This window comes from Paenibacillus sp. PSB04 (assembly GCF_025809195.1).
Taxonomy (GTDB): Bacteria; Bacillota; Bacilli; order Paenibacillales; family Paenibacillaceae; genus Paenibacillus_AQ; species Paenibacillus_AQ favisporus.
The window spans coordinates 757501-1218873 of record NZ_CP081301.1 but is presented as its reverse complement, the minus strand read 5'-3'; the positions used below and the strand labels follow the sequence as shown (position 1 = coordinate 1218873).

General features: G+C 53.8%; 392 protein-coding genes and 1 riboswitch (2 of these 393 cut by a window edge). Of the genes, 298 read left to right on the top strand and 94 right to left on the bottom strand.

What is annotated here, in order from left to right; all coding sequences use genetic code 11:
- Together tatC (K2F33_RS05990) and K2F33_RS05985 are read right to left on the bottom strand one after the other, a co-directional pair.
- On the bottom strand, positions 1 to 199 hold the beginning of the coding sequence (gene tatC, locus K2F33_RS05990) for a twin-arginine translocase subunit TatC (RefSeq protein WP_076172290.1). Its footprint begins 572 nt before the window's first position; the window shows 199 of its 771 coding nt (coding positions 1-199); it begins with the start codon at positions 197 to 199; its stop codon lies beyond the left edge, outside the window.
- Between the two features lie 32 nt (positions 200 to 231).
- Positions 232 to 483, bottom strand: a complete 252-nt coding sequence (locus K2F33_RS05985) for a MerR family transcriptional regulator (protein WP_076172288.1) — start codon at positions 481 to 483, stop codon at positions 232 to 234.
- Between the two features lie 279 nt (positions 484 to 762).
- Between K2F33_RS05985 and K2F33_RS05980 the strand changes: the two genes are divergently transcribed.
- From K2F33_RS05980 to K2F33_RS05965, 4 genes are all read left to right on the top strand, one after another.
- The gene (locus K2F33_RS05980; RefSeq protein WP_263881244.1) at positions 763 to 2367 is read left to right on the top strand and encodes a flavin monoamine oxidase family protein; all 1605 of its coding nucleotides are present in this window, start codon (positions 763 to 765) and stop codon (positions 2365 to 2367) included.
- A gap of 28 nt (positions 2368 to 2395) precedes the next feature.
- Complete coding sequence (locus tag K2F33_RS05975) at positions 2396 to 2956, top strand: RidA family protein (RefSeq protein ID WP_163882169.1); 561 nt, start codon at positions 2396 to 2398, stop codon at positions 2954 to 2956.
- Between the two features lie 66 nt (positions 2957 to 3022).
- On the top strand, positions 3023 to 3232 hold the full coding sequence (locus K2F33_RS05970; protein WP_076172284.1) for a twin-arginine translocase TatA/TatE family subunit: 210 nt from the start codon (positions 3023 to 3025) through the stop codon (positions 3230 to 3232).
- 294 nt (positions 3233 to 3526) lie between these two features.
- Entirely contained in the window at positions 3527 to 5005 is a 1479-nt protein-coding gene (locus tag K2F33_RS05965) for a protein adenylyltransferase SelO (protein ID WP_263881243.1), read from the top strand.
- Between the two features lie 56 nt (positions 5006 to 5061).
- Here K2F33_RS05965 and K2F33_RS05960 read toward each other — a convergent pair whose 3' ends face one another.
- A complete protein-coding gene (locus K2F33_RS05960) occupies positions 5062 to 6153 on the bottom strand; it encodes an NADH:flavin oxidoreductase (protein ID WP_263881242.1) in 1092 nt (363 codons plus the stop codon).
- 158 nt (positions 6154 to 6311) lie between these two features.
- Between K2F33_RS05960 and K2F33_RS05955 the strand changes: the two genes are divergently transcribed.
- Positions 6312 to 7211, top strand: a complete 900-nt coding sequence (locus tag K2F33_RS05955; protein ID WP_263881241.1) for a LysR family transcriptional regulator — start codon at positions 6312 to 6314, stop codon at positions 7209 to 7211.
- A 137-nt stretch (positions 7212 to 7348) separates the two neighbouring features.
- Positions 7349 to 7636, top strand: a complete 288-nt coding sequence (locus K2F33_RS05950) for an alpha/beta-type small acid-soluble spore protein (protein WP_076172276.1) — start codon at positions 7349 to 7351, stop codon at positions 7634 to 7636.
- 181 nt (positions 7637 to 7817) lie between these two features.
- Here the strand turns inward: K2F33_RS05950 and K2F33_RS05945 are convergent, their stop codons facing one another.
- On the bottom strand, positions 7818 to 9212 hold the full coding sequence (locus K2F33_RS05945) for a sensor histidine kinase (RefSeq protein WP_263881240.1): 1395 nt from the start codon (positions 9210 to 9212) through the stop codon (positions 7818 to 7820).
- Positions 9212 to 9889, bottom strand: a complete 678-nt coding sequence (locus K2F33_RS05940; RefSeq protein ID WP_076172272.1) for a response regulator transcription factor — start codon at positions 9887 to 9889, stop codon at positions 9212 to 9214. Before K2F33_RS05940 ends, K2F33_RS05945 begins: the two co-directional genes overlap by 1 nt.
- A 296-nt stretch (positions 9890 to 10185) precedes the next feature.
- Between K2F33_RS05940 and K2F33_RS05935 the strand changes: the two genes are divergently transcribed.
- From K2F33_RS05935 to K2F33_RS05900, 8 genes are all read left to right on the top strand, one after another.
- Positions 10186 to 10935: a polyphosphate polymerase domain-containing protein gene (locus K2F33_RS05935; RefSeq protein WP_076172270.1), complete on the top strand. Its 750-nt coding sequence runs from the start codon at positions 10186 to 10188 to the stop codon at positions 10933 to 10935.
- Positions 10932 to 11612, top strand: a complete 681-nt coding sequence (locus tag K2F33_RS05930; RefSeq protein WP_076172268.1) for a DUF4956 domain-containing protein — start codon at positions 10932 to 10934, stop codon at positions 11610 to 11612. The genes K2F33_RS05935 and K2F33_RS05930 overlap by 4 nt, the downstream gene beginning before the upstream one ends.
- Positions 11613 to 11630: 18 nt before the next feature.
- Complete coding sequence (locus K2F33_RS05925; RefSeq protein ID WP_263881239.1) at positions 11631 to 14150, top strand: carbohydrate-binding domain-containing protein; 2520 nt, start codon at positions 11631 to 11633, stop codon at positions 14148 to 14150.
- Positions 14151 to 14352: 202 nt separating this feature from the next.
- Positions 14353 to 15018, top strand: coding sequence for a YdeI/OmpD-associated family protein (locus K2F33_RS05920; protein WP_263881238.1), 666 nt, complete (start codon positions 14353 to 14355; stop codon positions 15016 to 15018).
- Positions 15019 to 15032: 14 nt separating this feature from the next.
- Complete coding sequence (locus tag K2F33_RS05915) at positions 15033 to 15398, top strand: MmcQ/YjbR family DNA-binding protein (RefSeq protein ID WP_263881237.1); 366 nt, start codon at positions 15033 to 15035, stop codon at positions 15396 to 15398.
- A gap of 134 nt (positions 15399 to 15532) precedes the next feature.
- Positions 15533 to 17308 (top strand): DUF5050 domain-containing protein, encoded by a 1776-nt coding sequence (locus K2F33_RS05910; RefSeq protein WP_263881236.1) that lies wholly within the window; start codon positions 15533 to 15535, stop codon positions 17306 to 17308.
- Between the two features lie 70 nt (positions 17309 to 17378).
- Complete coding sequence (locus tag K2F33_RS05905; RefSeq protein WP_200634050.1) at positions 17379 to 17804, top strand: DUF1801 domain-containing protein; 426 nt, start codon at positions 17379 to 17381, stop codon at positions 17802 to 17804.
- 155 nt (positions 17805 to 17959) lie between these two features.
- Positions 17960 to 20005 (top strand): bifunctional diguanylate cyclase/phosphodiesterase, encoded by a 2046-nt coding sequence (locus K2F33_RS05900; protein ID WP_412973966.1) that lies wholly within the window; start codon positions 17960 to 17962, stop codon positions 20003 to 20005.
- 57 nt (positions 20006 to 20062) lie between these two features.
- Here K2F33_RS05900 and K2F33_RS05895 read toward each other — a convergent pair whose 3' ends face one another.
- Together K2F33_RS05895 and K2F33_RS05890 are read right to left on the bottom strand one after the other, a co-directional pair.
- Complete coding sequence (locus K2F33_RS05895) at positions 20063 to 20302, bottom strand: hypothetical protein (protein ID WP_143811912.1); 240 nt, start codon at positions 20300 to 20302, stop codon at positions 20063 to 20065.
- 249 nt (positions 20303 to 20551) lie between these two features.
- Positions 20552 to 21322 carry an ArsR/SmtB family transcription factor gene (locus K2F33_RS05890; RefSeq protein WP_263881234.1) on the bottom strand — a complete coding sequence of 257 codons (771 nt, stop codon included), beginning with the start codon at positions 21320 to 21322 and terminating at the stop codon, positions 20552 to 20554.
- A gap of 193 nt (positions 21323 to 21515) precedes the next feature.
- Here K2F33_RS05890 and K2F33_RS05885 point away from each other — a divergent pair, with 193 nt between their 5' ends.
- From K2F33_RS05885 to K2F33_RS05820, 14 genes are all read left to right on the top strand, one after another.
- Entirely contained in the window at positions 21516 to 22067 is a 552-nt protein-coding gene (locus K2F33_RS05885) for an NADPH-dependent FMN reductase (protein ID WP_076172248.1), read from the top strand.
- A gap of 116 nt (positions 22068 to 22183) precedes the next feature.
- On the top strand, positions 22184 to 22534 hold the full coding sequence (locus K2F33_RS05880) for an ester cyclase (protein ID WP_089549548.1): 351 nt from the start codon (positions 22184 to 22186) through the stop codon (positions 22532 to 22534).
- 47 nt (positions 22535 to 22581) lie between these two features.
- Positions 22582 to 22983, top strand: a complete 402-nt coding sequence (locus K2F33_RS05875) for an ester cyclase (protein ID WP_076172244.1) — start codon at positions 22582 to 22584, stop codon at positions 22981 to 22983.
- Positions 22984 to 23115: 132 nt separating this feature from the next.
- A complete protein-coding gene (locus K2F33_RS05870) occupies positions 23116 to 23856 on the top strand; it encodes an SDR family oxidoreductase (protein WP_076172587.1) in 741 nt (246 codons plus the stop codon).
- 63 nt (positions 23857 to 23919) lie between these two features.
- On the top strand, positions 23920 to 24294 hold the full coding sequence (locus tag K2F33_RS05865) for a MerR family transcriptional regulator (protein ID WP_076172242.1): 375 nt from the start codon (positions 23920 to 23922) through the stop codon (positions 24292 to 24294).
- Positions 24275 to 24766, top strand: coding sequence for a GNAT family N-acetyltransferase (locus K2F33_RS05860; RefSeq protein ID WP_244169311.1), 492 nt, complete (start codon positions 24275 to 24277; stop codon positions 24764 to 24766). The genes K2F33_RS05865 and K2F33_RS05860 overlap by 20 nt, the downstream gene beginning before the upstream one ends.
- 237 nt (positions 24767 to 25003) lie before the next feature.
- Entirely contained in the window at positions 25004 to 26698 is a 1695-nt protein-coding gene (locus K2F33_RS05855) for a sigma-54-dependent transcriptional regulator (protein ID WP_263881233.1), read from the top strand.
- 177 nt (positions 26699 to 26875) lie between these two features.
- The gene (locus K2F33_RS05850; RefSeq protein WP_076172238.1) at positions 26876 to 27838 is read left to right on the top strand and encodes a 2-keto-3-deoxygluconate permease; all 963 of its coding nucleotides are present in this window, start codon (positions 26876 to 26878) and stop codon (positions 27836 to 27838) included.
- Positions 27839 to 27877: 39 nt separating this feature from the next.
- Positions 27878 to 29176: a four-carbon acid sugar kinase family protein gene (locus K2F33_RS05845; protein ID WP_263881232.1), complete on the top strand. Its 1299-nt coding sequence runs from the start codon at positions 27878 to 27880 to the stop codon at positions 29174 to 29176.
- Between the two features lie 2 nt (positions 29177 to 29178).
- Positions 29179 to 30186: a 4-hydroxythreonine-4-phosphate dehydrogenase PdxA gene (pdxA, locus tag K2F33_RS05840; RefSeq protein ID WP_076172582.1), complete on the top strand. Its 1008-nt coding sequence runs from the start codon at positions 29179 to 29181 to the stop codon at positions 30184 to 30186.
- Between the two features lie 300 nt (positions 30187 to 30486).
- Positions 30487 to 31476 (top strand): sugar-binding protein, encoded by a 990-nt coding sequence (locus K2F33_RS05835; protein WP_076172234.1) that lies wholly within the window; start codon positions 30487 to 30489, stop codon positions 31474 to 31476.
- Positions 31473 to 32957 (top strand): sensor histidine kinase, encoded by a 1485-nt coding sequence (locus tag K2F33_RS05830; RefSeq protein ID WP_076172232.1) that lies wholly within the window; start codon positions 31473 to 31475, stop codon positions 32955 to 32957. The genes K2F33_RS05835 and K2F33_RS05830 overlap by 4 nt, the downstream gene beginning before the upstream one ends.
- The gene (locus tag K2F33_RS05825) at positions 32932 to 34281 is read left to right on the top strand and encodes an AraC family transcriptional regulator (RefSeq protein WP_076172230.1); all 1350 of its coding nucleotides are present in this window, start codon (positions 32932 to 32934) and stop codon (positions 34279 to 34281) included. The genes K2F33_RS05830 and K2F33_RS05825 overlap by 26 nt, the downstream gene beginning before the upstream one ends.
- A gap of 329 nt (positions 34282 to 34610) precedes the next feature.
- The gene (locus tag K2F33_RS05820) at positions 34611 to 36005 is read left to right on the top strand and encodes a sugar porter family MFS transporter (protein ID WP_263881231.1); all 1395 of its coding nucleotides are present in this window, start codon (positions 34611 to 34613) and stop codon (positions 36003 to 36005) included.
- Between the two features lie 117 nt (positions 36006 to 36122).
- Here the strand turns inward: K2F33_RS05820 and K2F33_RS05815 are convergent, their stop codons facing one another.
- The gene (locus K2F33_RS05815) at positions 36123 to 37160 is read right to left on the bottom strand and encodes a C40 family peptidase (protein WP_263881230.1); all 1038 of its coding nucleotides are present in this window, start codon (positions 37158 to 37160) and stop codon (positions 36123 to 36125) included.
- Between the two features lie 330 nt (positions 37161 to 37490).
- Between K2F33_RS05815 and K2F33_RS05810 the strand changes: the two genes are divergently transcribed.
- The 4 genes from K2F33_RS05810 (at position 37491) to K2F33_RS05795 (ending at position 40901) form a co-directional block, all read left to right on the top strand.
- A complete protein-coding gene (locus K2F33_RS05810) occupies positions 37491 to 38441 on the top strand; it encodes a bile acid:sodium symporter family protein (protein ID WP_076172226.1) in 951 nt (316 codons plus the stop codon).
- Positions 38442 to 38612: 171 nt separating this feature from the next.
- Positions 38613 to 38936 carry a DUF6944 family repetitive protein gene (locus K2F33_RS05805; protein WP_244169310.1) on the top strand — a complete coding sequence of 108 codons (324 nt, stop codon included), beginning with the start codon at positions 38613 to 38615 and terminating at the stop codon, positions 38934 to 38936.
- A gap of 117 nt (positions 38937 to 39053) precedes the next feature.
- A complete protein-coding gene (locus tag K2F33_RS05800) occupies positions 39054 to 39797 on the top strand; it encodes a hypothetical protein (protein WP_263881229.1) in 744 nt (247 codons plus the stop codon).
- Between the two features lie 87 nt (positions 39798 to 39884).
- Positions 39885 to 40901: an SDR family oxidoreductase gene (locus tag K2F33_RS05795; protein ID WP_263881228.1), complete on the top strand. Its 1017-nt coding sequence runs from the start codon at positions 39885 to 39887 to the stop codon at positions 40899 to 40901.
- A gap of 133 nt (positions 40902 to 41034) precedes the next feature.
- Here K2F33_RS05795 and K2F33_RS05790 read toward each other — a convergent pair whose 3' ends face one another.
- Positions 41035 to 41472, bottom strand: a complete 438-nt coding sequence (locus tag K2F33_RS05790) for a MarR family winged helix-turn-helix transcriptional regulator (protein ID WP_076172220.1) — start codon at positions 41470 to 41472, stop codon at positions 41035 to 41037.
- A 124-nt stretch (positions 41473 to 41596) separates the two neighbouring features.
- Between K2F33_RS05790 and K2F33_RS05785 the strand changes: the two genes are divergently transcribed.
- On the top strand, positions 41597 to 42184 hold the full coding sequence (locus K2F33_RS05785; RefSeq protein WP_089549560.1) for an NAD(P)H-dependent oxidoreductase: 588 nt from the start codon (positions 41597 to 41599) through the stop codon (positions 42182 to 42184).
- A gap of 156 nt (positions 42185 to 42340) precedes the next feature.
- Complete coding sequence (locus K2F33_RS05780; RefSeq protein WP_076172216.1) at positions 42341 to 43402, top strand: LLM class flavin-dependent oxidoreductase; 1062 nt, start codon at positions 42341 to 42343, stop codon at positions 43400 to 43402.
- A gap of 290 nt (positions 43403 to 43692) precedes the next feature.
- Here K2F33_RS05780 and K2F33_RS05775 read toward each other — a convergent pair whose 3' ends face one another.
- The 4 genes from K2F33_RS05775 to K2F33_RS05760 form a co-directional block, all read right to left on the bottom strand.
- Positions 43693 to 44769: a DUF4037 domain-containing protein gene (locus tag K2F33_RS05775; protein WP_263881227.1), complete on the bottom strand. Its 1077-nt coding sequence runs from the start codon at positions 44767 to 44769 to the stop codon at positions 43693 to 43695.
- Positions 44770 to 45053: 284 nt separating this feature from the next.
- Positions 45054 to 48677 (bottom strand): CheR family methyltransferase, encoded by a 3624-nt coding sequence (locus K2F33_RS05770; RefSeq protein ID WP_263881226.1) that lies wholly within the window; start codon positions 48675 to 48677, stop codon positions 45054 to 45056.
- Between the two features lie 38 nt (positions 48678 to 48715).
- Positions 48716 to 49084 carry a hypothetical protein gene (locus tag K2F33_RS05765; protein WP_076172212.1) on the bottom strand — a complete coding sequence of 123 codons (369 nt, stop codon included), beginning with the start codon at positions 49082 to 49084 and terminating at the stop codon, positions 48716 to 48718.
- Positions 49081 to 49386 carry an antibiotic biosynthesis monooxygenase family protein gene (locus K2F33_RS05760; RefSeq protein WP_076172210.1) on the bottom strand — a complete coding sequence of 102 codons (306 nt, stop codon included), beginning with the start codon at positions 49384 to 49386 and terminating at the stop codon, positions 49081 to 49083. Before K2F33_RS05760 ends, K2F33_RS05765 begins: the two co-directional genes overlap by 4 nt.
- A 250-nt stretch (positions 49387 to 49636) precedes the next feature.
- Between K2F33_RS05760 and K2F33_RS05755 the strand changes: the two genes are divergently transcribed.
- The 6 genes from K2F33_RS05755 to K2F33_RS05730 all read left to right on the top strand — a co-directional run bounded on the left by K2F33_RS05755 (position 49637) and on the right by K2F33_RS05730 (position 53684).
- Positions 49637 to 50296, top strand: coding sequence for a cobalamin B12-binding domain-containing protein (locus K2F33_RS05755; RefSeq protein ID WP_089549563.1), 660 nt, complete (start codon positions 49637 to 49639; stop codon positions 50294 to 50296).
- 9 nt (positions 50297 to 50305) lie between these two features.
- Positions 50306 to 50887 (top strand): hypothetical protein, encoded by a 582-nt coding sequence (locus tag K2F33_RS05750; RefSeq protein WP_263881225.1) that lies wholly within the window; start codon positions 50306 to 50308, stop codon positions 50885 to 50887.
- A gap of 219 nt (positions 50888 to 51106) precedes the next feature.
- The gene (locus K2F33_RS05745; RefSeq protein WP_244867613.1) at positions 51107 to 51460 is read left to right on the top strand and encodes a hypothetical protein; all 354 of its coding nucleotides are present in this window, start codon (positions 51107 to 51109) and stop codon (positions 51458 to 51460) included.
- A 163-nt stretch (positions 51461 to 51623) separates the two neighbouring features.
- On the top strand, positions 51624 to 52370 hold the full coding sequence (locus tag K2F33_RS05740) for a class I SAM-dependent methyltransferase (RefSeq protein WP_076172203.1): 747 nt from the start codon (positions 51624 to 51626) through the stop codon (positions 52368 to 52370).
- Positions 52371 to 52387: 17 nt separating this feature from the next.
- Positions 52388 to 52756 carry an LSm family protein gene (locus K2F33_RS05735; RefSeq protein WP_212970401.1) on the top strand — a complete coding sequence of 123 codons (369 nt, stop codon included), beginning with the start codon at positions 52388 to 52390 and terminating at the stop codon, positions 52754 to 52756.
- Positions 52757 to 52901: 145 nt separating this feature from the next.
- Complete coding sequence (locus K2F33_RS05730; RefSeq protein WP_263881224.1) at positions 52902 to 53684, top strand: GNAT family N-acetyltransferase; 783 nt, start codon at positions 52902 to 52904, stop codon at positions 53682 to 53684.
- A gap of 43 nt (positions 53685 to 53727) precedes the next feature.
- Here K2F33_RS05730 and K2F33_RS05725 read toward each other — a convergent pair whose 3' ends face one another.
- Entirely contained in the window at positions 53728 to 55617 is a 1890-nt protein-coding gene (locus K2F33_RS05725; protein ID WP_263881223.1) for an S-layer homology domain-containing protein, read from the bottom strand.
- Between the two features lie 265 nt (positions 55618 to 55882).
- Between K2F33_RS05725 and K2F33_RS05720 the strand changes: the two genes are divergently transcribed.
- The 11 genes from K2F33_RS05720 to K2F33_RS05670 all read left to right on the top strand — a co-directional run bounded on the left by K2F33_RS05720 (position 55883) and on the right by K2F33_RS05670 (position 71217).
- Positions 55883 to 56344, top strand: coding sequence for an acyl-CoA thioesterase (locus tag K2F33_RS05720; RefSeq protein WP_263881222.1), 462 nt, complete (start codon positions 55883 to 55885; stop codon positions 56342 to 56344).
- Positions 56345 to 56400: 56 nt separating this feature from the next.
- A complete protein-coding gene (fabF, locus tag K2F33_RS05715; protein WP_263881221.1) occupies positions 56401 to 57642 on the top strand; it encodes a beta-ketoacyl-ACP synthase II in 1242 nt (413 codons plus the stop codon).
- A gap of 79 nt (positions 57643 to 57721) precedes the next feature.
- Positions 57722 to 59395, top strand: a complete 1674-nt coding sequence (locus tag K2F33_RS05710; RefSeq protein ID WP_244169308.1) for a class I adenylate-forming enzyme family protein — start codon at positions 57722 to 57724, stop codon at positions 59393 to 59395.
- A 339-nt stretch (positions 59396 to 59734) separates the two neighbouring features.
- Positions 59735 to 61330, top strand: coding sequence for a PTS sugar transporter (locus K2F33_RS05705; protein ID WP_076172193.1), 1596 nt, complete (start codon positions 59735 to 59737; stop codon positions 61328 to 61330).
- 490 nt (positions 61331 to 61820) lie between these two features.
- Entirely contained in the window at positions 61821 to 62711 is an 891-nt protein-coding gene (locus K2F33_RS05700) for a LysR family transcriptional regulator (RefSeq protein WP_076172190.1), read from the top strand.
- Positions 62712 to 62932: 221 nt separating this feature from the next.
- Positions 62933 to 64114, top strand: coding sequence for a M20 family metallopeptidase (locus K2F33_RS05695; protein WP_076172188.1), 1182 nt, complete (start codon positions 62933 to 62935; stop codon positions 64112 to 64114).
- 19 nt (positions 64115 to 64133) lie between these two features.
- Entirely contained in the window at positions 64134 to 65540 is a 1407-nt protein-coding gene (locus K2F33_RS05690; RefSeq protein WP_076172185.1) for a YfcC family protein, read from the top strand.
- A gap of 216 nt (positions 65541 to 65756) precedes the next feature.
- Positions 65757 to 66626: a DMT family transporter gene (locus tag K2F33_RS05685; RefSeq protein ID WP_263881220.1), complete on the top strand. Its 870-nt coding sequence runs from the start codon at positions 65757 to 65759 to the stop codon at positions 66624 to 66626.
- Positions 66627 to 66725: 99 nt separating this feature from the next.
- Positions 66726 to 67700 carry an aldo/keto reductase gene (locus K2F33_RS05680; RefSeq protein WP_076172179.1) on the top strand — a complete coding sequence of 325 codons (975 nt, stop codon included), beginning with the start codon at positions 66726 to 66728 and terminating at the stop codon, positions 67698 to 67700.
- 76 nt (positions 67701 to 67776) lie between these two features.
- Positions 67777 to 69195, top strand: coding sequence for a hypothetical protein (locus K2F33_RS05675; RefSeq protein WP_212985668.1), 1419 nt, complete (start codon positions 67777 to 67779; stop codon positions 69193 to 69195).
- 195 nt (positions 69196 to 69390) lie between these two features.
- On the top strand, positions 69391 to 71217 hold the full coding sequence (locus K2F33_RS05670) for an APC family permease (RefSeq protein WP_076172174.1): 1827 nt from the start codon (positions 69391 to 69393) through the stop codon (positions 71215 to 71217).
- Between the two features lie 131 nt (positions 71218 to 71348).
- Here K2F33_RS05670 and K2F33_RS05665 read toward each other — a convergent pair whose 3' ends face one another.
- Positions 71349 to 72884: an ABC-F family ATP-binding cassette domain-containing protein gene (locus K2F33_RS05665; protein ID WP_212985667.1), complete on the bottom strand. Its 1536-nt coding sequence runs from the start codon at positions 72882 to 72884 to the stop codon at positions 71349 to 71351.
- Between the two features lie 701 nt (positions 72885 to 73585).
- On the opposite strand from K2F33_RS05665, the gene K2F33_RS05660 reads away from it, so the two are divergent.
- Positions 73586 to 74233 (top strand): FusB/FusC family EF-G-binding protein, encoded by a 648-nt coding sequence (locus K2F33_RS05660; RefSeq protein ID WP_116233319.1) that lies wholly within the window; start codon positions 73586 to 73588, stop codon positions 74231 to 74233.
- Between the two features lie 116 nt (positions 74234 to 74349).
- On the opposite strand, the gene K2F33_RS05655 is transcribed toward K2F33_RS05660, so the two are convergent.
- Positions 74350 to 74889, bottom strand: coding sequence for an NAD(P)H-dependent oxidoreductase (locus K2F33_RS05655; RefSeq protein ID WP_212970389.1), 540 nt, complete (start codon positions 74887 to 74889; stop codon positions 74350 to 74352).
- A gap of 262 nt (positions 74890 to 75151) precedes the next feature.
- On the opposite strand from K2F33_RS05655, the gene K2F33_RS05650 reads away from it, so the two are divergent.
- Positions 75152 to 75529, top strand: a complete 378-nt coding sequence (locus tag K2F33_RS05650; protein WP_076172167.1) for a winged helix-turn-helix transcriptional regulator — start codon at positions 75152 to 75154, stop codon at positions 75527 to 75529.
- A 39-nt stretch (positions 75530 to 75568) separates the two neighbouring features.
- Here the strand turns inward: K2F33_RS05650 and K2F33_RS05645 are convergent, their stop codons facing one another.
- From K2F33_RS05645 to K2F33_RS05630, 4 genes are all read right to left on the bottom strand, one after another.
- Entirely contained in the window at positions 75569 to 76423 is an 855-nt protein-coding gene (locus K2F33_RS05645) for a helix-turn-helix transcriptional regulator (protein WP_212985781.1), read from the bottom strand.
- Between the two features lie 291 nt (positions 76424 to 76714).
- Positions 76715 to 77878, bottom strand: coding sequence for a winged helix DNA-binding domain-containing protein (locus K2F33_RS05640; RefSeq protein ID WP_263881219.1), 1164 nt, complete (start codon positions 77876 to 77878; stop codon positions 76715 to 76717).
- Between the two features lie 99 nt (positions 77879 to 77977).
- Entirely contained in the window at positions 77978 to 78409 is a 432-nt protein-coding gene (locus K2F33_RS05635; RefSeq protein ID WP_263881218.1) for a hypothetical protein, read from the bottom strand.
- 80 nt (positions 78410 to 78489) lie between these two features.
- On the bottom strand, positions 78490 to 79191 hold the full coding sequence (locus K2F33_RS05630; RefSeq protein WP_263881217.1) for a hypothetical protein: 702 nt from the start codon (positions 79189 to 79191) through the stop codon (positions 78490 to 78492).
- 313 nt (positions 79192 to 79504) lie between these two features.
- On the opposite strand from K2F33_RS05630, the gene K2F33_RS05625 reads away from it, so the two are divergent.
- Positions 79505 to 79936, top strand: a complete 432-nt coding sequence (locus K2F33_RS05625; RefSeq protein WP_263881216.1) for a MerR family transcriptional regulator — start codon at positions 79505 to 79507, stop codon at positions 79934 to 79936.
- Positions 79937 to 80020: 84 nt separating this feature from the next.
- Here the strand turns inward: K2F33_RS05625 and K2F33_RS05620 are convergent, their stop codons facing one another.
- Positions 80021 to 80938, bottom strand: a complete 918-nt coding sequence (locus tag K2F33_RS05620) for an NAD(P)-dependent oxidoreductase (RefSeq protein WP_263881215.1) — start codon at positions 80936 to 80938, stop codon at positions 80021 to 80023.
- Between the two features lie 59 nt (positions 80939 to 80997).
- On the bottom strand, positions 80998 to 81927 hold the full coding sequence (locus K2F33_RS05615; RefSeq protein WP_263881214.1) for an NAD(P)-dependent oxidoreductase: 930 nt from the start codon (positions 81925 to 81927) through the stop codon (positions 80998 to 81000).
- A gap of 265 nt (positions 81928 to 82192) precedes the next feature.
- Here K2F33_RS05615 and K2F33_RS05610 point away from each other — a divergent pair, with 265 nt between their 5' ends.
- From K2F33_RS05610 to K2F33_RS05600, 3 genes are all read left to right on the top strand, one after another.
- The gene (locus K2F33_RS05610) at positions 82193 to 82798 is read left to right on the top strand and encodes a TetR/AcrR family transcriptional regulator (protein WP_263881213.1); all 606 of its coding nucleotides are present in this window, start codon (positions 82193 to 82195) and stop codon (positions 82796 to 82798) included.
- 79 nt (positions 82799 to 82877) lie between these two features.
- Entirely contained in the window at positions 82878 to 83336 is a 459-nt protein-coding gene (locus tag K2F33_RS05605; RefSeq protein WP_089549582.1) for an SRPBCC family protein, read from the top strand.
- A gap of 159 nt (positions 83337 to 83495) precedes the next feature.
- Entirely contained in the window at positions 83496 to 84617 is a 1122-nt protein-coding gene (locus tag K2F33_RS05600; protein ID WP_263881212.1) for a DNA alkylation repair protein, read from the top strand.
- Positions 84618 to 84730: 113 nt separating this feature from the next.
- Here the strand turns inward: K2F33_RS05600 and K2F33_RS05595 are convergent, their stop codons facing one another.
- Positions 84731 to 85795: a bifunctional transcriptional activator/DNA repair enzyme AdaA gene (locus tag K2F33_RS05595; RefSeq protein WP_076172150.1), complete on the bottom strand. Its 1065-nt coding sequence runs from the start codon at positions 85793 to 85795 to the stop codon at positions 84731 to 84733.
- Between the two features lie 273 nt (positions 85796 to 86068).
- Between K2F33_RS05595 and rlmN the strand changes: the two genes are divergently transcribed.
- Positions 86069 to 87166 (top strand): dual-specificity RNA methyltransferase RlmN, encoded by a 1098-nt coding sequence (gene rlmN / locus K2F33_RS05590; RefSeq protein ID WP_263881211.1) that lies wholly within the window; start codon positions 86069 to 86071, stop codon positions 87164 to 87166.
- Between the two features lie 96 nt (positions 87167 to 87262).
- On the opposite strand, the gene K2F33_RS05585 is transcribed toward rlmN, so the two are convergent.
- Both K2F33_RS05585 and K2F33_RS05580 read right to left on the bottom strand, forming a co-directional pair.
- Positions 87263 to 87628, bottom strand: coding sequence for a DUF423 domain-containing protein (locus K2F33_RS05585; protein ID WP_076172146.1), 366 nt, complete (start codon positions 87626 to 87628; stop codon positions 87263 to 87265).
- 72 nt (positions 87629 to 87700) lie between these two features.
- Complete coding sequence (locus K2F33_RS05580) at positions 87701 to 88330, bottom strand: hypothetical protein (RefSeq protein ID WP_263881210.1); 630 nt, start codon at positions 88328 to 88330, stop codon at positions 87701 to 87703.
- Between the two features lie 416 nt (positions 88331 to 88746).
- On the opposite strand from K2F33_RS05580, the gene K2F33_RS05575 reads away from it, so the two are divergent.
- The 12 genes from K2F33_RS05575 to K2F33_RS05520 all read left to right on the top strand — a co-directional run bounded on the left by K2F33_RS05575 (position 88747) and on the right by K2F33_RS05520 (position 98623).
- Positions 88747 to 89721, top strand: coding sequence for an AAA family ATPase (locus K2F33_RS05575; protein ID WP_263881209.1), 975 nt, complete (start codon positions 88747 to 88749; stop codon positions 89719 to 89721).
- A 5-nt stretch (positions 89722 to 89726) separates the two neighbouring features.
- Complete coding sequence (locus K2F33_RS05570; protein ID WP_244169304.1) at positions 89727 to 90818, top strand: DUF58 domain-containing protein; 1092 nt, start codon at positions 89727 to 89729, stop codon at positions 90816 to 90818.
- Entirely contained in the window at positions 90815 to 92089 is a 1275-nt protein-coding gene (locus tag K2F33_RS05565; RefSeq protein WP_263881208.1) for a DUF4129 domain-containing protein, read from the top strand. Before K2F33_RS05570 ends, K2F33_RS05565 begins: the two co-directional genes overlap by 4 nt.
- 206 nt (positions 92090 to 92295) lie before the next feature.
- Entirely contained in the window at positions 92296 to 92928 is a 633-nt protein-coding gene (hxlA, locus tag K2F33_RS05560; RefSeq protein WP_089549588.1) for a 3-hexulose-6-phosphate synthase, read from the top strand.
- Between the two features lies 1 nt (position 92929).
- The gene (gene hxlB / locus K2F33_RS05555; RefSeq protein ID WP_076172134.1) at positions 92930 to 93496 is read left to right on the top strand and encodes a 6-phospho-3-hexuloisomerase; all 567 of its coding nucleotides are present in this window, start codon (positions 92930 to 92932) and stop codon (positions 93494 to 93496) included.
- Between the two features lie 128 nt (positions 93497 to 93624).
- Entirely contained in the window at positions 93625 to 93987 is a 363-nt protein-coding gene (locus K2F33_RS05550) for a winged helix-turn-helix transcriptional regulator (protein ID WP_076172132.1), read from the top strand.
- 205 nt (positions 93988 to 94192) lie between these two features.
- Positions 94193 to 95068: a diguanylate cyclase domain-containing protein gene (locus K2F33_RS05545; protein ID WP_263881207.1), complete on the top strand. Its 876-nt coding sequence runs from the start codon at positions 94193 to 94195 to the stop codon at positions 95066 to 95068.
- 21 nt (positions 95069 to 95089) lie between these two features.
- The gene (locus tag K2F33_RS05540) at positions 95090 to 95233 is read left to right on the top strand and encodes a hypothetical protein (RefSeq protein WP_163882044.1); all 144 of its coding nucleotides are present in this window, start codon (positions 95090 to 95092) and stop codon (positions 95231 to 95233) included.
- Complete coding sequence (locus K2F33_RS05535) at positions 95226 to 96521, top strand: glycosyltransferase family 2 protein (protein ID WP_263881206.1); 1296 nt, start codon at positions 95226 to 95228, stop codon at positions 96519 to 96521. Before K2F33_RS05540 ends, K2F33_RS05535 begins: the two co-directional genes overlap by 8 nt.
- 70 nt (positions 96522 to 96591) lie before the next feature.
- Positions 96592 to 96960, top strand: coding sequence for a YuzC family spore coat inner layer protein (locus K2F33_RS05530; protein WP_084203961.1), 369 nt, complete (start codon positions 96592 to 96594; stop codon positions 96958 to 96960).
- A gap of 282 nt (positions 96961 to 97242) precedes the next feature.
- Positions 97243 to 98103, top strand: coding sequence for an AraC family transcriptional regulator (locus tag K2F33_RS05525; RefSeq protein WP_076172125.1), 861 nt, complete (start codon positions 97243 to 97245; stop codon positions 98101 to 98103).
- A gap of 199 nt (positions 98104 to 98302) precedes the next feature.
- A complete protein-coding gene (locus K2F33_RS05520) occupies positions 98303 to 98623 on the top strand; it encodes an MGMT family protein (protein ID WP_089549593.1) in 321 nt (106 codons plus the stop codon).
- 81 nt (positions 98624 to 98704) lie between these two features.
- Here the strand turns inward: K2F33_RS05520 and K2F33_RS05515 are convergent, their stop codons facing one another.
- Positions 98705 to 99613 (bottom strand): phosphotransferase, encoded by a 909-nt coding sequence (locus K2F33_RS05515; RefSeq protein ID WP_263881205.1) that lies wholly within the window; start codon positions 99611 to 99613, stop codon positions 98705 to 98707.
- A 16-nt stretch (positions 99614 to 99629) separates the two neighbouring features.
- Complete coding sequence (locus K2F33_RS05510; RefSeq protein ID WP_263881204.1) at positions 99630 to 100631, bottom strand: phosphotransferase; 1002 nt, start codon at positions 100629 to 100631, stop codon at positions 99630 to 99632.
- Positions 100632 to 100847: 216 nt separating this feature from the next.
- Between K2F33_RS05510 and K2F33_RS05505 the strand changes: the two genes are divergently transcribed.
- The 8 genes from K2F33_RS05505 to K2F33_RS05470 all read left to right on the top strand — a co-directional run bounded on the left by K2F33_RS05505 (position 100848) and on the right by K2F33_RS05470 (position 108915).
- A complete protein-coding gene (locus tag K2F33_RS05505; RefSeq protein ID WP_263881203.1) occupies positions 100848 to 101699 on the top strand; it encodes a MerR family transcriptional regulator in 852 nt (283 codons plus the stop codon).
- Entirely contained in the window at positions 101696 to 102955 is a 1260-nt protein-coding gene (locus tag K2F33_RS05500; protein WP_263881202.1) for an MFS transporter, read from the top strand. The genes K2F33_RS05505 and K2F33_RS05500 overlap by 4 nt, the downstream gene beginning before the upstream one ends.
- A 157-nt stretch (positions 102956 to 103112) precedes the next feature.
- Entirely contained in the window at positions 103113 to 104294 is a 1182-nt protein-coding gene (locus K2F33_RS05495) for an NAD(P)/FAD-dependent oxidoreductase (RefSeq protein WP_263881201.1), read from the top strand.
- A 34-nt stretch (positions 104295 to 104328) separates the two neighbouring features.
- A complete protein-coding gene (sigJ, locus tag K2F33_RS05490) occupies positions 104329 to 105186 on the top strand; it encodes an RNA polymerase sigma factor SigJ (RefSeq protein ID WP_263881200.1) in 858 nt (285 codons plus the stop codon).
- 149 nt (positions 105187 to 105335) lie between these two features.
- Positions 105336 to 106409: an acyltransferase gene (locus tag K2F33_RS05485; RefSeq protein ID WP_263881199.1), complete on the top strand. Its 1074-nt coding sequence runs from the start codon at positions 105336 to 105338 to the stop codon at positions 106407 to 106409.
- Positions 106410 to 106483: 74 nt separating this feature from the next.
- Positions 106484 to 107410, top strand: coding sequence for a M15 family metallopeptidase (locus K2F33_RS05480; protein WP_212985645.1), 927 nt, complete (start codon positions 106484 to 106486; stop codon positions 107408 to 107410).
- A gap of 57 nt (positions 107411 to 107467) precedes the next feature.
- Entirely contained in the window at positions 107468 to 107761 is a 294-nt protein-coding gene (locus K2F33_RS05475; protein WP_076172099.1) for an ArsR/SmtB family transcription factor, read from the top strand.
- Between the two features lie 134 nt (positions 107762 to 107895).
- Positions 107896 to 108915, top strand: coding sequence for an NADP-dependent oxidoreductase (locus K2F33_RS05470; protein ID WP_263881198.1), 1020 nt, complete (start codon positions 107896 to 107898; stop codon positions 108913 to 108915).
- Positions 108916 to 109124: 209 nt separating this feature from the next.
- Here the strand turns inward: K2F33_RS05470 and yedF are convergent, their stop codons facing one another.
- Together yedF and yedE are read right to left on the bottom strand one after the other, a co-directional pair.
- Positions 109125 to 109352, bottom strand: a complete 228-nt coding sequence (yedF, locus tag K2F33_RS05465) for a sulfurtransferase-like selenium metabolism protein YedF (protein WP_076172096.1) — start codon at positions 109350 to 109352, stop codon at positions 109125 to 109127.
- Positions 109342 to 110550: a selenium metabolism membrane protein YedE/FdhT gene (yedE, locus tag K2F33_RS05460; RefSeq protein ID WP_263881197.1), complete on the bottom strand. Its 1209-nt coding sequence runs from the start codon at positions 110548 to 110550 to the stop codon at positions 109342 to 109344. The genes yedF and yedE overlap by 11 nt, the downstream gene beginning before the upstream one ends.
- Positions 110551 to 110774: 224 nt before the next feature.
- Between yedE and K2F33_RS05455 the strand changes: the two genes are divergently transcribed.
- A complete protein-coding gene (locus K2F33_RS05455; protein ID WP_089549603.1) occupies positions 110775 to 111053 on the top strand; it encodes a hypothetical protein in 279 nt (92 codons plus the stop codon).
- 158 nt (positions 111054 to 111211) lie between these two features.
- Here K2F33_RS05455 and K2F33_RS05450 read toward each other — a convergent pair whose 3' ends face one another.
- Genes K2F33_RS05450 through K2F33_RS05440 form a run of 3 tightly spaced genes read right to left on the bottom strand, consistent with a single transcriptional unit; the run spans position 111212 to position 114920 of the window.
- Positions 111212 to 112333 (bottom strand): Ger(x)C family spore germination protein, encoded by a 1122-nt coding sequence (locus K2F33_RS05450; protein ID WP_089549604.1) that lies wholly within the window; start codon positions 112331 to 112333, stop codon positions 111212 to 111214.
- Positions 112323 to 113420, bottom strand: coding sequence for a spore germination protein (locus K2F33_RS05445; protein WP_263881196.1), 1098 nt, complete (start codon positions 113418 to 113420; stop codon positions 112323 to 112325). The genes K2F33_RS05450 and K2F33_RS05445 overlap by 11 nt, the downstream gene beginning before the upstream one ends.
- A 15-nt stretch (positions 113421 to 113435) precedes the next feature.
- Entirely contained in the window at positions 113436 to 114920 is a 1485-nt protein-coding gene (locus K2F33_RS05440; RefSeq protein WP_084203960.1) for a spore germination protein, read from the bottom strand.
- 142 nt (positions 114921 to 115062) lie between these two features.
- Between K2F33_RS05440 and K2F33_RS05435 the strand changes: the two genes are divergently transcribed.
- The 4 genes from K2F33_RS05435 to K2F33_RS05420 all read left to right on the top strand — a co-directional run bounded on the left by K2F33_RS05435 (position 115063) and on the right by K2F33_RS05420 (position 119032).
- Positions 115063 to 115233 (top strand): hypothetical protein, encoded by a 171-nt coding sequence (locus tag K2F33_RS05435; protein WP_163882017.1) that lies wholly within the window; start codon positions 115063 to 115065, stop codon positions 115231 to 115233.
- A gap of 122 nt (positions 115234 to 115355) precedes the next feature.
- Positions 115356 to 116255 carry an ROK family protein gene (locus tag K2F33_RS05430; protein WP_263881195.1) on the top strand — a complete coding sequence of 300 codons (900 nt, stop codon included), beginning with the start codon at positions 115356 to 115358 and terminating at the stop codon, positions 116253 to 116255.
- Positions 116256 to 116465: 210 nt separating this feature from the next.
- On the top strand, positions 116466 to 116963 hold the full coding sequence (locus K2F33_RS05425) for a MarR family winged helix-turn-helix transcriptional regulator (protein ID WP_263881194.1): 498 nt from the start codon (positions 116466 to 116468) through the stop codon (positions 116961 to 116963).
- 95 nt (positions 116964 to 117058) lie between these two features.
- A complete protein-coding gene (locus tag K2F33_RS05420) occupies positions 117059 to 119032 on the top strand; it encodes an FUSC family protein (RefSeq protein ID WP_263882296.1) in 1974 nt (657 codons plus the stop codon).
- 247 nt (positions 119033 to 119279) lie between these two features.
- Here K2F33_RS05420 and K2F33_RS05415 read toward each other — a convergent pair whose 3' ends face one another.
- Positions 119280 to 120161: a LysR family transcriptional regulator gene (locus tag K2F33_RS05415; protein WP_263881193.1), complete on the bottom strand. Its 882-nt coding sequence runs from the start codon at positions 120159 to 120161 to the stop codon at positions 119280 to 119282.
- 174 nt (positions 120162 to 120335) lie between these two features.
- On the opposite strand from K2F33_RS05415, the gene thrC reads away from it, so the two are divergent.
- The 5 genes from thrC (at position 120336) to K2F33_RS05390 (ending at position 128817) form a co-directional block, all read left to right on the top strand.
- The gene (thrC, locus tag K2F33_RS05410) at positions 120336 to 121568 is read left to right on the top strand and encodes a threonine synthase (protein ID WP_263881192.1); all 1233 of its coding nucleotides are present in this window, start codon (positions 120336 to 120338) and stop codon (positions 121566 to 121568) included.
- 221 nt (positions 121569 to 121789) lie between these two features.
- The gene (locus K2F33_RS05405) at positions 121790 to 123301 is read left to right on the top strand and encodes an FAD-dependent oxidoreductase (RefSeq protein ID WP_263881191.1); all 1512 of its coding nucleotides are present in this window, start codon (positions 121790 to 121792) and stop codon (positions 123299 to 123301) included.
- A 425-nt stretch (positions 123302 to 123726) separates the two neighbouring features.
- Positions 123727 to 124740: a biotin synthase BioB gene (bioB, locus tag K2F33_RS05400; RefSeq protein ID WP_263881190.1), complete on the top strand. Its 1014-nt coding sequence runs from the start codon at positions 123727 to 123729 to the stop codon at positions 124738 to 124740.
- Between the two features lie 259 nt (positions 124741 to 124999).
- Entirely contained in the window at positions 125000 to 125617 is a 618-nt protein-coding gene (locus tag K2F33_RS05395; RefSeq protein WP_089549611.1) for a TetR/AcrR family transcriptional regulator, read from the top strand.
- A gap of 77 nt (positions 125618 to 125694) precedes the next feature.
- Entirely contained in the window at positions 125695 to 128817 is a 3123-nt protein-coding gene (locus tag K2F33_RS05390; RefSeq protein WP_263881189.1) for an MMPL family transporter, read from the top strand.
- Positions 128818 to 128972: 155 nt separating this feature from the next.
- On the opposite strand, the gene K2F33_RS05385 is transcribed toward K2F33_RS05390, so the two are convergent.
- Positions 128973 to 130097, bottom strand: a complete 1125-nt coding sequence (locus tag K2F33_RS05385; RefSeq protein WP_089549613.1) for an NADH:flavin oxidoreductase — start codon at positions 130095 to 130097, stop codon at positions 128973 to 128975.
- A 125-nt stretch (positions 130098 to 130222) separates the two neighbouring features.
- Positions 130223 to 130534: an ArsR/SmtB family transcription factor gene (locus K2F33_RS05380; RefSeq protein ID WP_076172062.1), complete on the bottom strand. Its 312-nt coding sequence runs from the start codon at positions 130532 to 130534 to the stop codon at positions 130223 to 130225.
- Between the two features lie 207 nt (positions 130535 to 130741).
- Between K2F33_RS05380 and K2F33_RS05375 the strand changes: the two genes are divergently transcribed.
- Together K2F33_RS05375 and mprF are read left to right on the top strand one after the other, a co-directional pair.
- Complete coding sequence (locus K2F33_RS05375; RefSeq protein WP_263881188.1) at positions 130742 to 132901, top strand: catalase; 2160 nt, start codon at positions 130742 to 130744, stop codon at positions 132899 to 132901.
- Positions 132902 to 133250: 349 nt separating this feature from the next.
- Positions 133251 to 135881 carry a bifunctional lysylphosphatidylglycerol flippase/synthetase MprF gene (gene mprF / locus K2F33_RS05370; RefSeq protein ID WP_412973965.1) on the top strand — a complete coding sequence of 877 codons (2631 nt, stop codon included), beginning with the start codon at positions 133251 to 133253 and terminating at the stop codon, positions 135879 to 135881.
- 718 nt (positions 135882 to 136599) lie between these two features.
- Here the strand turns inward: mprF and K2F33_RS05365 are convergent.
- The 6 genes from K2F33_RS05365 to K2F33_RS05340 all read right to left on the bottom strand — a co-directional run bounded on the left by K2F33_RS05365 (position 136600) and on the right by K2F33_RS05340 (position 143305).
- Positions 136600 to 138909, bottom strand: a complete 2310-nt coding sequence (locus K2F33_RS05365) for a CotH kinase family protein (protein ID WP_263881186.1) — start codon at positions 138907 to 138909, stop codon at positions 136600 to 136602.
- A gap of 45 nt (positions 138910 to 138954) precedes the next feature.
- Complete coding sequence (locus tag K2F33_RS05360; protein WP_263881185.1) at positions 138955 to 139647, bottom strand: DUF4956 domain-containing protein; 693 nt, start codon at positions 139645 to 139647, stop codon at positions 138955 to 138957.
- Between the two features lie 55 nt (positions 139648 to 139702).
- Positions 139703 to 140416, bottom strand: coding sequence for a polyphosphate polymerase domain-containing protein (locus K2F33_RS05355; protein ID WP_318672181.1), 714 nt, complete (start codon positions 140414 to 140416; stop codon positions 139703 to 139705).
- A 251-nt stretch (positions 140417 to 140667) separates the two neighbouring features.
- Positions 140668 to 141948: a sensor histidine kinase gene (locus tag K2F33_RS05350; protein ID WP_263881184.1), complete on the bottom strand. Its 1281-nt coding sequence runs from the start codon at positions 141946 to 141948 to the stop codon at positions 140668 to 140670.
- Positions 141941 to 142627, bottom strand: a complete 687-nt coding sequence (locus K2F33_RS05345) for a response regulator transcription factor (protein ID WP_089549619.1) — start codon at positions 142625 to 142627, stop codon at positions 141941 to 141943. The genes K2F33_RS05350 and K2F33_RS05345 overlap by 8 nt, the downstream gene beginning before the upstream one ends.
- 150 nt (positions 142628 to 142777) lie before the next feature.
- A complete protein-coding gene (locus tag K2F33_RS05340) occupies positions 142778 to 143305 on the bottom strand; it encodes a cupin domain-containing protein (RefSeq protein ID WP_089549620.1) in 528 nt (175 codons plus the stop codon).
- 372 nt (positions 143306 to 143677) lie between these two features.
- Here K2F33_RS05340 and K2F33_RS05335 point away from each other — a divergent pair, with 372 nt between their 5' ends.
- Positions 143678 to 144385: a Na-translocating system protein MpsC family protein gene (locus K2F33_RS05335; protein WP_263881183.1), complete on the top strand. Its 708-nt coding sequence runs from the start codon at positions 143678 to 143680 to the stop codon at positions 144383 to 144385.
- A gap of 34 nt (positions 144386 to 144419) precedes the next feature.
- On the opposite strand, the gene K2F33_RS05330 is transcribed toward K2F33_RS05335, so the two are convergent.
- The gene (locus K2F33_RS05330) at positions 144420 to 145265 is read right to left on the bottom strand and encodes a lipoate--protein ligase family protein (RefSeq protein WP_263881182.1); all 846 of its coding nucleotides are present in this window, start codon (positions 145263 to 145265) and stop codon (positions 144420 to 144422) included.
- A 262-nt stretch (positions 145266 to 145527) separates the two neighbouring features.
- Here K2F33_RS05330 and K2F33_RS05325 point away from each other — a divergent pair, with 262 nt between their 5' ends.
- The 5 genes from K2F33_RS05325 to K2F33_RS05305 all read left to right on the top strand — a co-directional run bounded on the left by K2F33_RS05325 (position 145528) and on the right by K2F33_RS05305 (position 149432).
- Entirely contained in the window at positions 145528 to 146115 is a 588-nt protein-coding gene (locus K2F33_RS05325; protein WP_263881181.1) for a TetR/AcrR family transcriptional regulator, read from the top strand.
- Between the two features lie 20 nt (positions 146116 to 146135).
- Positions 146136 to 146897 carry a glycosyltransferase gene (locus tag K2F33_RS05320; protein WP_412973996.1) on the top strand — a complete coding sequence of 254 codons (762 nt, stop codon included), beginning with the start codon at positions 146136 to 146138 and terminating at the stop codon, positions 146895 to 146897.
- A 101-nt stretch (positions 146898 to 146998) separates the two neighbouring features.
- Positions 146999 to 147223 (top strand): cold-shock protein, encoded by a 225-nt coding sequence (locus tag K2F33_RS05315; protein WP_076172035.1) that lies wholly within the window; start codon positions 146999 to 147001, stop codon positions 147221 to 147223.
- Between the two features lie 319 nt (positions 147224 to 147542).
- On the top strand, positions 147543 to 148541 hold the full coding sequence (locus K2F33_RS05310) for an efflux RND transporter permease subunit (protein WP_263881179.1): 999 nt from the start codon (positions 147543 to 147545) through the stop codon (positions 148539 to 148541).
- Between the two features lie 132 nt (positions 148542 to 148673).
- Positions 148674 to 149432: a copper amine oxidase N-terminal domain-containing protein gene (locus tag K2F33_RS05305; RefSeq protein ID WP_263881178.1), complete on the top strand. Its 759-nt coding sequence runs from the start codon at positions 148674 to 148676 to the stop codon at positions 149430 to 149432.
- A gap of 91 nt (positions 149433 to 149523) precedes the next feature.
- On the opposite strand, the gene ald is transcribed toward K2F33_RS05305, so the two are convergent.
- On the bottom strand, positions 149524 to 150651 hold the full coding sequence (ald, locus tag K2F33_RS05300) for an alanine dehydrogenase (protein ID WP_263881177.1): 1128 nt from the start codon (positions 150649 to 150651) through the stop codon (positions 149524 to 149526).
- A gap of 148 nt (positions 150652 to 150799) precedes the next feature.
- Between ald and K2F33_RS05295 the strand changes: the two genes are divergently transcribed.
- The 4 genes from K2F33_RS05295 (at position 150800) to K2F33_RS05280 (ending at position 157280) form a co-directional block, all read left to right on the top strand.
- The gene (locus tag K2F33_RS05295; RefSeq protein ID WP_263881176.1) at positions 150800 to 152464 is read left to right on the top strand and encodes a PucR family transcriptional regulator; all 1665 of its coding nucleotides are present in this window, start codon (positions 150800 to 150802) and stop codon (positions 152462 to 152464) included.
- A 60-nt stretch (positions 152465 to 152524) separates the two neighbouring features.
- A complete protein-coding gene (locus tag K2F33_RS05290; protein WP_263881175.1) occupies positions 152525 to 153526 on the top strand; it encodes a glycosyltransferase in 1002 nt (333 codons plus the stop codon).
- A gap of 132 nt (positions 153527 to 153658) precedes the next feature.
- Positions 153659 to 155404 carry an ABC transporter ATP-binding protein gene (locus tag K2F33_RS05285; RefSeq protein ID WP_263881174.1) on the top strand — a complete coding sequence of 582 codons (1746 nt, stop codon included), beginning with the start codon at positions 153659 to 153661 and terminating at the stop codon, positions 155402 to 155404.
- Positions 155391 to 157280 (top strand): ABC transporter ATP-binding protein, encoded by a 1890-nt coding sequence (locus K2F33_RS05280; protein WP_373319040.1) that lies wholly within the window; start codon positions 155391 to 155393, stop codon positions 157278 to 157280. Before K2F33_RS05285 ends, K2F33_RS05280 begins: the two co-directional genes overlap by 14 nt.
- A 1380-nt stretch (positions 157281 to 158660) precedes the next feature.
- Here the strand turns inward: K2F33_RS05280 and K2F33_RS05275 are convergent.
- The 4 genes from K2F33_RS05275 to K2F33_RS05260 all read right to left on the bottom strand — a co-directional run bounded on the left by K2F33_RS05275 (position 158661) and on the right by K2F33_RS05260 (position 162426).
- Positions 158661 to 158861, bottom strand: a complete 201-nt coding sequence (locus K2F33_RS05275) for a twin-arginine translocase TatA/TatE family subunit (protein ID WP_076172013.1) — start codon at positions 158859 to 158861, stop codon at positions 158661 to 158663.
- 260 nt (positions 158862 to 159121) lie between these two features.
- The gene (gene tatC, locus K2F33_RS05270; RefSeq protein ID WP_089549631.1) at positions 159122 to 159850 is read right to left on the bottom strand and encodes a twin-arginine translocase subunit TatC; all 729 of its coding nucleotides are present in this window, start codon (positions 159848 to 159850) and stop codon (positions 159122 to 159124) included.
- A 44-nt stretch (positions 159851 to 159894) separates the two neighbouring features.
- A complete protein-coding gene (locus tag K2F33_RS05265; RefSeq protein ID WP_076172008.1) occupies positions 159895 to 161616 on the bottom strand; it encodes a GMC family oxidoreductase in 1722 nt (573 codons plus the stop codon).
- Positions 161617 to 161649: 33 nt separating this feature from the next.
- Entirely contained in the window at positions 161650 to 162426 is a 777-nt protein-coding gene (locus K2F33_RS05260) for a gluconate 2-dehydrogenase subunit 3 family protein (protein ID WP_076172005.1), read from the bottom strand.
- Between the two features lie 182 nt (positions 162427 to 162608).
- On the opposite strand from K2F33_RS05260, the gene K2F33_RS05255 reads away from it, so the two are divergent.
- From K2F33_RS05255 to K2F33_RS05240, 4 genes are all read left to right on the top strand, one after another.
- On the top strand, positions 162609 to 162986 hold the full coding sequence (locus K2F33_RS05255) for a c-type cytochrome (RefSeq protein WP_076172002.1): 378 nt from the start codon (positions 162609 to 162611) through the stop codon (positions 162984 to 162986).
- 192 nt (positions 162987 to 163178) lie between these two features.
- On the top strand, positions 163179 to 164402 hold the full coding sequence (locus K2F33_RS05250) for an ABC transporter substrate-binding protein (protein ID WP_263881173.1): 1224 nt from the start codon (positions 163179 to 163181) through the stop codon (positions 164400 to 164402).
- A gap of 29 nt (positions 164403 to 164431) precedes the next feature.
- On the top strand, positions 164432 to 165298 hold the full coding sequence (locus K2F33_RS05245; RefSeq protein WP_089549634.1) for a carbohydrate ABC transporter permease: 867 nt from the start codon (positions 164432 to 164434) through the stop codon (positions 165296 to 165298).
- A complete protein-coding gene (locus K2F33_RS05240) occupies positions 165298 to 166116 on the top strand; it encodes a carbohydrate ABC transporter permease (RefSeq protein WP_089549635.1) in 819 nt (272 codons plus the stop codon). The genes K2F33_RS05245 and K2F33_RS05240 overlap by 1 nt, the downstream gene beginning before the upstream one ends.
- Before the next feature lie 146 nt (positions 166117 to 166262).
- Here K2F33_RS05240 and K2F33_RS05235 read toward each other — a convergent pair whose 3' ends face one another.
- Both K2F33_RS05235 and K2F33_RS05230 read right to left on the bottom strand, forming a co-directional pair.
- A complete protein-coding gene (locus K2F33_RS05235) occupies positions 166263 to 166889 on the bottom strand; it encodes a DedA family protein (RefSeq protein WP_076171991.1) in 627 nt (208 codons plus the stop codon).
- Positions 166890 to 167196: 307 nt separating this feature from the next.
- Positions 167197 to 167325 carry a DUF4023 family protein gene (locus tag K2F33_RS05230; RefSeq protein WP_076171988.1) on the bottom strand — a complete coding sequence of 43 codons (129 nt, stop codon included), beginning with the start codon at positions 167323 to 167325 and terminating at the stop codon, positions 167197 to 167199.
- Between the two features lie 268 nt (positions 167326 to 167593).
- Here K2F33_RS05230 and K2F33_RS05225 point away from each other — a divergent pair, with 268 nt between their 5' ends.
- The 4 genes from K2F33_RS05225 to K2F33_RS05210 all read left to right on the top strand — a co-directional run bounded on the left by K2F33_RS05225 (position 167594) and on the right by K2F33_RS05210 (position 171474).
- Positions 167594 to 168553 (top strand): ABC transporter permease, encoded by a 960-nt coding sequence (locus K2F33_RS05225; RefSeq protein WP_089549636.1) that lies wholly within the window; start codon positions 167594 to 167596, stop codon positions 168551 to 168553.
- Positions 168550 to 169506, top strand: coding sequence for an iron chelate uptake ABC transporter family permease subunit (locus tag K2F33_RS05220; RefSeq protein ID WP_076171982.1), 957 nt, complete (start codon positions 168550 to 168552; stop codon positions 169504 to 169506). The genes K2F33_RS05225 and K2F33_RS05220 overlap by 4 nt, the downstream gene beginning before the upstream one ends.
- Positions 169503 to 170261, top strand: coding sequence for an iron ABC transporter ATP-binding protein (locus tag K2F33_RS05215; protein WP_089549638.1), 759 nt, complete (start codon positions 169503 to 169505; stop codon positions 170259 to 170261). The genes K2F33_RS05220 and K2F33_RS05215 overlap by 4 nt, the downstream gene beginning before the upstream one ends.
- 235 nt (positions 170262 to 170496) lie before the next feature.
- Entirely contained in the window at positions 170497 to 171474 is a 978-nt protein-coding gene (locus K2F33_RS05210; RefSeq protein WP_244879487.1) for a siderophore ABC transporter substrate-binding protein, read from the top strand.
- Positions 171475 to 171699: 225 nt separating this feature from the next.
- On the opposite strand, the gene K2F33_RS05205 is transcribed toward K2F33_RS05210, so the two are convergent.
- Positions 171700 to 172038 carry a hypothetical protein gene (locus tag K2F33_RS05205; RefSeq protein WP_263881172.1) on the bottom strand — a complete coding sequence of 113 codons (339 nt, stop codon included), beginning with the start codon at positions 172036 to 172038 and terminating at the stop codon, positions 171700 to 171702.
- Positions 172039 to 172398: 360 nt separating this feature from the next.
- Here K2F33_RS05205 and K2F33_RS05200 point away from each other — a divergent pair, with 360 nt between their 5' ends.
- The 3 genes from K2F33_RS05200 to K2F33_RS05190 all read left to right on the top strand — a co-directional run bounded on the left by K2F33_RS05200 (position 172399) and on the right by K2F33_RS05190 (position 176161).
- Entirely contained in the window at positions 172399 to 173559 is a 1161-nt protein-coding gene (locus tag K2F33_RS05200) for a winged helix-turn-helix domain-containing protein (protein ID WP_263881171.1), read from the top strand.
- Positions 173560 to 173626: 67 nt separating this feature from the next.
- Positions 173627 to 174940, top strand: a complete 1314-nt coding sequence (locus K2F33_RS05195; protein ID WP_263881170.1) for an MFS transporter — start codon at positions 173627 to 173629, stop codon at positions 174938 to 174940.
- A gap of 345 nt (positions 174941 to 175285) precedes the next feature.
- Entirely contained in the window at positions 175286 to 176161 is an 876-nt protein-coding gene (locus K2F33_RS05190; protein WP_263881169.1) for a hypothetical protein, read from the top strand.
- 33 nt (positions 176162 to 176194) lie between these two features.
- Here the strand turns inward: K2F33_RS05190 and K2F33_RS05185 are convergent, their stop codons facing one another.
- Positions 176195 to 177280, bottom strand: a complete 1086-nt coding sequence (locus tag K2F33_RS05185; protein ID WP_089549643.1) for a glycosyltransferase family 4 protein — start codon at positions 177278 to 177280, stop codon at positions 176195 to 176197.
- Between the two features lie 237 nt (positions 177281 to 177517).
- Between K2F33_RS05185 and K2F33_RS05180 the strand changes: the two genes are divergently transcribed.
- The gene (locus K2F33_RS05180; protein WP_263881168.1) at positions 177518 to 178267 is read left to right on the top strand and encodes a YheC/YheD family protein; all 750 of its coding nucleotides are present in this window, start codon (positions 177518 to 177520) and stop codon (positions 178265 to 178267) included.
- 173 nt (positions 178268 to 178440) lie between these two features.
- On the opposite strand, the gene K2F33_RS05175 is transcribed toward K2F33_RS05180, so the two are convergent.
- Positions 178441 to 178872, bottom strand: a complete 432-nt coding sequence (locus tag K2F33_RS05175) for a DUF2500 domain-containing protein (protein WP_263881166.1) — start codon at positions 178870 to 178872, stop codon at positions 178441 to 178443.
- A gap of 188 nt (positions 178873 to 179060) precedes the next feature.
- On the opposite strand from K2F33_RS05175, the gene K2F33_RS05170 reads away from it, so the two are divergent.
- From K2F33_RS05170 to K2F33_RS05110, 13 genes are all read left to right on the top strand, one after another.
- Entirely contained in the window at positions 179061 to 179858 is a 798-nt protein-coding gene (locus K2F33_RS05170) for an ABC transporter ATP-binding protein (protein ID WP_263881165.1), read from the top strand.
- The gene (locus tag K2F33_RS05165) at positions 179855 to 181489 is read left to right on the top strand and encodes a hypothetical protein (RefSeq protein WP_263881164.1); all 1635 of its coding nucleotides are present in this window, start codon (positions 179855 to 179857) and stop codon (positions 181487 to 181489) included. Before K2F33_RS05170 ends, K2F33_RS05165 begins: the two co-directional genes overlap by 4 nt.
- A 202-nt stretch (positions 181490 to 181691) precedes the next feature.
- Positions 181692 to 182723: an ABC transporter substrate-binding protein gene (locus tag K2F33_RS05160; RefSeq protein WP_076171951.1), complete on the top strand. Its 1032-nt coding sequence runs from the start codon at positions 181692 to 181694 to the stop codon at positions 182721 to 182723.
- An 8-nt stretch (positions 182724 to 182731) separates the two neighbouring features.
- The gene (locus tag K2F33_RS05155; RefSeq protein ID WP_263881163.1) at positions 182732 to 184798 is read left to right on the top strand and encodes an iron ABC transporter permease; all 2067 of its coding nucleotides are present in this window, start codon (positions 182732 to 182734) and stop codon (positions 184796 to 184798) included.
- A gap of 61 nt (positions 184799 to 184859) precedes the next feature.
- A complete protein-coding gene (locus tag K2F33_RS05150) occupies positions 184860 to 185162 on the top strand; it encodes a hypothetical protein (RefSeq protein WP_076171949.1) in 303 nt (100 codons plus the stop codon).
- Positions 185163 to 185442: 280 nt separating this feature from the next.
- Complete coding sequence (locus K2F33_RS05145) at positions 185443 to 185925, top strand: hypothetical protein (protein ID WP_076171947.1); 483 nt, start codon at positions 185443 to 185445, stop codon at positions 185923 to 185925.
- Positions 185926 to 186210: 285 nt separating this feature from the next.
- Positions 186211 to 187623, top strand: a complete 1413-nt coding sequence (locus tag K2F33_RS05140) for a cytochrome ubiquinol oxidase subunit I (RefSeq protein ID WP_145027913.1) — start codon at positions 186211 to 186213, stop codon at positions 187621 to 187623.
- On the top strand, positions 187607 to 188626 hold the full coding sequence (cydB, locus tag K2F33_RS05135) for a cytochrome d ubiquinol oxidase subunit II (RefSeq protein ID WP_076171943.1): 1020 nt from the start codon (positions 187607 to 187609) through the stop codon (positions 188624 to 188626). Before K2F33_RS05140 ends, cydB begins: the two co-directional genes overlap by 17 nt.
- A gap of 5 nt (positions 188627 to 188631) precedes the next feature.
- Complete coding sequence (locus tag K2F33_RS05130; RefSeq protein WP_263881162.1) at positions 188632 to 190503, top strand: ABC transporter ATP-binding protein/permease; 1872 nt, start codon at positions 188632 to 188634, stop codon at positions 190501 to 190503.
- Positions 190500 to 192269, top strand: coding sequence for a thiol reductant ABC exporter subunit CydC (gene cydC / locus K2F33_RS05125; protein ID WP_263881161.1), 1770 nt, complete (start codon positions 190500 to 190502; stop codon positions 192267 to 192269). Before K2F33_RS05130 ends, cydC begins: the two co-directional genes overlap by 4 nt.
- Positions 192270 to 192364: 95 nt before the next feature.
- Positions 192365 to 192526 (top strand): hypothetical protein, encoded by a 162-nt coding sequence (locus K2F33_RS05120; protein WP_163881934.1) that lies wholly within the window; start codon positions 192365 to 192367, stop codon positions 192524 to 192526.
- A gap of 180 nt (positions 192527 to 192706) precedes the next feature.
- The gene (locus K2F33_RS05115) at positions 192707 to 193294 is read left to right on the top strand and encodes a TetR/AcrR family transcriptional regulator (RefSeq protein WP_076171937.1); all 588 of its coding nucleotides are present in this window, start codon (positions 192707 to 192709) and stop codon (positions 193292 to 193294) included.
- A 180-nt stretch (positions 193295 to 193474) separates the two neighbouring features.
- A complete protein-coding gene (locus K2F33_RS05110) occupies positions 193475 to 194731 on the top strand; it encodes an MFS transporter (protein ID WP_084203966.1) in 1257 nt (418 codons plus the stop codon).
- Positions 194732 to 194815: 84 nt separating this feature from the next.
- On the opposite strand, the gene fumC is transcribed toward K2F33_RS05110, so the two are convergent.
- Positions 194816 to 196204, bottom strand: coding sequence for a class II fumarate hydratase (gene fumC / locus K2F33_RS05105; RefSeq protein ID WP_263881159.1), 1389 nt, complete (start codon positions 196202 to 196204; stop codon positions 194816 to 194818).
- A 236-nt stretch (positions 196205 to 196440) separates the two neighbouring features.
- Here fumC and K2F33_RS05100 point away from each other — a divergent pair, with 236 nt between their 5' ends.
- Positions 196441 to 197700, top strand: a complete 1260-nt coding sequence (locus K2F33_RS05100; protein WP_263881158.1) for an alkaline phosphatase — start codon at positions 196441 to 196443, stop codon at positions 197698 to 197700.
- Between the two features lie 173 nt (positions 197701 to 197873).
- Positions 197874 to 199313, top strand: coding sequence for an amino acid permease (locus K2F33_RS05095; protein ID WP_263881157.1), 1440 nt, complete (start codon positions 197874 to 197876; stop codon positions 199311 to 199313).
- On the opposite strand, the gene K2F33_RS05090 is transcribed toward K2F33_RS05095, so the two are convergent.
- From K2F33_RS05090 to K2F33_RS05080, 3 genes are all read right to left on the bottom strand, one after another.
- Positions 199255 to 199884: a LysE family translocator gene (locus K2F33_RS05090; RefSeq protein WP_263881156.1), complete on the bottom strand. Its 630-nt coding sequence runs from the start codon at positions 199882 to 199884 to the stop codon at positions 199255 to 199257. The two genes, K2F33_RS05095 and K2F33_RS05090, sit on opposite strands and share 59 nt — an antisense overlap.
- 190 nt (positions 199885 to 200074) lie before the next feature.
- Positions 200075 to 201619: a DHA2 family efflux MFS transporter permease subunit gene (locus K2F33_RS05085; protein WP_263881155.1), complete on the bottom strand. Its 1545-nt coding sequence runs from the start codon at positions 201617 to 201619 to the stop codon at positions 200075 to 200077.
- Positions 201620 to 201631: 12 nt separating this feature from the next.
- Complete coding sequence (locus K2F33_RS05080) at positions 201632 to 202267, bottom strand: HlyD family secretion protein (RefSeq protein WP_116233405.1); 636 nt, start codon at positions 202265 to 202267, stop codon at positions 201632 to 201634.
- A 178-nt stretch (positions 202268 to 202445) separates the two neighbouring features.
- Between K2F33_RS05080 and K2F33_RS05075 the strand changes: the two genes are divergently transcribed.
- The 3 genes from K2F33_RS05075 to K2F33_RS05065 all read left to right on the top strand — a co-directional run bounded on the left by K2F33_RS05075 (position 202446) and on the right by K2F33_RS05065 (position 204594).
- Positions 202446 to 202994 (top strand): NAD(P)H-dependent oxidoreductase, encoded by a 549-nt coding sequence (locus K2F33_RS05075; RefSeq protein ID WP_076171918.1) that lies wholly within the window; start codon positions 202446 to 202448, stop codon positions 202992 to 202994.
- 10 nt (positions 202995 to 203004) lie between these two features.
- On the top strand, positions 203005 to 203421 hold the full coding sequence (locus K2F33_RS05070) for a hypothetical protein (RefSeq protein WP_263881154.1): 417 nt from the start codon (positions 203005 to 203007) through the stop codon (positions 203419 to 203421).
- 168 nt (positions 203422 to 203589) lie between these two features.
- Positions 203590 to 204594: an alpha/beta hydrolase gene (locus K2F33_RS05065; protein WP_263881152.1), complete on the top strand. Its 1005-nt coding sequence runs from the start codon at positions 203590 to 203592 to the stop codon at positions 204592 to 204594.
- A gap of 197 nt (positions 204595 to 204791) precedes the next feature.
- On the opposite strand, the gene K2F33_RS05060 is transcribed toward K2F33_RS05065, so the two are convergent.
- The 3 genes from K2F33_RS05060 to K2F33_RS05050 are packed head-to-tail and all read right to left on the bottom strand — an operon-like array spanning position 204792 to position 208780.
- Positions 204792 to 206639 (bottom strand): ABC transporter ATP-binding protein, encoded by a 1848-nt coding sequence (locus tag K2F33_RS05060; protein WP_412973964.1) that lies wholly within the window; start codon positions 206637 to 206639, stop codon positions 204792 to 204794.
- Entirely contained in the window at positions 206623 to 208368 is a 1746-nt protein-coding gene (locus K2F33_RS05055; RefSeq protein WP_263881151.1) for an ABC transporter ATP-binding protein, read from the bottom strand. The genes K2F33_RS05060 and K2F33_RS05055 overlap by 17 nt, the downstream gene beginning before the upstream one ends.
- Positions 208369 to 208378: 10 nt before the next feature.
- Positions 208379 to 208780 carry a hypothetical protein gene (locus K2F33_RS05050; RefSeq protein ID WP_263881150.1) on the bottom strand — a complete coding sequence of 134 codons (402 nt, stop codon included), beginning with the start codon at positions 208778 to 208780 and terminating at the stop codon, positions 208379 to 208381.
- A gap of 334 nt (positions 208781 to 209114) precedes the next feature.
- Here K2F33_RS05050 and K2F33_RS05045 point away from each other — a divergent pair, with 334 nt between their 5' ends.
- Positions 209115 to 210185 (top strand): LacI family DNA-binding transcriptional regulator, encoded by a 1071-nt coding sequence (locus K2F33_RS05045; RefSeq protein WP_263881148.1) that lies wholly within the window; start codon positions 209115 to 209117, stop codon positions 210183 to 210185.
- Between the two features lie 187 nt (positions 210186 to 210372).
- Here the strand turns inward: K2F33_RS05045 and K2F33_RS05040 are convergent, their stop codons facing one another.
- Positions 210373 to 211353: a glycoside hydrolase family 113 gene (locus K2F33_RS05040; protein WP_263882293.1), complete on the bottom strand. Its 981-nt coding sequence runs from the start codon at positions 211351 to 211353 to the stop codon at positions 210373 to 210375.
- Between the two features lie 268 nt (positions 211354 to 211621).
- Positions 211622 to 213466: an LTA synthase family protein gene (locus K2F33_RS05035; protein ID WP_263881146.1), complete on the bottom strand. Its 1845-nt coding sequence runs from the start codon at positions 213464 to 213466 to the stop codon at positions 211622 to 211624.
- A 501-nt stretch (positions 213467 to 213967) separates the two neighbouring features.
- Here K2F33_RS05035 and K2F33_RS05030 point away from each other — a divergent pair.
- The 3 genes from K2F33_RS05030 to K2F33_RS05020 all read left to right on the top strand — a co-directional run bounded on the left by K2F33_RS05030 (position 213968) and on the right by K2F33_RS05020 (position 219804).
- Positions 213968 to 216175 (top strand): methyl-accepting chemotaxis protein, encoded by a 2208-nt coding sequence (locus tag K2F33_RS05030; protein WP_263881145.1) that lies wholly within the window; start codon positions 213968 to 213970, stop codon positions 216173 to 216175.
- A 164-nt stretch (positions 216176 to 216339) separates the two neighbouring features.
- Entirely contained in the window at positions 216340 to 218655 is a 2316-nt protein-coding gene (locus tag K2F33_RS05025) for an ATP-dependent DNA helicase (RefSeq protein ID WP_263881144.1), read from the top strand.
- Between the two features lie 174 nt (positions 218656 to 218829).
- On the top strand, positions 218830 to 219804 hold the full coding sequence (locus tag K2F33_RS05020) for a Gfo/Idh/MocA family protein (RefSeq protein WP_263881143.1): 975 nt from the start codon (positions 218830 to 218832) through the stop codon (positions 219802 to 219804).
- A gap of 4 nt (positions 219805 to 219808) precedes the next feature.
- Here K2F33_RS05020 and K2F33_RS05015 read toward each other — a convergent pair whose 3' ends face one another.
- The gene (locus tag K2F33_RS05015) at positions 219809 to 220483 is read right to left on the bottom strand and encodes a CidB/LrgB family autolysis modulator (RefSeq protein WP_263882292.1); all 675 of its coding nucleotides are present in this window, start codon (positions 220481 to 220483) and stop codon (positions 219809 to 219811) included.
- Positions 220483 to 220854, bottom strand: coding sequence for a CidA/LrgA family protein (locus K2F33_RS05010; RefSeq protein WP_116233416.1), 372 nt, complete (start codon positions 220852 to 220854; stop codon positions 220483 to 220485). Before K2F33_RS05010 ends, K2F33_RS05015 begins: the two co-directional genes overlap by 1 nt.
- Positions 220855 to 221053: 199 nt before the next feature.
- Between K2F33_RS05010 and cidR the strand changes: the two genes are divergently transcribed.
- The 6 genes from cidR to K2F33_RS04980 all read left to right on the top strand — a co-directional run bounded on the left by cidR (position 221054) and on the right by K2F33_RS04980 (position 229083).
- Positions 221054 to 221947, top strand: coding sequence for a cidABC operon transcriptional activator CidR (gene cidR / locus K2F33_RS05005; RefSeq protein ID WP_105445544.1), 894 nt, complete (start codon positions 221054 to 221056; stop codon positions 221945 to 221947).
- Positions 221948 to 222224: 277 nt separating this feature from the next.
- On the top strand, positions 222225 to 223595 hold the full coding sequence (locus tag K2F33_RS05000; protein WP_263881142.1) for an MATE family efflux transporter: 1371 nt from the start codon (positions 222225 to 222227) through the stop codon (positions 223593 to 223595).
- A 158-nt stretch (positions 223596 to 223753) separates the two neighbouring features.
- Complete coding sequence (locus tag K2F33_RS04995) at positions 223754 to 224296, top strand: MarR family winged helix-turn-helix transcriptional regulator (RefSeq protein WP_263881141.1); 543 nt, start codon at positions 223754 to 223756, stop codon at positions 224294 to 224296.
- Positions 224290 to 226017, top strand: coding sequence for an ABC transporter ATP-binding protein (locus tag K2F33_RS04990; RefSeq protein WP_145139736.1), 1728 nt, complete (start codon positions 224290 to 224292; stop codon positions 226015 to 226017). Before K2F33_RS04995 ends, K2F33_RS04990 begins: the two co-directional genes overlap by 7 nt.
- Entirely contained in the window at positions 226014 to 227894 is a 1881-nt protein-coding gene (locus K2F33_RS04985) for an ABC transporter ATP-binding protein (protein ID WP_318672165.1), read from the top strand. Before K2F33_RS04990 ends, K2F33_RS04985 begins: the two co-directional genes overlap by 4 nt.
- A 214-nt stretch (positions 227895 to 228108) precedes the next feature.
- Positions 228109 to 229083 carry a DNA-3-methyladenine glycosylase family protein gene (locus K2F33_RS04980; protein WP_263881140.1) on the top strand — a complete coding sequence of 325 codons (975 nt, stop codon included), beginning with the start codon at positions 228109 to 228111 and terminating at the stop codon, positions 229081 to 229083.
- Between the two features lie 73 nt (positions 229084 to 229156).
- Here K2F33_RS04980 and K2F33_RS04975 read toward each other — a convergent pair whose 3' ends face one another.
- Positions 229157 to 229717 (bottom strand): TetR/AcrR family transcriptional regulator, encoded by a 561-nt coding sequence (locus K2F33_RS04975; protein ID WP_240913409.1) that lies wholly within the window; start codon positions 229715 to 229717, stop codon positions 229157 to 229159.
- A 374-nt stretch (positions 229718 to 230091) separates the two neighbouring features.
- On the opposite strand from K2F33_RS04975, the gene K2F33_RS04970 reads away from it, so the two are divergent.
- From K2F33_RS04970 to K2F33_RS04960, 3 genes are all read left to right on the top strand, one after another.
- A complete protein-coding gene (locus K2F33_RS04970) occupies positions 230092 to 232311 on the top strand; it encodes an MMPL family transporter (protein ID WP_263881139.1) in 2220 nt (739 codons plus the stop codon).
- A 203-nt stretch (positions 232312 to 232514) separates the two neighbouring features.
- Positions 232515 to 233639 carry a nitric oxide synthase oxygenase gene (locus K2F33_RS04965; protein WP_263881138.1) on the top strand — a complete coding sequence of 375 codons (1125 nt, stop codon included), beginning with the start codon at positions 232515 to 232517 and terminating at the stop codon, positions 233637 to 233639.
- A 122-nt stretch (positions 233640 to 233761) separates the two neighbouring features.
- On the top strand, positions 233762 to 234232 hold the full coding sequence (locus tag K2F33_RS04960; RefSeq protein ID WP_076171877.1) for a hypothetical protein: 471 nt from the start codon (positions 233762 to 233764) through the stop codon (positions 234230 to 234232).
- Between the two features lie 150 nt (positions 234233 to 234382).
- Here the strand turns inward: K2F33_RS04960 and K2F33_RS04955 are convergent, their stop codons facing one another.
- Both K2F33_RS04955 and K2F33_RS04950 read right to left on the bottom strand, forming a co-directional pair.
- Positions 234383 to 234703 carry an antibiotic biosynthesis monooxygenase gene (locus K2F33_RS04955; protein ID WP_076171875.1) on the bottom strand — a complete coding sequence of 107 codons (321 nt, stop codon included), beginning with the start codon at positions 234701 to 234703 and terminating at the stop codon, positions 234383 to 234385.
- Between the two features lie 41 nt (positions 234704 to 234744).
- Entirely contained in the window at positions 234745 to 236292 is a 1548-nt protein-coding gene (locus tag K2F33_RS04950; RefSeq protein ID WP_263881137.1) for an FAD-dependent oxidoreductase, read from the bottom strand.
- 210 nt (positions 236293 to 236502) lie between these two features.
- Here K2F33_RS04950 and K2F33_RS04945 point away from each other — a divergent pair, with 210 nt between their 5' ends.
- The 18 genes from K2F33_RS04945 to K2F33_RS04860 all read left to right on the top strand — a co-directional run bounded on the left by K2F33_RS04945 (position 236503) and on the right by K2F33_RS04860 (position 259658).
- A complete protein-coding gene (locus K2F33_RS04945; protein ID WP_263881135.1) occupies positions 236503 to 237444 on the top strand; it encodes an aldo/keto reductase family protein in 942 nt (313 codons plus the stop codon).
- A gap of 240 nt (positions 237445 to 237684) precedes the next feature.
- Positions 237685 to 240195, top strand: coding sequence for a GH39 family glycosyl hydrolase (locus K2F33_RS04940; protein ID WP_263881134.1), 2511 nt, complete (start codon positions 237685 to 237687; stop codon positions 240193 to 240195).
- 305 nt (positions 240196 to 240500) lie between these two features.
- Positions 240501 to 242786, top strand: coding sequence for a beta-glucosidase family protein (locus K2F33_RS04935; RefSeq protein WP_263881133.1), 2286 nt, complete (start codon positions 240501 to 240503; stop codon positions 242784 to 242786).
- 258 nt (positions 242787 to 243044) lie between these two features.
- Entirely contained in the window at positions 243045 to 244412 is a 1368-nt protein-coding gene (locus tag K2F33_RS04930) for a glycoside-pentoside-hexuronide (GPH):cation symporter (protein ID WP_263881132.1), read from the top strand.
- A gap of 131 nt (positions 244413 to 244543) precedes the next feature.
- Positions 244544 to 244951 carry a ribbon-helix-helix protein, CopG family gene (locus tag K2F33_RS04925; protein WP_076171863.1) on the top strand — a complete coding sequence of 136 codons (408 nt, stop codon included), beginning with the start codon at positions 244544 to 244546 and terminating at the stop codon, positions 244949 to 244951.
- A 150-nt stretch (positions 244952 to 245101) separates the two neighbouring features.
- Positions 245102 to 245518 (top strand): MerR family transcriptional regulator, encoded by a 417-nt coding sequence (locus tag K2F33_RS04920; protein ID WP_076171861.1) that lies wholly within the window; start codon positions 245102 to 245104, stop codon positions 245516 to 245518.
- 359 nt (positions 245519 to 245877) lie between these two features.
- Positions 245878 to 247836 (top strand): methyl-accepting chemotaxis protein, encoded by a 1959-nt coding sequence (locus tag K2F33_RS04915; protein ID WP_263882290.1) that lies wholly within the window; start codon positions 245878 to 245880, stop codon positions 247834 to 247836.
- Positions 247837 to 248029: 193 nt separating this feature from the next.
- Complete coding sequence (locus K2F33_RS04910) at positions 248030 to 249601, top strand: spore germination protein (protein ID WP_076172530.1); 1572 nt, start codon at positions 248030 to 248032, stop codon at positions 249599 to 249601.
- A 7-nt stretch (positions 249602 to 249608) separates the two neighbouring features.
- Complete coding sequence (locus K2F33_RS04905) at positions 249609 to 250796, top strand: Ger(x)C family spore germination protein (RefSeq protein WP_076172527.1); 1188 nt, start codon at positions 249609 to 249611, stop codon at positions 250794 to 250796.
- Positions 250789 to 251004, top strand: a complete 216-nt coding sequence (locus K2F33_RS04900) for a hypothetical protein (RefSeq protein ID WP_263881131.1) — start codon at positions 250789 to 250791, stop codon at positions 251002 to 251004. The genes K2F33_RS04905 and K2F33_RS04900 overlap by 8 nt, the downstream gene beginning before the upstream one ends.
- A gap of 30 nt (positions 251005 to 251034) precedes the next feature.
- On the top strand, positions 251035 to 252126 hold the full coding sequence (locus tag K2F33_RS04895; RefSeq protein WP_076171855.1) for a GerAB/ArcD/ProY family transporter: 1092 nt from the start codon (positions 251035 to 251037) through the stop codon (positions 252124 to 252126).
- 142 nt (positions 252127 to 252268) lie between these two features.
- Positions 252269 to 252811, top strand: coding sequence for a DUF2062 domain-containing protein (locus tag K2F33_RS04890; RefSeq protein ID WP_076171852.1), 543 nt, complete (start codon positions 252269 to 252271; stop codon positions 252809 to 252811).
- A gap of 88 nt (positions 252812 to 252899) precedes the next feature.
- Positions 252900 to 253712 (top strand): uroporphyrinogen-III synthase, encoded by an 813-nt coding sequence (locus tag K2F33_RS04885; protein ID WP_263881130.1) that lies wholly within the window; start codon positions 252900 to 252902, stop codon positions 253710 to 253712.
- Positions 253713 to 253850: 138 nt separating this feature from the next.
- Positions 253851 to 254489 (top strand): ThuA domain-containing protein, encoded by a 639-nt coding sequence (locus K2F33_RS04880; protein WP_263881129.1) that lies wholly within the window; start codon positions 253851 to 253853, stop codon positions 254487 to 254489.
- Positions 254490 to 254562: 73 nt separating this feature from the next.
- Positions 254563 to 254892 carry a phasin family protein gene (locus tag K2F33_RS04875; RefSeq protein WP_076171846.1) on the top strand — a complete coding sequence of 110 codons (330 nt, stop codon included), beginning with the start codon at positions 254563 to 254565 and terminating at the stop codon, positions 254890 to 254892.
- A gap of 1 nt (position 254893) precedes the next feature.
- Positions 254894 to 256564, top strand: a complete 1671-nt coding sequence (locus tag K2F33_RS04870) for an ABC1 kinase family protein (protein ID WP_263881128.1) — start codon at positions 254894 to 254896, stop codon at positions 256562 to 256564.
- Between the two features lie 201 nt (positions 256565 to 256765).
- Positions 256766 to 258304 carry a DEAD/DEAH box helicase gene (locus tag K2F33_RS04865; protein WP_263881126.1) on the top strand — a complete coding sequence of 513 codons (1539 nt, stop codon included), beginning with the start codon at positions 256766 to 256768 and terminating at the stop codon, positions 258302 to 258304.
- 331 nt (positions 258305 to 258635) lie between these two features.
- Positions 258636 to 259658, top strand: a complete 1023-nt coding sequence (locus K2F33_RS04860) for an LLM class flavin-dependent oxidoreductase (RefSeq protein WP_263881125.1) — start codon at positions 258636 to 258638, stop codon at positions 259656 to 259658.
- Positions 259659 to 259807: 149 nt separating this feature from the next.
- Here the strand turns inward: K2F33_RS04860 and K2F33_RS04855 are convergent, their stop codons facing one another.
- Entirely contained in the window at positions 259808 to 261019 is a 1212-nt protein-coding gene (locus tag K2F33_RS04855) for an oxalate decarboxylase family bicupin (RefSeq protein WP_076171838.1), read from the bottom strand.
- Positions 261020 to 261318: 299 nt separating this feature from the next.
- On the opposite strand from K2F33_RS04855, the gene K2F33_RS04850 reads away from it, so the two are divergent.
- Together K2F33_RS04850 and K2F33_RS04845 are read left to right on the top strand one after the other, a co-directional pair.
- The gene (locus K2F33_RS04850; RefSeq protein WP_089549684.1) at positions 261319 to 261729 is read left to right on the top strand and encodes a YjdF family protein; all 411 of its coding nucleotides are present in this window, start codon (positions 261319 to 261321) and stop codon (positions 261727 to 261729) included.
- A 45-nt stretch (positions 261730 to 261774) separates the two neighbouring features.
- Positions 261775 to 262251, top strand: coding sequence for a glutathione peroxidase (locus tag K2F33_RS04845; RefSeq protein ID WP_263881124.1), 477 nt, complete (start codon positions 261775 to 261777; stop codon positions 262249 to 262251).
- 439 nt (positions 262252 to 262690) lie between these two features.
- Here the strand turns inward: K2F33_RS04845 and K2F33_RS04840 are convergent, their stop codons facing one another.
- Positions 262691 to 263338, bottom strand: a complete 648-nt coding sequence (locus K2F33_RS04840; RefSeq protein WP_263881123.1) for an SDR family oxidoreductase — start codon at positions 263336 to 263338, stop codon at positions 262691 to 262693.
- A 330-nt stretch (positions 263339 to 263668) separates the two neighbouring features.
- On the opposite strand from K2F33_RS04840, the gene K2F33_RS04835 reads away from it, so the two are divergent.
- From K2F33_RS04835 to K2F33_RS04815, 5 genes are all read left to right on the top strand, one after another.
- Entirely contained in the window at positions 263669 to 265735 is a 2067-nt protein-coding gene (locus K2F33_RS04835) for a molybdopterin-containing oxidoreductase family protein (protein WP_263881122.1), read from the top strand.
- Between the two features lie 214 nt (positions 265736 to 265949).
- Positions 265950 to 267176: an MFS transporter gene (locus K2F33_RS04830; protein WP_263881121.1), complete on the top strand. Its 1227-nt coding sequence runs from the start codon at positions 265950 to 265952 to the stop codon at positions 267174 to 267176.
- Between the two features lie 59 nt (positions 267177 to 267235).
- Positions 267236 to 267739, top strand: a complete 504-nt coding sequence (locus tag K2F33_RS04825; RefSeq protein ID WP_076174768.1) for a GNAT family N-acetyltransferase — start codon at positions 267236 to 267238, stop codon at positions 267737 to 267739.
- 237 nt (positions 267740 to 267976) lie between these two features.
- Complete coding sequence (locus K2F33_RS04820) at positions 267977 to 268762, top strand: SDR family oxidoreductase (protein WP_076174766.1); 786 nt, start codon at positions 267977 to 267979, stop codon at positions 268760 to 268762.
- A 90-nt stretch (positions 268763 to 268852) separates the two neighbouring features.
- Positions 268853 to 269512, top strand: coding sequence for an MOSC domain-containing protein (locus K2F33_RS04815; RefSeq protein WP_089549688.1), 660 nt, complete (start codon positions 268853 to 268855; stop codon positions 269510 to 269512).
- Positions 269513 to 269670: 158 nt separating this feature from the next.
- Here the strand turns inward: K2F33_RS04815 and K2F33_RS04810 are convergent, their stop codons facing one another.
- Both K2F33_RS04810 and K2F33_RS04805 read right to left on the bottom strand, forming a co-directional pair.
- Entirely contained in the window at positions 269671 to 270219 is a 549-nt protein-coding gene (locus tag K2F33_RS04810) for a GNAT family N-acetyltransferase (protein WP_089550478.1), read from the bottom strand.
- Between the two features lie 93 nt (positions 270220 to 270312).
- Positions 270313 to 270567, bottom strand: coding sequence for a DUF2164 domain-containing protein (locus K2F33_RS04805; RefSeq protein WP_076174757.1), 255 nt, complete (start codon positions 270565 to 270567; stop codon positions 270313 to 270315).
- 268 nt (positions 270568 to 270835) lie between these two features.
- Here K2F33_RS04805 and K2F33_RS04800 point away from each other — a divergent pair, with 268 nt between their 5' ends.
- Positions 270836 to 272524 (top strand): glutamine--tRNA ligase/YqeY domain fusion protein, encoded by a 1689-nt coding sequence (locus tag K2F33_RS04800; protein ID WP_263881119.1) that lies wholly within the window; start codon positions 270836 to 270838, stop codon positions 272522 to 272524.
- A 170-nt stretch (positions 272525 to 272694) separates the two neighbouring features.
- Here the strand turns inward: K2F33_RS04800 and K2F33_RS04795 are convergent, their stop codons facing one another.
- Positions 272695 to 273933, bottom strand: a complete 1239-nt coding sequence (locus tag K2F33_RS04795; RefSeq protein WP_076174755.1) for an MFS transporter — start codon at positions 273931 to 273933, stop codon at positions 272695 to 272697.
- Positions 273934 to 274222: 289 nt separating this feature from the next.
- Between K2F33_RS04795 and K2F33_RS04790 the strand changes: the two genes are divergently transcribed.
- The gene (locus tag K2F33_RS04790) at positions 274223 to 274864 is read left to right on the top strand and encodes a molybdenum cofactor guanylyltransferase (protein ID WP_212985588.1); all 642 of its coding nucleotides are present in this window, start codon (positions 274223 to 274225) and stop codon (positions 274862 to 274864) included.
- Between the two features lie 130 nt (positions 274865 to 274994).
- On the opposite strand, the gene K2F33_RS04785 is transcribed toward K2F33_RS04790, so the two are convergent.
- The 6 genes from K2F33_RS04785 to K2F33_RS04760 all read right to left on the bottom strand — a co-directional run bounded on the left by K2F33_RS04785 (position 274995) and on the right by K2F33_RS04760 (position 281210).
- Positions 274995 to 278207 (bottom strand): efflux RND transporter permease subunit, encoded by a 3213-nt coding sequence (locus K2F33_RS04785; RefSeq protein WP_263881118.1) that lies wholly within the window; start codon positions 278205 to 278207, stop codon positions 274995 to 274997.
- Positions 278208 to 278251: 44 nt separating this feature from the next.
- Positions 278252 to 279175, bottom strand: a complete 924-nt coding sequence (locus K2F33_RS04780; protein WP_076174747.1) for a TetR/AcrR family transcriptional regulator — start codon at positions 279173 to 279175, stop codon at positions 278252 to 278254.
- Between the two features lie 215 nt (positions 279176 to 279390).
- Positions 279391 to 279837: a carboxymuconolactone decarboxylase family protein gene (locus K2F33_RS04775; protein WP_212985585.1), complete on the bottom strand. Its 447-nt coding sequence runs from the start codon at positions 279835 to 279837 to the stop codon at positions 279391 to 279393.
- Between the two features lie 89 nt (positions 279838 to 279926).
- Positions 279927 to 280241 carry a DMT family transporter gene (locus tag K2F33_RS04770; protein ID WP_076174742.1) on the bottom strand — a complete coding sequence of 105 codons (315 nt, stop codon included), beginning with the start codon at positions 280239 to 280241 and terminating at the stop codon, positions 279927 to 279929.
- Positions 280241 to 280588: a DMT family transporter gene (locus tag K2F33_RS04765; protein WP_076174740.1), complete on the bottom strand. Its 348-nt coding sequence runs from the start codon at positions 280586 to 280588 to the stop codon at positions 280241 to 280243. The genes K2F33_RS04770 and K2F33_RS04765 overlap by 1 nt, the downstream gene beginning before the upstream one ends.
- 40 nt (positions 280589 to 280628) lie before the next feature.
- Positions 280629 to 281210, bottom strand: a complete 582-nt coding sequence (locus K2F33_RS04760; protein WP_263881117.1) for a TetR/AcrR family transcriptional regulator — start codon at positions 281208 to 281210, stop codon at positions 280629 to 280631.
- 238 nt (positions 281211 to 281448) lie between these two features.
- On the opposite strand from K2F33_RS04760, the gene cls reads away from it, so the two are divergent.
- On the top strand, positions 281449 to 282954 hold the full coding sequence (cls, locus tag K2F33_RS04755) for a cardiolipin synthase (protein WP_076174735.1): 1506 nt from the start codon (positions 281449 to 281451) through the stop codon (positions 282952 to 282954).
- A gap of 172 nt (positions 282955 to 283126) precedes the next feature.
- Positions 283127 to 283954, top strand: coding sequence for an ABC transporter ATP-binding protein (locus K2F33_RS04750; protein WP_076174732.1), 828 nt, complete (start codon positions 283127 to 283129; stop codon positions 283952 to 283954).
- A 221-nt stretch (positions 283955 to 284175) separates the two neighbouring features.
- Here K2F33_RS04750 and K2F33_RS04745 read toward each other — a convergent pair whose 3' ends face one another.
- Complete coding sequence (locus K2F33_RS04745; RefSeq protein WP_263881116.1) at positions 284176 to 285705, bottom strand: phospholipase D family protein; 1530 nt, start codon at positions 285703 to 285705, stop codon at positions 284176 to 284178.
- Positions 285706 to 285898: 193 nt separating this feature from the next.
- Positions 285899 to 287248: an Nramp family divalent metal transporter gene (locus K2F33_RS04740; protein WP_163882725.1), complete on the bottom strand. Its 1350-nt coding sequence runs from the start codon at positions 287246 to 287248 to the stop codon at positions 285899 to 285901.
- A gap of 446 nt (positions 287249 to 287694) precedes the next feature.
- Here K2F33_RS04740 and fni point away from each other — a divergent pair, with 446 nt between their 5' ends.
- The 5 genes from fni (at position 287695) to ychF (ending at position 293614) form a co-directional block, all read left to right on the top strand.
- Positions 287695 to 288762, top strand: coding sequence for a type 2 isopentenyl-diphosphate Delta-isomerase (fni, locus tag K2F33_RS04735; protein ID WP_263881115.1), 1068 nt, complete (start codon positions 287695 to 287697; stop codon positions 288760 to 288762).
- A gap of 292 nt (positions 288763 to 289054) precedes the next feature.
- Positions 289055 to 289615 (top strand): ECF-type riboflavin transporter substrate-binding protein, encoded by a 561-nt coding sequence (locus tag K2F33_RS04730; RefSeq protein ID WP_084204127.1) that lies wholly within the window; start codon positions 289055 to 289057, stop codon positions 289613 to 289615.
- 41 nt (positions 289616 to 289656) lie between these two features.
- Positions 289657 to 291366 carry an ABC transporter ATP-binding protein gene (locus K2F33_RS04725; RefSeq protein WP_218828237.1) on the top strand — a complete coding sequence of 570 codons (1710 nt, stop codon included), beginning with the start codon at positions 289657 to 289659 and terminating at the stop codon, positions 291364 to 291366.
- A complete protein-coding gene (locus K2F33_RS04720; protein WP_089549701.1) occupies positions 291359 to 292186 on the top strand; it encodes an energy-coupling factor transporter transmembrane component T family protein in 828 nt (275 codons plus the stop codon). The genes K2F33_RS04725 and K2F33_RS04720 overlap by 8 nt, the downstream gene beginning before the upstream one ends.
- Positions 292187 to 292513: 327 nt before the next feature.
- Entirely contained in the window at positions 292514 to 293614 is a 1101-nt protein-coding gene (gene ychF, locus K2F33_RS04715; protein WP_076174721.1) for a redox-regulated ATPase YchF, read from the top strand.
- Positions 293615 to 293792: 178 nt separating this feature from the next.
- Here the strand turns inward: ychF and K2F33_RS04710 are convergent, their stop codons facing one another.
- From K2F33_RS04710 to K2F33_RS04690, 5 genes are all read right to left on the bottom strand, one after another.
- Positions 293793 to 294896 carry a DUF4097 family beta strand repeat-containing protein gene (locus K2F33_RS04710; RefSeq protein WP_263881114.1) on the bottom strand — a complete coding sequence of 368 codons (1104 nt, stop codon included), beginning with the start codon at positions 294894 to 294896 and terminating at the stop codon, positions 293793 to 293795.
- Complete coding sequence (locus K2F33_RS04705) at positions 294893 to 295414, bottom strand: hypothetical protein (RefSeq protein ID WP_076174717.1); 522 nt, start codon at positions 295412 to 295414, stop codon at positions 294893 to 294895. Before K2F33_RS04705 ends, K2F33_RS04710 begins: the two co-directional genes overlap by 4 nt.
- A complete protein-coding gene (locus K2F33_RS04700; RefSeq protein ID WP_263881113.1) occupies positions 295411 to 295833 on the bottom strand; it encodes a zf-HC2 domain-containing protein in 423 nt (140 codons plus the stop codon). The genes K2F33_RS04705 and K2F33_RS04700 overlap by 4 nt, the downstream gene beginning before the upstream one ends.
- A complete protein-coding gene (locus tag K2F33_RS04695; RefSeq protein ID WP_163882721.1) occupies positions 295830 to 296363 on the bottom strand; it encodes an RNA polymerase sigma factor in 534 nt (177 codons plus the stop codon). Before K2F33_RS04695 ends, K2F33_RS04700 begins: the two co-directional genes overlap by 4 nt.
- Positions 296364 to 296454: 91 nt before the next feature.
- Positions 296455 to 297360: a LysR family transcriptional regulator gene (locus tag K2F33_RS04690; protein ID WP_263881112.1), complete on the bottom strand. Its 906-nt coding sequence runs from the start codon at positions 297358 to 297360 to the stop codon at positions 296455 to 296457.
- A 193-nt stretch (positions 297361 to 297553) separates the two neighbouring features.
- On the opposite strand from K2F33_RS04690, the gene K2F33_RS04685 reads away from it, so the two are divergent.
- From K2F33_RS04685 to murA, 26 genes are all read left to right on the top strand, one after another.
- Positions 297554 to 298852 (top strand): amino acid permease, encoded by a 1299-nt coding sequence (locus K2F33_RS04685; RefSeq protein WP_263881111.1) that lies wholly within the window; start codon positions 297554 to 297556, stop codon positions 298850 to 298852.
- A gap of 168 nt (positions 298853 to 299020) precedes the next feature.
- Positions 299021 to 300088: a peptide chain release factor 1 gene (prfA, locus tag K2F33_RS04680; RefSeq protein WP_076174707.1), complete on the top strand. Its 1068-nt coding sequence runs from the start codon at positions 299021 to 299023 to the stop codon at positions 300086 to 300088.
- Positions 300089 to 300113: 25 nt separating this feature from the next.
- Complete coding sequence (locus tag K2F33_RS04675) at positions 300114 to 301160, top strand: HemK/PrmC family methyltransferase (RefSeq protein ID WP_412973995.1); 1047 nt, start codon at positions 300114 to 300116, stop codon at positions 301158 to 301160.
- Positions 301161 to 301231: 71 nt separating this feature from the next.
- Positions 301232 to 302470: an FtsW/RodA/SpoVE family cell cycle protein gene (locus K2F33_RS04670; RefSeq protein ID WP_089549707.1), complete on the top strand. Its 1239-nt coding sequence runs from the start codon at positions 301232 to 301234 to the stop codon at positions 302468 to 302470.
- A gap of 83 nt (positions 302471 to 302553) precedes the next feature.
- Positions 302554 to 303753, top strand: coding sequence for an FtsW/RodA/SpoVE family cell cycle protein (locus K2F33_RS04665; RefSeq protein ID WP_089549708.1), 1200 nt, complete (start codon positions 302554 to 302556; stop codon positions 303751 to 303753).
- A gap of 315 nt (positions 303754 to 304068) precedes the next feature.
- Entirely contained in the window at positions 304069 to 304791 is a 723-nt protein-coding gene (spoIIR, locus tag K2F33_RS04660; protein ID WP_263882289.1) for a stage II sporulation protein R, read from the top strand.
- A gap of 196 nt (positions 304792 to 304987) precedes the next feature.
- A complete protein-coding gene (locus tag K2F33_RS04655; protein WP_263882288.1) occupies positions 304988 to 306070 on the top strand; it encodes an L-threonylcarbamoyladenylate synthase in 1083 nt (360 codons plus the stop codon).
- Between the two features lie 86 nt (positions 306071 to 306156).
- On the top strand, positions 306157 to 306717 hold the full coding sequence (locus K2F33_RS04650; RefSeq protein ID WP_089549710.1) for a manganese efflux pump MntP: 561 nt from the start codon (positions 306157 to 306159) through the stop codon (positions 306715 to 306717).
- A 39-nt stretch (positions 306718 to 306756) separates the two neighbouring features.
- The gene (locus K2F33_RS04645; protein WP_263881109.1) at positions 306757 to 307344 is read left to right on the top strand and encodes a low molecular weight protein arginine phosphatase; all 588 of its coding nucleotides are present in this window, start codon (positions 306757 to 306759) and stop codon (positions 307342 to 307344) included.
- Between the two features lie 109 nt (positions 307345 to 307453).
- Positions 307454 to 307535, top strand: a riboswitch (ZMP/ZTP riboswitch).
- 147 nt (positions 307536 to 307682) lie between these two features.
- A complete protein-coding gene (gene rpiB, locus K2F33_RS04640; RefSeq protein ID WP_089549712.1) occupies positions 307683 to 308138 on the top strand; it encodes a ribose 5-phosphate isomerase B in 456 nt (151 codons plus the stop codon).
- Between the two features lie 21 nt (positions 308139 to 308159).
- Positions 308160 to 308774 (top strand): TIGR01440 family protein, encoded by a 615-nt coding sequence (locus tag K2F33_RS04635; protein ID WP_251678514.1) that lies wholly within the window; start codon positions 308160 to 308162, stop codon positions 308772 to 308774.
- Positions 308775 to 308836: 62 nt separating this feature from the next.
- A complete protein-coding gene (gene glyA / locus K2F33_RS04630) occupies positions 308837 to 310084 on the top strand; it encodes a serine hydroxymethyltransferase (RefSeq protein ID WP_263881108.1) in 1248 nt (415 codons plus the stop codon).
- Positions 310085 to 310667: 583 nt separating this feature from the next.
- Positions 310668 to 311297: a uracil phosphoribosyltransferase gene (gene upp / locus K2F33_RS04625; RefSeq protein ID WP_076174689.1), complete on the top strand. Its 630-nt coding sequence runs from the start codon at positions 310668 to 310670 to the stop codon at positions 311295 to 311297.
- Between the two features lie 15 nt (positions 311298 to 311312).
- The gene (wecB, locus tag K2F33_RS04620; RefSeq protein WP_089549714.1) at positions 311313 to 312473 is read left to right on the top strand and encodes a non-hydrolyzing UDP-N-acetylglucosamine 2-epimerase; all 1161 of its coding nucleotides are present in this window, start codon (positions 311313 to 311315) and stop codon (positions 312471 to 312473) included.
- Positions 312474 to 312650: 177 nt separating this feature from the next.
- The gene (locus K2F33_RS04615; RefSeq protein WP_076174685.1) at positions 312651 to 312905 is read left to right on the top strand and encodes an AtpZ/AtpI family protein; all 255 of its coding nucleotides are present in this window, start codon (positions 312651 to 312653) and stop codon (positions 312903 to 312905) included.
- Positions 312898 to 313275 carry an ATP synthase subunit I gene (locus K2F33_RS04610; protein WP_076174683.1) on the top strand — a complete coding sequence of 126 codons (378 nt, stop codon included), beginning with the start codon at positions 312898 to 312900 and terminating at the stop codon, positions 313273 to 313275. The genes K2F33_RS04615 and K2F33_RS04610 overlap by 8 nt, the downstream gene beginning before the upstream one ends.
- 30 nt (positions 313276 to 313305) lie before the next feature.
- Positions 313306 to 314115, top strand: a complete 810-nt coding sequence (atpB, locus tag K2F33_RS04605; RefSeq protein WP_263881107.1) for a F0F1 ATP synthase subunit A — start codon at positions 313306 to 313308, stop codon at positions 314113 to 314115.
- A gap of 88 nt (positions 314116 to 314203) precedes the next feature.
- Positions 314204 to 314428: a F0F1 ATP synthase subunit C gene (atpE, locus tag K2F33_RS04600; protein WP_036706394.1), complete on the top strand. Its 225-nt coding sequence runs from the start codon at positions 314204 to 314206 to the stop codon at positions 314426 to 314428.
- Between the two features lie 142 nt (positions 314429 to 314570).
- Complete coding sequence (gene atpF / locus K2F33_RS04595) at positions 314571 to 315059, top strand: F0F1 ATP synthase subunit B (RefSeq protein ID WP_145162898.1); 489 nt, start codon at positions 314571 to 314573, stop codon at positions 315057 to 315059.
- Positions 315056 to 315604, top strand: a complete 549-nt coding sequence (locus K2F33_RS04590; protein WP_089549717.1) for a F0F1 ATP synthase subunit delta — start codon at positions 315056 to 315058, stop codon at positions 315602 to 315604. The genes atpF and K2F33_RS04590 overlap by 4 nt, the downstream gene beginning before the upstream one ends.
- A 16-nt stretch (positions 315605 to 315620) precedes the next feature.
- Positions 315621 to 317135 (top strand): F0F1 ATP synthase subunit alpha, encoded by a 1515-nt coding sequence (gene atpA / locus K2F33_RS04585; RefSeq protein ID WP_076174674.1) that lies wholly within the window; start codon positions 315621 to 315623, stop codon positions 317133 to 317135.
- Between the two features lie 138 nt (positions 317136 to 317273).
- Entirely contained in the window at positions 317274 to 318137 is an 864-nt protein-coding gene (atpG, locus tag K2F33_RS04580; protein ID WP_076174672.1) for an ATP synthase F1 subunit gamma, read from the top strand.
- Positions 318138 to 318385: 248 nt separating this feature from the next.
- A complete protein-coding gene (gene atpD, locus K2F33_RS04575; RefSeq protein WP_076174670.1) occupies positions 318386 to 319789 on the top strand; it encodes a F0F1 ATP synthase subunit beta in 1404 nt (467 codons plus the stop codon).
- A gap of 53 nt (positions 319790 to 319842) precedes the next feature.
- Positions 319843 to 320247, top strand: coding sequence for a F0F1 ATP synthase subunit epsilon (locus K2F33_RS04570; RefSeq protein ID WP_076174668.1), 405 nt, complete (start codon positions 319843 to 319845; stop codon positions 320245 to 320247).
- Between the two features lie 343 nt (positions 320248 to 320590).
- Positions 320591 to 320848 (top strand): DUF1146 family protein, encoded by a 258-nt coding sequence (locus tag K2F33_RS04565; protein ID WP_076174666.1) that lies wholly within the window; start codon positions 320591 to 320593, stop codon positions 320846 to 320848.
- A 397-nt stretch (positions 320849 to 321245) separates the two neighbouring features.
- Positions 321246 to 322601: a UDP-N-acetylglucosamine 1-carboxyvinyltransferase gene (gene murA, locus K2F33_RS04560; protein WP_089549719.1), complete on the top strand. Its 1356-nt coding sequence runs from the start codon at positions 321246 to 321248 to the stop codon at positions 322599 to 322601.
- A 47-nt stretch (positions 322602 to 322648) separates the two neighbouring features.
- Here murA and K2F33_RS04555 read toward each other — a convergent pair whose 3' ends face one another.
- Entirely contained in the window at positions 322649 to 322795 is a 147-nt protein-coding gene (locus K2F33_RS04555) for a hypothetical protein (RefSeq protein WP_263881106.1), read from the bottom strand.
- A 277-nt stretch (positions 322796 to 323072) separates the two neighbouring features.
- On the opposite strand from K2F33_RS04555, the gene spoIID reads away from it, so the two are divergent.
- From spoIID to K2F33_RS04360, 39 genes are all read left to right on the top strand, one after another.
- Positions 323073 to 324407: a stage II sporulation protein D gene (spoIID, locus tag K2F33_RS04550; protein ID WP_263881105.1), complete on the top strand. Its 1335-nt coding sequence runs from the start codon at positions 323073 to 323075 to the stop codon at positions 324405 to 324407.
- Positions 324408 to 324476: 69 nt separating this feature from the next.
- Positions 324477 to 325232 (top strand): M23 family metallopeptidase, encoded by a 756-nt coding sequence (locus K2F33_RS04545; protein WP_145139580.1) that lies wholly within the window; start codon positions 324477 to 324479, stop codon positions 325230 to 325232.
- A gap of 236 nt (positions 325233 to 325468) precedes the next feature.
- Entirely contained in the window at positions 325469 to 325756 is a 288-nt protein-coding gene (gene spoIIID, locus K2F33_RS04540; protein ID WP_089549722.1) for a sporulation transcriptional regulator SpoIIID, read from the top strand.
- Between the two features lie 232 nt (positions 325757 to 325988).
- Positions 325989 to 326987: a rod shape-determining protein gene (locus K2F33_RS04535; RefSeq protein ID WP_163882780.1), complete on the top strand. Its 999-nt coding sequence runs from the start codon at positions 325989 to 325991 to the stop codon at positions 326985 to 326987.
- Between the two features lie 384 nt (positions 326988 to 327371).
- Complete coding sequence (locus K2F33_RS04530; protein WP_263881104.1) at positions 327372 to 328253, top strand: flagellar hook-basal body protein; 882 nt, start codon at positions 327372 to 327374, stop codon at positions 328251 to 328253.
- Between the two features lie 30 nt (positions 328254 to 328283).
- A complete protein-coding gene (locus K2F33_RS04525) occupies positions 328284 to 329108 on the top strand; it encodes a flagellar hook-basal body protein (protein ID WP_263881103.1) in 825 nt (274 codons plus the stop codon).
- Positions 329109 to 329118: 10 nt separating this feature from the next.
- On the top strand, positions 329119 to 329337 hold the full coding sequence (locus K2F33_RS04520) for a DNA-directed RNA polymerase subunit beta (RefSeq protein WP_076174647.1): 219 nt from the start codon (positions 329119 to 329121) through the stop codon (positions 329335 to 329337).
- A 286-nt stretch (positions 329338 to 329623) separates the two neighbouring features.
- A complete protein-coding gene (gene fabZ / locus K2F33_RS04515) occupies positions 329624 to 330061 on the top strand; it encodes a 3-hydroxyacyl-ACP dehydratase FabZ (RefSeq protein ID WP_263881102.1) in 438 nt (145 codons plus the stop codon).
- A gap of 37 nt (positions 330062 to 330098) precedes the next feature.
- Positions 330099 to 331820, top strand: coding sequence for a phospho-sugar mutase (locus tag K2F33_RS04510; RefSeq protein WP_263881101.1), 1722 nt, complete (start codon positions 330099 to 330101; stop codon positions 331818 to 331820).
- Positions 331821 to 331906: 86 nt separating this feature from the next.
- Positions 331907 to 333925 (top strand): DUF5693 family protein, encoded by a 2019-nt coding sequence (locus K2F33_RS04505; protein WP_089549727.1) that lies wholly within the window; start codon positions 331907 to 331909, stop codon positions 333923 to 333925.
- Entirely contained in the window at positions 333898 to 335028 is a 1131-nt protein-coding gene (gene csaB, locus K2F33_RS04500) for a polysaccharide pyruvyl transferase CsaB (protein ID WP_263881100.1), read from the top strand. The genes K2F33_RS04505 and csaB overlap by 28 nt, the downstream gene beginning before the upstream one ends.
- Positions 335029 to 335047: 19 nt before the next feature.
- The gene (locus tag K2F33_RS04495; RefSeq protein WP_251678268.1) at positions 335048 to 335812 is read left to right on the top strand and encodes a WecB/TagA/CpsF family glycosyltransferase; all 765 of its coding nucleotides are present in this window, start codon (positions 335048 to 335050) and stop codon (positions 335810 to 335812) included.
- Positions 335813 to 335925: 113 nt separating this feature from the next.
- On the top strand, positions 335926 to 337047 hold the full coding sequence (locus K2F33_RS04490) for a glycosyltransferase family 4 protein (protein WP_116233481.1): 1122 nt from the start codon (positions 335926 to 335928) through the stop codon (positions 337045 to 337047).
- Between the two features lie 232 nt (positions 337048 to 337279).
- Positions 337280 to 341167, top strand: coding sequence for an S-layer homology domain-containing protein (locus K2F33_RS04485; RefSeq protein WP_263881099.1), 3888 nt, complete (start codon positions 337280 to 337282; stop codon positions 341165 to 341167).
- 139 nt (positions 341168 to 341306) lie between these two features.
- Positions 341307 to 341648 (top strand): hypothetical protein, encoded by a 342-nt coding sequence (locus tag K2F33_RS04480; RefSeq protein ID WP_145139561.1) that lies wholly within the window; start codon positions 341307 to 341309, stop codon positions 341646 to 341648.
- 454 nt (positions 341649 to 342102) lie between these two features.
- Positions 342103 to 345066 (top strand): S-layer homology domain-containing protein, encoded by a 2964-nt coding sequence (locus tag K2F33_RS04475; RefSeq protein ID WP_263881098.1) that lies wholly within the window; start codon positions 342103 to 342105, stop codon positions 345064 to 345066.
- 81 nt (positions 345067 to 345147) lie between these two features.
- The gene (locus K2F33_RS04470; protein ID WP_263881097.1) at positions 345148 to 345693 is read left to right on the top strand and encodes a hypothetical protein; all 546 of its coding nucleotides are present in this window, start codon (positions 345148 to 345150) and stop codon (positions 345691 to 345693) included.
- Positions 345694 to 345806: 113 nt separating this feature from the next.
- A complete protein-coding gene (locus tag K2F33_RS04465) occupies positions 345807 to 346079 on the top strand; it encodes an alpha/beta-type small acid-soluble spore protein (RefSeq protein ID WP_089549734.1) in 273 nt (90 codons plus the stop codon).
- 205 nt (positions 346080 to 346284) lie between these two features.
- On the top strand, positions 346285 to 347487 hold the full coding sequence (metK, locus tag K2F33_RS04460; protein ID WP_263881096.1) for a methionine adenosyltransferase: 1203 nt from the start codon (positions 346285 to 346287) through the stop codon (positions 347485 to 347487).
- A gap of 291 nt (positions 347488 to 347778) precedes the next feature.
- Positions 347779 to 351777: an Ig-like domain-containing protein gene (locus tag K2F33_RS04455; RefSeq protein ID WP_263881095.1), complete on the top strand. Its 3999-nt coding sequence runs from the start codon at positions 347779 to 347781 to the stop codon at positions 351775 to 351777.
- A gap of 296 nt (positions 351778 to 352073) precedes the next feature.
- Positions 352074 to 354788 (top strand): stalk domain-containing protein, encoded by a 2715-nt coding sequence (locus tag K2F33_RS04450; protein WP_263881094.1) that lies wholly within the window; start codon positions 352074 to 352076, stop codon positions 354786 to 354788.
- Between the two features lie 93 nt (positions 354789 to 354881).
- Positions 354882 to 356036: a sensor histidine kinase gene (locus K2F33_RS04445; protein ID WP_089549739.1), complete on the top strand. Its 1155-nt coding sequence runs from the start codon at positions 354882 to 354884 to the stop codon at positions 356034 to 356036.
- A 4-nt stretch (positions 356037 to 356040) separates the two neighbouring features.
- Entirely contained in the window at positions 356041 to 356763 is a 723-nt protein-coding gene (locus tag K2F33_RS04440; RefSeq protein ID WP_076174607.1) for a response regulator transcription factor, read from the top strand.
- A gap of 165 nt (positions 356764 to 356928) precedes the next feature.
- Positions 356929 to 357339 (top strand): hypothetical protein, encoded by a 411-nt coding sequence (locus K2F33_RS04435; RefSeq protein ID WP_089549740.1) that lies wholly within the window; start codon positions 356929 to 356931, stop codon positions 357337 to 357339.
- A 358-nt stretch (positions 357340 to 357697) separates the two neighbouring features.
- Positions 357698 to 360058: a helicase-related protein gene (locus K2F33_RS04430; protein WP_263881093.1), complete on the top strand. Its 2361-nt coding sequence runs from the start codon at positions 357698 to 357700 to the stop codon at positions 360056 to 360058.
- 285 nt (positions 360059 to 360343) lie between these two features.
- Positions 360344 to 361240 (top strand): ComF family protein, encoded by an 897-nt coding sequence (locus tag K2F33_RS04425; RefSeq protein ID WP_263881092.1) that lies wholly within the window; start codon positions 360344 to 360346, stop codon positions 361238 to 361240.
- Positions 361241 to 361369: 129 nt separating this feature from the next.
- Positions 361370 to 361780, top strand: coding sequence for a TIGR03826 family flagellar region protein (locus tag K2F33_RS04420; RefSeq protein ID WP_263881091.1), 411 nt, complete (start codon positions 361370 to 361372; stop codon positions 361778 to 361780).
- 178 nt (positions 361781 to 361958) lie between these two features.
- Positions 361959 to 362246: a flagellar biosynthesis anti-sigma factor FlgM gene (gene flgM, locus K2F33_RS04415; RefSeq protein WP_263881090.1), complete on the top strand. Its 288-nt coding sequence runs from the start codon at positions 361959 to 361961 to the stop codon at positions 362244 to 362246.
- Between the two features lie 10 nt (positions 362247 to 362256).
- Entirely contained in the window at positions 362257 to 362754 is a 498-nt protein-coding gene (locus K2F33_RS04410) for a flagellar protein FlgN (protein ID WP_263881089.1), read from the top strand.
- 15 nt (positions 362755 to 362769) lie between these two features.
- Positions 362770 to 364326, top strand: a complete 1557-nt coding sequence (gene flgK / locus K2F33_RS04405) for a flagellar hook-associated protein FlgK (RefSeq protein ID WP_263881088.1) — start codon at positions 362770 to 362772, stop codon at positions 364324 to 364326.
- Positions 364327 to 364345: 19 nt separating this feature from the next.
- Entirely contained in the window at positions 364346 to 365251 is a 906-nt protein-coding gene (gene flgL / locus K2F33_RS04400; protein ID WP_263881087.1) for a flagellar hook-associated protein FlgL, read from the top strand.
- 91 nt (positions 365252 to 365342) lie between these two features.
- Complete coding sequence (gene fliW / locus K2F33_RS04395; RefSeq protein WP_263881086.1) at positions 365343 to 365786, top strand: flagellar assembly protein FliW; 444 nt, start codon at positions 365343 to 365345, stop codon at positions 365784 to 365786.
- Entirely contained in the window at positions 365786 to 366013 is a 228-nt protein-coding gene (gene csrA, locus K2F33_RS04390; protein WP_145028111.1) for a carbon storage regulator CsrA, read from the top strand. The genes fliW and csrA overlap by 1 nt, the downstream gene beginning before the upstream one ends.
- Before the next feature lie 159 nt (positions 366014 to 366172).
- Positions 366173 to 366943 carry a flagellin N-terminal helical domain-containing protein gene (locus K2F33_RS04385; RefSeq protein ID WP_263881085.1) on the top strand — a complete coding sequence of 257 codons (771 nt, stop codon included), beginning with the start codon at positions 366173 to 366175 and terminating at the stop codon, positions 366941 to 366943.
- Between the two features lie 154 nt (positions 366944 to 367097).
- Positions 367098 to 367457 (top strand): flagellar protein FlaG, encoded by a 360-nt coding sequence (locus tag K2F33_RS04380; protein WP_263881084.1) that lies wholly within the window; start codon positions 367098 to 367100, stop codon positions 367455 to 367457.
- A gap of 15 nt (positions 367458 to 367472) precedes the next feature.
- Positions 367473 to 368933 (top strand): flagellar filament capping protein FliD, encoded by a 1461-nt coding sequence (fliD, locus tag K2F33_RS04375; protein ID WP_263881083.1) that lies wholly within the window; start codon positions 367473 to 367475, stop codon positions 368931 to 368933.
- A 19-nt stretch (positions 368934 to 368952) separates the two neighbouring features.
- Positions 368953 to 369342 carry a flagellar export chaperone FliS gene (gene fliS / locus K2F33_RS04370; RefSeq protein WP_263881082.1) on the top strand — a complete coding sequence of 130 codons (390 nt, stop codon included), beginning with the start codon at positions 368953 to 368955 and terminating at the stop codon, positions 369340 to 369342.
- The gene (locus tag K2F33_RS04365) at positions 369342 to 369680 is read left to right on the top strand and encodes a hypothetical protein (protein ID WP_263881081.1); all 339 of its coding nucleotides are present in this window, start codon (positions 369342 to 369344) and stop codon (positions 369678 to 369680) included. The genes fliS and K2F33_RS04365 overlap by 1 nt, the downstream gene beginning before the upstream one ends.
- Positions 369681 to 369702: 22 nt before the next feature.
- The gene (locus tag K2F33_RS04360) at positions 369703 to 371673 is read left to right on the top strand and encodes a tetratricopeptide repeat-containing glycosyltransferase family 2 protein (RefSeq protein WP_263881080.1); all 1971 of its coding nucleotides are present in this window, start codon (positions 369703 to 369705) and stop codon (positions 371671 to 371673) included.
- Between the two features lie 100 nt (positions 371674 to 371773).
- Here the strand turns inward: K2F33_RS04360 and tagD are convergent, their stop codons facing one another.
- Positions 371774 to 372166, bottom strand: a complete 393-nt coding sequence (tagD, locus tag K2F33_RS04355) for a glycerol-3-phosphate cytidylyltransferase (protein WP_263881079.1) — start codon at positions 372164 to 372166, stop codon at positions 371774 to 371776.
- 5 nt (positions 372167 to 372171) lie between these two features.
- Entirely contained in the window at positions 372172 to 373668 is a 1497-nt protein-coding gene (locus K2F33_RS04350) for a CDP-glycerol glycerophosphotransferase family protein (RefSeq protein ID WP_263881078.1), read from the bottom strand.
- Positions 373669 to 373883: 215 nt separating this feature from the next.
- Here K2F33_RS04350 and K2F33_RS04345 point away from each other — a divergent pair, with 215 nt between their 5' ends.
- From K2F33_RS04345 to K2F33_RS04235, 23 genes are all read left to right on the top strand, one after another.
- Positions 373884 to 375971: a glycosyltransferase gene (locus K2F33_RS04345; protein WP_263881077.1), complete on the top strand. Its 2088-nt coding sequence runs from the start codon at positions 373884 to 373886 to the stop codon at positions 375969 to 375971.
- A complete protein-coding gene (locus K2F33_RS04340) occupies positions 375958 to 378387 on the top strand; it encodes a glycosyltransferase (RefSeq protein WP_263881076.1) in 2430 nt (809 codons plus the stop codon). Before K2F33_RS04345 ends, K2F33_RS04340 begins: the two co-directional genes overlap by 14 nt.
- 25 nt (positions 378388 to 378412) lie before the next feature.
- Positions 378413 to 379123 carry a class I SAM-dependent methyltransferase gene (locus K2F33_RS04335; RefSeq protein ID WP_263881075.1) on the top strand — a complete coding sequence of 237 codons (711 nt, stop codon included), beginning with the start codon at positions 378413 to 378415 and terminating at the stop codon, positions 379121 to 379123.
- Positions 379120 to 380907, top strand: coding sequence for a glycosyltransferase (locus K2F33_RS04330; protein ID WP_263881074.1), 1788 nt, complete (start codon positions 379120 to 379122; stop codon positions 380905 to 380907). Before K2F33_RS04335 ends, K2F33_RS04330 begins: the two co-directional genes overlap by 4 nt.
- Positions 380904 to 381974, top strand: a complete 1071-nt coding sequence (locus tag K2F33_RS04325) for a glycosyltransferase (protein ID WP_263881073.1) — start codon at positions 380904 to 380906, stop codon at positions 381972 to 381974. Before K2F33_RS04330 ends, K2F33_RS04325 begins: the two co-directional genes overlap by 4 nt.
- A 59-nt stretch (positions 381975 to 382033) precedes the next feature.
- Positions 382034 to 382777 carry a glycosyltransferase family 2 protein gene (locus K2F33_RS04320; RefSeq protein WP_263881072.1) on the top strand — a complete coding sequence of 248 codons (744 nt, stop codon included), beginning with the start codon at positions 382034 to 382036 and terminating at the stop codon, positions 382775 to 382777.
- A gap of 477 nt (positions 382778 to 383254) precedes the next feature.
- On the top strand, positions 383255 to 387205 hold the full coding sequence (locus tag K2F33_RS04315; protein WP_263881071.1) for an immunoglobulin-like domain-containing protein: 3951 nt from the start codon (positions 383255 to 383257) through the stop codon (positions 387203 to 387205).
- Positions 387206 to 387409: 204 nt separating this feature from the next.
- Positions 387410 to 387607, top strand: coding sequence for a cold shock domain-containing protein (locus tag K2F33_RS04310; RefSeq protein WP_018887618.1), 198 nt, complete (start codon positions 387410 to 387412; stop codon positions 387605 to 387607).
- 284 nt (positions 387608 to 387891) lie between these two features.
- Positions 387892 to 388455, top strand: a complete 564-nt coding sequence (gene hpf, locus K2F33_RS04305) for a ribosome hibernation-promoting factor, HPF/YfiA family (protein ID WP_263881070.1) — start codon at positions 387892 to 387894, stop codon at positions 388453 to 388455.
- A 463-nt stretch (positions 388456 to 388918) separates the two neighbouring features.
- Positions 388919 to 391426 (top strand): preprotein translocase subunit SecA, encoded by a 2508-nt coding sequence (secA, locus tag K2F33_RS04300; RefSeq protein WP_212985553.1) that lies wholly within the window; start codon positions 388919 to 388921, stop codon positions 391424 to 391426.
- A 185-nt stretch (positions 391427 to 391611) separates the two neighbouring features.
- A protein-coding gene (gene prfB, locus K2F33_RS04295) for a peptide chain release factor 2 (protein ID WP_263881069.1) occupies positions 391612 to 392725 on the top strand; the annotation gives its coding sequence in 2 pieces (ribosomal slippage) (positions 391612 to 391683 and positions 391685 to 392725; 1113 coding nt in all).
- 128 nt (positions 392726 to 392853) lie between these two features.
- Positions 392854 to 393741 carry a YitT family protein gene (locus tag K2F33_RS04290; RefSeq protein WP_263881068.1) on the top strand — a complete coding sequence of 296 codons (888 nt, stop codon included), beginning with the start codon at positions 392854 to 392856 and terminating at the stop codon, positions 393739 to 393741.
- Positions 393742 to 394167: 426 nt separating this feature from the next.
- Entirely contained in the window at positions 394168 to 395232 is a 1065-nt protein-coding gene (gene argC, locus K2F33_RS04285; RefSeq protein ID WP_105444827.1) for an N-acetyl-gamma-glutamyl-phosphate reductase, read from the top strand.
- Positions 395233 to 395249: 17 nt separating this feature from the next.
- Positions 395250 to 396479 carry a bifunctional glutamate N-acetyltransferase/amino-acid acetyltransferase ArgJ gene (gene argJ / locus K2F33_RS04280; RefSeq protein ID WP_263881067.1) on the top strand — a complete coding sequence of 410 codons (1230 nt, stop codon included), beginning with the start codon at positions 395250 to 395252 and terminating at the stop codon, positions 396477 to 396479.
- 33 nt (positions 396480 to 396512) lie between these two features.
- The gene (argB, locus tag K2F33_RS04275) at positions 396513 to 397346 is read left to right on the top strand and encodes an acetylglutamate kinase (protein ID WP_263881066.1); all 834 of its coding nucleotides are present in this window, start codon (positions 396513 to 396515) and stop codon (positions 397344 to 397346) included.
- 93 nt (positions 397347 to 397439) lie between these two features.
- Positions 397440 to 398636 (top strand): acetylornithine transaminase, encoded by a 1197-nt coding sequence (locus K2F33_RS04270; protein ID WP_263881065.1) that lies wholly within the window; start codon positions 397440 to 397442, stop codon positions 398634 to 398636.
- A gap of 46 nt (positions 398637 to 398682) precedes the next feature.
- Positions 398683 to 399639 (top strand): ornithine carbamoyltransferase, encoded by a 957-nt coding sequence (argF, locus tag K2F33_RS04265; protein WP_263882287.1) that lies wholly within the window; start codon positions 398683 to 398685, stop codon positions 399637 to 399639.
- 26 nt (positions 399640 to 399665) lie between these two features.
- A complete protein-coding gene (locus K2F33_RS04260; protein WP_212985547.1) occupies positions 399666 to 400898 on the top strand; it encodes an argininosuccinate synthase in 1233 nt (410 codons plus the stop codon).
- Between the two features lie 109 nt (positions 400899 to 401007).
- On the top strand, positions 401008 to 402411 hold the full coding sequence (gene argH, locus K2F33_RS04255; protein ID WP_263881064.1) for an argininosuccinate lyase: 1404 nt from the start codon (positions 401008 to 401010) through the stop codon (positions 402409 to 402411).
- Between the two features lie 225 nt (positions 402412 to 402636).
- Positions 402637 to 403272, top strand: coding sequence for a YhbD family protein (locus K2F33_RS04250; protein WP_263881063.1), 636 nt, complete (start codon positions 402637 to 402639; stop codon positions 403270 to 403272).
- Positions 403273 to 403276: 4 nt separating this feature from the next.
- Positions 403277 to 404002, top strand: a complete 726-nt coding sequence (locus K2F33_RS04245; protein ID WP_263881062.1) for a polymer-forming cytoskeletal protein — start codon at positions 403277 to 403279, stop codon at positions 404000 to 404002.
- Positions 404003 to 404136: 134 nt separating this feature from the next.
- Positions 404137 to 404874: a cytoplasmic protein gene (locus K2F33_RS04240; protein WP_263881061.1), complete on the top strand. Its 738-nt coding sequence runs from the start codon at positions 404137 to 404139 to the stop codon at positions 404872 to 404874.
- Positions 404875 to 404911: 37 nt separating this feature from the next.
- Positions 404912 to 406441, top strand: coding sequence for an MDR family MFS transporter (locus tag K2F33_RS04235; protein WP_263881059.1), 1530 nt, complete (start codon positions 404912 to 404914; stop codon positions 406439 to 406441).
- A gap of 107 nt (positions 406442 to 406548) precedes the next feature.
- On the opposite strand, the gene dnaN is transcribed toward K2F33_RS04235, so the two are convergent.
- The gene (gene dnaN / locus K2F33_RS04230) at positions 406549 to 407667 is read right to left on the bottom strand and encodes a DNA polymerase III subunit beta (protein WP_263881058.1); all 1119 of its coding nucleotides are present in this window, start codon (positions 407665 to 407667) and stop codon (positions 406549 to 406551) included.
- Positions 407668 to 407685: 18 nt separating this feature from the next.
- Positions 407686 to 407931 carry a hypothetical protein gene (locus K2F33_RS04225; RefSeq protein WP_263881057.1) on the bottom strand — a complete coding sequence of 82 codons (246 nt, stop codon included), beginning with the start codon at positions 407929 to 407931 and terminating at the stop codon, positions 407686 to 407688.
- Between the two features lie 166 nt (positions 407932 to 408097).
- On the opposite strand from K2F33_RS04225, the gene K2F33_RS04220 reads away from it, so the two are divergent.
- On the top strand, positions 408098 to 408253 hold the full coding sequence (locus tag K2F33_RS04220; protein ID WP_163882621.1) for a hypothetical protein: 156 nt from the start codon (positions 408098 to 408100) through the stop codon (positions 408251 to 408253).
- Positions 408254 to 408368: 115 nt separating this feature from the next.
- Here K2F33_RS04220 and K2F33_RS04215 read toward each other — a convergent pair whose 3' ends face one another.
- Positions 408369 to 409808 (bottom strand): VanW family protein, encoded by a 1440-nt coding sequence (locus K2F33_RS04215; protein WP_263881056.1) that lies wholly within the window; start codon positions 409806 to 409808, stop codon positions 408369 to 408371.
- 213 nt (positions 409809 to 410021) lie between these two features.
- Here K2F33_RS04215 and ftsE point away from each other — a divergent pair, with 213 nt between their 5' ends.
- From ftsE to K2F33_RS04190, 5 genes are all read left to right on the top strand, one after another.
- Positions 410022 to 410708, top strand: coding sequence for a cell division ATP-binding protein FtsE (gene ftsE / locus K2F33_RS04210; protein WP_089550485.1), 687 nt, complete (start codon positions 410022 to 410024; stop codon positions 410706 to 410708).
- The gene (gene ftsX, locus K2F33_RS04205) at positions 410698 to 411609 is read left to right on the top strand and encodes a permease-like cell division protein FtsX (protein ID WP_076174530.1); all 912 of its coding nucleotides are present in this window, start codon (positions 410698 to 410700) and stop codon (positions 411607 to 411609) included. Before ftsE ends, ftsX begins: the two co-directional genes overlap by 11 nt.
- A gap of 77 nt (positions 411610 to 411686) precedes the next feature.
- Complete coding sequence (locus tag K2F33_RS04200) at positions 411687 to 412979, top strand: murein hydrolase activator EnvC family protein (protein ID WP_263882286.1); 1293 nt, start codon at positions 411687 to 411689, stop codon at positions 412977 to 412979.
- Positions 412980 to 413115: 136 nt separating this feature from the next.
- Positions 413116 to 414540, top strand: coding sequence for a S41 family peptidase (locus K2F33_RS04195; protein WP_089550487.1), 1425 nt, complete (start codon positions 413116 to 413118; stop codon positions 414538 to 414540).
- Between the two features lie 90 nt (positions 414541 to 414630).
- Positions 414631 to 415929 carry a PDZ domain-containing protein gene (locus K2F33_RS04190; RefSeq protein ID WP_263881055.1) on the top strand — a complete coding sequence of 433 codons (1299 nt, stop codon included), beginning with the start codon at positions 414631 to 414633 and terminating at the stop codon, positions 415927 to 415929.
- Between the two features lie 101 nt (positions 415930 to 416030).
- On the opposite strand, the gene K2F33_RS04185 is transcribed toward K2F33_RS04190, so the two are convergent.
- Both K2F33_RS04185 and K2F33_RS04180 read right to left on the bottom strand, forming a co-directional pair.
- Entirely contained in the window at positions 416031 to 416828 is a 798-nt protein-coding gene (locus K2F33_RS04185) for a flagellar motor protein MotB (protein WP_263881054.1), read from the bottom strand.
- On the bottom strand, positions 416812 to 417609 hold the full coding sequence (locus K2F33_RS04180; protein WP_076174523.1) for a flagellar motor protein: 798 nt from the start codon (positions 417607 to 417609) through the stop codon (positions 416812 to 416814). The genes K2F33_RS04185 and K2F33_RS04180 overlap by 17 nt, the downstream gene beginning before the upstream one ends.
- Before the next feature lie 173 nt (positions 417610 to 417782).
- Between K2F33_RS04180 and uvrB the strand changes: the two genes are divergently transcribed.
- The 7 genes from uvrB (at position 417783) to galU (ending at position 431049) form a co-directional block, all read left to right on the top strand.
- A complete protein-coding gene (gene uvrB / locus K2F33_RS04175) occupies positions 417783 to 419774 on the top strand; it encodes an excinuclease ABC subunit UvrB (RefSeq protein ID WP_212985539.1) in 1992 nt (663 codons plus the stop codon).
- A gap of 100 nt (positions 419775 to 419874) precedes the next feature.
- Positions 419875 to 422736 carry an excinuclease ABC subunit UvrA gene (gene uvrA / locus K2F33_RS04170; RefSeq protein ID WP_076174519.1) on the top strand — a complete coding sequence of 954 codons (2862 nt, stop codon included), beginning with the start codon at positions 419875 to 419877 and terminating at the stop codon, positions 422734 to 422736.
- Between the two features lie 762 nt (positions 422737 to 423498).
- Positions 423499 to 423708 (top strand): hypothetical protein, encoded by a 210-nt coding sequence (locus K2F33_RS04165; protein WP_076174517.1) that lies wholly within the window; start codon positions 423499 to 423501, stop codon positions 423706 to 423708.
- A 237-nt stretch (positions 423709 to 423945) separates the two neighbouring features.
- Positions 423946 to 425100 (top strand): S1C family serine protease, encoded by a 1155-nt coding sequence (locus tag K2F33_RS04160; protein WP_076174514.1) that lies wholly within the window; start codon positions 423946 to 423948, stop codon positions 425098 to 425100.
- Positions 425100 to 427058: a copper amine oxidase N-terminal domain-containing protein gene (locus K2F33_RS04155; protein ID WP_263881053.1), complete on the top strand. Its 1959-nt coding sequence runs from the start codon at positions 425100 to 425102 to the stop codon at positions 427056 to 427058. Before K2F33_RS04160 ends, K2F33_RS04155 begins: the two co-directional genes overlap by 1 nt.
- Before the next feature lie 440 nt (positions 427059 to 427498).
- A complete protein-coding gene (locus tag K2F33_RS04150) occupies positions 427499 to 430012 on the top strand; it encodes a U32 family peptidase (RefSeq protein ID WP_263881052.1) in 2514 nt (837 codons plus the stop codon).
- Between the two features lie 152 nt (positions 430013 to 430164).
- Positions 430165 to 431049 carry a UTP--glucose-1-phosphate uridylyltransferase GalU gene (gene galU, locus K2F33_RS04145; RefSeq protein WP_263881051.1) on the top strand — a complete coding sequence of 295 codons (885 nt, stop codon included), beginning with the start codon at positions 430165 to 430167 and terminating at the stop codon, positions 431047 to 431049.
- Between the two features lie 21 nt (positions 431050 to 431070).
- On the opposite strand, the gene K2F33_RS04140 is transcribed toward galU, so the two are convergent.
- Positions 431071 to 433527 (bottom strand): O-antigen ligase family protein, encoded by a 2457-nt coding sequence (locus K2F33_RS04140; protein WP_263881050.1) that lies wholly within the window; start codon positions 433525 to 433527, stop codon positions 431071 to 431073.
- 360 nt (positions 433528 to 433887) lie between these two features.
- Between K2F33_RS04140 and K2F33_RS04135 the strand changes: the two genes are divergently transcribed.
- The 20 genes from K2F33_RS04135 to K2F33_RS04040 all read left to right on the top strand — a co-directional run bounded on the left by K2F33_RS04135 (position 433888) and on the right by K2F33_RS04040 (position 460961).
- Positions 433888 to 436926, top strand: a complete 3039-nt coding sequence (locus K2F33_RS04135) for a glycosyltransferase (RefSeq protein ID WP_263881049.1) — start codon at positions 433888 to 433890, stop codon at positions 436924 to 436926.
- Positions 436923 to 437867, top strand: a complete 945-nt coding sequence (locus tag K2F33_RS04130; RefSeq protein WP_263881048.1) for an NAD-dependent epimerase/dehydratase family protein — start codon at positions 436923 to 436925, stop codon at positions 437865 to 437867. Before K2F33_RS04135 ends, K2F33_RS04130 begins: the two co-directional genes overlap by 4 nt.
- A gap of 9 nt (positions 437868 to 437876) precedes the next feature.
- Complete coding sequence (locus tag K2F33_RS04125) at positions 437877 to 439478, top strand: glycosyltransferase family 61 protein (protein WP_263881047.1); 1602 nt, start codon at positions 437877 to 437879, stop codon at positions 439476 to 439478.
- Between the two features lie 15 nt (positions 439479 to 439493).
- On the top strand, positions 439494 to 441428 hold the full coding sequence (locus K2F33_RS04120; protein WP_263881046.1) for a methyltransferase domain-containing protein: 1935 nt from the start codon (positions 439494 to 439496) through the stop codon (positions 441426 to 441428).
- 30 nt (positions 441429 to 441458) lie between these two features.
- Complete coding sequence (locus tag K2F33_RS04115) at positions 441459 to 442238, top strand: ABC transporter permease (RefSeq protein ID WP_263881045.1); 780 nt, start codon at positions 441459 to 441461, stop codon at positions 442236 to 442238.
- 15 nt (positions 442239 to 442253) lie between these two features.
- A complete protein-coding gene (locus K2F33_RS04110) occupies positions 442254 to 443561 on the top strand; it encodes an ABC transporter ATP-binding protein (RefSeq protein ID WP_263881044.1) in 1308 nt (435 codons plus the stop codon).
- An 11-nt stretch (positions 443562 to 443572) separates the two neighbouring features.
- A complete protein-coding gene (locus tag K2F33_RS04105; protein ID WP_263881043.1) occupies positions 443573 to 444754 on the top strand; it encodes a glycosyltransferase family 61 protein in 1182 nt (393 codons plus the stop codon).
- Positions 444755 to 444933: 179 nt separating this feature from the next.
- The gene (locus K2F33_RS04100) at positions 444934 to 445677 is read left to right on the top strand and encodes a sugar phosphate nucleotidyltransferase (RefSeq protein WP_263881042.1); all 744 of its coding nucleotides are present in this window, start codon (positions 444934 to 444936) and stop codon (positions 445675 to 445677) included.
- Between the two features lie 16 nt (positions 445678 to 445693).
- Entirely contained in the window at positions 445694 to 446242 is a 549-nt protein-coding gene (rfbC, locus tag K2F33_RS04095) for a dTDP-4-dehydrorhamnose 3,5-epimerase (RefSeq protein WP_263882285.1), read from the top strand.
- A 15-nt stretch (positions 446243 to 446257) separates the two neighbouring features.
- A complete protein-coding gene (rfbB, locus tag K2F33_RS04090; protein ID WP_263881041.1) occupies positions 446258 to 447280 on the top strand; it encodes a dTDP-glucose 4,6-dehydratase in 1023 nt (340 codons plus the stop codon).
- The gene (gene rfbD / locus K2F33_RS04085; RefSeq protein ID WP_263881040.1) at positions 447277 to 448137 is read left to right on the top strand and encodes a dTDP-4-dehydrorhamnose reductase; all 861 of its coding nucleotides are present in this window, start codon (positions 447277 to 447279) and stop codon (positions 448135 to 448137) included. Before rfbB ends, rfbD begins: the two co-directional genes overlap by 4 nt.
- Positions 448138 to 448226: 89 nt before the next feature.
- A complete protein-coding gene (locus tag K2F33_RS04080; RefSeq protein ID WP_412973994.1) occupies positions 448227 to 449171 on the top strand; it encodes a glycosyltransferase family 2 protein in 945 nt (314 codons plus the stop codon).
- Between the two features lie 142 nt (positions 449172 to 449313).
- Positions 449314 to 450222 carry a glycosyltransferase family 2 protein gene (locus K2F33_RS04075; protein ID WP_263881038.1) on the top strand — a complete coding sequence of 303 codons (909 nt, stop codon included), beginning with the start codon at positions 449314 to 449316 and terminating at the stop codon, positions 450220 to 450222.
- On the top strand, positions 450219 to 451625 hold the full coding sequence (locus K2F33_RS04070; RefSeq protein WP_263881037.1) for an undecaprenyl-phosphate glucose phosphotransferase: 1407 nt from the start codon (positions 450219 to 450221) through the stop codon (positions 451623 to 451625). Before K2F33_RS04075 ends, K2F33_RS04070 begins: the two co-directional genes overlap by 4 nt.
- Positions 451626 to 451828: 203 nt before the next feature.
- The gene (locus K2F33_RS04065) at positions 451829 to 452701 is read left to right on the top strand and encodes a phosphatidylinositol-specific phospholipase C/glycerophosphodiester phosphodiesterase family protein (protein WP_263881036.1); all 873 of its coding nucleotides are present in this window, start codon (positions 451829 to 451831) and stop codon (positions 452699 to 452701) included.
- A 195-nt stretch (positions 452702 to 452896) separates the two neighbouring features.
- Positions 452897 to 453583 (top strand): heptaprenylglyceryl phosphate synthase, encoded by a 687-nt coding sequence (locus K2F33_RS04060; RefSeq protein ID WP_263882284.1) that lies wholly within the window; start codon positions 452897 to 452899, stop codon positions 453581 to 453583.
- A gap of 162 nt (positions 453584 to 453745) precedes the next feature.
- Positions 453746 to 456073, top strand: a complete 2328-nt coding sequence (gene pcrA, locus K2F33_RS04055; RefSeq protein WP_263881035.1) for a DNA helicase PcrA — start codon at positions 453746 to 453748, stop codon at positions 456071 to 456073.
- A 34-nt stretch (positions 456074 to 456107) separates the two neighbouring features.
- The gene (gene ligA / locus K2F33_RS04050; RefSeq protein ID WP_263881034.1) at positions 456108 to 458129 is read left to right on the top strand and encodes an NAD-dependent DNA ligase LigA; all 2022 of its coding nucleotides are present in this window, start codon (positions 456108 to 456110) and stop codon (positions 458127 to 458129) included.
- Between the two features lie 361 nt (positions 458130 to 458490).
- Positions 458491 to 459102 (top strand): hypothetical protein, encoded by a 612-nt coding sequence (locus tag K2F33_RS04045; RefSeq protein WP_263881033.1) that lies wholly within the window; start codon positions 458491 to 458493, stop codon positions 459100 to 459102.
- The gene (locus K2F33_RS04040) at positions 459099 to 460961 is read left to right on the top strand and encodes a transglycosylase domain-containing protein (RefSeq protein WP_263881032.1); all 1863 of its coding nucleotides are present in this window, start codon (positions 459099 to 459101) and stop codon (positions 460959 to 460961) included. Before K2F33_RS04045 ends, K2F33_RS04040 begins: the two co-directional genes overlap by 4 nt.
- A 22-nt stretch (positions 460962 to 460983) precedes the next feature.
- Here K2F33_RS04040 and K2F33_RS04035 read toward each other — a convergent pair whose 3' ends face one another.
- Positions 460984 to 461373: the 3' end of a molybdopterin-dependent oxidoreductase gene (locus tag K2F33_RS04035; protein ID WP_263881031.1), read on the bottom strand. The gene runs 858 nt beyond the window's last position; 390 of the gene's 1248 nt are visible here — the last part of the coding sequence; the start codon falls outside the window, past its right edge; it ends in the stop codon at positions 460984 to 460986.

The following is a 461373-nucleotide window of genomic DNA, read 5'->3' as shown; positions in this document are numbered from 1 at the left end:
AAATCCGCAGTCCGTCCCATGGTGAGAAGACGTTCCATGCGACGTGGAGCGGGGAATGCGTCCGCAGCAGCGTCAGGATATGAGGGGCTGCAAACAAGCCGGCTGCCATACTGACGATGAATACGGCAGCGATTCGAAGGAGCCGTTTTCTAAGCTCGGCGATATGCCCGAGCAGGGTCATCGTATTTTTCGCTTCCATAGGCGAAGATCACTCCTCCCAAGTCATGTCCGTTACCGGAAGGCCGGCGTGCAGCGCGGCGTTTTCGATTTTTTCATTTCCTTCAGCTCCAGCGTATTAAATCCCTCCTGCATTTTTTGATAGATGTCCTGAATGGCCTTTACGTCTTCAAAAGAATATCGGCGGTTACCTCCTTTCGTCCGCTCCGGGAAGATCAGCTTCCGTTCCTCGTAATACCGGATTTGGCGTTCCGACAAGCCGGTCAGCTCGCAGACGATCCCAATGCTCATCACCTTGCTCTCCATGCTTTTTACCTCCTGTGCAAGTATAGTTAACCCCGGACCATTGCAGAAACAGCCAGGATTGAAACCTAGAAGAAGATAAAACAAAGAGAAGAAACACACAAACAGATGTTTATGGAAGGAATTATGACATGATTTTAAGGAAAACCCATTAAAAATGCAATCGGTTTTTAAAAATAAAAAATACATGTAAGAAATCCTTACACAATATCACCGAAAACTAAATTTCTTTGCTAAGATCGCCTCAAGAGGTTCCATTCCACTAGCGAAGGAGTGATCGAGGTGACAATCAAGGAGCAACCGAAAGAGATGACCCGCAGACAATTTCTGTCGACCGTCGGCAAAGTAGGGGGATCCGTTGCCGTCTTCAGCCTGATGGGAACGATGGGACTGCTGTCGCCGGAGACGATGAAGGCCGCCGAATATGAGCCGCCGGGCCCGAATGATCTGCACTTAAGCGGACGGGGCGGCAAAAAAATCATCATTCTCGGCGCCGGGATCGCCGGTATGACGGCAGCGTACGAACTGGGATTGGCCGGGTACGACTGCACGATTCTCGAGGCAAAAAGCCGGGCGGGCGGCCGATGCTGGACTATTCGCGGCGGCACGTCAGAGGCGGAAATCGGTTCGGGTACCCAAACTTCCCGCTTCGATAAGGGCTTGTATTTCAATGCCGGCCCAATGCGCATTCCGCAGTTCCATGTCACCCTGGAGTACTGCCGGAAATTCGGCGTTGCGATCGAACCGTTCAACAACGTGAACGAAAGCGGCTATTACTACAACGAAAACGTCGGCGCTTTATCCGGTCAGAAGGTGCCGAAGCGGGCTGCCAAAGCAGACGTACGCGGCTACGTCGCGGAAATGCTCGCCAAGGCGGTTGACCAGAACGCGCTCGATCTTCCGCTCACGGCTGAAGAGAAGATGAAGCTCGTCGATTACTTAAAGGTGGAAGGCGACCTGAATCCCGATTTGTTCTACAAAGGCTCGCAGCGCGGCGGATACAAGGATGAGCCGGGGAGCCGGCTTGATGCCGGGGTTCTCCGCGATCCGTTCGATCTAAAGTCGATCATCAACTCCGGCTTCGGCAAGTATTTCAGCAATGAGTACGAATACGACCAGCAGATGATGATGTTCCACCCGATCGGCGGGATGGACGCCATTGCGAAGGCGTTCGAGAAGCGGGTTGGCAATCGGATCAAATTCCGAGCCGAGGTCAGGGAGATCCGCCAGTCCTCGTCGGGCGTGAGAATCGTGTACACCGACATGGCATCCGGCCGGGAGCAGGAGGTCAAAGGGGATTACTGCATCTGCACCATTCCGTTATCCGTGCTGAAGAAGATCCCCGCTGATTTTTCCCCCGAAATGTCCAAGGCGATTCAGAGCATCAACTACGCCTCTGCCGGAAAGATCGGCCTGCAGTTCAAGCGGCGCTTCTGGGAAGAGGATGAGCACCTGTACGGAGGCAGCAGCTTGACGAATATGGACATTACGCAGATTTATTACCCGCCGACCGATTATTTCGGGAAAAAGGGAGTCCTCCTCGGCTACTATGCCTACGGCGGGGTTGCCGACAAGCTCGGAGCGATGTCGTACGCGGAGCGGGAGAAGCTGGCGCTGGCACAGGGAGCCAAGATCCATCCGCAGTATCCAAAAGAGTTCGAATCCTCCTATTCGATCAACTGGAAAACGATCAAGTATCAAGAGGGCGGCTGGGTTTCATACTCAGCAAACGACCGCAATACGTACTATCCGACACTGTGCAAGCCTGACAACCGGATATATCTGGCCGGTGAGCATATCAGCTATATTACGGCTTGGCAGGCCGGAGCGATCGAGTCCGCCCGCGAAGTGGTCACCGATATCCATCAGCGTGTCATGAAATCATAGATCCATATCTAGAAGGGGCTGGTCTTTTATGATGAAAAAAATGAAAACGGCGCTGCTGATGACGGTTCTGCTTGGCACCGTCAGCGTCACGGCATATGCCGACAGCGCCGCCCATACCCCGGCGAAACCGGCCAAGCCGATCAAGACGGCGCCGGCACCGGTATTTTACGGAAGCCCGTCGTCGTCCATATCCAGCGGCGTGGTCGTTCCCGAAGGCGCATCATACTTGTTCACGAGCGGCACCGTCCCGCCAGTGCTGAACAAGGACGGCAAGACGGTCTATGAACGCTATGGGGATACGAAAACGCAGGGCATCGGCATTTTGAAGGAAATCGAAAAGCAGCTGAAGGAGCAGGGCCTTGGCCTGAAGGATGTCGTTTACCTGCGGGTTTACATCGCTCCTGACGCCCAGAAGGGCGGCACGTTTGACTATACGGGTTGGTTCGATGCCTATGCGCAGTTCTTTAATACCGAAGCCAATCCGGTAAAGCCGGCCCGCTCAACGGTAGGCGTGGCGAGCCTGGTGAGTTCCGACTGGCTGATCGAGATCGAAGCGGTGGCGGTGAAGCCGGATTCGAAGAAGAAGTGAGGCTGGAGCAATGATTTCGCTAAGGCGGAGTGTTCTCCATGACAAATGAGAAGGAGCTGATTGGCGATGTTTCAAAACGTAGGATTTGCCGGGTTGATGATGATTCTGGTCGTCGTGCTGATTTTGTTCGGGCCCTCCAAGCTGCCTGAGCTGGGCCGTGCGGTGGGACGCACGCTCTCCGAATTCAAGTCGTCCGCCAGGGACCTCGTCGGTGAGGATAAAGAAGAAGACAAAGAGCGTGAGCGAGAGTCCGGTATCATTAAAATTAAAGGATAAAGGGGAGGACCAACGGATCCGCCGATCAACGGCCACCCTGTATAGCCAGCCCCGTCATTCAACGCGAATGGCGGGGCTGTTTGCGCCCAGCCGGTCGAAGCGCATCGTGGCCTCCGCCGCTGTGTTCTTTTATAATGGAAGAACCAGGCATCGTTTGGCCGCTGAAGTTCTGGGCCGCATAATAAATTTGATACGGCACAGGATATGAAGCAGTGGAACCGGCCTTGGCCATAAGACAATCAGGCTGTCATCATGCGAAGAATGATTTTACTAGGACTGAAAAAGGAGACCTTTATGACGGATACACAAGGAAAACTGGAGGCGGGATGGCACTTAGACAACAGCTACGCCGGGCTGCCGGATCTGTTTTATACCCGGCAGGATCCGGTGCCGGTGCGTTCGCCGCAGATCGTGGCATTCAATGAGCCGCTGGCGGCGTCGCTCGGTTTAAACGCTCAGGCGCTCATGAGCGATGAAGGAGCTGCGGAACTGGCGGGAAACCGCATTCCGGAAGGGGCGCAGCCACTCGCCCAGGCATACGCAGGGCATCAATTCGGCCATCTTACGATGCTGGGTGACGGGCGGGCGGTCCTGCTGGGCGAGCAGGTTACGCCAGAGGGCAAGCGAGTGGATATTCAGCTCAAAGGAGCGGGCCGCACGCCATACTCCCGTGGTGGCGACGGACGGGCGGCCCTGGGGCCGATGCTGCGGGAATACATCATCAGCGAGGCCATGCATGGCCTTGGCATTCCGACGACCCGCAGCCTGGCGGTGACGTCCACCGGCCAGGCGATTACCCGGGAGGAAGAGCTGCCGGGCGCGATTTTAACCCGCGTGGCGGCCAGCCATATCCGCGTCGGCACGTTTCAGTTCGCTCGGGGAGCAGGCACGACGGATGACCTGCGGGCTTTGGCCGATTACACCCTGCAGAGGCATTATCCCGATGCTGACCTTGCTTCCGGTGAAAATCGCTACCTTATATTGCTGCAGGAAGTGATCAAGCGCCAAGCCGCTCTGATCGCGAAATGGCAGCTGGTTGGATTCGTCCACGGCGTTATGAATACGGACAACATGACCCTCAGCGGGGAAACGATCGACTACGGTCCGTGCGCCTTTATGGATACCTACGATCCAGCCACTGTGTTCAGCTCCATCGACTCACAGGGCCGGTATGCTTACGGCAACCAGCCGTACATCGGCTCCTGGAATCTCGCCCGATTGGCGGAAGCCTTGCTGCCGCTGCTGCATGAGGACGAGGAGCAGGCCGTTAAGATGGCGGAGAATGCGGTCGAGACTTTTGCCGGTCTATTTAATGAATACTGGCTTGCAGGGATGCGGGCGAAGCTTGGGATCTTCCATGAAGAACCGGAGGACGAGTCGCTCATCGAAGAACTCCTAGAGCTCATGAAGACGCATCGCGCCGACTATACCAATACGTTTCTTGCCTTAACGTTTGACCGGTTGGAGGGAACGCCGCTGCATGGCATCGAAGAATTCGAGGCCTGGCATGCACGCTGGCAGGAAAGGCTTGGCCGGCAGTCCGAAACCAAGGAGGCTGCGCATCAATTGATGCGGGACAACAATCCGGCGGTCATTCCGCGGAACCACCGGGTGGAGGAAGCACTGGAGGCGGCGGAGCAGGACGGCGATTACGAAGTGATGCACCAGCTGCTGCAGGTTCTGGCCGATCCTTACGCGCATACGCCGGAACAGGCCGAGTATGCCGTCGTACCGGAGTTGACGTTCCGGTATCGGACCTACTGCGGAACCTGATATGAGATCATGATAAAGGACCAGCGGAGCTGGTCCTTTTTTTGTAGGAACAAGTGTTAGCCCAATACTTCCTCTTCCTTTAATGTGGCCATCGGCTGGAGAAAACGGTGATCAAAAGCTCGCAGCGTGCCCCCCTCCCGTATCTTGTTCACCCAATCCGGATTGGCCAGTGCACTGGTTCCGACGGCGATCAGATCGGCTGCTCCTGCAATAAGCATTTGTTCGGCCCTTTCAGGATCACCCAGTTTTCCATTGGCGATCACGGGAAGGCCGCTGTATCGTTTGGCGAGCTCCGCAAGGGTCGGCCCCTCATCCGAGAAGGCGGGCATCCATGCCTTATACTCGGTCGTATGAAGGTAACTGGCGGAAGCTGCGGCCAATTCCCCGAAGATGATTTTTGCATCTTCTTCTCCATGAGCCCATTTGTGGTCAAAATCGTTCACCTTCCCTTGCGAAATGCGAACGCCGACCAAATAATCCGGGCCAACGGCGGAGCGGATGGCTCTAAGGACTTCTACGGCGAAGCGGATACGCCGGTTTGTCGCGCCGCCATAATCATCCGTGCGCCGGTTTGTATAATCCGTAATAAACTGATCGAGCAGATAGCCGTTGGCGGCATGAATCTCCACACCGTCAAATCCGGCGTACTTCGCACGGAGAGCGGCCTGCTTGAAGCCTTCGATCGTTCTTCGAATCTCTGCCAACGTCATAGCCTTTGGAACAGCGAACTCGCCGCTACCCCCATGATCCTCCAGCATCGTTCCAACAGGCTGCACCGCAGACGGTGCGATCGGAGTGAAAGCATGATGCTGGACTAACGCGCCTGCATGCATCAGCTGGGCAATGATTTTCCCTCCTTCCCGGTGCACGGCCTGAACGATCGGTATCCACGAATCGGCTTGTGCTATGCTGGCGATACCGGGCTGGTGATGATAACTCCGGCTGAATTCCTCATCCGGGTACAAGCCTTCCGTGATGATCAAGCCGAATCCCCCTTTTGCAAAACGGGAATAATAACGTGCCATACGATCGTTAGCCACTCCGTTCGGCTCTGCACTGGTGCGTGTCATCGGCGCCAGAACCGCCCGATTCGGAAGCGGTAGGGTACCTAGCATATAACCGTTAAAAAGGTTCGGATATTGCTTCATATTTAAAAACCTCCCTTTATTTTTTTGATAGCGGACCTTCTTTTACACCTGGTTGTTGACCTGAGATGATTGTATCCTGCCTGTTCAATACCGTAAAATGATTGCTATAGATGAGCTCATTAAAAAAATTGATGGGATTGAACCGGAGGTTTTGGGGGATGGAGCTAACCGACTTGAAAGTGTTTATAGCTATTGTGAAGGAAGGCAGCATTACCCGCGCAGCTGAGAAGCTGGGCTATGTACAGTCCAACCTCACTACAAGGGTGCGAAAGCTGGAATCGGAGTTGGGGGCGCAGCTGTTTCTTAGGACACCGAAGGGGGTAGTCCTCGCCGAGAAAGGAATTATTTTGTATAAATATGCCTCGGACATTCTCATGCTGGCCGAGGAGGCAGCCAAGGCTGTCAAGGAACCTGACTATCCTTGCGGTCCACTGTCGATCGGCGTGGTGGAGACGATAGCTTCAACGGCCCCATTTATTCAGGCGCTGTCCGAATTTCAGACCCAATACCCTGAGGTGAGCTTGTCATTGGTGACTGCAACTTCGAAGGAGAATTACGAGAAAGTTCTGGATCGGCGCTTGGACGGCGCCTTCTTGACCGGGGAGTTTGAACTCTCCTCACTGCAGATCGCCTTTGAAATACAGGAAGAAGTGGTGCTCCTGACGCCTGCAGGCCAGGAAACAGAAGCATTTGCTAAGACGGGGAATCCTGCATGGGTCGTGTTTCCGAAGGGCTGCCCACTGCGTGCTGCGAACGAAGATTGGCTTCATAGCAAAGAGGAACAAGGTATGAATATAATCGAGGTCAGCACTTTGGAGACCATGCTAAATTGCGTACGTGCGGGAATCGGCAGTGCGTTTCTGACCCGGATGGCTGTGACTGCGACTGCGGATGAAGATGTTGTTCGCATGTATCCGGTCCCCGAACAATACCAATTTGTGACCACGCGGTTGGTGTCCCGGAAGGAGCAGTTCCAGAGCCAAGCGTTCCTTGCTTTCGCCGCATGTGTAAAAAGGGCAGGACAGCGGTTTAACTTGGCAGGCTATGCAAATGTTTAAGCGAAAAAGATGCCTTCTGGTTTGATCCCATACTAAAGCCATTATACAGGAAGGCAGGATCAGGCAGCGCTTAGGGAGGATGGACCTGGCTGTCTCCGGGCATGTTAAGTGAAAACAAGTGGGGAGATGAAGCTAGGATGTCCAGAAGAAACCGAAAATACGCGGTGCCAGGGGTTGCCAGGGACATGCAGACGTTTAAAGCAGAAGTCATGCGGCGCGAAGGGTATGACGTGGACCCGAACCGGCCGGATGACGTAAAGTACGAAGTGGCCAAAGACCTCGGCGTGCCGCTCAGTCCGGACGGCAATGGCGAGCTCACGACGGAATCGGTCGGCCATGTCGGGGGCAAAATCGGCGGCTCGATGGTCCGCGAGATGATCCGGCTGGCCCAGCAGCAGCTGGCGGAGAAGGACGGGCAGAAGTAGCGGCATTAGGCTGCGGCATGGCGGCTTCTCTCAGTGAGCAAGGATTGCGCTGAAGACTCCGAAGCTTATACTTTTTTTATAGGTAATAAAGGCACCCCAATGTCCTAGCGGGTGCCTTTATTCTATCTCGCTATCGTTATAGTCGGTCGCGTACCGGTCCCTTGTTCAATGGCTGTACTGCTCACCCTAGCTGCACATCAAACGTCGTTTTCTCGTTCGGCACGCTCTTCACGGATATTTTCCCTTTATGCTGCTCGACGATCGATTTGGCGATCGCCAGGCCAAGGCCGTATCCGCCGTGCTTGCGGGAGCGGGAGGCGTCGACGCGGTAGAACCGGTCGAAGATGTTGTCTAAATGCTCTGGGGCGATGCCCTCACCCGTGTTCGTCACCCGCAGCAGCAGATGGTTATGCTGCTTCTTCAGGCTCAGATGGATCGAGCCCCGTGGATTGGTATATTTGACGGCGTTGTCCAGCAGGATCATGACGACCTGCTTGATCTGCTCACTGCTGCCGGTCAGGGTCAGACGCGGCTCGATGTCGTAAGTGAAAGACAGCTCCTTTTCGAAAATGACCGCTTCCAGCGTAAGAATGACGCTTTCGACGGCTTCGCTGAGATCAAACGGCACGAAGATCATAAGGCCCCGCGCATCGTCCATCTGCGTCAGGTATAGGAGGTCGTTGGTTAGGGTCTTCATGCGCTCGGTCTCTGATTTGATATGCTGGAGCCATTTCGACTGCGACCGGATCGTCTCGTCACTGTTGGCCAGAAGGACATCAGCGTTCGTGTTGATGACCGCAAGCGGCGTCTTTAGCTCATGTGAGGCGTCTGCGATAAACTGCTTCTGCTTGTCGAAGGCTTCGCGGACCGGCTCGATGGACCGGTTGGCGAAATATCGGCTCGTCAGATAGATGACCGCCAGCATGACCAGCGCCACGATGGAAAAGGTGTAGATCAGGTTGGTGATGATTTTCAGCTGTGCCGTCACGTCCAGGAATACGATGGAATAGCCGCTGGGAGTCTGCTGCACGCTGTAAGCCCAGCGCGTTCCTTCGAGGGTGAACTGGGCGTTGCGGACGGGCTTGGAAGCCGCCTCTTCCTTGGCCGTCTCATAGAACGTATCCTCCATATCAAACCTCGTATTCTTGGACAGGAGATTCCACTCCCGGTCGGTCTTCAGCTCGAAGGATACCGACAGCTCCGGCGGGGGGATCTGCCCGCCTTCCCGGGGGTGGCGTAGATCGGTATCTCCCGTGGCGGGCAGCTCTCCGCCGATGCCTCCGGATCCCTGAATCTGTGCGGCGCTGCCGCCCGTGCCGGACAGGCTGCCCGTTTTGCCGCCGCTTCCGGTCTGCGCCAGCGAAGCCCCGCCCTGCCCGGAGCCTTTCCCCGGGCTTTGCTTTCCGGGCCCGCCGTCCTTGTGATAAAACTCCGAGACGCGCTCCAGTTCCATGCCGATGTCGCGGCGCACGTTTTGATAGGTAATGACGTAAATCGTGGCAAAGGCGACCAGCATGATGATGGTGATGATGACCATGTTCATCAGCAGGAACCGGTTGCGCAGCTTCTTGAACATTAAGAAGTCGCCTCCAATACATAGCCGACGCCCCGGATCGTGCTGATCCGCACCGAGGCGTTCAGGAACGCCAGCTTTTTCCGCAAAAACGAAATATACACTTCCACGTTATTGTGCTCCGCATCGGAATCAAAACCCCACAGCTTCTCGATCATTTGCTCCTTGGACGTCACCGCCGACTTTCGCAGCATCAGCAATTCGAGCAGCTCGCACTCCTTCAAAATCAGCTTCAGCTCCTTCCCGTTGCAGCTCAGCTTGAGCGTGGACGTGTTCAGCTCGATATCCCCGAATTTCAGGCCGTCCTCGGGGACAACCTCGCCTTTGCGGCGCAGCGCCGCCCGGATCCGGGCAAGCAGCTCGCCCGTCGAGAACGGCTTGGCGACATAATCGTCAGCTCCGCAGTCCAGCCCCGTAATCGTGTCCGAAATTTCGCCCTTGGCGGTAAGCATAATGACCGGCGTTGCAATGCCTTCGGCCCGGATCGTCTTCAGCAGCGTAATTCCGTCCATCCCCGGCAGCATGATGTCGAGCAGCAGCAGATCATAGATCCCGCTGAGGGCGTTATCCAGTCCCGTCTGGCCGTCGTGGACGGCATCGACGGAGTAATGGTTTTTCTTCAAAATCTGGGTCAGTGCCTCGGCCAGGTTAACCTCGTCTTCCACAATTAATATCCGCATGATCGTAATCTCCTTCATACCTCTAGTGCAGCGTTATTGTCCCTTAATTATAAGAAGCGAACCTTTAATCAACCTTTAACGCCTTGAATTGCAGCCTTTCGGGCTGCGGCCGGGCGGACCTGAACCTCAGCTCCTTCGCTTGTCCCTTATTGTACAATGGTGAGCTTGTTTTGTAATCGGCATGTAAACGGAATGTTATCGCAATGTTTAAGATTCGTTAAAGGTTAAGCCATTAAGCTACAAACATGAAGGGCGATGAGCCCGGGTGAACCTGTAACGAAAGGAGCGACATGACGATGGCTATTGAAGTGTTTAACCGGTATGAGAACAAGTATCTGATGGACACCAAGGCTTTTTACAACATTTACAACGACCTGATGGCATATATGGAACCGGATGAAAACAACAAGGATAACAAGTTCTACACCATCAGCAACTTGTACTACGATACGGAGCATCATACGCTCATCCGAACGAGTTTGGCCAAGCCCAAGTACCGGGAAAAGCTGCGGATCCGGTCGTACGGCGTGCCGGAGAGCGATGCCAAAGTATATCTGGAGCTGAAGAAGAAGGTGTTCGGCCTGGTGAACAAAAGAAGAACTTCGCTCAAGCTTCATGAGGCATACGAATTCGTCCGGACAGGGGTGCCGCCGGAGTTCCGGAAGGGCATGAACCGCCAGGTGGTCAGCGAAATCGAGTATTTTCTGAGCCGGTACGAGCTGAAACCGATGGTGTATCTGGCATACGACCGCATTGCCTTGTTCTGTAAGGGGAACCGGGATCTGCGGATTACCTTCGACACCAACATCCGCTCGCGGCGTTACGATCTTGCACTAGAGGCCGGGGATTACGGGGATCAGCTGATGGAGCGGGGACAGTGGCTGATGGAGGTCAAGGCCGAGAAGACCATTCCGGTCTGGCTGTCCAAAATGCTCTCCGAGCATCAGATGTACCGTACAAGCTTCTCCAAATACGGGAACGAGTATAAGAAATCGATACGCCATGCTAATGCACCAGTTGTGGAAAGGGAGAGAGTTGTTTTATGATCGATTCTATTTTGAGTTCGTCCGCTGCGGACACGACCTTATCGTTATCTCATGCGCTTTTGACGCTGGCTATCGCCATCGTGCTGGGTGCCATTATCAGCTTCACTTACATGAAAACACAGCCTGCCTATTCGCCGAGCTTCACCCTAACGATGATGGTGCTGCCGGCGATCGTAGCCATCATTATTATGCTGATTGGCAGCAATATCGCCCGGGCGTTCAGCCTGGCCGGAGCCTTCTCGATCATCCGGTTCCGGAGTGCGCCGGGAGACTCGAAGGACATCTCCTATGTTTTGTTCTCTATGGCGGCGGGGTTATCCGCCGGTGTTGGCGCCTTTGGGTATGCGGTTCTGTTTACAGTGATCCTCTGCGCGCTGATGTACGTTTTGAAGCTGATTAAATTCGGCACCCGCAAAGACGCGATCAAAACGCTGAAGGTGACCATTCCTGAGAACCTCGGTTATGAGGAGGCGTTTGAGGAGATTTTCCGCAAGCACAATGTCGAGTATGAGCTGAAAAAGGTCAAGACCACCGAGCTCGGCAGCCTCTATGAGGTGGTCTACTCGGTGAAAATGGGGCCGCAGACGAACCAGAAGGAATTTCTGGATGCGATCCGGACCCGCAACGGCAATCTGGACATTACGCTGACGATGAACCCTGCGGTGCAGGAATATTAAACGAAAGAGGTTGATCCGATGAAACATTCCTATAAGACGAAATTTGCCGCGATTCTGATCCTGTCGGCCATGCTGGCCTCCGGGTGCACGACCAATGCGGCGAGCAATACGACGACAGCGGCGGACGGCACGGCGACCGAGGCGACGGAAACGACGACAGTGAATGCGAGCGAAGCGAACGCGAAGCTGGCCAGCCTGAAAATCAAGGATCTGGTGGAGTATGACGCCGACGATACCACGGTAGATTGGTCAGCCGGTGACTCCACGGTCATCAAGCTGAACGGGACGGACGCGACCGTGACGGGCGCAGGCGCAAAGTCCAGCGGAGGCGATGTAACCATATCCTCGGCCGGAACGTATGTGATCAGCGGCAAGCTGCAAGGCGGCAGTATTGTGGTCAATGCAGGTAAAGATGACGTCGTGCGTTTGGTGCTGAACGGAGCGCAAATCGCGAGCTCGGACAGCCCAGCGATCCAGGTTAAGCAAGCCGGCAAAACGGTGCTGACGCTGCCGGAAGGGACGCAGAACACACTGTCGGACGGCACGAAGTATGCGGATACGTCCGATGAGGCGCCGACGGCGGCCCTGTTCAGCCAGGACGATCTGACGATTAATGGCACCGGCCAGCTGACCGTGCAGGGGAATTACAAGGACGGCATCACCAGCAAAGACGATCTGAAAATCGTCAGCGGCACGCTGAGCGTCAACGCAGCCGACGACGGCATCGTCGGCCGCGATCTGGCCGCCGTAAAAGCGGGCACGATCAACGTCAACGCCGGCGGGGACGGCTTCAAGACGACTTATGACGGAGACAAGACCGATAAAGGGTATTTGCTTATCGAGGACGGCACGTTCCATGTTGAATCCGGCAGCGACGGCTTCCAGGCGGCGGCTTCTCTGCTGATCGCCGGCGGTACCTATGATGTCGTGACCGGCGGCGGCAGCGCGAACGCCGAGCCGCATGAGGAAGAAATGCCGATGCAGCGCCCTGATTTCGGCGGCCAGTCAGGAGCGGACGGACAGGGAGGTGAGTCCGGGGCCCAAGGCACAGACAGCGGTACGGCTGCGGATTCGGTGAACGGCACCTCGGCATCGGCTTCGGCTAAGGATTCCGCATCCCAGGTGAAGGATGACACCGCTGCGAGTACGAACAGCAGCAGTGGAACAGACGCGGATGCGACGCAGACGGAGGATGAGGAAAGCGAGTCCACGAGTTCGAAAGGGCTCAAGGCAGAGGCAGGCATCGCTGTTTCGGGCGGCACGTTCACGATCGACTCGGCGGACGATACGGTGCACAGCAATGGCAGCATCCTCGTTTCCGGTGGCCAGCTGGATCTTGCGACCGGTGATGACGGCATTCACGGCGACGTATCGATCGTCATTTCCGGCGGCAAAGTGAACATCAAGAACAGCTACGAAGGTATTGAGGCGGCGGATATCAGCATCGCCGGCGGCGAAGTGAACGTCGTCGCGAGCGATGACGGCGTAAATGCTTCCGACGGCAGCGGCAGCTCGGAAGGCCCGGGCGGCATGTTCGGCGGACAACCGCCGGCAGGCATGCCGGGACAGGCGCCGGATCAAGCGGCCGGCAGCCAAGGACAGACGGGCGATCAGGCGCAGTCCGGAACGTCTGCGCAAACGGGCAGCAGCTCGTCGTCCGGTACGGGCTCGGCGCAGTCCGATGCGCAGGCGAATGCGGGCAGCCAGGCGGCGCAAAGCGGCTCGGCTGACCAGAACGTCGCCCAGCAGCGTCCGGATGGCCAAGGGATGCCTGGCGGCCCGGGTGGAAGCGCCGGCACCGCACAGCTGACGATCAGCGGCGGCTACCTGACGGTGAATGCGCAAGGTGACGGTCTGGATGCCAATGGCTCCATCACGATGACCGGAGGCACCGCGATCGTAAACGGTCCGACATCGGGCGGCAACGGCGCCCTTGATTATGACGGTACGTTCGAGCAGTCCGGAGGTCTGCTGGTTGCCGCGGGCAGCGCCGGTATGGCCCAAGCGCCTTCGGAAAGCTCGTCGCAGCGTTCGGTGCTCATGACGTTCCCGAGCACGGTGAAGGCGGGCACGCTGGTGACGCTGGCCGACAGCGCAGGCACACCGGTCCTGAGCTTTGCACCGGCTAAAGACATCCAGACCATCGTCATTTCCACGCCGGATCTGAAGTCCGGAGAGACCTACGCCTTCTACACGGGCGGCACCTCGACAGGCACGTTGAAGGACGGATTGTACACGGGCGGCAAGCTGACCGGCGGCACGAAGGTCGTCAGCTTCAAGCTCGGTGACACGGTCACGTATGTGAACGAGTCCGGCGTGACCACTGGCGGCGGTGGATTTGGCGGCGGCTTCGGCGGAGGCCGGGGTCCGGGAGGCAGAGGAGGAGCGAACGGCAGCGGATCGGGCGCGAGCGGTCAAAGCGGCGCCTCCGGTACCAGCGGCAGCACATCCGGCAGCGGAACAAGCAGTACCGGACAGTCCGGAACGTCGGGCTCCGGCAGCTCGGGTAATGCTGATACAGGCACATCCTCGATCTAATGACCGGCACGAAGTAGCGAGAATATGCGGTGATATGCACGGGTAACGCAGAGCCCCCATTTTTAATGGGGGTTCTTTTTGCCGTGGTGTGGCTGGGCGCTGCCGATAGGAGGTTGCTTTTTCCCCGAATGTTCGCTTTACTATATACGAAAAAAGTACAGAATATTAAATATAATAGATTGATTTACGGAGGCCTTTGAGAATGGCGAAAACAATCGTGGAGAAGTTGAACCTGCAAAAATATAATAAGACGGCGGTACTGCATCAACCGGAAGGGGAGGATCTGCTGGCCGGTCTGGAGTCGTACGATACCGAGCTGAAGGACGGCGGTTACGATCTGATTTTCGCCTTTGTGCTCGATATGGAGTCTCTGCAGGGGCTTGTACGGAAGGTGATTGACGGCAATCATCTGAACGAAGGGGGATATTTGTACGCAGCATATCCGAAAAAGGGAAACAAGGTTTACTCTACCTATATTCACAGGGACGAGCTTCTGGAAGGGTTAGGCGCGGATGAGAATGGATTTATTGGGACAAGCAGCATCAAATTTGCGCGTATGGTCGGATTGAACGACGTGTTTACGGTCGTCGGCCTCAAGGCGGAGAAGCCAAGCAAAAAGCAGCCGTCCTCAAAACCGAGCCAATCCGTTGGCGATTATGAAGCCTTGATTCCGGAGGTGGAGAAGGATCTGCAGGATTCTCCGGAAGTGCTTGCCTTCTACCAGTCCCTCACGCCGGGATACCGCCGGGATTGGGCCCGGTACATTTACAGCGCGGTACAAGAGGAGACCCGGGAGAAGCGGCGCGAGGATATGAAAACGGCTCTGGCGGCGGGCTATAAAACGATGGACCTGTATCGGAGAAGATAAGGAGGCGGCTTGGGATGAATTCAAAGCAGGGCTTGGACATGCTGGAGCGGGTGAGGGGCATCTGCCGTCCGCTTCCGGAGGTGGAGGAGATTATTGACGGCTTTGGCCACAACGTCATGAAAGTCAGAGGCAAAACGTTTGTCATGATGGGGGAGAACGAGGGCGTTCCGAGCCTTTCGTTCAAATCGACCAAGGAAGAGCAGTTCCTGCTGCTGCAGCAGGAAGGCTACGTTAAAACGCCTTATATCGGACACCACGGCTGGGTTTCCGTGGATAAATCGTCCGTCCCGGACTGGGACGAGCTGGCCGTGCTGATCAAGGAGGCGTATCTGCTGGCGGCGCCCAAACGGTTGGTGAAGCAGGTCATCGAAGGCGCATAATTTTGGAGTTTAGCACAGAACTAGAAACATATTCCTTTCTCCGGACGTCTATAATCTAGGCGGTCCCTGGCAGATCGATTGAGCTAGGTTCGTCTGAGATGAGATAAAATTTCTGAGGGTAAGGAGAAGTTTCGATGTCGACAAAATTCAAGTTAACGAGTTTACTGCTGTCTGCGGCTTTGGTATGCGGGGCGGTACCGGCTTTTGCCGCGGAGAAGGCGGCTCCCAAGCCTTTGAGCCAGACCTTCGACCAGATGGTCATCATTCCTTATGATTATCACGGAAAAGCTTTTATTAATGGGGAGAAAACCGACCTTTACGGTGATTATGACATCGTCCAGCGCAGTGGAAGGGTCCTGGTGCCGATCCGCCTGATGGGAACGCTGGCTTCGCAGTTCCGCTCCCAGGGTGAGTGGCAAACGATTTGGGAAGCGAAAAATCCGGATGACGTTACTTTTGTGAACTATGGGTTGAAGAAAACGATCAAGTTCAAAGTGAACAGCACCACAATGCTGGTGAATAACGAGTCCAAAAAGATGGACGTGGCTCCGCAGAAAATCGGTGGCCGGGTCGTTCTGCCCCTAAGAAGCGCAGCGGAGGCGCTGGGCAAAAATATCCAGTGGCTGGACGGCCTGATCGTGATGGGAGACGAAGTCGTTGACGAGAAGAGTGCCGAAACACTGGCTGTCAAAAACCGCATTTTAACCCAACTACAGGACACCCGGAAGCCGGTGACGGATGAAAGGGTACTGACGCCGATCACTAAATACGGAGACGCGCTGTACTATTATAAGCAGATCTATCAAAGCAGCGGCACCTTAGAACGGTTATATCGGAAGGCTGACGGCAAAAAGGAAGTTCAGGTTAACATTCCGGGGGAGCCGGCACTGCACAGTGCTAAGGTCATCGGGCACGATCTGTATTTCGTATCGACGGTGAGTAACCAAGGGGTTCTGTATGCTTTGGACCTGACCAACAATAAAGTTCGGAAAGTGAGCTCGCTCGCAGATTGGAAGCCGTCGGACGGCTGGCTGCAGAATGTCTCGATGATTGACAATGAGCTGTACGTGAACCTTCATAGCGGCGATCTTACGATGGGATCGGAGACATTGTATCGAGTCCTCAATGGTACCCTGAAAGAGGTAACAGGTGCCAAAAGCTTGATCGGGCCTGTCAAGTCGGGTGATTTCCTGTATCATGCCGACTTTAACATTATGGGCAAAACGGTCGATAACTTAAGCCGGGTTAATCTCAAGACTGGGGAGAATAAGGCGATCGGCCAGGACGACTTCGTCTATGCCATCAACCGGAAGCAGCATGACGGGGGCGGGACCAGCTACAGCGTTAATGATGCCATTTACGTCAAAGGGGGCTTTGTGTACGTGCTTGGATACAAAGACAGCGACCCGAAGGATGAGGGCTCGGTGTACAAAGTCAACCCGTCTGACCAGACGCAGGTGAAGCTTACTCCTGCCGCCGGTCCGTTCTGGATGGTTGATAACCAGATTTATTATGTGGACGGTGCGACCGGTTATTTGGCCAAGACCGATGTGAACGGAGCGGAGCCAAAAACCGTGATTTCCAGAAAGGTGCTTAATGCCCAGCTGTTGAATGGCAGCTTGTACTACACCTCGAACGATGCCGGCAGTTCCTACGATCCGGGCATCCTGTACCAATATGACTTCGCGACTGGCAAGGAAATCAAGCGCAGCGACAAGCCGGTAAGCTCGTACTACATTGGAAAGAATGCGATTTACTACCTGTCGGAAGGCTACGATCCTGGAATATACAAGATTGACGCGAAGGGGAGCGCCCGCCTGGTATCCGACCGGATTCAAACGGCAAAGCTTACGGATGAAGGTTTGGTGTACACCTTGACCTACAAGGAAGGGGTTTATTCGGTAAAATAAACCGATTCCGTTGGTCTGCCCGGGTAAACGGGCAGGCCATTTTATTTTCCTGCAAAAAGGAGTGGTGACCATGTATGAGCTGAAAACGAAAGAAACCGATGACAGTGTGCTCGACTTCATCGAACAGGTGGAGCATCCCGGCAAGAAGCAGGATGCGTATTGGCTGCTGGATATTTTTACAGAGACGACGGGGTATCCTGCGAAAATGTGGGGGGCGAGCATCATCGGCTTCGGTTCGTACCATTACAAGTATGCGTCAGGTCACGAAGGGGATGCGCCGCTCGTCGGCTTTTCACCCCGCAAAGCCAAGATCAGCCTCTATTTCGCCCCTGGTGAAGAACAGCGTGAAGCCCTCCTGAAGGACTTGGGCAAGCATACCTCCGGCAAAGGCTGCGTCTATATCAACAAGGTTGCGGATATCGATGCAGACGTGCTGAAGGCGCTGATCCGGCAGTCGGTTAAGCATTTGCAAGAAACCTATCCGGCTGGGGAGTGACGGCAGGCTGCCCGGGTCACAGAGCCGTGTCGATAGGCGGTAAAACTCGTGCAGAAGGTGGCGGAAATTAGCGAATTTTGCTAAATACTTCTTTCGTTTTGGCGGGACGCTCCTTTATACTTGCTCTATGAGTTTTACTGCACTGACAACAAGGAGTGAGCCCCATCGTCCTGTTACATGAATCATATAATTTATGGATCGTTATGCTCTCGTTCATCATCGCCGTATTTGCGTCCTATTCGGCTCTCAACTTAGCGGCCAAAATATCAAGGTCGCGGGGCAGGACGCAGAAATGGTGGCTGGTAGCCGGCTCTTGCGTCATGGGCAGCGGGGTATGGTCCATGCATTTCGTCGGCATGCTTGCCTTCCATTTGAACGTGCCTGTGAATTATGATATTCCGATTACGCTGTTATCGATGCTGTGCAGCATTGTGGCGTCATTTATTGCATTCCAAATGCTGCTGTCCAAAGGCGTGAACTGGGGCAAGTTTGCCTTAAGCGGGTTCTGCATGGGCAGCGGCATCGTGGCGATGCACTATACCGGAATGGCCGCGATGCGTCTTCCGGCCGAGATTATCTATGACCGGTCTTATTGGCTGCTCTCGGCAGCCATTGCGCTTGCGGCTTCTTACGTGGCGCTGCTGCTGTTCCTCCGCTTTCGCGATCATACCGAGGTCAGCTGGTGGAAGTGGGCTTCAGCTCTGGTCATGGGACTGGCCATTTGCGGCATGCATTTTACCGGCATGAAGGCCGCCGATTTCTGGTGCGGGAACCCGAATGTGATTGTTTCTACCGATGCCGGAGAGATGAACCTTTTGCTGCTGGCCGGTGTGACGATCACGACGTTTTTTATCCTGATGGTTTCGTGGGGAGCGATGTTTTTCGACCGTCACGTGTTGGAGAAAATGGCCTACAGCGACCCGTTAACCGGGCTGCCTAACCGGCATGACCTGAATCGGCTGCTTGGCGAGGGAGTCGACACCTCGAAGGAAACCGCCGTTTTGTTTATCGACCTGGATCGATTCAAAACGATCAACGATACGCTGGGTCATGACATCGGCGACATGCTGGTTCAGGAGGTGGGAAGACGTCTAAGCGGGTATCTGCAGGATGACCAGAAGGTGTTTCGCCTAGGCGGTGATGAATTTCTCGTGGTTGCGGAAAACTGCGGTCAGGCCTTGGCGGAGGAGCTTGCGTCCGGCATATTGGAGGTCGTCACCCGACCGTTTGTCCTGCAGGGCAATGAGCTGTACATTACGGCCAGCATTGGCATTAGTCTGGCGCCCAAGCATGGAACGGACCGGGCGTCGCTGCTGAAAACGTCGGATACGGCCATGTACAATGCCAAGAATGCCGGCAAGAACCGGTACTGCGTATTTGATGACGACATGGATAAAAGGCTGCTGCGCCGGCTGGAGCTGGAAAAGGATATGCGCGGAGCGTCGGAACGCCAGGAGTTCTACGTCGTGTACCAGCCGAAGTGGGATGCCCAGACGGATACCCCCGTCGGACTCGAGGCGCTGATGCGCTGGCCGCACCCCAAATTCGGCGTCGTCTCACCAGATGAATTCATCCCCATCGCCGAAGAAACCGGACTGATCATCCCGATGACCCGGTGGATCCTGGAAGAGGCCTGCCGCCAAAACAAGGTGTGGCTCGACAAAGGCATGCCTTCGATGATCGTGTCGGTCAATGTGTCTGTGCGCTTGTTCGAAAGCCAGCATCTTCTGTACATGGTAGAACATGCGCTTCGGACGACCGGGCTTCCGGCCCGGTACCTGGAGCTGGAGATCACCGAATCGACGATGCTGTACGATGTGCCCGATATGATCCGGCAGCTGAATGAGCTGCGCGAGATCGGGGTACGGATATCGATGGACGATTTCGGATCGGGGTATTCCTCGCTCGGATCCCTGGATCAAATTCCGATCGACACGATCAAGATCGATCAGCTGTTTGTCCGGGAAAGCGATTCACCCTCCAAACGGGCGATCGTGGGCGCCATCATCGATATGGCGCTAAAGCTTCATCTGGAGCTGGTGGCTGAGGGCGTGGAAACGAGGGAGCAGATCGATTTTCTCCGCGCATCCGGATGCAACGTGATGCAGGGATATTTCTACGGCAAACCGATGAATATCGAACAGATGGACGAGTGGCTGCTGCAGAATGCGGGCAGGCCGATCGGAGAAACGTTGGTTTGAATAAAATAAAAAGGATGCGGGTTGTAGCTGGCATCCTTTTTTTTACAGGCTATTTTATTAATCATCTTCGGGATGGTTATAGGTGAAATTCTCAGCATGGTTGATAGAATCGTTCCGCTGGTTCTGAACCAAAGATTTCAGCTCTCGAACCTCCCGGCGCAAATGCCGCAGCTCGGTACGCATATTGGATTTATCCACGGCCAGCCGGACCAGCAAAAAGAAAATTGCCAAAATAACTCCCCACATTATCAGGACGGCTACCACGCCGCCCATACCTATCATACTAGCACCACTCATCTTAGCATTTCATCTCCCTTCTCCATCGCTATCGGTTATCTGCTATATAAGCAGGGTGGAGTTCACACAGCCTATAAATGACGCTCGTTGACATCTATTTATAACAACGCCTTGGAAGCACAAAAGTTAGAGAAGTGCGGAGAAGTTTGCCGGCTATGGGCTTGGATTAACATGCTTGTCGATCAGATCGCACGAAAAACCCACTCGCAGACAGTCGCGACTGGGCCTTGAAAATGCTTTTGAAGCTCCTTACATATCCGCCAGCGTAGACCCTGTTTCCAGGAAGGTTTTCATTCCCGAAAGGACGAGCGGCAGGCCGTTCTCCAGCACGCCCGCGGTAGGGAGCGCCTGTTCGAAATCGTCATGGACGGCCGTAACGAGCGTGACGCCGGGAATTTCCGCGTGCTGTGCGATCTCCCACGTGACGCGGGAAGGCGCATCGTTCTCCGTACCGGGCAGATTGACAAACTGCCAGCTCACGGCCAGCTTATGCGGGCGATCCAATTCAAGGATGACCCCCTTGACCTTCTTTTCCCCCTCCGGGCCCAGCAGTTCAAAGGAAGAGCCGATTTCCCAGGAGGATTGAATGGCACAATTGAACCAAAACTTTGACGTTTTGGCCGGGTCGGTAATCGCCTGCCACACCTGCTCAGGACTCGATTTAATGGCGATCCGGCTGACATGCTTCGGTCTGGTTTCCATTTGCGTCTCACGCTCCAATTCGAATTGAAGTGATGTTAATCCTGCCGCCCAAGGTTCGGCGTATTTGCTGACCCATCGTTCGTATATCTGGCGGATGGGCACGGCGTTAAGGTAGTGCAGCTTCTCCCGGCCGACCTTCCTAGTCGTAATGAGTCCGGCTTCCTCCAGCAGGTTCAAATGCTTCATCACGCCGAACCGGGACATGTCGAGCGGGGCGCACAAGTCGTTCAGCGTCCGTCCGTCATGCGCCTGCAGCAGGTCCAGAAGGGTGCGGCGCGTGGGGTCGGCGAGGGCTTTAAATATTAGATTGTCCTCCAATCGTAACACCTCCTTTACCTCATGCATTGAAAAAGTGGAGCAATGCCCTTGACATGTTACCATATAGTAACGTATTATAATTTCATCAAGAGTGACAATATAGTCACATATTATCATACCCCAAATCGTTTGTCAGCCGGCAGGTGTTTAAGTGCTGATGCAGCGCCGGGGAATCCAAAGGAGGATGTAGGAAATGAAAATGACTTTGATTGCCGGAAGCAACGATGCGGGATCCGTAAGCACCAGGCTCCTTCGTTATTTGGAAAGCCAACTGGCCGGCAGCGGAATTACGGTTTCGTTCGTGGACATGAGGGAGCTCCAGCTGCCGCTGTATTCGCCGGAAGCAGGGCAAAATCCGGAGGCTGTACGTCTGCAAAATGAGATCATTCATGCAGATGCGCTGATTTTGGCCACACCGGAATACCACGGATCTATCTCGGGAGCGCTGAAGAATGCCCTGGATTATTTGACGCCGGGACATGTGGAAGGCAAGCCGGTTCTTTCCGTAAGCTCGGCAGGCGGGCCGCTTGGCATCAGCTCGCTGACGCATCTGCAGACGATCGTCCGCAACCTGCATGGCGTCAATTGCCCGGAATGGATTTCCGTAGGGTACGGTTCGAATGAATTTGGCCCGGATGGCGCGCCTTTGGATGCAGGGGTGAGAGAGAGGGTCAGCACAGTTATCGAACAATTTATAAAGATGACCCGGCTGCTTTCAGCTGAGACGGCAGTGGTAACCGGATAGACAGCATATTTTTTTACACAACACGTGACCAAATGGTAACATTATGAATTTGCAACGATTAGACGAGTGCGCCGGAGTATTTTGAATATGACCAACAAAAAAGGAGACGGATCGCTATGAGCACAACGCGGCAGCAGCAGGTGGAAGCGGCAGTAAAATGGATCGAAGAGGCATGGAAGGCAGGGACGCTGAGCCAAACGGGGCAAGCATTCATCGGTCAACTGGAAGAGGCATTTACGGACCGGCAATACGAAGTGGATGACGTGATGGTCCAGGGAGAGAAGGTCATCGCAAGGGTGGTCATCACGGGCAAGCACACCGGAATATTCGCAGGAATTCCCGCTACGGGAAAAACGGTACGGATCACGCAGTTCCACGAATTCACGGTGAACGATGGGCGGATCGTTCATCGCTTCGGATGGTATGACACCGGTACGCTGCTCCCCCAGCTGCAAACTGGTGCCTGACATGACCTGTATGATACGGCCAATATAAATTAGAGGAGATGGATCCTATGACAACGATGGAGCAAAAAAATACCGAGGTGGTTGAAGCTTTTATTCAGGCGTTCTGGAACAGCAACGATCTGAGTGCAGCGGATACGTTTACGACTGAAGATTACCGGGAGCTCAGCTATCAATCGAAAGAAGGGTTGAAGCAGTTTGCAGCCAAAATCCTGGAGGCCTTCCCGGATAAGCAGTATACGGTAGAGGAAATCATCGCCGAGAATGAGAAGGTTCTCGTTCGAATGACGGTCCGTGGCACCCATCAGGGCGTGTTCTTCGGCACCGCACCGACCGGACGGACGATGAATGTGACGCTGTACCGCCAGTACCGCCTTAGGGACGGAAAAATCGCGGAGCATCGCGGCTGGATCGATATGGTGACGATGTGGAGCCAAATTCAAGCGGGATAAACCTAAACCGCTGGATTCGATATGTTAAACACCTGTCTTTTTCCTATGACCAGAAAGCCTTGACCTAGAGCGCGCTCAAGGTCCTATACTGGGAACCATCTTACCCGTAAAGAAAGGATGGTCCCCATGATCATGAACGCGGTGCAAGGAAAAGTGGTTATTTTAACAGGAGCCTCCAGCGGTATCGGAGAAGCTACGGCCAGGGTCCTCGCCCGAAGCGGAGCCCAAATGGTGCTCGCAGCAAGGCGCGGAGAACGGCTCAAGCAGCTACAGTCGGCGATTGAGCAGGAAGGAGGCACGGCGGTGTACCAAGTGACGGATGTGAGCGTGCAGTCGCAGATGGAGGAGCTGGCCCGGCTCGCCCTTGACACATACGGACAAATCGACGTGCTGGTGAATAATGCAGGGATCATGCCGCTGTCTTATCTGCACGAGAAGAAGATCAAAGAGTGGGACCGGATGATCGATGTAAACGTGAAGGGTGTGCTCTATGGGATCGGGGCCGTGCTGCCGCATATGCGGGAGCGCAGACAGGGGCACGTCATCAACGTCGCGTCGGTGACCGGGCACATCGTCCGTAAAACGTGGGCGGTTTACTCAGGCACCAAATTCGCCGTTCGGGCAATCACCGAAGCACTGCGCCAAGAAGAAGCACACAATAACATCCGCACGACGATTATTTGTCCGGGAGGCGTCGACACCGAGCTGGTGCACACGATTACGAACGAAGAAGTGAAGCGGGACATCGAAGCTTCCATGGACATCGCCTTAACCCCGGAGGCCATCGCTCACGCTATTGCCTACGCCATATCCCAGCCGCCGCAAACGGCCGTCAATGAAATCATTGTAAGGCCCACCAGGCAGGAATTATAATACGAATAACCATGGCTCACCTGTCGTCAGGTGGGCTTTTTCGCTTAGGAGGGATTTGAAGGCATGAGTTACTCGATCGGGGAAGTGTCGGCCCAAACGGGTTTGTCGATCCATACGCTGCGGTATTATGAAAAAGAAGGCATCATGCCGGGCGTTCAGCGCAACGAAAGCGGCATCCGCCTGTACGAAGCGAAGGATATCGAAGCGCTGGAGTTTATCTGCTGCCTGCGGGAAACGGGGATGGGCATCGCTGACATTAAACAATTCGTCAACCACGCGACCACCATTCAGGAGCGGCTGGTGCGGCTTCGGGAACAACGGCACAACGTCCAGGAACAAATGGCCCGGTTTAAAAAATATGAGGCTATGCTGAATCGCAAAATCGGCCTTTATGAAGACATGGCCCAAGGAGACTCCGATGAAAAACACCATGAATAACGTCCGGCTCGCCTTATATCACCGGGATCACGAGGCCGGACTTGGAGCTTTTACGCTGCCGGAGGAGCAGCATAAATTCACCGCATTGCCGTTTGAAGTCATACAGAACGCGCTGGAGCGGAAGGAGCGGCATCCGATCGTCATTTTGGGGGATGAGGAGCCAGTCGGCTTTTTCATTCTGGATGCAGGGGAAGACCGGAGCGAATACTCGGACAACCCCAATGCCCTGCTGCTGCGGGCTTTCTCCATCGATCACAGGCATCAGGGACAAGGGTACGCGACGCAGTCTCTGCTCGGCCTGAAGGAGTTTGTCAAACAGCATTTCCCGACGGCCGATGAAGTGGTCCTTGCTGTTAATATGAGAAACGCTGCCGCGCGTCATGTTTATCTCAAAGCGGGTTTCCGTGATGAGGGACGGACCCGGATCGGGCCGGCAGGTCCGCAGCACATTCTGGTACTCGGGATATCATAGCGAGAGTAAAGAGATAAAAGGAAGAAAATACTTTGCGGCGCAGGCTGATCCATTGGCTTGCGCCGTATTTTTCAAGCGCGGCTGCAGCTGCTGGCTCTGAATTCCGTCCTCCATCAAATGGCCTTTTCTTGTCGTCGCCTTCACCAAACTACCCGCAGACAAGACTAAAATTGCATACCACCCGAATATATGCTATGACTGAACTACAATCTTAAAGGAATATAGGTGTGGGATCAGATGAGAATAAAAGCCCTGTTTATAGCTCCATATGCAGCCATGGAAAACTTGATCGAGACGTGCCGTGCGGAAGAGAAGGATCTGGACCTTCAGATCCGGGTCGGAAATCTGCAAGAAGGGGTTGCCATCGCCAAGCAGGCGGAGGCTGAAGGGGTCGACGTCATCATCAGCCGCGGCGGAACGGCCAAGCTGATCGGGGAGGCCGTCGATATTCCCGTCGTCGACGTGCATGTATCCGGCTATGACATGCTGCGGGTATTGACGCTGGCGAACGATTTTCCACGGAAAAAGGCGATTGTCGGCTTTCCCGCCATCACCCTCGGTGCCAAGGCCATCATCGATTTGCTGGAAATTCCGATCGATATCTTCACGATTCATGACGAGGACGAGACGGAGAGCCTGCTCAGAAAGCTCAAGGAGGAAGGCTACCAGCTGATTATGGGGGATGTGGTGACCTTCGAAACGGCGTCCCGGCTGGGGCTTGTGGGTATTCTGATCCAGTCCGGGCGCGAAGCGATCTTTGATGCCTTTCAGGAGGCGAAGACGGTCTCCCGCTGGATGATGAAGAACCGCCTGGAAATCGAAAGGCTCAAAGCTGTGCTGCAGGTCACGGCAGGGGATGTGATGGTTCTGTCGGAGAACGGGCAGGTTGTGTACGAGCAGTGGAAGCATTTCGATTCCCGTCCCGTTCCGCATGTCGGCTTGGATCACCACGCTTTCCGGGAGATGGCGGCGGTCCGGGAGACCAGCCATGCGAGCGATGCGGAAGGCAGGCCGCTGAAGATCGTCAAAACCCGGGTCGCGGTGGAAAATGGGGCTTATTTGGTGTGCGAATTTTCGCGCGTCCATATGAATTCGCCGGCCGAGGCGGTTCTGCAGGTGAAGACGGGCACGCCGCCGCTGATCATTCATCAGAGCGAAGCGATGGACGCTTGTTTGTCGATGATCGACCGGTGCCTTTCTGCATCCCGGTTCGTCCTGATCGGGCCGAGAGGGGCCGGCAAGGAGTTGATCGCGCGTTATATTCATGACCGCAAGTTCAGCGGGGAGGGCCTGCTCGCCTCCGTCCAGGCTGCCGATATGCTGGCCCTGGAGCCCGACGAAGTCGACGCAGAGATCAAGACGCTGCATATCCACGCGCTCGATATGATGGATAGCAGCCTCAGGGCTGAGCTGTGGCGGAGAATGGACGCTTTTCAGGGAAAGGGAATCACCCTCATCTTCTCAATGGTTGTAGAGCAGCATTTATGGGGAGCCTATGAGGACGGAATCGTCCGGATTCATGTTCCTGCGCTGGCGGAGCGAAAAGAGGATATCCGGGAGCTGGTCACCTCGTTTTTGCTGTATTTTAACCAAACGCAGGGCACCTCGGCCATTAAAATGACGGACAAAGGGCTGGCCCTGTTGATGGACTACAGCTGGCCGGGCAACGTATCGGAACTGCGGGCGCTGCTTCAGGAGGCGGTGCTTTTGGAGAAAGGGTACGTCATCGAGCACGCCTTGGTCGAACAGCTGCTGCAGCGGAAAGGCGAGGCTGCCGGAGCGATCGGCGGAGAACTGCTGAACGGCACGCTGGAACAAATTGAGAAGGCGATCATTGAGAAGGTGCTGGAGCAGGAGGGCTTTAACCAGACCAAAGCGGCGAAGCGCCTGAACATCAACCGGTCGACATTGTGGAGAAAGCTTAAGGACTGATATTGGATTCCTCATTGTTGTTTAAATATGCAACACTTTTGGTTAAATGAATTTTATTTAGCTAAAAAGTGTTGCATTATTTTTTGTAAACGTTTATCATAATCGATGTAATCGTTTTATGTAATCGCTTTTACAAAACGAACTGTTTAAATTTACAACACAGGAGATGACACAGCCATGAAAATAAAGGCAGCCATTGACAAAGTCCCCGGCGGGATGATGTTGATCCCATTGCTGATCGGCGCCCTGATTCGGACGTTCTTTCCGCAAGTATTCGATATGCCGGAATTCAAGAGCTCGTTTACAGGCGGTCTATTGACCGGTACATCCGCGCTGCTTGCCGCCTTTTATATTTGCTTAGGATCGACGATTCGGTTTCAGGCAACCGGTTACATTTTGAAGAAGGGCGTCAGCCTTTGGGTAGGTAAAATCGGTACGACCTTCCTGATCGCCCTGCTGATCAAAGCGATTTTCCCGGATCAGAACAATCTGTTCCTGGGGCTGTCGGCTCTGGCCATCGTCGCGGCATTCTCCGACACCAACGGCGGCCTGTACATGGCGCTGATGGGTCAGCTCGGCAAGAAAAAGGAAGACGTCGCCGCATATTCGATCATGTCGCTGGAATCCGGCCCGTTCTTTACGATGCTCATTCTCGGTGTTGCCGGCCTGGCCAGCTTCCCGATTATGGCGTTTGTCTTTGCGATTCTGCCGCTTCTGCTCGGCATGATCCTCGGAAACCTCGATGAGAAGATGCGCGAGTTCCTGAGCAAGGGACAGGATGTCATCATTCCACTCTTTTCGCTGGCGATCGGCGCCGGCATTAACCTGACCAACGTGGTCAAAGCCGGATTCTCCGGTGTCATTCTGGGGATTGGTGTTGTCGTGATCACGGGCATCGTCCTGTTCCTGATCGACCGTCTGACCGGCGGCGACGGCGTGGCCGGGATTGCGGCATCGTCTACAGCGGGTAACGCTTCGGCAGTTCCGATGGCGGTTGCTGCGGTATACTCCGGCTACAGCAGCATTGCTGCGGATGCAACGCTCCAGGTAACGGCATGCGTCATTGTGACGGCGATTCTGACCCCGCTTCTGACGACCTGGTTCGCAAGAAGGGCGCAGCGGCGGAGTTCACAGGCGTAAGTGGCATGGACAAGGAATCAAGTAAGGGAGTCGTTCAACATGCAGCATATGTACATTATCGCAGATGATTTGACGGGAGCTAACGATGCCGGCGTGCAGCTGTCCAAGATCGGGATCACGTCAACCGTGTATCTCGATTCCCAAGCTGCTCCGGCCAAGCCGAACGGGGATGTTGCCATTATCGATACAGACACCCGGGCGGCAGGCGAACAGGAAGCACACGACAACGTTTCTAAAGCAAGCACTTTGTTTTATCAGCAAGGGTATCATCAAGTATATAAAAAAATGGACTCGACCTTACGGGGGAACGTGGCTGCCGAGCTGGCAGCCGTCGTTTCCGTTCATCAGCCGGAAGTGGTCGTGATTGCCCCGGCATATCCGAAGATGAACCGTCAAACCCTTGACGGTTATCAGCATGTCCACGGGCAGCGCGTCTCGGAGACCGAATTCGGTCGCGATCCCAAAACGCCGGTCAAGGACAGCTTCATCTCGAATCTGTTCCGGCCGTATGCGGGTCAGCAGAGCATCGTCTTGATCGACCTTGCGCAGTTGCATGGACCGGCGGAACGGCTGATGCAGACGATCGAGGAACATACCGCACTGGGGCGGACCTGGTTTATATGCGACGCGGCGACGGATGAAGATCTGCAAGAGATTGCCGAGGTTTTTGCCCGGGCTGGTAAAAAGACGGTATGGGCCGGTTCGGCCGGCCTGATCGAGCACCTGCCGGAGGCGCTTCAGCTGGAGCGAACCGCTGACCGTCCGGAGGACCGGCTCCGGGTCACCAAGACGCTGACCGTGTCCGCCAGCTTGTCGCAGGTGACCAAGCAGCAGCTGGAGAACGTGCGGTCGATGCCGGACACGTGTTTTGTAGAGCTGGACCCGGTGGAGCTGATCAAGCGCACATACGCTCTGCCGGACGTCATGGCTTCCTTAGCCAAGGAAGCGGACAAGAAGCATTTTGTATTGTTTGTCGATTCGTCGGTCAACAATAGAGAAGCGACGAAGCGGCTGGAAGCCGAGCTCTCCATCGGAAAAACCGAAATCGGCGAGACGATTTCCAGAGAGCTCGGGGCGATCGCCCGGGAGGTTTTAGGCACATACGAGGACATTAACGGCCTGGTTCTGACCGGAGGCGATACCGCTAAGGCGGTGTGCAATCAGCTGAACATGAACCAGATGCAGCTCTGCACCGAAGTGGAGGCCGGGCTTCCGCTCGGGAAGCTGCGCGGCGGAGCGGATACAAGAGAGTACTGGGCCGTAACGAAGGCCGGAGGATTTGGTAACGAGCGTTCTTTGATGAATGCGTTGATCTATATGAGTGGAGAGGATGAATGAAAATGAGCGAAACCAAAGCTGTCATTGGTATTACGATGGGGGACGGAGCCGGAGTTGGCCCCGAAATTATTCTGAAGAGCCTGCAGAACCAGGAGATTTACGACCTATGCCATCCGCTGGTGATCGGGGATGCGAAAATTCTGAACCGGGCCAAGGCTTATGTGAACAGCAGCCTGAACGTTGAAGCGGTGACTGAGGACCAGCTCAGCAGTCTGAACTATGAGCACGGCACCGTCTACTGCCTTGATCTGAATCTGCTTAGCGAGGACCTTCCGCTTGGACAGGTATCGGCTGAAGCCGGCCACGCGGCGTTCGAATATCTAGCTAAAGCGATCGATTTGGCGAAAAAGCAGCAGATCGACGCGATCTGCACCGCTCCGCTGAACAAGGAAGCCCTGCATAAAGGCGGCCACAAATACCCGGGGCATACGGAAATTTTGGCCGATCTGACGGGAACGAACGAGTTTTCCATGATGCTTTCGGCGCCGAACCTCAAGGTCATTCACGTCACCACTCACGTCGGCTTGATTGATGCGGTGAAAATGATCAATCCGGAGCGCGTATACCGCGTCATCCAATTGGCGCATGAGACGCTGATGAAGTCCGGCATCGCTCAGCCGCGTATCGCCGTCTGCGGCATCAATCCGCATGCGGGCGAGAACGGCCTGTTCGGCTACGGCGAGGAAGAGGAGAAGGTCGTGCCCGCCGTGCAGCGCGCCCAGGACGAGGGCATCAACGTGGTCGGACCGTTGCCTGCGGACACGCTGTTCTTCCGCACCGTCCGCGGCGACTTCGACATTGTCGTTGCCATGTATCATGACCAAGGCCATGGACCGGTCAAGGTGCTCGGCCTCGACGCAGGCGTGAACATCACCGTCGGCCTGCCGATTATCCGCACAAGCGTAGACCACGGCACCGCCTTTGACATTGCGGGCAAAGGGATCGTGGAAGAGAAGAGCATGATGGAAGCGATCCGCCAGGCGGTTGAGCTGGCACCGAAGAAACCATAAATTCGCGATTGAGAGGTAGATGGCTCCTTAGATGGGAGCCATCTTTTTTATTTCCAAGTTTCTTTCCTTTATCGTTCAGAAAATATTCGGAAACCATTCAGCGGCTTTTCATTCAAATGCTATACTGTTGTAATGGGAACACCCGGGACCTATGCCTTAACCATGATAGGGGCGGCTGGTTTTCCGCATACTAAATCAAAATGTTAGAGGGCCATATTGGGCCGTTATAACAGGGAGCATTTACGGTAAAATGCCGATCCCTACAGATATATCTCATTTGGGCTAAGGAGGAAGATGCTCATGCTCAAACGAATCTGGCCCTTCGGGCTGATTGTACTTGTTCTCATTTTTGCGTATATTCTGGTCCGGTTTTTCCTCGCGTCCATGACCATCGGTGATTTGGTCGGACAGATCCGGCTTCAGCGGGCCGACGATCCGTCCGTTAAGCATGTCGTGCTGATCGCCCAGGAGCTCGACAACCCGTTCTGGCGGGAAATGGAGCAGGGGGCGGAGGAAGCGGCGGACAAGCTGGGGATGCGGATTGATTATACCGGCCCGATCCGCATCAATCCCACCGAGCAGATGAGGCTGCTGGAAAGGGCGATTGCATCCAGGCCCGACGGCATCCTCGTGCAGGGAATCGTGGATCCGGACTACGATGCGCTGATCCAAAGAGCCACAGGGCAAGGGATCCCGGTGATCACTGTGGATGCAGACGAACCGGGCAGCTCCCGCCTGGCCTATGTCGGAACCGACAACCTGGGGGCGGGAAAACGAATGGGCGAATTGGTGCTGAAGGAAGCGGCCGGCAAAGGGAAAATCGGCGTCATGATCGGAAGCGAGCGGGCCGAAAATATGCAGCTGCGCCTGGCGGGATTTCGCTCGGTGATTTCTGCAGCTCCCGGCTTCGCCATCGTGGACGTCCGCGCGTCCAACATTTCGCGGATCGGCGCCGCCAAGCAGGCCGAGGCGATGCTGAAGCAGCATCCGGACATCCAGACGATCGTCGGCTTCAGCTCCCTGGACGCGGCCGGAATCGTCGAGGGCATCCAAGCTGCGGGCAGGACGGGAATCCGCGTATACGGCTTTGACGACCTGGCCATGACCCGGCAGGGGATCGAGCAGGGCGAAATCGCGGCGTCCATTGTGCAGTCGCCGAAAGAAATGGGGGCCCGGTCGATCGGCCTCCTGAACGAGCACTTTCACGGCAAGTCCTTTGCGGCCGAGCATTTTATTCCGACGAGTGTCTTGGACAAGGCGGCGCTGAAGCTGGAGGTGGCCGGCCCATGAACATGCGCCGGATGCTGCTCATAGTGATCCCCGCTTTATTTGTCCTGACGAACGCCGTATCGTTTTTTATTTTTCAAAGCGGGCGAACCGTTCAGCAGAGCTATAATATGATGCTGGACCGGGTATTACTATACAAACAAATCGATGCGGAGACCCGCAGCAATTTAAGCGCGGTCAATGTGTATCTGACGGACCGGAGCGAGCGGAGCCGGCAAATCTATCAGGAGCATCAGAGTCAGCTGCGAAAGCTCCAGGCGGAACTGAACGCCCAGGACGCCATTCCGACCACGGAGCTGAGCGTACGGAGCTACCGCAACCTGCTGGAGACGTTTCTTGCGCAGGAATCCGGCATCCTGCAGGCGTTAAGCGGCAAGACCCCGCTGGCATACGCCAACTCCTATGCGGCGGCGGAGAAGACGGCCGGTTTCATCCAGGAAGAGGCGTACCGGCTGATCGACCAGGAGCTGAGCTATTATCAGCCCCTCTACCGGAGCATTCTGGCGCAGACCGACCGGATGAACCAATGGGGCGTCGCCTTGTTTATATTCAGCACGCTGATCAGCGTCCTGCTGGCTTACTGGATCTCCCTCCGCATCACCAGACCGATCCGGCAGCTGGTCCGGACAGCCCGGCAAATTTCGGACGGCAACCTGCAGGTGAAACCGCCGGTGATGAAGAGCCGCGACGAGTTTCGGATTCTGTCTGAGGCTTTCGTGCAGATGCAGGACAATTTGAAATCACTGATCCGCAAGGAAAAAGAAGGGCTGGAAAAGGACCGGCTCGTCAAGGAGCTGGAGCTTGAGGTGCTGCAAAACCAGATCAATCCTCACTTCCTGTTCAATTCCCTGAACGTGCTGTCCAAGCTGGCGCTGATCGAAGGGGCCGAGAAGACGAGCGATCTCACGGTCACGATGTCCAATCTGCTGCGTTACAATCTGCGCCAGCTGGACCGGCCGGTGCCGCTCCGCGATGAGGTGGAGCATGCGAAGGAGTATTTTACGATTCAGCAGGCCCGCTTTCGCGACCGCATCCGGTTCGTCACGGACATCGACGAGAAGGCTCTGGATGTACTCGTGCCGGTGCTCACGCTTCAGCCGCTGCTGGAGAACGTGTTCGTGCACGGCATCGAAGGTATGGAAGAGGGGGCCGAGGTTCGGCTTGCAGTTTCTGCCGTGCCGGGCGGAACACGGATTGCCATTTCCGATAACGGGATCGGGATGAGCGAGGAGGTCCGGCGGTCGCTGCTGGATACTGACGCACCGCGGCTGCGGGATCAGGGAGGCGGAGAAGCCCGGCACCCCGCAGGGCACTCGACGGGCCTCGGAACCCGCAACGTGTTTAAGCGCCTGGAGCTGTTTTATGACAGGAAGGATTTGATTGACATTGTCAGCGAGCCCGGGAAGGGGACGACGGTCTTTTTAAACATCCCTGCCGAAACACGAAAGGAGGACGGCCATGTATCGTCTGCTGATCGCCGATGATGAAGCGCTGGAGCGGGAAGGTATCGAATGGATTGTGAACCGGATGATGCCGGATACGTTTGAAACGATCCATGCGGAGAACGGCCGGATGGCCATACAGAAGGCGGAAGAGCACCGCCCGCACATCGTCATGATGGACGTGAGAATGCCGGGCATTCAGGGGCTGGAGGCATTAAAAGAAATTAAAGCCCAAAATCCGCAGGCCAAAATGGTACTCATCACCGCTTATGAAAATTTTGAATACGCCAAGCAGGCGATCACCCTCGGCGTGCACGAGTATCTGGTCAAGCCGGCCAAAAGGGAGCAGATCGTTGCCGTGCTAAGCCGGCTGGTGCAGGAGCTGGAGGAGGAGCAGCACAAGCGCGATGAGGAGCTCGCGGTGCGCGAGCAGTTCTTTCAGCTGCTGCCGCTGGCCGAGACGGAAATCGCGCTGCATCTGATGTCGGGCCATGTCAATGAGACGGAGACAGGCCATCTGGCGGATATTTTGCAGCTCCCGGTCGACAAAGGGTGTTCTTTGGTGCTGGGACTGTCCGAAGTGGGGGACGCCAAGAAAAAAGTGTACGACGCCGTAAAAACGGCGGCGCACGCAGCCCCGAAAGACGGCTACGGCACGGTCGTCAGCTCGCTCATTCACAGCCATATGGCCCTGTTCCTGCTGGGAACGAGGCAGACTGGCGACTCGGCGTTGGCTGAAGGCGCCCGCGAGCTCGGCACACGGTTGGCTGATGTGCTGAGGGAGCAGTGCGGGATGGCCGTCCCGGTCGGCATCGGAACCGTCCAAAATCGGGCGGAGGGAATCAAGCGGTCTTATTACGAGGCTGTTTTCGCCTCCAGGTATGATCAGGAAGGGGGCGGCATCTGCCGCTTTGAAGACCTGGTGCAGGCTTCGGGCGCCGGCGGAACGCATGCAGAGAAGCTGATCAACGGATCCGGCGATGCCGGAGAGAGCGCCTATGTTGAATTGGCGATCCGCCAAATCCGTGAAGAACGGGAGCAGCGGACCACCAATATGCTGGACCGGGCGGTGCTGTATATCCGGGGCCGATTTCAGGAGGAGCTGTCGCTCGAGGATGTGGCGGAGCATGTCCACTTGAATCCTTACTATTTCAGCAAGGTATTCAAACAGCAGACCGGGGAAACCTTTATCGACTACGTGACCCGGCTGCGGATCGACAAAGCCAAGGAGCTGATGAAAGACGGCCGGTACAGCATGAAGGAGGTCTGTTACCAGGTGGGGTATAAGGATCCGAACTATTTCAGCCGGGTATTCAAAAAAGTGACGGGCCTCACGCCGTCCGACTACAGAGTACAGCACCAATGAGAGACAAAAGTCCATGCCGAATGCGGGCATGGACTTATTTGTGATGCGAGCCGAATTTGTGCTAGTCCAGGCTTATCAGGCGAATGACGGAGCGATTTTATGCTGATCTACCGCAAATAAGTGAAGGGATTCGAAAGCGGATGCAAAGGTCCCCCATGTTACAATGGATGTAGGCTTTTAGTGATGATTTCTTGGATTTCATCCAATAGATTGAACTAAGAAGTTTGCATTGAACAGTAGTTCAATCTATCCAAATAGATTGAATTAAAGGAGTTCTGTATTGACTTTAATTCATTCTATCCAAATAAATGACATGGAAGGGATAATATATGAGCTCTATTACATTGGAACATAGCAGCGAGCAGGATAACCAGAAGATCAGCATGAAGTTCGTGACGCTGGTGTCCATCGTAGCCGCATTGGGCGGGCTGTTGTTTGGTTTTGATACGGCCGTGGTTTCGGGCGCCATCGGTTTCATGGAAAAGCGCTTTAACTTGAACGATTTCCAGACAGGCTGGGCGGTTTCCAGCTTGATCATCGGCTGTATCCCTGGAGCCCTGTTCTCCGGCATGCTGAGCGACAAGTTCGGCCGGAAAAAAGTCATCATTGCGGCAGCGCTTCTTTTTATCATCGGATCCATTGGCTCGGCCATACCGAATACGTTCAGCGGGTTTATCATCGCCCGGATGATCGGCGGCGTTGGCATCGGCATTACATCCACCTTGTGTCCGCTGTATAATGCGGAGATCGCCCCGGCCAAATACCGCGGCCGCCTCGTCGCATTAAACCAACTGGCAACGGTTACAGGCATTTCGCTCGTATACTTCATCAATCTGTGGATCGCCGGCATGGGTGACGACGCATGGGACGTGTCGAGTGCCTGGCGCTGGATGTTTGGCTTCGGCGTCATTCCCGGCGCACTGTTCCTCGTGCTGCTGTTCTTCGTTCCGGAAAGCCCAAGATGGCTGATCAAGCAAGGCCGGGCAGCTGCAGCGCTGCCGATCCTGCTCAAAATTCACGGCGAAGAGCTGGCGAAGCAGGAAGTGCGGGATATCAAGGAGTCGTTTAGCCAGGAAAAAGGATCGTTCCGCCAGCTGTTCAGCCCGGGGCTGCGCATGGCGCTGATCGTCGGTGTCGGACTGGCGGTTCTGCAGCAGGTGACCGGCATCAATGCGGTCATGTATTATGCGCCGGAGATCTTTAAAGAGACTGGTGCCGGCACGAACGCCGCGCTCATTCAGACGATCTTTGTCGGCGTGATCAATCTCCTGTTTACGATCCTGGCCGTTTGGCTGATCGATAAAGTAGGACGGAAAGCGTTGATGCTGGTCGGATCGGCTGCGATGCTGATCTGTCTGGCCGTCATCGGAACGGCGTTCCAGACCGGACATAGCTCCGGCCCGCTGGTCCTGATCTTTATTCTGATTTACGTAGCTGCTTTTGCAATCTCGCTCGGACCGGTGGTGTGGGTCCTCATTTCGGAGATCTTCCCGAACCGGGTCCGCGGCATTGCGACGGCCATTGCTTCGATGGCTTTGTGGATCGCCGATTACGTCGTATCCCAAGCCTTCCCGCCGATGCTGTCTTCGGCAGGTCCGGCAGCCACCTTCTGGATCTTCGGCGTCATGTCGCTGATTTGCCTCGTGTTTACATGGCGCGCGGTACCGGAAACCAAAGGAAAGTCCCTGGAGGAAATGGAATCCATGTGGTCGCAAGGAAAATAATACGCATATAAAAAGGGGAGTTCCCCGGGTCGATGAACCTGGGAAACTCCCCTTTTTTGTGTTGGATACAATCGGTATGGATTACCGATATCCACCGGTTTCAGCCGACGATCCGGGTTACAGAATCCGGCGCGCTGTGACGAACCGTTTTTTCCACTGGCCGTCAAGGGCTTCGACGTGAACGCCGAGCTCTTTGGAGTACGTGTGCAGAATTTGATTATTGCCCATATAGATGCCAACGTGGCCGATATCCAGCCCGCGGGCGCTGAAGAACAGCAGGTCCCCTTTGCGTAGATCGCTTAAGGACACTTCCTTGCCGGCCTTCGCCTGATCGTAGGACACGCGAGGCAGCTCGACCGACAGCACATCCTCGTGAACCCGCTTGACAAAGGAAGAGCAGTCGAATGTCTTCGTCTGATCCGGAGAAGCCCCGAATTCGTAAGGGGTCCCGAGGAACTTCTTACCGTAAGCGATCAGCTCGTCCGCCTGCATGTCGGCAAGCGAGGCGCTGGCATAGTCGGTATATTTCGGCTTGGCCGATATGTATCCCGTTTGGTGGTTTTCCGTCTCCACTTGCAGCCAGAGGGCGTTCACCTCGCGGATGACATGCACCTTCTGTCCGGCGGCAAGCATGCCGAGTGACGTCGCATCGCTCGCTGAATCCGGCTTGCTCCGCAGGTTCACGCCCCAGCGGATAGAAGTCTCAAGCGAAACCTTGGACGTAATCCGCACCGTGTGCGCATCCGGCTGCCAAGCGACCTCGCTGCCCAGCGCTTCGCTCACAAAGCGCAGCGGCACGAGGGAATATCCGCCGGAGATTTGGCCGGGCACCGTCACTTCGAGGGCTTGCCCGTTCAGGTTCGCGGTATGCTCGCCGATCCGGTAGGTCAGCGTGGTGCCTCCCTTGGTGGCCTTCAGCGTCTTCGTGGCGTTATCCCAGGCCAGCTTAGCCCCCTGGCGCTCAAACAGGCCGCGCATCGGCACAAGTACCGTACCGCCGACATTCAGCGGCTGCACTTCGGTCTGCAGCTGCTGGCCGTTCAGATAGACGGCGATCGGCTTGTTGGATGCTGGAGCGGCATCCGCATAGACCGACGTGCCTGCGATCATGGCGGCGGCCAGGCCGGCAAGAACCGCCCCTTTTTTTCTCATCATGTTCTCATCACCTTGCTTCAACTGGATTGACGGTTCGTGGATGATGAACCGCATAGGAACAGGGACTCCCGGCGGGTAACTTTACCAAGAAGTCCCTGTATAGTTGGACGAGAGGGAGGGCGATTGGTTTTGTTCTTCAGCATTGGTAAATTAATGAAACGGACAAGCTCTACACGGAGACCTGTATCTAACCGCCTTGATGAAGGAGGTCTTTTTTTCACCAGTACATTCCTGCAACAGTAACCCTCTCCAATTCTCCGGAATTCGTAGACGATTCACAGCTTTTGTCGTAGAATGATTTTTATTACACAAGAAGTGAGGTTCGGAGAGATGAATGCTGTTGCAAAAGTAAGCAAGGTTGTCGGTGGCACGTTTTCGGTTTGGGTCATTCTGTTTGCTTGTCTGGGCTTTTTTTTACCTGATGTCTTTATCCCGTTAAAGGGCTACATTTCGATCTTTTTGGGAATCGTCATGTTCGGCATGGGGCTGACCTTATCCTCCGCTGACTTTCGCGAAGTTTTCCGCAGGCCACTCGAAGTGCTGATCGGCGTGGTTGGCCATTTCATCATTATGCCGCTGCTGGCCTATGTTTTGGCGCTGGTGCTAAACCTGCCGCCGGATATCGCCGTAGGCGTTATCCTCGTCGGATGCTGTCCGAGCGGTACCTCGTCCAACGTGATGACGCTGCTGGCGAAAGGGGATGTAGCGCTGGGGGTATCCATCGCTTCCGTGTCTACCATTATCGCACCGCTGGCTACGCCCGCGCTGATCAGCCTGCTGGCCGGCCGCTGGATGCCGGTTGATGCCGGTGCACTCATCAAGGACATTCTGATGGTGGTCATTCTGCCGATCGTGCTCGGGGTTATCGTTAAGTCCCTGTTTAAAAAGCAGGCCGAAGCCAGCGCTCAGGCGCTCCCGCTCGTCTCTACCCTGGCCATTGTGCTGATTGTGGCGATCGTCGTGGCCGGCAGCCGCACCAAAATCATCGAGAGCGGTTTGCTGATTTTTGCGGTCGTCATTCTTCACAATCTGCTCGGGTATGCCCTTGGCTATTTGTTTGCCAAGCTCTTCCGCATGAACCTGAGCAAACGCAAAGCGATCTTGTTTGAGACCGGTATGCAGAATTCGGGCCTGGGGGCGACGCTCGCCGCGGCTCATTTCAACCCCGTCGCCGCCGTGCCGAGCGCGATATTCAGCGTGTGGCACAACATTTCCGGCTCGCTCCTGGCCACCTGGTTCGCCCGGCGCTATGAGCAGGCGGAGATGGGTGAGAATCGGTAAGACAATATTAGAACTTGCAGGAGGCTTGTCCATGTGACAAGCCTCTTTTCCTTAGCAATCGGACAGGCGCCGCATCGGGGAGGTCATACGCCATCGGCGGGCCGTGCTAGAGAAGCGTATGTTATAGCAGTAGATACTTCTCATAGATTGTAGATTGAAAGAAGGGATACGATGCGGTCAAAGATGCGGTCACAGCAAAGGAGGATTCAGGAGCAGATTGCGGCGTTTGCTTGGCTTCAGGCATGGGGGACCAATGTCGCAGCCATTGGCCAGACGAAAGTGCTCTCATCCCGTAAAAAGCAGCAGCAGGAAGGAGAGAAGCTGCAGCTTATCGGTAATGCGATGCAGGCGATTGCCAATGCCGCACAGGCAGAACTAACCGCCAGATTGAGAAGCTCTGCATCGAGCAAGAAAGTGAACGACATGATGGTCGCCGGCAACCTGCTGCAGTCCCTGGGGAACTCGCTGGAGGTGATTGCAGGGGATGGGTCCTAACCGGCGGGGCAAGGATAAGGATATTAAGCGGGGGAGCCGCTTCCGAGAACGTTCGGGATCGGGTATGAACAGCAGGCGAACATATCCCCGCGTTCTGGCATAACTGGAGGGATGATATTGCTGTTATCAAGCGCCTTGAGCACGTTCCGACGCGCCATTCGGTCACTGCCGGCAGACGGGCGGCTCACCCGGGAGGAGCTTCTGATTCCGGAACTGCGTCTATCGGCAGACGGCCTTGTAGAGACATTTTACGCTCCCCATAATGATTATGTTCATTCATCCGCGAGCCTATTTATCGTGGGCTTGACCCCCGGCTTTACACAGATGAGAATCGCTTACGAAGCGGCGCGGCATGCCATGGATCAAGGATTGGGCGATGAGGCGGTGTGCCGGAAGGCGAAGGAGGCGGCCAGCTTTGCCGGCAGTCTGCGCGCGAACCTGAACTCCATGCTGGACGAGCTGGGGTTGCCGGAGTATTTGGGGATCCGCACGAGTGAGGCTTTATTTGGCACAGAGCGGGAGCTGCTGCATACCAGTTCGGTGCTCCGCTATCCCGTCTTCGTCAACCGGGCCAATTACAACGGCAGCCGCCCGGGTCTGCTGGGGACTCCAAGTCTAAGGGACACGGCGGTAGCCAGCATCACCGAAGAGCTGAGTGTTTTTCCGGATCTCCCCTTCATCATTCCGCTTGGAATAGCCGTGGAAGGCATCCTCCGGCTTCTAGCCGAGCAGGGAGTGTTGGACGCCAGGAAGTGCCTATGGGGCTTTCCCCACCCTTCGGGGGCCAACGGCCATCGGCACAAACAGTTTGCCGCACGGAAAGCAGAGATGAAAAAGAGCCTGCGTCGTTACTTCTCTTGATTGTCTGGCGGGCCTTCCCGTGTTATCGTTAGGATGGGCTTAAGGAATCCAAAAGTTTCTAGACCATCTTGATGGAGGTGTCTTTTTATGAAAGCGCTATTTATTGGAGGAACGGGAACGATCAGTGCCGCCATTACGAAGCAGCTGCTGGCGCAGGGCTGCGAGCTGTACCTGCTGAACCGCGGACACCGGAATGATGCCCTGCCGGAAGGGGCACATATCATCCAGGCCGATATTCACGACGAGGAGCAGGTGGCCGGTCTGATCGCCGATCTCCAGTTTGACGTGGTGGCCGACTTTATCGCCTTTGTGCCGGAGCATTTGGAGCGGGATTACCGCCTGTTCAAGGACCGTACGAAGCAGTTTATGTTCATCAGCTCGGCTTCGGCATACCAGTCGCCTTTATCCGATTACCTCATCACCGAAGGAACTCCGCTATCCAATCCATATTGGGAGTATTCCCGGAACAAGATCGCCTGCGAGGATTACCTGATGAAGCAGTACCGCGAGCAGGGCTTTCCGGTCACCATCGTAAGGCCAAGCCATACGTACGATGAGCGCTCGATACCGCTTGGCGTGCATGGCAGCAAGGGCAGCTGGCAGGTGGCGAAACGGATGCTGGAGAACAAGCCCGTCATTATTCACGGAGACGGTACGTCGCTGTGGACGATGACACATAACCGGGATTTTGCCAAAGGCTTTATCGGCCTGATGGGCAACATCCATGCGATCGGCGAGTCCGTGCACATTACATCGGATGAATCGGTCACCTGGAACCAGATTTACGAGATCATCGCCGACGCTCTGGGCGTGAAGCTGAATGCGGTTCATGTCGCATCCGAGTTTCTCGATGCCTGCAGCAAGGAGAATTTCAGGGGCAGCCTGCTGGGAGACAAGGCCAACACGGTTGTCTTTAACAATGCCAAATTGAAGCGGCTCGTTCCCGATTTTGTGGCGACCACACGGGTGGATCAGGGGATTAAGGAGACGGTGCAGTATATTCTGGCCCATCCCGAGCACCAGACCGAGGATCCTGAGTTCGACAGCTGGTGCGATAAAGTGGTTCAAGCCCTGCAGGAAGCGGCTGAGCGGATTAAAGGGTAAGGCAGAAGGCAGCAGACTTGCCGAGAATATATACTTCGTTTATGAAAAGGTGCCTGGAGACAGGCGCCTTTTTCGCTTGCATGGAAAGGACCCTGTCTTCATGATCCTGAGATCATACGGCCGTTTCATATCATCATTTATCTGTATAAAATACCCGGGAGTGCAGCACGTCCATCGCATGAACGATCTCTTGCAGATCCTTCTCGGAAGCGTCCTGCAGCCGGGTGAGGAACCGCGCGCCGATGTGGCCGAAGGCCTCTTTCATCACACGCTCCCCTTCGCCGGACAGGCGGACATACTGTTTGCGCCGGTCACTGGGGTCATCGTATTTTTCACATAACTGCTTGTCGCACAGCTTCTTGATTTCCCGGCTCGTATTCGGCATGGACATCTGCTGGCAGTCACTGATTTGGCTCAAGGTCACCGGCTGGCTTACGGCGATGTATTCGAGCATGCTGTACTGGACCGGCGTAATACCTTCGGGTTTGATGCCTTGAGTCATTTCGTGCTTGACCTGATGCACGGCTGCCGTAAAGGCAATAAACTTGTCAAAAAGCTTATTTTCATCCATGATGTCACCACCTCTTCCTCACGAACATATCAAAATTATTATCAATAAACAATTATCATTTGACAACCAAAAGGACTGCGTGGTAGGATTTTGTTATCAAATGATAAGTAAATGGGGTGGCACGATGAAGGTACTGGTCATTTACACGCATCCGAATCATCAAAGCTTAAGTTACTCGTTTCTGCAGAAAGTATTGGAAGGCAGCCGTGAAAATCCGGCGGTTTCGCAAATCCGGACGCTCGACCTCTATGAAGAGGGCTTTAATCCGGTTCTGATCTTTAATGAGACCAAACGGAGACGGGATATGCACAAGGACCCAGCGCTGGAGAAGTATCGGGAGATGCTGCTGTGGGCGGATAAAATCGTCCTGGTCTACCCGATTTGGTGGGGCCGGCCGCCGGCCATGCTGCTCGGATTCATCGACCAGATGTTTGCTTCGGGCTTCGCTTACAGGGACAAGGGCGGGTTGCTGCCGGAAGGGCTGTTGAAGGGCAGATCGGTCGTATGCATCTCCTCCATGAAAGGGCCGGCGTTATATCCTCTGTTTTGGCTGAATAACGCACACAAAGTGCTGATGCGGAAGGCGCTGTTCCGGTTCGTAGGCATCAAGCGGGTCAAATTTTTTGAGTTCGGAAATATGGAAAGTCCCAAGGGCAAGCATGAGGCGAAGCTGGACCGGGTGTATCGGTATTTTAGAACCGTCGCGCGTTGATCGGGGATGGAGCAGGAAGGCGAATGGGGATTTTTGCGGGAAGGCTTGAAATGGACCCGAAAATAGTTCAATATAAAGATATACGCAATTAAGAAAAAAATGGGCCGCTGCGGCGGTCGGTTAGAGTATACCAATCTATTGAACTAGGGGGATCCCATGGAAATAGGCATCAGTACCTTTGTGGAAACGACACCGGACGTAGAGACGGGTGAGGTCATCAGCCACGCGCAGCGTCTGCGCGAAGTAGTGGAGGAAATTGTGCTTGCCGATCAGGTGGGGCTGGACGTATTCGGAGTAGGTGAGCACCACCGGAAGGACTATGCCGCGTCCTCGCCGGCGCTCGTGCTGGCGGCGGCTGCGCCGCAGACCCGGCGAATCCGGCTCAGCAGCGCGGTCACGGTGCTGTCATCGGCCGACCCGGTGAGGGTCTTTCAGGATTTTGCTACGGTCGACGGAATTTCAAACGGACGCGCCGAAATTATGGCGGGCCGGGGGTCCTTTATCGAATCGTTCCCGCTGTTCGGTTACGATCTGAACGATTACGACGAGCTGTTTGACGAGAAGCTGGAGCTGCTGCTCAAAATCCGGTCTTCGGAAAAGGTGACCTGGGAGGGCCGCCACCGCCCGGCGATTCACAACCTGGGCGTGTATCCGCGCCCGGTTCAGGATCCGCTGCCCGTCTGGATCGGCAGCGGGGGCAACCAGGAGTCGGTCATCCGTGCCGGCCTCCTGGGCCTGCCGCTGGTGCTGGCCATTATCGGAGGCAGACCGACGCAGTTTGCGCCGCTGGTGGAGCTGTACAAGCGGGCGGCTGCCCACGCGGGACACGACGTGTCGAAGCTGGCGGTGGGCTCCCATTCGCACGGCTTTATCGCCGAGGATACGGAGAAGGCCGCCGACCTGTTCTTCCCTTCCACCCAGTACAGCATGAATGTGCTGGGACGGGAGCGGGGCTGGGGCCATTATGACCGCAACAGCTTCGACAACGCCCGCAGCTTCGAAGGCGCCCTGTACGTCGGCGATCCGGAGACGGTCGCCCGGAAGATCATCCATCTCCGCAAAAACGTGGGCGTCACGCGTTTTATGCTTCACGTGCCGGTCGGTTCGATGCCGCATCATCTCGTGATGCGCGCCATTGAGCTGCTCGGAACCGAGGTGGCGCCGCTCGTGCGCGAGGAGATTGCGAAATGGGAAGCCGCGGGAGAGCCGAAGGAGTAAGGCATTTGGCCGGGACCTCGCGGGTATACAAACAGCGGAAGAGATAATGCGGTTGGCTAGCCTGGTTAGCGGGCGAGTATGCTCAGGAGGGATAGAAAGCCGCGGGCACACGGGTGCCCTGAGCAAACGGCTTAACGCTGCGCTTCAGTGCCGCCAGCTGCTGCGTGTCCACACATTTTATTTCAATAACTACCAAAAAAAGAGGGGGATAAGTCCCCCTCTTTTTTGTACGTTCAAGCCTTTGCTTGCCAGCGTACAGGTGAAAGAGATGCACTTTTGCCAGGCAGCATTTACTCCGAGCCGGCAGGGCTGTTCAATTCCTGCGCGTAGCCATCATTCAAGCGCTCCGGCCAGGAAGTGAAGTTAATCAGCGCGTCATCCGCGTGCGTCAGCTGATCGATCGCCCCGGTCGGGACAAGGCGGGCCATGGCGGAATCAGCGATCGCCTTCCGGCACGCCTCGACATAGCTTCCCGCGTTCAAGACGGGATACGGCCGGACAGCACCGTTAATCCCGACCTGAAAATCCCCAATCTGCGGGGGGATTTCCGGGGTGATCCCAAGTGCATTATGCCGCTCGGCCAGCTGGATCAGCGCCTGATTGACGGCTTGCCCCCGGCTCTCCGTGTCGGCAGCGGCCAGGATACCGTCAAGAACCGGACCCACCGTGGGGGCAGCCGCAAGCCGCGAGAAGGCTGTTCCGAACCATTTGGGGTAAGGCCAGTACGTCCGCTCCTGCAGAAAGCACATCTCCATCATTCGGCGGACCAGGGTGCAGGCGATCAAAGCGGAGCCACGAAAGTCGCCTGCTTCGGCTGTCCTGCCTATAAGCGGCTGCATATTGCCGATCAAATGCCACTGGGACGCCAGCATCCAGAGCCAAATATCCTGCGGATACCACGCAAGCCGCTCGCGCATTCGGGTCAGCTCACCGGCATCGTCATGGAACACGGCGCCTGCCGTAAACTGCAGCAGATGCTGCTGCGGGAGGGACAGCCACTGCTGCGGAGTGAGCGGGTCCGGTCCATGGATGCGGAGCTGCGATGCCAGCCAGTCCTCCAGAGTCGTCACGTGGACATGGTGCTGAATCGTCCCGTTCTGCCAAGAAAAGAACCGCACGGGATATCCCTTAAAGCTGTCCGGCAGCCCGCTGTCGACGCGCATGCTCACCATTTCGACCTCGGCCCTTGAAACGAAAATGTGCAGCCTCGGTCCCCAGCTGTGATCGGTGGAGCGCGGCTGGTCATACCCCAGCACCTCGGAACCCTCGCCGATTAAAGCCGCTGCGTGCGGGCATTGGATCAGCTTGCTGACAACTTCTTCATAAAACAACTGAGATAATTTTAATCCGGGAATAAATAAATTCAAGGTTTCCCATCCTCCTGATTAGCGGGGAAACACGCAGGTTGTCGGGCTAGTGATGCGCTATCCCCTTTCGTTGTTCTGCCCGGTTATTCAAGGGACTTACCATAGACAACGCCTCCTTTAAAAAATTATTCGGACTCCATTCCGCCTTGTCGATACGGATATCATTAAGAACTCTGCGGTATTCATCTATTGGAAAGCTAATAGAGGCTGATCCTGCCGGACCCCGGCAAGATCAGACCGCACATTCATTCAGGCACCGTCAAGCTGCCAACTCCGCGCTTCTTTTACGCTACGCCCGGAATCGTGATGGTGACCGTCGTTCCTTCGCCTTCAACGCTTTCAAAACGGATCGATCCCTGGTGATTCTCGATGATTTTGTAGCTGACCATCAGGCCGAGGCCCGTTCCCTTATCCTTCGTCGAATAGAACGGCTCGCCCAGCTTCGCCAGCTTGCTCTCCGGAATGCCGGAGCCGTTGTCGGCAAACCGCACGATGATGTTGTGGTTGTCGCTCAAGCTGGCCTGGATGTTCACCTCGCCGCCGCGCGGCATCGCTTCAATCGCATTTTTCAGCACGTTGATGAATACCTGCTTGAGCTGGTTCTCGACGCAGACCACCCTCATGCCCGGCTTCAGGTCGATGTTCATCTCTACGTTGTTCATGTTGGCCTGCGATTCCAGCAGCATGATGACGTCATGCAGGATCGGCTCCAGATCCATTTGGACAAAATCGACCGCCTGCGGCTTCGCCAGCACCAACAGCTCACTGACGATCTGCTCAATGCGGTTCAGCTCGTTCAGCATGATCCCTATATAGGATTCGTTGCCCGTCCCCTTGTTGGACATCAGCTTCGTGAAGCCCTTCAGCGCGGTCAGCGGATTGCGGATTTCGTGGGCGATGCCTGCAGCCAGCTGGCCGACGGCCGACAGCATTTCGGTCTTGCGGAGCATCTCCTCCGCCTGCTTGCGCTCGCTGATATCCTCGGACAGTTTGACGAAGTGGATGATCTCGCCCTTCTTGTTCTTAATCGGAATGAGCTTCACCGATTCCCAGTACAATTCCCCGTTCTTCTTGGTGCTGTTCAGCTCGCCTTTCCAGATACCGCAGTTTTTGGCCGTTTCCATGATCAGATCGACCGTGGGACTTCCCTCAGACGTCTTGCAAAAAGCCTTCAGACTGTTTCCCCGCGACTCGGACAGGCTGAATCCGGTAATCTCGGTGAATTTCGGATTCACGTACTCAATCGATCCGCCGACGTCGGTAATGACAGTGATGCTCGGGCTTTGCTCGACGGCGTAGCTGAGCTTGGTCAGCTCTTCATTTACCGCCTTGAGATCCGTGATGTTCACGAACGTCAGCACGACCCCGCTGATGAAATTCTGCTCCGTACGGTACGGCAGGATGCGCATGCTGTACCAGGTGCCGTCCTGGCTTTGGATTTCTTTCTCAAAAGGAACGAGCGTTTGCAGCACCTGCTTCGCATCGGCCACCAGCGTATCGTATTTAAAATGGTGGGAGATGTGCTCGATCGGCCTGCCGTAATCGACCTCCAGCAGGTTGATCTCCTTCGTGATGGCCGGAGTAAAGCGGCGGATGCACATCCGTTTGTCCAGAAAAATGGTGCCGATGCGCGTGCTGACCAGAAAATTGTTCATGTCGTTGTTCACGTCGGTGAGCTCCTGGATTTTAAACTGGTATTCCGTGTTGACCGTCACCAGCTCCTCATTCACCGACTGCAGCTCTTCGTTGGCGCTCTGCAGCTCCTCGTTCGCGGCCACCAGCTCTTCGTTTGTCGCCTGCAGCTCCTCGTTGGACGTCTCGAGCTCCTCGACGGTGGCTTGAAGGGATTCCTCTGCCATGAGGAGCGCCTGCTCCAGCTCAATGATCCGGGAGCTGACGTTGCGGTCGATTTCAAACGGCTCCAGGACCATTTGCGCCGCGGCCTCCGGCTCCTCGGGGTCCATGAACAGGATAAGCACGTATTTATCAAACGCTTTATTCTTTAGCGAAAACGGCCGAATGTGCAGGTCCACTACCGTTTCGCCTGCGTTGGTAGCGATGCCGAGCGAGTGATAGACGACGCCCCGCCGCTCATGCCGGACCTTCTGGACGGCGGCCGATACCGCGACGGATACGTTCGGGTCGATCATTTTGTACAAATTCCAGCTGGGCTTGCCTTGGGCAAGCATGAGATAATCGTTGATCGCTCCATTCAGGTGAATGACATCGTTGTTCTGGTCCACGATCATGCCGGGCGGAATATGCTCCTCGACCAGCGCCCCCTGCAGATCGTCCAGACGTTTAGGCGTTGCCGGGTCGCGGACAGCAGCCGGAGGGGGCGTGGTTTTGCGGTAGGACTGGGTCTGCGAAATTCGCCCTTCGAGTGAAAACAGCCGCGATTCCGTTTCGGCTTTTCCGTTCTTGTGGGAGAAAATGTTCCAGCGCCGATCCACATAATCGAACTGTCCCGCAAAGCGCCCGATCGTTTCGCTGGGCCCAAGGAACAAGAAGCCTTCCGGATTCAGCGCAAAATGAAACAGGGACAGCACCTTCTGCTGCATTTCCGGCTGCAGGTAAATCAGCATGTTCCGGCAGGTGATCAGGTCGAGATTCCGGAACGGAGGGTCCTTGATGATGTTCTGCGGAGCGAACACAACCATCTTGCGGATGTCTTTGCTCACCTGGAACATATCGTCGTCCTTAATAAAGAAGCGCCCCTGATCTTCTTCCGAAAGATGGCTGATGTTGCTCTGCGTATAAATGCCCTGGCTGGCGTATTCAATCGATTCCTTGTCCAGGTCGGTGGCGAAAATTTTTATAAGATAGGGCTCATCCAGCGTATCCGCATATTTGCGCAGCAGCATCGCGATCGAGTAGGCTTCCTCCCCCGTCGAGCACCCCGCCACCCACACGCGGATTTCCTTGGAGAGGCTTTTGCGCTCGAAAATCTCCGGGAGTACCTTGTCATAAATGGTCTGGAACGCTTCGGGATCTCTGAAAAAATTGGTAACGCCGATCAGGAGATCCTTTCGCAGCGCCTGCAGCTCCTCACGGTGTTCCTCAAGATAGGTCATGTAAGCCGCCATGGATGGGGCGTTATGAATGGCCATCCGCCGCTCGATCCGCCGCAGCACGCTGTTTCGTTTGTAATAGGTAAAATCCACGCCGCAGTCCTGGCGGATTTTCTCAAAAATGAGCTGAATGTATTGCTCGGTCGTAATGGTTTCCCGGACCGTTGTCATGCTCTCGTACTCTGCGCCATGCACGTGCTGCATCAGCCTTTCGGTCATTTCTTTCGGGGCCAGCACGACGTCGGCGTTACCGGACAACCTCGCGCTGCTGGGCATTCCGTCAAATTTAGCCGATTGACTGTCTTGAACAATGACGAGTCCCCCGGCTTCCTTAATGTCATGTATTCCCCGTGAACCGTCGGTACCGGTCCCGGACATAATCACGGCTACGGCTTTGGTGCCGTAGGCCATGGCAAGTGAGCGGAAAAACATATCGATCGGCAGGTGCAGGGCTGCAGGCGGAATGGAATCGGTCAGCTGCAGTCGTCCTTCCATAACGGTGAGGATTTTACGTGGAGGGGTCAAATAAATATGATTCGCGTTGATTTTCATGCCGTGCTTAGCTTCGCGAATGGGCATGGAAGTGTATTTGCGCAAAATCTCGTCCATCAGGCTTTTGTAATCCGGAGAAAGGTGCTGAACGACAATGAAGGCCATCCCCGTGTCTGTCGGCATTTGGTCAAAGAAAGTCTCCAATGCTTCCAGTCCCCCGGCTGATGCACCCAGACCCACTACAAAGCTGGGGTCCAATTCCTGTGTATCCTTATTGACGAGCGTCAGTTCTTGTGTCGATACCGGTGCTGCAGCTTGCAGTTCATTACGTCCATTCCCGTTCATCCGCGTCTACCCCTTCCGTTATCATTCTTGAAAGGCAATCAATCTTGATCTGCTTCAAGCCGATTTATCGCATCGGTTAGGTACTGGCCGAAGGCCCGCTTGGTGGGCTCGTCCAATTCATCCACTGTGGAAAGAGATTGCTGAAGGTATCGAAAGTTATCCGTCAGCGTACGCGTTTGCATGCCGTAAGTGTTCAGAATACCATTCAGCCACACGGCATAATCGCTAAATACCCGTGAATCGCCAAGTTCGAGTGCCGTTTCCAGATGACGCATGTGGTGCGCATTATCATCCTTGCATTTCTGCACTCCTTTCTCTCCGTACCGGTCCATGAGTGAAGGGTCGGCTTCGTAAATCAGCTGGGTCACCCGATCGATTAATCGTTCGTAAGTGCCGGCTTGTTTCATTGGGCGACCACCTTGTACTTGCTGACCTGTGGGATGATCGCTGCCAGCTCCTGATCCGGGTACTGCTTCTCCAGCTCATGGACCCGCTTGAAATCTTCCCCCCTGGCCCAGCGGAGGTAGTCCTCCTTGGTTTCCCAAGTGATTTGTACCGTCAGCTCATGAGGCTTGCGTTCATTCTGCAGCAGCATGAAAGAGTGAAAGCCTGGGGCCCGATCCACCAACTTGGATCTGTGGTTGTAAATATGGATAACTTCGTCGGCCTTATCGGCGGGGACAACGACAGTTGAGTGAACGATATACATGCATGTTCCTCCTTGCCTCTCGAATGAGGGCTAATTATATTATAATAAAGATCATGGGTATAATCTCCCAAAGTTTTCAAGTCTTTCATTTTTTATTTGTGTTCATCGTAGAGGAACAGGCCCAAGGTCGTCAAATTCGACAAAACCTGTGTTGAATCTACATTCCCTTCTGTTCGTATGGATGATAGTATGTAAGATTGATATATACATTGTTATATCTATAACCGACGGAAAAGGAGGCTGCCGCTGCATGAATATGGGCATGGAACAGCTCGCTGAACAAATGATTGGCGGAAGGACAGAAGAATGCTGGGACAGCCTTGTGGAGCAAGTTGAGTCCGGCAGGAACAGCCTGTATATCTACGAGCAGTGGCTGGCGCCGGCCATGCGATACGTCGGTTCGCTGTGGGAGCAAAATTTAATCACGGTGGCTGATGAGCATCTGGCCTCAGGCGTCTGCGATATATTGATGACCCGGTATGCCGCACTAGTGAAGCCGGAACAGCCCAATGGAAAAAGAGGCATGTTTCTGTGTGTAGAAGAAGAAGCGCACTATTTCGGTCTGAAAATGGTATCGGCCCTCTTCGAAGAGCGCGGGTTCGCCGCCCGGTTTTACGGCCCGAATCTGCCCCTGAAGGACGCCCTTCTTGGCGCCATGCACTGGAAGCCCGATGTGATCGGCCTTTCGGTCTCCATCGTGTATCATTTACCCAAGTTAAAGCAGTATGTTAACGCGCTCGGGAGCCTGCCTGGCAGTCCTGCGGTCATTATTGGGGGCCGTGTGATCGAACCGTACGGAATTGATCAGCGTTTGGCCGATCAGGCCGTGTTTGTGCCAACGTTACTCGAATTAAACGATTGGATCGATTCCTATTTATTCGCTGATGCGAAACAGCAGATCGTGAGGTAATGACCGTCCATGGACATGACGCAAATACCGGTCCCTTATTTTTGCATTGACCGGGATTATCATATTTTAACCGCCTCCGGTCAGGCCGAAGCAATATTCGCTGAAGCCGGCTCCTTGCTCGATCTGATCGACGAGGGCTCAGTGGGCAAAGCGACGGCCTACATTGCTCCTTCCCATGCTAACGTGAAGGTGGAGCTGATTATGAAGACCCGTTCCGCCCCGCTTGCTTTGGTTGACGTCTATCAGTCCTGGGACGAAGTAGGGACAGGACATATCGTCTGTATCTGTCAGAGCCGGGAGTTCCAGATGGTGACAGAGCAGCTCCAAAGGCTGCACGAGGGTTTAAAGGAGCCGGAGCGGAAACATTCCGCGGTGAAGGCCCCTTCTGGCGGGGGAGCCGTGACGATGCGGATCCGCGAACTTTCTGCTGCACTGACGACGATCCGCGAGCTGGTGGATCTGCTGTACCCCAGCCTGCTGGAGATGAACCAAACCGTCTATGCGGACATTATCAAGCAGCAGATCGACCGGGCGCTGCAGGATGCGGCGGCAGGTTATCCGCAGGCCGGCAAACGCTCACCCGGCAGATGAACTGGCACAGGAGCTGACGAGAAACCCCGTCTTTAGGAGACGTGGGTTTCTTTTTTATAACCGGAACATGGATGACATGATAAAAATGGAGCCCCTATTTTGAGAATATGGGATTCAAGGCTTTTCTGGTGAGGGCTCCCTATAAATGGTCATATTCCCCTTTCGACTTCGGATGCAGGTGAATAGGATAAAGGAATGAAGTGGGAAGGAGGAATAGGCATGATGCTGATCCAATCACCATCGGCCGAGACGTGCAGATCGTATGTCGGTAAGCACGTTTGTGCGGTTCTTAAGGATGGTACGCAAGTGTATGGCACGATTAAGGGAGTTTCGGATCATGGACTGGAGCTCGGCGACGCTGCTCCCCGTGCGACCATTCTGTCCACGAACCCCGGAAAAGCCAGCAAGCAGCTAAGCGAGCTGCAGCAAAAAGCCAAGACATCCAGCTACCCGGGATACGGTCCTTACGGCGGCTATGGCGGTCGCTACGGTTACGGTTACCCGCCGGGATACGGGGCTTTGGCCTGGACTTCCATTGCTTTATTATTCCTGATACCGTTCCTCTTCATCTAAATAGAATAGACGATATATATACTGGCGCTTCGCTGGATGTGAACTGATCTCTGCAGACGATAGGGAATGCAGGGGTCATTTTTTTAAAAGGAAAACGGGAGACCTGTCCGTCCGCCATGGCGGGCCGAAGACCGGACGGAGTGCCTGATGGAGGCGAAAAACGTTGAAGTACTTTGATATGTTGGCTGCGCTGGGTGAAGGGGCTGCTCATCCAGGCGGCTTTGACAGCACCTTGGCACTCCTTGAGCGTGATGCCATACCGGCCGGGGCGAATATTCTGGAGGTAGGCTGCGGAACCGGGAGAACGGCCTGTCACTTGGCGAAAATGGGCTACCGGGTAACCGCTGTAGATGTACATCATGGCATGATCGGAAAAGCCCGCCGGCGTTCCGAGGCTATGGAGGTGGAGGTCGACTTCCGGATTGCGGATGCCGCCTCACTTCCGTTTGAAGCCGGCGGGTTCGATGTCGTTTTTGTCGAATCGGTTACCTTATTTGTGGACATTCCGGCTGCCTTGAAGGAATATCACCGCGTGCTCAAGGACGGCGGATTGTTATACGACCGGGAAATGGTCCGGAAGCAGGACCATCCGGGGCTGAAGGAAGCGTCGCAGGAGCTATACGGTGCCCTGGACATTCCTTCCTTGGAAGAATGGGAGCAGCTATTGAAGCAGGCGGGTTTCCGCAGTCTGGAGGCGCGGCTTCCTTCGGACCGTTTGGCTTCGCTGCAGGAGCAGGGAGTGAGCATATCCTTTGATCCATACCAAATGTTCGATATGGAGTGGCTGGATGATCCGGCAGCGCTGCAGCTGCTTCAAAGGAATCATCAGTTCTACGAAGAGTTCGGCGATGTATTGTCTTATGCGGTATGGATCGGAGGCAAGGGATTGGCGGGCGGATCAGATAGCTGAGAAGCGAGGTGAGATTCATGAAGCAGGAGTATGTTGTCGATCCTAAACAAGCCGCCCAGTTGTTGGGGCAGCCGGTTTGGGTGGTGCTCAAGGATGGTACGCAGTATGTGGGCTACGTAACGGGTATTGAGAACGGGCAGGTTGTACTGTCCGCAGCCAGAGGACGGTCGAAGATGACAGGCCCGCCGACACAGGATAAAGAAGTGCAGGTATCCGGCATCTTCAGCGCCTTGTTTGGCGGCGGCCGTCAGCCCAATGCGCAGGGCCAGACTGCAGGCCAATCCAGAGGGCTCATGGGCATGTTCGGCCAGATTATCCCGAATATTCGGGTGGGCATGAATATGCTGCAGATGATTATGCCGCTGATGGGGGCCTTTAAAATCTAACGGGGGCGAGCCGCACGAGATACTTTCAGGAGTTCTGTGGAACACAAGGCCATTCCGTGTGGGAATGGTCTTTTTTTGTAGTTTCGGCCAGCGGTAAGCCGATGTAAAATGAAGGAAAAGGATGGTTGGAAGGGATGTTTCGAGCATGGTTACCAGAGCGTGTGGGATCGAAGAAATACGAGAACTTCTGCAGGAGTACATAAAGGGGCTGTCTTCGCCGTTTGATACCTTTCTGGAGCAGTATATTCTGGCCTCGCAATTTTATATCATCCTGTCTGAAAACGCGTCGATAGGATATTACGCCATTCATGATCACAATCTGCTGACGCAGTTTTACCTACGCCGGCCTCACCAGAGGCATGCGCAGATTTTACTGCAACGGGTGCTGGAAGAGCATCAGGTGAGTGAGGTGTTCGTGTCGACGGGAGATGAGCTGCTGCTCAGCTTGGCACTGGACCATGATATGGCTATCGCCAAGCAGGCCTATTTCTTTCAGGACAGCGGGTTAGACCTGACGAGTGATCCAGGTTCGGACCCGGGCATGTTACGTCCCGCAGAGCTTGCCGATCTGGAGGACATCCAGCGGGTATGCGGAGACTTTCTGGGTTCTGTCGCATTACGCATTCAAAAGGGAGAGCTCTTTACCTGTTATCGGGGCAGTGAGCTGCTGGGAGTCGGCATTGTGGAGCGCTCGGCCTTGATCGAAGGCACCGCCAGTATCGGTATGTTTACGAACGAGTCGTACCGCCATCAGGGAGTAGGGCGAAAGATTATTTTGTGGCTGAAAGCTTGGTGCCACGCACAGGGAATCCGGCCGCTAAGCGGCTGCTGGTATTACAACGAGGCGTCCAAGAGGACGCTGGAAAGCGCAGGGATGGTGACCCGGACCCGGCTGCTGAGGATGAAGGTTGTGGGGCAGGAGGGGTAAATGGAAAAACGGCCAAGGATGTTGGCCGTTTTTTTTGTGTGCGTTATTCGCCTTCGGAAGTGGGGTCTGGGTCGAGGTTGGGGTCAGGAATTGTGACTAAAAGCGTCTTTGGTGATGAGATGTTCCCCGCTAGATCCTTCAAACCAGAGATTGTTAACTGAAATATACCGCCCTGATTCTCAGAGAATTCGCTATTGTTTATTGTTATTGTAAATTGTTTTACTCCTTGTTGTGGATCAGAGACGACTATTTCATTTTCTTCAAAATTATAGACATTCTTGCTGTCTCCCTCGAAGACACCGGTAGGTGAGTAGATTATCTCAGCTTGGATTTCATCCTCATCCTGATACAACTCTTGATCTGCCGTCACTGTGAAAACACCGTCTTGGTATGTCACGCCAGTAACCGTCGGGGCTGTGAAGTCAAAATGGATTGGCAAATCAACATGACCTAACTCTTGTTGAGTTTCTTCCTCTCTACTGTAACTCTTTAGGGTAAACCGCAAATCAGCTTTTGTTGTTTCATTGGCCTCTTCGGTTGCCCGGATATGCAACCCATCTTCAGTAGGCTCAATAGAAATTACGGAAGATTCAGAGCTTACTTCCAATGTGCCTACCCGATTGTCACCTTCAAAGACTTTGAAATTGTGTTGCGTTGAATTATAGATCATATCCAAAGACTTACCGTGCCACTTTACCTGAATCCAATCGTTAATATTTCTTTTTGTTCTTGAAGGAGTATCCGTATTGAAAAAATTTTTAAGAACGGCACTTTCCTTACCTAAAAGGAAGGAGGATTCTTCTTCATTCGTTAAGGTGATCCTGGGATTATCCTGAAGCACGATTTTATCAGACGGCGCCGACATACGCCCGTCTTGATCTACGAAATATACTTTGTATTCTCCGGCTGTCAACAAAGATGTTTGCATTTCCGTCACCTGATTCGCGTAAAGAACTGAACTCACTAACAAATCAGGCAGTGATTCTAGGTCCGTTTTGCTCGTTGGAGTTGCTGCATACGGCACCAGATACACTTTGCCTACTTTGCTGCTGATTAGTTTGATCGGATCTCCAATATTTAGTGGAGACGAAGACACCAAGGTAACCGCCGGTGCTGACGTTTCCGGCTGGCTAGGCGTGCTGCCGCCATTATTCCCATTAGAGCCGCCCCCGCTATTGCTGCTCCCGCCCGATGAAGATGGCACAGAGGTAGCCGGAGGTGTCGGAGTGGCTGGCTTGGCCGGTTCCGGCGGCGTGGTTGGAGCTGGATCCGGCTGCGAAGGCGGCGTTTGGCTGTCTATAATCTCCTTGGCGTCAAAAAAACGGCTCGCCACCAGCGCCACTTCTTCTCTTGCCGCACCGCCTTTTGGATCAAATTTGCCGTCGGTGCCTCCATTGAACAATCCGAACCCAACCGCTACGGCGACGGCATCCTTGGCATAGTCAGAAATGGAGCTCGCGTCGGAAAATTTTAAAATGGAGCCTTTCCCCTGTGCATCGACGCCCAGAGCGCGAACGAACAGGACCGCCATATCCTGGCGCGACAAATTGGAGCCGGTGCCAAAAGTTCCGTTTCCCTGCCCCTTGATCAACCCCGCCTTGACGGCGGCCTCGACAGAAGCATAGGCATAGCTGTCTGAAGGTACGTCCGAGAAAGTCGGCGACGTTGGTGTACTGGAAACGTCCAGACCTGATGCCTTGGCAAGGATGATGGCAAAATCCTGTCTTTCAATTTTTCCGGTAGGGTCGAACTTGCCGTCGCCCTTTCCGTTAACGATGCCCTTTTCGACTAACTCGTTAATGGCATCCTTGGCGTAGGATCCGGCGATATCCGAGAACGGGGTGGTGGCGGTTTCCGCACTAACGGCGGGTACGGCGATGGCGCTGAGCAGCGCCGCGGACGAGAGGACTTTCATCAACGTATTTCTCAACATATTTCCCCCAATTGAACATGAAATAATAACCAATAAGCCTAATCTGAATTGTAGTGATTATCAGGCGTATTTCAATCAAAATTTTCGCGGTTTGAAAACTTGCCGGCAGGGCAATCCTTGAATGGACCACGGATTCAATTGTGGATTGGAATCACAGGTAAAGAGTGGGCCACCTTATAAAAGTTAGCAAATTACTTTTTATTTTTGATAATCGGAGTATAATGTTCAGTGTGAAAAATAGCACGAGCGAAAGGAGGGAGCGAAATTGGCAGATTCTTTTCCCAGCAATGACATGGAGATGGTTGTGACCTGGGGGGACTGCGATGCGGCGGGAATCTCCTATTACGCCAAAGCTTTTGATTGGTTCACGAACGGGCGCATGAGATTCATGCACGTATACGGATTTCCTTACATGGAAACCTTTCATGGTAACGGCATTTCGCTGGTTTGCCTGAAGGCGGATTGTGATTATAAAAAAATGCTCCGCCCGGAGGAGCCCGTTACGGTCCGCACGTCGCTGACAGCCCTGTCACGGAGCCGGATGACGTTCACCTATCAGGTGCTGAAGCAGGACGGAAAGCTGGCGTGCGAGGGGACGACGTCCCATACGTATGTGGATGACCAGGGGCTTCCTTTTAATGTGGAAAAGCGTTTCCCGGAGTTGTGGAAGCAGATCAGCAGCACATGGAGCAGCGCGTTGGCAGGCAAGCCATCGGCCCAAGCATAATCTACAAGCAAGGACGATATATTTTGCGGCAAAAATAGAGGGGAGGTGCTTTCGGAGTGAAGGAGCGCGTAGTGATTACAGGTATGGGAGCCGTAACCCCGATCGGGATCGGCGTGCCGGCCTACTGGGACAATCTCTTGAAAGGAAACAGCGGGATCGGAAGTATTACGCGGTTTGATGCCTCAGAGCTGCCGGTCAAGATCGCAGCGGAAGTCAAAGCGTTTAACCCTACGGACTACATACCGAAAAAGTTAGCCGGACAAACCGATATTTTCATGCAGTTTGCCCTGGTGGCAGCCCAGGAAGCGCTGGCGGACAGTAAGCTGGATGCGAAGCCCGAGCGGGTGGCCATCGTGCTGGGAACGGCGCTGGGAGGCATCACGACGGCAGCGGCGGCGCAGGAGCAGATGACCGGAACGGGAAGCGCCCGCGTGAGCCCGTATTTGGTTCCCAAAATCCTCGGCAACATTGCTGCAGCCCAAATTTCGATCGCATATGGCTTCAAAGGCCCGAGCTATACGGTGAACACCGCTTGCTCTTCCGGTGCGGACGCCATCGGCATGGCTTCCATGCTCCTGCAGTCCGGACAAGCGGATGCGGTCGTGGCCGTCGGAGCGGAATCCATCCTGTGCGGACTGATGGACGCCGGCCTGGCGTCGGCCCGGGCGCTGTCGACCCGGAATGACGATCCGGCCAAGGCGAGCCGGCCGTTTGACCTCGATCGAGACGGGTTCGTGATGGGCGAGGGAGCCGGCGCGGTCATTCTGGAAAGGCTCGAATCGGCCGAGAGCCGGGGAGCCGGCATTAAGGCTGAGCTGCTCGCCTACGCCAACTGCTCGGACGCCTACCACGTGACTTCGCCGGAGCCTGAAGGAGCCGGGGAAGTGCGGTGCATGGAACAGGCCCTGGAACAGGCCGGGCTGACTCCGTCCGACGTGGATTATATTAACGCGCACGGAACGTCCACACCGCTAGGCGACCGGATCGAAACCAAATCTCTGAAAGCCGTGTTCGGCGAAGGGGCGGGCCGAATCCCGGTCAGCTCGACCAAGGGGGCAACCGGCCACTTGATGGGGGCGGGCGGCGTCACAGAGCTGATTGCCTGCATTCAGGCGATCCGCGAAGGGATCGTTCCGCCCACGCTCAATCACGAGCAGCCGGATCCGGAATGCGATCTGGATTATGTGCCGAATGAGGCGAGAGCGGCGAAGGTCCGTATCGCGATGTCCAATTCTTTTGGCTTTGGCGGACAAAATACATCTCTGATCGTCGGGAAATACGAAGGAACCAATTCATGAAGCGGACGGGCAAAGGGCCCGGTTCCGCTTTTCGAAGTCTCACAAAGGTTTGATTTTAAATATGAAGGAAGGAAGTTAGATGGGTACCATGGAACAACAATTTACCTATGATGTTCGGATGTTTAAAGATACATTTGAAAATGAGTTTACGTATATCAACGGATTTATGCGGAACGTGCACCGGTTTGCCGGTCGTCCGGCCTTGACCGATCCGGTGCGGGAGCGCACCTGGACTTATGCCCAGCTGAACGGGGAGGTAAACCGCCTTGCGCATGCCCTGCTCGGAGACGGAGTCGGCAAAAATGAGGTCATTGTGTATCAGCTGCTCAACTCGGCCGAATTCGTATTCAGCTACCTGGCTCCTCAGAAAATCGGCGCGATCAACTGCCCGATCAACTTCAAGCTCTCCCCCGGAGAAACCGCGTTCATCCTCGATGACAGCAAGCCTGCCGTCTACATCTACGATGCGGAAATCAAGGAAACAGCCGAGCAGGCGCTTGCGATGGCCAAACACCGCCCCCGCCGGATCGTGATGGTCGATATGAACGGCAATCAAGAGGCACCTGCGGATCACATTACCTACAGTGAATATGTGCAGGACAAGCGGGAGCATAACCCGGACATCGAGCGGCCATCCCATATCTACGATGAAATTACACGCCTGTATACCTCGGGAACCACCGGCCAGCCGAAAGGGGTTCCAATCAACAACATCAACGACATCCTGTCCGCCCACGACGTGGCGATGCATTTTCCTCTCAACCCTACCGACAAGACGATGAATATGAGCCCTTGGTTTCACCGCGGAGGCATTCATTCCGGAGGACCGACTCCATCCCTGTATGTGGGGGCCGAAATCGTTATTCTTCGATACTTCCATCCGAAAACATGCCTGGAACTCGCCGAGAAATACAACTTGACCTTCCTGATCGGGGCGCCGCCTATGCTCAAAATGCTCTATGACGCCCAGAAGAAACACCCTGTGGACCTGTCCAAATTAAAAGGCATCGTGACGATGGGTGCGCCGCTGGAGCGCGAGGACTGCATCAAATTCCAGGAGACGCTGACGCCGAATATTTTCAATGGCTACGGCACGTCAGAAGCGTTCTGGAACACGTTCCTCCGTCCTTACGATCTGCCGGAAATGGCGGGATCGGCCGGACGTTCCTGCACCGACGACGATGTCGCGGTCGTTAAGGTTTACCCGGACAGACGGGCGGAACCGGATGAGGTCGTGGCCCGCGATGGCAGCGAGGTCGGCGAGATCATCGTCAAGTCTCCGGGCAAATCCACGTATGCCTATGTGAACAACCCGAATGAAAGCGAGCGGGTCTTTTATAAAGGCTGGGTGTACATCGGGGACATGGGAACCTGGGACGAGAATGAGTTCGTAACCGTGGTCGGCCGTAAAAATGACATGATCGTCTCCTCGGGTGAAAATATCCACCCTGTGCAGATCGAAGAAATTCTGAACCAGCACCCGAAAGTGAAGGAGTCGGTCGTCGTCGGCGCGCCGGACGAGCTGCGCGGCGAATCGATCGTCGCTTACGTGATCAAGGAGGATCCGGAGCTGACAGCCAAAGAACTGAACAAGTACTGCAGCGATCATCCGATGCTGGCCAATTACAAGAAACCGCGCTTCTACCGGTTCATTGACGAGCTGCCGTATACCGCAACCGGCAAGAAGAAGCATTTTGTCGTGAAGCAGATGGCGGTAGAGGACCAGAAGAACGGATTGTTTGAGAGACAATAAAGATGGGCAGAAAACGTTGTTTACGGTTCGTTATTAAAAAATAAGCTTCGGTGAAAGGGCACCCTTCAGGGTGTCCTTTTTTTGCTGCCTTCGGCCAGCCATAGGGGAAAGGCGAACCTGCTTGGGTGAAGGAGAAGGTGGATGGCGGTTGGAAATGCCGCCGAACGTCGAACCGAAATGAGGAACCACAGATACGGCTTAACTACGGGTGCCAGCAGTAATGCAGAGAGAGGCCTACTTTCTGAAGGTAAAACGGTTGTCGGCCTAACCTTTTACTCTTATAATATGGTAATACGGTAATCAGATAAAGAATGAAAGCCACACAACAAGGAGAACGAGATGAAGCGAATAGCGATTGCAGGCAGCAGCGGAGGCAACCTGTTTAACCTCGGCGGCAAGGATCCCGAGAAACTGATCGGGGAGATCAAGGCGCAGTGTCAGAGCGCAGGCGTGGACATCGGCCTCGTGCAGTTCATTGCCGCATCCGAATCGATGGACGTCGCCAAGGACCACACCGCCGCCGTGCTGTACGGATGGAATGAGGATGAGCAGCGTCTGGCGAAGCGGTACGAAGGGACGCTGAAAGATACGAATGAGACGGCGGCGGAAGCGGATGCGGAGCTGGCAGACCGGATCCGGTCCGGCGGCATCGACGGGCTGATCGTGATGAGCGCCGATCCGCAAGGGTCCAACCGGCAGGCGGTGCAGGCCGCGGCTGAGGCGGGCATTCCCGTCGTGGGAACCGGCGGAACATCCATGGCAATGATCAGCTCCAAGGGAGCGAACGTCATCGCTACGTCGGGCACGACTGGAACAACGAACCGGACGCGGGCCGTTTCATTTATGACGTCCCTGTGCAAATACTGGGGGATCAAATATATCCCGGTGCTCGGAAGCGCCGGGGACAAGTCCGCCGCACCTGCGGGGAACCCGCTGCGGCGGATCAACTTGAAGGGCATCATGCAGTCCTCGCTGCCGGGCTTCATCGCCATGGCAATCGTGCTGGCGATCAGCCAGATCCCGGCGCTGAAGGGGCTCAGCGAGGTGTTCGACCTGATGCTCAAGGCGCTGCCGGTCGTACTGGCGGTCGTGGCGGCCAAGCAGATTTCCGACATGGACGAGGTGTCGATTGTCGCAGGCGTCATCGCCGGGGTGCTGTCAGTGAACGGCGGCATTATCGGGGGTATTATCGGCGGGATTGGCGCCGGCCTGCTGGTGCAGTATTTATTTGTCAAATGCGTGCAGTGGAAGTTTCCGATGACGACGGTCAACATCGTGGCCGGGGGATTGGCAGGCCTCATATCCGGATTGATCATGTACTATTTGATCGCCCCATTTGCCCTGCAGCTCGGCGAGTTCATTAAATACATTATCAATCAGGCGATTTCGTTTAATCCGATCATCGCAGGCGTGGTCGCAGGCCTTCTGATCTGGCCGGCGATTATCGGCGGCGTGTATCACGCGGCGATTCTGCCGATCGTCCTGCTGGAAATGGAGAAGACCGGCAACAGCTTCCTGGGGGCCATCGACATGGTCGGACTCGTGATGGTCTCCGCGGGAATCACCCTGGCCAACATCATCGCTCCGCGGGACCGGGGAGAGGCGGCAGTGGCCGCGCCAGGCTTTCTGATCAACATGGGCTTCGGCACCTTTGTTGAGGCGGCGTACCCGTTTATGTTCTCGAACAAGGTCGTCTTCGCGGGCGCCATCGGGGCGGCCGGCGTCGGCGGGGGACTGGTGGGACTGTTTAATGTGCGCGGAACGGCGTATGTTCCGTCCTTTATGGGGCCGTTTCTGTCCAACAACGTGGTCGGCTTTGCCGCTGCTATGCTCGTCGCGCTGATTCTGGCCATGCTGGTGACGCTGGTGGCGAACAAGGCGTGGAGAACGGGCCGAAAGTCCGAACAGAAGCCGGAAATCGAGGCGTCAGCCTAACATTGGCCGAGGATGGAACAGCGTTATCATTTCAATTGTGGTTCATCGAGGAAGGTTTAACACGGAGAAGGCAATTTTCCAAGGAAGGTAAAGCAGGTAATCAGTACACTGAGCAGAAAGAAGCCCTAATCCCCTCTACAAGGAGATTAGGGCTTTCCTGTTATCCTTTTGTTATCACCTTCGCAACAACTGGGACAAGACAGGTTAACGGTCGACAAGGTATCCAATGATTAAAACAACTACGATGAGCAGAATGATAAGTGCCAGTCTCTTTCGCAAGTCATACCATCTCCCTTGTTAATGTAATAAACAACTTCACTCTTCACCCGGTCGAACACCAATAGACTCAACCATCACCCTATACTCTGTAGATTACACATAGATCGGTCCGACATCCATTTTTTCCAAGGTAACATGGGGCCGGTCCGCCGCAGCCGGTATGGTATGATAAACAAAATAACAACCGACCCGTGGAAAGGAGGACACTCACATGAACGAAAAGGACGCTGCCATCTTGCAGCATCTCGTCGAAGAGCAAAGCTTGACCAAAGCGGCGGAACGCCTGTACATGACGCAGCCGGCACTGACCTACCGGATTCAGCTGCTAGAGCGGGAGTTTGGCGTGCCTCTGATCGTCAAACACGCCAAAGGGACGTACCTGACGCCGGAAGGCGAAGCGCTGGCGGCTTACGCGAAGAAGACGCAGGACGAGCTGAACCATATGAAGGATTATCTCCTGAATATGCGCAGCCGGGTGAAGGGGACGCTCCGGCTCGGGGTCGCCAGTTATTACGGCCTCTACAAGCTCCCGCCGCTGCTCAAGAAGTTCAGGGACCTGTATCCCGAGGTGCATTTCAGCGTCACCTGTGCGCTCAGCCCCGAAATTGTCGACTCGCTGATGGAGCAGGAGATTCATGTGGGCATCGTCCGCGGCGATTATCCATGGGTGGAATCCCGTTTCCTGCTGCATGATGAGCCGATTTGCCTGATCTCCAAGGAGCCGATCGATCTGGCCATCCTGCCGGAGCTGCCGCATATCCACTACAGCGAGCCGAAGGCCAAGGCCGCCCGCCAGGTATCCTCCCATTTTGGGCAGACGATTCGGGCCTGGTGGCACGAGCATTACGACACGCCGCCCACCATCGCCATGCAGGTGGATGCGTATGAGACATGCAAGGAAATGGTCAAGCACGGGCTGGGCTATTCCATCGTGCCGGGCGTGTTCGTCTCGCCGGAGGACGGCTTGTACACGCTGGAGCTTAAGCTGAAGAACGGGGAGCGGATCCGGCGCAACACCTGGATGCTGTACCGGGAGCCTTCGCTCGAGCTGGCCATCGTGGACCGGTTCGTCGATTTTATGAAAACGGAACATCCGTCTTAACGAAGTCCTGCCTGGGTATCGGGCGGGGCTTCTTTTTATCCAATCTGAATGAAACGAAACGCTACATAAAAATTCTTTAGGTCCAGCGCGAAAAAATCTTGATTGTACATCTTCCTGCGGCTGCCCTTATTATTTAATACATATTAATGCATAAATATACGAAACAATGCCGGAACCAATGACGGCTTCATGAACATTTATATCGACAGGGTGGGATAGCCATGAGTGCACAGCAAGAAAAAGAACCAAAACAGCAGCTGATTCAGGCAGTTGACGCGCGTGACGCCATGCTGCGGGAGATTTCGCTGAAAATCCATGCCAATCCGGAGCTGAGCTTCCATGAGCATCAGGCGCAGCAGTGGTTGACCGAGCCGCTGGCCGAAGCGGGATTTACCGTAGAAAAAGGCATCTCCGGACTGGAGACCTCCTTTCGCGCAACCTGGGAAGGAACACCGGGCGGACCGACGATCGCTCTGCTCGCCGAATATGACGCGCTGCCGGGCATCGGCCACGCCTGCGGGCATAATCTGATCGGAACGGCTGCCGTTGGAGCGGCTCTGGCGCTGAAGGATACATGCCCGGAGCTCCCGGGCAAAATCGTGGTGCTGGGCACCCCGGCCGAAGAGGAGGGCGGCGGCAAGATCATCATGTGCCAGGACGGTGTCTTTGATGACGTTGACGCGGCCATGATGGTTCATCCGCAGAACAAAACGATGGTGCTGCGCGGAGCGCTCGCCTGCGTGGATGCGACCTTTACCTTCCACGGGAAGCAGGCGCATGCCTCCTCCTCGCCGGAAAAGGGCATCAGCGCGCTGGATGCGCTGGTTAACGCGTATGTGGCGATCAACTCGCTGCGGCAGTTTATGAAAGAGGACGTGCGGATACACGGCATCATTACGAAAGGCGGGGACGCGCCCAACGTCGTGCCGGAACTGACCGAGGCGGTGTTCATCCTCAGGGCTTCCACCGTTCAGGAGCTGGAGACGGTCAGGGAAAAAGTGTACCGCGCCGTCCGATGCGCAGCCGAAGGCGTCGGTGCTACCGTGGACATCGCCGAGGGGCTGATTTATGCAGAGCGCAACAACAACAAGGCGCTGGCCGGGTTGTTCGCCCGCAATCTGGAGGACCTCGGCATTGAAGTGAACGACCCGCCGGAGAAAGGCGGAGTCGGATCGTCGGACATCGGCAACGTCAGCCAGATGACTGCCGCAATCCACCCGTATATCCGGCTTGGTGACGCTACGACGCATACGCCGGAATTCGCTGCGCTGGCCGGTTCGGAGGAAGGCATGATCGAATTGAACCGTGCGGCCAAGGCGCTGGCGCTGACGGCTTACGATTTGTGTACCGACAAGGAAGCGCTGCGCGAGGTCCGCAGCGAATTTGAGCAATGGAAAGCGTAGAGAAACGAGGGATAGACCGATGAACACCACTAATACTGCATCCCGCAAATGGTTGAAAATGCCTCATACGTATGTCATTTTGATTTTCCTTGTGCTGGTGGCCACGGCGCTCACCTACGTCATTCCGGCCGGGGAGTTCGACCGGGCCGAGGACAAGGCGACAGGCAAATCCCTGGTCGTTCCCGGTTCCTACCACCAGGTGGAGGCCAGTCCGGTTAGCATCGTCAGCATACCGAAGGCGATTGTGCACGGGCTGATCGACTCGGCGGATGTCGTTTTCTTTATCCTGATTATCGGTGGCACCTTCGAAATTATTTCCTCCACGGGGACGATCGAAGCCATTACCGGCCGGGTCGCCAAAAGGTTTTCGAACAAGGGCCGCTGGGTCATCCCGATCTTTATTACGCTCTTCTCGGTCGCCGGCTTCACGATGGGGATGTCGACCGAGGTCATGGTTTTCGTGCCGATCGGCATCGCCATTGCCCGGGCGCTCGGGTTTGACGCCCTGACGGGCACCGCGATGATCTCCCTCGGCGCCTCATGCGGGTTCACCGCAGGGATTCTGAACCCGTTCAATGTGGGTTTGGCGCAGGCCATCGCCCAGGTGCCGATGTTTTCGGGTGCTTGGCTGCGGATCATCCTGCTCGTGTGCCTGATTACGGTTACCAGTCTGTATATTGTCCGGTACGCCGGTAAAGTGAGGAAAAATCCGGAGCGCAGCCTTGTCCAGGATTTGGAGAAGGATGCGGACAAGCAGGAGCTCGACTTCTCCAAGCTGCCTCCCATGCAGCTTAAGCATTATTTGACCATCGCCACCGTTGTGATCGGGTTTGCCTCCCTGATTTGGGGCGTATCGAAAAAGGACTGGTGGATGGAGGAGCTCGCCGCGCTGTTTCTCACCATGGGCATCGTGTCCGGCTTCTGCGCCGGTTACGGTCCGAGCCGGATCGCCTCGGAATTCGTTAAAGGCGCCAAGTCGATTACGTATGGCGCACTGATCATCGGTTTTGCCCGGGGAATTATGGTCGTGCTGGACCAAGGCGACGTCATCGATTCGATCGTAAACGGGTTGGCCGTTGTGGTCGGCGAGCTGCCGGGATCCGTTCAAGTGCTCGGCATGTACGTGTTCCAGAACGTAATGAACGTCTTTATTACGTCCGGAACCGGGATGGCAGTGACGACGATGCCGATCATGGTGCCGCTGTCGGATATTCTGGGCGTTACCCGCCAAACGACGGTGCTCGCCTTCCAGCTTGGGGACGGAATCACGAACATGATTCTGCCAACGTCCTCGGCGCTGATGGGAAGCCTGGCCGTATCCGGCATCGCATATCAAAAGTGGGTGAAATTTTTCTGGCCCCTGATGTGCATGTGGATCGCTATTGGGGCGATTCTGATCGTGATCGCTAACATCATCAAATACTAGCCTTACAGAAGCGGATCGCCGTGTCTGTGCCAGGGCAAAATCCGCAAGGAATCCAATCGTACCGCCGTGCCAACCGCATGGAGGTGCGATTTTTCTTTCTTCCCATGGGTCCGGAATTGGACTAACATGAAAGATAGCTGAAACTGCCGCAGGCAGGGTTCACCGGACGGCACCCTGCGGCCGGGGGTTTCAATCTCAGACATCCGGGGTGTGAACATGAATGGTTTGATCGGTCTTCTCTGTTTAATATGGGGCTTCAATTGGGTTTTTATGAAGCTGGCCAACGGCGTGTTTCCGCCCGTGCTTTTTGCCGGCTACCGCTTTGCGCTTGGGGCGCTCGTACTTCTGGCGGTTTGTTATTTCCGCAAGGTGCCGCTGCCCCGCTGGAAGGATTTGAAGTGGTATATCGTATGCGGCATTTTGCAGACGATGTATTTTAACCTGGCGATCCAGATATCGCTGGAGGATCTAAGCGCCGGTCTGACGTCGGTCCTCACGTACAGCATGCCACTCTGGCTGACGCTGATGGCCCATTTTTGGCTTCCGGGAGAAAAGCTGCGTTTGCGCAAACTCGCCGGCATTATTATCGGCATCATCGGACTCTTCATCGCCATGGATGCCCACTGGGGAGGCAGCACAGGAGCGCTGCTGCTCGCAGTGTCCTCAGGTCTGTCCTGGGCGTTGTCCAACCTTCTCATCAAGCGAAAGCTTGCAGGCAGCGACATGCTCCAGTTTACGACGTGGCAGATGGTGGCCGGCGCAGCGGGACTGCTGCTGTACTCGGTAATCTTCGAGCACGGGAAGAGCCACTGGGGCGTCATGCCGGCCGTGTACGTCGTGTTTTCGGGCGTCGTCGGATCGGCGCTGGCTTTTGTGATGTGGTCGTACATTTTGTCCAAGGTGGAGGCCAGCAAAGCCTCGATCTCGCTGCTGCTGGTGCCGGTCGTCGGGGTCGTCTGCGGATGCCTGTTCCTGAAGGAAAGCCTGAACTCCGTCGTGGCGGTTGGCATTGTGCTTGTGCTGCTGGGGATCTGGCTCGTGAACGGGGGCGGGAAGCCGAAGGCGGAAGCATCGGCGGAAAGATAAGGGCCGAGGAGCAAGGAATATGAACCTGGGCTGCACAATATCTCAAGACTCAAGACGTGCCGCTGAACACTCACTTTATCGTAAAGGGGAAATGAACTGATGAAATACCGTTACCTCGGCCATACCGGACTGGAAGTATCCGTCCTGGGACTAGGCACGAACGCCTTCGGAAAGCGGGCGGATCAGGATACCTCCATCCGGATCATCCACCACGCGCTGGATCGCGGGGTGAACTTTATCGACACCGCCAATATTTATGCCGGAACCGAGTCGGAGCGCATCATCGGCCTGGCGCTGGAAGGCAGACGGCAGGAGGCGGTGCTTGCCACCAAGGCCGGGCTGGTCATGGGGCAGGGCCCTAACGGCCGCGGTTCTTCCCGGTACCATCTGATGCAGGAGCTGGAGAACAGCCTGAGACGGCTGCGCACGGATTACGTCGACCTGTACCAGATTCATACGTTTGACCCGCATACCCCGCTGGAAGAAACGCTTCGGACGCTGGACGATATGGTCCGATCCGGCAAAGTCCGCTACATCGGCGCGTCCAATTATGCCGCCTGGGAGCTGATGAAGGCGATCGGCATTAGCGAAGCCAAAGGGCTGAACCGGTTCGTGTCCACACAAGTCAGCTACTCGCTTGCAGACCGGACGCCGGAGCGGGATCTGGTCCCGATGTGCCTGGATCAAGGCGTCGGCATCATCCCTTATTTTCCGCTGGCCGGAGGCATCCTCACCGGAAAATATTCGCTGGAGAACCGGGCACCGGAGCAATCCCGGGCCGATACCGATCCGAACTTCAGCCGGTTTGTCATTGACCGCAACATCCAGCTTGGCCAGGAGGTTGGACGGCTGGCTGCCGGTCTGGAATTAGCTCCAAGCAGCTTGTCACTGGCCTGGCTGATGGGACGTCCGGCGGTTTCGACCGTCATTGTTGGGGCGACACGCACAAGTCAGCTGGAAGACAACCTGCGCAGCGTAGATATGACCCTGAGCGCGGAGACGATCCAAGAACTGGACCGCATCAGCGAGCCGTTCCGAAACGGTGAGCCGTTCGCCACCTACCGTTTGTCCTGAGCCATAGACATGAACACATGCCCAGGCCCCCGCATAGCATATAGCACAATTGCAGCAGGGGAAGGGTGTGACCGGTATGGTCATTCATTTAACGGCCTTACACTATGTGTACTTGGCGTTTATCGTGTTCATTATGGCGCTGCTGATCAAGCGGCGGGACACGACGATGATCTGCGTGGCAGGCATCTTCGTGCTCGGATGGCTGGCGACCGAGACGCTGAGCGGCTCAGTGTCGGGCATCTTTAATTCTTTTATTTATGCGACCAAAGAGCTGATGGGCACCATCATGATCATTTCGATCATCGTGGCGATGAGCCGGGTGTTGATCCGCACCGGCATTAACGAGACGATGGTTGCACCGCTGACGCGGTTCATCCGGACGCCGGCGGTCGCCTTCTGGGGAATCGGACTCATCATGCTGGTCACGTCCTTGTTTTTCTGGCCGTCGCCGGCGGTCGCGCTGATCGGGGCGGTGCTGCTTCCGGTCGCGGCCCGCGTTGGTCTGCCCGCCCTGGGCGCGGCCATCGCGATGAACCTGTTCGGGCACGGCATCGCGCTCTCCGGGGACTATATTATTCAGGGCGCGCCCAAACTGACCGCCGACGCGGCGGGACTTCACGTATCGCAGGTCATGGAAGCGAGCGTTCCGCTCGTCATCGTGATGGGCCTGGTGACAACCGTGACGGCCTACTGGATGATGCGAAGGGACATGAAGAACGGCACATGGCGGGATGGTCTCGTCACCGGGTCCGGAGGGGCGGGTACCCTTACGGGCGAAGGCGGGGGAGCGGAAGAATCGGCAGCGCCGCTTACTGCACGCGTGAGGGTGTGGCTGGCCGTCATCATCCCGGTGTTGTTCCTGATCGACGTAGCCGCCATGTTTGTGCTGAAGCTGCAGGGCGGAGACGCCACAGCGCTCGTAGGCGGCACGGCCGTACTGATTCTGATCGCGGTAACGCTGCTTTCGCACCGGAACCAAGGTCTCGAGAAGGTCACCTCTTACCTGATCGACGGCTTCACCTTCGGGTTTAAAGTATTCGGTCCGGTCATTCCGATCGCCGCCTTTTTCTACCTCGGCGATGCGGCGTTTACCGACCTCTTCGGCAAGGTGCTGCCGGAATCCTCGAACGGCATCGTCAACGATCTGGGCGCCGCACTGGCGCATGTGGTGCCGCTGAACGGAGCGGTGGGTGCCGTCACGCTGACGATCACCGGGGCCATCACCGGACTCGACGGATCCGGTTTCTCCGGCATTTCGCTCGCCGGCTCGATCGCCCAGCTGTTCGCGGCCGCCACGCATGCCGATGCAGCCACGCTGACGGCCCTCGGCCAGGTGGCGGCGATCTGGGTCGGCGGCGGTACGCTGATCCCCTGGGCGCTGATTCCCGCCGCGGCCATTTGCGGCGTCAGCCCGTTCGAGCTGGCGAGACGGAACTTGAAGCCCGTGCTGATCGGGCTGGCGGTGACTACGGCCGTGGCGATCTTTTTGGTGTAGCCGGGCTTCGATAATTCCTGCCTCTCGATCCATTCACACAAGGCCTTCCTAAAACGGAAGGCTTTTTTGTTGTTTCATGCCCTGCGGCGGTTTAAATGTTTGGGGAGGGGATTCCTAGATATACCCGGAGTCGTTTGGCTGGGAAAGGGATACCCTAAGGAAACCATACTATCGACAGAGATCGAGGTGTTATTCATGTTGTCAGCCGTCAAAAGATTTCTGATCGGCCGCCCGCTGAAGTCCGGCCAATTGGGTGAGCAAAAACTGAATAAAACCAAGGCGCTGGCCATCCTGTCCTCCGATGCGCTGTCCTCTGTTGCCTATGGTCCCGAGCAAATTTTGCTCGTGCTGGTAACGGTCAGTGCGGTAGCCTTCTGGTACACGATCCCGATCGGTATCGGCATTCTGATTTTGCTGCTGGCCCTCATTTTATCGTATAGGCAGATCATCTTTGCTTATCCCCACGGCGGTGGAGCGTATGTCGTTTCCAAGAAGAACCTGGGGATCAATCCGGGACTGATTGCCGGCGGCTCGCTGTTGGTCGATTATATTTTGACGGTGGCGGTCAGTGTGTCGTCCGGGACGGATGCTATTACGTCGGCGTTTCCCGGCCTTCACCCGTATAATGTGGTCATCGCCTGTGCGCTGGTCGTTCTGATTACCATTCTGAACCTGCGCGGGATTACCGAATCGGCTTCCATTCTGGCGTATCCGGTTTACCTGTTCGTGCTGGCGCTGTTTATTCTAATCGGGGTGGGCTTGTACAAAATCGCAACCGGACAGGTGCCCCCAACCCTGCACGCGCCAATAGGCACGCCGGTGGCCGGGATCTCCCTGTTTCTACTGCTGCGGGCTTTTGCCTCAGGGAGCTCGGCACTCACCGGGGTGGAGGCCATCTCCAATGCCATTCCGAACTTTCGCGACCCGGCGCCGAACAATGCCTCCAAAACCTTGATGGCGATGGGCACGCTGCTGGCGATCCTGTTCGCCGGCATCGTCTTTCTCGCTTACTATTACGGGATCGTACCGAATGAAAAAGAAACGGTCGTATCCCAAATCGCCTCCACCACCTTTGGGAGGAACTTCCTGTATTATTTTATCCAGGCGACAACCGCCCTTATTCTCGTCCTTGCGGCTAATACCGGCTATTCCGCCTTTCCGCTGCTCGCCGTCAACCTGGCCAAGGATAAATACATCGCTCGAATGTTTACCGTTCGCGGGGACCGTCTCGGGTATTCCAACGGCATTATGTTTCTGGCCACGGCATCAATCATTCTGATCATCGCTTTTAAGGGACGCACGGAGCATTTAATCCCGCTATATGCGGTGGGGGTATTTATTCCGTTTACGCTGGCCCAGACGGGGATGCTGGTCAAATGGATTCGTGAAAAGCCGAAAGGCTGGCTGGGCAAGCTGATCATCAACTTTGTGGGTGCGCTGATCAGCTTCACGGTCATGATGATATTTTTTATTACCAAGTTTGGCCAAGTGTGGCCTGTGCTCATTTTCCTGCCGCTGATCGTTTATATATTTCATGCGGTCAAAAGGCACTACGAGGCCGTCGGGGATCAGCTGCGGATTACGACCTGCGAGCCGGCCCTTCCCGTCGAAGGCAATGTGATGATCGTACCCGTCGCCGGGATTACCCATGTGGTGGAGAACTCGATCAATTACGCCAAGTCGTTGTCACCCGACCAGATCATCGCTGTCTACGTAGCCTATGACCGGGAATCGGAGCGGAAGATGGAGGAGAAGTGGAAGCAGTGGCAGCCCGACATTCGGCTGGTGACGCTGTTGTCGCCTTACCGCAGTATTATCCAGCCGCTGACGAAATTCGTAGATACCGTGGAGTACAAAGCTTCAGAGTCGCACTACCGGGTGACGGTGCTTATCCCGCAGTTTATCCCTAAGAAGAGCTGGCACAACATTTTGCATAACCAGTCGAGTCTGCTGATCCGTGCCTTTTTGCTCTACCGGAAAAATATCATCGTCACCACGGTGCCGTACCATTTGAAAAAATAGCTGCTTTACCCGTTACACAAAAGAAGCTGCCGACCGGGTTCTTCCGGTGCGGCAGCTTCTTCCTTGAAGATCAATAGTTGCGAAACCTTACTGCATCTGTGATTGAGCCTTGAGCGCCTTGCCTCTTGGTCTTACTTCCAATCCTGCACCCGCCAGATGTCCGTGACCCAGTCTTCATAGAAGGCGGGTTCGTGGGACACCAGCAGCACGGTGCCGGGGTAGGCGGCCAGTGCCCTCTGCAGAGACTCCTTCGCGCGGACGTCCAGATGGTTCGTCGGCTCATCCAGCACGAGCAGATTGCTCCGGGTGAGCATCAGCTCGGCGAGCCGGGCCTTAGCCTGCTCTCCTCCGCTCAGCGTCCGCAGTGGCTTGCGGATATGCTCGGCGCTCAGGCCGGCCATGGCCAGCGTGCGGCGGATCTCCTTCTCCGTCAAATCCGGACGCAAGGACCAGACATACTGCAGCGGCGTGTCCGAAGACGGGGTGTCTTCCTGCTGGTAATAGGCGGTCCGGACCGTGTTCTGAACGGTTACGGCGCCGCCCAGTGCGTTGATGCCGCCGAGCAGAGTCTTCAGCAGCGTGGACTTGCCGGCGCCGTTCTCCCCGATGATGGCGATTTTGTCGCCGCCCTTGACGGTAAGGTCAAGCGGCCGGAACAGCGGCACCGCGTATCCCGCTTGAAGCCGTCTGGCCTCGATTAGCACCGAGCCGCTGAGGTTTCCTTCCGCCCGGAACTCAAAGCGGGGCGCCGGGCCGTCACCCGGCTTCTCGACCCGCTCGATCCGGCTCAGCATTTTCTCGCGGCTCTTGGCCTGCTTCGCCTTGCGGACCCGGTTGATATTAATAAAGGATTCCAGCCGTTCGATCTCCCGGGTCTGCCGCTCATAGGCTGCCTGCTGCTGCTTCTGGCCGAGCGCATACTGCTTCTGGAACGCGGCATAGCTGCCCGTGTAGCGTTTCAAGGTCTGATGGGCCAGATGAAAAATCACGTTCGTGATTTCGTTCAGGAAATGCTCGTCATGCGACACAACGATAAAGGCGTGCGGATACTTTTTCAAGTAGCCGGTCAGCCACTCGATATGCACGGCGTCCAGGTAGTTGGTCGGTTCGTCGAGCAGCAGCACATCGGGCTCCTCCAGCAGCAGCTTGGCAAGCAGCAGCTTCGTCTTCTGGCCGCCGCTTAAGCGGCTAACGTCGGTGTCCAGGCCGATCTCGGCCAGACCCAGCCCACGGGCCACGTCCTCAATTTTGGCGGAAATGGCATAAAAGCCGGCCTGCTCCAGCCCATCCTGCAGCTCGCCGTAGCGCCTGAGCATCGCGTCAAGCCCGTCTCCCGCCTCACCGAATCGGGCCGCGATTTCATTCATTTCGCGTTCCATGTCAAACAAGTGCTGAAAGGCCCGCTCCAAATACCGCAGGACCGTCATTCCTTCCTGCAGCGAGATGTGCTGCTCCAGGAAGCCGACCCGGGCGCGCGGCGACCACTCGATCCGCCCTTCCTCCGGCAGCAGGCTTCCGGTCAGCAGGCGGAACAGTGTCGACTTGCCGGCGCCGTTCATGCCCACCAGTCCGGCATGCTCGCCCGGCAGCAGGCGAAACTCAATATGGCGAAACGTGATTTGATCTCCGTACATATGCGTAAGATTCGTGATATTTAATATGCTCATGGTTCTCTCTCCTTAGGTTTCATTGATTGCGAACAAATGAAGCCATCAGGAGGACAGCGAAATGACGTGACGATTCGATTGTAAATACTGCAAGATACTCCGGCCCTAGAGGTCTGTACCTGGCGATTAGGTATCTTACAGTCCCGCTTTAATATACAGAAAGCGGGTAAGGTGAACACACCCTACCCGCTTACATACCAAAGCTGGAAAAGATGTGGAAATCATATCGACTGTTCTCGAGATGGCTAAAAAAGGGCAGACTTCTCCCGTATCAAGCCAATTCTCTTCTAAGAACAGTAGACAAAATTTCCATTACCTTTCCACCTCATTCAAGTTTATCGTTACGCCACACAGTATAAGCGAGGCTTCCTGCAGTTGTCAATCGGACACCTGCCCTGGGAAAGCTTAGTTCTCCAACCCGCCGCAGGCGGTTAAGAATCCTTTACCCGGAGATATCTTTACAAGGCTGACATGAGAATTTATAATGTCGATGTATGTGCAGAAGTTCGAAAGGGGAATCCATAAGTGGCAGTTGTTTGCTTGTAGCCGGCAAAAGTGCAAAAATTTCGTGAGTTCGTTCACGGGATACGTATGCCCTTTTGACCTAATACAAGGAACTTCTCGCATCGTATTTTTTTCGATACCGGCGGAGTGCCTTATTTGAGGTACTCCGTTTTTTGGTGAAATGAGGAGGAAAACACATGCTAACGCCATTTATGGAAAACCACGAGTATAATTTGATCAAGCGCCTGCTGGGGCGCCTTGAATATAACATCAAGACCACAGCCGACCAGAAGGTCATATCCGCGATCCGGCACACGACTTGGACCCGGGTCATAGAGATGTTCCCTGCTGCGACGGAGGAGCAGAAGCGGTTCTTCGACCGGATTCCGACGCTAAACCGTGCCGAAGAATTCCAGGCTTATTTGAGCGAGCTGGAGCAATACGTCACGGCCTTTCCGCAGGTAACGGAACAGCAGCTGAAGAAGCTTTATCCCAAAATTAAAAAGCTGAAGCTTCCACCGCTGGCCGAGCTCGATTTCCGCTTCCTGACCTATATTGGCTGGACCGACATTTCAACGAATAAACTGTTCATCGTCTACAACCTGGACGGGAAAATGACAGGCATTGAGGGCCGATTCACCCCGACGAACAAGAAGGGGGTCTGCTGTCTCTGCAACAAGCATGAAGAGGTGGCCTTCGTGACCGCGCAGACGAAAGCGAAAGGATCGGCACTGGACCATTTCGGTCGGGTCGGAAATTATATGTGCATCGACAGCGCCAAGTGCAACCAGAATATTACCGATGTGTCTCAACTGGAGCGGTTTATGAAGGATGTGTTGAACTAACATGCTGACCATGCGTAAAATGCAGAAGAATCCGGGTTGATTCCGGGAGAAATACAGCGGGCAGGCCGAGAGGCCTTGCCCGTTTTTATTTTCCCTTTGAGCTATCAGGAGACGGTTTAGTGAACCAGTACAGGCGAAGGCGTCTGGATATACTCGGCGTACCGGATGCCTTCTGCCTTCAATTGCTCCTGACTGGCCCGGTTGGCATTGTACACCACGAACGGGGGGAGGAAGGTGCCGTGGCAGTGGGCAATCGTAAGGTGGATCGGTTTTAACAGCTCGCTGATCGTGAACCAGTTGTCTCCTCCGGCCTGAAATGACTTATCTGTGCCGCCCGCGGTAGTGACGACGATGAATTCTTTGCCCTTTAAATGCTCGCCTCCGGGGCCGTAAGCCCAGCCGGGAGTCAGTACATCGTCAAACCATTTTTTGAGAAGTGGTGGTGAGCTGTACCAATAAAAAGGGAACTGGAGAACAATCCGGTCGTAAGCAAGCAGCAGCTGCTTCTCACGGTCCGCATCGATCTGCCAATCCGGATATTCCTGATACAGATCGCGGACGTGGATATCGGTATGCTTCGGCAGAGCTTCGAGAAGCGCATGGTTCGCTCTGGACTTGGACAGATCCGGGTGGGATACAATGACCATGGTTTTCATTTCAAAATCATCCTTTCGGGTGGTATGCGGTATGAATGATGCACCCCCAGTATTGTTCAAGACCGCCGCTTTGAAAAGTACGCATTTTAAACAGACTAAGTCTTGCAAACCGTACTCTGGATCAGGACAGCGTATTGCCGAGTAGTACGAAAAATCATACTATGTACGATTTAAAAGAGTACTGTCACCATTCCGTGTACTCTGGTACAATGGCAGCAAAGACAGCACTGCCGCTTCGGTAGGAAAGGGGAGGGCTAGCGAGATGAGTAAGGACCACGGGACGGGAAACACGGGAGGAATCATAACGACGCTGCAGGCGATCGGAGGCAAGTGGAAGCCGCTCATTTTGTTTATACTGCTGCACCAGGGGACGAAACGGTTCGGGGAGCTGCGCAGACAACTTCCCCATATTACACAGGGCATGCTGACCAACCAATTGCGTGAGCTTGAGCAGGATGGATTGATTCACCGGAGGGTATATCAGGAGGTTCCTCCCAAGGTAGAATACTCCTTGACGGAACATGGGGAGTCGCTAAGATCCGTGCTCCACGATATGTGCAGCTGGGGTTTTGAGCATATGGAATTCAAGGCGAATGCCGCCAAGGAGGATACCGCCTCCGAAGCGGACGGAAATATGTAAGGGAGGGCCTGAGGGCCCTCCCTTACTGTATATTGGATGTCACTCTTCAAATGTCAGGTTAGACGGCTCGTCCCGGAGCTCGTAGACGACCTCCAAATTCGTGGTAGGTACGCTCTCGTCGACTTCATCAAACCGGAAGCTGTCCACCCATACCTGCCCCGGTCCCATCAGCAGCACGCCGAGCGAAATCGTCGCGGCATTGTCCGGGACATCAAGCACGATGGCGTAATGGTTCCAATGCGTGTCGCCCACAATCCGGCGGTTGTTCATATTGTCAAACCGAAGCACGTCCTCGGCTTGATTATCGACCCGCATCCACAATCCGCAGAACTCGGTCACCCCTTCTGTCCGGACGAAGCCGGAGAAGCGCATTCTGCGTTTCAGGTACCGATCGGCTTTAAATTGCTGCATCATCGTGGCGAACACATTCGGGCCTTCCGGGGTGATGGCTTTCACATAACCCGAGGCGTTCCCTTGATGGACGTTGTGACGGTCCAGGCCGATTTCATACTGATGCGGGTGGCTGCCGCTCAGCATCCAGCCTTTTATCATCGATTCCTCAATCATGTTCATTTCTCCTCCTTGAGCGGCATGGGCCTGGGTATGAAGACTGAACATCTTCCGGTATCGCCCTGGCGGCATGCCGTACATTTTTTTAAAGGCGCGGGTAAACGCCTCCTGGCTCTCAAAATGGCACTGCAGTGAAATGCCGATGATCGGCTCCTCCGAGTACAGGAGCATCCGCGAGGCGAGACACAGTCGGCGGCTTCGCAAATATTCCGCGATGCTCAGCCCGGTCTCCCTGCGAAACAGACGGTGAAAATGGAACGGCGAGAATCCGGCCTCCGCCGCGATCTGCTCAAGTGTCAGCGGCTCGTGAAGCTGTTCCTCCATGAACCGGATGCTGTGTTGAATCCGATTTGAATACACCTGCGTGCCCCTCCTTTGATATCAGCATAGCAGATGGGAGAGGGTGCGTTTTGACCGTTCTTGCTAACATGCGAAAAAGCCCGGGATGGGCAGGCCATTCGGGCTGGAATAGGGGAGACGTGGGAATACTCGGATGCGAACGGGATAGTTGCGGGGCGGTGTCCACGTGGTGAATCAATTCGGTCATTAAGGGCCGTCGCGCTCCCCTTTGTTTTAAAAAGACACACCATAGCAACCACTCGCTAGTCTTCGGTGTTAGAGCTCTGAAAGGTTGAAGCGGACTTCCCGGTTCGGGCAATCCGCTGCGGCGAAATCCAGCAGGCGGCGGCCCTCGTCGGCCAATGCCTCCTGATCGGCGTCCGATATAGGCTCGAACAGCTTGATCACAAGCTCGGCAGATTGCTTGTTCCGCTCCAGGCTCCACATGCCGCAAACGAAGCCGTCGACGAGCACCGCTGCCCGGATGATGCCATTCACCGTAAAGATACGGCGGCGGTAGCGTTCATCCATAATCCGGGAGCGGTCGGCGAAGGAGAGAAGCATGTTGTCGAATTCGCCGAGGAGGCGCGGAGGTGCGGGTGTATCCTCCGCCGGCAGGGGGGCGTCCGCCAGGTCGTACAGCAGGACGCCCTTTTCATCCAGGAAGGTCCGCAGACTTGGCCCGAGCCGGCGGATGACGTCGCTCAGCCGGGTCAGCCCGGACCAGACCTGGATGTCCTTGACCGAGGCCGGCCCGAAGGCGGCCAGGTAACGCAGGACCAGCTCCTCGAGTCCGGAGCTGGAAGCTTCTGCGGGCGGGCTGCCCAGCCACGCTTCCGCGGTGGTGTGCAGGGCCTGGCCGCTGGCGCCCCACAGGCCCCTTGGGGGCACCTGCACGAGCGGCACGAGCGTGCGCACCGTGTTGGCGAGCGCGGCCGGGCTGCGGTCCGGCCAGCGCTCCTGCAGGCGGGCGCCGAGCTCGCCATAGGCCAGCGGCGCCTCCTCCACGAGGGCCCGCCCGGCTGCGGCGACCGCGCCGGTATCCAGGCCGGCCAGCTCCTTGCCGTAGCCTCCCTTCAGGCCGCGGTCCAACGCGGGCTGAAGGACCGGGCGCAGCGCCAGGGCGTCCTCGGCTGTCACGAGGTGGATCGTCGACCGCATCATCACGATGCGCACGGCCTGACGCGTCTCGATCAGCCGGGACAGCTCCTCGTGCCGGAAGCCATCCAGCCGGGTCCACAGGCCGTAATACGGCGGAATCGGAGCTTGGGCCTGCATGCCGGCCAGATGCCGCAGTGCGTCAAGCACCGGCATCTCTGCCCGGCGCAGCAGGAGCTGCCGTTCGAGCAGGGCCCGGTTCAAGGCCCGGCGGCTGAGCACCTGGGGAACATTTTTCGTAAAAAGGGATGTATCGGTTGGCTTGGGCATCGGCTCGGTCACGACGGCAGCGCCTCCTTAAGGTTCATGGTCTATACGTTCTTATATCCTCAGTATAGCCATCAACGCTGACAACAATATGTCAGGGTTTGGAGAGTACGGTCAAAGGAATTTGTGATCCTCGTCCCGGGGATCGATGTGGGTTTTCGGGATGGAAGCCAAAATACGGAGCATGGTGGAAATCCAATAGTGCAGCAGGCCGGGTACCGAGAGAAGCAGAATCAGCGGCGGCCGGGCCGATATGCTTCTATGATTCAAATAGAACAGCAATAGGCAGGACACCAGAACATACCATACAAGTGGCAGTACTCCAGGCCGCGGCTTCCAATAAGCTGCGACTAACCTGGAAACGGCTTGCAAAAGCAGCGAGTAGCACAAAATCGAAACAGCGTTCAGGAACAACATGACCGTGACGATATCCTGAAACAAGGGAAACTCGTGCTCCGGACCGTACCATGGCCAGAAGGCAAGCAGGCCGAAAGCGCACAAGGCCAGAGACAGGCCTGTCCACAATACATAACAAAACCGAATCATGCGGAACCCTCCCTGAAAAGGTAAATATACACAGGGATCGGGCCCTTTACTGGACGACCCCGTGTATCAAGCGGAACCATTCACAGCTGCTCATTTGGAGGCGAGAGAAGTTTTTTAAAATAAGCTTCGACTTCGGCAGCGACCTCTTCCGGTCCTTTGGAGCCGTCCACTTCAATGAGGGGTAGTCCCCGTTCCTTTGCAGACTGTCTGTACTGCTCGGCCCACAGCAGGTCACGTTCGATGTGGTTCTGCTGGGCAAGCTCGGGGTCATCCAGAACTTCGGCACGCCGCTGCCCCTTGAGACGCCGATGATGGGAATCCCTTTGGAAGGGTTCGCTCGGCACCATCCATATGGCTCGTTGGGGATCTGGTAATAAAGGGAGGAGCGCTTCCGGAAAAAAGCCGGGTCCCTCTGCGATGATGGGACGATCCGCGGATATGGCACGCAAATCTTCAATAACCATGGGAAGCCGTTCCAACCAAACCGATTTTCCACTGGCAGCCATTTCCGCTGGCGTGCATGACAGCCATAACCATTCCAGAAACGCCTTCTCATCCAAATCCGCGAGTTTGGTTCCTAACGCGAACAATGCGGGATGCCGCTCAGGATCCGCGCGACGGATATGATCCATTTCATATCGGTCGAAGTGGTATACCTGTAACTGGTATGTTGAGCCAAGCAGGCCTGCAACCGTCGTTTTACCACAATCCGGAGGGCCGCCGATCCAAAGAATATGCGACAAGGCTATTGCTTCCTTATTCACGAATGCAGCGATCATCATCACCTCTTTTTCATGGAGAGTTGTCAGAATGAAGTGTCTGATATGCGATTCTACAGTTTATTGAAATCCAGTTATTGGGATTTTTGGGGCAGATGCCTCCACATTAACATGTTATTGGGGAGCGATGCAAAAGCAGTGGAGTTCAACTTTTTTGCCTCTGCGTAGTCGGTTTAATACCGAGCTGAGATAACGTGCTAAACAAAAGGATGTGCATATATTGTTGCGCAGGGCTGAGCCGCTGTTTACGCAAAGAACGATGCGGTATAATGGGAAAATAATGGGAAAGACACGATACAGAAAGGAGCCTGCCACTGTGAAAATAGGTCAGCTATCCAAAGCAACCGGCGTCAGCGCACGATCGATCAGGTATTACGAGAAGCAAAAGCTGCTTACGGCAAAGCGTTTGGACAATGAATACCGGGAGTTCGACGAGGTTGACATCAAGCGGGTCCAAACGATCCAGATTTATTTGGAGCTTGGGATGTCGACGAAGGAAATTCTTGAAATTTTGAAGTGTCATGACGATATCAATGCTTATACTGGCAGCGACGGATTTTGTGATGAAATGCTCGAAGCCTACGAGGGCAAACGCGAAGAAATTTCCGGGCAAATTCAATCGCTCATGGCCGTTCAGCGGCGGCTGGACCAACGCATCGAACAAATGAGAGAGCAGCGGGTCTTTGTCAACAAGGAGGGCGGCGCTGCCGAAGAGATCAGCTCACTTGGAGAAGCATCGATAAGATAAGCGGAAAATCATCGAGAGAAGCCCGGTCCACCAGGTGGACCGGGCTATTCGGCCAGGCTCGGACGCTTGCCGAGGGCTGACATTTTACTTTTGCCTCTTTTGCAGTATTTCGGTAAGAAAAGAAAATCCGTCCGCACCATGCCCGTCGTCGATCGCGCGCAGGGCGATGTCGTTAGCGGCCGTTAGTACGCTGGTATCGATCTCATGGGAAAGTGCAGTTTCAATAATGTGCTTCATGCCTGCGGCTGCCGAAAGCAGGTTGGAGCCGTGTCCGGGATATTGCCTATTGTCGACTTGCTCAGCCAGTCCGGCCATAATATTCGGAAGAATGCTGCTGATTCCTTGAGCAAAAGGAAGAAGTTCCTTCGCACTGATGTTTTCCGATTTCGCCAAGGTCAGGGCATGAGTATATCCGCTGATGGACGTCCAGTAAATATCCAGGAGCGACACATCGTAGGCTGCGGCCCGGCCGGGATCTTCCCCGAGGTATGAGGAAGTGCCTCCGATGCTTGCCAAGGTATGGCGATGGGCTTGGTAGACGGACTCCGACCCGCTGTACAAAACCACAGCCGAGCCCTGGCCGATCGTTGTCGTCGGTGTCATGATTGCCCCGTCAAGGTAGTGAATTTCGTGTTCTGCCGCCCATTCGGCGGTTTGGCGTGCGCGAAACGGTGTGTCTGCGGTCAGATTCACCAAGGTACGCCCTTTCAGTGCGTCGCCCAGTGGGCGGATGATAGCATGGACGGCGTCATAATCAAGGACGCACACGATGACCAGCGGACTGGCCAGAGCGGCTTCAGCGGCCGTCCCGGCAAGACTTGCACCCTGCGCGACGAGCGCATCGGCTTTGCCGGCAGACCGGTTCCAGACCGTGGTTGGATGCCCGGCTTTCAGGAAGGCCCCGGCCAGCGCACGACCCATGGGGCCAAGACCGAGAATCGTCACCGGTGCCCGGGATTCTTCGCTGGGATGGCTGTGCTGAACAGGATTATTGGCTGTCAATGGAATTCCTCCTTTTTTATATCCCCATTCTATTCCGGTTGAGGTGATGCGGCAGGCGGTCAGTCAGATAGGGGATGCTGTATCATCTCGATGATCCTGGTGAGGCCGTCGGTACCGTGACCTTCCGCTACTCCCCTGTCGATCAGGGCCTGCATCGGCGTGATAAGCTCCGTGCTGATCCCCAGCTCTCTGGAGGCGGCGATGAAATTGACGAACCCCGTCTGGTTGATATAGAGGCTGGATACATCTGTTCGATGATCGTTGGCATCCACCGCTTGTGCAATCCGAGGCATGGAGGCCGACATGGCCGAAAGCCAGGGAACCACAAGCGGCGTGAACGATTCGGCTTGAACTCCTACCGAGCGGATCATGGCTATAGCATGGAAAAGGCCGCCGTACATCCCGTACATAACGCTCAGCAGCGCCAAGTCGTAGAGAGGGGCAAGTCCGGGATCGCCGCCGAGGTACTTCGTGCCCCCCAGTTTTTCCAAAGCAGGCTGCCAGGCTTCGAAAGCACTAGACGAACCGCTGTACAGGACAAACGCTCCGGAGGTTCCGATCATTTGTGGCACAGCCATGATGCCGCCGTCCAAATATTCAGCGCCGTGCTCGGCTGTCCATGCGGCCGTCTGCCGGGCTTGTGCCGGCGATCCGTTGGTGAGGTTCACCACCGTCCGTCCGGCAAGCACATCACCCGCCTGCTCGAGGATTTCCTGCACGGCTGCATAATCCAGCACGCAGATTAGAATCAGTGGACTGGCCGCAATGGCTTCAGCGACCGTGCGAGCAGACACCGCGCCTTCCGCCGCGAGTGTTTCGGCTCTACCGGGCGTGCGGTTCCAGACGGTGGTCCGGCGGCCCTCCTTCAGAAAGGCTTGGGCCAGCGCCGACCCCATCATGCCTAGTCCGATGACGCTCACCGGTTTAAGATGCCCCTCAGTTTGTTTCCATTCCTGCCCTAGCGGATTCCCTTGTTTATTTTCCCTCATAGGATGTTCTCATCTCCTTTCCTACCCATCTTAAAAGGTTGACACAGTGTCAAAGTCAATGCGTATTTTTCACGATTTTATAAATGCGAAGCTTTGGCTCAAGGCACGGACGAATTGGCGATAGGATTGTTTTTAATGGGAAAAGTCATCTTTTTGTTATATCCCAGTTATTGACAACGGGCGCGTGGAGGTTTTACAATGAATCAACGGAATGTTAGTGACTACTAACATCATCCGGATGACGACTCCAAAGGATGCTGACACAATGACGGAATCAACGACCAACCGGGACAGACTGATGCTGACCGCGATTGACCTGATGGCCGAGAAGGGATATCAGGGAGTAACCACGAAGGAAATTGCCGCAGCGGCGGGAGTGAGCGAGATGACGCTGTTCCGTCAATTCGGCACCAAGCTGCAGCTGCTGGAACAGGCGATCGACCGTTTTCATTATGCGGGCGAGATGGAGGAACTGTTTTCCACCCGGCTGACATGGAGCTTGCGTGAAGATCTGCTGCGGATAACCCGTGCCTACCATGACATCATGGATCGGAACCGGAAGCTGGTGCTGGTCATGCTGCGCAGTGCGGAGCTGTCCGATCTGCGCGACCGGGCCCAGGATCATCCGCGGCAGCTGCAGCAGCTGCTGACGGCGTATTTCCAGGAAATGCAAAGGCAGGGGAAGGTGAAGGCCATAGATTCCGAGGCGCAGGCTATGGCGTTTATGTGGATGAATTACGGTGCCTTCATTTCCCGTCTGCATAACGCGGATTTGATTACAGCCGTGTCCCAGGAGCAGTTTCTGCAGACGAGCATCGCATTGTTCGTCGATGCCCTCACTCCGATAAACGAACGGATTAAAGAGCGGTAGAGAGGGGAGCGGGCGAATGGATGCTCGATCGGCTGGGACAGGCCAGGCAACTATTTTTACATTGCGAGGAGCGGTGACAATGAGCAAATCAACAAGCAAGCTGGCGGTACCCACTGCGGATGATGCAGCGAAGCCCGTGGGATTGACCGCCGCTGCCGGGTTTCAGGTCGGCGTCCGGAGAACGTTTCCGGTATCACGGGAGGCGACGTGGTCGCTGCTGACTTCCCCGGAGGGTATGATGGTATGGCTTGGAAAACTTCCGGCCCTTGAATTCAAGCCGGGAACGACGTATACGTCCAAGGAAGGAAACCACGGCGAGATTCGGGTCGTCAAACCCGGGGAGCAAATCCGCTTGACCTGGCAGCGGCCCGGCTGGCCCCATCCTTCCACGGTCCAGATCCGCTTGCTGGAGGCCAAGACGGGAACGACGATCAGCTTCCATCAGGAAAAGCTGACGGATATGCAGCAGCGTGAGCAGATGAAGGCATATTGGGAGGAGGCAGCGGACCACATCCGGCAGCAGCTGGCTGCAGACTGATCGAAAGCATGGCCTCAACGAATTGATCATTGAGTAAAACTCCGCCACTTGAATCGCTTGATTGAATCGAAGAATCCGTTTGGCCGGTAAGACGACTTGGAGTGTTGATTTCCTCCTCCGCTGCGGCTTACTATAATAACTTCAGGAGGAGGTCTGCTGATGGCTGAGCTGAAGGCAGTATACAATGAGGAATTTTTGCGGGGGTTCGGGGCGAAAGTTCATACGGCCCACGCCGCGTTTGATACAGATAAGTTTGTCAAAGATGTCATGGACGACACATGGCAGGAACTTGAGCTGAAAGCCCGTATGCGGCGGATCAGCGAAAAGCTGGGCGATCACTTGCCCGCCCGATATGAAGAGGCGCTGGAGGTGCTCTTCGCGATCGACGAACACTGTGCGGGGTTTCCGTACCTGTTCTTTCCCGATTTCGTGGAAGTGTTCGGGCAGGCGCCGGAGCACTGGGACCTTTCAATGAAGGCCCTCGAGCGCTTCACGTCCAAATCGTCGGCGGAGTTTGCCGTCAGGCCCTTTCTGCTGCGGGACCCGGAACGGATGATGCGCCAGATGACGGCTTGGGCGCAGCATCCGGACGAACATGTCCGGCGTCTGGCCAGCGAAGGCAGCCGGCCGCGGCTGCCGTGGGGACAGGCCCTGCCGATGTTCAAGAAGGATCCGGCGCCGGTGTTGCCCGTGCTGGAGCTGCTGAAGCAGGACCCGTCGCTCTATGTCCGCAAGAGCGTCGCCAACAACCTGAACGACATCGCGAAGGACCATTCTGACGTGGTGCTGGAGACGGCGCGGCGCTGGAAAGGTACTCATCCGCATACCGATTGGATTATCCGCCACGGCTGCCGGACCTTGATCAAGAAGTCCCATGCGGAAGCGATGGCTCTGTTCGGCTATGCGGAGTCATCTGCGGAGGAACCGCTGGCGTCCGCCGCTTCGCTGACGGTAGAGCCGTCCGAGGTCGCGGTCGGGGGCAGCACAGAGCTTCACTACGAGATCCGCGTGCGGGACGGGCAGCCGGCCCATATCCGGGTGGAATACGGGATCGACTTTGTCAAAGCCCGCGGCAAAATATCACGCAAAGCGTTTTTGCTGTCGGATAAGACCGTACCCGGAGGCTCCCGCCTGTCGGGGACGCGAACCCATTCCTGGGCCGATCTGACGACGCGCCGCCATTATCCGGGCGAGCACCGGATCGTGCTGCTGGTCAACGGCCAGGAGACGGCTTCCGCCAGCCTTATGCTTACGGGCAGCGGCGGGGAGCAGCAGGCATAGGCGAAGCATGCGAAGACAAAACAAACAGGAGTACCCGAGCGGTCGTTGGACCTCAAGGGGACTCCTGTTTTTCGTGATCGGCTTGCCTTTATATAAGCAGGGAACGCTCCGGATCAATGCTGCCGCTGGTTTGAAAGAAACTGCTTCTCGTGCTGAAGCAGCCAGCTTTTACGCGTCAGTCCACCGCCGTAACCGCCCAAGTCGCCGCTCGCATTGATGACGCGGTGACAGGGGATGACAAGGGCCAGCTGGTTGGCGCCGTTGGCCTGAGCCACGGCCCGGAAAGCCTTCGGTTTGCCGAGAGCCCCGGCCAGCCCGGAGTAGGAACGGGTCTCGCCCGGCGGAATTTGCACCAGCTGCGCCCAGACCGACTTCTGGAACGGAGAGCCGATCAGATGCAGCGGTGTGGTGAATACGGACAGACTCCCGTCAAAATAAGCCGTCAGCTCCTGCTCGATGGAGCGTATGGGAGCGGTGACGCCCGGGATGATCGCCGATTTCGTCCGCTGGCGCAGCCGCTCCACTTCGCGCTCGAGGCCCCGCCGGTCCACAAACTCCAGCAGATACAGCGCCTCCTCGTCGGCGATCGCGACCATCGGGCCGAGGCGCGTATCGATCCATGCCGCGCGCAGGATGCGGCTGTCTGCGGATTTCGCCGGAGCCGCCCCCATGATGCGGGAGAAGGCGTCCCGGAATCCGCTTCCGGATTCATACCCGCTCGACAGCTGGGCGTCGATCACCGCCTGGCCGGACCGGATCTGCTTGAATGCCAGCCCCATGCGGCGGGCGCGGGCATACTCCACAAAGGTCATGCCAAACCGTTTTTTGAACTGCCTCCGCGCCGTTGAGGCATCGATGTCGAGCTCATCAAAGTCCTGTTCCTTCCACCGTTTTTCCGGATAGGTCTCGACGGCTTCGACCAGCTTCTGGACGACCGGCGAAACGTGATTCGGATGGGACAGCGGGCGGCAGCGCTGACAGGGCCGGAAAGAAGCGAGCAGCGCCTCCTGCGCGGTCTCGTAAAACTCACAGTTTTCATATTTGGGCTTTCTGGCCGGGCACGTCGGGCGGCAGAACACTCCCGTCGTTTTGACACCGACATAGAAAATCCCCTCGTACTCCGACTTTTTATCGAGCAGCGCCTGATAATACTCCATTTTATGTTCAGCCGTAATCATGACCGGCCTCCTTTTTTTCATCATCCTTTATTCTTATTATAGACCAGCCCTGCAGATCTCCGCCGCCGAAAATCGGGCACTGATTTTTAAATCATCGTTCTTTTTCAACAGGACGCCGTAATGGCGGAGCCAGCAGCCCCCATCCGTGGCTAAATTCCCGCTGCATCCCTTGTTTTAACAAAAAAAATTTGGGACAATAATAGACAGATTGCCTTTTGGATCTGGTAAAGTAGAGAGAGTATGCATTTAAAGCTTTTGAAAAGAGGAAAAACGATGAACAAACCATCCATCTATGGATTAACGTTCGATCAGCTGTCTGCATGGCTGCTTGAATATGGACATAAACCATTCCGCGCCTCTCAGGTGTGGGACTATCTATATGTACAACGGGTCACCGATTTTGCCGATATGACGGATGCCAATCCGGACTGCGTGAAGCTGCTTGCGGAGCATTACGTTATCCAGACGCTCGAAGAGCATGTGAAACAGGAGTCGGCCGACGGGACGGTCAAGTTTCTGTTCCGATTGCAGGACGGCAACCTGATCGAGACGGTGCTGATGCGCCATAAGTTCGGCCTTTCCGTCTGCGTGACGACCCAGGTCGGCTGCAACATCGGCTGCAGCTTCTGCGCGAGCGGACTGCTGAAGAAAAGCCGGGACCTGTCCGCCGGGGAAGTTGTGGAGCAGCTCATGAAGGTGCAGCTGTTCCTGGACCAGAACAAGCCGGGCGACCTCGTCAGCCATATTGTCGTGATGGGCATCGGGGAGCCGTTTGATAATTTCGAGAACATGGTCGACTTCATCAATGTGGTTAAGGACCGCAAAGGGCTGGCGATTGCCGGGCGCCATATTACCGTATCGACCAGCGGCCTGGCTCCAAAGATCATGGAATTTGCCGACCGCGATTTGAAGGTGAACCTGGCGATTTCGCTGCATGCGCCGAACAATGAGCTGAGAACCCGGATTATGAAGATTAACAAGGCTTATCCGATTGAGGAGGTCTTGAGGGCCATGGATTACTATCTGGCCAAAACGAAGCGCAGAGTGACGCTCGAGTATATTTTGCTCAAGGACGTCAATGACGGCAGGGAACACGCGTCTGAATTGGCGGAGCTGATCGGTGACCGCAGACAGCTGGTCAACGTCAACCTGATCCCGTACAATCCGGTCGATGAGCACAGCCAATATCAGAGAAGCGCGCAGGAGTCGATCCTGGCTTTCTATGACACGCTCAAGAAGAGCCGGGTCAGCGTCAGTGTCCGGCTGGAGCACGGAACCGATATTGACGCGGCCTGTGGACAGCTGCGCAGCAAGCAAATCCGTAAGGAAAACGGCAGAGGTGCGGGCCAGGCCAGCGCGGTAAACGGTTGAGGCCGGAAACATGAATAACACGAAAAAGCCTGCAAATCTGCAGGCTTTTTGTCATGCCTAGGGCATTTTATACGAAACAGCCCTATCCTCAACCGGTTAGCCAGCCACAGCCACGATGAATACGACCCATCCCGCCAAAAAGGCCACTCCGCCGATCGGCGTAATTGCCCCCAGCTTGCGAATGCCGGTCACGCTCAGCGCGTACAGGCTTCCCGAGAATAACAGAATTCCCGCAAACAGCAGCCATCCTGCGAGCTGGATGGTGCCCGCTTGTGCGGCGGATGGGGCATAGAGGCCCATCAACAGCAGGCCAAGTCCGTGAGCCAAATGATATTGGACTCCCGTCTGATAGGTTTTCTGCCGGTTATCGTCGAGTCTTTCCTTCAGGGCGTGCGCCCCGAATGCGCCGATGGCCACGGCCAAAAACATCATGATTCCGCCCAGAATGAGCAGCGTGTTCACATCAATCACCTCTAAGCGTCATCATACGTTCTGGCGCGGCGGCCGTCAACGACTTGGATTTGAGCTGTATTCTTAATAATACCGGCGGATATAATGATTCCGTTTTTTCTTCTTCACAAACTTGTTCATGCCGCTAGCGCCGGGTCCGCCGCCGACCGAGTCCTGCTGTCTGGTGCAGGGGCTGTCGATGGTGGAGTTGGTGCCGCTCGTGCTGTGTGTGCCGGAGCCGCTGGCAATTTGGGTGGCGGCAGCCTCCTCGCTTCCCTCCGGCATTTGAACCCGCTGGTGATTCAGAACGAAGATGGCTTCCTTCTTCCGGCGGTGCGAGCGTTTCCGCTTACCGCGGCAGGCGTGAGCGGGCTCGCGGAGGATGCTGATGTTATCGGCAGTGCCTCCGGCCCCGACGCTGACCTGCTGGTCCGTATTCGGGGAACCGATGGCCGCGTTGCTTCCCGACGCGCTGCTGTGGCCTGCACCGCTGGCGATCTGCGTCGTATTCGGGGCGTTGGTAAATTGATCGTTAATGACAAACACGAACTTATCGAACCTGCGGAGCGGAACTTTGGTCGTCAGCCGTTTTTCGCCTCGGACGATGCTGACGATGAGCTTGCCCTGTGACCGTGAACGAGAGTGCCTCTTCAGTCGTCTTGCCATATGCCGGCGGGCATAACCGCAACCGTGGCTTCTAAGATACCTCCTCATATCAACCATCCTTTGTCTGTGGTATGGTTCATCCTAGTGATGTTTGCCGGATTTTGTGAGGGACAACTGTCTTGGAGGGCCAAAAAATAGGGCGTTTGATATAGAATGAACTAAAGAAATGAATGTTATAGGCCTCTATTGGGCTGTTATAACAGGAAGATCAACCAAAACGTTAGTTCAATCGATTTAGCCGGATTTTACCCCTGGTAGGTGATTAATGCTTCTGTCGGTGATAAAATATAGCAAAACCGTCCGGTCATAGAGAACGGTCTGCCGGAAGATCTGTAGCTGAACCGTTCCGGCGTAAAGGTCCAGTCTGCCGGGGGGATCAAAGACACTTGTAAACGCTTTAATCATAAACCGTAGATTGCTTTGCCTAAAGCGCGGGCAGTCATACAGGAGAGGATGGGAATGCAATGCAGGTGAATCAAGTTCGCGAGTTGGCTGTGAAACTGAAAGAGAATATCGGGAGAGTCATTGTCGGCAAAGAGGGAGAAGTGGAGCTGCTGCTAACGGCCTTGCTGGCGTCAGGACATGTGCTGCTGGAGGATGTGCCGGGTACCGGTAAAACGCTGCTTGCCAAAAGTTTGGCGGCGTCCCTGTCGCTCAGCTTTCAACGGATTCAGTTTACCCCCGATCTGCTGCCGTCGGATTTGACGGGCATCCATTTCTACAACCAGAAGGACGGCGAGTTTCAGTTTCGCCCGGGTCCGCTGTTCTCGCGGATCGTGCTTGCGGATGAAATTAACCGGGCCACGCCCAGAACCCAGTCCAGCCTGCTGGAGTGTATGGAGGAGCGGCAGGTCAGCATTGATGGGCAGACGATGGCGCTGGAGCGGCCGTTTATGGTGCTGGCCACCCAGAACCCGGTCGACAACCAGGGCACGTTTCCGCTGCCCGAAGCCCAGATGGACCGCTTTATGATCCGCATGAAGCTGGGGTACCCATCCGCAGCGGAAGGGAAGGAGATTTTGAAGCGGACGCAGGGACCGGCCGGCTTAACGGCAGAGCGGGCCGAGCGCACGGCAACAGCCGGCGAGGTGCTGGAAGCCCAGCAGCTGTGCACGCAGGTGAACGTGAGCGAGGACTTGATGGGATACATCGTTTCCCTGGCCGAAGCGACCCGCGCCCATGCGGAAGTGGCTCTTGGCATCAGCCCCCGCGGAACCCAGGCGCTGCTGCGCGCGGCGCAGGCTTATGCTGCGATGAATGGACGGGAGTACGTACTTCCCGATGACATCAAGCATCTGCTGGAGCCGGTCTGCGCTCACAGACTGGTGCTCAAGAAGCGCTACGGCGGGCAGCATGAGGCCGCCCGGCGCATTCTGCTTGAGGTGCTGGATCAGATCGCAGTTCCCAGCGAAGCGGGACTGGAAAGCGGCGTGAGATAATGGCGATGCTGTGGCTGCTTCTGGCCTGCGGCGGCGTGTTGGTGCTGCAGGGCCTGATCCTGGGCAGGGGATCGCTGCGAAGACTGACGTACGAGCGCCATTTCAGCACGGAAACCTGTTACGTGGGAGACCGGATCGAAATGGTCGAGGTGATCGAAAACGGCAAAATGTTTCCGGTGCCCTGGCTGCGCCTGGAAGCAATGCTTCCTTCGTCCCTGATGTTTAAGCGCAGCCGGGAAACCTCAATCAGCGAGGGGAATATCTATCAGAATCATACGAGTTTATTTATGCTCCGTCCCCGGACACGGATTACCCGGACGCATCAAATCCAGTGTACCCGCCGGGGGATCTATCGGATGGACTCGGCCACGATGACCGGCGGGGACCTGTTTGCGGTCTACACCCCGTCACGGCAAATTACGCTCAGCAAACGGCTTGTTGTTTACCCGGAGCTGCTGGGCGATGACCGGCTGCCTTCCTCCTGGAAGACATGGCAGGGGGAGCTTGCGGTACGGCGCTGGGTCGTTGAGGATCCATTCCTCATTACCGGAATCCGGGAATACGCCGCGGGAGATCCGATGAACCGGATCCACTGGAAAGCCACCGCCAGAACGGGCGAGCTTCAGGTGCATAAGCACGGCTATACCGCTGATCCGCGGGTCATGATCTGCCTGAACATCGAGGTGTCCGAGCAGATGTGGAACGTGGTGACCCGGCCGGAGATGGTCGAGGATGCGCTGTCCTATGCGGCCACCTGTGCGGCTTCGCTGATCCACCAGGGTATGGCCGCCGGTTTCACCCATAATGCGTCGGTTAATCCGGAGAGCCAGGCCATGCTCCGGCTCGACCCGGATTACGGCACGGCCCATTTGGAGAACGTGCTGGAGGCGATGGCCGGTGTGGATATGAAGACGCGGATGTCATTCCACGAAATGCTGCGTCTTGAAGCGGAGCGCGAGTCGGAAGAGACGGTCGACTATCTGCTCATAACAGCCCATCTGTCGGAAGCGGTCCGGGAGAGCATCCACGGACTGGAGAACAAAGGTCACCGCGTATCGGTTGCGGAATGGCCGGATGCGAGGGAGGCGGCGGTATGATACGTCAGCAAGCGCAAGCCCGTTACCGGGGAGCCGGGGAAGCATTATACTTCTCGCTGCTAGAGTCCGCCTCGCTGTACCCTGTGGCCGTGCTGCTTGCGGCATATGCGCTGCCGCTCCATCCGCTGCTCATCTGGCTGCTTGCCGGGGTTGTTCACGCTGCAGGCGTGCTGGCCGGCCGGGAGCAGTCCCGCAGCGGGGGCGGCCGCCTGTGGACGCCGATCCCGCTGGCGGCCGCGGTCCTGCTGCCCCTGGCCGTGTTCGGGCTGCGGCTCGCCGCGGCGCTGGCCGCTGTGGCTCTGCTGGCGGCTGCGATCCGCGGGCTGATTGCCGGGCGCAAGCAGTGGTGGAAGACAGCAGTGCAGCGGCTGCCGCTGATCGGCCTTGGCGCCTCGCTTGTGCTCTACATTACGGCCGGCCAGGTCAGCGCCCTTCATCCGCACCGCACGTCGCTGTACGTGATGGCGATGATTACGCTGTTCGCCCTCCTGCTGCGCATGAACGGCGAGCGGGTCCGGGACGCCTCGCACGCCGAGCAGGCCGACCGTCAGCTGTTCGGCCGGATCCTGACAGCAAACCGCTCGATGACGTGGATCGTCATTGCCGTTATCGCCCTGCTCAGCGGATGGAAGGGCCTTGGAGCGATCTTCCTCTTCCTGCGGGACGGCCTCCGGTCTCTCCTCCAAGGCTTGGGAGGAGACGGACAGTCTGTGGAACAGCCTCCGCAAGCACCGGCCGATCCAATGATGCCCGATCTGTCCGGAATGGATCAGGGTCCGGTACAGCACCCAATGTGGCTGAAAGTCATAGGCTATGTCGTCCTGGGCATTCTTTGCCTGGCTGCCCTTGTTTTGCTGGGGATGCTGCTGTATAAGCTGTTCCGGCGCTGGCTTCCGGAGCGCATCCGAAGCTGGGTCCGGCGCCTCGCTTACCGGCTCGGGCTGCTGCGCCAGATCCGGCACATTTCCGAGGAGACGGCGGACTTTGTGGATGAGGTCGAGCGAATCGACCGCGTTGCCACCAAGCCCCGCCGATTCCGCCGCTTCCGCAAGGAACCGGATATCAGCGGCAGCGACCCGCGTCAGGCTTACGAGAGCCTGATCCGCCGTGCGGTCAAGAAAGGATTCGCGTTCCGGGCGAGCCGTACGCCTGCGGAGAACGGCGCCGAGCTTGCGGCGGGAGAGAGCTTCACCGGCATGGCGCCGGAAGCGGTCCATACGCTCATCGAGCGGTATAACGCCGTGCGGTACGGCGGGAAAAAGGAGCAGTAGAAGCCCTGCTCCGGCCAGCATGATGCCGTACACTTTTGGTCGTGAAGGTCCCCTAATGGGGGCCTTTTTTGTGTTCTTGGACTTCCAATAGTTACGCCGAGGTAACTTCATTACGATAAAGTGCCTACTTACGCAAGCGAAATAGAGCTACTACAATGGGGTTGTGGTTCACGAACCAAATCGATCATAAAGGAGACAAACGCACTATGGAACTTCAACTGGCACTTGATCTTGTCGATATTCCCGGAGCTAAGGAAATCGTAAACGAGGTTGCTGAATATATAGACATCGTGGAAATTGGAACGCCGATCGTCATCAATGAGGGGCTTCGGGCGGTGAAAGAACTGAAAGAAGCTTTCCCTTCCCTGCGCGTGCTGGCAGACCTGAAAATCATGGACGCCGGCGGATACGAAGTCATGAAGGCATCCGAGGCCGGGGCGAGCATTATTACCGTGCTCGGCGTCTCAGACGATTCCACCATCCGCGGAGCCGTGGAAGAAGCTAGAAAGCAAAACACAAAAGTCATGGTCGATATGATCAATGTGAAGGATATTGAACAGCGCGCCAAGGAAATTGACCAAATGGGCGTGGATTATATCTGCGTGCATTCAGGGTACGATCATCAGGCGGCAGGCATCAGCTCCTTTGAAGATCTGCTGACGATCAAACGGGTGGTGAACCGCGCCAAGACGGCCATTGCCGGCGGGATCAAGCTGAGTACGCTGCCTCAGGTGATTGCGGCCGGCCCGGATCTGGTTATTGTGGGCGGGGGAATCACCGGTCAGGATGACAAGCGGGCTGCGGCATCGCAGATGAAGCAGCTGGTCAGTCAGGTCTAAGATGAACACGGCCGATTATGCCCTCGAAATTACGAAGGAGCTGCAGCGATCGATTGCCCGTATCTCGAATGGAGAAGCGGACCAGTTGGCTGACATGATTCTTGAAGCCGGAACTGTATTTGTGGCGGGAGCCGGCAGGTCGGGCCTGATGGGCCGGGCGCTGGCCATGCGGTTAATGCATCTCGGAATTACCGCATATGTGGTCGGCGAGACAGTGACACCCGGAATCGGCCCGGGGGACCTGCTTGTCATCGGGTCCGGGTCAGGCGAGACGCAAAGCTTGGTCACGATGGCCAGGAAAGCCAAGGAGATCGGAGCAGCGGTCGTCACCGCAACCATTCACCCGGACTCCACGCTGGGCCGGTTGTCCGATTTCCCGGTCTGTCTTCCGGGTACGCCGAAGGAACAGCAGGCAGCGGGCAGCGGAGAAAAGGTGACCATACAGCCGATGGGATCGCTGTTTGAGCAAACCTTGATCATTTTGTACGATGCCGTCGTTCTCCGCTTGATGGAGCAGCGGGGTCAAGATTCCTCCCAGATGTTCGGCAGACACGCCAACCTGGAGTAAAGCTTCACCTGAAAAAGATACCCATCCAAACAGGAACCATCCCGGAGGTCGCAGACCGAGGGATGGTTCTTTTTTGCATCAAGCGAAAAAGCGAATCGTGTAGTATCCTATAAGAAGGAGGTGGCAGCGTGGCAACGGAAATCAAAGACCGTATCAACTTAAAAGAAATTAATTGCGCGAAGGAACTGACCCTTGCCGTGATCAGCGGCAAATGGAAGTTGATTATATTGTGGCATTTGGGGCTTGAGGGGACGAAGCGGTTTGGCGAGCTGAAGAAGCTGATCCCCAATGTGACCCAAAAAATGCTGACCAACCAGCTTCGGGAGCTGGAAGACGATCAGCTGATTTCGCGGAAGGTATATCCAGAGGTCCCTCCCCGGGTGGAGTATTCGCTGACCGAATACGGCCGCTCGCTGATGCCGGTGCTGAAGATGATGTACGACTGGGGCAGTCATTATGGGGACCGGGTCATTTGGAAGGACGATCATTAACAGGTCGGCATTCTCTTCATCGGAATAATTTTTTCACGTACTTAAAAAAATATGAAGTTCAATCCCCCGCAGAGTCCAAAGGCAGCTGAGTAAAAAGCCGCCGCTTTGCGGGGGTGTTTTTTTGTGACATCGCCTGTAAATGGGGTAATAATTAGAAATTGATTCCAATTCTGGCTGCTGCAGCTGCTGTAAAGGAAGGATGCCGATGAAAGACCAAACGCCGACACGACGTATTGAAGCAGGCTATCTCATCCTTGTGTTTGTCATCATGATTCAGGAGCTGCTTATTTTTATCAAGGTATATGCAGATCAAGCTTATACCACTCCGGAGCTGCTGTTCAGTCTGGGGACATTGGCTGCACTGCTGATCGGCTTCTTTATGCCGGTTGGCGTCACGGCGGTGGCCGTCTTCTTTTATCTTGTGAGTTATTTTGTGTGGCTGAACACTTATGCACATGTGGATATCTTATCTTTCTCATGGCTGCTGCTCGTTCCCGCCAACATGATTCTGGCCTCCGTGATTCATTCCGGGTTGATCCGCAACCGGAGACTGATTGAGCGGCTGGAAGATTTGAAGGACATGAGCCCGCAGCTGGACCTCGATACGTCCCTCGGGAACAAGCTGTCCCTGGAGGATGCCGTCATCAAACACTCCAATCTCGCCAAGCGTTATCCGCAGCGTTACGACTTCTGTATGGCGATGTTTAAAATCGAATTTTTGCCGCTCGTCAAAGAGTCGCTCGGTTCCAGGCGGTACGCCCGGCTGCTGCTCGAGTTATCGCACACGATCCAGAAGCAGATCCGCTACGAGGATTATAAATTTTTCATCGACCAAGGGCGCTTTGTGGTCTTGTATCCGATGACGAATCAGGAGCATTTGCAGCAGCTCACCGCCCGGATTAAGCAGGCTATGATGAATGTTGAAGTCGTCGACCGGAGCGGGAGCCCGCTGAAGCTTGTCGTCCGCACGGGGGCGCTCGTGTTCCAGCCGGAGCAGTTCAGCAAATATGAACATATCGATGCGGTCATTGCCGCATTGGAGCGCAATACGGAGACCGATCTGATCGGTGAGTATGTATAAGGAGAAAGGAGGGGCGCCCGCATGTCGTATGCCCAGTGGTTTATACCTGTATGTATCGGCGTCAGCATCCTTTTTGCCGCAGCGGTGCTGGTGCTGACGATCGCCACGCTGATGTTCCGGGCCAAGGTTAATAAAAAATACGATCGGGGGAATTTCAGTGGCTGACGTGATCCTGCTCCTGTCGATCGTATCGATCTGGATCGCCGTGCTGGAGTCGATTGTCATCATGGCCGGGGCGATCCGGTTTGTGTACAGGCAGAACCGGGGGGCTCTGGTGCGCAGCGGGCAAATGGACGATTTTCCGACCGTGACGGTGATGGTCCCCGCCCATAATGAAGAGTTGGTCATTACCGCGACGGTGGAGCACATTCTGCAGCTGTATTATCCCCCGGACAAGGTCCAGATCATCGTGATCGCCGATAACTGCACCGACCGCACCGCGGACAAGCTGAAGGCACTGAAGGCCAGAACCAGCTATAAAGACAGGGACCTGCTCATTTTGGAAAGAACCGGCACCGGCGGGAAATCCGGAGCTCTGAATGATGCGCTGAAGGAAGCCACTGGCGATTGGATTTGCGTCTATGACGCCGATGCTGCACCCGAGCACAACGCCCTCTACTTTCTGATCCAGAAAGCCATGGAGCAGCCAGAGCGCTACGGTGCGGTGTTCGGACGGAACAAAGCGCGCAACCGCGGGCAGAACCTGCTGTCGCAATTCATCAACCTGGAGCTGATCACGATTCAACGGGTGCATCATACCGGTCTGTGGGAGCTGTTCGGTCTGGGAACGATCCCCGGGACCAATTTTATCGTCAAACGCTCGCTTATGGAGGATATCGGGGGATGGGATGAGCACGCCATCACGGAAGACACGGCGGTGTCCTTCGAAATTTTGGGCCGCGGCCAGCTGATCGCGCTCGCACCGCAGGCCGAAGCCTATCAGCAGGAGCCGGAAAGGCTCGACATCTACATGAAGCAGCGCCAGCGCTGGGCCAAAGGCAATTACAAGGTGGTCGTGGACAATATCCACCAGCTGTTTAATCGGAGCAGCTGGCGGATCAAGCTGCACGTGCTTTATTATGCCGCAAGTTATTTTTGGTTCATGGTGGCGATTATCGTTTCCGACCTCATTTTTATCGTCAACCTCGTGTACCAGATCATTGCGCTCTTTCACCCGGATACGGTATCTCCGTTCCAATTCAGCAGTGACCTGTATGTGTATCTGGTCATCGCCTGGGCTCTGATGTACTACATTTATGTTCTTCAGATCAACCTGGCACTGGCCACCGATATCGGACAGAGCAACGTCAGGAACTTCATCCTGTCCTGTGTGTCTTACTTCACGTATGCCCAGCTGTTTCTGGTCATTTCGCTGCTGGCCTTCTCGTCGATGATCGTCGATAAAGTGACGGGCAGGCAGAGCAAATGGTATAAAACCAAGCGCTTTGGATAGGCGCCTCTCACCATTGCCCAGCCGCGGCATATAATGGACCGACCGGTGCCTACAGAAAGGAGATCACGCCATGAGTTATCCCTCATACGGTGGATGGTGTCCCCATTATTACCCGCGGCCCTATTACTATTCATGGATTCGTGAATACCCGCAGATCAAGACCGATACCCTCAACCAGTCCATTCAGGGATATTATTCGCTGATGGAGGAGGGCTACAAAATTCTCAACCGGCTGTCGGACCATGCCTTTGCCGTTCAGGTGATGACAGCCGCCCAGGCCGGAAACAAGCAGGAGGTGGACCGGCTGATGAAGTCGATCAGCAGCAGGTCGAAGATTTCGTCCGAGTTTTCTCCGAGCGGAATCGGGATTACCGTCGACCCGTTAGTTGAGACCGACCCTTGCTGCAAACTGGCCATGTTCCTGAAATGGGGAAAATAAAAGTGAACGGTGAGCGTACCTGATGATCAGCCACATCCGATGGCAGCCCGAAACCTTCGCGTTTCGGGCTTATTTGACGTTCGTTCTATGCGGAGTTCCCAAACAGCCGGGCTCCCTGATTTGTGCTGCCTTTGCCAAATGGAGTGCTGTACCCCCGTGTTCCTGTTGTATACTTAATTTTAACGGAAGAATGTAACGGACAACCTGTTCGGCAATAGCACGGAATGACAGGATTTTGGCGAATGACGGGGTTATGATGACTTACGAGGAGTGATCGGATATATGGCATGGGTAGAATCTCTGCAGCGGGCAATCGATTATATGGAGGACCACCTCTCCGAGGACATTACCATTGAGGAGATCGCGAAGCAGGCGCATTCGTCGCCGTTTCACTTTCAGCGGACCTTTACGCTGCTGACCGACATTACGATCGGCGATTATCTTCGGCGCAGGCGGCTGTCTCTCGCGGCCAAGGAGTTGACGGGGACGGATACCAAAATTATCGACCTTGCCTGTAAATACGGGTACGACACTCCCGAGGCGTTCTCGAAAGCTTTTCGCAAGCAGCACGGCGTTACCCCGACGGAAGCGCGGAAAGGGATCGGGAAGCTGCAATTTTATAACCGCCTGGTCATCCAGGTGAGTCTGAAAGGAGCCGAACCGGTGAAATATCATATTGTGGAGAGAGAAGCGTTCCAGGTCGTCGGAGTCAAACGGGCCTTTTCCTGTGAAAATGGCCAGAATCTCGAGGGGATTCCGAAGATGTGGCAGGAGGTTCACCAGAACGGGGTCAACGACCTGTTGTTCCGCGTGAACAGCGGGCAAATCAAGGGCGTGCTTGGCGTATGCGTCGATCAAAGCGCGGTGAGACCGGAGGAGATGGACTACTGGATTGCGACCGAGTGCGACCAGGAGGTGCCGGAAGGCTTGGAGAAGCTGGACATCCCGGCATCCAAATGGGCCGTGTTCGAAGTGCGCGGCCCGATGCCGGACGCGATGCAGAGCGCCTGGAAGCGGATTTTCTCCGAATGGTTTCCGTCCAGCGGTTACGAGTATACCGGCACCGCCGAGCTGGAGGTTTATACAGACGAGGATCCTTCCAGTCCGGACCTGTATTCGGAAATTTGGATTCCGGTGAAGTAACGATTTGTATAATCGCTCCAGCCTAAACAAGGCCGCCTATTTAGAGGCGGCCTTGTTGATGTGCTAGTGAAAAGCCATCGTTGATTTGCGGGCCTGCTGTTACGGCTGGATTTTTGCAGGAAAGCCGGAAGCGGCCGGCGTATCAGTATATGATCGATCGCTTTAAGCATGAATCCCGTTTTGGAGGTTGGAGAAGCTAATGACGCCTTTTACGATGAACGTCATCCACATTATTCAAAATATACCGGAGGGCCGCGTGATGACCTACGGGCAAATCGCCGAGCTGGCGGGGAGCCGGAGAGCGGCAAGGCAGGTCGTGCGCATTCTTCATTCCTTGGGCAAGAAGCACCGTCTTCCCTGGCACCGGGTCGTCAACGCGAAAGGCGAGATTGCCCTTGTGGAGGAGGAGCCGCGCATGCTGCAAATTTTGTATTTGAAGGGCGAAGGGATAGAGGTCGATGCCGAGGGACGGATTGACTTAGAGGCGTACCGCTATTATCCGGAGCCTGGGGCGGACTGAGGCCTTGCCACAGACTCCCTTCGTTCCGTTGAACAGCGGCGGGCGCACCATCTCGATGAAGGATGAGCATGGCCGGGACATTCAGGAGGAAGCGAGCAATGCGCCCAGCTCTTTTTGATATTGCAAGAATCGGTCTGTAGAAGGGATGACCCGTGCGGCGGACTGGATCCCGCCGATTTTGATGCTTCGGACGACGGGATACGGTGCAGACAGCAGTGCATGCAGTAGGAAGAGATCCGGAGCGCTAAGCTGCCGGTGCCGCTGGTAGTATTCGACGGCGCGCAGCATTCCGCCCGCGTTCCATGTGAAATTGCGGTGGAGAATGTGGGCTAAGTCCTTCATTCGCACATGCAGTGAGCTGTTTTCAAAGTCAATCAGATGCAGCTTTCCCCGCTTGTCTTTAATCAAGTTGGGATAATTATAATCTCCATGGATAAAAGCAGATGCCTGCTGCTCCGCTGTAATCGCCGCAAGAACGGCGGGCTCTCGCAGCCGGCTGATCGCTTCTTCGCAAGGAGGGACTAAGTGGCGTGTATTTTCGTAGCACCCAAGCAGGTCCTTATAATCCGAGACATCTTTCTCCAAATCGAAATAACGTATTCTAGAGGCGGGGGCCTCCCCTGCGGGAAAGCCTTCGGCGGCAGCGTGAAACCTGGCCAGCGAGCGAAGACCTTTCCTCAAATCCGCTGCTGACCCAAAATCCGGCTGCCTTCCGTGCACCCAATTCGTCAGCATATACACCGAGCCCTGATGGATCATGACCGGCGAAAGCGCGGTTGTAGGGTATACTTTTGGACTGCGGGTAAATCCCCGTTCGTCCAGGCAGGCAAAGACCCGGGCGATATAGAAGACTTCTTCCACTTGAACATCGTAGCCCTTCAAGCAGTAAATACCCAGACGAGTCCGAATTCGGAACACGTCCTTTACCCGCCTGATTTCACGGATTCTCATGCCGTAGGTTTCTTCAATGCCGGTCCTGAAGTCCGTCACAAACATCACCTCTTGGTTATAGATTTGCCCACCTGCTCATATATTCCATCGCCTGACGCCTGAGCACCCAGGTCTGGTCCATGGTCTTCAGCATCTCGGCGCTTCTGTTGCTTCGTGGGAACCGGACGGCATACCAGGCTTCCCTCGGCAAGCCGTATAATGCCGTGATCAATTTTCGCTCCGGTGGGCTTAAGGGCCGGATCCCTTCGTATCCCCTAAGAAAAGCCTCTATGAATGCAGTATTAAACCCGGTCGTATTCATGATCGTCTTGGCCGTATCCGCATAGGTGGAGCCGACTCTGATAAAATCCCAGTCTATAATATGAAGACGCTCGTCATTTGCGATAATGACATTCGGCGGCGTGATATCGCCGTGAATTAAGGCCGGATTCGCCTTTTCCTGGGCGCAAAGCCGCGAAATATCCGGATGGCGGATTTCGGACCATGCCTCATCAGAGAAGCGTTTCCAAGCCGCGCCATATTTCATGACGGCTCTTCGGAGCGCCGTATTTGCGGAAGCTGCTTGAACCATGTTTTTCCGCAGATAACGATCCTTGACTTTCCACAGCCGAACTTGCTCCAAGGTAGCCGATTTCGTTGTGGGCGGCAGCCCGCAGCGGAGGGTGTGAAGCTTTGCTAGGGCATGGCCCAGCTGCTCACAATCCTGCTCCGTCCCCATCGGCCGTCCATGAATCCACTCCGTCATATAATAAGGCTGCCCCTGGCGCATGACCCACAGCTTTCCCGAGTCGGCAGGAAGCCAGTCCGGCATAAAGCCATAGTCGTTGTTCATTAACAGACGAACATACTTTGCGGCTGATTTGATTTGGGCAGCCAGACCTGAGCGAAGGTGGGGATTCCGGTTATACGGCTTTAATGCAAACGTGCCCAGGTTCGTCTGGATCTGGATCACGGCGTTTTTCCGGTAAAACGATGAGACATGCGTGGAGCGAAGGGTTTGCAGACGGAAACGCCGGGAAATGCTGCGGATTTCCCTTTGACTCAGTAGATGTGACATGGGTGGGGTCTCCCTCCGTTAGAAAGTAACTTAGACAGCAGCGCATGGTGTGGTGACCGTTGATTTTTTATCGTATTCTTTCTGTCATGAAAGGTATGGACATTCGCCTTGGATTTCGTAAAAGCTTATGGATTCCTGGAACGATAGATGCTGGCACAGGGGTTGACTTTCCACTTAAGGGAAAGCTTTATACTGGAGCGGAGAGGAGGCTGGGAAATGTTCAAAATTACGGAATTTTCGAAAATTAGCCAGGTATCGGCCAAAGCGCTTCGCTATTACGACCAGATCGGACTGTTGAAGCCGTCTTATACCGATCCGGATACGGGATACCGATTCTATACGGCAGACCAGCTGAAGCGGGTTCACCGGATTCTGGTGTTTAAGGACCTGGGGTTCACCTTGGAGCAGATGATTCCGCTGCTGGACGGAGCCTTGGGCACGGAACCGATGCGGACGATGCTTCTTCATAAATCGGCCGAAATTGCCGAGATGCTGAGGGAGGAGCAGGCCCGACTGAACCGGATCGAGGCCAGGCTGGATGAGCTGGACCGGAGTGAGGATGGAGAGCCGCCCCTGGATGTCGTCGTGAGGCAGACCGGCCCTGAATGGATCGCCTCCATTCGGGAAGTCACTTCCAAATCAAGGGTTCCGGGGCTGATCCGGGAGCTGAGGCAGGCCGTCAAGGCGCTGTACAAGGGCGCTCTGGACCAGAGGGTAATCGTTCTGTGGCACAGCTGCGCCGAATGCGAAGACGCCGTGGACCTGGAGGTAGGCGTTCCGGTTGCGGGCCCCCTCCCGGACCAAGGCCGGATCCGGGTTAGGGAGCTGAAAGGCGCCAAGCTTGCTTGTATAGCCCATTCCGCAGGCCTAGCGGGTTCCTATGAGGTCACGGTCAAGCTGGCCGGTTGGCTTGAGGAACAGGGATACGGCATTTCGGAGCAGGAACCGAGCCGGGAGATTTACTGGGAACTGCCGGACCAGCCGGCCAGCCCGGTGTTGTCCGAGCTGCAGATGCCGATCGTGGACAGACCGGGCGGAGCTCCCGGGGCAGAGGGGGGACAGGCATGAGGGAAAGAAAACGGGTTCCGTCCGGTATCCTGCAGGTCCTCCTGCTGGCGGTGGGCATTTTTGTGATCAGTACGTCAGAGCTGCTCCCGATGGGTCTGCTGCCGGACATCGGACGGCAGTACGAGGTCACCGTTCAGACAGCAGGATGGCTCGTCACCGCCTATGCACTCGGGGTTGTCGCGGGAGGACCGCTGCTGACGGTCGCCACAGTCCGGGTCCCCCGCAAACGCCTGCTCCTATACATGCTGGCCCTGTTCGGGGCAGGGAGCCTGCTCAGCGCAGTCGCGCCTTCCTTCGGACTGCTGATCGCCTCCCGCGTCGTCAGCGCCGTGGCCCAGGGGGCCTTCTTCGGTGCCGCCGTCGTCATGGCAGGCCAGCTGGCGGCTCCGGGACGGGAAGGCGCGGCCATATCTCTGGCCGGGTCGGGGCTGACGATTGCAACGGTCATCGGCGGGCCGCTGGGCACGCTGCTCGGACAGCAGTTCGGCTGGCGCTTTCCATTTTGGATGCTGGTCATCATTACGCTGCTCGTCGGAGCGGGCATCCTGTGGAAGATTCCAGACATGCCGCAGGTGACACGGCCTCAGATCCGCCGGCAGCTCGGGCAGGTCGCGCGTACGGGCCCGGTACTGGCCCTTTTCACGACGGTATTCGGATTTGGCGGCGTCTTTTTGGCCTTTACGTATATCTCCCCGATCCTGCAGGAGATCACGGGGCTGCCGGAGGAGCGCATTTCAATCGTGCTGCTGCTGTTTGGGCTGGCGTCGGTGATCGGGAATGCCGCTGGAGGCAAGCTGGCCGACCGGCATCTGCATACGGCTCTCTTGGGCAGTATGGGCCTGCTGCTGGCAGTGATGATCGCCTTTTATTTCACGAGCACTTCGGTCGTTCCCGCGCTTATTACAGTGTTTGTGTGGGGAGCGGCCGCTTACGCGATGGTCACTCCGCTGAACGTCCAGGTGCTGCGGCGGTCCGGCTCGGCGCAGGATTTGGCCTCCACCCTGAACATCTCTGCCTTTAATCTCGGCAATGCGCTTGGCGCCTTTATCGGCGGGTATGTGGCTGAGAGCAGGCTGGGGCTGTCCGGACTGCCGCTGGCTTCGGCCGTGATCGTGGCCATTGGCATCGCCTTAGCCGCGGGCAGCGTCATGCTGGAGCGCTCGAAGCCAGGAAGCGCAGGGGCAGCGGGACAGGCGGAATGCGTGAATGCTGCAGGCGAGGCGTCCTGCGGAATGAATCCCGGCGCCCAGTCATAGATTACAGGAAGCCGGATCATAGAAGCCGGTGAGACCTCCCGAAGGCGGGAGGTTTTTTTTGGCATGTGCTGCTTTTTTCATTTTTTTCTGCTTTCAGTGTCACAAATGCTTCCCCTTCCTCGTGATATATGCAAAACCAAAGCGGGGAGTGGACGTTATGGAAAAGTTAACATGCGTCGTGGTCGGCGGCGGCTACGCCGGAATCAATGCGGTCAAGGCTTTGCAAAAATCGCTTAAAGGGGCTGGCCGGGAACTCAGGCTTATCCTGATCAACAAGGATCCGTATCACCTTCGCAAGGTGCTGCTGTTCAAGCCGGCGGCTCTGCAGGAGGATATTGCCATCCCCTTGAGACGCTTGTTCCCGGAAGGGGAAGGCGTAGACATCGTTCAGGGGGAGGTCACGCGTGTGGATTTTGACGCCAGGCAGCTGATCTACAGCCGCAGTGAGGGCGGGGACGCACGCCTTGGATATGACATCCTGGTGATGGCGGCGGGGAGCATGGTCCGGCGTCCACAGCCGGATCAGGGCGGTATCGCGCTGACCTCGCCGGAAGCGGCTGAACAGATCCGCCGGATGTGGAAGCAGAATCTCCGTGAAGCGGCCGGCGCCAGTGCAGAGGAACGCGCCAAGCTGCTGACGTTTACCGTGGCCGGAGGGGGCATCAGCGGCATTGAAACCTCGGCCGAACTGGCTCATGCCATTCGGGCGGATGCTGAGGGCCTGGGCCTAAATCCCGCGGACATCCGGGTGTACCTGGTCAATGCCGAGGAGCGGTTGTTTGCGCAGGGGCCGGCGAAGGTATCGCGTAAACTGGAGGGGTTGCTCGCCGGCGAAGGGGTCACCACGCTGCACGGACGAAAGGTCATCCGGGAACGCGGCGGGGTGATCGCCCTTTCGGACGGGAGCGAAATTTCCGCAGGGCTGTGCGTATGGACGCTTGGCATCGTGCCGAATCCAAGGCTTTCCAGCATGGGCTTCCCGGTTACTGCGGAAGGAAAAGTAGTTGTCGATGCGAGCTATCGGGTGGAGGGCAAACCCGGCGTCTACAGCATTGGAGATTGCGCGCAGATCGTCGATCCGGAGACGGGCCGCGCAGACAGTATGACCTGCAAGGAAGCCGGCGCTCAGGCGGCCAGGCTCGGCCAGGTCGTGGCGGCGGATGTCGAGGGCCGTCCTGCACCTGTCCATAAAGGGTATATGGATGTTTTCTGCTTCGGCCTTGGTCCGGCCAAAGGAATGGTCTGGACCCGGCAGTGGGGACTCGATATGATCATACAAGGGAGACTCGGCTGGAATATTCGGAAATTCGCCTGGGATCATGCGAGTCTGCTCAAGTGACCAACGCCATGCCAGTAGGAAAGGTGAGCAATCCATGAGGGAACTGTATGAGAATTACCGTCCGCTGCTGTTTTCGATCGCTTATCAAATGATGGGCTCCGTGTCCGATGCGGAGGATGCGGTGCAGGACGTTTTCGTGAAGCTGGCGGACCGGGACCTGGCACAGCTGAAAGAACCGAAATCCTACCTGTGCAAAATGGTTTCGAACCGCTGCCTGGATATGCTGAAATCCACCCAGAGGCAGCGGGAGCAGTACTTCGGGCCATGGCTGCCCGAGCCGATCGAGACGTCGGCGGAGGATACCGCCGAAACCGTGGTTCGCGGGGAGCTGCTGTCCTACGCGATGCTGGTGCTGCTGGAGCGGCTGTCCCCGCTGGAGCGCGCCGTCTTTATCCTTCGGGAGGCGCTGGGCTTTGATTATCCGGACATTGCGGAACTCGTCGAGAAAACGGAGGTATACTGCCGCAAGCTGTTCAGCCGGGCCCGTGCCAAAATGGGGTTCGATCCCGAGATGCCGATTCAGCCGGAAGCTGCGGACGAAGAGTGGGTCCACCGGTTTCTGTCGGCTCTGGAGCAGGGCAGCATGGATTCCGTGCTGTCTCTGCTCTCGAAGGACGTCGTCATCACCTCCGACGGGGGCGGCAAGGCGTCCGCGGCGGTTCATCCGATCGTGTCGCCGATCTTCGTCGCCCGCTTTGCGCTGGGCGTGTACCGCAAATTTTCGGCCGCTGACGGAGACATCCAGATTGAGCATGTCTCACTGAACGGCCAGCCTGGGATTGTGTTCCGGTCTCAGGAGGGGGTCGAAGGCGTCATGCTTCTCCATGTGGAAAGTGACCGGATTCGTGATCTGTTTGTCGTCAGAAACCCCGATAAGCTTCAGCATCTGTAGAACGGTGGGTTAATGCAGCAGTTTAAGGCCCCGGGAGTCATCCCGCGGGCCTTTTGCTTTTCGCCCTCTAGAAAATACCTTGGTAACCGCCCCCACCATATGGGTAATGACCTCTATAAGGCTGAATCCTGACATCTGGGGTGGACATTATGGGAAAAAGAGAGAGGATAACCTATCTGGAGCTGCTGAGAGGCATACTGATCATCGCGGTGGTTGCCATTCATACAACTTCGTTTTCGGTCACGAAGCTGCCGACCGGTTCATCGTTATACCCGCTGTACTATATCGTAAACGTCGGCTGTAATTTCGCCGTTCCGGGATTTCTGTTCCTGAGCGCGCTCCTGCTGTTCTATCATTACGACGGGAGGCAGCTGAGCTGGCTTTCTTTTTATAAAAAGCGGATCAAGAAAGTCGTGGTTCCGTATCTGTTCTGGTCCCTTTTTTATGCGGCCTATTATACGTACGATCACGGGCTCCCGCTGGAGCAGGGCTGGCATCGATTCTGGAGCAACCTGCCGCTGGGGAACAATTACGAGCATTTGTACTTCATGATCATTATCGCGCAGTTCTACCTGTTGTTTCCGCTGTTTATGCTGCTGCAGAAAATTCCGGTGCTGAAGCGCCATCCGCTCGTCTTCGGGATCGCCGTCCAGCTGGCTATCTATTTGCTGAACTATTATGTATGGCATATGGACGAAATCGGCACATTTATCGGATCGTATATGCTGTATTTATACCTGGGGGCTTATGCTGCCAAAAAGATGAGGGAGAAGGGCGTCCGACAAGCGTTTGGCTCAGGCGCGGGCTGGATGTCGGCAGCGTTTATAGCGGCTGCATCCGTGTATATTGGGCAGAAATGGCTGCAGACCGCCGCTCCGCACTGGGTTCCGCAGCCGTATCTATCGTACATGAACAAGCTGTCCGAAGGTTTGTATTTCTCACTGGCCTGCTTATTCCTGCTGCAGCTGGCGCGGAAATTCCGTCCAGGAAGCCCGCTGTACAAGACATTGTTTTCGCTCGGGACGTATTCCTACGGCATTTACCTGCTGCATCCATTCTTCCTGCTCCTGTGGCGGGAATATGTGCAGCAGACCGGACCGTTCTCTTATCATTTGCTTGTATGGGCCGGCGGAGCGCTGTCTATCTTGCTGTCCTGGGCGATCGTCAAGGCGGTCTCCCGAACGCCCCTGGCACCTTACATTGTTGGCGAATCCGCGAAATAGTCATAATTTCCCCTATTCATTTCCCAAGCGATCCTCTATTATATTACACAGGCATTGAAGGAGGACACGATGAAATGAGAAAGTGGTTTTTCATGCTCGCAGTCATCGTCATCCTGGTGCTGGTGGGCTTTAGAAGCGTACAGCATCAGATCGGCGGCTCGGGCACAAAGCATGTGAAGACAGAAACGGAACAGGAAGCCGCCAAGCAGGGCGGAGCTTCGGCGAAGCCGGAAGATGAATCCCCTTCCAAGGAAGAAAGTCCGTATTTGGACGTCAGCTCGAATCAGGTGCATCTGGGCAACCTGCTGCTGGTCAACAAGGATCATCCCGTTTCAGGGGATGCGGTAAAGAAAGATGTTGTCAATCTGTTTGATCATAAAGACCTGATGGAAGGATACAGCTTGCTGGACGCGCATATTATGCTGTCCGAGGATTTGGCACGCCATTTTATGACGATGGTGGACGCGGCCAGGAAGGACGGCGTGGATCATTTTCTCATCAGCAGCGGCTACCGCGATTTTGACAAGCAGGAGGAGCTGTATAAGGAAAAAGGCTCCGAGTACGCCCTTCCGGCCGGTGCCAGCGAGCATAATTTGGGGCTCTCCATGGATATCGGTTCCAGTCTGAAGGAGATGGATAAGGCGCCGGAAGGCAAATGGCTGAAGGAGAACGCTTGGAAGTACGGCTTTATTTTGCGTTATCCCGAAGACAAAATCAGCATTACCGGCATCCAATATGAACCGTGGCACTTCCGGTATGTCGGCCTGCCGCACAGCGCCGTGATGTATGAGAAGAATATGGCGCTGGAAGAATATCTGGACTATCTAAAGCAGCAGGGGAAGATCACGGAGACGGTGGAAGGCAAGACCTATGAGATCGCTTATTACCCGTCGGCCGATATGGGAAAAATTGATAAGCCGGCTTCTGCAAACTATGAAATTTCCGGGGATAATATCGATGGGGTCATTGTTACGACCGAGAAAGAGCAGGCAGCAGAATAAGGGATGTAACAATTTGGCTGCTTGACTCCGCCGAAGGCAAAGGAGTAGGATAGTTGCATGACTATCAAACTAACGTCAAAAGACGATGAGAAGCGGGCCAAAATTTTCAAGGCGCTGTCGGAAGTGAAACGGATCGAAATGATCCGGTATCTGGTTCGGCATCCGGAACACAAAACATGCGGTGAGGTCGGCGAATCGCTTGGGATGGACAAATCCAACGTGTCTTATCATCTCAAGATTTTGTATGAGGCCGATTTGATCCACATTTACCGGAGGGGCCAGAATAAATACGGGCAGCTTAGAGAGGATACGTTTAACGCATTTTTACCGGGTTTCCTGGACAGTCTATGATTGGGCGGGAAACCTCTCTTTATTCTTTATAATTTGAAAGTTTTAAAACTATCCTATTAATGCTGGATGGTTTTGAGTCCGTGTAGTCATCGCCTTTTGACCCCAATTCTAAATGATGGAGATGTGAATATTGTATGGTACAACCATTGATGAACCGTTCGATTCTGTTACAATCGCGCCCGGTAGGTATGCCGGGACCCGAAAACTTTGAGTTCCGCGAAGGGAACGTCCAGGAGCCGCAGGAAGGACAAGCCGTCATCCGCACACTGTATCTGTCGGTGGACCCGTATATGCGGGGGAGAATGAGCGACGCGAAGTCGTATGTGGAGCCGTTCAAGCTGAATGAGGTCATCTCCGGCGGGATCGTCGGCGAAGTGGTGGAATCGAAGTCCGGTGACCTGCAGCCAGGGGACAAGGTCATCGGCATGCTGGGCTGGAGGCTGTATAACACGGTCGATGCCGGCAGCGTCCGCAAGCTCGATCCGTCGATCGCGCCGTTGTCCGCTTACTTGAGCGTGCTGGGCCTGACCGGATTGACAGCCTATTTCGGTCTGCTGGATATCGGCAAGCCGAAGGCAGGGGAAACCGTCGTCGTCTCGGGAGCCGCCGGTTCCGTCGGCATGTTCGTGGGCCAGATCGCCAAGATCCAGGGCACCCGCGTCGTCGGCATCGCAGGTACGGATGAGAAATGCGAGTACCTGACCCGCGAGCTCGGCTTTGATGCAGCGGTGAACTACAAAGCCGACGATTTCCAAGAAAAGCTGGCAGCGGCATGTCCGAACGGGGTCGATGTGTATTTTGACAATGTCGGCGGCAGCGTATCGGATGCAGTCATGAACCTGCTGAACGACTATGCGCGGATTCCGCTGTGCGGCGCGATTTCGTCCTACAACAGCACGGAGGATGTGGGTCCGAGAATTCTGTCCAAGCTGATCAAGACCCGCTCGATGATCAAAGGTTTTGTGCTGAGCGATTATGCTTCCCGCCAAGCCGAGGGCATGCAGCAGCTGGGACAGTGGCTGGCCGAAGGCAAGCTGAAATACGAAGAAACGATCATCGAGGGCTTTGACCATGTGGTCGACGCGTTCCTGCAGCTGTTCCAGGGTACGAATCTCGGTAAAATGTTAGTCAAAGTCAGTGATCCGCAAGCCTAAAAATGGGCGCGACGAAAAAACATCTTGATCTGGTATGCATTTCATACGTTATGATCAAGTCAGGGAACGGCCGGAGGCCGCCGGCGTTACTGCGGTTATCGCGGGCGTGACGGGGACTCTCTCGGCGCTGTTCCTTGTCTGTTATGTAAAAAAGGATTAGAGCGGTTATCGCTCTAATCCTTTTTTTGGTCTTCAACGTATGCCGCGGCTTACGCGCGGATATAGAACAAAAACTCCTGCCCGTTCCGGACGGGATCCTGTTCCAACGTATACCCATGCTTCACGACTTCCTCCGGTACGTTGCGGAAGGAAGAAGGGCAGTCGGTAATGACCTGCAGCAGCTGGCCTTTCTTCAAGTCACGCAGCGTTTCGAGCGTGTAAATGACCGGATACGGGCAGGATTCTCCGCGGAGATCGAGCGTAAAATCAATGGACATGTTTTGTTTCCCCTTTCTTAAAGCCGATGCCAAACCGGTAGTTTTTTTGCCAGTACACAGCGATACCAAAGCCGACCGCCAGCAGAGCCAGCGTCAGAATGATCGCACCGGCCGGTCCCATTGCCGTAATAAGGTTGATCGGTTTGCCTGGCTTCACGATGGCATTGAAAATGCCGAGGTGGTCCCAGGCGTATGCCAAAGCGGTGGCTCCCGCAATGTTGCCGATGAATACAGGCAGGAATACCACCTGGCCTTCCATCAGACGGTACATCATGCCGGTTTCGCAGCCGCCGGCCATGACGATGCCGATGCCGAACAGGATGCCGCCGATCAGCGTGCTCGGCGCGGCGATCTTCGTAATCGGATCCATTCCGTTTACGAGAATAATGATCAGCGTGGCGACGGAGCTGACGGCCATTCCGACGAAGATCGCCTTCGTCATGGCTGCCCGTCCGCTGATCCAGAGATCGCGGAATGCGGACGTAAAGCAAATCTGTCCCCGCTCAATCAGAATGCCGAAGGCGGCCCCGAACAAAGCGGCCGTGCCCAGCATCGTTTTGCCTGCCGCATAGAAATAGACGATCAGAGCCGCATACGCGAGCGCCAGAACGGCACCGACGTAGTGCTGGATCTTCTTGCGGGCCGCGGAAGGCGCGGCGGCATTACCCTTCAGAAGGGTGGGCTTGCCCTTCCACCAGGAGGTATTCACCAGCTTGGTCCCGAGGTATGTACCGATTGCGGTAGCGGCAATAAAAATCCAGGAGTGAAGGGAAAACTGCGGCACGCCCGTGAAAAAGGCCGCCAGATTGCAGCCGAGGGCAAGCCGTGCCCCGAAGCCGGCGACAAAACCTCCGGCCAGCCCCTGAAGCAGCCGGCGTTTCTGCCGCGGCACCCTGATTTTGAAGCTGTTGCTGAGCAGAATCATGATCAGCGCGCCGATGAACATGCCCCAGACGATCCATCCGTCGGTCCGGGTGAACGTAGTTCCGTTCATATGGATCAGCTGAAAGTAAGCCCAGTCCGAAATATCCACGCCGCTCCATTCCAGAAGATGTCCGCCCAGACGCGTAAACTCCCCGGTGACGGCCCAGACCGTGCCGGTGATACCAAAATATACGGCGCTTAAAATACCGGCCAGCGCCATGGCCAAATAAGGGCTCCAGTAGCGGTTAAACACTTTGTCGTACACCTGCTTCATTCTCGTCCAACATTTCCTTTCCGAACAGTCCCGATGTAGGGAGCTGTTGAATTCATCATTTGGCTCTCCCAATGGTTTCCTTGCATTCCATAGGGATGCCATTCTATTCTACAACAACGGGCCGAAATGAGAAGAGGGTTTTTCGCGCCGGGCGTTGCCCATGGAGATCGGAGGAAGTTGTGGTACAATGGCTCTAGTCAAAAAGATTGGAGATGATTTCGCCCATGAACAAGCCGCTCAAACAACAAGAGCTGATTTCATATATTGCCGAGGAAACCCAAGCCGACAGGGACAGCATTACGCTCGTCCTGAAGCATGAGGAAGCCTATATTAACAACGCCAAGGCCGATGTGAAAGGCGAGGTGGAGATCGACATGGACGATTTGGTCGATTACGTGCTGAGCCGCCGCGATATCAAGCTGGACGAGATGACCGTGGAAGCTATTCTGGAGGCGGAAATGGATTTCTTGATGGACCAGGGATTGGCCAGTTACGAGGACTAGGCAGCCGGACCAAGCAGACAGACGGAAAAAACCGCACCGAGCGTTTAAACTGCATCCTCAGTGGTAGATTGTCTCTACACTGGAGGTACAGTTTCGTTCGGGCGGTTTTTTTGATTCGTTCTCACAAATTCGATAAAAGCACTGCGGAACCAGCCGCATTAGTGCAGCATTTTGCCGTAATCCCGGATTTTGACGTCGACGTGCACGCTGATATCCGCCTTGGAAAATACCTCTTCCCACTTCAGCTGCTTCCATACGCTGTGGGGAATCGAGTTACGGACATACTGTCCGATACCCATCGGGTCGGATTTTACCTCCTGCATGTGGTCGATCAGCTTCTGGCACTTCCGGTTAATGGTTTTTTCCAGCTCCGCTTCCAGCTTTCGCTGATCGGTCCGCTTCTTCATGTCGAGCGCTCCAATATACTCCAGCAGCGAGCCCGACAGCCTGATATGGAGGGCGACCTGAATCGGCCTGCCCTCGCGGATGTCGCGGGTCGAGAGCACCTTGATCCTCCGCTTGCTGGACAGGTACTCCAGCGTCGCCTGCTCATCCGCGTTCCGATCCGTTTGAATGCCGACGTTTAAATCGCCGGCACGGACCCCGTGATGGAGCAGGGCGAAGAACATCCGGTCATCCGCGTTGATTTTCCCGACATATTGATCGTTTTTGAACAGGGCGATGCCGTCAACAGAAAGAGACTCCTTCTCTTCCTTTAAGATCGTGGCGACCGGGTCAATGCCGTCGTCATAGTAATCTCTTGTGAATGTATATAAGGTGGTATCCGGAATTTCACCGGACTTAGCTTCGGTACGGATCAGCGTATCGAGATATTCTCCGGCGGTCGGGCCTTGGGGATAGTCGTTCCGGATCAGGATGTGATGCGGGTCGGATTCCGCCACGATAATATGCAGGCGCGAGCCGATGGACGGGTCCCGGGTCAGTGTGTCCATATTGCTCCAAACGCCTCTTCTTGCCAGCCTCTCGCCGAAAACGACCTGCCGCAGCTGCCCGTTGACCAAGCGGCGGTTGTTCTGCCGGTCAAAGATCATTTTGGCCTTCTTTCCTGATTCCGCCATGGTAGAATAGACAATCGCATCCTCGTGGTTGGACTTCGGGATGCTGACGGTTACCCTTAATTTGGTGTTTTCTCCTTCCCCGGATAAGTCATAAGCAATCGTCCGGACGAAACCCGCCCTTTCGATAATATGCTGGTCGGTGCATCCCGTGAGCAGCATAACGGCAGTCAGCGTCATCAGCAGGCGCTTGTTAATGCTCATGGCTGTTCATCCTTTCCCGAAGCTTTTGAAACAGGAGAACCAGGATCAGCAGCATAGGCAGGATAAAGGCAACGCCGATCTCCGTGAATAGCACACGCCGGAGCTGATATTCCGATTGGGACAAGTACTTGGAATAAAACCCGACGATAAATACCCCGAGCACGATCAAAAACTCGAGGCGTTTGGGGCGGGTCTTGGGAAAGATCCGCTTGATCATGGACAGGGACGCGAACGAAAACATCGTGGTCGAAATCAGATTGCCGAATACGAAAATGACAAACACCAGGTTTTCCACCCGGTTAATAAACGGCATCTCAATAAAATCCAGCATATCGATGATCGGGTACAGCAGGGACTGAAGCTGCTGGAAGCTGAAGAAGCCAAACGCCGTCAGCAGGACGATCACCTGAGCCAGTGCAGTCAGCAGATGACCGTACAGAACCCCCTTGAACAATTTGCTCTTTTTGTTGACATAAGGGAATAGAAAGATGCACAGCTCATAGCCAATAAAGGACGTATACACCTCGGCCCAATTGTGAAGAACCTGCCCCCCGGCAGGATCCTCAAAAAAATAAGACGTGAGGCGGACCAGCTTCCACTCGCGCGCCTGGTAGGATGTCAGCAATAAGGTCCACCAAGTCATAAATGCAAACACCGTGGCTGCTTTGCTGATGCTGTAAACAGGCTTGATGAGCAGGAAATACACCATAATACAGAACAGCAAAAAGATAAACGTTACATTGGATGTCTGGAACGAAATCATCTGGAAGATCAGAAAGAAGTTTTTTCCGACAAAGGAAGCGATCATGATATAAAAGACGGCCAATCCTGCATATACCGGGTAGAGAATCCATTTGGACAGGGATTTCTCCAGAATGTCGAACATGGACCGTCCCTTCCCCATGCGATAGACGACCCAATACAGCAAAATATTGCCGGTGGATACCAAGGCAAGAACGATGTATCCCACCCAGCCGTTGGTTCCCATGTTCTCCGCTACCAGCCGCGGCAGGGCGAACAGGACGATGTTGTTCTCGATCATATAGATCAAGGTCGCAATATGAAAAGCGCTTAATTTTTCGTTCACAGTCCATCACCGCCGCTATTTCCGCATTTTATTGATTTTTTTGTTGGGTGTTTTCACTATCGTCGGCCGGCTGCGCAAAGCCCAAAACGGCCCCCGGATATAAGTGTCCAGCATGTCCTTAAAGTTGATTGGGGCCAGGGGCGTGAGATAAGAGGTCCCCATATTCGTGACCCCCGCCAAATGGATCACGACCATGCCGATGGCCATTAGCAGACCAAGATTCCCCAGAATACCGGCCATGATGATCAGCCCGAACCGGATGAGACGAATCGATGCACTCATGATGTAACTCGGGATGACGAAGGAAGCGATCGCTGATGTCGCGACGGCAATGATCAGGATGTTGCTCGTAAACCCGGCCTGAACTGCAGCCTGACCGATGACAATACCGCCGACGATGCCGATGGTCTGTCCGACCTTCGTCGGCAGCCGGGCGCCGGCTTCCCGCAGCAGCTCGATCGTCGTTTCCATAAGCAGCGCTTCGAGCAGCGGGGGAAACGGGACCTTGGCCCGGGACTCCGTCAAGTTGAGCAGCATCGTGTGCGGGATCATTTCATAATGGTAGGTTGTTACAGATACGTAGAAGGCGGTAAAGGAAATCGTAATCAGGAAGCCGATCAACCGCAAAAAGCGCAGTGCGGTGCCGATCAGCCACCGCTGATAATAGTCATCCGGCGATGAGAAGAAATCGAAGAAGGCGGTCGGGCAGGTAAAGCCCGACGGACTGCCATCGACAAATCCGGCGACCCGCCCGGCGACCAGCTTGGACACGATGGCATCCGGACGCTCGGTCGTCATAAATTGCGGAAAGATGGAGTTGGGATTCTCATCGATAAACTGTATCAGCATATTGGAATCGGTAACGGCGTTATATTCAATCCTTTGGATCCGCCTGATCAGCTCGTCGACAATTTCCTGATTGGCGAGCCCTTCTATATAAGCGATGACGACGACGTTTTTGGCAACCTCCCCGACCTCCAGCTTAATGAACTTTAAATGGGAGCTCTTCAGCCTTTGGCGCAGGACACCGAGGTTCTGTCCAATATTCTCCACAAAGCCGTCATGGGGACCGGAGATGACCGTTTCGGTCTCGGATTGATCAATGCTGCGGCCGGGCGGTTTGGCGATATCGACCAAATAAGTGCTGCCTCGGAAGAAAACAGCTGCCTTGCCGTTTAGAATGCCTTTGATGCACTCTTTGCTGTCTACGACGACGACATATTGGGAACGGCTAAGGACGGTTTTGACTTGTTCTTCGTCCGCATCGGTAAAGGGCTGGATGATTTCCTGCAGCAGCTGGTCATTGCCGACGAGAAAAGCCAAATAAATAACATCCACTTTGCAATGCGGGTAGGTTCGGTGTATAAAATCCATCGAGTTTTCGAACTGCCGGATCGTGTGCTCCAGCGAAGGATGCTCATTTTTTTCCGGCTCTTTGACGGTTGTTTTCTCTTGTTCCCCGGCTACAAAAAAATGCTTAATTTTTGCAAATATGTCCATAAATCACACCTCGTGGGTATTCTATCCAATCGTGGTACAGTTATACGCGACCAGGTGCAGGCGGCAGAGGTTGCTGTTTGATCACAGAACAGAGGGGTAGTGTATGGAGTAGGGGATAAACTTCAAAGGAGGCGGGCCGGGGATGAAAGATTACCGGGAACTATATATTCGGGGGATATTGGATATAGCGGAGGAGCATGGGCTGGATTATACGAGGGAGAAGCTGGAACCCATGACTGAAGACGAGCTGATTGCGCTCCGGGACCGGCTGAGAATGAAGTACGAGAATATCCATTTCAAGCGGTACTGTTGATGGGGTGCAGGTACGATTGTAGCGCTGAACTATTTCTCCTTTTATAAACATATTTATGGAGAAAATATCTGAAAATTGCTATAATGGAGGCATCTGAGCAGAACCGAAGGGATGTGCGATACATGAAAGCAATTGGCCTGGATATTGGGGGAACTTCCATCAAGGGCATGGTGCTCGATAGGAACGGACAGGTGCTCGACCTCGGTAAAATCGCGACCGATGCGAAGCAGGGGAAAGACCGGATTATGGCCAACATGCATTCGCTTCTGCGTGAGCTGCTGGAAAGAAACGGCGATGTGACCGGCATCGGTATCGGCACCGCCGGCCGGGTCGACGTCCATACCGGAAGGATTGTGTATGCGACCGACAATTTGCCGGGCTGGCAGGGAACGGAGCTGAAGGCGATCTTGGAGCAGGCATACGGCCGGCCGGTCTTTGTCGATAACGACGCCAACACAGCCCTCGTCGGAGAGGCTTGGCTGGGCGCGGGCAAGGGGATTCCCGATATCACCATGCTTACCCTGGGCACTGGCGTAGGCGGGGCAAATATGGTGGGCACGGAACTGTTCAGGGGGGCTGGCTGGAACGGCGGAGAATGGGGACATACCATTCTCATACCCGGGGGCCGGCCATGCAACTGCGGCCAGCGGGGCTGCGTGGAGCAATATCTGTCTGGGACGGCGCTGGTTTCCCTTGCTGCAGAGGCTGCAGGCGTATCCTATCCGTCAGGGGTTGAGGTGCTGGAGGACTTTAAGCGAGGGCTTCCGGCTGTTGTAAAGGTTGTCAACGAATACGTCGGAAATTTAGGTGTGCTGCTGCACAATATCCATATCGGCCTCAACCCCGGTGTGATCGTTATTGGCGGAGGCTTGACCGATTCACGGGAAATCTGGTGGCCGCTGCTTGATGAATGTCTCTCCAGCTTAAGTCCGGGGATCGATGTCCGCCCGGCGCAGCTCGGCAACCAGGCGGGAGCGATCGGGGCGGCCAGGCTTATTTTGAACCAGCTGGAAAGAGTATAGAAATACATAGCACGGCAGTCATTCGGGTAGAATGGCTGCTTTTTGGCGTATGGCGTTCATTTTTTTGAAAAGAGGATGTATCCCCTTACACCTGTACTGCGCATGATGTAGGGGAAGGGAAGCGATTGAATAAATAGTTTGTATATTAATTATATGTTAGCAAATATTATTTACAAAAAACATCTTTGGCTGTAAAGTGAAAAGAAGAACATGCACAAGAGAAGGGACGATCCGGTCGTGAACAAGGGAGACTACGAGGATCTGTACGGACAATTTGTTTCCAGAACCAGCCGCGCGCTGAACCGGTACATGGCGTTACATTTAAAGGATGACGATATTACCCCGGAACAATGGACGGTCATTAAGCGGCTCAGTGAGCAGGACGGCATTACGCAGAAGGATCTCGCATGGATTGCCGATAAAGACCAGGCGAACCTGACGAAGATTCTCGACATCCTGGAACGTAAGCATCTCGTGCGCCGCAGCCGAAATGAAGAGGACCGGCGGTCGTTCTTGATCTATATCACGGAAGAGGGCCGGCAGCTGCATCGGGAGCTGGTCGGGCGGATCAACCGGCTGTACCGGGAAGAGGTGCTCGCCGGTATTCCGGAGGCGGAGCTGGCCCTGTTCAGCGGGATGCTGAAGCGGATCAACCGGAATATCGGAGCGAGCGGTCCGTTCGTTGATGAATATGAGGCTGAGCAGTGATGAAAAGGGATAGATGAAAAGGTAGAACGTACCGCATGGAATGGGTGCGAATAAATATGGAATCTAAGAGAAAGAGATGATGCGAATTGAATACGATGCATACTTATCCGGGGGTACGGGCGGTTCACAAGGGCCCGGCTCCCGGAACCGTCCGGGACGCGTTCCGCATCCGGCGGATGCCGCTGCAGTGGTTCCGGGGGATCGGCTCGGCCGTTGCAGCAGGGGTTCCTACGCTGATCGGCGCGCTGACCGGGCATCTCGATTACGGGCTGTGCGCCTCGATCGGGGGCTTTGCTTTCCTGTACGTGGGCAGCGAAACGTACCGGCAGCGGGCGATCAAGCTTGCCTGTGTGGCCCTGGGCCTGTCGCTTACCTTTGGTCTGGGGTCGCTCTCAGCGGCAACCCCGTGGCTGATGGTGCTGCTGTTTGGCTTGATCGGTGCCCTTGCCGTATTCGGCTTTGGCGCATTTCAAATGGCCGGACCGTCGGCCATGTTCTTCATTCTGACCTTCTCGGTCGGAACGAGTCTGCCGTACGATCTTCACGCCCTGCCGCTGCGAACCCTGCTCGTGCTGACCGGCGGAGCCTTTGCCTGGATGGTGGGAATGAGCGGTTGGCTGCTTCGCCCTCATGGGCCGGAGACCAAAGCGGTCGCCGGGGCTTACCGGAGCCTGGCCGCCTTTGTGGATGCGATCGGAACCGATTTGTACCCGGAGAAAAGATACCAGGCGGCCGTTCAGCTTCGAGCAGCCGACGCGGCCGTGTCCGGCGGGGAGCTGCGCTGGCGCCGAAATTACGGGCCGACGCTGCGGCTGATGGCATTGACCCGGAAGGCCAATGAGATGTTTATGGCGGCCGTCGAAATCTCGCTGGACCGCCAGGCGGCGAAGGTGCCGGAAGGGACGGCGGCGTCCCTTCTCTCGATTGCGGATCGCTTGCAGCATCCGCAGCAGGAGATGCTGCAGCCCAAGGCGGCTGCGGACATCCCGAACGGGCATGTCCGGCGCTTGTCCGGGCTGCTGAACGAGGCGGCCGCCATCTGCCTGGGGGAAGATGCAGGCCGCGGGACGGCGGAGGAAGGGACCCTTCCTCCCTCATTTTCGCTGCGCCGTCTCTTGTCCGGCGCTCTGAATCCGCACTCGGCGCTGCTCCATACCTCGCTTCGGTACGGCATCATGATTGCCGTCGCTGCTGCGGTCGCCTACTCGCTGGATTTGAACCGGTCCTACTGGGTGCCGCTTTCTTGCACGGCGGTGATGCTCGGTACGACGGTGCTCGGCACGGCTCACCGGGCCATCCAGCGGACGGCGGGCACCGTCCTCGGGCTGTTCCTCGGCGCCTTCATCCTGTCGCTGCGGCCCGAGGGCATTTATATCGCGCTGATCATGGCTGTTCTTCAATTTATTATCGAACTGATTTACTTGCGCAATTACGCCCTGGCCGTCATCTTCATCACGCCGAGCTCCCTGCTGATCGCGGAGAGCAGCCATCCGGATATGGCGGTAAGCTTCTTCATCTCGGCCCGGTTGACCGATATTCTGATCGGGAGCGCCATCGGCATCATCGGCATGCTCATCCTCTGGAGACGTGCTTCTTCCAGCAAGCTGCCGCGGGCGCTTGCAGGCGTCATCCGGATGGAGGGGAAATTGCTGGAGAGCATCCTGTCCTCCTCCCCCTCCAGCAGGGTTACCACATGGACGAACGAGCTGGAAACTGCGCTTATCCGGCTGCGTCTGCTGTATGACGGAGCGCTCGCCGAGTCGGTGGGCCGGCGGAATCAGGCCAGCTCCTGGTGGCCTGCGCTGGATGCGGTGCAGCACATCGGTTACGCGCTGATCACGGCAGCCGGTAACGCCCAGAGTCATGCCGCACCGGATGAAGCGTCATCGGACTGCAGCCTGTTCTTTGAACAGATGGCCCAGGCCGCCGAGCAGCAGCTCACGCCTGAGCCGGCGAACATCCCGGCGCTCAGCTCCATCCCCGTGCTGCAGCATGAACTGGCCGGGCTTCATGAAGCGCTGCAGATCCGGGACCGCACGGCGCAGTCCCCTGCCATCAAATCATCATAATCTACCCTCTTCGGCAAGCCGTAATAGGACTTTATGTCCCGCGGTTTGCCTTTTTTTCTTATCTCATCCCATCCCAACTCATCCCAACTCATCCCAACTCATCCCAACTCATCCCAACTCATCCCATCTCATCTCATCTTTTCTCTTCTAACTTTAACTTTAACCTCCAGCCTTTACCGCCACCACCAGCCGTTCTTCGACAAGTCCTCCTATAGTTGTACTGAAAAAGACTACGCTTTTCGACAAGTTATGACTTGGCCAAAATCATATCGATGAACCGCTGTGCAGGGGGAGAGGCCTCCTCCTTCCGGGTGTAGATGGAGACCGGATTCGTCATATGCACGCCGTCGATTTCCACCCGGGAAATGATGCCTGCCGCGATATGTTCGCGGGTCTCCAGCAGCGACAGAAAGGCCGCGCCGTAACCCTCCATCACGACCCGCAGGGTTTCGTTCAGACCGTTCATCTGCAGCCCGACTGGCGGGGCGGGCAGATGGCGGGCGGAGCATAGAGCGATCAGCTGCTCTCTGCCGAAACTGCCCTCCTCGCGGTAGATGAACGGCTCCTGCAGCATCTCTTCCAGGGTGACCCGGGCGCCGGCCAGAGGATGCCCATTATGAACGATAAAGCACATTTCGTCCTCATACCAAGGGGTGCGCAGCAGAAGCGGATGGTCCAGCCGGATGCCGCCGATAAAGGCGATCTCCGCGCGGTAATGCAGCAGCAGATCGGCGGCCTGGCTGGAATTGGCGGTGCTGAGCTCGACGCCGACGCCGGGATAAGCGCGTTTGTAGCGGGCAATCCACTTGGGGAGCAGGAAGTTGGCCGGAAGATAGGTGGCCGCCAGGTGAAGCTTGCCGGCGCTGCCCGCTTTCAGCTGCTCCAAGGTCTCCTCGATATGGCCTTCCAGCTCGAACAGCCGCCGGGCTTCGGCAGCCAGATGCCTGCCGGCCTCTGTCAGCATGACGCCCCGCCCCTGGGGGATCAGCAGGCGGAGGCCGATTTCGCGTTCCAGCTTTTTGATTTGGGCCGTCACGGCGGGCTGGCTGAGATGCAGAGCCTCGGCTGCGAGAGTTACGCTTCCGAGGGAAGCGGCTTGGTAAAAGAGGCGAAGCGCGTGCAGGTTCATGGGAGTTCTCCTTTACATAGGGATAGGGATTCAGATCAATTCATAATTGAAATTTATGTTTTATGAAAAACAATATATTAGATTTATACCGTAACAGAGCATATTCTAAGCTTAAATTACAGGCGGGTGCAACCATTTGAGGAAGCACAACGTCAAAATAGGAGGAATTTGTCAATGAGGCTGAAATGCGTGGATTGCGGCAGCCGTTGTCCCCTGGAGCCGTTTCAGGTTCGATGCGGGTGCGGCGGGCTGCTGGAAGTGGAGCAGGATCTGGCGATGGTCGATGCCGAGTTTCTGAAGCGGCGGTTTCAGGAGCGCCTGTCCGAACGGACGGGGGTCTATGCCAGCGGCGTATGGCGGTATAAAGAATTAATTTTTCCGGAACTTCCGGACGAATATATTGTTACTAAATATGAAGGCAATACCGGAATGTACGCTCCGGAGCCGATTCGCGAAACGCTGGGAATCCGCGGGCTGTACTTCAAAGCGCAGAGCGAGAATCCGAGCGGCTCATTCAAAGATAACGGGATGACCGTGGCCGTGTCGCATGGTCGTTCTCTCGGGTACTCCGCATTTGCGTGCACCTCGACGGGCAATACCTCCTCTTCGCTCGCCATGTATGCAGCGATGGGAAGGAGCCGGGCGTATGTATTCGTCCCCAATCGGAAGGTATCCGCCAACAAGGTGCTGCAGACTCAGGCTTACGGCGCCCGGGTCCTCAGTTTTGACGGCACGTATGATGACGGAATCCGCTTCCTGGAGAAGCGGGGCGAGGAGTTGGGGTTGTACGTCTGCAACTCGGTGAACCCGCTGCGGATCGAGGGTCAGAAGAGCATTATTTATGAAATCGCCCAGACGCTCGGCTGGAGTCTGCCGGACTGGATCATCATTCCCGGCGGCGCGCTCAGCAACGTATCTGCACTTGGCAAAGGGCTGGCCGATTTGAAAAGCCTCGGGTTCATCCCGTCGGTGCCGCGGATCGCGCTGATCCAGGCGGAGGGGGCCAGTCCCTTCCACCGCATGATGACTTCGGGAAGCCCGGTGCTGACGCCGGAACCCCGGCCGGATACGCTGGCCTCGGCACTGAACATCGGCAACCCGCCGAGCTGGAAAAAAGCGCGCAGCGTGCTGGAGATGAGCAGCGGCGTAACCTGCTCCGTCACTGATGCGGAAATTCTCGCCGCCAAGGCGCAGATCGACCGGAACGGGATCGGATGTGAGCCGGCATCGGCAGCGACACTCGCCGGATTGCAGAAGCTGGTCGCCGAGAAGACGATTGCCAAGGATGAGACGGCGGTCTGCATTTTGACGGGAAACCTTCTGAAGGATACCGACGTGCTGAAGGGAAGCTTTCAGGACATTCCGGTTGACTTGTCGGGTTCGGACTGGGAGGCGCTGCTCCGGTAAACTTAAGCCGCGTCTCCTAAAGCCGGCGGAGGGTGACTGAGGAAATGACCGCAAACATACGGGGAGCGTTTTTGGGGCATCTTTTATGGAAAGGTTCGCCTGCTCTGACGTTGCCTTCTAATATCCGTCACGGGTTAATGATAACCAAGACGCTGTGACACCCGCATGATTAGACGTTTTCCAGACACGATTACAAAGGGATAAGGGGCGCATGCTTTTTCATGATCAATAAGAGGAAATTCGTATATTTCGTCCTTGTTCCACTCCTGCTTATAGGGCTGGTTATTTCATTGACGCCGGCTTCCCTGTTCCATGAGGCCGCGACGGCTCAGGTGGATGCTCCCGTAAAGACGGGGGGCACAGCGGGAACGCAGGGCAAGCAAGCGCAGGGCATGCACACACAGAGCAAGTATTACGACGTCGTCGTCATCGGCAGTGAAATACAGGGCGTGCTGCTGGCCCGGGAAGCGCAAAAGCAGGGGCTGAGCGTTCTGATTCTCGATCCGCGGAGCAAGCCGGGCGGCGAGCTGATTCAGGGTCAGATGATCTTTCTGGACGAGCCGCATGACGCCAAGAAGCGGAGCCTGGTCCAGGGCGAGATCAAAACCTTGTTTGACGGCTACAACAGCGGGAAGATCCGGAAGGCGGCCGATTTTAACCGGTACTATAACCGGCTGATCAAGGGAATTCCGGTCCAAAGCGGAATCACGGTCAAGTCCGTCACGGCTGCGGCTTCCGGCGGCAGCAAAAAGCTGCTGAAATCCTTGACGTACCGGGATCCTCAAGGCAGCGTCGTTACGGTAGAGGCGGGCTATTGGGTGGAAAATACGGACTTTAATGCCCTGACCGGCAAGCTGAATGCGAAGCGGATTCCCGGGATGGAGCGCATTTCAAAGGTCGGCCATCCCGACTACATGGCGGCCACGATGATGCTGAAGTTCAAGCATGTGAACTGGAGCAAGCTCCACCAGGCCGTGCTGGACGACTACCCGTTGACCAACGTCCGGGATAAGTACGGCGGAAATACGTATGTCGATTGGGATTTTGCCACTGGGTTCAGCAACATAACGCTCAAATACAAGCCGCGCGATCCGCAGCTGCTGCTGAGGGGAATGAACACCTCTTACCAGAAGGGCGGCGAAGCCATTATGAACTCCCTTCTGATCTTCGACGTCAATCCTTCCGATCCGAAGTCGGTGCAGTCCGCCCTGGATAAAGCAAAGGCAGAGGCTCCGTTCATCCTGCAATTTTTGAGGAAGAACATCCCGGGATTCGACCGGGCCGAGCTGAACGGCTTTCCGGATTATTTGTATATCCGCGACTATAACCGGTTCGAAACGGATTATATTTTGACCTTCTCGGACGTCATGAACAGCCGGATGTTCTGGGATAACGTCAGCATTGGCGGTTATGCGCTGGATCTGCAGGGAACCCGGACGGTGCCGAAGGGCATCCATCTCGGTCAGCCGGACCGCTATGGCATTCCGCTGCGCTCTTTTGAACTGAAGGGCTATGACAACGTCCTGGTGACCGGCAAAAATATCGGGGCGTCCATCGAAGCCTATGGCAGTGCGCGTATCATGCCGAACACCGCTCTGGCGGCGCAGACCATCGGCATTATTTTGGGCAGGGAGCTGAAGCAGGGTAAGCGCCTGCACGACCTGAACCAGGAAGACTTCAAACGGATTCATCAGTACTTGAAAAAGGAATACCGTATTAAAGTAGACGGATAAGGAACACGTTAGGATATTCGGGCCCTGCCCCTCGTCCCCGGCGTTCTTTACCATTCAACCGTTACCATCTGTGGTAATTCGGATCATCAGTTTGTCAGAAAAGGCAGGGAGCTTGGGGCTCTCTGCCTTTTTGCGTCGTTCGTGAAAGGCATCCCTTCGGGAACCGGTGCGCTTGAAGAACAACAGCGTTTATCGGCTGCCTTTGGTAGGTGCGGTAGAGTCGCCTGCAGGGGAGATGCAAAACCAGAGGCAGCGGATTGCCTTTTTCGCGCATTTACAGCGGATGATGGATCTGCTAGAATAGCGGTAAATTAATTGTCAACCAATACAACGCTGATTTGGTTGACAATTAACGAGTAGCAAATAGACCGATGTAACGACTAAACGAATACCGAAAATATAACAGCTCGAAGGGATGATAACCTATGCAGAAGGACATGGTTCTGAGAAGCCCGGTACGGCAGGACTGGCAGGCATTGGCCGACAAGGCGCTGAATGGGCAGCGGCTTACCATGGAAGAAGGACTGGCTGTTTTAAACGCACCGAACGATGAGATTCTGGGACTGATGCAGGCTGCTTTTACAGTAAGAAAGCATTACTACGGCCTGAAGGTGAAGCTCAACATGATCTTAAACGCCAAGAGCGGGCTGTGTCCCGAGGACTGCGGCTACTGCTCCCAATCCATCGTATCTACGGCGCCGATCGAGAAGTACAGCCTGCTGGATAAAGAGACGGTGCTTGCCGGAGCCCGGGAGGCTCTTGCGCGTAAAGCGGGTACATACTGCATCGTGGCCTCCGGCCGTGGCCCGACGCCGAGGGAACTGGATCAAGTAGTGGAGGCGGTTCAGGAAATCCGGGAGACGATGCCGCTTAAAATTTGTGCATGCCTTGGGCTGCTAAAGGACGGGCAGGCCGAGAAACTGGCTGAGGCAGGGGTGCATCGGTATAACCACAACCTCAACACGAGCCAAGCGAATTACAGCCGCATTACCACAACGCACACCTATGACGACCGGGTGGACACGGTGCAGAAGGCCAAAGCCTCCGGCTTGTCCCCCTGCTCCGGGGTCATTATCGGCATGGGCGAAAGTGACGAGGATATCGTCGGCATGGCCTATGCCTTGCGGGAACTGGACGCCGATTCGATCCCGGTTAACTTTTTGAACGCGATTCCGGGGACGCCTTTGGAGCAGGCCGGACGTACGCCCGCGCTGAAGGCGCTGAAGGTGCTGGCTTTGTTCCGCCTCGTGTGCCCTTCCAAGGAAATTCGCGTGGCCGGCGGCCGCGAGCTGAACCTCCGTTCCCTGCAGCCGCTCGCACTCTACGCAGCCAACTCGGTATTCGTGGGCGACTACTTGACGACCGAAGGGCAGGACGTGCTTGCGGACCATGCGATGATCGAGGATCTCGGCTTTGAGATCGAGGAGCGGGCGGTCTAGCTGAGGATGCGGAGCCGCAGGGGAGGGCTGCGGGCAGGTGCTGCTATTTATCTGATCGAGGTGGTATTTGGCGAGGCAGAAATGCCGCCCAGCTGAGGGCATTTTGATACTTACGTCGACCGACCGCAACCGACTAAAATGAACGTATGTTTCGACAATTTCCCGCATAGGATGAAAAGCCGGAAAAACGACATTTGCCAGCAGGCGATGCAGCCGCTATAATAAACTCATTAATCTATCAGTAAACGGGTGTTTATTTATGCAAATTCTTAAAGATGACGTCCGCCAAAGTATTTTGAACGCCGCACTGGCCGAATTCAAGCAGCACGACTACGCCGATGCTTCCATGCGCCGCATTTCCGCCTCCGCCGGCATGACCACCGGGAATATCTACCGTTATTTTAAAAATAAAGAGGAGCTGTTCGAAGCGCTGGTCGGGCCGGTCTATGAGCGATGCATCGCCAACATCCTGGTCATTAAGGAGGAAGTGGACCAGAACTTCGCCAAAGGGACCGAGGCAAGCGACTGCCTGCAGATGGTCGAGAGCATTATTCTCGATCTGTTTGAGGAATCCAGCGCCGAGCTGATGATTTTGCTCAACCGCAGCACCGGTTCCAAATATGCCGGCGTGAAGGCAAGTATATGCGCTTTGGTCGTATCGATTCTGGAGAGCATGATCCGCTTCGGTAAGGATGAGACCGGCGAGCTGACGCTGGAAGAGAAACAGACGGCCCAGATGCTGGGCGGAACCGTGGTGGAAGGTGTATGTCTGATTCTACGCGATCACGAAGACGGGGAAACGGTCAAACGGCTGGTGAACCAGCTGGTGTATCTGTACTACTTTGGCACCGATCATTGGAATAAGAAAAAGGGATGAATCCAAGGGATTCCCTTTTTTTCGCTCAAAAATGAACGCTTGTTTACTAAGGAAGTTGAAGGAGGAATATCAACAACATGCGGCAAATCATCAAGTGGCGCTGGGCGATTCTGGTGTTATGGCTGGTGGCGACGGTCCTGCTGACCGTGTTCCAGCCCGACGTGAATGCCATTCTCCAGCAGAGAGGCCAGGATCCCCTCGCCGAAGACAGCCCTTCCAAGGTTGCGGGGGCGCTGCTCAATAAAATGACCGGCCAGAGCGGGACCAGCGACATCGTGGTGTTCCACGAAGAAAACAAGCTGACCGATGAGGATATGAAGAGCATCGAGAGCGGCGTGATGAACATGAAGGCGAAGCAGTCTGAGCTTGGCATCACCGAAGTCTTAGACCCATTCTCGATGCCTGAAGCCAAATCTCAGCTGATTTCGGAGGACGGCACGACCGTGATGGTCAGTTTCAGCCTGGACAAGAACGGGCGGGATATGGAAGAAATCACGGATCAGTTCAATCAGGCGCTGAAGGATGTCAAAGCGACATACTACCTGAGCGGCGAGGATTTTATCCAGAACGACTACATCAAGGCGTCCACGGCAGGGGTGGAGAAAAGCGCGGCGCTGACCGTTATTTTTATTCTCGTCGTGCTCATCGTCATGTTCCGTTCCGTCGTGATCCCGTTCGTGTCACTCCTTGCCGTAGGCATATCCTACCTCTGTTCGATGGGGATTGCGGCGCAGATCATCGATAAAATGAACTTCCCGGTCACCAGTGTGACCCAGATGCTGCTGGTACTCATCCTGTTCGGCATCGGGACGGACTATAACATTCTACTGTTCAACCGTTTTAAAGAGGAGTTGTCGCATGGCAAATCCGTCGATGAAGCCATCGTCGCTTCCTACAGAACGGCGGGTAAAACGATCGTATACAGCATTCTTACCGTCTTTATTGCCTTTGCAGGACTCAGCTTCTCGGACTTCGGCATCTATAAATCGGCCAACGTGGTTGCGATCGGCACGGTGATCTTGGTGCTTGAAATCTTGACGCTGACGCCGTTCCTGATGAAGACGCTCGGACCGAAGCTGTTCTGGCCGTCGAAAAAGGTGGCGGGCCACAAGGAAAGCACCTTCTGGGCGAAGCTGACGGCAGTTTCCGTTAAGCATCCGGTCATCGTGACGGTCATCATCGTTATTCTGATGATTCCGGTGCTGCTGACCAGCGGTCAGAAGCTGTCGTTCGACCAGCTGAAGGAGCTGGGGGACGGCTATCCGTCGACCAAAGGCTTCAGCATCGTCGCTGATCATTTCAGCCGCGGCCAGGCGCTGCCGACGACTGTCGTCATCGAAGACGACAAGACGATGGACAATAACGACACGCTTGGGGTTATCGACAAGCTGACCGAGAAGTTAAAAGGCATCGACGGGGTCAAGTCGGTATCAAGCGTGACCCAGCCGCAGTCGGAGCCTGTGGAGGACTTCTATATCAGCAGCCAGACGGAAACGGTGACGGACGGTATTTCGGCGTCCAAAAAAGGTGTGGACCAGATCAAGGACGGCCTGGACCAGATCGGAGATAAGCTGACGACGCCTGACTTCTCCAGCGCCAATCAGCTGGTGTCGGGTACGGGACAGGTCAAGCAGGGCTACGATCAAATTACGGACGCGATCTCGCAGGTGTCCGGCGGCATCCAGCAGGGAGCAAGCGGCGCATCGGAGCTCAGCAAGGGCATCGCGAAGCTCGAAGCCGGTATGAACACCGTCAGCACCAATACGTCCAAAATCAACCAAGGCCTCTCCGAGCTGTCCAAAGGATATGCGTCGCTCGCAGGCGGTTATGAGCAGGTATCCGGACAGATTCCGCAAATTCAGCAGGGGCTTGCCGGCATGAATACGCTGATCGGCAATCTGGGTGAGAGCCACAGTGAGCTGGCCGAGGATCCAAACTATATCCAGCTGAAGCAGACCGGCGAAGGACTCGTTACCGGTTTGGCGCAGCTTGACGGCGGTCTCAAGGAACTGAATGCGAATTATGCCAAGCTGAACGCGTCCTTCTCTCAGGCTTCCGGCGGCTTAGGCCAAATTGCCGCGGCGCAGAAGCAAATGGCTGCCGGCGTGGCAGCACTGGAGCAAGGGGCTGACCAGTTGGCCAAGGGATTGCGCCAAGGCAGCAGCGGCAGTCAGGAAATCGCCGCAAACATGAAGAAGCTGAATGCTGCGCTGGGCAGCGTCCAAAGCGGGCAGCAACAGCTGCTGAGCGGACTATCCAGCCTCTCGGGCGGCATGTCCCAGCTGAAGGAAGGCATCGACCAGAGCGGCAACGGACTGGGCGACATCTCTGAAGGTCTCGGCAAGACCAATGACTTCCTGACCCAGCTGAACAGCTCGAAGACCTTCTTTATTCCACGGGAAGCACTGGAGAACAAGGACTTCCAGCAGGCAGTGGATGCCTTTATGTCCAAGGACCGCAAGATTACGAAGCTGATTGTCATCCTCAACGACGATCCGTATTCCCCGGCGGCCATGGACACGATCGAGAAAATCAACAGCGAGGTTTCCGGCACGCTGAAGGGAACCGTGCTGGGCGACGCCAAGTTCGGAGCTGCGGGACCAAGCTCAACGACGTACGATACGAATGAGGCCCAGATCAAATCCTTCAATAGCACGGCGATTATCGTCATCGTCAGCGTGTTCGTCGTTCTGCTGTTCGTGATCCGTTCCTTCTGGCCGTCGGTCTTTATCGTATTGTCGCTTGTGGCTTCCTACTACGTAGCGATGAGTGCATCGAAGTTTGTGACGACCTATATCATTGGGGCGGAAGGGGTATCGTCCTTTGTGCCGTTCTTCTCCTTCATCGTCATCGTCGCGGTCGGCGTGGATTACAGCATCTTCCTGATGGAGCGCTACAAGGAAAACGGGGAGCTGTCTCCGGGAGAAGGGATTGTCAAGGCAGCCCGAAGCGTGGGCGGCGTCATTATTTCCGCCATGGTCATTCTCGGCGGAACGTTCGCAACGCTGATGCCTTCGGGGCTCGTGCTCTTGATCGAGCTGGCTGCGGCCGTGATCGTCGGTCTCGTCGTGCTCTGCTTCATCCTGCTGCCGATGCTGGTACCGGCCTTGATCGTGCTGCCGGAAACCTTGTCGCGCGGGCGGTCCCGCAAGCAGCAGATGGCCCATGTCAGCGGAAAGGACTCCACGCTGGATTCCTAATACTCGTAAACGTATGAACGCATGGTGCACAGGTCAAACAAGAACAATATTCTGTACACAGCAAAAAGACCGGAAGAGGCTGCAGCCCTCTTCCGGTCTTTATTTATATCAAGGCTTCACGCGGCACGTTGTCCCGGGGGTGGGGCGGGACCGCATTAAGCCAGTGTTTTCAGCGCATCAGGCGTGAACGGAGCAAGCTCATCGAAGCGGCCTTCACGCACTTTGGTGGCCCAAGCCGGGTCTCCAAGCAATGCACGGCCTACGGCAACCAGGTCGAATTCACCGTTCTCCAGGCGCTCCAGGAGATCGTCGATATCCTTGCTGCCTGCCCCTTTGCCTTCGGCAAACAGGCTCGTGAATGCTTCGTCGAGTCCGACGGAACCGACAGTAATGGCTGGTTTGCCCGTCAGCTTCTTGGCCCAGCCGGCGAAGTTCAGGTCGGAGCCTTCATACTCCGGCTCCCAGAAACGGCGGGTCGAGCAGTGGAACACGTCGACGCCCGCGTCAGACAAGGCGCCTAGCAGCTGCCCAAGGTCTTCCGGAGTTGGGGCGAGCCTTGCGTCGTATTGGTTTGTCTTCCATTGGGAGAGGCGCAGCACGACAGGGAAATCCGGTCCTACGGCACGGCGGACGGCTTCCACGACTTCAATCGCAAAGCGTGCGCGCTTCATCATATCGCCGCCGTAGCGGTCCGTGCGGCGGTTCGTTTGTTCCCACAGGAACTGGTCGATCAAATAACCGTGGGCGCCATGGATTTCCACTCCGTCAAACCCGATTCGTTTGGCATTGGCAGCCGCATCAGCATAAGCCTGGATCACGTAGGCGATTTCTTCTTCGGTCATTGGTTCGGAAACCTGATTGCCGTTCAGATCAAGGCCCGAAGGACCAATCGGCATCGCTTCCGGATTCGGCTCAGCGCCGACCGGACGGGTCATGCCGATATGCCAGATTTGCGGCATGATCTTGCCTCCGGCTTCATGAACTTGCTTAACCACTTCGGCCCATCCGTTCAGGGCGTCTTCACCGAAAAATCTCGGAATGTTCGGGCTGTCAGTAGACGCCGGGTGATTGATTACCGTACCTTCGGTAATGATGAGGCCGACGTTGTTCTCGGCACGGCGGCGGTAATAGGCTGCTACGTCCGGGCCCGGTACTCCGTTCGGGGAGAATCCGCGGGTCATGGGCGCCATGACGATGCGGGTGGGCAGCGTCAAGTTGCCAATGGTAAACGGTTCGAATAGAGCTGCGGTGGAACGGGTATGCTGTGTATTGCTGTTCATGTATCGGTTTCCTCCAATATGTGAGATTTATATCTTTATACATTTACATAAAAATAGATATATATGATGAAAAGAAAGAGCGTTTAAGCCAAAAAGTCCAGATGTGTACCATATGTCATTTTAGCCTAAAGCTCATTCTTGAGTTGTTCGATAAAACGATTGATACCCTCCTCATTCCGTCTATAGTAGGTCCACTGGCCGGCCCGGCGGGATTCCAGCAAACCAGCCTTTTGCAATTTCACCAGGTAGCCTGAAACAACCGACTGTGCAAGCCCTGTCTTCTGCGAAATGCTTCCGACGCAAATGCCGCCTTTGAAATTACAGGATGCCGGCATATGCTCCTGAGGATCAAAGTGCTCCTCCGGATGCTTCAGCCATTCGAGAATTTTAAACCGGGTCTCGTTTGATAGTGCTTTAATGGTTAATAAGGTATCCATGGATCTTATTATATCTATTTTTATAGAAATGTAAATATAGTTTGGCAAAAAAGTTTGAAATCCGGAAAACGCCCCTGCAGAACGGCTTTTAACGAATGTACCGCAAATGTCCAGGTTAACATTCCCGTTTGGGTGGATTTTCATTCGGGTAATAACGGGTGTAAATACTCGGACACCGTCCGTAACCGACCAGGAGGGGATGCATTGATGGACCGTAAGAATGAACAGCAGCCGCAGAAGGATGTAAAGGACAGTCAGCTGGAGGAATTCCGCGTCAGCGATGCGGGGAAACCCATGACTACGAACCAGGGCGTTCGGGTTTCTGAGGACGAACATTCGCTCAAAGCAGGCGAACGCGGGCCGACGTTAATGGAGGATTTTCATTTTCGGGAGAAAATGACCCACTTTGACCATGAGCGTATTCCTGAGCGCGTGGTTCATGCCCGGGGCTTTGGTGTACACGGGTATTTTCAGGTGTACAAGCCGATGACGCAGTATACGAAGGCGAAGTTTCTGCAGGACCCGTCGATGAAAACGCCGGTGTTCGTGCGTTTCTCAACCGTGGCTGGTTCGCGGGGTTCGGCTGATACGGTGCGGGACGCCCGGGGCTTTGCCACCAAGTTCTATACAGAGGACGGCAACTTCGACCTCGTGGGCAACAACATTCCGGTTTTCTTCATTCAGGATGCGCTGAAATTTCCTGATTTGGTACATGCGTTCAAGCCTGAGCCCCATAACGAGATTCCGCAGGCGTCGACGGCCCATGATACGCATTGGGATTTTGTCGCCAATAACACGGAATCGGCCCACATGGTCATGTGGACGATGTCGGACCGGGCGATTCCGCGCAGCTACCGGATGATGGAGGGGTTCGGCGTACATACCTTCCGGCTCGTCAATGACAAGGGCGAAGCGCATTTCGTCAAATTCCACTGGAAGCCGCTGCTGGGCGTGCATTCCCTGGTCTGGGACGAAGCGCAGAAAATCGCCGGCAAGGATCCCGACTTTCACCGCCGCGACCTGTGGGAAGCGATTGAAATGGGCGACTACCCCGAATATGAGTTTGGCGTGCAAATGATCCGGGAGGATGAGGAGTTCAACTTCGACTTTGATATTCTCGACCCGACCAAAATATGGCCGGAGGAGCTCATTCCCGTTCAGCGCATCGGAAAAATGACACTGAACCGCAATGTGGACAATGTGTTCGCTGAAACGGAGCAGGCGGCCTTCCACGTGGGCAACGTCGTGCCGGGGATCGATTTTTCCAACGATCCGCTGCTGCAGGGACGCTTGTTCTCTTATACCGATACGCAGCTGATCCGTCTGGGCGGACCGAACTTCCATGAGATTCCGATCAATCGGCCGGTGGCGGAGATCCATAACAACCAGCGCGACGGATACCACCGCATGACGATCAACCGGGGCCAAACGAGCTATCATAAAAACTCCCTTGGAAACAACGATCCCCGTCCGGTTTCGGAGCAGGAGGGCGGATACACCCACTATCAGGAAAAAGTGGAGGGGCGCAAGGTCCGGGCGCGCAGCGACAGCTTCAAGGACCACTATACCCAGGCCAAGCTGTTCTGGAACAGCATGTCCGACGTGGAGAAGCAGCATATTATTAAAGCTTTCCGCTTTGAAGTAGGCAAGGTGAAAAGTAAAAGCGTGCAGCAGCAGGTCGTCGATATGTTCGGCAACGTTGATCTGATGCTGGCTGAGCAAATCGCCCTCGGCGTTGGTGTCAACCCGCCGAAGGCTGGAGAAGAAGCCTCCGGAGCGACCGTGGCAGGAGGTGCCGAAACCCAGGCTTCCCCGGCGCTGAGCCAGCTTCATACTGCCATGTCCCCGGCTACCCGTAAGGTGGCGGTGCTGGCCGCTGACGGATTCGACGCGGGCGAAATGAAGGCTGTCCTCGCGGCCTTCGCTGAAGCAGGTGTCGTGCCGGAAGTCGTCAGCGAGAATCTGGGGATGATCGCAGGAACCGACGGCAGCCAGCTGGAGGCCATGCATACCTTCCTGACGGCTGACTCTGTGCTGTTTGACGCCGTCTATGTGGCCGGCGGGGAGCAGAGTATCGCCAAGCTGCAGGGTATCAAAGAGGCGGTCAATTTCGTGACGGAAGCCTACAACCACTTCAAAACGGTAGGCGCCTCCGAGCTGGCGGCCGGATTGCTGTCCGGCTCAGGCATTCATTTGGCTGATGCCTCGGCATCTTCCGGCCATCTGACGTCTCCGGGCGAGGATACCGGACTGGTGATCCACAAGGAGACGGAAGACGGCAGCGTCTTTGCCCGGCAGCTGGTCGACGCCATCGCCATGCACCGTCATTGGGGCCGGGAAATGCAGATGATTTCTCCAGCGAAGTGAACGTGTAAATCGATTGAGAATAAATAAAGCAAGATGGTCCGGCTCCGCTTGTTGCGGGGCCGGATTTTTTAACATTCAGCGTTGTTCCGATACCGGGGCGCCGAATCTGGCCGTTCTTGCTGCGGTTCGTTCCGTCCCGTTTGCCGCTCTCTCTTTGCCGTTCCCGCTTTACCGCTCCCGCTTTACCGCTCCCGCCTTATCTCGCCGGCCTTATCTCTCTCTTTGCCTCTCTTCCCATAGAAACCCGGCTCATTGGACGTGTTTGGATGGGATGAGTGCTTTATGGTAGGATAAGGAAGAATGTCAGGACCAACATCAATGGGTTTTCGCTGCTGAAAGGGTGCATAACATGAAGGAAAAGCTGGAGCGGTACAAATTTTTCCGTATCCTGGCTTCAATATATGAAATCAAAGCGATTCGCCTGCTCATTCCGCTTGCGGTGATCGCGCTCGTCTATTGGGAGGGGCAGCGGGAGCTGCGGCAGATTCACCTGGCGCGTACGTTCCATGAGCTGCGTCTGCTGCCGGTGGGCACCGTTGTGGGGATTTGTCTCTTTTCCCTGTTTTCCGTCGGGGTGATGAGCTTGTACGATTACATGATCCGCATGCATTTCAAACTGAAAGTTGGCTGGTGGAACACGTTCCGCTATGCCTGGATCGCCAACACGTTCAACAACATTATCGGTTTTGCCGGACTGACCGGCGCCGGTCTCCGTACCTTGCTGTATAAAAGGAGCGGCATTGCGCCCTCGCTGATGGCGTCTGCGGTCGTATTTTTGTCACCGGTCATCATTACGGGGTTATCCATCATGTCCTGGGGCGTTTTATCGGGGGTGTTCCCGGCAACCACAATGATTCGGGAGCATCGCTGGCTGATTTTCGCCGTATGGGGGATGGCCCTGTACCTGCCTTTATTTATTCTGATGCAGCGCTCATCGCTATTCGCGCGGTGGTTCAACAAAGGGGAGGGCCGAACGCCGTGGAGCACGGTGGCCGTCTCTCTGTGCGCATCGCTGCTGGAGTGGGTCTGCGCTGGCGTGACGTTTTGGCTGATTGCCGCCAGCGTCCTGCATGACGTGACCTTCCAGGGCGTCATGGGCATGTATACCGTATCCGCCATTGCCGGTATCCTCAGCATGGCGCCTGGAGGCATCGGCGCGTTCGACCTGACCGTTCTTCTCGGCATTGAGCATATGGGGTTTCCCGCCGAAAGGGCGATGGCCGTCCTGGTGCTGTTCCGGCTGTTCTACTACGTTATACCCTGGCTGATCGGGCTGATCATGGCGGCCTTCGAATTCGGCAGTCCAGGGAAACGCAACTTGGAGAAGGTCGAGACCGCCATCGAGATTCCGCTGAACGCCTGGCAGCGGCTGTGGCGCTGGCCGGGACAGATGCGCTTTCTCAGCGATCTGGGTGTGTGGGCGCTTGGCAAGCTCGTGCTGGTCAGCGGTCTTCTTCTGCTGCTGTCGGCGGCTACGCCGGGACTGCTGTATCGGCTGCGGTTGTCGGAGGAACTGCTGTCCATGCCGATCATGCGCATCTCCCACCTGCTGTCGGTCATGATCGGCTTTATGCTGATTATCCTCTCCCGGGGCATTTCGCTCCGTATCCGCGGGGCGTATTTGTGGACGAGCGGGCTGCTGTTCGCCGGGGCGGTCTTCACCTTTACGAAGGCGTTTGATTTCGAGGAAGCGATCTTTCTGCTGATCGTTGCACTGATGCTGTGGATCTCGCGGGCCCGTTTTTATCGCTCGGGTGCATTGATCGAGTGGAGAAGCGCAGCCGTATGGTACGTGCTCTCGGCGGTCATCGCCTTGGCTTATTACTGGGTCGGCGCTCATGTCCATCACGGATGGCTGCGCCACCTGCCGACCGCGGAGCGGATGCATTGGATGGTCGGCTCCAATCCGTATGCCGCATCCGCCGTGATCGGTCTCGCCGGGGCATGGATCCTGCTGACTATGCTGATCGTGCTCCGTCCCAGCCGCAAGGTGGCGGCCCCGGCGACACCGGCCGATCTGGACAGGCTGCGGCAGTATCTGCAGAGCCATCATGGAAATTTGCTGACCCATATGCTGTTTACGGGGGATAAAAGCTTCTTCTGGTCCGCGGATGGCGAAGTGCTGATCCCTTACGCCCGCTCGCGGGACAAGCTGGTCGTGCTCGGCGATCCGCTCGGTCCGGAGAAGCTGGTGCCGGATGCGTTGGGCGAGTTTTTGCAAATGGCCGATACCTACGCGATGTCCGTGGTCTTCTATCAGGCGACCCCCGGCTATCTGCCGATGTATCATGAGTTCGGCTACCGGTTTTTCAAGCTTGGGGAAGAAGCCTTGGTGCATCTGGATCAGTTTACGCTGTCGGGCAAGAAAAACACCGACCTGCGCACGGTACGCAATCGCTTTGAGCGGGAGGGGGCGGTGTTTGAAGTGGTTCATCCGCCTTTTGCACCGGAGCTGCTGCGCGAGCTGCGGGCAGTGTCGGACGACTGGATGCACGGCAGGCGGGAAAAAGGGTTTTCCCTGGGCTGGTTTGACGAGGGCTATTTGCAGGAGGCGCCGATTGCCGTGCTGCGGGAGACTGGAGGGAGCATCTTTGCCTTTGCGTCCCTTGCCCCTGCTTATGACGGCGGACGGACGATATCCATCGATCTGATGCGCCACCGCAGCCAGGTTCCGAACGGGACGATGGATTATTTGTTCGTCCAGCTCTTGGAGTGGTCCAAGGAACAGGGATACAAGGTCTTTAATCTCGGGAACGCGCCGCTGGCAAGCGTGGGCGAGACCCGGAGCGCGCTGCGCGAGGAGAAGCTGGCCGCGCTGGTGTTCCAGTACGGAGGGCATTGGTACGGATTTAAGGGTCTCCGGAAGTACAAGAGCAAGTTTTCGCCCGAATGGGAGCCGCGGTTCCTGGCATATCCCGCTTCCGTGTCCCTGCCAGTGCTGACCGTCGACCTGGTGCGGCTCGTATCGCGCAGGGTGTAAGGATGCCAGGCGTGGCGTTGCTCAGGATGGCGGCAAAGTATGGTGAAGCTTGGAGATTGGCGGGCCAGCGTAGAAAATCCTTAGCACCAGGCTGGCCGTAAATTTGTAAAATCAATCGAAAAACCTGAAGAATGCCGGAGAATAGCTGAATGGTTTGCGATTTAGACGATTTAGACAAGTTAGACGATTTAGAGCTGGGGTAACGGTTAATTTGATCTTGTCTACGTATTTTGATCTTGTCTACGTATAACGAACAAATTCAGTTTTTGTCTTTTAAATGGTGGACAGAGGTAACATATCTTTGCCCAAACACCCGCACCCATATATAGGGTATTTGTTGAATATAGATACTAGATACAGGTATTTTTGAGCCCAACCGCGTGCAGGAAAATATATATGTCTTGTCCTTCATTTGTAGGACAAAATAAGGATGTGTCCATTGGATAAGGACAGACCCCGTTTTTCATACTGTTGGATGGCCAAAGGCAAATGAATCATCGTCATCAAAGGGACCGGGATAAAACTTCATCCACTCTTCACCAAAGAGATCCTATATGAAAAACAGCCATTCTCCCTACAGGGGAGGCTGCGACATTTTAATTTTGTTGTTCATATAAAAAGAGGCAGACCGAACCAGGCCCCTAATAGGGGTCGCCGGTACAGACTGCCTCTTTTGTTGTTCATGCGAAGCTTGCTTTGCTATACAAGCATGATGCGGTCAGCTCGCGATATCTTGTTCGTTGGTGTGTGGCTCTGTCCGCTTTGGTCGGGGTGTTCTTCGGCGGCTGAAGAACATTGCAAACAGGGTCACCCCGATCAGAAGGACGAAGAAGACCGCCGCGATAATGAGGTCCGCGGTCGTGAAGCGGCCCATCTGGGCATTCTGGTTGCTGCCGCCCATCCCCGGCATGCCGGGGAAGCCGCCGCGGTCGTTGCCGCCTCTCTGGCGGCCGGCCCACGGCATATTGCCTTGGCCCGGCCCGCCCTGCATTCCCTGAGGCGGCTGCATTTGCCCATCCGGGGGCTGCATGTCCCCCGGATTTTGACCTTCCGGCCAGGCCGGTGGCGCTTGGCCGTCCAGGCCCTGCGTCGCGGCGCCCGCTCCACCAGCCTGGCCCTGCGTCGCGTCGCCCGCGTTCGGCCCGCCGTTCTGCGCAGCCTGCGCGCCGTCGTTAGCGCCCTGCGCCGCTCCGCCGTTGCCTGCCTGTGCAGCCCCGTCAGCCTGCGCGGCGTCCCCATTGCCGCCATTGCCGCCGGCAGCGGCCTGGCCGTTCATTGCCGGCGGCTGGCCACCAAATCCGCCAAAGCCGCCATCGGTCTTGGCTTCGACGACCAGCTCGCCGGACAGCTGCTTCTTGATGGACTCGGCCCGTTCGGTGGCGAATTTCACCAGGCTCTTATCCCCCGAAGCTCCTTCTAGCAGCTGGTCCTTAGTGTAGAACTTGGTCGGATCTTTTTCCACATACGGTGCGATCAGGGAGGAAACCTGTGTCGTCAGCGACTGCATGTTCTCTTCCGCAAAGAAGCCGTCGGCGATCTGCTGCAGGTACGTATTGTACTTCTCCCTGTATTCATCAACCGAGAGGAGGGCCTTGATCAACGGCCGTTCGTCCAGCGTCGTCCCCGATACCGGAGTCGTAATGCTGAAATTGATATTGTCCTCGCTCAGGAAATTAGCGGCCATATCCATGCCCATGCCGCCCATGCCTTGGCGGCCCTGGCCGCGCTGGCCGGGGTTCGCGTTGCCGGCCGCATCAGCGCCAGCCGGCGCGCGGTTACCTGCCGCGGCGGCATTCGCGCCTTTGCCCGCGGCTGCTGCGCCACCGTTGGCGCCGCCCTGCCCACCCCTGGCAGGAGCGCCGCCCCCTTGACCCGCGCCAGCATCGCCCTGCGCCTGACCGGCCGCATCAGCGCCATTGACGCCGTTATCTGGCCCTGCACCAGCATCGGCTTGCGCGCCGTTCGCGCCGTTACCCGGCGCTGCAGCCGCATTCCCGCCCGGCGCCGTGCCGTTTGCGCCGTTACCAGCGTCCGCCGCGCCGGCGTTGCCGTTTCCTGCCCGGCCCTGGCCGCCGTTCATGCCTCCGCGGCCGCCCATGCCGCCGCCCATGCCAACGCCGAAGCCGGCGAAGGCCATGTTGTAGTCCCAAGGCAGCATGGAGAACTTGCCGTTTTGCTCATACAAATAGTAGTTATGCTTCATTTGCCCCTGGTAGCTGTCCAAGCTGACCAGCGCGGTGGTGGCTGCAAAATACCGCAGCATTTCGTCCACGTCCGCGACATCCGCCACACTCCCGCCGTGATTGATCGTGTCGAGGAACTTTAGCATGGCGGTCTGCGTGGAGTTTGGATTCGTTTTGAGGTTCAGGCCGGTGTAATCCTTGATGTCATCGCTGATCCATTTCAGGTCGCTGCCCGTGCCGTCCGGCTTGTACAGGTCTCCGGTGCTGTTCCCGAAATTGCGCTGGAGGTAAGGCTCCTCGATCGCTTCCACGCCGAGGTACAGTCCCCATTCCTTGCCGTTGATCGTAACGTACATGTAGGCGTAGCCGGGAGCGGGAACGTCCATTTTGTTCATCAGCTCATAGGACAGGTACTCGCGCATTTGCGTAGGATCGCTGTAATTGTTGTTGAGGTTCAGCTTGCGCAGGCCGTAAAGATTCTCGTCGTCGTTATAGTGGTCAAAATCGATCTTGAAGCTGTACCGGTCGGAGTCCTCCATCTGCGCGACAGAGGAGAGGGTCATGTTCCCTTTAACCCGGATGCCGACCCCGTCGACCTGCTTGCCGTCCACGGTCACGTTGGCCTGCATCATTTCTTCGTCCAGCGGGTTGTCCAGGATTGACTGCAGATCCTTCGGGTTCATCGTAATGTCCACCGTATGAACCTTGCTCTTGTCAAACACCTTATCCATGTAGGTATCGGCCAGGCTGACGGTTTCCAGTCCCGCTTTCGGAAGAACGGCCGTTACTATGACGAACAGCACGACGAGCAGCGCCGCGGCTGCCATAATGGTTCTGTTTTTCACCAAGCGTCAAACTCCCTTCCGTCCCAAAAGTGCTTGCTGCGGGACTTACGCGGTGAAATTGCCGTCGTAGCTCAGCATGATGGCGGAAGTGACACCTTCCATGCTCATGATTTGCTGCACAAAGTGGGTGTTGTTGTCCTTCAAGCGGATTTCATAGGTCATTTCCAGCCCGCTGCCGGGAACGACGGATTTGGACTTGATACTGTGCTTTTTGGACTGCATGGAGATCATGTGCTCCAGCGGCTTCTCTACCCCGGCATTCGTGTATTTCACGACCAGCAAGTACGGGTTGTCGATGGTCAGGCGGTTCACGAAGAAGAGGAGTACCAGGCCGATCAGGATGGCACCGATGATGACGAGCGGGATGAGGCCCGCGCCGCACAGAATGCCGGAAGCGACTGACCAGAAAATAAAAATCAGATCCATCGGATCCTTGATCGGCGTACGGAACCGGACGATGGAGAGGGCGCCGACCATGCCGAGGGACAGCACGATGTTGGTGGATATCCCCATGATGATCAGGGCGGTCGCCATGGTCATCACGATCAGCGAAATGTTGAAGCTGTGGGAGTACATCACCCCGCTGAAGGTTTTTTTGTAAATAACGTAAATGAACAGTCCAACCGCGAATGCGACCACGATGCCGATCAGCGAATCGACGATAGAGAAGCTGCTCGTTTTTTCCAAAAAGCTGGATTTGAATATATCCGAAAAATTGGTGGTTGTCGTTTGATCCATGAATTGTTCCTCCGAATTTTAAATGGGATGCCTCCGCTGCCGGAGGCTCTGGTGCTCAGCCGTACATCCGGCTGTACTGGTATTTGGAAAAGGATGTCTTCCGGCAATCCTTTACTTGCAGAAGGTATTTGATCACATCCGGGAGATATTCGTCGTATTTGATCTCCAGGATGACCATGTTCGGGTCGAGGGTCTCGACCATCAATAAGTCAGGGTTCAAGATGTTGGTGTCTTTGTAGCTGGTTTTAACGGAGCTGTCGAAGGTTACCCGCACGTTCCCCTGCTCGTAAATGTACACCTCGCGGATATAATCCACGACGCAGACAGGCTTCAGCTGAAACAGGTTCATATGTACGTACAGCTCGCGCATGAGGGGACGGCCGTCCTCCTCCATCCAGGCGGTGTCGCCGATGCGGATCCGCTCGTATTCCTCGGCGGTGATCCGGCATTTTTCCTTGTAGCACAAATTATCACGTTTACTCTTCTTCTCCAGATTGATAAAGCTCGCGTCATGATCGTATAGGCGGACCCGGAATTTATCCCGGTGATAGAGCCCTTCCTTTTTCTGATTCAGAATTTTGTTGTCGAAATTATCGAAATACACGCTTCGGATCAAATACTGCCCGTCCTTTTTGGCATGGGGGTCAAGCGTCATAAAGTGCTGCAGGTTGCTGCGGAGCAGGTGGCAGTCAAGCCGGGTGATGGCATGCTTCAGCTCCCGGCGTCCTTTGACAGGCGGGCGTTCGGGGGGCATTCCTGGTGGGTTCAAGTCCACATTCCTCCTTTTGTTAAATTTGTTTGCGATTTGTATTATCGCAGTGCAAACTTAACGAAACCTTAAGCTGAAACTTCATGTAAAATTCAGAAAAACCCCGAAAACCCCGAAAACCCCGAAAATCCCAAAAGTCCCAACCGCCCTAACCGCCCCAAAACATCATAAACACAAAAAACCCCCGCATCTTCGTGTTCAAGACGCGAGGGGTAGCATATTTCCTGAAAAGCCCGAGCGGAGGGAGGCAGCTATTTGGGCAGACGAATGCGGATAATGACGCCCTTCGGATGGTTATGAAGCGCCTGGATGGTGCCGTGATGGCTGTGCACGATCCACTGGGCGATCGAGAGCCCGAGTCCGGAGCCGCCGCTCTCCCTGGTGCGTGCCCGGTCTTCCCGGTAAAACCGGTCGAAGACGCGTTGAAGACCTTCCTCGCTGATGCCGATGCCGGTGTCGCTGACTTCGATAAACACCCGATTTTCCTTGATATAGGTGCTGATCCCGATGCTGTCGTGTTCTTCCGTGTATTTGAGGGCATTGTCCAATAAAATGACCATCAGCTGGTGAAGCCGGGCGGGATCCGCCTGGATCCGGGCCTTGCTCGTCAGCCGGAGCCAGATATGCTTGTCCGAAAGCTCGGCGATTTCGATATACGGGCTGCACATTTCGTGGATCAAATCGTCTATGTCGACCGGCTGCTTCTCCAGCTGGGTTTCGGTGGAATCGGCTCTGGCGAGCGTAAGCAGATCGGTCGTCAGCCGGGACAGCCGGCGCGTTTCTGAGAGGGACAAGGCAATGTTCTCGAACGTGTCCACAATTTTTTTATTCGGCATAGTCTGCAGCAGTTCCAGTTTGTTCTGGATGATGGTAAGCGGGGTCCGCAGCTCATGCGAGGCGTTCTCAACAAACTCCACCTGCTTCTCCCAGGAGCGGATCACCGGTTTCATCGTTTTCCGGGATAAAATGATGCTGGCGGTGATCGACAGCAGGATAAACACAGCCGCGCAAATAATGATAATACGCTTGAAGTTGCCCAGCAGATTATGCTCGGTATCGACATCGACCAGCAGCTGGATGTAGTTGTCCTTGAAAAGGGGGTCTGGAACGGTCAGTGTGCGGAAGTGGTACGTGCCGTTCAAGGTCAGGTTGGAAATGACGCCGATCGTGGACGGGTCAAATTTAAGATTTTCCAAACCATAATTTTCGTAGTTCAGCATACCGATCTGCTGGATGTTGGTAATTTCTCCTTTGGCGTCCCATTGAACGGGAATGATCCGGGGGCTTGGAGGGGGCATGACCCTGCCAAACCGGAACCGCTCCGACGACCCATCCTTGAGCGGACTGTCGCCGAACCTGGCTTCAATGATGCTTTTGTACATGGTCAGATCCCGGTCGGGTTTGGCGAACAGTGTGGTTCGCATTTGGCCGAATACGATCGCTCCGAACAGGCCGAAGAGCAGGGTGAATGCGATCAGATTGTACAGAATCAGCCGGAGCTGCTGGTGACGGATCACTTTGTTTTTATTCATGGTCTTCACCGTTCTCCGACAGCATGTACCCCATGCCGCGGATCGTCTTGATGTATTTGTCGTAGCCGGCCGCTTTGAACTTTTTGCGCAGGTTGCTGATATAGACCTCGATCACCGTGTTGGTGGTGCTGGAATCCATACCCCAGACCCGGTCGAAAATTTGTTCTTTGGTCACGATGATGTTTTTGTTGTTCATCAGGTATTCCAGCAGGTCGATCTGCTTGCCGTTCAGCAGGATCGCTTCCTCGCCAATGCTGACCGTACGGCTCTTCAGATTGAGCTTCAGTTCCTTGAAGGAGAGGGTGTGCTCCCTGAACCCTCCGACAGAGCGCCGGACGATGGCCTCCAGGCGAAGCAGGAGCTCCTCGCGATGGAACGGCTTGACGAGATAGTCGTCGGCCCCCTTCTTGAAGCCCTGAATCTTGTCGTCGATGCTGTCCTTGGCGGTCAGTATCAGCACCGGCGTGGAGATGCCGTATTCCCGAAGATGGGTCAGCACTTCGTACCCGTTCATACCCGGCATCATAATATCCAGAATGATGACATCGTATATATTTTGCTGGGCGAGATACAGTCCCTCTTCGCCGTCAAAGGCTTGATCGGCCTCAAACAGGTCCCGGGTCGTCTCGCATACCGTATCGGATAAATGCTTGTCATCCTCAATGACAAGAAGCCGCATGGCATGTTCACCTCAATTGACGTTTGATCCTAATCGAAACCTATTTTGTCAGGAATGTCAAATGGGGAACGGCTTGCGGCTTAACTTGTTCAGAGCTGTAATGCATTCCGCTGCACAGGCTCGTTTAACCAGCGGTCGTCCAAGGAAGGCTTAGGCGTGATTTCCCGTCTGCTGCTGAGGTTTCCAGGCACTCATGAGCGGGCCCGACGCACCGTACAGCGGATCGGTATTCGGAAGGGGCACCCGTGCGATGTCTTCCAGCACCTTTGGGCGCTCCCCGGGCTTGCCGGTGCACAGATTGTAATCCATGCCGTCCGGATAGGCTCCGACGACCCTGAAATCCTTGCTGGCAGAGCATCGCTTGTGCCCCGTTCCGGCCGGAAGGACGGCCACGTCACCGGCGGTCAGCTCGAACTTCTGGCCATGTTCACCGCCGAGCTGAAGCACGGCGGAGCCGCGAATAACCCCCAGCACCTCATGGGCATTGCTGTGATAATGATGGTAATCAAAGACGCCGTTCGTCCAGCTGTTCAGCCAGCCGTTGCGGTTAAAGATAGCTTCCGTTTCCTCCGGTTCATCCTTAAGCGAACCCAAGTATAGGATGACCGGCAGGTTGGGGTTGCCCGGAATAACACCGTCATCCTTAAAAAATATCGTTTTGATCTCCGCGCCGTTCATGCCGTCAACCTCCGCTCATCTGCTTTCATTTGGATTGTAAATAAACATATTCGCACTTTATGAAACGCGGTTGTTCTTGGAACGATACCTATGCTATAATCAAGACTGGTAAACGTCAATTTCATATTGTCGGGTAAATGAATGAATATATCCTTGGATAAAAGTCATTTATGGCCTAACTTTTTCTTGCTGTTAAAGGGAAAGTTAGGCCTTTTTGTTTTGCTGAGGACCCGGGAGGTTGTGCCGGGGACAGGGAAACACCCGCTTATTTCGTAATCAGGAGGGATATAAAGACACGCTTTTGCGGACACGTGATATCGCGGCTTGCCGCAATCATGTTTAGCAGCGTACCGCAACGACGCGTCTAATTCAATGGATCAATTACATAACCAACAACCATTTCATCAGCTCTTTGCCAGCTATACCAGCAAGCTATTAAGAGACCACTTTGGCAAAGGACCTGAATCCGTGGTGGTTTCTGTCGGTCACACCTTTATTACGATATATTTGCGCAACTTCCTGACGCCGTCTGAACGCATCCTGCTGGAACAGGAGCAGGAGGACATGATTGTGCAGACCAGAGCCAATCTGATGCGGGCGGTGATTCCCGAAATTATCAGTTATCTTGAAATCATGAACGGATCGAAACCGGAAGAGGTGTATTATGACTGGAATCTCCATAAAAGATCGGGGATGATCGCGGTCGTATCGGCAGAGGCGGGCAAACAGGGCACCGCGGTGAACAGGGAGTACCCTTTGAAGTCCGAAGTCGAAGCGGAAATACTCCACATTTGCGAGCAGATTCAAAAATCGCCCGAGCAGATTGATTCCTTTGAGCTCAATCCCAGAACGCTGCTGGTCGTGCGAAGCGGCGTATACCTGGAGCTGGAGAAGGCACTGATCCGGCTGGGCCATGGCCGCTTGCTGAAGTCGGTGAAGAGCGGACTGGAAAAAGAGTATATTATGCGCAGCAAGCGTCTGAACAGCCTGCTGCATCAGCCGGTATCCGATTGCTTTATAGACTGGAATGATAAGCTGGATAAGAGCATTCTTCTGCTGATCATGAATCCGCCCCGATAAATTTCGCGGGCGGATTTTGAATTTATAGAGGCGCCTATGGCGTCCGGGGCGTGTAGCGGTGCGTCAGCTTGACCGTCATCTCCCGGATTTCCTCCTCGGCCGGCAGGTGCAGGCGGCTCGCCGCCTCGGCTACTCCAGCAGCCGTCTGCAGGCTCCGGACCACTTCTTTGACGGAAGCGGCAAACGTATCGGCCGCACCCGGACCCATGCCGGTCAGCTCGTCCAGCGAAGCCATGGTACCGGGCTCAACGGACGGGTAATCTCCGTCTTTGGCCCCGGCTGCAGCCAGGTCGTAGAACGACTTGACCAGCTGACCGCGCTCTCGCCCGGATCCGCCTGCGATGACAAAAGCCTGGATGACGTAGGCATGAGCCTGGCGGCGCTGCGCAATGCCGCAGAACTTGCGTCCGCCGATGCTCAGATCATAGTCACCCGGGCAGTAAGCCCCGGCGACTTCCCCTTTGTCCACCGTTTGGCCGGTGGCGGCCAGCGCCTGCCGGATGAGCGCGTACATCCGCTCGAAGTCCCGGTGGAAGTGGAGATCGCCCGCGCCCCGCTTCGGCAGGATGAGCGACACGTTGACCACGTCCGGATCGAGCGGAACGGCGGCGCCGCCCGAGTTGCGGATGGCCGTGCGGTACCCGAGCGATTCCAGCCAAGCCCGGGCCTGCTCCGCTCCGGGAAGCCGGCTGTCCCTAAGACCGATAATAAAAGAGCGGGGATGACGCCAAATATGGCATAACGGCGGACCGCCTTCTCCTGTGCGCCGGCACAGCAGCTCGTCCATCGCGAATGGATACAGGGCATCCACATCCTCCAGTTGTGCCGTCCGGTCCAAAATGAGCATCTGCCCCGCTATTTCCGTAATATCTTCAAACATGCGCACCGCTTCCTTTTCCCAGGTGATACCGGGACCACCGGTTACCAACCGTTTATTCCGTTCCTATTACAATCTCCCTGATCCTGATTATGACATAACCGATCCGGCGTGGCTACTGCATGAGCATGGGATTCCCGATGGAGCAGGCTGCCCGAAAATGTCAAAAAACAGACAAAGAAGAAGCATACACCAAGCTTGTAAATACCATATAATGGATACAAACCGGACGGTCGGTTTTAAAACAACAAGGAGCCTTCCGATCATGAAAAAGCGTAAATACGAAGCCGAACAGACCAAACAGACCATTGTCGAGGGAGCTAAGGCGCTGTTTGCCGCCAAAGGGTATGCCGCAACGTCCATGATGGATATTTGCGAGGCCACAGGTTGCAGCAAGGGAAGCATCTACCACCATTTTCAGAGCAAAGAGGATTTGTTTCTCTACTTGGCGGAGCAGGCGTTTACGAACTCCTGGCAGACCTGGCATGAGCAGTCCGGGGGAGATCGTTCCGCGACGGAGCAGCTCTACGCTTACGCCGACTATTTTGTCGACACGCTTCAGAAGCCGCTCAACAAGGCCGGCGAGGAATTTATGATCCGGGTGGGTGCCGATTCGGAAGCCGGGCGGCGGTTTATGGAGATCATCCAGAACTACATGAAGGGATTTGAGGATCTGGTTCAGGCCGGACTGGACAGCGGGGAATGGAAAGGGGAGAGCGTGCAGGAGCTGTCCTTTATTATTCTTAGCTATTATTCCGGTCTCAGCGACAGCTACCACCTGATGGACAAGGCAGCGATGAAAGAGCTGTTCCGTAAAGCCACCACGTTACTGCTTGATGGGATTCGCAAGTAATCAATCCTAGGGAGAGATGGCTGATGGAAACAAAGCGGTTCGCAGGTACCGACCACACGGGGAACATTAAATTTTCGGTGATTATTCCGGCCAGAAACGAAGAGAACTATATCGGGCGCTGCCTTGATTCTCTGGCTGCCGCAGCGGAGCCTTTTCCGGGACAGGTGGAGGTCATCACCGTCTTAAACCGGTGCACCGACCGGACTGAGGAGGTTGCTTCGTCGTACGGGGCCGTCATTGTGAAGAACGACAGCAAAAATCTGTCGCAGATCCGCAACGCCGGGATTCAGGCGGCCAGGGGCGAAATCATCGTGACGATTGACGCCGACAGCTGGGTGACGGACAACATGCTCACCGAGATCGACCGGCTGCTGGCAGCCGGACAATGGATCGGCGGCGGGGTGAGGAGCCAGTTTGAGCGGGTGTCGCTCGGTATCATCGTCTCCGGGTTGCTGCTGATCGTGCCCCTTCTGTTCAAATACGGACTGGTTACCGTCGGATTGTTCTGGGGGTACAAGAAGGATTTTGAAGCGATCGGCGGCTTTAACGAAAACATGCTGATGGCGGAAGATGCCGACTTTGCCAAGCGGCTCAAGCAATGGGGCAAGCAGCAGGGGAAGAAGTACGGCACCGTCACGAAGGCCAGCATGACGACCTCCTGCCGGAAGTTTGATGAGTACGGTGATTGGGCCGTCGTCAAGAACCCGAAAATTATATGGGCGTATCTGAAAGGAACCGACCGCAAGCACGCGGACGAAACGTACTACGAAATCCAGCGGTAGCTGCTTTACGGATCATCAGGCGATTTTTATCATAAATATAAATTTCTGGGGCATACTAAGCGGACACCGATGAACTGAGGTAAATAACGGGAGGGTTCGCGATGTATTTCGGAAAAAAAGTGGTCGAGGAAATTCCCGAGGCCGATACTTTAATCTGGTCATGCGTAAACGATGGATGCAACGGCTGGATGAGAGACAACTTTGCTTTTGAAACGGAGCCGGTTTGCGTTCAGTGCAACTCTCCAATGGTGAGCAGCATGAAGATGCTGCCGCTGGTCGTCAACGACCATCCGACGAAAATGCTGAAGAAGGGTACGCTCATTTAAGGGCGCGACGTCCGTTCAGCTCAAAGCGATGTATGAAGAGGTCCTGTGAGGGCCTCTTCTTTGCTTTGGATGCAGGTTTAATCTGATCCGACGTTTCTTTTTATATCACCGTTACATTCACTTCTTAATATCTAGGCTGCAGGCCGGCTCCAAACCGATCCAAAAAGAAGCGGGAACGATGAGACAGAGCGATGCGGAAGAGCCATCCCTTTGAGCGAGCGCTTGACCTGCAAGCCGAATCTCAAGCCTGATAAGTCCGTACCGGACCGGATTCCGCGGAGATGGTCTGCATTTCGTCAATTCTATAAGGAGCTGATGGATGTTGAACAGACTCATTGGGGCAGCGATGAAACGAACCGTATTGATTCTGGTTTTGCCGGCCATCATTTTAGTTTGGGGAGAAATGTCTGCGTACCGTATGCAGCGGGGAGATCTCCCACCGGTCAATCATTCTGCGCTTTTGATTACGGTCCAAGCCCCGAGTTACCTGGCCGAGGAGATTAAACATAACGTGACAACGCCGATTGAGCAAGCGGTCCGCGCTGTGGAAGATCTGCAGCTGCTGGAGATGAACAGTTTTAATGGCGGACTCCTGATCAGCCTGTATTTTCCCTTGCATGATACTATGGACCGTGCCGAGCGGGACGTAAACGAAGCTTTAAAGGGCGTGGATTTGCCTGCGGGCACGGGTGAGCCGAAGGTCACCCGCATCCGGGCTGACTCTTTTCCGATCATGAAGTTAAAGGTGACAAGCCCTTCAGGAGAGGTGGATGAAGAGACGCTGCGAACGACTGTTCAAGCCCGCATCGCCGATGAATTGCTGCGTACAACGGGGGTAAGCGATGTCCGGGGTACCGGCTCGGGAGAAAATACCTATGTTCTATCGGTTCGGATGGATAAACTGGCCAAGGCTGGATTAACGGTCGATAACGTCAAGCAGTCCTTGGACGGGGTAAACGATCTTTCTGTTCAAGCCCGACTGGCGGACAGCGTTACGTTCATCCCTTTCGAAGCTGCAGGCTGGAGCCCGTACGAGACGGATTGGATGGACGCTGCTATCTGCGGAGACCACGGCCAGAGCGTGCCCCTCTCCTCCGTTGCGACCCTTTCCCCATCGCTGGTTGATAGGCAGACGACTGCCAGGACCGGAGGAATTGGGGGTGTCGTTGTGGACATCTTCAAAGAACCTTCAGTCAACCTTGCGGAAGTATCGAAGAGGATCCGCGAACGTCTTTCAGGCATGACCGGTTATCCGCCGGAGGACGTGAAATTAACGGTCTTGTTTGACCAAGGAACGCGCGCCACCTTCACTGAATAGGGTTACATGCTGTGTTGCTGCACCCCTGGTACTTCAAATAATTTCCATAACCATGTATGATTGGGCTAAGTGATTAAAATGTCCAATGAGTTCGAGAGGCATACAGATTCATGGAAAAGAGGGTGCAGCAGCATGAGCAAATTATGGATACGGACGGCTGCGGTAACTGGTCTGGCTGCCGCCGCATGGAGCTTATCCGTCGCCGCCTATTCCTCCGACTCGCTTCAGGTCAAGCCGGTTCAGCCGCGGCTGGTTTTTAACGGGGAAGAGGCGAAGGGCGGAACCGGTCCGATGTTCTCCTACCGGGACTCGACTTACGTCCCCCTGCGCGACGTTTCCACGGCGATGGGAGCCAAAGTTTCTTACGACAAGGAGTTCAACACGGTGCATGTGGATACGCCTGTTCCGGTGAACGGGAAGTCGAAGGTTCATGCCACGAAGACGTTGGGGGATTTCAAGCTGTCGTTGTATGCTGCCGAAACGGAGGTTCCCTACGGCAAGCCGATTCCGGTCTGGGCGCAGCTGGAGTACCTGGGGGACAAGGAGGCAGTTGTTAATCAGGGCTTTAAGCCGTTCTACTTTGAGATTCGCGATGAGGCGGGGGAGGGAGGGGGCGCCCTTATCCCTGCGATCCTGATCCCCACTACCTACTCGCCCGGTGATGTGTTTCTGGATCAGCTGGACTCATTCATCGATATTCCAAGCTATAACTTTACGATCTATCAGAAGGCCCACCCGAATGAGGAATTGCCCGCCCAGATGTTGAAGGACACCAGGTGGAGCACTCTTCCTCCAGGGAAGTACACGATCACGGCGCGTCCCGATTTTAGCCTGAAGTCCACGGGCGAGCGTTTCGAGGAATCGGCCGAAATTCAAATTACTGTCAAGTAAATTGACCGAAGCGGACCCAAAAAAACCGGCTCCTATACATCAGGAAGCCGGTTTTTGACATGCGCATCGATCCCGTAGGGATGCGTGGTAACTATACTTTAATGCGTCCGAGCGCCTTCTCCGCCGGCACGTAGTCGTAGCCGAGGTCGCGGGCCACAGCCTCGTAGGTGATGCTGCCGTTGACCACATTCGCCCCGCTGCGGATGGCGCTGTTCGTTGCCAGCAGATGCTGCAGGTCTTCGCCGGCCAGCTTCAGGGCGAACGGCATGGTGGCGTTCGTCAGCGCCAAGGTGGAGGTCTGCGGCACCGCGCCCGGCATGTTCGCCACCGCGTAGTGCACGACGCCGTGCTTCACGTACGTCGGGTTATCGTGTGTCGTGATATGGTCGATCGTTTCGACGATGCCGCCCTGGTCGATCGCCACGTCCACGATGACCGAGCCCGGCTTCATCGATTTGACCATCTCCTCGGTGACGAGGCGCGGCGCTTTGGCGCCCGGAATCAGGACGGCGCAGATCAGGAGGTCCGCCTCCTGAACCGACTTCGCGATGTTCGACGGGCTGGACACCAGCGTTTTGATCTGGCTGCCGAAAATATCGTCCAGCTGGCGCAGCCGTGGAATGCTGAGATCGAGCAGGGTGACGTCGGCGCCGAGACCAACGGCGATCTTCGCCGCGTTCATGCCGACCGTGCCGCCGCCGATGATCGTCACCTTGCCGCGCGACACGCCCGGAACGCCGGAGAGCAGGATGCCTTTGCCGCCATGCGGGCGCTCCAGCAGCTGGGCGCCGATCTGCGCCGCCATGCGTCCGGCCACCTCGCTCATCGGCGTGAGCAGCGGCAGAGTGCCGTTCACGTTTACGGTTTCGTAGGCGATGGCGGTAACGCCGGACTTCACCAGTGCCTCGGCCAGCTTCGGCTCGGCGGCCAGGTGAAGGTATGTGAACAGGATGAGCCCTTTACGGAAATATCCATATTCGCTGGAAAGCGGCTCTTTCACCTTCATAATCATATCGGCCTGGGACCACACCTCCGATGCTTCCGTTAGAATGGTGGCTCCGGCCTGCTTGTATTCTTCATCGGAAAATCCGCTTTCCGCACCGGCTTGATGCTCGATATATACCGCATGTCCGTGCTGAATCAGTTCGAGGGCACCTGCCGGCGTGACGGCGACGCGATTTTCGTTGTTTTTAATTTCCTTGGGTACTCCGATTTTCATGACAGATCACCTCACCTCATAATATATTAAAAGTGTACAATCGAATCGGCGCGTATTCATCATACGTCTTGTCAATCCGTTTGCCGCAGCGGCAGGACATAATGTTCGGCTGGTGTTACCATAATTAACATAAGGGATGTGAATGCCGATGAGCAGCGGCTTCAACCTGCATATCCGGGAAGTGCTGGAGCGCCCGGTATTCAAGCGGGCCCGGCTGATTGCCGGAGCGAACGGCCTGGACCGTGAGGTGGGCTGGGTGCATATTCTCGAAATCACGAACGTGGCCCCGTTCGTGACGAAGAACGACCTGATCCTAACCACCGGCCTTTGGCTCCATCATTACGAGCAGGAGCGCCTGTCCTACATGCAGCAGCTCATCCGCCAGCAGGCGGCGGGGCTGTGCGTGGAGCTGGGCACGAGCATCGAGAACATTCCGGAGGAAATTATCGAGCTGGCGGACCAGTGTGATTTTCCGCTGCTCGTGTTCGAGCAGCCTGTCCGCTTCGTTGAAATCACCCAGGATATTCACGGGCTGCTGATCAACCAGCAGCATCAGCTGCTGAAGGATCTGGAGGCCTTTTCCCGCCGGCTGCAGCAGATTACCCTACAGAGTACGGATGTTCATGCCGTTCTCCATGTATTATATGAATACACGGGTTATCAAATTGTGTATCATTCGTCCGTGGAAGCGAATAAATTTTGTCCGAAGCCGGTAACCTCGGAGGAGGCCGATGAGCTGACTTTCTTCTACCGCAAGCAGGTGGAGGGAAATGAAGCGGCAGCCCAGGAGCCCAGCCGCTTTCCGATGCCGGGCGACCGGCTGCTGCTCTCGCAGCCCGTCATCTGCCTCGGCGAGACCTTGGCGTACGTGGGAATGATCCTCCCGGGCGAGCAGCCGCTGGATCGGATCGTCCTGCTGCTGGACTACACGGCCAAATCGCTGGCCACGCTGCTGCTGCGGATGCTGTTCCTGGAGGAGAAGCATCTGCGGGATCAGAACCAGCTGATCCAGGACATTCTGTCCCACCAGCTGGAGGACGAAGAGGCGGCGCGGTCCCGGATGGGCGTACGTCCGGCCAAGCAGGGGGAGGTCCTCTTCATCGGCGGCATCGTCGAGCTGGAGTATCCGGACAGCGCCCTGCGGCCCGACCGGGACCGGATCGAAGCGGAGGAGCAGGATCTCCTCGTCCGGCTGCGCGCCCTGCTCAAGAAGCACGGTCTGCGCAATTTGCTGATGCAGAAAGGGCACCGCATCTACATTTTGTGCGCGCGGGAGCGTTCCGCTTCGGGGGACAACGCGGCGGCCTTGAAGCAGGCGGTGCGCCGGATCGTGGAGAGCCTGCGCCTGACGGGCGTGGGTCTTACCCAGCCGTTCAGCCTGCACGCAGGCTTTGGCAGCATCCGCCCGCGGATGACCGACATGCACAAGAGCTTCAAGGAAGCGGAGCAAGTGATGGAGGTATCCCGCTCGGTGGAGCTGATGCGCAGCAGCTTGTTCTACGAGCGGATCGGCGTCTACCAGCTGCTGAAGGCCATCCCGGACAAGGCGTTCCTCCAATCGTTCGTCGAGGAGCAGCTTGGGGCGCTGATGGCTTACGACAAGGAGCATCACCTGCACTTGGTGCAGACGCTCGACGTCTATTTGCAGTACATGGGCTCGAAGAACGATACGGCCAAAGCGCTGTTTATCCACCGGCAGACCCTGTACAACCGTCTGGACAAACTAAATGAAATTCTCGGGGAGGACTTTTTGGAGCCGGAACGGCGCATATGCCTGGAAATGGCACTGCTGGCCTGCCCGCTCTTGTCCTGACCCGTATACCTGTTGATTTTCCAACTCAGAAAGGCAGTGCAGATAAAGGATGATGAAGTTATGAGCAAAGTCGGACTGGTCATGAGAAAGATCCAATTTACCGAGAGGCAGGGGCCGCGCGTCTTTGCGGACCGCCTGCAGGCCATCGGCCGTGAGCTGGGGGTGGATATCATCTTTATATCTCCGGAGCGCCATGTGAGCGGGTATGACTGGGTGCCTGGATACGAGCATGAAAAGGGTGACCTGGTGAACTATGACATCGTGCTGGACCAGATCTACGCAAACGGCATCGAGCACGTGATCTATACCGTATCCGGATTTACTTATCTGAAAATGTTTCTTAAAAACAGCGTGCTTTTTCCGCACAGCTTTCCCGACCCGGCCCTGACGGGGTACGATATGATGAAGCCTTTTTATCAAATGGTGGACAAGGCGGTCGTGCAGACCGAGTTTTTGAAAGGCGAGCTTGCCCGCAATTTCGGGGTAACCGACGTGGATGTGATCCCGATCGGATTCAGCGAGGATCTGGCGGAGCGGCATTTTGATCCGTCGCAGATCGTGAACAGCCGCATTCTGTGGATCGGACGGGACGAGGAGAACCGCCGGCCGGATCTCGTGCTGGAGTATGCCCGGCAGAATCCGGACAAAGAGGTGTACATGGTCTTCGGGGGCGAACGATACCGGGAGAGCATGAAGAAATACGACATCCCGCTCAATGTCCGGCTGCAGTTTGCGCTGAGCCAGGATGATATTTTTAAGCTGATGAACACGGCGAAGGTGTACTGGAACTGTTCGAAATTCGATACGTTCGCCATGCCGCTGACCGAAGCGCTCGCCATGGGCAAAATCGTCGTAAAGCCCGAGCACCCATGCTACGGCCATATCAGCGCCCGGCATTCCTTTTCAGGGAACGAAAAAAATTGGTTTGAGCTGGTCAACATGGCTGCGGCATCGCCGTCTTCTTATTCCTGGGACAACCGGAGCTACGCTTTTGAGAGCTTTTCCAGCCGCATCATGAAGGAAGGGTACCGCGAGTTTTTTGACAAGTGGCTTAGGGAATAAAAGATTTTTGCCGGATATTGGTCGTGACAGATGACCGAAAAAGGAGTAATCTTCACTAGTGTATATGTCTTAAATTACATATCGGTGAACATGTAGCTTTACCTCAAATAAGCGTAAAAAGGTGATGCAGCCATGTCCTTTTTCAACAAGTACGTCAAGAAATACTGGAAACTGTTTTGCGTAGCGGTATTGTTTCTGGCGGTAGAGTCGCTGTGCGACTTGCTGCAGCCGACTATGATGTCCAAGGTCATCGATGTCGGGGTGGCCCAGAGCCGGATGGATCAAGTCCTCCATTACGGAGGGCTTATGCTCCTGATCACCGCCGTTGGCGCGGTGTCGGCCTCCACCCGAAACATTATTTCAAGCCATGTGTCACAGCGGTTTGGGGCGGAAATGCGGTCCGATTTGTTCCGGAAAATCCAGTCCCTATCGTTTGAAGACATGGATAAGTTCGACCGGGCCTCGCTCATCACGCGGCTGACGAATGACGTCACCCAGGTGCAGAACTTCGTGAACGGGATGATGCGGTTTTTCGTAAAGGCACCGCTGCTGTGCGTGGGCAGCCTCATTATGGCCATCCGTTTGGATGTGCATTTGTCGCTCGTGTTGGCGGTGGTAGTGCCGGTTGTGGCCGTTCTCATCGTGCTGAACATGAAGATCGGTTTTCCATTCTTTATCCGGGTGCAGCGGGCGCTGGATAAAGTGAACGGGGTCATGCGCGAGTACTTGTCGGGCGTAAGGGTGGTCAAGGCGTTCAACCGCTTTGATTACGAAGTGGAAAAATTTGAAAGCGCCAACACGGAGCTGTCCAGCCGCTCGGTCCTGTCGATGAGGGTCATGTCCGTTTTCGGACCGGGGATTTCGCTCTTCCTCAATTTCGGCATCATCGCCGTCCTCTGGATCGGCGGGATTCGGGTCGACAACGGGCAGATGCAGGTCGGCAGCATCATCGCGTTCATTAACTACATGACGCAAATGCTGTTCTCGCTGATGATGATCAGCAACGTCTTCAACATGTTCGTGCGGGCCAAGGCATCCGCCGGACGGATTGGCGAAGTGTTTGCCGAAGGAAGCGGGCTGGATCATGGAGGGAAGTCGGCGGCGAAACGCGTTTCTCAGCGCGGACGCATCGACTTCGAGCATGTGAGCTTCTCCTATGCGGGTACCCAGGGCGACCCGGTCATTCGCGACTTTACGCTGACCTGCCTTCCCGGGGAGACTGTGGGGATTATTGGCTCGACCGGTTCGGGAAAAAGTACGCTCGTCAGCCTGATTCCGCGCTTTTACGATGCCGGCGAAGGGCGGGTCAAAGTGGCCGGCACTGACGTGAGTGACATGGACCCGCATGCGCTGCGTGAGATGATCGCCGTCGTTCCGCAGAAGATCATGCTCTTCACCGGCACGGTGGAGGACAATTTGAAATGGGGCAAAGAAGACGCGAGCCAAGATGAAATGGAAGAGGCGTGCCGGATCGCCGAAGCGCATGACTTCATCATGGCTTCGCCTGAAGGATATGCCAGCCGGATCGGCCAAGGCGGCGTCAACTTCTCGGGCGGACAGAAACAGCGCTTGTCCATTGCCAGGGCGCTGGTGAAGAAGCCGGAAATTTTGATTCTCGACGACTGCACGAGCGCGGTGGACGTCGCGACCGAAGCCAGAATCAAGGAAGCGCTGCGGACGTATGCCAGCGAGCTGACCTGCATCCTGATCGCCCAGCGGATCACGTCGGTCATGGATGCCGACCGGATCGTGGTAATGGACCGCGGGGAGATGGTCGGCACGGGCACGCATGAAGAGCTGATGGAGACGTGCCGGGTCTACCAGGAGATTTACCAATCCCAGATGGGAAAGGAGATGCATCCGCATGCCGCAGAATGAAGCCGCACAGGCACAGCAGACGCCGCCTCCTGGGGCACCGGGTCCTGCGGGACGCCCTGGCGGGATGATGAGGGGACCCGGAAGCGGGGGCATGGGACGGGGCAAGCCGGTCAAGCCCAAAAACTTCCGGAGAACGATGGGGCGCCTGTGGCGTTATTTCGGACGCGAGCGCAAGCTGCTCAGCCTGATCATGGTGTTTATCATCATCGATGCGGGCGTAACCCTGATCGGACCGTTTCTGATCGGTAAATCGATCGACGCTATGTCCGCGAACCAGGGACGCGTCGCTTTCGGGCTGCTGCAGTCGTTTATTATCGTGCTGGCAACAGCCTATATCACGGACGTCGTGCTCGTCTTTCTGCAGGGCTGGCTGATGGCCGGCGTGTCGCAGCGAATCGTTGCGGGACTGCGGCGTTCGTTGTTTCAGAAGCTGCAGAAGCTTCCGGTATCTTATTTCGACGCCCGCTCGCACGGGGAAGTCATGAGCCGGTTGACCAACGATATCGACAATGTGAGCCAGACCGTATCCCAATCCACCACGCAGCTGATGGCCGGCGGTATCGCCATTATCGGCTCGCTGGTGATGATGATCGTGCTCAGCCCGATCCTGACCCTGGCGAGCCTCATAACCGTGCCGATTCTGTATTTGCTGACGCGCACGGTCACACGCAAAACGTCGGTGCTGTTCAAAGAGCAGCAAGTTCAGCTTGGCATGCTGAACGGACATATCGAAGAGACGATTTCCGGCATGGAAGTCGTCAAAGCGTTTAATCACGAGCATCAAGCGATCAACGAGTTTGAGGCGGTCAACGGCCGCTTGTTTGAAGTCGGGCTCAAAGCGCAGATCCGCTCCGGCTTCATGATGCCGCTCATGAACGTCATCAACAACATCGGTTTTGCCGCCGTCGCGCTCGTCGGCGGGATTCTCGCCGTCAAAAGCCTCATTACCGTCGGCGTGATCGCGAGCTTCCTGAGCTACTCCCGCCAGTTTGTCCGCCCGCTGAACGACCTGGCCAACATCTATAATCTGCTTCAGTCCGGTGTGGCGGGTGCAGAGCGGGTGTTCGAGGTGCTGGACGAGCGGGAGGAGCCGGACGATTTGCCGGATGCGGTACGGCTCGATCGCACCAAAGGCCACGTCGTATTCGAGGACGTAAGCTTCGGGTACCGGCCAGAGGTGCCGATCCTGAAAAGGGTCAGCTTCGAATCGAAGCCGGGGACCAGTACGGCCTTGGTGGGGCCGACAGGGGCGGGCAAGACGACAATCGTCAATCTGCTGACACGGTTCTACGACGTGACGGGGGGTTCCATCCGGATCGACGGCGTCGATATCCGTCATTACACCCGCGACAGCCTCCGCCGCACATTCGGGATCGTGCTGCAGGACACGTACCTGTTCTCCGGCACGATCAAGGAAAACATCAAGTACGGCAAGCCTGACGCGACGGATGAGGAAATCCGCGAAGCCGCCGTGATGGCGAACGCCGACGTGTTCATCCGCCGCCTGCCGGACGGCTATGAGACGGAGCTGTCGGAGAACGGCGGCAATCTCAGCCAGGGTCAGCGCCAACTGCTGGCCATCACCCGCGTCATCCTGGCGAAGCCATCGATCCTCATCCTCGACGAGGCGACGAGCAGCATCGACACGCGAACAGAGCTGCATATCCAGGATGCGCTGCTCCAAATCATGAAGGATCGTACGACCTTCATTATCGCGCATCGGCTCAACACGATCCGGGACGCCGACAACATTATGGTCATCGATCACGGCGAGATCGTGGAGCAGGGCAGCCACGACGAATTGATCGGGCGCCAGGGCTTCTACGCCCGGATGTTCGAGAGCCAGTTCAAAAACCTGGAGAGCGCAGGAGAATAATGGGTCGGCTTGCGCTCCCGCAGCTTGTTCACGATTCTATTGAATTTGTCTTAATCAGATCGAACACATTCGGATTGTACCGTTTAAAGGAGCTTGTTCACTGACAACAAACACATTCAGATTGTATCTTTCATGATGTTTGTTTACTGACAATGAACAAAACCTAAATTTTTATTTTCATAGTGTTTGTTCACTCGTAACGAACAAATTTCGATTTTGTCTTTTAAATGGTGGACACTAACACCATATCTTTGTCCTCAATCACAACCCCATATATTGATTTGAACATAAATAATAACACAAAATATAGGAAAATTTTCTATCCAACCGCCCGTAGAAGAATATAGTGTCGTGTCCTCCTTTTATAAAACAAAACAAGGATATGTCCATTATATGAGGACAGAGGAAGTGCGATTGCTATTTCAAAATCGAGAGTGTCGGGAAGCAGGTAGTGGTTTTGAGACGAGAAAAGGCTGATTGATTTGGGATTTGTGATTGTTGGAGCAATTAGTGGGTTTGAGATCAGGAAAAGTGTTGGTGGTTTTGAGATCTGAACAGTACCAGCGAAAAGGCTGATTGATTTGGGATTTGTGATTGTCGGGAGCAGTTAGTGGGTTTGAGATCAGGAGGAAAAGTGTTGGTGGTTTGAGATCTGAACAGTGCGGGAGAAAAGCTAATTGACTTGGGATTTGTGATTGTCAGGAGCAGTTAGTGGTTTTGAGATCAGGAAAAGTGTTGGTGGTTTTGAAATCTGAACCGTACCGGAGAAAAGGCTGATTGACTTGAGATTTTTGGAGTGCCGTGGAGCAGTTGATTAGCTTGAGAATTGTGGAGTGCAAGGGAGCAGTTCGTGAATTTAAAACCAGGAGAACAACGGGAAAAAGAACGGTTTGGGCCCTTACGCCCTCTTGCTGGTCCCAATTAGACTGGATTTGTCTAATGGAAACGAACAAAACTCGATTTTGTCTTTTAAAAGGTGGACACTAGTACCATACCTTTGGTTCATCGTAAACTTCTAGATATAGATAATTGGTGAGTTATAACACCAGATATAGAGGTATCCTCTTTGATTCGAGGGCTGGAGAATATAAGTGCCGTGTCTTTCTTTTGTGGGACAAAATAGAGAAATGTACACTGGAAAAGGACGATTTTCGTATACCCCCCCTCTTTATTCTTATAAAGTAAGCGAAGGGCACATAGAAGTGAGTCGTGCAGGGGTGCCCGGAAATGAACCCTCATTAATAAGCAACTAGTCTCTTCAGAGGGTCCCATTGAAGAGCCAAAAAGGGTCCCCATCGAAGGGACCCTCATTGAAAAAGCAGCCATTCCCCATAGGGGAGGCTGCTTTTTATCGGTTTAATGGGCGTTGCGTTGGGCATATTAGCGCTTCTCGACAAGCTGCTTCACCGAAGACTCGGAGGAAGTCTCTTCTTCCTCGACGATTCCGCGTGTGGAGCTCCGGAACTCGCGGAGCGTGTCCCCGAACGCTCTTCCGAGCTGCGGGAGCTTCGATGGCCCGAAGAGGACGAGGGCGATGGCCAAAATAATGACCAGGCCGGATACACCAATGTTGTTCAGCATAGCATGTACACCTCTTTTCTGGATTAACGTCCTAGCCCCAGATGACTGAACGCTGGACGGATGGCGGCTGTCGTATGGTCAGGACTGCAACCCCGAGTTGCCGGACTACGGAACTGATGCGGTCTCGGATAGACGGAGAGTGCAATTTCCTGGCTGCCAGACGGATTGAACTGCTGCAGTTGCCAGACTTTGGGGCTGTGCAGCTGCTAATGAGCAGGAACTGCAGTAGCCCAGCAACCGGATGGCGGGAATGCAGTGACCTAGCTGCCGGACGGGCTGGACTGCATTTTCCGCCACTGGCGGCCGGATACATAAACGCTGATCTCGAACAGCAGGATGAGCGGAATGGTGACGGACAGGTGCGAGACGAAGTCCGGCGGCGAAATGCAGGAGCCGAGGATCGCCAACCCCAGGTACGCGTATTTGCGCGTCTTTTTCAGCGTATCGGGCGTCAAGATTCCGATTCGGGTCAGGAATAGAATGACCACTGGAAGCTCGAAGGCGATGGCCATCGGGATGACCAGATCGAACAGGAACCCGAAGTACCGGTCAATCCCGTACGTTTCGATCGCCCCGATCGTTTGGTTCATGCGCTTCATGAACTTCAGCATCATCGGAAACACGACGTAATAGCTGAACGACAGCCCAGCCAGAAAAAGCATGAATGCGACCGGAATGAAGGGGAACGCGCTCTTCGCCTCATGCTCTGTGAGCCCCGGCTTCACAAAAGCCCATAGCTGGTACAGCAGGACGGGAACCGTGAACATGAGCGCGAAGATCAGCGCGCATTTCATGTAGATCAGAATGCCGTCCGTAAAGGAAAACACGTTCCAGGCAATCGGCTCCGCCAAAGGCTGAGACTTGAGGTAGAGCAGGATGCCGGGGGCGGCGTACAATCCGGCGGCAAACGTCACGATGAAGCAGATGCCGACGATGATCAGCCGCTTTCGCGCCTCGGCGACATGAACAATCCAGTTGTCTTGATCCATTTGATTCCCTCCGCTTTTTCCTTGCCCCCAGGCGGTGTTTTCGCTTAAACGAGAGATCCGCCCGATTTCAAATACTTCGCAATGCCTTCCGCAGCCCGGTAAGCGAGGGCGCCAACGGTACCCGTCGGGTTATAACCGCTGTTATGCGGGAAGGCGGATGCGCCGACGACAAACACGTTTTCGGCATCCCACATTTGGAGATAGTTGTTGACGACCGAAGTTGAAGGGTCGGATCCCATTATCGCGCCGCCGGTGTTGTGCGTGGATTGATACGGCACGATATTGAACGGCCCCAGCTCTTTGGAGGAGCCGATGGACGAAGGCTTCATTTCCTTCATGATGGCTTCGGTTTTACCTGCCATGAAGGCGATCATCTGCCGGTCCTGCTCCTCAAAGTCGAACGTGATCCGGACCAGCGGTTTGCCGTAAGCATCCTTGTAGGTCGGATCCAGATCGAGATAGTGATGCCTCCAAGGCATGCTCGATCCCTGCGCCGCCACGGTCAAGTAGTTGTTCGCGTATTTCAGCGAGGTCGCTTTAAAGTCTTTGCCCCACGTTGGCGTCCCTTTCGGAACCGAATTGTTCGCGATCGGGCGGAGCCCGGTTTGCGAAATCCGGATGCCGGCACCGTGGATGAAATTCAGATCGCTGTGGTCAAAGTTGTCGCCGTTGAAGTCCGGGATCTCCATGCCAAGCGCGCCAGCTCCGGCAAACAGGTTGAACTGCTGGTCGTCATAAAATCCCGTCGCCGACCCGCCATTCGTTTGGTAAGCGTAGTTTTTGCCCACGACGCCTGTTCCCGTATTCGGATCGTACGGCTTGCCGAGCTTGGACGTCAGCAGCAGCCGGACGTTGTTGAACACGTAGCTCGCCAGAATGACGACGTCTGCCGGCTGCTCATATTCCTGGCCGGTCAACGGGTTGACGTATTTCACGCCGGTGGCTTTTTTTCCGTCATGCAGAATATCCGTCACATTGGCATACTCGCGCAGCTCGAAATGACCCGATTTCTGTGCGACCGGAAGCACGGTCACGACCGGATCGGCCTTGGCGCCGTATTCGCAGCCGAAACGCTCGCAATAGCCGCAGTACTGGCAAGGGGCGCGGGTAATGCCGTCCGGGTTCGTATACTGCTCGGACAGGTTGGCCGACGGCATCATATACGGATGGTAGCCCAGTTTTTTGGTCGCTTCCTCGAACATTTTGATCATCGGCGTCTTGATCATCGGCTTGGTCGGGAACGGTTTGGAGCGCTTGCCGACCATCGGCGTCTGTTCTTGTTCCCCGGAGATGCCTGCGACCTCTTCGAACTTGTAGAAATAGGGCTCCAGCTCGTCGTATGTAATGCCCCAGTCCTGAATGGTCATGCCATCCGGAATTTTTTTCTTCCCATAGCGCTCGATCGTTTTGCTCCGGATCTCGAAATCGTACGGCAGAAACCGGTACGTTTGTCCATTCCAGTGGATGCCTGCGCCTCCGAGGCCTTCCCCGAGCAGGAAGGCGCCGTACTGGCGCATCGGCAGGGCGGTCATTTTCGACGTGTTCCGAAAGGTGATCGTTTCCTTGGACAAATCCTGCATCAGTTCATAGCGCTGGGCGTAACGGAGCTCGTCATGGACCATGTAATAATCCTCGGTGGAACGGGGTTTACCGCGTTCCAGGCCGACGACCTTGATTCCCTGTTTGCTTAATTCAGCGGCGATAATGCCACCGATCCATCCCATCCCGACGATCAATACCGGGACTCTTGGCAATTTCGTAGCCATGGATAACTCTCCTTCTCTGTCAGCATGTAAAAATTAATGTGTGGCCAAATGGTCATGCAGGCTGAGCGGATCTGTTTTTGCAAAAGCGTCCTCACCGACAATTTTGGCATAGGACATCTGGTTGCCCGGATAGTTCCGCATCTTCCAGCCCTCCATGTTGACGTTGCCGCCATAGAGCGGGTCCGCATATACGCCTTCGAGCGTCATATTGCGAAGCAGATCGAAGAAGCTTTTGCCGGTGATGCCGTTAATCACTTCAATGTCACCCTTTTCGAGCGAGGTCAGAATGGCGTCTTTTTCTTCGTCGGCAAGGTCGGTAAACCCCTTTTGGTACTTTTTCTGGCTTGCATTGTCAATGGCGGTAAGCCCGAGCAGGAAGACCTCGTTACGGTTAATGCTCTGATAGTCGCCCTGTGTGGCTTCCCCTTTAACAAAAGGCCCCATGCGGTATTCGCGGGCATTGAAGCCCCAGTGACCGGCTAACTGGTGGTCGATGTAGTAAGCAACACCCAAATCGTTGGCTCCAGGACCGTTATCGTCCTTAGGGAAAATGCGCTCTGTCGCTGCCTGTGTAATTTGCAGCTGGCGCTGGTTGAAGTACATGGTCGCATGGTTATAATCTGCAGCAGGCTGCGTTCCGGTTTGCGGCGATGTCGGCGCATTCGCAGCCGGCTTTTTCTTGTTGAAGCCGCCGGTAATGGCTCCGCCGATCACGCCCCCGACGACCAGACCGCCGATCGCCGTCCCTGAATATTTCAGGAACTGGCGCCTGGACCCGCTTGGTGGTTGTTCCTTTTGTTGTTCTGCCATGGTTGCATTCCTCCTTGAGGGATATGTTCCCCTTTGCTGGGTATATTATGCACATGCCACGCTAAGGCGAAAAAACCGCAAATCCGAGAAATCACGATAATCCGCGTACATGAAAAGCTTATTGCTGGGGCATTGTAGCTGTATTGAGGCAAATTTGAAAAAGTTGAAGGGAGACACCCCCAATGAAAAAATCGATCATTTTCCTGAGCCTGCTGCTTGTTCTTTCCCTGTCCGCCTGCGGTAAAAGCAGCGACAATAACAACAATCAGGGCGCAGCCAATAACAACGCCGGGAATACGGGTGCAACGACCGGTCAAACCGGCGGCAATGCAGCAGCCGGCAACGGGGAAGCGACCTTTAAAGCGAACTGTGTCAGCTGCCACGGCAACAACCTCGAAGGCGCTGTAGGACCGAACCTGCAGAAGGTCGGAGCCAAATACTCCGCGGACGAAATCGCCGGGATCGTATCGAACGGCCGCGGCGGCATGCCGGCTTTCAAAGGCCAACTGTCCGATGCTGACATTCAAGGCGTAGCCCAGTGGTTGGCCGCCAAAAAATAAGCACGCTTCGGCCCAGCCATGCAAAAAGCAGCCATTCCGTCAGGGGGCTGCTTTTTTACTTCGCCGGGAAGACGGCGCTGCATTCGCATGTTCGCTGCAGGCTTCATGCTTGGCGGCTTGTTTATTTTTCGACAAAATCGGGTAATTTTAGTGAAAATTCAACATCAAGAATTTCGATATGGGGGGTTTCGCATGAAAATGGGAAGAATCCTTCTGGCCTGCCTGCTGCTCGCGTCGATGCTGACGGCCTGCGGGAATAACGGGGAGAACGCCGGGAAGGTCAAGCTGGAGTTTTTTCAAAACAAGCCGGAGGCCAAAGGCTCCTTTGATAAGCTGGTGGCCAAGTTCAACGCTTCGCACCCCGGGATTCAGGTCACCCAGGTGAATCCGCCGGATGCCGAAACGGTCTTGAAGACAAGGGTCGTCAAGAACGACATTCCCGACGTCATCGGCATGGGCGCGACCGACACGTATTCGATCCTGGCGCAGAGCGATATTTTCGCCGATCTGACCCAGAGCAAGCTGGTCGAATCCATTGATCCGAACTACATAAAAATGCTCAAGGACGTAACGGGGCTGAGTAAAATTACCGGCATCCCTTACGCAACCAACGCCAACGGCATTATGTACAACAAGGACATCTTCAAGAAGCTGGGGCTGAGCGTTCCGAAAACGTGGGATGAGCTGATTGCGACTGCCCAAAAGGTGAAGGACAGCGGCATCATTCCGTTTTATTTTACATACAAGGACGACTGGCAGACGAACCTGCCGTTTAATGCGCTGGCACCCAACTTGGTCGGCATCGATTTCTTCAAGCAGCGCCGTGAAAATCAGGTGACCTTCCAGGATAAGTTCCGCGAGGTGGCGGAGAAGCAGCTGAAGCTGCTCGATTACGGACATGGGGACAACTTCGGGAAAACATACGCGGACGGCAACCGTGCCTTTGCGCGCGGGGAATCGGCCATGTATATCCAGGGCAGCTGGGCCATTCCGGAAATCCGGAAATCGAACCCGAACGCGAATATCGGCTTCTTCCCGTTCCCGACCGGAAACGCCCCGGACAAGAACAAGCTGATCTCCGGGGTGGACACGCTGCTGACCATCTCCGAGAGCACCAAGCATAAAAAAGAAGCGGAGGAATTCATCGCTTTTCTCCTCGAGCCGGACAACATCGGCCAATACATCAAAGAGCAAACCGCGTTTTCGGCCGTCAAGGGCGTGACGCAGGACGACCCGGCGGTTGCCGAGCTGCAGCCTTATTTCAAGGCGGGCCGAGTCGTCGATTTTGCCGACCACTATATCCCGGCCGCCGTGCAGCTGAACTCGATCGTTCAGGGATTCCTGCAAAACCGGAATATCGACGCCTACCTGAAAACGCTCGATACCGAGTGGGACAAAGTCCAGAGCCGGAAATAACATCATGACTAAAAGAGGAGGATGAAGGGATGTCCAAGCGACTTACGGCGTTTTATTGGATGACCGTGCCGGCGGTCGTACTGTTCTTCGTATTTATGACACTGCCCGCCCTGCAGGGCATTTACTATTCGTTCACGAACTGGAACGGGTTCGGGAAGCATTACGACTTTATCGGGTTCCGCAACTACGCAAACCTCTTTACGGACAGCAACGTGGGGAACGCCTACCTGTTCACCTTCAAGTTCGCCATTGTCGTCACCATTCTGATCAATGTGCTCAGTCTGCTGATCGCCCTTGGCCTGAACGCGCGGATCAAGGCGCGCAACTTCTTCCGCGGCATTTACTTTCTACCGAACATTTTGAGCGTGCTGATCGTCGGTTACATTTTCAACTACCTGTTCTCCAACGTCTTTACGATCTGGGGGCAGAACCTGGGCATCCATGCGTTCTCAACGAACATACTGGGCAACGAAAATCTGGCCTGGATTGGGGTCGTCATCGTGGCGGTATGGCAGGGGATTGCGTTTAATACGATTCTGTATCTGGCGGGACTCCAGACCATCCCGGCTTCGCTGTACGAAGCTTCAAATTTGGACGGGGCCAGCCGCTGGCAGGAATTCTGGAGAATTACCTTTCCGCTCATTTCCCCGTTTTTCACGATCAATATGGTGCTGGCGATGAAAAACTCGCTGATGGTCTTCGACCAGATCGTCGCCTTGACCAATGGCGGGCCCGGCCGGGCGACACAGTCCATTTCGCACCTGATCTACATCGGCGGGTTCCAGGGAGGCGAGTTCGCCTACCAGTCCGCCAACTCGGTCATTTATTTTATCGTCATTGCGATCATCTCCATCCTGCAGCTTAAATTTCTTCAAGGAAGGGAGAGCGATATGTAATGAGAACGAAAACGAACTGGGCCGTCATGATCCTGATTGCCCTGGGGACGCTGCTGATTTTGTTCCCGCTGTACATGACCTTGACCATTGCACTGAAAAATCCCGAGGAGATGACGCGGTCGGTCTTCGCGATTCCGACGACGTTTCACTGGGAAAACTTCTCGAACGCGGTGAAAATGACCAACTTCTTCCGCGCATTCCGCAACAGCGCGCTCGTTACGATCTCCACGGTGGTGCTGACGCTGCTCACCAACTCGCTCGTGGCGTACGCCATCGCCCGGAATATGCACCGGAAGTTCTTCAAAGGGCTGTACTTCTACTTCATCAGCGCTATGTTCATTCCGTTCCCGATCATCATGCTGCCGATCGTCAAGCTGGCGTCGGCGCTGCACATGACCAATCTGGTCGGCCTGACGATTCTGCATACGGTCTATGCGCTGGCCTTTAACGTCTTCGTCTACGTCGGCTACATCCGCTCGATCCCGACGGCGCTGGAAGAGGCCGCCACGGTGGACGGGGCAACGACGTGGGGCACGTTCTGGCGGATCATTTTCCCGCTGATGGCGCCGATCAACGCCACCGTCGGCATCCTGATCTGCCTGTCGACGTACAACGACTTCCTGCTCCCGCTGATCATCATCAGCGACCAGTCGAGCTATACGCTGCCGCTCGTGCAGTACATTTTCCAGGGACAGTTCAACACGGACTACAACCTGGCCTTCGCTTCGTATCTGATGGCGATGCTGCCGATGATCATCATCTACCTATTCGCACAAAAATGGATCATCAACGGCGTGACGCAGGGCGCCGTCAAATAAAGTGTAAAGCGTTTGTTACAAGCCGCTCCCCGGGCAAGCACCGGGGGCGGCTTTTGACGTTCTAGACGATAGCCAGTGCTAGGCGTGCGGTCATCGGGCGTCGGCTGTCCCACAGCTGTTAGCTGCTCGTTCGTGTGCGCTTGCCCTTAGTCCTCCTGCCGCACTTCGGCTTTGACCCGGGGGACTGCAGATTTTTTTCTCCGCTTTAGGTACACGACGAGAACGAGGACCGCAGCAGCCACAAGGATCGCGGCAAGCGAATACTGGGAAATCAAATGCAGGAACTGCTCGATCTTCGAGCCGACCAGTCTGCCGATCATGACATAGACGATGACCCAGGCGAGTCCGCCGATGTAGTTATAGATAAAGAAGGTCCGGACATTGATCCGGAGCACGCCGGACACGTATCCGGTAAAATGCCGGAGTCCAGGCACGAAGTAACAGATCAGAATGAGCTTGGTGCCGTACCGGTCGAACCAGCCGGTAATTTTGGCGATCCGGGCCGGGTTCAGGAGGACGTACTTGCCGTATTTTTCAAAGAAGGGCGTTCCCATACGATACCCGATAATATACGTCACCGTCGTGCCGACGATGGCGCCGATATACGAATACAAAATAATTTGCAGCAGGTGAAAGCTCCCCAGCGTCGACATATGGCCGGAGATGGCCATGGCCAGCTCTCCCGGGAAGGGAATTGCCAACGATTCGGCGAAAAGGCCACCAAACAGCACCATATACCCGTATTGTTCAAACAGATGGATGATCCACTCCATAGTTTCTCTCCTTACCGGCCTTCGCCGCCTGCAGTCAAATCCAACCTGAGGCCGATGCCGTCTCATGCTTTCGTTCATTCTAACGGAGCGGCAGGCCATCCAGAAACTGTCTCTGGACTAGGATCAAACTGGACTTTGGTCTTGGAGATTGCAGAAACTTTGCGAAAATCCCTGAATAATAAGAAAAACGCCTATCTTGCGATATAAGGAGGAGCACTCTCTGGAGCTTATACTTTCATATATCTTCAAATAAAAAGGACACTTCCCCTTCGGTCGAAAGGGAAATGCCCATTTTTAAGGTTTGCGGTTATTTCTTCGTGCCATGCTGCTTGGTCGGAAGCTTTGCGCTGGCTCCTTTGCTGATGCCATCCTTGTGTTTGCGGGCTTTTTCCTGGGTATCGTGGAGCTTCTCCACATACTCGTGCGTGCTGTCCATGGCTGTTCAACCTCCTTGTGTTTGCAGTCGGCATTCCCTGTTACTATGACCACTCCGGGCGGCCTGCATTCATCCTGCGGGAAGAAGGCAGAAGAATAAAAATACCCAGAAACGTTTGACAAAAACCGGTCAGCTGTTAGAATAATAACTAAGTCAGTTAATTGAGAATGAATATCATTATTAATTAGATCGAGAGTGACATATGCTTTTTCGGAATATTTTCATTATTTTCAATGACTGGCCAGACTAAAGAAAGCGTTGGATAGCCATGAAAAACACTTACCTGTGGACGCTGTGGATCCTGCTTATCGTATTCTCAGCCGCTTCTTTGTTTATCGGGGTGAAGGATATTTCCCCGCTGGATCTGTTTCATCTCACAGCCGAACAGAAGCAGGTGCTCTGGATCAGCCGCCTGCCGCGCCTGATCAGCATTATCATTGCCGGCACGAGCATGAGCATTATCGGCCTGATCATGCAGCAGCTGACGAGAAACAAGTTCGTGTCGCCGACGACGGCCGGAACGATGGACTCGGCAAGGTTCGGCATTTTGGTGGCCCTCATGGTGTTTGGTAACGCGGCGCCGCTGGTGAAAATGCTGGTGGCCTTCGTTTTTGCCCTGCTGGGAACGATGATCTTTATGCGGATCCTGGATAAGGTCAAATACAAGGACGCAATTTTCATTCCGCTTGTCGGACTCATGTTCGGCAACATTGTCAGCTCGGTCACGACGTTTTTTGCCTATAAAAACGATCTGATCCAGAACATGTCCTCCTGGCTGCAGGGCGATTTTTCCATGATCCTCAAAGGCCGATACGAGATGCTGTACATCAGCATTCCGCTCCTGATCATCGCCTATCTGTTCGCGAACCGCTTTACAATTGCGGGCATGGGGGAGGAGTTCGCGGTGAACTTGGGGCTTAACTATAAGGCCGTCGTCAATATCGGACTGGTCATCGTCGCCGCTATTTCATCGGTCGTGATTTTAACCGTGGGCATGATTCCTTTTCTGGGCCTGGTCGTTCCGAACATCGTCACGATGTATCTGGGGGATCATCTGAAAAAAAGCCTGCTACATACCGCACTACTGGGAGCTGTGTTCGTTCTGTTCTGCGACATTCTGGGCCGGGTCATCATCTTTCCGTATGAAATCTCCATCGGCGTCACTGTCGGGGTGATTGGCAGCGCGATCTTTATCTATTTACTGCTGAGAAGAAGGGCTTATACATGAGCAAATCCAACCTGACCAAGCTGATCGTTCTAACCGTCATCGCACTTGTCCTGATTGCTGTCTTTATGGTGATCCAGTCCGGGGGCAACTGGGACTATATCCTTCCGCGCAGGGGCAAAAAAGTGCTGGCCATGGTCCTGACCGGCGGAGCGATCGCCTTCTCGACGGTCGTGTTCCAGACGATTACCAACAACCGCATTTTGACGCCGAGTATTATGGGGCTGGATTCCCTTTATATGCTATTTCAGACCTTTATGGTCTACGTTTTCGGCTCAATCAGCCTGACGGCGATGGGCAAAAACGTGAATTTTCTCATATCCGTCGGTATGATGGCCGTGTTCTCGGTGGTGTTCTATAAGCTCCTGTTTAAAAGGGAAGGCCAGAACATTTACTTTCTGCTTCTGCTCGGTCTGATCTTCGGCACATTGTTTCAGAGCCTGTCCTCCTTTATGGAGGTGCTCATCGATCCGAACGAGTTCCAAATCGTCCAGGACAAAATGTTTGCCAGCTTCAACAACGTCAATACGGATCTGCTGCTGGTTTCGGCGGCAGGGATCGTGCTGGTGACCGCCTATTTTATGCGCTATACCAAGTATCTCGATGTTATTGCTATGGGAAGGGATCACGCCGTCAATCTGGGCGTCGATTACGACCGGGTGGTGAAAAGGCTGCTCATTGTTGTGGCGGTGCTCATTTCCATCGCGACGGCGCTCGTCGGGCCGATCACCTTCCTGGGGTTGCTCGTGGCGAACGTGGCCTATCAGCTGATGCGGACCTACCGGCACACGCTGCTGATTCCGGCTGCGGTGCTGATCAGCATCGTCGCCCTTGTAGGCGGGCAGCTGCTGGTGGAGCGGGTGTTTACCTTCTCCACGACGCTGAGCGTCATCATCAATATGGTCGGCGGCGCGTACTTTATCTATCTTTTGCTAAAGGGGAGTAAATCATCGTGATCGAGGTTAAAGGGGTTTCCAAACTGTATGGCGGCAAAACAGTGGTCGACAACGTCTCGGTGAACATCGCCAAAGGGAAAATCACCTCCTTTATCGGTGCCAACGGGGCGGGCAAAAGCACGCTTCTCTCCATGATCAGCCGCCTCATTTCCTGTGACGGCGGTGAAATCCTGATCGAAGGGGAGCGGGTGGACCGCTGCAAGAGCAGCGAACTCGCCAAGAAGATCTCGATTCTGAAGCAGTCCAATCATATTAACGTCCGCTTGACGGTCAAGGAACTGGTAAGCTTCGGGCGGTTCCCATACTCGCAGGGCCGGCTGAAGCCGGAGGACTGGAAATACGTTCAGGAAGCCATCGATTATATGGAGCTCGGCGATCTGCAGGACCAGTACCTGGATCGGCTGAGCGGAGGGCAGCAGCAGCGGGCCTTTATCGCCATGGTTATTGCCCAGAACACCGACTACGTGCTGCTGGATGAACCGCTGAACAACCTGGACATGAAGCACTCGGTGCAGATCATGAAGGTGCTGCGGCGGATGGTGGATGAGCTGGGTAAGACGGTCATTATCGTCATTCATGACATCAATTTTGCCTCCGTCTATTCGGACGACATCGTTGCCCTGAAGAATGGCAGAGTCGTGAAGGAAGGAACGGCGGACGAGATCATCGATACGCCCGTGCTGAAGCAGGTCTACGGGATGGATATCCCCATTGAGAACATTAACAACAACAAAATTTGCGTTTATTTTGCCTGAAGCCGGAGGCCCGGGAGAGGTAAGAGGCAGCTTGTTCGAAAAATAAAGTTCTCCCTGAGTTAAACGGGCCAAGTGAAAAATCATATGCAGTGCTAACCAAGGGAAATTATATGCGTGGACTCATCCCAGCCAGGCGCCGGCGGATAGTTCATCACATAATTTTATACATTTACGGCTTGGTTCAAGCCGAAAACCAAATCAGAATATGGGGTGGATGAAGTTGAATACAAGAAAGATGATGCTGTTCATCATCACGGCCGTATTGGTCGTCGTCCTGGCGGCATGCGGCAATAAAAATACGGCAGAACCCGCGAAAGAGGCGTCTGCTGAACCAACCAACACTTCGGCGGCTTCCGGTTCCGAGGAGCTGACGATTAAACATAAGCTGGGCGAGACAAAGGTCAAAAAAAATCCGCAGAAGGTCGTCGTGTTCGACTTTGGCATTCTGGATACATTGGATAAATTGGGCGTTCAGGTTACCGGGGTTCCGCAGGCGAACATTCCTCCGTACCTGTCCAAGTACGCCGACAAGGATGCATACAGCAACGTGGGGAGCCTGAAAGAGCCGGATTTTGAAAAAATCAACGCACTGAGCCCGGACCTGATTATTATCTCCGGCCGCCAATCCGATGCTTACGAAGAGCTCAGCAAGATCGCGCCGACGGTCTATCTGGGCCTGGATACGACACGGTACATGGAATCGTTTAAGGAGAATATGAACACCGTCGGCCAGATCTTCGGCAAAGAGGACGAGATCAAAACAGAGCTGGACCATGTTGACAAGACGATCGCGGAAATTCACGATAAAGCCGCTGCATCGGGTAAAAACGCCCTGATCGCGCTGGCGAACGAAGGCAAGCTGAGCGCTTACGGCGCGGGCTCCCGCTTCGGACTGATCCACGACGTGCTGGGCTTTACGCCGGTGGATGCAAACATTGAAGCTTCTACGCACGGTCAAAGCGTCACATCCGAATACGTAGCCGAGAAGAATCCGGACTACCTGTTCGTTGTAGACCGCGGCGCGGCTGTGGCCGGAGAAGGCGGAGAATCCGTATCCGCCAAGCAGACGGTGGAGAACGATCTGATCAAAAATACGAAAGCCTTCAAAGAAGGGCATATCGTATATCTCGATCCGAACTACTGGTACCTCTCCGGCGGCGGACTGCTGTCCGTACAGGAGATGGTCAAGGAAGTCGGAGCAAGCATTCAGTAGTTAGGCAAAGAGTACGCGCCCGTTCAAGCGCGTGCCACCAGGAGCTGTCGCGGAGGTCCGTAAGGACGCCGCGGCGGTTTTTTTGCGTTTGGTAGGGTACAGCAGGCGAAGTTTGGGGAGGCAAACAGGGAGAGGCGGGGAATAGGGGACTGGAGGGGACACGCGACTGAAATTGAAATAGATGTACTTGTGCACCTATTTACTCTTACTGCCTTCTCTGTCACCTTATCGCTGCCGTTCCGCCAGCATCAGGAAGTAGGTGACCAGATAAGCGCAAGAGGTAGCGCCAAACCATGCAAATATGCCCGGGGTCATCGCGAGGTACAAACTAATGGGCAGGGACCAAAGAAAAGCGATCAGCACAAGAGCTTTACGGCGAAACCAAGCAGACACGATCGCAAGGGCAGCCGGTACGCACAGCGTAAAGAAGGTGATTTGAAGGGGGCGGGTTTCGAGGCTGGATGAATACGGATTGAAAAAGCCGAGCGTCATCCAAAGCAGGATGGTGGCTGTACCGGCAGTCGTTGCTAGCAGAACCGCCGGGCGTCTGAGTTGACGTATCATCGGTAAAACACCTCTCTTCATAAAGGCCATATTCCACGGCCTGTTCAGCACTGTGAAACCATGGAGGGCCGGGCGAGGCCGACGTTGCTTGGCTGCAGCCTATCAACAGGCAGATGGCATATAACACAACCGGTACCATGACCAATCTGGTTTGAATTTTGATCACGGGTGCACCTCCTAATCATACCTCAAAATCCAACGTCTTTTACTCTTGAACGTTACGCTGCGGTAAAAGTTGGCTTAACAGTATCATTTCATCATACGCCTCCATCCTATTGTGCGGTAAATCGGGAATATGCTTAAATAACAGAAAGGGTTACAAACGGTCGCCAACATGCGCGGTTGAAGAAAGGGGGGAGGATGGTGGCCCAGCTGGATTTTGATCCTAGCGGATATACGGTCAGCTACCAGGAGGAGCGCATTTCGCTGCTTGCCAAAGAGTATGCGCTGCTGCAATTTTTATACAGCCATCGCGGTCAGGCTTTCAGCCGGGAACAGCTGCTGGACCGGGTATGGCCGATGGAATATCCGGTGGAGCGGACGGTGGACGACCACATTTACCGTCTGCGTAAGAAGCTGCGTCCTTGGAGTAACCGGGTCTTTCTGAATACGGTGCGCGGCTATGGCTACAGCCTGACGGTCAAAGAGCCGGATCTCCGCAATCCGTCGATGCAGGATACCGAGCTGCAGGCCCAAATGCGGCAGCTGATGAACAAGTACCTCATGTACGGCCAATGCAAATCGATGATTACGCTGGCGAGCCAGCAGGATCTGCTCGGATTTGAGCTGCCCCCGTCCCACCTGATTTTTATCCGGTATGCGCAGGCGGATATCAACTGGTTTTTAACGGATACCGAATTCCCGCCATCGAGCAAGCTGTATTATTTGCTGCATTTTTACTTGTACTTTTACAATGAGCCGGGAAAATGCCTGGATTACTTCGAGCGAACCATGGCCGCCAACATTGGTCCGGAGGATCATCAGCGGGAGCTGAGGATTTTAAATATTATCGGGCTGTATACCGACAACGGCCGGGCCGAAGAGGATCTGTCCAGGGTTAAGGCGGCATACGAGGCCGTTCGCGAGGCGGGGGGAGATCTGGATATGTTCAACGTCCATATCAAAATGGCGGAGATGTACGTCCACCTGGGTGCAGACAACCTGCCCGAAGCCGAACGCTGCGCAGGCGAAGTTGAACGGATGCTGGAGGAAACCCCGTATTTGCGGGAAATTTGCTTTTATCACGGGCTTAAAGGCCGGATGCTGCTCCGGCAGGGGAAACGCGCCGAGGCCGCGGCAGCCCTGAACTACGGCATAGAGGTCGGAGAGATGACGCACAACGTGCCGTTGATCGTCGGATCGATTCGGGAAACGCTGGTTTATCTGGAGCGCAGCGTGCAGGATCCCCAGCTTCACCGCCAGTTTGCCGCGAAATACGCCGAATATAACCGGATGTATCAACTGGAAGCCAATAAAGCGCCGATCGAAGAAAAAATCGAAAGCATTCTAAATGCTGTCTGATGTTCCTCTGATATTCCTTCGTTACAGTGAGAGTACGCCACATTCTGACTGAACGGAGGAATTTTTCATGTCTACCCTTGTTACCGAGCCGCGGCCATCCGCAAAATCGGTGTGGACCAACCGCATCTATGCCAAAATGTTTACGGCTTACGCCATCTCGTCGTTCGGTGAATGGTTCGACGCTTTTGCGATCCAGGTTCTGGTCGCCTACCGCTGGCAGGCCGATCCCTTAATGATTGCGCTGATCCCGGTCATGATGGCCCTGCCAGGCATCCTTCTCGGATCGCTCGCGGGGGTGGTCGCCGACCGTTGGAAAAAGGTCAACCTGATGCTGATCGCCGATGCGGCCGAGACCGTTCTAACGGTCCTGCTGCTGTTTGCTCCCGGCATGTACTGGCTGCTGCCGCTGCTGGCGCTCCGTGCCGCCATGGGCGTATTCCGCGTCCCGTCCCATCAGGCGCTGACACGCCAGGTGGTCCACGAGGATCAGCTGCTGAAGGCCACTTCCTACAACGGCCTGGTCAACCAGTTCTCCAAAATTGCCGGTCCGCTGCTGGGCGCGGTCGTCCTGACGGTGCTTTCCCCGCAGCTGTGTATTCTGGTGAATGCCGTAACCCGGTTAATCTCCTGCCTGCTGCTGTTTACGCTGCGCCGAATCGAGGCAAATCATACGGCTCCCCAGGCGGACATGAATCCGGGTGAAAATGCCGGTCCGGAGCACAGACCGGGCTTCATCGAGCAATGGAAGCAGGGCTGGGCGGTGCTGCTGCAGCGCCGGATTCTGCTCACCACGCTGATCGTGAATATGACGGTCATCCTCGTTATTCTTATGATCGATTTCCAGTTTCCCACGCTCTATAGAGAGATTGCTCCAAATAACGAATCTCTTCTGGGCTGGATGGTCTCCTCAACCGGCGTGGGTGCCGTAGCCACGATCATGATCTTGAACCGCCGGAACCAGATCGGTTACGGCACAGGAATCGGAGGCGGCATTGTCCTGGTAGGCGCAGCGATCGGGGCGATGGGGCTGCTGAGACCCGGTTCTCCGGAGATCTGGAGCATCGTGCTGGGCCTTGTCATCGGGATCGGCAACGGGCTGTTTATGGTGACGAACAATTACGCGCTGCAAAAGGAGACGCCGGAAGGCATGACCGGACGGATATTCGGTATTCAGAACATGATGTCCAGTACGATTATGATCGCAGCTCCATTGGCCGGTGGTTTGCTGATCAAAGGATTTGGCGTGGGAGAGGTGTTCTGCGTCCTGGGCCTGCTCGTTCTTGCCTTTGGGATCATCTGCCTTCTGCTGCAGCGGGTTCTGTGGCCGGCAGGCAGTAAGAAACACACCCATGAAGAACCCCTGCGGCAGGTTTCCGGGTAGATGGTGCTGCCTTGATCCAGTGCAGGCCGGATAGCTCCCGGACATGAGCACTTCTTCTGCGAGCTCAACGAGGAGCGGCTTGGCAGCCAGACAAACAAAGCCTTAACCAATACAGCCCTGAGCCAATCAACCGGCTCAGGGCTGTTTGTCCTGGCTAAAACTTTCCCCTGCTTATTCTGTCACCGAACTAAACAATGAAGAGGCTTGGATCCCGCACTTTGGTCGGGGACGGCATCGACCAAAGTCCAGGGAAAAGTCTGGACCCCGGATAGAATTCCCGTAACCTCCTTCTCTGTACAATAAGACGTAATCAAAGCCAAAACGTTCGGATGGAGGAGATTATTAATGGAAATGGTCAATGTAAGGAGCGTGGGCGCCCGGCCGGCGTTTCGCTGGTTTGAAGGGGAGAAGTGGCTGGTCCTGACCGCTGTTCTGGGATTTCTGCTGTCCGCCTTTTGTGGAATCTGGACCCTTGTGAACGGAGCGGAAGTAGCCCCTGGGGGCAATGTTCAAAGCGCATTTTCTTTTAACGCTGCGATCGGGATATTTTTGCTGTCCACAGCCCTCATTATCCCATATTCGGGCTTGGGGCGAAGAGGAAGAGCCTTTTACCGCTACCCCTACATCGCGCTCGCACTGTATTCCTATTTTGCCGAAACGGTACAAAACTTCCGGGGGGTCAATCCCCGGTTTGTTAAAGACGGGTCCGCCTTTGACAAGGGAGTGGGCAACATTTTTGCGTCCGTCGCCCTGCTGCTCGTCGTTTTTTATCTGTTCCTGGCCGCGCAGTATTTCCGTCGCAAAGTATACGCGGCTCATCCTGAGCTGGTGACGGGCATCCGTTATGCCATGGTAGCCGTGATGCTGTCTTTTGCAGCGGGAATCTGGATTTCGGTTAACCAAGGCCGGACCGTTGGGCTGCATGGCAACATTATTTGGCTGCATGGCCTGGGCTTCCACGCACTTCAGGCCATCCCGCTCGTCGCCTGGCTGAGTACTCGGACTTCGCTTTCCATTTGGGTACGTCTCCGAATGATCCACCTGACGGGCATTTGCTACGTGCTTGGATTGGTCTTCATCGGATGGCAGACTTTGTTGGGCCATACGGTTCTTGAATGGTCAACGCTCACTGTCGCTGCCGGTTTCTGCTTCCTGCTCTCCTTGGCTGCCGGTGCTTTGATGCTGCGCAACGCGGACGGATTATTGAGAAAAATGCAATGAGTCATTTGTCTTCAGCAGCCAGAGGAGCACCCTTTAGGAATACAGCGCCGCGAGCTTTTCGGCGGTCCGGCCCCATGTGAAAGACTGAAGTACCATGCTGCGTCCGCTGCCGCCCAGGCTGCGCCGCAGCTCTTTGCTTTGGGCCAGTGTGACCAGATATTCCGCAAAACCTTCCGGGCGCCAGTAGTCATCCACCAGGTACCCATTTACCCCGTGCTTAATAATCTCGGGAATGCCGCCGATCTGCGAGGCGATGACCGGAAGCCCGGATGCCATGGCCTCGACGTTAACGAGGCCGAAGGCTTCGTGCCGCTGGGAGGGACAGACAAAGCAGTCGGCCATCCGGTAGATGCTGTGAATTTCGCTGTGGTTTTTGTTGCCGGTCCAGGTGACCGCTACCCTCAGCTTGGCGGCCTCGGCTTTCAGCTTCCGGATATATCCCTCCTTGCTCCGGCCTGCAATCACAAGATGCAGTGGGACCTGCTTGCTTGCGATTTGCGCGGCTTTCAGCAGAACGGGCACGCCTTTTCTCGGGATGATCCGTCCAGTGAACAGCACGGTGAAGACATCCCCGATCCCATACCGGCTGCGGGCCTGCGCCCGCTCAAAATCGGTTGGCGGACGGAACCGGTCGGTGTCGACGCCAAGCTCGACCGTACGTATTTTGTGCGCTTGTGAGGGAAACCGTACGGACAGCTTTTGCTTTAGCGAAGCGCTGTTGGCGACAATCCACCATGCATGCTTCAGGCTCGCGGCAACGAGCCGTGTCGAAGGCACGAAAGTGAGCGAATGCAGAAACAGGGTTACTTTGGACTGGGGAACAGCCCGCTGAATAGCGGCCATATAGTGGGGACGGTTATCCACCTGGATGACGTCGTAAGTTTTCCCATGAATGAATCGAAGCACCGAAGCGAGGTAGACTTTGGAGCTGCCGGAACGGACCCTGACAATGCGGACCCCCTCATCCGTGCTCTCCATAGGCAATCCCGCGGAGGCTCTGCTTAAGACGGTTACCGCATGCTTCTTGGCTAGCTGCCTGGCGATGGATAAAATGCAGATTTCCACCGAGCCGCTGCCGGGAACAGGGAGCCGTTCGGGGGCTACGATCAGTATGTTCAAGCCGCTTTCCTCCCTTACAGCAAAGATGCTGATCCCCGCACCTGCTGCTTCAATTGATCCTTCTATTATTTATGCGTGCCCCCATTAGGGAGTACGGGATGCCAGCCCAGAAACGGAATCTATTGTTCTGCTTGCGGGATGAATGTCCTGTCCAGTCCGCCGTGCCTTGCATACAATAAACAGGTTTTGCAAGCGCGTTACAATCAATTTTGAAGACAGGACAGGAGAGATCGGTGGATGGGGGAGAAGAACCGCACGGCAGTCGTCAGCAAGTGGATTAAAACGAAAGTGCTGCTTGGCAGCAAGGAAGTCCGGCCGTTTATGCTCGATACCCGTAAAATCAGCAAAACCGACCTGAAGGAGATGCTCAAGTCGTACCGTATGGTCTATGTCAAACCGGAAAACGGCACCCACGGCAAAGGGGTGATTCGGGCGGAACAGCTGGAGAACGGAGATTATACGTATCAGGTGGAGACGGTAAAAAAGACCTTCGGCAGCTATGATCCGTTCTATCAATCGCTGCAGAAGCTGACCGGGAAGCGAAGCTACCTGATTCAAAAAGGGATTCATCTCGTAAAGTACCGTAAGCGTCGTTTTGATATCCGGGTGATGGTGCAGCGGCGTCCTGGAGGAGATTGGGAGGCGACCGGTTTGATCGGAAGAGTCGCCCGCGAAGGCAAAATCGTGACCAATTACCACAGCGGGGGCACGCCGATGGATGTCAAAACGCTGCTCGAGGCCCATTTGAATGAGAAAGAGACGGCTAAAGTTATCCAGTCCCTGAACAAGCTCGGAGTGACTACCGCAAAGCATCTGCACAAAAAGTACCCCGGTTTCCGGCAAATCGGCCTCGACATCGGCTTTGACCGGACGTGGACGCCGTGGATCATTGAGGTGAACACGAAGCCTGATCCGTACATTTTTAACCAGCTGAAGGACAAATCCATGTATCGTAAAGTGATGAAGTTCAGACAGGCTTGGAAGTAAGCAGGCATCTGCCGGATGCCGTTCATAAGCATTATATGCGGGGAAGGGCTTGGCTGAAGCGCCAGCCTTCTTTTTTTGAATAATGAGGCACTTATCATTGGTGGCTTCCCCGAATGTTAAAAATGCAGCCATTGTCTTGCAGGTAAGCCTGCGGCAAGGCTGCTTTTTCCGTATTAAGGAGTTTGCCGAACTTCCCGTTCAAAACCGACGATCCAATCGCCCTGGACCGCGGCATACCCCTCATCTCCTTCGGCAACCAAGCCGTACAGATGCTTCACGTCCAAATACTCCTTCCGCTCCCCGTTATCAAATTCCAGGGTGATGTAGTAGTACGTTCTGGAGGAGCCGCTGGAATTGGCAAAGCCGCTGCCGTTATCATGATGGCTGCCGCTGTGATGGCGGATGTCCATCCGTTTGGAAATGACGCGGGCGTACACGGATGACCGAGGCGTACGGGCATTTTTTACATAACGGGCACCATTCATAATGAAGCTGGCAACGATGATGATGAACACGATGCCGAAAATAAAGGGGAAAATTCTAAACATAAAATCGAAGAAGTCAAAGCCTCCTCCGCCAAAGGGCGGTGGCCCGGGAGTCACCATAACGTCATTCTCCTTTCATGATGCCGGTTTGGTGTGCATTCAACCGGACATTGTGTAGAACGCGTAAAACGCAGGAAAGTTGTCGATTATCGGCAAAAAATACGGCGATTGTATGATTCATGGTCCGCTTCCATCTCTATATCTGCTATGCTAGTATTTGGAAATATAAGATGATAGGGGGAGCTGCTATGCCAGAATCAAACCATGAGCCGATCATCTCCATCCAAGGACTCGAAATGAACTATGGGGGAAAGCAGGTTCTGAAGGGCATCAACCTGGATGTGTATAAAGGGCAAATTATCGGATATATCGGCCCGAACGGCGCGGGAAAAAGTACGACGGTCAAAATCATGCTGGGGCTTGTCAAAGGCTACAGCGGCCGGGTTCGCATCTTCGGCAAGGAGATTTCGGACGGAGAGGTAGAGTATAAGGCCAAGATCGGCTATGTTCCGGAGATCGCCGAGATGTACGATAGCTTGACCGCCCAGGAATATCTGACGTTCGTTGGCGAGCTGTACGGTCTTGAGCGGCGGCTTGCCGATCACAAGGCGCAGCGGCTGATGGAGCAGTTTGACTTGGAAGAGGTGTACTTTAACCGGATCTCCTCTTTAAGCAAAGGCATGCGCCAGAAGGTACTGTTAATCTCAAGCCTCCTGCATAATCCTGACATCCTTTTTTTGGATGAGCCGCTCAGCGGACTGGATGCAAACAGCGTTATGGTGGTGAAGGAAATGCTGGCGAGCCTTGCAGCCGAAGGCAAAACGATCTTTTATTCGTCTCATATTATGGAGGTTGTGGAGAAGATCAGCAGCCGGATCGTTTTGCTGAATGAAGGGAACGTTGTCGCCGACGGCAGCTTCGAGCAGCTGCAGGAACAGCTGCATGAAGGAACACTGGAAGAGATTTTTACAGAGCTGACCGGGTATCATGAGCATAAAGATACGGCAGCCCGAATCGTGTCCATTGTAAAAGAGGTACAGCGATGAATGATTTCAAAACGCTGATTCTGCTGGACCGCTGCAAGGGTTTATTCGAAAAGGCAGGGATGGATTATGTGCAGATGCGCCGTATACTACAGGTCAAACTCACGATGGATGGCCGCCGGGCGCCGACACTCATCGGTAAAACTTCCCGATCTGCTGATCCTGATGAGCTGTCGAACCAATTTCTTAAGTCGCTGTGGATCTATGCCGTGATGGGGGCGGTCATGACGCCGTTCGTGGTCATGGGTCACAACCTTATTTTTCAGATGAGCATCGTATTCGGTATCTTGATGTTTATGATCACGACGTCGATGATTTCCGACTTCTCCTCCGTATTGCTGGACGTTCGGGACCATACCATTTTGGGTTCCAAACCGGTGAACGCTAAGACGATCAATATGGCTAAGGCCATTCATATCATGATTTATTTGTTTTTTATTACAGGCTCGATTACGGCCGCACCGCTCGTTGGTGTCCTGTTCCGTTATGGTATCTTGTTCTTTTTGGTATTTGTGCTGGAGATCGTACTGATGGATCTGCTGATCGTCGCGATAACGGCATTGTTGTACTGGCTCGTCCTCCGCTTCTTCGACGGAGAAAAGCTGAAGGACATCATCAATTATGTGCAAATCGGCCTCACGATGGTCATGGCGGTTGGTTATCAGCTCATCGCCAGAGTGTTCAATTTAGTGGATCTGCAGATCGGGTATGAAGCCCAATGGTGGCATGTATTTCTGTTCCCGGTCTGGTTTGCGGCTCCGTTTGAATGGCTGTTCGGTGGACATAGGGGAGAGGCGATCATCGTTTTCAGCCTATTGTCGGTCCTCCTGCCGCTCCTGGCCGTATGGATTTATGTTCGGATGATCCCTTCGTTTGAAGCCAATTTGCGGAAACTGTCCACCCAGACTGCCCGCAAGAAGGGAAGGGGCGGACGGTGGCCGGATGTTCTGGGGCGCTGGATCTGCAGAAGCCGGGAGGAGCAGGTGTTTTTCCGCTTTGCACTCGGCATGATCCGGAAGGAGCGGGATTATAAACTAAAGGTGTACCCTTCGCTGGGACTCTCGCTCATCTTTCCGTTTATTTTCATGTTTAATACGTTTAATTCGGGCAGCAGCTGGGAGGAGATTCGTGCAGGCAACTCTTATTTGTTTATGTATTTCTGTGCCGTGATGATCCCCAGCGCCGTCATGATGCTGCAGTACACCAGCACGCCGAAAGGGGCGTGGATTTTCAATACCGTACCGCTGCGTAATCATGAGCCTGTATATAAAGGCACGCTTAAAGCATGCATTGCTCAGCTTATTTTGCCGATTTTCGTTGTGGAGAGCATGATCTTTACGGTGATATTCGGCGTCAGGATCCTGCCGGATCTGCTGGTCACACTCGTTATGACCCTGCTGTATACCGTGATCAGCTTCCGGCTGATGGGTTTGGAGATGCCATTTACCGAACCCGCTCAGGCAGGAACGCAATCCGGAAGGACCGGCCTGATGCTCCTGCTTTTTTTAATATTGGGGGCCATGGCAGGGCTTCATTTTGCACTCCGTTTCTCGACTTACGGAGTATATGTGCTGATGGCTGTGGCCTTGATCGCCAATATTGCCGCATGGAAACTGGCCTTCCGTAACCTTTAAGCTAAGGGCTGGCATATATTCTGCAAGCGGTCTTCCATCAAGCTGTACATAAAGCGGCTCCGCCAATGCGGCGGAAGGCCGCTTTTTAATGCCCAAAATCGCTATTGACATCCCAATTGAGAACCAATATCATTTAGATATTTAATTGATACTGATTCTCAATATCAATAATAGGTACATAGCAGAGAGGGAGATTGTGTTCATGAAGACATTCCGGTTAAAAAGGGGGCTGTTCGCCCCGTTCATCATGTGCTGCCTCATCGCTTTATTCACTGCAGGCTGCAGTACGGGGGGAGAAGCCAAGGAAGGAGCTGCGGCACAGGCTGGCAGCGGAGATTCAAGCACACCGGCCCAACAGGAAGAGGTGCGCACGATCCAACACTCGATGGGAACCGCCGAGATGAAAGGGACGCCGAAAAACATCGTCGTTCTGGAATGGACGTACGCGGAGGATTTGATTGCACTGGGCATTCAGCCCAAAGGTGTCGCCGACGTGGAAGGGTATAAGAAATACGTGAACGCCCAGCCGGGGCTGTCGGCGGACGTCATCGATGTAGGTACACGGCAGGAGCCCAGTCTGGAGCTGATTACAAGCCTCAAACCGGACCTGATTATCGCGGAAAATTTCCGCGTGAAGGATACATACGAGCAGCTAAAGGCGATTGCGCCGACCGTAGTTTTTGATAACTACTCCAAAGAAGCTTCCCAGGATCAATACGCCACGATGGAAAATTCCTTCCGGACGATTGCCGATATCGTCGGCAAGAAAGAAGAAGGCGAGAAGGTGCTCGCTGACGTGCAGGCCACCTTTGACGATGCCAAAGCGAAGCTGAAGGCCGCGGGCAAAGAACATGTGAAATACGCTTTGATTCAAGGCTTTTCGAATCAGGATGCGGCGGTCATGCTGCTGTACTCGGACAACTCGATTGCTGCAGGCGCGCTGAAGCGTGCGGGCTTCGAGAATGCCTATCAGCCTAATCCCCTTCCGGAGGACGGCTACGCCCAGACGACAGTGGAATCGCTGGTACCTGTACAGGATGCCAATCTGCTGTACGTCGTTCAGGACGATGATAACATTATCGAGAAGCAGATGAAGAACAATGCCGTCTGGAACGGCTTGCATTTCGTCAAGGAACAACAAACGTATTCTCTCGGCGGCGATATGTGGGTATACGGCGGCCCGCTGTCGGCGAAAATCCTGGTCGATAAGACGGTCAGCCTGCTGACGCAATGAAGCCGGTAATGGAGCCGGTGACGGAGCCGGTGGCTGCCGTAAGGCCGGAAAACCGCCGAATCAGCCTGAATCTGCTGGTGTTTGCCGGGGGAGGTGTTCTTCTGGTGATTCTGCTGGCGCTGAGCCTGACGCAAGGGGAGCTTCATATTCCGCTTCGTACGGTGTATGAGGCGATCGTTCACCCGCAGAACATCGCGGAACACCAAACCATTCGCGGCCTGCGGCTGCCCAGAGCCGTCATGGGTATTTTGGCTGGTGCCGCCCTAGCTGCGGCAGGCGCCCTGCTGCAGACGGTGACGCGGAACGCCCTGGCGGAAGCGGGAACCTTCGGCATCAATGCCGGCGCTTATTTTGCTGTGGTGCTGTGCACGATCTTTATGCCGTCCCTGATTCATGCGTCACCGCTTATCACGGCTTTGCTCGGCGGTTGCCTGGGCGCAGGGCTGTCTTACCTGCTGGCCGGGGCAAGCCGGAGCACGCCGGTCCGGATGGCGCTCTCCGGCATGATCGTGTCGCTGGTGCTCGCCTCGTTCACCGGCGCGCTTCAGCTGCTGTTTGAGAACGAGACGAATGGGCTGTTCGTCTGGGGCTCGGGTTCGCTGAACCAGAACGATTGGCACGGAGCGGCCTACAGCTGGCCGTGGGTGACCGGCGTCCTCGTTCTGGCATGGCTGTTCCGGCGCCAGCTGGACCTGCTGGAGATGGGGGACGAGACCGCCCAGGCGCTGGGCCAGCGGGTCGGGCTGGCCCGCACCGCCGCACTCGCCGCGGCGGTCCTGCTCGCCGGGGTCACCGTCAGCGTGGTGGGTCCGATCGGTTTTGTGGGGTTAATCGCCCCGCATCTCATCCGCTTGCTCGGGATGCGGCGGCATGCGCTGCTCATTCCAGGCAGCGCGTTATGGGGCGCGGTCATCCTGCTGGGTGCCGACGCCATTGCCCGGTTGTTCCGCGGCACGCTCGGGGAGCTGCCGGCGGGAGCCGTCACGGCGCTATTCGGCGCGCCGTGGCTGATCTGGCTGGCGCTGCGGGCCAGCCGCACGGCTGCGGCGGACGGCGGAGGCGGGATGAGCGCCGGCGTGCTGCATAAGCGCCCGCCGTACCCGCTGCTGCTTGCCGCCATGATGGTGCTGATCCTGCTGGCATCGGTCATCGGCATATCGGCAGGCAGCCTGCGCATCCCGCTGGGCGATACGCTCGCAGTCCTGAGCGGCGGAGGGGAGGCGATGTACCGCAATATCATCCTTGACATGCGTCTGCCCCGCCTGCTGGTATCGCTGCTGGCCGGAGCCGGTCTCGCCGTGGCCGGCGTCATGCTGCAGAGCACCGTCCGCAATCCGCTGGCGGATGCCTCGGTGGTGGGCGTCACCTCCGGCGCGGGCGTTGGGGCGCTGCTGCTGATCGTGCTCTTCCCGGCCGCCTCCAGCGGATGGCTGCCGGCTGCGGCCATCGTGGGCGCTGTGGGTGCAGCAGCCGTGGTCGGCGTGCTGTCCTGGCGGAAGGGGCTGGAGACCAGCACGCTGACGCTGGTCGGCATCGCCGTGTCGGCGGCCTGCGCCGCGGCGATCCAGTTCCTGGTCATCCGCTCCGGCATGGGGGCTGCTCCGGCGCTGGCCTGGCTGGCCGGTACCGTCTATGCCCGCGGCTGGAGCGATTTGATCAGGCTGGCGGCGCTGCTGATCGTCCTGCTTCCGGCGGCCTGGCTGATCGGCCGCCGGGCGGACCTGCTGGGATTCGGCGATGCCGTATCCCAGGGGCTTGGCCTGGCGCTGACGCGGGCCCGGCTGCTCACAGCGCTGATCGGCGTGCTCATCGCGGCCGCCGTCGTTCAGGCCGTAGGCACGGTCGGTTTCGTCGGCCTGCTGGCCCCGCACGCCGTCCGCCTGCTGACCGGGCACCATACCCGGCGTGCGGTCGTCCTGTCGGCACTGCTCGGGGGCCTGCTGATGGTCATATCCGATATCGTCGGCCGGCTGCTGATCGCCCCCAAGGAAATTCCGGTCGGTCTTGTCGCAGCGGTCATCGGAACGCCTTACCTGCTCTTTTTGATGTTCCGCTCCAACCGGCTCAGGAAATAGCCTTCCGCCCCGGCCCCCTTCGCCTCAGCTGGAATAAGCTGGGGTGAAGGGGGTGAGACGCATGACGACATCCAAGCATTATTCGGCAGCCAAGAAGTATATGAACCGCCGGGTAAAGATCAAGACGAAGTACGGAAGCACGTTCTACGGTAAGATCGTCAAGGTCAGCAGTTCCAAGGTATACCTGAAGGTTTCCTCGGTCTCGAGCAGTCCCGGAAAGGCGCATATCTCGTTTTTTCCTTTCATTCTGCCGCTCGTACTGTTTGATCTGCTGGTGATTGTGCTGGCGGACGGCCGTCACCATCATGTTCCGCATCCACACTATCCACACGGTCCGTATCCCGGCCCATACCGTCGTCTATAATCGGACTTGTTTCTGCGGCTAACAACCGTTTACACCAGGCGGATTTCGACAAAATGGCTGGTAAAAGTTATCCTTTTGTCGTAATTTCATACAAAAAATGAAGCTGCACGCATGCCGCATTAAAGCGCTCTACATCCGGCAGCTGCGGGTTTCCCGCTTTGGAAGGCCCCCGAAAGGGGGCTTTTTTATATTTCCGGCACTTGGCACTATTTCTCACTTTGATTCTGTCCCTCAGAAGTAGTACATTATTAATTGAAATCATAAGGAGGTTTCCGAATTAATGTTCTATGAAGACAATGAGAATTTGAGCATCATGACCTACACCTTGAATAGCGGCATTAAAGGAACTGTACCTTTATCCAATAAGCAGATTCAGGAATGGATCGAGTGCTATCGCACGGATGCGAAATTCATCACAGCGATCGGTAAGGAGTTTTTTGGCCTGAATCCGGAGCTGGTCGCCGATTTTAAAGTGCATAATCGGTTCTCCAATTACGCTGAACTGATCAAGCCCGTGGTTCCTTCTTCGGAGTCCGACAACACGGATCAGCTGTCGAAGGCGTACGAAGAAAACCGGGTGTACTTCAAGGTCGATTGCAAATGCGGTACGACTTACACGACCTTTTCCCAATACTACACGACCAAATGGTATTGTTCCAAGTGCAAGGAAATCGTATTTTTGGACAAGAAGAAGGGCAGAGTGCCGACCGATAAGGGCGATGCCTGGTACATGACCAATAAATACTATGTGGCACGGGACTAGCATGATTTCACGAACGAGCCTGAAGCAGGCAACATATATAGAGGAACTGAAGAATTGGACGGCTGCGCCGAAAGGTGCGGGCGTCTTTTTTGTGCTTGAAGGGCCACATTTTTTAATATTTTGTGACTAATTTCACAAAATCAACGATTTGGGCTTTGTATTGTGACATTTATCACAATATTCGGATTCAAAGTCTGCCATGATACAGGAAGAAACGATGAAGCCAAGTTATCGGAACCTGTTAGGCGGGTTTTAAGAATAACGACAGGAAAGAGGGAAGAGACGATGGATGTAGTTATGCTGTCACGTATCCAGTTTGCCGCGACGACGATTTTTCACTTTTTTTTCGTGCCGCTGTCCATTGGGCTGGTGTTCACGATCGCGATCATGGAAACGATGTATGTCGTCAAAGGCAAAGAAGAGTACAAACGAATGGCTAAATTTTGGGGGAAGCTGTTCCTGATCAACTTCGCCGTCGGCGTGGTAACAGGGATTTTGCAGGAGTTCCAGTTCGGCATGAACTGGTCGGCTTACTCCCGCTTTGTGGGTGACGTCTTCGGGGCGCCGCTGGCGATCGAAGCGCTGCTTGCGTTTTTCCTCGAATCGACGTTTATCGGGCTGTGGATTTTCGGGTGGGAGCGCTTGTCCAAAAAGGTCCACATGATCTGCATCTGGCTGGTCGCGTTCGGCACGGTGATGTCGGCGTTCTGGATTTTGGCAGCCAACTCCTTTATGCAGCGTCCGGTCGGTTATACGATCCATAACGGCCGCGCGGAGATGAACGACTTTCTAGCTTTGATTACGAACGGCCAACTGCTGCTGGAGTTCCCGCATACGATTCTGGCGGCTTTTATGACCGGGGCCTTTCTGGTCACCGGGGTCAGCGCCTACAAGCTGCTGAAGAAGCAGGATACCGCCTTTTTCAAAAAATCTTTTGCCATTGCGGTGATCATCGGGCTTGTGTCCTCGATCGGCGTGGCACTGGTGGGCCACCAGCAGGCGCAATATTTGGTGAAAACCCAGCCGATGAAAATGGCTGCGACCGAAGCGCTCTGGGAAACGAGCAGCGATCCCGCGCCGTGGACGGTCACCGCATTTATCGATACGAAAAATCAGACCAATACCGGGGAATTTCAAATTCCCTATCTGCTCAGCTTTTTGTCTTACAGCAAGTTTTCCGGCGAAGTAACGGGGATGAAGGAGCTGCAGTCCCAATATGAACAGCAGTACGGTCCCGGGGATTACATTCCTCCGGTGCGCACGACCTTCTGGAGCTTCCGCATCATGGTGGCCAGCGGCTCGCTGCTGATTGTGCTCAGCTTGTACGGTGCCTATCTTGCGGCACGCAAAAAGCTCGACAACCGCAACACCTGGTTTATGCGCCTGATGCTGTTTGCCATTTCGCTGCCGTTTATCGCCAATACGTCGGGCTGGATCATGACGGAGATTGGACGCCAGCCTTGGACCGTATTCGGGCTGATGACGACCGCCGACGGGGTGTCGCCGAGCGTCACGGCCGGCCAGGTATTGTTCTCCATCATTGCTTTTACGGCCATTTACGCCATTCTGGCGGTGGTCATGGTGTATCTGTTCGTCCGCGTCATCAAAAAAGGACCGTACGCCGACAACGCTGCTCATTCGAATGAGTCGGCCGATCCATTTGATAAGGAGGGAGTTCCGCATGCTGTCTCTCAATGAGCTGTGGTTTGTCCTTGTAGCTGTCCTGTTTATCGGATTTTTCTTTCTGGAGGGTTTTGATTTCGGTGTCGGGATGTCCACGGGCATTCTGGCCAAAAACGATACGGAGCGCCGGGTGCTGATCAATTCGATCGGCCCCTTCTGGGATGCAAATGAAGTGTGGCTGCTGACGGCCGGCGGCGCGATGTTCGCCGCATTCCCGAACTGGTACGCGACGCTGTTCAGCGGATTTTATACGCCGCTGGTGCTCCTGCTGCTCGCCCTGATCGGGCGCGGGGTGGCTTTTGAATTCCGCGGCAAGGTGCAGACCGCAGCTTGGAAAAAAACGTGGGATGTCGTCATCTTCATCGGCAGTCTGCTGCCGCCGCTGCTGCTCGGCGTCGTCTTCGCCGACCTGATCCGGGGGCTGCCGATCGACCAGGCGATGGAGATGAAAGCCGGATTCTTCGGCGACATCGTCAACCTGTATTCCGTGGTCGGCGGGCTCACCATGGTAGTGCTCTGCCTCGTGCACGGACTGATGTTTACGACGCTTCGGGTCACCGGCGACCTGCAGGTGCGGGCCCGCCGCTTGGCGGAGGTGCTGCTTGCCCCGCTGGCGGTACTGATTGCGGCGTTCGGGGCGATGACCTATTTCGAAACGGACATTTTTGAGGGCCGTGCCTTCCTGCTGACCGTCATGGGCGTGGTGATCGTCGCCGCTTACGTGCTGGCCGCCGTTTTCATCGCCAAGCGCCGTGACGGCTGGGCATTCGGCATGACGGGCGCCGTCATTGCGCTGACGATTGCTTTCTTCTTTGCCGGACTGTTCCCGAACGTCATGATCAGCTCGATCGATCAGGCGTTCAACCTGACGCTGACCAACGCCGCATCGGGTCCGTATTCCCTGAAAGTCATGACGATCGTGGCTTTATCCCTGCTGCCGTTCGTGCTTGGCTATCAGATTTGGAGCTATTTCGTCTTTCATAAACGGGTTCACGAGCAGAGCCATCTGGAGTACTGAGCACGATGGATAAGCAGCTGCTGGGTTACAAAGGGATAAAGCCCGTTTTCGCCGTCATGCTGCTCCTGACGGTTTTGCAAGGCGTCTCCATCCTGATGATGGCCAAGGGGCTGGCAGAGGCCGTGTCGGCTCTGTTCGCCGGGGCGCCGCTATCCGGTCAGACCGGCAGGATCGCGATGTTCCTGGGTGCTTTCCTGCTCCGGCACGGGCTCGGACTGCTGCAGCAGAAAATCGGCAGCGCATTTGCGGACCGCACCGCGGCCGATGTCCGGGGGCGGGTGCTGCGCAAGCTGTTCCGGCTCGGCCCGCGGTTTGCGCGAACCGAAGGCACGGGCCATCTGGTCACGCTGGCGCTCGAAGGGACGGAGAAGTTCCGCAAATACCTGGAGCTGATCCTGCCCCGGATGGCAGGCATGTCCATCATTCCTTGGCTGATTCTGGCCTACGTCTTTTTCCGTGACATCACGTCCGGCGTCATTCTGCTGGTCTCCATGCCGATCCTGATCGCCTTCATGATCCTCATCGGGCTGGCGGCCCGCAAGCAGGCCGAGAAGCAGATGGACACCTTCCGGGTGCTGTCCAACCACTTCGTCGATTCGCTGCGCGGCCTGGAGACGCTGAAGCTGCTGGGGCAGAGCCGGGAACACGGCGCATCGGTAGCCAAGGTGAGCGACCGCTACCGGACGGCGACGATGCGCACGCTGCGCGTCGCCTTCCTGTCCTCGTTCGCGCTCGACTTCTTTACGATGCTGTCGGTGGCCGTCGTCGCCGTCGGCCTTGGCCTGCGGCTTGTGAACGGCCAGCTTGAGCTGGTCACCGCGCTGACGGTGCTGATCCTGGCGCCGGAATATTTCCTGCCCGTCCGGCAGGTCGGTACGGATTTCCATGCGACGCAGGACGGCAAAGAGGCGGGTGCCGTGATGCAGTCCATCCTGGACCGGCCGGCGGGAGAGCCGGCTGATTCCGACGGAGCGCCGGGTCCGGGCGCCGATTGGCGCTGGTCGCCGTTCAGCCGGCTGACGCTGTCGGGGGTGACCGTGCAGCACCAGGCTGAGGCGTACGGTTCAGCACCGGAGACGGATGGTGCGGAAAGCGGACGGGAGGCTGGGGCTGACCGGCCTGCTGAGGGCTGTACGGATGGGTCCGGGCAGCAGCAAGGGCAGGGGCGGAACCCTCAGAGCCCTCAGAGCCCTCGTTCCTTGGATGACGTGTCCTTTGAGGTTCAGGGCATGCAGACCATCGGCATCATCGGCGCCAGCGGCGCGGGCAAATCCACGCTGATCGACGTGCTGGGCGGGTTCCTCGCACCCGATGCAGGCGAGATTTGCCTGAACGGGACGCCGGTCGGTTCGCTGGCCGGTGAAGCGTGGCGCAGCCAGATCACCTATATCCCGCAGCATCCGTATCTGTTCAGCTGCTCCCTGCTGGACAACATCCGGTTCTACTCGCCGGAGGCGTCCCGGGAGGAGGCGCTGCAGGCTGTGGAAGCTGCCGGCCTTGCCGGGCTGGTCCGCAGTCTGCCGGGTGGCCTGGATGAGCCGATCGGCGAGGGTGGACGCCAGCTGAGCGGCGGGCAGGCGCAGCGCGTGGCGCTCGCCAGAGCTTTTCTGAGCGACCGGCCGATTATTTTGCTGGATGAGCCGACGGCCCATCTCGATATTGAAACCGAGTATGAACTGAAGCAAACGATGCTGCGCCTGTTCCGGGGCAAGCTTGTTTTTCTGGCCACCCACCGCCTGCACTGGATGCCCGATATGGACCGTGTATTGGTGATGGACCACGGCAGAATCGTAGAGGAGGGCACCCATTCGGGGCTGCTCGGCAAGGGCGGGGCGTATGACGCTTTGATTCGATCGCAAATGGAGGGAGTAAGGTGAGAAAAGAAGGATGGATTGTACCGTACATCCGGGCCCACTGGGGACGCTGCCTGCTGATTATCGGGCTTGGCAGTCTCGCGCTACTGTTCGCGGCAGGCCTGATGTTCACCTCCGGACTGCTGATCTCCAAATCGGCGCTGCGCCCGGAGAACATTCTGATGGTGTACGTGCCGATCGTGCTCGTCCGCACGTTCGGCATCGGGCGGGCCGTCCTGTTCTATGCCGAGCGGCTGGCGGGCCATGATACGGTCCTTCGGATCGTATCCTCCATGCGCGAGCGGCTGTACCGGATCTTGGAGCCGCAGGCGCTCTGGATCCAGTCGCGGTTTCGCGCCGGAGACGTATTGGGCGTGCTGTCCGCCGACATCGAGCATCTGCAGGATGTGTATTTGCGGACCGTGTTTCCCGGAGCGTCGGCGCTGGTCATGTACGCGGCAGCCGCAGCGGCGGTGGGCCGCTGGGATCTTCGCTTTGCCCTGGTCCTGGCGCTGTATATGTTCATCCTTATCGGCATTCTGCCGTGGCTATCCCTGCTGATGACCAAGGCCAAAACGAAGCTGGCCAAAACACAGAAAGCCGGCATGTACCGGCATTTGACCGATGCTGTGCTGGGTATGGGCGACTGGGTGATCAGCGGCCGGGAGGCCCAGTTTCTGGCGGCATACGAGGCGAAGGCCGGGGAAGCTGCCCGAACGGATGCGAAGCTCCGCGCCTGGGTACGCTTCAGACAATTGGCCGGCCAGTGCGTTGTCGGCCTGATCCTGCTGGCGGTGCTGGTCTGGGCGGCAGGAATGTATGCCGACGGGAAGCTGCCTGCCGTGCTGATCGCGGCCTTTGTGCTGGTCGTGTTCCCGGTGACGGATGCCCTGCTCCCGGTCTCGGAAGCCGTGGAGCATCTTCCCCGCTACCGGGATTCCCTGCGGCGGCTCTCGGATTTGGAAGGGGAGGAGTCTAACGTGAATGGATACGGAAACGGACAGGTGAGCGGGGATCAAGCCGCAGCAATGGCCGGCGGCGCCGTTCATATTCGGGTGGAACGCGCCGGCTTTCGCTATGAAGGCGATCCGTCCTGGACACTTCGGGATATATCCCTCGATATTCCGCAGGGCAAAAAGGTCGCCATCATCGGCCGCAGCGGTGCGGGCAAATCGACCCTGCTTAAGCTGCTGGAAGGGGCGCTTCCCCCCAGCGAAGGCGAGGTCACGCTGAACGGCGTTCCGGCCGCGGCGATCGGAGAGCATATGCCCCATATCGTTTCCGTGCTGAACCAGAATCCGCATCTGTTCGATACGAGCGTGGCCAACAATATCCGGCTCGGCAGCCAGGACGCCGGCGAGGAGGATATCGTGCGGGCCGCCCGGCAGGTGAAGCTGGACCGGCTGATCGAATCGCTGCCGGACCGCTACCATACCCGGATGCACGAGACCGGTCAGCGGTTCTCCGGAGGCGAGCGCCAGCGGATCGCTTTGGCCCGGATTTGGCTGCGGAACAACCCGGTGGTCCTGCTGGACGAACCGACGGTTGGCCTGGACCCCCGGACAGAGAATGAGCTGATCCGGATCATGCTCGATTCGCTGCAGGGGAAGTCGCTGATCTGGGTGACGCATCATTTGGCCGGAGCGGAGCACATGGACGAAATCGTGTTTATGGAGGACGGCAGGATCGTGATGCGCGGCAGCCATGCGGAGCTGATGGAGAACGAGCCCCGCTACCGCAGCTTGTACCAGCTGGACCGGCCGGAGGCGCTGCTGATCAAGGCCAATTAAACGGCTGTGGAAGGCTCGCCATGCATAAAAGAACCGGATTGGTGCATCCTACCACTTGGGCAGTTTTTTTGCAATTAAAGGAGGTGCACCCGGACATGACGAATCACAACGATCAAGAGCCTAGCAAATACGAAGTCCAAAGAACCGAGCTGAACAAAATGCCGGTACCGGACAAACAAAGAGAAGAGTTCGCCAAAGAAATGGTGAAGGACGCTAAAGAAGCGTTCAGCCAGCAGCCAACCCAGGATAACGAATAATCGGCCCTCGGGCTTTGGCCAAAAGACCATTTTCCATTTATAGCAGCGATATGACGTCGGGACGCCTTAAGGAGATCGTGAAGATCGGGGGCGTCCCGCCTGTTTTTGCGCAAAATACTTGACTGCACGTTCAAGAAAATGTTATCCTCACATCATGATCAAGAAAGGGGCGTTTACGGTATGGGCAGACATAAGGAATTCGACCAGGAGAAAGCCATCGACCAGGCGCTGGACCTGTTCTGGGAGAAGGGCTACGAGAGCACCTCAATCCAGGATTTGTGCGATCATCTCGGGATTCACCGGGGCAGCCTGTACGATACGTTCGGCGACAAGCATGAGCTGTTTTTGGCCTGCCTGGACCGTTTCAGCGCAAGGACGGACGAGAATTACAACTATATTTTAAAAGAGGACAGCGACTCGCCCAAGGAGCAGCTGGAGCGTTATTTTTCCAGAGTGATGGACGTTTCACTGAGTAACGCGGCCCGTGGGCGCGGCTGCCTCATGACGAACACGACCCTGGGAGCGGTAGCTTATGTCCCGAACGTCGCCAGCCGGATCGATGCGCATTATATGCATACAGAAGGGCTGCTGTTCAGCTTCTTGATGCGGGCGCAAAACAAAGGGCTGGTGCGAAGCAAGCAAAGTCTGCGCCAGCTGGCCCGTTTTTTGAACGGCGTCAAGCAGGGCGTCCATGTCATGGCCCGGACGACGGCTGATCGCGGCGTACTGGAGGATATTTGTGCCGTCGCGGTGTCTACGGTTTTTTAAAGATAAATAGAAATGGGGAAGTTTTCAGCGAGTCTGGACCCTATTTTTTTGAGATTTTCTTGAACGATCGTTCAGATAAATGCAGTTACAGCACCGGCTGCTTCTCCCTTTTGTAGGGAGGAGGCCGATTTTTAACCCTTTTTCTTGAACGAACATTCCAATAAAAGTGAGGGTAATCATATGAAACGCATGCTTTGGATCATTTTAATGATGTCGATCGGGGCGACGTTTACGTCCCCGTTATTTCCGCTCTATCAGGAGCGTTACCATCTAAGCAGCCTGCAGATCACGATTTTGTTTGCGGTATACGCCTTGTTCCTGCTGCCGTCACTGCTGGTCTCCGGATCCCGGGGAAGCGGTTGGGGGCTCAAGCGGGTGCTCCGGATCAGCATATGGATCTCCATTCTTGCCACTCTGGTATTTATGGGCAGTCAGCAGGCATGGCTCGTGTATGCCGCAAGGATTCTGGAGGGGATCGCTTACGGGACGTTTACCGGTACCGCGGTGGCGTTTCTGCTGAAGCAGACGCCGGGTGATAAAATCCCGCTGGCCATCACCTTATCGGGTATAACGGTCTCGGTCGGATTCGGTCTCGGTCCGGCTTTGACGGGACTGGTCATTCAGTATCTGCACTTGATGCCGCTGCGCGTTCCTTTCTGGCTGTTGACGGCATTATTGGTGACCGCGTGGATGGCTCTGGAAACGTTAAAGGATGCCGATTTTCTGGCTCAAAAAGGCAAGCCGAAAGCGGCACCTGCACCGATATCGCTGGGAGTGCCGTCCGAGATCAGCCCGCATTTCTGGTCGTTCAGCGCCCTGCCGATCTTTACGCTGTTTACGCTGAATGGTATTATTTTGTCCCTGATTCCTTCTTTTGTGAAAAGCGTGCTCCATTCATCCAACTTGTCCGTCTCCGGCCTGCTGATCCTGCTGCTGCTTGGAGGAGGGGCCCTGCTGCAATTGTTGCCGCTGGCGAGCGAACCGGTTACCCGTCTTCGGCTTGGCATCGCGCTGCTGTCGATCGGGGCATGGCTGGTCGTCTTCTCAGGATCCACCGGAAGCATCGTTCTGCTGTGGATCGGGGTACTGGTTCAAGCCCTTGGCAGCGGCTGGACGTTCCAAATCAGCTTGCGTCTGGCTGGTGAGCTGCCGCACGCCGAGGCTCGGTCAAAGGTCATCACGACCTTTTACCTTGCCGGCTATGCCGGGTTTATCGTACCGGTTGTCGGCACCGGCGTGTTGACGTACTTTTTCGATCTGCATGTGTCGCTCGTGGTGCTGAACACGCTGGCCTCGCTGTTGGTGCTGTATATGCTCGGTTATTCCGTCCGCTTCCGGCGTTATTACGCCGCGAGAAAGCAGGAGGAAATCCGGCTGGCACGCTCCAAAGCCAAACCTGCCGCCGCTGGGGCAGACCGAGGGGCAATGACAAGCTGAGGGGAGTATGGTGAGAGAAATAAAAAAAGTCGAGTAGGCCAGGAAGATTCCTGACCTTAACTCGACTTTTTTTTCTATCTCTAACTATTCCTTCGGATGAATCATTTCCTCCGGACGCACGACCGCGTCGAACTGCTCTTCGGTGAGCAGGTTGCTCTTCAGGGCCGCTTCTTTCAGCGTCAGGCCTTCCTTGTGTGCCAGCTTGGCGACCGCGGCGGCGTTTTCGTAGCCGATGTGCGGATTGAGTGCCGTCACGAGCATGAGCGACTGATTCAGGTTGCGCTCGATGACTGCGCGGTTTGGTTCGATGCCCACGGCGCAATGATCGTTGAATGAGCGCATGGCGTCGCCCAGCAGGCGGGCGGACTGCAGGAAGTTATAGATGATGACCGGCTTGAACACGTTCAGCTCGAAATTGCCTTGGCTCGCCGCGAAGCCGATCGCTGCATCGTTGCCCATAACCTGGCAGACGACCATCGTCAGTGCTTCGCTCTGCGTCGGGTTGACCTTGCCCGGCATGATGGAGCTGCCCGGTTCATTGGCCGGGATCGTCAGCTCGCCGATGCCGCAGCGCGGACCGCTGGCCAGCCAGCGCACGTCGTTGGCGATTTTCATGAGATCTGCGGCAAGCGCTTTCAGCGCGCCGTGAACATAGACGATCTCGTCATGGCTCGTGAGCGCGTGGAAATTGTTTTCTGCCGATGTGAACGTTTTGCCGGTCAGCTTGCTGATATTGGCTGCCGTCATCTCGCCGAACTTCGGATGGGCGTTAATCCCGGTTCCTACCGCGGTCCCGCCGATCGCCAGCTCGCGCAGGGACTCCAGGCTGCTGCGGATCATGCCTTCGCTTTTCTCCAGCATCCGGTGCCATCCGCTGATTTCCTGGCCCAAGGTCAGCGGAGTCGCGTCCTGAAGGTGGGTCCGGCCAATCTTGATAATATCCATAAACTGCTCGCTCTTCGCCCGGAAAGTCTCCTTCAGCTTCACCAGGGAAGGCAGGACTTGATCCTCCACGGCGATCAGGGCGGCAATATGCATAGCGGTCGGGAAGGTGTCATTGGAGCTTTGCGACTTGTTGACGTCATCGTTCGGGTGGATACGCTGGTCGCTGCCTTGTTCCTGAAGCAGCTGGTTCCCCCGGTTGGCGATGACCTCGTTTACGTTCATGTTGGACTGGGTGCCGCTTCCGGTCTGCCATACGGCGAGCGGAAAATGATCGTTCAGTTTGCCGGCAATCACTTCGTCGGCCGCTGCGACGATAGCGTCGGCTTTTTCTGCATTCAGCTTGCCGAGCTCTTTATTGGCGAGAGCTGCGCTTTTCTTGAGGATGGCGAATTCACGAATCAGCTCAAGGGGCATTTTCTCCGTGCCGATTTCAAAATTTTCAAAGCTGCGCTGGGTTTGCGCCGCCCAAAGCTTGTCCGCCGGAACCTTGATCTCGCCGATGGTGTCTTTCTCAATTCTGAATTCCAATTGTGTTTCCTCCTTCTCCACTTCTATGAAAAATAGGTCTTCCTGATATGAAATATATCATAATCCGGGGACCAGGAGAAAACAGATTTCACCCGAAGCCAGTTTGGACCTGTCCGGCCCCAATCCGCATGCCTCTTCGTAAAGATGAAATACATTTTACAAACTCCGCCATCCCGTTTAACAATCGGCTCCTATAATGGGGACATGCTAGAATCCTTTAAAGGAGTGAATGATGAATGAAACGCAGTAAACGTCTGGTTCAAACCGCTTTCTGCCTGAGCGCGGCGGCAAGTTTAATTTTTACGGGCTCGGTCAGCGCCCAAGGAAACTCGAAAGCTCCATCGCCCAATGTGGGCAAAGCTAAAAACGTGATCCTGTTTGTCGGTGACGGCATGGGCACCGCAGCTCGCGATGCCATCCGTCTGAGCACGGTTGGCGTTAACGGCAAGCTGCAAATGGACGATATGCCATATGTTGGACTTCTTCGTACCCATTCCACAACTACGGTCACCGACTCCGCTGCAGCGGCAACGGCGATTGCCAGCGGCGTGAAGACTTACAATGGAGCCGTCGGCGTGGACGCCAACAAAAAACCGGTCAAAACGCTGCTTGAAATCGCCAAGGAGAAAGGCAAATCTACGGGCCTGGTGACGACGAGCCAAATTACCGACGCAACGCCTGCGGCATTCGCATCGCATGTGGAGGACCGCTCGAAGCAAAGCGATATTGCCAAGCAATACTTGGAGAAAAAAGTAGACGTCCTGCTGGGCGGCGGTGAGGATTTCTGGTACCCGCAAGGTACGCCGGGGCCGCATCCGGACCAGCCTGCTGAAGATCCGTCGGAAGGCAGCAAGGGCACTCAGGGCAACCTGGTTGAGAAAGCCAAGCAGCTCGGATATCAATTTGTAACGAACAAAGAAGAGCTGAGCAAAGCGAAGAACGGCAGAATTCTCGGCCTGTTCGCCAATGAAGAAATGTTCCAGCAAAGAGAGGAAGGACAAGGCGACCTGTACAACCCGACGGTACCGCTTGTGGATATGACGAAAAAGGCGCTCGATACCCTCTCTACGAATAAAAAGGGCTTTTTCCTGATGGTGGAGGAAGAAGGTACGGACGAAATGGCGCATGAAAATAACGCCAAGCTGACGATCAAAGCCGGCCAGGAGCTGGATAAAGCGGTAGGCGTCGCCAAGGAATTCGCGAAAAAGCATCCTGACACGCTGGTGCTTGTGCTGGCCGACCATGAGACAGGCGGCCTGACGATCGAAGAGCCGGATGACAAGGACGAGACCGGAGACGGCATCTCGAAGGAAGACGGTCCGTTCGCCATCGCGAACTCGAAGAATCAGTTCTATGTGGACTGGACGACTTCCGGCCATTCCGGCGTGGACGTGCCACTGACGGCTACGGGCAGCGGAGCCGAGCTGTTTGCAGGCGTCTACGAAAACACGTATGTGCATGATGCCATTTTGAAAGCTTGGGGAATCAAGAAGTAACGAATCGTTAAAAGGAATCATAAATCTATTGTTTCAAAGCCGCAGTTTGCAGGATGGCGAAAGTCCCTGCAGCTGCGGTTTTTTGGTATTTCGGGGCCCGCCATAATGTACATAAGATGTCACCTCCAGGGGATGATAACAGAGTTCGACCAATACGGTGGAGGGAATCATTTATGGCACAGAATCAAGGCTCCCAGACGAAAGAAAAGAAACTGAAATGGTGGCAGCTGTCGCTCCTTGGGGTGGCCTGCACGGTCGGTACGGGTTTTTTCCTGGGCTCTCATATTGCGATCGAGATCGGCGGCCCTTCCGCGGTCGTTGCGTACGCCCTGGCGGCGTTCGGGGCCTACCTGGTCTATGACAAGCTGTCTCAAATGACAGCGGAGGATCCGATGGAGGGCTCGTTCCGCTCTTACGCCAAGAAGGCTTTCGGCCGGTGGGCAGGGTTCAGCAGCGGCTGGGTGTACTGGTCGTCGGAGCTGCTTATTATGGGGAGCCAATTAACGGCGCTTGCCTTGTTTTCGCGCTTTTGGTTTCCGCAGGTTCCGATGTGGTGCTTTGCGGCGGGGTACGGTGTTCTCGGGCTCCTTATTATTTGGATTGGAACCAAGGGATTCGAGCGAATGGAGAACATTTTTGCCGTGCTAAAAATTGCGGCGATCTTTATGTTTATGGTCATCGCCATTCTGGCGGTATCCGGCGTACTCCCGACCAAAGCTCACGGTCCCGCCTTTCCACGGGATTGGGTACCGGGCGGGCTCACAGGATTTTGGGCGGCGCTCATTTTTGCTTTTTACGGATACGGGGGTCTGGAAGCGTTAGGTCTGATGACCATGAGGCTGAAGGAGCCCAAAGACGCGCCGAAGGCTGGCAAAGTGATGCTGCTGCTGTTAGTGTCCATTTATGTCATTTCCATCGGACTGGCGCTTATTCTCGAGCCATGGAAATCCTATGCCGCCGAGGAGAGCCCGTTTGTGGTGGCTCTTGTCGATTATAAGCTTCCGTTTGTGCCGCATTTGTTTAATGCGGTCCTCATTATTGCCGGCTTCTCGACGATGACGGCCTCGCTGTTTGCGGTGACGACGATGATCGTTACGCTGGCCAGCGATGGGGACGCACCGCCCTTTTTCATTAAGGGCAAGAAGAAGGAAGGCAAAAAGCCCCTGCCGGCCATCGGTCTGACGGCTGTGGGGCTCCTCGCTTCCGTGGTATCCGCTCTGCTGATGCCGAAAAGCGTATATGAGTACATTACGACGGCTGCGGGCATGATGCTGCTGTATAACTGGATGTTTATTCTCGTCACGTCCGGCAAGCTGCTGGAGCTGACCGGATGGGGCAAAGCCAAGAGGTATATCGGCATGGCGCTGATCGCCTTGACACTGATCGGAACGCTGTTTCATAAAATCAGCCGTCCCGGTTTTTTCATCAGTCTCGGATTTATCGTCGTGATCGGTTGTGTTACGCTGGTCATGCGCCATTTCTGGAACAAGACTGATGGGCCGAAGAAGAGCTCGTACGATACCGAAGAGCAAGCAGAGTCTGGCCCGAGGACGATCAGGACCCGAACAAAATTCGGTATGCCTCGTATCCGAAGTAGAGGCCGAATCCGATAAGCGAAATGCCGGAAATGACCGAAATCGCGCTGACCAGGCGCTGCGTAAGCACCCGCCGGAACATGCTGGCTAAGATTGCCATCAGCACATCCCACAGCAGGAGGCCGGCCATGATGGCGCAGCTGTACAAGAACACCTCTTTGGCTTCGTACTTGGCGATCATGTCGGCGAGAACCGACCCGTAAATCCCCATCCAGAACAGGATAGACAGCGGGTTAGAGATGGACATGATAAAGCCGGCGCTGAAGGATTTCACATGCGATTCATTACTGCTGCGGGTTTCCATACCCGCTTTTCCTGCGGTCAGGAGGCTTTCTACGCCGATATAAGTCAGGATAAAGAAGCCGAACAGCAGCAGAAACGTTTTCATAAAAGGGATGTTAAGAAAATGAATGACCCCGAAATACACAAGCAGCATAAAAATTCCGTCGGCCACCATGGCCCCGAGGCCCACCAGCCACGCGTGTAAAAAGCCTCCGCGCAGCCCGCGGTCCATCTGTGCCGCATTGATGGGACCAATCGGAGCGGCCAGGGAAAGGCCAAGCAGGAAATGGCTGATCCATACACTCATTCAAAGAGAACCCCCTTCATCGGTCTGTCGCATTGTTACATCCTATGAGAGGGGCTCTGCTTGTACGACTAAAAAAGCAAATCTTGTCCGAAAAATAAAAGAGCCGTTATCCCATGCGGGATAGCGGCTTTGTATATGTACCCCGATCATGAGGCCCAATATCTTGGTGCTGCGCTTTGGGTCTAGAAGCTTAGGGCTGCTTGGCCGGGCTCGCGGACCGTTTGCCTTTGCGCGCCCGGCGCAGGAAGAGGGAAAAGAACAAGGCGGCGATGGCGAACCAGGTCGCCACGATAAAGGCGTCGTTGATGCCGTTGATGCTTGCATTCGACGACACCAGCCCCAGCACCGACTGCAGTGCCAGCGATACGCCGGTCTCGGCGGGAACCCCTGCGGTGGTGGCAACCTCCTGCCCAAGTGCAGCGATATCCTGCATGATGAACGGATTGTCTTCGTTGTAGAGCGTGGACGATTCCGCGATGTGAAAAGTGGTCCGCGTCGACATCACCGTCACCAGCAGCGCGGTCCCGATCGACCCGGCCACCTGCCGCATCGTATTGGACATCGCGGTTCCGTGGCTTCCGAGGTAGTAGGGAAGCTGGTTGAGTCCCTCGGTCTGTACCGACATCATGATCAGCGACATGCCGAAGCTGCGAATCGTGTAGAGCATCATCAGATGCGAATACGACGTAGCGTCGGTCAACCGGCTGAATTCAAAGGTCATGACCGCAGTGATAAGCAGCCCGATAATGGCCAGGGGCCGTGCGCCGATTTTATCGAAAATCGCTCCCGAGATCGGGGACATGATCCCCATCAGGATCGCCCCTGGCAGAAGGAGCAGGCCGGACTGGAGCGGGGTGAACCCGCGGATATTTTGCAGGTAAATCGGAAGCAGCAGCATCGCTCCGAACATCGTCATGTTGACGAGGCCGCCGACGACCGTCGAAACCGAGAAGATGTCGTACTTAAACACGCGGAAATCGAGCATCGGTGATTCCATGTTCAGCTCGCGCACGATAAACAGGATGATAAATATGGCGCCAACAATCAGCGAGCCAAGCACCGTAAAGCTGGTCCAGCCCTTGTCTCCGGCGGAGCTGAATCCGTACAGCAGGATCCCGAAGCCCAGGGTAGAGAAGACGACGCCCCAGAAGTCGAATTTCGGTTTGGTCAGGCGGTTGATGTTTTTCAGCCACTTCAGGGCGAACAGTATATCAAGAACGGCCAGCGGAATGACCATGAAAAACAGGATGCGCCACGTATAGTGCTCCACGATCCATCCCGATAACGTCGGTCCGATCGCCGGTGCGAACATCATGGCAATCCCCATCATGCCCATCGCGGTCCCGCGTTTTTCGGGCGGGAAAACCGTCAGGAACACGTTCATCACGACGGGCATAATGATCCCCGCCCCGCTGGCCTGTACAACGCGGCCGAACAGCATCAGCGGAAAGTTGGTGCTGACGGCGCAGAGCACCGCACCGATGGTGAATAGGCTCATGGCCGTAATAAAGAGCACCCGGGTCCCGTAGGACTCAATCAGAAAAGCCGTGACCGGAACGAGCACGCCGTTCACCAGCATGTAGGCGGTGGACAGCCACTGCACCGTCGTTGCGGACACGTTGAAATCGTTCATCAGGTGGGGGATCGCCACGTTCAGCAGCGTCTGGTTCAGGATGGAGACGAACGCCCCGAGCATGAGTACCGTCAACGTCCGCCCCAAGTGTATATTTTCCATTAGACAAGCCCCCTAAATATGGATTCGGACAGTCGCATTCATGCCTGGAACGAGCCCGAGGCCTTTATATCCTTCAATGGTTACGACGATAGGGATGACTTGCGTCACTTTGGTGTAGTTGGCGTTGGAATTCGTCGTTGGAAACAGCGAAAACGTAGACGCGGTAGCCAGTCCGATTTGATCGATCTTGCCGGTTAGCGTTGTATCCGGAAAAGCATCAACGTACACGTCGACGGTTTGGCCAACCTTGATTTTATCCAGCTTGGTTTCTTCAATATTGGCTGTAACCCACAGGTTGTTCAGGTTGAAGGCTCTTGCCAGCGAAGTTCCCGGGGATACAAAAGAATTGGGAACCGCTGTTTGCTGAACAATGGTGGAGTTCACAGGGAACGTAATATCGACCCGGGTACCTCCGGAAGTTACGCTTCCTACGACATCGCCGGAATTGTAATATTTACCGACGGATCCGTTCCAGGTCGTAAGCTTGCCGGCCGCTGGTGCGGTGATGGATACCCCCTGTCCGGTGACTTGGGCGTTGTCGGTTTTAATGTAGTTGGACGTCTGGTTGTAGTAATAAATGGCCGCGCCGCCCAGGACGAGCACAATGATGACGACTACAACGTTGACCAGCAGTGCACGCGAGTTCATAAAAGCATGATCCCTCCTAAAGTTGCTTCCTAGTTATCGATTGAAAACAGATATCCAAGAGCATCTCCTAATTGCCCCATTCATATTCAGCAGAGGAATTTCCCGGATCACTGCTAGGATAAAGGAACGCTGCCCTGGGGATAAATAAGAAATCCAGTTGATGAAAGGGGAGTTATGCATGAAAGTGTACGTGGTTTACGACAGCGAAAACGGCCACACGGAAGCCTTGGCGCGTTCCGTATGGGAAGGGGCTAAGGGCGTAGACGGAGCTGAGGCAGAGATCGCTCACGTCAATGAAGCGGACATTTATAAACTGGAGGATATGGACGCCATCGTATGGGGATGTCCGGGGCATTTTGGAACCATCAGCTCAGGACTCAAAAATTGGATTGACCGGCTCGGCTACCTGTGGGCGCAGGGCAAACTGGTCAACAAAGTAGGGGCCGTATTCTGCACGACAGCAACCGTGCATGGAGGGGTGGAATCCACCATGATCAACCTGCTGACGCCGATGCTTCACAACGGCATGATCGTTGTCGGTCTTCCCGGAAACATACCGGAGAATGCCCTGTACGGATCGTATTACGGCGTGGGTGTGACGTGTCCCGTGGAGCTTTCGGATGACGATCCCAAAAACCTGCCCGGCGAAAACGACCTCGCCCTGGGCCGAGCATTAGGCAAGCGCGTAGCCGAATTGGCCGGACGATTCTCCTCGGCAGCAAGGTAAGGTACAGGCTATGATTATCGCCTTTATCGTTCTGGCTGTCCTCGCCCTGGTTTTTCTTTTTATTTACAATGCCCGGATGTCCAAGAAAACGGCGAAAAAAAAGGATGCTCCGGAATCCGTCCCAAACAACCCAGAGGCGGCGGAGCCAGCCGCTCATCTTGAACCTGTGAAGGCGGCGGAACCGCTGCCGGCAACCACCGGACGGGTGACCTCTGAACCGGTAAGAAGACCCGAGCCGGTGCCGGTGACAACCCGGAGGCCGCAGGCTGCGGAGCAGCAGGGCGACCGGGCTTACCGCGATGCTCTCCGGCAGTTCGCCGGAGGCACGCCGGCCAAGGAGGAGGAGCCGCCGGCGCCAAAGCCGGACTACAGTACGGACAACGCCTACCGGGAAGCGCTGCGGTCGATGGCGAAGAACAAAAAGTAGCAGGATCCTGCAGTACAGCGAACAGCCGCTTTCGGTGATGGACCGAAGGGGCTGTTTTTGCGTGACCGAAAGGAACGGACGCAGAACCGCCATTGTATGCCGTGCTGCGGAATGTTATTTTATACATATCCAATAATCGCCTAAGACCGGGAGGGAAAGATCACCATCATGTTCACCGCCGTATGGGTCGCCATCATCTGCCTGGCCGTGATCGTTTTACTGCTGGCCGCGGCAAGTGCTTATTTTTATAATGTGGGCATCAAGCGCAGCACGAAGGAGTTTTTGGAAGCCGATCCGGCGCTGGTCAAAGAAGAGCACCCCTGGGAGCTTGAGGAGGAGTGGCTCCGCAGCCAGCCTGTAGAGACGTTGGAACTGACGTCCTCGGACGGAATTGCCCTCAAAGGATATTTCATCCCCGCAGCGACGCCTGCCCGCCAAACCGCCATCGTCGTGCACGGCTATTCCAGCCAGGGCCGGGAAATGGGGGCTTTTGCTAAGCTGTACCATGAGATGGGCATGAACGTGCTAATGCCGGATAACCGGGGGCACGGCCAAAGCGGAGGGAATTACATCGGGTTTGGATGGCCGGACCGCAGGGATATTATGCGGTGGATCGGCACGGTCATTGACCGCAGCGGACCCGGGGCGGAAATCATACTGCACGGCGTATCCATGGGCGGAGCGACGGTGCTGATGGTAAGCGGGGAGGAGCTCCCGGGGCAGGTGAAGTGCATCGTATCGGACTGTGCCTACACGTCAGTGCGTGACATTTTGACCCATCAACTCAAGCAGATGTATAAGCTCCCGCCATTTCCGCTGCTGCCGGCAACCAGCCTGATGTGCAAGCTGCGGGCAGGATACTCCTTCGGAGAAGCCTCAGCGTTGAAGCAGGTCGCCGTGACGAAGCTCCCGATTCTGTTTATTCACGGGGACCGCGATACCTTTGTCCCATACGCCATGCTGCACCGTCTTGTGGATGCCGCGGCAGGGGATAAGGAAGTCTATGTGGTTCAGGGGGCTTCGCATGCGAACGCTTATTTTGTGGACAAAAAAGAGTACGAACGCAAGATACGCCAATTTATTGGGCGTTATATCCGGTTAGGGAAGGGGACGGAAAAGGAAATGATTCCCGAATCGGAGCCGCAGGCTGTTCTGACCCCCGTGGAGGGTTAAATCCTGACCTGACAACATCGTTCATTCGAAAAAAACTCCGGAAGCGCCTGTGAAGGCATCCGGAGTTTTATTTAAGAGATCAGAAAGTATAAATTTCGGAGCTTCCTGCTTCCTGATCTCGCAAGAAAAACTTCCTTTAGACGCGGTCTGTCTTCTTTGAAGGTACGTCGATAGACGTTTTTCTTATACCCAATAAGTTATATCGCCCGCTGAAACTGGCTGGTGTACAAGTCATAATAAAAACCTTTGGCTTCCAGCAGCTGACGGTGGTCCCCCTGCTCGGCAATGCGTCCGCCGTGGATGAACAGAATCCGGTCCGCATCCTGAATCGTGCTCAGCCGGTGGGCGATGACAAAGCTGGTCCGTCCCTTCATCAGCGTCTGCATCGCTTCCTGGACATGCATTTCGGTCCGGGTATCGACGCTGCTGGTGGCTTCGTCCAGTATAAGGATGGCCGGATCGGCGAGGATCGCCCGGGCGATGGTCAGCAGCTGGCGCTGGCCGTGGCTGAGATTGCTGCCCTCGGCGGCCAGGATTGTATCATACCCGTCCGGCAAACGGGATATAAAGCGGTCGGCATTCGCCAGCCTGGCGGCATGCTCCACTTCGGCATCGGTTGCATCTAACCGTCCGAACCGGATGTTTTCGCGGATGCTGCCGGAAAAGACGTAGGCGTCCTGGAGGACGATCCCCACCTTGCTCCGCAGGCTGTCTTTATCCATATCGCGGATGCTCACCCCGTCGATGCAAATGTCGCCTTGGTCGATCTCGTAGAACCGGGTCAGCAGGTTGATGATCGTCGTTTTGCCTGCACCCGTAGGGCCGACGAGGGCGATCATTTGACCGGGCTCGGCGGTAAAGGATACGTCCTGCAGCACCGGCGTTCCCGGTTTATAGCTGAAAGTTACATTCCGGAATTCGACGCTGCCCTTTACCTCTCCAAGCTCCGCGACGGTCCGCTTGTGGTCTTCGGCATACTCGGTGTCGAGGTCGAAAATCTCAAATACGCGCTCGGCACCCGCAATGGCGGACTGCATCAGGTTGAACTGGTTGGCCAGTTCGGTGATCGGCCGGCCGAACTGCTTGGAGTAGTTCAGAAAGCTGACGACGATGCCGACGGTGGTGTGCCCTTGCAACACCATCCAGCCGCCGGCCGCCGCGATCAGGGCGAAGCTGAGGTTGTTCACCATGTTCATGACCGGCCCGACCATGCCGGAGGCGATCTGCGCGCGGATGCCGACCTGATTCAGCTTGTGGTTGATCTTCTGGAACTGCTCGACCGCGACAGGCTCCCGCCGGAACAGCTTGACGATTTTTTGCCCGCTGACGGTCTCCTCAATAAAGCCGTTGAGCTCGCCGAGGTGCTGCTGCTGGGCTTTGAACAGCTTTCGGGTCAGCCGCGTGATTTGGCGTGTTGCCACGAGCACGAGCGGAATGCTGATGAGGCTGACGAGCGTAAGGGGCAGGTTGAGCCTCAGCATGATGACCAGCGACCCGGCCAGTGTAATGATGCTGTTCAGGAGCTGCGTTACGCTCTGGTTCAGCGTGTTCGACACGTTCTCGATGTCATTGGTCGTGCGGCTCATCAGCTCTCCGGTCGGATGGGTATCGAAAAAGCGCAGCGGCAGCTGCTGGTATTTATCGAACAGGTCCTGGCGGAGGGCCAAGACGGTGCGCTGGGAGACCGCCGTCATGACGTACACCTGAATCCAGGAAACGACGCTGCCCAGTGCATAGATGCCGATCATCAGCAAGCAGAGCGACCAGAAGCCTTCATGCTCCTTCGGCATAATGAAGCGGTCGATCGCTTTGCCGAGCAGGAAAGGGCCGATCAGGGAAATGACCGCGCTGAGAATGGTCGTAACGTATACGATGATCAACCCGAACTGCTGCCGGCTCAGATAGGCCCACAGTCTTCTGAGGGTAGCGCCAGCCTGCTTGGGCTTGGCTTTCTGCATGACCATGTTTCGGCCGGGTCCATGGCCCATCATGGGAGGGCCCCCGCGGCCGGGTTCAGCGCCGGCTTGTTTAGTTGGCTGCGGCATGCGTATCTTCCTCCTTCCGCTGCGAACGGTAAATATCCTGATAGATCGCGCTGGTCCGCAGCAGTTCTTCGTGGGTTCCCCGGGCGGCGATGGAGCCGTTCTCCAGCACCAGAATCTGGTCGGCCTCCATGACTGAGCTGATCCGCTGCGCGATGATGATGTTGGTGCTGCGGTTCATCAGCTCCTTCAGCGCAGCCTGGATGCGCGATTCCGTGCCGACGTCGACCGCGCTCGTGCTGTCGTCCAGGATGAGAATCCGCGGCTTAACGAGCAGCGCGCGGGCGATCGACAGGCGCTGCTTCTGCCCCCCGGACAGGTTGACGCCTTTTTGCCCGATCACGGTCTCATAGCCGTCCGGCATCTGCATGATAAAATCGTGGGCCTGGGCGGCCTTGGCCGCCGCAGTCACTTCCTTCAGCGGAGCGGCGGGCCGGCCGTATCGGATGTTATCCTGCACCGTGCCGCTGAACAGCACGGACTGCTGCAGCGTCATGCCCACCATCCCGCGCAGGATGTCCAGCGGGATGTCGCGGACATCCGTGCCGCCGATAAGAACGCGGCCGCCGGTGGCGTCATAGAGCCGCGGGATCAGGTGCACGAGCGAGGATTTGCCGGATCCGGTAACGCCGAGAATGACGGTCGTCTGGCCCGGTTTGGCTGTAAAGGTGATCCCGCTGAGCACCGGATCGGCATGCGGATGCTCCCCGTAACCGAAGGATACATTCTCGAAGACAACATCCGCGGGCGCCGGTTCCTTGGCCTGGGCGCCGGTGGGATCGACAATGTCCGGCTGCGCGTCAAACACTTCCTGCACCCGGGCCGCGGAGACTCTGGCCCGGGAGATGAAGGTCAGCATGTTGCTTACCATCAGCATGGCGAACAGGAGCTGTGTCACGTAATTGATATAAGCGATCAAATCGCCGGCGGGAAGGGATCCGCCGCGGGTAAGGGCACCCCCGTACCAGAGCACCGCCACGATGCTCAAATTCAGGATCAGCGTCATGACCGGCATGTTCAGCCCCAAGAGCCGATTGGCCGAGATGGCCTCCTTCGTGTAATCGCCGTTAGCGCCGGCAAAGCGCTTGCGTTCATAGCCTGCGCGGACGAAGGCCTTGACGACCCGAATGCCGGCGAGGTTCTCTTGCAGGACGCCGTTCACTTGGTCGAGCATCGACTGAACCCGGCCGAACAGCGGAAAAGACTTCCGGATCAGCAGCACCAGAAAGACGACCAGGACAGGGATCGATACCGCCAGGACCAGCGTCAGCCGGGGACTGATCCAGAGGGCCAGGATGAGGCTGCCGAGGAACAGCAGCGGGGAGCGGATGCTCCGCAGGATCATCTGGACCACTGTCTGCAGCTGAACGACGTCATTCGTCAGCCGGGTGATCAGCGATCCGGTCTTCAGCTCGTCAAGATTGCGGAAGGAAAAGGTTTGTATTTTCCGGAACAGATGGTCCCGGAGATCGGTGCCGAAATGCTGAGAGGCATAAGTTGAAAAGACGGTGCACCCCACGCCGCCCAGCAGGCCGACTACGGCAACCCCGATCATCAGAAGACCCGTTCGCTCGATGTACGCAAGGTCGCCGGGAACCACTCCTTTATTAACGATGTTCGCCATCAGCGCTGGCTGCAGCAGGTCCATGGATACCTCAAGCAGCATCAGCAGAGGAGCCAGCAGAGCCGACACCTTATACGGACGAAGGTAGGATATCATCAGTTTCCACATGGGCGGGACCTCACTTGGTATCAGAATCGGCAGCCTGCGCCTGGCCTCCCGGCGAAGAACCCGAGGCTCCGCCATCCGCCGTTTCACGCAGCTCGAACGTATGGATGTACTCCTGGATCATCTGGTCAACGGCTTTCAGCTCACCGGTAATGACCTGCTGGATCGGCTGGAACTCGGGCTGGCTCAGCTGCTGCATCAGCGTGCTGCGCATGACCTGCATACGCTCCAGAAACATCAGCACGCGGCCGCGCCGAAACGTCTGGGCGCTCTGAAAGCTCCGGCCGCCCTCGTCGTCGCCGTGATGCTCCCTTTTGCCGCGCCGGCCGTGGTCGTGGTGCCCGTGTCCGCGGCCCCCGCCGCGCCGGTCGCCTCGCTCCCAGCGGCCGCTCTCGTTGTTCATATCTTCTTTCATTGACGTCACTCCTTAGAATTAGTGGATGTGTATACGTGCATTGCTGTTTGTATACAAATGTATACGATTGTGTGGTGAGAGTCAATTCCTTTTACCCTAAATCTGGAAAAATCCAGCTTTCTCTGGTCTTCGTTATCGTCTCTATATAATGCCAGCGTCCATTTTGTTATAATGTTGTTGATTCCGCAGACTAACAAACATGGTTCCAGAAACGGCTGTATTCGGACCCGGAGCATCACCGGCGTCTAAACCGCCTTGGAAGCGGCACGCCCGATGCAGCCCTTTACGATATTCGTAATATGAATGACAGTTTATTTGAGGTGAAATAGAGACGATGGCCAAAAAGATTACGATGCAGCAAATCGCCGACCACCTGGGCGTTTCGAAGTTCGTTGTATCCAAGGCGCTGTCCGGCAAGGGCGGAGTCAATGAAATGACCCGGGAGCGGGTGATCCAGGCGGCTTCCCAGCTCGGGTATTTTTCGCAAAAGAAAGCCTATATGAGGAGCCCCCGCACGGAACCTAACACGCTTAAGCGCAGCGGTGCCAAGCATTCCGTGATCGTGCTGATGCCCAATATCCGTTTTCAGAACAGGGAATCGCTGTACTGGGGCAAGATTATGGAGGGGATTTCGATCAGCCTCGAGGAACGGGGACTGGGCATGGTGATCATCTCTGAGCAGAACGTGGACAACTTTGTCAGCCTCCTGAATCCGGAAGGGATTCTCGGACTCATTGGGGTCGGGGAAATTTCCACGCCGCTGCTGCTGGAGGTGCACCGGATGGGGCTGCCGATCGTGCTGGTCGACATGGAGGATCCGCTCATTCCGTCCGACACGGTCTTTGCGAACAATATGGATGTGATGGCCCGGCTGACGACCCACCTGATCGGCATCGGCCATCAGCGGCTGCAGTTCATCGGAAACGACCGGTATTCGCGCAGCTTCCGGGACCGCTCCATCGGGTACCGGACGGCGCTGGATGAGCAGGGGCTGCCGAGCCAGGAAGGGCTGGTCATTCCGCTTCCCGATTTGGAGAACGGCAGCTTCGAGCCCGAAATCCGGTCGTGGATCTCGCGGAAAATCAAATCCAAATCGCTGCCGACCGCACTGGTCTGCGCCAACGATGCGATTGCGCTGACGGCCCGGGATATCCTGATCGAGCTTGGCGTGCGGGTTCCGGAGGAGGTGTCGGTCTCCGGATTCGACAATATCGCCGATGCGGCCAAGGGCAGTCCGTCCCTGACGACCGTTCATGTTCCGAAGGAGGCGATGGGCCGCCGGGCTGTCGAGAAGCTGCTCGAACGAATGGACAAGGCGGATACGCCTCTGGAAAAAATCCTGCTCGCCGGCGATATCGTCTACCGTGATTCCACGGCGCAGGCGCCGGATGGCTCCGGGAGATGAAATCACAGCAGGTACGATGAAATCTCAGCCGGTCATAACAAAAAAAGCATCCTGCCCAACAGGCGGGATGCTTTTTATCGATAAAGGAAGTTTCGAAGTTTCCGGAAAGTGCACGGGGTTGCCGTATGTGCGGGTTGAAAGAGCTGAAATCGCGAGGTTCAGTCTTCCTGTGCGCCCTTTAGATCGCTTACGGCTGGGAAGGCAGTCCACCGAACTCGCGGATTTGTGCCGTGTAATGATCGCGGATGAGGCCCTCCGCCTTTTTCGCATAAGGGCAGTAATCATCATTCCCGGCGGCGTCCTCCGGTGCATACAGTGCTGCCGGCCAGTCCCACAGCATAAATCCTCCCACCCATGAACGGCTGGCGCAGGCTTCAAACATCCGCTCATAATAAGCGGCTTGTTCGTCCTCGTTTGGGTCTCCGGGCAGTCCCCAGTCGTTTGGAATCCGGCTCGAACCGGTCCGGCTGGGACATCCCGCCTCCATAAAGAAGAAGGGCTTGCCGTACCGGCGGATGACCGGCTCAATGCGGTCCAGCTGCTCTTCCCAGCTGTCGATCGGGTAATAGCCGCTGGATGAAATGGCATCCACTGCATCCCACCAAGCCACCTGGCCTTCCTGATATTTGTCGCAGTTATAGGTAACGATGCCGGAGTATACTTGCCGAACCTGGCGGATGAGCTCGCGCCATTCCCGTTCCCTTCGGTCGGTCTGCACCATCTCGCACCCGATGCACAGCATTTCGCAGCCGGTTTCCTCGGCCATAGCCGCATAGTGCAGCATAAATCGGGTATAAGAGTCAAACCACTCGGACCATTTCGGTTCACAAGGCACGTCAATATCGAAAAAGTTGATATGGGCCCGCCAAGTTCCGTCGGTGCAGTTGACGACCGGTTTCAGGCAGACGCGCAAGCCGAGACGCTTGGCGGAGGCAATCGCATGGCGAACCTCTTCATCCGTTACGGTCGGCTCTTCCGCAAAGTGGATTTCCGTCGAATGGGCCGTATCCTGCAGGGCCGCAAAGGTGACGGCCGTCCAGTTCACGCCGAGGCGTTTTACCATTTCCTCCATCGAATGTCCGGCCTCAGGCGTGTTCCATGTTCCACGGATGCCGGTCCATCCCCAGGTCATGCCGCCGATATATCCTTCCAGCAAGTTATTGCGCATTAAATTCACCGTGTGCACCTCTTCTTGTGTTATTTTTGTTAGCGTATTTCGTTATTTGGTTATGATAACTTTATATAATTGTTATAAACAAAATACGCCTGAAGATCAAGTGTGCGGCTGTGAAAATATGATGATTATAGATGGTATTCCCGTCTTGGTGTGGAGATAGGGTGCGTGAAAAATAGATAACACATTGATAACAAAGGTGAAAAATAAAAGCCCTGCCCGTAATTGTACAGGCAAGGCTTGATATGCATGAGGCCATTCTCTATTTAAGCGGCTGCTGATTCACGTAGCTGTCGGACAAATTAAGGAGCTTAAGCGCCCGGTTATATTCCTCTTCCGTAGTGCCGCCGTCCACTGAGGTTCGGCCGCTCAGCGGGTACTGCGCTCCATCCTCATATCCGGCTCCCGACACGAAGAGCGCATTGCCGGTCAGGAAGGAACCGGTCGGCAAATAATAACGCTCCGGAATCAGATTATAGCTCTGATTTAAAAGATCCTGTCCGAAATGAATATGGTCTTTGACGGAAACGCCCGTCAGATTGGCGACCGTCGGCAGGATGTCGACCTGTCCGCCCACCGTGTTGTTCACTTCCGGATGTTGGATCGAGCCGCCCGCCAGAATCAGCGGAATGTTAATCATATCCGAATAGGAATATTCATGTCCGTAAATTTCCTTCATCAATTCTTTATCATCACGGTCCAGGGAGTACAGCGGCAGTCCCATGTGATCCCCGTAGATGACGATGAGGCTGTCGTCCCAGAGGCCGTTAGTCTTCAGTTCATCGATAAACTGGCCCAGCGCATAATCCGCATAATTCTGGGCGCGGATATAATCCCCGACGAACGTACCGTCGTATCGCTCAGGGAGCTGCATGTGGTATTTTCTCTCCGGAATCGTGAACGGATGATGCGCCGACATCGAGATGACCTGGGCATAGAACGGTTTGTCTTCCTGGTCCATTTCCTTCATTTTCGCGGCAGTCTTCTTATACAGCACTTCATCCGATGGGCCGAAGAAGAAGGAGTCTTCGTCACCGAAGAAGGACTTGTCGTAATAATGCTGGAAGCCAAGGGACGAATACAGCTCCCCGCGGTTCCAGAACTCCACGTCGTTCGTATGGAAGGTCGCGGTCGCGTAACCGTTGCTCTCCATCAGCCTCGGCAGGCTCGGCAGCTTCTTGTCGACATAGTTCTGCGTGGCTGCTCCGCTCGGCGGAACATAGAACGAGGTGTTCACGACGAATTCGGCATCTGATGTATTGCCTTGGCCGACCATTTGGTTGAAGTTCGGGAAGTAGTACTGCTCTTTGGCCAGCTTGTTCATATTAGGCGTAATTTCCTGGCCGTCGATCTTCAGGTTGATCAGGAAATTCTGAAACGATTCCAGCTGGATAATGATGACGTTCTTGCCTTTGGCATCCCCGAAATGCTGCGGCTGATCGGTCTTCTTGATGCCTTTGAGCTCATCGATCGAGGCCTGGGTAATGCTGTTCAGCGGAACGATGTCTTCTTTCTTCTTGGAGAAAATCGTATACGCTTCATAATTCAAAATGCCCATTTGCTGGGCTTTTGTGATCTCGTTCATGCTGGCCCGGTTCGGAACGATATTAAACAGGCAGATCACGAGGGACAGAATGAACAGCACGGTAACGACGCTCCGGCGGGCCCGGCGGCTGGTCTGATCCTTCCATTGCCGCGCTTTACGGCCCCGCACCATGATGACAAAGATCACGACGATGTCGGCGTAGATCAGCAAATAGTAAGGGTCCATCAGCGAAAAGACACTGTTGCGGACGGCCGTAACCTGGTTGACCTGCTCCAGGGCATGGTAAGTCGCGATGACGCCATAGTATTTGAAGTACATAATGACGGCGAAAAAGATCGTGGTCAGCAGCAGGTTGGCGATGACATAAGCCCCGAATTTCCGCTTGCCGGCAAACCACTCAATCAGACAGAACACGAGCCAAATAAACGGAATTTCGGTAATGATGGGCTTCCAGGGCATCAGGTCATTAAACGTAACGGCCCATGCCAAATACCCCTTTAAAAGTAAAAGAATGGTGAATAAGACAAACGGTTTTCGCAGAAATCCACGAAGTGAAGACACGTTACCAACTTCCTTCCTTTTAATGACGGGCTGACTGGCTGATCTAAGCCGGGCAGCTGAGTATATCGCGCGAAAAGCTGGATGATTGCGCATAAAATTGAATATCCTGCGGTTGCTTGAGCCCTTTTGTCGCATGGAATCGAGGGCAATAGGTTTATTATGCCTTCGGCTCAGAAAGATGTCAAAAGGCGAATCCTTGTCATTTCTAGTTATCATTTACCATATTGGGAAGTAAATGAACCGCTTCCGCCGCTCCTCTGAAGCATTCTTTGAAAACGTCCGGATTTCCGATCCGCCCGGGTACGGCGGGCTGAGCCGTAACACCACGACACCCTGCTAAACACTGCGGTACACTGCTTATTTCCCACCGGTCAATAACCCCCTAAAAACTGTAAAATATTGTGTTGAACCAGGTCTGCATTTTAGGTAAAATGTGCGAAAACCATATTGTGTTAAATAAGTTAACGCATAATGTAATGTTTGATGAAGGGGTTGAGGGGGATGTTTGACTGGCTTGGCTTTACAACGGGGCTGCCACTCTGGTGGTCGTACCGGTTAAACCGTCATTTGAAAGAGGATATCGAAAACATTTTTGAGGGAATCGCCCAGAATCGTATACAAATATTAGAGAGCTGGGTTACGGAGTATTGGTCCCATTTGGAGCGTTTGAGCATACAGCTTGGCCCAAACTTCGGCCATATCGTCCAGGATCCTGCCGGGGCCGCGGCATTGGAGCCGCTGTTCGCTTCCTATATGAAGAGAGGTGCCGATTTCTCAGAGATTTTCCTGATTCGTGACGACATGAAGGTGGTATACTCCACCCATCCGTCCCGCATCGGGGCAAGCTGCAGCCGGGAGGGCCTGATCGAGCCGGGGCTGAAGTATACGCTGCAGGGGAATCCTTGCCTGTTCGGCCCCTATTCCGACCCGGCCACATTAGAGGTCGGCCCGAGCACTTCGGCGTTTCACGACGCGATGACGCTGATGTTTATTTTGCCGGTCATGAATGACGGTGAGTGGAAAGGGGCGCTGTGCGGCCGGGTTCCAAACGATGTCCTGGGCGACTTGATCCAGCGGGAGCAGGGGCATGTATATCCCGATTCAGGCGATAACTACATTTTCATGGCCAAGCCGGGACTGAGCAAGAACATTGCGCCCGGAACGGCGCTGTCGCGGAGCCGCTTCGAGGACTTTACCTTTACGCACGGCGATAACCTGAAAGAAGGGGTACGGACCGACTACGGGACGGTTCAGGTAAAGAACCATACCGAGCTGGAACTGGTGTTCAAGGACCCGGCCACAGGAGAACTGCATCCAGGGGTGGCGAACACGATACAGAACGGAAGCAATCTGTTTGTGGAGTTTCCGGGATATTCGGACTACCGGCACATTCCGGTGATCGGTAAAGGGGTTACTTTTCAGCTTCCGCATTGCCCGGACGTATGGGGGATGATGTGCGAAGGGGATTTGGAGGAAGTGTACCGCTTCCGGAGCTTCGGTTGGAAGATGAAGAAAATGCACCTGATGACAGGTCTGGCGGGCGTGGTGCTGAACGGTCTTCTATTCGGTCTGCTGGCCTGGAGTCTGCCTCCGGTCACGGGGCTGATCATGGTTCTGGCGGCAAACGTGCTGTTCGGCTGGATCGCGGTCTTCGTTCTTGAACGCAGGGGGACGCGGCGGACGGCGGAGCATTTACGCAGCCTGAGCCGGTTCATCCGCATCAATGCCGAAGGCAAAGGGGATTTGACGCAGCGGCTGGACCTGCGCGAATTTGCGGATGACGAGGCCAAGGAGCTCGGCAAATGGGTAAACAGCATGATCGATGCCCTGGAAGGCATTATGCTGCAGGTTAAGCAGGCGGCGCAGGACGTTCAGGACAGCCAGCACGTGCAGCATGCGACGGCCCAGTCGACCGCCAGCTCCACGGAGCGGGTGAGCGGGAAGGTTCACAGCATGATCCGCGGCATCCGCGGCCAGCTGAAGGATATCGACGTGGCCAAGGACGTGTCGGTGGAGATGAGCGTTACCCTGCGGGAAATCGAAGAGGCGGCTGCTCAGCAAATTGCGGTGGCGCAAAGCGAAGTGCAGCATATCGGCGACAAGATGAAGCAAATCCAGGACAAGGTGGAGGAGAGCAACCGGACCATTCGGACGTTTATGGAAACGACGCGGGATATTGCCGGCCTGCTGACGGCCATCGAGAACATTTCCAAGCAGACCAACCTGTTATCGCTGAACGCGTCGATCGAAGCGGCGAGGGCGGGCGAGCACGGTCAAGGCTTCTCGGTAGTGGCGGGGGAAATCCGCAAGCTGGCCGAGCTTACCCGGCATTCCACCGAGCAGATCCAGCGGACGCTGCGGCAGATCGGCGGGCAGGTGGAACTGGCCTTTGCCTCCATGGACGAAGGCAGCCGGGCGGTGGAGGAGGGTACGAAAATCGTCGCTTCGGCCTCTGAAATGCTGGGACAGGCTGGCAGCCAGGACAGCCTCAAGACCAAGATGGTCGGTGAAGTGGTGGGCATCATGGAAAAGGTAGCCGCCGTCAGCATCGAAAACCGCAGCATTTCGGCAGAGGTGGAAGGCACCCTGCAGGAGCTGCAGGAGGACATGCAGCACGTCCGCGGCACATCGGAAAATGTGGAGTCCATCACCGGATCGCTGCTTCAGCTTGTCAACCAGTTCCGCCTGACCGAGACGCGGAGAAGATAGCAGGAAGACGGTGGCGTCGTGTGACCTGCCGCTGCCGGATGAGTTCATTAGACAAAGCTCGTGCCCCTTTATCAGGGCGGCACGGGCTTTTTTCGTGGATAGCGCATTGGGACTGCCTGCTCCATTATGGTATGATGGGAAAAACAAGGGGAACGGGTGATCTTATGTCTGAAGAAAACCGGGAGCGGGCGGAGGTTCGGATATCGGTTCGACCGCTGGTGGAATATGCTTTCTCAAGCGGGGATATCGATTCCGGATTCCGGTCGGCCACCGCCATGGTTGAAGGCACACGAATTCACCAGCAGGTGCAGAAAACCTACGGGGAAGGCGACCAGAAGGAGGTGTTTCTGAAGCGGGAGATCTCCTTCGGGGACCTGACTTATGTCATTGAAGGAAGATGCGACGGCCTGATCCAAACGGATGACGGCTGGATGATCGATGAGATCAAATCGACCGCTGCGAGCCTGGATGCGATGGAGGGGGACGGAAAGCCGGTTCACTGGGCACAGGCTCAAGTTTACGCCTATATTTATGCCATGGACCACGGCCTGGACCAGATGACGGTGCAGCTTACCTACGTCGAGACGCATACCGGCACGGAGCGCCGTTTCCGGCGGATGCTGACGCTGGCAGAGCTCGAAGCCTTTGTGATGGGGGTGCTGGAGGTCTATACCCCGTATGCCGCGCTCCGGCTGAAAAATGCGCATCTCCGGGATGAGAGCATCCGCGCGCTGCCGTTCCCGTTCGACACTTACCGGGAAGGACAGCGCAAGCTGGCGGGAGCGGTCTATCAGGCGGTGAAGGAGAAGCGGAAGCTGTTTGCCAAGGCCCCGACGGGGATCGGCAAGACGATGTCCACGCTGTTCCCGTCCGTGAAGGCGATCGGGGAGGGGCTGCTTGGGCAGATCTTTTATTTGACGGCCAAGACGATCACCCGAACGGCCGCCGAGCAGGCCTTTGCGCTGATGCAGGCCAAAGGGCTGCGGATGCAGACGGTGACGATTACGGCTAAGGACAAAGTCTGCTTTCAGGAGGAGACGGTCTGCCGGAAGGACGCCTGCCCGTTTGCGGACGGCTACTACGACCGGGTCAACGGGGCTATTTTGGACATGCTGTCCCAGGAAACGGTGATGGACCGCGCCGTCATCGAGCGTTACGCTCGCAAGCACCAGGTATGTCCCTTTGAGTTTTCGCTGGACGCGGCCTACGCAGCGGATGCGGTCATTTGCGACTATAATTACATCTTTGATCCGCGGGTTTCGTTCAAACGGCTGCCCGAGGAGCAGAAGAGGCAGACGGTGCTGCTCGTGGACGAAGCCCATAACCTCGTTGATCGGGGACGGGACATGTTCTCGGCTGAGATCGGCAAGGCGGCATTTCTCGAGCTGAAGCGCGGATACAAGGGCGTGGATGCCGGGGTTCAGAAGGCGGCGGATGCGGTCAATAAATTTTTTATCGAGCTGAAAAAGGAAATGGGCGAAGTCCGCCAGAAGCAGTGGCAGGAGCAGCCTCGGGAACTGGGTGAGCGGCTGGAACTGTTCATCGCCGAAGCCGAGCGGGAGCTGCTGGCTCCCAAAGGCAACCCCGGGCTGCAGGAGCAGCTGCTGGATGCTTATTTTGTGTCGCAGCATTATATCCGGATCGCCAAGCTGTATGACGAACGCTTTTTGACGTATGCCGAGATTCACGGTGGCGACTGCGTGCTGAAGCTGTTCTGCATGGATCCGTCCTACCTGCTCACCCAGGCGGGAAAAGGCTTCCGCTCGACCGTGTTTTTCTCGGCCACTCTGTCTCCGCTGTCCTACTATAGGGACATGCTGGGCGCCGGCGAGGAGGACTACAGCTTGTCCGTGCCGTCGCCGTTCAGCCGGGAGCAGCTGGATGTGCGCATCGAGCCGCTGTCCACCAGGTACCGGGACCGGGACGACACCCGGGACGCGCTGGTGAAGCTGCTGCATGGCCTCATATCGGAGCGCAAAGCGAATTACATGGTCTTTTTCCCGTCGTACCAATATATGCGTATGGTGGTCGAGCCTTTTGCGGAGCTGCACCCGGAGGTTGGCATCATCGTGCAGGATACCGGAATGGCCGAGGAGGAGCGGGAGCGGTTCCTCGCGGCGTTCCAGGCGGACAATGCGGATACGCTCGTCGGCTTCGCTGTGCTCGGGGGTATTTTCTCCGAAGGCATCGACCTGCAGGGGGACCGTCTGGGAGGCGTGGTCGTAGTCGGTGTGGGCCTGCCGCAGCTCGGTTTTGAACGGAACCTGATTCGGGATTACTTCAATGAAAACGGGAAAAGCGGGTATGATTACGCCTACGTGTTCCCGGGGATGAACAAGGTGCTGCAGGCCGGAGGGCGGCTGATCCGCTCCGAGCAGGATACGGGCGTGCTGGTGCTGGTCGACGACCGTTTTCTCCAGCGGCATTATCAGGGGCTGCTCCCGGATGAGTGGAAGGGATTCACCGTCGGGAGGCCTTAGACGGGCGAGACGCGGCACAGCGAAGTGGTCCTCCGGGCCGCTTGGTCTCGTCGGGATTGGGTTCCGCGAACGGGATGGATACGAGGGCGTGCGATGCGTTCCCAACAAATCGTAGCCAAACGGGACGGCCCCCGGTATAGTGGAGAAAACAGGATAAAGGTGGGATCGCGCAGGATGACACTTCGTATCGGATTGATCGGAACCGGATGGTTCAGCGGCGTACATGCCGACAATTTGGCGGCGATGGATGGAGTAAAGCTGACGGCGGTTTGTGGTACAAGCCTGGAGAAAGCAGACCGGATGGCGCGGCGTTACGGCGCCGAGGGATATGAGGATCTGGATGCTATGCTGGACGCGGGGCCGCTCGACGCGGTGTATATCTGCGTGCCGCCGATGGCACACGGCGAAATCGAAATGAAGCTGATTGAGCGCGGTATTCCGTTTTTGGTGGAAAAACCGCTTGGGCTCGACACCAGCTTGCCGGAACAAATTTTGGCCCGGGTCCGCGAGACGGGGCTGTTGACGTCGGTGGGGTACCATTTCCGCTACCAGCATAATGCGGCGCGGCTGAAGGAGGAACTGTCGAACCATACGACCGGTATGGTGCTGGGACGGTGGATGGACAGCATGCCGGGCGTGTCCTGGTGGAGACGGCAAAGCGGCTCCGGCGGGCAGTTCATCGAGCAGACGACGCATATGGTCGACATGCTCCGGTATACGGCCGGTGAAGTGGAAGAAGTGTATGCGCTTTACGGGGACCGGGTCAAGCGGAGCCAGGTGGAAGGCGTAGAAGTCGCCGACGTAGGAACGGTCACGCTCCGCCTGTCGAGCGGCGTGGTAGCGAACATCTCCAACACATGCGTCCTGCCGGAAGGCGGCGGGCTGAGCCAGACGGGACTGACGTTCTATACGGACCGGGGGATCATCGATTGGAACCCGCAGCGGCTGCAGTTGGCGGCGCCCGGTGTAAAGACGGAATATGCGGAGCAGGGGAGCCCCTATGTACGCGAAACGGAAGCGTTTCTCCATGCGCTGCGCACCGGAGATCGCTCCCGTATTCTTTCAAGCTATGAGGATGCCTGCCGGACACAGGCCGTGACTTGTGCCGCGTTGGCCTCGGCATCTACCGGCAAGCCGGTCCGCCTCTAACTCCTTACCACATCAGCATGAGCAGCGGCGCCACGCCGAGCGTGAACAAGGCGGCCAGGATCATCGAGACGCTGGAGATCGCTCCGCTCATCGAGCTGAAGCCGAAGGCCACGGACGTTCCCGTCCCGTGGGCGCTCGTGCCGAGCAGCACGCCGCGGGCGATTTCGTTCTCGATCCGTAGAAGGCGCAGAATCATTGGCCCGAGTACGGAGCCGAGCAGGCCGGTCATAATGACGAAGACCGCCGTAATGTTCGGCACCCCGCCGATGACCTGCGATACGTTCATGGCGATCGGCGTCGTGATCGAGCGGGGAATCAGGCTGGTCACCAATGAAGTGTCCAGCTTCAGCCCTTTGGCGAGCATCGCCGAAGAGATCATAGCCATGAAGGAACCGGTAAGCACGCTGACGACGATTTCGACGGCGTGCTTTTTGAGTACTTTAAAATTTTTATAGAGCGGCACCGCAAAGGCGACCGTCGCAGGCTGGAGCATATCGCTCAGCCATTTCCCGCCGGCATTGTAATGTTCATAGGGAATATGTGTGCACAGCAGGAAAATAATAATGATGCAGGGCGTCACCAGCAGCGGCGACAGATACACTCTAGGATACCGCTTATACAATCGTTTGGCTGCCATGTAGATCACGAGGGTTAGCAGCAGACAGATGAGACCGATCATCATGACACCTTCCGTTCTTTATGTTTGGCAATGCGTGCGGCGGTCAAGCCGGAGCTGGCCATGACCACGACCGTGCTGAAAATAACGACGAGCAGGATTCGCACCCCGTCGCTCTCCAGCATCGCAAAATATTTCATCACCCCGACGGCGGCCGGGATAAAGAAGAGCAGGAGCTCGGCGAGCAGCCAGTTTGCTCCGACTTCGATCCATTCGAGCTTGACGACGCCGGATTCGAGCAAAAGAAACAACACGATGATTCCGAGAATGCTGCCCGGCACCGGCAGATGCAGCAGACCGGCCAGCTGGTTCATCGCATATGAAAACAGCATTAAAACGGCGACCTGAACGGTCCCTTTGACGGCATGCTTCATCAATTGTTTTCGCCTTCCTTTCATTTATAATGAAAATTTTACAGCATTCATTTTCATAGGTAAAATGCATATATCGAATGGATATCATTCCATTTGGCTATGGCATAAGGATGACGTATAAGTTCAAAATCGAAATGGATGATGGGCAAGTACGTAAAATGTCCCCGATAGACTTACTCAAGGAAAAGGAGAACGACGTATGGACATCCGCCAATTGCAGTATTTTATGGAGGTCGCCCGGCTGCAGAGTTTTACGAAGGCGGCGGAATCGCTCTACATCACGCAGCCGTCGATCAGCAAAACGATCCGCAACATTGAGGAGGAGCTTGGCGTCACCCTGTTTGACCGTTCAGGCAAAAAGGTGGTGCTGACCGATGCCGGCCGGATTATTTACGAGCAGGCGCAGCCGATCGTGAAGTCGTTCCAGAGCTTGTCCTCCGAGCTCGGCGATTTGAAAAATCTGAAGAAGGGCCATATCCGCCTCGGCCTGCCGCCGATGGTCGGATCGAGTTTTTTTCCTGAGGTGATCGGGCAGTTTCATCAGAAATACCCGCAGGTGACGATGCAGATCTTTGAGGACGGCGCCAAAAAGGTGGAGGTCGACGTAGAAAGCGGTTTGCTCGACATTGGCGTTGTGGTGCTGCCCACCGACGACTCGCTGTTCCACTCGTTTTCGTTCGTCCGGGAAAACCTGATGCTGCTGGTGCACCCGTCGCACCGTCTTGCGCATCGCGAGTGCGCCGGTCTTGCCGATCTGGCGGAAGAGAACTTCGTGCTGTTCCGGGAGGACTTTGCGCTGCATGACCGGATCATTACGGAATGCGTCAAGGTCGGCTTCCAGCCGCATATCGTCTACGAAAGCTCCCAATGGGACTTGATCAGCGGCATGGTCGCCGCCAATTTGGGCATCGCCCTGCTGCCGGAAACGATCTGCCGGGAAATCAACCGGGAGCGGATCCGGATTATGCCGCTGGTGGAACCGGTTATTCCGTGGCAGCTGGGGATGATCTGGCGCAGGGACCGTTACCTGTCCTATGCCGCGCGGGAATGGATCGCGTTTACGCAGGGGAAATTGATGGAGGACAGGGGGTAACCGGGCAGACTGGAACGCATTATTTTAATGAGGTTACAAGAAAAAATACATTAAACCAACACCCTCTCAGACCTCTTATTTTTGCTTTTAAAGCGTTTTGGATTCAGACATGTATCTCCTCATTATTTTTTATATTTTACAACCCTTAAACGGCCGCGTAGATGCCTTAAAACTCGTGTTTTCATGCGATTTCAGTCTGATATAATGAAAGATGGAAATGCGCATTTCTACGGAAACTACGAGCGAAAAGGAATGATTTACAATCAACCATGATGAAATGAGCAGCCGGTTTGCCGCGGGGAGCATCCCCAAGCTGCTGTTGTCTCTTGCACTTCCGGCGATTGCGGCTCAAATCGTCAACGCGCTGTACAATGTCGTCGACCGGATGCTGATCGGCAGGATGCCGGGAGGCGGTACCTTTGCATTAACCGGACTGGGCATCGCCTTCCCGCTGATCATGACCATCTCGGCGTTTGCGGCCCTCATCGGCCTTGGCGGCGCTCCGCTGGCCTCCATGAAGCTGGGGGAAGGGAAACCCAAGGAAGCGGAGAAGCTGCTGGGCAGCTGCTGCCTGATGCTCCTGCTCGTCTCGGGAGTGCTGACGGCGGTGCTGCTGTGTTTTCACCGTCCCCTGTTGATCGCCTTCGGAGCGAGCGGTACAACACTGCCCTATGCCAGTGATTATATGGGCATCTATTTGCTGGGGACGGTCAGCGTGCTGATGTCCCTTGGGCTGAATTCTTTTATTTCCATTCAGGGTTTTGCCAAAACGGCAATGGCTACGGTCTGTGCCGGAGCTGTGCTGAACGCCATCCTGGCACCCCTTTTTATATTTCCGATGCATCTGGGAGTCCGCGGGGCCGCTTTGGCAACCGTCATTTCCCAGACTGCGTCCGCTATATGGGTGCTGTCGTTTCTTACATCCAGGCACAGCCACCTCCGCCTTCGGCTCCGCAACCTGCGGGTGAACCCCCGGATGGCGTGCCGCATCCTTGCGCTGGGGCTGTCCCCTTTTATCATGCAGTCGACGGAAAGCCTGATCCAGATCGTGTTTAATATTTCCCTTGCGCGGTATGGCGGCGATTTGTATGTGGGCGCAATCAGCATTCTGACCAGCCTCATGCAGCTGTTTTCCCTGCCTTTATCCAGCTTTGCGCAGGGAGCACAGCCGGTCATCGGCTACAATTATGGATCGGGAGACTATGCAAGGGTGAAGGCGGCGATCCGGTTTTGTACGGCCGTTTGCGGTGTCCTCGGCATCCTGATGTGGGCGGTGGCGGTGTTCTTGCCGCGGTTTCCCGCCATGATTTTCACGGATCAGGCTGAATTGATTGCGCTGACGGAAAGGCTGATGCCGGTCTTTTTCCTGGGGACGTGCATTTACGGCATTCAGCTGGCGCTGCAGCAGATGTTTCTTGCGCTTGGGCAGGCTAAGGTGTCCATCTTTATTGCCGTTCTGCGTAAAATCATTTTGCTGATTCCTTTGGTTTTTGTGCTGCCGGAGTTCATATCGCCCAAAGCCGACGCCGTCATTATGGCCGAGCCGATTGCAGACGCCTGCGCAGCGGTCACCTGCTGCATATTGTTTGCGGCGACGGTCAAACGTCTGCTGCGGAATTCTGGTCATGCAAGCACAGCTGATCCATGAACAAAATATTGTTGGACTTTATTAGATATGTTTTAATTGACATATAAATCGGAAAGGTCATATAATTAGGTTGCCTATTTAATTGGTAACCTAATTATTTTTTTGTGCGGGATCTTATCTCTTCATAGCACGTTTGAGAAAGGAGGATTGTTGGCGTCATGAACGACGATGGCAACAACCGTCAGAAAGCCTTCTGCCAGGGAAGTGAACCGCAGGAGCATGATCAGCACCACGAAACCGTTGTCCAGCTGCTTCAGGCAGTCATGCGATTTAACAGGGGGGAGTTTCGCCACCGGGTAATCGAAGGCTTGAAGATGAGCGAGATGGGGCTGATGGTTCTGCTCATGCGTCATGTCGAGCCGGATAGCCCGGGACTGAAGGTGTCCGAGATCAGTACGATGCTGGGGGTCACTTCTCCGACCGTCACCCAGTTTGTCAAAGCGCTGGAGAAGAAGAAATGGATCGTACGGACGCCGGATGAGGCGGACCGAAGGGTGGTCCGGATCAAGCTCAGCGAAGAGGGGCGGGAAGCGATTATCCAAGCCCGTAAGGCGACGATCCATTCCTTCAAGGGGCTTGTCGATCACCTGGGCATCGAGGAGAGCGAGAAGCTGTCTGAGCTGCTGACCAAGGCTTATAAGTATTATGAAAGCAAAACGCAGAATGATTCATCGGATGGAGGTGAAGTGTCAACATGCTGAAGCTTTTTCGTTCATTGAAGCCGTTCTGGCTTCTGATCCTGTTCACATTTGTGCTTGTGTTTCTGCAGTCCATGTCGGATCTGTATCTCCCGACGTTAATGTCGGACATCGTGGATAAGGGCATCATTCAGGGAGACATTCCTTACATTTGGAAAATCGGCGGCTTTATGCTGGCCGTAGCTCTGGGGGGAGCCATTTGCTCCATCGCCGCGAGCTACCTGTCCGCCAAAGTGGCGGGCGGCTTCGGCAGATCGATGCGCAGCCGGGTATTCCAGCATGTCCAGAATTTCTCCCTGCAGGAATTTGACAAGCTGGGCACGGCTTCGCTCATTACCCGCACCACCAATGATATCGCCCAGACCCAGCAGGTGCTGACCATGATGCTGCGGATGATGATCAGCGCGCCGATGATGTGTATCGGCGGGATTATTATGGCGGTGTCCAAGGACGCCAAGCTGTCTCTGATCATCGTCGTGATCGTTCCGGTGTTGGCGGGCTCCATTGCCCTCATAGCCGGTATGGGAATGCCGCTGTTCAAGGCGATGCAGGTCAAGCTGGACAAACTGAACCGGGTGCTCCGCGAAAACCTGACCGGGATCCGGGTCATTCGTTCGTTTAACCGGATTCAGCATGAGCAGGAGCGTTTCAAGGAAGCCAACTACGATCTGACCAGCACAGCGGTCCGGGTCAACAAAATCATGGCGGCCATGATGCCGATCATGATGATCGTCATGAACTTATCGACCATTGCCATCGTCTGGTTCGGCGGCCTGCGCATTAGGGACGGACATATGCAGGTCGGTGACCTGATGGCTTTTATCCAGTACGCCATGCAGATCATGTTCTCCTTGATCATGGTCTCCATGATCTTCGTCATGGTTCCGCGCGCTTCCGCATCCGCTGCGCGGATTAACGAGGTGCTCAGCATTACGCCGGATATCGATGATCCGCTCGTTGCACAATCCTCTGAAGAAGGCCGCGGCTATTTGGAATTCCGGGACGTGACGTTCAGTTATCCGGGCGCGGAGCAGCCGGCGCTTTCGGGGATTTCATTCACCGCCAAGCCGGGGGAGACCACGGCGATTATCGGCGGCACCGGTTCCGGCAAGTCGACGCTGCTCAGCTTGATTCCGCGCTTCTATGATGTAGCGGAAGGCAGCGTGCTGGTCGACGGGGTCGACGTCCGCGAGATGACGCAGGAGGAGCTGCGCGCCAAGATCGGCTTCGTGCCGCAGAAGGCGCTGCTGTTCACCGGGACGATTGCGGACAATATCCGCTATGGCAAAAAGGACGCCACCGATGAAGAGATCCGCGAAGCGGCGGATATCGCCCAGGCGACCGAATTTATTATGAATATGAAAGACGGCTTTGAATCGGAAATTGCCCAGGGCGGCAACAACGTGTCCGGCGGACAGAAGCAGCGCTTGTCCATCGCGCGGGCGCTGGTACGCAGACCGGAAATCTATGCGTTCGACGACAGCTTCTCGGCGCTTGATTTCAAGACGGATGCGAAGCTGCGCAGCGCGTTGAAGCCGGTAACGCGGGACGCAACCGTTCTGCTCGTGGCGCAGCGGGTCAGCACGGTCATGGACGCCGACCGGATCATCGTCCTCGACGAAGGACGGATCGCCGGCATCGGCACCCACCGCGAGCTGATGGAGACCAGTGACGTTTACCGCGAAATTGTATCCTCACAGCTGTCAGAGGAGGAGATCGCATGAGTGAGCAAACAAGAAGACCCGGACCTCCGCCGGGAGGACCGCGGCATCCGGGCGGCCATCCCGGCCAAATGATGCCTGCGCAGAAGGCCAAGGACTTCAAGGGCTCCCTGAAGCGGCTGGTCGGGTACCTGCGGCCGCGGCGGGGAACGCTGATCGTTATTTTTCTGACGGCGATTCTTAGTACAGTGTTCAGCATCGCGAGCCCGAAAATTCTCGGCAAGGCGATTACCAAGCTGCTGGAAGGCGTCATCGCGATGGCGAAGGGGACGCCGGGCGCCGGCATTGATTTTACCTACATCACCCAAATCCTGCTGATACTGATTGGTCTGTACCTGTTCAGCGCAGCGTTCAGCTATGTCCAGCAGTATCTGATGGCCGGCGTGGCGCAGAAAGTCGTGTACGATATGCGGGAGCAGATCAACGCGAAGCTGTCGCGCCTGCCGCTGAAATATTTTGATTCCCGGACGCATGGGGAAATCTTGAGCCGCGCGACCAACGACGTCGACAACATCAGCACCACGCTTCAGCAGAGCTTGACGCAGCTGATCACGTCGATCGTGACGCTGGTTGGCGTCATCGTGATGATGCTGTCGATCAGCCCATGGATGACTTTGATTCTGATCGTGACGCTGCCGCTCAGCTTCATCGTCATTAAAGCGGTAGCTTCCCGGTCTCAGAAGCATTTCATGGCCCAGCAGGCTTCTTTGGGACAGCTCAACGGCCATGTGGAGGAAATGTACACGGGCCATAAAATCGTGAAGGCCTTTGGCCACGAGCGTGAGTCTGTTGAGGATTTCAACAAAATCAACGAAAAGCTGTACAGCTCCGGCTGGAAAGCCCAATTTATCTCCGGCATCATCATGCCGATGATGATGTTTATCGGCAACATCGGCTATGTGCTGGTCTGCGTGGTCGGGGGGATCTTCGTCACCCACGGCCGCATTACGATCGGGGATGTGCAGGCGTTCATCCAGTACGCCAGACAGTTTACCCAGCCGATTATGCAGACGGCCAACATTGCGAACATCATCCAGTCCACCATCGCTTCGGCGGAGCGTGTGTTCGAGCTGCTGGATGAAGAAGAGGAAGTGCCGGAAGCGGCGGATGCGGCTGTCTTGAACGATCCAAAAGGTGCCGTGCAGTTTGAGCATGTGCGGTTCGGCTATAAGGAAGACGCAATGCTCATTGAAGATATGAACATCGACGTGAAGCCTGGACAGACAATCGCCATCGTCGGGCCGACCGGTGCCGGCAAGACGACGCTCATCAACCTGCTCATGCGCTTCTATGAGCTGAACGGCGGGGCGATCACCATCGACGGCGTGAACATTACCCACTTGAAGCGCGGCAATTTGCGCAGCATTTTCGGCATGGTGCTCCAGGATACCTGGCTCTTTAACGGGACGATTATGGAAAATATCGCTTACGGCCGGGCCGGCGCCACGAACGAGGAAGTGATCGAGGCGGCCAAGGCGGCTCATGCCGATCACTTCATCCGTACGCTTCCGGACGGCTACGACACCGTGCTCAACGAAGAAGCGTCGAACATTTCCCAAGGGCAGAAGCAGCTGCTGACGATAGCGCGTGCCATTCTGGCCGATCCGTCCATTCTCATTTTGGATGAAGCGACCAGCAGCGTCGACACCCGGACGGAGGTCTATATTCAGAAGGCGATGAACGACCTGATGAAGGGCAGAACGAGCTTCGTCATCGCTCACCGGCTGTCCACGATCCGTGACGCCGATCTGATTCTGGTCATGAACCAGGGCAGTGTGATCGAGAAGGGCAACCACGAGGAGCTTCTGGCCAAAGGCGGCTTCTACGCCGATCTGTATAACAGCCAGTTTTCCGGCGGAAGCATTCAAGAGGTTGTCTGAGGGTGAAGGTGACCCCACCCGCGACCCTTATCATCCGCATTTCAAAAGAGCAGCCATCACGGCTGCTCTTTTTTTGGAATATTGGCAGTTTAAGCTTGAATATCGAACGTGTGTTTGTCAATATTGATCATAGAAGTTCATTCAGGAATAAAAAACGCAGACCGAACCTGCGGCGAATGCTTGATCACTTTACAGGAGTCAGGAGGTACGGAACATGAAAGAAACGATCCCGCTGCTTACGCCCTTTAGCATCGAACGAACCATGGTCGCGGTCAGGGGGCAAAATCCCCGGCTCGTGCTGGCTCATCCGGAATACCCGGTATTCACGAAGGTGATTCCGGCGGAAGGGCGCGACATTCCGGTCACCGTGTCCTTGGTGGAGACCGACCAGGGACCGGCGGCGGAGGTGGATCTGCTGCAGGCCTGTAATTCGAAGGAAACCGAAGCCATCCGGGTGTATGTAGGCAAAATGCTGTCCAACCATGTGGACCTCAGGCCGTTCTATGCGCAGCTTCAGGATGAGCCTGTTATTGGCTCCATTCTTCCGGGGCTTCATGGGCTGAAAATACTGCTGGAGCCGAATCTGTTTCAAAATCTGGTGCGGACGATTATCGGCCAGCAGATGAACCTGAGCTTTGCCGCTTCGCTCGTCTCGCGAATCACCGAGCAGTACGGCACCCCCGTGACGATCGGGGACCATACGCTCTACAGCTTCCCGAAGCCGGAAGCGCTGGCCGCGCTCGAACCGGACGAGCTGCTGCCGCTGCAGTTCAGCCGGCGTAAAGCCGAGTACATCACCGGCCTGGCGCGGCAGGTAGCGGACGGCTCCCTCGACCTTAACGCCATGCCGGACCTTGCGGACGAAGAAATTTTCAACCGGCTGCTCCCGATCCGCGGCGTCGGCAAATGGACGGTCGAGTGCTTCCTGCTCTTCAGCGTGGGCCGAACCGATTTCTTCCCGGCTGATGACATCGGACTAAAAAATGCAATGAAAGTGCTGTGGGACTTTGACAGCCAGCCGCCTTCTCCCCTCATGCTGGAGATCAGCCGCAGTTGGTCGCCATGGCGGAGCTACGCCGCTTACTACTTATGGGCCTGGCTCGACGATTGGAAGCTGCGGCAGAAGCAGGAGAAGGAACAGAAGAAGCCTGTCCGCAGCAAGTCGGCCCGGAAAGCCTCGGAAGAATAGCGGCGGCTGACCTACGCCATATTCGAGCCGCATGCTACCAACCATCGAGGCCGCCTTCAGCCAGTCCTGACCGCTACGCTTCCTGCACGCCGACCCCGTTCCAGAACATGTTGACGATCTCCTGGGCCAGTTCGCCCGCGGACGGGGCGAATTCTTTGGCAATCTCCCGGTTGCCGATCATCAGCATGGATGCCAGCGTGTGCGCCATAAGGAGCGGGTGTGCGGAGCGCACCTCCCCGTTTTTGATCGCTTCGGTGAAGCTGACGGTCAGCACATCGTGAATCTGGTCCTCGCTGACGCGGATTTCCTCCAGCTGTTCGGGCGCCAGCGAGGCGCTGGCATCGCGCATGATCGTTTCAAAGTCTCCGTGCGGGAAACGAAGCTTGTTCTCGGCCAGCTCCACGAGCCGGTCGTAGAGCGGCTTGTCCTGCTGCATAATCCGCAGGGAAGCATTGCGCGCCTTCTGCATCATGGCGGTGACAGCCGCCGTGAAGAGCTGGGCTTTATTTTCAAAGTGATAGTAAATGGACGCCTTGGTTACGCCGCATACTTGGGCAATTTGCTGCAGCGAGACCGGCTCATAGCCGTACTCCATGAACAGGGCGGACGCTGTTTTCAGGATGAATTCGTTCATGGGAGTGTCCTCCTGCCGGCGTTTGGGCCGGCCCGGGGAGCGTTTAGCCGGATGTTTTCCCTGAGATTGTTCCATATCGTTGTCCTCCATAATCTAAGTAGTTGATCGTTGTCCTCCAGTAATTCCACAATCCTGTTCTAAATCCTGATTGATAATTAACCTTCCGGTATATATAATTAATGTGGCATGGTAATAGCGGATGTGCTTTTCATTGAATTCTGCGATTGTATGCCGCCTGATAAGGCTGAAAAGTACGGCGGTCCGTACTGTACCATATTGTATCACGGAGCCTGCGGAAGCCGCACTTTATCGGCATGAACATGTACTTATACTATACCATTTTGGCACCTGTAACAGGTGGGGAGGAGCAGAATATGGGGGATTCCGGATACGGGCGCTGGGTCGCCGGAAAAAGAAGCAAATGGATCACGCTGGCCGTTTGGGTTATCATCGTGGGCGTGCTGAGTGCCATCTGGCCGATGGTCAACAGCGAGGTCCAGAACAATGCGGCCAATCTGGACGACGCCAAGCCTTCAGTTCAGGCTGAACGCATCGCGGAGGAGCAGTTCAGCAGCGATGCTGGAGTTCCCGCCCTGCTGGTCTGGCACCGTGAAGGCGGGCTGAAAGACGATGATTTACAGCATGTACAGAAAGTGTATGCCGGATGGAGCGCGAATCCGGTGCCTTATCAGGATTCGGTTCCGCCATTTCACCAAATGCCGGCGGCTGCGCTGAAAGCGATGCTGTCCGAGGACCAGAGCACGCTGGTCACCCCCGTGCTGTTCGAGAAAAGCGCAGACAGCGACCAGCTGAAAGAAGGGGTGGAGCAGCTGAAGTCCGGGATCACGCATGAAACCGGGCAGGATCCCTTCACCGCAAGCCATAACTCCGGTTCGGACCTCAGCGTCCGCGTCACCGGTCCGGTCGGCATTTCGATTGACGCAACCGGTCTCTTCAAGAACGCGGATTTCAAGCTGCTCATGTCCACCGTCATTTTGGTGCTGGTCATCCTGCTGCTTATATACCGCTCGCCGATTCTGGCGCTGATTCCGCTGATCGCGGTCGGCTTTGCGTATGGCGCAGTCAGCCCCCTGCTCGGATTGATGGCCCAGAAAGGCTGGATCACCGTCGATTCCCAAGCCGTTTCGATCATGACGGTGCTGCTGTTTGGCGCCGGGACGGACTACTGTCTGTTCCTGATCTCGCACTTCCGCCATTTGCTGAAGGAAGAAGAGAGCAAGACCCGGGCGCTGCTGCGGGCAGTGACGGAATCCTCAGGCGCGATCGCCATGAGCGGCTTCACGGTGGTCCTGTCGCTGCTGGCCCTGCTGCTGGCGAAGTACGGGGCATACCACCGTTTTGCGGTTCCGTTCAGCGTTTCTATTCTTGTGATGGTGATCGCGAGCTTGACGCTGGTACCTGCGCTGCTGGCGATTTTCGGGAGGACGTCGTTCTATCCGTTCGTTCCCCGCACGCCGGAGATGGAAGAGGAACGCGCCCGCAAAAAGGGCAAACCGGTACCCGCCCGCAAGCCGAAGCGTCCCGGCTTTGCCAGCCGGCTCGTGGTCCGCAGACCTTGGATGATCGTCATTGTGACGGTGATCGTGCTGGGCGCGCTCGCTTCCGTAGCCAGCCAGGTGAAGTTTACCTACGATATTATGTCATCTTTTCCGAAAGATATGGCCTCGCGTGAAGGCTTCGATACGATCGGGAAGCAGTTCAGCCCCGGGGAACTGGCTCCGGTGAAAATTATGATCGATACGGAAGGCAAGACGGATGGTCTGGGGCAGAAGCTGAAAGAGCTGCCTTATGTGGATGAGGTGTCAAAAGGGCAGCCGGGCAGTCAAAACGCCAATATTATCGCCTACGACGTCACGCTCGACATGAATCCTTATTCCAGCGAAGCGATGGACCAGATTCCCCACCTGCGGAGCACGGCAGAGCAGGCGCTTCAGGCGGCGGGAGTGGGTTCCCCGGCGGATAAAGTGTGGATCAGCGGCCAGACCGCCGAGCAATACGATACCCGTGAGACCGGCGACCGCGACACGATGGTCATTATTCCGGTCGTCATCGGGATGATTACGCTGCTGCTGCTCGTGTATTTGAGGTCGATCACCGCAACGGTGTATTTGATGTTGACTGTTATTTTGTCTTATTTCTCGGCGCTTGGCCTGGGCTGGCTCATCATCCATTACGGGATTGGCGCGGACGCGATCCAAGGAGCGATTCCGCTCTATTCGTTCGTGTTCCTGGTGGCGCTGGGCGAGGACTACAACATCTTCATGATCTCGAGCATCTGGAAAAAACGGAAGCATATACCGTTAAAGCAGGCGATCCAGGAGGGCGTGTCCGAGACGGGCTCGGTCATCACCTCCGCTGGCCTCATTCTGGCCGGGACCTTTGCGGTGCTCGCCTCGCTGCCGATTCAGGTGCTGGTCCAGTTCGGCATCATTACCGCCGCGGGTGTCCTGCTGGACACCTTCATCGTCCGGCCGTTTCTCGTGCCGGCCATTACGGCGCTGCTGGGCCGCTTTGCTTTCTGGCCGTCTTCCCATTCGGAGGCCGAGAACACCAAGGCTGGCATGCCGTCCTGATTCATCATAAAGAGGAGTCCCTGTTTTTCAGGGGCTCCTCTTTTGTGCTGCCACCGAACATCTCTCGTCCGCCGCCCAACCCGGTTCATCCAGCCTGCCGCAAGATTCACCATTTGCTCAAGCCTTACACGGCTGTGGCTTCAGCGTCTGGCTTATAATAGGGAGAGACAGACCCTTTTTACGAACGACGAGGTGAACGCGGCATGAAGGTGTATAACGTTCTGCAGAGTGATGCGGAAGAATATATATTATTGTGTTATCAGGAGCTTGGCAAAACGGAGGCCGAGACCGTCCGGAGGCTGGCGGAAATCAGGGCCAGCATTGAAGAGACCGGAACGTATGAGCATACGTACGAGGAACTGGTTCACGGGGCAAAAATGGCATGGCGCAACAGCAACCGCTGCATCGGCCGCCTGTTCTGGGACTCGATGCAGGTCATCGATGAGCGGGGCCTTGAGCGGCCCGGCGACATTGCCGAGGCGCTGCTGCGTCATATCGAACGCGGCACGGGCGGCGGCAAAATCGTGCCGACGATCACAGTATTTAGGCCGTCGGTACCCGGCATGAGCGATATCCGCATCCTGAACCACCAGCTGATCCGCTATGCGGGGTACGAGAACGGCGGGACGATCACCGGTGATCCGGCTTCCGTTCTGTTTACGAGGCTGTGCAAGAAGCTGGGCTGGACGGGAGAAGGGACGCCCTACGACGTCCTTCCTCTTGTCATTCAAGGCGGGAAAGGCGGGCCTGAGCTGTTTCCCATTCCGCCGGAGCTGGTCATGGAAGTGCCGATCACGCATCCGGATATGCCCGCCTTCGCCGAGCTGGGCTTGCGCTGGTACGCCGTGCCGATCATTTCCGATATGGAACTCGTGATCGGCGGCATCCGCTATACGGCCGCTCCGTTTAACGGTTGGTACATGGTGACCGAGGTCGGTGCGCGAAATTTCGCCGATGAACAGCGGTATAACATGCTGCCGCGGGTGGCGGAGCTGATGGGCCTGTCCACAGCGAGCGAAACCTCGCTCTGGCGGGACCGCGCACTCGTCGAGATGAACGTCGCCGTGCTGCATTCTTACAAGCAGGCGGGGGTCAGCATGGTGGATCACCATACGGCGGCTTCCCAGTTCCGGCTGTTTGAAGAGCGGGAAGCCAGGAGCGGCAGAGAGGTCACCGGGAACTGGACGTGGTTGATCCCGCCGTTATCGCCGGCGACGACCCATATTTTTCACCATTCGTATGACAACACGGTTAAGACGCCAAACTTCTTTAAGAGAGAGGCGTCAAACGCTACGCCGAAACAAGCGGGATGCCCATTTCACCATTAGCTGATCGACTCCGACACCCTGCAAACCCGAAAAAAGTGCTTGATTGCTTGTTGCTTTTCGCCTGCTGCGTCGTATAATGATTTATTAGGTTATTTGACATTAAAGGGGATAAAGATAGAGCGTTGAACACCATATATTTGAACGAAATCATCCGTGAGCTGGTCGGACGGTCGGGACTGGGCGTTCAGGTCCGTCTGAGAACACGGTCCCGGGATGGACGCCTGATCGGCGGCAAGTACGGGATGGTTTCCAAGCGGATCACGATGTATACCGGTGTGATCGAGGAACAATGCATGCAGATGTTCGGATCATTGGACCGGGTGGAGGAGTATTTTACGATTGTCCTGGCCCATGAGCTGGGGCATGCCGCGGATCCGGAGCTGCCTGCGCTCTCCGAATCGTTGGAAGACATGAATCTTACTGAGGAACAGCGGATGCGCGTGGCGCTGCAGATTGAAGAGAACGCATGGAACTATGCGCTGGAGCTGATTCCCGAAGCGGATCTGCCCATGATGAGCGCCATTATCGACGAGTCGCTGTATGCATACCGGCTTCAGGTGGAGGAAGCGGGAGCCGAGGCGGGCATCGCCTGATGTCAGTCGGAACCGGCTGCCGCGGGGTCAGAGGCGGATCAACTGCATCTTATAAAATAATAAAGGATAGGCTCGGCAGACCCTTCGGATCTCTCGAACCTATCCTTTTTTGGTTGTCGGGCAAAACCCGCCTGCACTACAGCATACTGCTTATTCCGCTGCGTTCAAGGGGCTGACGACGAGCTCATACTGGTTCAGCGTAGAGCCGAGAAGGACGTCCTTGCTGCCTCCGGCCCCGCGGTGAGAAGCGCGGAAGGACTCGCTCTGCGTCCAGTTTTTAAACGACGCCTCGTCCTCCCAGACGGTGGACACCTTCAGTTCCTCGGCTTCCGCCTCCTTGCTCTTGCCCAGCCATACCTCCATCCGGACAAAGCCCGGCATGTCCTGCACGCCCTTGGCATTCGCAAAACGCTCGGCCACGGCTTGTCCGTGCCCTTCCTTGATCAAAATCGTATTGGTGATGACTATCATAAGGAATCGCCTCCGATTGTGGTATCGTTCCTTAATTCAGTCTACTCGTGTGCATCCAGTTTCTCAAGCGGCTTGATAGCCGGTCCTTCAAACACGACCCCGTCATAGGAGAAACGGGAGCCGTGGCAAGGGCAGTCCCAGGTCCGCTCCGCCGCGTTCCACTCGGTCTCGCAGCCCATATGCGTACACGTGTTATCCACCAGATGAAGATTGCCCTCCGGGTCTTTATAAGCACCGGCTTTTTTACCGTTATGGCGGACCACGGCGCCTTCGTCAGGATTCAGGTCTTCGATCCGGGTGTGGACGAGGCCGACTTTGCCGGAAATCAGCTCTCCGGCCACATCGGCATTTTCCTTCACCAGGTTCATAATCGACGGGTCGGCGAGGAAACGGGACGGCGTGTACAGCTCACTGTACGGATTGTCCCTGCCGATGATTTGATCCGATAACATCCGCCCGGCGAGGGTACCGCTGGTCATGCCCCATTTGTTGAAGCCGGTTGCGACGTAGATCCCTTCGTCCTTGGACGTAATTTGTCCGATGTACGGCACTTTGTCGATGGTGACCAGATCCTGGGTGGACCAGCGGAAAGGAATGCCTTTGCTGCCCAGCAGTTTGCCCCCATAGGCTTCGAGCGCCTCATAGTAAGAGAAGGTGCACATATGCTGCCCGGTTTTATGCCCTTCGCCGCCGACGATGACCACCTCTTCGCCGTTCCAGGAGGCGGCCCGCAGCGAGCGCGTCGGCTTGTCTGCGCTGATATACATGCCGCCGGCAAACGCCGTTTCCGGCTTCATGGCCAGCGCATACGAGCGGTCGGCATGCAGCCGCGCAAAATAAAAGCCGCCTTCATCGAGGAACGGGAAGTGGGTAGCGGCGACGACATGGCTGCATTGAATCTTGTGGCTTCCGCGATAGGTGACGACCGTTAACGGCCCCTCCTTGTCCACCTTATGGACCGTCGTATTCTCATATACTTGTCCGCCAGCCTTCACGAATTCCTCCAACAGACGCCGCAAATAATGCAGCGGATGGAACCGGGCTTGTCCCGGCAGCTTGATGGCACCCGATGCGAACTGAGGTATCGGCAGCTTGTTTACCCATTCGCCGGGGATGCCCAGCTTCTCATAAGCTTCGAATTCCTTCTCCAGCTTGTTGAGATCCTTATCCTTCTCCATATATACATAGGCGTCTTCCTCATGGAGACCGCAGTCAATATTCAGCTTGGACGCCGTATCCCGGATGAATTGCAGCGCATCCCGGTTGGCCTGATAATACATGGATGCCCGTTCCTGCCCGAAATGGCTCAGCAGTTCATCGTACAGCATGCCGTGCTGGGCCGTAATTTTGGCGGTCGTATGTGCGGTGGTGCCGTTCAGTACTTTCCCCGCTTCCACCAGGGCGACCTTCAGCCCTTCCCGGGCAAGCAGGTACCCGGTCGTAATTCCCGCAATTCCCGCGCCTACGATAGCAACGTCCACCTTGATGTCTTCCGCCAGACGCGGAAAGGAAGGGAGGTCCGTTGTCGCTCTCCATAAAGATTCAGGGTACTGCGGCAGCTCATTGGATATCGGTTCAGATGGTTGCATAGCATCGTAGCCTCCTAAGTATTTTCATTTCATTTATTACCACTTTTCGCCAAAAAGAAACGGAGCTTGCCGGGCGGCGGCTTTTCTTCCCTGCGGGGGTTGTTTACAATAGTAGGGAAAGCCTAAATTGTCCTGCGGGCGGGCAGAAAACCTGCCTTAGGGCGGCCAATTGGGGAATCCCGATATGAACAAGGAGGCGCTGATGAAACGATGAAATACCGGAGACTGGGAAGAAGCGGACTGAAAGTGAGTGAAATCAGCCTGGGCAGCTGGCTGACTTACGGCGGATACGTGGAGCGCGAAAATGCGGTTCAGGCGATCCGGACGGCCTATGACGAGGGCGTAAATTTCTTTGACACGGCCAATGTGTACGAGCGGGGTGCGGCCGAGGAACTGTTAGGGCAGACGCTGAAGGCGTACCCGCGGGAGTCTTACGTGCTGGCAACCAAGGTGTTCGGAAAAATGGGGGACGGGCCCAACGACCAGGGACTGTCGCGGAAGCACATTATGGAGCAGTGCGACGCCAGTCTCAAGCGGCTGGGCCACGACTATGTAGACCTGTACTACTGTCACCGGTATGATGCCGATACGCCGATCGACGAAACGCTGCGGGCGCTGGATGACCTGGTTCGCCAGGGCAAGGTGCTGTACGTCGGCGTCAGCATGTGGACCGCGGCGCAGATGGAGGCCGCGCTCGGCACGGCTGACCGCTACCTGCTGGACCGCATCGTCGTAAACCAGCCGGTGTACAATATGTTTCAGCGGGAGATCGAGCACGAGGTTATTCCGCTCGGCGAAGCGAAGGGCATCGGCCAGGTCGTCTACTCGCCGCTGGCGCAGGGCTTGCTGACAGGCAAATACACGGCGCCGGGCCAGGCTCCGGAAGGCAGCCGCGCCGCCAAGCTCGGCTGGAAGGAAGACCGCATCAGTGAAGAGAAGATCGCCAAGGTGCGCCAGTTGGAGAAGGTCGCCGCCGAGCTGGACATCAAGGTAGGCCAGTTGGCCCTGGCCTGGATTCTGCGGCAGCCGAATGTGGCAAGCGCGCTGGTGGGTGCGAGTCGTCCGGAGCAGGTCACCGAGAACGTGAAGGCCTCGGGCATTGAGCTTTCGGCGGACGTGCTGGAACGGATCGAACAAATTTTGAACTCATAATGATCGAATAAAGCATGGCGAAGGCCGTCCTGCAGCAGGTATCCCGATACCGAGCTGGGGGCGGTCTTTTTTTCTCCAGACCGAGAATATATCGCTCGTCTATGGCAACCGGATAACGGGAATGCTCTAGATACGCCAAGGACCCCCGCCGGGCTACAGCTTTACATCGGGCGGAGCAGCTTGTAAAGTAGTTCTACATTGAATCGGTTGCGGCAAGAAAGCCAAGTGGAGGAAATCGGATTGAAACACAGATACGAGTTTATCGAACACCATGAGCATATGCCTTTTACGCTGTTCATCAACAGCATTGATCATATTCCGTTTCATTGGCATAAAGAGCTGGAGCTGATCTACGTCCTCAAAGGGTCGGTGGAAATCCATGTCGCCCAGGAGCGGCTGATTCTGCGGGAAGAGGACCTGCTGGTCATCAACAGCATGGACGTGCACAAAATCGACAAGACCGGCGAGGCCAACGTCCTGCTTACCCTGCAGGTCGATCCAGGGACGGTCCAGGCCCAGCCGCAGCAGTCCAAAAACCGGATCGACTGCAGCTCCGTGAACGCCCGGGGTGCGGACGAAGCCCGCTTTGCGCCCATCCGCTCCGGTCTTGCCCAAATGATGTGGGAGTTGAACAAGCGGGAGGACGGCTACGGCGACAAAGTGATGGGGCATCTGCATCTCTTGCTGGGCCAGCTGGTCCGATATTTCGCGACGGCGGAGCGGCTGGACGACAGCGCAAATGCGAGCGACGTGGATCTCGAGCGCCTTCGCCGGATCATTCAATACGTGGACGAGAACTATATGTACAAAATCAACCTGAACCAGATGGCCGAACAGGAGCATCTGAGCTTCTATTATTTTTCCCACTTTTTCAAAAGCAAGATCGGCATCTCCTTTCAGAAATATTTGACCCTCATCCGTTTGGAAAAAGCGGAGACGATGCTGAGGGAGACGACGAGCAACATTATCGACATCGCCGCGGATTGCGGATTCGCCAATGTGAAGCTGTTTAACAAGAGCTTTAAGGAAAAAATGGGCGTGACGCCTTCCGAGTACCGGCAGAAGCATGAGCGGCAGATTGGGGGAGCGGATGACAAGCATCTTCCTTTTACGAGAGATACATCGGAGAGCGGCTCCTACATCAAGGTCGATACGGTAAAAGTGCTGGAGGGCTTGTACCGGCATCTGCCGCAGGCTGAAGCCGCGGCACCGTCCGTGCCGCCCGCCCCTGCCCGGAGCGTTGAGGAAAGCCTCGTTCTGGATGCGGCCGCTCCCGGAGAATCGTACGAGCCTCACTGGAACCGGCTGCTGACGGCGGGAAGGGCCGCCGAAGGGCTGCGCGAAGACTGGCGGAAGCAGCTGACGGAAATCCAGGCGGAGCAGCCGTTTCAACATATCCGGTTCCACGGCATTTTCAATGACGAGATGATGATTTACGACGAATCCGAGGACGGGACTCCGCGGTACAATTGGAGTTATGCCGATGAGCTGTACGATTTTTTGCTGGGTCAAGGGATACGTCCCTTCGTTGAGCTCGGGTTTATGCCCGGCAAGCTGAAGCGTTCGGATGAGACCCTCTTTTGGTGGAAAGGGAACATATCGCCGCCGAAGGACATGGCCAAGTGGTCGGAGCTCATCCGCCAGTTTGTCCGGCATCTGGTCAACCGCTACGGCATGGAAGAGGTGCGGCAGTGGTACTTTGAAGTGTGGAACGAGCCGGATGCCATCGAGATCTGCTGGTCGGGGACGAAGGAGGAATATTTCGAATTTTACGCCGCCACCGCGCTGGCGATCAAGTCGGTCTCCCCGGATCTTCGGGTCGGCGGGCCGGCGCTGAATTATATTACCGTGTGGGAGACGGACTGGATTCAGACCTTCCTGCAGTACTGCCACGAACACCGGGTAGATATCGATTTCTTTTCCTTCCACAGCTATTCGGAATATTGGCCCGGGGACGAGCACTCCGGTGGTCTATCCCATACACAGCCGCCGGAATTTTTTGTGGATACGATCCACAAGGTCCGCGAGCGGATCGCCGATTCCCCGGCGGAGGCTTTGGAGCTGCATCTGACGGAATGGAACTTTTCCTTGTATCCGCACAATCTGCTGCATGACACGATGTTCATGGCGCCGTTTATTATCAAAAACGCGGTCGATTCCATCGGCCTGCTGCAGTCGCTCGGGTTTTGGACGTTCACCGACATTTTTGAGGAGATGCGGGCGGGCGACAGCCCGTTTCACGGCGGATTCGGGCTGATCAGCATGCACGGGCTCAAGAAGCCCTCCTATTACGCTTTTGCGCTGCTGAACAAGCTCGGCCGCCGGATCTTGGCCAGGGGTCCGTATTATATCGCGACCGAGGAGAACGGAGACATCCAGGTGCTGCTGTACAACTATACACATGTGGACAGCTTGTACGCCAAAGGCGAATGGTCGGGCATCAGCGAGCAAAACCGGTACGACGTGTTTGAAAGCAAGGAGGCGCTGGACGTCAGCCTCGACATTCGCGGTTTGCAGGGAGATTACAAGGTGTCGCATTACACCCTGGACCGGGAGCACGGATCGGTGTTTGACGCATGGCAGGCGATGGGAGCGCCGGACTTTCCCAGTAAGGATGAGGTTGCCTATCTGCGCCGCCAAAGCGGGCCTGACTTGAAGGTCTCCCAAATCCGGGCTGCTTCTTCCTATACCGTTCGGGTCACCGTACCGCCGCACGGCGTGCAACTGATCACGCTCCATAAACAGTATTGAACACAGCTCCGAAATTTCCCGTTCCTGTGCCGGACGGAAATTCGGGGCTGTTTGCGATATGCCTGCAGCAGCCGGGGATGACCGCAAAAAAAGGGGTGCTTTTAGGCAAAAGAGAACAAGAACGGGCTTTTGCTTCAGGGTTAGAATGAGAACAAGCAGTCATTTGTTGATTCTGCAAACGTCTACATAGCGTGAACTAAAGAAATGGATGTTATAGGGCCGATTGGACCGTTATATAACAGGAAGTTCCATGCAAAACTTTAGTTCAATCTATGTACAATCCATGATTAAAGGAATGAGTCATCATGAATACATCCATAGATAAGCTGCTGAAATCGCTGACCCTGGAAGAGAAAGCGGCGCTCGTCGCGGGGGCCGACATGTGGAAGACGCAAGAGATTGAACGGGCGGCCGTTCCGTCCATTACGATGTTTGACGGTACCAACGGCGTCCGCAAGCCCGGAAGCACGCAGGAAATGGGATTGTTTTCGGAAAATATGCCGGCGACCTGCTATCCGACCGGCGTGGCGCTGGGGTCCACCTGGAACACGAAGCTCATTGAGGAAGTGGGCGAAGCCCTCGGCCGGGAAAGTCTGGCGCTGGATACGCAGATTCTGCTTGGACCCGGCGTCAATATGAAGCGTTCTCCGCTTGGCGGACGGAACTTCGAGTATTATTCCGAGGACCCGGTGCTGACCGGGGAGCTGGGCGCGGCCATGGTGAACGGGCTGCAGCGCATGGGCGTCGGCGCATCGGTCAAGCATTTTGCCGGCAACAACCAGGAGACCGAGAAGATGGTTTCGAATTCCGTTGTGGATGAACGCACCCTGCGGGAAATCTACTTGACCGCGTTTGAAATCATCGTCAAGAAGTCGAATCCTTGGACGGTGATGACCTCGTACAACCTGCTGAATGGTACTTATACCAGCGAGCATGATTTTCTGCTGCGCCAGGTGCTGCGCGAAGAATGGGGCTATGACGGGGTCGTCATGTCGGACTGGACGGCGGTCCACGACCGACTGAAGAGCCTGCGGGCCGGGCTTGACCTGGAAATGCCGGGACCGGCGAAATACAACGCCGTGAAGCTGGTTTCCGCCGTGCGGAGCGGCGAGCTGGACGAGAGCGTGCTGGATGCGTCCGTGCGGCGCATGCTGGAGCTGGTTGCCAAGGTCACTGCCGCAGCCGGCAGCAAGGAGGCGCGGCAGCCTTGGGACGTGGACGCGCACCACGAGCTGGCGCGCCGGGCCGCAGCGGAGAGCATCGTTCTCCTGAAGAATGAGAACGGCATCCTGCCGCTTGCGGCCGGGAAGCTCCGTCGGCTGGCCGTTATCGGCCAGAAGGCGAAGAAGCCGCGCTACCAGGGCGGCGGCAGCGCACGGGTAACCCCGACCCGCCTGGACATCCCGTACGATGAAATCGCGGCGATGGTTGGCGGGGAGGATCATCTGGCGTACGCGGAAGGGTACCGCAACGACAACGAGCCGGACGAAGCTCTGATCGAAGAGAGCGTGCGGCTGGCCAGCCAGGCCGAAGCGGCTGTCCTTTTCGTCGGCCAGCCTGAAGGCACGGAATCCGAAGGTTACGACAGCAAGACGATCGACCTGCCGCCGGTACAGGTGAAGCTAATCCAGGAAGTTGCCGCGGCTCAGCCGAACTGCATCGTCGTCCTGTGCAACGGTACGGCGGTGGCGATGCAGGAATGGATCGGCGGCGTGCCGGCCGTGCTGGAGATGTGGCTGTCCGGACAGGGCAGCGGCCGGGCCGTGGCGGACATCCTGTTTGGGCGTGTGAATCCTTCCGGCAAGCTGTCCGAGACATTCCCGGTGAAGCTGTCGGACACGCCGTCCTACCTTACGTTCGGCGACGGCAACCAGCAGGCGGTGTACAGCGAAGGGATTTTTACCGGTTACCGCTATTACGACAAAAAGGAGCTTGAGCCGCTGTTCCCGTTCGGCCACGGCTTGTCCTACACGTCGTTTGAGTACGGCGGCCTGCGCGTCCGCACTGCCGGCGGGGTGGCGACGGTCGAAGTGGGTATCCGTAACGCGGGGGACCTCGCGGGTCAGGAAGTCGTCCAGCTCTATGTTCAGGACGAAGAGAGCCGCCTGATCCGGCCGGTCAAGGAGCTGAAAGGCTTCTGCAAATTGCAGCTGGAGCCCGGGGAAACGAAGACTGCCGTCTTTACGCTGACCCCGCGGGATTTCTCTTACTATGATCCCAAGCGGGGGCAATGGGTTGCGGAAAGCGGCTGGTTTATGCTCATGGCCGGCAGCTCCTCTGCGGATATCCGCGCGACGGTACGGGTAGACATGGCTTTTGAGGCGCAGCAGAGTCCAAGTCTGCACCGATACAGCCTCATTCGCGATTGGATGGCGGAGTCCCGGTCCCGGGAAGTGCTGGAGCGGTTCATGGAGCGTATGAACGGGCAAATTTCCGATCCGATTTCGCTAAGCGAACAGTCGCTGGAGTTTCTTGGTGACTTTCCGCTCATCAAGCTGATCCAGCTGTACGGTCAGGAAATGCTGATTGAGCGCTCGCCTGAATCGATGGTCGACGAGCTGCTTGCTACGGTTCACCAGGCGAAGGTTTAAGCACAGCCTATAACGTTCACACTATAAGGTACAGCTGTTCATTGGGACGGCTGTACCTTATTTTTTGCGCATTTCGGGCCTCATGATTTCCCTAACTGCCGCCTGGACCGGATGCAGCCGTACCGGTTCAACAAAAAACGTGAAGGTTCTGAGCAAAAAACGCGATGAAAGCGATATCAAGCGTTTCCTATAATTGAATATATCAGGAGCTCACCTAAAACATCCTGAATGAAGATTTTTTGAAAGTGGGGCAATCACATGGGAGCTAAAACATCAGCGGCATCAGTGTACGGCAAGCTCAGCTCGTTCAGAATGATGGGATACGGGCTGGGCGACGCGGCCAACAACTTCGTGTGGGGTATGACGTCGGTCTACCTGATGTTCTTCTACACGGACGTCTACGGCATCAGCCCGGCGGCCGTCGCATCGCTGTTTCTGGTCGCCCGGTTCTTGGATGCCATTTTTGACCCGATCATCGGGATGATCGTCGATAAAACGAATTCAAGATGGGGACGCTTCAGACCTTATTTATTGTTCGGCAGCATTCCGCTGTCGGTTATGTTCGTATTATGCTTCTCGACGCCGGATATGGGGAACACCGGTAAACTGGTTTATGCGTACGTAACTTATATTTTGCTCGGATTCCTGTATTCCCTGGTCAACATTCCCTATTCGGCCATGTCGCCTGTCATTACACAGGATCAGAGAGACCGCACGAAGCTGATGACATACCGCATGATCTTCGCCAATGTGGCAACGCTCATTGTATCGTATGCCACCAGCCCACTAGCCAGCTGGTTCGGCGGCGACAACACCGCCAAAGGCTATCAATACACGGTGGGGCTGTACGCCATCGTAGCGATCGTGCTGCTGCTGGGCTGCTTCAAGAGCACGCAAGAGCGGATTCCGATCCAGAAGGAAGTCAGCACCAAGGGCGGATTGAAAACGTTAGCGAAAAACAGACCGCTCCTGCTCTCGTCCTTTGCCATGATGCTGAGCGGCGGAGCCAATACGATTTTCTTCGCCATTCCGGCGTATTATTTCAAATATAATGTAGGCCGGGAGGACCTGGCGGCGTATTACATCCCGGTGGTCCTTCTGATGGGCATGATCGGCATGGCCTGCGTTCCTTTTGTGGAAAAGAGAATCGGCAAGAAAAACACGCTTCAGCTCGCTTTTTTGATCACGATCGTCGGCAGCGTGTGTCTATACTTTACGAGCTACAGCAGCATTACTCTGATCTTTATCTTCTCGGCTTTGATCGGCTTGACCCTCACCGTGCCGTGGGTCGTCGGCTGGACGATGGCGGCGGACTCGGTTGACTACGGCGAATGGAAAACCGGGGTCCGGGCCGAAGGCATCAGCTATGCTTCCTTCAGTTTCGCCCAGAAGGTCGCGACGGCGCTTGCCGGCTCGCTCTCTGGTATTCTGCTTACGCTGACCGGGTATGTGGCTAATCAGGCACAGACGGTTACCGCGCTGCACGGCATCGCTTTTTCGCTCACGCTGGCTCCGGCCATTCTGACGCTGGGCGCGATGGTCCTGATCTTCTTCTATAATTTGACGGACCACAAATACGCCGAAATCATTCAGGAGCTGGAACAGCGCAAAGCGCAGCAGGCTTAAGTTACGATGCAGCTGGACAAGGCAGTCAATCTTAGGGTTGGCTGCCTTGTTTTTGCTATTTGTGTTGACAATGTGTACACATTGTGTATAAAATCGTACGTATATGAATGCCAAAATAGGAGGAACGATCAATGGATTCGAGTTTGCATATCCGTCTCCCGAAAGAGCTGAAAGAAAGCTTTCAGCAGGCGGCAAAGGATAATCATAAGGATACTTCCACCCTGGTCAGGGACTGGATTGCCGATTATGTCGCCGAGCACCGCAAAACCGACGAAGAAACGGCGGCTGATTTGTATGTGGCGGGTTACCGGCTGCAGCAGGAGCTGGGAGGGAGGGAGCAGATCGATAAGGACTTTGTAAAGCAGCTTCAGGAATTCTCTCTAACGGATCAAAAACAATTCACACACCGCATCCTCTCGATGTATCTGGAACATGATCTGACCGTTCCCGCGATTGTGCAGAAGCTTCATGGCGGATTTGCTTATTCCCAAATGTTTTTGCTTGGTTTGATCGGAGAAAAACCGAAGGACAGCGTTTAGTGCTTTTCTGCCTCCTATTCATGAGCGCCTGACGGCGTTTCGATTGTTTTCTCATTTGCCCCGAGTCCCCCGCCTGCCGCTGTCTGCGCATTGGCATTCTGCCAGGGAGAACGATATACTTGGGGGAGAACCTTGAATGGGAGGAACGGAATGGACTGGCTTAAAATTGACGATGTGGCGAAGGAAACCGGCCTGACCAAGCGCACGATCCGCTACTATGAGGAAATCGGCCTGATCAAATCACCCGAGCGCTCGGACGGAGGCATGCGTTTATATACAGAAGATGACGTGCAGCATTTGAAAAATATCGTGTTGGCCCGCAAGGTGCTCGGCTTCTCTCTGCAGGAGATTCAAGAGTATTTGCAGATTCATGAGCAGGTGGAGCTCCACCGCAGCAAGTTTTCGTCCTCGTCCGACGACGACCAGCGCACGGCTGAGCTGGAGCAGATGGGGGAAGCGGTTACGAAGCAGATCGGCCTGCTGGACGTCAAAATCCAGGAAATCGCCCGTGTGCGGGAAGAGCTCGTGGCGCTGCAGGAACGGATTACGAACGCGCTAAAACGATAATCTGCCTTCAGAGGCAAACAGCGATGACTTTATTTACCGGGAGTCAATAATCAGCAGCAAGCCGGCAAGCAGTCTGGGTGCATAGCACCAGGCTGTTTTTTTGTGCAAAACGCCTTATCCCTCGGAGAAAATGCCTTGAACTCTCGCGGATGAATGACGCCTGAGAAATGCTTTTACTAGTTCTTATTACCTATTGATAAGTTCAAAATTTTTAAAGAAAATGGATATATGTAGAAATGTTATGGGGATGAGCGAGTTCAATCTATGATAATGTGCTCATATAGACCGTGACTCAAGTAACAAGTTTGAGGGTGGGAGATACATATTACCCAGTAGAAAGGAAAGTGCTAGTGAAACGAATGTCGCTGTCCATTAAACGAAAGTTGCTGGTATCGTATCTCGTCGTGCTGATCATTCCCAGCGTCATGATCGGAATGCTGTCTTACCAGTCGGCCAAGGGGAAAATTGAGGGAACGATGATGACCAACGCCCTGGAGAGCAGCGAATCCGCTGACCGGATCATCACGCAGAACATCCAGGCGAAGGTGGATGATCTCGCTTACCTGATTCAGCAGCCTTATGTAGCCAGTGCTGAAAGCGATCCCACCGGCAAGGGAGGCGAGCTCAAGGCTCAGCTGAGGCAGTATCTCACCCTGCATAAGGAGGTCAAGGATATATTGCTGGGCACGGATAGCGGCGATTTCGTCCGGGCCTCCGAGGACCCGCTGCCGGAACGGTACGACGTCCGCAAGCAGGACTGGTATATCCGGGCGATCAAGCAGGGGAAGGGCGCGACCATCTCGCCTGTGTTTAAAGCGGCCAACGGCCAAATGTCCGCTTCCATCGCCCAGATGCTCCCATCAGGCAAAGGCGTCATGTCGATCGAGCTCAATCTGGATACGATTCGCAGCCTGACCCAAATGAAGCTGGGCAAGGACGGATACATCGTGATCGTCGATACGGCAAAAAACTATGTGGTGCATCCGGACAAGACGGGGGAACCCGCGGAAGAAGTGGTGACCAAGCATCTGTTTGCCGGCCAAGAAGGAACATTCAGCTATACATACGAAAATGAGAAGAAGCGGGCGTCCTTCACGACGAACGAGCTCACCGGGTGGAAAATAGCCGGAACGATGTACGACAAAGAGGTGGCCGGTGCCGTCAGCGGCATCCGCAACACGGTGATCCTGGTCATTTCGATATCCATTCTGGCTGCCCTGGCCATCATCCTGTTCAATATCCGCTCGATCATTAAGCCGATTTCTGCGCTCACCTTGGCGACCGAGCGGATCAGCAAGGGGGATTTGCGGGAGGATCTGGACACGGCGAAGAGGGATGAGATCGGCAATCTCAGCCGTCACTTTCAGACGATGGTGGACAATCTCCGCACGATGATCATCAGTGTCCAGGAAATCACGGATCACGTGAACGCGTCCGCCAAGGGGCTGGCTGCAGGCGCTGATCAGACGACCAAAGCGATCGAGCATGTGACCGAAGCCATCCAGGAGGTTGCCGCCGGAAGTGAGCAGCAGCTTCGCAGTGTGGAGCAGAGCATGGTGAGCATGGAGGTCATGTCCAAGGAGTCCGAGCGGATTCGGGCCAACATGGACGATGTCATGCAGACGATGCAGCGGACGACCCAGTCGGCGGAAGAAGGCAACGCGGCCGTGATCAGCGTCACGGACAAAATCCAGAGCATCCACGAGACGGTCAGCGATCTCGACGGCATTGTGGATACGATGAACGAGCGAACGGCCCAAATCGGCGAAATCGTCAATTTGATCACAGGCATTGCCCAGCAGACCCATCTCTTGGCGCTGAACGCGTCGATCGAGGCGGCCAGGGCCGGAGAGCATGGACGGGGCTTCGCGGTCGTCGCGATCGAGGTGCGGAAACTGTCGGAGCAGTCGGAGCAATCGGCCCAGCGGATCGAGGCGCTCGTCAGCGGCATGAAGGGCGAGATGACACGGATTCTGTCCGCCATGAACGACGCGAAGACGAGGGTGTCCGAGGGCATCGAAGCGGTGGATTTGACAGGACGGTCGTTCACGCGGATCCGCAAGGCCGTCAAAGGAGCCAGCGCGGACATCGCCTCGGCCGCCGAGGCGTCGCGCTCGCTTGCGCAGAGCGGCGAAAGCGTCGAACAGTCGATTCGGCTCATTCAGGGGTATTCCGAAGCAGCCGCAGGCAACACACAGGCCGTATCGGCTTCCGCCCAGGAACAGCTTGCCTCCATTGAGGAGATTGCCTCTTCGGCGGCCAGTCTGAACAAGCTGGCTGAGCAGCTGCTCGAGCAGGTTGCACAATTTAAAATCTGACGGCGATGAATAGGCAGGCGCCACCCGAAGCTGCAAGCGGGTGGCGCCTTTTTTGTACATTCCCCGAGCCATCCACATAATTTATCCAATTCTGGCACAACCTACGGTTAAATTCCTTCTTGCTGGCAAGGAGCGGAAATCGAGGTGACTAGTGGAGATGAAAAAAGGCGGTGCAACACCGGATAAGCCGCGCATGGCCCTTCCAACAGGCAGGGCACTGGGTCTGCCGTCTCCTTCGTTGGATAAGGTGCCGATCCAGAAGGATCTGAAAGTCAATACGGAGATGCTGAAGGATATCTTCGATGACTGCTCGGACATGGTCTACCGGAGCATGGAGGTTGCCCCGGGCGTTGAGGGCCTGCTCGTATATGTGGAAGGGATCGTGTTCTCCGAAGAACTCCAGATCCATATGATTCAGCCCATTATCCAGGGATTGGTGCGCTTGAAGAATGAGGGGGACGAGAGCAAGGAGCAAGACCCTGATCTGGAACCATTGGAAAATACGCGCGTATCCCTGTCCCAGGTCAACAGCGCCACCATGTGGGGGGATGTCATCGAGGGGCTGATGAATTCCAGCGCGGTCATCCTGGTGGACGGGTATTCGGAAGCCCACCTGTTCAATGTAAAGGGCGGATTGCGCCGAACCGTATCCGAGCCGGAGACCGAAGCGGTCATCCGCGGGCCGCGCGAAGGATTCACGGAGATGCTTCGCGTCAATACAGCGCTGCTGCGTTTCAAAATTAAGTCCCCCAGGCTGAAGATGAAGAGCATCGTTCTCGGGACAGAGACCAAAACGGATGTGGTCATTTCATACATCGAGGGACTGGCGAATCCCAAGATGATCCGGGACGTCGAGAAGCGGCTCAAGGACATTGAAATCGACGGAATACTGGAATCCGGGTATATCGAGGAAATGATCGAGGATCATCCGTATTCGCCTTTTCCCCAGCTCCAGTACACCGAGCGCCCCGACACCGCAGCGGCCCAGCTGCTGGAGGGACGTTTTGCCATATTCACGGACGGTACGCCGTTCGTTCTCATCGGTCCGGTGACCTTTTTCCAACTGATGCAGGCGAGCGAGGACTACTACGAGCGGTACTTCATCACGAACTTCATCCGGTGGATCCGGTATTTATTCGTGTTTATCGCCCTCTTCCTACCTGCATTGTATATTGCTACGACGACCTATCATCAGGACATGCTGCCTTCGACCCTGGTGCTCAGCATCGCGGCTGCCCGGGAGGCCATTCCGTTTCCTGCGCTCGTCGAGGCGCTCATTATGGAGATTTCCTTTGAGGCCTTGCGCGAGGCTGGCGTAAGGCTCCCGAAAACCGTCGGCCAGGCGGTCAGCATCCTGGGGGCGCTCGTTATCGGTCAGGCAGCGGTCGAGGCCGGCATCGTATCGGCCCCGATGGTCATTATCGTGTCGATGACAGGGATCGCCTCCTTTACGATTCCGCGGTTCAACCTGGCCATCACGGTCCGCCTGCTGCGGTTTCCGCTGATGATTCTGGCCGGGGTTCTCGGATTGTTCGGCATCGTGCTGGGTACAGTCTGGATTCTGGTCCACGTGACCCAATTGACCTCCTTTGGCGTGCCGTATATGTCCGGCGTCAGCCCTTTCCATGTTCAGGATAACAAGGACGTGTTCGTTCGCGCCCCATGGTGGAAGATGAAGCGGCGCCCATCCTGGGCATCGAAGAAAGACCGGGTGCGTGAGAAGAAGGAGATCAACGGTACCCCGCAATCAAACAAGGTGTGGTGATATGGACATGATCAAGAAATGGGCGGTAGCCGGTCTATTGCTCCTGAGCCCGCTTGCGCTGGCCGGCTGCTGGGACCGTAAAGAAATCAACGACGTTGCCTTCGTCATCGGATCTTCCGTCGACAAGGAAAACGGGATGTACCGAAGTGCCCTCCAGATCGCCCTGCCGGGAAATTTAGGCGGGGCAGGCAGCAAAGGCGGCGGCGGAGGCACCAGCGGCGGAAAGTCCTACTACCTGGAATCGAAAACGGGCATTACGCTGCGCAGCGCCAACATGGAAATCCAGGCCGGCAACTCCCGGAACCTTTCCTTCTCCCACCGGCGCGTGCTGCTTATCGGCGAGGATTTCGCCAGGGACGGCATTGCACCGATGCTGGACCAATTTGCCCGGATTCCTCAGAATCGCCTGTCATCGCTGGTGGCGGTGACAAGCGGATCGGCGTACAAAATTTTGGACGCCGCAGCGCCGATGGAGCAATTCTCCAGCGAGATGATCCGGGAGCTGATCAACGAATTCACAAAAAGGCCCGATTCGCTGAAACAGCTGGTTAACACACTCATGACCGATGGCGTGGACGTGGCTCTTCCGTACCTGTCTATTCAAGAAGCGGTGCCGCCGGGCGTGGGCACTTCCAAAAATAATATCCAGGTTACGGGCCTGGCCCTGTTTGACGAGGACAAGTTCGTGGGAGCCCTGGAAGGGCAGGAAGGCAAAATCATCAATCTGGCCATGAACCAGGCCCCCTCACCGGACATTATCGTCGACGGGCCCGGAGGCAAGGGCCACATTTCCATCCGCTTCAGTGAAAATGAGGCCAAGCTGAAACCGGTTGTCCGCGGCAACGATATCACGATGACCATCGAAATTTACGCCAAGGGCGCCGTGTACGAAAATGATTCAAACAGCATTATCAGCGATGAGCATAGCCTCCGGGACCTGGAGCGCCGGGCCAGCGAGGAGATTGTCGATAAAGTGCAGCTCGCCATGCGTTCTCTGCAGCATAAATACAATTCGGATATTTTGGGATTCGGCAGGTCGATCTACGAGAATGACCCTAAGGCTTGGCAGAGATTTAAGGGCAATTGGAAGAAAGCATATCCCGAGGTCAGGGTTATCGTAAAACCTGAGCTTCATATCGAGAATATCGGAGCCGTCGGCAAGCCCTTCGGCAGAAAGGAAATCAGGAATGATTAAGCTTCTGGGGCTGTATATCTTGGCCGCTATCTTGGTGAGCCTGGTCGATCGGAAGGTCATGCGCGAAATTCCGGGGATTAACCGCTGGTTGGCCTATATTCTGCTCGCAGGCGGGTTCGGAATATGGGCCTACTGCCTGCAGTTTGGCCACGTCGTGTACGGATCGGTACTGGCGGGACATTATCTCGAAAAATTCGTTCCTTTTTGAATGTGAAATCGCAATAAAGGAGGCAGGGCTGTGAATAAAGTGACGAACCGGCAGTTTAGGATGCTCGGAATTACCTACATCTTGAACACCACATTAATCCACGTACCGAGTGAGCTGGCCAATTATGCCAAGCAGCACGCCTACCTGTCCTTTTTTCCGGCGGGAATCGTCGTTGCGCTGATGCTTCTGCTGCTGTCCAAAAGCGCCAAGCGGTTCCCCGGGAAGGACCTGTTCCAGTCGCTGAACGGACGGCATAAAGTGATCGGAAGAGTGATTACCATCCTGTATCTGATATTTTTCTTTATCATCCTGGCCAGGGATATCCGCATGGTTGCCGACTTTACCAATGTCGTCCTGCTGCCGCTCACGCCGATCTTCATCATTTCTATTGCGATCACGGCGACGGTGATTTTTATTGCCAGAGGGGGCGTGCAGACGGTGATGGGCATTGCCGACCTGTATGGGCCGATGATGACAACGGTTGTCCTCATCATACCGTTTATCGTTGCCAAGGATTTTGATTTCAACTATATCAAGCCTTACTTTTATGTCGATTGGGCGGGCGTCGGCAAAGGGAGCTGGGTCGTCTTTTCTTACCTGGGCCAGATCTTGGCGCTCCCGTTCATCTTCTCAAGCAAAGATTACCGGATCCGTGACGGGATGTACGCTTTGCTCCTGTCGACAGGGCTGCTGCTGCTGATCGTCATTATGATTTCGCTGCTGGTAGGCGTACCCATTGCCGAAAGCCTGATGTACCCGTCTTACGAAATGTCCCGGCAGATTAAAATAACGGATTTCCTCGACCGGTTCGACATGCTGCTCGTTGGCCTCTGGTTTCCGGCGGTTCTGCTGAATATCTCCACCAGCTTGTTCATCATTTGTTACGGATTAAAAACGATGATCCCGCAGATTTCCGGAAAAATGATGACCTCGCCCATCGGGTTATTCGCCGTGGTGACAGCATTCTGGATCTATCCCAATTCGATCGAAGTGTTCCGGTTCGACAGGGAGTGGACGGTCGTGGCCCTGGTGTTCGTCATCGTGCTGCCGCTCTTCATCTTTTTGTTCCATCGGCCCCATCGAAAACCCCGGATGCAGGAACCCCGGGAGGACGCTACCTGATCCTTCTGCCGGTAAAAATAAAACAGACTCTTTCGGTTAGATTAGAGGGGATAAAAGTGATACAATAGAAGGAACGGGCGGCCCTGAAGCCTGCGGCTGAAGGGGATGTCCTGCCTGCTAGGCATACCTGAAGGGTGATTACATGACAACTAAATCGAGAAAGCACAACATTTTTCATAAGTTTTACCGGAAAATCAAGCTGAACATGATCAAGCTGTTCCGTTCCCCGGGCGGAGCACGCAAAGTGTCGCTCGGATTTGCACTCGGGTTCGGGCTCGAGATGATCGTCATTTCCACCGGATCGCTGGTGTATTTGATTTTTTACCCTACGGTAAGGTTGGCCGGCGGCTCGCTTCCGGCAGCTATTATAGGCAATGTCATTGGCAAGCTCACTTTCCTTCCTATCGTCCTCCTCCCTTTTGCCAAGAAAATCGGAGAATGGTTTTTCCCGAAAAAAATGGTGGATATTCCGGTCCAGGAGCATGCTTGGAGAAACCTGCTGTCCGGCGATTTTACCATATTTAAGCATCTGCTGCAGGGCGGTCTTCACGTGCTGATCGGCATGTCGGTGTTCGGCCTGGTGCTTGGCGTCATTTCCTTTTTTGTCGTTCGATTCTTGTATAACCAGCGTAAAAGGCACCGCCTGGCCAAGCGCCAGAACGCCGCTGCCGTTAAAAGTCTGTGAATCTTTTCATCTCCTTGGGCGGAATTTCAAGTATACTGTTTAATAAAACAGTGGCGGGTTCCATGAACCCTGATGAGGAGAAGGATGCATGGCTCGGAATTTGGCAGGTAAAAAAATTGCGTTAACCGGTCCCCGCAAAGCGGCCGAAATGGCCAAACTTGTGGAGAATATGGGAGGCATTCCGCTGATTCGTCCCGCACAGGGAACGGTATTCCTCGACGATGTGAAGCTGCGCAAGGATATTGAAGCATGGATCGCCAATCCACCCGCCTGGGTCATATTGACGACGGGCATGGGGCTCGACGCCATCGATCAGGTGGCGGAGGAGATGGGGGCTGGCGCTGCACTGCTCGAAGCGCTTCAGGGCTCGTCCATTGCCGCCCGCGGGTACAAGACGGTGAATGCCCTGAAGAAGAGAGGGCTTATCCCGATCGTACGGGACGACGATGGGAGCACGGCCGGTCTGATCCGGGGGCTGGCGTCTTATCCGTTTCAAGGGGCGGACGTCATTCTACAGCTGCACGGCGATCCGGCCCCGAAGCTGACGGCCTGGCTGCAGGAACAGGGGGCCCAGGTACGGGAAGTGCTGCCGTATCAGCATATTGCTCCGGAGGAAGCGGAGCTTGCACGGCTGCTCGCCGAAATTACGGCGGCGGAGCTTGACGCCGTGGCGTTCACCAGCGGGCCGCAGGTGCGCAACCTGATCGAGTACGCCCGGGTGAAGGGCGAGCTCCCGAAGCTGGTATCGGCTTTCTCCGGACCGGTGGTCGCGGCGGCTGTCGGCAAAATTACGGCCCAGGCGCTGCGGGAAGAAGGCATCGAACGCGTCTGCTCGCCGGAGGAAGATGAGCGGATGGGCAGCATGATGGTGGAACTGGGAAGGTATTTTGTTCGAAATTGACGGAAGGGATATGTCCATACAGACGGGGGATGCGGCTGGCTGCATCCCTTTTTCCTTCATCAAAACGAAAGGAATTAAAGGTTTTTTCCAGAAAGTGTGGAATGCTATAGGGAACGAGAGCGAGCAAGGAGGAACATAATGAACAAGAAAAAGAGCATTTTACTCGGTGATTACACGCATCCGAAATTTCACCCTTTGCAGGGGGTAGACGCGCAGATCAGCCATATTTTGAACGATGTCATTTCGGTTCAATGCAGCGAAAACAAAAATTTGCTGCTCGAGGAGCATTTGAAGCCGTTTGACCTTTGCATATGCTATTTCGACTTGTGGGACGAGAAGGTGTCTCCGCAGCAGACAGCGGGTTTGCTGTCTTACGTGAGCCAGGGAGGAGGCCTGCTTGTCATCCACAACGGCCTGTCTATAGGCAACCGGCGCTATGAGCTGGCCCAGCTGGCCAGCGGCCGTTTTAACGGTCATCCGCCGTACCAGCCGCTGTCGTTCCGGGTGAGCGCAGAGGACCAGGTTACGAAAGGCATCGAGCCTTTTGAACTCGACGAAGAGCCGTACCAGATTGATTTTGACCCGTTTGGCGAAAGAACCGTGCTGCTGGAATACGAACTGGAAGGAACGTGGCATCCGGCGGCCTGGAAACATAGCTACGGTATGGGAAGAGTCGCCTTTCTGATGCCGGGGCATCACGAGCCGACATTCCTCCATCCGCAGATCCGCCGGCTTATTCTGCAGGCAGCGCAGTGGGCAGCGCATCTTCCGGGTTAATGCGGTTCCCGGGTTTATATGACCCATCATTTGGGGGTATAATATATTGACTATAGCTTTGGGAGGAATAACCATGAGTGATCTGTTTAAAAAAGCAATTTCATTGGGATGGGGCCTTACCATAGTGAGCAAAGAGAAAGTCGAGAAGATCGTGGACGATCTGGTCAAACGGGGCGAGCTGGCGCCATCGGAATCCAAAGATCTGGTCAACCGGCTGGTGGAACGCGGCGAGGAGGAGCAGTCCCAATTTAAAACGTGGATTCAAGACCAGGTCCGGCGTGTATTAACGGACATTCACGTTCCTTCCGATCAGGATATCGTCAGTCTGGAACAGCGCATTGCAACATTGGAGAAGAGGGTGGCGGAGCTCGAAGCAGAGCGTTCCGGACCGGCCGCGGAATAAGATGGCACTGCGCATCAGACATACCGGTCGTTACCGGGAGATCGCCATGGCGCTTATGCGTCATGGCTTTGGTTATATCGTGGAGGAGCTGGGCCTGTTCCAGATGCTGTCCATCCCAAGACGGTGGATCACCCATGAGACGCCGCAGACCAAGACGCTGGGGGAACGGATCCGGCTGGTTCTGGAAGACCTCGGGCCGACCTTCGTCAAGCTGGGGCAGCTGGCCAGCACCCGGTCGGACCTATTGCCGGAGCCGATCATCCGGGAGCTGATCAAGCTTCAGGATCAGGTTCCGCCCTTCTCGTCCGAGTCGTCCAAGGGCATTATCGAGCAGGAGCTGGACGACGCCATTGAGGATATTTTCTCCTGGTTTGAGGAGTCGCCGATCGCGGCTGCTTCCATTGGACAGGTTCACCTCGCCAAACTCAAGACCGGCGAGGATGTAGCGGTCAAGGTCCAGCGTCCGGGCGCTCTGCAGATGGTGGTCAGAGACCTGGAAATCCTCAGGGACCTGACCGCGTTAGCGGAGAAGCGCTGGGTGTGGGTCAAGCAGTACCAGATCGCCCGCCTGGTAGAAGAGTTTGCGAGCTCCATGCGGGCTGAGCTGGATTATACTCAGGAAGGCCGCAACGCGGAAAAAATCGCACTGCAGTTTCAGAACGATGAGACCGTGTGCATCCCGCGAATATTTTGGCAGTATACATCTTCGCGCGTCATGACAATGGAATACGTCCGCGGCATCTCTTTAAGCCATCAGGAGGAGCTTGTGGCGAAGGGATACGATTTGAAGGAAACGGCGGAGAAGCTCGTGGAGAGCATGCTGCACCAGATTTTCATCGAAGGCTTTTTCCACGCCGATCCGCATCCGGGCAATCTGCTCGTGCGCAAGGACGGCAGCCTTGCCTATCTGGATTTCGGTATGGTGGGACGGCTTAGCGAGGAGATGAAGGACCATCTGTCTTCGCTGATCATCGCCCTGATGCGGAAAAACACCGACAGCATGGTCCGCGCCGTGCTGAGGCTGGGCATGATGCCGGAAGACGGCGATATTCGCGAGCTGCGCAGGGATCTGGACAGTCTGCGGGAGCAGTACTATAATATTCCTTTTTCCGAAATCAGCATGGGGACGGCGCTGAACGATCTGTTCGCGGTCGCTCAGCGTCACAAAGTGATGATTCCGCCTGATCTGACGCTGCTCGGCAAGGCGCTGCTGACGATGGAAGGCGTCATCGAGAAGCTGGACCCTACGCTCAGCATCATCGACATGGCGGAGCCGTTTGGACGGAAGCTGATCAAGGACCGCTTCAGCACCCGCAATTTGCGCAAGAAGCTGCTGGGCGGAGCGGCGGGTCTGGCGGAGGCGCTGTTCGACCTGCCGGACCAGGCAAGGCAGATTTCATCGTTAATCAGCAAGGGCAAGCTGAAGGTTGAGATCAGCGTTCCGGAGATGGAAGCCCTGATGAGGAAGCTCGACCAGATCAGCAACCGGCTGTCTTTCAGCATCGTGCTGCTTGCCTTCAGCATCATCATGGTTGGGCTGATCATCGGTTCTTCCCTCAATCAGCAATCCTCGGTGCTGTGGCATTTTCCGGTGATCGGAACCGGTTTTATTGTGGCGCTGTTGATGGTGCTGTGGCTGCTGTTTTCCATATTCAAATCCGGCAGGTTTTAGCTGCCTGTATTGCCGCCATTATGATCCATACATTGTTATTCATGCGTTTTTCATTTCATCCTTTAAGGGAGGTCTGTCCGGCGGCCCTGCACGGGTCACGTGACGGTCCTCCTTTTTAAGATATAGAAGTACAAGCGTCTGAACCGAGTTAATCCACTATATATCCCGCTAAAGGCGGAACTTAATGAATGAGGTGCATTTTTGTTGAAGTTTTCAAGTTTGGGCGTTAACGAATCATTGGTCAATACACTGAGGGCGAACGGTATTGCCATCCCGACACCGGTGCAAACGGAGACGATCCCGCTCCTGCTTGCAGGAAGCGACGTGATCGCGAGGGCACGTACAGGAACCGGCAAAACGCTGGCCTTTATGCTGCCGATGCTGCAAAAAATAGACCCGACACAGCTGTACCCGCAGGCGCTTGTCGTTGCGCCTACACGCGAGCTGGCGCTGCAAATTACCGAGGAGGCGCGCAAGCTGGCGGCAGGGACCGATATCCGGATTCTGGCCGTTTACGGCGGACAGGACGTCGAGAAGCAGTTGCGGAAGCTCGAAGGGGGACGCCAGCTGATCATTGGCACGCCGGGCCGGCTGCTGGATCACCTCCGGCGCGGTACGCTGGAGCTCGGGCGGGTCAAAATGCTCGTGCTGGACGAAGCCGACCAAATGCTGCACATGGGCTTCCTGGACGAGGTCGAGACGCTGATTCAGGCGCTGCCCTACAAGCGTCAGACGATGCTGTTCTCGGCCACGATGCCTGCCGAGGTCAAGCGGCTTGCGGCAGCCTATACCCGGGACGCGGAGGACGTAGTGATTAAAGGGGAGAAATCGCCGGTGCCGCTGGACCATATCCGGCAGATCGTCGTGGAAGTGACGGACCGGACGAAGCAAGAGGCGCTGATCTCCATGATCGACACCTACCGACCGTTTCTGGCGATCATATTCTGCCGCACCAAGCGGCGGGCGTCGACGCTGAACGAGGCGCTGCTCGAACAAGGCTACAACTCGGACGAGCTGCACGGCGACCTGTCGCAGGCGAAGCGCGAAGCGGTCATGAAGCGGTTCCGCGAGGCGAAGCTGCAGTTGCTGGTCGCGACGGATGTGGCGGCCCGCGGGCTTGACGTGGAAGGCGTCACGCACGTGTTTAACTACGATATTCCGCATGACGTGGAGAGTTATATCCACCGGATCGGCCGTACGGGCCGGGCCGGGGAGAAGGGCATGGCCATCACGCTGGTCGCCCCCAAAGACAAAGGCGAGCTGGCAAACATCGAGCAGCACATCCAGTACAATATCGAACGGCGCCGGTATGACAAGGGCGCCGGCATCACTGCCGCGGGGACCAAGGCGCGCTCCATCCATGCGGAGCGTGACGACCGCGGGCGCGGCGGCAGAGACGGCGGGCGCGGCGAAGGCCGCCCGCGCCGGGATGACCGCCCCGCACGCGCGGGCGGTGAAGGCAGAGGCGCCCGCGGCGAGGCCAAGCGGGCGCGGGGCGCCTACGCCGGAAGCGAAGCCGGCGCAGGCGGTGCAAGTGCCGGCCGCTCCCGCACCGGTGCGGCCGGGCAGCGTGACGGCCGCAGCGCTGGCGGCGGCCGGGGCCAAGCGGCCCGCGCGGAACGCGGCGCGCCGGTTGGCGGTTCCCGCGGCGGCCGGGATGCCAAGCGGAGCGGCACGGGCCGCCCATCCGCTCCCGGCGGCAGAGGCCGGAGCGCGGGAGGACGCGGGCGCCGGAAATAACGGCGCCCCGCGGCCAAGGCAGCAGCTAACCCAGGCGGGGACAGCTGCTGCCTTTTTTTGTCCTCACGGATGCCCCGAAATTTAGAGGCAAATCTCTAAATCTGCTAATGGGTGGGCCGCCCGTGCAAACCGTACTCTATCGCGGCGAGGCCGATTTTGTTTTCTGACTCGGATGATTCGGGCAACCTCCCACTTTGCGGCCAAGCGTTTCAGCAGCCCGTCAAACGCATGATATAATAGCAAGGCAGCTCATCCAAAACCTGGATGCCGCTGCTGCAATAGCAGTCAGCACCGGCTGCAATCAGTCATAGCAGAAAGGTCTTGATGCGTAATGATCAAGCTGAGCATATTGGATCAATCAACGATATCGGAAGGCAGCAATCCGGTGGAAGCGCTGGCCCAGACGGCGGCCATGGCCCAGGAAGCCGAACGGCTCGGATACCATCGTTTTTGGGTATCGGAGCATCATTTCTCCCCGAACCTGGCCGGCTCCAGTCCGGAAGTGCTGATCTCCCATCTGGCGGCGAAGACATCGACGCTCCGGGTTGGATCAGGCGGCGTAATGCTGCCTCACTACAGCTCTTACAAGGTAGCGGAGAACTTTCGGCTCTTGGAAGGCCTCTATCCGGGCAGAATCGACCTGGGACTCGGACGCGCGCCGGGCGGCATGCCTTTGGCGACCCGTGCCCTTCAGGAAGGGAAGATGCGCGGCGAGGACCGTTACGCCGATCAGATCGACGACTTAGTCGCCTATTTGACGGATTCCCTGAGTCCGGAACATCCTTTTGCTGGACTTCTGGCCACGCCGATGGTCCAGACCGTTCCGGAAATGTGGCTGCTTGGCTCCAGCGGGGGCAGCGCCGGGATTGCCGCCATGCAGGGAACCGGCTTTGCTTTCGCCCAGTTTATCAACGGTTCCGGCGGCAGTGATGTGATGCGCTGGTACCAGGAGCATTTTCAGCCGTCGGCCATTTTTGACAAGCCCCAGTCCCTGGTGGCCATCTTTGCCGTATGCGCAGAGACGGAGGAGGAAGCGAACCGGATTGCGTCCAGCATGGATCTCTCGCTCATTTTATTGGAAAAAGGCGGATCGTCTTCAGGCACTCCGCCGGTGGAGAAAGCGCTGGAATATCCGTATTCGCGGTACGACCGAATCCGGATTGAGGAGAACCGCAAGCGGATGGTCGTCGGTTCCCCGCAGCAGGTGAAGCACAGAATTGAAGAGCTGTGCGAGGAATACAATGCCGATGAGGTGATGATCGCCAGCATTACCCATCGTTTTGAGGATAAGCTGCAGTCCTTCCGGCTGATCGCCGAAGCGTTCGGACTTCCGGCGGACGCCGCCGGACGATAACAGAACGAACAGGCGGAAATTAGAATAACGTCTATCGGCATACATCGGAAGCAAGACCGCATCCGGAAGTGTTTCTTGTGTTATAAAGAAGCACATTCTACGAAGCTAATACTTTCTTGCATCTAGAAAAAAAGACGGCCCCCTGGATATTATCCGTCCGGGGCGCCGTCTTTTGGCTTCGTGTAGGTGAAGCCGGGGTACTTGACTACAGGCGATTTTTCCTTGCGCAGCGCATCCAGCAGATCGGACCCGACGTTCAGGTTTTCCGCCACCAGCTCCCGTGGTGTCAAGGCCATCCACTGGTTCAATGACACATCCGCGAACCGGTCGCTTTTGAACATTTCCAAAAACCAGAGGCTGTCTGTTCCGGTATTCTGGATATAGTGTCCGAAGGCGAACGGCACATAGCCGACGTCGCCCGCGCGAACGTTGAACGTACGGGCCTTGCCGCCACCGGCGAATACGGTCATTCTGCCTTGGCCGGTAAGGTAATACTGCCATTCGTCCTGATTCGGATGCCAGTGCATCTCCCTCATTCCGCCGGGTTTGATTTCCACCAGTGCCGCCGCTACGGTACGCGAGATCGGGAAATTGGACGAATCTACGATCCGTACGCTGCCGCCGGATGTGATGATCGGAGGCTGCGCGAGCAGGCGGTGCGTAAAGGTTTGGGGCACCTCTCCGTAGGGCGAGGTTACCTTTTGGCTGTCCAGTGGACCGGGAACGGGTTCCTGCTCGATGTACACCTGGCTGGGAGGGATGCTTGCAAACGCGCTTTCCGGAACGCCGAAATTGGCCGAGAGGACCTCCCTGGGCGTGTGGGCGAACCAGTCGGAGATGCTGAGGGTATTCAGGTCGGAGAAATGTCCGTCGTCAAAAACAAGCAAAAACTCGCAGCCTTCCTCCAGCCCTTGGATGGAATGGGGGATGCCTGGCGGGAAATACCAGAGATCTCCGGGACCCACATCGGCAATGAAATTGCGCCCGTTTTGGTCCACTGCCGTAATGCGTGCCCTGCCGAGCAGCATAAAGGACCATTCGGCCTGCTGGTGCCAGTGGAGCTCACGCAGGCCGCCAGGGGTGAGGCGCATGTTGACGCCGGCCAGCGTGGTGGCGATGGGCAGGTCGCGAACCGTCACTTCCCTGGACCATCCGCCTTCATTAAGCTGCATGTGCGTATCGGAGAAGGAAAATTTTAAATTGGGTATCAGCCCGTTATCGGTCTTCGGCGGAACGAGCATATCGGGATTCTCCATGTCCCGAAGCACGTCGCGCGGCCCCTCGTCGGTCGCCCCTTCGCGGCCGCGGATCGGCTGGGGAATCCGCCTGCCCGACTCCGGCCGATTGGATGAATGATTCATGCGTATGGCCCCTTTTCAGCAGTAATCTCGCTTTCAGCTACAGGAAAGTATATGAACCGCCGCATGCCGATATGAGGCTGATTCCCGGCTTCATTGGATTCACTTGGGGCCGGACTTGCATCACGGCCGCTTTGGAGTATCATGGAAAGTGGATCGTAAAATCACAGCCCGGTCGGTAGTCCGTGGCGCATGTATGGAGGCAGAGGGCGATTCGCCAGCACGGCCTCCCGGATCACATGTCAGTAGCCTTCCCCCCTCGGGATGTCCCTCGGTCCGATTTATACAGAGGGGGAATACTGGTGAAACTAACGGTATTTTTTGAAGATCCTTATTGGGTTGGTGTCGTCGAAGTGCAGGAAGCAGACGGGCTCAAGGCGGGTCGTCACGTCTTTGGTTCCGAGCCGTCTTTGCAGGAGGTGTGGGAATACGTTATGAACGATCTTCCCGCGCTGGTGGAGCGTTTATCCTGCAGCGTCCCGGCCGCGCAGCTGCCTGTGAAGTCGGTCAACCCGAAGCGGCTTGCCCGGCAGGCGGCGAAGGAGTCCCGCTCCCGCGGCGTCAGCACCCAGAGCCAGGAGGCGCTTCGCCTGGAGCTGGAGAAGTCAAAGAAGCAGCGCGCCTGCCGAAGCAGGGAACAGCGGGAAGCCCTGGCCGCTTACAAGCGGGAGATCGCCGTAAGGAAGGCCAAGGCCAAGCATCGGGGTAAATAGCAGCAGAATGCCAATTCTATATGAAGGATAGAAAGGGGTAATCACATGTCCGTGTACCAATTCACAGCAGCCAAGACCTCTGGTCAAGAGGTGTCTCTTCAGGATTATGAAGGTAAAGTGCTGGTCATCGCCAATACGGCAAGCCAATGCGGATTAACGCCGCAGTATGGCGACCTGCAGAAGCTGTATGACGAGTTCAAGGGGCAGGGGCTCGAAATCCTTGGATTTCCCTGCAACCAGTTCGGAGGACAGGAGCCGGGTACCAGTGAAGAAGCCGCATCGTTCTGTCAGCTGAATTATGGGGTTCAATTCCCGGTATTCGCTAAAGTGGAAGTGAATGGGGAAGGGGCTCATCCGCTCTTTCAATATTTGAAACAGCAGCAGCCGGGTCCGGCCGAAGACGGCGAGATTCAATGGAACTTTACGAAGTTTCTGGTGAACCGGCAGGGAGAAGTGGTTGCCCGCTTTGAGCCGAAGGAGTCACCGGAAGCCATGACGGAAGCCATCCGCGGTTTGCTATAAACTGCCGGGATGCTTCCTGAAAACTTCCTGATAGTGATACGAACCAATATCATGAACAAAAGGTCTGTCCCGAAAACGGGACAGACCTTTTTGATAATATCAGTAAGTATGAACTCCATAGCCATTGCTTCCTGATATTGCAAGAAAAACTTCCTTTAAACGCGGTCTGTCTTCTTTGAAGGTACGTCGATAGACGTTTTTCTTATAATATCAGTAAGTATGAACTCCATAGCCATTGCTTCCTGATATTGCAAGAAAAACTTCCTTTAAACGCGGTCTGTCTTCTTTGAAGGTACGTCGATAGACGTTTTTCTTATAATATCAGAAAGTATAAACTCCATAGCCATGGCTTCCTGATATTGCAGGAAAAACTTCCTTTAAACGCGGTCTGTCTTCTTTGAAGGTACGTCGATAGACGTTTTTCTTACAAAAACGGATGTTACTGCGGAACGCTGCCGTTTAATCCTTTCAAGGCTTCCTCCACAGGGGTATCGCCTTCAAGCAGGTCGAACGACTGGTTATGGGTCTGCCGGATTTGCAGCGCCGCGAGAACAGCTGCGGCCACATCATCTCTGGATACCCGGCCGTGACGCTGCAGCTCCGGAGCGGCATGCACCTTGCCTTTGCCCGGCTCGTTTGTCAGCCCGCCCGGACGGATAATCGTATAGCTCAGCCCGCTTTCCTCAAGGATGGTCTCGGCCTTGCGTTTGGCCATCAGGAAGGGCTTCAGGAAAGAAGGCATGGCGTCCGGATCCTTGGTGCCCATAGAGCTGATCAGCACAAACCGCGGAATTTGCTCCAGCACGCTCTGCTCAATGAGCCGAACGGTTCCGACATGGTCCACATGCTCCGGATCACCCGAGGTGCCGGCCCCTGCGGCGCAGACGACGATGTCCGCTCCTTTCATACCGCCTGTGAAAACTCCCGACAAGTCCCCAAGGTAACCCTTGGCTCCTGTGGATTCCAGATCCCGGAGGTGGTCTTCTTTACGGACCAGCCCTCTCACGTCATAACCTGCCTCAACCAGCTTCGATACGATTCTGCGCCCGGTCTGGCCGTTTGCGCCTGCCACAAAAACGGTTGTCATCGTTGATCACCTCTACGTATGCATTACCCCGATGTCCAGGGCGGGAACACAGGTTTTGATCGAATTCCAAAAATAAACAAATTCGCCAGGTCGGCGTCCGGGGGAACGAAACATCGACCTGGCGAATTCGGTTGGGAGTGGTCCATGATATATGGCATAGCAGGCAGGGCGAACACGGTTCGTCCACTCTATGCTCCTGTTCTTTTTATACCCGGCGGGCGTGGGGTTGAAACAGATGCCTTATTTTTTCTTTTGCGGATTTTGCCGGCTCGCTTTAAGATAGAAATACAAGCATATACAGACTTCATATAGAGGGAGATGGAGCGGGAGATGATCGAGCAAGAGAACGGCGTTTTTCCTGCGGTGTGCCCGCTGGACTGCCCGGATACCTGCGGCCTGCTGCTGCACAAGGAGAACGGTAGAATCGTCAAAGTGACCGGCAACCCCGATCACCCGATTACTCAGGGTGCGATCTGCAATAAGGTAAGAAATATGACGGAGCGGGTTTATCATCCGGACCGGGTGTTGTACCCGTTGAAGCGAACGGGGCCCAAAGGGGAAGGCCAGTTTGAACGGATCACCTGGGACGAAGCGGTGACGGAAATTACCCAGCGCTTTCGGGATATTATTGCGGAGCATGGCTCCGAAGCGATACTGCCCTACAGCTTCTACGGTAATATGGGCATTCTCAGCGTCGACGGCATGGACCGACGTTTCCTCAATGCGCTGGGTACAAGCCGTTTGGACCAAACGATATGCAACTCCGCCGGCGGCGCCGGCTGGAAATATACGATGGGCTTCGGCGGCGGAACGACGCCGGAAGATACCGAATACGCCGACCTGATACTGGTCTGGGGCGGCAACATCATCAGCACGAATATGCACCAAGTCGTCATTGCGGAGAGAGCCCGCAAGCGCGGAGCCAAAGTGGTCGTGATCGACGTGCACCGCAACCGCACCGGCCAGTGGGCCGACTGGTTTATTCCGCTATACCCCGGAACGGATACGGCGCTCGCACTGGGCATGATGCACATCCTGTTCCGTGACGGGCTGACGGACAATGACTTTATGGCCAAGTACACTGTCGGCCATGAGGAGCTGCGGGAGCATGTGAAGGCGTACACCCCGGCCCGTGTATCCCAAATTACGGGCATTCCGGAGGAGGATATCGAGAAGCTGGCCCGTATGTACGGCGAGGCGGAAGCCGCCTACATCCACATCGGCAACGGGCTGCAGCATCATGACAATGGCGGCATGAACATCCGCAGCATCGCCTGCCTGCCGGCCTTGACCGGCCACTGGCTGAAGCAGGGCGGAGGTGCGGCCAAGTCCAACGGCGGCTATAACGCGATGAACAGCGAAGCGCTGGAACGCCCGGATCTGCGGCCGAACCCGGAGGCGCGCAGCATCAACATGAACCGGATCGGGGAAGCGCTGGCCATGACGGAGCAGCCGATCAAGGCGCTGCTTGTCTACTGCAGCAACCCGCTGGTCGTCGCGCCGGATACGGCGCGGGTTCAGGCCGGATTTGCCCGGGAGGACCTGTTTACGGTCGTGCATGACCTGTTTATGACCGATACGGCGAAATTCGCCGATATCCTTCTGCCGGCGACCTCTTCCTTTGAGAGCACAGATTTGTTCGGCTCTTACTGGCATCAATATGTTCAGATCCAGGAACCGGTCATTCCTGCGCAGGGCGAGAGCAAGAGCAACGTGGAGCTGTTCTCTCTGCTGGGCCGGGCGATGGGCTTCGATGAAGAAGCCTTCTCCCAGACGGAGGAGCAGATGATCGAAGCGGCGCTGGATTATCCGGACAATCCCTATCTGAACGGAGTAACCCTGGAGTCGCTGAAGGAGCAGCGCTTCGTCAAGCTCGACATGACGCCGAAGCGGCACTATTTGGACCGGCTGCCTACCCCTTCAGGCAAAATCGAGCTGTATTCCGAAGCGATGAAGCAGGCGGGACTGCCGCCGCTGCCGGAGTATGTCCCGCTGAAGGAAGGCTACGACGGTGAGCGCCGTCCTGCAGCAGGAGAGAGCTTCCCGCTCATGTTCATTTCGCCGCCGAACCACAATTTCCTGAACTCCACCTTCGCCAATGTGGAAAAGCATCAGAAGCTGGAGAAGGAGCCGGTGCTGCAGATCCATCCGGAAGACGCCGCTGCACGCGGCATTGCCGACGGGGATCCCGTCTGCGTATACAACGAGCGGGGACGGTATGAGCTGAAGGCCGTGGTCACGGATAAAATGCTTCCCGGCACTGTCGTAAGCCAGGGATTGTGGTGGGCAAAGGACGGCCGCAGGCAGCGGGCCAACGCTTTGACGCCCGACCGCCTGGCCGACATGGGCGGCGGAGCCACGTTCTTCTCAACCACTGTCGAAGTAAAGCGTCAGTGAAGGTCATTGCGGGATGACACAATATGATAGATACTGTCATGTGGGACGGCAGACATAACGATAAATTGCTACAGGTGTCAGCCGGTTTTACGCTTGGCGGACACCTGCCGGAGAGCCCCCAGGGGCTTTCTTTTTTTCGTTCGTTATCTGCCGGTTTCAGAAGCCGGACATCTGCCCGGCCTCACCACATACCGCTGCACAGGAGATTCCTAACATGAAATTTCTGCAATCCTATCCAAGGGAAGTTCAAATATTTTTGGCGGCCAGCCTGATCAACTCGGCGGGCGGGTCGCTGATGTGGCCGCTCACCACCATGTACGTGTTTGAGGAGCTGGGCCACTCGATGGCCGATGCCGGCCTGGTCATCATGATCCAGGCGCTGGGCGGCATCATCGGCCAGCTGCTCGGCGGCGCGCTGTACCACCGGGTCGGGGTGAAGCGGCTCATCGTCGGGTCGCTTGGCCTGAATGCGCTTGGCCTGTTCGCCCTGCCTTTCATCAGCCCGTATTGGTATTTATACATGGCTCTTATGGGCTTTATCGGCTTCTGCAACGCCGTGTCCATGCCGGCAATCCAGGCGTTCATCGGCTACCGCTTCGCCGACCGGCGGGGCGAGCTGTTTAACGTCGTGTACGTTGCCAACAACATCGGCGTCGCCCTGGGGACGGCGATGAGCGGATTCCTTGCGGATCTGTCCTACGACCTGACCTTTATTCTGAACGGGGTCACATCGGCGGTTTTCGCCATGTTTTTCCTGAATTATCTCAGCAGGCTCGATAAGGAGCAGGGGCCGGTTCATCTGCAGAAAAAGGACAAGCCCGAACGCGCCGAAGGTACCTGGTCCCTGCTCTGCAATACGAGGGTTTACCTGTTCATCGGCATCGGTTCCCTGTTCCTCTGGCTGGGAAACTCGATCTGGAACACAGGCGTGTCCCCGTTCATTATCTCCGAGGGCATGCCGAAGCGGGCCTATGGCTTCCTGTGGACGATGAACGGCATTCTCATTTTTGTCGCCCAGCCACTGACAAGCCTGATCAAGCGCTGGTTCGCACGGACCTCGTCGGCCCAAATTACGGCCAGCGGCCTCTTTTACCTGGGGGCCTATCTTGTCATTGCTGGTCTGCACAGTTATCCGGGAATGGTCATGGCTATGATCCTGGCGACGCTCGGAGAGATGCTGATCTCGCCGGCCATCCCGGCTTTTATTTCCGATCACGCCTATAAGGCGGCTCCGTTCTATATCGGTTTGACCGGGGGAATGGGGGCCGTCGGAAGAATGGCAGGGCCCTATGTCATGGGAATACTGTATGATAACGGAGGAATCATGCCGGTGACCTGGCTGGCGATTGGGGTAGCGGTGCTGTCGGTTGTGTTCTTTGTGACGCACGCGGTCCGCAACCGGCAGGCGGAGATCGATCTGGCCGAATCCTTCGGAAGCTGACGATGACTCCAATACCCTGAGCCTGGTCCTAGTTTACTATCAATAGAGGTGAAGCTATTATGCCATCCGAACATCGTGTTTTGACCATCCGCCTCTCGGAAATGAGGGACGCCCAGGCGCTGATGGATATCGACGCCCTCGTGTGGAACGAGTGGACCGCTCCGGAACCGGTCCGCTGGTCTTCCCGGGAGGACTATCTGCGTCACTGCCCGCCGGGTTCCCAGCTGGTGGCCGTGGTGGACAACGTGCTGTGCGGGTACATCGGATTTCGTCCGGCTACGGGCCTCTCCAGCAACAGCCATGTTTGTGAAATTAACATTGCGGTTCATCCCGATTATCAGCAGGAGGGGATCGGGTCGAGGCTGATCGAGGCGGGAAAGAAATGGGCACAGGAGCAAGGAAAAAGAAAGCTGAGACTGCGGGTCCTGTCTTCCAACCCCGGAGCCATCGCATTTTACCGCAAATGTGGTTTCGTACAGGAGGGCTGCCTGGAACGGGAATTTTGTATCGGCGGCCGCGATGTCGATGATATATTGATGAGCTGCTTTCTGGCGCGTCCTTAATGGGGCTATGGGGCTATCCGTCCTGTAAAATACCATGATATGACATTTTTTGTGTATAATTAGTCAGTCAGCCCGATATAAAACGGTACAAAAGGGACTTTCACAAGGTGAAGGTTCCTTTTTATACTATAATTAACGCTTTGTCATCAGCAGCATTCAAGAATCCGAATGGTTTCATCCCCGAATGATCAGTTTATAAGGGTATAGCAGAATTTATAGAAGAGGGGTCATAAGAGAATGGATCTTCATCTTGAGGGTAAAAAGGCGCTTGTCATTGCATCCAGTCAGGGACTGGGCAAAGCGATCGCCGCTGAACTGGTGCGAGAAGGAGCCGATGTGATGCTGGTCAGCCGCAGCGACGGCAAGCTGGAGGCGGTACAGCAGGAGCTGCAGAAGCTCGGCAGCGGCGTGGTGGAATATTATGCGGCGGACATTACGATTCCGCATGAAGTGGAAGCGATGGTGCGTTATACGGCCGAAAAGTTCGGCCGCATCGATATATTGGTCAATAACGGAGGCGGTCCGTCTCCGGGAACGTTTGAAACGCTGACGGATGAAGACTGGGATAAAGCCTTTCAGCTGAACCTGCTCAGCTATGTCCGAATGATCCGTGAGGTGCTCCCGCATATGAAGGGACTGGGCGGGCATATCGTCAATTTAACGTCGACGTCGATCAAGCAGCCGATTCCCGGGCTCATTCTGTCGAATACGTTCCGTAACGGCGTAGCCGGCATGAGCAAGTCTTTGTCTCAGGAGCTGGCTCAGTACGGAATCCTGGTGAACACGGTGGCACCGGGGCGGATTGAGACCGACCGGATCATCCAGCTGAACGAATCGAATGCGAAAGCGAAGGGTGTCAGCGCGGAAGAGGTCGCAGAGCAGTCCCAGAGCGAAATTCCGCTCGGACGGTACGGAACGCCGGAGGAATTCGCCAAAGGCGTCGTATTCCTGTTATCAGGTGCCAACACCTATATTACCGGCACAACCCTTGTCATTGACGGCGGGCTGGTACAGGCTCTCTAAGGGCCATCCCAGCTCGTGTATTTCTTTTGTACCGGCGCAACTCCAAATGCTATGATGGAAGCAAGATGATCAATTTGGAGGGAAGCCGCAATGAATCAGGTGGATACCGCTTACCGGATCGTATCGGTGAACGTCGGCAAGCCGATCACGGTGGAGTATATGGGCAAACCGCTCACAACCGGCATACATAAACGCCCGATTGAAGGAGAAGTGTTCGTTGGACGCACGCAGATGGATGGGGACGGCCAAGGTGACTTGAAAAATCACGGCGGGCCTGACAAGGCCGTGTGCGTCTATCCTGTAGAGCATTACGCCTATTGGAAGCGGGAGCTGGGCATTCCGATGGAGTGCCCGGCCTTTGGCGAGAATTTGACCGTATCCGGGCTGCTGGAAGAAGAAGTGTGCATCGGCGATACGTTTGAAATCGGCGGGACAGTCATGCAGGTCGCCCAGCCGAGATTTCCCTGTTTCAAAATCGCCAGCAAGCATGGGGTGACCGACTTCCCGGCACGGGTGCTGGATACCGGATACAGCGGTTTTTATCTCCGCGTGCTCCAGGAAGGGGTGCTGGACCGCCAATCGTCCATCATCAAGCGTGAATCCAGCCCGGGCGGCGTGACGGTGGCGGCGGTTCTGCGCCAGCTGGCGCTGGGACGCAAGCGGGCGGACCGGCAAGAGATTGCCCGGATGCTCGAAGTCGAAGCCCTTGCTTCGACCGTGAAGGAGCAGTTCAGCAACTGGCTGGCCTAGACGGGACATGCTGCGGCCAGCCCAGTTATCCAGGGCTGCCGAACGTCGGAGCATTGCTGAATGATCGGTTCACCTTATCGCAAATGCCGCCGTCCCCTGTCCGTTGGACAGGAGCGGCGGCATTTTGTCTGCCTTGGAGGAAGGGTTTTCAAAACGGGCTACCGAAGCAGCTTCCATTCGCTTTGTATCATCCCATAGACCGCGTGATTCACGTAACCTTGGGGCAGCTTCTCCGCTTCACGGACGATTCCCTCGAGAACGAATCCCAGCCGTTCGGGGATTGCGCGGCTGCGGTGGTTGCCCGTTGCGCAGCGGATTTCGACCCGGTTGAGATCCATGTCCATCAGGGCATAATCGACAAAGGTCCGGCAGGCGCTGGTCATGATGCCTTTGCCTTCAAATTCCTTCCCCAGCCAGTAGCCGATGCTGACGGAGCGGTTGTTCCAGTCGATCTGATGGTAGCTGATCAGACCGGCGATTTCATCGTCCACCCAAATGCCGGCGGAAATGCCGCCGTTCTCGGCTCCCTGCTTAATGGCATTTTTCACAAAATTGGCCGTATGCTCCACTTCCCGGATCGCATCCACCCAGGGGAGCCATTCCCGCAGCCGGTCACGTGACCGGTCGGTCAAGTGAAACAGCGGGCGTGCATGCTGCAGCGCCAGGGGCCGGAGCTCAATTTGGTCGTCAAGTGCGTATGTAAACATGAATGAATCCCTCTTTCTTTTCCCAAGATCGGCGAAATTGGCGGCCAGCTTATATATGTAACCAACCATGCGTTTTCACTTCTCCCCTCGTACTTAACGGGACGCTTTAACCTTTTGTTCCAATGCGTATATATCGTCTTCCAGGGATATCATTCTCTGGCTGACCACATGGCGGCAGTCGCTCAGCGCCTGGTTGTACACATGCGGAGCGATGCGTGTCATAAAGAAGTCCAGCACGCCGTCCGCTGCCAGCTCACCGATGGCTTCGCCGCGTTCATGCTCAAAAAACTGCTGGATCTGCAGAATCGCCTGGTCCCGCTGTTCCTTCGCCAGCTTCATCGATTTCATATGCATTTAGGCCCCCTTCGGCTTTTATTTCCATGCTACCTTATTCCTCAAATGGCGTCAAAATGGTATTAGCCCCAATTTTCATGTTTGTCTCTGGATTGGGGAAGGATGTATAACGCTTCGCGTTCACGTAAAAGGGGAGAGGAGCGCGAATGATTGAACTCTCCCGGCATTACAGGTATATTTATATGAAACAAGCTTTATACAGAGAATAAGATGGACGAGGTCTATCTATAAAGAAGACTTTATGGATGAAAGGTTGATAACTGTGGAGAAACCAAGCACTCCCTCCAATTTTATTAAAAATGTCATAACGGAAGACCTGAAGTCGGGCAAGGTTCAGAAAGTGGTCACCCGCTTTCCTCCGGAACCGAACGGCTATTTGCATATTGGGCATGCCAAGGCGATCTGGATCAATTTCGCGCTGGCCGGCGAATTCGAAGGCGCAACGAACCTGCGCTTTGACGATACGAACCCGCTCAAGGAAGACGTGGAGTTCGTCAGATCCATTGAGGAAGACGTGAAATGGCTTGGATACGAATGGGCGGAGAAGCGTTATGCCTCGGACTATTTCGATGAGATGTACAACCGTGCGGTGCTTTTGATCAAAAAAGGCAAAGCGTATGTCGACGATCAGACAGCCGATCAAATCCGCGAGACGCGCGGCACGCTGACTGAGCCGGGCCAGAACAGCCCTTACCGTGACCGCAGCGTCGAGGAGAACCTTGAGCTGTTTGAGAAAATGCGCAGCGGTGAATTCAAGGATGGGGAGAAGGTGCTTCGCGCCAAGATCGACATGGCCTCGCCGAACATCAACTTGCGGGATCCGGTCATTTACCGGATCGCCCATGCCACGCACCACAACACGGGGGACAAGTGGTGCATTTACCCGATGTATGCGTTCGCCCATCCGCTGGAGGACGCCATCGAAGGCGTAACGCACTCCCTCTGCTCGCTGGAGTTCGAGGATCAGCGCCCGTTCTATGATTGGGTCATCCAGGAATGCGAGATGGAGAGCACGCCGCATCAATACGAATTCGGCCGCCTGAATCTGGCACAGACGCTGACCAGCAAGCGGAAGCTGAAGCTGCTCGTGGACGAGAAGATCGTCGACGGCTGGGACGATCCGCGCATGCCGACGATTTCCGGACTCCGCCGCCGCGGCTACACGCCGGAAGCGATCCGGAATTTCGTGTACGAGACCGGCATCTCGAAGAGCCAGGGTTTGGTGGATTTGCAAATGCTGGAGCATTTTATCCGCGAGGACCTCAAGCTGAAGGCTCCGCGGACGATGGCGGTGCTGCGGCCGTTGAAAGTGGTCATCACCAACTATCCAGAAGGCCAGGTGGAATGGCTCGAAGCGGAGAACAATACCGAGAACCCGGACATGGGCACGCGGCAAATCCCGTTCTCGCGCGAAATTTACATCGAGCAGGACGACTTCATGGAGGACCCGCCGAACAAATATTTCCGTTTGTTCCCGGGCAACGAGGTCCGGCTGAAGAATGCCTATTTCATTAAATGCCATGACTTCGTGAAGGATGAGAACGGCCAGGTGACGGAAATTCACTGCACCTATGATCCGGAGACGAAGAGCGGCACCGGCTTTACCGGCCGCAAGGTCAAGGGAACCATCCACTGGGTCGAAGCTTCCCATGCCGTACCGGCGGAGTTCCGTCTGTATGAGCCGCTGATCAAGGCGGAAGAGACGGATGCCCCGGCCGAGGAGAACGAAGCCGAAACAGCAGAGAAAAGCTTCCTGGACGAAATCAATCCGAACTCCCTCGAAGTGCTGCACGGCTTTGTGGAAGCGGACATGAAGAATGCCAAGCCGCAGGACAAGTTCCAGTTTTTCCGGCACGGATATTTTAACGTGGATTCGAAGTATTCTGCGCCCGGACAACCGGTATTTAACCTGGTCGTCTCCCTGAAGAGCTCCTTCCAAATGCCGAAATAAGGCAGGATCGGCTCGGCACAAGAACCTATGAGAAGACCTGCAACGTTCGAATGACATATAGAAAAGCCAGCCGCAGATGCAATCGCCCAGCGGCTGGCTTTTTGTTTATGTTTGGCTTGCTCTGTCTCGCTTATGTCAAGCTTTGGCCCGGCCAATCGGGTCCAGCTTCTTTAGAACGGTGAATCGTCATCATCGGCAGGCCCGGTCACAGTTCCGGCAGCCCCCGCCTGGGTATGATGCTGAACGCGAATCCAGTACCACATAATGCCGAAGCCAGCCGCGCCGATCAGCGCCAGCATCACGCAAATTTTGTACATGGCCGCGCCGCCGAAGTTCTGGAACAGCCAGCCGCCGGCCAGGCTGCCGAGCATGCCGGAGATGCCGCTCCAAGTGAGCGTGTAGAGCGCCTGAGCGGGTCCGCGGAATGGGGCCGGCGTCAGCAGGCGCACCACCTGGGTTCCGACAAAGAAGAAGCCGCCGAAGGTGATGCTGTGAAGGATCTGGATGACGGCGATTTCGACCGGGCTCGTGGCGTTCGCCATCAGCTGCCAGCGAAGGACAAACAGAAGGCTTACAAGGGAAAGGCAGCCTACGAGCGTGGACAATTTACGCCTTAGATAACGATTGAACAGAATCAGCACGCCGATCTCCAGAATGGACGACAGGAAGACGGCCAGTCCCACTACCGTTTTTGATCCTCCCAGTTCCGTGATATAGAGCGACATGAACGTATTATTCATAAAGGTGGGGACGGAGACAGCCATGCCCAGAACGATAAAAGCGATAAAATAACGGTTCACCGCAAACCTGCCAAAGCCCCGGAGACGCATCGGCGGCGTTTCGGAGGTCCGCTTGAGCGGAGGCAGGAGCAGGACGGATACGATCGCCAGGACAAGGATTCCCGTAAACACGAAGGAAAGGCGGGAGATTCCGATCCGGTCGAGGAAGAGGCCGGCCGCCACAGCGGTCACCGCCCAGCCTATAGAGCCCCACATCCGGAACGCGCCGAACCGGTGCGGCTGATCCGGAATATAGCCGAGAATCAGCGTGTTGCTCTGCGCAAACATCGGGCTTTGAAAGAAGAAAAAGAGCATCATGGCCACATAAATCATCGTAAACGTATCGGCATGAAATACAAATTGAGTCAGCAGCAGGGTGCCCGCCATCATGAGCAGCAGGCTGCGCTTGGTGTCCCGCAGGCGTTCACTGGCAAACGTCCAGACCGGATTGGCCAGCAGGGAGATCAACGGCCCCAGTGCCATCAGGCTGCCGATTTCCAGTTTGTTCATTCCCGCATCCTGCAGGTATAATTGAAAATAGCTGGTGAAAATCACCATGGTGCCGTAAATTAAAAAGTTGAACGCCTTGAGCGACGTTAACGAAGACGGCTTGCTTCCGTTTTCCTGCACGCTAGCACATTCCTTTCCGGCCGTTTGCTAATATATAGGTTGAACTGAAGTTCCGCATTGTAATCTTCTGATGACCCGCTTCTGTGCGCAAAGTTAGAAATTCTTCCGTTCATTCCATATCGAAAGCGGCGTTTTAAAGACTGCCAATCCCACTTTATCATTAGTTGAAAAGGGATACAAACCAACTTTTGAGAATTATCCCATAATTTATTTGGAGCTACTTTAAATGTATGAAAAATACGACCTGGATTGCCTGTTAATGCTTATAACGAGAGGGATGAGACGAACGATGTTCAAGGTCACAGGAATTTTGCTGGCCGGGGGTCAATCCAGCCGGATGGGGACCGATAAGGCACTGCTGAACGTGAACGGCGAAACGGTAATCGAGCGGATCGTCCGCTTGATGTCGCCTGCTGCTTCAAATATCATCATTTCGGCGAATGACGACGAAAAATATGCGTTCCTGGGCAAAGAAGTGGTGCATGACCGTTATCCGGGGCAGGGACCGCTGTCGGGATTGCATGCCGGACTGCATGCTGCCGCCACGCCTTGGAGCATCATCACGGCTTGTGATATGCCGTTTGTGACGGAAGAGGTTTTTCGTTTTCTGGCACGGAAGGCAGATGAAGCGGCCGCGGTTATGGATGATAAAAGCGGACTCCAGGCCATCGTCCCAGTATCGGGGGGGCGCATTCAGCCGCTGCTGGCTGCCTACCATCGCAGCGTCCTGCCGTCCTTGGAGACGTGCTTGTCTTCCGGCCGGCTGCGCCTGACCGGGTGGCTGGAGCAGCTGAAGGTGTGCTATGTCTCCGAGGAAGAGCTCATCCAGGAGCTGGGGCCCGGTGCGGACAAAGCCTTCTATAACATGAATGAACCTTTAGACTATAAGCGTGCCATGACAGGTCTTTTCTTGAGAGAGGATTTGTGTTAAGTTGTCTGTATATTCCGATTTTATGCATAGGTTAGTAGGTTAAGTTTCGTCGGCAAACCTAAACTATATAGAAAAAGGACGTGCCCTTTCCCGTTTAGGGAGAGAAGCACGTCCTTTTTATTTGAAGAAATTAATCTTCTACTTTCGGTTTTCGGAATTTCATGAGGAACTCGTAAACTACCGGCACGATGACCAGCGTCAGAAGCGTGGAGCTGACCAAACCGCCGATAACCGTGATGCCGAGACCTCTGGAGATGATACCGGCACTGTTCTCCAGTCCCGATACGAGCGGCAGCAGGGCACCGATGGTGGCGAGAGCCGTCATCAGAATCGGACGGAGACGGGTGGCTCCGGCTTCCAGCAGCGCTTCCCGCGTCGACAAGCCTTCGCGTTCCTTGTGAATCACCCGGTCGATCAGCACGATCGCGTTGGTCACGACGATACCGATCAGCATCAGGGCGCCCATCAGGGCCGATACGTTCAGCGTCTCTCCGCCGATCCAGAGGCCGACAAGTCCGCCAATGATCGTGAACGGCAGGGAGAACAGGATTGCAAACGGCGCCAGGCCGCCGCCGAATGTCACGACGAGCACGAAGTAGACGATGGCGATCGCCGCAGCCATGGCCAGGCCAAGCTGGGTGAACGTATCGTTGATCTGCTCAGTGGTGCCGCCGAATTTAACTTCGACGCCGTCCGGCAAATCGATCTTGTCGATTTCCTTTTGCAGGTCCGAAGAAGCTTTGCCGACGTTGGAGGTGACGATGTTGGCCGTCACGTCCACGACCATTTTACCGTCGTTGCGGGTGATCGTATCCGGCGACGTGCCTTTTTCCACTTTGGCGACGTCTTTGATCGGAACGTTCATGCCCAGCGGCGACTGGACCGCTTCGTTCTCAATGTCGTTGATGCTCTTGTATTCCTTATTATCGGTTTCGATATAAACCTTGTAGTCTTTGTTGTCGACCGTCACTTCGGTCAGCACCGGACGTTCGCGGACCGGGCTCAGCTTCATGGCGATTTGACCGGCCGTCAAGCCCATCGAGCTTAGCTTTTGCTGATCCGCCACGATCGTGTATTGGTCATAAGCTTTGGTCAGGCTTGTTTTCGCTTTTTCAAAATGATCCGTGTCTGCCTGCACCAGCTTCAGGATTTGCTCGGAGACCGGCTTGATATCATCCAGGCTGTTGCCGTAGACGCTGACGCTGAGCGAGCTTCCGCCCATGCCGCCGGACATGTCCATCAAGCTCCATTCTCCGGTGGATACTTGCTTCTTCAGACCTTCCACGAGGTTTTTCTTCACGTTCTCAAAATCTTTCGTATCTTTGTTGTACTCTACATAGAACAGACCCGAATTGGACGAAGATCCTCCAGCCAGCGGATTGCCGCTGCCGCCGACGGAGTACTGCATCTTGTCGATGTTCGGCTGGCTCAAAATGTATTTCTCGGCTTCAAGGGCCCGCTTCTCCACGGTTTCCAGCTGAGCGCCAGGTTCAGGCGAGTAGGTCACCATGATATATTTGTCCTCCTGATCCGGCAGGAAGCTGGTGCCGATCAGCGGGGTCAGGAAGAAGCTTGCCACGAGCAGAATAACCGCTGAGCCGAATGTGATCAGCTTGTGGGACAAGGCCCAGTTCAAAATCCGCTGGTAGCCGCGGGCCATCCGGCCCGGCTTGTCGTGATCATGCTGCTTGGAGGCCTTGATGCCCTTCTTGAACAGGCTGTGGGCCAGCATCGGCACGAGCGTGATCGCTACGAGCAGGGAAGCCAGCAGGGCGAAGACCATCGTAAGCGCGAACGGCATGAACAGCTCGCCGACCATGCCGGTGACGAACGCCAGCGGCAGGAAGACCGCGATCGTTACGATCGTCGAGGACATGATCGGAACGAACATTTCGCGCGTCGCTTCGCGGATCAGTTCGCGTCCGCGCAGCTTCTCGCCGCTGCTGGTCAAGCGGCGGTAAATGTTCTCGATGACGACGATGGAGTCGTCGACGACGCGGCCGATCGCTACGGTCATCGCGCCGAGCGTCATCATGTTGAGCGTAATATCGAGCCGCCATAGGATCAGCAGGGCGATCAGCAGCGACAGCGGAATCGACAGGATCGAGATGATCGTGGAGCGAATGTTCCGCAGGAAGATCAAGATGATGATAACGGCGAAGAGCGCGCCGAAGACCGCTTTATCCAGCATCGTCGACACGGAGTCTTCGATCGGTTTGCCCTGGTCGAGCAGCACCGTAAGCTCCATGCCTTTGAACTGGCCTTCAAGGTCTTTGGCTTTGTCCTTCACGGCATTGACCACGTCCACCGTGTTGGCGTCATTGTCCTTGACAATTTGCAGGCCGATCGAGGCCTTGCCGTTCGTGCGGGACACCGACTCTGCGCTGCCGACCACCTTGATGTCGGCGATATCGCTGAGCTTCACCGTCGGAATGCCGGTTGGAACGCCGGCCTGGCCGCCTTGAACGGAAGCTGCAGCATTGCCAACTGCAGCATTGCCTGCCCCAGCGCCGCCTGCCCCAGCAGCAGCGCCCGCGCCACCGGCACCTTGACCGGCTGCCCCGGCAGTACCGCTCTGTCCTTGTGCGCTGCCCGCTCCCGGCGTAACCGGAATCGTCAGTTTTTTCAAATCATCGAGCGTCGTGATGTTGCCATCCACGACAACCGCTTTGGAGGACTGCTCCAGATTGAACAGACCGAGCGGAACCCGTACGGAAGAGCCTTGAACGATACCCTTGACGGTATCTTCAGTCAGGCCGAGCTGGGCCATTTTCTCCTTATTAAATGTCAGCTGGACTTCCTTTACGTATTGTCCGGAGACGGAGACGGAAGCGACGCCTGGAATTTTCTCCAGTTCAGGCACGACTTCGTCCTCAATGTTTTTGGTCAGACCCTCAAGATCGCTTGAACTGTCGGACGCGCTGAGGGATACGACCGGAAACGAGCTCAGGCTGAACTTGGAGATCGTCGGCTTCTGGGCGCCGTCAGGCAGCGTCACTTCGTTGAGCGCTTCCCGGACGGCTGCGGTGGCCTGATCGAGGTCCGTGCCGTAATCGAATTCCATGGCGATGTTGGCTGCGTTCTCCATAGACGTAGAGGAGACGTTCTTGACCCCGTCCACGTTCTGCAGCCGCTGCTCCAGCGGGATCGTAATATCCTGCACGACGCCTTCCGGCGCTGCGCCCGGGTAAACGGCGGTCACGCTAAGAAACGGGATGTTGATGTTCGGAATCGTCTCCTGCTTCATCACCAGCCCGCTGTACAAGCCGGCGGCGGCGACGATGACCGTCAGGATCCAGATGGCGAATTTATTGTTCAATGAAAAATTAATAATGCTCTTCATTTCGCAGGTTTCTGCTCCTCTCCTTTGTATCTCTTGCTCACGCTTCAGGTACGATCGGTTCTTGAAAACACGTACAGCCTGCAGATTTCCTTCAATTCGCGGCTTAAGGAAACAAGCTCGGGCACGCTCTCCAGGTTGGCGATCATGCCGGCCAGGATCGCTTTGCGCGGTTCGATGTCCCGAAACTCCTTGTCGATGATATCGATCGACTCCTGAGCCAGGTCACGCTCTGGTCCTTCCGGCAGCTTGTCCTTTAAGAGATCCCGCATCTGCTTGGTAATAATAAGCGGATGCCGCAGGCTCCCCCCGGACCGGTCCTTCAGCTTCTCCGTCCACTCGGTCCATATCCCGGGGGAAATAAGCGGATCCCGCTGCGACCGGACCATGCCGCCGGCGACTTCGTCCAGCAAAAACACGATATGATCGGCAACCCGCCGGATGTTCAGCGGCAGACCCGGAATAAACAGCGTCCGGATATATCCGTCGAGAAGGCCCACCACAAACATGGTAAGGTCCAGCGTGTAGGGATAGACGTCATCCCCGTAAATTTGCTCGAGCTTGTTTTTGAACCACTGGATGCCGATGATTTGCTTTTCACGCAAATGTTTCTGGGACGGTGGCTTTTTTCCCGACGCATGGTGATCCTGAATCTGCACCACCAGAAACTCCCGGAGCTCCACGAGCAGATTCAGCACGACTTCCAGCTGTTTCCGCAGCTGTTCTTTGGGAGTCAGAAGGTGTTCCTGTTCCACCTGCATAACGCTGTCCCGGATCAGGCCCTCACAGTACAGGTAGATGCTGCTCTCCAGATCCTCCTTGGATTTGAAGTGCAGATACAAGCTGCCTTTGGACATGCCGCAGTATTCCGCGATTTCCTGCATGGAGGTGGCCGAAATTCCCTTTGTGGAAAACAGCTGCAGGGCGGTTTTCAGAATCTGTTTTTTCTTGTCCGCCAGTTTCTCAGACAAATGCACCTTCACTCCTTTCTGACACTTCGGTTCTCAAATTGACCGCCTAGTCAGAACGATTATATTACAAAGCGAAGGTCGTTTTCAAACAACCCGGCGCCATTTACAAAAAAAGGCACCTTCCTGGTTGTAATACGCAGGAAGGTGCCGGTTGGGCTCCATATTTATAGGGAATGAATATGGCGAAATTGTGACGGTTTTGGTAGGCGGTTCTATTAACCCATACAGCCCGGGAACATGCCGGTCGAAATGGCTAAACGGTTCCAGCAGTTAATGGCGTTGATCGCCATCAGCAGGTCGACGATTTCCTTCTCGTCAAAATGTTCTTTGACCCTGCCGAACACCTCATCCGGGACGCCTGCCTCGGAAATTTTCGTCACGTATTCCGCAAGCTCCAGCGCAGCGCGCTGCTGCTCAGTGAATACGGGAGCTTCCCGCCATACGCAGACCAGCGTCAGCTGCTCCAGGTAATCTCCCAGCTTGAGCAGGTCCTTGCTGTGCATATCCAGACAAAACGCGCATCCGTTGATTTGCGACACCCGGATTTTAATCAGCTCGGAGAGCACCTTGTCGATCGAAGTGCTCTGGGCAAACTGCTCAAAAGCAAGCATCGCTTTAACAGCCGGCATATTGGCGTCCCTGTAATTCAATCTGATTTCCATCGATAACAGCCTCCTTTAGGTTCGTTCACAAAGAAGACTGATCAGGTGCGCGATTTGTGACATCGTTCCATAAAAAAGCAAAAAAAAAATTATGAGATCAGCTTCAAACCTACCGCTGAGGCCAAAATCATCGCAATAAACAGAATCCGCCGCCATTCCTTGGGCTCGCCGAACAGAAACATGCCGGCCAGCGTGCTGCCGACCGTACCGATGCCGGTCCAGACGGCGTACGCTGTTCCCATCGGAATCGAGTTCATGGCGTAGGACAGCAGGGAGAAGCTGACGATAAAGGACAGGATCAGCATGACATATGCCGGCAGCCCTTTCTTTTGCGTGACGCCCTTGATCCCGATGACGCCGAACATTTCGCACAGGCCGGCGATGACGATTGCAATCCAAGCCATCAGTGATTCGCCTCCTTTTGTCCCTTGCCGTCTTTGTCCGTGACCAGCTTAAGGCCGATCACTCCGGCGAGAAGAACGAGAATGAGCAGCGACTTGGACCATCGGAACGGTTCGCCGAAGAACAGCATCTCGGCAACGACGGTGCCGGCCGTTCCCAGGCCGGTAAACACCGCATACACCGTCCCGACCGGCAGATGGTTCGAAGCGTTAATAATGAGAATGAAGCTCGCGATGATCGCGATGACAGTAAGAATCCATTCAAGCGCATTGTCCGAGTGCTTCAGGCCGGACACCCACAGCACTTCCACAACGCCCCCGATAATAACAGAAAGCCAGTGGCGGTTCATGATGATCCTCCTTTGTTTGTCCGTTAGGATGCCACTTGCGTCATATATGATGAATGCCCGCCCAGTATACGGGCCAAGATGCCGCCAGTCTTCGCTTTGATCCCTCCAGCCCACCGCACACCATTTCGATAAGGACCCCATCGATCAGCGTCATGTAGGCGACGGCGGCGCCGTCCGGATCTTTAACCGGGAGATGGCCGGCGGAAGCATGGTGGCGCATGACGCGAATCATCCGCTTTTCCATCGAATCCAGAAACGGAAAAACCAGTTCCATGACCTGATCATGCAGCGAGGATGGGGGGAAGTAGGCCATGCGCAGCACAAACTTGGTTTTGCTGCTCCGGGTGTACTCCTCCTGGAGATACTCCAGCAGTCCCTTGAGCCGCTGCTCGAGCGGCTGGTCTTTCAGGCTGATATAGCGGCGGATAATCCGGGTCCCTTCCTCATCGAGGGCGCCCTTCAGCGTCTGCAGGAACAGCTCATCCTTCCCTTTGAAATGCGCGTAGATGGACGGCTTTTTGATGCCGACTTCCTCGGCTATTTTTTGCAGGGACGCACCTTCATATCCATCCTTGGCAAAATGCGATAATGCAGCTTCGAGCAGGGTGTTTTTGGCGTTCATATCATCGACTCCTATTGACTACCTAACGGTCGTTAGGTGATATTTTTTCACACAATGCAGCCAATGTCAAGAAGATGGGCATTCTAACATCAGGCATGCACGGAAATTTCAGGCGGGCTTGTCCATTCGATAAAAATTCGTAGGAACTTTGAACTTGTTCATGTAAAATATACCTTATGGGTTTGGACGATGACCATGGATATGCATGTTTTTTAATGATACTTAAGAGAGGTAACATATGAGACGGGGAATACAAATCTTTATCATTGCCGCGATATTATTTGCGTTTTACTATTTTGGTTTCGGCGTGTTCGGCAAAACCGCGGGAACCATTGTCAGTATATTTTCCACGCTTACCGTCGTGTCGCTCGGGTTCATGATTTTTATGGAGAACCGCAACCCGTCCTCGACGATGGCCTGGATTCTGCTGCTCGCCCTGATGCCGGTGGTGGGTCTGTTCTTTTATCTGCTCTTCGGGCAAAACTACTTCAAACGGCGCAAATTCGATAAAAAAGCCGAACAGGATCTCAGAACATATGACCGGCTGGAAGAGAATGGTGCGCGGTTCCATCCGGATCTCTCTTCCTTTAATCCCATGCAGCAGCAGCTGCTGCATCTCTCGCAGCGGCTGGCGCGGACTCCGATTTCCTTCTCCAGCGATACCAAAGTGCTGACCAACGGGCAGGAAACGTTCTCCACCCTGCTGAAGGAGCTCGAGAAGGCCAGGCATCATATTCATATGGAATACTACATTTACCGCGCCGATCATATCGGAACAAGGATTCAGCAGATTTTAATTGAAAAGGCCAAGGCCGGCGTGCAGGTCCGTTTTATGTACGATGCCTGGGGAAGCATGCAGCTGCCCAAATCGTTCCTCCGGGCCATGCAGGAAGCCGGGGTTCAGGTCGTCGCGTACGGAAGCTCCAAGGCGTTTTTTCTCTCCCGGGTCAACTTCCGCAATCACCGCAAAATCGTCGTGATCGACGGCAAGGTTGGCTTTATCGGCGGGCTGAACGTCGGGGACGAGTACCTGAGCCGCAATGCGGCATACGGCTTCTGGAGAGATACCCATATGCGCGTCAGGGGCGAGGCGGTGCGGACGCTGCAAATTATTTTCCTGCAGGACTGGCTCTATATGACCGGGGAAAAGGTGCTGGACGCCGAATATCTGTCTCCCGAGCTGGCGGAAAGCAGCGGCGGGGCCGTGCAGATTATCCCGAGCGGACCGGACAACGACCGGCGTACGCTCAAAAATATTTTTTTCTCGATGATCACTTCGGCGCAGAAATCGGTCTGGCTGGCGACGCCTTATTTTATCCCGGATGACGATATTCTGACGTCCCTGCGCGTGGCTGCGATGTCGGGGCTCGACGTACGCATCCTTTTTCCGTCCAAGCCGGACAAGTGGCTGCCGTTCCTGGCTTCCCATTCGTATTTTCCTTCGCTGCTCGACGTGGGCGTCAAAATTTACGAATACGAAAAAGGGTTCCTGCATTCCAAGCTGCTGATCATTGACGGCGAAGTGGCGACGATCGGAACCGCCAATATGGACATGCGCAGCTTCCACTTGAATTTTGAAGTGAACGCGCTGCTGGTGCAGACCGAGAGCGTGCAGCGGATCGTGTCGGACTTTGAACGGGATTTGGTGTATACGAAGCAAATCATTCCCGATAAATTTAATAAGAAAAAAATACCGGAGCGCTTTATGGAGTCGCTCGCGAGGCTGCTATCCCCTTTGCTGTAGCGGCTTTGCGGTGGTACGAGGTAGGCGAAAAAGCTTCTTTGGGCGGCCCGTGAGTGGTTGACATTCATGCGGCCGCCGATTATATTTGTGATAATGATTCTCATTATTGTGGACGGACGTTATTAGATTGGTTTAAATCATATGATGGGCAGAATTGGGGGTTACGGGAAAGATGACGCTTTTGCAAACGGAAGCATTGACGCTGGGGTACGGCGATACCGATATTATTAAAGACCTGCATTTGGACATTCCCGAAGGCAAAGTTACGGTTCTGATCGGCAGCAACGGCTGCGGCAAATCCACGCTGCTTCGTTCCATGGCGCGTCTTTTGCGTCCGAAGAGCGGATCGGTACTGCTCGACGGCAAGGAAATCCATCGGACGTCGACCAAGGAAGTTGCCCGGAATATGGCAATTCTGCCGCAGGGACCGACGGCTCCGGAGGGACTGACCGTGCTTCAGCTGGTGAAGCAGGGGCGTTATCCGCATCAATCGTGGCTGAAGCAGTGGAGTGCGGAGGATGAGCGTCTGGTGAACGAAGCGCTGGAAATGACGCGCCTCACCGATTTGGCTGACCGCGCGGTTGACTCCCTGTCCGGAGGACAGCGGCAGCGGGCCTGGATCGCCATGACGCTGGCGCAAAACACCGACCTGATTCTGCTCGACGAGCCGACGACGTACCTGGATTTGAGCCATCAAATCGAGGTGCTGGATCTGCTGTATGAGCTGAACCGTGAGCAGGGACGGACGATCGTGATGGTGCTTCATGACCTGAACCTGGCCTGCCGTTACGCCGATCATATGATTGCCGTGAAGAACCAGGGCGTCTATTGTGCCGGTGCACCGGAAGACGTGCTGACGCCGCAAATGGTCAAGGAAGTGTTCTGCATGGACTGCATGATTGCCGAGGATCCGATCTTCGGAACGCCGATGTGCGTGCCGCACGGCAAAGGCCGCTTGTGCGGAGACCGGTGCAAGCTGTCGGCGGTCTGCGAAGCTTAGGGGATCCGTTCGGTGAGCGGGAATTCACTTGAATTGTAATAACAAGATGGAATATATAACAGAAGGCGCTTCTGCATAACAGAAGGCGCCTTTTTTGCGTTGTATGATCATAACGGCCAGATATCGCTGGGTCTATCCGGATGAAATGGCTGTGCTGATAAGGCCCAGGTCAACCGGAGAATGGGAGGACGCCTGTGAAAGCATCGGGGCTTGGTGACGCATCAGAAGGTCGTAAATCCAAGCAGCTTCTGCACGCGGAACAGAAAGTCCTTGAACCAGGTGGACTTTTCCTGATACGCGCTCAGGTCCAGACTGTAGTGCCCGTCCCGGTTGTTCCAAAGCCGGTCAAAATAGCCGGCCATCTGCCGGTCCAGCGCATCGCCGCGCGGAACGGATATCCAGAGGTCATTCTCCAGATTGTAATTGTCCAGGTTCCGCGGCGTTAGATTGGTCGAGCCGCCCATGATCACGGAGCTGCCTGAAGGGTTGGAGATGTACATCAGCTTCGTATGATATTGCTCCTCGGTCGTGTTGTACCAGCGGATGGCGATACGGCCATCGGAACGCTTGGTAAGCTCCTTTGCGACCGGACGGTTCGGGATACCGATCTTGTCTTGGCCGAAGGCGTTCTGATTGGGATCAAGCAGCAGCCGGATGTTGACGCCGCGGTCGGCGGCATCCAGCAGGGCGCTCATCACCTTTTCATCGGCCAGATAGAACATGCCCATCCACAGGGTGGACCCTTGCGGCGCCCGGTTGATCTCCAGCAGCGTATATTTGTCGATTTTGCCTTCGGTCAGATAGCGGACGGCTATTTTCCCTTGGTTTGATTTCTGAGCGCTCTCGGAGGCTGGGGCATATACCGGGAGTTGGTAGTCCCCGGACAGCCGGGCCGCGGCCTGCTCGCCTTTCAGGATATCGCCGATAATCGGGCCTTGCACCTCAAAGGCAATATTGGAGTGGTAGGCGCTGGCATCATGCACGTTACCGGAAGAGACCAGAGCGGTCTTCTCGCTGACCACAACCTTGCGGTGGTTGGCCTTGACGTTCAGCATTTTTAAATACGACCTTGCGGTGACCTTGGGCCCGTCGTTGGCCATCAGGTTCGGTATCCATCCTTTGCCCGACTGGCCGAACCACTGGATAAACGTCCGCCACACGGCGGAGTAGATCGGGTTTGAATCCCGCAGCGGATCCACATCGGTCACGATGACCTGGATGCCCGCCGCCTTCATCGCTTCGAGCAGGGAATTCGGGGCGGAGCCGTAATTCGTATTGATCTGGTCCGTAATAAAGACGATCTGCATCTGGGGATACTGCTTTTTATGCGCTATGAGCTTGTCCGCCAAGTCCTTGCTGACGGTCGGAAACTTCTGCCCTTTATGCTTGTAATCGTTAAACAGGAACAGATCAATGACAAGAAACTCCCTGGATTCATCGACAATCTGCATGATCCGATTCGTAATCTGGGGCTCATGGATGACCTGCCCTTGGTTATCCGGGTAAGTCAAGTCGCGATAGAAGCGGACCTGATCGACATGGTAGAGCGGGCTCTCGTAGGAAATGCCGGGAGGAAGCGGCTTGTGTGTCTGATACACGATGACCCCGGCGAGCCAAAGAGTGAGCAAGCAGGCCGCAGCCAGAATCCAGCGCCGAACCCGGCGTTTACGGCTTTTCCCCTGCGGCTGCCAGCTGGCCGCACGCGAATGGTACGGTTCATGTGCGTCCTGGGATGGGATATGTTGGGTCATCGAGTCATCGCCTCCTTTGCTTGTCCACTGCAGCCGGGTTAAACGGCAGGGTTCTCCGAGGGAGTGCCCCACGGTTTGGAACCCTGCCTTGCTTGGTACAGCGGTCTAACCAACTATTAACGTCGAAAGGGCCTGTTTGAAGCAGCGGAACGTTGTCATCATATGGGAAAAGGGCGTGGTGACCCTCGGTAGCCTAGAAAAACGTGCCATACAGCAAATAGATGTTCAGCGCTGCGATGACGGCTGCTACGATCCAGGCCAGTATCCGCACCCAGCGCGGGGCGATAAAAGGTCCCATCTTAACGGGATCGGATGTGAATTTGACGAGCGGGAACACGGCGAAGGACAGCTGCAGCGAAAGGATGACCTGGCTGAAAATCAGCAGCTGGCCGGTGGAGCCTTCCCCGTAAATTCCGATCACGATCACGGCGGGGACGATAGCGATCAGGCGCGTAATCAGACGGCGGATCCATGGCTTCAGGCGGATGTTCATAAAGCCTTCCATAACGATCTGGCCGGCGAGGGTTCCCGTCAGCGTCGAGTTTTGGCCGGAAGCGAGCAGCGCGACGGCGAACAGAACGCTGGCCGCACCGGTGCCGAGCAGCGGAGTAAGCAGCTGGTAGGCGTCTTGAATCTCTGCTACTTCAGTATGCCCCGTTGAATAAAAGGCAGACGCCGCAAGGATCAGAATGGCCGCATTGACGAACAGGGCGATGGTGAGCGCCACGGTGGAATCCGCGGTAGCGAAACGGATGGCCGATTTCTTGCCGGCGATGGACTCGTCGTACCGGCGGGTCTGCACGATCGAGGAGTGCAGGTACAGGTTGTGGGGCATGACGGTCGCGCCAAGCATGGCAAGGGCGATGTACAGCATTTCCGGGTTCTGCACGATGTCTGCCGTCGGAACGAATCCGGCCATGACCGCGCCCATCTCGGGTTTGGACAGGAACAATTCGACCCCGAAGCACAAGATGATGACGGCGATAAACGAAATGACCAAAATTTCGATATGCCGGAATCCTTTGTTTTGCAGCAGCAGTACCAGAAGGACGTCCACGGACGTGATGAGGACACCGGCCAGCAGCGGCAGGCCGAACAGCAGCTGCAGCGCGATGGCCGAGCCGATGATTTCGGCCAGATCGCAGGCCGCAATCGCCAGCTCGCATAATATCCAGAGCCCAATGCTGACGGGCTTGCTGTAATGATCGCGGCAGGCTTGGGCTAGGTCCCTTCCCGTAGCAATGCCAAGGCGGGCGGACAGGGACTGGAGCAGGATCGCCATCAGGTTTGAAATCATGATGACCGACAGCAGCGAGTAGTTGAACATGGCTCCGCCGGCCAAATCGGAGGCCCAGTTGCCGGGATCCATGTACCCGACGGCGACGAGGTATCCGGGACCCGCGAAGGCTAGCATTTTGCGGAAGAAGCTGCCCTTCAAGGGAACCTTCATCGACTTATGAACCTCAGGCAGGCTGGGCGGACCGCCTCCTTTGCGCCAGCCGCTGCCGGCGGCCGCCAGTCGGCTCTCCTCACTTGCGTTCATGGGCAGCACTCCTTTCACAACTTTCTTTCGATTCAAATCGAGTCTAAACGGCTATCACATCCTATTGGAAAGCACCTGGGCTGTTGCATGTACTTCAAAAATTTTCCCCAAGGAAACTTTGTGGGCTCCTAAGCCAACGCTTCGGCAGAACAACCTGCAAAGCATTTATGGCTCGCTGCTGTGACGTGTGCCTGTGTGAGCAGCCAGCATTACACCACGATGTGTGAACCGGGTCGCGGGAGGGGAAGGCCGCCGCCTTGTGAACTTTGGTCAGCCGGATGCATCATCCGTGATGTACAGGATGGAAGGTTGGCTCGGTTTGAGGCAAGTTGGCGAATTTACCAGAGGTTCTGTGGTATAATACTTTCTTTAGAGAATCGTGCGGTGACGAGCGGGTCACGAAGTTAATCAAGGTTTGCAGCATATCCATGAAAGGGGCGCATCAGATGAACGGAAACGAAGCGGAAAGCGGGTCTTTGCTGCCCGAAATACCTACAGGGGAAAGAAAAATCGAGCACGTGCGCCTGTGCCTGAGCGAAGATGTGGGCAGTGGCGTGACCTCCGGCCTGGAGCAGTACCGCTTTCGCCACTGTGCGCTGCCGGAGATTGGCTTCGAGGAGATTTCCCTCGAAGCCTCCTTCCTCGGGCGGACGCTCCGGACGCCGCTCCTGATCAGCTCTATGACGGGCGGAAGCGAAACGACCGGGGCGATCAACGCCCGCCTGGCTGCCGTCGCCGAGCGGCGCGGCTGGGCGCTTGGGGTCGGCTCGGTCCGCGCGGCGGTGGAGAAGGAGGAGCTTGCGCCGACCTTCCATGTACGCGCGCATGCGCCGACGATCCCGGTGATCGCGAACCTGGGCGCGGTCCAGCTGAACTACGGCTTCGGCGTGGAGCAGTGCCAAAGGGCCGTCGATATCGCCGGCGCGGACATGCTTGTGCTGCACCTGAACGGCCTGCAGGAGGTGTTCCAGCCGGAGGGGAACACGAATTTCAGCGGGCTGCTGAGCCGGATCGGAGAAGTGTGCCGCCGGCTGGACGTGCCGGTCGGCGTCAAGGAGGTCGGCTGGGGCATCGACGGGGACACGGCGGCGCGGCTGTACGACGCCGGCGCGGCCTTCGTCGATGTGGCCGGCGCCGGCGGGACTTCGTGGAGCCAGGTCGAGAAGTTCCGCAGCCGGGACGCAGTTAGGCGCCGGGCGGCGGAGGCGTTCGCGGGCTGGGGCATCCCGACCGCGGAGTGCATTGCCGAAGTGCGGGCGGTATCCCCGCACGGAGGGCTGATCGGTAGCGGCGGGCTGCAGGGCGGCGTGGACGCCGCCAAGGCGCTGGCGCTCGGCGCCGATCTCGCGGGCTTTGGCCGCAGCCTGCTCGGCCCGGCCGTCTCGTCCGAGCAGGCGCTGGACGAGGCGCTGGCGCAGGTCGAGTTCGAGCTGCGCACCGCGATGTTTGGCATTGGCGCGGCGGACGTCGCCGCGCTGAAGGGTACGCGCCGGCTGGTGCGGACCCGGCCGTAACCTGGGCGGCGGACCGCAGCCCCCAGGCCGCAGGCAGCTGGATGATGCCAAAAAGCAAACAATCAACCAAAGGCCCATTTTCCTGATCGGAAATAAGGCCTTTTTTGTTGCCCTTATGGATGTTCCCGCGTTCCGTGCGGCGATCGATCCAAAAAATTTATATAATATTTACCAAAAAAAGTTTTGCCTTCGTTTCAGCCTGCCCTTATATTAAGAGTACAAATAACGCGAAATGTTCGCCTTTAGGACATGAAGGTTGTTGAATTGATGCAAAGGGGAAGGTGACTCTGCTTTGAAGAAATCCATTTTTCAGTTAAACACAAGAACCGTGGTGACGATAGGCATCGGTGCGGCCCTCTATGGAGCCACCAGCTTTATTGGAATTCCCGTGGGACCCGATACCTCGCTGCGTCCGGCGATTGCGCTGCTGGCGATTTTCGGCGCCCTGTTCGGCCCGGTGGTCGGGTTTATCGCGGGGCTGATCGGCCACGTGCTGAACGACCTGCTCACCAGCGGTACGGTATGGTGGGGCTGGGCGCTCGGTTCCGGCATTACGGCCGCATTTATGGGACTCATTTACTTATCCAAAGGGTTTGACCCGCAGAACGGTACATACAAAGGAAAGCATATCGGCCTGTTCATCGTATACGGCGTCGTCGGCATCATTCTGTCGCTGCTCTTCTCAGGATGGTTTGACATCACGTTTATGGGCGAGCCGTCGGATAAGCTGCTGGTGCAGGTCACGGCCGCTTCGATTTCGAATATCGTCGTCTTTTTGGTGCTCGGGGTTCCGGCTGTGATCGGATTTGCCCGCAGAAACGCCAAAGTCAGCAATTTAAGCGTCAACGAGTAGGTGCTTGGCAGAGCGCCACAGGATAGGAGATTTACGTCATGATGCAGCCGATCATCTCGTTTCAACAGTACAGTTTTAAGTATAAAAATCAGTCGGAGCCCACGCTGAAGGACATTACGCTGGACATTTATCCCGGAGAAAAGATCTGGATCGCCGGTCCCAGCGGCTCCGGCAAATCGACCTTGGCCCATTGTATCAATGGGCTTATTCCTTTTACCTACGGCGGAGACATCCGCGGCCGTCTGAGTATTGCCGGACGGAATCCTGCCGAATTGAGCATTTTCGAGCTGAGCCGCACGGTGGGGACGATTTTGCAGGACCAGGACTCTCAGTTCGTGGGCTTAAGCGTGGCCGAGGACGTGGCGTTTGTCATGGAAAATAAAGCGATGCCCCGCGAGCAGATGAAGCGGGAAACCGCTGTTTCCCTGGAGCGGGTCGGCATGCTGGAATATATCGACCACAGCCCTTACGAGCTGTCGGGCGGGCAGAAGCAGAGCGTGTCCCTGGCCGGTGTGCTGTCGACGGATGCGGAGGTGCTGCTGTTCGACGAGCCGTTGGCCAACCTCGATCCGGCGGGCGGTCGCAAAGCGATGCAGCTCATCGACGATATCCACCGGCAGGGCGGCAAAACGGTCATCCTCATCGAGCACCGGGTGGAGGATGTGCTGCAGCAGCCGATCGACCGGATCGTGCTGATGAAGGACGGAGGCATCGCGGCGGTCGGTACGCCGGACGAGATTCTGGCGTCCGGCCTGCTACGCGGCTGCGGCTTGCGGCCGCCGCTGTATGTCGATGCGCTGCGGTATGCCGGCGTATCCCTGGACGGTGTTCAAGGCCTCAGCCGGCCGCAGCCGCTGGGCATTCCCGGCCTTGGTGAGCGGCTGGATGGGTGGAGCGAACAAGCAGCTGCCGGGGCGCCGTCACAGCCTGCAGAACCGCTGCTGGACGTACGCGGGTTGACCTTCGGGTATGAGCCCGGCCAGCCGGTTCTCAAGGATGTATCGCTGCAAGTCGGCGCCGGAGAGATCGTTGCGCTCCTGGGGAACAACGGGGCGGGCAAATCGACGCTGTCCCAGCTGATTACGGGCATTCTGAAGCCGCAGTCCGGCTCGATGCGGTATGCCGGCCAGGATATGGCCTCGTGGTCGATCCGCCGCCGGGGTGAAGCGATCGGCTATGTGATGCAGAATCCGAACCGGATGATCACGCAGCATATGATTGCGGACGAGGTTGGCCTCGGCCTGAAGGTCCGCGGCGTGCCCGCCGCTGAAATCAAGGAGCGGGTCGCGGGCATCCTGCAGACCTGCGGGCTGTATCCTTTCCGCAACTGGCCCGTTTCCGCGCTCAGCTACGGCCAGAAGAAGCGGCTCAGCATCGCCGCGATTCTCGTGCTGGCGCCAAAGCTGATGATTTTGGATGAGCCCACGGCCGGCCAGGATTATCGGCATTACCAGGAGTTTATGGATTTTATCGAGCAATTGGCCGGACAAGGCATCGCCTTCCTGCTCATTACGCACGACATGTATCTGGCTTTGGAGTACGCGCAGCGCGCCGTGGTGCTCAGCGGGGGCGAGGTGCTCGCCGCCGACACGGTCGCCTCGGTGCTCAGCCGTCCGGAGGTGACGGAGCCGGCCCATTTGAAGGAGACGTCGCTGTCCCTTTTCGCCAAAGCCAACGGCCTGGCTTCGCCGGAGCGGTTTGTGCAGGCTTTTATCAACGCAGAGAAGAAGGGGAAGAAGGGCCATGAATAGAACGGGCAGCCTCTATGTCACGGGGAACTCGCTGTTTCACCGGCTGGACGGAGCGGTCAAGCTGGTGCTGTTTATGGCCTGGACGGTCATGACGTACATGTTTTTGGACCTGCGGGTGTTTGTGCTGATGCTGGTTGTCGGGATTGCGCTGCTGGTGACGGCAGGGATTCCTTTTAAAAAAATGGCATTTTTGTTTTGGCTGATGATTATTTTCACGGTACTGAACGGCATCTTTATTCTGCTCATCACGCCGACCTTCGGCACACGGCTGACGGGGACGGATACGCCGCTGATTCCGCTCGGCTATAATACGATCAATGCGGAGACGCTGTTTTACGTGCTGACGCTGTCGGCCAAATATTTGACGCTGCTGCCGATTACGATCCTGTGCATTTTCACCACGCAGCCGAGCGCATTTGCCGGCAGTTTGAACCGGATCGGCGTCCCCTATAAAATCGCCTACGCCGTCAGTATTGCCCTCCGCTATATTCCGGATCTGACGGAAGAATTCCGGAGCACGCTGAACTCGATGCAGGCGCGCGGCATGGGGATTACGAAAGGGGACGGCAGCATCGCCCAGCGCTTGCGTAACTTGGCGGCGGTCGTCGTTCCTGTGCTGCAGTCCGCGCTGCACCGGATCGATTCGGTGACGAACGCCATGGAGCTGCGGGGATTTGGCACACAGAAGAAACGCACCTGGTACAGCGGCAAGGAGATGGAAGGGCTGGACTGGACGTTAGCCGTGCTTGGCGTGCTGCTGCTGGCTGTAGGCATTTGGCTGAAGATGCAGGTGCTGAAAGGATTTTGGTATCCTTTTTAGAGATCGTCTGGCAAATGTTCTGGCAGTAGGGCCCGGAGAATCCGGGTCTTTTTCGTCGAAAGCTTGATTGCCTGCGTCTGCGGCATTGGTTTTCGCAGCTTTCATTCATTTTGCCGCCTTTCGTTTTTTACACGATCGCTGCATCTTTATCCTTAAGCACTTTACGCTCCCCGGTTCGTTTCATCCCATCATCAGGGCGAAATGAAGGCTTAAGCCGGGCGTCCGATCGTAAAGTCCAATCCTTGCCGCTCCGGGGGTTCTAATATATAATGGGTAGGATTGAGAGACGTCTGTTTAACTATTACCTAAATAGGAGTTGTCATATAAATGGCTTTGAAAGCAGGGATCGTTGGACTGCCGAACGTCGGCAAATCCACGTTGTTTAACGCAATTACCCAGGCGGGCGCCGAGTCCGCCAACTATCCGTTCTGTACGATTGATCCAAACGTCGGGGTTGTCGAAGTTCCGGACGAGCGTCTGGATAAGCTGACCGAGCTGGTCCAGCCGAACAAAACCGTACCGACCGCTTTTGAATTCGTCGATATCGCCGGCCTGGTCCGCGGCGCGAGCAAAGGGGAAGGTCTGGGCAACAAGTTCCTCGCCCATATCCGCGAAGTGGATGCGATCGTGCACGTGGTGCGCTGCTTCGAGGATGAGAACATCACGCACGTGGACGGCAAGGTCAACCCGGTCAGCGACATTCAAACCATCAACCTGGAGCTGATCTTGGCCGACCTGGAGAGCGTGGAGAAGCGCATCGACCGTTCGCGCAAAAACATGAAGGGCGGCAACAAGCAGTACGCCCAGGAAGTTGAAGTGCTGGAGCGCCTGAAAGAAGCGCTGTACAATGACCAGCCGGCCCGCAGCGTGGAGCTGTCGGACGAAGAGAAAGTGATCGTGCGCGATCTGCACCTGCTGACCCTGAAGCCTGTCTTGTATGCGGCCAATGTCAGTGAGGACGGCGTGGCCGACGCGGACAGCAATCCGTACGTGCAGCAGGTCAAGGACTTTGCGGCAGGCGAGAACGCCGAAGTCGTTCCGATCAGCGCCAAGGTCGAGGCGGAAATCGCCGAGCTGGAAGGGGAAGACAAGGAAATGTTCCTGGAAGAGCTCGGTCTCGAAGAGTCCGGCCTGAACCGTCTGATCAAGGCGGCTTACCGCCTGCTCGGCCTGTACACGTACTTTACGGCAGGTGTGCAGGAAGTGCGCGCGTGGACGATCCGCAAAGGAACGAAGGCGCCGCAGGCAGCCGGCGTCATCCACACCGATTTTGAGCGCGGCTTTATTCGTGCCGAAGTCGTCTCCTACGACGATCTGGTCGCCGCCGGTACCATGAACGCCGCGAAGGAACGCGGCCAGCTTCGCCTGGAGGGCAAAGATTATGTCGTTGCGGACGGCGACGTAATGCATTTCCGTTTCAACGTGTAAACGTGTAATTGAGGCAAACATTTAGATATTGAGTAAGCTGATAGTCAACGTAAAACCGCCATTCCCCGGGTAACCCTTGGAATGGCGGTTTTTTGGTAGGGCTGAGTGGTCGGTTATCCCCGTCCTACCCAGCGCGAAAGGCCGATTATCGCTTGCAGCCTGCGACGATCACAGCCCCTTAATGATTCACGGTAATGCTGCCGTTGGACGTGGCCAGCCCCACGGTAAACTGTCCGTCTCCCAAGGTGGCCGTGGCGCGGGAGTCGCTCTCATCCACCCAGCCGATGTTGCCCTTGATGGAGGAGTTGGACGTCTTGGCGGTCAGCTTGGCGCTGGCATCCTCGGAAACGGTCAGGTTAATGCTGCCGTTTGAGGTTTTCACGTCCCAATTGCCGGCGATGCCGCTATCGCCCCGAACGGCGCCGTTGCTGGTCCGGATGTAGACCGGGCCGCCAAGCTTGTTGGCCGTCACCGTACCGTTGCTGGTCACCAGCTCGGAAGGGCCGTTGATGTTCGTGGCTACGATCCGGCCGTTGCTGGTCTTGGCCGACACCTTGCCCTGGATATCCTTTACGTTCAGGGTGCCGTTCGACGTTACGGCCGTCAGTCCGGCATGAAGTCCGGAAGCGTCGATGGTGGAATTTTTCGTATGCACTTCCACTTCGACGGACTCCGGAACCTGGAGGTTAAAGTAATCTTCAGGCATCGCCCAGCCGCCGATCAGGACGATATCCGGCTGGTGTTTATCCAGTGTCAGGGTCAGCGTGTCCCCCGACGTTTCCGACTTCCAGTGCTGCTTCGTCCATTTGTCGGCATTGGCCTGGGAGGATTCGGTGCGCACGCGGACTTTTCCCTCATAGGCAATATTCGAGCCTTGAGCTTCCGTTACGTTAACCTTGCCGCTGTCGAGGAAAACTTCCACCCGCTTGATCTCTCCCTGCGCCGGAACCGATCCCTGCACGGCGCTGAGGTAACCTTTGTTAAAGAGGAACGTCCAGTTGGGGTAAATCGCCTGGGCTCCACTGACAATCAGAAGCAGAATCAGGATCGTGACGCTTCCGCCGCCCAGACGAACCCGCTGGTTGGCATGCACGACATTGGAAATGACAACTTCAATGCCGAGCAGGATGAGCAGAGTGGGCCATACGTATTTCAGAACTTCAAAACTGATGAACTGATTCATTTGAAGAATGATGATGACCCCAAGGCCGATCAATCCGATGGCGGTGGTCCATTTGCCGATCTTTCGGACCGGCGGGCGCGTCTCAAGCGGTGCGGTCACAGATGCTCACTTCCCTTATGGTTTGGTCTTTTGCCAAGCAGCCACATGCCGTAAACGATCAGGCCGACGGCCAGCAGCACGCTGGTAATATTGCGGTTCAGCAGCCATTCCCACAGGCCGGGGAAGACGCCGACGAGGAGGACGAGAATGCCCATGCCGATGCAGGTCGCCCCGATCCAAAACGGATGGACCGCCGATTCTTTCTGATATCCGTTCATTTGAATCCAGTCACGCTCGGTCCAAGGATAGCCGAAGGTATCCTGGCCCATCATCATCCGCTCATGCTCCATGGCCGCGGCTTTCATCCAGCTCGCCTTCTGCAGGGCGTCAAACAGCTGGTAGAACCACAAAATCGCCAGAGCGAACGGAAACAGCATCGGAATCGACGGGATGAGGATGATGCAGACGCAGGCGCCGATCATGTACTGCAGTCCCTGTTTGGCGAATCCTAAATATAAATGGCCGAGGCCGGGAATCATGGACAACATAAACGTGAGCCATCTACTTTTTCTAATCATGGGTTACCCTCCTTAAATATGTGCTCCATTCGAGTGGATAAATGCTGCGTGGCCTCCGTTAACCCGTTCCCCAGATGCTCGAAAATTCCGAATTGGAATAAGCAAAAGGTCAGGCAGGCCGCAAGGCCGAAATGGGCCAGCTTGGATTTCTGCGACTCGCGGGGCCGGCTTCTCGGCAGCGATCTTACCGCCAGCGGCGGCATTTGACGGACTTCCTCCATCACGCCGGCAACGATATCCGGCATATCTATGACCGGACCGGGATTCTCCCAAATTTGGGACATCTCCGTAATTTCCTGATACCAAGCCTGGCATTCCGGACACTGGTTCAAATGCTTTTCGATCAAGAGGGAGGTTTCGGGCGGCAGTTCATGGGCGGCGTAAGCGGCCATCTGGTATTGAATGAGTTCGCATTTCACCTGAGCTCCTCTCCTTTCTGACGCATCATTTGTCTGGCACGGTATAATTGGGACTCAACGGTTTTGGCGGTAATGCCCCGCCTCTTGGCAATCTCCTGATAGGAGCATTGTTCAAAATAATACATCTGCACGGCCGACTTATACGGCTCCTGCAGCTCATCGACGATTTGACGGATCCGGCTGTTCGTCTCCTCGGAGAGGACGATCTTCTCGGGTGTCTCGGCGGTTACCCAATCGTTTTCGCTAACCTCTCCCATCGTCCTTCGCGCCTGTTCCCTTTGGTGGGCCCTTTTCCAGTCCAGGCACTTCCGGACGGCGATTTGATACAGCCAGGTGGAGAAGGAGGATTCTTCCCGAAAAGCAGGCAGGGCCGAATATGCCTTAAGGAAAATGTCCTGCGACAAATCTTTCGCCGAGACGCTGTCGGCGGTCATTTTCAGGCACACATGGTATACCATGCTCTGGTACCGCTGCACCAGAAATTTATAGGCTTCCGGATGGCCGGCTTTGACCGCCCGGATCCACTGCAACTCTTCTTCCAGTCTTCTCCCCTCCTCCCGATACGTTAAGTTAGACGCCGCATGTCGAGGCATCCCTGCAAAGTTTTTTTAAAAAATTTATTCAGCCGTTTTGGCGCCATCTGGCGGCGTGTTCCCGGGACAGGCGGATGAACTCCCCAAGGGCCGGAGACAGCCACTTTCCGGGATGGTACAGCATTTGTGTGGCCACTTGGCAGGGGCTGTCGTCCCAAGGGAGCCGGATGAGCCGGCCGGAGGACAGCTCGTCCTTGACCGCAATGGCGGGCAGCAGGGAGATGCCGAGACCGGACATGACGCAGTGCTTGATCGTCTCGATGCTCCAGAACTCCAGGTCGCTGCTGCTGTAGATCGCGTGGCTGTTTAAATGCTGTTCGAGCAGCAGGCGGTAGCTGCAGTCGGATTCGGTATGGATAAAAGAAACGTCTTTCAAGTCCAGAGTATCAACCTGCGGCAGCAGGGTCAGGGGATGCGCCGGCGGCGCAATGAGCGCCATCGGTTCATGGATGAGCGTCTCCGACTGCAAGTGCGGGTCATCCGCTTCCGGCTCCAGCACGAACACCAGGTCCATATCGCCGGACAGGGCCAATTTCTTGAGCTCCTTGCAGCCGGCCGGCCGGAGAATGATCTTCACGTCCGGGTACAGCTCCGTGTATTCCTTTATAATGTCCGGCAGACGGAACGCCGCAAGGGACTCGGGTGCGCCGATGTTCAGCGTGCCGAATGGCAGGCTTCCGCCAGCGGACATTTCGGCCAGCGCCCGGTCGTGCAGCTCCAGCAGCTGGATGGCATAGGGCAGCAGGCGCTCGCCTGCGGTTGTAAGCTGTACCTTTTTCCCAAGACGGTCAAACAGCTTCGAGCCGACTTCCTCCTCCAGCGCCTGAATTTGCGCCGTGACGCTCGATTGGGCGTAGGACAGGATTTCGGCGGCTTTGGTAAAGCCGTGCGTATCCGCAACGGTTCGGAAGGTGTGTAAGTGTTTTAAGTCCATCCATAATCCTCCATGATGCGAAATATGAATTCGTGGCAATCATCATCTATCGGTTCTCCCGATGGAAACGATCAAAATAATCTGTTTTACCTATTCATCTATTATCTGTTAAGCTGTGAGCACTGCACAACCCTAGAATGACCGGTAATCCCTGCCGGTTACACCATTAACAGCAGATAGGATGATCAAATATATGGCTTCATTAGAAAAGACCTCATTCGAAAAGACTTCTACAGCATCACACTTAACCTCTTCCATTCGGCTGCCTCAAGCCATCGCTTTGTATATCGGTTCGGTGCTCGGATCCGGCATCCTGATCGTGCCGGGGCTCGCCGCGCATATTGCGGGTCCGGCCTCGCTCCTGTCCTGGGGGCTCATGACGCTGCTCGTCCTGCCGATGGCCCTTGTCATGGGGCTGCTGTCGGCGCGTTACCCCGATGCCGGGGGCGTGTCCTCGTTTGTCTCCAGAGCATACGGCACCAAAGCCGGGACGCTGGTCGGCTGGTTTTTTCTCATGTCGGTGCCGATAGGCGCACCGGTAGCAGCATTGACGGGAGCAGGGTATATGACTGCAGCCTTTGGACTGGGTGACGACGCCAGAATCGTCATCGCCGCGCTGATGCTGGCTGTGTCCCTGTTCATCAACGTCTTTGGCATGAAGCTGGCAGGCAGCGTGCAAATCGTCGTCGTATCGGCGATCGTGCTGGTGCTCATCCTGGCGATATCCGGTTCTTATCCCCATATGGAAGCAAGGCACTTCACGCCTTTTATGCCGGAAGGGTGGATCAGCGTCGGCCAGAGTGCGGCCATTCTGTTCTGGTGTTTTATCGGCTGGGAGGCGGTATCGCATTTGTCCGAGGAGTTCGTGGACCCGAAACGGGCGGCGGTGCAGGGCGTGACGGTTGCGGCCATCATCGTAGGCGTGCTGTATTTTCTGACGGCTTTGGCCACGGTGGGAACGCACAGCTATGGGGGGAGCGGATCGGACGTATCGCTGCTGCTGGTTATTGAAAAGCTGCTCGGTCCGGCCGGGGCCGTTATCGCGGGCTTGACGGGAATGTTTATTTGCACGGCCACGGTCATTTCGTATACCGGCGCTTCGTCGAGGCTGGCTTACGCGCTGGCCCGGGAAGGAAAGGCGCCGGCCTGGATGGGGAAGATGTCGTCCCGATTCCAGACGCCTGTCGGGGGACTGGGCTTCCTGGCAGGGTGTTTCGTGCTCGTGCTCGTTCTGTACGGAACCGGCGCGGTGTCCCTGACCACGCTGATTACGCTCCCCAATGCCACGTTTATTTTGACGTATCTGGGCGGCTGCGCAGCCGGGATCCGGCTGCTGAAAGGCCAGCGGTGGGGACGGACGGTCAGCTGGCTGTCCTTTATCCTGACGGCGGCGGTGTTTCCGTTCGTCGGGTGGGCGATCTTGTATCCGCTGGTCATTTGCGGCGTTTATTTTTTGGTAAGTATAGGGCGGAAAAACAAAGCGCAAGCTTAACATAAACAGGCTTTCGGCTATCCTGTTCACCCATGTCGGCTATGGTAAATATGCGCGCACCGTGATATAATAAAAAGTCGTCTACCCTCTATTTTGATAGAGAGCAGCGATAACGATCAAAGCATATATATACCTAGTGTATTTTTTAAATAGGAGAGGTGAATCCCAGTGTTGGACCGATTGCAATCCTTGGCGGACCGTTATGAGAAGCTTAGTGAACTGCTTTGCGATCCTGACGTTGCGAACGACAGTAAGCGACTGCGGGAATATTCCAAAGAACAATCCGATTTGCAGCCTGCATATGAGGCTTATACTGAATATAAATCCGTTATGGAAGAACTCGAATCCGCCAAAGCGCTTCAGGCTGAGAAGCTGGACGACGAAATGCGTGAAATGGTCAAGATGGAAATCGAGGAACTGACCCAGCGCCGTACCGAGCTGGAGGAGCGCATCCGCATTCTGCTCCTGCCGAAGGACCCGAACGACGACAAGAACGTCATCGTGGAGATCCGTGGCGCGGCGGGCGGCGACGAAGCGGCTCTGTTCGCTTCCGACCTGTACCGGATGTACACGCGTTATGCGGATACCCAAGGCTGGCGCGTAGAGCTGATGGACGCCAATACGAACGATCTGGGCGGCTTCAAGGAAGTCATCTTCATGATCAACGGACGCGGCGCCTACAGCAAAATGAAATACGAAAGCGGTGCGCACCGCGTGCAGCGCATCCCGACGACGGAGTCCGGCGGACGGATCCATACTTCCACTTCCACAGTGGCGGTCATGCCGGAAGTCGAAGAGATCGACATCGAAATCCATGACAAGGATATCCGCGTCGATACGTTCTGCTCCAGCGGTGCGGGCGGACAATCCGTCAACACCACGAAATCCGCCGTTCGCGTGACCCATATTCCAACCGGAATCGTGGCCACCTGTCAGGACGGCAAGTCGCAGAACTCGAACAAGGAAAAGGCGCTTCAGGTGCTTCGTGCCCGGATCTTTGATATGATGCGGCAGGAAGAAGAAGCGAAGTATGCCGGTGAGCGGAAGAGCAAAGTGGGTACTGGCGACCGCAGTGAGCGGATCCGTACGTACAACTTCCCGCAGAGCCGGGTGACCGACCACCGCATCGGATTGACGCTGCACAAGCTCGATTCGGTGATGAATGGCGAAATCGAAGAGATCATTTCGGCCCTGAACATTGCGGAGCAGGCGGAAATGATGGATAAAGGGGAATAAGGCTTTGAAGGAAAGCACGTTTGTGATGACGACAAAGCAGAGTATACGGGAAGCCTTTGCGGAGGCTTCCTCTTTTTTAGCGGCGCATGAAGTGATGGAGCCGCAGCGGAACGCCCAGCTGCTGCTGGAGCATGTGCTGGGCCTCTCCGGCGCGGCCTATTACATGGCGCTGCCCGATCCGTTTCCGGACGAGCGGCGGAAGGCCTGGGAGGAAGTGATTTCCCGCAAGGCGGCGGGCGAACCGGCCCAATACATTATCGGGGAGCAGGAGTTCTACGGCATCCCCTTTCAGGTGACGCCCGCCGTGCTGATCCCGCGGCCCGAGACGGAGCTGCTCGTGGAAGCCGTGCTGCAGCAGGCCACGCAGCTGTGGCCGCAGGGAGCAGCACCGACTGAGCGAGCGGCATCTGCGGCGGAGGAGGAGCCGCCGCAAGGGCAGGGCGCCGGCCGCGTTCCGGGGCCGGCTGACGCGGAGCAGCCGGACCGCGAAGCGGCTCGTCCGGCGGCACAGAGCCGCGCAGCCGCTGCGCCCGGCGGCGGTGCCGGCACCGCGGACGGCCTGCGCCCGCTGGTCGCGGCCGACATCGGCACCGGCAGCGGCGCCATCGCGGTCACGCTGGCGCTGCACGCCCCGCGCTGGCAGGTCTACGCCAGCGACATCTCGGCGGATGCGCTGCGTGTCGCCGCGCGCAACGCCGAAGCCAACGGCGCCCAGGTCGCCTTCGAAGAAGGCAACCTGCTGGAGCCGTTTGCGGGGCGGCGGGTCGACATCCTGGTGTCGAACCCGCCGTACATTCCTGCGGCCGATATTCCCGGCCTGCAGCCCGAGGTGCGCGACCATGAGCCGCGCACGGCGCTGGACGGCGGAGCGGACGGGCTCGCGCCTTACCGCATCATGATGCAGCAGCTGCCGCTGCTGCAGGAGCCGCCCCGGCTCATCGGATTCGAGCTGGGCATCGGCCAGGCGGGCGAGGTCGCAGACCTGCTCCGCCAGGCGGGCCATTGGGATGAGATTATGATCATCCCGGACCTCGCCGGCATTGACCGCCACGTTCTCGGCGTCCGCCGGTGATCCCATAATTTTCTTTTTGACCCAATTTCCTCTACAATGGAACTACCTATGTTTTCCCTGGAGGAAAGGATATGCTGCGCAAACTGAAACAATTGGATTTCGCCGTCATGCTGGTGCTGCTCTGCCTGATGGCGTTCAGTCTGACTTCCATATACAGCGTCACCGCCGGCCGGCCCAAAACCGATCATTATTCGGTGCGGATGGCCGTCTATTACGTCATCGGCTTTGCAGGGTTTCTGGCGACTTCGCTCGTCAATTATAAGCTGCTGATTAAATATGCACTGTATGTGTATATCTTCGGCCTGATGCTGCTCTTATTCGTCCTGTTTGCCGGTAACGAATACTACGGTGCCCGCGGCTGGCTCACCCTTCCCGGGGGACTCAGCCTGCAGCCGGCCGAGCTGTTCAAGCTGTTCCTGGTCATTTTTCTGTCCAGCCTGCTGCTGAAGAAAAATCGAGACCGGTCCCGCGGCCTGTATTTTTGGCGGGATGTCGTGCCGATGGGGCTCCTCACCTTGGTTCCGCTTATGCTGGTGATGGCGCAAAACGACCTGGGGAACGCGCTCTGCTATCTCCTCATTCTGGTAGGGCTCCTGTGGATCGGCGGCATCCGGTATGTTCATGCGCTGATCGGGTTCGCCGTGGCCTTTGCCGCCATCTTCGGCGGAATTCAGGCTTATATTCATTATCATGACGAGGCGGCGAAGTTGTTCAAGTCCATTGGCCGCGAGCATTGGATCGCGCGTTTTGACCCCTGGCTCGTTCCGGACAAAGCTTCCCGTGACGACAGCTGGCAGACCTACAACGCCAAGCTGGCGATCGGGTCGGGCGGCCTGGACGGCAAGGGCTACATGCAGGGGACGACGATCCAGTCCGACGGCCGGGTTCCGCTGGCTTTTGCCGACTCGATCTTCGTCCAGATTGCCGAGGAGTACGGGTTTATCGGCTCGTCGGCGCTGCTGCTGCTGTATTTTATTCTGATCCACCGCATGATTCTGATTGCCGCGGACTGCCGTGACCGGGCGGGGCCATACCTGATTACAGGCATTATCACGATGTTCATTTACCAGATTTTTGTCAACATCGGCGCCTTTATCGGTCTGATGCCGCTGACCGGCATTACGCTGCCTTTTATCAGTTATGGCGGCACTTCACTGGTGATCAACATGGTCAGCATCGGGGTGGTGATGAGCGTCCGGATTCACGGGCAGGAGGAAGAGGAGCTGCTCCCGCTGCAGAACGAACCGGCTCCGGCCACAGGGACGGGCAAAATTCTGCGCCTCATCCGGGATGGATTTAACAGGAATTGAATATGGCATGGCTGTTCTATTACAATAGACAGGTACGCATCAGGGGCAACGAGGAGCGGAAGGCTCCGCACAGGAGGATAGCCATGCTTCAAAAGCTGAAAAAAGTGGATTATGTCGTCGTTTTTATTCTTTTGATTTTCATGGGCATCAGCATCATGTCCATTTACAGTGTCACACAGGGGACGAAGTTTGCCGGTTCCCATATTAAAATGATCGAGTTTTACGTGCTTGCCTTCATCGCATTTTTTGGGCTGGTTATCGTCGATTACAAGCTGCTTGTCAAATATGCGCTTTATTTGTATTTGTTCGGGTTGGCCCTGCTCGTTGCGGTTAACTTCATCGGGACCGACGTCAACGGCGCCCAGGGCTGGATCAAGATGGGAAGCTTCAGTTTGCAGCCTGCGGAGCTGTTCAAGCTCATCCTGATTATTTTTCTGACGTATATCATTATGCGCAAAAATAAATCGAGGCTCACGTTCTGGCATGACGTAGTCCCGATCGGACTGCTGACGTTCGTGCCGTTTGCGCTCGTTATGGTTCAGAATGACCTCGGGAACGCGCTCAGCTACGTTCTGATTTTGCTCGGACTGCTCTGGATCGGCAACATCAAGTTTTGGCATGCGCTGATTGCGCTGGTGGTGTTGGCGGCCGTCGCTGTCGGAAGCATTTTTTCTTACATTCATTTTCACGACAACATTGAGAAGTTTATGAAGGACATCGGACGGGAGCACTGGACGGAACGTCTCGACCCATGGCTGGTGCCGGATAAGGCGACGGCCAAGGCGTCCTATCATACGAAAAACGCCAAGCTGGCGATCGCATCCGGCGGCATGGTCGGCGAAGGGTATATGAAAGGGTCCTCGGTTCAATCCGGGCGTGTGCCGTATACTTATTCGGACTCCATTTTCGTGGAAATCGCCGAGGAATTCGGCTTCGTCGGTTCATCGGTCGTGCTGCTGCTGTATTTTATCCTGATCCACCGGATGATTCTGATCTGTCTCGAGTGCCGGGACCGGGCAGGGCCGATTCTGATCGTGGGCATTATCGCCATGATGCTCTATCAGATCTTCGAAAATATTGGCGCCTTCATCGGCCTGATGCCGCTGACCGGGATTACGCTGCCGTTTATCAGTTACGGCGGAACCTCGCTGCTGATCAATATGGCGAGCATCGGGATCGTCATGAGCGTGCGCGTTCATGGGGAGGAAGTGGACGACGAGATGCTGACCCCGGCAAACAAAGGGGCTTCCGCTCAAGCCGGACAGGCCAAGGCGGGTATGTGAAGCTGATGATTTACAAGAAACGACCGTTTTCGACAAGTCCTCGGGCTTGGGAAGGCGGTCTTTTTTTATGGGTTAAAAGCTCGTAGAAATACTAGATAAGATGAATTCGAGTTTTCTTATCATTCCTTGTTTCCAAGGGGAATATCCGTGTCAAAGGTGTGATTTCTTTAATTCAATCTATATTATAGATTGCTAGGTTTAGACTCTACCATTCCCGGACATACTGAGAACTATCATAGATTTGTTCTGATAGAGAGGGGCCCGGGGAAAATGGAAAAAACGATGAAGCAGGGGAAATATAGAGGGCAAGACTGGCTGCGCGACTTGGTGAAGGATACCGCCATTATTTTTTGTATTTTGTTTATGATCGCCATGATGTGGGAGAGCCAAAAGACCGACGCGGCCGTGGCCGGCGGGCCGATTCCGCAGGAGTCCATCCGCCTGCGCATCCTGGCCAATTCCGATAATCCGGATGACCAGCTGGTCAAACGCGAGATTCGCGATGCCGTGGTAGCGGAGATGAACGGCTGGGTACAGGAGCTTGAGGACCCGCAAAGCCTCGATCAGGCGAGAACGACGATCCGGGAGCATTTACCGGAACTGAACGATCTCGTGGGCCGTGAGCTGGAGAAGAGAGGCATTCATTACGATTACAATGTTGAACTGGGCATCGTGCCGTTTCCGACCAAACTGTACGGCGGTACCGTGTATCCGGCCGGGAACTATGAAGCACTCCGGATCACACTGGGTACAGGCAGCGGTCAAAATTGGTGGTGCGTGCTGTTCCCTCCGCTCTGCTTCATCGATGCGGCTAGCGGAGATGCTGCGGCTCAGCCCGCCGATGCCAAGGCTCAGTCTGCCGATGCCAAGGGTGACGCTAAGGGTGCTGTGACCACTGCGTCGGCCAAGGTGACGGATACTGCAGCCGCTCAAGCTTCCGGGAAAGCAGCTGCCGATGCTTCCCAGCCGGAAGTTCGCTTCTTCCTGGTAGACATGCTCTCCGGGCTGTGGTCCTGGCTGACGGGGCTGTTCGCTTAGGAACTAGCGGCCATCCTGTCCAGGGGCATGCGTCATGGAGATTTTGTAGATGTGCTATAATAAAACATACCAATTTCGATGACAGGAATGAACAGCGATGAAAGGGTTAAACCAAGGGCAGGATGGAGGAAGCGCTCCTTCCGCCCATGATGCAAATAAGAGCCATGCCACACCGGTATGGGATGTGACCGTATTGATGGGACGCAGCACCGCTGCTGCAGAAGCGGAGAGGGAAGCGGTGTCCCGTGCAGAGCAGTCGATCGGCCGGGCAGCCGCCATTCTACGGGATGGCGGTACCGTTGCTTTTCCGACCGAAACGGTCTACGGCCTTGGGGCGGATGCCCGGAATACGGAGGCTGTCGAGGCGATTTTCAAGGCCAAGGGCCGGCCGTCCGACAATCCGCTCATCGTCCACATTGCGGATACAAGCCAATTGCACGGGCTCGTGACGGAGGTCAGCGATACGGCGCGGCGGCTGATGGCGGCCTTTTGGCCCGGCCCGCTGACGCTGGTGCTGCCGCTTCGGCCGGGCGTGCTGTCCCCGCGGGTAACAGCGGGGCTGACGACGGTCGGCATCCGGATGCCGGACCATCCGATCGCGCTGAAGCTGATCGGTGAATCCGGCTGTCCGGTGGCGGCGCCGAGCGCCAACCGCTCGGGACGGCCGAGCCCGACGCTCGCGGGCCATGTCGAGGAAGATTTGAGCGGGCTGATCGACGGTATTCTGGACGGAGGGCCGACCGGGGTCGGCCTTGAATCCACCGTCGTACAGGTCCAGGAGGACGGCAGCGTCACCGTTCTCCGGCCCGGCGGCATTACGAGCGAGCAGCTTGCCGCCGCCTCCGGGGTGGCGGTGACGACCGATCCGGGAATCGAACGCTCACCGGATGAAGAGGAGATCGTCGCGCCGAAATCGCCCGGCATGAAATATACGCACTACGCTCCCAAGGGTGCGCTCACCATTGTGCAGGGCGGCACGCCGGAGCGGGTCTCCGGCTGGATCGATGAGCAGCTGAAGGCGGCGGCGGCCCGCGGGGAGAGAACCGGCGTGATGGCATTCGAGGAGCATATCGGCCGTTACGCCGCGGATTGCGTGCAGTCCCTCGGCAGTCTTGCCGGGCTGGAAGCGGCCGCCCACCGGCTGTACGCCGCTCTTCGCCGCATGGATGAAGAAGGCGTGACGTTTATTTTGTCGGAAGCCTGCCCGGAAGAGGGTCTGGGCGCTGCCATCATGAACCGGCTCCGCAAGGCCGCCGGCCAGCGGGTTGTGCGCTTGTGACCTCTCGCCGCACCTTTTAAGAGACATCATTTACCTCTTGTCCGCATATGGTTGTACAAGAACCTAACGGACATGGGGGAATAGGGATGTTGGAGACTTCTGCCGGTTTAGGGCAGCTAATGACAATCATGATAATGGCCGTCGCATTAGGACTGGATGCATTCTCTCTGGGCGTAGGAATCGGCATGAAAGGAATCCGGCTGCTGCATATTCTCAAGATCAGCTTGCTGATCGGCCTTTTCCATGTGTTGATGCCGCTGCTGGGAATGTTTATGGGATATTACGTCAGTTCGCTGCTTGGACAAGTTGCGGCCCTGGTTGCCGGCGGGCTGCTTGTGCTGCTAGGCGGGCACATGGTCCTGAATGCCTTCAAAACAAGCGAAACGCGAATGGTGGATCACCGCTCTTTGCTGGGGATGCTGCTGTTTTCGCTCAGCGTCAGCATTGACTCCTTTTCGGTAGGCGTATCCCTGGGGATGTTTGAGAGCAACCGGATTCTGACCGTGCTTGCTTTCGGGATCTGCGGGGGCGCGATGGCCGTGCTTGGACTCCTGCTCGGCAGGAGGGTAAGCCGGAATCTCGGCGAATACGGTGAGGCCCTTGGCGGCGCGATTTTGCTGGCATTTGGCCTCGCCTTTATCTTCTGATACAATATCGGCAAAGACACTTCGGGAGGTGCTAGAGACGTGAAGCATATTTTGTTTGTCTGTACGGGAAACACGTGCCGCAGCCCGATGGCCGAAGCTCTGCTTCGCAAGCTGGCCAAGGAGCGCAGCGTTCCGCTCGAAGTCCGTTCGGCCGGCGTGGCCGCCCTTGAAGGGACACCCATCTCGCGTCATGCGGAAGCGGTGCTGCGGGACCACGAGATCGATGAGCATTTGACTGCCAAGCCGCTCAGGGCCGACATGGTGGATTGGGCGGATTTGATTTTGACACTGACCCAGGGGCATAAGCAGCGTGTGATCCGGAGCTTTCCGCTCGCGGCTGACAAAATTTATACCCTGAAGGAATACACCGAAGATGACGAGAACGTGATCAAGGACCTGCAGGAGCTCGACAGCCTGTACGCCACCTGGGAAATGAAGCGGGCGCTCGGGCAGCAGCTGGAGGACGAGGAACGGGAGCGGCTGATCGAGATCCAGCAGCGGATCCCGAGCTTTGATATTTCGGACCCGTTCGGCGGGTCCCGCGACGATTACGATGTCACCGCCGCAGAAATCCGCGCCGCCATCGAGCGGCTGCTGGATAAGCTGGAGGCGTTCCGTACATTTTAAGAAACAAGCTTAAATTAGCACTTGGGCGGGAGCCTAGGCCTGAAAAAATGGAGTAAATTTGCAGATTGATTTTCATCGCGTCATGCTTTATGATGAAGGTGAAAAACATCGGTTCCGGTGTAACTGGCGACAATGTGGATCCAACCACGATGGAGCACCGGAATATACGGCCGGTCGCCTGGGCAAAAGAGCAATTCTGCGGAATGATCCGCGGACTGCTCTTTTTTTCGTCTAGTGGCTGCAAATGAGTTATAATGGTACAAGAAGTCACGGGAATACCGGGGAGCGCTGGATTCGTTTCTCTGTATTGCGCGAAATTTTAGGAGGTTTTTCGAAAGATGAAAATTGCTGTTGGAACAGATCATGCGGGTATACGTTTGAAAGAAGACATCATTGCCGTGATCGAAGGGATGGGGCATCAAGTTGCGGATGTGGGATGCGGATGCACGGATTCCGTGGACTATCCCGACTATGCTCTCCCTGTGTGCGATCTGGTTACCAAAGGCGAGGCCGACCGGGGAATCCTGATCTGTGGAACAGGCATCGGCATGAGCATCGCGGCGAACAAGGTTCCGGGCATCCGGTGTGCTTTGGTCCACGATGTGTTCTCGGCGATCGCCACCAGGGAGCATAACGACTCCAACGTGCTGGCGATGGGCGAACGCGTCATCGGTCCGGGTCTGGCCCAGGAAATCGTCAAGGCTTGGCTGGGCACGGAGTTCAGCGGCGGCGAGCGTCATGTCGGGCGTGTGAACAAGATTAAAGCGATTGAAGAGCGGTATCTGCACAATTAGGGAGGTTTTCTCATGGAAAGCATGTCAGGAGGCAGTCCATTGGAAGTTTCGCTGGGAGAACAGGTATCCCAAATTCTTCATGAGCTGGTGGAAGCCGCGGGGCTTGGCCCTGGTAAGGTACTGGTTGTCGGAACGAGCACCAGTGAGGTGGCCGGGAAACGCATCGGCACTTCGGGGGCGCTCGGGGTTGCCGAGGAGCTGCTGCAGGCGATCGGCGAGGTCCGGGCCAAGTTCGGCTTCGACACGGTGTTTCAGTGCTGCGAGCATTTGAACCGGGCGCTGGTGATGGAGCGTTCCGTACTGGAGCGTCTTCGCTTAACCGAGGTCGCCGCCGTTCCTGTTCCGAAGGCGGGCGGCTCTATGGCTGCCGCTGCTTACCGTTCCATGAAGGAGCCTTGCCTGGCCGAAGCGATCGAGGCTCACGCGGGCATTGACATCGGCGAGACGATGATCGGCATGCATCTGCGGCGTGTGGCGGTGCCTTTCCGCCCGACCCTACGCTATGTTGGGCACGCGCGTGTGAATGCGGCCTACACGCGGCCCAAGCTGATCGGCGGCGAACGGGCGGTGTACCGTCTGGATGAAGAAGCCGGCAGAACCGACCGTGACGGCGGCAGTTCAGATCTTTGCGATTAACATGAGCGGATGATTGAAACGAACATTTTATTTTGAATTCCAATAAGGGAGGAACTATTAACATGGATCAATTGCGTAAGAAGGACCCGGCTGTACTCGAGGCCATGAACTTGGAACTGAAGCGTCAGCGTGCAAACATCGAGCTGATCGCATCGGAGAATATTGTCAGTGAAGCGGTTATGGAAGCCATGGGCTCCGTCCTCACGAACAAATACGCCGAAGGATATCCGGGCAAGCGGTACTACGGCGGCTGCGAGCGCGTCGATATCGTTGAAGATATCGCTCGTGACCGTGCGAAAGAACTGTTCGGAGCCGAGCATGCCAACGTGCAGCCGCACTCCGGCGCTCAGGCCAACATGGCCGTATACCTGGCAGCGCTAAAACCAGGGGACACCGTACTCGGGATGAACCTTGCCCATGGCGGACACCTGACGCACGGAAGCCCGGTGAACGCATCCGGTCTGCTGTACAACTTCGTCGCTTACGGGGTCCAGGAAGATACGTTCCTCATCGATTATGACGAAGTCCGCAAACTTGCGTTCAAGCATCGTCCGCGCCTGATCGTCGCCGGTGCGAGCGCCTATCCGCGTACGATTGATTTCGAAGCTCTCGCTTCGATCGCCAATGACGTAGGCGCGCTGTTCATGGTCGACATGGCTCATATCGCGGGCCTGGTTGCAGCCGGGCTTCATCCGAACCCTGTGCCTCACGCCCATTTTGTTACGACGACAACGCACAAAACGCTCCGCGGTCCGCGCGGCGGCATGATTCTGTGCAAGCAGCCATGGGCTGCGGCCATCGACAAGGCCGTGTTCCCGGGCACGCAGGGCGGTCCGCTGATGCACGTTATCGCATCCAAAGCCGTAGCCTTGGGCGAAGCGCTGGACCCATCGTTCAAAACGTATGCCGAAAACGTGGTGAAGAACGCCAAAGTATTGGCTGAGACGCTGATCAGCGAAGGCCTGAACATCGTATCGGGCGGCACGGATAACCACCTGATGCTGGTGGATACCCGCAGCGTAAACATTACAGGGAAAGACGCTGAGAAGGTGCTGGACTCCGTCGGTATCACCGTCAACAAAAACGCCATTCCGTTCGATCCGACCAGCCCGTTCGTCACGAGCGGAATCCGGATCGGTACGCCGGCTGCGACTTCCCGCGGCATGGATGAAGTGGCTATGGTGACGATCGGCAAAATCATCGCCATGACGCTGAAGGCGCCTAAGGACGAAGCCGTGCTGTCCAAAGCAGCGGCGATGGTGAAGGAACTGACGGATCAATATCCGCTGTATCCTGAACTTAACTACTAATAGGACACAGATCTTGAGAAGTACAGGTCTGTGAGAATATAAGGGACTGGGGAATGTTCTCCGGTCCCTTTTTTTAGAAATAAGAAATAGAGATTTTCCGATGTTTCGAGGCTAACCATCCTGATCCCGCAAAAGAAACTCCCGCTAAACGCGGTCTGTCTTCTGAGAATGTACGCCGATAATACGTTTTTCTTTTCGCTCTCAGAAGCCGTATAGGTCAATAAACCTTTCTGCCGTCACAGCGGATGTGTGCCTTCACACTCTTAGAGTGGCTTTTATATAGTAGTTCAGAGGGAGATAAACTGCTAGATTTAAGACTGGTCGATGCGAAGGGCAAATGTTAGATTGGCGGGTCTTTACGGGGTGCTTACACCATGCCGGTTCCCTTGCGCGGTCTTTCGGTTAACGTTTAAGCCGGCTGATCTTTGGGCCAGAATAAACATATCTTTCTTGGGTGCAAAATCATTTCCAGGAATGATATAATAAATAAGATTTGTGTACTTGCATGTATCGTATGCGAATGGGCATCTAACTAACCGGCAATGACAGCACTTAGACTTACGATTTAACCGGAGGGACTAACATGGGAAAACTGGTGATTTGTGATCACCCTTTGATTCAACACAAACTGACATTTATCCGCGATGTGCGGACGAACACGAAAGATTTTCGCGAACTGGTCGATGAGGTTGCTTCCTTAATGGCTTACGAAATTACACGCGAGGTTCCGCTCGAGTCGGTGAAGGTGCAGACACCTGTCGCTGAGATGGACGGCAAGGTTCTGGCGGGCCGCATGCTTGGCCTGATTCCGATCCTGCGCGCCGGGCTCGGCATGCTCGACGGCATGCTGAAGCTGATTCCCGCCGCCAAGGTGGGACATGTTGGACTGTTCCGCGATCCGGAAACGCTGCAGCCTGTCGAGTATTACACGAAGCTGCCGACAGACGTGACCGAGCGCGAGCTGATCGTCATCGATCCGATGCTGGCGACCGGAGGATCGGCTATTGCCGCGATCGACGTCCTGAAGAAGCGGGGGTGCACCCAGATCAAGATGATGAACCTGATCGCCGCGCCGGAAGGTGTCAAAGCCGTGCAGGAAGCCCATCCTGACGTGGACATTTATGTAGCGGCCCTGGACGAGAAGCTGGACGACCACGGTTATATCATTCCGGGACTGGGAGACGCCGGAGACCGGCTGTACGGAACCAAGTAAGGAGAGGGAAACCATATGTCAAAAATTAAAGTGATGACGATCTTCGGGGTGCGCCCGGAAGCCATCAAGATGGCTCCGCTCATCTTAGAACTGCAGAAGCATCCCGAACATATCGAATCCGTCGTCTGCGTAACGGCCCAGCACCGTCAGATGCTGGATCAGGTGCTCGAGGTATTCAAGATTACGCCGGATTTCGATCTGGACGTGATGAAAGAGAACCAGACGCTGAACGAGGTGACCATCCGCGTTCTGCAGGGCCTGGAGCCGGTTTTGAAAGAGGCCAAGCCTGATATCGTTCTGGTGCACGGAGACACGCTGACGACCTTCCTGGCCAGCTATGCGGCCTTCCTGCAGAAGATCCAGGTAGGACATGTCGAAGCGGGCCTGAGAACGTGGAACAAGCTCTCCCCGTATCCGGAGGAGATGAACCGCCAGCTGACCGGCGTGCTTGCCGATCTTCATTTTGCCCCGACGGACTGGTCTGCAGGCAACCTGAAGAAGGAGAACAAGAACGAATCCCACATTTACGTGACTGGCAATACCGTTACCGACGTATTCCAGTACACCGTCAAGTCGGATTATCACCATCCGGTGCTCGACTGGGCGCAGGGCAAACGGCTGATTCTGATGACGGCGCACCGGCGAGAATCGCAGGGCGAGCCTCATCTGAACATCTTCCGTGCCGTGAAGCGGATTGCCGACGAATTCGACGATATCGCCATCGTGTATCCGGTCCATCCAAGCCCGGCGGTCAAAGAACCGGCGCATCAAATTTTGGGCAATCATCCAAGAATTAAGCTGATTGAACCGCTGGATGTTGTAGACTTGCACAATTTTTATCCGCATACGCATCTGATTCTGACGGACTCCGGCGGTCTTCAGGAAGAAGCTCCATCCTTCGGTGTGCCGGTGCTGGTGCTCCGTGACACGACCGAGCGACCGGAAGGTATCGAGGCGGGAACGCTCGAGCTGGTCGGAACGGATGAGGAACAAGTGTACGGACGGACGAAGCATTTGCTGACCGATCAAGAAGCCTATAATGCGATGAGCGGCGCCGCAAATCCATACGGAGATGGCAAGGCATCCCAGCGGATTGTCGACGCGATTTTGCATCATTTTGGCATCAAAAATGAACGTCCGGAACAATTTCACAGAATGTTCACAAAGGAAAGTTAAGCCATATTCTGAGGGCAAAGAGTACAGCATACAGTTAAACTGTACGGTTGACACGGATTTGCGGGCTTTTTGCAGTGATTTTAGTCACATTTCCAGCCAGTTTCGACACGGATTTGTTCAATTGACAAACTCTCGGGTCATTCAGTAAAATGAACTGGGATTAGAGGGTGGACAGAGATGAATCAACCTGATAAGCCGCAAAAATCCAATAAAAATGCTGCAAGCCCTCTGAAGTATGCGGGCCTTGTAAGCGCCATCGGAATCGATCTGGCCGCGTGTACTTTAGGGGGCTTTTATCTCGGCTCCTGGCTGGACAAGATTTGGGGAGGACCCGGACTCTGGATTGCATTCGGAGTTTTGCTGGGTCTGGCGATTGGCGGCGTAAGCGTTTTTATGATCACCAAGGCAGTCATGGGGGAAAGTGATGAGTGAACTATGGAAATACCGCAGGGTATTGACTAGAGCGACACTTTATTTCCTGGCTCTTTGCTTCTTGGGTGCTGCTGTCTTCCCGCAATACCGGAGTATAGCGCTGGGTATGGTGCTTGGCTCCAGTGTCAGCCTTGCCAATAGCTTTTATTTGGGCTATAAAGTGCAAAAAGTGTTGGATTCAGTCGAAGGCGGGGGCGGCAAGAGAGTAAATATGGGTTTTCTGACCCGTGCAGCCCTCAGTGTGCTGGCCGTCGTTGTGGCCTATCAAAGGCCGGAGACGTTTAACCTGTATGCCGTAGCGGCAACACTGGTATTGGCACAGTTTCTTCTCTTATTCATAGGGATTCGATTGTCTCGTAAACAGGAGTAGACCTTCAACTGAGAAAGGGGTGAGAAAAACATGCATACATCACCGATTATTGAATTGGGCGGCATAAGATTCGACCTTTCCGCAATTCTGATGCTGATTGTGACCTGTGTGATCGTGTTTGTGATCGCGAAGCTGGCAACCCGTAACTTGTCAGTCGAAAACCCGGGAAAATTGCAGAATTTCATGGAATGGACGGTGGAATTCGTCCAGAACCTGATTTCCAGCACGATGGATTGGAAGAAAGGGAAGCACTTTCTGTCCCTTGGATTGACATTTATTATGTTTATCTTCGTTGGCAACATGCTGGGACTTCCCTTTGGTATCGTAACAGACTTCCATGATGCAGGACATGCGCACATCTTTGGTAAAGAAATCGTTTCTGTAACCGAGGAATTTGCAAAGCACCCGGAAGTTGAAGAAGTCGGTGTGGCCTGGTGGAAATCACCAACGGCTGACGCTTCCGTAACCATGGCGCTGGCATTGATCGTATTCTTGCTTTCGCACTTTCTTGGAATCACCAAGAATACGAAGAATTACTTTAAGCACTATTTCCAACCTTATTGGTTCTTCTTCCCGATTAACGTTATCGAGCAGTTTGCGAAGCTGCTGACGCAGGGCATGCGTCTATTCGGTAACATCTTCGCGGGTGAAGTGCTGATCTCGGTTCTGTTGAAACTGACCGCACTCGGCGTAGGCGGATACATCGCTTCTGCGCTCGGTCTCGTCGTTTGGCAGGGCTTCAGTATTTTCGTCGGCGCCATCCAGGCATTCGTCTTTACGATCCTGACGATGGTTTATATCTCACAAATGATAGAAAGTCACGACGAACACGAACACTAGCTTCAAAGTTAAGCTTGGAGTTTTCTTCCTTCACTCTTAACTAAACATAAATATTAACAAATACACATCTCTAAGGAGGATTTTACAAATGGGAGTTTGGGCATTTCTTGCAGCTGCGATTGCAGTAGGTTTGGGCGCACTTGGCGCAGGTATTGGTAACGGTCTGATCGTAAGTAAAACGGTTGAAGGTATCGCTCGTCAGCCAGAAGCGAAATCCACGCTTCAAACAACAATGTTTATCGGTGTAGGTCTGGTCGAAGCCCTTCCAATCATCGGTGTCGTACTCGCGTTCTTGTTCTACGCAGGAGCTTAATTTAAGCAGTAAGGTTTGGCGGGGAAGGCCACGGCCATCCGCGCCTTCTTTTTAGCCGTCAGATAAGGAAGGTTCTTGGATCCTTCCTTATCTGATTGTCTGATGAACAAGACTGAACGTGCACCGGAAAGGAGTGACTAGATTGAGTATTAACTACGCATCTTTCTTTATCGCATTGATTGCGTTTGTGATTCTGTATTTGCTTCTGAACAAATATGCTTTCGGTCCGTTGTTCTCCATCATGGAGAAGCGCCGTGAGCTTGTGACGAGTCAAATGAACGAAGCGGCACAAACCCGCGAACAAGCCATTGCTTACGTAGAAGAGCAGAAAAAAGCTCTGGAAAATGCGCGCAAAGAGGCTTACGACATTATCGAACAATCCAGACAAACGAGCAGCAAGCAGGCTGACCAAATTATGGAACAAGCCAAGGTGGAAGCTTCTCGTATTAAAGAGGACGCTGTCCGCGATATCGCAAGCGAAAAGAACAAGGCGGTTCAGGAGCTGCGCAGCGAGCTGGGCGCCGTATCCGTGAAGATCGCATCCAAGCTGCTTGAGAAGGAAGTCAGCAGCGATAAAGCTCAGGAAGAGCTCGTGGACCAGTACCTTAAAGAGGTAGGGGGCAGACCATGAGCCGGGAGACAATAGCAGCCAAGCGTTATGCGAAGGCGCTGTTTGAAGTGGCTGCGCAGCAGCAGAAAACGCTGGAAGTGGAGCAGGAGCTCAAGGCCGTCGTTGGGGCCATTACCCAGGATGACGAGATCCGCCGTTTTATCTCCACGCCCAACATTGCCGTATCGGTGAAACTGGATGTGCTGAAGAAGGCCCTTCAAGACAAAGTATCCCAGCCGGTCATGAACACCGTTGATATGCTGATCGAGCGGGGCAGAGCGGATCTGTTCGCCGACCTGCTGGACAGCTACGTCCGGATCGAAGGCGAAAGCCTTGGACTTGCGGACGCCACGGTGTACTCCACCTATCCGCTGAGCGACCAGGAAATCGAAACGGTTGCCGCGGAGTTTGGAGCATTGGCTAAGAAGAAAATTCGCGTAACCAACGTGATTGATAAAAATCTGCTCGGCGGTGTAAAAGTCGTCATCGGCGATATGCTGTACGACGGCAGTTTGGCAGGGAAGCTGGAACGGCTTGAAAAGTCTTTTAACAGACTAGCACAGTAGATAGGGGTGAAGACACTTGAGTATCAGACCTGAAGAAATCAGTACGCTGATTAAAAGTCAAATTGAACAATATAAATCTGACATCGAAGTGGCCGAAGTCGGCACCGTTATTCAAGTAAGTGACGGTATCGCCCGTATTCACGGGATCGACAATGTTATGGCCGGTGAGCTCGTCGAGTTCGCCAACGGTGTTGTAGGCCTTGCGCTGAACTTGGAAGAAAGCAACGTAGGTGTCGTTATCCTCGGACCTTACACAGAAATCAAAGAAGGCGACCAAGTAAAACGTACCGGACGCATCATGCAGGTTCCTGTTGGGGAAGCCCTGCTCGGACGCGTTGTCAACCCGCTTGGTCAGCCAGTGGACGGCAAAGGACCGATCGAAGCTTCTGCTTATCGTCCGGTTGAGAGCAGCGCGCCAGGCGTTATCGACCGTAAATCGGTTCATGAGCCAATGCAAACCGGTATCAAAGCGATTGACGCTCTGGTGCCAATCGGCCGCGGACAGCGCGAGCTGATCATCGGTGACCGTCAAACGGGTAAAACCCAAATCGCGATCGATACGATCATTAACCAAAAAGGCAATGGCGTGAAATGTATCTATGTCGCCATCGGCCAAAAGCAATCGACGGTTGCGCACGTCGTGGAAAACCTTCGCCGTCACGGCGCTCTGGACTACACGATCGTCGTTACCGCATCGGCTTCCGAGCCTTCTCCGCTCTTGTACATCGCTCCTTATGCGGGCTGTGCAATGGGTGAGTACTTCATGTACAAAGGCGAGCATGCCTTGATCATCTATGATGACTTGTCGAAGCAGGCAGCGGCATACCGCGAATTGTCCCTGCTCCTCAGACGTCCTCCAGGCCGCGAAGCTTATCCTGGTGACGTATTCTATCTGCATTCCCGTTTGCTGGAACGCGCGGCGAAGCTGTCCGATGAACTCGGCGGTGGTTCATTAACCGCTCTGCCTTTCATTGAAACACAGGCGTCCGACGTATCCGCATATATCCCAACCAACGTTATTTCGATCACGGACGGACAGATCTTCCTTGAGTCCGAACTGTTCTATGCTGGACAGCGTCCGGCGATCAACGTAGGTATTTCCGTATCCCGGGTAGGTAGCTCCGCGCAGCTCAAGGCGATGAAGAAAGTCGCCGGCGGTTTGAAGCTGGATTTGGCCCAGTACCGCGAGCTTCAAGCGTTCTCCCAATTCGGTTCCGACCTTGACAAATCCACGCTGGCCCGTTTGAACCGTGGTGCGAGACTGATGGAAATCCTCAAGCAGGGGGTTAACCAGCCGCTCAGCGTTGAGCAGCAGGTAGCCAGCTTGTACACGGCAGTCAGAGGACACCTGGACGACATTCCTGTCGGCGACATCCGTCGTTTCGAGAGCGAATTCCTGGCGTTCCTTGAAAGCAACCATCCTGAGATCATGGCGTCCATCCGCGATACCAAAGATCTGGTTGCCGACAACGAAACGGCTCTGAAAGCGGCTATTGATAAATTTAAAAGAGGCTTTGCTGTGATGGCGTAAGCCTGGACGTGAACCGGGCCGCAAGGCTCGGGTTCATCTTTTTAGATATGCGCATCGAGTCTGCTTTGACGATGTCAAAGCTATGCAAATGCTTTCGAAGTAACTTTAGCTCTGCTAAAGTTTTGAGGTGGTGAAAACATGGCAAGAGGATTACGCGAAATTAAACGTCAGATCAAAAGTATTCAAGGCACGAAGCAGATCACGAAGGCGATGGAAATGGTCGCTGCCTCCAAGCTGAGAAGAGCCCAGGAGATGGCGCAGCATTCCCGTCCTTACTCCGAGAAGCTGAAGGAAGTGGTCTCCAGCATCGCGTCCGGTACCAAAGGCATCAAGCATCCGATGTTTGAGAAACGTCCCGTGAAGAAAACCGGTTACCTGGTCATCACCTCCGACCGCGGTCTTGCGGGCGGTTCGAACGCCAACGTGTTGAAGCTTGTCTCGACGATGATTAAGGAACGCCATAAGTCCAACGATGAATACGAGTTGTTCGTGATTGGACGGAAAGGCCGCGACTACATGCGCCGCAGAGAGCTTCCGATTGTGAAAGAGGTTACGGACTTGTCCGATACGCCATCGTTTGCCGACATCAAGTCGATCGCTTCCGCAGCGGTCCGCGAGTTTGAGGAAGGCAAAATCGATGAGCTGTACGTCATCTACAACCGCTTTGTGAACGCGTTGACGCAAATTCCGGAAGCCAATCTGCTCCTGCCGATGGACAGCATGGAATCCGCAGCTTCTCCGGTGGCCAGCTACGAATACGAGCCGTCTCCGGAAGCCGTTCTGGAAGCGCTGCTTCCTAAATATGCCGAAACCTTGATCTTCAGCGCACTGCTGGACGCCAAAGCCAGTGAGCTGGGTGCCAAGATGACGGCGATGGGCGCGGCGACAAAGAATGCGACCAAGCTGATCAACGAATTGACGCTGTCTTACAACCGTGCGCGTCAGGCGGCGATCACGCAGGAAATTACGGAAATCGTATCTGGTGCGAACGCTCAGGTATAAGATTTTTAGACGGTGTCTTATTTTCGAATAACAGTTTTCATAACCCGGGGGTGCTTGTCCGCGTATGGAGAAGCCCCGCCTGGTTTTCAGCAGCAAACTCATCCTTAATCGGTCTGTCGGCTTCGGTTACCTGCGATAGACATGATCTATATTTCATAATAGAACCTTGCACGGAGCATACCGTTAAGCCGCATGGCTTACGATTTAGGTTTGCGAATACAGCAGACTTGTAGGAGGGAACAAAAAAGATGAACAAAGGACGCGTTGTCAGCATTATGGGTGCGGTTGTCGACATCGAATTCGAAAGAGGTCAACTACCGGAAATCTACAATGCAATTAAAGTTGAGGGCACAGTCGCTGGCGGACGCCAGATTGACTTGACTCTGGAAGCTTCAAACCATCTGGGCGATAACATGGTGCGCTGCATTGCCATGTCCTCCACTGATGGACTCGTTCGTGGTATGGAAGCAGTGGATTTGGGCGGCCCAATCACTGTTCCGGTAGGATCCGCTACCCTCGGGCGCGTATTTAACGTACTGGGACAGCCGATCGACGAAGCGGGCGAAGTGACTTCCGAAGTTTCCAGCCCGATTCACCGTGAAGCACCAAAATACGACGAACTGTCGACCCAAGCAGAAATGCTGGAGACAGGGATCAAGGTTATCGACCTTCTCGCTCCTTACCAAAAGGGCGGTAAAATCGGTCTCTTCGGTGGTGCCGGCGTAGGTAAAACCGTTGCGATCCAGGAATTGATCAACAACATCGCTCAGGAACACGGCGGTATTTCCGTATTCGCGGGTGTAGGTGAACGTACCCGTGAAGGTAACGACCTGTACCACGAGATGAGCGATTCCGGCGTTATCAGCAAGACGGCGATGGTATTCGGACAGATGAACGAACCGCCGGGCGCCCGTCTTCGCGTGGCACTGACTGGTCTGACGATGGCGGAATACTTCCGTGATCAAGAAGGCAAAGACGTGCTGCTGTTTATCGACAACATTTTCCGCTTTACCCAAGCCGGTTCCGAAGTATCCGCCCTCCTCGGACGGATGCCTTCCGCGGTAGGTTACCAGCCAACGCTGGCAACCGAGATGGGTCAGCTTCAAGAGCGGATCACTTCCACGAAAAAAGGTTCCGTTACGTCGATCCAGGCGATCTACGTGCCTGCGGATGACTATACGGACCCGGCTCCAGCTACTACGTTCGCCCACTTGGACGCAACGACCAACCTGGAGCGTAAAATTTCCGAGATGGGTATCTATCCGGCGGTGGATCCGCTGGCATCGAGTTCCCGGATCCTGACGCCTGAAATCGTAGGCGAAGAGCATTACAACGTCGCTCAAGGCGTTAAGCGTCTCCTGGCCCGTTACAACGAGCTTCAGGATATCATCGCCATCCTCGGTATGGATGAGCTTAGCGAGGACGACAAGCTGATCGTAGGCCGTGCCCGCCGCGTACAGCGTTTCTTGTCCCAGCCATTCCACGTGGCAGAAGCGTTTAACGGCATGCCGGGTATTTATGTACCGGTTAAAGAAACGATCCGCAGTTTCAAGGAAATTCTCGAAGGCAAGCACGACGACCTTCCTGAAGCAGCCTTCCTCTTCGTTGGAACGATTGAACAAGCCGTAGAAAAAGCGAAGACGTTGGAATAGTGTCCTGCCGGGAGCTAACTGCTTCCGAAGTGAGCATTCAGGGAGGGATGTAAGTGAGCACCTTTTTATTGGAAATCGTCACACCGGACCACGTGGCTTATTCCGGAGAGGTGGACAGCCTGGTTGTACGCGGTGTGGAGGGTGAGCTCGGCATTTTGCCGAACCACATTCCGTTGGTCACCCCGCTGCGGGTTGCTCCGATTGCCGTGACGAGCGGCAAGAAAACCACCGAGATCGCGGTTAACGGCGGCTTTGTTGAAGTACGTAAAGACAAGGTTGTCGTTCTGGCTGAGAGCGCAGAGCTTCCTGAAGAGATCGATGTTGAACGTGCACGTGCCGCCAAAGAGCGTGCCGAGCGCCGTTTGGCAGCGGGCAAGCAGGATGAGATCGATTTCCGCCGTGCGGAAATGGCCCTGCAAAAAGCGATTAACCGGATCAATGTGGCCGGTCGTAAATAATAGTACAGAGAGCCTGTCTCGTTAAAGAGACAGGCTTTTTTATTGAAAAGGGAAAAACCGAAGGTATCGTTCCTATGAAACCAGGGGATTCTTCTGTCATACAATCCCCATATTCCATATAGAATATTGGTGCTGACTAGTCCAAATGACCTATTTATTTCCGAGGAAATTAGACAGAAAGCGCTTTACGATAAATTATTCAAAAATAAAGGAATTGGAACTGGATTCTTGAGGTCAAGGCAAGTATTATATAATAGTCCCTTGATGAGCTTGGTTGCTGGAAGGGACACCCAGCGTTCATCGTTATTCTTTTTTTAAATCAAGTGATGATGGAGGTAAGGGCATGGATTCGGACGTATCACAGAACATATCAAGCACCATCGGAGTCAGCGGTCTGATGTCCATTGTGGTGTCTTTGTTCTGCATCGGTTTGTCTTGGTGGGCGCTCCAGAACTTGAAGCTGGACCTGTTTATCAGGCATCCGAAGGGAGCTCAAGGGAAGCTGCTGCAGCTGCTGCTGGCAGTAGTGCTGGGGCATTTCGTCGCTAAGTTTCTGCTCGATTATATCGGCTGGAGCAACATGATCCGGTATATGTTTTAACCGGTCAACGTTTGGTTATATCACTGATAGGCTGCTTGTAGGACTTCAGCAACTGAACATGGTTGAAAGATGTCGAATAATAACATTTTTTTATGTCAACAATGAAAAAGAACAGTTTAGGTAAGGCTGAAGGCTCCACTTGCCGATGTGGCAGGAAAGCCTTACACGTTTAAAAAAGATGTGGACCTGGAGCCGAAAAAGTCTGATTTCGTAACTCATCCCGCTTAGCGTGCCTTGATGCCGGCTGGCTTGAAGCGATAGTTCCTTCGGAGCATATTCGCCAAAAAACGCTTGTATCCGTCAAAAGGTCAGTGTTATGATGGAAGTTAGGGAATTAGCAATGTAATTTCTTGAATATCCAGAAATAAAGGAAAAATTGGACGCGGAGGGAATCATGATGAGCAAATTTATCGTCCGCGGTGGCAATAAACTGACCGGAAGCGTGAAAGTCAGCGGGGCAAAAAATTCTGTTCTTCCGATCATCGCTGCCTCTCTTCTTGGGGAAGAAGGAGAAAGCATCATTATCGATGCGCCTCCTCTTGACGATGTAATTACAATCAGTAAAGTATTGGAATCCATAGGTGCAGTCATTACATATGAAAAGGATGTAATGAGGGTCAATGCCCAAACGATTTCCTCATGTGAGGCACCTTATGAGTGGGTGCGGAAGATGCGGGCGTCATTTCTGGTCATGGGTCCTCTGCTTACGAGAATGGGCCATACGCGGATTTCACTGCCGGGCGGGTGTGCCATCGGTACAAGACCTATCGATCAGCATCTGAAGGGCTTTGAAGCGCTGGGTGCCGAAATCAGCCTGGGACAAGGATACATTGAAGCGAAAAGTAATGGCAGACTGCGCGGGGCCAAGATCTATTTGGACGTGGCCAGCGTAGGCGCTACTGAAAATATTATGATGGCCGCCACGCTGGCTGAAGGCGTGACGGTGATCGAAAATGCGGCGAAAGAGCCGGAAATTGTCGATTTGGCTAACTACCTGAACGGTATGGGCGCGAAAGTGCGCGGCGCCGGTACTGGTATTATCCGGATCGAAGGCGTGGAGAAGCTGCACGGTACCGAGCATACGGTCATTCCGGACCGGATCGAAGCAGGCACCTACATGGTGGCGGCCGCGATTACCGGCGGAGACGTGTACGTTGAAGGCGCGATTCCGGATCATTTGGGTCCAGTCATTGCCAAGCTGGAAGAGATGGGCGTTGAAATCGAACCAGGCGAAAATGGCGTGCGCGTGAAGGCGAACCATCCGCTCAAAGCGGTTGATATCAAGACGCTGCCGTATCCGGGCTTCCCGACCGACATGCAGTCGCAAATGATGGCGCTGCTGCTCAAGTCGGAGGGCACGAGCGTTGTGACCGAGACGGTGTTTGAGAACCGCTTTATGCATGTGGACCAGTTCCAGCTGATGAACGCGGAGATCAAGGTAGAGGGCCGCACGGCCATCGTAACCGGCGGTGCCAAGCTTACAGGCGCCAAGGTGTGCGCTACCGACCTTCGGGCCGGAGCAGCCTTGATTCTGGCGGGCCTCGTGTCGGAAGGAACGACAGAGGTTAGCGGTACGCATCATATCGACCGGGGCTATGTTCACCTGGCTGAGAAGCTGCAAGGCCTGGGAGCCGATATTTGGCGGATTTCCGTCGATGAGCCGACCTTGACTCAGCCGGCAGCGGCCAAGAAAGAGGCGGACAGCAAGGAAGAGGAAGTCAAGCTGGTGAATGTGCAGCCGACTTGGGTGTAAGTCCTTATTTGATCTTGTGATAGGCGGAACATTTTACTGGAAACGATTCATTGTACTGTAAACAAACAAGTGGCCGGAGCTACGCGGCCATCCACCATAAGCAGCTGAGAAAAGACCAGGCCCGTTGCGGCCTGGTCTTTTCTGTCGTCCAATTGTCTGCGATCCACCACCGTTTCGGCTCTGGGCCAGTTCATACTTCTTCCTATACGATGCAGGGCATCGGGTTCTGACCCAGCCTATTTGTTCTCTTAAGGAATAGAAGGTTCCTTCTGCTTGGAAGGCACAATCTCTGTTTCTCTTAAAAAGGGTTCTATCACTCTCAAGCCTCTCATATGTATGAATATCGGATGTGAACGGTGAAGAGGGGAGCGGACGATAGCGCCGCGTCCCATCGATATCTGCCCGCCGCGCAGCCGGTATCCGGAAGGTCTAGTAACGAAGGACGAAGCATGGACGGAGGTTTGAGAGAATATGAAGGATCCACGCACACAATTAAAAATTCCCGTCGCTCCCAGAAGCGAAGCGCTCACGCCGGATGATCCGAGAAGCACGGCCCCCCAGCCGGGCAGGCCGCAGCTGACGCTGCTGCCCGGCCATGCTGCGCAGCCGCCAGAGGCTGCAGCGCCGGCGAGGCCGGAGCGCCAAGGCACGCTCCGGCCCGAGGCCCCGGGCGCGCCTGGCGGCGCCCGGCACACCAACGGGCGGCGCCCATGGACGCCGCCGCCAAGCCGCGGCCCGGCCAAAGGGCCGCGCCGCCCGGGCAGCGCCCGCAAGGTGCCCCCAGCCGCCCTGTGGGGGGCGGGCGGGGTTCTCGCACTGGCGCTGCTGCTGCCCACGCTGGTGGTGGTGTCGACGAACCACCACCCCGCACCGGTGCCCGCGCCCATTCCGGCGCCGGCACAGGTCAAGCCCGCCGCGCCGCAAGTGGAGGCGCAGCTGCCGAACGTGTCCGTCTATCTGACGAAGACGGGACAAGTGGAAGTGCTGCCGATGGAAGACTACGTCACCGGCGTGCTGGCGGCCGAGATGCCGGCGGACTTTGAGCTTGAGGCGCTCAAAGCGCAGGCGATCGCGGCCCGCACTTTTATCGTCCGCCGCCTCGTTGACGGCGACATGAGCGGCGTGCCGGACCGCAAGGCCATGGTGACCGATACGGTCAGCCACCAGGCGTATATCTCCAAGGAAGTATTGGAGAAGGAATGGAAGGCGCAGGGGAAATCCGCGGAGCTGGCCAAGCTGCAGCGGGCGGTGCAGGAAACTCGCAATACGATCATGACCTATAAAGGCAAGCCGATTACGGCATCCTTTTTCTCTACCAGCAACGGGTATACCGAAAATTCGGAAGATTATTGGAAGGATGACATCCCGTACCTCCGCAGCGTAGCGAGTCCATGGGACAAAGAGCTGGCACCGGGGTACAAGGAGACGGTCACGATCAGCCGGAAAGATTTTATCACCAAGCTCGGTTTGGCCGGACAGGCTATCACGGTATCGACGGGTCAGCCTTTCATTCAAGTTTTGTCTACGACGGAGGGGCATCGGATTAAAGAGATTTCCATTGGCGGACATGTGTTCAGCGGCCGGGAAGTGAGAGAGAAGCTGAACCTGCGGTCCAGCGAGTTTACTTGGAAGACCTCGGGGGCCGACATCCAGATCACCACGTACGGATACGGGCATGGCGTCGGGATGAGCCAGTGGGGTGCGGACGGGATGGCTAAGGAAGGATCCACCGCCACGCAAATTCTCAAACACTACTATACGGGCATCGACTTTACGCAAGCTTCAAAACTTCTCTCTAAAGATTGAAAAAATAATATAAAGAGATACGTATAAAAGATTCCGCCCGGGTAACAATGTTACTGAGGTGATAAACATATGAATGAACAAAACAAAAGTAGTCAAAACCACGGCGAAGCTCCTAAAAAAGTGCAAGGAGAGCCTGTAAATCAGCCTTCTTCGTGGAAAAAGCTGTTGTCCAAACGGTGGGTATACCCGGCAGCTTACGTGGCCGCAGCAGCAATTATACTAACCTTAGTGTGGGTCTACCAGGATACCAGCCAGAAGAACCTTACCCAAGACCCCGCTAAAGTAACGGAGCAATCTACTACAGCTTCGGATGCTGCAGCAAGCAAAGACACTGCCACAGACGCCAAGGACAATGCCGTTGAAGTAACCGCCAATGCCGAAGGTATGGTTTGGCCGGTAGCGAATGCCAAAGACGTAAAAGTCGTGAAGCCGTTCTATGATGAAAATGGTACCGAAGAAAATCATCAAGCCGCGATGGTTCAGTACGATGACACGTTCACTCCGAACGTCGGCGTCGACCTGGCCCGCGCAGATGACCAAGCGTTTGACGTTAAAGCCGCTCTCGGCGGTAAAGTCACTCGCGTTGATTTGAACCCGCCGCTGACGGGAACCGTAATCGAGATTACCCATGACAACAATCTCAAGACGGTTTACCAAAGCCTCTCGGACGCCAAAGTTAAACTGGGCGACACGGTGAAGCAGGGCGATACGATCGGCACCGCCGGACGCAGCGAAATCGAGAAGGAACTGGGCAACCACGTACACTTCGAAGTGTACGACAATGGAACTCCGGTCAATCCGGAAACCGTTCTTCCGAAGCAATAACCGAAAGCGTGAATAAAAAATAAGCCTAAAGGCAGGGACAATCCCTGCCTTTTTGTGTGCAAACCCTTGTGAATGGCGGGAAAGGGCTCTTGGGAGCCCCCTCGATTTGCGGGGTTATTTTGCGCTGCCCGTAAAATAAATGGGCCTTGCGGAGCTTGTCAGGCTTGGAAAGCGCGAATATATAGGCACGCCCCTCATATAATGTACCAAACTATCCACAGTAGGGAGGCGGGAGCGTGCACGATTACATCAAAGAACGGACCATTAAAATTGGTCGTTGTATCGTGGAAACGAGACACACGGTCCGAACCATTGCCAAGGAATTTGGCGTATCGAAGAGCACAGTGCATAAGGATTTGACCGAACGTTTGCCGGAAATCAATCCCGATCTGGCTGATCAGGTTAAGCACATTCTTGAATACCACAAATCGATCCGTCATCTCCGGGGAGGCGAAGCGACCAAGATTAAGTATAAAAAGACCAGCGGGAAAAAACGGGAAGCCGTTGCTTCCGCCAAAGCCTGACCATCTGGGCTTCCGGGCCCGGTTCATATGATCTTGCGGCAGGGCACACCTGTGCCCATTGTATCCCTCCCCTGAAGTATGATATGTTAAAAGATGGTATAAGGTCGACAAATGTGATCCCTTTTTCCCAAAAATACATAACTTCCTGCCACATCCTGTCGAAATGGGACTTCGATAAGCGGTAACAGGGACTCTTTTACCATAAAATAATACTTTGGGGGCTCTTTTCATGATGTTTAGCAAGGATATTGGAATTGATCTTGGCACAGCCAACGTGCTGATTCATGTCAAAGGGAGGGGGGTTGTACTCAACGAGCCTTCCGTCGTGACGATCGAAAGCGACACCAAAAGAGTCCTTGCCGTCGGGGAAGAAGCCCGGAGAATGGTTGGCCGCACGCCTGGGAATATCGTGGCGATTCGTCCGCTGCGCGACGGGGTTATTGCCGATTTTGCGATTACGGAAGCGATGCTGAAGTACTTCATCAGCAGTGTGGGAGGACGCAGCTGGAGCAGCCGGCCGCGGATTCTGATCTGCGCGCCTACGAATATTACCTCTGTTGAACAGAAGGCCATCCGGGAAGCCGCCGAGCGAAGCGGAGCTAAGGATGTATTTCTGGAAGAAGAACCGAAAGCCGCAGCCATTGGCGCGGGTATGGATATTTATCAGCCAAGCGGCAATATGGTCGTCGATATCGGCGGCGGAACGACGGATGTAGCCGTCCTGTCCATGGGCGACGTCGTTACCGCCTCTTCTATTAAAATGGCGGGGGACAAGTTCGACGAAGCCATCGTGAAATATATTAAAAATAAGTACAAGCTTCTGATCGGTGAACGCACTTCGGAGGATATCAAGATCAAAGTAGGCACCGTCCGTCCGGGCGGACGTCAGGATGAGATCGATATCCGCGGGCGCGATATGGTCAGCGGACTGCCGCTTACCGTAACGGTCTCTTCCAACGAAGTTCAGGAAGCGCTGTGGGAGCCGGTCTCGATGATCGTGGCCGCTGCCAAGTCGGTGCTGGAACGGACGCCTCCCGAGCTGTCCGCCGACATTATCGACCGCGGCGTCATTCTCACCGGCGGTGGCGCTTTGCTTGACGGATTGGACGAGCTGCTCGCCGAAGAGCTGCACGTGCCGGTGCTGATCGCGGAAGACCCAATGCACTGTGTCGTGAAAGGCACGGGACTCATGCTCGATCACTTGGACAAGGTGTCCAAGAAAGCATTCTAATAAATTGTGGCCGGCCCCTGAGCCGGCTGCGGCAAAACCCTAAAAAAACCCGGGCCTATGTCCGATATATGTACTATGGATCGCGGGCTCTGAGGAGCCCGTTCATATAGATCAGAGATGTATTCTATATAAGTTGAACTAAAGAATAGGATGCAGGCAAGGGAGTAAAAGGATTCCGAAGAAGCGAAGCGTTCGTATTTGGCTTTCGGATTTCTACCTTACGTGGGCTCTATACCATCAAGAAATCCGAAAACAAGAGCGATCGTAGGAACATTTTACGCACTTGCCCCATCATCCACTTCAATGGTTTAGCTTATATAGATGAAGATAAAATTTTTATTACCCAATGAACAAGCACATGAAACAGGGAGGGACCCCATCTCAATGCTGAGAGGACTTTACACCGCCGCTGCCGGCATGATGACGCAGCAGAGCCGCCACGATACCGACGTCCAAAATATTGCCAACATCAACACCCCTGGGTACAAGCAGGTCAACAGCGTGGCCCGTTCGTTCCCCGAGGTGCTGATTTCGATGATCGGCGGGGGAGCGGAGAACCCGAACCCGCGGCTCGGCAAGCTGAATACGGGCGTTTTTGCCGAAGAGAGCTTGTCCATGTACCAGCAGGGCGTCATCACGGAGAGCGAGAAGCCGACCGACTTTGCGCTGGTGTCTGATATTGAAGTCACCGATCCGGCAACGGGCCAGAACATTCCGTTCGACCAATCCGGCAAGTATGTTGACCCGGACGGTAATGTGACCTACAAGCCTGAGGCGTACTTTACCGTCCGCAATGCGGATGGGGGAATCGGGTATACGAAAGACGGCAGCTTCAAGGTGACTCCGGACGGTTTGCTGCTGACTTCGGCCGGGTACCAGGTATTGGATGCCAATAATCAGCCCATTCGGTTGACAGGCTCGGTGGACAGCCTTAAAGTGAACGAGCAGGGGTTTATTTTGAATCCCGCAACGGGTGCGCCCGGAACACGGCTTGGCATTGCCGTCGTGGGGCAGCCCGGCCAGATGGTGCGTACGGGTGACGGATTGTTCAAGGTGGATGATACCGCAGCTGCTGGTGTCCGCGCGTTGGGTAACGCCGACCGCGTAGAAGTGCGGCAGCATTATTTGGAGCAGTCCAACGTGGATTCCTCCGCGGCGGTCGTAGACATGAACACGGCGCTTCGGGCCTATGAGGCCAATCAGAAGGTCGTGCAATTTTATGATAGAAGTTTGGACAAGGCTGTCAACGAGGTCGGCAAGGTATAGGATGCTACGGACTAGGGAGGATGGACGTAAATGAATAACTCCATGATCAGCGCGATGGTATCCATGAATGCGCTGCAGCGGAAGCTGGACGTTATCGCGGATAACATCGCCAACATCGATACGGACGGATACAAGCGGAAGGACAGCTCCTTCGAGGACGTGCTGACCACAGTCACGCAGCAGCCGGACGGCTTTAAGCAGAACGGACGGGTTTCCCCGCTTGGATACAATAACGGTTTTGGCATGCGGATGACGGAAATCACCCGGGATATGCAGCAGGGACCGCTGAATCAGACGGGGAATCCGCTGGACCTCGCCATTGAAGGCACGGGCCTGTTTGCGGTTGAGGCGAACGGACGCACGGCCTACACCCGGGAAGGCGCCTTCCATTTTGTGCCCGATCCCGACCCTGCCAAGCCGAAGAATATGGTGCTGGTCAACAATCAGGGCTACTTCGTTCTAGACACGAACGGCAGACAAATCTCCGTCGCCAACAATGCCAAGGTGGCCGTCGATCAGGACGGACAGGTCATTGTTAAGAATGCAGCGGGGACAAGTGCCGTGGCTACCATTCAGCTGGCATCGCCGATCCGCCCGGATGCGCTGGTGCAGATGGACGGCAACCTGTTTGTTATTCCCGGCAACCTGACGAAAGCTCAGGTGTTCGGCAATGCCCCTTATACCGCTGCTGCCTCCGGGACAACCATCCGTTCGGGATATCTGGAACAGTCGAATGTCGATTATGCGCAAGAAATAACGGATATGATGCAGGCGCAGCGCGCTTATCAGCTATCCGCCCGGGCACTGACATCCAGCGACACGATGATGAATCTGGCGAACAATATCCGTGGATAGGAGTTCTGCAATGAGTGAGAAAACCCAAGCAGCTGGCAAAGCGAAACCGGCCGTGCGGAAGACGGCAAGATGGAGAATCGTCATCCGCTGGATGATTCCGCTGTTTCTGCTGCTCGCTCTGGTTGGCGGAATGACCTTCGGTTATGTCTTTATCGGCAAACAGAGCCTGTCCGACGTGTTTCAATGGAAGACTTGGCAGCATGTGATCGATTTGGTATTTGCGCCCTGACAGGGCGTCTAACCGCTGACTTTTGACAGAAAACTCCTTCCATTCGGGAGTTTTCTTTTTTTGCTCGGAAAATGTATAATGATGGGGGACTTGCGAAACCCGTACAAAAGGGCCTCCCCCGTGCCGTTCATCAGGATCGGCATACCGGAGAAAGGCCCCTTATCTGAACCTTCACTTCTGCAGAGGGTGAAGGATAGTTTAGTTTTTTCCGAAATCTATGGATTTTATGCAGTATAACCCTTGAAAGTTGCGGTGATTCGCCTATTTTGAAAGGAGTTTGAGAGACGTGCTTAACGTGAAAGAAATTCAGGAGATCATCCCGCACCGGCCTCCGTTTTTGCTGGTGGACCGCATCGTCGAGATGGAAGTGGGCAAGCGCGCGGTCGGGATCAAGAACGTAACCATTAATGAGCCTTTCTTCATCGGCCACTTTCCGGAATATCCGGTTATGCCTGGCGTGCTGATCACCGAGGCGCTGGCGCAGGTTGGGGCAGCCGCTATTTTGAAGGAAGAGAGCAACCGGGGCAAAATCGGCTTTCTGGCCGGTCTCGACAACTTCCGCTTCCGTGGACAAGTGGTACCCGGCGATACGCTTCGCCTTGAGGTGGAAATTACCCGCCTGAAGGGAAGCATCGGGAAGGGACACGCCGTAGCCAAGGTCGACGATAAAGTCGTCGCGGAAGGCGACATCATGTTCGCTCTGTCCGACCCCGCACAATCTTAAGTAACCATCATTCTTATTATGGAAAGGAGAAGCAGTAATGACACAACAACTCAGCACTCAAGCAAGTGAAAATGTCAAGCAATGGCTTCAAGATCCTTCTATAGATGAAGAAACGAAACGGGAGCTCGAAGGGCTGTCCGATCAGCCGCTGGAGCTGGAAGACCGTTTTTACAAAGATTTGGAGTTTGGCACAGGCGGCCTCCGCGGCGTGATCGGTGCAGGAAGCAACCGCATCAACCGGTACACCGTCGGCAAGGCGACGCAAGGATTTGCACGCTACATACTGGAGCAGCACGGTTCGGCTGAGGGTACGCCTTCAGTCGTGATCGCCCACGATTCCCGCCACTTCTCGCCGGAGTTTGCGCTGGAGGCCGCTCTAGTGCTTGCAGGCAACGGTATCACAGCCAAGCTGTTCCCGTCCCTGCGCCCGACGCCGCAGCTGTCGTTCAGCGTGCGCCATTTGGGAGCGACCGGCGGCATCGTCATTACGGCGAGCCATAACCCGCCGGAGTATAACGGGTACAAGGTGTACAACGCCGAGGGCGGACAGCTCGTGCCGGACGAAGCGGAGAAGGTCATTTCCTACATTCAGCAGGTCGATTCCTTCGCTGCGGTGAAGCGGCTGGATCAGCAGGAAGCGGAAGCGAAGGGGCTGCTCGTGTGGCTCGGCCAAGAGGATGACGATGCGTTTATCCGCACCGTAGCCGATGTCAGCGTTAACCGCGAGACGATTGCTTCAACACTCGGCAAAGATTTTAAAATCGTCTACACGCCGCTTCATGGAACGGGAAATATTCCGGTCCGCCGCGTGCTGGAGGAAGTCGGCTTTACGAACGTGCATATCGTAGCAGAGCAGGAGCAGCCGGACGCCGAATTTTCCACCGTAAAATCTCCGAATCCGGAAGAACGCGAAGCGTTCACGCTGGCCATGAAGGTAGGGCAGGAGATCGGTGCTGATTTGTTGATCGGAACCGACCCGGATGCCGACCGCATGGGTGCGGTAGTGAAGAACCAGGCAGGAGAATTCGTCGTATTGTCCGGTAACCAGTCCGGAGCACTCATGATTTATTATTTGCTCAGCCAATTAAAAGAAGCAGGCAAGCTGCCAAGCAACGGGGCAGTTATCAAAACGATCGTGACCAGCGAGATGGGAGCGACGATCGCCGAGCATTTTGGGGCGGAAGTCTTCAACACGCTGACTGGCTTTAAATATATCGGGGAGAAAATGACCCAGTTCGAGAAGACCGGCTCCCATACGTATCTGTTCGGATACGAGGAGAGCTACGGATACCTCGCTGGCAACTATGCCCGCGATAAGGACGCCGTATTGGCCTCGCTGCTCATCTGTGAAGCGGGTGCCTACTACAAGGCTCAAGGCAAGACGCTGTACGAAGTGCTGCAGGAGCTGTATGAGCAGTTCGGCTACTTCCAGGAGAGACTGGAATCCCGCACGCTGAAGGGCAAGGACGGCCTGGCCCAAATCCAGGCGAAAATGTCCGATTGGCGCAGCAACCCGCCGCAGACAGTGGCAGGAAAGACCGTTACACAGGTGCTGGATTATTCGAAAGGCTTGGACGGCCTGCCGAAGGAAAACGTGCTGAAATATATGCTGGAAGACGGTTCATGGTTCTGCCTGCGTCCATCGGGGACAGAGCCGAAGATCAAGGTATACTTTGCCGTGAGAGGCGATTCTCTGGATGATGCGAATGCGCGCATTCAGAAATTGTCGGATGAAGTGATGGCAAGAGTAGACGCCTAACATTTAAGAAATGGATATTCCGGGAGGTCGCGTGTTCGAAGAAGAACGCTGCGGATTCCCGGAGTTATTATGAGGAGGTACTTTTGGTGCATCAGAAATGGCAGCGTTGGAACACGGCATCCCGCAAATGGCTGTGGATTCTCGTCGTGCTGGGCATAATCGCCGCGATTCCGGTGATTTATGACCGCTACCGGACGGAGTCATCTTCCAATAACGTAGAGTTGGTGTATAACTATCGCGGACTGGTGGAGACGGCTTCGTATCAAGCCCATCCGGAGGAATACCTTCAGCAGCAGCTGGATCAGCTGAAGGCGGCGGGCGTGACGAGCATGGCGATGTTCGAGAGTACGCTGGACGATTTTAAAAAATCCCGCCGCATCATGATGTTTAATGCGGGGGACGTCGCCTCGATGACGAAGAGCGTCATCCCGACCAACGATAACTATACCTATATTCTGTTTACGAACGAAGAGAATGCGGGACGCTTGTCTCCCCTGATCGAAGACACCTTTACGGGGATCGGCATCGGCGTCAAGCCATGGGAATTCAACGGGCAGAAGGGCCTGATTCTGGAAACTTCCCCGGAGGATGCCGTGCTCAAGCCAATGCAGCCAGATCCGATTGCATTCGAAATGCTGCGCAGCAAAGGATTCAACATCGTGCCGCGGATGTCCGACAGCCTTCCTTACAACCAGGAAGCGATGGACAAGCTGCTGGCCTACTATCAGGCGAACGGCGTCAAACGCGTATTGTTTGAGGGCGATTCCGTTAAAGGCTTCAATGACAATGAGGATATGAACAGCTTGCAGGGCTTTGCCAACCTGCTGAACCAATACGGGATCGGCATTGCGGCGATCGAGAACCTGAAGCAGCCGCAGAAGGGGCTGTCCAAGCTGGCCTACGATACGGATTACAACGTAGCCCGTCTGTACTCCCTGAGCGACCGTGATGCTGCGGCGCTGAGTCCGGAGACGATCGCCGACCGGTTTGCGCTGGCGACGAAGGATCGGAACATCCGGATGCTGTACATCAACGTCGCTCCATCCCGCAACATGACCAAGGCCACGATTACCGATTCCGTGGATAACATCGTGAAAACCCTGCAGGAGCCGGGTAATGCCATCAAGCAGATGGAAAACAACGGCTTCAAGATGGGACAAGCGGGAGCATTCCATATTTATGATTCTGCAGGACAGCGTTATTTTAAAATGGTCGTCGTGCTCGGTGGGGTTGCCTTCGTCGCGCTCCTCGTTTCTTACTTTATCCCGGCACTGACCCTGATCGCGTTTGTGCTTGGGTTAATCGGCAGCGCAGGACTGTATGTCCTCAAGCCGACGCTGTTTGAGCAGGCGCTGGCTCTGCTCGTGGCCATCAGCGCACCGACGATTGCCGTGCTGCTGGCAGTGAGAAAGCTGAACGAAATGAACGCGGCCAACGCCGGGCTTACATCTGGACGCCGGTTTGCTCATGCGGTTGTGATTTATATCAAGACGGCGATTATTTCGCTGAGTGCGATTCCTTTTGTCATCGCGCTGCTGAACAACATCACCTACAGCCTGGTGCTGAATCAGTTCCGCGGCGTCAGCCTGCTGCATTTAGCCCCAATCGGTCTCATCGCGATTTATGTCGTGCTGTACCGCGGCGGCAAACCGCTGCAGCAAATCGGTAAATTATTCCGTACCCCGATTACGCTGACCTGGGTAGTGGCAGCAGGGGTCATTGGTGTGTTAGGCTTATATTATCTGAGCCGCACCGGCAACGGGGGGAGCGTCAGCTCGATTGAAATGACGTTACGTACAGTTCTGGAAAACACGTTCCACGTTCGTCCTCGGAACAAGGAACTCGTTGCACACGCGCTGTTCCTGCTGGGCATCTTCGTGTCGCTTAGATACCGCAACGTCGTTTACTTGATGATCTTTGCGGTTATCGGCCAGCTGTCGATGGTGGATACGTTCGCGCATATCCACTCGCCGATGAAAATTTCGTTCGTTCGTGACCTGCTCGGTCTGGGTCTCGGATTTATCTTTGGCCTGATCGCCATTGGCGTATGGCAAGTACTGGAAGGGTGTTGGAAACGATGGGTACCACGTCTCAGAAGACCGTAGTCATCTCCGGATACTACGGGTTCCGGAACAGCGGGGATGAGGCGGTGCTCCAATCGATCTTAACCGCTCTGGAGGAGCGGGGGAAGGCAGCCGGCGTTCCAATTCGGCCGGTGGTTCTCTCCATCGATCCCGAGTGGACCAAGGCCACCTACGGGGTGGACGCGGTACACCGGATGAAGCTGGGCGAAGTGAGACAGGCACTGAAGGAAAGCTCAGGTCTGATCAGCGGCGGCGGCAGCCTGCTGCAGGATGCCACCAGCTCCAAGACGATCCCTTATTATCTCGGGGTGATCAAGCTGGCCCAGTGGTTGAAAAAGCCGGTCTTTATCTACTCTCAAGGGATTGGGCCCGTCAACCGGAAGCTGTTTCACCCGTTCATCAAAAGCGTATTTAACCAATGTGAATATATATCGGTTCGGGATCAAGAGTCGGCACGCCTGCTGGAGCGCATGGGGCTGGGCTGGAACCGGGTTCAGGTCGTGCCTGACCCGGTGATGGGCCTGACAACCGGCGGCAAGAAGCCGGAATCGCTGCAGCAGGACGCCGAACGTCCGCTGCCGGTAATCGGCATCTCGGTCCGCTATTGGGATCCGGAGCGCCGGGAGCTGCAGGCGATGGCCGACGGGCTGAGCAAGCTGTGCCAGGAGCAGGCGGTGCATCTGCGCTTCCTGCCGTTCCATTTGCCGGACGATGTGAAAGCATCGCAGGAAATCATCGACCGGATGGGCGATGTATCCGCGAACGGCAGCGCCGTGTCGATGTGCCGCGATGTGGTACACCCGCAGGAGATGCTGGCTGAAGTTGGCCGCTGTGACGTCGTTATCGGCATGAGGCTGCACAGCCTCATCTATGCCGCGAATCAGCTGGTGCCGATGATCGGCGTGTCCTATGATCCGAAGATCGATAACTTTTTGAAGCGGCTGGATCTGGAGCCTGTAGGGACAAGCGCCTCGCTGGCGCCTGAGGCGCTGAAGAGCGAAGTGTCCCGCCTGCTGAGCGAGAACAGCCTCTGGCAGGAAGCGAACCGCGAGCGTATCGGGGTGCTGAAGGAAGAGGCGCAGGCTCCGGCGCAGCATATTATTGATTTTTTGCAGCAGCAATAAAGGATAAGGTGATTATAGCGTGAACCAACCAAGCCAAGTGCCCACGGTGCCGATTTTCGGCATCCCGGTGAGCCGATGGGGCATGACCGATACCGTTCAATATTTAACCGGACTCATCCAGTCGGGTGAGCGCCGGCCGCATCAGATCATTACCGCCAATCCCATTATGGTGATGACGGCCCTTCAGGACCCTGCTTACATGGACGTCATGAGGGGAGCCGATCTGCTCGTCCCGGACGGGACGGGAGTGGTATGGGCGGCGGATAAGGCCGGATCGCCCGTGAAGGAACGCGTTGCAGGTTTTGACCTCCTACATGAATTGATGAAGGTCGGAGAAGACTATCACTGGAAAGTGTATTTGCTCGGCTCGACGTCTGAAGTGATTCAGGCGACGGCGGAGCGGTTACATTTGCAGTATCCGGGGGTTCAAATCTCGGGATTTCGTGATGGCTACTTTTCCCAAGAGCAGGACGCCGATGTGATCGCGGCAATCCGCGAAGCGGAGCCGGACATTCTGTTCGTGGCACGCGCCGTAGATACGCAGGAGCCTTGGATCGCGCGCTACAAGGAGCAGCTCGGCGTACCGGTCATGATGGGCGTCGGCGGAAGCTTCGACGTCATTTCCGGCAAGTCCAAGCGGGCTCCCAAACTGTTCCAGCAGCTGCGGGCGGAGTGGTTATACCGCCTGTTAAAGGAGCCGACGCGAGCCAAAAGAATGCTTGCGCTGCCGAAATTCGTAGTGAAAGTGCTGCGGGATAAAGAAAACCTGACAAAACCCAGATAAAAAGATGAAATCGTCTTGAATAACCCGATATTTTGCGAAAAAACGGGATTGGTTTTATTTTTCGATCAGAGTATAATTCAATCCGGTAGAACAATTGGGGGTTGAACAATCACATGTTAATGCTAGCCATCATCGGATGTATCGTGTCGCTCATCCTGGCACTGGTCCTGACGCCGCTCGTCAAGAAGCTGGCGGTGAAGATCGGAGCCGTGGACGTACCGAATGCCCGAAAAGTGCATACGCGAATTATGCCCCGGCTTGGCGGTTTAGCCATATATCTTGCTTTTATACTAGCCATGTTCGCAGTGCTTCCGTTTGTCGCCGATCATTTCTCGATGCGGGATTCCAACTTTATTAAGGCATTCCTGCTGGGCGGAACGCTGATCGTGCTGATCGGTGCGCTCGACGACCGCTTCGAACTGTCGGCCAAGGTGAAGCTGCTCGGACAGATCATTGCTGCGTGCGTGGTCGTGTTCGGATTCGATATCAAAGTGGACTTTGTAAATATTCCTTTTGCTGATAACTATTCTTCGCTGGAAAACTGGATTTCCATTCCGCTGACCATCATTTGGATTATCGGCGTAACAAACGCCATTAACCTCATCGACGGTCTGGATGGCCTGGCAGCCGGCGTATCCGGCATCGCGATCGGCACCATCCTTGTGATGTCCCTGCTGATGGGCAACATGATGGTCGCTATGCTGTGTCTCTTGCTTCTCGGCGCCATCGTCGGATTCTTGTACTTCAATTTCCACCCGGCCAAGATTTTCATGGGGGATACGGGATCGCTGTTCCTGGGCTTCTGTCTTGCGATGCTCTCCCTGCTTGGATTCAAGCAGATCGCGATCATCTCGTTTATCACCCCGCTGATTATCATCGGCGTTCCGCTGTCGGATACGTTCTTTGCAATCATCCGCCGCTGGGTGCAGAAGAAACCGATCTTCGCACCGGACAAGGGCCACCTGCATCACTGCCTTCGCGAAATCGGCTTCAGCCACCGCCAGTCGGTGCTGATCGTGTACGGGATCGCCGCCTTCTTCGGCGTGCTGGCGGTCATCCAGTCCTCGGCGGCGATGTATGAAGCGAACTGGGTCACGTTCGTCGTGATCTGCGTCATGATGTTCTTCCTGCAAATCGGCGCTGAGATCATCGGCCTCGTCGGTAAGACGAAGCGGCCGATCCTGAATCTGATCGCAAGGCTGCGGATGAAGGTTAGTGAGAACCGTCATAATTAGGGTAAGATATGAGCGTTTTGCAATTATATATATTATTAGTAAAAAGCACTCTTTGGAGGAGCTGATTAGCAGTCACTGCTGACCAAGCCCCATTCTAAAGGGTGCTTTTTCGTTTGCAAAAAACAGGAAAAAAATCCACGGATTGAAGGGGCTTTTTTCTGATTCTTATTCAAAATGAGGCCGGGTGGACCGATAAAGTAAGTAACATGAAGAAAAAGGAGAGATACGTTCCATGCAGCGAATGAAGAAATCATTCATATGGATGATTTTAATGGCATTAGTCGTTTCGATGGTACCTGGCTTCACACCTGCGGCTTCGGCTGCGGATGCGCCGACCAGCTTCTTTACCCCGGATATCAGCGGAATCCGGAATACGGTTGTACTGACGCAAGAAGCCGGTACAAACCAAATTACTCGTGAAAAACTGTATCATGTTACCGACGCACAGTTAACGGTGACCGGTACGTTTACCAAAGTATCCAGCTCCACCTTGGGAGTCACGGTACAACAGTTAAACAAGGAAGGCGACAACTGGGTAGGGAGCACGACTCACGTCACCCCAGGGGTCATTCAACCGGATGTGGAACGTCCGGATAACCGTTTTAAAGCGACATTGACCCTGTATCCAGGCGTCAATAAATTGACATTTTCCGGTTCTCAAGGATTGAATGAACGGTCCGAGACATTTTATGTCCTCTTTGATACCGTTCCTTATGTAGAGCAGCTTCAAGTTCTGGGCGGTGCGGAAAAGCTCAACCTGAACGAGGGCGCTCAAATCGTTGTTCCGATTCAGCAAATCACTCTGCAAGGTAAAGCACAAAACGCAACGAAAGTGACGATTTCCGCTAACGGCGGAGCTGCTCTTGCCACGACCTTGCTCCAGGACGGAACTTTCTACACACCTCAGCTTCAGCTTAATGCCGGTCTGAATGACCTCAAGCTGGTTGTTCAGAACGCCTCGGATTCCTTAACATTTAGTTATCAGCTTCTCTATTATGATGAGAAAAATCCGATCGTCTCGATGTATCTGGCCGACTCTCAAGGAAACGGACAGGATCTCTTAACCGGGACGCCTACGTTTACAGAGAACAAAGATCAGGCCAAGCTTTATGTGCAAATGCTGATCCAAGATAATGGCACGGCATTTGAAGGTAGTGCTAATCTTCTGATGGATGACCAGCCTGCTCAAGTCGTTAAATATTATAAAGATGTTAAGCTGGAATCTTCGCAAATCAAAACAACGGATGGCTCTGAAACTTTGATTCCTTCGGTTTCGCAGAATACACCGTCCTATCGTTTGGTTACTTTTATGGTAGATCCGGTTGCCTTCAATAAGGATACGAATGGAACAACGATTCTCCCTATGCAGACTCACAACCTGTCCATTACATATGGGACGAAGCGGATAGACAAGCGCTTTGATTTCCAATATATGCAGGGTCAGACCGTCATTACCGATATTAAATATTTGACGGGCTACACGGGAACAGGAACGATTCCTCCGGGCGAGCCATTGAATGGCGCGAAAGTAGAAGCAAGTGATTTTTATATCATGGTAACGACCAACAGCGCTCCAGCCGATCCAAAGGATTTGGTTGCACAATACCTGCCGCTCGGTACGAAGAGTATTGCGGTCGACTATATCCAACCCATGCCTAGCAGTACGACGCAATTTATTTACAAAATTAGTGGTTTCCAGAATGGTAACCAAACCGTTCGGTTTAATTTCAAAAATTCCAGTGCCTATAAAGACGTAACGATTTCATTTGCATCCAAAAGTTACATCTATGTCTCCAACTTGACGGATGGACAGTCCTATACGATGGACTCCAAACAAACATCGAAGTTCAAAATTGAAGGTCAGTATATCGACTTTGATTTGGGCAGCCCATATTTTACGGCTGAGATGTATATCAATGGTCTTAAGGTGAAATCCACAACGGATACGACTTCAGGTAATTGGCTGGACAATAACGGCAAATTTACTCAGTCGCTTGATGTTTCAGCTTCAAATGGTCCGTTGGTATTTGGTGAAAACCGCCTCGTTCTGACCGGTACAACCAAGGATGAGAAGGGACAAACCCGTGAAGTGAAGAAGGAAATTCGCTTTTATATTGTCGACCAGAACGTGTCGACGGTTACGAACTTCCAGCCGGCTTCTGTTAAGAATCGTCCGACGTTCCCTCCGCGCGATTTAACGTCAAGCGAAGCTATATTGAAGGAGCTCTTTAATCTCACGACTGATTTCGTGTACAACAACAATCAATATAAAACCAGCCTGAAAAATTATGATCTGGTATTCAGAGGTACCGGAGCGGTTAAAGCCAACCTGAAATTGGGCAGCCAGAACATTTTGTCCGTCGATATTCCAGTCAATAATACCGACCCTGAAACCGTGACTTATGCGGACCCGAACAAACGCTATAATTATAACTTTGCCGGTAATCGCAAGGATTTTGTGATGCGGGTTCAGGACTTTGTATCTGATATGCCGGGTACGTACGTTTATACGCTGGAGCTGATCAATGAAACGGGCGCCAAAACAAGCCAGAAACTTGAACTCGTTCGCGAAGAGAGCGCCTATCGCATCATTTCCCCGCAGCCGACGGTTGGCGGCAAATATGTTGTGACAAAGAACTTCGTTCATTTCGACATTGAAGCCGAGGGAGCAACAGCGGTTACTATTGGTAAAGAAAATGCCGTGAAGCGTACCGATCTGGGTCCAAACCGCTTTGTTTTGGATTACGTGGGACTGTCTCAGGATAAATCCAACAAGATTAAAATTACGATTACTCGCGGCAGCGTCAGCAACACAGATACCATTGATATTTTCTACACAGGAACAGTAGCGGTAGACGCGGAATATATGGCTCCGAAAGTAGCCACCAAGTATACGGTGTTTAATAAAAAACTAGCTCTGAGCTTTCCAAAAGGAACAGTCATGCAAAGTACGGATATCCGGGGAATTAAGAAGTATTATCCGGATACAAAGCTGCTCTTCGGCATTGCTGATCCGGTAACGGGGATCGTTGAACACCGCAACGATTACGGCAACGTCATCGGCTTCCCTGGCACAGGCGAGGACAGCGGTGCACCAAGCTGGTCGATTCCGGACGAGTACTTCCTCCGGTTCGGATCACCGTCCAACACGAGCAATTTCAGTCGCGTGTCTGATGTGTATTGGATCAGCGGAGGTCTTGGAGAAACAACATCGCCTTCTATTCAAGCAACCAATGGATTGGTGCCATACTCTCCGAATGGATTGTTCGGTGACCCGACAATCCCAGCAGAACGTAAAATCACCCCATCCCAGCGCGGAACCTTGACACTTGGCTTTAATCCGAACGTGGTGGATGATGCAGGCTACACGGTCACGGTATTCCGGTATACTGACAAGCGTGAGTGGGAAAACATCGGCGGGGAAGTGGACTCGAAGGGACATACGGTCACGGTTCCTTTTGACGAGTTTGGCTACTACATGGTCATGAAGATGAGCCGGAGCTACTCCGATATTACGAATCATCAGTGGGCGCGGAATGTATTGAACGCTCTGTATTCCAAAGGTTTCATGAACAGTCTTCGGTTTGAGCAATTCGGAGCCGATGACCAGACGTCTAGAGGTGAATTCGCTACCTTGCTGGTGAAGGGACTTAATCTGCCTCTGAATTATGATAACAACAATACATTTACCGATTTGGTGCCGACGGCCAAGTTCACGACCTGGGATTATGCCCATATTGAAACAGCTGCCCGTGCGGGCATCGTATCCGGGTTGTCTGACGGCATTTTTGCCCCGGATCAACCACTGACGCGTGAGCAGGCTGCGGTGATGATCGCCAGAGCGTTAAAGCTTAAACTGGCTGTAACCGATCAAAAGCTGAAGGATGCGATGGCCAAACAGTTCCTGGATTCCGGCAAAATCGATCCATATGCCCTGGCTTCTATTCAAGCCGTGGTTAAGGCCGGCATTATGTCCGGTTCACCTGTGACTCAGCCAGGCCAGAAGAAGCCGCAGTACAATTTTAATCCGAAATCGAATATGACCCGTGCTGAAGCGGGCAAGATTGCGGTAGAGCTGCTGAAGAAAGGTACTAAGGTATTTCCTAAAAACCTGAGTTAAGAGCATTGTTAGAGGAGTTACAGAAGGAGACCCCCAAAAATTGGGGGTCTCTTCCTAATTTCAAATCTTTGTAATTTGTCGGAAATTAGGATACAATGGCGTAGAACAATATTTTACTTTAGAGGGTGAAGGCAATCTTATGAAACCGATCTATTCCAAGGCGCAGCTGGATTATTTGAAAGCAAAAACCAAATTTGAGAATAAAGCTAATATTTTGGAGAAGAAAATCGAAACGACTCGCAAAACAAGAGAGATTACGCAAGAAGTAATGGAAGGCCTTGTGATGGAGACGGGCTTTCATGATGCTTATAACGAACTGGTCATTACCGAAAACGAACTCATTGAATGGTCTCATTCGACAATTAAACACGAGAAAACATATCGTGAGAATAAACAACCGATTGAGCAAATGTACGAAAACCTCAATACTAGTCCGGAAATGCGCGCTCAGATCATTCAGCTTGCCATGAAAATACGTTAATATTTTGTAACTTTTGACTCATTTACAGCGACCAACAAGGTGCCGAACGGTGCCTTGTTTTTTTGTTTTCCTTGTTTCAAGCAAGTAAGAAAAGGTTAATGTCTTCCAAATATTTCTTGGACAAACAGGTCTTCTGACGTCTTTTATTCATGTACGGTAACAATTTTGAAATTTTTTTAAAAAAGGTGCAACTTTTTAGAAACACACGCGTCTAAGATGTAGAGTCAATTACGATGGGTGTTCAACCAACATTCACCTCAGCAAGAAAGATGTCTATTTTTTAGAAAAATTATCTTTACGCTGTGTGGGGCCCATTGTATAATACTTAGGTAGGATTAGGAATCTACTCTTTTTTTTGCCGCTTTCGTTAAAAAGTTTACCAGTTTCTGTGATATCGTCACAGACATCATTTATATGAACCATGCTCAACTCGGGAAAGGGGGTGCACTGGCTAATGAGTAACACGAGCTACCCATTTAAAGAAAACTCTAATGTGATGAATGTTCAAGGAGGAGAAAAAAAGGTTATGAAGAAAATTTTGACAGTCGCTCTGTCTACAGCAATGGCATTCTCCATGTTTGCATCTGTAGCATTCGGTGATACTGCAGTAACTCCACAACAAAAATTCGACGCTCTGGCAGCTAAAGGTATCTTCAACGGCTACCCAGACGGATCTGCTCATCTTGAAAAAGAAATGACTCGCGCTGAGTTCGCGAAAGTCATCACGAAGCTTCTTGGACTGAAAGAAGTAACTGGAACTCTTTCTTACAAAGATAAAGGTTACGACGCCAAGAACTGGGCAGTACCTTACATCGAAGCAGTAACAGCTGCTGGTATCATGCAAGGTCAAGACAACGTGAAGAAAATCTTCAACTACAACGGAAAAGTAACCATCCAAGAAATGGCGACTGTTCTGACTCGTGCGCTGAAACTTGAAATCCCTGCAAACCCTAACAACAACGCAGCTGACTGGGCTAAAGGATATGTTCAAGCAGCAATCGACAAAGGCCTCATCTCTAAAGATGCTAACTTCAAAGCAAACGCTAGCCGTTCCCAACTGGTTGAAGCTGCATACGCAATCGACCAAGCGGCTAACATCACTTTCACTTACAAAGTAGTTGACCCAAGCAACGTTGAGTTCACACTTTCTACTGGTGAAGTAGTAAAGGTTAAACTTGACAAGCCGCTTGAAGCCAACAAAGAAACTGAAGTGAAATTCAAAGACGCAGCTGGCAACGAGTACACTGCAAAAGTTACTTGGGTTGTAACTGCAGCTACGAAAATCCAATCGGTTTCGGCTTCCGACTACAAACAGTTGGTTGTTAACTTCGACGGAGAAGTTGATACCAAAACAGCTGAAAACCAAGATAACTACAAAGTTACTGGCGTAACATTTGAATCTGCTACGCTTTCTGCTGACAAACGTTCCGTAACTCTGCTTGTTAAAGATGGCAGCGGAACTTTGCCGAAACAAAAAGATACGAAGCTTGAAATTAAAGGCGTGAAGAACTCTGATGCTTCCAAGACCTTTAATGAAACAGTTACATTCACAGCTGTAGATACAGCTCTTCCAGTTGTTAAAGAAGCTAAAGCATTGGGAACAAAAGCTTTCAAAGTTGAATTCTCTGAGCCTGTAACTTCTGAAACAGCAACTAACATTTCTAACTACAAAATCGATGGCAAAGCAATTTCTGGCTATGTGAAATTCACTTACCCTAACATTGCTTTCATCACAACTAATCTTTCTGTAGGCGAGCACACTCTGACAGTATCGGGTGTTCAAGACTTTGCAGGCTTCAAAGTAAGCCCAGCAGACTCCAAACTTACAGTAGCTGAAGATACAGCGGCTCCAGAAGTTGTTTCTGTGAAAACTGCTGATCTTACAAAAGTAGTGGTTGAGTTCAACGAGCCAGTAAAATCGGTTGACAAGGCTTACCACACTTCTTCGAACAAAACAGCTGACAAGATTGAAGTGAAAGACAACAAAGTAACACTGTACTTCACTGGCGAAGGTAAACCTTTGAGCCTTGGAGAAACAACAATCTACCTGCAAGGCGTTAAAGACTGGAGCGATAACTCCGCAAACCGTGAGGCAAAAGTGACTCCTCAATTGGATACTGAGCGTCCAACGGCTACGAGTGTAACGACTGACGTCTACGATAACACAACTAAATTCATTGTTGATTTCTCTAAAGACGTTAACGTTAAAGACATTACTAACACAGACAACTTTGTGTTGAAAAACTCCAAAGGGGAAATCGTAACTGGCAAAGGCTTTAACACTAAAGGTCACCCAGTTAAAACTCCTTACTTTGAAGTTAAAAACGGAAATGTTAACAACAGCCGTGTAATCATTGAATCCGTTGGTAAATTGGATGCAGGTAAATACACGCTTGAAATTTCCGGTATCCGCGACACTGCTTACATCGGTAACACGATGTTGCCACAATCTTTCACTGTTGATGTGACTAACACGTCTGCATTGACTGTTAACTCCGTATGGGCTGACGTTTACTCTGATGTTGATGATGTATACGTTGACGTAACATTCAACAAAGAGCTGGCTATTGATGGAACTGGTCGTGCAGATGACATCAATAAATACAGCTATGTCGTAAATGGCACTGTGAAGCCGTTCCCTAGCAAATCTGCAACAATTTCTATGAGAGACGCTAAAACGGTTCGTATCACAGTTCCTAAGAAAGACATTAGTACGGCAGAACTTTTGGCCTCTGACCTTCGTGTAGTTAACGTAGCTGACGTAGACGGCAACTACATTACAGTTGGTACTAGCAAAGTTAATGACCAAAAGACTTCTACTGTTAAAGTAAACAGCATTAAAGCTGTTGCTCTGAACAAAGTTGATGTAGAGTTCGAAGGTGTTGTAACTTATGTAAACCAAGGTGACTTCTTGTTCAATGGTAAGACTGCAGTAGCTGGTGAACCACAATATGATGGAAACAAAACTACTGTTACATTTACACTGAATGACAACCTTGATCCAGTTACGATCGGTACATTCGCGACTGTAGCTGCACCTACTTCTTCCGATGCTTACGGCCACAAAGTAGCTCCAGTAGCTGCAACGAACATTGCTGATGGTATTGCACCTAAGGCAACAAAAGCTGCAACTGCAGTAAACGCTACTTATGTTGACGTGACATTCAATGAGAAAGTCAACGTTTACTATACTCCTCAAGCTTTCAAAGTATATGTAAATGGCGATTCTGTTGATGTTACTGGTGCAACTGTTGTTGATAACAACACAGTAAGAATTACCCTTAAAGATGCTATCAAGTCAACTGATGTTTCTGTACACGTTTCTTCTACAAACAGTGGAAAATACGTAGTGGATGCTCAGAACAATGCTGCTGAGGAAATCGACATCGATGCAGTTATCAACCCTGCTGCGAAGTAATTGTAATTAATTTTTAAATTAGAGCTGCTCAGTAAGTTTGGGCAGCTCTTTTTCTTTATCTATATATATTGGAGGTCTCTCATGAAATCCATCACCAAACTATCCCTTACCGTGATCGTTCTCGGCGCGGGCGTAGCCCTTGGCTCCATCTTTGGCATCACCGCGCAAGGCGCAGGTGTGACAGGCCAAGCCGGCACAGCCGATGATCCGGTCGTAACGAAGAGTTATGTAGACCAACAGATCCAAAAAGCGCTGGGCGGAGGAACAACAACGCCTACAACGCCAACCAATCCAACGGCACCAACGGATAATGGAAACAACAATTCCGGGAATAATAATTCTTCATCATCAAGTGACCAAGTAACGATCGTCACAGTAAAGCCAGGTGAGAAGCTGATCGCCGCTGCAGGTGCCGAGTTTATCGTCCGCAATGGACATGCTGTCATCTACAGTGCCGACTCCAATGGCGTTGCTGACCTTACGGATGGCGAAGATGTAACGAATGGACAAGCGGTTGGAAACAACCATCTGATGTCCTTCCCGAGAGCCGGACGCGGGATCATGGTTCAAGACGGCGTGAAATCCAGCCTGACGGTTATGGTTCGCGGCGGTTATTCGATCCAATAATCGTGCTACATAAGCTTATTTTTGCCAGAAGTAACAATGATTTATACGTCTAGAGACGGCCGGATGACAAATACTACTCTTGCAAGACCATATTTGCAGGAGGTGTATCCATCATGGCAAGAAGCAATCGTAAAGTGGTACCGGAAAGCCGGAATATGCTGAATCAAATGAAATACGAAATCGCTGCCGAGTTTGGGCTGGGTGCAGCGTACGGATCTGCAGGGTTTAGCGGTGCGGACACTGAATTTGCATCCGACCTGGGTGAAGCTGGAGGCGTTGGATTTGGCCGTGTGAATGGGGCTCATTTGACATCCCGGGAAAACGGTTCGGTGGGCGGCGAGATGACGAAACGCCTCGTTCGTCTGGCGCAGCAAAACTTGCTGTAACAAGCCATTTCAACGCTGATCAAAGAAGCACTCATGCAGTTATTTCAGAGCCCATGTTCCGTCTGCGTTGATTGACATGGGTTGACAAATACGTTAATATGACATACGAGGATTGTAGAACAACCTTTTCCTTTGCGGAAAAGGTTCATTTTTTGTTTAGAACTTATCTGCCGTTGTTATAATACCCTTATAGGAGGTTGATACAATGTCTGTAAAAGGACGTCATCTGTTCACATCCGAGTCCGTTACGGAAGGACATCCGGACAAGATTTGCGACCAGATCTCCGATGCGGTTCTTGACGCTTTTCTGGAAAATGATCCGAATGCCCGCGTGGCGTGCGAAGTGTCGGTTGCGACCGGCCTGGTGCTCGTCATCGGTGAAATCAGTACGAAATCCGAATATGTGGATATTCCCGCTATTGTTCGAAATACGGTAAAAGAAATCGGCTACACTCGGGCCAAGTATGGCTTTGACTCCAACACGATGGCCGTGTTGACATCGCTCAACGAGCAGTCGGCCGACATCGCGCAAGGCGTTAACGCCGCCCTGGAGAGCCGTGATCCTGCCCAGGTCGACAAGGAAACCGAAAACATCGGTGCCGGCGACCAAGGTCTGATGTTCGGTTTTGCGACCAACGAAACGCCAGAACTGATGCCGCTTCCGATCGCGCTGTCCCATCGCATTGCCCGCCGCTTGGCTGAGGTGCGCAAGAACGGTACGTTGGACTACCTGCGTCCGGACGGTAAAACGCAGGTGACGATCGAGTATGTGGATGATAAGCCTGTCCGTGTCGATACGATTGTCGTTTCGACGCAGCACTCGGAAGACGTGACGCTGGAGCAAATCCAGAAAGACGTGAAAGAACAAGTTATTCTGCCGGTGGTTCCTGCTGAACTGCTTGACGCCGAGACAAAGTATTACATCAATCCTACGGGTCGTTTTGTCATTGGCGGACCTCAAGGGGACGCTGGTCTGACAGGACGTAAAATTATCGTCGATACGTACGGTGGATATGCCCGTCATGGCGGCGGTGCTTTCTCCGGCAAGGATCCGACGAAAGTGGACCGTTCCGCAGCATACGCAGCGCGTTACGTGGCGAAGAACCTGGTCGCTGCAGGACTGGCTGACAAGTGCGAAATCCAATTGGCTTACGCCATTGGTGTAGCGACTCCAGTATCGATCAACGTCGATACGTACGGAACGGGTAAAGTGAGCGATGAGAAGCTCGTTGAGCTAATTCGCTCCAACTTTGATCTGCGCCCAGCCGGCATCATCCGCATGCTGGATCTTCGCCGTCCGATTTACAAGCAAACCGCAGCATACGGTCACTTTGGCCGTACCGATGTGGATCTGCCTTGGGAACGTGTCGACAAAGCCGAAGAGCTGCGTGCGCAAGCCGGTCTGTAATCGAAGCGACTACTTATAATAGAAGATATTTTTTTGAACCTCAGTTTGGCCAAATGGCCGGGCTGAGGTTTTTTGCGTGCCTATCACCTAGCGTTTCCAGCCATAGGCTAAACTTCCTTTCCATTTTAACCGACATAGAAGTATAAGCGTGTGCCTGTGAAAAGGGCGCGGTATGTTTTGTTTCACAGGAGCGGAATACGAGGAAAGGTAGGTTTAAGCCATTCTATGAAAAAAATAACGGCATGCATGCTAGCACTCGCCATGGCATTGGACATAGGAATCACAGGAGGGATGGGAGGAAGTCCCGTATCAGCTGCAGCAACGGCCGTGCAGGCTCAAATGAGCGGACCGCTTGTCTCCACACTGCCGGCAGATGGGGCCGCGGAGGTTGGGAGACGTCCGGATTTTCAGCTGACCTTTAACCAAAACGTACATATTGCCGATCCATCCGCCGATCCAGCGTCGGACCCAGTGGTGCGGATCATCGATCCGGCTCATCCGGAAGAGGCCAACCAGATCAAGCTCAGCCTAAGCGATTTAAAGGCCATGAATTCAACGAATCCAGCACCCACCAATAACCTCAACTTCCAGCTGCCTGCAGGCAAATGGCTGTCCTACAAGACGGAATATCAGGTGAAAGTCGAGGCGAGAGTTCTAAAGGACGCTTCTAACCAGACGTTGAACGACGAGTCGACGTTTACGTTCACCACACTAAGCAAGCTGGCTGTCGTGGACTACGCGCCCCAAGTGGGTTCAATTGGAGCCAGTCCTTCCAACGCGCTGCAGCTTACTTTTAATGAAGAAATTCAGACGGGAAGCGGCAGCATACAGATCAAACGCGTGTCCGACAACCAAGTGGTGGACTCCATTACGCTGACGCAGGGGCAGACGAATTCGCGGGTTCAAGTGGATGGGAAAAAGGTAAGCTTCACGTTATCCCGTTCGTTGGACAAAAACACGACGTATTATGTCTATATCCCTGCAGGTGCCATCACTACGTTGGATGGACAAGCGTTCGGCGGGTTGACGACGGGCGGGCAATGGTATTTTACGACGCAGGGTGATACCGCAATTACGGCCAAATCGCCGCAAAGCGCCGCGACCGGGATCGCCACGAACAGCAAGCTGCAGCTGACTTTCAACAACCCGGTGTATCCGGGGCAGGGAACTATTGATTTATATAAATCGAACGGCACTAAGGTAACTTCGATTAACGTCCAGTCCACGCAGGTGACAGGCGGCGGGTCGCCAGTTGTGACGATCGATCCGGGGAGCGTGTTGGCGTACGGGACGTCGTATTATGTGATTGTGCCTACAGGAGCTTTTCAGGACCGGGGAGGCAGTAACGTGGCCGGGATTACTTCGACCACAGGCTGGACTTTCACGACGGCAGCGGCGCCAGGCAGTACGACTCCGCTGTCCGTGACCAGCTTGTCCCCAACAAGCGGAAGCACGAACGTGGCGGTGGACGCGACGCTGTATATGAATTTTAACCGGGAAGTAGTTCGCAGTTCAGGGAATGTATTGCTCCGCAAATCCTCGAATGGTGCCAGTGTTCCGGTGACGGTCACGGTGAGCGGGACCCAGGCCAAAATCCAGCTGCAGTCCGGTTACACGCTCGACAAAGACGCGTCTTATTACGTGACCGTTGACCCGGGGGCTTTTTACGACAAACAGAACCCTGGCATGAACTATGCTGGAATTACAAGCACTACGGGCTGGACGTTCCAGACGTACACGTCGGACAAGCAGGCTCCAGTGCTCCAGAGCAGTGAGATGTACAGCAACACGACGATCCGGCTCGTATATAATGAAGCTTTGTATTCGGACTCCTGGCCATCGACGGCCAATTTTAACGTGACGGTGAACGATGAAGCGCGGCGGATCAGCTACGTGTATACTTCCGGCGACAGCGTCTATGTCATTCTGGAGACCGGCGTCGCCGTCGGGCAAAATGTGAAAATCAGCTACAGCGGCGGCTCCAGCCCGATCCGCGATACGGCGGGGAATGCGGCGGCAGCTTTTGGGGCCCGCGAGGTCGTGAATGGCGTGGACTCCGCGCTTCCGAAGCCAACCAGCGGCACGATTTCGGGTAGCACGGTGGTGCTGTATTTTAGCCAGTCACTGAAAAATCCTTCTGCCTATGCCTACGAGCAGTTCACCGTAACGGCGGACGGAACGAGTATGGGCGTCAAAAGCGTGAGTCAAAGCGGCCAGTCCTTGACGCTGTCCATGAACTCGTCCGTCGGCGACGGGCAGGTAGTGCGGGTCAGCTACAAACCGGGGGCGTATCCGATTCAGGATTACCGCGGACAAAATATCGCCGGATTCACGGACTACATCGTCCGTAACTATTGGGACACGAAGCCTCCGGTCTTTGACAAGGCGGAAGGTGGAGGCACCAAGCTGATTCTGACGTATAACGAGCTGCTGAGCACGACTAATGTGCCGATGAAAAGCCAGTTTTCCGTACTGGTCAATAATGTGCCGAATTACGTGACCGCGGTGGAGATCAAGGGCAATCAGGTGACCTTGACCCTGACCACTGCACTAAGCATGGACAACAAGGTGACGATTTCGTACGTGCCCGGTACGGCGCGCCTGACAGACCTGAACGGGAACGCGGCCGGATACCTGAACTTGGAGCCGGTTACCGTTACGAATTCAGTTGACATGGGAGTCATTCAATCAACGGTCGTGCAGGGTGACACAATCCAGGTTGTGTTTAATAAAACATTGGTATCACAACCCTCGGTTACAGTGACCCAATTCCAAGTGTTGGTGGACGGTATAACGAGTTCCCTGTACAGCGCCTCGGTCAATGGCAGCACGCTGACGCTCAAGCTCAGCAATCCGGTCATCAGCGGCCAAAAGGTGGAGCTGTCTTACTTTCCAGGGGCAGCGCCGCTAAAGGACAGCGCAGGCAATGATCTGAAGTATTTTAGCAAAATCCCGGTCAGCAGTACAGGAACGACGGGCAGCAGCGGATCGACCGATCCGAATCGTCCTTCTTACCTGACATTTATGGAGTCATCTGAGTTTGGACAGGCTATGTTTGCGCTTGGCAACCAGGTGACGGCCGTCTCGGATGTGAAGTCCCGCAACAACCAATATATTAAGCAGTACCGAGTCGATGGCGAGAGGCTGAAGCAGGCCTACCAATATATGCTGAACTCCGGTGAAAAGCTGCACACGCTTGTTGTAGATGCGGCCGTCGGGCTAAGCTCAGCATCGGTTACGTTCCCACTAGACACGCTCCAGCAAGTCTATAACATCGATCGCAGCGCAGTGCTGGCCGTGAAAGCCGGGGATGCCGTGTATATGGTGCCTTTTAGCAAAATGAATCTGCCGGACATTTCCCGCAGTCTCAATACAAGCAGCTCTTCCGTCTCGCTTAATATCACGGTAGAGAGGCTGTCAGCAGAGGCAGCAGCGGAATTGAGCAAGAAGGTGAATGCCGGTTCGACGCAAAAGATCACCGAGCCTGTAGACTTCTATGTATCCGCCGTGAACAACAGTTCGCCGAACAATCCGCTAGAGCTGAAGCTCAGCGGGGAATATCTCGTCCGGATGAGCAGCGCGCTGCAGGACAGCCGGTCCAGCCTGGTACGCTTCGACAATGTAGCGAATAAGCTGACCTACGTTCCGGGCGTAATCAACGCGGCAGGCAGCCGTGGGATATTCCATGCAAAGGTGAAGGGAAATTTTACCGTTTTCGGAGCAACAACTTATAAATATTACAGCGATCTCGGCAACCATTGGGCGAAAGACGCGATTAATACGCTATCCACCAAGCAGGTGATTGAGGGCCGAACGAATACGCTTTTTGCCCCAGATAAGAATATTACCCGTGCTGAGTTCGCGGAGTATATCGCCCGGGCTCTCGGACTGGAAGGGGATGCGCAAAGCGCGGACCGTTTCTATGACGTGGTCAACATCGGCTCCAGCGCCTATATCGGAGCGGCGGCCAAAGCCGGCATCGTCACCGGCAATACGGACGGATCGTTCAAACCGAACAGCTCGATCACGCGCGAGCAGATGGGGATCATGATGGTCCGGGCTATGAACTATGCGGGATACAACTCGACGCTGAGCTATCCGGCGTCCACATACCTGAAAGTGTTTAATGACAGCAAGCAAATTCAGTATCCGGATTCCGCGGCACGCGTGCTAAAGGAAGGCATTATCCAGGGTGTCACAGTGAACACGTTCCAGCCCCGCGGAAATGCAACCCGCGCCCAGGCGGCCGTCATGCTTCAGCGTCTGCTGGAGAAAATCGGGTACATGTAACCAGAGCAGTAAACAGGCTAAATCTCTCACAAAATCATAGAGTTTCCATTTCGGTACGTCAGCCCTACTTCGGTAGGGCTTTTTTTGTGGGATTTTTCGGTGGATTTTGTTAAAAAGATTAATTTTCCGTAACTTTTTTGGATAATTTCAGTCTATTTAATAGGGAGTTCATACTGGACCTAGATAATAGAGTCTGTGAACTCATGCTGTAACGTGTATAGTCGGTTGGTCCTGTTTATGAACGAGCAACGATAGAATAGCATTGCGTATGAAGAAGATGGGAGAGTTAACAGTACATGAAATGGCATAATGATCGCATGGGGAACGAGCACAAGAAGGGTGCAGGAAAAAAGTGGATGGTCGTATCGCTGGCCGGCCTGCTGTTTATTACGCCGGTTGTCGGCAGCGGCATCCCGTTGAACGGACATTCTATTGCCTCGGTGGCCAGCGCGGCCACGGCGGCGACCGTAACGAAGCTGAGCGAAAGCCCGGTTACGTCTGGGGCGATAATGACCAAGTACAAATTTACGACGACGCGTTCCGGCAAACAGGCGACGGCACTGGCGGACGTCATCAAAGTCGATTTGCAGAATCCGAACGTCAAGATTGACGTCATGAACGGCCAGGACGGTCAGCTGACCACCAAACAGAGCACCGGCGGCATGGTCAAAGAGACCGGTGCGGTAGCGGGCGTGAACGGGGACTATTTTAATACGGCCGGAGATGGGGCACCGATCGGGGGTCAGGTCACCAGCGGGGAACTGGTATCGACGCCTTCGGATCTGAAGGGGATGTATTCCTTTGCGGTAACCAAGAGCGGCACGCCGGTCATCGATCAGTTTTCGTTTGACGGAACGGTGACAGCCCAAGACGGCTCTACGTTCCCGCTGGCTGGTGTCAATAAGGCATCTTACACGCCGGAGAGCGGTACTTCGAATTACAGCCATGCGAATGCTATGTATATTTATACAAGCGCCTGGAAGTCGCCGGTTCGTCCGAAGAACAGCTCCACTACACCGGTTGAGGTCCTGGTGCAAAACAATGTGATTACGCAAATTTCCGAGCCGGGAGGCTTTGATTTCGCAGTGCCGGAGGACGGGTACATTTTGCGGACCCACGGAACGGCAGCGCAGTTCGTAACGAACCATATGGCAGTCGGCCAAACGATCACAACCGACTACAAGCTGCTGTCCAAAACGTCCGGACAGTCGCTTGATCCGGCCAACCTGCAGATGATGATCGGCGGGCATACCATCCTGGTGAATAATGGAGCGGCGTCGGCCTTTTCGCGCGACGTATCCAGCATCGGAGGCTACCGCGCCCGTACGGCACTCGGATATTCGAAGGATCAGCGCTACGCATATATCGTAGCCGTTGAGAAGAACGACAACAGCTCCGGCATGTCGCTGTCCGAGCTGCAGACCTTTATGGTCAAAGTCGGTGTCTGGAAAGGCATGAACCTGGACGGTGGCGGCTCCACAACGATGGTCGACCGGCCGCTCGGCGAAACGGGCACGAAGTTGACGTTCGACACGGAATACGGAACGACCCAGCGCAGCGTCGTCAACGCTGTTGGCGTGTACACCGAGGCGCCGCAGGGCAGCCTGCTCGGGCTGAAAATCAGCGGCTCTTCCGCGATCCTGATCGGGCAGCAGGCATCGTTCCAGCTGAAAGGCTATGACACCTATTACAACCCGATCGACGTGTCGAGCATAACACCGACCTGGAAGTCGAGCAACGGCAACATCGTCGTGAGCGGGCAGACGGTGAAGGGCGTGAAGCCGGGAACATCGACGATTACCGCGGTCAGCGGCAAAGCCAACGCCAGCATGCAGGTGAAGGTGATCGGCGGAGACGACCTGTCCGCCCTGAACGTCGGAACGGCAACGGCTCCGCTGAAGGCAGGCAGCACGGTATCGGTGCCGGTTACGGCAGTGACGAAGGACGGGCAGAGCATCACGGTTCCGGCCGGATCCCTGAAGTGGGAATTCGTTGGCTTTAAAGGCAGCGTGCAGGATGACAAGTTGACCGTCGCTTCGGTGAACGCCAATACGAAGGTTGGTTACGCGATCGCCCGTTATAACGGCTTCAGCACCGTCGTTGTTCTGTCGGCGGCAGGCGAAGACATGTGGGAAAACTTTGAAAATGTCACATACCCGGTCGATTTTACGACGAACAGCGGCAGCCAGGTTACCGGATCGGCTCAGGTGACGCAGGGAACCGGCGACCATGCCAATTCCAAAGTGCTTCAGCTGCAGTATGACATGACGGCCGGCAACGGCAAAATGTATGCTTATGCACAACTGAACGGCACTTCGGGCAAAGGCATTAATGCAGCGGCTACGTCGATGTCGATCGACGCGATGGGCGACAACAGCCTGAACTGGATGCGTGCCGAGCTGACGGACGCGAAAGGACAGACGGTTTACGTCGATCTTGCCAAAGCCATTGACTGGACGGGCTGGAAGATGATCAACGTGGATCTGAGCAGCCTGGGCATCGCCTTCCCGGCCCAGTTGAAACGCCTCTACGTCGTCAATGTTGAAGAGGGTCAGGACGAGCGGGCGAAGACGGGTACGGTCGCTTTTGACAACATTAAATTCACGATGCCTTCGCTGTCCAGCGATGCCGGCCTTCCAACCGGCAAGGTGATCATGGCGGTCGGGCAGAAGTCCTATATGTCGAATGGTCAGAAGAAATCCATGGACGCTGCGCCGGTCATGAAGAACGGTACGACCTATATTCCGGTGAAATACGTACTGGATACATTTGGAGGACAAGCGACATGGGATTCGGCCAATCAGCGGATCAGCGTCCTGCGGGGCGGCAAGCTGATGGACTTGACGGTCGGCAAAAAGGAATATATCCTAAACGGCAAGCGTAAAAGCGCAGAAGTTGCTCCATTCATCACCCAAGGTCGTACTTTAGTCCCACTTCGGCTCGTTTCCGAGCAATTAGGATTACAAGTAAATTGGGAACAAAACACGAAGACCATTACCATCCAATCATGATATGGTATGATATGTATAGAATTGAACTTAGGAAATGCGACTGCAGCTCATTCTATGTAGAACTGTAATGGTTAGAAATGGAGTAGAACATTCGTGGATTTTCAAGCCGATGCGATAGACCGAGTCATTAAGAATGCCATCCAGGTGGTTGAAAACAGCAAATATCAGATGTTCGAGATTCTCGAGACGGCCCGGGACGAGCTGCTCACGTTGAATCAGGAACTGCAGTTAGTGATGAAGGAAACCGTGGATACGCTGCAAAAGGTGGATCAGCTGGAGCTGAACTACCGGCGCTCCCGGATCCGGCTGACCGAGGTCAGCCGGGACTTCGTCCGGTACAAAGAGGATGATATTAGGCAGGCCTACGAGAAAGCGACGCAGCTGCAGCTTGATGTGATGATTTATCGCGAGAAGGAAATGTATTTGAAAGCCAGACGCGATGAACTCCAGAAGCGGGTGAGAAGTGTCGAAAATTCGATAGAACGTGCCGAATCCATCGGATCGCAAATGGGCGTTGTCATGGAATACCTGTCGGGAGAGCTGGGACAAGTGACCCGGATCATCGAGACGGCCAAGAACCGCCAGGTGATCGGTCTGAAAATTATTTTGGCGCAGGAAGAAGAGCGCAAACGCATCGCCCGTGAAATCCATGATGGTCCGGCGCAGCTGCTCGCTAACCTGGTCCTTAGAACCGAAATTGTGGAAAGAATGCTGCTGAAGCAGGAATTTAAGATGGTGCAGGACGAAATAGTAGATTTGAAGGGGCAGGTACGCTCCAGCCTTGAAGAAATGCGCAAGGTCATTTTTAATCTGCGTCCTATGGCACTCGATGATTTGGGACTGATCCCGACGCTGCGCAAATACGCGCACGATTACGAGGAGAAGACCAAGATCCGTACCATGTTCGAAACGAGAGGGAAAGAGCATCGTCTTTCTTCTGCAATGGAGGCGGCGATCTACCGTCTGGTCCAGGAAGCACTGAGCAATGCGGCGAAGCATGCCCACCCAACCTATGTGTTAATTGAGATTACATATCAAGCGCAGATGGTTAAAATTGTCGTTCAAGACAATGGACTTGGATTCCGAGTCGAGCTTCTGGAACAGAAGAGCAAGGATCATTTCGGTTTAATCGGAATGCGCGAGAGGGTAGAGCTTCTCGAAGGGAGAATGGAGATCGAATCGGCCGAGAATCAGGGTACGAAGATCATTATCCATATCCCAACGAACGTGGAAAAGGGAAAGGAGTAGTTGGATGGAAACGAGAGATTCCGGCAAAACAACCATTAAGGTCCTCCTGGCTGACGATCATCAACTGTTTCGCGAGGGTCTGAAGCGTATTTTGAACATGGAGGAAGACATTGAGGTCATCGGGGAATGCGGCGATGGTATTCAGGTGCTCGAATTTTGCAACGATATCAAACCCGATATTGTCCTGATGGATATTAATATGCCTGTGGAAAATGGTGTGGAGGCCACGGAGAAGCTCCGCGAGCTGTTTCCGGATGTAAAGGTCATTATTCTATCCATTCATGATGATGAGAGTTACGTATTCGAGACGCTCCGCAAGGGCGCGAACGGATACCTGCTCAAGGATATGGAAGCCGAGTCGCTGATCAATGCGATCCGTTCGGTTCAGGAAGGCTATGCATTTATTCATCCTAAAGTGACCGGCAAGCTGATTCAGCAGCTGCGGCGCATGACCTTCCTGAACGAAACGGGTGCCATGACTGAGAGCGGCGTCCGCGAAGCAGGCGTCAAGTTCGTGGCCGGCGAGAACAATCCGCTGACCCGGCGGGAAGCTGAAGTGCTGCGCCTGATGGCGGAAGGCAAGAGTAACAAGATGATCGGAGAGTTTTTATTCATAAGCGAGAAAACGGTCAAGAACCATGTCAGCAGCATCCTGCAGAAGATGGAAGTCGACGACCGTACGCAAGCAGTTATCAACTCGATTAAATACGGTTGGGTTACGCTCTAATACCATAATTTTGGGATGGCTGCTTGCCTTTGCCAAAGTTTGTGAAAAATTCCACTGTACGCTCGCTCATGCCCCTTTCGTCAGAGGTGTGGGCGATCCGGCCTTTATCATTCACCGTCCGGTTTGTACCCGCATATAGTGTGGGTATACAGGAGGTGAGTCTGCATGATGATTCCGCTTTTGTGGATCACGGCGGTATACGTGCTGGCGGCTGCGGCGGTTCACTTATTTCATGCTTGGCAGAAGCGCAAAAGTTCACCCTGGGTTCACTATACGCTGGTGACGTCCAACCATGAAGGACAGATCGAATGGTACATCCGGGCATTCGGGTGGTATTCGTTCATTTCAGGCAAGAAGCTTCGTCTAACGGTGATGGATGCAGCTTCCACGGATCAGACCGTGGAGATTGTCCACCGAATGCACGGAACCGCGGGTATGGAATTATCCGTCGTCCCGATGCAGTCCTCCGTGGAGAACGGAGACATCGAAGGAACCTTGGTGCTGGCTGACGGCATGATTTCCGAAATGATTGATTTAAGAAAGCCGCATGAAGCGGAGCGCATTCCTTATGTCTAATACGCAGGGAACTGTGTTCATGCCGGGAGGCGGCATAATGCAGAATACAGAGTGAAGCACACTCTAGAGGCGACAAGCCGGGGGTGTGCTTTTTTGCGTTGGTCGGAAAATCGTCTGTGGTTTGTGAATTCCAAGGGCTTGTATAGATTGAATTAAAGGTATACATTGAACTTCCTGTTATAACGGCCCAATAGAGGTCTATAACATTCATTTCTTTAGTTCGTTAGTTCGTTCTATGTAGATTTACATATCACTCGTGCTGAAAAGATTCTTGAAGAGATTGAGGTTTTCCGTAAGAGGACAGGATATTCGGCTTTTACGTTTCACCGAAACGGGAAGGGAGAAAGGAGGCGGGCGCATGCGTGTCGCCGTATATGCCATCCGGCAAGGGCAGCGGTGGAGGATGAAAATTTCGCTGGATCTACGTATAGACATCGTCTGGTGGGAGTATGTGTGCAGGAATGCTGGAGTGAATGGAACGATGGTTTTGCTGTCAAATGAGATGCCTTTAGGCTGGGCATGCAAGGTGGCTAGGGGTTTTGTGGGTACGTCGGACATGGCGCGCTGGAAGCTGCAGCAGTGGAAGGGGTGGTTGGAGGCGGAGTTGAGGGAGGAGAGGGAGCGGGAACAGACAGGCATTGATAGGTCTCGCGCGGGAAAGAATGGGTGGACGTCTGTTGACGGAGAAAGACAAAAGGGCGGTTTGTGGGGAATGCAGGATCAGGGAGGGGGAGTTTGGAACGGATTCGAACCCAAGGACCATGACGGAGCGGCAAGGGGTGAACTCAGGGCCAAGGGCTATGGTGGAGCAGTGCGGGATGGATTCAAATCAAAGGGACGCGATGGGTCAGCGCGGGGCGGATTCAAAGCTAAGGGCCATGGCAGGGCGACACGGGACGGATTCAAATTCAAGGACCATGACGTAGCTGTCGGGGATGGATTCAGTGCCACGGGTTATGACGGATCGGCGGGGGATGTATTCAACACAAAGGGCAATGACAGAAATGTCGGTAATGACGATTCCGGGATGTGGCGCTGGGAGCTAGGCGAGCAGTTATCTCCTGCCGTATGGCAGGAGCTGAGGCGTCAGCCGGAGGAAGGGCAGTGGGCAGGAGACGTAAGGGATCCGGCTGTGCTCAGGGTACTTGCGGAGCAGGCAGCGCAGCTGGTGGACAGGATGCGCGGCAGGTCGCTGCTCGCAGCGGAGGTCGACTCGCTGCTGAGCGACCGGGCGCCGGGGCTTGCCGGCACCTGGCACAGCGCGGCGCAGCTGGCCTACCTGCAGGGCCAGCTGGCGCTGGACGCGGGCGTGGCTGCCGCCAGCCCGCATAAGAGCCACCGCGGCGCGCGGCGCGCCGGCCGCGGCCAGGCCCCACGCTGCCGCCGGTGCGGCAGCGAAGCCACGGGCCGCACGGCATGCGCCGCGTGCGGCCTCGCGGCCTGCGCCTACTGCGAGGCATGCCTCGCGCTCGGGCGCAGCCGCGCCTGCTCGCTGCTGCTTCGCACAGCAGCGGATCCGGCAGTGCGGGGCACGGCCGGGGAGTCCACCGCCGCCGTTGCGGGGCGGTGGGGATTGAGCGCAGCCCAGGGCGATGCCGCCTGGGCCGCGCTGGGGTTCTTGGCGGAGCCGCCCGAAGGGGGCTCCGCGGCAGGCGGCCGCACCGGCTGGATGCGGCCGAGATGGGGTGCCGCGCAGAGAAGCGGCACCAGCATCGCGCCCTCCCGCTTCCTCCTGTGGGCCGTGACGGGCGCGGGCAAAACCGAAATGATCTTCCCGCTGCTGGACTCCGTGCTGGCGGTGGGAGGGCGCGTGCTTGTGGCCACGCCGCGCCGGGATGTGGTGCTCGAGCTCGCCCCACGCCTGGCCAAAGCGTTCAGCGGTGTCCGGATCGTTACCCTGTACGGCGGCAGCGCCGAGCGCTGGGAGAGCGGCGCCTTGACGCTCGCGACCACCCACCAGCTGATGCGTTTCTATCACGCATTCGACCTGGTAGTGATCGATGAACTCGACGCATTTCCCTATCACAACGACCCTATGCTGGCCTATGCGGCGCAGCATGCCTGTAAGACTGATGGGAAATTTGTGTACCTGTCGGCGACGCCGCCGCGCCCGCTGCAGCGGGAGGTGTCGCGAGGCTCGCTGCCGCATGCCAAGGTGCCCGTCCGGTACCACGGTCACCCGCTGCCCGTGCCGAAGCGGATCGCCATGCGCAGCGTGGAAACCTGTCTGCGGCAGCCGAAGCTGCTGGGACCGCTTGCCGCGGAGCTTCGCCGGTCGATCGACCGGGGAGCGCAGATCTTTTTGTTCGTCTCCCGGATACGCCATATCGGACCGCTCGTCGAGATTTTACGCCGCCGGTTCAAAGATACTGCGGTGGAAGGGACATCCTCGGAAGACTCTGGGCGGGGTGAGAAAGTCATAGCTTTTCGGAAGAAGGAAATCCGCCTGCTCGTCACGACGACCATTCTGGAGCGGGGGGTGACCGTTCCCCGCAGCGACGTGTATATCCTGGATGCAGACAGCAGCCTGTTCGACGAGGCGTCGCTCGTCCAAATGGCCGGCCGGGCCGGACGGTCTTCCGAGGATCCGGCAGGAAGGGTCATTTTTGCTTCGTCCCAGTGGACGTTGTCCCAAAAGCTGGCCGTAAACCAGATCAAGGCGATGAATCGGATTGCCGGCAAGCACGGATATTTAAAGGAGCAGCCTTCTAAGTCATAAGCCGATAGGAGGGATGATAAGTTGAAGTCCAGTAGTTCATTGTTACAGATGATGCAGTATTTGCTGTCTCCACCCGGCGAAACGTGCCTGACTTGCGGCAGCGTTAGCCGTCTTGTCCGGGAATGGCCGGGCATCTGCCGATCTTGTGCGGAGGCGATCCCCTGGATTCATAAACCCCGCTGTCTCTGCTGCGGCCGTGCCATCGGCTGCCCGGACTGTCTGCGGGAAGAGACGAGACACCGATCTTTTGTCTGTAACCGGAGCGCCGTCCAGTATAACGGGATAATGAGAGAGTGGCTGGCCCAATATAAGTATCGCGGGCATGAGAAATACGCGGATCTGATTGTCCACATGCTGAATCAAGCTTTTGTGCAGATGCAGGAGGAACTGAGCAGCCTGTTGCTCGGTCTTAACCCTAAACTGACGCAAGGAAAACTTTTGTCGTCTTCTGGGGATTCAATTTCGTCTATTGGAATTTCAGCGTCTTCGTCAGGTTTATTTTCAAAGAGAAGTTCAGGCACTGTATCAGGCCACACATTTCGCACATTCCACCCCCAAAATCAACGTATTCAATCGGATGCCTCTATTGGATTCTTTTCAGCGGTTATTTCCAAGTTAATTTCAAAGGTCGGCTTTGTTTTGCCAGAGGTGCCCCTTTTCCATAAATTAAGAGAAACTTCGCAAGAGGCTTTATGGAAGCCGGACGTGATAACTTATGTACCAGTAAGCGACGTCCGGTTGAAGGAGCGGGGATTTAATCAGGCGGAGGTGTTGGCGAGAGGGCTTGGTAGCAAGCATCGGATTCCCGTCATGCCGCTTTTGGTCCGCAGGGAGCACACCGCCAAGCAGAGCTATAAATCCCGTCAGGAGCGGATCGATTCGATGAAGAATGTGTTCGCTGTGCATAAGGAGGGGTTAGAAGCTGCCTTATCGTTGTATATACGTACATATGGGATTCCAACTAATATAAGTCATAGTAATAGCGAGATGACTCGTCAAGAAATCTATGGACATGCTGTAACGGCCCAAGATGAGATTCAGCCCATGCAAATTCTTTTAATAGACGACATTTATACGACAGGGAGCACGATTAATTCGTGTGCAGAGGTGCTGCGGGATACTTTGCACCAAGGATTGGGGCTTGCCTCTGAAGTGTATAGCCTGACATGGGCCAGGTCGTAATAACGACAAAAAATCATGTCAAGATTTACCGAAATTCGTAAATTAAGATGGACGAGGGGAGCCGGAATAAGGTAATCTAGAACCATATCATCATGGCTTGATTTGGTATTCGATAAGGGGAGAGTTATTGTGGAACTTGCGAATTGCCCTCGCTGCGGCAGATTGTTTGCTGCCAATTTCAGAGACATTTGCCCGAACTGCATCAAGGAGATCGAACGCGAATACGAGATTTGCGTGGATTATCTGCGGGAGCAGAAGGGTGCCAATATACAGGAGCTGTCGGAAGCCACGGGTGTTTCCGTCAAGCAGATTACGAGTTTTGTCCGTGAAGGCCGGATCTCAGTCGTGAATGCACCGAACTTGATGTATCCGTGCGAGGTTTGCGGTACACTGATTCGTGAGGGGCATATGTGCGACTCTTGCCGCACCCGTCTGACCCGGGAGCTCAGCCAGGCTGCACAGACAGGCCAAGATCAGGATTCCGGTCCTAGAAAACCGGGTGAAGGTGCCTACCGCGTCGTGGATAAATTCCACAAATAACCGACTGCCGCACTAAAAACGGCAGCAGCTATTAATAATGTTTCAGTGACGACCGATAAACTTAGTAAAGATTATCGGTTGTTTGCATTTTGCATGCGAACGGGCTGACGTGTCGGCTTGGGAGGCCGGGTGAGTACCCGGCGGAGCAGCCCGCATATTGTGAAAGAAGGTGGAAGATATGAAAATTAATGATACCGGCAGAATTGGTGGAGTTAACCCTTATCAACGGAATATGGAGACGCAGCGGCAGGAAGCACAAAAGCCTGCACGCAAGAAGGACCAAGTTTCCATTTCCTCGGAGGCGATTGAAATGCTTGAGGCCCAGAGCCGTGCCAATGACCCGGAGAGAGCGAAGAAGCTCGAGGATCTGAAGCAGAGAATCGCATCCGGCACCTATCAAGTGGATGCTGGTAAACTGGCCGATAAGCTGATGCCTTACGTCAAGTCGTCTTTTTTCGATAAATAGGGGGCCCTGAATGTCAATACAGCCATTACTTGACACTTTGGAAAGACTAGTGGAAACCCATCATACAATGCTGCAATTAGGGAAAGACAAAAAGAATGTCGTAATCAAAAATGATATTGACGGACTGATCAAACTATTGAATCAAGAGTCGCGGATCATGAAGCAGATTGAAGTGCTTGAAAAAGAACGTCAGGAGGCATGCCAGCTTTTTCTCAGGGAACGGGGCATTAAATCCCTTCTGCATTTAAATTTGACGGAGATTTCAAGATTGGTTTTTGATCCTGAGGATAAAGTCGAGCTTAGAAAAGTCCAACTAAAGCTATCGGATGTTTTGTCCGAGCTTAAACAGATCAATGAATTGAATCAGCAATTAATCGAGCAAGCCTTAGCTTATATAGATTACTCTTTAGATTTATTCCGTACTCCTTCTGAAGAGTTTACCTACCAGCACCCATCTGGAAATTCTGGAGGTTCTAATCGGCCCGGTATTTTTGATGCAAGGGCATAAAATTGAGGAGGAGCTATGACTTCTACGTTTCACTCATTAGAAACCAGCAGACGAAGTCTGTTTACCCAGACGTCAGCTTTAAATACAACAGGACATAATATTGCCAATGCGAACACTCCAGGCTTCACACGTCAGCGAGTTAATATGTCTGCATCCAAGCCTATGGAAGCGTATGGGATGACTCACTCAACTGTTCCAGGCCAACTGGGTACAGGGGTGGAGGTAACTTCCGTTGTGCGTATTCGTGAGTCCTTTCTGGATGAACAATACCGTAACGAGAACAAAGGGCTTGGAAGCTGGAATGTCCAGTTTGACACATTAGACAAGCTGCAGACGATTATTAACGAGCCTTCGGACACGGGGATCAGCAGTTTGGTAAATAGTTTTTATAAAGCGTGGTCTGATCTAAGCAAGGATCCTGAGAATATCACAGGGAGAAAAATTGTTAAAGAAACCACGCTGGCGCTAACCGACGCGTTAAATCATACCAGTAAGCAGTTAAGCGATTTGAACGCAGATCTCACCAATAGCATTGAATTAAATACAAGCAAAATTAATAGCATTTTATCCAGTGTATCTGATCTAAACCGGCAGATTACCCGTATTGAGGGCTCTGGGAGCGATAATGCCAACGATTTGAGGGATCAGAGAGATTTGCTGGTGGATCAGCTATCTGGTTTGGTCAATATTCAAGTTACTGAATTGCCTGACGGTTATCAAATCAATATGGGAAATACGACTTTGGTTTCAGGAGATACCCAAACGGCCCTGACTTCGCAAGTACTGCAGGATGCTTATGCTTCCGGTGATCTAAATAGCGGCGAGGTCTATGGAACGTTCTTATCTCGTGATAAGTATGTTGCGGATTACCAGAAACAGCTGGACTCATTTGCTAATACACTGGTCAATGGTGAATTCCAGGTCACCCTTCCTGCCGGCTCTGTTCTGCCCGCAGGGACGGTGCTGAACGGGGTCACTTATAACGATCCCAATCGAACGCTTGCAACCGACTTAACGGTGACCATTCAGGGAATTAACGGCTTGCATAAGCTTGGGTATAGTATCAATGACGGGCAGCCTATTGCTGGCGGTGACTTTTTTTCTACTACTGATGGTGGGCCTGTAACGGCAGCGAATATTACGTTGAGTCAGGCAATCGTTAACAACCCAAGTTTGATTGCAACCTCGTTACGGACGACGGGAACAACGCCTAACGAACAAGTTGTCAAAGGGAATAATGGACTTGCTATCCTGATGTCCGATCTGAAAGATACCAAATTTAATTTTGGCGACAATTTAACTTCTCCCGTGACGGTTGATGATTATTTTAAAGCCATTGTAGGCCAGGTTGGCGTGCAGGCCAATGAAGCTAAACGTCAGGCGGATAATGCACAGGTACTGACGAATCAGGTGGATGAGAAGAGGCAATCCGTGAGCGGCGTGTCACTTGATGAGGAAATGTCCAACTTGATCATGTTCCAGCACGCATATTCGGCAGCAGCACGAGTCATGACAACCTTTGATGAAATGCTGGACAAGCTCATCAATGGAACAGGTACCGTTGGCCGGTAATTCGAAGGAGGTTTTTTAATTGTCATTACGTATCACTTCCAATATGATGAATACGCAGCTGCTTCATAATTTGAACCGGAACCTGAGCTCCATGTCAGAACAGCAGAATCAGCTGTCCACGGGCCGCAAAATTAACAAGCCTTCCGATGATCCGGTTGGAGTTACTTACGCTCTGAGATACAGATCAGAATTATCTGCGAATGATCAATACCAACGTAATGTCGATGCAGCCCTTGGATGGCTCGATACAACGGATTCCGTCATGTCTTCGGCCGAAGCTGTTATGAAACGTTTAAAAGAATTGACGGTTCAAGCGAGCAATGGAACGAATCCGCAAACCGCATTGGACAGTGTCGAGTCTGAGCTCCAAGAGTTGAAACAACAATTGGGGCAGTTGGGAAATACGCAGTACAACGGAAAGTATATTTTTAATGGCCAAACCTATGATATCAAACCTTATGATACTACCAATCCAGACACAATGAAATCGGTCCAGACGGATGGTGCACCTGTGGAGTATACTGTGGGACAAGGGGTTACTTTCCAAATCAATACCTCGGGAAATGAGTTTTTTGGTGAAAAAGATGGCGAGGATAACGTATTTAATATTATCGATAAGATATCCGCCGCCTTGAAACAAGGACAGTATGATGCAGTTTCGAAAGAAACGGAAAACATAGATTCCCGATTGAATAAAATGCTTTCAGTTCATGCGGAAGTCGGCGCTCGGACCAATCGCGTTGAATTGATGCAGAGCCGCCTCGGCGATGAGGAATATGGGTTAACCCAACTCCAGTCCAAAACGGAAGACGCAGACATGGCAAAATTAATGATTCAATCCAATATTGCGACGAATATCTACCAAGCCTCCCTTTCAGCAGGAGCTAAAATAATTTCACCTACCCTCGTAGACTTTATCCGTTGATTGAAGTGAATACACGTATACGTCATAATTAGCTATGAACTGGTAATCGTTCGTAGCTCTTTTTTATACATCAAAAGGAGTTGTGTTCTTAATGAATATCCAGAAAGATACCTATGATATCGAGGCCGTACCCGAAGAGGTGTTTGAGTTTAAGAATGGTATTCCTGGCTTTGAAGGGTATACGCAATTTGTGATTCTTCCGCAGGATGAGCATTTCTCTATTCTCCAGTCCTTGGATGACTCGAATGTGGCATTTATAATCACGGACCCCTTTATATTTTTTAAAGACTATGAATTTGAATTAAGTGAAAGTGATCAAGCCCAACTCAATATATCCGACCCTGCCCAAATTATGGTCCGTGCCATCGTGACTTGGGGGAATGACTTAACCAAAGTCACGGCAAATCTGGCGGCGCCACTGGTCTTTAATTTAAAGAACAAGTCCGGTAAACAGATCGTGCTATACCCAACCTCCTATCAATCCAAGCATCCCCTGCTGGGTCCCCAAACTTCAGAAGAAAGCGGGAATGATTAATGCTAGTTCTGACAAGAAAAAAAGGTGAATCCATTGTCATATCGGAGAATATTGAAATCATCATTCTGGGTGTAGAAGGAGACAATGTAAAAATTGGCGTGAATGCGCCGAAACATATTGAAATTCACCGTAAAGAGCTGTACTTGGCCATTCAGCAAAGCAACGAGGAGGCGTCCTCCGGACGTGACGAACTTTTGCGTAAAATTTCGGAATGGAAGAAAAAATGATCCAGCGTAATTTTTAAAATAAATTTGCTAGAATAGCTATTAACAAACCTCCTTGGACTTCCGATATATCTTATAGAATGGTTTGAACCGGGCGGCCGACCTTCAAACCATTCACCACAAGGACGTGGGATACTTAATAATTCAGGGAGGAAATATCCAATGATTATCAACCACAATATTCCAGCTTTGAACACGCAACGCAATTTGGCTCTGAACACAACTGCAGCCAGCAAAAATATGGAAAAACTGTCTTCCGGTTTGCGCATCAACCGTGCAGCTGACGATGCAGCCGGCCTGTCCATTTCCGAATCGATGCGCGGACAAATCCGCGGTCTGGAGCAAGCGCAACGCAATGCTCAAGACGGGATCTCATTCGTACAAACGGCTGAGGGCGCAATGAATGAAGTTAGCTCCATGCTGACTCGCATGAAAGAACTGAACGTTCAAAAATCCAGTGGTACTTACAGCTCTAACGATACGAATAACATTGATGAAGAGCTTTCGGAATTGGGTAAGCAAATCGATAACATCATGACTAAGACAACATTTAACGGTATTAGTATCACAAAAGGTGCAACGATTACTGTAAATGACAAGGCTACTGGATCTATTACAATCGGGAAAATTACAACGACAAAATTTAGCAATTTGGGTTCAAAATCCACTCTTCAAAACATTGAGGATGCTATCACTGGAGTTTCTACAGAGCGTGCTAAATTGGGTGCTGTACAGAACCGTTTGGAGTACACTTCTAACAACATTGGTACAACTGTTGAAAACCTTTCGGCTGCTGAGTCTCGTATCCGTGATACGGACATGGCAAAAGAAATGGTTGCTTTGTCCAAGAACAACATTCTCCTTCAAGCATCCCAATCGATGCTGGCACAAGCAAACTCCGCCCCACAAGGCATTCTGTCTGTGCTTCGTTAATCGATTTAAGTTATCCGAAAGAGGCCTTGTTATCAAGGTCTCTTTTTCTATTTTATCTTCATTTCACTCGAAAAATATCCGATATATATAAGTAACAACTTGAATCGAAGAGGCAAGCGTAGACCGTTCCAAGGACAAGAAGGAGGAGTCGTTTGTGGACAATCGAATATCGGGCAGCATTCCTATGGGATCCATATCACCCAGAACTGAAAAGGTAAACTCAGGTGACACGTCAAAAGCTGAACCAGCTGAGTTAGGATCAATAATTAAGACTGGCCAATTATCTGCAGACCAGGAGTTGGCTGTACAGCAGCTAGAAAAGGCGATCAGGGCTGTTCAAGGACCAGAGAAAAGTTATGAAATTAAGGTCCATAAGGAGACTCATACATTCGTTGTAAAAATCTTTAATAAGGATACAGGGGATTTAATTCGTGAAATTCCTCAGGAAAAGTTGCTTGATGTCGCCACGCGTATGATGGAATTAAACGGAATTATTGTGGATAAGAGAGCTTAAAGTAGGAGGGAAACCATGAGAATTTCAGGTCTTGCTTCAGGTCTTGATATTGATGCTATGGTCAAACAGTTAATGACCGCAGAGCGGGTTCCGCTGAATAAACTAAATCAACAAAAGCAGTTAACCGAATGGAAGCGTGATGGTTACCGGGAGGTCAGCACGAAACTCGTTAGTTTTAACGATAAAATCACCAATTCGTTTAATCTGAGCAGCGCCATTGATTCCAAAAAGGCCTCTATCACGGGTGCTTCCAATGTATTAACGGCAACCGCTACCGGGGCTGCTGGGAACTCAGTGTTGAATATTAGCGTTAACAATTTGGCTACTGCCACAAATGTGATTTATAAAGGCACCGAAGGAGCTACAACGCTAAAGGAAATCTATTCTGGCAACGAAACAAGTGTAAAGATTGGAAATGCAACGATTGATTTTAGTCCTGATGATACGATCGATTCGTTCGTCAAGAAAATCAACAGCAATAAAGACGCTGGGGTTACCGCGGTGTATGATTCGAAGACGGGGAGCCTGTCGCTGACCAATAAACAGACGGGGGATTCTGCCATTTCTTTAACCGGAGAGTTGTTTAACGGTAACTCCCAATTTACGACAACAGGGCAAACCATAGGTAAAGACGCTGAGGTTGTTATTAACGGGATTACGACGAAGCAAGCGTCCAATCGATTTATGGTCAATGGTGTAGAAATCACTCTCACCGGTGTTACCCCGGCCGGACAGTCTACCCAAGTAGAAGTCACCCAAGATGTCGACAAGATGATGGATACCATTAAGGCATTTGTGGATGCATATAATGATGGTCTCTCCCTTATGAATCAAAAGACTAGCGAAGAAAGATATAGAAAGTATCTGCCACTAACAACGGAACAGAAGGCGGATATGAAAGACGATGAAATCAAGCTGTGGGAAGAGAAAGCCAAGAGCGGCATGCTCAAAGATGACTCTATTATCTCCAAAACAGTCAGCGACATGAGAGCGGCTTTGACGGCTGATGTCGTTCTCCCGAATGGAGAAAAGGTTAATTTAGCCCAGTTCGGTATCACTACGGGAGGCTATAGTGAAAAAGGAAAGCTCCATATTGACGAGACGAAGCTTAGAGCAGCATTGGAGGCAAACCCTGAAAAAGCAACGGCATTATTTGGACAAACGGATTCGTCAGCGACCGTCAGCAATAATTCTAAAGACGGCCTTTTTAACCGAATTAAGAAGATCAATCAAACGGCATTACAAAGTATTTCGGACCGGGCCGGAACATCTAAATATAGTAGTGATCTAACGACAGCCTTCCTTCCGAAAAGCGAAATGGGGGATCAGCTTTCAGCATTAGACAAAAGAATTGATGAAATGAACGACCGGTTGACGTTGATCGAAAATCGATACTACCAGCAGTTTACGGCGATGGAGACTGCAATGAACAAATATAATAGTACATCCTCCAGCCTTGCGAGTTTGTTATCCTAACAAAAGGAGAGAACATGTTGTGATTAACTCACCTTATCAAAAATATCAGCAGACACAATTACAAACAGCTTCCCCTGCTCAACTTTTATTGATGTTGTATGATGGGGCGATCCGGTTCGTTCGGTTAGGGATTGCGGGCATAGAAGAACAAGATTATGAAAAAGCAAACACGTACCTATGCAAAACGCAAGCGGTTATTCATGAGCTGATGGCTGCCCTCAACTACGATTATCCCATTGCAAAGACGCTGGAGCAGGTCTATGAGTACATGCTTTATCGATTGATTAATTCGAATTTGAAGAAAAATACAGCTCCAGCCCAAGAAGTATTATCTTATTTACTTGAACTTAGAGAGGCTTGGGACACCGCGAGTAAATCATTAAACAAGAATTCGGAGCAGCAAGCATAATGGTCTTGGTGCGAGTGCTAATCGACGAATTGGAGCTTTTGACCAGCGGCATCGTTGATCGACTGAATGATGTAAGCTATGAAGAACTTTCAAGGTTTTCTGATCGCAGGGCTGAGCTGGTGAATCAGATGGTGGGGGCAGGGTTGGTCCTTAATGAAGCCGATAAACAAAGGCTTCACCATTTAAGCGCACATGATGGGGCGATTCTAAATAAAATGGGGCTTTACAAGGCAGAAGCCAGCGAATGGCTATTTCGGCAGGGGAATATCAAGGAACAACGGTCTGCTTATAATGCAGGATTCACGCCAGAGAGCTTCTTTTTTGACAAAAGGAAATAACGAATAAAGGGCTGAACACCAGATGAAACGACTTAGTGTATGTATGATTGTCAAGGATGAAGAGGAACTGCTCTCACGCTGTCTGGACAGCGTTCAAGGAATAGCGGATGAAATTATTGTGGTAGACACAGGTTCGTGTGACAGCACCAAGGATATTGCGCGTGAGTACACCGATAAAGTCATTGAATATGATTGGTCCCACGATTTTTCCGCAGCCCGTAACGAATCCTTGCGGCATGCGACCGGGCAGTGGATCCTTGTGCTGGATGCAGATGAGTATCTATCTATAGATGAACACCATGAATGGTTGCAGTTCCTTGAGTCTGAAGCACCTGTGAATTATTTAGCTTATACATTGCCTATTATAAACTTTACAGGCGAGAGGGCGTATGACGACGAAATATCGGCATCTCCTGTGACCCGGTTATTCCCTAATTATCAAGGAATCTATTTCGAACGCCCCATTCATGAACAATTAACGCGCGGAAGCGATAAAAAGTTATTCCATAAAAAAATTGATTTAAAAATATATCACACCGGCTATCAGACCCAACGAGTGAATGAGAAAGATAAGCACGAACGGAACATGTCCATTTTTAATGAAATGATGAAAAATCAGCAGATGAGTGATTACGATTGGTTTACGCTGGGGAATCAATACCGTTACGCTCAGGAGGATCAGCAAGCGCTGGATTGTTATGAAAAAGCGATTAAGGATACTGATATTCATTCTGTTTGGTATCCCCATTGTCTGGTTGGTCTCATCAGCCTTTATTTCAAGCAAGACCGTTTACTTCTTTCTTGGAAGTGGACGGAAGAACGGCTTTCTCAGTTTGACAATTACGCGGAGTACTATACGTTAAAAGCGATTCATTACGAAACCCTGGGTTTTTATCCACAAGCGATAGAGAACTATCAGAAAGCCATAGAAATCGCTGAAGGCAGAGCGGAGAATGATCAAGAAATTTGGCTTGTAGATCCGATGTATAGCTTTGAGATGCCAGTTCAACAATTAATTTCAATCTATTTTAGTTTACAGGACAACCAGAAAGCGATTTACTGGCTCTCCAAGCTGCTTAACAAAAATAGCAAAAATCCAAGAGTTTTATTAAAAATGACAGATTGGCTTAGTCACAATGAGCAATCTGAGTCTGTAATTCAGTTTCTTAATCAAATTTATAATAAAAATAGCAAGACGGATAGCAGTTTATTATTTAAAATTGGGCTGGCTCTTGGACAAAAGGAACTAGTTGAACACTATTCAGAGCATACTCCGGCAAACTTGACACTCAGTTCGGCCGAAAATTGCCGTTTGGCACTGGTGCAGTTAGATCAAATGAGTTTCAACCAATATGGACTTGAACTGCTGCATGAGGGAGAAGAGCTTGATCTTCATTCTTGGATCCAAATTGCCGTTGGTTCGTTTATTTGGAAAGATACGCGTTTACTTCAAAAGGCAATAGGGATTTCTGGACAGAACACAAAGCTCGGGGAATTGAGTGCTTTGATGCTTCAAGTTATTCAAGATCAGGAGCCTGAAGAGGAAAAGTTCTCCAGTAAACATACAGATGAATGGTTTACAATCGCTAAGGAACTTTTTGTTTTGAAGCAATATGAATGTTATGACCAATTCGTAAATAAGGTTCAAACAACGGATCTTGTCAATAAACTAGCCAATTATTTTTATAGTGTCAATCGTATGCAGATATCGTTAGATTACTATTCGATTCTCCTTAAGCAAGAAGCATTAGATATTCATAGCTTAATTAATTTAGGCTTATATCATTCCAGTCACGGATATACCAAAGAAGCAGTAGATTTTTTAGCTTTGGCCGTCCAAATGCAGCCTAAACAGCGGGGGTTGTACTATTCACTAATAAATTGTGCAGACCCTACCGATAGAGAGAAATATATAGCTTTATTCCATGAAGAATTTCCTGATTTCAGTAAGATATCATTTGTTAGAGAATTTATCGGGCAGATTCATGCTTAGAAGATTTACCTTATAAATTTTCAGCAAGATTGTAGCTAATAAAAATACTAAAAACACGTCCCTCTGGGAACGTGTTTTTGTGTTTATGTGTATTTGGATTTTAAAGGGAATGCTGAAGCTCGCTTTTAATGGACGTCGTTGAAATATCGGGAGTTCGTGCAAGGTAGATCACCTCACATTGGAATCTTAATTCATCAAATTTCCCTTCCCAGTCGTTACCCATGACAAAAACCGATATGCCTAAGCGTTGAATATCATTGGCCTTTTGTTCCCAACAAGTCTCCGGAATTACCTCATCCACGTACTTGATGGCTTCCAGCATCATTTTGCGTTTCTCATAGCTAAAATAAGCGGCCTTGCCCTTGAGCCGATTGAAATCATCAGTGGATAGGGCGACGGTTAAATGGTCTCCAAAAGCTTTGGCCCGCTGAAGCAATAGGATATGGCCGTAATGAAGCAAATCGAATGTACCGTACGTGATCACTTTTTTCATTATGATTACCCCTTAATGGCACTAAGTCGCTGTATGATCAAAGATTGGAGCTCAGGTTTGCCTGTCATTTGAAGAGCCTTTTGGTAATACGCTCTTGCAGCTTCTGCCTCACCAATAATCTCGTGTACATAACCCAAGTTATACACCAGGTCCTCATCCCATGGAAAGTGTTGATATCCCTTCTTGAAAGAGAGAATAGCCTCCCGAGGGTCACCATTCAGCAAATGCAGCATTCCATTCATCGCAAAAATATCCTGGTCTGGCAAATTAGATTGCAGGTAATGCTCAATGGCTTCATTGGCTTGGGCTAGCTGATTTCTTTCGATCATTCCCTGAATGGCTTTCTTAACTTGGTGTTGAAGTTGTTTGTGCTCTTGCTGTATCCTTCTTCTCTCCAGAATAAGGTCACGCTGCTCTTCAATGTAGCTATCGATGAGGTCCCAGATTCGCTCTGAGGCTCTATTGTCTTGATAGTGATGGCAGATATCCTTAATCCGTTCTCTTTCGGCTTGGTACCATATCGGATCCTGAATCATTTGAGAAATAACTTGTTGAAGTTCTGATTGTGAGTTAGCCTTAGGTCCCGGGGTCCAAAAATCGTAGGGCTCTAATAACAGTCCTCGATTCCCCTTATACTGGTCAAGATCAACCGGCAAAAACATGACCGGCCGATCTAGCAATAAAAAGTCAATGTATACAGATGAGTAATCCGTAATGAGCATGTCAGCTGCACCTAGAACATCGTACAAATCCATTTCGTTCTGTTTGAGCAGATCATCGTTTAAAATTAAAATCCGTTGAGAAGACATGTTGGATAACTCTTCGCTAAAAAAGCTTTCTTCAAAAGGATGCAGTTTCAATACGAGAGTGATTTGGTTTTCGTCCAGAAAGGCAGTAAATTGTTGTTTATCAAATTCAGAAAAGCCAAACACATTACCTGCCTCTTTGGCACCTTCCAGCTTGCCTGGCGTCATCACGGATTTCCGGAAGGTTGGCATGAAAAACACGATGTTATCATTCTCTGTATTCAGCTCAGGGAAAATCGATTGAAGCCGATCTTTGGCACCATCGACAAACAAGGCGTCATTTCGTGGTACACCAGTAATTCGGTACTGAGAGATATTCGCTCCATTGCATGCATTCATTGCCGTGTTATACAACGCTGAGTAGGACATAATCATATCGACTTTGGACCAATGTTGATGGACATGCTCATCAGGGGCTTGTTCCTGTTTGTCCATTTTGGCCATGCCTTTGAGAGGAAATCCATGCCATAAGTCGATGTTAATTTTTTCGTAATCACAGGAATATTCCCCATGGGTTGTAATATAGACGTCACTTTGGTCAATATTGCGGTGATATCGAAACTGTTCCTCGCTAAGAAGTTCAATATCGTACTTATTTAGAAGATCCTCGGATGCAGCTCTGTATAAGTAATAATTGTTTGAGCCGGATGATGACAAGTGGAACATGGTGATTTTAATTTTGGAATCGGTAGTCATGTCAGGTCCTTTCTTGAATCGGATTTGGCCCTTTATATGTATTTATCGGTGATTTGGGAAGACAGATAAAGTATTTTTAAGGGGTTTTTTATGGAAAATAATTCATTGTTTATTTTTTATGCTGAGCTCTCTTCGGAATCGACAAAATAACCGATAATAATTCTAGATTCGTTAAATTGGGATAGAACCATACCTTTTATTTGAGGAGTTTATTTATGAATAAAACAAGTATTATTTTGCCGAGTTTACCAGGCCAATTTGAATATCTTAAGGACGCAATAGAAAGCATCCGCCGATTTACTGACAAGGGAACTTATGAATTGATTGTAGTTGATAGTAGTGGATCCGATAAATCGAGGACATGGCTGGCCGAGCAAACGGATGTAAGAACGTTATTTATGGAACATGATCTTTCGCTCGGGGGCAGTTGGAATACGGGAATGCAAGCTGCAGTTGGGGAAAACCTGGTTGTTATGCATGCTGATATCTTGGTAACCCCCAACTGGCTAACTTCTTTGGCACAGATTTTGGAACAGGATAAAGCTTTAGGTGCCGTGGAACCTACAACTAATAATGGTACGGAAAATAGCCAGGTGGTGCCAGATGAATTCGACTCTATGGAAGATATGATAGTATTCGCACAGCGAATTCAACAGCCACAACAGTTTGAAGAGAGGCTTGTTCTTTCTGATGTTTGCCTGCTTATGAAAAAAACAGTTGTGGATACCATTGGTTTGTTCGACGAGCAGCTGCAGGGTAAAGCGATGATCGCTGATTATTGCCTAAGAATAAAACAAGTAGGATGGAAACTTGGATTGTGTAAACACGTATTTATCCATCACTATGGTGAGGAAGAGCCTAATGAGGCAGAGTTGTATCGGAGTCTATTTCTTGAAAAATGGCAGTTCTCTCTAGAAAATACCAGCAATCATAGTAATATCCTCCGCCTGATAAAACGCCCATCTGCATCTATTTTTAAAATCTTGATTCTAGGTACTGGAATCACGGCAACGAGTATCAAACTAAAACAGCTGTTTCCGAATGCCGAAATTTATGGATGCCATTCCATTCATGATTATGTTCCCGAATTGCATGGTTTTGGTACATTTTGTTCATCAGCAACTTATCTCACTTTTGACACTTTGGACCAACAGGTCTATGACTATATCATTATATCGCCAGATTTAGAGCTTGTAGAACTGCTCCCGACTACCTTAAAACTTCTCGCAAACCACGGGCAGCTATTGACCGAAATGGCAAATGCCAATCACTATACTTTGGTCAAGAGGATATTACTCGGTGAAGGGTTACGGTCGGTTTATAAATATTGGAATTTGGCTGATATTCCTCCGCTATTTGAACGAGCCGGGTTTCAAGAATTGGATTTCGACTATGTTACCAGTCCCATTAAAAAGCAAGATTCATCCTTAATTACAAGTTTAGGGGAACTAGTAGAACAATTGCCACCTGAGTTTGCGATTTCTAGCTTTTTAATTACAGCAAGCAAAGTCCCACGAGACGAAGTTCTGCACCCTTTGTTTTCTGAATTGCTAATCAATCCTGGAGAAGAAGTTTTGTCCAGTATTTTTAGCAGTCCAACTTCACAGCTTCTTTCATCCCTTGAAAGATATAATGACGGGCCGAATATTCCGTTGCTGAACTATTTGGGGATATCTAACTTTGAACGAAATCAGGTTGACGATGTTCTGCCGTTTCTCAATAAAGCGTATGAACTCGATCCATCCAATCCAAGTACTTTGTTGAATTTGGCAACTGTGATGTATTCCTTTGGGGAAGATGAAGCAGCCCTAGTTTGGTTGGAAAGACTTGAAGAGAAGGATGAGAAGGTTTTGCAGTGGATGAGGGAAATCGAGCATGGAATATACGAACGAAAACTCGCTGCTAACAAAGTGAAGTTTTTACTTCGTAGGATTGAAAATGACGTGGAGCGAGAGGAAGCTTGTAACGAACTGTTGCAACTAATCAGAAATGGGGTAGTATCAGTTGATAATATCATACAATCAGTTGAGATGGACATTATTCATAAAACAGACACTTTGAATCGGGTGGCGGTAAATTGCTTTACTGCAGGTGAATACGAACTCGTTATTCCTTTGCTCCAGCATTCTTATTCCTTGGACTCCTCTAATGAGGATACGTTGTTTAACTTGGGGTACATTCTGTATAAGTTTAACAGTTACCATGAAGCATTGGAATTTCTTATGCAAATTGGTGATCCAGATGAGGATGCTTATAGTTTACAGCTTCAGATAGAGAGGATTGTTAAAAATGCAGGAAAATAAAATGTGCTTTATTACTTGTCTAAATGATGAAGTATTGTACGAAGAATGTGTACTTTATATCAAGTCATTAATGGTTCCTGAGCATTTTGAAGTCGAATTAATTGCAATACGAGACGCTAGTAGTTTAACAGAAGGATATAACAGGGCTATGGTACAATCAAATGCCAAATATAAAATATATCTCCATCAAGATACTCTTATTATCAATAAAAGGTTTATATTTGATGTTATTGAACTATTTAGCAAATACCCAACACTTGGAATGATGGGGGTTATTGGTGCAAAAAAACTTCCAGAAAATGCTGTTTGGTGGTTAGCACGTGAAAGGTTCGGAAAGGTTTATGATAGCGGTAGAAATGAGATGAAGGCTTTGGAAGCTAAGGAGGTTAAGGGAGACTATCAAGCTGTGGAAGCGGTTGACGGCTTAATTATTATGACTCAGTATGACATTCCTTGGAGAGAGGATAAATTTAAGGGATGGCATATGTATGATATATCACAAGCTATGGAGTTTAAAAGGCATGGATTTGAGGTAGGGGTTCCGAAACAGGAACACATTTGGTGCATTCATGATTGTGGACCTATTGGTATGGAAGGCTATGAAGAGCAACAGAGTATACTAATAGAAGAGTATTCAGTAGAATTGTCAGATCAAAACTGTACCCTGGACCAATTTGATGAGAAATTTAGTTTTCCTAGGAGACAAGAAAATATTACCGAATTAAATTATTCCAAAGAAGACTTAACCAAAATCTACAGTAATTATACTGTTAACAATGGGGTCTTTGTAAGTAAAGATTCACCTAATATAAATTATTCGGATGGCAGCGAGCAATATTTAATGAGTGTTTTTTCCAAAACGGACTCGAATTGTGATTTATATAAATTTATAAAGGACTGGAGTAGTAAATATCATCTTACCCCCGTTCGTAACAATATCCTTGATGTAATAGAGGAGGTACTTAATACAAACGGAAAAGTTCTTGAACTTGGAGGAGGAATGGGGGCAGCTACAAGTTGGTTAGCAAAGAAGTTTAATGAAGTTGATGTGGTTGAAGGTAGTTTACCAAGGGCATTAGCAAACTCACTAAGAAATAAACAAAACAACAATGTGCAGATTTTTGTAGATGATCTACTAAAATTGAGGTTTCCTAGAAATGAATACGATCTAGTTACTCTTATTGGAGTCTTAGAGTATATTCCTTTCTACTCAGACTCGCTAAATCACAAACAAACCTGTATTCGTTTCTTACAAGGAGTAGCAGGACACTTGGGTAATGAGGGAGTTTTACTATTAGCTATAGAAAATAAGTTAGGGGCAAAATATTTTTCTGGATGTGTTGAAGATCATAATGGAAGTTTATTTTCTGGACTACATGGTTATCCTGATCCTTCGGCAATAACTTTTAGTAGGCAAGAACTAATTGAAATATTAAATATGTCAGGTTTTAGTAACATTCAATTTTATCATTGTTTTCCCGATTATAAACTTCCTAAAACTATTATGCGCGAAGATTCAAATATGTATAATAGGAATCTTTCAAATATCTCAAGGGGAATGTTTGAAGACTGGTCAAATAAAAGAGAGTTTTTAATGCACGATGCTCTACTTTTAGAAAGTTTGAGTGATGCGCACTTACTACATGAATTTTCTAATTCATTTTTAGTCTTGTGTTCCAAAAATGATGGGGTCAATTTAAAAAACGTTCCTTTAATTACAAAATATTATAACAATGAAGCTTTAAAAGAAGAGTTCCATCATAAAATCCAATTTAATTTACAAGAAACTCAATCACCAAGTTATATATCTAGAATTCCTTTAAAATCATCACTTTTTAAATATGAAATAGGAGATTATGAATATGAGTTATCTGATGAGGAATGGTTCTCAGGTAGATCTTTAAGTTTAGAGGCTTATAGATGCGCTTTAAAACAAGATGATAGTCAGTCGCTGCTAAGACTAATAGGTGAAGTTTATAGTGCATTGATGGAGCAATACGGGTTTCCCAATACAGATCCGAGAGATTTTAGATATGTTGACGGTAAGGCGCTTGACTTTTGTTTTAACAATTTAATCCGAACACAAGATAATAGAATAATATTCGTGGATCGAAAATGGAGATATAAGGGAAATATCACGGGCGATTACGTAATTTTCAGGAGCCTTTTAGCTCTCTATAGGGAAGCCCATCCTTTTATAGTTGAAGAAAATGCCGCTGATTTTATATTGCCACTAATGATTAAAATTTTCCCACACTACACCAAGAACAGGATGATTACGCAATTTAAAAAAGAGTTTGGTTTTTGGTCAACTATTAATAAAGAGTCAGTAAATGAAACTGAATTTTCAAGTCATTTATTTGATAAAACCCTTAACTATCAAAATGAAGTTTTAAAGAAATTATTGATAAATTAATATCCCGATATGTTGGAGATGAATTATGACAGATAATCTTATAGATTTGGGGAAGTTATACCATGATTATTCTATTTTTGGAATCCATAATCACCAACTAGATGGATTATATAAGTTAAATCAAAAATCAAAAGAACCAATCATTAGAGCTTATATGCAGTATGCAATAGCAAAATGCAGATCGAGTGTATGTACACCAGTTAATTTTGTTGAATTATTTTGTGCGGATGGTTATTATGCAATGTTAGCAAGGCATTTAGGTGCAACTTTTTCAACAGGTATTGATAATAATAAAGATGGACATTTCTTTAAAGCTGAAAAGATAGCAGAGCGACTAGGAATAAATAATATTGAATTTATCCTAGAGGATATAAATGAAATAGATAATATGCATAGCTATGACATTGTTGCAAATGTAGGTGGATTATATCACGTAGAAAATCCGAAGGAAATACTGGTTAAGTCGTACAGTATGGCCAGGAAGTATTTAATAATACAAAGCGTAGTTTCGTTATCTAACCATGATGAGAATTATTTGGAGATCCCAGCACCTGGATGGAGTTGGGGCAATAGAATGAACCCAGTGTCATTTCACAAGATGATTCTAGACCTGGATTATCAAATAGTTGATTTCCACTTAAACGAACTTGAGGGGAATGGAAGAATTGAAGATCGTGGCAGTGTTTATTATCTAATAAAAGTTGAACCGGAAAAAAATAAGGAGGTTCAACGGTGAAAATAACTAGCATTATCATCCTCACCTACAACAAACTTGAATACACGCAGGCATGCATTGAAAGCATTCGCAGATTCACTCCAAGGGGAACATACCAATTGATCGTCGTTGATAATTTATCCACGGATGGAACCAGAGACTGGCTCGCCGAACAAACGGATATTTTGACGATTTTTAACGATAAAAACGTCGGATTTCCTAAAGGATGCAATCAAGGGATCGAACTTGCGACTGGGGATAATATTCTTCTATTAAATAATGATGTTCTGGTTTCCCAAGGTTGGCTGGATCTTATGACAGACTGTTTATACAGCTCCATTGATATTGGGGCTGTGGGGCCGGTAACCAATAGTGCATACGGCGATCAAGAAATTACTGCGTCGTACACTACAATTGATGAAATGTGGGGTTTTGCTAACACCTACAATGCGGTGACCAAGCCCGATTGGGAGCAAAAGCTAAAGCTTATAGGCTTCTGTATGCTAATAAAGCGGGAGGTTATCGAGAAGGTAGGCTTGTTAGATGAGGCATTTAGCCCGGGTATGTGCGAAGACAGTGATTATTCGTTTCGTATTATGAAGGCAGGGTACAAAAATATCCTTTGCAGAAATGTGTTTATCCATCATTTCGGGTCAACTTCTTTTGGAGACATGCCTGAACAACGGCAACAGCTGTGGAATCGAAATCGGGAGACATTTGAAAAGAAATGGGGGTTTCATACAGCGTATCATACACAGTCCAGAGAAGATCTAGTCGGAATGATCACTGAACCGGATTGTATGAGAAAAATAAACGTGTTGGATATTGGTTGCGCTTGCGGCGCCACATTATTAAAAGTTAAACATATGTATCCTAACGCAGCTTTATTCGGTATAGAGAAAAATCAGCAGGCAGCCACTATTGCAAGTATGGTGGGTGAAGTTGTTGTTGGAGATGCAGAGAAAATTTCCTATGATATTGAATCCTATGACTATATTTTTTTAGGGGATATTCTGCAACAACTTGAAGATCCGTGGGGATTTCTGGATAAAGTAAAGAAGTCATTAAAACCTGACGGCAAAATTTTGGCTAGCATCCCTAATGCTGCTCATTACAGTATTATATATTCCCTATTATACAACAAGGCGCTTTACGGAAATGGGAGTGTACTTGAACGGGAAACAAAGAGGCTGTTCACACTTTCAGAGATCGAGAATATATTTGAGCAAGCAGGATTATTCGTATCAAAATATACCAAGGTGAATCGTAATGAATCATCTGCGGTTAGTCAATTTATTCACCATTTAAGTACTTTAAATGGAGCAAACCAGGACAATCATCTATCTACTGTAAGCTATCTGGTTAGTGCAGAGCGAAAAGACTCTGTTAGCATGACCCTAATGTCCGTACTGGAACAAATGAATGAGGAAATAGATCAAGAGGCGGCAATTCAGCATATAGTTCAAATGGTTCAGGGCGGTGCAGTCCATTCGTCCTTGATTATAAGTGCAGTGAATCGTTTGGAAATCGACAAGCAGCGGATTCTAAATGTATTGGCGACCCGTTTCTTTAATGAAGGTTTTTACAATGATATAATTCCACTCCTTAATGCTTCACTTGAAATCAATGATAGGCACTACGACACTTTGTTTAACTACGCTTCTATCCTTCACTCTATTGGAGCTAATGACCAGGCATTGAATTGCTTGGAGCGGATTGTAGAGAAAGATCAAGAAGTTATTAGCTTACAGGAAAAGATTCTTCTACAACTGCAACTGGTAGTACGACAGGATGATCATCTATGAAAAAAACGATCTCCTTAGTCATGATTGTCAAAAATGAGGCCGTTTTTTTACAACGATGCCTTGAGAGTGCGGCAAAGTATGTGAACGAAATTGTAATCGTTGACACCGGTTCGACGGATCACACGAAGGAAATTGCCTTAGCTTTTAATGCAACGGTATATGATTATCGTTGGAACAATGATTTCTCGGCAGCCCGCAATTTTGCTTTGGACCGATCTACGAGTGATTGGAACCTTGTCCTGGACGCAGATGAGTTTATATCTAATGATTGCGCTGAAGCAATCCGTGATTTTATTGAGAATAAAGAAGCCATTGGAAAAATAAAAAGGGTCGATAAGTTTAGTGGACCCGATGGAATCAATTATGAGCAAATTTACATTTCTAGATTATTTCCGTCGTCCTGCCGATACTCAGGAAAAATACATGAGCAAATCATTTCGGATTTGCCGAGGGTGATTATCGATGTGGAAATCCAGCACGATGGATATTTTCAGCAAAGCAAGAATGAAAGAAACATCCCCATTTTACTCGAGGTGATCAAGGAGAACCCTTTAGATCCGTACTTTCATTTTCAGATTGCAAAGGAATACCGTGGATTAGAGAGACATGAGGAAGCGTTAGCTCACTTGAAAATCGCTTATGCAAACATGACACACCAAGAGAGTTATGCTCCTAGTATTATAGTGAATTTAATATATGCGATTATAGCTACAGGTCAGTTGGGTGAAGGGATCCAGATTATCGATAGTGAATTGGAATTTTTAAATGAATATCCCGATTTCTTTTTTGTTTCGGCGCTTTATTTACTGGAGCTGATTTCGAGCGATCCTGAACAATATGGAGGGCTCGTTTCGTTAATCGAAAAGTACTACAAAAAAGCATTGGAAATCGGTGACAATGGTCGTGAAGGAAGTGTGCTGGGTACCGGTTCTTATGCGGCCCTTCATAATCTCGGCGTTTTTTACGAGGTCACAGGAAGAATGGTCGAGGCCAAGGAGTGCTATGCGCAAGCCGCTGAAATGAATTATTCCCCTTCCAAAGATCGACTTACTGGTATTCATTTGTAAAAATATCCAAATCCATAGATTAACTAAAATCGGATAGGGTAGAGGAAGGATTAGAATAAATGGGTGTCTCGGCAGCAATGATTGTAAGAGATTCGGAACGTTGTATCTCAAGGTGCTTGGATAGTATCATAACTGCGGTTGATGAGATTGTTATTGTTGACACGGGTTCGACCGATCAAACCGTTGCAATCATTGAATCTTACGCACAAGGGCATGAACACATTCGATTGTATCACTTTGATTGGATCAATGATTTTTCGGCTGCAAGAAACTACTCTCTCGAACAGGTCACTAACAAATGGGTCTTTGTGGTAGATTCGGACGATGTCCTTCCGGCTGCTGATCATGATAAGATACGCTCTTACGTAAATGCTTACGATTCTCTGGGTCAAGAAGCGGTTTTCGATATCATCTACGATAATACGTTAAATGGAGAAATTGTAGAGGTTATACCTGTCGGCTATGTTCGGCTTTTTCCAAGCCGCTTGCGGTACAGGGACATGATACATGAGCAAATTACGTTTGGGGATATGCCGCGGTTACAAAGTGACATTCATCTACTTCACGATGGATACGACATCAATCTTGTCGACGTGATGTCAAAGAAAAAAAGAAATATCGAGCTCCTGATTCAAAATTTAAAGGCAGACAATGACAATGCCAGGTTATGGCTACATTTGGGGCGAGAAATGTCGGTGCTGGATAAGGAAAAGGCATTGAGATATTTGAAAATTGCAGTTTCAAAGACAACTAACAGTGAACTGCTTGTACTGATTCGTAAGGAAATCGAGTCAATTTCATAAGCCGAACAAAATGTGTAAAATTTAATCCCCTGCTTAGGTTGTCTCCCAAATTATACACCTTCATGAGAGTGCAACCATATCGAAAGATATGGAGGCAAACGTGAAGGTGTTTTTGTATTAACAGCAGTAATAAACTATCCCTTAGAGATAAAGTGGAATATGTTTGGAACAAGATGTCTAAGTTATTCATACGGAAAGAAGACGATCTAGTCTTTTTTGTTTGATTTTTTAATTCAACCTAGCAATGAATAAATTAATAGGAAACAAAAGGAACAAAAGTATAGATTTCCTTTGTCTAAATATGGTAGGATACAAGAAGCATTAAATAGTCTTTAAGCCCTGGTTCTATTGTTATAAGTTTTCTGATTTTTTAGGAAAAGGAGGTCTGATGAAGCAACGTCGGATGAAAATAATGTCGATTTAGTTCATTTTTTCGTTTTGACGCATGATTACATAAGCCTATAGGAGGATATTCTTGTGAAAAAAGGTTTGCATGGTACGTTAACCGGATTGCTAGGTTTGGGGATGACTTTGGGGGCTGTTAGTCCCGCATTTGCAGGACAACCTATAAAGGATATCAACGGTCACTGGGCTGAAAAACAGCTGCAGGAGTGGGTAAACCGAGGGACTTTGAAAGGTTTTGAGGATGGTACGGTTAGACCCAATCAATCGATTACTCGGGCTGAATTTATCGCGTTGGTCAATCGTATTTTTGGATACACCGAATCTGCTCAAGTTCAATTTAACGATTTGTCGAGCAGCAACTGGGCCTATACAGATGTGGCCAAAGCGGTTAAAGCTGGATATGTTCAAGGTTACCAAGATCAGACGATTCACCCTTCTGCTGATGTCACCCGTCAAGAAGCTGCAGCTATGATTGCCAAAGTTGTGGGACTGACAGCGGGACAGACGGATTCGTTGTCCACTTTGAAGGATGCCGACCGCATCTCTGCGTGGAGCAAGCAAGGTGTCACAGCAGTCCTGGAAAGTAAAATCATGAATGGCTACCCGAATCAAACCTTTGAACCGCAGAAAAGTTTGACGAGAGCGGAAGCGGTAGTGCTGATTGACGCAGCCTTTGCAAAGAAAATAGCTGAGACCGTGACCTTTGATCAGGCTGGCACCTACGGCGGTAAAGATCAAGAAATCCAGGTTATTCATGGAAACGTTGTCATCAGTACTCCAGGAGTAACACTCCAAAATGTAGAGATACAAGGCAACCTGACCCTTGCCGAAGGAATTGGCAGCGGAGATGCTACTCTGAAAAACGTCAAAGTTCATGGAACCACAAACGTTCAGGGCGGCGGCGAAAACTCGATCCACTTCGTTGATTCCGTACTGGTGAATATCGTTGTGAACAAAAAAGATGGAACCGTGCGTATTGTGGCTGAAGGTTCCACGGTCACCCAAAGCGTCGTTGTAAAGTCGTCGGCCAAATTGGAAGAAGACCATGCCAGCGGCGAGGGCTTTACAAATGTTGAATTGTCCAAGGAACTCCCGGCACATGCAAAAGTCACACTGAACGGAACATTCGATGATGTTGATGTTTTTGCTGCATCCATTTCCGTTCAATTGGTTAAGGGTTCCATCGAAAATGTTCAAGTTGATGGTTCTGCAGGAAATACATCGATCGAACTGAGCAGTGAAGCAAAGATCGTGAAACTTGTTTTGGATGCGGTAGCGAAACTCCTCGGTTCCGGCCAAATTCAAACAGCAACGATTAACGACGGAGCCAAAGGCTCTACTTTCCAAACTAAACCGAACCAAATGGAAGGCTCTCAAAAGGACTCCATTCAAGTGAACACTCCTGCTTCTTCCGGAAGTTCCGGCGGCTCCAGTAGTGGGGGCAGCAGCGGCGGGTCTTCCGGCGGATCGAGTGGCGGAGGCAATAATGGTGGGGGAACGACGAATCCAGTGGATACAGTAGCTCCTGTTATTACCCTGAAAGGCGAAGCTACCGTAACTCTCGCGTATGGCGCGGATTATGTCGATGCAGGTGTTACCATTGCGGATAACAAAGACACTGGCTTGAAAGCTAAAGTCACTTATTCTAAGGACGGTAAGGTTGTAGATAAAATTGATACGGAAGTAGCCGGTACCTACACGATTCACTACAACGTAAGCGACGCGGCGGGGAATGCAGCGGGCGAAGTAGTGAGAATGGTCATTGTGAAAGAAGAGGCTGACACTGAAAAGCCAGTTATTGAACTGAAAGGTGAAGCCAGCGTATCGGTAGACTTCGGTGCAAAATATGAGGATGCCGGCGTAAGTGTCACAGACAACAAAGATACGGAATTGGAAGTCAAAGTGACCTACACCAAAGATAGTCAAGCGGTAGATAGTATCGATACTACCAAAGCGGGAACTTATACCATCCACTACAATGTAAGCGACGCAGCGGGGAATGCGGCAAAAGAAGTAACGAGAACAGTGATAGTGAAGGAAGAGCCAGACACCGAAAAGCCAGTGATTGAACTGAAAGGTGAAGCCAGCGTATGGGTAGACTTCGGTGCAGAATACGAAGATGCCGGCGCAACAGCAACAGACAACAAAGATTCAGAACTGGAAGTCAAAGTTACCTACACGAAGGATGGCCAAGCGGTAGATAGTATTGATACTACCGAAGCGGGTACTTATATCATCCACTACAATGTAAGCGACGCAGCGGGGAATGCAGCGGATGAAGTAGTGAGAACGGTCATTGTGAAAGAAGAGGCTGACACTGAAAAGCCAGTGATTGAACTGAAAGGTGAAGCGATCGTATCGGTAGACTTCGGTGCAAAATATGAGGATGCCGGCGTAAGTGTCACAGACAACAAAGATACGGAATTGGAAGTCAAAGTGACCTACACCAAAGATAGTCAAGCGGTAGATAGTATTGATACTACCAATGCGGGAAATTACACCATCCACTACAATGTAAGGGACGCAGCGGGGAATGCAGCGGAAGAAGTAACAAGAACGGTTATTGTAAAAAATGATGACGTTGCAAGTGTTGATACATTTGATGAATTGATTGCTGCATTGTCAGATGAAACAAAATCAACCATTGATATTACTTCTAATATTGAAACCGATAAGAAAATCACAGTTACTCGGAAGGTATCTATTAATGGAGGAAACCATAGCATTACGTTTAAGGGGGATGCTGCTGACTGGCAAGGCAACTACGTTCTGCACGTCTATAACACTTCAGGCGTAACGATCAGCGACCTCAATTTAACAGGTGGAGACGCTGGATTACTGGTGAATGGGTCTGACGTAACTTTAGAAGGGGACGTTAATGTAGGCGGAAACGAATTTGGCGGCATTGAGGTATCTAAAGGTGCGGCTTCCGGATTGAATACTTCCTTGTTAAATGTCGCTGGAACTTTAACGAACGAAACAGAGTCCTATGGCAAACCAACCATTTGGGTCATCGATGGACAAGGTGAGGTAGTTAATGGCCCTGCGACGAGTACCAATACCATTGTTTCTGGGCAAACGCAGTATTATTTAGAAGGAATTAACGGATCCCCTGAGATCGTAAGTACGATTAAGGATGTAGCTTATACGGGTATTCCACAAGACGTAGAGGTATCCACAAAAGCTAATGGAAAGAAAGACGCTTTGGTGAAAGTAGTCATCACCCTAGTCAACCCTTCCCAAGCTCAAGTTGTGAACCTTCAATACTACGAAGTCAATGATGGAGACTATCACTCGTTGGATCTTAGTGGCGGAGTAGCCATCTATGGACCTTCTTCCGGATTCCCGCTCCAAAATGCGACGAGCAGCTTTAGAGTTGCTTATAACCAAGAAGGCACGTATGGCTACAAGCTTGAATTGGTTGAAGTAGATAGTAATAAGGTGCTTGCTTCCTCTCATCATGAAGTTCGCGTAATAGTAGCGCCTAAAGCGGAGGATTTTGTTGTTGCTCAAGATTTCGGCTATTGGGCCGAGCAGATAGCGTATAATGTTGGATTTCAGTTACAATTAAAGCCAGATCGGATTAGCTATGACGACATCGAAAAAATCGAAGTAGCCCTGGTAGCTGAGGATGATTCAACGTTAGCCACACGTACAGCAACGGGTGACCAAATTGCTCAATTGAAATCGGACGACGAAACATATGGCGAATTGGACGGTCAATTAAGCGCAGCTTTCACAGATCGTGAAAAAGCAGGCTCGAATGAATGGTGGGATAGCACTCCGTATGACATTACACAAAAACCGTCTAAAGCAAAAATAACGATTACATTAAATAATGGAGAAAGTTATTCAGTCTACAACACGATCTTGAATGGGGAGTACGTTCCTGAAGCTCCAGAAGAGCCCCTAGTGACTGGCGAACAACAAGAGTCTGAAGAACCACAACAACCACAAGACACTCCACCGATCGAAGAGCAACAAGGTCCGCAAGACACACAAGAACTGGGAACAAATAATTAATTATTTCCCCGTTTCACTCGTATTAAATCCGGTTAATACAGCATATAAATGATTACGTATCGACATTCCGAATAGCCAGTTGATTGGAATTTTATACAATTAAACCCCTTTCCATTCCAATTGACAATGGACAAGTTTGGGTGGTATATTCAGGAATGTGGGCGTAAGTCACACTTTATTTGACGACGAAGGGAATGTTAGTGCATGCAAGGTAAAGTTAAATGGTTCAACGCAGAAAAAGGTTATGGCTTCATCGAGACTGCTGAAGGTGGCGACGTATTCGTACACTTCTCCGCAATCCAATCTGAAGGCTTCAAGACTTTGGAAGAAGGTCAAGACGTTGAATTCGACATCGTCGAAGGCGCTCGTGGACCGCAAGCAGCTAACGTAATCAAATTATAATCATCCGGCAAGGCCGACCTACATATACGGTTCGATGGTTAAGTAATTGAAGAACGGTAGCGATAAGACCCTGGATCTCCAGGGTCTTTCTTTGCGTTCCGGCGGATTTTACCACGAACGAACCTGTTTCATTTCCTCCTGGGCGGTTAAGGAATTTTACCCTGCTTTAGGCGGACAGCGGGGGTGAGTAAAGGGCTTTCATTTGGCGGACAGCCGCCTGAAAACGCCTTTTTACTTAGCGTTAACAATTGTGATATAATGGAACTGCAAAGGAGGAGTGCCCTATGAATTTAGCTATTCGAGGTCAACAAATCGAGGTTACTGATGCTTTGAAGGACTATGTCGACAAGAAGCTCAGCAGGCTTGAGAAGTATTTCGATGCACCCCCCGCCTCAGATGGAAATGTGACACTTGGAGTTACTAGAGGTTTGCACAGTGTGGAGGTAACGATTCCGCTCCCTGGAGTGATGCTCCGGGCCGAAGACCGCAGCGATGACATGTATGCATCCATTGATGCCGTCGTGGACAAGCTGGAACGCCAAATCCGCAAACACAAGACCAAGCTCAACCGCAAGTTCCGCCAGGAAGGAAGCCTGAAGATGCTGTTCACGGAAGAAGCCGCGACCGGTACCGGCCTGCTGCCGACGATGACGGAGGAAGAGCACGACGAACTGGAAGTGGTCCGCACGAAGCGCTTCACCCTGAAGCCGATGGACGTGGAAGAAGCCATTTTGCAGATGAACATGGTCGGACATAATTTCTTTGTTTTTTCGAACATTGATACTCAGGAAGTGAATGTCGTTTACAAACGGAATGATGGAAAATACGGTTTGATCGAGCAAAAATGAAGGCAGCGCGTATTAACAAAATGACGGTCCGTTGTAACAATTTTCATGATTATGTAAATATTTATTGAGTTTCGAGTAAAAAAAGAGCCCTTGTCCTGCAACGGATGGGGCTCTTCGTGCGTATATAAATAGAGGCCGTTTGTAAGGGCTGTAAGTTGTTGCGGCATCTCTTACAAACTGTTACAATTTATGCAAACCCGTTTTTATTTTAATTACCGGTTTGAACACGATTGGAATGAACTTCAAGCAGTTGCATTTTGTCTGTATGAAGCCGATTCTGTCCGGATCAATTTCAACAAGCAGCAGATCTTCAATACTCCTGTATGAATCGATTCTTTCTGAATCCATCTCATTCAGCCGGTGTCTGTGTGAATTGGTTCATGAAGAATCTATTTCATTTGAACATAACCCTGAAATAACTGAAGTTGATTCTAACAATTGTTTTGCGCGAAAGGGGTTAACCATGCTAGGTATTGTCAAAAAAATCTTCGGTGACGTCAACGATCGTGAGGTCAAGCGTCTGATGAAGACGGTTGATCAGATCAACAAATTAGAGCCGGAATTCGTCAACCTTTCCGATGAGCAGCTGAAAGGGAAGACGGAGGAGTTCCGTGCGCGCCTGGAGAAGGGTGAAACCCTCGATGATCTCCTGCCAGAAGCGTTTGCCACCGTACGCGAAGCATCCAAGCGCGTGCTCGGTAAGCGTCATTACGACGTTCAGCTGGTCGGCGGCATGACGCTGCACGAAGGCAAGATCGCCGAAATGAAGACCGGTGAAGGGAAGACGCTGGTAGGTACCCTGCCGGTATACCTGAACGCCCTGCTCGGCAAAGGTGTGCACGTGGTCACCGTCAACGACTATCTCGCTCAGCGGGACAGCGCGGAAATGGGACAAATTTACGAATTCCTGGGCATGACCGTCGGGGTGAACCTGAGCGGCATGGACCATGCGGATAAACAAGTGGCTTATGCCTGTGATATTACGTACGGTACGAACAACGAGTTCGGTTTCGACTACCTGCGTGACAACATGGTGCTGTATAAAGAACAAATGGTGCAGCGCCCGCTGTACTTCTGTACGATTGACGAAGTGGACTCGATTCTGATCGATGAGGCGCGTACGCCGCTGATCATCTCAGGACAAGCCCAAAAGTCGACGGAGCTGTATTACGTAGCGGACCGCTTTGTGAAGCAGCTGCAGAAGGAAGAGGACTATACGGTTGATATTAAGGTCAAATCCGTTGCCTTGACGGAAAAAGGTGTTGCTAAAGCGGAACGCGCTTTTGGCATCGAGAACCTGTATGACCACAGCCATATTACGCTGAACCACCACATCGTGCAGGCGCTGAAGGCGAACGTCATCATGCGCCGCGACGTCGACTACGTCGTAACAGAGGACGAAGTGGTGATCGTCGACGAGTTTACGGGCCGCCTGATGGCCGGACGCCGTTACAGCGACGGTCTGCACCAAGCAATCGAAGCGAAGGAAGGCATCGAGGTGCAGAACGAGAGCATGACGCTCGCGACGATTACCTTCCAGAACTACTTCCGGATGTACCGCAAGCTGGCCGGCATGACCGGTACGGCGAAGACAGAGGAAGAAGAATTCAAGAAAATTTACGGCCTGGAAGTTATCCAGGTACCGACAAACAAACCAAACCAGCGGAACGACATGCCGGACATCGTGTACAAGAGCGTGAACGGCAAGTTCAAGGCCGTTGTCGACGAAATCGTGGAACGCCACAAAAAGAACCAGCCGGTGCTGGTTGGTACGGTATCCATCGAGAACTCCGAGCTCATTTCGGAAATGCTGAAGCGTAAGGGCATCAAGCACCAGGTGTTGAACGCCAAATACCATGCCGAAGAAGCGGACATTATCTCCCGCGCCGGTCAGCCGGGTACGGTAACGATCGCCACCAACATGGCTGGACGGGGTACCGACATTTTGCTCGGTGAAGGTGTGGCTGATGTGGGCGGTCTGCATATCATTGGTACGGAGCGCCACGAATCCCGCCGGATCGATAACCAGCTTCGCGGCCGTGCCGGACGCCAGGGCGACCCGGGCTCGACGCAGTTCTACCTGTCGCTGGGCGATGAACTCATGAAGCGGTTCGGCGCAGACAACGTGCTGAACATGATGGAACGCCTCGGTTTTGAGGAAGACCAGCCGATTGAGAGCAAGATGATTACCCGTGCGGTCGAATCCGCGCAAAAACGCGTCGAAGGCAACAACTTCGACCTGCGGAAGGTCGTTCTCCAATACGACGACGTCATGAACCAGCAGCGGGAAATCATCTACAAGCAGCGCCGTGAAATTCTGGAATCCGACAACATCAAGGATATCGTCATGGAGATGATCAAGCCGGTCATTGACCGTGCGGTCGAGGTACACTGCTCCGACGATATTCCGGAAAACTGGGAGCTCCAGGAAGTGGCTGATTACGTGAACAGCAAGCTCCTCGACGAAGGCTCGATTACCCGCGACGATCTGTGGGGCAAAGAGGTTGAGGAGATTGAAGAGTTTATCTTCGATAAGGTGAAGAAGAAGTACGACGAGCGCGAAGAGCGGATCGGTTCCGAGCTGGTGCGTGAGTTCGAGAAAGTTATCGTGCTTCGCTCCGTCGACAGCAAGTGGATGGACCACATCGACGCGATGGATCAGCTCCGTCAAGGTATCCACCTCCGTGCATACGGCGGTACGGATCCGCTTCGCGAATACCAATTCGAGGGCTTCGAGATGTTCAACACGATGACGGCCAGCATCCAGGAAGAAGTGGCCATGTACGTGATGAAGGCCCACATCGAAGCGAACCAGGAGCGCCAGGCTGTCGTGGAAGAGAGCAAGGTTTCCACGAATGGCGAGCCGACCGAGAAGAAGCCGGTGCAAGTCGGCGAACAGATCGGACGCAACGATTTGTGCCCTTGCGGCAGCGGCAAGAAGTACAAACACTGCCACGGTCAAGAAGCATAAGATAATATAGAAGCAAATGGTACAATGATTCATACAACAGCCGTTTCTTAGGCAACTCTAAGAAGCGGAGCCAAAACTCCCTTAAACCGGGAGACCCGAAGCGGGCGCTGCTCTGAAGAGGAGGACGGCTGCAGGGTCTTTCCGCTTAAGGGAGTTTATGTCGATAAAGAGGTGAAGAGTAAACCATGTTAGATCCAAGCGTTAAGCACGACCTGAGGGAAATTGCAACGAAACTCACCAATCTTAGGGGGTCTCTTTGACTTAGATCTGAAGCAGGAAATGATCGCGAACTTCGAAGAGAAAATGTCGGCTCCCGACTTTTGGGATGACAACGAAAAGGCTCAATCGGTCATCGCGGAAATGAACGCCGTGAAGTCGTCGGTTGACGAGTATGAGAAGCTGCAGCAGGAATACGACGACGCCTCCATGATGGCGGAGCTGGCCGACGAGGAAGGCGACGAATCGCTGGCCGCCGAAATCGCCGAAGCGGTGGAGTCGTTAACCAAGAAGCTGGACGATTTTGAACTCAAGCTGCTGCTGAGCCAGCCTTACGATAAAATGAACGCCATTCTCGAGCTTCACCCGGGTGCCGGCGGCACCGAGTCCCAGGATTGGGGACAGATGCTGCTGCGGATGTACACCCGCTGGGCAGAGAAGCACGGCTTCAAAGTGGAAACCCTGGACTATCTGCCGGGTGACGAGGCCGGGATCAAGAGCGTTACACTGCTGATTAAAGGTTTTAACGCTTACGGCTATCTGAAAGCTGAGAAGGGCGTGCACCGTCTGGTGCGGATCTCGCCGTTCGACTCATCGGGACGCCGCCATACATCGTTCGTCTCCTGCGATGTCGTGCCGGAGATTACCGAGGACGTCGACGTGGAGATCCGGACAGAGGATCTCAAGATCGATACGTACCGGGCCAGCGGCGCCGGCGGTCAGCACATTAACACGACGGACTCCGCGGTACGGATTACCCACATCCCGACGGGCGTGGTCGTAACCTGTCAGAACGAACGCTCGCAGATCAAAAACCGGGAGCGCGCGATGACAATGCTTCGCTCGAAGCTGTACGAGCGCAAACTCGAAGAGCAGCAAAAACAGCTGGATGAAATCCGAGGGGAACAGTCGGATATTGCCTGGGGCAGCCAGATTCGCTCCTACGTGTTTCATCCCTATAGTATGGTAAAGGACCACCGCACCTCAGTGGAGACCGGCAATGTCGGCGCTGTCATGGACGGGGACCTGGATCTGTTCATCGACGGTTATTTGCGCAGCCAAATTAAGGTGGAAACCGAATAAAACCAAGTGAATTCCTACACGCTATTCGTGTAGGAATTTTTTGGTGTAAAGGACTGATTTTAGCATTCCGGAAGTCTTGGCTGTTGGATGGCCGATTTTATATTTTTGGTAAGGAGAGAAAATTGTTCATGTCTCAGAAGTCATCGAACCGCAAAAAGGCATCTCTGCCCCTGAGCGGACCCCAGCGCCACGTGGTGGATACGCTGCTCATCATTGTCGGTTCCTTTATTATCGCTTTAGGGTTTAATTTGTTTTTCCTGCCGAACGGCATTGCTTCCGGCGGGGTATCCGGGATTTCCGTGCTGACCGAAGCCTGGTTTGGCATGGAACCGGCTTTTACCCAATGGGCGCTCAACATTCCGTTGTTTATCCTGGGCATCCTGCTGCTCGGAAAAAATTACGGCATCCGCTCGCTGCTGGGCAGCGTGGTGCTGCCTTTGTTCGTATATCTGACGAAGGACTGGCCGCTGCCGACGAGCAACCCGCTGCTCGCTTCGATTTACGGCGGGATTGCGGTAGGTCTCGGCATCGGAATCGTGTACCGGGGACGGGGCTCCACCGGTGGACTGACGACGCTGGCCCAAATTATTCAGAAGTACAGCGGACTGAGCTTTTCCCTGTGCGTCGTGATCCTGGACGGATCGGTCATCCTTTTAGCCGCCTGTACGCTGTCGCTGGAGAAGGCGCTGTATGCGCTGGTGGGACTGTATGTCACCGGCAAGGTGATCGACGCCATTGAGCTCGGTTTCAACTACTCGAAGGTGGCTTATATCATCTCGGACCATATCGAACCGATAACGGCGGCAGTGCTGAAGGACCTGGACCGGGGCTGCACCAAGCTGAACGCCACCGGCGGCTATACCGGGACGGATCGGACCGTGCTGATGGTCGTCATCGGCCAGAGCGAAACGACGCGGCTGAAGACGCTTGTGCAGTCGGTGGACCCGGAGGCTTTTGTTATCATCAGCAATGCGCATGAGGTGCTGGGCGAGGGGTTTAAGCTGCAGGGCAGCTGAGCATTTTTTTCATCATCCATCATAGTTTAATAATGAACAACAAAAAGAGGCGAACAGTTATCCATGCGGGCTGGGCAGCCTCTTTTTCATTATGAAGTGGTTGGAGGGATGGTTAGATGTTCACACCTGTCCGGACCGATACGGCATCAAAAAATAAACGACATCACACGCCACAAGGGCGGTTCGGGATCAACGCATGTATCACTCCATAGGAATGAATTTGGTCGGACCTTGAGCAGGGTCTTTTTTTCTTGGAGATAGAAAAAGAACATTATGCCCGGACCATAGGAGGCAGGAGCGGATAAGCCCTTACAGGATAAGGGAAATTCGTTCCAAAGTGTTGTATTTATATAAAAGCGGTCGTATAATAATACATAATTATTCATGATTTATACAGAAGCGGCAGTAGAGAGGGGAACGCGGGGAATGGGAGAACACGGTACTGGGGAGAAGGTTAGGATTGCGATCGTCGGTTCAACCGGCTACGGCGGGGTTGAGCTGATCCGGCTGCTGCAGGGGCATCCCAAAGCAGTCATTACGTCAGTGATTTCATCATCGAGCGCGGGAACGCCGATTTCGGAAGGTTTTCCGCATTTAACGGATATTATCGTGCAAAATTTGGACGGTACCGATCCGAAGGAAATCGCCGCCAAGGCGGATGTCGTCTTTACGGCTACCCCTTCGGGCGTGAGCTCCAAGCTGGTGCCGGGTTTGCTGGAAGAGGGGCTTAAGGTCATTGATTTGTCCGGGGATTTCCGGATCAAGGACGGCGCCACGTACGAAAAATGGTATAAGCACACCGCGCCGGATGCGGCCTATTTGGACCAAGCCGTTTTCGGATTGTGCGAGCTGTTTGGAGAAGAAGTCGCCGGCAAGGACTTTATTTCCAATCCCGGCTGTTACCCGACGGCTACCCTGCTCGGTCTGGTTCCGGCCATCAGCGCCGGCTGGATTAACCCGAACAGCATTATCATCGATGCCAAGTCCGGGGTATCGGGTTCGGGACGCGGAACGAGCTTGACGACTCATTTTGCGGAAATTAATGAAAATTTCAAAGCTTACAAAGTGAATAAGCATCAGCATATCCCGGAAATTGAGCAGGTGCTTAGCCAAGTGGCCGGTGAGCAGGTGACCGTGACGTTTACGACCCAGCTCGTGCCGATGACCCGGGGCATTATGAGCACGATGTATGCAAACTTGAACGGCGTATATAACGACGAAGATTTTGTGGAGCTGTACCGGCAGTATTACCAAGGACGACCGTTCGTGCGCGTGCGCGACACGGGCATTTGGCCGGCGACGAAGGAAGTGCTGGGCTCCAATTATTGCGATATCGGTTTTGCGGCGGATCCGCGGACGGGCCGGGTCACCATTATTTCGGTCATTGACAATATCGTCAAAGGTGCGGCAGGCCAGGCGATACAGAACCTGAATCTGATGATGGGATGGGAGGAGAATCTCGGACTCGGCTATACTCCGGTGTATCCGTAAGCGGGATGAACATAGACATGGGACAATTAACGACGTTTACGCAGGTGAAGGACGGATCGATCGTCACGCCGAAAGGTTTTTCGGCGGGAGGCGTGCACTGCGGACTCAAGAAGACGGATCGCCATGACCTTGGCGCGATCCTGTGCGTGGTGCCGGCCGTGGCTGCGGCCGTGTACACCACGAATGTGTTTCAAGCGGCACCGCTGAAGGTGACGCGCGAGAGCTTGCAGAACGGTACGCTGCAGGCTGTGATCGTGAACAGCGGCAACGCCAACGCGTGCACCGGGCAGCAAGGCGAAGCCGATGCCTATGACATGCGGGCGGCCGCAGCCCGCCACCTCGGCGTGGCGGAGCAGGACGTGGCTGTCGCGTCCACGGGCGTGATCGGCGAGCTGCTCAAGATGGACCGCGTGAACGCGGGCATCGAATCGCTGCCGCCGCGGCTCAGCAGCGCCAATTCGGGCGCGGAGGACTTCTCGCAGGCGATCCTCACCACAGACCTGGTGAAAAAAGAAGCCTGCGTATCGGTGTTGGTGGACGGCAAAGAGGTAACGATTGGCGGCGCGGCCAAAGGTTCGGGGATGATTCATCCGAACATGGCGACGATGCTTGCGTTTATGACGACGGACGCGGCCATTGACCAGGAAGCACTGCAGCAGCTGATGCGGCAGGCGACGGACGTGACGTTCAACATGATTACGGTGGACGGCGACACGAGCACGAACGACATGCTGATCGCCATGGCCAGCGGATTGGCGGGGAACGAAGTACTGACGATGGCGCATCCGGATTGGGAGCCGTTTGCCGAAGGGTTTACGTATGTGTGCCGGAGCTTGGCCCAAGCGATTGCGCGGGACGGCGAAGGCGCGACGAAGCTGGTCGAGGTCAGCGTCACCGGCGCAGTCAGTGACCTGTCGGCGCGGGCGATTGCCAAGACGGTCATCGGCTCGAGCCTGGTCAAATCAGCCGTGTTTGGCGCCGATGCCAACTGGGGACGGATCATCGCAGCCGTCGGGCGTGCGGGCGAGCCGGTAAATCCGGAGACGGTCGACATCCGGCTGGGCGATATCAGCGTATTGGAACAATCGCGTCCGGTCGCTTTTGATGAAGATGAAGCGTTGGCTTACTTGAAAGGGGACACCGTCCGCATCGTCGTGGATCTGCACGGCGGAGCCGGGCAAGCCACCGCCTGGGGCTGCGATTTGACTTATGACTACGTGCGTATCAATGCGGCTTACCGGACATAAGGCGAAGGCAGCTGCAGGGGAGAGTGAATGCATATGAAGACGCTGGAGAATGAGCAGGGCTCCCATATTGGAGCGGATGACCAGCAGACGTTTGTCATGAAGTGCGGGGGAAGCACGCTGGCGGCACTGCCGGATTCTTTCTTTGAGGATCTGAAGCAGCTGCAGCAGCAGGGCGTGCAGCCGGTCATCGTCCATGGGGGCGGGCCGGCCATTTCGGACAATCTCGCCAAGCTGGGCATTGAAACGGAATTCGTGAACGGCCTGCGCAAAACAACCGAGGACGTCCTGGATGTCGTGGAGATGGTGTTGGCAGGAACGATCAACAAGCAGATCGTGCGGCGGATCCAGAGCACGGGCGGCCGGGCTCTTGGCCTGTCGGGCGTCGACGGGGGACTGATCCAAGCCGAGCCGGTTGCGAACGCGGCCGAGGTTGGCCATGTCGGCAACGTGACCTATGTGGAATCGGCGATCGTTAAAGGCATTACGGCCATGGGCTACATGCCGGTCATCGCACCGGTCGGGGTGGACGCGGCTGGGCAGCGTTACAACATTAACGCCGATACCGCGGCGGGCGCCGTCGCTTCCCATCTGGGAGTCGACCGGATGATCGTGGTCACGGACGTGCCCGGCATCCTGAAAGCCGTGGACGGCGAGAAGCAGGTGCTGCCGTCGGTGACGGTGCAGCAAATCGAAGACATGATCGCCAGCGGCGACATTTACGGCGGCATGATTCCGAAAGTTCGGGCCGCGGTGAGCTGCATTCAAGGAGACGTGCAGGAAGTCGTCATCGTGGACGGCAGTGAGCCCCGGGTACTGAGCCGGGTGCTGCAGGGTGAAGTGTTGGGTACCCGCATCGTGCGGGATTAAGATAAAGGTACTTTGAATTTACATCGATAAACGTTTTTATTATACAGGGGCACAGGGAGGGACCTGCGGCTCCGGGAGAAGGAGTGAATAGGGATGAGTGCAAGCGAACAGGCAAGCTCATTGTTTCAGAACTATGCCAGATATCCGATCAGCCTGGTGAAAGGGCAAGGGAGCTGGCTGTGGGACGATAAAGGGAACAAATACCTCGACTTTATGTGCGGTATAGCGGTGACCAATCTGGGCCATGCGCCGAAGAAAGTGACCGAGAAGCTGAAAGCCCAGCTGGATGAGCTGTGGCATGTATCGAACCTGTTCCACATTCCGAATCAGGAAAAAGCAGCTTCTCTGCTGACGGCGAACAGCTGCGCGGATGCGGTGTTCTTTTGCAACAGCGGCGCCGAAGCGAACGAAGCGGCCATCAAGCTGGCCCGCCGCTACCACCAGAAAGTGAGAGGCACCGGACGCTTTGAAATCATCACCTTCCATCAATCCTTCCACGGACGTACGCTGGCTACTCTGACGGCAACCGGCCAGGACAAGGTGAAAGACGGCTTTCTGCCGCTGCCTGCCGGCTTCAAGAGCGTACCGCTGCATGATCTGGATGCGCTGAAAGCGGCCATCGGCCCGGATACGGCTGCGATCATGATCGAGATGGTACTGGCGGAAGGCGGCGTGCTTGTCGTGCAGCCGGACTTCCTGAAGGCAGTGAAGGCGCTGTGCGAACAGCATGGGCTTCTGCTCATCTTTGACGAGGTGCAGACCGGCATGGGACGTACAGGCAAGCTGTTTGCGTATGAGCATTACGGCATTGAGCCGGATATTTTCACACTCGCCAAAGGCATTGCCAGCGGGTTCCCGGCAGGAGCAATGCTCGGCAAAGGGTATCTGAAAGACGCGTTTACGCCGGGCAGCCACGGTTCTACCTTCGGCGGCACGCCGATCGCGACGGCAGCGATGATCGCCACGATCGAGACGATTCTCGAAGATCAGCTGCCGCAGCGCGCCGCGGACATGGGCGAGTATTTGATCCAGCAGTTGAAAGAAAAGGTGGCTGTGCATCCTTTTGTCAATGATGTGCGCGGCTTGGGGCTGCTCATCGGCATCGAGTGCAAGGAGCCGGTGAACGACATCGTGCTGGAAGGGCAGAAACGCGGGCTGCTGTTCGTGACCGCCGGTCCGAACGTGATCCGCCTGCTTCCGAACCTGTATATTTCCAAAGAAGAAATCGATCAGGCCGTCGGCATGATTGCCGAGCTGATCCATGATCATACCGCAGTAAACAAGGCGTAGCCGGGCAGCATTAGAGCATGCACTGATAAAGGAGGACGTAACGATGTTGAGCCAAACCGGGCTGCTGCAGGATATCGACCTGAAGGGAAGAGACCTGCTGGAGCTCGACGATTATACACCGGAAGAAATTCAGTACTTGATCGATCTGGCGATCGAACTCAAGCGCAAGCAGAAAAACGGCGAGGAATACCAGCCGCTGAAGGGCAAAACGATCGGACTTATTTTCGAGAAATCATCCACCCGTACCCGGGTATCGTTCGAAGTGGGGGCGTTCCAGCTCGGAGCCCACGCGCTCTTTTTAAGCAAAAACGACATCCAGCTCGGACGCGGAGAAATTATCAGCGATACGGCGCAGGTGCTGTCGCGTTATCTGGACGGCATCATGATCCGCACCTTTGGGCATCACAATGTGACGGATCTGGCGAAATACGCCTCCGTTCCGGTGATCAACGGCCTGAGCGATCTGGCGCATCCGTGCCAGGTGCTGGCGGATTACCAGACGATCTATGAGCACAAGGGCCAACTGAAAGGCCTGAAGCTCGCCTACATCGGCGACGGCAACAACATGGCCCATTCCTTGATGATCGGCGGCGCCAAGCTGGGCGTGAACGTATCGATCGCAAGTCCGGAAGGGTACACCCCGGATCCGGCCGTGGTGAAGGCAAGCCAAGAGATCGCCAAGGAGAGCGGCGCGAAGATCGTCGTTACGCACAGTCCGGAAGAAGCGGTGAAGGACGCGGACGTCATTTATACCGATGTATGGGCCAGCATGGGCTTTGAGGAAGAGCAGAAGGTCCGCGAGGCGGCGTTCAAAAACTATCAAGTCGACGAAAAGCTGGCGCAGCTGGCGAAGGCAGACTACCTGTTCATGCACTGCCTGCCGGCACACCGTGGGGAAGAAGTGAGCGAAGGGGTCATCGACGGCAAAAACTCAGTTATTTTTGACCAGGCCGAAAACCGTCTGCACGCGCAAAAAGCGCTGATGGCCGCATTGATGGGTTAAGATTAGTCAGGAGAGGGAGTTAAGACATGGCAAAAGAAAAAATCGTACTGGCGTATTCCGGAGGTCTGGATACGTCGGTCATTCTAAAGTGGCTCAAGGAAACGTATGACGCTGAAATCATCGCATTTACGGCCGATATCGGACAGAAGGAAGAGCTGGACGGTCTGGAGGAAAAGGCACTGGCTACCGGCGCCTCGAAAGTATATATTGACGACCTGCGTGACGAGTTCGCACAGGATTTCATCTTCCCGATGTTCCAATCGGGAGCGCTGTATGAGGGGCAGTACCTGCTCGGCACGAGCATTGCGCGCCCGCTGATCGCCAAGCGCATGGTGGACATCGCCCGCGCGGAAGGCGCAACGGCAATCGCGCACGGCGCAACGGGCAAAGGGAACGACCAGGTGCGTTTTGAGCTGGCGGCTGCGGCCCTCGCTCCGGACATCAAAGTCATCGCTCCATGGCGTCTTGAGGAGTTCCGTAACGAGTTCCCGGGACGCGCGGAAATGATCGCTTTTGCCGAGAAGCATGGCATTCCGGTAACAGCCTCGGCGGCGAAGCCTTATTCGATGGACCGCAACCTGCTGCATATCAGCTATGAGAGCGGCGTGCTCGAGGATCCTTGGTTCGATGCGAGCGCTCCGGAAAATAAAGACATGTACCTGCTCAGTGCCTCTCCTGAAGATGCGCCGGATGAGGCGGAATATGTGGAGCTCGATTTTGTGCAAGGGAACTGCGTCGCCATTAACGGCGAGAAGCTGAACCCGCTGGCCGTGATGGAGCGTCTCAACGAGCTCGGCGGCAAGCACGGCATCGGCCGCGTGGACATGGTGGAGAACCGCTTTGTCGGCATGAAGAGCCGCGGCGTGTATGAAACGCCAGGGGGCACGATCCTGTTCACCGCGCACCGCAAAATGGAATCGATCACGATGGACCGCGAAGTGATGAACCTGCGCGACAGCCTGATCACCCGTTACAGCACGCTTGTGTACAACGGCTTCTGGTTCGCACCGGAACGTCTGGCACTGCAGGCGCTCGTAACTGAAAGCCAGAAGAACGTGACCGGTACGGTGCGCGTGAAGCTGTACAAGGGCAATATCATCGCCGCCGGCGTGAAGAGCCCGGTCAGCCTGTACAACCCGGACATCGCCACGATGGAAGCTGATCCGACCCAAGCGTACGATCAAGGGGACGCTACCGGTTTTATCCATTTGAACGCTCTGCGTCTTAAAGTCGGCACAGGCGTGGCACAGAACAAATAATTTTTCCATGATATAATCAACAGCACAAGCATGTCGTAGGGAGGCCGTTCCTTGTCGGTCACGGGAAGGAGCGGCCCTCTGCTGTCAAGCAAGAGGGGAGAGAACGATAGTGGGCAAACTGTGGGGAGGGCGCTTTACGAAGCAGACCAACCATCTGGTAGACGAATATACGGCTTCGATCGGTTTTGACCAGGCGCTCGCCGAGGAAGATATTCAAGGCAGCCTGGCTCATGTGACGATGCTGGGCAAATGCGGAATCGTTCCGCAGGAAGAGGTGGAGACGATCAAGGCGGGGCTGCAAACCGTGCTGGACAAAATCCGCCGCGGCGAAATCGAGTTTTCGGTGGCGGATGAGGACATCCATATGAACGTGGAGAAAAATCTGATCGCCGAGATCGGCCCGGTCGGCGGCAAGCTGCATACGGGACGCAGCCGGAACGATCAGGTGGCGACCGACATGCACCTGTATTTGCGCAAGCGGGTCGTCGAGCTGGCCGGCATGCTGCATGAGCTGCAAAAATCGCTGATCGGACAAGCAAGGGACAACCTGGATACGATCATCCCGGGGTATACGCATCTGCAGCGGGCGCAGCCGATTCTGTTCGCCCATCATCTGATGGCGTACGTCTCCATGTTCCAGCGCGATATTGAGCGCCTTATGGACAGCTACAAGCGCATCAACGTCCTGCCGCTCGGCGCCGGCGCCCTGGCCGGGACGACGTTCCCGATCGACCGCCATTTCGTGGCGGAGCAGCTGCAGTTTGACCGGGTCTACGAGAACAGTCTGGATGCGGTCAGCGACCGCGATTTTATCGTGGAGTTCCTGTCCCACGCGTCCATCATCATGATGCATCTCTCCCGCCTGTCCGAAGAGCTGGTGCTGTGGAGCAGCACGGAGTTTAACTTTATCGAGCTGGACGACGCCTTCTGTACCGGCAGCAGCATCATGCCGCAGAAGAAAAACCCGGACGTGCCGGAGCTGGTTCGCGGTAAAACCGGCCGCGTGTACGGCAACCTGATGGGCCTTCTGACCGTGCTCAAGTCGCTGCCTTTGGCATACAACAAGGATATGCAGGAAGACAAGGAAGGCATGTTCGACACGGTGGCCACGCTGGAGGGGGCCCTGCAGCTGTTTGGGCCGATGATCGCGACGATGAAGGTGAACAAGAGCCGCATGCGCGAAGCGGTCAACCAGGATTTCTCGAACGCGACGGACATCGCCGACTTTCTCGTGGGCAAAGGGCTGCCGTTCCGCCAGGCGCATGAAGTCATCGGCAAAACGGTGCTGTACTGCATCCAGCAGGGCAAGTACCTGCTTGACCTGACGATGGAGGAGTTCCAGCAGTTCTCGCCGCTGTTCGACGACACGATTTATGAGGTGCTGCGGCCGGAAACCGTCGTGAACGCCCGCAATGTGTACGGAGGCACGGCGACGGATCAGGTGGCGGAAGCGATTAAGCGCGGTGAGGTGCTGCTCAGCATGACAGAGCAGTGGCTTGCCGAGCACGTATAGACGATAGCCGTAACGGCGTGGTTATGTGATTGAGCCTGATTTGACTTCAGGCAGACGGACTAATTTTTAGCAGCGGAATAATAAATTGCAGATCAGAAATTGCAGTAAGAAAAGGCGCTTCCCTTGTGGAGGCGTCTTTTTTCGTTGCGTCCCCCATATTTTTCATTTGCCGTATTTACAACGTAACAATGTTATGTTACATTATTTCTGCGAGGAGGATGTGCAATGAACGAAGAAGAGATTTCCAAAAAGGATCTGCTGGAACTGACCGGAATTTCCTATGGACAGCTGTACCGCTGGAAGCGGAAAAACCTCATTCCCGAGGAATGGTTTATCCGCAAGTCTTCCTTCACGGGACAGGAGACCTTTTTTCCGAAGCAAAAAATACTGCAGCGCATAGACCGCATTATCAATATGAAGGACGGTTTGTCCCTCGACGAGCTGGCCGATGTGTTTTCGCCGAGCTCCGGGGAAGTATCGATCACCCCCGGCGAGCTTTTACAACGTAACATTGTTACAAATATGACGCTGGATCTGTTCGAACAGGAGCTGGGGAAGCAGGACGTGCTGACGTTCGCCGATATTCTCTCGGTCTATGTACTGGAGAAGCTGCTCAAGAGCGGAGAAATAACCCGGGATGAAGGCAAGATGCTGTTATCCCTCATGCGGGGTCATTACGCCAAGGTGGCAAGCAGACCGTGCGAGCTGGCGCTCATCCGCAAAATGGGCGTGCCGCTGCTGCTGCTAATCGAGACTACCGAGCATGTATATGTGGACCGGGATGCCAAGTGGGTGTTCCGCCTGCCTTTAAGGGGCTGTATCGAGGAATTGAAATTAAAAATCAACCAATCGGAGGTTTGAGGCGATGGAGCGGGAACAAAGACATGACATGTCGATGTCGGGCATCGGGACGGTGGCGTCCGGTGTGTATAAAACGGTTAGGATTGACGGGATCAGCAAGGTGAAGGGAGATATCGACTGCATTACGCTGGATTCCAACGGCACCCTGAACATTTCGGGTTCGGTGCTTGGGGAAACGGTCAAGATCAACGGGACGATGTCGATCGGCGGCAATTTATCGGCCGAACGTTTGATTCTGGACGGCATGGGATCGGTCAAAGAGATGACCCGCTGCAGCGAATCGGCTGCGATCAACGGCCAGGTCACCTTGGAAAAGGGACTCAACAGTGAGAAAGTGGAAGTGTCGGGCAGCCTGAAGTCGAAAGGGGACGTACAGTGCGAGGTGCTGTCGGTTCACGGCGGCTTTAACGTGGATGGGCTGGTGAACGCCGGCGAGATCGACTTAAAGATGAGCCTGGCCAGCAAAGCCAAGGAAATTGGCGGGGATCATATTACCGTGCGCCGGTTGAAGAAAGCGCCTATTTTGCTGCAGTTGGCCCCGGTCTTCAACAACCGCCTGAAGGCCGATCTCATTGAAGGGGACTTCGTGGACCTGGAATATACCGAAGCGGATGTCGTCCGCGGCAGCGAAGTGCGGATCGGCCCCGGCTGTAAAATCGGCAGAGTCGAATACAAGGTCGACTTCAAGCGGGACGGAGACGCTCAGGTCGGATCGGCGAAGCAGATCTGAAGCAGCTTTGAAGCAGATGTGAATCTGCGCTGGAATCGGCTAGGCAGCAATCGAGCAACGTTCCAATACGGATGCATGAGATAACATTCAGGGAATGCCCGGACGACCGGGTATTCATAAGGGAGGAAAAGGTCATGACGGCAAATGGAAACCGCCAAGGGCTTGGCGATATCAAAATCACGGGCAGCGGGAGCTCGGGGGGCGGGACTTTTAACCAGGTCAAAATTATGGGTGACGCGGAAATCAGCAGTACGGCGGACTGCGGGCTGTTTAAATGCCTGGGTACGGCTCAGGTGAACGGCTCCCTGATCACAGAAACCGCATCCGTCAACGGAACGCTGAACGTCCGGGAGAACCTTCAGGGCGGACTGCTGAAGTCTCAGGGCGAGGTAAGCGTGTCCGGGGATCTTCAGTTGAAAAGCATCAGCATTAACGGCGAGCTGGCCGTCGGCGGCAATGTGTCTTCGGATTTCGTCAAGATCAACGGCGGCCTTCGGGCGGCGTCCGGCCAGACGGAGGAGCTGCTCGTGCGGGGTGTGGTAGAAGTCCCGGGCATGCTGAACGGCGAGCTCGTCGAGATTAAAATGTATGGACCGAGCCGGATTGGAGAGCTTGTAGGTGCCAAGATCACCGTCAAGAAAGGGCTGGAGATTCCGCTGTTCGGGAAGATGACTTCCCATTACGATGGCGGGGAGCTCAGCGCGGAGAGCATCGAAGGCGACGTCGTTTATCTCGAGAACACCAAGGCTGCCGTCGTCCGGGGCAGAAGGGTGAACATCGGCAGCGGATGCGAGATCGGACTGGTGGAGTATACGGACGAATTCAAGCAGGACACGGCGGCAAGTGTAGGCCGGTTTGTCCGGCTGGGATAGGATATTTTACAAACAATATAAAGGGGTAGTGCGTGATATGGCAGTGAAAAAGAACAGGCTGGGTCTGATCGTCGCCGGTCTGCTGCTCGGCGTGCTGATCGCCGCGATGGACAACACGATCGTCTCGACCGCAATGGGGACGATCGTCGGCGAGCTGGGCGGTCTGGACCAATTCGTCTGGGTCACCTCCGCCTATATGGTGGCAGAGATGGCCGGCATGCCGATCTTCGGCAAATTGTCCGATATGTATGGAAGGAAAAGGTTTTTCGTATTCGGGATCATCATGTTCCTGCTGGGTTCGGCCTTGTGCGGGACGGCGCACAGCATTACCGAGCTGAGCATTTACCGCGCGATTCAGGGAATCGGCGGCGGGGCGCTGGTGCCGATTGCTTTTACGATCGTGTTTGATATTTTCCCGGTGGAGTCCAGAGGCAAGATGGCGGGCATGTTTGGCGCCGTATTCGGGGTGTCGAGTTTGTTCGGGCCGCTTCTCGGAGCGTATATCACCGATTATCTGGAGTGGCGCTGGATTTTCTATATTAACCTGCCTTTAGGCATTGCAGCCTTTCTGCTGGTGGTGCTGTTCTATCATGAGTCTCATGAGCATTCCAAGCAAAAGATCGACATTTGGGGAGCCGCTACGCTGGTGGGCTCCGTGGTCAGCCTGATGTTCGCGCTGGAGCTGGGCGGCAGCAAATATGCCTGGGATTCACCGGTCATTATCGGATTATTCGCCGCGTTTGCCGTGCTGATGATCGTCTTCCTGGCCGTGGAGGCCAAGGTGGCCGAACCGATCGTGTCCTACGACATGTTCCGCAAAAGGCTGTTCGCCTTCAGCAGCGCAGCGGCCTTGTTCTATGGGGCGGCTTTCATTACCGCAGCCGTGTACATTCCAATTTTCGTGCAAGGGGTCATGGGGGGAAATGCAACTAACTCCGGATTGATACTACTTCCGATGACTCTGAGTTCCGTAGTTGCCTCGCAAGTAGGGGGCATGCTGTCCACCAAAATGTCGTTCCGCAGCGTCATGATCCTGTCGGCGGTTATTTTCGGCGGCGGCATGCTGCTGCTCGGCACGATTACGCCGGAGACGACGCGGACGATGCTGTCCATCTATATGCTGGTCGCCGGCTTCGGGATGGGATTTTCGTTCTCCGTGCTCGGGATGTCGGCCATCCAGGGTGTAGACGCCAGACAGCGGGGCTCGGCCAACTCGACGATTTCCTTCCTGCGCTCACTGGGAATGACCGTGGGGATTACGATCTTCGGCATCATCCAGCGAAATGACTTCCATGACCGGCTGAGCAGCACCCTGGGAGCTTCTGCCCAGAATATGCCGGCCACGATGGATCCGCAGCAGATGCTCTCGCCGGAGCGCAGAGCGCTTATTCCGGCACCGGTCATGGAGAAGATCAGCAGCGCGCTGTCCGTCTCCGTGGACCATGCGTTCCTGTGGGCCGTAATACCGGCGGCACTGGCGCTGGTTTCGGTCTCCTTGATGGGCGGATCAAGGCTGCAAATGTCCCAGATGGGACCGGGAGCGCGTAAAGATGGGGCGCATCATTAATGGAAGCGTGATTTGGAACTTTCTCTCCTGGAAAAGAAGAAGCTGGGGCGAGCCCTGGTTTCTTCTTTTATTTTGGCAGGTGTTTGTAATTTAAAAGGTGTATGTATCTATGTAGCTCTCGTCCTTAGCGGAGTGATCAGATAAACCAGGGACTCATTTGTAGAAGCAGAAGTAACAATGAGGGGTTTTAAAGGACTTGCATATTGAATGCTGATCCATTCGCTGTCAACTGCACGTATGATGTCTTGCATAAACTTCCCGTTGAATGCAATACGAAATGGCTCCCCTTGAAAGCCCTGCACAGGAGTAGTCTCATGAACATCGCTAACTTCTGGCGTATTGGAGCTTAATTCCAAGGAATGGGGTGTTCCATTCAGCAGAACCGTTTGTCCGCCCCCAACCAAATTAACCCGCTCGATCGCGCTGAGAAAGGCTGCTGAGGAAACCCGAACTTCCGTTACATATGTGGCGTTGGTCATCGTTTCCATTGGCGGGAAGGATCCGGTTATTAGAGGAATGTAAGCCGCGAGATCTTGATTCTGTATAACCATCCGGTGATTGCTGAAGGAGATCCGCAGCTTCTCTCCGGACAGCAGCTTGGAGACATGCTTTAAATATGCGGAAGGTATAATGGCCTCAACTTCATTGCTCAGATTACGGTCAAGATGGATTGTGCATGAAGCCAGGCGCACACCGTCTGTAGCCATCAGCTTCATTGAGCCATTTGCAATGTGAAACAGGGCGCCGGTTAACACTGGCCTGGCTTCATTGGATCTGGCGGATGCAAAAACGACCTGCTGAACCATTTTTTTAAATTGAGAGCTCGACAGCTCCACATCCAACAGGTGGTTTCCGAGGTCTGGAACGGAACAGCTATCCTCTGGATCCATTCCGTAGAGTCGGAATACAGTACTGCCTGAGCTAATCTTTAATAGGAAAGGCGGCTGTGTTTCCAGGGTCACCACTCCGGCAGGCAGCTTGCGAACCATATCCGCAAATAGACGCGAAGGCACGGCAATGGACTCCGTTTGACAGTGTCCCTCATCGAGTGGAAGCTTTGCTTGAATGACCATTCCCGAGCTTGTTCCTGATGCAAGAGTCAGTCCATTCTGACTCGTATGTAAATGAATCATAGAGTTCTGCGGTTGTGCCGAGGATACCGACGCTGCGACGGCAACCTGTTGAACGGTTTGAGCCAGAAGATCACCTGGGATACGGACAAACACGGGCGTCACCTTTTTCTTTTAATTTTGGTCGGAAAAATAATGCTCGATCATTCCACGCAGAACTTCGGACCGAGTAAACTGATGGTCGTCACAATAGGCATCCAGATGGCTCCATGTTGCTTCGGATAAAGTTAACGATACTTTGCGGGTCGTCCCGATCCCTTTTCTGCCTGCTCCCCGGCGCGCTCCGCCACGGGTAAACATGAAGCTCAGCTGACCTTCCTTATCGGGGATGCCGATTTTTACTTTGTTGCGCGGCTCCATGATCATGCCTCCTATTTGAATAAGGTAACCTATTTCAAATATTTTCTAATATTAATCTATCACAGTTCGAGAGTGTTGGGCAAGAAGCACTCTTTTAGCGCCAAGCGAATCAACCCACCCCAAACGGGGTATAAAAGGGTAAAAGATGCGAAAAGGAGTGAGCGTCATGAAAATCATTATTACGCAGGCGGAAGCGGTAGAGAAGGGCATCTGGGGCGAAGTGATGAAGATGTTCGGCGTCGAGGCCGAGGAGGAAGTGTGGCCGAGCGAGGAGTACATTTTGACGGAGGAGCAGGCGCGCCGGATCGGGATTATTCAGTAGAGCTCACATATGATGATAAAAAGGGTGTCTCCAGCGGTTTCGTTAAACCGGCGGAGGCACCCTTTTGCTTCGTTTGGATTATAGCTGACAATCCATTGCTGCGCTTCAACTGCCCTCAGAAGTTCGGCCCGCTTACGCCGTCCTCCACGATTTGCTCTTCAGAGCCTGGAGCGGGGCTGCCCTCTCCCGAATCTTCCGTATGGACCGCGATCAGCCGGTTTTGCGGACGGTACGTATCACGGGAAATACGTTTGCGCGATACCTCTTTGCCATCCACCTTCTTGATTTGATAGGTCTCGACGACGTAGCCGGGTTTGCCGCTCTGCAGGATCTCTTGGCCGCCGACCGGAAGGGTCGGATTCTGCACGAACTTCTCGGTGACCGGGAGAGTTTCGACCGTGCGGGACATGAGGTCATAGGTGACATTTTTCGGGAAGGTGCCAAAAAATTTGACGATCAGATTCCGATCCTTGACTTCGGCCTGTATCAGCAGCGACTTGCCTGTATTGTTCCGGAAGCGGAAGTTGATCGAGCCTTCGGCAAACGTAGCATCCTGCCCTTTCGGCAAGTAGCTGACCGGCAGGGAATGGTTGCGCCGCTCGACGATTTCAAGCCCGGTCCGGACCGCCGCATTGTACACGGTGCTGGACACCTGGCAGATGCCTCCGCCTACGCCAGGCACCAGCTTCCCGTTCAGGATGACCGGCGCCTCCTGGAACCCGTACTTTTCCTCCGCCTTGGCAATGACCTTGCTGTAATCAAACACGTCACCCGGCTTCAGCACCATGCCGTTCACCGCCTTGGCGGCGGAATCGACATTGTATACCCTTCCCGGCCCGCTCGAACCGAGCCCGGTGGAGAACTCGATGATTTTTCGCTCGATTCCTTCTTCCTTGAGGCTGCTGATCGTGACGTTCGGCACCATCCGGTACAGGGGAAGGTCCAGGCTGAGCTTGGGCTTTTCACCGCCGGCAATCAGGGCAAAGTCCTTCGGAATCAGCGCCGTCATCTGCTCCTTGAGCGTGTTCCAGTCAATCCGCGAGACCGAAACCTCCGGCGTGTACACGACCTCGTCTTTACCTGAGATCCGCCGCGTGGCTTCCACCGGAAGCCCGAAATGCTCCTGCTCCCACTCCGGCGTGAATTTCTCCTTCAGCGCGGAAATATCCCAGTGGGGCACGATGTTCCAGTCCGTTTGAAATTGCCAGCGGTATTTCAGCTGGTCCAGCCAGCTCCCTTCATGCAGCTTCGCAACCGCCTCTTTAAAGGCGTCCGCTTCAAACGAAACGCCGGCTTCCTTCAGCGTCAGCTGGGCATCCGGAATGCCTTTGGCGGCCACAGACAGCGTCAAGGGAATGCTCTCCATCTGTCTGAGTCGGGCGTCCAGCAGCTTAAGCGCTTCATCTGAATCTTTTCCTCCGAGCGGGTAGCCGGCAACCTGGATCTTATCCGGAAGGGTGTTTTGTCCGATATATAGATGTACCCACCCGGCGGTGACGGAACCGATCAGCAGGATGCTGGCGATAATGATCAGGCTCAAATGAATTTTTTTCATAGGGCTCCCACCTCTTTCGCTTCCTCTTCATCGTGATTGATGCTGTCTTTCCATATATATGTAGGCAAAGTGGAAAAATTTCGGGTACTCAAAAGGTAACAATTTTGTTACAATGAAACACATCGTGATGATTCCTACGCTTTTTTAAAGGAATTAGCTGGAATGTGTCGAATTTATAATGGCTGATTATGTAATTAGGAAGTGATGAACGAAGTGATTGAAATGCAGGACGTATGGAAGACCTACCAGAATGGAACCCATGCATTGCAAGGCGTATCGGTCAAGATCGACCGCAACGAATTCGTATACGTCGTCGGACCGTCCGGCGCAGGCAAATCGACATTCATGAAGCTTATTTATAGAGAAGAAGTGCCGACCAAAGGGCAAATCTCTGTGAACGGTTTTAATATCGGCAAGCTGAAGCAGCGGAAAATTCCGTATGTGCGCCGGAATATCGGCGTCATTTTTCAGGATTTTCGCCTTCTTCCGACGCTGTCGGCATATGAAAACGTGGCTTTTGCCATGGAAGTCATCGAAGCGCCGAAGCGGCAGATGAAAAAGCGCGTGATGGAGGTGCTGGATCTGGTTGGACTGAAGTCCAAAGCCACCCGCCTTCCGGCGCAGCTGTCCGGGGGAGAGCAGCAGCGGATCGCGATCGCCAGAGCTATCGTGAACAACCCGGCGGTCATTATCGCGGACGAGCCTACCGGCAACCTCGACCCCGAAACGTCGTGGGGCATCATGCAGCTGCTTGATGAGATCAATTTCCGCGGAACAACCATCGTCATGGCCACCCACAACAAGGAGATCGTGAACACGATGCGCAAGCGCGTCATCGCGATCGAGCACGGCAACATTGTACGCGACCAGCAGAGAGGGGAGTACGGGTATGACTTTTAACACCTTTCTGCGGCATTTGCGGGTCGGGTTTAACAGCATCTTCCGCAACGGGTGGATGACCGTAGCTTCCGTTACCTCCATCGTGGTATCCCTGTTCGTGCTCGGGGTATTTATCATCTTGGTGCTCAATGTCAACGCTTTGGCCGACAAGGCCGATAAACAAGTGCAGATCCGCGCTTATCTCAACCTGAACGTCGACCAGAAGCTGCGCGAGAAGGTGCAGAACGAAATCTCCGCGATGCCGGAGGTCAGCAAGGTGCAGTTTATTTCCAAGGAGCAGGGCCTCACCGATTTCCGCAACAGTATGGGAGACGAGGGGAAGGAACTGCTTGAAGGCTTCAGCAAGGATAACAACCCGCTGCCGGACACCATTATGGTTGAGGTGATCGAGCCGACGACGGTTCCGTTCGTCGCCCAGAAGATCGAGGCGCTGAACACGAGCCATACGGAGCAGCCGATCATGAAAGTGAAGTACGGCAAAGGCACAATCGAAACGCTGTTTAAAGTGACGCGCCTGGTGCGCAACATCGGGTTTATTTTCGTGGCCGGCCTCGCCGTCATGTCGATGTTCCTGATCTCCAACACCATTCGCGTTACGATTCTTGCCCGCCGCCGGGAAATCAGCATTATGAAGCTGGTCGGGGCGACGAATTATTTTATCCGCTGGCCGTTCTTCGTGGAGGGCACCTTGATCGGGCTGATCGGGTCCGTCATCACGGTGGCGCTGCTGTTCGTCGGTTATGACCGGCTGGCCGCCTCCATCGGCTCGGATTTTACGCTTCAGATGTCCCTTCTCCCGCTGAGCCAGCTGTGGCAGTGGGGAGGATTACTGATTGTCCTCGGCGTGCTGATCGGCATGTGGGGAACGACCCTATCTATTCGCAAATTTTTGAAGGTATAAGAACAAGAACGATAAGTAGCTGACGGAGAGTCTTGGTTATACAGGAGAAACTTTTGGAAAAGGACGGGGAACGCAAGTTGAAAAAGATCGCCACATGTTTGGCTGTAGTTATGATCGCAGCGGCTGTATTTCAGCCTTCGGAAGGTCTGGCAAAGAAAAAGACGGTCGATGAGATCGACCATGAATTGAGAGTGCTGCAGCAGCAGGCGAAGACCGCCAAGCAGCAGAAGAGCAAGGCGGAAGCCCAGAAGCAGGAAGCGCAGCATTACAAAAATAAAACGACCCAAAACCTGCAGTACGTTATGAACCAGATTAGTACGGTGAGCAACACGATGACCAAATTGACGGTTCAAATTGACGACACGCAGGACAAGCTCCATCAGACCGCAGCCGAGCTGGATGCCGCCGAGGAGCGGATCCAGTCGCGGGAGAAAATGCTGGAGTCCCGGGTACGTCTTATGTATACCGACGGCAATGTATCCTACTTGGAGGTGCTGCTCTCATCGACCAGCTTCTCCGATTTCCTGGAACGGGCCGATGCACTGAAGGAATTCGTAGACCAGGACAAGGACTTGCTGGAGCAGCACAAGAAGGATAAGGCGCTGGTGCTGGCTAAGAAAAAGGAACTGGAGTCGGATTACGCCAAAGCCAAGGATTTGTATGCCCAGATGGAAGACCAGAAGGCCATTCTGGCTGAAAACGAGCGGCAGAAGCAGATTCTGATCGCGCAGTACGACCAGAAGATTGAAGAATCCGACGACACCAGTGAAGAGCAGGATCAGCTGCTCGTCACGCTCGTCAGCAAGCGTGCTTCCCTGGAGCAGGAGAAGAACAAGCTGAAGGCTGAAGAAGCGGCGAGAAAGGCGGCGGCAGCCAAAGCTGCTGCTGCGAAGAGAGCGGCTGCAGCAGCGGCAGCGGCCAAGAAGAGGAGCGCGACAACGACGGTTGAAAGCTCGGGCGGCTTCTCGGGCAGCGGCGGACCGCTGTATATGCCGGTGAGCGGAGCCCGTATTTCTTCGTCTTTCGGCCGAAGAGTCCATCCGGTTACGGGGGAAGTCGGCAAGATGCATAAAGGGGTGGACCTTGCCGTTCCGCAGGGAACGCCGATCCACGCCGCTGAAACGGGAACCGTCACGCTGGCCGAATGGTGGAGCGGTTACGGGTACTGTGTCATCATCGATCATGGGGACGGAATGTGGACCCTCTATGGACATATACGTGAAGGCGGTATTAAAGTAAAGGTAGGCGAGCATGTCAGCCGCGGTCAGGTGATTGCAGAATCCGGCGCAACGGGACAAGTCACGGGGCCTCACCTTCATTTTGAAGTCCGTCAGAATGGAACGCCTGTGGACCCGATGCCGTATCTGTAGACCGTATAAATATTCCGTACAAGCCGAACATATACTAGGATGGTTAAGTCTGGTCATAAGAGGTTCGGCCGGAAAATAAAAGGCGGTGAAACTTACTTTGAAGAAACGTACGGTCGCATTGTTGGTCGTCGTAGGTATGCTGTTGGGAAGCGTACTGACCCTCGTGTTAACAAGCGCAAGCTTTGCGAATCAGGCCTCGACGGGCCAGGGCGTGTTAGCGAGCGTGGTCAGCGGCGGCTTGAAGCAGGATGAAGCGAAGAAAATCGGTACGGCTCTGGATCTCATCCAAGGCAATTATTATGAGGATGTGGACCGGAGCAAGCTGGTGGATGGCGCCATCAACGGCATGATGGAATCGCTGGAAGATCCGTACTCGACTTATATGGGTAAGCAAACGGCACAGGAATTTGAGGAGAGCATCGAGGGCTCGTTCAGCGGCATCGGTGCCGAAGTGTCCTCGGAAGACGGCAATGTGGTCATCGTGTCTCCGATCAAGGGATCGCCTGCAGAAAAGGCAGGACTCCGCGCCAAGGATATCATCCTGACGGTGAACGGAGAATCGCTGAGCGGGCTTGAGCTGAACGATGCGGTTTCGAAAATCCGCGGTCCGAAAGGCAGCGAGGCCAAGCTGACGGTTCGCCGCAGCGGCGTATCGACGCCGCTTCAGTACACCATCGTGCGCGACGATGTCGATCTGGAGACCGTCAATGCCCACATGGAACCGGGTAAGGTAGGCGTGATTGAAATTACCCAGTTCTCCCTGAACACGGGCGATCGCTTCAAGGAAGAACTGGCGAAGCTCGAGAGCGAAGGCATGAAGGGCCTCGTCATCGATGTCCGGAACAACCCCGGCGGCGTGCTGTCCGTCGTGATCGATATCGCCGAGCAATTCGTGCCGAAAGGCAAGCTGATCGTTCAGGTTGAAGACAAGAACAAGAAGCGCGAGAAGAGCGAGTCCAAGGGAACGGGCAAAGACTATCCGGTCGCCCTCCTGATGAACAAGGGAAGCGCCAGCGCATCCGAAATTCTGGCAGGTGCCTTGCAGCAGTCGGCCGGAGCGAAGCTGATCGGTGAAAACTCCTTTGGTAAAGGAACCGTACAGACGAGCTTCGACAAGCAAATGGGCGACGGCAGCCTGCTCAAGATTACGATCGCGAAATGGCTGACGCCAAACGGCAGCTGGATCCACAAGAAGGGCATCAAGCCTGACATTGCGGTGGATCAGCCGGATTACTTCTCGGTGGCTCCGATCAACAAAGACAAATCGCTGGAATACAACATGAATAACACTGACGTGAAGAGTGCGCAGATCATGCTGGACGGACTTGGCTTCAAGCCTGGACGCAAAGACGGATTCTTCGATGAGAAAACCGTGGCGGCCGTCAAGTCGTTCCAAAGCAGCGCGAAGCTGAGCGCGAACGGTGTCATTGACGCGAAGACGGCGGAAGCACTCGAGAACGCGCTGATCGAGCACATCCGCAATCCGAAATACGATAATCAATTGAACCGCGGGATCGACGAGGTGCGGAAGGAAATTGCCGCTGCCGCGTCGAATCGTTAAGAAGGCTGATCTTTAGCCTTCTTTTTTTCTTGCGTCTGATGTCTGTCCTGGATATGCGTAAATGTCATGGTAAAGGAGCGTGGTGACGGATTGGATGTCGCATTGGAACTGTTGTGGAAGTTGGGGGATGCTTTGTTACAGCTGCTGACGCAGCCGTTTTATTATATTTCGATCATTTTGATGGCGCTGGTGTACCGCAGGCAGGTGCTGTTGGAGAGAAAGCTGTTCTCCGTCCGGCTGCACAGCTGGGGGCTGCAGACATGGCGAACCTTTTGGGGTGGACTGCTGGCCGGGATTGGCGTCTCGGTGGCTGCAGCGTTTTTGGGAATTTCGCTGACCACGGAAGCGGTGATCTGCATCTGGGTGGTAGCCATCGTGCTGCTGCTGTTCCGGGTAAGGTATTTATGCTTTGCCTACGCCATCGGGATCTTGGGCGTGATTCAGTTTGTGATGGGGCTGTTTTCTTGGAGTCCGGACGGGTTCCTGAAAACGATGAAGGATACGGTAGCGGGCCTGGATATTCCTGCCCTGCTTGCCCTGGTCGCGGTGCTGCACTTGGCCGAGGCGCTGCTCATTCGCCTGCAGGGAGCATCCTTCGCCAATCCGCTCTTTATTGAAGGGAAGCGAGGCAAGCTCGTTGGAGGCTATCAGATGCAGGTATTCTGGCCGATTCCTCTGTTTCTGCTGATTCCGGGGACCTCGGATGTGACTCTGCCCTGGACGCCTTTATTTGGCGGAGACGGATGGAGCAGCGGCTTCAGCATGATGGCGCTGCCGGTGGTGATCGGCTTCAGCGAAATGACGCAGAGCCTGCTTCCGCAGGTGAAGGCCGATCGGACATTCAAACGCCTCCTTATCTATGGCGTCGTTCTGCTGGCTTTCAGCATTCTGTCGGCATGGTGGAGCCCGCTCGCGCTTGTGGCAGCCTTGATCGCCTTTGTGCTTCATGAAGGGCTGGCCTGGTACAGCCGGTATGAGGAGCAGCACCGGAGTCCGGTGTTTGTCCATCCTGTGCAGGGGCTGAAGGTGCTGGCCGTCATTCCCGGGAGCCCTGCCGAAGAGCTGGGCATTGCGGCCGGCGAATCGATTGTGAAGGTCAACGGCATGGCGATCCGGTCCAAAGAGCAGCTGCATCTGGCGATCCGCAAAAACCCGGCCTTCTGCAAGCTGGAAGTGCAAAACCTGCAGGGTGAAGTCAAGTTCCTCCAGCGGGCAATCTACGACGGGGATCATCACCAGCTGGGCGTTATTCTGGCTCCGGACCCGGATGCCGGCGTGGCGCTGGTGCTGAAGCCGGTCAATCTGTTTCAGCTGATCGGCATGAAAATTCATGCCCGCAGCAAGTCGTCCACCCCTGCATCGCATGATGCGCGGGAAGCCGACATGTAAGGCAAGAACGCAAAAAGCGTGGGAGCTTCAGAGCTTCCACGCTTTTTTTGTCTTATGAAAGGACCAACGGATGATTTACCGGCGAAGCAGGAGGTTACTGATTATTCCTGAAGCTGGCGGAGGACGATGATCTCCACCCGGCGGTTTTTCTGCCTTCCGGCTTTGGTGCCATTATCCCCGACAGGACGCGTGTCGCCGTATCCGGCGTACTGGAATTCGTCCGGGTTCAGATGCTTCTGGTCAAGGAAAAACCGCAGGACCGACAGCGCCCGCGCTCCGGAAAGCTCCCAATTGTCTTTGTAATTCGAAGCATGCACGATCGGCAGATTGTCGGTGTGACCCTCAATGCTGATCACCGTGCTCAGGTTCTTAAACAGGCTTGCTAGCTTGTCCAGCACCGGTGCTGAGCCGGGCTTTAGGTCCGCTTTGCCGACATCGAACAAAAATTGGTCGCTCAGCGTAATGGAGATGCCTTGAGGCTCGTCCGCCACAAATATCTGGTCCTCCAGCCGGTTATCCTTCACATACTGTGAAATGACCTGCATCAGGTTCTGGAGCTCCTGCTCTTGCTTGCGGAAGGCAAGTTCCCGTTCGGTCAGTTCCTGAGAGCCGCTGTTCTGCGGCTTTTTGGCCGTGTCGGGATTTCGATGCGTATTTTTGTCCGCTTGGCCGGTGATGCCGGATCCCTTCTCGAGGATCGAATCGCCGCTTTTGAACGTATGCTGCAGGGATTGGGTAATCGCTTCGTACTTCTCAACGTCCAGCCGGCTCATCGCGAACATCATGACGAAAAAGATCAGGAGCAGCGTGATCAGGTCCGCATAAGTGATCAGCCACCGGTCCCGGCCGCCGTCTCCTTCGCTTTTCCTCCGGCCCTGGCGTCTATTCCGCTGTCTCATCGATGAATTCCTCCTTCACGGCAGGGGCATGATAGCTGTCCACCGGTGTGAAGGAAACGAGCTTTTTACGCACCATGTTGGGGTGCTCGCCGTTCTGAATCGCCAGAATGCCCTGCATCAAAAGTTCCAATTGCTGAATTTCATCGGCGCTGCGGGACTTAATTTTTGACGCAATGGGTAAAAAGATAATATTGGCGCTCGCCACGCCGTATAACGTAGCGGTAAAAGCAACGGCGATCGACGGCCCCAGATCGGTCGGCTCGGACAAGCTGCCGAGGACATGGATCAGCCCCATAACGGTGCCGATGATACCCATGGTGGGGGCGTAGCCGCCCGCGGACTCGAATATTTTGGCGTAGTTTTCATGCTTTTGCTCTACAGCGTCCATTTCGAGCTCCATGATTTGTTTGATCTGGGATTCTTCCGTTCCGTCGACGACCAGCTGAATGCCTTCGCGAAGGAACGAGTTGTGATGGTCCATCGCCATTCTTTCAAGAGAGAGCACTCCGTTGCGTCGGGCCGCCGTGGCCATGCCAACCAAGTCTTCGATCAGCTGGTTTGTATCCTCGGCCGGTTTGCTGAAGGCAAAGCGCAGCGCTTTGGGAATCGTCTTGAGCCGGTGAAGCGGGTAACTGACAACGACAGCGGCAATGGTACCCCCGAATACGATCAGGGCGGCCGCTGCCTGCATTAATCCATTAATCTGACCTCCTTCCCATAAAAAGCCACCTACCAGCGCGGCAAGTCCCGCCAGGATGCCCAGTATTGTTGTGATTTCCATGTTGTGCTATCACTCCTGTTCATGAGTTAGGGTTTGCATACGGCACTTGATCAGAGTATAATAGACGGGAACAAATATTCTTATTTCAACAATGATTTCCTATAGCTTATATCGGGAAATCTCGACATATAGTTTAGAATATCTATTTTAGATGATAAGGGTGATGTTGGGCAATGAGCGATATTGTCGTCAGTACCAAGACGTTTGAGCTTGAGTCGGAATACACACCGCAGGGCGACCAGCCGAAGGCCATTACCGAGCTGGTGGAAGGCCTGAAGCAGGGGAAGAAGCATCAGACGCTGCTCGGTGCGACCGGTACCGGCAAGACCTTTACCATTGCGCAGACCATCGCCAAGGTGCAGCGGCCGACGCTGGTCATCGCGCATAACAAGACGCTTGCCGCCCAGCTGGCGAGCGAATTTAAGGAGTTTTTTCCGAATAACTCCGTCGATTACTTTGTGAGTTACTATGATTACTATCAACCGGAAGCGTACATCCCTTCATCGGATACGTATATTGAGAAAGATTCGAGCATCAACGAGGAGATCGATAAGCTGCGCCACTCCGCGACCAGCTCGCTGTTCGAGCGCCGGGACGTTATTATCGTAGCTAGCGTCTCGTGCATCTACGGTTTGGGTTCGCCGATGGAATACTCCAGCATGCTGCTGTCGCTGCGCGTAGGCATGGAGAAGCCGCGCAATCAGATTTTGTCGCGCCTGGTGGACATCCAATATCAGCGTAATGACATTAACTTCGTGCGGGGGACGTTTCGCGTGCGCGGTGACGTCATTGAGATCTTCCCGGCTTCCAAGGGGGAGCAGGCGGTCCGCGTGGAGCTGTTCGGGGACGAGATCGAACGGATTACGGAGATCGATGTCCTGACCGGTGAGCTGATCGGTGAACGCGATCATATTGCGATTTTCCCGGCGTCTCACTTCGTAACGAAGGAAGAAACGATGCGAGTCGCTCTGGTCAATATTGAGCGGGAGCTGGAGGAGCGGCTCGAGGAGCTGCGTTCCCAAGGCAAGCTGCTTGAAGCGCAGCGCCTGGAACAGCGCACGCGCTATGACATTGAAATGATGAAGGAAGTCGGCTTCTGTTCGGGGATCGAGAACTATTCCGGACCGCTGACGTTCCGGGAGCGTGGGGCTACTCCGTATACGCTGCTGGACTATTTTCCGGACGATATGCTGATTGTGGTCGACGAATCCCACGTGACACTGCCGCAGATTCGGGCGATGTACAACGGGGACCGGGCGCGTAAGACGGTGCTAGTGGAACACGGATTCCGTCTGCCGTCGGCGCTGGACAACCGACCGCTGACGTTCGAAGAGTTCGAGAATAAAGTAAACCAGATCATTTACGTATCGGCGACGCCGGGGCCGTATGAGATCGAACACTGCGATACGATGGTCGAGCAGATCATTCGGCCGACGGGACTGCTGGATCCGGTGATCGAAGTCCGGCCGACCGAAGGGCAGATCGACGATCTGATCGGGGAGATCCGGGAGCGGATCGACCGCGACGAGCGGGTCCTCGTGACGACGCTGACCAAGAAGATGGCCGAGGATTTGACCGACTATCTGAAGGAGATCGGAATCAAGGTCAGGTACCTGCATTCCGATATCAAGACCTTGGAGCGGATGGCGATATTGCGCGACCTGCGTTTGGGCACGTTCCATGTGCTGATTGGTATCAACCTGCTGAGGGAGGGCCTTGACCTTCCGGAAGTATCGCTGGTTGCAATCCTGGATGCTGACAAGGAAGGCTTCCTCCGTTCGGAACGGTCGCTCATTCAGACGATCGGCCGCGCGGCCCGGAACTCTGAGGGCTTTGTTCTGATGTATGGCGACAACATTACGGAGTCGATGGACAAAGCGATTAAGGAAACCCAGCGCCGCCGCACCATGCAGATCGCCTATAACGAGCAGCACGGAATCACGCCGCAAACGATTCGCAAGAAGGTCCGCGACGTCATCGAGGCGACAAAAGTGGCCGAGTCGAAGGCAGAGTATCTGACCGGAACCGGCGGCAAGATGTCGAAGAAGGAGCGCCAGTCGGTGATCCAGCGTCTGGAAGCGGAAATGAAAGATGCCGCGAAGAACCTGCAGTTCGAGCGCGCAGCCGAGCTGCGTGACGCCCTGCTGGAACTGAAGGCGGAATAAACAAGAACATGGATATGATAAGGGAACGGCCGCTTGTACTGGTCGTTCTCTTTGTGGATAAATCCCATAAATAGATCCTTTCAAAGGAGATGAGCGACCATTGGCCAGCGAGAATATCGTCATTAAGGGTGCCAGGGCCCACAATTTGAAAAATATAGATATCACGATTCCCCGTGATAAATTCGTCGTTTTAACCGGACTGAGCGGTTCGGGCAAGTCTTCCCTGGCGTTTGACACGATTTATGCCGAAGGGCAGCGCCGTTATGTAGAGTCGCTGTCCGCGTATGCGCGGCAGTTTTTGGGACAGATGGAGAAGCCGGACGTCGACTCGATCGACGGGCTGTCTCCGGCCATATCGATTGACCAGAAGACGACGAGCCGCAACCCGCGCTCTACCGTCGGAACGGTAACCGAGATTTACGATTACCTGCGGCTTCTTTTTGCCCGTGTGGGCCATCCCCACTGTCCGGAGCACGGCATTGAAATTACGTCCCAGACCGTGGAGCAGATGGTCGACCGGATTATGCAGTATCCGGAGAAGACGCGTCTACAGCTGCTGGCACCGATGATTTCCGGCCGGAAGGGTGAGCACAAGTCTTTGTTTACCGACGTGGCCAAGCAGGGCTTCGTACGCGTACGGGTAGACGGCGAGCTTCGCGATCTTTCCGAAAATATCGAACTGGAGAAAAACAAAAAGCACTCGATCGAGGTCGTTGTCGACCGGATCGTCGTTAAGGAGGGCGTGGAAGCGCGTCTGGCGGACTCCATCGAGACGGCGCTGAAGCTGTCCGGAGGCCAGCTGCTGGTCGATATTATGGGCCAGGAAGAGCTGCGCTTCAGCTCCAATTTCGCCTGCCCGATCTGCGGATTCAGCATTGAGGAGCTGTCCCCGCGGATGTTCTCGTTTAACAGTCCGTTCGGGGCCTGTCCGGAATGCGATGGACTTGGCGTGAAGATGATCGTCGACCCTGAGCTGCTGATTCCGGACCGGGAGAAATCGATCGATGACGGCGCTTTTCTGGCGTGGACAGGCAGTACGTCCAACTATTATCCGCAATTTTTGAAATCGGTATGTGAGCATTACAACATTCCTCAGAATGTTCCGGTCAGCCAGCTGAAGGAAGAAGATATGAACAAGCTGCTGTACGGAACGGGGAACCAGAAGGTCCGCTTCCGTTACGAAAATGACTTCGGGCAGCGGAAAGAAGCGTTTGTGGTGTTTGAGGGCGTCATTCCCAACCTGGAGCGCCGCTACCGTGAAACGGCTTCCGAAGGCATCCGCGAATTTATCGAAAACTTCATGAGCGCGAAGCCATGTGAAGTCTGCAAGGGTCACCGTTTGAAGAAAGAAGTGCTTGCCGTAACCGTCAATGACTACAACATGGCGCATGTGACGAGCCTGTCCATCGGCGAAGCGATGAAGCTGTTTGACCAGCTCGAGCTGTCCGAGAAGGAACGTTCGATTGCGAACTTGATCCTGAAGGAAATTAACGCGCGTCTCGGATTCCTCGTCAATGTCGGGCTCGATTACCTGACGCTGAGCCGGGCCGCGGGCACACTCTCCGGGGGAGAGGCCCAGCGGATCCGCCTGGCTACGCAGATTGGCTCCAGCCTGATGGGCGTGCTCTACATTCTCGATGAGCCGAGCATCGGTCTGCACCAGCGGGACAACGATCGGTTGATTTCTACGCTGGAGCATATGCGGGACATCGGCAATACGCTCATCGTCGTAGAGCATGACGAGGACACCATGATGGCCGCCGACTATATCATCGATATCGGTCCGGGTGCGGGTATTCACGGCGGCCGTGTCATCGCACAAGGCACACCGGAGGAAATCATGAAAGATCCGAATTCCTTGACTGGCCAATACCTGAGCGGACGCAAGTTTATCCCGGTCAATACGGAACGCCGTAAGCCGGATAACCGCTGGCTGGAGATCCGCGGAGCGAAAGAGAACAACCTGAAGAACATCAATGCCAAAATTCCGGTGGGTGTCTTCACGGCAGTAACAGGGGTTTCCGGTTCGGGCAAATCGACGCTTGTGAATGAGATTCTGTACAAAACGCTTGCCAGGGAGCTCAACAAGGCGGTCAAGGTCAGACCCGGACAGCACAAGGAAATCCGCGGACTCGAGCATCTGGAGAAGGTCATCGACATCGATCAGTCGCCGATCGGCCGCACGCCGCGTTCCAATCCGGCAACCTACACCGGTGTGTTTGATGATATCCGTGACATCTACGCACAGACGAACGAGGCCAAAATCCGCGGTTATAAAAAGGGACGCTTCAGCTTTAACGTGAAGGGCGGACGATGCGAAGCCTGCCGCGGGGATGGCATCATCAAGATCGAGATGCACTTCCTGCCGGACGTCTACGTGCCGTGCGAAGTCTGCAAAGGCAAACGCTATAACCGGGAAACGCTGGAGGTTAAGTATAAGGAAAAGAGCATTGCCGACGTGCTTGAAATGACGGTAGAGGATGCGACGGAGTTTTTCAAAAACATTCCGAAAATCCATCGCAAGCTGCAGACGCTGCTCGACGTGGGCCTAGGCTATGTTACCTTGGGACAACCGGCCACGACGCTGTCAGGCGGTGAAGCACAGCGTGTGAAGCTGGCCTCCGAGCTGTACCGGCGCAGCACCGGCAAGACACTCTACATTCTGGATGAGCCGACAACCGGTCTGCATGTCGACGATATCGACCGTCTGCTGACTGTGCTTCACCGTCTGGTCGATTCCGGGGAATCCGTGCTCGTCATTGAGCACAACCTGGACGTCATCAAGACGGCCGACCACATTATCGACCTGGGGCCTGAAGGCGGCAGCGGTGGCGGAACGATCATTGCCTCCGGTACGCCGGAGCAAATCGTGAAGGTGGAGCAGTCGTACACAGGCAAGTACTTGAAGCCGGTCCTGGAGCGCGACACGGCGCGCAGCGAAGCTTTGAAGGTGACGAGCTAATAGCGACCAGCTTGTACCAATGCCGTAATCAGAGCTTGGTATGGAACGATTACGCGAAATAAGGATATAGACCAGATCATGTCTCCATTCCGCCGTCAGGCGGGGGAGGCATGATTTTTTTTGAAGAGATCAGAAAGTATACGTTTCGGAGCCTTTGTTTCCTGATCCCGCAATAAAAACTTCCGCTAGACGCGGTCTGTCTTCTTTGAAGGTACGTCGAAAGACGTTTTTCTTATGTGAAAAAACATAAGTTCTGGAGTTTCTGTGTAAGTTGAACCAAAGAATACGATGTAAGCAAGGGAGTAAAATGATTCCGAAGAAGCGAAGCGGTCACATTTGGCTTTCGGATTTCTACCTTACGTGGGTTCAATACAATCAAGAAATCCGAAAACAAGAGGGATCGTAGGGACATTTTGCGTACTTGCGCCATCATCCATTTCAATTTTCACTTATATGGATTCCTTATACTTTAGGATATATCCGCCATCCCAACCTCCAGGTCACGGAGCAGGATCCATGATCCATCCGGAAATAAGCGCCATTTTTCATAAATTGAAGTCAACCGGGGTAATAATATTAAGGATTAGGTTTCTACACATGCACATGGTAATTGATCGGAGGCAACCAGCTTCAATTACCAGAAAAAGGCGATTTTATGACAATTTCAATTTTTTACATCCGAAGTCTTGCATCTCATCGCCCAGAACGATAACATGTAGAGAGATATGTAAATTGAGCGAAGCCACAAGAGGAGGTCCAACCATGTTGCTTGCAGAAGCTGCTGCATCGGCTGCATCCAAATTCAATACCTTTGACGTATTCATGATCCTGTTTACGATTTTGATCCTGATCGGGATTATCCGTCTGGTGAAGCAACCGGTTAAGAACAAATTTGCAATCGGATTCAGCGTGATTTGCTTGCTGGTCTTTCTAGCGTCCGACTTTGCTATGATCCAGAACTGGATGAGCTAAACGGATACAACTCCAACGAAATTGCGACGAATGAAGACACCTTTCGCTAACCGGCGGACAAGGGGTCTTTTTTTGTTTAAGCCGAAGGGATTCTGGTTGTGGAAATTTCCTATTAAATATAGGGCTTCCAGCAATTGTACACGCCCGGTTTGTGTGATACATTGAGGCTATGATTCAGGGGAAAGGATAGACTCCGGAGATCTGCAGATCAAGATAAAGATAAGGTCAGGTGAGGGAATGAAACCGACGGGGAAAAAGTGGGTCATTACGCTGCTCAGCACGATCGTGCTCGTCAGCGGAAGCGCGGCGGCCGAGGCACAGAGCACAGGCAAAACGGCCACAGCGGCATCCAAGGCGGGACAAGCTGCGCAGAAGGCAAAAACAGCAGCATCAAGCGCATCTACAGCAAAGAAGGTCAACGTCCAGGTGGCAGCGGATCCGGTCCCGCAAATCGTCAAAGACATATCGCCTTCGGTTGTAGGGATTATCGGCCGCTCGACGGATACGACGCTGACGGGAGGCGCGACCAACCGCTACAATTTGGCGCACGGTACAGGAGTCATCGTGAAGTCCAACGGTTGGATCGTTACCAACGCGCATGTGGTGAACGGACTGGAAGGTACGCTGGTCGTCACATCCGACGGCAAATCGTATAGCATTGTGGATTCATACATAGACGAAACAAGTGATATTGCCTTAATCAAAATCAATGCCAAATCTTTAGTACCTGCGGTCTTTGCCAAGTCCGCACAAACTGCGCAGGTAGGGGAGAAGGTCATTGCGATCGGTACGCCGATCTCTTTTTCCCTGCGCAATTCAGCGACGGTGGGCGTTGTCAGCGGTCTGAACCGGGGCGTGAACGCTTTTTACCGGCTGATCCAAAGCGATACGGCAATTAACCCGGGCAACAGCGGGGGGCCGCTCGTTAATATGCGGGGCGAGGTGATCGGGATCAACAGCCTGAAGTTCGCAGCCGTCGGCGTGGAAAATATGGGCTTTTCCATCCCTTCAGATACGGTGCAGTACGTGATGGGACAACTGTTCAAGTATGGGGAAGTGAAGCGCCCTAGCCTCGGATTCAACATGGAAGAGAGCTGGTCTGCCATTGTCGGACTGCCAACGGACGATCCGTTAACCGTAACGAAGGTCTTTTCGGATCAGGCCAAAAAAGCCGGCATTCAGGAGGACGACGTACTCTACAGCATTAACGGCAAGCGGGTGACCTCGGTCGTGGACATCAACGAAATGTTTAAGTCCTTTTTACCGGGGCAAACGGTTAAGCTGCTTATGCAGAGCGGCGGGGATATCGTGGAGCGGAAGCTGGTTCTGTCGCAGGCGGGCGCCGATGGTGATGCCTACAATGACGAGAGCGGACCGGGAGAGGAATTTTAATGGGGAAGAAGGGACAGTCACGGATGAAGGGAAACGCATTGCGTAACATCGGATCGGCGGCACTGGCCGGCATCATCATGCTGGCAGCCGCATTGCCCGCGTGGGCGGACAGCAGCTCGGACAAGCTGACATTGCAGCTCAAGACGGGTAGCACCGCGGCGGTGATTAACGGGCAGACGGTACAAATTTTGAAGCCGTTCAAGAAAAATGGAACCGTAATGGTTCCGCTGGGCGTGTTCAGCAAAGCGTTCGGCAGCGAAGTGAAACTGGAAAAAAACAATGTGGTCAAAATCGGATACGGCCCTCATCAGATCAGCTTAACGATCGACAGCCATCTGGCCTGGGTGGACGGACGTAAAGTGAAGCTGGAGGCTGCCCCGTCCATGATGAACGGCACCCTGGTGGTTCCGCTTCGTGTGGTGGCGCAAGGTATCGGAGCGCAAATGAATACAGGGTCGGCGGGGGAATGGGTGATCAGCCTGAAACCTTCGGAGGATGATGCCAGTCCGCAGGATCCAGGGATCGATTCGGACGTAGGCAAGACGAAGATCGGCAACAGCTACTACGGCTGGACGATGAATTATCCGAGCGGCCTGATCGTCGGCAGCGGCGATGAGACCGAGAGTATTGCGTCTTTTAACGATGCAGAGGAAAAGTACTACATTGAAGTCCACGCTTCCGATGAGGATGCGGATCTAAGCACCGATGATTTGCTGGATCGGCTGGTGGAGGACGCCAAAAAAGGCGGCGAGATGGTAGTGGACCGGGGGACCTTCCCGAAAGCAAAGGTGCCGTATGCCCGTATTGTGACCAAGGACGGGGATGGAACCTTCTGGGAGTGCCGGATGTATTCGAGCCATAATCGTCTGTACGAGCTGTATTTTGCTGATCTGCAGGCGTCCAACTACAAGGACCTGAATAAATATGCCGGGCTGCTGAACTCTTTTGATACAAGCTTTAATCCGGCGGACAAAACCGTGAAGGATCTGTCGACTGTCAAAAATGGCATGCGCGGCGTGTATAACGAGGACTACGGCATTGCTTTAGACATCCCGGCTGCCTGGAGCATGGACAATGCGGACATGTATTATGAAAGCAAGGACGGCAGCTACTTGAAGTTGAACGTGTCCACTGGACCCAAAGGCGACTCGCTTGAACAGTGGGGCGGACAGATGAAGAAATGGCTGGAGGAATCCTTCGTCAAAACTTCGTATGAGGTCGTCAATACTTATCCGCTGGAGGTATCCGGGGAACAGGCGCTGGTGAACGAAGCCAGATATAACTACGGTGACGGCTGGATCCGTGAATATGAAGTGATGATTTTGAAGGACGGTTACCGCTATTATGTGGAATATGCAGCTCCGGAAGACCAGCCGGCGGATGTGGCCAAGTTCAAGGATTTGATGAACGGGATCAACATTGATTTTACCGTCGTGCCGGAATCCTTCGGGAGTATGGAAGAGAATACGTTCCTGATCGATAAATCCAAGAGAACGACCAAAACGTCCAAAACCTATCAGTACCAAATTCGTATTCCGCAGTACTGGAGCGCAAATCGCGACCAGTTTGAGCTGTCGCCGGTGGAGTATCAGTTCGTGGGCGGACGCATGATGATCACGGCCGAGAAGGATAGCTCCTTTGAAGAGGCTGTAAGCCAACTGAAGGCGTTCTACAATGAAGCCGTGAAGTATCAGAAAGATCTGAAGCTGGAAAAGGTAGAGAACACGACCTTTGCCGGCGAGCCAGCTGTCGTCTTTTCCATTCATCAGGTGAGGGACGGCATTCCGTACAGCGCGCGTCAAATCGTCGTTCAGCATAACGGCACGGTGTATACGCTGTCCGCGTCCCTGAATGACGCCAACGCCACGGATATTCAGAAGAAGACGCTGGATGAGACGCTGAATTCTTTTACGTTCACGAAAAAAGATGACGTCAAGACTACTGTGGCTGCCGAATAAGTGGAGCAGAAAATAAGTTTGACCAGGAACCGGGATAGCCGAAGGCTGTTCCGGTTTTTGCTGTGCCGGCTTGATGAGGGATGCGTTAGAGGATGTAGATGGTCTAATGGCTTGTGCTGTGCCGAGCGTCTGTGGAAACGTCTTAGAGGTGCTTCGGTTTTGCTGCATATGGAGTTTTTCACATCATATAAGACACGCTGGTCCATAATCGTGGTTTGCACCCTACCAAACGCGGATAACCTGATAGTATGCAAATGCGAAAGTTGCTGCCTTCCTATGGGAATCGAGATAATTCGTGGGGATAGTAGAAGGATCGGAAGATGTCTGGTACACTAGATAAGTTAAAGCAGAAGTTGTGCTGGTGATTCTTTTCGTTAGGTCAGCAATGAGTACGAGAATTCTAGAATTTGAACCGGCAGGACCGGTTTGGGAGGATATAGATGAACAAACAGGCATTAAGAAGGGAAGACGTGGAGCTTCTGGCGCCGGCCGGCGACTGGGACTGCATGCGTGCGGCGGTAGCCAACGGAGCGGATGCGATCTTTTTCGGCGTGGAAAAGTTTAACGCCCGTGCCCGGGCGAACAACTTCCGGATGGCGGAGCTGCCGGAGATCATGTCGTTTCTTCACAGCTATGGCGTGAAGGGCTTTTTGACGTTTAACATTTTGGTGTTTGAAAACGAGCTGGAGGATGCCAAGGAACTGATCGACGCCTGTATCGATGCGGGCGTGGACGCGGTGATTGTGCAGGATTTGGGGCTGGTGAAACTGATCCGGGAAATTTCCCCCGACTTCCCGATTCACGGCTCGACCCAGATGACGATCACTTCGCCGGAAGCGGTGGAATTCACCAAGCCTTGGGGCATGGAGCGTGTCGTGCTGGGACGTGAAAACAACCTGAAGCAGATTCAAAAAATCGGGGAACAGGCGAAGCTCCCGATGGAAGTGTTCGTTCATGGCGCCCTGTGCGTCTCCTATTCCGGTCAGTGCCTGACGTCGGAAATGTGGGGCGGCCGCTCGGCCAACCGCGGTGAATGCGCTCAGGCCTGCCGCCTGCCGTACGACCTGATCGTGGACGGCGAGCAGAAGCCGATGGGCGATGTGGCTTATCTGCTGTCGCCAAAAGATTTGGCGGCCATCGATTTGATGCCGGAGTTGATCGAGGCGGGCGTTACGTCCTTTAAAATCGAAGGGCGCCTGAAGAGCCCCGAGTACGTGGCCAACGTGGTCAGCAAATACCGCAAGGCGATCGACCGTTACTTTGACGGTGACAATACGCCGCCGAGCGAAGAGGAAATGCGCGAGCTGCAGCAGAGCTTTTCGCGCGGCTTTACGCATGGGTTCCTCGAAGGCACGAACAACAAAAAGCTGGTCGACGGCACGTTCCCGAAAAGCCGCGGCGTGTACGTCGGCCGGGTCGAAAAGATCCTGCGCGACGGCGTCGTCTGCAAGATCGAAGCTCCGCTGAAGCGCGGGGACGGCATCGTGTTCGACGCGGGCGACCCGACGAAGCAGGAAGAGGGCGGACGGATTTACGACCTGCGCCGCAAAGGCGTCAAGATTGACGGGGAAGCCGGCGAAGGCTGGATCGTGGACATCGTCCCGGGCCGGAGCGACGTGGACCTGCGTAAGCTGCATGTCGGCGACCGTATCTGGAAAACAAACGATCCGGCGCTCGACAAGCGCCTGCGCCAAACGTTCGAGACGGAGAAGCCGTACCGGGTGTTCCCGGTCCACGTTAAGGCTGTAGGCCATGCAGGCGGCCTCCTGACGACCGTCTGGACCGACGTGCAGAAGGGCACAACGGTGCAGGTGGACTCGGAGATGGAGCTGGAAATCGCCAAGAAGCGGCCGATGGATTACGCTCTGCTCGAGGAGCAGTTCGGCCGCCTGGGCGGCACCGTCTACCAGCTCGAGAAGCTGGACGTCGACCTGCAGGGCGACGTCATCGTGCCGATGCGCGAGCTGAACAATATCCGCCGCCGTGCGGTGGAGCTGCTCGCAGGCGAGCGCCCGAAGCCGCCCGTGTACGTGAAACGGGCGGCGACCGTGTATGGCGATGCCTCGCGCAGCGCATCGCCGGTGGCCCGCGGTGAGGCGAAGCTCACCGCGCTGTGCCGCAGCCTCCCGCAGGTGGAGGCTGCGCTCGAAGCCGGCGTAGAGATGATATACGCCGACTTCGAGTTCATCAAGCAGTTCCCGGCAGCGGTGGAAGCCGTTCAGGCCGCCGGCAAGCGGATCGCGCTGGCGACGCCGCGCATCCATATGCCGAACGAGAACGGCTACCACAAAAACATTCTGCGCCTCAAGCCGGACGCCGTGCTTGTGCGCAACACCGGGGCGCTGTATTTCTACCTGCGCCACCGGATGGAAAACCCGGATGCCGATCATCCGCAGCTGATTGGCGATTTCTCGCTGAACATCGCCAACCACAAAGCAGTGGATCTGTTCCTCGAAGCCGGCTGTGACTTGGTCACGCCGTCTTACGACCTGAACATCCAGCAGATGGTCGATCTGCTGGAGCGCTCCAAAACGTCGCAGATGGAGATCGTCATACACCAGCATCTGCCGATGTTCCATACGGAGCACTGCGTGTACTGTACCTTCCTGAGCGAAGGCACCGACTTCACGAACTGCGGCCGTCCGTGCGAATCGCACCGGGCGTCCCTGCAGGACCGCATTGGCATGTCCCATCCGGTCCGCGTGGACGAGGGCTGCCGCAACACGGTCTACAACGCCATCGAGCAGTCCGGTGCCGAGTACCTGACGAACTTCATGGACCTCGGCGTCTCGACCTACCGCGTCGAGTTCCTGGAGGAAACGCCTGAACAGGTGCACGAGGTCATCGACCTGTACAACCGCGCCCTGCGCGGCGAAATCAGCGGCACGCAGGTGTGGAAGACACTGAAGGCGACGAATCAGCTGGGCGTAACTCGTGGACAGCTGGTGAAGTAATATAGAGGCATGAAGGAGGGCCCTTGCTTTGGCACGGTTATTGTGCTCAAGGCAGGGGCCCTATTCATCTTAAACGCTAAGACCGATATAATTAGGGTATAAGGACAACTAAGAGGACGAATTGAACCTATTTATTAGCAAGGAGCATTGTCATGAAAATCCGCAAAGCTATTATTCCAGCTGCCGGCTTAGGTACCCGCTTTCTTCCGGCGACCAAAGCAATGCCCAAAGAGATGCTGCCCATCGTGGACAAGCCAACGATTCAATACATTATCGAGGAGGCCGTTGCCTCGGGAATCGAAGATATTATCATCGTGACTGGCAAGGGGAAACGTGCGATTGAAGATCATTTTGATTACTCTTTCGAGCTTGAACATAATCTTGCCGAAAAGAAGAAATGGGAACTTCTAAATGAGGTCCGCAAATCCTCAGAAATGGCGGATATCCATTACATCAGGCAAAAGGAGCCCAAAGGGCTTGGCCACGCGATTTGGTGCGCTCGAAAATTCATAGGCGATGAGCCTTTTGCGGTGCTGCTGGGAGATGATATCGTCGAGGCTGATGTTCCCTGCTTGAAGCAGATGATCGATATTTATGATACATATCAGAGCTCCATTGTCGGAGTCCAGCCTGTTGATTGGGATGAGGTGTCGAGGTATGGCATTGTGGATGCTACAAGAGTGAACGATAGGGTCTACCAGGCTGACGCCCTGATTGAAAAGCCTAAGCCTGCTGATGCTCCTTCTAATTTGGCAATCATGGGAAGGTACATTTTAACCCCGGATATTTTTCAACTACTAGAGGAGCAAACTGAGGGGGTTAACGGGGAGATTCAATTAACGGATGCGCTGTCCCGATTAAGTGAGCAAGAGCAAATCCTTGCATATCATTTTAATGGAATTCGCCATGATGTTGGCGAGAAATTGGGTTTTATCCGGACCACCATTCATTATGCCCTTCAAAATGATGAGCTGAGGGGTGAGTTGTTAAAATATATGCATGAAGTACTTCAAGCAAAAGGAGCTCACAATCCGTGAGCTCCTTTTATAGTTCCTCTATTAATTAATTTTGACCAAATCCTCAATCTGTTTCTTTTCAGTAGGGTCCACCTTAATTAATTGATCCAGAACAGCCTGATCATTGGAGCCCTGTTTTTTCAGGGCCGCCACATACCAACGGGCTATTTCCCGATTCGTGGAATCGCTGAGATCTTGCTGCAGTCCCATTTTCAGGGTGTTCGTAGCTTTGTCCGGCTGGTTGTTCAGGTAGTACATTTTACCAGCATCCAGAATCATGATCGGCGAGTTGGAGAACGGCCGCCCAGCCATCTGTTCCTTCGGGAGTGTAGCTAGGTGTTTCAAACCCGCCTGGACCTTTTCGAATGCTGCGATCCCGTCATTGAAGTACTTCTCTTTGGATGTTACATCGCCTTTACCCAAGGCCGCATAACCTAGCTCAAAACCTTGCGTAATCATTCTTTCATACCAATTGATGTCCCAGTTGAATTTGGGTGCGTTGGCTACCAAGGTATCATACGCCTTGTCCTGCTCATCTTTTAACTGATAGTTGGTAATAAGGCGGTTAATAATATTTTTATTATAAGGCTCTTTCTTCAGCGCATCGGTTAATAGGGCTAAGTCTGCATTGTAAAATGAGTCATTCTGAGTTTGCTTGTAAACCGATTGATACAGGGAAGACATTAATTGCACGGAATCCGGATGGCTGCTTCGTATACCCAAGTCCTTATCTAGTGGAGCTTTAATCTCTTCAAAAGATGTGCTGGTCTGCACGATCTTTTTGGCCTCCAGCCCAGCGTCAGCCGCTTGTACAAACCGGATCGATGTGATGAGCACCACGATGCTGCAAATACCCGATACGAGGCTGTATACCCATCCAGCACCTTCCGTTTTCCATGAGAGCTTACGCAGAGGCTGGCTGTCCATTCCTGCGGCCATACCGGCGAGCCCTACAAACACCAAGATCCCAATAAAGACATAACTCATATTAAAGTCTAAAATACTGTGAAGCAGAATTGATAGGGCTAAGATGAGATAAAGGAAATAAGAATTCTTGCCTTCTTCGTCCGCCTTAATATAACCCCGAATGTATTTATAAAAAATATAGATGACAAAAGCCATAAAGATCACAAACCCGATAATTCCGACTTCCAATAGATACTGCACAAAGAAATTATGTGCCTGTCGGCTGGTATAAGGGTTGTTCTGGTACTTTTCATACAAAGCAGCCCAGGCGCCGCCCCCTGCCCCTAGAACAGGGTAGTCTTTAACGACCTTCATGCCGTCTTCATAGAAGGTGATCCGTTCGAGTACACTGTGCTGCTTAAAGTTAATGTTCTCAAGTCGGGTACTTACGTTTTGCGGCAGGATATCACGTACACTGGTTCCAATCAGCAGGAAAGCCACAACACCTACAACAACGACTGCTCCGACTGGGATCCACAGACTGGCAAGCTTTTTACCGGAAGCTTTGGTAAGTCCCTGTTCCATTTTGGGAGCGAGGAACTTTTGAATAACCCAGCCAAGAGCCGCAACGATTAAAGAAGCAATGAGTAGGAAAGCCCAAGCCTTAGCTGCTGCACCAGCCGCAAACTTTTGATTTAATTGAAGTCCTAGATCGGTGACTTCTTTGGAGATCCCTAGCGAGATCACACCTGAAATCGCGCAGTAGATGACCCACAGAATTTGCTTGGCTGGCTTCAGGAAGAGAAGCAATAGAACAAGCACTACCGGGAGCATGACTAGCCCCCCGCGCGACAGGGTGAGCAGGATTGATACGATAATAGGAACGAGCATAAATGCGTGGATCGCTTGGCCGTACCATTTTTTAGATCGAATCAAACAAAATACCGCTGCAAATAAAAAAGCCATCAAAAATGCCGCGTAGGTATTGGCATACTGGAACACAGAGGTCAGACGCAGACCGTTCGAGTCTGTCATGACAGCATCGGTGTATTTGCCGTTCATCACGCCAAACGAAAACCATGCAACCAGTGTTCCGGCTAATTTACCTTGACCAAACCAGTTAAGAAATCCAAATCCGACGATGATGTAAGCTACGGTCATAATGGCGACCTGAATAATCCGATTAGCCCGTTGATCTTGGAGTAGGTAGAGACTGACGATAAAGATCATTGCATACAAGCATTCCACAAGAACCATATTCATCGCCAAATAATGCGAAGCAGCTCCAAAATACGACAAAAGATATGTAATAGGTAACAATAGTACTACTATGGACAGCCAATCTCGTTGTTCGGCCAATTTAAAGCTCTTGTAATAATTTACAATCCATAAGAGCAGCAGTATGCTTGATAGAGCCACGCCCCAGAACAAAGGCTTTTCAAACTCTAGCATCTGACCGTTAAATAACGCGACTTGGAATGGGGTCCAAACTAAAAAAGCGATAAAGGCAACAATTAACAACCAAAACTGGACAGGCTTTTTCTCGACACTGCTCGACCTTTTGGTCTGCTTACCGTATACTGGATTAGACAAAGTTTCCATTCTCCTTTTTGTGAGTTCGACAATATTTTAGCATAAGCTGAGGGAAGGAACTACCGTTAACATTCAGTGAAACAATAATTAGGACTAACTATCAGGCTTATGGAATGCCAGTGGAAAGTCAGTTACTAGCTCCAAAATTTGGTATTAAGATACTCTAGGTGCACTAATAATCGTATACATACTTATTATTTGAAGGGATATATTTGTCCGGACAACCTTTCGGTATAGTTATATATTTAGTATCGCAACCAATATCTTTATACCATTAGGCAAATCCCTGGGGAAGATGCAGTGGGATTAAAGAAATGCTACCTTAGAAGGGTACGATGATTTTTAGCGGAGGGTTCATTCATGAATAAAATTAACCGATTCTATAATTTTATAATAGTTGTTTTTAAGATTCTTTTTAATGTAGACAAGAGAAAGGTTGCCTTTCGAAAAGCATACACCATATATAAAGAATTTGGTTTGAAAGGGTTTGTAAGAGCAATAAAAAATAAGGCCTCTAAACGCGACCTTCTAGATGGTATTGTGGCAAAAGAAGAGGGAGAGATGGAGGAACTCCCCTACAGTGGGTCTGTGTTCATTCCGGGGGACCACACTGGCCGTAAACTCTTCCTGCAGCAGCAGGAGGAGTTTTCAGAAGCGATTATTGGACAGGTCACCGAGGAATTGAAAAAAAACATTTGCTTCAGCATCGTATTACTTCTAGGACGCGCGGAGATAAACATGTTGAAGAGGAGTATAAAGTCAATTCATTCGCAATTCTACAGTGGGTGGGAACTTTTTGCAGTTGATATGGGAGCCAAGGATAGGCGGGGAGTGAACTTCTTTGGTGGAGAAGCAGAAAAAGACTCTCGAATCCATCTGCTGGGGCTAGACGGGCAGAAAATAGAGGAAGCTGAGGCATACAACCTTGCACTGAGTAGAGCATCTGGTGAATATGTGATTTTTATGTATCCTGGTGATCAATTAACACCCGACGCACTGTATTGGGTAGCAAAAAGTTTGGACGACGGTAAGAACATTGACCTGCTCTACTCGGATGAATGCCATGTGGATGAGAGAGATAACTATTTTAAGTTCTTTTTTAAACCAGCTTGGTCTCCCCTGCTAATGGTGAGAACTTCATACCCTGGGAATCTTTCTGTGTTTAGGAAAGCGGCTTTACAGGAGTGTGGTGAATTTGACAAAGGTTTTAATAGTTCTGCACTTTATGAAATGACATTACGACTCTCTAATTGCGGAGGAGAAGTTCGGCACATTGAGCGGATCTTATATTTAAACTATGCAATGGAAATGACAGAAAAGGTACGCCAACGTGAGAAGTCTAGTCGGGTAAAAGCATTGTTTCATCACATGTGGCGTATGAATTATTCAGCTTCTGTCTATGAACGCGATGGACATAATTTTATATCCAAATGGCGTAGTGAAACCCCGCTTGTCAGTGTGATTATCGCAACAGACCATGCGAATGCCATACTTGGCAGTCTGCCACAGTTATTACGGGATACTGCGTACCCTAACTTTGAAATTGTTATTGTAGCAAATTCTGAATTATCTGAAAATATCAGTGAGGCAATTCCCGGTTTAGGAGGACGGCTGGTTCTTTTACCGTATGATGGACCTCTTAATAATTCGAAAAAATACAATCTCGGTGCAGCAGCAGCAAAGGGGGAATATCTTGTTTTTCTAAGTGATAATATGTACGTAGCACAGCGGGATTGGTTGAATCACCTTTTGGATACTTTAGATTTTCCAGGAGTTGGAGCAGTTTCCCCCGCTGTGATCGATTCAGAAGGTGGCGCGATTTATACGGGGGGGCGGATTGGTCAGCGTGGTGGCGAGTTGTATACTAGTACGTTTCCAGGCCAGTCATTTTATAATAATGACGACCGTGCGCTCAATCATCATATAAGCAGAGAAGTTAGCGTATTAAGCAAATATTGCTTTTCGGTGCGAAAAGAAGTCTTTTTTCAGGCCGGCGGACTAAATGAACAAGATACTCCGAACCGATACTTCGAGTTGGATTTTAGCTTCCGAATCCAAGATAATAATCTCCGTTGTGCTTTTGTTTCGACAAGTGTTCTTTTTAATAAAGTAAGACCTGAGATGGAATATATCTATCCGCGAGATAGAGCATATTTGTACATCATAAAACAGTGGCATACGTTTCTAGAGAAGGACAATTTTTTTACAGACAGCATGTTAAAATACAGTTCAGACTGTGATAGACTACCTAACCGTCTACTTCTTCCTAAACACATCCTGAAGGGTAATAAGGGAAACATTCTTCTTATAAGTCATGAGTTGTCCCGGACTGGATCTCCGCAGGTTGTATTTGAAGCAGCGAAAGTTTTGAAAGATCAAGGATATTTCCCAGTTGTAGCCTCTCCTGAGGATGGCCCCCTTTCGAGAGACATTTTGGCGGAGAAAATTCCGGTTATTATTGATCAAGATTTATCGAAATACAGGGCTTATCGCCCGAATGAGGTACCCAAGTCTATCTCACCGGGTATTGACAACTTGTTAGGAAACTTTGATCTTGTGCTGGTGGCCTCCATCGTTAGCCATAACTTTATCAACTGCTATAATGGTTCGGATATCCCTTTTCTATGGTGGATCCACGATGGTGGGACGGGATATACTTTTCTCGAAAACTATCTACCTAGGCATTTGAAAGGTAATATTTCCGTCTATTGCGGCGGTAGATATGCACAGGAAATGTTGGAAAAGTGTCGACCGCAATTTTATACAGAAGTCCTGTTATATGGTGTGAAGGATTGGGCTACTGACATGAAAGAAATAACCGACCGACGGAAAAAGGTACTGTTTCTGTTTCCTGCAACTTTTGAGATTAGAAAGAATCAGTTGTTATTATTGGAAGCAATAGGAATGTTGCCGGAGGCTATTGCGGAAAAGGCGGATTTCTTGCTAATAGGTAAAGCTGGTGACGAGCTTTACTATAGGAGCGTAGACAATAAAGCTAGCGAATTGCCCAATGTCAAGATATCTGGACCAGTTCCCTATGACGAATTAATGAATATTTACCGTGAGACTGCCTGTGTGGTTGTTCCATCTATTGACGATCCCATGCCTGTTGTCTTAGCGGAGGCCATGATGATGTCCAAGATTGTGTTGTGCTCTGACATGACGGGAACTGCACGTTACATTGAAGATGGTGTTAACGGATTTTTATTTAGTAGTAGGAATGCTTCGGAGCTGAAAGAAAAACTGGAATATGTTATTGATAACTTTGATGCGATGGATGATGTGCGTAAGGCAGGTAGGAAGACATATGAGCAGTATTTCTCTCAAGAAATATTCACCGAAAATCTAGTTAGTGTTGTGGAGAAGAATATAATTCGCTTTACGGAGGATAGTAAATGAAAAAATATGTAATCTTAGGTGGTAGTGGTTTTATTGGTAGGAATTTGGTTGGTAAGCTAAGCAAAGATAATTATGTGCTAGTAGCTGATAGATCGTACAGCTCGGAATTTGAAACAATGGAAAATGTTTCCTATACGAAATTTAATTTTACAGAAGAAGAGAGCTTTGCCCCGCTATTAGATGATGCCGATACAATCATTCACTTAATCAGCACGCTGTTTGCCAAGGACGGTACAGAAAATCTAGCAGCCGAGGTGTCAGCTAATGTCCTCTCCACGATTCGCCTTTTGGAAGATATGGTCGGTAGGAATACAAGTCTTCTTTTCGTATCTTCGGGTGGGACAGTGTATGGGGAGGGAGGAGAATCTCCAGCTTTGGAGGATGATCCAAAACACGCTTTCTGCGGATATGCTCTTACTAAGACGATGATCGAAAATACTCTGGAGTTATACAAAAATCAGCATGGACTTCGTTTTCAAACCGTGCGTTTAAGCAATCCTTATGGCTTTATGAGTAATAGCGGCCGTATGCAGGGACTGATTCCAATTATGGTGAATCGGATCTTGCATGGAGAACCGATTACAATATGGGGGGACGGGGAAAACATTCGGGATTATATCTTCATTGACGATGTTGTTGACGCAATTGCGGCAGTCCTGAATTATGAAGGCCAGGAGAGTATATTCAATGTCGGAACAGGAGTTGGATATTCCAATAATGAGATTCTAAATTTGGTAATGGAAAAGCTAAGCCCGGAAAATCCGCCGTTGATTCAATATTCTTCAAGTCGTAAGTGCGATGTTAGAAAAAATGTTCTCAATATTGAAAAAATTACGAAATGTACGGGGTGGCAACCGAAGACTGGGATTGAGGAAGGAATTGAGTTTGTTATTCGTGAGTATAAAACTAAAATCCGATCCTCAATCACAACAATAGAATAGGTGTATTATATGGAACATAATCTACAGTTTCTGAACCGAGAAACAGCAGACCAATATCAAAAAATGATGGACCATAACTTTATATGGCCAGGTTGGGAGCCTTCTGTTGAAAAGATCGACGATGGAATAATAGTTCCGGCTGAAGCGTTTTATGATGAGGTTGGTAATTATAGATATCGTGGTGGCGTTTTGAACGCAGAGGGGGAATTCGTGGAGTCGTCTGGGTTATATAAAGGTTTAGATTATAGAAAAGAACTCCTTTCGATGGCTGAGTGTCCTGATGTGAACCTTGATAATTGCGTCTATATAGACGAGGAAGTTGTATACTACGGTCTTTTTATTTATCATTGGGGTCATTTCTTGTTTGAGTCGACAAATAGGCTGTGGTATTATCTGCGGGAAAATTGCAAAGCCAGTGGGGTCCGACTTGCTGGCATCTATCTCAATAAAAAGCCGGATGGTAATTTTCGGCTTTTTCATGATTTAGTTGGAATAGAGCAAGATGATCTTCTTTTTTTGGATCGTCCGACCAGATTTAAACGTATAATTGTACCTAAAGCTTCCTGCATATTAGGGAGCACAAATAATTTTTACTATTCTAAAGAGTTTCTTATCCCATTTGATAAGATAATAGATTCAGTTCCAGCGAACCCAAGCAGAAAAGTGTATCTGACTCGTACTAACCTGCAAGAGAGTAATACCATCGGTGAGAAAAAAATAGAGGATAATTTCCGTAGAAATGGGTTTGACATTGTTGCCCCAGAAAATGAGTCGTTATTAACTATGGTTTCTTTATTGAAGGAAGCAGACGTTGTTGCTGGACTGAGTGGCTCTAATACCCATAACCTGCTGTTTTCTGGCTCTAAGTGCAAGGCCATCATCCTCAACCGAATGCAGGATACAAATTATCCTCAAGAGATGGTGCATCAATCTAGAAATATTCAGGCAGTTTATATTGATGTTTATTCGACTTTTATGCCGGTTACTCATGGTAATGGGCCATTTCTAGTATCTGTCAATGACCACTTATTCAACTACCAGATCAATGTAAGGATGCTTCCCTACCACTATTCGACGTATCTTTCATATGATAGTATTATCAAATTTCTACACAAATGGAGCATTATATATCACAAAACTCCATCCGCAGCCAATATATTGAATTTGTACTTTAATAATATAAAGGACATAATTGAGAAAGCTTATTTGTTTTTCTTGAAAAATGAACAAGGTGTTAAACAAAAGAAATTGAGTAAAAAGATCAGTCTTTTTCTTTGGCTTCATAGGCTTGGGCTCAAAAAGATATATGAGGTTGTTAACACGGATAAAAGTAGTTTGTCTGATTTGAATATTATTAGGTATTCTTATTATTTTAATGAACGTTGGTATCGAAAAAAATATATGGTGAAAATAAATGATAGCGAACCTGCTGCGCACTATTTGAATTTCGGATTTAGAGAAGGCAACGATCCGTCTCCAAGGTTTTCTACACGTGGCTATTTTCGCTTATATCCGGATATTCAAGAAGCAGGAATTAACCCTCTGTGGCATTACGAGAAGCATGGAAAATTTGAAGGTCGTCAGGTTGTTCAGAGTTCAAATAAATCTTAAAAAGGGATGGATAGAGTGGCAACGTTGAACCTAGATTATTCAACTGGTAAAGACCAGTATGTTGACAATGAGGAAGACATACTTTTAGCTCATTACAGCGGAGAGGCATTGATTGAACACCCACGAGACAGTCTATTTTATTTAACTACAAAAGAGCGAGAAAACATATTAGCTTGGTATTCATTTCAAGACAAAGACGTTCTGGAAATTGGTTCGGGATGTGGATGCATTACGGGTACTCTGTGTGATTCTAGTAAAAGAGTCGTTTCTGTTGATCAGTCACAAAAGCGTGCCCGAATTACTTTTGAAAGACACAAAGAAAGGGAGAATTTAGAGGTATACGCTGGGAATGTTGCAGACATTCCTTTTGAGCAAAAATTTGATTATGTTGTATTGATAGGCGTATTAGAATATGCAAGGCGTTTTTTTTCGGAATACCCGGAAGACGTCTTTTTCTTGAAAATGATTCGAAAATTGCTAAAGCCCGAGGGCGTTTTACTGATTGCAATTGAGAACCGTTACGGAATAAAGTATTTTGCAGGAGCAAACGAAGATCATTTGGGAGAGCCATACGTATCTCTGGGGGGGTATTCCAATAGAGATGTCAGAACTTATGGCAAGCAGGAACTGGAGGAATTGCTGGACAATTGTGGGTTTCCCAAGACGAAGTTTTATTATCCTTTTCCGGATTATAAATTGCCATCAATAATCTATTCGGATGAACAACCACCTTCCTACGGCGAAGCTGCGATGCTGCCTATTTATACTTATGGGAATGCTGTCAACTTTTCAATCCAGGAAACAATGGCTGGAATTGTGAAAAACGGACAGTTTGGTTTCTTTTCAAACAGCTTTTTGGTAGAGGCCGGAACGGACCAAAGTCAGTTTTCAGATATTTCATTTGCTAAATTTCAGCCAAAGAGAACTGAAGACTATCAAATCATATCGGTTAAAAAGAACAAAAAAACTATTGTTAAGAGACCGAGAAGTGCAGGAGCGAAAGCACACTTAGATAATTATCAAAAAATTCACGAGAAGTTGGGGCAATCTGGGTTTAATATATGCAAAGTTCTTAAATCTCCGACAGAAGACGAATGGTGCGCAGAATTTATCGAAGGAAAATCAATCTCCGAATTAGTCGATCTAGCTGGGGAGAAAAATGGAAAAGCGGGAATAAGAGTTGAAATTCAAAAATTTTTGGAATTTTTATACAAAAATAGCGATATTGTGATGTTGGATCATCCAGTCCTTGACGAACTAAAGGAACTGTATGTGGAACCTACTTATGTTTTAAAATATGGCCTAATGGATCTTAATGCAAGTAACATTATTTATCATAGTGATATTGGATACACGCTCATTGATCAAGAATGGGAAGAGTCCAGACAGATTCCAACAGATTATGCTGTATTGAACTCTTTAGGATATTTATACTCAACCTGCTCCACTGTGAAAAACTATTACTCATTGATGAGTCTTTTGGAAGATTTCGGGTTATCGCATGAAAAAGTATCTGTATTGGAGAAAATTTCGGATATTTATTTGAAAGAGCCAAATCCAGTATTGGACAAGGAAAAATGTTTGGTATTTGAACAACTGAGCCAATATGATATTATTCAAAATTCGCGAGTTGATTGGGAGGTGAAATACACCGCTCTTTCCTCACATACAAAAAAAGTGGAAGACGAATTACATCATCAAAATGAGCAAGTTGGATTTTTAAGTGAGCATTATAACAGAGTTGTGACGCAAATCAAGCAAATGGATGACCAACTGCGGGAGAGGAATGAAGAAGTTGCTGAATTGAGTAAACATTACAATATTGTAGTAGATCGTATTAGGCAACTGGAGAAACAACTTGAAGAACGAAACCAACAATTGACAGATTTAAGTACAAACTACAACCGGGTTGTTAAGTTAGTAAATGATTTAGAAAAGCATAAGGATTAAGGAGTGTCTGATATTCAATGGAGGAAATGTATGCTTAAAAGATTGAAGGAGATTAATCAATATAGAGGGACCATTAATGGCCTTGTCAAAAGAGATTTAAGAGGACGATATAAGGGATCTGTCTTAGGTTTTTTTTGGAATTTGGTTGTTCCGTTGTGTCAGATATTAGTTTACATTTTGGTATTTTCCCAGGTAATTCGGTATGATGTGCCAAATTACTATTTATTCTTGGTTGTAGCGATGATGCCTTGGCTTACTTTCACAGAATGTTTGCAGCAGGGAACTGGGTCTATTGTTGGACAATCGAGCCTTGTTAGTAAAATTTACTTTCCCAATGAAATTCTCCCGATTTCTACGGTGATCGCCAGATTTATCAATTTATTGCTGACACTTGTCATGGTATTTGCTTTGATTTTTATCGGTGGACAAGGAGTCAATCCGGAGGCTTTGTTGTATCTCCCTCTAGTTATTCTGATTGAATTTATTATGGCATTGGGAATAACAATTATTTTGTCTGCTATTACAGTGTATTTTCGTGATGTGCAGTTTATTGTTCAGATGGTACTAATGGCGGGGGTATGGGTAACGCCAGTTTTGTTCGAGCCGCAAATGGTAAAAGGTTTCTTGGCCTCTATTATGGATATAAATCCCCTCACCCCTGTTATTACGGCGTTCCGTGATATTCTCTACTATAAGGAGATCCCCGATATGCCAAGTTTATGGATGACGGCTGGTTTTGCGATAATCCAATTAATTTTAGCTTTGTTTGTTTTCTGGAAGCTTGAGTCTGGTTTTGCGGAAGAGATATAATTCAGGAGGCTAACGATGTCTGAAGATGTAGTAATTGAGATTAAAAATGTGAAAAAGTCCTTTAAGATATTTGCGGATAAGAGCCAAACGCTGAAAGGGCTACTTTCAAATATCAAGCGGGCCAAATATGAGAAAAGAGAGGTTATTAAAGGGATCAGCTTTCAAGTAAGAAAAGGTGAAGTTATTGGGCTTATCGGAAAAAACGGCTGTGGCAAAAGTACGACATTAAAAATGCTCTCCAAGCTCCTGAAGCCCAGTGACGGGGAAATAACAATAAAGGGAAGGGTTTCCAGCTTGATCGAACTAGGTGCAGGCTTTCACCCGGATATGACTGGTCGAGAAAATATATATATTAATGCTTCTATTTTTGGCTTTTCAAAAAAAGAAATTGACGCCAAAGTAGATGAAATTATTACTTTTTCCGAGTTAGAGAATTATATTGATGCACCTGTAAGAACATATTCTTCAGGCATGTATATGCGTCTTGCTTTTTCCGTTGCAACAAATATTGACCCGGAAATTCTCCTTATAGACGAGATCTTAGGTGTGGGAGACGCCTCATTTCAAACTAAGTGCTTTAACCGGATCAAGGCTATGAAGGAAGCCGGGGTTACAATTGTAATCGTGTCCCATACCACTAGCCAAATTGAAAATTTATGCAATAGAGCGATCTGGATTGATAATGGACTCATCAAGGAAGATGGTCCGCCACGCATTGTTTGCCCTCGTTATTTGGAGGATATGGAGAATGCAAGGATACTACGAGCTGAAATGGAATATCGAACGCTTATAGATAACAGCCTTGATATTGAGCAAGCGAAGTTAGAAAATAGAAATCTAACCTGTCGTGATATTGCCTCACAGTACGATCCTGATGCCCGTAGAAGCGGCAATGGTGAAGTGGAAATTTCTTTTATTGAGGTAGTTGATAATTGGGGAGAAGCAAAGCAGGTGTTCGATAAGGGCGAGCCGTTTACTGTTAATATGTCTTACCGAAGTGTTAATGGTGGTACACCGATCAGTGTCACTGTTGGTTTGGTCCGAGATGATGGTGTTCCATGCTATGAGGTATCCACAGAAAGTGACTCAAAGATGAAGTTTCAAGCGAGAAAAGAAGGACAGATTCAGTTTCGCTTCTTGAATAACAACTTGGTAAACGGAAAATATTTCCTTAATGTTTATGTCTATGGGAACAATGAGGTAGAGTATGACATTATCAGAAGAATAATTGCTATATCTGTAAAGGGAAAAGAGATGAATGAATCAGGTGTTGTTAGTATGCGTCACGTTTGGGATGTTGATGGAATGATCATAGAGAAGTAATGGAGACGGCTATGGGCAAATATGTTGATTTGTATGTATCCAAGGAACACTTGCAAGCTTACAGGGCAAATGAGGCCCGAGACTACTTGAGAAAGACACCTCTAACTGTTAAAGAGGTGAAGGGCGGTATTATTTTACCGGCTAAGGGAGATTCATCAACTACTTGGGGACTTGGAGGAGTGCTTGATGATGACGGTCAGTTCGTAAAAGAATCGCAAACCAGGGATGGACATCTCTTTGGTGGCTTTTACGAGTATGAAAAGAATTCTGTGCAACAATGCGATGAGACGGTTGTATTTATGGGACCATTTGTAAGCCATTGGGGGCATTTTATCTGTGACCAGATTTCAAGGTTGTGGTATGTCCTCCCAGATGTGAAAAAGTACCGAATTGCGTATTGCGGTTGGAACTGGGGAAACGAGCAGACTAGTCTGCATGGGAATTTTCTGGAATTTATGCATTTGCTGGGTATTAGTGACGAGCAGTTGATTGATGTAAAGACGCCGACGCAGTTTCGCTCAGTTATCGTACCTGAATTCTCGTATATCGAAAGGAACTACTATACTGAAGAATTCAAAGATATCTATCGTACTGTTATCTCGAATGTTAACGTATCAGGCATTGAGTCATATTCACATATTTACTTTACTAGAGGGGAATTTCCCGATGCGTTAAACAAAGAACGTGGGGAAAAAGATATCCAAGCTTTGTTTGCTGCGAATGGATACAAAGTTATTTCTCCTGAGAAACTGACACTAAGCGAACAGATTTATTATATGAGAAATTGTGACTGTATGGCGGCTATATCAGGTAGTATTACACATAACCTGTTGTTTGCAAAAGAAGGACAGAAGGTAATTGTGCTTAATAAAATGGAGGTGATGAATGGCTACCAGATGGTGATTGATAATATTATGGATGTCAATATTTCATGTGTCGATGTCTATGTAAAGATATTCCCTGTCTGTTTCGGCCTTGGGCCATTTTTGATAGGCATTAACAATAATCTGAAGAAGTTTGCAAAGGACAAAGGCATGAGGATTCCCCCGAATTTGTTATTTAATTTTTTATCCGTAATCAAAAGATATATTTGGTATATCACAAAATTTACTCGGATATATGCTAAAAAACATAACAGAAGTATGTTACTTTCTCAGCAGAGATCGGTTAGGGAACTAAAAAAACAATTTTAATAAGCTAGGTTGTATAGTTCTAAAAGTTTTTTCTGAATATTTTATACCCAGATTGCGAACTTATTGAAGGGCATTGAAAGAGAAACCACTTTGATTGAACCTTGGTTTAGCTAATGTTCTTCTTTATTAAATAATCCGAATCTTTATTGTGTGAAAATTGAAAAGGAGGAATTACTTAAATGAAAGGTATCATTCTAGCGGGAGGTACGGGCTCCCGTCTTTATCCGCTCACGAAAGTTACGAATAAGCACTTACTGCCGGTTGGCAAGTACCCAATGATTTTTCACTCGGTGGCAAAGCTAAAAGAATCGGACATCACTGATATCCTGATCGTCACCGGAAAGGACCATATGGGTGATGTAGTTAATCTTCTTGGAAGCGGGCGAGAAATGGGGGTTTCGTTCACTTATAAAGTTCAAGATGAAGCTGGGGGAATCGCTCAAGCCCTTGGTCTTGCCGAACACTTTGTTGGTGAAGATCAAATGGTTGTAATTTTGGGTGATAACGTATTTGCTGATAATATTTCTTCTTACGTAGCGAACTTTAAAGGCCAACAAATTGGCGCGAAAATTCTTATACAAGAAGTAAGTGATCCCAAAAGGTTCGGTGTGCCAGAAATCGAAGGTGAACGTATTGTATCAATTGAGGAAAAACCTCAAAATCCAAAGTCTAATTATGCTGTGACCGGGATATATATGTTTGATCATAAGGTGTTTGAGATTGTTAAAACATTAAAACCATCAGCTCGGGGCGAATTGGAAATTACGGACGTTAATAATGCATATATTGATAGAGGCGAGCTTACCTTTGATGTATTAGAGGGTTGGTGGACGGACGCTGGTACGCATGCTTCGCTGGCTCGGGCGAATGAGTTGGCTCAGGAAATCATTTTTGGTGAAGAATTCGGAATGCTCAAGTTATAAAGGAGGTTTCGGAATGATGAAAATAACTCCTCTAAAAGTAGAAGGGGCCTTATTACTAGAACCTGTGGTACACGGGGATCACCGGGGTTTTTTTATGGAAAGTTATAATGAGAACCTTATGCAGCAAATAGGGGTAAACTACGTGTATGTACAGGATAATCATTCCCTATCCGCTGAGCCTGGCATTCTAAGAGGATTGCATTATCAATTAGCCCCCAAAGCTCAGACCAAACTGGTTAGAGTCTTAACTGGAGCGATTTTCGATGTTATTTTGGATCTTCGAAAAGGTTCCCCTACTTTTGGTCAATGGGTTGGAGTCATCCTTAGTGAATATAACAAACGTCAGTTACTTGTCCCAAAGGGTTTTGCTCATGGTTTTTGTACACTCGTACCGAACACCCAAGTGCTGTACAAAGTGGACGAATATTATTCCCCCGAAAATGACCGGGGCATATTATGGAATGATCCGGCATTGGGAATTGACTGGCCGACATCCAAGCCGATTCTATCGGACAAAGACCAGCGCCATCCGCTGTTGAAGGATGCGGAATTGAATTTTGACTAGGAGGCCGCTTTTTACATGAAACTTCTCGTTACCGGCGGAGCCGGATTTATTGGCAGTAATTTTGTTTTATATATGCTTCAGCAGCACCCGGAGTATAAGATCATTAATGTGGACTCGCTAACGTATGCGGGCAATTTGGAAAACCTGAAATCGATCGAAAATCATCCAAACTATACCTTCTCTAAAACTGATATTACCGATGCCAAAGCGATTGACGACTTGTTCCAGCAAGGTATTGACGTGGTAGTAAACTTTGCTGCCGAATCGCATGTGGACCGCAGTATCTTGGATCCGGAAGTATTCGTAAAATCAAATGTTTTGGGGACGCAGGTACTTTTAGACGCAGCCAAAAAATACGGCGTGACGAAGTACGTTCAAGTATCTACGGACGAGGTGTACGGTACATTAGGGGAAACTGGCCTATTTACGGAGGAAACGCCTCTGACCCCGAACAGTCCATATTCCGCGAGCAAAGCAGGCGGGGATCTTCTTGTGCGTGCCTACCACGAGACTTTTGGTCTACCGGTGAACATCACCCGCTGCTCTAATAACTATGGACCGTATCAATTTCCGGAAAAACTGATTCCGCTGATGATATCCCGCGCTTTGAACGACCAGGCATTACCGATTTACGGAGACGGGCTTAACATTCGAGATTGGCTGTATGTAGAAGATCATTGCAGCGCCATTGACCTGGTTATTCATAAGGGCCGTATCGGCGAGGTATACAACATTGGAGGCAACAACGAGCGGACGAACCTCCACATTGTAAAAACTATTTTGGCGGAGCTGAATAAATCGGAATCGCTGATTACCTATGTACAGGATCGTCCTGGGCATGACCGCCGTTACGGCATTGACCCGACCAAGATTACGCAGGAGCTTGGTTGGAAACCAAAGCATAATTTCGAAACAGGTATTAAAGAGACGATTCAGTGGTATCTGAACAACAAGGAATGGTGGACTCGCATTCAATCTGGTGAGTACCAAGACTATTACGCTAAGCAATACGGCCAACGGTTAGGCGATTCTGTATGAGAGTCTTAGTGACCGGAGCCTCAGGACAGCTAGGGAAGGATGTAGTGGCTCTTTTTCAACAAAAAGGGCATGAAGTCATGGGGTGCAGCCGCTCCGAGTTGGACATTACGAATTTGGAGCAATGCCAACAAATTATTAACGAATTCCAGCCGGATTCAATCATCCACTGTGCAGCTTATACTGCGGTGGATGCCGCCGAGACGGATGTTGACGAAGCCTACAGAGCAAACGCAGTCGGTACAAGAAATGTGGCAGTTGCAGCCGAAAAAGCTGGCGCTAAGATGGTTTACATCAGTACGGACTATGTTTTTAACGGACGTTCCGAGGTCCCTTATCAGGAATACGACAATACGGATCCGAAAAGTGTGTATGGCAAATCAAAAAGAGCCGGTGAGGTTCTTACACAAAGCCTATCGTCCCGGTATTTCATTGTCCGCACATCCTGGGTTTACGGGCTGCATGGAAATAATTTTGTGAAAACAATGCTTCGCTTGGGTCAGGAGAAACCCCAGCTGCAAGTCGTTCATGACCAAAAGGGTTCCCCTACCTACACGGCTGATCTCGCTCGTTTTCTGGAGGAATTGGTCCAGACCGAAAAATACGGCGTCTACCATGCCTCGAACAGCGGAGACTGCACATGGTTTGAATTTACACAGGCTATTTTCGAAGAAGCTAAAGAGCTTGGGTTTATGATAAAAGCACAAGTTGAGTCATGTACCACAGAGCAATTTCCGCGTCCTGCTCCAAGGCCGGCTAATTCCGTTATGGATCACTTGTCGATCCGCACGAATGGGCTAACGGATTTTAGACCATGGCGCGAAGGGCTAGTTGATTTTTTGAAGCAGATCAAAGGATAACGCTTCCCTAGTCCATGATAATCTCTCACCCTTACCATAGGATGAGAGATTATTTGCTATAATGGAATCAAAATGATGATGGGGACAGGATACAACCTATGAATACACGAGTAAGCGTACATATTGTGACTTTTAATAGCAGTGAAGATATCATTCCATGCCTGGAAGCCGTTCAAGCTCAAACCTATCCTATTGAACAAATTGTTGTTGTTGATAATCACTCTGCCGACAGTACATTGAATAAAATCTATTCCTTTCAAAATAGTAATGAAGTGAAGCTTACAATTATAGCAAATCAAGAAAATCTCGGTTTTGCTCCCGGCCATAATCAGGCCATTGAGACAACCGACAGTGATTACATCTTAGTCCTTAATCCGGATGTGACACTGGATCCAAGATATGTAGAAATACTCATCAGCTATCTTGAGAGCCATCCTGAAGTGGGGAGTGCTACTGGTAAACTGCTTCTTAAGTCGAACCCTGAGATTGTGGATAGCACGGGACTTATCATGAACAAGGTGTATAGAGCGTTTGATCGTGGGGCAGGGGATCCCTCATCTGATTGGAACCAGTCCGGTGAGGTTTTTGGCGTTTCCGGTGCAGCAGCCATCTATTCTAGAAGGATGATTCGGGATATCAGCATATACGGGGAGTTTTTTGACGGAGACTTTTTTGCTTATAAAGAGGATGTAGATGTTGCCTGGAGGGCACAGATCTTGGGATGGAAATCGTACTTCCATGCCGAAGCTATTGGGTATCACGCCCGAGGATGGAAGAAGGGGACCCGTCAACAGCAGCCGTTGTTTATTCGAAAAGCATCCTATATTAACCGATATAAAATGATGTATAAGAACGGTGGGCGTTCCCTCTGGTTTCGAAACCTGGTACATGTCTTGCCTTATGAAATTGCCAGCAACGGGTATGTTCTATTGAGTGAAACTAGCGTACTGGGAGCTTGGGGATCTTTTATGAAGCAGTTTGGAAATTTGAAACGTAAAAAAGATGCCATTAGAGCAAAAATGAACTCAAGATAAGCTATCTATTTCTCTATACTTCCTATTTCATCCCTACCTACCATCTTCTTATGCTATAATGTCGATAGATAGGTTGAATTTGGGTATATTGTCGTTATTTTAATATATTTTCATAACTATGGTTGTCAGGATGTGCTTCAAATTGGATTTAAGCATTCTTATTGTGAATTACAATACATGCCAGCTGACGGTGGACTGTCTTCGTTCGGTGTATGCCTCGGGGACGGACTATACCTATGAGGTCATCGTTATCGATAACAACTCTTCCGACGATTCGGTCGAGACCATTCGAGCCGAGTTTCCTCAAGTGAAAGTCATCGCGAATAAGGATAATACCGGATTTGCCAAGGCTAATAATCAGGGGATGGAAGCGGCTAAGGGACGTTACATTTTACTGCTTAACTCGGATACGGTCATCCAAAAGGATACGTTACAAACCATGATCGCTTTTATGGACGAACATCCCAAGGCAGGGGCATCCGGCTGCAAAATTATACTGCCTGACGGATCCCTAGACAAAGCCTGCAAGCGCGGATTTCCGACGCCGTCGGCGTCGTTTTATTATGCCTTCGGATTTTCCAAGCTGTTTCCGGATAATCCACGGTTCAACCAATACCAGTTGGGGCACTTGGATCCAGATCAGGCCTACCCGGTGGATTGTTTGGTCGGGGCCTTTATGCTTGTGCGGCGTGAGGTGCTGGAGGAGGTCGGAGGACTCGACGAAACGTTCTTTATGTACGGCGAGGATATTGACTGGTGCTACCGCATTAAACAGGCGGGGTGGGACATTCATTACTATCCCAAAACCACGATTGTTCACTATAAAGGCGGAAGTGCCCGCAGAAGGCCATATAAGATTATTTACGAGTTCCATCGGGCGATGATCGTGTTTCACCGAAAGCATTATCGCAAACAATACAATGTTTTGACGAATTCCCTCATATATATGGGGGTAGGGCTTAAATTTGCCATGGCTCTGATGAAGAGCTGGCTAGTTCGTCCCAAATCGGCACCGAGCACTCGAGAAACTAATGTGGAGGTGGGCATGTGATTCGGAAAAATCAGGAGTTCCTGACTCAGATGTATGCATTGACGGACTTTGCCTTCATCCAGTTTTCGTTCTTGCTGGTTTGGTGGATCCGTTTTCGGAGTGGCTGGATACCGTACAGCGGACCGCTGCCGATCGAAACCTATGCGATGTGGAGCTTTATTTATGGAGGCATCGCCATCGTAGCCGGCATGATGATTGCTCTATATTCGCCTAAGCGAAAAAAGCGGTTTGCCGATGAATTCATAAAAATTGTTCAGGTGCACTGCATCAGCATTTTTGTGCTCCTTAGCTTAATGTTCTTTGTGAAAGAAGTGAACATCTCCCGTTCGTATTTGGCCATGTATATGGTTACGCTGGTGATGTTTATCCTGGTATACCGTTACATTCTTAAATCGTCTCTGAAGTATATCCGGCAGAAAGGCTACAACCGGCAGTTTGTATTGATCGTTGGAGCGGGGTCGCTTGGCAAAAGATTTTATAATAATCTTCGGCAGTACCCAGAGCTTGGTTATGAAGTGATCGGTTTCCTGGACGATTACCGGGAGTGGGACAGTATAGAGGAACGGCGTTACAAGCCTATTATGGGTACCGTAGATGACCTTTCAGCTGTTCTGGAAAGAGAACTGATCGACGAGGTCGTTCTAGCCTTACCACTAGACGCGCACTTCAAATACGCGAAAATTATTGCTTTGTGTGAAAAAGCGGGTGTGCGTACGCTCATTATTCCTGACTTTTTCGACTATCTGCCAGCCAGACCTTACTTTGATAACTTTGCTGGTATGCCGACAATTAACGTCCGTGATATTCCGCTGGACATGGCGGCAAATCGGCTGTTCAAAAGGCTGTTCGATATTGCGTTTTCCCTGTTTGCCATTATCTTGACGTCACCGCTTTTGCTATTGATTTGGATCGGTGTCAAGATCACTTCTCCGGGCCCTGTTATTTTCAAGCAGGAAAGGGTTGGTTTGAATCGTCGTACTTTTATGATGTATAAGTTCCGTTCAATGAAGGTAATGCCACCGGGTACGGTGGATACGGGCTGGACGACGGAAAATGATCCGCGGCGGACTAAGTTTGGTTCGTTTCTCCGGAAGACCAGCTTGGACGAATTACCGCAATTTTTCAACGTGCTGCTGGGGCATATGAGCGTCGTCGGCCCAAGACCGGAGCGCCCTTATTTCGTAGAACAATTCCGAGAGGAAGTTCCGAAGTATATGGTGAAACACCATGTACGCCCCGGCATTACTGGCTGGGCTCAGAGCAACGGCCTGCGCGGAGACACTTCCATTGAGGAACGGATTAACCACGATATTTTCTACATCGAAAACTGGTCTCTTCTCTTTGATATTAAAATCATTTTCAAAACGATACGAAACGGCTTTGTTAATAAAAACGCATATTAGTAATCAAGAACTGATTTAATGAAGCGGCGTCCATGACGTCGCTTTTTCTTATCCAATAGGTTAACTCCCATCTTTCCCCACCCCCTCATCGTTTGACACCCCTCCCGTCCGGGTAATCTCTACTAACGAATCTCTTTCTTCGGCTCCCAACGAATCAGACACGCTCCCCTCACGCTTACGCTGGTGAAAAGGATGTGATATCGATGAGGAAATGGGTGGCATTGCTGGCGCTGGTTGTAGCGGCCGGCCTGATGATGTGGGTTCCCCAGGGAAGCTCCAAGGACATCAACAACAATTTTACCGATTATCGGGTCATCTCCCACGCGATGGGCGGGATCCGCGAGCATGCGTACACGAATTCCTATGAGGCGTTTATTGCCAACTACGAAAAAGGAAACCGTGTATTCGAGGTGGATCTGCTACTGACGGCGGACGGCCATTTGGTGGCCAGGCACGAATGGACGCAGTACATGACCGAGCTGCTGGGGCAAAAGGGTGAGCTTCCGAAGGACAAGCAGTCGGGAAGACTGACCTACAGCGACTTCAAGAACAGCAAAATCCTCGGCACATACGAGCCGCTGGATTGGTCGGATATTTTGGACCTGATGGAGCATTATCCCGATATTTATATCGTGACAGATACGAAGGAGCAGGAGCCGGCGGATATGCAAAAAGAGCTGGAGATCCTCGTAAATACGGCAAAAAAACGCGATCCCGCGCTGCTGGGGAGGGTCGTGCCGCAAATTTACGATCAGCCGATGCTGGACATGGTGAACGGTATCTATGAGTTTCCGTCTATTATATACACGTTGTATGCGACCAAGGATACGGATCAGGAAGTCATCGATTTTGCTGCCAGCCATTCGATTGAGGCGGTCACGATCCCGGAATCCCGGGCGAAGCCAGACTTTCTGGCCAAGCTGAAAAAAGCGGGCATCACGGCTTATGTGAATACGATTAACGATCCTTCCGAAATTGGCAGGCTGCAGCGAATGGGGGTTACGGGCGTGTATTCCGACTTTGTAACGGAACAAGAGCTCGGTGATACCCGCTGGCTGGTTGCGCTCGGGTGGTAATTGCATCCATATTGTTCACCTGATGAATCGTTTATGACTTGAAAGATATGCTTCTCTACCCGGAGCATATCTTCTTTTTTGTGTACGGCGGATTGGCGAAAAAATGTTCGCATTTTATGCGAACACAAATTGACACTCACCCGGTGCTGACATAGACTAGATTTATGAAGATTTGTCGTGGAGGAATGCCGTTTGATGCAAATGATTATGCCATGGAGGCATGTGTTTAAGCTTGACCCGGATAAGGAGATCTCCGATGAGGCGCTGGATGCGGTGTGCATGTCCGGTACGGACGCCGTCATGGTGGGCGGGTCCAGCGGGGTAACGTTTGATAACACCGTGGAGCTGATGTCCCGTATTAGGCGATATGAGGTCCCCTGCGTGCTGGAGGTGTCCGACTTGGAGGCGATCGTACCGGGTTTTGATCTGTATATGATCCCCATGGTGCTCAATGCTTCGGATTCGGCATGGCTCGTTGGCCATCATCAGCGGGCGGTAGAGGAATATGGATACATGATCCCGTGGGAGCTGCTCGTTCCCGAAGGATATATCGTCCTGAACGCTGATTCCACGGTTGCCCGCTTGACGAGTGCGCAGACAGAGCTGGATGCGGCCGGAGCAGCGGCGTATGCCCAGGTTGCGGACAAGTTAATGTCTCTGCCGGTTGTCTATGTGGAGTACAGCGGGACGTTCGGGGACATGGAGACCGTGCGTCACATTCACCGCTCGCTGAACGGGGCCAAGCTGTTCTATGGCGGAGGCATCAAGGATGCCGATTCGGCCCGTCAGGCTGCTGACGTCTGCGACACCATCGTCGTCGGCAACGCCGTTTACGAAGATTTGAAGCAGGCGCTGCTGACGGTTAAGGCTGTTAAGGAATAAAAGTAAGTGGATTTAAACTGTTGTCGGTACTACCTCTAATCCCCAAATGCATATAACCGCTAACCGGTATAATAGATGCTGGCCGTTGGGCCACACTGCATACCGCTTTTATGATGTCCTATCATATTTGTGAATTTCTATAGCAGGAAGGAGCATGCACGCATGCAACCTATTGATATACAACAGGCAATACAACGACTGAACCCGCAGCAGCGCCAAGCCGTGGAAGCCACGGACGGCCCGCTGCTCATCATGGCCGGCGCGGGCAGCGGCAAGACCCGGGTGCTCACGCACCGGATCGCTTACCTGATCGCAACCCGCAAAGCTCCGCCTTGGGGCATTCTGGCCATTACGTTTACCAACAAAGCCGCACGCGAGATGCAGGACCGGGTAGCCAAGCTGGTCGGCAATGAGGGACGGGATATTTGGGTGTCCACGTTCCACTCGATGTGCGTCCGCATTTTGCGGAGAGATATTGAACGCATCGGATTCACCTCGAACTTTTCCATTCTGGACTCCACAGACCAGCTGTCCGTTATCCGAAACTGCATGAAGGATCTGAACCTCGACACGAAGAAATTCGAGCCGAAAGCGATCCAGTCCGTCATCAGCACGGCGAAGAACGAACTGGTGACGCCGGCGCAGTATGAACAGAAGGCGGGAGACTATTTCGAAGGCCTGGTCGCCAAGGTATACACGATGTACCAGAAGCGGCTCAAGGCCAACAACTCGCTGGACTTTGACGATTTGATCATGGCTACGATTCAGCTGTTTAAGGAAGTGCCGGAAGTGCTGGATTTTTATCAGAAAAAGTTCCAGTACATTCATGTCGACGAGTACCAGGATACGAACCGGGCGCAGTACATGCTGTGCCGGATGCTGGCCGACAGCCATCACCGGATTTGCGTTGTGGGCGACAGCGACCAGTCTATTTACCGCTGGCGCGGCGCGGACATCAGCAACATTTTGAATTTTGAAGAGGACTATCCGGAAGCGCGCACCATTCTGCTCGAACAGAACTACCGCTCCACCGCGACGATTCTGAACGCAGCGAACGAGGTCATTGGACAGAACACCGGCCGCAAACCGAAGAAGCTGTGGACCGATAAAGGCGAAGGCGCGAAGATTAAAGTGTACCGGGCGGACTCGGAGCATGACGAAGGGTATTTCGTCACCTCGGAAATCAGCAAGAACGTAAATCAGGGCAAGTCGTACCAGGATCATGCCATCCTGTACCGGACGAACGCCCAGTCCCGGGTCATCGAGGAAATTTTGATCAAGTCGGACATTCCGTACCAAATCGTCGGCGGCATTAAGTTCTACGACCGCAAAGAGATTAAGGATATGCTGGCCTATCTGCGCCTGCTCTCCAATCCGGATGACGATATCAGCTTGACGCGGATCATTAACGTTCCCAAACGGAGTATCGGCGATACGACGGTGGCGAAGCTTGCAGCCGCGGCGACGGAGCGGGGAGTGTCCATCTTCCGCGTCCTGGAGTTCGTTGACGATCTCGGCTTTGCCGGACGGACCCGCAATGCCCTGGTGGAGTTTTACGATATGATTTCGGCTCTTTACCAGATGGTGGAGTATCTGTCCGTCACTGAGCTGACCGAGAAAATGCTGGAGATGACCCAGTATCGAATCGACCTGCAGCGCGAGAATACGATCGAATCCCGGTCCCGCCTGGAAAATATCGACGAGTTCCTGTCTGTTACGATGGAATTTGAGAAGAATAATGAAGATAAGTCGCTGGTGGCGTTTCTGACCGATTTGGCGCTCATCGCCGACATCGACAGTATGAACGACAGCGAGGAGGACCGCGCGGATGCAGTTGTCCTGATGACGATGCACAGCGCCAAGGGGCTGGAGTTCCCGGTGGTGTTTATCATCGGCATGGAAGAAGGCGTATTCCCGCACAGCCGGGCCTTCCAAGATAATGAGGAGCTGGAGGAGGAGCGCCGGCTGGCTTACGTCGGGATTACCCGCGCGGAGCAGCAGCTGTTCCTATCCTGCGCGCAGATGCGCACCTTGTTCGGCCGGACGACGGCGAACCCGCCTTCCCGCTTCCTGGATGAGATCCCGGAAGAGCTGAAGGAAGATACGGTCGTTGCCCGTGACCGCTACCGCCGCGGAGGCAATATTGGCGGTTCTTATGGCGGCAGAGGTTTTGGCAGCGGCGGAAGCAACTTCGGCAGAAGTGCTGCCCCATCTTCGCAGAGCGGTTCGATGGCCACTTCGGTTGGACGGGAGAGCCGGGTGACGGTGACTACCTCCACTCCGGCCAAAATGGCAGCGGCGAGCAGTACCTCGGACCTCACCGCCCTGAAGGCGGGAGACAAGGTCTCCCACGGCAAATGGGGCATCGGGACGGTCGTTTCGGTGAAAGGCAGCGGCAACGATACGGAGCTGCAGATCGCTTTTCCAGCGCCGGTTGGCGTGAAACGCCTTTTGGCCGGGTTTGCGCCGATCACCAAAGTGGAAAATTAAAATTATGAATCTATAGACGGAGGGATGACCCTGCATGGATCCGAAGTTGACCATGGAGCAGCTCGTAGCCGAGCTGAATAAGCACAATTATCAATACTACACGCTGGATGCGCCTGTCATTAGCGATAAAGAGTACGACGCTTTGTACGACCAGCTCGTTGCATTGGAGAAGGAGACCGGCATGACGCTGCCGGATTCTCCGACACAGCGTGTAGGGGGAGAGCTGCTCAAAGGATTTGTCCAGCATCGTCATCTGGCTCCGCTGTGGAGCCTGGATAAGGCCCAAAATATCGAACAGCTTGGCAGCTGGAACGCAAGGGCTGTAAGGCTGGTTCAAGACTTTAACAAGAAGAACCCGGATAACCCTCTGCCCGAGCTGAGCTATGCGGTGGAGCTGAAGTTTGACGGGCTCACGCTCAATTTGACCTATACCAACGGAAGATTGGTTCAGGCGGCTACGCGTGGAAACGGCGTGGTCGGCGAAGGCATCCTTCCGCAGATCAAGACGATTAAGTCTGTGCCTTTGAGCATTCCATATAAGGACGGAACGATCGAGGTGCAGGGCGAAGGGATTATGAACCTCTCTGTCCTTGAGGAGTACAACAAGACGGCGGCAGAGCCGCTCAAGAACGCCCGGAACGGGGCGGCGGGAGCGCTGCGCAACCTGAATCCGAAGGTTACGGCCGAGCGCCGGTTGAATGCCTATTTCTACAACGTGGGCTATTCGGATAACATCCGGTTCGACAGCCATAAGGAAATGATGGATTTTCTGCGGGAAAATCATTTTAAAGTCAATCCGTACATCACGTATTTCGATAACTTCGACGATGTGATGGAGCAGCTGGCCGAAATTCAGGAGCGCCGTTCCAGCCTGGACTATCTCATTGACGGAGCCGTTATCAAAATCGTCGACATGCGCACGCGCGAGGCGCTCGGGTATACGGACAAATTCCCTCGCTGGGCGGTAGCCTACAAATTCGAGGCAGAAGAGACGACAACCGTGCTGGAGTCCGTCAGCTGGAACGTAGGCCGTACCGGTAAAGTAACTCCGCTCGCCCGGGTAGAAGCGGTGGAGCTGGCAGGCGTTACCGTTCAGAACTGTACGCTGAACAACGTGGGGGACATCGAGCGCAAAAACCTGAAATATGCGCTGGGTACGCGCGTGTTTATCCGCCGTTCCAACGACGTCATTCCGGAGATTTTGGGTAAGGTGACCGAAGAGAACGACGGCGGTGAAATCATTTATCCGGAGCATTGCCCGGCGTGCGGCTTCCCGCTGGAAATGCGCGGCGCCCATCTGTTCTGCAACAACAAGCTGAACTGCAGGCCGCAAATCATCGGGCGGATTACGCATTTCGCCTCCCGTGACGCGATGGATATCGAGACGTTCAGCGATAAGACAGCCGGACAGCTGTACGACGAACTGAACGTGCGCGAAGCGGCGGAGCTGTATGAGCTGACGTTTGAGCAGCTGGTGAAGCTGGATCGTTTTGGCGAGAAAAAGGCGATGAATCTGCTAGAGGCGATTGAAAAAAGCAAGGGCAGAGATCTCGCTTCCTTCCTGTACGCATTGGGTATTCCCAACACCGGCAAATCCACGGCCAAAATGCTGGCGGACCATTACCGGGATCTCCATGCTGTGATGAAAGCCGACATAGAGGAGTTAATCGCTCTTCCGGATGTCGGCGGCATTGTCGCCGAGAGCATCGTGAACTTCTTTGCCGATCCGTTTGTGGTGGCGGGCATCGAGAAAATGCTTTCCCTCGGCGTGCAGGCGAAGGCGCCTGAGGCACCTCAGGCGGTTAAAACCGACTCCTTCTTTAGTGGGAAAACGGTCGTATTGACCGGCACGCTGCACCAAATGACACGCGACGAGGCGTCGGCGCAGCTGGAGGCGCTGGGAGCGAAAGTGACGGGCAGCGTCTCGGCCAAGACGGACCTGCTCATTGCCGGAGAGAAGGCCGGCAGCAAGCTGGCCAAAGCGAAGCAGCTCGGCATCCAGGTGATCGAGGATGAGGACGAGTTCATCCGTCTATTGAACGAAGAAGCGAACTAGTTATTGAACGTGACCAACAAAGTCCTGGCTCATTAAAAAATGGGTCCAGGGCTTTTTCTCATGCGGATGTTGCTGTTTGGACCGTGGATGACAAGAACTTATCTGGTATCCGAATGGCAGGAGTATCCCCTAATAAAGGAGTGGACGGTGGAATGTACCAGACGGACTTTGCCGCCCTTTTTTTCAGTGGCTAGAAAAAAGCTCCCGCATGAGTGGGCTCTCTGCATGAAGCCGGATTTCTGCTTGCGGTGGAATTTTAAGGGAATGTTAAGGATTTCGCGGGTGTTTGTTAAGAATTGTCTGGTATCCTTTTGCGCATAGGTGGGTGAATTTTCTGCTTTGCTGAGAGGAGGCCTGAGTTTTGAGGAAATGGTTAACGGTTCGGGCTGCTTATCTGTATACAGTGACGGGCAGCGCTTTATTAAGCGGTATCGTTCTCTTTTTGACATACCGTGTCTTTGTGTGGTCATATGGACATGTTTCGCCCGATTCATTTTTTGCCAGGCTGGCCCGTGGTTTGGTGAACTATATTGGTAGAACGCCGATAGCCGCCGTTGTTTTTTTGATCGTGTTTGCCGGTTTGTTCATGCTTCGCTCGCAAAAACTTGCGGATGATATGAAACAGATCGTGAGAGCGGCGGAGGAGCTGGCGGATCGAGGATCCTTCCGTGAACTGAACGTTGTCTCCGGTGGTGAGTTGAAGGCATTGGCAAGCCACTTACAAGGCATTCGTAGATGGATGACAACATCTTCAGCCGATCCAATATCCACACCGCCCATCCAAAATGAAACGACCCCGCTTTTGGACAACGAAGAGGTGATGGCAGTCATTTTGCGAATCAAATCTCTGCTCCGCACATTGGAGGCTGCGGACTTGGACAGTCAGCGGCCGCCAGATTTCGATATGGAATCCGTGAAGCGGGAAGCGCAAGGATTGGAGAGGCTTCTGGAAAGCCTGATGACGGCGTCATGAACATCCTGCAGGCAAAGGTTTGGCATAAGGTGATGAGGGGGTTCTACCTCTCATTCGATATAGCGGTCATCGGTGCGGTGATCGTACTGGCGGGTCTGGTTTATGTACATACGTACGGAGGTATCGTCGTGGGGCGTCATCCCGAGAAACTGGTATTGCCGGAGTCGAGCATCCTGGTGGCCTCGGATGGGACCAAGCTTCGAACAATACCACTGCCGGAGTCGGGCTACAGGGCCAAGGCGCACCTGGAAGATATGCCTGATTTGCTGCTGGACACTTTTTTAGCGGTGGAGGACCGGAGTTTTTATGGGCATCATGGGCTGGATTACAAAGGGATTGCGCGTGCGGTATACACCAACTCCATCCATATGCAGATTTCGGAAGGTGGCAGCACCATTACACAGCAGCTGGCACGAAATCTGTATCTGAACCGGGATCAAACGCTGCTGCGCAAGCTGAACGAGGCTTCTATTGCTTTGTCGCTAGAGAAACGCTTGTCCAAGCATGACATTTTGGAATTATATTTGAATGAGATTTACATGGGGGATGGGCAATTCGGCATCAAATCTGCGGCGGAGCACTATTTCGGAGTGACGGATCTAAAAAAGCTCAGTGTGGCGCAAATCGCCTCCTTGGCTGCCATTCCGAAGGGACCGTCCATTTATAATCCGTTACATAAGGGCGACCTGCCCATACAACGGCGCAACGTAGTGCTTGGCATTATGAAGCGTCAAGGTCTGATTACCCGTCATGACATGATCTCTGCTATGAATACGAAATATCAGCCGCCGGCGAAGGTGAATCCTCCTGTGCTGGGGGCCTCTTATATGGATGCTGCTCTCAAGGAAGCCGCGCTCCGAACAGGCAAAACGTTGGAAGAGTTGAAGACGGGTGGGTATATCATCGTAACGGGAATGAATATGGCTGCACAGGCTGCGCTGGAAGATACGTTTGCCAACCCGGATTTCTTTCCGCCGGACGGCAAGGATCAGCAGGTTGAAGCAGCGATGGTGATTATGGATCATCGGACGGGAGAGGTTGTGGCGCTGACCGGAGGCAGGCATCCGGCTGCAGGCAGCTTGAACCGGGCTGTGGTTGATGCCAGGCAGCCGGGTTCTGCCTTTAAGCCGATTATCGCTTACGGCCCGGCCCTTGAGAGCGGTAAATTTTCGCCGGACAGCATGCTTCAGGATCGCAAGATAGCTTACGGGAGCTACAGCCCTCAGAATTTGGGCGGAACCTATCAGGGGCAAATGACCATGAGGCAAGCGCTGCAGCAGTCTGTAAATGCTCCGGCCGTATGGCTGCTGCAGCAGGTAGGGATTACAAAGGCGATACAATTCGCGGCGAAGCTGGGCATTTCGCTTACCTCTGAGGATGCTAATCTGTCCATTGCGCTTGGCGGCGTTCATTCCGGCGTCTCTCCCTTGAAAATGGCGCAGGCGTACAGCGTGTTTGCCAGCGGAGGGATTTATCGTGATGCGCATCTCGTACGGCAGGTTACGGATTCAAAAGGTCGGGTGCTGTATGCCTACCGTCCGGATGAGCGCCAAGTCATCTCGCACTCGACGGCGGAAAATATGACGAGCATGCTGCGCGGTGTCGTGAACGAGGGCACAGGGCTGAAAGCGAGGATGAACCGGCCAGTAGCGGGCAAAACCGGCACGACGCAGCTTGGCCTGCCCGGCGTCAGCAGCAAGGGAAACCGCGATCTTTGGTTCGTCGGCTATACGCCGGAATGGACCGGGGCTGTATGGATGGGGTTTGACAGAACGGATGCGGATCATTACATGACCGCAGGCAGCGGGAAGGCCGCCGCCTTGTTTTCAGCGGTCATGAGGAGGGGGCTTGAGCGTTGATTGAAGGGCTGCAAGGAGCGAGTTATGTCCTTTTGGCGTTCGGAAGCCAGGCATTTTTATCGTAACCCCGCTCTTCCCAATAGCCGACATGGTCGCCTTGAATCAATTCAATCCGGTTTAACCATTTGACGGACTTATAAGTATACATTTGGGGAACGATCAGCCGTACCGGACCGCCGAGATCGCTTGGAATGGGCTTGCCGTCGTGCAGAACGGCTACCATAATGTCATCCATGCGAGCCTGCTCCATCGTTATAGAGTCCGTGTAGACCCCATCGCCCGAATAAAACTTCACAGTTTGTGCCGCTGGCTGAACCCCGGCTTCATCCAACAATTTTTTAAGGGGGATGCCTTCCCAAGTGTTATGGTACACCGACCAGCCGGTGACGCAGTGAAAATCGCTGACCTGGAC

Coding starts and splice junctions, on each gene's coding strand:
- K2F33_RS05965 (WP_263881243.1), top strand. CDS start 3,527: ATGACGGATACACAAGGAAAACTGGAGGCGGGATGGCACTTAGACAAC.
- K2F33_RS04915 (WP_263882290.1), top strand. CDS start 245,878: ATGTCGCTGTCCATTAAACGAAAGTTGCTGGTATCGTATCTCGTCGTG.
- K2F33_RS05735 (WP_212970401.1), top strand. CDS start 52,388: ATGAAGCAGGAGTATGTTGTCGATCCTAAACAAGCCGCCCAGTTGTTG.
- tagD (WP_263881079.1), bottom strand. CDS start 372,166: ATGAAAAAAGTGATCACGTACGGTACATTCGATTTGCTTCATTACGGC.
- K2F33_RS05485 (WP_263881199.1), top strand. CDS start 105,336: ATGGGAAAAAGAGAGAGGATAACCTATCTGGAGCTGCTGAGAGGCATA.
- hxlA (WP_089549588.1), top strand. CDS start 92,296: ATGGAACTTCAACTGGCACTTGATCTTGTCGATATTCCCGGAGCTAAG.
- K2F33_RS05500 (WP_263881202.1), top strand. CDS start 101,696: ATGAGGGAAAGAAAACGGGTTCCGTCCGGTATCCTGCAGGTCCTCCTG.
- K2F33_RS04530 (WP_263881104.1), top strand. CDS start 327,372: ATGCTGAGAGGACTTTACACCGCCGCTGCCGGCATGATGACGCAGCAG.
- K2F33_RS05430 (WP_263881195.1), top strand. CDS start 115,356: ATGAAAGCAATTGGCCTGGATATTGGGGGAACTTCCATCAAGGGCATG.
- K2F33_RS05935 (WP_076172270.1), top strand. CDS start 10,186: ATGGCTATTGAAGTGTTTAACCGGTATGAGAACAAGTATCTGATGGAC.
- K2F33_RS04855 (WP_076171838.1), bottom strand. CDS start 261,019: ATGAATCATTCATCCAATCGGCCGGAGTCGGGCAGGCGGATTCCCCAG.
- K2F33_RS05710 (WP_244169308.1), top strand. CDS start 57,722: ATGGGTACCATGGAACAACAATTTACCTATGATGTTCGGATGTTTAAA.
- K2F33_RS04685 (WP_263881111.1), top strand. CDS start 297,554: ATGGCTTCATTAGAAAAGACCTCATTCGAAAAGACTTCTACAGCATCA.
- K2F33_RS04955 (WP_076171875.1), bottom strand. CDS start 234,703: ATGATAGTCATCACCAATACGATTTTGATCAAGGAAGGGCACGGACAA.
- rlmN (WP_263881211.1), top strand. CDS start 86,069: ATGAACAAACCATCCATCTATGGATTAACGTTCGATCAGCTGTCTGCA.
- K2F33_RS05915 (WP_263881237.1), top strand. CDS start 15,033: ATGAATTCAAAGCAGGGCTTGGACATGCTGGAGCGGGTGAGGGGCATC.
- K2F33_RS05505 (WP_263881203.1), top strand. CDS start 100,848: ATGTTCAAAATTACGGAATTTTCGAAAATTAGCCAGGTATCGGCCAAA.
- mprF (WP_412973965.1), top strand. CDS start 133,251: ATGAAGGAAAAGCTGGAGCGGTACAAATTTTTCCGTATCCTGGCTTCA.
- galU (WP_263881051.1), top strand. CDS start 430,165: ATGAAAATCCGCAAAGCTATTATTCCAGCTGCCGGCTTAGGTACCCGC.
- K2F33_RS04615 (WP_076174685.1), top strand. CDS start 312,651: ATGAATCAACCTGATAAGCCGCAAAAATCCAATAAAAATGCTGCAAGC.
- K2F33_RS05200 (WP_263881171.1), top strand. CDS start 172,399: ATGGTGGCCCAGCTGGATTTTGATCCTAGCGGATATACGGTCAGCTAC.
- K2F33_RS05780 (WP_076172216.1), top strand. CDS start 42,341: ATGGAAATAGGCATCAGTACCTTTGTGGAAACGACACCGGACGTAGAG.
- K2F33_RS04720 (WP_089549701.1), top strand. CDS start 291,359: ATGAATAGAACGGGCAGCCTCTATGTCACGGGGAACTCGCTGTTTCAC.
- K2F33_RS04125 (WP_263881047.1), top strand. CDS start 437,877: ATGGAACATAATCTACAGTTTCTGAACCGAGAAACAGCAGACCAATAT.
- K2F33_RS04450 (WP_263881094.1), top strand. CDS start 352,074: ATGAAATGGCATAATGATCGCATGGGGAACGAGCACAAGAAGGGTGCA.
- hpf (WP_263881070.1), top strand. CDS start 387,892: ATGAATTTAGCTATTCGAGGTCAACAAATCGAGGTTACTGATGCTTTG.
- K2F33_RS04455 (WP_263881095.1), top strand. CDS start 347,779: ATGGGAGGAAGTCCCGTATCAGCTGCAGCAACGGCCGTGCAGGCTCAA.
- K2F33_RS05435 (WP_163882017.1), top strand. CDS start 115,063: ATGAAAGATTACCGGGAACTATATATTCGGGGGATATTGGATATAGCG.
- ftsX (WP_076174530.1), top strand. CDS start 410,698: ATGACTTTTAACACCTTTCTGCGGCATTTGCGGGTCGGGTTTAACAGC.
- yedF (WP_076172096.1), bottom strand. CDS start 109,352: ATGTCCATTGATTTTACGCTCGATCTCCGCGGAGAATCCTGCCCGTAT.
- K2F33_RS04945 (WP_263881135.1), top strand. CDS start 236,503: ATGAAATACCGGAGACTGGGAAGAAGCGGACTGAAAGTGAGTGAAATC.
- K2F33_RS05595 (WP_076172150.1), bottom strand. CDS start 85,795: ATGATTACGGCTGAACATAAAATGGAGTATTATCAGGCGCTGCTCGAT.
- K2F33_RS04340 (WP_263881076.1), top strand. CDS start 375,958: ATGCAGGAAAATAAAATGTGCTTTATTACTTGTCTAAATGATGAAGTA.
- K2F33_RS05080 (WP_116233405.1), bottom strand. CDS start 202,267: ATGAACTCGCGTGCACTGCTGGTCAACGTTGTAGTCGTCATCATTGTG.
- K2F33_RS05240 (WP_089549635.1), top strand. CDS start 165,298: ATGAGAACGAAAACGAACTGGGCCGTCATGATCCTGATTGCCCTGGGG.
- K2F33_RS05020 (WP_263881143.1), top strand. CDS start 218,830: ATGACACTTCGTATCGGATTGATCGGAACCGGATGGTTCAGCGGCGTA.
- K2F33_RS05895 (WP_143811912.1), bottom strand. CDS start 20,302: ATGAGTGGTGCTAGTATGATAGGTATGGGCGGCGTGGTAGCCGTCCTG.
- K2F33_RS05285 (WP_263881174.1), top strand. CDS start 153,659: ATGTCCTTTTTCAACAAGTACGTCAAGAAATACTGGAAACTGTTTTGC.
- K2F33_RS05635 (WP_263881218.1), bottom strand. CDS start 78,409: ATGATTCGGTTTTGTTATGTATTGTGGACAGGCCTGTCTCTGGCCTTG.
- K2F33_RS04910 (WP_076172530.1), top strand. CDS start 248,030: ATGGCCCTTCCAACAGGCAGGGCACTGGGTCTGCCGTCTCCTTCGTTG.
- K2F33_RS04520 (WP_076174647.1), top strand. CDS start 329,119: ATGAGTGAGAAAACCCAAGCAGCTGGCAAAGCGAAACCGGCCGTGCGG.
- K2F33_RS04935 (WP_263881133.1), top strand. CDS start 240,501: ATGAATACATCCATAGATAAGCTGCTGAAATCGCTGACCCTGGAAGAG.
- K2F33_RS05225 (WP_089549636.1), top strand. CDS start 167,594: ATGAAAAACACTTACCTGTGGACGCTGTGGATCCTGCTTATCGTATTC.
- K2F33_RS05565 (WP_263881208.1), top strand. CDS start 90,815: ATGATACGTCAGCAAGCGCAAGCCCGTTACCGGGGAGCCGGGGAAGCA.
- K2F33_RS05700 (WP_076172190.1), top strand. CDS start 61,821: ATGAACGAAAAGGACGCTGCCATCTTGCAGCATCTCGTCGAAGAGCAA.
- K2F33_RS05470 (WP_263881198.1), top strand. CDS start 107,896: ATGGTACAACCATTGATGAACCGTTCGATTCTGTTACAATCGCGCCCG.
- K2F33_RS04440 (WP_076174607.1), top strand. CDS start 356,041: ATGGAAACGAGAGATTCCGGCAAAACAACCATTAAGGTCCTCCTGGCT.
- K2F33_RS04220 (WP_163882621.1), top strand. CDS start 408,098: ATGAAAATCATTATTACGCAGGCGGAAGCGGTAGAGAAGGGCATCTGG.
- K2F33_RS05070 (WP_263881154.1), top strand. CDS start 203,005: ATGATTATCGCCTTTATCGTTCTGGCTGTCCTCGCCCTGGTTTTTCTT.
- K2F33_RS05750 (WP_263881225.1), top strand. CDS start 50,306: ATGGACATGACGCAAATACCGGTCCCTTATTTTTGCATTGACCGGGAT.
- K2F33_RS04545 (WP_145139580.1), top strand. CDS start 324,477: ATGAATGAACAAAACAAAAGTAGTCAAAACCACGGCGAAGCTCCTAAA.
- K2F33_RS04690 (WP_263881112.1), bottom strand. CDS start 297,360: ATGGACTTAAAACACTTACACACCTTCCGAACCGTTGCGGATACGCAC.
- K2F33_RS05335 (WP_263881183.1), top strand. CDS start 143,678: ATGGATCAATTACATAACCAACAACCATTTCATCAGCTCTTTGCCAGC.
- wecB (WP_089549714.1), top strand. CDS start 311,313: ATGTCAAAAATTAAAGTGATGACGATCTTCGGGGTGCGCCCGGAAGCC.
- K2F33_RS05045 (WP_263881148.1), top strand. CDS start 209,115: ATGGCCAAAAAGATTACGATGCAGCAAATCGCCGACCACCTGGGCGTT.
- K2F33_RS05850 (WP_076172238.1), top strand. CDS start 26,876: ATGAAAATAAAGGCAGCCATTGACAAAGTCCCCGGCGGGATGATGTTG.
- K2F33_RS05050 (WP_263881150.1), bottom strand. CDS start 208,780: ATGAAAGAAGATATGAACAACGAGAGCGGCCGCTGGGAGCGAGGCGAC.
- rfbC (WP_263882285.1), top strand. CDS start 445,694: ATGAAAATAACTCCTCTAAAAGTAGAAGGGGCCTTATTACTAGAACCT.
- K2F33_RS05955 (WP_263881241.1), top strand. CDS start 6,312: ATGGAGCTAACCGACTTGAAAGTGTTTATAGCTATTGTGAAGGAAGGC.
- K2F33_RS05825 (WP_076172230.1), top strand. CDS start 32,932: ATGTATCGTCTGCTGATCGCCGATGATGAAGCGCTGGAGCGGGAAGGT.
- K2F33_RS05325 (WP_263881181.1), top strand. CDS start 145,528: ATGAAAAAGCGTAAATACGAAGCCGAACAGACCAAACAGACCATTGTC.
- K2F33_RS05085 (WP_263881155.1), bottom strand. CDS start 201,619: ATGGAAAATATACACTTGGGGCGGACGTTGACGGTACTCATGCTCGGG.
- K2F33_RS05390 (WP_263881189.1), top strand. CDS start 125,695: ATGCGGCAAATCATCAAGTGGCGCTGGGCGATTCTGGTGTTATGGCTG.
- K2F33_RS04235 (WP_263881059.1), top strand. CDS start 404,912: ATGGCAGTGAAAAAGAACAGGCTGGGTCTGATCGTCGCCGGTCTGCTG.
- K2F33_RS05275 (WP_076172013.1), bottom strand. CDS start 158,861: ATGCTGAACAACATTGGTGTATCCGGCCTGGTCATTATTTTGGCCATC.
- K2F33_RS04360 (WP_263881080.1), top strand. CDS start 369,703: ATGAAACGACTTAGTGTATGTATGATTGTCAAGGATGAAGAGGAACTG.
- K2F33_RS05885 (WP_076172248.1), top strand. CDS start 21,516: ATGAAAATGACTTTGATTGCCGGAAGCAACGATGCGGGATCCGTAAGC.
- K2F33_RS05860 (WP_244169311.1), top strand. CDS start 24,275: ATGAAAAACACCATGAATAACGTCCGGCTCGCCTTATATCACCGGGAT.
- K2F33_RS05330 (WP_263881182.1), bottom strand. CDS start 145,265: ATGTTTGAAGATATTACGGAAATAGCGGGGCAGATGCTCATTTTGGAC.
- K2F33_RS05790 (WP_076172220.1), bottom strand. CDS start 41,472: ATGGATGAAAATAAGCTTTTTGACAAGTTTATTGCCTTTACGGCAGCC.
- K2F33_RS05695 (WP_076172188.1), top strand. CDS start 62,933: ATGAGTGCACAGCAAGAAAAAGAACCAAAACAGCAGCTGATTCAGGCA.
- K2F33_RS05645 (WP_212985781.1), bottom strand. CDS start 76,423: ATGGAGGAACAGCTTCACGAGCCGCTGACACTTGAGCAGATCGCGGCG.
- K2F33_RS05960 (WP_263881242.1), bottom strand. CDS start 6,153: ATGAAGCAATATCCGAACCTTTTTAACGGTTATATGCTAGGTACCCTA.
- K2F33_RS04365 (WP_263881081.1), top strand. CDS start 369,342: ATGGTCTTGGTGCGAGTGCTAATCGACGAATTGGAGCTTTTGACCAGC.
- K2F33_RS05495 (WP_263881201.1), top strand. CDS start 103,113: ATGGAAAAGTTAACATGCGTCGTGGTCGGCGGCGGCTACGCCGGAATC.
- K2F33_RS05675 (WP_212985668.1), top strand. CDS start 67,777: ATGGTCATTCATTTAACGGCCTTACACTATGTGTACTTGGCGTTTATC.
- K2F33_RS05385 (WP_089549613.1), bottom strand. CDS start 130,097: ATGAACAGCAATACACAGCATACCCGTTCCACCGCAGCTCTATTCGAA.
- K2F33_RS05925 (WP_263881239.1), top strand. CDS start 11,631: ATGAAACATTCCTATAAGACGAAATTTGCCGCGATTCTGATCCTGTCG.
- atpD (WP_076174670.1), top strand. CDS start 318,386: ATGAACAAAGGACGCGTTGTCAGCATTATGGGTGCGGTTGTCGACATC.
- secA (WP_212985553.1), top strand. CDS start 388,919: ATGCTAGGTATTGTCAAAAAAATCTTCGGTGACGTCAACGATCGTGAG.
- K2F33_RS05265 (WP_076172008.1), bottom strand. CDS start 161,616: ATGGCTACGAAATTGCCAAGAGTCCCGGTATTGATCGTCGGGATGGGA.
- K2F33_RS04860 (WP_263881125.1), top strand. CDS start 258,636: ATGATCAAGCTGAGCATATTGGATCAATCAACGATATCGGAAGGCAGC.
- spoIID (WP_263881105.1), top strand. CDS start 323,073: ATGAAGGATCCACGCACACAATTAAAAATTCCCGTCGCTCCCAGAAGC.
- K2F33_RS04905 (WP_076172527.1), top strand. CDS start 249,609: ATGATCAAGAAATGGGCGGTAGCCGGTCTATTGCTCCTGAGCCCGCTT.
- K2F33_RS05680 (WP_076172179.1), top strand. CDS start 66,726: ATGAAATACCGTTACCTCGGCCATACCGGACTGGAAGTATCCGTCCTG.
- K2F33_RS05855 (WP_263881233.1), top strand. CDS start 25,004: ATGAGAATAAAAGCCCTGTTTATAGCTCCATATGCAGCCATGGAAAAC.
- K2F33_RS05380 (WP_076172062.1), bottom strand. CDS start 130,534: ATGGATACCTTATTAACCATTAAAGCACTATCAAACGAGACCCGGTTT.
- K2F33_RS05030 (WP_263881145.1), top strand. CDS start 213,968: ATGTTTGACTGGCTTGGCTTTACAACGGGGCTGCCACTCTGGTGGTCG.
- K2F33_RS05660 (WP_116233319.1), top strand. CDS start 73,586: ATGCTAACGCCATTTATGGAAAACCACGAGTATAATTTGATCAAGCGC.
- K2F33_RS04100 (WP_263881042.1), top strand. CDS start 444,934: ATGAAAGGTATCATTCTAGCGGGAGGTACGGGCTCCCGTCTTTATCCG.
- K2F33_RS04345 (WP_263881077.1), top strand. CDS start 373,884: ATGAATAAAACAAGTATTATTTTGCCGAGTTTACCAGGCCAATTTGAA.
- K2F33_RS05650 (WP_076172167.1), top strand. CDS start 75,152: ATGAGTAAGGACCACGGGACGGGAAACACGGGAGGAATCATAACGACG.
- K2F33_RS05245 (WP_089549634.1), top strand. CDS start 164,432: ATGTCCAAGCGACTTACGGCGTTTTATTGGATGACCGTGCCGGCGGTC.
- K2F33_RS05145 (WP_076171947.1), top strand. CDS start 185,443: ATGTTCTATGAAGACAATGAGAATTTGAGCATCATGACCTACACCTTG.
- K2F33_RS05770 (WP_263881226.1), bottom strand. CDS start 48,677: ATGAACGGGAATGGACGTAATGAACTGCAAGCTGCAGCACCGGTATCG.
- K2F33_RS04250 (WP_263881063.1), top strand. CDS start 402,637: ATGAACGAAGAAGAGATTTCCAAAAAGGATCTGCTGGAACTGACCGGA.
- K2F33_RS04665 (WP_089549708.1), top strand. CDS start 302,554: ATGCTTCAAAAGCTGAAAAAAGTGGATTATGTCGTCGTTTTTATTCTT.
- K2F33_RS05060 (WP_412973964.1), bottom strand. CDS start 206,639: ATGCCGCAGCCAACTAAACAAGCCGGCGCTGAACCCGGCCGCGGGGGC.
- K2F33_RS05730 (WP_263881224.1), top strand. CDS start 52,902: ATGGTTACCAGAGCGTGTGGGATCGAAGAAATACGAGAACTTCTGCAG.
- upp (WP_076174689.1), top strand. CDS start 310,668: ATGGGAAAACTGGTGATTTGTGATCACCCTTTGATTCAACACAAACTG.
- K2F33_RS05220 (WP_076171982.1), top strand. CDS start 168,550: ATGAGCAAATCCAACCTGACCAAGCTGATCGTTCTAACCGTCATCGCA.
- K2F33_RS04870 (WP_263881128.1), top strand. CDS start 254,894: ATGGCACTGCGCATCAGACATACCGGTCGTTACCGGGAGATCGCCATG.
- K2F33_RS05945 (WP_263881240.1), bottom strand. CDS start 9,212: ATGTTCAAGAAGCTGCGCAACCGGTTCCTGCTGATGAACATGGTCATC.
- K2F33_RS04705 (WP_076174717.1), bottom strand. CDS start 295,414: ATGATTAGAAAAAGTAGATGGCTCACGTTTATGTTGTCCATGATTCCC.
- bioB (WP_263881190.1), top strand. CDS start 123,727: ATGCAGAAGGACATGGTTCTGAGAAGCCCGGTACGGCAGGACTGGCAG.
- K2F33_RS04195 (WP_089550487.1), top strand. CDS start 413,116: ATGCTGTTGGGAAGCGTACTGACCCTCGTGTTAACAAGCGCAAGCTTT.
- K2F33_RS05805 (WP_244169310.1), top strand. CDS start 38,613: ATGCGGTCAAAGATGCGGTCACAGCAAAGGAGGATTCAGGAGCAGATT.
- K2F33_RS04980 (WP_263881140.1), top strand. CDS start 228,109: ATGAAAGAAACGATCCCGCTGCTTACGCCCTTTAGCATCGAACGAACC.
- K2F33_RS05305 (WP_263881178.1), top strand. CDS start 148,674: ATGAGCAAATTATGGATACGGACGGCTGCGGTAACTGGTCTGGCTGCC.
- K2F33_RS05760 (WP_076172210.1), bottom strand. CDS start 49,386: ATGTATATCGTTCACTCAACTGTCGTTGTCCCCGCCGATAAGGCCGAC.
- K2F33_RS05755 (WP_089549563.1), top strand. CDS start 49,637: ATGAATATGGGCATGGAACAGCTCGCTGAACAAATGATTGGCGGAAGG.
- K2F33_RS05120 (WP_163881934.1), top strand. CDS start 192,365: ATGACGAATCACAACGATCAAGAGCCTAGCAAATACGAAGTCCAAAGA.
- K2F33_RS05280 (WP_373319040.1), top strand. CDS start 155,391: ATGCCGCAGAATGAAGCCGCACAGGCACAGCAGACGCCGCCTCCTGGG.
- K2F33_RS04965 (WP_263881138.1), top strand. CDS start 232,515: ATGAAGGTGTATAACGTTCTGCAGAGTGATGCGGAAGAATATATATTA.
- K2F33_RS04840 (WP_263881123.1), bottom strand. CDS start 263,338: ATGACAACCGTTTTTGTGGCAGGCGCAAACGGCCAGACCGGGCGCAGA.
- K2F33_RS05795 (WP_263881228.1), top strand. CDS start 39,885: ATGAAAGCGCTATTTATTGGAGGAACGGGAACGATCAGTGCCGCCATT.
- K2F33_RS04875 (WP_076171846.1), top strand. CDS start 254,563: ATGAGTGATCTGTTTAAAAAAGCAATTTCATTGGGATGGGGCCTTACC.
- K2F33_RS04845 (WP_263881124.1), top strand. CDS start 261,775: ATGTCCGTGTACCAATTCACAGCAGCCAAGACCTCTGGTCAAGAGGTG.
- K2F33_RS05110 (WP_084203966.1), top strand. CDS start 193,475: ATGAAACGCATGCTTTGGATCATTTTAATGATGTCGATCGGGGCGACG.
- K2F33_RS04650 (WP_089549710.1), top strand. CDS start 306,157: ATGTTGGAGACTTCTGCCGGTTTAGGGCAGCTAATGACAATCATGATA.
- K2F33_RS04810 (WP_089550478.1), bottom strand. CDS start 270,219: ATGTTTACATACGCACTTGACGACCAAATTGAGCTCCGGCCCCTGGCG.
- K2F33_RS04475 (WP_263881098.1), top strand. CDS start 342,103: ATGAGTAACACGAGCTACCCATTTAAAGAAAACTCTAATGTGATGAAT.
- K2F33_RS05835 (WP_076172234.1), top strand. CDS start 30,487: ATGCTCAAACGAATCTGGCCCTTCGGGCTGATTGTACTTGTTCTCATT.
- uvrB (WP_212985539.1), top strand. CDS start 417,783: ATGAGCGATATTGTCGTCAGTACCAAGACGTTTGAGCTTGAGTCGGAA.
- yedE (WP_263881197.1), bottom strand. CDS start 110,550: ATGAAGCAGGTGTACGACAAAGTGTTTAACCGCTACTGGAGCCCTTAT.
- K2F33_RS04350 (WP_263881078.1), bottom strand. CDS start 373,668: ATGACTACCGATTCCAAAATTAAAATCACCATGTTCCACTTGTCATCA.
- K2F33_RS05310 (WP_263881179.1), top strand. CDS start 147,543: ATGTTGAACAGACTCATTGGGGCAGCGATGAAACGAACCGTATTGATT.
- K2F33_RS05530 (WP_084203961.1), top strand. CDS start 96,592: ATGAGTTATCCCTCATACGGTGGATGGTGTCCCCATTATTACCCGCGG.
- K2F33_RS05985 (WP_076172288.1), bottom strand. CDS start 483: ATGGAGAGCAAGGTGATGAGCATTGGGATCGTCTGCGAGCTGACCGGC.
- K2F33_RS04160 (WP_076174514.1), top strand. CDS start 423,946: ATGAAACCGACGGGGAAAAAGTGGGTCATTACGCTGCTCAGCACGATC.
- K2F33_RS05420 (WP_263882296.1), top strand. CDS start 117,059: ATGCATACTTATCCGGGGGTACGGGCGGTTCACAAGGGCCCGGCTCCC.
- K2F33_RS05025 (WP_263881144.1), top strand. CDS start 216,340: ATGTCTGAAGAAAACCGGGAGCGGGCGGAGGTTCGGATATCGGTTCGA.
- K2F33_RS04430 (WP_263881093.1), top strand. CDS start 357,698: ATGCGTGTCGCCGTATATGCCATCCGGCAAGGGCAGCGGTGGAGGATG.
- K2F33_RS05870 (WP_076172587.1), top strand. CDS start 23,116: ATGAACGCGGTGCAAGGAAAAGTGGTTATTTTAACAGGAGCCTCCAGC.
- K2F33_RS05010 (WP_116233416.1), bottom strand. CDS start 220,854: ATGAAGCATGCCGTCAAAGGGACCGTTCAGGTCGCCGTTTTAATGCTG.
- K2F33_RS05845 (WP_263881232.1), top strand. CDS start 27,878: ATGCAGCATATGTACATTATCGCAGATGATTTGACGGGAGCTAACGAT.
- K2F33_RS05655 (WP_212970389.1), bottom strand. CDS start 74,889: ATGAAAACCATGGTCATTGTATCCCACCCGGATCTGTCCAAGTCCAGA.
- K2F33_RS05475 (WP_076172099.1), top strand. CDS start 107,468: ATGACTATCAAACTAACGTCAAAAGACGATGAGAAGCGGGCCAAAATT.
- argB (WP_263881066.1), top strand. CDS start 396,513: ATGAAGACGCTGGAGAATGAGCAGGGCTCCCATATTGGAGCGGATGAC.
- K2F33_RS05180 (WP_263881168.1), top strand. CDS start 177,518: ATGGGGGAGAAGAACCGCACGGCAGTCGTCAGCAAGTGGATTAAAACG.
- K2F33_RS05360 (WP_263881185.1), bottom strand. CDS start 139,647: ATGGATCAAACGACAACCACCAATTTTTCGGATATATTCAAATCCAGC.
- flgK (WP_263881088.1), top strand. CDS start 362,770: ATGACTTCTACGTTTCACTCATTAGAAACCAGCAGACGAAGTCTGTTT.
- K2F33_RS05685 (WP_263881220.1), top strand. CDS start 65,757: ATGAATGGTTTGATCGGTCTTCTCTGTTTAATATGGGGCTTCAATTGG.
- murA (WP_089549719.1), top strand. CDS start 321,246: ATGAGCAAATTTATCGTCCGCGGTGGCAATAAACTGACCGGAAGCGTG.
- K2F33_RS04835 (WP_263881122.1), top strand. CDS start 263,669: ATGATCGAGCAAGAGAACGGCGTTTTTCCTGCGGTGTGCCCGCTGGAC.
- K2F33_RS05930 (WP_076172268.1), top strand. CDS start 10,932: ATGATCGATTCTATTTTGAGTTCGTCCGCTGCGGACACGACCTTATCG.
- K2F33_RS04775 (WP_212985585.1), bottom strand. CDS start 279,837: ATGGAAATCAGATTGAATTACAGGGACGCCAATATGCCGGCTGTTAAA.
- atpB (WP_263881107.1), top strand. CDS start 313,306: ATGCATACATCACCGATTATTGAATTGGGCGGCATAAGATTCGACCTT.
- K2F33_RS05230 (WP_076171988.1), bottom strand. CDS start 167,325: ATGGACAGCACGCACGAGTATGTGGAGAAGCTCCACGATACCCAGGAA.
- pcrA (WP_263881035.1), top strand. CDS start 453,746: ATGCAACCTATTGATATACAACAGGCAATACAACGACTGAACCCGCAG.
- K2F33_RS04325 (WP_263881073.1), top strand. CDS start 380,904: ATGAAAAAAACGATCTCCTTAGTCATGATTGTCAAAAATGAGGCCGTT.
- K2F33_RS04920 (WP_076171861.1), top strand. CDS start 245,102: ATGGACTGGCTTAAAATTGACGATGTGGCGAAGGAAACCGGCCTGACC.
- argJ (WP_263881067.1), top strand. CDS start 395,250: ATGGGACAATTAACGACGTTTACGCAGGTGAAGGACGGATCGATCGTC.
- K2F33_RS04155 (WP_263881053.1), top strand. CDS start 425,100: ATGGGGAAGAAGGGACAGTCACGGATGAAGGGAAACGCATTGCGTAAC.
- K2F33_RS04185 (WP_263881054.1), bottom strand. CDS start 416,828: ATGAGACAGCGGAATAGACGCCAGGGCCGGAGGAAAAGCGAAGGAGAC.
- K2F33_RS05880 (WP_089549548.1), top strand. CDS start 22,184: ATGAGCACAACGCGGCAGCAGCAGGTGGAAGCGGCAGTAAAATGGATC.
- K2F33_RS05455 (WP_089549603.1), top strand. CDS start 110,775: ATGAACAAGCCGCTCAAACAACAAGAGCTGATTTCATATATTGCCGAG.
- K2F33_RS05340 (WP_089549620.1), bottom strand. CDS start 143,305: ATGAACGGCGCGGAGATCAAAACGATATTTTTTAAGGATGACGGTGTT.
- fliW (WP_263881086.1), top strand. CDS start 365,343: ATGAATATCCAGAAAGATACCTATGATATCGAGGCCGTACCCGAAGAG.
- K2F33_RS05665 (WP_212985667.1), bottom strand. CDS start 72,884: ATGAGCATATTAAATATCACGAATCTTACGCATATGTACGGAGATCAA.
- K2F33_RS05295 (WP_263881176.1), top strand. CDS start 150,800: ATGAGCAGCGGCTTCAACCTGCATATCCGGGAAGTGCTGGAGCGCCCG.
- K2F33_RS04745 (WP_263881116.1), bottom strand. CDS start 285,705: ATGACCCAACATATCCCATCCCAGGACGCACATGAACCGTACCATTCG.
- K2F33_RS05170 (WP_263881165.1), top strand. CDS start 179,061: ATGCCAGAATCAAACCATGAGCCGATCATCTCCATCCAAGGACTCGAA.
- K2F33_RS04785 (WP_263881118.1), bottom strand. CDS start 278,207: ATGAAGAGCATTATTAATTTTTCATTGAACAATAAATTCGCCATCTGG.
- K2F33_RS05175 (WP_263881166.1), bottom strand. CDS start 178,872: ATGGTGACTCCCGGGCCACCGCCCTTTGGCGGAGGAGGCTTTGACTTC.
- K2F33_RS04260 (WP_212985547.1), top strand. CDS start 399,666: ATGGCAAAAGAAAAAATCGTACTGGCGTATTCCGGAGGTCTGGATACG.
- metK (WP_263881096.1), top strand. CDS start 346,285: ATGTCTGTAAAAGGACGTCATCTGTTCACATCCGAGTCCGTTACGGAA.
- K2F33_RS05975 (WP_163882169.1), top strand. CDS start 2,396: ATGATGAAAAAAATGAAAACGGCGCTGCTGATGACGGTTCTGCTTGGC.
- K2F33_RS05920 (WP_263881238.1), top strand. CDS start 14,353: ATGGCGAAAACAATCGTGGAGAAGTTGAACCTGCAAAAATATAATAAG.
- K2F33_RS05195 (WP_263881170.1), top strand. CDS start 173,627: ATGTCTACCCTTGTTACCGAGCCGCGGCCATCCGCAAAATCGGTGTGG.
- K2F33_RS05130 (WP_263881162.1), top strand. CDS start 188,632: ATGGATAAGCAGCTGCTGGGTTACAAAGGGATAAAGCCCGTTTTCGCC.
- K2F33_RS05235 (WP_076171991.1), bottom strand. CDS start 166,889: ATGGAGTGGATCATCCATCTGTTTGAACAATACGGGTATATGGTGCTG.
- K2F33_RS05810 (WP_076172226.1), top strand. CDS start 37,491: ATGAATGCTGTTGCAAAAGTAAGCAAGGTTGTCGGTGGCACGTTTTCG.
- K2F33_RS04310 (WP_018887618.1), top strand. CDS start 387,410: ATGCAAGGTAAAGTTAAATGGTTCAACGCAGAAAAAGGTTATGGCTTC.
- csrA (WP_145028111.1), top strand. CDS start 365,786: ATGCTAGTTCTGACAAGAAAAAAAGGTGAATCCATTGTCATATCGGAG.
- K2F33_RS05205 (WP_263881172.1), bottom strand. CDS start 172,038: ATGATACGTCAACTCAGACGCCCGGCGGTTCTGCTAGCAACGACTGCC.
- K2F33_RS05575 (WP_263881209.1), top strand. CDS start 88,747: ATGCAGGTGAATCAAGTTCGCGAGTTGGCTGTGAAACTGAAAGAGAAT.
- K2F33_RS04930 (WP_263881132.1), top strand. CDS start 243,045: ATGGGAGCTAAAACATCAGCGGCATCAGTGTACGGCAAGCTCAGCTCG.
- K2F33_RS05910 (WP_263881236.1), top strand. CDS start 15,533: ATGTCGACAAAATTCAAGTTAACGAGTTTACTGCTGTCTGCGGCTTTG.
- K2F33_RS04135 (WP_263881049.1), top strand. CDS start 433,888: ATGAATAAAATTAACCGATTCTATAATTTTATAATAGTTGTTTTTAAG.
- K2F33_RS04790 (WP_212985588.1), top strand. CDS start 274,223: ATGTTCAAGGTCACAGGAATTTTGCTGGCCGGGGGTCAATCCAGCCGG.
- K2F33_RS04770 (WP_076174742.1), bottom strand. CDS start 280,241: ATGGCTTGGATTGCAATCGTCATCGCCGGCCTGTGCGAAATGTTCGGC.
- K2F33_RS05405 (WP_263881191.1), top strand. CDS start 121,790: ATGATCAATAAGAGGAAATTCGTATATTTCGTCCTTGTTCCACTCCTG.
- K2F33_RS05905 (WP_200634050.1), top strand. CDS start 17,379: ATGTATGAGCTGAAAACGAAAGAAACCGATGACAGTGTGCTCGACTTC.
- K2F33_RS05150 (WP_076171949.1), top strand. CDS start 184,860: ATGACGACATCCAAGCATTATTCGGCAGCCAAGAAGTATATGAACCGC.
- K2F33_RS05725 (WP_263881223.1), bottom strand. CDS start 55,617: ATGTTGAGAAATACGTTGATGAAAGTCCTCTCGTCCGCGGCGCTGCTC.
- K2F33_RS04060 (WP_263882284.1), top strand. CDS start 452,897: ATGCAAATGATTATGCCATGGAGGCATGTGTTTAAGCTTGACCCGGAT.
- K2F33_RS04825 (WP_076174768.1), top strand. CDS start 267,236: ATGCCATCCGAACATCGTGTTTTGACCATCCGCCTCTCGGAAATGAGG.
- K2F33_RS04290 (WP_263881068.1), top strand. CDS start 392,854: ATGTCTCAGAAGTCATCGAACCGCAAAAAGGCATCTCTGCCCCTGAGC.
- K2F33_RS04885 (WP_263881130.1), top strand. CDS start 252,900: ATGGCTCGGAATTTGGCAGGTAAAAAAATTGCGTTAACCGGTCCCCGC.
- K2F33_RS04990 (WP_145139736.1), top strand. CDS start 224,290: ATGCTGAAGCTTTTTCGTTCATTGAAGCCGTTCTGGCTTCTGATCCTG.
- K2F33_RS05765 (WP_076172212.1), bottom strand. CDS start 49,084: ATGAAACAAGCCGGCACTTACGAACGATTAATCGATCGGGTGACCCAG.
- K2F33_RS05350 (WP_263881184.1), bottom strand. CDS start 141,948: ATGAATAAAAACAAAGTGATCCGTCACCAGCAGCTCCGGCTGATTCTG.
- K2F33_RS05605 (WP_089549582.1), top strand. CDS start 82,878: ATGAGCAAATCAACAAGCAAGCTGGCGGTACCCACTGCGGATGATGCA.
- ald (WP_263881177.1), bottom strand. CDS start 150,651: ATGAAAATCGGAGTACCCAAGGAAATTAAAAACAACGAAAATCGCGTC.
- K2F33_RS04635 (WP_251678514.1), top strand. CDS start 308,160: ATGTCAGGAGGCAGTCCATTGGAAGTTTCGCTGGGAGAACAGGTATCC.
- K2F33_RS05075 (WP_076171918.1), top strand. CDS start 202,446: ATGAAAGTGTACGTGGTTTACGACAGCGAAAACGGCCACACGGAAGCC.
- K2F33_RS05865 (WP_076172242.1), top strand. CDS start 23,920: ATGAGTTACTCGATCGGGGAAGTGTCGGCCCAAACGGGTTTGTCGATC.
- K2F33_RS04830 (WP_263881121.1), top strand. CDS start 265,950: ATGAAATTTCTGCAATCCTATCCAAGGGAAGTTCAAATATTTTTGGCG.
- fni (WP_263881115.1), top strand. CDS start 287,695: ATGAACGGAAACGAAGCGGAAAGCGGGTCTTTGCTGCCCGAAATACCT.
- K2F33_RS04525 (WP_263881103.1), top strand. CDS start 328,284: ATGAATAACTCCATGATCAGCGCGATGGTATCCATGAATGCGCTGCAG.
- K2F33_RS05820 (WP_263881231.1), top strand. CDS start 34,611: ATGAGCTCTATTACATTGGAACATAGCAGCGAGCAGGATAACCAGAAG.
- rfbD (WP_263881040.1), top strand. CDS start 447,277: ATGAGAGTCTTAGTGACCGGAGCCTCAGGACAGCTAGGGAAGGATGTA.
- K2F33_RS05055 (WP_263881151.1), bottom strand. CDS start 208,368: ATGTGGAAACTGATGATATCCTACCTTCGTCCGTATAAGGTGTCGGCT.
- K2F33_RS04490 (WP_116233481.1), top strand. CDS start 335,926: ATGTTAATGCTAGCCATCATCGGATGTATCGTGTCGCTCATCCTGGCA.
- K2F33_RS04225 (WP_263881057.1), bottom strand. CDS start 407,931: ATGGAGCCGCGCAACAAAGTAAAAATCGGCATCCCCGATAAGGAAGGT.
- K2F33_RS05250 (WP_263881173.1), top strand. CDS start 163,179: ATGAAAATGGGAAGAATCCTTCTGGCCTGCCTGCTGCTCGCGTCGATG.
- K2F33_RS05580 (WP_263881210.1), bottom strand. CDS start 88,330: ATGAGGAGGTATCTTAGAAGCCACGGTTGCGGTTATGCCCGCCGGCAT.
- K2F33_RS04385 (WP_263881085.1), top strand. CDS start 366,173: ATGATTATCAACCACAATATTCCAGCTTTGAACACGCAACGCAATTTG.
- K2F33_RS04130 (WP_263881048.1), top strand. CDS start 436,923: ATGAAAAAATATGTAATCTTAGGTGGTAGTGGTTTTATTGGTAGGAAT.
- K2F33_RS05260 (WP_076172005.1), bottom strand. CDS start 162,426: ATGGCAGAACAACAAAAGGAACAACCACCAAGCGGGTCCAGGCGCCAG.
- pdxA (WP_076172582.1), top strand. CDS start 29,179: ATGAGCGAAACCAAAGCTGTCATTGGTATTACGATGGGGGACGGAGCC.
- K2F33_RS05345 (WP_089549619.1), bottom strand. CDS start 142,627: ATGCGGCTTCTTGTCATTGAGGATGACAAGCATTTATCCGATACGGTA.
- K2F33_RS04115 (WP_263881045.1), top strand. CDS start 441,459: ATGCTTAAAAGATTGAAGGAGATTAATCAATATAGAGGGACCATTAAT.
- K2F33_RS05160 (WP_076171951.1), top strand. CDS start 181,692: ATGAAGACATTCCGGTTAAAAAGGGGGCTGTTCGCCCCGTTCATCATG.
- K2F33_RS05875 (WP_076172244.1), top strand. CDS start 22,582: ATGACAACGATGGAGCAAAAAAATACCGAGGTGGTTGAAGCTTTTATT.
- K2F33_RS05165 (WP_263881164.1), top strand. CDS start 179,855: ATGAATGATTTCAAAACGCTGATTCTGCTGGACCGCTGCAAGGGTTTA.
- K2F33_RS04815 (WP_089549688.1), top strand. CDS start 268,853: ATGAATCAGGTGGATACCGCTTACCGGATCGTATCGGTGAACGTCGGC.
- K2F33_RS05690 (WP_076172185.1), top strand. CDS start 64,134: ATGAACACCACTAATACTGCATCCCGCAAATGGTTGAAAATGCCTCAT.
- K2F33_RS04480 (WP_145139561.1), top strand. CDS start 341,307: ATGAAACCGATCTATTCCAAGGCGCAGCTGGATTATTTGAAAGCAAAA.
- K2F33_RS04890 (WP_076171852.1), top strand. CDS start 252,269: ATGACAACTAAATCGAGAAAGCACAACATTTTTCATAAGTTTTACCGG.
- K2F33_RS04215 (WP_263881056.1), bottom strand. CDS start 409,808: ATGAAAAAAATTCATTTGAGCCTGATCATTATCGCCAGCATCCTGCTG.
- K2F33_RS04590 (WP_089549717.1), top strand. CDS start 315,056: ATGAGCCGGGAGACAATAGCAGCCAAGCGTTATGCGAAGGCGCTGTTT.
- K2F33_RS05670 (WP_076172174.1), top strand. CDS start 69,391: ATGTTGTCAGCCGTCAAAAGATTTCTGATCGGCCGCCCGCTGAAGTCC.
- K2F33_RS05040 (WP_263882293.1), bottom strand. CDS start 211,353: ATGCGCAATAACTTGCTGGAAGGATATATCGGCGGCATGACCTGGGGA.
- K2F33_RS05090 (WP_263881156.1), bottom strand. CDS start 199,884: ATGAGTGTATGGATCAGCCATTTCCTGCTTGGCCTTTCCCTGGCCGCT.
- K2F33_RS04655 (WP_263882288.1), top strand. CDS start 304,988: ATGGGACGCAGCACCGCTGCTGCAGAAGCGGAGAGGGAAGCGGTGTCC.
- K2F33_RS05190 (WP_263881169.1), top strand. CDS start 175,286: ATGGAAATGGTCAATGTAAGGAGCGTGGGCGCCCGGCCGGCGTTTCGC.
- K2F33_RS04105 (WP_263881043.1), top strand. CDS start 443,573: ATGGGCAAATATGTTGATTTGTATGTATCCAAGGAACACTTGCAAGCT.
- K2F33_RS05705 (WP_076172193.1), top strand. CDS start 59,735: ATGAAGCGAATAGCGATTGCAGGCAGCAGCGGAGGCAACCTGTTTAAC.
- K2F33_RS04820 (WP_076174766.1), top strand. CDS start 267,977: ATGGATCTTCATCTTGAGGGTAAAAAGGCGCTTGTCATTGCATCCAGT.
- K2F33_RS05450 (WP_089549604.1), bottom strand. CDS start 112,333: ATGAGCATTAACAAGCGCCTGCTGATGACGCTGACTGCCGTTATGCTG.
- K2F33_RS04180 (WP_076174523.1), bottom strand. CDS start 417,609: ATGGAAATCACAACAATACTGGGCATCCTGGCGGGACTTGCCGCGCTG.
- thrC (WP_263881192.1), top strand. CDS start 120,336: ATGAGGCTGAAATGCGTGGATTGCGGCAGCCGTTGTCCCCTGGAGCCG.
- K2F33_RS05525 (WP_076172125.1), top strand. CDS start 97,243: ATGGCATGGGTAGAATCTCTGCAGCGGGCAATCGATTATATGGAGGAC.
- K2F33_RS05415 (WP_263881193.1), bottom strand. CDS start 120,161: ATGAACCTGCACGCGCTTCGCCTCTTTTACCAAGCCGCTTCCCTCGGA.
- K2F33_RS04880 (WP_263881129.1), top strand. CDS start 253,851: ATGAACAAGAAAAAGAGCATTTTACTCGGTGATTACACGCATCCGAAA.
- K2F33_RS05970 (WP_076172284.1), top strand. CDS start 3,023: ATGTTTCAAAACGTAGGATTTGCCGGGTTGATGATGATTCTGGTCGTC.
- K2F33_RS05615 (WP_263881214.1), bottom strand. CDS start 81,927: ATGAGGGAAAATAAACAAGGGAATCCGCTAGGGCAGGAATGGAAACAA.
- cydB (WP_076171943.1), top strand. CDS start 187,607: ATGCTGTCTCTCAATGAGCTGTGGTTTGTCCTTGTAGCTGTCCTGTTT.
- csaB (WP_263881100.1), top strand. CDS start 333,898: ATGGGTACCACGTCTCAGAAGACCGTAGTCATCTCCGGATACTACGGG.
- K2F33_RS04950 (WP_263881137.1), bottom strand. CDS start 236,292: ATGCAACCATCTGAACCGATATCCAATGAGCTGCCGCAGTACCCTGAA.
- sigJ (WP_263881200.1), top strand. CDS start 104,329: ATGAGGGAACTGTATGAGAATTACCGTCCGCTGCTGTTTTCGATCGCT.
- K2F33_RS05610 (WP_263881213.1), top strand. CDS start 82,193: ATGACGGAATCAACGACCAACCGGGACAGACTGATGCTGACCGCGATT.
- K2F33_RS05015 (WP_263882292.1), bottom strand. CDS start 220,483: ATGATCGGTCTCATCTGTCTGCTGCTAACCCTCGTGATCTACATGGCA.
- K2F33_RS04470 (WP_263881097.1), top strand. CDS start 345,148: ATGAAATCCATCACCAAACTATCCCTTACCGTGATCGTTCTCGGCGCG.
- K2F33_RS05520 (WP_089549593.1), top strand. CDS start 98,303: ATGACGCCTTTTACGATGAACGTCATCCACATTATTCAAAATATACCG.
- K2F33_RS04110 (WP_263881044.1), top strand. CDS start 442,254: ATGTCTGAAGATGTAGTAATTGAGATTAAAAATGTGAAAAAGTCCTTT.
- K2F33_RS04425 (WP_263881092.1), top strand. CDS start 360,344: ATGAGAGAGTGGCTGGCCCAATATAAGTATCGCGGGCATGAGAAATAC.
- K2F33_RS04975 (WP_240913409.1), bottom strand. CDS start 229,717: ATGAACGAATTCATCCTGAAAACAGCGTCCGCCCTGTTCATGGAGTAC.
- K2F33_RS04320 (WP_263881072.1), top strand. CDS start 382,034: ATGGGTGTCTCGGCAGCAATGATTGTAAGAGATTCGGAACGTTGTATC.
- K2F33_RS05630 (WP_263881217.1), bottom strand. CDS start 79,191: ATGATGATCGCTGCATTCGTGAATAAGGAAGCAATAGCCTTGTCGCAT.
- K2F33_RS04565 (WP_076174666.1), top strand. CDS start 320,591: ATGGATTCGGACGTATCACAGAACATATCAAGCACCATCGGAGTCAGC.
- K2F33_RS05395 (WP_089549611.1), top strand. CDS start 125,000: ATGCAAATTCTTAAAGATGACGTCCGCCAAAGTATTTTGAACGCCGCA.
- K2F33_RS04925 (WP_076171863.1), top strand. CDS start 244,544: ATGGATTCGAGTTTGCATATCCGTCTCCCGAAAGAGCTGAAAGAAAGC.
- K2F33_RS05000 (WP_263881142.1), top strand. CDS start 222,225: ATGAGCAGCCGGTTTGCCGCGGGGAGCATCCCCAAGCTGCTGTTGTCT.
- K2F33_RS04805 (WP_076174757.1), bottom strand. CDS start 270,567: ATGAAATCGATGAAGCTGGCGAAGGAACAGCGGGACCAGGCGATTCTG.
- K2F33_RS05065 (WP_263881152.1), top strand. CDS start 203,590: ATGTTCACCGCCGTATGGGTCGCCATCATCTGCCTGGCCGTGATCGTT.
- K2F33_RS04970 (WP_263881139.1), top strand. CDS start 230,092: ATGGGGGATTCCGGATACGGGCGCTGGGTCGCCGGAAAAAGAAGCAAA.
- K2F33_RS05510 (WP_263881204.1), bottom strand. CDS start 100,631: ATGTCACATCTACTGAGTCAAAGGGAAATCCGCAGCATTTCCCGGCGT.
- tatC (WP_089549631.1), bottom strand. CDS start 159,850: ATGGATCAAGACAACTGGATTGTTCATGTCGCCGAGGCGCGAAAGCGG.
- K2F33_RS04900 (WP_263881131.1), top strand. CDS start 250,789: ATGATTAAGCTTCTGGGGCTGTATATCTTGGCCGCTATCTTGGTGAGC.
- rfbB (WP_263881041.1), top strand. CDS start 446,258: ATGAAACTTCTCGTTACCGGCGGAGCCGGATTTATTGGCAGTAATTTT.
- K2F33_RS05540 (WP_163882044.1), top strand. CDS start 95,090: ATGTCGTATGCCCAGTGGTTTATACCTGTATGTATCGGCGTCAGCATC.
- K2F33_RS05375 (WP_263881188.1), top strand. CDS start 130,742: ATGGACCGTAAGAATGAACAGCAGCCGCAGAAGGATGTAAAGGACAGT.
- K2F33_RS05600 (WP_263881212.1), top strand. CDS start 83,496: ATGGCTGAGCTGAAGGCAGTATACAATGAGGAATTTTTGCGGGGGTTC.
- K2F33_RS04435 (WP_089549740.1), top strand. CDS start 356,929: ATGATGATTCCGCTTTTGTGGATCACGGCGGTATACGTGCTGGCGGCT.
- K2F33_RS05315 (WP_076172035.1), top strand. CDS start 146,999: ATGTATTTCGGAAAAAAAGTGGTCGAGGAAATTCCCGAGGCCGATACT.
- K2F33_RS05210 (WP_244879487.1), top strand. CDS start 170,497: ATGATGCTGTTCATCATCACGGCCGTATTGGTCGTCGTCCTGGCGGCA.
- K2F33_RS04150 (WP_263881052.1), top strand. CDS start 427,499: ATGAACAAACAGGCATTAAGAAGGGAAGACGTGGAGCTTCTGGCGCCG.
- K2F33_RS04670 (WP_089549707.1), top strand. CDS start 301,232: ATGCTGCGCAAACTGAAACAATTGGATTTCGCCGTCATGCTGGTGCTG.
- K2F33_RS04995 (WP_263881141.1), top strand. CDS start 223,754: ATGAACGACGATGGCAACAACCGTCAGAAAGCCTTCTGCCAGGGAAGT.
- K2F33_RS05830 (WP_076172232.1), top strand. CDS start 31,473: ATGAACATGCGCCGGATGCTGCTCATAGTGATCCCCGCTTTATTTGTC.
- K2F33_RS05570 (WP_244169304.1), top strand. CDS start 89,727: ATGCTGTGGCTGCTTCTGGCCTGCGGCGGCGTGTTGGTGCTGCAGGGC.
- K2F33_RS04555 (WP_263881106.1), bottom strand. CDS start 322,795: ATGAACTGGCCCAGAGCCGAAACGGTGGTGGATCGCAGACAATTGGAC.
- fliD (WP_263881083.1), top strand. CDS start 367,473: ATGAGAATTTCAGGTCTTGCTTCAGGTCTTGATATTGATGCTATGGTC.
- K2F33_RS04065 (WP_263881036.1), top strand. CDS start 451,829: ATGAGGAAATGGGTGGCATTGCTGGCGCTGGTTGTAGCGGCCGGCCTG.
- K2F33_RS04510 (WP_263881101.1), top strand. CDS start 330,099: ATGACACAACAACTCAGCACTCAAGCAAGTGAAAATGTCAAGCAATGG.
- cls (WP_076174735.1), top strand. CDS start 281,449: ATGAGACGGGGAATACAAATCTTTATCATTGCCGCGATATTATTTGCG.
- K2F33_RS05095 (WP_263881157.1), top strand. CDS start 197,874: ATGGCACAGAATCAAGGCTCCCAGACGAAAGAAAAGAAACTGAAATGG.
- K2F33_RS05255 (WP_076172002.1), top strand. CDS start 162,609: ATGAAAAAATCGATCATTTTCCTGAGCCTGCTGCTTGTTCTTTCCCTG.
- K2F33_RS05940 (WP_076172272.1), bottom strand. CDS start 9,889: ATGCGGATATTAATTGTGGAAGACGAGGTTAACCTGGCCGAGGCACTG.
- K2F33_RS05100 (WP_263881158.1), top strand. CDS start 196,441: ATGAAACGCAGTAAACGTCTGGTTCAAACCGCTTTCTGCCTGAGCGCG.
- ychF (WP_076174721.1), top strand. CDS start 292,514: ATGGCTTTGAAAGCAGGGATCGTTGGACTGCCGAACGTCGGCAAATCC.
- rpiB (WP_089549712.1), top strand. CDS start 307,683: ATGAAAATTGCTGTTGGAACAGATCATGCGGGTATACGTTTGAAAGAA.
- K2F33_RS04465 (WP_089549734.1), top strand. CDS start 345,807: ATGGCAAGAAGCAATCGTAAAGTGGTACCGGAAAGCCGGAATATGCTG.
- K2F33_RS05115 (WP_076171937.1), top strand. CDS start 192,707: ATGGGCAGACATAAGGAATTCGACCAGGAGAAAGCCATCGACCAGGCG.
- K2F33_RS04535 (WP_163882780.1), top strand. CDS start 325,989: ATGTTTAGCAAGGATATTGGAATTGATCTTGGCACAGCCAACGTGCTG.
- hxlB (WP_076172134.1), top strand. CDS start 92,930: ATGAACACGGCCGATTATGCCCTCGAAATTACGAAGGAGCTGCAGCGA.
- K2F33_RS05950 (WP_076172276.1), top strand. CDS start 7,349: ATGTCCAGAAGAAACCGAAAATACGCGGTGCCAGGGGTTGCCAGGGAC.
- K2F33_RS04740 (WP_163882725.1), bottom strand. CDS start 287,248: ATGAACGCAAGTGAGGAGAGCCGACTGGCGGCCGCCGGCAGCGGCTGG.
- K2F33_RS04245 (WP_263881062.1), top strand. CDS start 403,277: ATGGAGCGGGAACAAAGACATGACATGTCGATGTCGGGCATCGGGACG.
- K2F33_RS04725 (WP_218828237.1), top strand. CDS start 289,657: ATGCAGCCGATCATCTCGTTTCAACAGTACAGTTTTAAGTATAAAAAT.
- glyA (WP_263881108.1), top strand. CDS start 308,837: ATGGATCAATTGCGTAAGAAGGACCCGGCTGTACTCGAGGCCATGAAC.
- K2F33_RS05290 (WP_263881175.1), top strand. CDS start 152,525: ATGAGCAAAGTCGGACTGGTCATGAGAAAGATCCAATTTACCGAGAGG.
- K2F33_RS05440 (WP_084203960.1), bottom strand. CDS start 114,920: ATGGACATATTTGCAAAAATTAAGCATTTTTTTGTAGCCGGGGAACAA.
- K2F33_RS04335 (WP_263881075.1), top strand. CDS start 378,413: ATGACAGATAATCTTATAGATTTGGGGAAGTTATACCATGATTATTCT.
- K2F33_RS05155 (WP_263881163.1), top strand. CDS start 182,732: ATGGAGCCGGTGACGGAGCCGGTGGCTGCCGTAAGGCCGGAAAACCGC.
- K2F33_RS04485 (WP_263881099.1), top strand. CDS start 337,280: ATGCAGCGAATGAAGAAATCATTCATATGGATGATTTTAATGGCATTA.
- K2F33_RS04165 (WP_076174517.1), top strand. CDS start 423,499: ATGTTGCTTGCAGAAGCTGCTGCATCGGCTGCATCCAAATTCAATACC.
- K2F33_RS04040 (WP_263881032.1), top strand. CDS start 459,099: ATGAACATCCTGCAGGCAAAGGTTTGGCATAAGGTGATGAGGGGGTTC.
- K2F33_RS04985 (WP_318672165.1), top strand. CDS start 226,014: ATGAGTGAGCAAACAAGAAGACCCGGACCTCCGCCGGGAGGACCGCGG.
- K2F33_RS05545 (WP_263881207.1), top strand. CDS start 94,193: ATGAAAGACCAAACGCCGACACGACGTATTGAAGCAGGCTATCTCATC.
- flgM (WP_263881090.1), top strand. CDS start 361,959: ATGAAAATTAATGATACCGGCAGAATTGGTGGAGTTAACCCTTATCAA.
- K2F33_RS05785 (WP_089549560.1), top strand. CDS start 41,597: ATGAAGGTACTGGTCATTTACACGCATCCGAATCATCAAAGCTTAAGT.
- K2F33_RS04240 (WP_263881061.1), top strand. CDS start 404,137: ATGACGGCAAATGGAAACCGCCAAGGGCTTGGCGATATCAAAATCACG.
- K2F33_RS04750 (WP_076174732.1), top strand. CDS start 283,127: ATGACGCTTTTGCAAACGGAAGCATTGACGCTGGGGTACGGCGATACC.
- K2F33_RS04765 (WP_076174740.1), bottom strand. CDS start 280,588: ATGAACCGCCACTGGCTTTCTGTTATTATCGGGGGCGTTGTGGAAGTG.
- K2F33_RS05480 (WP_212985645.1), top strand. CDS start 106,484: ATGAGAAAGTGGTTTTTCATGCTCGCAGTCATCGTCATCCTGGTGCTG.
- K2F33_RS04675 (WP_412973995.1), top strand. CDS start 300,114: ATGACGACAAAGCAGAGTATACGGGAAGCCTTTGCGGAGGCTTCCTCT.
- K2F33_RS04410 (WP_263881089.1), top strand. CDS start 362,257: ATGTCAATACAGCCATTACTTGACACTTTGGAAAGACTAGTGGAAACC.
- K2F33_RS04270 (WP_263881065.1), top strand. CDS start 397,440: ATGAGTGCAAGCGAACAGGCAAGCTCATTGTTTCAGAACTATGCCAGA.
- atpG (WP_076174672.1), top strand. CDS start 317,274: ATGGCAAGAGGATTACGCGAAATTAAACGTCAGATCAAAAGTATTCAA.
- K2F33_RS04610 (WP_076174683.1), top strand. CDS start 312,898: ATGAGTGAACTATGGAAATACCGCAGGGTATTGACTAGAGCGACACTT.
- argC (WP_105444827.1), top strand. CDS start 394,168: ATGGGAGAACACGGTACTGGGGAGAAGGTTAGGATTGCGATCGTCGGT.
- atpE (WP_036706394.1), top strand. CDS start 314,204: ATGGGAGTTTGGGCATTTCTTGCAGCTGCGATTGCAGTAGGTTTGGGC.
- K2F33_RS05425 (WP_263881194.1), top strand. CDS start 116,466: ATGCACAAGAGAAGGGACGATCCGGTCGTGAACAAGGGAGACTACGAG.
- K2F33_RS04760 (WP_263881117.1), bottom strand. CDS start 281,210: ATGAACGCCAAAAACACCCTGCTCGAAGCTGCATTATCGCATTTTGCC.
- ligA (WP_263881034.1), top strand. CDS start 456,108: ATGGATCCGAAGTTGACCATGGAGCAGCTCGTAGCCGAGCTGAATAAG.
- cidR (WP_105445544.1), top strand. CDS start 221,054: ATGGACATCCGCCAATTGCAGTATTTTATGGAGGTCGCCCGGCTGCAG.
- K2F33_RS05745 (WP_244867613.1), top strand. CDS start 51,107: ATGATGCTGATCCAATCACCATCGGCCGAGACGTGCAGATCGTATGTC.
- K2F33_RS05140 (WP_145027913.1), top strand. CDS start 186,211: ATGGATGTAGTTATGCTGTCACGTATCCAGTTTGCCGCGACGACGATT.
- K2F33_RS05815 (WP_263881230.1), bottom strand. CDS start 37,160: ATGATGAGAAAAAAAGGGGCGGTTCTTGCCGGCCTGGCCGCCGCCATG.